Origin of the sequence: Caballeronia sp. LZ035, assembly GCF_031451175.1 — a bacterium.
In the GTDB taxonomy this organism is placed as follows: domain Bacteria; phylum Pseudomonadota; class Gammaproteobacteria; order Burkholderiales; family Burkholderiaceae; genus Caballeronia.
Genome location: NZ_JARUXS010000003.1, coordinates 163,020 through 624,392 on the forward strand (window position 1 = coordinate 163,020; position 461,373 = coordinate 624,392).

At 63.8% G+C, this 461,373-nt stretch carries 393 protein-coding genes and 5 pseudogenes (1 of these 398 cut by a window edge); 224 read left to right on the forward strand and 174 right to left on the reverse strand.

All coding sequences use genetic code 11. The annotated features are described in order from the left end of the window. The 5 genes and pseudogenes from QCE88_RS23780 to QCE88_RS23800 all read left to right on the forward strand — a co-directional run. A partial coding sequence (locus QCE88_RS23780) for an RHS repeat-associated core domain-containing protein (RefSeq protein WP_309906896.1) occupies positions 1–2,416 on the forward strand: 2,416 nt, incomplete at its 5' end. Next, positions 2,413–2,733 (forward strand): hypothetical protein, encoded by a 321-nt coding sequence (locus QCE88_RS23785; protein ID WP_309906898.1) that lies wholly within the window; start codon positions 2,413–2,415, stop codon positions 2,731–2,733. The genes QCE88_RS23780 and QCE88_RS23785, both read left to right, overlap by 4 nt. A 3-nt stretch (positions 2,734–2,736) precedes the next feature. Continuing rightward, positions 2,737–2,921, forward strand: a pseudogene (locus QCE88_RS42090) (RHS repeat-associated core domain-containing protein); the annotation flags it as partial. A 306-nt stretch (positions 2,922–3,227) separates the two neighbouring features. Next, positions 3,228–3,410, forward strand: coding sequence for a hypothetical protein (locus tag QCE88_RS23795; protein ID WP_309906901.1), 183 nt, complete (start codon positions 3,228–3,230; stop codon positions 3,408–3,410). Between the two features lie 450 nt (positions 3,411–3,860). Continuing rightward, positions 3,861–4,346: an RHS repeat-associated core domain-containing protein gene (locus QCE88_RS23800; protein WP_309906903.1), complete on the forward strand. Its 486-nt coding sequence runs from the start codon at positions 3,861–3,863 to the stop codon at positions 4,344–4,346. A 15-nt stretch (positions 4,347–4,361) separates the two neighbouring features. On the opposite strand, the pseudogene QCE88_RS42095 reads toward QCE88_RS23800, so the two are convergent. Continuing rightward, positions 4,362–4,433, reverse strand: a pseudogene (locus QCE88_RS42095) (hypothetical protein); the annotation flags it as partial. A gap of 153 nt (positions 4,434–4,586) precedes the next feature. After that, entirely contained in the window at positions 4,587–4,835 is a 249-nt protein-coding gene (locus QCE88_RS23805; RefSeq protein ID WP_409018248.1) for a transposase, read from the reverse strand. Positions 4,836–5,711: 876 nt separating this feature from the next. Here QCE88_RS23805 and QCE88_RS23810 point away from each other — a divergent pair. Next, entirely contained in the window at positions 5,712–6,035 is a 324-nt protein-coding gene (locus tag QCE88_RS23810; protein WP_309906905.1) for a hypothetical protein, read from the forward strand. Positions 6,036–7,250: 1,215 nt separating this feature from the next. Here QCE88_RS23810 and metE read toward each other — a convergent pair. Beyond that, a complete protein-coding gene (gene metE, locus QCE88_RS23815; protein WP_309906906.1) occupies positions 7,251–9,542 on the reverse strand; it encodes a 5-methyltetrahydropteroyltriglutamate--homocysteine S-methyltransferase in 2,292 nt (763 codons plus the stop codon). Between the two features lie 113 nt (positions 9,543–9,655). Here metE and QCE88_RS23820 point away from each other — a divergent pair, with 113 nt between their 5' ends. Then, positions 9,656–10,564 (forward strand): LysR family transcriptional regulator, encoded by a 909-nt coding sequence (locus tag QCE88_RS23820; RefSeq protein ID WP_309906908.1) that lies wholly within the window; start codon positions 9,656–9,658, stop codon positions 10,562–10,564. Between the two features lie 9 nt (positions 10,565–10,573). Here QCE88_RS23820 and QCE88_RS23825 read toward each other — a convergent pair whose 3' ends face one another. Beyond that, a complete protein-coding gene (locus tag QCE88_RS23825; RefSeq protein ID WP_309906911.1) occupies positions 10,574–11,914 on the reverse strand; it encodes a PLP-dependent aminotransferase family protein in 1,341 nt (446 codons plus the stop codon). A 101-nt stretch (positions 11,915–12,015) separates the two neighbouring features. Here QCE88_RS23825 and QCE88_RS23830 point away from each other — a divergent pair, with 101 nt between their 5' ends. From QCE88_RS23830 to QCE88_RS23875, 10 genes are all read left to right on the forward strand, one after another. Then, positions 12,016–12,630: a DJ-1/PfpI family protein gene (locus QCE88_RS23830; protein WP_309906913.1), complete on the forward strand. Its 615-nt coding sequence runs from the start codon at positions 12,016–12,018 to the stop codon at positions 12,628–12,630. A 198-nt stretch (positions 12,631–12,828) separates the two neighbouring features. Then, positions 12,829–13,524: a GntR family transcriptional regulator gene (locus QCE88_RS23835; RefSeq protein WP_309906915.1), complete on the forward strand. Its 696-nt coding sequence runs from the start codon at positions 12,829–12,831 to the stop codon at positions 13,522–13,524. A gap of 34 nt (positions 13,525–13,558) precedes the next feature. After that, a complete protein-coding gene (gene mtnK, locus QCE88_RS23840; protein ID WP_309906917.1) occupies positions 13,559–14,824 on the forward strand; it encodes an S-methyl-5-thioribose kinase in 1,266 nt (421 codons plus the stop codon). A gap of 29 nt (positions 14,825–14,853) precedes the next feature. After that, positions 14,854–15,933: an S-methyl-5-thioribose-1-phosphate isomerase gene (mtnA, locus tag QCE88_RS23845; RefSeq protein ID WP_309906919.1), complete on the forward strand. Its 1,080-nt coding sequence runs from the start codon at positions 14,854–14,856 to the stop codon at positions 15,931–15,933. After that, complete coding sequence (locus QCE88_RS23850; protein WP_309906921.1) at positions 15,930–16,601, forward strand: class II aldolase/adducin family protein; 672 nt, start codon at positions 15,930–15,932, stop codon at positions 16,599–16,601. The genes mtnA and QCE88_RS23850 overlap by 4 nt, the downstream gene beginning before the upstream one ends. Before the next feature lie 80 nt (positions 16,602–16,681). Then, positions 16,682–17,797 (forward strand): sugar ABC transporter substrate-binding protein, encoded by a 1,116-nt coding sequence (locus tag QCE88_RS23855; RefSeq protein WP_309906923.1) that lies wholly within the window; start codon positions 16,682–16,684, stop codon positions 17,795–17,797. 59 nt (positions 17,798–17,856) lie between these two features. Then, positions 17,857–19,392 (forward strand): sugar ABC transporter ATP-binding protein, encoded by a 1,536-nt coding sequence (locus QCE88_RS23860; RefSeq protein ID WP_409018208.1) that lies wholly within the window; start codon positions 17,857–17,859, stop codon positions 19,390–19,392. After that, complete coding sequence (locus QCE88_RS23865; RefSeq protein ID WP_309818355.1) at positions 19,389–20,390, forward strand: ABC transporter permease; 1,002 nt, start codon at positions 19,389–19,391, stop codon at positions 20,388–20,390. The genes QCE88_RS23860 and QCE88_RS23865 overlap by 4 nt, the downstream gene beginning before the upstream one ends. A 20-nt stretch (positions 20,391–20,410) precedes the next feature. Then, on the forward strand, positions 20,411–21,421 hold the full coding sequence (locus tag QCE88_RS23870) for a dihydroxyacetone kinase subunit DhaK (protein WP_309906926.1): 1,011 nt from the start codon (positions 20,411–20,413) through the stop codon (positions 21,419–21,421). 11 nt (positions 21,422–21,432) lie between these two features. After that, a complete protein-coding gene (locus QCE88_RS23875) occupies positions 21,433–22,059 on the forward strand; it encodes a DAK2 domain-containing protein (protein ID WP_309906928.1) in 627 nt (208 codons plus the stop codon). A 12-nt stretch (positions 22,060–22,071) separates the two neighbouring features. Here the strand turns inward: QCE88_RS23875 and proP are convergent, their stop codons facing one another. Further along, positions 22,072–23,538 (reverse strand): glycine betaine/L-proline transporter ProP, encoded by a 1,467-nt coding sequence (gene proP, locus QCE88_RS23880; RefSeq protein ID WP_309906931.1) that lies wholly within the window; start codon positions 23,536–23,538, stop codon positions 22,072–22,074. Between the two features lie 296 nt (positions 23,539–23,834). Here proP and QCE88_RS23885 point away from each other — a divergent pair, with 296 nt between their 5' ends. Continuing rightward, positions 23,835–24,068, forward strand: coding sequence for a hypothetical protein (locus QCE88_RS23885; RefSeq protein WP_309906933.1), 234 nt, complete (start codon positions 23,835–23,837; stop codon positions 24,066–24,068). 16 nt (positions 24,069–24,084) lie between these two features. Here the strand turns inward: QCE88_RS23885 and QCE88_RS23890 are convergent, their stop codons facing one another. The 12 genes from QCE88_RS23890 to QCE88_RS23945 all read right to left on the reverse strand — a co-directional run bounded on the left by QCE88_RS23890 (position 24,085) and on the right by QCE88_RS23945 (position 37,402). Then, the gene (locus QCE88_RS23890) at positions 24,085–25,692 is read right to left on the reverse strand and encodes an ABC transporter substrate-binding protein (protein ID WP_309906935.1); all 1,608 of its coding nucleotides are present in this window, start codon (positions 25,690–25,692) and stop codon (positions 24,085–24,087) included. A 92-nt stretch (positions 25,693–25,784) separates the two neighbouring features. After that, complete coding sequence (locus QCE88_RS23895) at positions 25,785–27,419, reverse strand: AMP-binding protein (protein ID WP_309906937.1); 1,635 nt, start codon at positions 27,417–27,419, stop codon at positions 25,785–25,787. Positions 27,420–27,431: 12 nt separating this feature from the next. Then, a complete protein-coding gene (locus QCE88_RS23900) occupies positions 27,432–27,827 on the reverse strand; it encodes a RidA family protein (RefSeq protein ID WP_309906939.1) in 396 nt (131 codons plus the stop codon). Further along, positions 27,824–28,273, reverse strand: coding sequence for a thioesterase family protein (locus QCE88_RS23905; RefSeq protein ID WP_309906942.1), 450 nt, complete (start codon positions 28,271–28,273; stop codon positions 27,824–27,826). The genes QCE88_RS23900 and QCE88_RS23905 overlap by 4 nt, the downstream gene beginning before the upstream one ends. Next, positions 28,270–29,451, reverse strand: a complete 1,182-nt coding sequence (locus QCE88_RS23910; RefSeq protein WP_309906944.1) for an acyl-CoA dehydrogenase family protein — start codon at positions 29,449–29,451, stop codon at positions 28,270–28,272. Before QCE88_RS23910 ends, QCE88_RS23905 begins: the two co-directional genes overlap by 4 nt. Before the next feature lies 1 nt (position 29,452). Then, the gene (locus QCE88_RS23915; RefSeq protein ID WP_309906947.1) at positions 29,453–30,304 is read right to left on the reverse strand and encodes an enoyl-CoA hydratase family protein; all 852 of its coding nucleotides are present in this window, start codon (positions 30,302–30,304) and stop codon (positions 29,453–29,455) included. A gap of 11 nt (positions 30,305–30,315) precedes the next feature. Continuing rightward, positions 30,316–30,876 carry a MarR family transcriptional regulator gene (locus tag QCE88_RS23920; RefSeq protein WP_309835783.1) on the reverse strand — a complete coding sequence of 187 codons (561 nt, stop codon included), beginning with the start codon at positions 30,874–30,876 and terminating at the stop codon, positions 30,316–30,318. After that, positions 30,873–31,646, reverse strand: coding sequence for a 3-oxoacyl-ACP reductase FabG (locus QCE88_RS23925; RefSeq protein ID WP_309906949.1), 774 nt, complete (start codon positions 31,644–31,646; stop codon positions 30,873–30,875). Before QCE88_RS23925 ends, QCE88_RS23920 begins: the two co-directional genes overlap by 4 nt. A gap of 2 nt (positions 31,647–31,648) precedes the next feature. After that, on the reverse strand, positions 31,649–34,033 hold the full coding sequence (locus QCE88_RS23930) for a bifunctional salicylyl-CoA 5-hydroxylase/oxidoreductase (RefSeq protein WP_309906951.1): 2,385 nt from the start codon (positions 34,031–34,033) through the stop codon (positions 31,649–31,651). Positions 34,034–34,143: 110 nt separating this feature from the next. Continuing rightward, positions 34,144–34,614 (reverse strand): VOC family protein, encoded by a 471-nt coding sequence (locus QCE88_RS23935; RefSeq protein ID WP_309906953.1) that lies wholly within the window; start codon positions 34,612–34,614, stop codon positions 34,144–34,146. Between the two features lie 81 nt (positions 34,615–34,695). Beyond that, positions 34,696–36,972 (reverse strand): multicopper oxidase domain-containing protein, encoded by a 2,277-nt coding sequence (locus QCE88_RS23940; RefSeq protein ID WP_309906954.1) that lies wholly within the window; start codon positions 36,970–36,972, stop codon positions 34,696–34,698. 199 nt (positions 36,973–37,171) lie between these two features. Beyond that, positions 37,172–37,402, reverse strand: a complete 231-nt coding sequence (locus QCE88_RS23945; RefSeq protein WP_309906956.1) for a hypothetical protein — start codon at positions 37,400–37,402, stop codon at positions 37,172–37,174. Between the two features lie 268 nt (positions 37,403–37,670). Here QCE88_RS23945 and QCE88_RS23950 point away from each other — a divergent pair, with 268 nt between their 5' ends. Next, on the forward strand, positions 37,671–39,533 hold the full coding sequence (locus QCE88_RS23950) for an ATP-binding protein (RefSeq protein WP_309906958.1): 1,863 nt from the start codon (positions 37,671–37,673) through the stop codon (positions 39,531–39,533). On the opposite strand, the gene QCE88_RS23955 is transcribed toward QCE88_RS23950, so the two are convergent. After that, a complete protein-coding gene (locus tag QCE88_RS23955; RefSeq protein WP_309906960.1) occupies positions 39,505–40,209 on the reverse strand; it encodes a response regulator transcription factor in 705 nt (234 codons plus the stop codon). The two genes, QCE88_RS23950 and QCE88_RS23955, sit on opposite strands and share 29 nt — an antisense overlap. A 224-nt stretch (positions 40,210–40,433) precedes the next feature. Here QCE88_RS23955 and QCE88_RS23960 point away from each other — a divergent pair, with 224 nt between their 5' ends. From QCE88_RS23960 to QCE88_RS24000, 9 genes are all read left to right on the forward strand, one after another. Next, positions 40,434–41,747, forward strand: coding sequence for an MFS transporter (locus QCE88_RS23960; protein WP_309906962.1), 1,314 nt, complete (start codon positions 40,434–40,436; stop codon positions 41,745–41,747). Positions 41,748–41,755: 8 nt separating this feature from the next. Continuing rightward, positions 41,756–42,994: an amidohydrolase family protein gene (locus QCE88_RS23965; RefSeq protein WP_309906964.1), complete on the forward strand. Its 1,239-nt coding sequence runs from the start codon at positions 41,756–41,758 to the stop codon at positions 42,992–42,994. A 176-nt stretch (positions 42,995–43,170) separates the two neighbouring features. After that, positions 43,171–44,130 (forward strand): 4-hydroxyproline epimerase, encoded by a 960-nt coding sequence (locus tag QCE88_RS23970; protein WP_309906966.1) that lies wholly within the window; start codon positions 43,171–43,173, stop codon positions 44,128–44,130. Then, on the forward strand, positions 44,112–45,335 hold the full coding sequence (locus tag QCE88_RS23975) for an FAD-dependent oxidoreductase (protein WP_309906968.1): 1,224 nt from the start codon (positions 44,112–44,114) through the stop codon (positions 45,333–45,335). Before QCE88_RS23970 ends, QCE88_RS23975 begins: the two co-directional genes overlap by 19 nt. Further along, positions 45,328–45,597, forward strand: a complete 270-nt coding sequence (locus QCE88_RS23980; RefSeq protein WP_309906970.1) for a 2Fe-2S iron-sulfur cluster-binding protein — start codon at positions 45,328–45,330, stop codon at positions 45,595–45,597. Before QCE88_RS23975 ends, QCE88_RS23980 begins: the two co-directional genes overlap by 8 nt. Beyond that, entirely contained in the window at positions 45,594–46,853 is a 1,260-nt protein-coding gene (locus QCE88_RS23985; protein WP_309906972.1) for an FAD-dependent oxidoreductase, read from the forward strand. Before QCE88_RS23980 ends, QCE88_RS23985 begins: the two co-directional genes overlap by 4 nt. A 45-nt stretch (positions 46,854–46,898) precedes the next feature. Continuing rightward, positions 46,899–47,666, forward strand: a complete 768-nt coding sequence (locus QCE88_RS23990) for an AraC family transcriptional regulator (protein WP_309906974.1) — start codon at positions 46,899–46,901, stop codon at positions 47,664–47,666. 179 nt (positions 47,667–47,845) lie between these two features. Next, complete coding sequence (locus QCE88_RS23995) at positions 47,846–48,790, forward strand: dihydrodipicolinate synthase family protein (protein WP_309906976.1); 945 nt, start codon at positions 47,846–47,848, stop codon at positions 48,788–48,790. Between the two features lie 65 nt (positions 48,791–48,855). Beyond that, positions 48,856–49,236 (forward strand): DUF1090 domain-containing protein, encoded by a 381-nt coding sequence (locus QCE88_RS24000; protein WP_309906978.1) that lies wholly within the window; start codon positions 48,856–48,858, stop codon positions 49,234–49,236. Positions 49,237–49,266: 30 nt separating this feature from the next. On the opposite strand, the gene QCE88_RS24005 is transcribed toward QCE88_RS24000, so the two are convergent. Then, positions 49,267–50,088 (reverse strand): GntR family transcriptional regulator, encoded by an 822-nt coding sequence (locus tag QCE88_RS24005; protein ID WP_309906980.1) that lies wholly within the window; start codon positions 50,086–50,088, stop codon positions 49,267–49,269. 235 nt (positions 50,089–50,323) lie between these two features. Between QCE88_RS24005 and QCE88_RS24010 the strand changes: the two genes are divergently transcribed. From QCE88_RS24010 to QCE88_RS24060, 11 genes are all read left to right on the forward strand, one after another. Next, positions 50,324–51,268, forward strand: coding sequence for a glutamate cyclase domain-containing protein (locus QCE88_RS24010; protein WP_309906982.1), 945 nt, complete (start codon positions 50,324–50,326; stop codon positions 51,266–51,268). 10 nt (positions 51,269–51,278) lie between these two features. Then, positions 51,279–51,941: an aspartate/glutamate racemase family protein gene (locus QCE88_RS24015; RefSeq protein ID WP_309906984.1), complete on the forward strand. Its 663-nt coding sequence runs from the start codon at positions 51,279–51,281 to the stop codon at positions 51,939–51,941. 13 nt (positions 51,942–51,954) lie between these two features. Then, positions 51,955–52,692 (forward strand): substrate-binding domain-containing protein, encoded by a 738-nt coding sequence (locus QCE88_RS24020; RefSeq protein ID WP_309906987.1) that lies wholly within the window; start codon positions 51,955–51,957, stop codon positions 52,690–52,692. Next, on the forward strand, positions 52,689–53,381 hold the full coding sequence (locus tag QCE88_RS24025) for an amino acid ABC transporter permease (protein WP_309906988.1): 693 nt from the start codon (positions 52,689–52,691) through the stop codon (positions 53,379–53,381). Before QCE88_RS24020 ends, QCE88_RS24025 begins: the two co-directional genes overlap by 4 nt. After that, positions 53,378–54,055 carry an amino acid ABC transporter permease gene (locus QCE88_RS24030; RefSeq protein ID WP_309906990.1) on the forward strand — a complete coding sequence of 226 codons (678 nt, stop codon included), beginning with the start codon at positions 53,378–53,380 and terminating at the stop codon, positions 54,053–54,055. Before QCE88_RS24025 ends, QCE88_RS24030 begins: the two co-directional genes overlap by 4 nt. Next, on the forward strand, positions 54,052–54,780 hold the full coding sequence (locus QCE88_RS24035) for an amino acid ABC transporter ATP-binding protein (protein ID WP_309835815.1): 729 nt from the start codon (positions 54,052–54,054) through the stop codon (positions 54,778–54,780). The genes QCE88_RS24030 and QCE88_RS24035 overlap by 4 nt, the downstream gene beginning before the upstream one ends. Positions 54,781–54,814: 34 nt before the next feature. Next, the gene (locus QCE88_RS24040; protein WP_309906993.1) at positions 54,815–55,618 is read left to right on the forward strand and encodes a transporter substrate-binding domain-containing protein; all 804 of its coding nucleotides are present in this window, start codon (positions 54,815–54,817) and stop codon (positions 55,616–55,618) included. An 11-nt stretch (positions 55,619–55,629) separates the two neighbouring features. Beyond that, positions 55,630–56,067, forward strand: coding sequence for a RidA family protein (locus QCE88_RS24045; protein ID WP_309906995.1), 438 nt, complete (start codon positions 55,630–55,632; stop codon positions 56,065–56,067). Continuing rightward, positions 56,067–56,888 (forward strand): TIM barrel protein, encoded by an 822-nt coding sequence (locus QCE88_RS24050; protein ID WP_309906997.1) that lies wholly within the window; start codon positions 56,067–56,069, stop codon positions 56,886–56,888. Before QCE88_RS24045 ends, QCE88_RS24050 begins: the two co-directional genes overlap by 1 nt. A 483-nt stretch (positions 56,889–57,371) precedes the next feature. After that, the gene (locus QCE88_RS24055) at positions 57,372–58,895 is read left to right on the forward strand and encodes a hypothetical protein (RefSeq protein ID WP_309906999.1); all 1,524 of its coding nucleotides are present in this window, start codon (positions 57,372–57,374) and stop codon (positions 58,893–58,895) included. A gap of 324 nt (positions 58,896–59,219) precedes the next feature. Further along, on the forward strand, positions 59,220–59,660 hold the full coding sequence (locus QCE88_RS24060; RefSeq protein ID WP_309907001.1) for a cupin domain-containing protein: 441 nt from the start codon (positions 59,220–59,222) through the stop codon (positions 59,658–59,660). Between the two features lie 65 nt (positions 59,661–59,725). Here the strand turns inward: QCE88_RS24060 and QCE88_RS24065 are convergent, their stop codons facing one another. Then, positions 59,726–61,915, reverse strand: coding sequence for a TonB-dependent siderophore receptor (locus tag QCE88_RS24065; RefSeq protein WP_309907003.1), 2,190 nt, complete (start codon positions 61,913–61,915; stop codon positions 59,726–59,728). Positions 61,916–62,191: 276 nt separating this feature from the next. Here QCE88_RS24065 and QCE88_RS24070 point away from each other — a divergent pair, with 276 nt between their 5' ends. Together QCE88_RS24070 and QCE88_RS24075 are read left to right on the forward strand one after the other, a co-directional pair. Beyond that, complete coding sequence (locus QCE88_RS24070; RefSeq protein ID WP_309907005.1) at positions 62,192–62,755, forward strand: carboxymuconolactone decarboxylase family protein; 564 nt, start codon at positions 62,192–62,194, stop codon at positions 62,753–62,755. Continuing rightward, on the forward strand, positions 62,752–63,609 hold the full coding sequence (locus QCE88_RS24075; RefSeq protein WP_309907007.1) for a helix-turn-helix transcriptional regulator: 858 nt from the start codon (positions 62,752–62,754) through the stop codon (positions 63,607–63,609). Before QCE88_RS24070 ends, QCE88_RS24075 begins: the two co-directional genes overlap by 4 nt. On the opposite strand, the gene QCE88_RS24080 is transcribed toward QCE88_RS24075, so the two are convergent. Both QCE88_RS24080 and otnK read right to left on the reverse strand, forming a co-directional pair. Beyond that, complete coding sequence (locus QCE88_RS24080; protein WP_309907009.1) at positions 63,593–64,252, reverse strand: aldolase; 660 nt, start codon at positions 64,250–64,252, stop codon at positions 63,593–63,595. The two genes, QCE88_RS24075 and QCE88_RS24080, sit on opposite strands and share 17 nt — an antisense overlap. Next, positions 64,249–65,553 (reverse strand): 3-oxo-tetronate kinase, encoded by a 1,305-nt coding sequence (otnK, locus tag QCE88_RS24085; RefSeq protein ID WP_309907011.1) that lies wholly within the window; start codon positions 65,551–65,553, stop codon positions 64,249–64,251. The genes QCE88_RS24080 and otnK overlap by 4 nt, the downstream gene beginning before the upstream one ends. Positions 65,554–65,751: 198 nt before the next feature. Between otnK and QCE88_RS24090 the strand changes: the two genes are divergently transcribed. From QCE88_RS24090 to QCE88_RS24110, 5 genes are all read left to right on the forward strand, one after another. Further along, a complete protein-coding gene (locus tag QCE88_RS24090; protein ID WP_309907013.1) occupies positions 65,752–67,131 on the forward strand; it encodes a homoserine dehydrogenase in 1,380 nt (459 codons plus the stop codon). 46 nt (positions 67,132–67,177) lie between these two features. After that, positions 67,178–68,527, forward strand: coding sequence for a gluconate:H+ symporter (locus QCE88_RS24095; RefSeq protein WP_309907015.1), 1,350 nt, complete (start codon positions 67,178–67,180; stop codon positions 68,525–68,527). A 74-nt stretch (positions 68,528–68,601) separates the two neighbouring features. Next, complete coding sequence (locus tag QCE88_RS24100; protein ID WP_309907017.1) at positions 68,602–69,411, forward strand: DeoR/GlpR family DNA-binding transcription regulator; 810 nt, start codon at positions 68,602–68,604, stop codon at positions 69,409–69,411. 176 nt (positions 69,412–69,587) lie between these two features. Further along, entirely contained in the window at positions 69,588–70,787 is a 1,200-nt protein-coding gene (locus QCE88_RS24105; protein WP_309907019.1) for a mechanosensitive ion channel domain-containing protein, read from the forward strand. A gap of 844 nt (positions 70,788–71,631) precedes the next feature. Continuing rightward, positions 71,632–84,246 (forward strand): autotransporter-associated beta strand repeat-containing protein, encoded by a 12,615-nt coding sequence (locus QCE88_RS24110; RefSeq protein WP_309907021.1) that lies wholly within the window; start codon positions 71,632–71,634, stop codon positions 84,244–84,246. Positions 84,247–84,297: 51 nt separating this feature from the next. Here QCE88_RS24110 and QCE88_RS24115 read toward each other — a convergent pair whose 3' ends face one another. Both QCE88_RS24115 and QCE88_RS24120 read right to left on the reverse strand, forming a co-directional pair. After that, positions 84,298–85,635, reverse strand: a complete 1,338-nt coding sequence (locus QCE88_RS24115) for an APC family permease (protein WP_409018209.1) — start codon at positions 85,633–85,635, stop codon at positions 84,298–84,300. Between the two features lie 60 nt (positions 85,636–85,695). Further along, on the reverse strand, positions 85,696–86,541 hold the full coding sequence (locus QCE88_RS24120; RefSeq protein WP_309907023.1) for a carbon-nitrogen hydrolase family protein: 846 nt from the start codon (positions 86,539–86,541) through the stop codon (positions 85,696–85,698). Positions 86,542–86,700: 159 nt separating this feature from the next. Between QCE88_RS24120 and QCE88_RS24125 the strand changes: the two genes are divergently transcribed. Both QCE88_RS24125 and QCE88_RS24130 read left to right on the forward strand, forming a co-directional pair. Continuing rightward, positions 86,701–87,513: a helix-turn-helix transcriptional regulator gene (locus tag QCE88_RS24125; RefSeq protein WP_309907025.1), complete on the forward strand. Its 813-nt coding sequence runs from the start codon at positions 86,701–86,703 to the stop codon at positions 87,511–87,513. Positions 87,514–87,519: 6 nt separating this feature from the next. After that, positions 87,520–88,167, forward strand: coding sequence for an NUDIX hydrolase (locus QCE88_RS24130; RefSeq protein ID WP_309907027.1), 648 nt, complete (start codon positions 87,520–87,522; stop codon positions 88,165–88,167). Here the strand turns inward: QCE88_RS24130 and QCE88_RS24135 are convergent. Beyond that, on the reverse strand, positions 88,149–88,589 hold the full coding sequence (locus QCE88_RS24135) for a hypothetical protein (protein WP_309907029.1): 441 nt from the start codon (positions 88,587–88,589) through the stop codon (positions 88,149–88,151). The genes QCE88_RS24130 and QCE88_RS24135 overlap by 19 nt on opposite strands. 278 nt (positions 88,590–88,867) lie before the next feature. Between QCE88_RS24135 and QCE88_RS24140 the strand changes: the two genes are divergently transcribed. Beyond that, complete coding sequence (locus QCE88_RS24140) at positions 88,868–90,493, forward strand: NAD-dependent malic enzyme (protein ID WP_309907031.1); 1,626 nt, start codon at positions 88,868–88,870, stop codon at positions 90,491–90,493. Positions 90,494–90,590: 97 nt separating this feature from the next. Here QCE88_RS24140 and QCE88_RS24145 read toward each other — a convergent pair whose 3' ends face one another. Then, positions 90,591–91,691: a lipopolysaccharide biosynthesis protein gene (locus QCE88_RS24145; RefSeq protein ID WP_309907034.1), complete on the reverse strand. Its 1,101-nt coding sequence runs from the start codon at positions 91,689–91,691 to the stop codon at positions 90,591–90,593. Between the two features lie 910 nt (positions 91,692–92,601). On the opposite strand from QCE88_RS24145, the gene QCE88_RS24150 reads away from it, so the two are divergent. Together QCE88_RS24150 and QCE88_RS24155 are read left to right on the forward strand one after the other, a co-directional pair. Then, a complete protein-coding gene (locus QCE88_RS24150; RefSeq protein ID WP_309907036.1) occupies positions 92,602–93,933 on the forward strand; it encodes an MFS transporter in 1,332 nt (443 codons plus the stop codon). Positions 93,934–93,961: 28 nt separating this feature from the next. After that, complete coding sequence (locus tag QCE88_RS24155) at positions 93,962–94,855, forward strand: MBL fold metallo-hydrolase (protein ID WP_309907038.1); 894 nt, start codon at positions 93,962–93,964, stop codon at positions 94,853–94,855. Positions 94,856–94,861: 6 nt separating this feature from the next. On the opposite strand, the gene QCE88_RS24160 is transcribed toward QCE88_RS24155, so the two are convergent. After that, the gene (locus QCE88_RS24160) at positions 94,862–95,695 is read right to left on the reverse strand and encodes an alpha/beta hydrolase (RefSeq protein ID WP_309907040.1); all 834 of its coding nucleotides are present in this window, start codon (positions 95,693–95,695) and stop codon (positions 94,862–94,864) included. Positions 95,696–95,934: 239 nt separating this feature from the next. Then, entirely contained in the window at positions 95,935–97,383 is a 1,449-nt protein-coding gene (locus tag QCE88_RS42100) for a beta-glucosidase (RefSeq protein WP_409018211.1), read from the reverse strand. 592 nt (positions 97,384–97,975) lie between these two features. Between QCE88_RS42100 and QCE88_RS24170 the strand changes: the two genes are divergently transcribed. Then, a complete protein-coding gene (locus QCE88_RS24170; protein WP_309907042.1) occupies positions 97,976–98,422 on the forward strand; it encodes an SRPBCC family protein in 447 nt (148 codons plus the stop codon). A gap of 20 nt (positions 98,423–98,442) precedes the next feature. Here the strand turns inward: QCE88_RS24170 and QCE88_RS24175 are convergent, their stop codons facing one another. Further along, entirely contained in the window at positions 98,443–99,306 is an 864-nt protein-coding gene (locus QCE88_RS24175; protein ID WP_309907043.1) for a CPBP family intramembrane glutamic endopeptidase, read from the reverse strand. 118 nt (positions 99,307–99,424) lie between these two features. On the opposite strand from QCE88_RS24175, the gene QCE88_RS24180 reads away from it, so the two are divergent. Next, positions 99,425–99,772: a hypothetical protein gene (locus QCE88_RS24180; protein ID WP_309907045.1), complete on the forward strand. Its 348-nt coding sequence runs from the start codon at positions 99,425–99,427 to the stop codon at positions 99,770–99,772. A gap of 12 nt (positions 99,773–99,784) precedes the next feature. On the opposite strand, the gene QCE88_RS24185 is transcribed toward QCE88_RS24180, so the two are convergent. Continuing rightward, positions 99,785–100,069 carry a hypothetical protein gene (locus tag QCE88_RS24185; protein WP_309907047.1) on the reverse strand — a complete coding sequence of 95 codons (285 nt, stop codon included), beginning with the start codon at positions 100,067–100,069 and terminating at the stop codon, positions 99,785–99,787. Here QCE88_RS24185 and QCE88_RS24190 point away from each other — a divergent pair. Then, positions 100,068–100,637: an HdeA family protein gene (locus tag QCE88_RS24190; RefSeq protein WP_309907049.1), complete on the forward strand. Its 570-nt coding sequence runs from the start codon at positions 100,068–100,070 to the stop codon at positions 100,635–100,637. The two genes, QCE88_RS24185 and QCE88_RS24190, sit on opposite strands and share 2 nt — an antisense overlap. 44 nt (positions 100,638–100,681) lie before the next feature. Here the strand turns inward: QCE88_RS24190 and QCE88_RS24195 are convergent, their stop codons facing one another. After that, positions 100,682–101,155, reverse strand: coding sequence for an Lrp/AsnC family transcriptional regulator (locus tag QCE88_RS24195; RefSeq protein WP_309907051.1), 474 nt, complete (start codon positions 101,153–101,155; stop codon positions 100,682–100,684). 80 nt (positions 101,156–101,235) lie between these two features. On the opposite strand from QCE88_RS24195, the gene QCE88_RS24200 reads away from it, so the two are divergent. The 3 genes from QCE88_RS24200 to QCE88_RS24210 all read left to right on the forward strand — a co-directional run bounded on the left by QCE88_RS24200 (position 101,236) and on the right by QCE88_RS24210 (position 104,732). Further along, complete coding sequence (locus QCE88_RS24200) at positions 101,236–102,633, forward strand: 3-deoxy-D-arabino-heptulosonate 7-phosphate synthase (protein ID WP_309907053.1); 1,398 nt, start codon at positions 101,236–101,238, stop codon at positions 102,631–102,633. 152 nt (positions 102,634–102,785) lie between these two features. Further along, entirely contained in the window at positions 102,786–103,055 is a 270-nt protein-coding gene (gene hfq, locus QCE88_RS24205; protein ID WP_309907055.1) for an RNA chaperone Hfq, read from the forward strand. 303 nt (positions 103,056–103,358) lie between these two features. Continuing rightward, positions 103,359–104,732, forward strand: a complete 1,374-nt coding sequence (locus QCE88_RS24210) for an amino acid permease (RefSeq protein WP_309907057.1) — start codon at positions 103,359–103,361, stop codon at positions 104,730–104,732. 4 nt (positions 104,733–104,736) lie between these two features. Here the strand turns inward: QCE88_RS24210 and QCE88_RS24215 are convergent, their stop codons facing one another. The 5 genes from QCE88_RS24215 to QCE88_RS24235 form a co-directional block, all read right to left on the reverse strand. Continuing rightward, complete coding sequence (locus QCE88_RS24215) at positions 104,737–105,609, reverse strand: nucleotidyl transferase AbiEii/AbiGii toxin family protein (protein WP_309907059.1); 873 nt, start codon at positions 105,607–105,609, stop codon at positions 104,737–104,739. After that, positions 105,597–106,685, reverse strand: a complete 1,089-nt coding sequence (locus tag QCE88_RS24220) for a hypothetical protein (RefSeq protein ID WP_309908751.1) — start codon at positions 106,683–106,685, stop codon at positions 105,597–105,599. Before QCE88_RS24220 ends, QCE88_RS24215 begins: the two co-directional genes overlap by 13 nt. Before the next feature lie 176 nt (positions 106,686–106,861). Further along, positions 106,862–107,140 (reverse strand): muconolactone Delta-isomerase, encoded by a 279-nt coding sequence (catC, locus tag QCE88_RS24225; protein WP_309835858.1) that lies wholly within the window; start codon positions 107,138–107,140, stop codon positions 106,862–106,864. A 74-nt stretch (positions 107,141–107,214) separates the two neighbouring features. Beyond that, on the reverse strand, positions 107,215–108,342 hold the full coding sequence (locus QCE88_RS24230) for a muconate/chloromuconate family cycloisomerase (RefSeq protein ID WP_309907061.1): 1,128 nt from the start codon (positions 108,340–108,342) through the stop codon (positions 107,215–107,217). Positions 108,343–108,446: 104 nt separating this feature from the next. Then, the gene (locus QCE88_RS24235) at positions 108,447–109,370 is read right to left on the reverse strand and encodes a LysR family transcriptional regulator (protein ID WP_309907063.1); all 924 of its coding nucleotides are present in this window, start codon (positions 109,368–109,370) and stop codon (positions 108,447–108,449) included. Positions 109,371–109,548: 178 nt separating this feature from the next. On the opposite strand from QCE88_RS24235, the gene catA reads away from it, so the two are divergent. From catA to benD, 5 genes are all read left to right on the forward strand, one after another. After that, positions 109,549–110,484, forward strand: coding sequence for a catechol 1,2-dioxygenase (gene catA, locus QCE88_RS24240; RefSeq protein WP_309907066.1), 936 nt, complete (start codon positions 109,549–109,551; stop codon positions 110,482–110,484). Positions 110,485–110,601: 117 nt separating this feature from the next. After that, positions 110,602–111,960, forward strand: coding sequence for a Rieske 2Fe-2S domain-containing protein (locus tag QCE88_RS24245; protein WP_309907068.1), 1,359 nt, complete (start codon positions 110,602–110,604; stop codon positions 111,958–111,960). Beyond that, on the forward strand, positions 111,957–112,445 hold the full coding sequence (gene benB, locus QCE88_RS24250) for a benzoate 1,2-dioxygenase small subunit (RefSeq protein WP_309907070.1): 489 nt from the start codon (positions 111,957–111,959) through the stop codon (positions 112,443–112,445). The genes QCE88_RS24245 and benB overlap by 4 nt, the downstream gene beginning before the upstream one ends. A gap of 34 nt (positions 112,446–112,479) precedes the next feature. Beyond that, the gene (benC, locus tag QCE88_RS24255; protein ID WP_309907072.1) at positions 112,480–113,502 is read left to right on the forward strand and encodes a benzoate 1,2-dioxygenase electron transfer component BenC; all 1,023 of its coding nucleotides are present in this window, start codon (positions 112,480–112,482) and stop codon (positions 113,500–113,502) included. Next, on the forward strand, positions 113,499–114,275 hold the full coding sequence (gene benD / locus QCE88_RS24260) for a benzoate diol dehydrogenase BenD (protein ID WP_309907074.1): 777 nt from the start codon (positions 113,499–113,501) through the stop codon (positions 114,273–114,275). Before benC ends, benD begins: the two co-directional genes overlap by 4 nt. Before the next feature lie 108 nt (positions 114,276–114,383). On the opposite strand, the gene QCE88_RS24265 is transcribed toward benD, so the two are convergent. Then, a complete protein-coding gene (locus QCE88_RS24265; protein ID WP_309908752.1) occupies positions 114,384–114,704 on the reverse strand; it encodes a DUF1330 domain-containing protein in 321 nt (106 codons plus the stop codon). A 238-nt stretch (positions 114,705–114,942) separates the two neighbouring features. On the opposite strand from QCE88_RS24265, the gene QCE88_RS24270 reads away from it, so the two are divergent. The 5 genes from QCE88_RS24270 to QCE88_RS24290 all read left to right on the forward strand — a co-directional run bounded on the left by QCE88_RS24270 (position 114,943) and on the right by QCE88_RS24290 (position 121,808). After that, positions 114,943–116,745: a PQQ-binding-like beta-propeller repeat protein gene (locus QCE88_RS24270; RefSeq protein ID WP_309907076.1), complete on the forward strand. Its 1,803-nt coding sequence runs from the start codon at positions 114,943–114,945 to the stop codon at positions 116,743–116,745. Positions 116,746–116,817: 72 nt separating this feature from the next. Next, positions 116,818–117,402: a DUF1993 domain-containing protein gene (locus QCE88_RS24275; protein WP_309907078.1), complete on the forward strand. Its 585-nt coding sequence runs from the start codon at positions 116,818–116,820 to the stop codon at positions 117,400–117,402. Between the two features lie 91 nt (positions 117,403–117,493). Further along, positions 117,494–118,183, forward strand: coding sequence for an ABC transporter ATP-binding protein (locus QCE88_RS24280; RefSeq protein ID WP_309907081.1), 690 nt, complete (start codon positions 117,494–117,496; stop codon positions 118,181–118,183). A gap of 11 nt (positions 118,184–118,194) precedes the next feature. After that, positions 118,195–120,720 (forward strand): FtsX-like permease family protein, encoded by a 2,526-nt coding sequence (locus tag QCE88_RS24285; RefSeq protein WP_309907083.1) that lies wholly within the window; start codon positions 118,195–118,197, stop codon positions 120,718–120,720. Next, positions 120,720–121,808: a lipocalin-like domain-containing protein gene (locus tag QCE88_RS24290; protein ID WP_309907084.1), complete on the forward strand. Its 1,089-nt coding sequence runs from the start codon at positions 120,720–120,722 to the stop codon at positions 121,806–121,808. The genes QCE88_RS24285 and QCE88_RS24290 overlap by 1 nt, the downstream gene beginning before the upstream one ends. Positions 121,809–121,823: 15 nt before the next feature. On the opposite strand, the gene QCE88_RS24295 is transcribed toward QCE88_RS24290, so the two are convergent. The 3 genes from QCE88_RS24295 to QCE88_RS24305 form a co-directional block, all read right to left on the reverse strand. Further along, the gene (locus tag QCE88_RS24295; RefSeq protein WP_309907086.1) at positions 121,824–122,603 is read right to left on the reverse strand and encodes a hypothetical protein; all 780 of its coding nucleotides are present in this window, start codon (positions 122,601–122,603) and stop codon (positions 121,824–121,826) included. Between the two features lie 351 nt (positions 122,604–122,954). Continuing rightward, on the reverse strand, positions 122,955–124,685 hold the full coding sequence (locus tag QCE88_RS24300) for a penicillin-binding protein 2 (protein WP_309907088.1): 1,731 nt from the start codon (positions 124,683–124,685) through the stop codon (positions 122,955–122,957). Positions 124,686–124,798: 113 nt separating this feature from the next. Continuing rightward, positions 124,799–125,359 (reverse strand): hypothetical protein, encoded by a 561-nt coding sequence (locus QCE88_RS24305; RefSeq protein WP_309908823.1) that lies wholly within the window; start codon positions 125,357–125,359, stop codon positions 124,799–124,801. On the opposite strand from QCE88_RS24305, the gene QCE88_RS24310 reads away from it, so the two are divergent. Then, positions 125,319–126,026, forward strand: coding sequence for a peptidoglycan DD-metalloendopeptidase family protein (locus QCE88_RS24310; protein WP_309908754.1), 708 nt, complete (start codon positions 125,319–125,321; stop codon positions 126,024–126,026). The two genes, QCE88_RS24305 and QCE88_RS24310, sit on opposite strands and share 41 nt — an antisense overlap. A 16-nt stretch (positions 126,027–126,042) precedes the next feature. Here QCE88_RS24310 and QCE88_RS24315 read toward each other — a convergent pair whose 3' ends face one another. Further along, positions 126,043–127,224: a GGDEF domain-containing protein gene (locus QCE88_RS24315; RefSeq protein WP_309907090.1), complete on the reverse strand. Its 1,182-nt coding sequence runs from the start codon at positions 127,222–127,224 to the stop codon at positions 126,043–126,045. 157 nt (positions 127,225–127,381) lie between these two features. Here QCE88_RS24315 and QCE88_RS24320 point away from each other — a divergent pair, with 157 nt between their 5' ends. The 5 genes from QCE88_RS24320 (at position 127,382) to QCE88_RS24340 (ending at position 130,840) form a co-directional block, all read left to right on the forward strand. Continuing rightward, positions 127,382–128,521, forward strand: coding sequence for an iron-containing alcohol dehydrogenase (locus QCE88_RS24320; RefSeq protein ID WP_309907092.1), 1,140 nt, complete (start codon positions 127,382–127,384; stop codon positions 128,519–128,521). Between the two features lie 108 nt (positions 128,522–128,629). Beyond that, positions 128,630–128,836, forward strand: coding sequence for a hypothetical protein (locus QCE88_RS24325; RefSeq protein ID WP_309818537.1), 207 nt, complete (start codon positions 128,630–128,632; stop codon positions 128,834–128,836). Positions 128,837–128,968: 132 nt separating this feature from the next. Further along, positions 128,969–129,880: an urea transporter gene (locus QCE88_RS24330; protein WP_309907094.1), complete on the forward strand. Its 912-nt coding sequence runs from the start codon at positions 128,969–128,971 to the stop codon at positions 129,878–129,880. Next, positions 129,858–130,634 carry a class II aldolase/adducin family protein gene (locus QCE88_RS24335; protein ID WP_309907096.1) on the forward strand — a complete coding sequence of 259 codons (777 nt, stop codon included), beginning with the start codon at positions 129,858–129,860 and terminating at the stop codon, positions 130,632–130,634. The genes QCE88_RS24330 and QCE88_RS24335 overlap by 23 nt, the downstream gene beginning before the upstream one ends. Next, complete coding sequence (locus QCE88_RS24340; RefSeq protein WP_309908755.1) at positions 130,622–130,840, forward strand: 4-oxalocrotonate tautomerase; 219 nt, start codon at positions 130,622–130,624, stop codon at positions 130,838–130,840. Before QCE88_RS24335 ends, QCE88_RS24340 begins: the two co-directional genes overlap by 13 nt. A gap of 45 nt (positions 130,841–130,885) precedes the next feature. Here QCE88_RS24340 and QCE88_RS24345 read toward each other — a convergent pair whose 3' ends face one another. The 7 genes and pseudogenes from QCE88_RS24345 to QCE88_RS24375 form a co-directional block, all read right to left on the reverse strand. After that, positions 130,886–133,063, reverse strand: a complete 2,178-nt coding sequence (locus tag QCE88_RS24345; protein WP_309907098.1) for a malate synthase G — start codon at positions 133,061–133,063, stop codon at positions 130,886–130,888. A gap of 166 nt (positions 133,064–133,229) precedes the next feature. Beyond that, positions 133,230–133,592: pseudogene (locus QCE88_RS24350) on the reverse strand (DUF86 domain-containing protein). Then, a complete protein-coding gene (locus QCE88_RS24355; RefSeq protein ID WP_309907100.1) occupies positions 133,589–133,879 on the reverse strand; it encodes a nucleotidyltransferase family protein in 291 nt (96 codons plus the stop codon). The pseudogene QCE88_RS24350 and the gene QCE88_RS24355 overlap by 4 nt, the downstream one beginning before the upstream one ends. A 152-nt stretch (positions 133,880–134,031) precedes the next feature. Further along, positions 134,032–136,260: a xanthine dehydrogenase family protein molybdopterin-binding subunit gene (locus tag QCE88_RS24360; RefSeq protein ID WP_309907102.1), complete on the reverse strand. Its 2,229-nt coding sequence runs from the start codon at positions 136,258–136,260 to the stop codon at positions 134,032–134,034. 22 nt (positions 136,261–136,282) lie between these two features. After that, complete coding sequence (locus QCE88_RS24365) at positions 136,283–137,287, reverse strand: xanthine dehydrogenase family protein subunit M (protein WP_309907104.1); 1,005 nt, start codon at positions 137,285–137,287, stop codon at positions 136,283–136,285. A gap of 10 nt (positions 137,288–137,297) precedes the next feature. After that, entirely contained in the window at positions 137,298–137,870 is a 573-nt protein-coding gene (locus tag QCE88_RS24370) for a 2Fe-2S iron-sulfur cluster-binding protein (RefSeq protein WP_309907106.1), read from the reverse strand. Positions 137,871–138,443: 573 nt separating this feature from the next. Next, a complete protein-coding gene (locus tag QCE88_RS24375; protein ID WP_309907108.1) occupies positions 138,444–139,760 on the reverse strand; it encodes an MFS transporter in 1,317 nt (438 codons plus the stop codon). Between the two features lie 204 nt (positions 139,761–139,964). Here QCE88_RS24375 and QCE88_RS24380 point away from each other — a divergent pair, with 204 nt between their 5' ends. The 3 genes from QCE88_RS24380 to QCE88_RS24390 all read left to right on the forward strand — a co-directional run bounded on the left by QCE88_RS24380 (position 139,965) and on the right by QCE88_RS24390 (position 143,247). Then, positions 139,965–140,864 (forward strand): LysR substrate-binding domain-containing protein, encoded by a 900-nt coding sequence (locus QCE88_RS24380; RefSeq protein ID WP_309908756.1) that lies wholly within the window; start codon positions 139,965–139,967, stop codon positions 140,862–140,864. 113 nt (positions 140,865–140,977) lie between these two features. Further along, complete coding sequence (locus QCE88_RS24385; RefSeq protein ID WP_309907110.1) at positions 140,978–142,171, forward strand: M20 aminoacylase family protein; 1,194 nt, start codon at positions 140,978–140,980, stop codon at positions 142,169–142,171. A gap of 14 nt (positions 142,172–142,185) precedes the next feature. Further along, positions 142,186–143,247, forward strand: coding sequence for a M14 family metallopeptidase (locus tag QCE88_RS24390; protein WP_309907113.1), 1,062 nt, complete (start codon positions 142,186–142,188; stop codon positions 143,245–143,247). Between the two features lie 37 nt (positions 143,248–143,284). On the opposite strand, the gene QCE88_RS24395 is transcribed toward QCE88_RS24390, so the two are convergent. Beyond that, entirely contained in the window at positions 143,285–144,349 is a 1,065-nt protein-coding gene (locus QCE88_RS24395; protein ID WP_309907115.1) for a ChuX/HutX family heme-like substrate-binding protein, read from the reverse strand. A 284-nt stretch (positions 144,350–144,633) separates the two neighbouring features. On the opposite strand from QCE88_RS24395, the gene QCE88_RS24400 reads away from it, so the two are divergent. After that, entirely contained in the window at positions 144,634–145,239 is a 606-nt protein-coding gene (locus QCE88_RS24400; RefSeq protein ID WP_309907117.1) for a hypothetical protein, read from the forward strand. A 27-nt stretch (positions 145,240–145,266) separates the two neighbouring features. On the opposite strand, the gene QCE88_RS24405 is transcribed toward QCE88_RS24400, so the two are convergent. The 3 genes from QCE88_RS24405 to QCE88_RS24415 all read right to left on the reverse strand — a co-directional run bounded on the left by QCE88_RS24405 (position 145,267) and on the right by QCE88_RS24415 (position 147,704). After that, complete coding sequence (locus QCE88_RS24405; RefSeq protein ID WP_309907119.1) at positions 145,267–145,575, reverse strand: high-potential iron-sulfur protein; 309 nt, start codon at positions 145,573–145,575, stop codon at positions 145,267–145,269. A 562-nt stretch (positions 145,576–146,137) separates the two neighbouring features. Then, a complete protein-coding gene (locus QCE88_RS24410; RefSeq protein WP_309907122.1) occupies positions 146,138–146,284 on the reverse strand; it encodes an oxalate:formate antiporter in 147 nt (48 codons plus the stop codon). Positions 146,285–146,306: 22 nt separating this feature from the next. After that, a complete protein-coding gene (locus QCE88_RS24415) occupies positions 146,307–147,704 on the reverse strand; it encodes an OFA family MFS transporter (RefSeq protein WP_309907123.1) in 1,398 nt (465 codons plus the stop codon). A 506-nt stretch (positions 147,705–148,210) separates the two neighbouring features. Here QCE88_RS24415 and adh point away from each other — a divergent pair. The 4 genes from adh (at position 148,211) to QCE88_RS24435 (ending at position 152,764) form a co-directional block, all read left to right on the forward strand. Beyond that, on the forward strand, positions 148,211–149,731 hold the full coding sequence (gene adh, locus QCE88_RS24420; protein WP_309907126.1) for an aldehyde dehydrogenase: 1,521 nt from the start codon (positions 148,211–148,213) through the stop codon (positions 149,729–149,731). A gap of 68 nt (positions 149,732–149,799) precedes the next feature. After that, positions 149,800–150,189, forward strand: coding sequence for a DUF779 domain-containing protein (locus tag QCE88_RS24425; protein ID WP_309907128.1), 390 nt, complete (start codon positions 149,800–149,802; stop codon positions 150,187–150,189). Between the two features lie 452 nt (positions 150,190–150,641). After that, positions 150,642–151,595 carry a phage tail sheath C-terminal domain-containing protein gene (locus QCE88_RS24430; protein WP_309907130.1) on the forward strand — a complete coding sequence of 318 codons (954 nt, stop codon included), beginning with the start codon at positions 150,642–150,644 and terminating at the stop codon, positions 151,593–151,595. 113 nt (positions 151,596–151,708) lie between these two features. Next, entirely contained in the window at positions 151,709–152,764 is a 1,056-nt protein-coding gene (locus QCE88_RS24435) for a phage tail sheath C-terminal domain-containing protein (protein WP_309907132.1), read from the forward strand. A gap of 3 nt (positions 152,765–152,767) precedes the next feature. Here QCE88_RS24435 and QCE88_RS24440 read toward each other — a convergent pair whose 3' ends face one another. The 4 genes from QCE88_RS24440 to QCE88_RS24455 all read right to left on the reverse strand — a co-directional run bounded on the left by QCE88_RS24440 (position 152,768) and on the right by QCE88_RS24455 (position 156,610). After that, the gene (locus QCE88_RS24440) at positions 152,768–153,547 is read right to left on the reverse strand and encodes an enoyl-CoA hydratase (protein WP_309907134.1); all 780 of its coding nucleotides are present in this window, start codon (positions 153,545–153,547) and stop codon (positions 152,768–152,770) included. A 12-nt stretch (positions 153,548–153,559) separates the two neighbouring features. Continuing rightward, positions 153,560–155,203, reverse strand: a complete 1,644-nt coding sequence (locus tag QCE88_RS24445) for an acyl-CoA synthetase (RefSeq protein ID WP_309907136.1) — start codon at positions 155,201–155,203, stop codon at positions 153,560–153,562. 122 nt (positions 155,204–155,325) lie between these two features. Next, on the reverse strand, positions 155,326–155,961 hold the full coding sequence (locus QCE88_RS24450; RefSeq protein WP_309907137.1) for a glutathione binding-like protein: 636 nt from the start codon (positions 155,959–155,961) through the stop codon (positions 155,326–155,328). A 22-nt stretch (positions 155,962–155,983) separates the two neighbouring features. After that, on the reverse strand, positions 155,984–156,610 hold the full coding sequence (locus QCE88_RS24455; RefSeq protein WP_309907140.1) for a glutathione S-transferase N-terminal domain-containing protein: 627 nt from the start codon (positions 156,608–156,610) through the stop codon (positions 155,984–155,986). Between the two features lie 696 nt (positions 156,611–157,306). Here QCE88_RS24455 and QCE88_RS24460 point away from each other — a divergent pair. The 6 genes from QCE88_RS24460 (at position 157,307) to QCE88_RS24485 (ending at position 175,427) form a co-directional block, all read left to right on the forward strand. Further along, positions 157,307–161,392, forward strand: a complete 4,086-nt coding sequence (locus QCE88_RS24460) for a hypothetical protein (RefSeq protein WP_309907142.1) — start codon at positions 157,307–157,309, stop codon at positions 161,390–161,392. Positions 161,393–161,636: 244 nt separating this feature from the next. After that, a complete protein-coding gene (locus QCE88_RS24465; protein ID WP_309907144.1) occupies positions 161,637–162,905 on the forward strand; it encodes an ABC transporter substrate-binding protein in 1,269 nt (422 codons plus the stop codon). A gap of 100 nt (positions 162,906–163,005) precedes the next feature. Continuing rightward, on the forward strand, positions 163,006–163,881 hold the full coding sequence (locus QCE88_RS24470; RefSeq protein WP_309907146.1) for a branched-chain amino acid ABC transporter permease: 876 nt from the start codon (positions 163,006–163,008) through the stop codon (positions 163,879–163,881). Between the two features lie 2 nt (positions 163,882–163,883). Beyond that, positions 163,884–164,810: a branched-chain amino acid ABC transporter permease gene (locus tag QCE88_RS24475; protein ID WP_309907149.1), complete on the forward strand. Its 927-nt coding sequence runs from the start codon at positions 163,884–163,886 to the stop codon at positions 164,808–164,810. Beyond that, positions 164,807–166,333: an ATP-binding cassette domain-containing protein gene (locus QCE88_RS24480; protein ID WP_309907151.1), complete on the forward strand. Its 1,527-nt coding sequence runs from the start codon at positions 164,807–164,809 to the stop codon at positions 166,331–166,333. The genes QCE88_RS24475 and QCE88_RS24480 overlap by 4 nt, the downstream gene beginning before the upstream one ends. 253 nt (positions 166,334–166,586) lie before the next feature. Further along, positions 166,587–175,427: a hypothetical protein gene (locus QCE88_RS24485; protein ID WP_309907153.1), complete on the forward strand. Its 8,841-nt coding sequence runs from the start codon at positions 166,587–166,589 to the stop codon at positions 175,425–175,427. 9 nt (positions 175,428–175,436) lie between these two features. Here QCE88_RS24485 and QCE88_RS24490 read toward each other — a convergent pair whose 3' ends face one another. Together QCE88_RS24490 and QCE88_RS24495 are read right to left on the reverse strand one after the other, a co-directional pair. Then, a complete protein-coding gene (locus tag QCE88_RS24490; RefSeq protein WP_309907156.1) occupies positions 175,437–176,486 on the reverse strand; it encodes an aldose epimerase family protein in 1,050 nt (349 codons plus the stop codon). 11 nt (positions 176,487–176,497) lie between these two features. Further along, positions 176,498–177,172, reverse strand: coding sequence for an HAD family hydrolase (locus tag QCE88_RS24495; RefSeq protein WP_309835944.1), 675 nt, complete (start codon positions 177,170–177,172; stop codon positions 176,498–176,500). A gap of 178 nt (positions 177,173–177,350) precedes the next feature. Here QCE88_RS24495 and QCE88_RS24500 point away from each other — a divergent pair, with 178 nt between their 5' ends. Together QCE88_RS24500 and QCE88_RS24505 are read left to right on the forward strand one after the other, a co-directional pair. After that, entirely contained in the window at positions 177,351–178,475 is a 1,125-nt protein-coding gene (locus tag QCE88_RS24500; RefSeq protein ID WP_309907158.1) for a 3-deoxy-7-phosphoheptulonate synthase, read from the forward strand. A 168-nt stretch (positions 178,476–178,643) separates the two neighbouring features. After that, positions 178,644–180,413 (forward strand): M85 family metallopeptidase, encoded by a 1,770-nt coding sequence (locus QCE88_RS24505; RefSeq protein WP_309907161.1) that lies wholly within the window; start codon positions 178,644–178,646, stop codon positions 180,411–180,413. A 5-nt stretch (positions 180,414–180,418) separates the two neighbouring features. On the opposite strand, the gene QCE88_RS24510 is transcribed toward QCE88_RS24505, so the two are convergent. Then, positions 180,419–185,287 carry a response regulator gene (locus QCE88_RS24510; RefSeq protein ID WP_309907163.1) on the reverse strand — a complete coding sequence of 1,623 codons (4,869 nt, stop codon included), beginning with the start codon at positions 185,285–185,287 and terminating at the stop codon, positions 180,419–180,421. 185 nt (positions 185,288–185,472) lie between these two features. Further along, positions 185,473–186,249 (reverse strand): substrate-binding domain-containing protein, encoded by a 777-nt coding sequence (locus tag QCE88_RS24515; RefSeq protein ID WP_309907165.1) that lies wholly within the window; start codon positions 186,247–186,249, stop codon positions 185,473–185,475. A gap of 180 nt (positions 186,250–186,429) precedes the next feature. Here QCE88_RS24515 and QCE88_RS24520 point away from each other — a divergent pair, with 180 nt between their 5' ends. After that, positions 186,430–186,684 (forward strand): DUF6723 family protein, encoded by a 255-nt coding sequence (locus QCE88_RS24520; RefSeq protein WP_309907168.1) that lies wholly within the window; start codon positions 186,430–186,432, stop codon positions 186,682–186,684. Between the two features lie 262 nt (positions 186,685–186,946). Here the strand turns inward: QCE88_RS24520 and QCE88_RS24525 are convergent, their stop codons facing one another. Further along, positions 186,947–189,760 carry a hypothetical protein gene (locus QCE88_RS24525; RefSeq protein WP_309907170.1) on the reverse strand — a complete coding sequence of 938 codons (2,814 nt, stop codon included), beginning with the start codon at positions 189,758–189,760 and terminating at the stop codon, positions 186,947–186,949. Between the two features lie 160 nt (positions 189,761–189,920). Between QCE88_RS24525 and QCE88_RS24530 the strand changes: the two genes are divergently transcribed. Further along, positions 189,921–190,454, forward strand: a complete 534-nt coding sequence (locus tag QCE88_RS24530) for a hypothetical protein (RefSeq protein ID WP_309907172.1) — start codon at positions 189,921–189,923, stop codon at positions 190,452–190,454. A gap of 379 nt (positions 190,455–190,833) precedes the next feature. Here QCE88_RS24530 and QCE88_RS24535 read toward each other — a convergent pair whose 3' ends face one another. The 16 genes from QCE88_RS24535 to sctC all read right to left on the reverse strand — a co-directional run bounded on the left by QCE88_RS24535 (position 190,834) and on the right by sctC (position 207,112). Further along, complete coding sequence (locus QCE88_RS24535) at positions 190,834–193,947, reverse strand: hypothetical protein (protein ID WP_309907174.1); 3,114 nt, start codon at positions 193,945–193,947, stop codon at positions 190,834–190,836. 144 nt (positions 193,948–194,091) lie between these two features. Further along, positions 194,092–194,517, reverse strand: coding sequence for a hypothetical protein (locus QCE88_RS24540; RefSeq protein ID WP_309907176.1), 426 nt, complete (start codon positions 194,515–194,517; stop codon positions 194,092–194,094). A gap of 5 nt (positions 194,518–194,522) precedes the next feature. Then, positions 194,523–195,845 (reverse strand): FliI/YscN family ATPase, encoded by a 1,323-nt coding sequence (locus QCE88_RS24545; protein ID WP_309907178.1) that lies wholly within the window; start codon positions 195,843–195,845, stop codon positions 194,523–194,525. Then, complete coding sequence (locus tag QCE88_RS24550) at positions 195,845–197,920, reverse strand: flagellar biosynthesis protein FlhA (protein WP_309907181.1); 2,076 nt, start codon at positions 197,918–197,920, stop codon at positions 195,845–195,847. The genes QCE88_RS24545 and QCE88_RS24550 overlap by 1 nt, the downstream gene beginning before the upstream one ends. Position 197,921: 1 nt before the next feature. After that, entirely contained in the window at positions 197,922–198,662 is a 741-nt protein-coding gene (locus tag QCE88_RS24555; protein ID WP_309907183.1) for an EscU/YscU/HrcU family type III secretion system export apparatus switch protein, read from the reverse strand. Between the two features lie 6 nt (positions 198,663–198,668). Further along, a complete protein-coding gene (locus tag QCE88_RS24560; protein ID WP_309907185.1) occupies positions 198,669–199,394 on the reverse strand; it encodes a flagellar biosynthetic protein FliR in 726 nt (241 codons plus the stop codon). A gap of 2 nt (positions 199,395–199,396) precedes the next feature. Next, the gene (gene sctS / locus QCE88_RS24565; RefSeq protein ID WP_309815595.1) at positions 199,397–199,672 is read right to left on the reverse strand and encodes a type III secretion system export apparatus subunit SctS; all 276 of its coding nucleotides are present in this window, start codon (positions 199,670–199,672) and stop codon (positions 199,397–199,399) included. Further along, the gene (locus QCE88_RS24570) at positions 199,669–200,328 is read right to left on the reverse strand and encodes an EscR/YscR/HrcR family type III secretion system export apparatus protein (RefSeq protein WP_309907187.1); all 660 of its coding nucleotides are present in this window, start codon (positions 200,326–200,328) and stop codon (positions 199,669–199,671) included. The genes sctS and QCE88_RS24570 overlap by 4 nt, the downstream gene beginning before the upstream one ends. Further along, a complete protein-coding gene (locus tag QCE88_RS24575) occupies positions 200,325–201,308 on the reverse strand; it encodes a FliM/FliN family flagellar motor switch protein (RefSeq protein WP_309907188.1) in 984 nt (327 codons plus the stop codon). The genes QCE88_RS24570 and QCE88_RS24575 overlap by 4 nt, the downstream gene beginning before the upstream one ends. Further along, positions 201,305–202,018, reverse strand: a complete 714-nt coding sequence (locus tag QCE88_RS24580) for a FliH/SctL family protein (protein WP_309907190.1) — start codon at positions 202,016–202,018, stop codon at positions 201,305–201,307. Before QCE88_RS24580 ends, QCE88_RS24575 begins: the two co-directional genes overlap by 4 nt. Continuing rightward, a complete protein-coding gene (locus QCE88_RS24585; protein ID WP_309907192.1) occupies positions 202,012–202,593 on the reverse strand; it encodes a hypothetical protein in 582 nt (193 codons plus the stop codon). The genes QCE88_RS24580 and QCE88_RS24585 overlap by 7 nt, the downstream gene beginning before the upstream one ends. Next, positions 202,590–203,441: a type III secretion system inner membrane ring lipoprotein SctJ gene (gene sctJ / locus QCE88_RS24590; RefSeq protein ID WP_309907194.1), complete on the reverse strand. Its 852-nt coding sequence runs from the start codon at positions 203,439–203,441 to the stop codon at positions 202,590–202,592. Before sctJ ends, QCE88_RS24585 begins: the two co-directional genes overlap by 4 nt. Beyond that, entirely contained in the window at positions 203,438–203,758 is a 321-nt protein-coding gene (locus QCE88_RS24595) for a hypothetical protein (RefSeq protein WP_309907196.1), read from the reverse strand. The genes sctJ and QCE88_RS24595 overlap by 4 nt, the downstream gene beginning before the upstream one ends. A gap of 117 nt (positions 203,759–203,875) precedes the next feature. Then, the gene (locus tag QCE88_RS24600) at positions 203,876–204,283 is read right to left on the reverse strand and encodes a hypothetical protein (protein ID WP_309907198.1); all 408 of its coding nucleotides are present in this window, start codon (positions 204,281–204,283) and stop codon (positions 203,876–203,878) included. Between the two features lie 130 nt (positions 204,284–204,413). Beyond that, on the reverse strand, positions 204,414–205,511 hold the full coding sequence (locus QCE88_RS24605) for an FHA domain-containing protein (RefSeq protein ID WP_309907200.1): 1,098 nt from the start codon (positions 205,509–205,511) through the stop codon (positions 204,414–204,416). Further along, on the reverse strand, positions 205,508–207,112 hold the full coding sequence (gene sctC / locus QCE88_RS24610) for a type III secretion system outer membrane ring subunit SctC (RefSeq protein ID WP_309907202.1): 1,605 nt from the start codon (positions 207,110–207,112) through the stop codon (positions 205,508–205,510). Before sctC ends, QCE88_RS24605 begins: the two co-directional genes overlap by 4 nt. Positions 207,113–207,697: 585 nt before the next feature. Here sctC and QCE88_RS24615 point away from each other — a divergent pair. Beyond that, complete coding sequence (locus tag QCE88_RS24615) at positions 207,698–208,024, forward strand: ribbon-helix-helix domain-containing protein (RefSeq protein WP_309907204.1); 327 nt, start codon at positions 207,698–207,700, stop codon at positions 208,022–208,024. Between the two features lie 914 nt (positions 208,025–208,938). Continuing rightward, positions 208,939–209,211: a hypothetical protein gene (locus tag QCE88_RS24620; RefSeq protein WP_309907206.1), complete on the forward strand. Its 273-nt coding sequence runs from the start codon at positions 208,939–208,941 to the stop codon at positions 209,209–209,211. Between the two features lie 274 nt (positions 209,212–209,485). Here QCE88_RS24620 and QCE88_RS24625 read toward each other — a convergent pair whose 3' ends face one another. Next, positions 209,486–210,283 carry a DUF1521 domain-containing protein gene (locus QCE88_RS24625; RefSeq protein ID WP_309907208.1) on the reverse strand — a complete coding sequence of 266 codons (798 nt, stop codon included), beginning with the start codon at positions 210,281–210,283 and terminating at the stop codon, positions 209,486–209,488. On the opposite strand from QCE88_RS24625, the gene QCE88_RS24630 reads away from it, so the two are divergent. Beyond that, the gene (locus QCE88_RS24630; RefSeq protein WP_309907210.1) at positions 210,282–210,758 is read left to right on the forward strand and encodes a hypothetical protein; all 477 of its coding nucleotides are present in this window, start codon (positions 210,282–210,284) and stop codon (positions 210,756–210,758) included. The two genes, QCE88_RS24625 and QCE88_RS24630, sit on opposite strands and share 2 nt — an antisense overlap. Continuing rightward, positions 210,755–212,011 (forward strand): YadA-like family protein, encoded by a 1,257-nt coding sequence (locus QCE88_RS42105; protein WP_409018214.1) that lies wholly within the window; start codon positions 210,755–210,757, stop codon positions 212,009–212,011. The genes QCE88_RS24630 and QCE88_RS42105 overlap by 4 nt, the downstream gene beginning before the upstream one ends. A 12-nt stretch (positions 212,012–212,023) precedes the next feature. Here the strand turns inward: QCE88_RS42105 and QCE88_RS24640 are convergent, their stop codons facing one another. From QCE88_RS24640 to QCE88_RS24660, 5 genes are all read right to left on the reverse strand, one after another. Next, entirely contained in the window at positions 212,024–212,983 is a 960-nt protein-coding gene (locus QCE88_RS24640) for an ABC transporter permease (protein ID WP_309907213.1), read from the reverse strand. A gap of 7 nt (positions 212,984–212,990) precedes the next feature. Next, positions 212,991–213,974, reverse strand: a complete 984-nt coding sequence (locus tag QCE88_RS24645) for an ABC transporter permease (RefSeq protein WP_309907215.1) — start codon at positions 213,972–213,974, stop codon at positions 212,991–212,993. Beyond that, the gene (locus QCE88_RS24650; protein WP_309907216.1) at positions 213,974–215,539 is read right to left on the reverse strand and encodes a sugar ABC transporter ATP-binding protein; all 1,566 of its coding nucleotides are present in this window, start codon (positions 215,537–215,539) and stop codon (positions 213,974–213,976) included. The genes QCE88_RS24645 and QCE88_RS24650 overlap by 1 nt, the downstream gene beginning before the upstream one ends. Before the next feature lie 70 nt (positions 215,540–215,609). Continuing rightward, positions 215,610–216,617, reverse strand: coding sequence for an ABC transporter substrate-binding protein (locus QCE88_RS24655; RefSeq protein WP_309907218.1), 1,008 nt, complete (start codon positions 216,615–216,617; stop codon positions 215,610–215,612). Between the two features lie 111 nt (positions 216,618–216,728). Then, entirely contained in the window at positions 216,729–217,817 is a 1,089-nt protein-coding gene (locus QCE88_RS24660) for a LacI family DNA-binding transcriptional regulator (RefSeq protein WP_309907220.1), read from the reverse strand. A 213-nt stretch (positions 217,818–218,030) separates the two neighbouring features. On the opposite strand from QCE88_RS24660, the gene QCE88_RS24665 reads away from it, so the two are divergent. Together QCE88_RS24665 and QCE88_RS24670 are read left to right on the forward strand one after the other, a co-directional pair. Then, positions 218,031–218,831: a phytanoyl-CoA dioxygenase family protein gene (locus tag QCE88_RS24665; RefSeq protein WP_309907223.1), complete on the forward strand. Its 801-nt coding sequence runs from the start codon at positions 218,031–218,033 to the stop codon at positions 218,829–218,831. Then, a complete protein-coding gene (locus QCE88_RS24670; RefSeq protein ID WP_309907225.1) occupies positions 218,828–219,763 on the forward strand; it encodes an aldose 1-epimerase in 936 nt (311 codons plus the stop codon). The genes QCE88_RS24665 and QCE88_RS24670 overlap by 4 nt, the downstream gene beginning before the upstream one ends. A gap of 190 nt (positions 219,764–219,953) precedes the next feature. Here the strand turns inward: QCE88_RS24670 and QCE88_RS24675 are convergent, their stop codons facing one another. Beyond that, positions 219,954–220,880 (reverse strand): LysR substrate-binding domain-containing protein, encoded by a 927-nt coding sequence (locus tag QCE88_RS24675; protein WP_309907227.1) that lies wholly within the window; start codon positions 220,878–220,880, stop codon positions 219,954–219,956. Between the two features lie 109 nt (positions 220,881–220,989). On the opposite strand from QCE88_RS24675, the gene QCE88_RS24680 reads away from it, so the two are divergent. The 5 genes from QCE88_RS24680 (at position 220,990) to QCE88_RS24700 (ending at position 227,801) form a co-directional block, all read left to right on the forward strand. Next, the gene (locus tag QCE88_RS24680; protein WP_309907229.1) at positions 220,990–222,084 is read left to right on the forward strand and encodes a tartrate dehydrogenase; all 1,095 of its coding nucleotides are present in this window, start codon (positions 220,990–220,992) and stop codon (positions 222,082–222,084) included. A 249-nt stretch (positions 222,085–222,333) separates the two neighbouring features. Next, complete coding sequence (locus QCE88_RS24685; RefSeq protein WP_409018215.1) at positions 222,334–223,674, forward strand: glycerate kinase; 1,341 nt, start codon at positions 222,334–222,336, stop codon at positions 223,672–223,674. A 1-nt stretch (position 223,675) separates the two neighbouring features. Further along, entirely contained in the window at positions 223,676–225,094 is a 1,419-nt protein-coding gene (gene pyk, locus QCE88_RS24690) for a pyruvate kinase (protein WP_309907231.1), read from the forward strand. An 8-nt stretch (positions 225,095–225,102) separates the two neighbouring features. Further along, positions 225,103–226,410, forward strand: a complete 1,308-nt coding sequence (gene eno / locus QCE88_RS24695) for a phosphopyruvate hydratase (RefSeq protein ID WP_309907233.1) — start codon at positions 225,103–225,105, stop codon at positions 226,408–226,410. A gap of 86 nt (positions 226,411–226,496) precedes the next feature. Next, positions 226,497–227,801, forward strand: a complete 1,305-nt coding sequence (locus tag QCE88_RS24700; protein WP_309907235.1) for an MFS transporter — start codon at positions 226,497–226,499, stop codon at positions 227,799–227,801. A gap of 145 nt (positions 227,802–227,946) precedes the next feature. Here QCE88_RS24700 and QCE88_RS24705 read toward each other — a convergent pair whose 3' ends face one another. From QCE88_RS24705 to QCE88_RS24715, 3 genes are all read right to left on the reverse strand, one after another. Further along, complete coding sequence (locus QCE88_RS24705; RefSeq protein WP_309907238.1) at positions 227,947–228,261, reverse strand: hypothetical protein; 315 nt, start codon at positions 228,259–228,261, stop codon at positions 227,947–227,949. Between the two features lie 114 nt (positions 228,262–228,375). Then, entirely contained in the window at positions 228,376–228,597 is a 222-nt protein-coding gene (locus tag QCE88_RS24710; RefSeq protein ID WP_309907239.1) for a hypothetical protein, read from the reverse strand. A gap of 126 nt (positions 228,598–228,723) precedes the next feature. Beyond that, a complete protein-coding gene (locus tag QCE88_RS24715; protein WP_309907241.1) occupies positions 228,724–229,161 on the reverse strand; it encodes a helix-turn-helix domain-containing protein in 438 nt (145 codons plus the stop codon). A gap of 72 nt (positions 229,162–229,233) precedes the next feature. Between QCE88_RS24715 and QCE88_RS24720 the strand changes: the two genes are divergently transcribed. Both QCE88_RS24720 and QCE88_RS24725 read left to right on the forward strand, forming a co-directional pair. Next, positions 229,234–230,445 (forward strand): putative DNA modification/repair radical SAM protein, encoded by a 1,212-nt coding sequence (locus QCE88_RS24720; protein WP_309907243.1) that lies wholly within the window; start codon positions 229,234–229,236, stop codon positions 230,443–230,445. 10 nt (positions 230,446–230,455) lie between these two features. Further along, complete coding sequence (locus QCE88_RS24725) at positions 230,456–231,871, forward strand: UdgX family uracil-DNA binding protein (protein ID WP_309907245.1); 1,416 nt, start codon at positions 230,456–230,458, stop codon at positions 231,869–231,871. A 3-nt stretch (positions 231,872–231,874) separates the two neighbouring features. Here the strand turns inward: QCE88_RS24725 and QCE88_RS24730 are convergent, their stop codons facing one another. Continuing rightward, positions 231,875–232,663, reverse strand: a complete 789-nt coding sequence (locus tag QCE88_RS24730) for an SDR family oxidoreductase (RefSeq protein WP_309907247.1) — start codon at positions 232,661–232,663, stop codon at positions 231,875–231,877. 367 nt (positions 232,664–233,030) lie between these two features. Between QCE88_RS24730 and QCE88_RS24735 the strand changes: the two genes are divergently transcribed. The 3 genes from QCE88_RS24735 (at position 233,031) to QCE88_RS24745 (ending at position 237,333) form a co-directional block, all read left to right on the forward strand. Then, positions 233,031–233,804, forward strand: a complete 774-nt coding sequence (locus tag QCE88_RS24735) for a DUF4410 domain-containing protein (protein ID WP_309907249.1) — start codon at positions 233,031–233,033, stop codon at positions 233,802–233,804. An 81-nt stretch (positions 233,805–233,885) separates the two neighbouring features. Continuing rightward, entirely contained in the window at positions 233,886–235,157 is a 1,272-nt protein-coding gene (gene cls, locus QCE88_RS24740) for a cardiolipin synthase (protein ID WP_309907251.1), read from the forward strand. A gap of 106 nt (positions 235,158–235,263) precedes the next feature. Further along, the gene (locus QCE88_RS24745; RefSeq protein ID WP_309907253.1) at positions 235,264–237,333 is read left to right on the forward strand and encodes an EAL domain-containing protein; all 2,070 of its coding nucleotides are present in this window, start codon (positions 235,264–235,266) and stop codon (positions 237,331–237,333) included. Positions 237,334–237,356: 23 nt separating this feature from the next. Here QCE88_RS24745 and QCE88_RS24750 read toward each other — a convergent pair whose 3' ends face one another. Further along, positions 237,357–238,886: a DHA2 family efflux MFS transporter permease subunit gene (locus tag QCE88_RS24750; protein ID WP_309907255.1), complete on the reverse strand. Its 1,530-nt coding sequence runs from the start codon at positions 238,884–238,886 to the stop codon at positions 237,357–237,359. A 138-nt stretch (positions 238,887–239,024) separates the two neighbouring features. Between QCE88_RS24750 and QCE88_RS24755 the strand changes: the two genes are divergently transcribed. Then, positions 239,025–239,468, forward strand: a complete 444-nt coding sequence (locus QCE88_RS24755) for a MarR family transcriptional regulator (RefSeq protein ID WP_309837294.1) — start codon at positions 239,025–239,027, stop codon at positions 239,466–239,468. 93 nt (positions 239,469–239,561) lie between these two features. Continuing rightward, positions 239,562–239,855 carry a DUF4148 domain-containing protein gene (locus QCE88_RS24760; RefSeq protein ID WP_309907257.1) on the forward strand — a complete coding sequence of 98 codons (294 nt, stop codon included), beginning with the start codon at positions 239,562–239,564 and terminating at the stop codon, positions 239,853–239,855. 34 nt (positions 239,856–239,889) lie between these two features. On the opposite strand, the gene QCE88_RS24765 is transcribed toward QCE88_RS24760, so the two are convergent. Together QCE88_RS24765 and QCE88_RS24770 are read right to left on the reverse strand one after the other, a co-directional pair. Beyond that, complete coding sequence (locus QCE88_RS24765; RefSeq protein ID WP_309907259.1) at positions 239,890–241,599, reverse strand: POTRA domain-containing protein; 1,710 nt, start codon at positions 241,597–241,599, stop codon at positions 239,890–239,892. Positions 241,600–241,753: 154 nt separating this feature from the next. Further along, positions 241,754–243,472, reverse strand: a complete 1,719-nt coding sequence (locus QCE88_RS24770) for a collagen-like triple helix repeat-containing protein (RefSeq protein WP_309907262.1) — start codon at positions 243,470–243,472, stop codon at positions 241,754–241,756. Positions 243,473–244,090: 618 nt separating this feature from the next. Here QCE88_RS24770 and QCE88_RS24775 point away from each other — a divergent pair. From QCE88_RS24775 to QCE88_RS24835, 13 genes are all read left to right on the forward strand, one after another. Beyond that, on the forward strand, positions 244,091–244,267 hold the full coding sequence (locus QCE88_RS24775) for a Flp family type IVb pilin (protein WP_309907264.1): 177 nt from the start codon (positions 244,091–244,093) through the stop codon (positions 244,265–244,267). Positions 244,268–244,439: 172 nt separating this feature from the next. Beyond that, positions 244,440–244,943: an A24 family peptidase gene (locus QCE88_RS24780; RefSeq protein ID WP_309907266.1), complete on the forward strand. Its 504-nt coding sequence runs from the start codon at positions 244,440–244,442 to the stop codon at positions 244,941–244,943. 77 nt (positions 244,944–245,020) lie between these two features. Next, positions 245,021–245,440: a TadE/TadG family type IV pilus assembly protein gene (locus QCE88_RS24785; protein ID WP_309907268.1), complete on the forward strand. Its 420-nt coding sequence runs from the start codon at positions 245,021–245,023 to the stop codon at positions 245,438–245,440. A 33-nt stretch (positions 245,441–245,473) separates the two neighbouring features. Beyond that, a complete protein-coding gene (gene cpaB, locus QCE88_RS24790) occupies positions 245,474–246,409 on the forward strand; it encodes a Flp pilus assembly protein CpaB (RefSeq protein ID WP_309907270.1) in 936 nt (311 codons plus the stop codon). A gap of 74 nt (positions 246,410–246,483) precedes the next feature. Next, on the forward strand, positions 246,484–247,854 hold the full coding sequence (locus QCE88_RS24795) for a type II and III secretion system protein family protein (protein ID WP_409018249.1): 1,371 nt from the start codon (positions 246,484–246,486) through the stop codon (positions 247,852–247,854). Then, a complete protein-coding gene (locus QCE88_RS24800; protein WP_309907274.1) occupies positions 247,851–249,134 on the forward strand; it encodes a fimbrial protein in 1,284 nt (427 codons plus the stop codon). The genes QCE88_RS24795 and QCE88_RS24800 overlap by 4 nt, the downstream gene beginning before the upstream one ends. Before the next feature lie 3 nt (positions 249,135–249,137). After that, the gene (locus QCE88_RS24805; RefSeq protein ID WP_309907276.1) at positions 249,138–250,520 is read left to right on the forward strand and encodes a CpaF family protein; all 1,383 of its coding nucleotides are present in this window, start codon (positions 249,138–249,140) and stop codon (positions 250,518–250,520) included. Positions 250,521–250,539: 19 nt separating this feature from the next. After that, the gene (locus QCE88_RS24810; RefSeq protein WP_309908758.1) at positions 250,540–251,496 is read left to right on the forward strand and encodes a type II secretion system F family protein; all 957 of its coding nucleotides are present in this window, start codon (positions 250,540–250,542) and stop codon (positions 251,494–251,496) included. Further along, positions 251,493–252,479, forward strand: a complete 987-nt coding sequence (locus tag QCE88_RS24815) for a type II secretion system F family protein (protein WP_309907279.1) — start codon at positions 251,493–251,495, stop codon at positions 252,477–252,479. The genes QCE88_RS24810 and QCE88_RS24815 overlap by 4 nt, the downstream gene beginning before the upstream one ends. 10 nt (positions 252,480–252,489) lie before the next feature. Continuing rightward, positions 252,490–253,227: a tetratricopeptide repeat protein gene (locus QCE88_RS24820; protein WP_309907281.1), complete on the forward strand. Its 738-nt coding sequence runs from the start codon at positions 252,490–252,492 to the stop codon at positions 253,225–253,227. Positions 253,228–253,260: 33 nt separating this feature from the next. Beyond that, a complete protein-coding gene (locus QCE88_RS24825) occupies positions 253,261–253,563 on the forward strand; it encodes a DUF3613 domain-containing protein (RefSeq protein WP_409018216.1) in 303 nt (100 codons plus the stop codon). A gap of 27 nt (positions 253,564–253,590) precedes the next feature. After that, positions 253,591–255,321 (forward strand): TadG family pilus assembly protein, encoded by a 1,731-nt coding sequence (locus QCE88_RS24830; RefSeq protein ID WP_309907283.1) that lies wholly within the window; start codon positions 253,591–253,593, stop codon positions 255,319–255,321. Positions 255,322–255,330: 9 nt separating this feature from the next. Further along, positions 255,331–256,722 carry a sigma-54 dependent transcriptional regulator gene (locus QCE88_RS24835; protein ID WP_309907284.1) on the forward strand — a complete coding sequence of 464 codons (1,392 nt, stop codon included), beginning with the start codon at positions 255,331–255,333 and terminating at the stop codon, positions 256,720–256,722. A gap of 270 nt (positions 256,723–256,992) precedes the next feature. On the opposite strand, the gene QCE88_RS24840 is transcribed toward QCE88_RS24835, so the two are convergent. The 7 genes from QCE88_RS24840 to QCE88_RS24870 all read right to left on the reverse strand — a co-directional run bounded on the left by QCE88_RS24840 (position 256,993) and on the right by QCE88_RS24870 (position 264,687). Next, a complete protein-coding gene (locus tag QCE88_RS24840) occupies positions 256,993–257,865 on the reverse strand; it encodes an EAL domain-containing protein (RefSeq protein ID WP_309907287.1) in 873 nt (290 codons plus the stop codon). A 307-nt stretch (positions 257,866–258,172) separates the two neighbouring features. Then, positions 258,173–259,132: a spore coat protein U domain-containing protein gene (locus QCE88_RS24845; RefSeq protein ID WP_309907289.1), complete on the reverse strand. Its 960-nt coding sequence runs from the start codon at positions 259,130–259,132 to the stop codon at positions 258,173–258,175. After that, positions 259,129–261,582, reverse strand: coding sequence for a fimbria/pilus outer membrane usher protein (locus QCE88_RS24850; protein ID WP_309907291.1), 2,454 nt, complete (start codon positions 261,580–261,582; stop codon positions 259,129–259,131). Before QCE88_RS24850 ends, QCE88_RS24845 begins: the two co-directional genes overlap by 4 nt. Before the next feature lie 97 nt (positions 261,583–261,679). Then, positions 261,680–262,444: a molecular chaperone gene (locus tag QCE88_RS24855; protein WP_309907293.1), complete on the reverse strand. Its 765-nt coding sequence runs from the start codon at positions 262,442–262,444 to the stop codon at positions 261,680–261,682. Positions 262,445–262,461: 17 nt separating this feature from the next. Then, positions 262,462–262,971, reverse strand: coding sequence for a spore coat U domain-containing protein (locus tag QCE88_RS24860; protein ID WP_309836019.1), 510 nt, complete (start codon positions 262,969–262,971; stop codon positions 262,462–262,464). Between the two features lie 175 nt (positions 262,972–263,146). Beyond that, positions 263,147–263,476, reverse strand: coding sequence for a hypothetical protein (locus QCE88_RS24865; protein ID WP_309907296.1), 330 nt, complete (start codon positions 263,474–263,476; stop codon positions 263,147–263,149). Between the two features lie 89 nt (positions 263,477–263,565). Next, the gene (locus tag QCE88_RS24870) at positions 263,566–264,687 is read right to left on the reverse strand and encodes a sn-glycerol-3-phosphate ABC transporter ATP-binding protein UgpC (protein ID WP_309907298.1); all 1,122 of its coding nucleotides are present in this window, start codon (positions 264,685–264,687) and stop codon (positions 263,566–263,568) included. A 249-nt stretch (positions 264,688–264,936) separates the two neighbouring features. On the opposite strand from QCE88_RS24870, the gene QCE88_RS24875 reads away from it, so the two are divergent. The 6 genes from QCE88_RS24875 to QCE88_RS24900 are packed head-to-tail and all read left to right on the forward strand — an operon-like array spanning position 264,937 to position 270,986. Continuing rightward, complete coding sequence (locus QCE88_RS24875) at positions 264,937–266,307, forward strand: sugar ABC transporter substrate-binding protein (protein ID WP_309907300.1); 1,371 nt, start codon at positions 264,937–264,939, stop codon at positions 266,305–266,307. A 28-nt stretch (positions 266,308–266,335) separates the two neighbouring features. Then, complete coding sequence (locus tag QCE88_RS24880) at positions 266,336–267,265, forward strand: sugar ABC transporter permease (protein ID WP_309907302.1); 930 nt, start codon at positions 266,336–266,338, stop codon at positions 267,263–267,265. After that, a complete protein-coding gene (locus QCE88_RS24885) occupies positions 267,262–268,143 on the forward strand; it encodes a carbohydrate ABC transporter permease (RefSeq protein WP_309907304.1) in 882 nt (293 codons plus the stop codon). The genes QCE88_RS24880 and QCE88_RS24885 overlap by 4 nt, the downstream gene beginning before the upstream one ends. Positions 268,144–268,177: 34 nt before the next feature. After that, positions 268,178–269,158, forward strand: a complete 981-nt coding sequence (locus QCE88_RS24890; protein ID WP_309907306.1) for a sugar-binding transcriptional regulator — start codon at positions 268,178–268,180, stop codon at positions 269,156–269,158. A 10-nt stretch (positions 269,159–269,168) separates the two neighbouring features. After that, a complete protein-coding gene (locus tag QCE88_RS24895; protein WP_309907308.1) occupies positions 269,169–269,918 on the forward strand; it encodes an SDR family oxidoreductase in 750 nt (249 codons plus the stop codon). A 30-nt stretch (positions 269,919–269,948) separates the two neighbouring features. Beyond that, a complete protein-coding gene (locus QCE88_RS24900) occupies positions 269,949–270,986 on the forward strand; it encodes an NAD(P)-dependent alcohol dehydrogenase (protein WP_309907311.1) in 1,038 nt (345 codons plus the stop codon). 17 nt (positions 270,987–271,003) lie between these two features. Here the strand turns inward: QCE88_RS24900 and QCE88_RS24905 are convergent, their stop codons facing one another. Further along, positions 271,004–271,369 (reverse strand): VOC family protein, encoded by a 366-nt coding sequence (locus tag QCE88_RS24905; protein ID WP_309907313.1) that lies wholly within the window; start codon positions 271,367–271,369, stop codon positions 271,004–271,006. 95 nt (positions 271,370–271,464) lie between these two features. On the opposite strand from QCE88_RS24905, the gene QCE88_RS24910 reads away from it, so the two are divergent. Next, on the forward strand, positions 271,465–272,253 hold the full coding sequence (locus tag QCE88_RS24910; RefSeq protein ID WP_309907315.1) for an aspartyl/asparaginyl beta-hydroxylase domain-containing protein: 789 nt from the start codon (positions 271,465–271,467) through the stop codon (positions 272,251–272,253). Between the two features lie 8 nt (positions 272,254–272,261). Here QCE88_RS24910 and QCE88_RS24915 read toward each other — a convergent pair whose 3' ends face one another. Beyond that, positions 272,262–273,383, reverse strand: a complete 1,122-nt coding sequence (locus QCE88_RS24915; RefSeq protein WP_309907317.1) for a VIT1/CCC1 family protein — start codon at positions 273,381–273,383, stop codon at positions 272,262–272,264. Positions 273,384–273,489: 106 nt separating this feature from the next. Next, positions 273,490–274,491, reverse strand: a complete 1,002-nt coding sequence (locus QCE88_RS24920; protein WP_309907319.1) for a zinc-dependent alcohol dehydrogenase family protein — start codon at positions 274,489–274,491, stop codon at positions 273,490–273,492. A 101-nt stretch (positions 274,492–274,592) separates the two neighbouring features. On the opposite strand from QCE88_RS24920, the gene QCE88_RS24925 reads away from it, so the two are divergent. The 4 genes from QCE88_RS24925 (at position 274,593) to QCE88_RS24940 (ending at position 279,773) form a co-directional block, all read left to right on the forward strand. Then, on the forward strand, positions 274,593–275,462 hold the full coding sequence (locus tag QCE88_RS24925) for a LysR family transcriptional regulator (protein ID WP_309907321.1): 870 nt from the start codon (positions 274,593–274,595) through the stop codon (positions 275,460–275,462). Positions 275,463–275,771: 309 nt separating this feature from the next. Next, a complete protein-coding gene (locus tag QCE88_RS24930; RefSeq protein WP_309907323.1) occupies positions 275,772–276,227 on the forward strand; it encodes a 2Fe-2S iron-sulfur cluster-binding protein in 456 nt (151 codons plus the stop codon). A 1-nt stretch (position 276,228) separates the two neighbouring features. Next, positions 276,229–278,463 (forward strand): xanthine dehydrogenase family protein molybdopterin-binding subunit, encoded by a 2,235-nt coding sequence (locus QCE88_RS24935; protein ID WP_309907325.1) that lies wholly within the window; start codon positions 276,229–276,231, stop codon positions 278,461–278,463. An 11-nt stretch (positions 278,464–278,474) separates the two neighbouring features. Continuing rightward, positions 278,475–279,773 carry a cytochrome c gene (locus QCE88_RS24940; RefSeq protein ID WP_309907327.1) on the forward strand — a complete coding sequence of 433 codons (1,299 nt, stop codon included), beginning with the start codon at positions 278,475–278,477 and terminating at the stop codon, positions 279,771–279,773. 33 nt (positions 279,774–279,806) lie between these two features. Here QCE88_RS24940 and QCE88_RS24945 read toward each other — a convergent pair whose 3' ends face one another. Then, positions 279,807–280,076 (reverse strand): DUF1488 family protein, encoded by a 270-nt coding sequence (locus QCE88_RS24945; RefSeq protein ID WP_309907330.1) that lies wholly within the window; start codon positions 280,074–280,076, stop codon positions 279,807–279,809. A gap of 460 nt (positions 280,077–280,536) precedes the next feature. Here QCE88_RS24945 and QCE88_RS24950 point away from each other — a divergent pair, with 460 nt between their 5' ends. Both QCE88_RS24950 and QCE88_RS24955 read left to right on the forward strand, forming a co-directional pair. Further along, positions 280,537–280,980 (forward strand): DUF3331 domain-containing protein, encoded by a 444-nt coding sequence (locus QCE88_RS24950; RefSeq protein WP_309907332.1) that lies wholly within the window; start codon positions 280,537–280,539, stop codon positions 280,978–280,980. 413 nt (positions 280,981–281,393) lie between these two features. Next, the gene (locus QCE88_RS24955; protein ID WP_309907333.1) at positions 281,394–281,888 is read left to right on the forward strand and encodes an H-NS histone family protein; all 495 of its coding nucleotides are present in this window, start codon (positions 281,394–281,396) and stop codon (positions 281,886–281,888) included. Between the two features lie 12 nt (positions 281,889–281,900). Here the strand turns inward: QCE88_RS24955 and QCE88_RS24960 are convergent, their stop codons facing one another. The 7 genes from QCE88_RS24960 to QCE88_RS24990 all read right to left on the reverse strand — a co-directional run bounded on the left by QCE88_RS24960 (position 281,901) and on the right by QCE88_RS24990 (position 288,162). Then, entirely contained in the window at positions 281,901–283,373 is a 1,473-nt protein-coding gene (locus QCE88_RS24960) for an amidase (protein ID WP_309907335.1), read from the reverse strand. Positions 283,374–283,399: 26 nt separating this feature from the next. Next, positions 283,400–284,332, reverse strand: a complete 933-nt coding sequence (locus QCE88_RS24965) for an LLM class oxidoreductase (RefSeq protein ID WP_309907337.1) — start codon at positions 284,330–284,332, stop codon at positions 283,400–283,402. 123 nt (positions 284,333–284,455) lie between these two features. Continuing rightward, positions 284,456–285,937: a monocarboxylate uptake permease MctP gene (gene mctP / locus QCE88_RS24970; RefSeq protein ID WP_309907339.1), complete on the reverse strand. Its 1,482-nt coding sequence runs from the start codon at positions 285,935–285,937 to the stop codon at positions 284,456–284,458. After that, entirely contained in the window at positions 285,934–286,134 is a 201-nt protein-coding gene (locus tag QCE88_RS24975) for a DUF3311 domain-containing protein (protein ID WP_309907341.1), read from the reverse strand. Before QCE88_RS24975 ends, mctP begins: the two co-directional genes overlap by 4 nt. A gap of 207 nt (positions 286,135–286,341) precedes the next feature. Then, positions 286,342–287,085 (reverse strand): tRNA (5-methylaminomethyl-2-thiouridine)(34)-methyltransferase MnmD, encoded by a 744-nt coding sequence (mnmD, locus tag QCE88_RS24980; RefSeq protein WP_309907343.1) that lies wholly within the window; start codon positions 287,083–287,085, stop codon positions 286,342–286,344. Between the two features lie 17 nt (positions 287,086–287,102). Further along, a complete protein-coding gene (locus QCE88_RS24985; protein WP_309907345.1) occupies positions 287,103–287,822 on the reverse strand; it encodes a YceH family protein in 720 nt (239 codons plus the stop codon). Between the two features lie 70 nt (positions 287,823–287,892). Next, the gene (locus QCE88_RS24990) at positions 287,893–288,162 is read right to left on the reverse strand and encodes a hypothetical protein (protein WP_309907347.1); all 270 of its coding nucleotides are present in this window, start codon (positions 288,160–288,162) and stop codon (positions 287,893–287,895) included. Positions 288,163–288,236: 74 nt separating this feature from the next. Between QCE88_RS24990 and QCE88_RS24995 the strand changes: the two genes are divergently transcribed. Next, a complete protein-coding gene (locus QCE88_RS24995) occupies positions 288,237–289,709 on the forward strand; it encodes a circularly permuted type 2 ATP-grasp protein (protein WP_309907349.1) in 1,473 nt (490 codons plus the stop codon). A gap of 76 nt (positions 289,710–289,785) precedes the next feature. Further along, entirely contained in the window at positions 289,786–290,808 is a 1,023-nt protein-coding gene (locus QCE88_RS25000; protein ID WP_309907351.1) for an alpha-E domain-containing protein, read from the forward strand. Positions 290,809–290,818: 10 nt separating this feature from the next. On the opposite strand, the gene QCE88_RS25005 is transcribed toward QCE88_RS25000, so the two are convergent. Beyond that, entirely contained in the window at positions 290,819–291,892 is a 1,074-nt protein-coding gene (locus tag QCE88_RS25005; protein ID WP_309907353.1) for a putative zinc-binding metallopeptidase, read from the reverse strand. A 149-nt stretch (positions 291,893–292,041) separates the two neighbouring features. On the opposite strand from QCE88_RS25005, the gene QCE88_RS25010 reads away from it, so the two are divergent. Genes QCE88_RS25010 through QCE88_RS25020 form a run of 3 tightly spaced genes read left to right on the forward strand, consistent with a single transcriptional unit; the run spans position 292,042 to position 299,048 of the window. Next, positions 292,042–295,497, forward strand: coding sequence for a transglutaminase family protein (locus QCE88_RS25010; RefSeq protein ID WP_309907355.1), 3,456 nt, complete (start codon positions 292,042–292,044; stop codon positions 295,495–295,497). A gap of 36 nt (positions 295,498–295,533) precedes the next feature. After that, complete coding sequence (locus tag QCE88_RS25015; protein WP_309907358.1) at positions 295,534–298,155, forward strand: circularly permuted type 2 ATP-grasp protein; 2,622 nt, start codon at positions 295,534–295,536, stop codon at positions 298,153–298,155. Continuing rightward, positions 298,152–299,048 carry a transglutaminase family protein gene (locus QCE88_RS25020; protein WP_309907360.1) on the forward strand — a complete coding sequence of 299 codons (897 nt, stop codon included), beginning with the start codon at positions 298,152–298,154 and terminating at the stop codon, positions 299,046–299,048. The genes QCE88_RS25015 and QCE88_RS25020 overlap by 4 nt, the downstream gene beginning before the upstream one ends. 12 nt (positions 299,049–299,060) lie before the next feature. On the opposite strand, the gene QCE88_RS25025 is transcribed toward QCE88_RS25020, so the two are convergent. Next, positions 299,061–299,915: an oxidoreductase gene (locus QCE88_RS25025; RefSeq protein WP_309907362.1), complete on the reverse strand. Its 855-nt coding sequence runs from the start codon at positions 299,913–299,915 to the stop codon at positions 299,061–299,063. A 233-nt stretch (positions 299,916–300,148) separates the two neighbouring features. Here QCE88_RS25025 and QCE88_RS25030 point away from each other — a divergent pair, with 233 nt between their 5' ends. Beyond that, positions 300,149–301,126, forward strand: a complete 978-nt coding sequence (locus QCE88_RS25030; protein ID WP_309907364.1) for an aldo/keto reductase — start codon at positions 300,149–300,151, stop codon at positions 301,124–301,126. 30 nt (positions 301,127–301,156) lie between these two features. On the opposite strand, the gene QCE88_RS25035 is transcribed toward QCE88_RS25030, so the two are convergent. The 3 genes from QCE88_RS25035 to QCE88_RS25045 all read right to left on the reverse strand — a co-directional run bounded on the left by QCE88_RS25035 (position 301,157) and on the right by QCE88_RS25045 (position 305,194). Further along, on the reverse strand, positions 301,157–302,713 hold the full coding sequence (locus QCE88_RS25035; protein WP_309907366.1) for a phospholipase D family protein: 1,557 nt from the start codon (positions 302,711–302,713) through the stop codon (positions 301,157–301,159). After that, positions 302,710–304,080, reverse strand: a complete 1,371-nt coding sequence (locus QCE88_RS25040) for a TAXI family TRAP transporter solute-binding subunit (RefSeq protein WP_309907368.1) — start codon at positions 304,078–304,080, stop codon at positions 302,710–302,712. Before QCE88_RS25040 ends, QCE88_RS25035 begins: the two co-directional genes overlap by 4 nt. A gap of 169 nt (positions 304,081–304,249) precedes the next feature. Then, positions 304,250–305,194, reverse strand: a complete 945-nt coding sequence (locus QCE88_RS25045; protein ID WP_309907370.1) for a hypothetical protein — start codon at positions 305,192–305,194, stop codon at positions 304,250–304,252. Positions 305,195–305,468: 274 nt separating this feature from the next. Between QCE88_RS25045 and QCE88_RS25050 the strand changes: the two genes are divergently transcribed. Next, on the forward strand, positions 305,469–306,422 hold the full coding sequence (locus tag QCE88_RS25050; RefSeq protein ID WP_309907372.1) for a D-2-hydroxyacid dehydrogenase family protein: 954 nt from the start codon (positions 305,469–305,471) through the stop codon (positions 306,420–306,422). Between the two features lie 8 nt (positions 306,423–306,430). On the opposite strand, the gene QCE88_RS25055 is transcribed toward QCE88_RS25050, so the two are convergent. Continuing rightward, positions 306,431–306,853 carry a hypothetical protein gene (locus tag QCE88_RS25055; protein ID WP_309907374.1) on the reverse strand — a complete coding sequence of 141 codons (423 nt, stop codon included), beginning with the start codon at positions 306,851–306,853 and terminating at the stop codon, positions 306,431–306,433. Between the two features lie 153 nt (positions 306,854–307,006). On the opposite strand from QCE88_RS25055, the gene QCE88_RS25060 reads away from it, so the two are divergent. After that, positions 307,007–308,155 (forward strand): peptidyl-alpha-hydroxyglycine alpha-amidating lyase family protein, encoded by a 1,149-nt coding sequence (locus QCE88_RS25060; protein WP_309907376.1) that lies wholly within the window; start codon positions 307,007–307,009, stop codon positions 308,153–308,155. Here QCE88_RS25060 and QCE88_RS25065 read toward each other — a convergent pair whose 3' ends face one another. Together QCE88_RS25065 and QCE88_RS25070 are read right to left on the reverse strand one after the other, a co-directional pair. After that, complete coding sequence (locus QCE88_RS25065; protein WP_309907378.1) at positions 308,156–310,156, reverse strand: MFS transporter; 2,001 nt, start codon at positions 310,154–310,156, stop codon at positions 308,156–308,158. Between the two features lie 233 nt (positions 310,157–310,389). Continuing rightward, the gene (locus tag QCE88_RS25070; protein ID WP_309907380.1) at positions 310,390–311,313 is read right to left on the reverse strand and encodes an AlkA N-terminal domain-containing protein; all 924 of its coding nucleotides are present in this window, start codon (positions 311,311–311,313) and stop codon (positions 310,390–310,392) included. 194 nt (positions 311,314–311,507) lie between these two features. Here QCE88_RS25070 and QCE88_RS25075 point away from each other — a divergent pair, with 194 nt between their 5' ends. Then, a complete protein-coding gene (locus tag QCE88_RS25075) occupies positions 311,508–311,675 on the forward strand; it encodes a hypothetical protein (protein WP_309907382.1) in 168 nt (55 codons plus the stop codon). 27 nt (positions 311,676–311,702) lie between these two features. On the opposite strand, the gene QCE88_RS25080 is transcribed toward QCE88_RS25075, so the two are convergent. Together QCE88_RS25080 and QCE88_RS25085 are read right to left on the reverse strand one after the other, a co-directional pair. Next, positions 311,703–312,065: a hypothetical protein gene (locus QCE88_RS25080; RefSeq protein ID WP_309907384.1), complete on the reverse strand. Its 363-nt coding sequence runs from the start codon at positions 312,063–312,065 to the stop codon at positions 311,703–311,705. A 104-nt stretch (positions 312,066–312,169) separates the two neighbouring features. After that, positions 312,170–312,910, reverse strand: coding sequence for a GntR family transcriptional regulator (locus tag QCE88_RS25085; protein ID WP_309907386.1), 741 nt, complete (start codon positions 312,908–312,910; stop codon positions 312,170–312,172). A gap of 162 nt (positions 312,911–313,072) precedes the next feature. Here QCE88_RS25085 and QCE88_RS25090 point away from each other — a divergent pair, with 162 nt between their 5' ends. From QCE88_RS25090 to QCE88_RS25110, 5 genes are all read left to right on the forward strand, one after another. After that, on the forward strand, positions 313,073–314,293 hold the full coding sequence (locus tag QCE88_RS25090) for an aminotransferase class V-fold PLP-dependent enzyme (protein ID WP_309907388.1): 1,221 nt from the start codon (positions 313,073–313,075) through the stop codon (positions 314,291–314,293). Next, positions 314,290–315,054, forward strand: coding sequence for a 2-keto-4-pentenoate hydratase (locus QCE88_RS25095; RefSeq protein ID WP_309907390.1), 765 nt, complete (start codon positions 314,290–314,292; stop codon positions 315,052–315,054). Before QCE88_RS25090 ends, QCE88_RS25095 begins: the two co-directional genes overlap by 4 nt. Positions 315,055–315,079: 25 nt before the next feature. Next, the gene (locus tag QCE88_RS25100; protein WP_309907393.1) at positions 315,080–318,133 is read left to right on the forward strand and encodes an FAD-linked oxidase C-terminal domain-containing protein; all 3,054 of its coding nucleotides are present in this window, start codon (positions 315,080–315,082) and stop codon (positions 318,131–318,133) included. Positions 318,134–318,383: 250 nt separating this feature from the next. Next, positions 318,384–319,673 (forward strand): MFS transporter, encoded by a 1,290-nt coding sequence (locus QCE88_RS25105; RefSeq protein ID WP_309907395.1) that lies wholly within the window; start codon positions 318,384–318,386, stop codon positions 319,671–319,673. Between the two features lie 198 nt (positions 319,674–319,871). After that, complete coding sequence (locus tag QCE88_RS25110; protein WP_309907397.1) at positions 319,872–321,020, forward strand: DSD1 family PLP-dependent enzyme; 1,149 nt, start codon at positions 319,872–319,874, stop codon at positions 321,018–321,020. Positions 321,021–321,027: 7 nt separating this feature from the next. Here the strand turns inward: QCE88_RS25110 and QCE88_RS25115 are convergent, their stop codons facing one another. From QCE88_RS25115 to QCE88_RS25150, 8 genes are all read right to left on the reverse strand, one after another. Then, positions 321,028–322,065 (reverse strand): FUSC family protein, encoded by a 1,038-nt coding sequence (locus QCE88_RS25115; protein ID WP_309907399.1) that lies wholly within the window; start codon positions 322,063–322,065, stop codon positions 321,028–321,030. Positions 322,066–322,198: 133 nt separating this feature from the next. Next, positions 322,199–323,380, reverse strand: a complete 1,182-nt coding sequence (locus QCE88_RS25120) for a c-type cytochrome (RefSeq protein ID WP_309907401.1) — start codon at positions 323,378–323,380, stop codon at positions 322,199–322,201. A 66-nt stretch (positions 323,381–323,446) separates the two neighbouring features. Further along, complete coding sequence (locus QCE88_RS25125) at positions 323,447–325,168, reverse strand: methanol/ethanol family PQQ-dependent dehydrogenase (RefSeq protein WP_309907404.1); 1,722 nt, start codon at positions 325,166–325,168, stop codon at positions 323,447–323,449. 250 nt (positions 325,169–325,418) lie between these two features. Then, the gene (gene pqqD / locus QCE88_RS25130; RefSeq protein ID WP_309907406.1) at positions 325,419–325,688 is read right to left on the reverse strand and encodes a pyrroloquinoline quinone biosynthesis peptide chaperone PqqD; all 270 of its coding nucleotides are present in this window, start codon (positions 325,686–325,688) and stop codon (positions 325,419–325,421) included. Positions 325,689–325,761: 73 nt separating this feature from the next. Continuing rightward, positions 325,762–325,836 (reverse strand): pyrroloquinoline quinone precursor peptide PqqA, encoded by a 75-nt coding sequence (pqqA, locus tag QCE88_RS25135; RefSeq protein WP_309908762.1) that lies wholly within the window; start codon positions 325,834–325,836, stop codon positions 325,762–325,764. A gap of 184 nt (positions 325,837–326,020) precedes the next feature. Further along, complete coding sequence (locus QCE88_RS25140) at positions 326,021–327,964, reverse strand: sigma-54-dependent Fis family transcriptional regulator (protein ID WP_309907407.1); 1,944 nt, start codon at positions 327,962–327,964, stop codon at positions 326,021–326,023. Positions 327,965–328,140: 176 nt separating this feature from the next. Continuing rightward, positions 328,141–328,785, reverse strand: coding sequence for a LysE family transporter (locus QCE88_RS25145; RefSeq protein ID WP_309907409.1), 645 nt, complete (start codon positions 328,783–328,785; stop codon positions 328,141–328,143). A gap of 126 nt (positions 328,786–328,911) precedes the next feature. Beyond that, positions 328,912–329,760: a hypothetical protein gene (locus tag QCE88_RS25150; protein ID WP_309907411.1), complete on the reverse strand. Its 849-nt coding sequence runs from the start codon at positions 329,758–329,760 to the stop codon at positions 328,912–328,914. A 257-nt stretch (positions 329,761–330,017) separates the two neighbouring features. Between QCE88_RS25150 and QCE88_RS25155 the strand changes: the two genes are divergently transcribed. The 11 genes and pseudogenes from QCE88_RS25155 (at position 330,018) to QCE88_RS25205 (ending at position 342,019) form a co-directional block, all read left to right on the forward strand. Next, a complete protein-coding gene (locus QCE88_RS25155; protein WP_309907413.1) occupies positions 330,018–331,229 on the forward strand; it encodes an efflux RND transporter periplasmic adaptor subunit in 1,212 nt (403 codons plus the stop codon). 1 nt (position 331,230) lies between these two features. Continuing rightward, complete coding sequence (locus tag QCE88_RS25160; protein WP_309815897.1) at positions 331,231–331,923, forward strand: ABC transporter ATP-binding protein; 693 nt, start codon at positions 331,231–331,233, stop codon at positions 331,921–331,923. Positions 331,924–331,929: 6 nt separating this feature from the next. After that, positions 331,930–333,083, forward strand: a pseudogene (locus tag QCE88_RS25165) (ABC transporter permease). A gap of 9 nt (positions 333,084–333,092) precedes the next feature. Then, a complete protein-coding gene (locus QCE88_RS25170) occupies positions 333,093–334,259 on the forward strand; it encodes an ABC transporter permease (protein ID WP_309907416.1) in 1,167 nt (388 codons plus the stop codon). A 141-nt stretch (positions 334,260–334,400) separates the two neighbouring features. Next, complete coding sequence (locus QCE88_RS25175) at positions 334,401–334,793, forward strand: tautomerase family protein (protein ID WP_309907418.1); 393 nt, start codon at positions 334,401–334,403, stop codon at positions 334,791–334,793. A gap of 153 nt (positions 334,794–334,946) precedes the next feature. Continuing rightward, entirely contained in the window at positions 334,947–336,416 is a 1,470-nt protein-coding gene (locus QCE88_RS25180) for an alkaline phosphatase family protein (protein WP_309907420.1), read from the forward strand. 149 nt (positions 336,417–336,565) lie between these two features. Beyond that, entirely contained in the window at positions 336,566–337,651 is a 1,086-nt protein-coding gene (locus tag QCE88_RS25185) for a linear amide C-N hydrolase (protein ID WP_309908763.1), read from the forward strand. Between the two features lie 89 nt (positions 337,652–337,740). After that, positions 337,741–338,460, forward strand: a complete 720-nt coding sequence (locus QCE88_RS25190; RefSeq protein WP_309907422.1) for a DUF3348 domain-containing protein — start codon at positions 337,741–337,743, stop codon at positions 338,458–338,460. A 10-nt stretch (positions 338,461–338,470) separates the two neighbouring features. Next, positions 338,471–340,807: a DUF802 domain-containing protein gene (locus tag QCE88_RS25195; RefSeq protein WP_309907424.1), complete on the forward strand. Its 2,337-nt coding sequence runs from the start codon at positions 338,471–338,473 to the stop codon at positions 340,805–340,807. Further along, positions 340,804–341,451 (forward strand): OmpA family protein, encoded by a 648-nt coding sequence (locus tag QCE88_RS25200; protein ID WP_309836112.1) that lies wholly within the window; start codon positions 340,804–340,806, stop codon positions 341,449–341,451. Before QCE88_RS25195 ends, QCE88_RS25200 begins: the two co-directional genes overlap by 4 nt. After that, on the forward strand, positions 341,444–342,019 hold the full coding sequence (locus QCE88_RS25205; protein ID WP_309907426.1) for a DUF2894 domain-containing protein: 576 nt from the start codon (positions 341,444–341,446) through the stop codon (positions 342,017–342,019). Before QCE88_RS25200 ends, QCE88_RS25205 begins: the two co-directional genes overlap by 8 nt. 14 nt (positions 342,020–342,033) lie before the next feature. Here QCE88_RS25205 and QCE88_RS25210 read toward each other — a convergent pair whose 3' ends face one another. The 9 genes from QCE88_RS25210 to QCE88_RS25250 all read right to left on the reverse strand — a co-directional run bounded on the left by QCE88_RS25210 (position 342,034) and on the right by QCE88_RS25250 (position 352,151). Continuing rightward, entirely contained in the window at positions 342,034–343,017 is a 984-nt protein-coding gene (locus QCE88_RS25210; protein ID WP_309907428.1) for a transketolase family protein, read from the reverse strand. After that, entirely contained in the window at positions 343,014–343,856 is an 843-nt protein-coding gene (locus QCE88_RS25215; RefSeq protein ID WP_309907431.1) for a transketolase, read from the reverse strand. Before QCE88_RS25215 ends, QCE88_RS25210 begins: the two co-directional genes overlap by 4 nt. A 26-nt stretch (positions 343,857–343,882) precedes the next feature. Beyond that, the gene (locus tag QCE88_RS25220; RefSeq protein WP_309907433.1) at positions 343,883–345,211 is read right to left on the reverse strand and encodes an MFS transporter; all 1,329 of its coding nucleotides are present in this window, start codon (positions 345,209–345,211) and stop codon (positions 343,883–343,885) included. A gap of 70 nt (positions 345,212–345,281) precedes the next feature. Next, positions 345,282–346,031, reverse strand: coding sequence for an SDR family NAD(P)-dependent oxidoreductase (locus tag QCE88_RS25225; protein WP_309907435.1), 750 nt, complete (start codon positions 346,029–346,031; stop codon positions 345,282–345,284). Positions 346,032–346,124: 93 nt separating this feature from the next. Next, positions 346,125–347,018, reverse strand: coding sequence for a LysR substrate-binding domain-containing protein (locus QCE88_RS25230; protein ID WP_309907437.1), 894 nt, complete (start codon positions 347,016–347,018; stop codon positions 346,125–346,127). Between the two features lie 4 nt (positions 347,019–347,022). Next, positions 347,023–347,613 (reverse strand): peroxidase-related enzyme, encoded by a 591-nt coding sequence (locus QCE88_RS25235; RefSeq protein WP_309907440.1) that lies wholly within the window; start codon positions 347,611–347,613, stop codon positions 347,023–347,025. Between the two features lie 39 nt (positions 347,614–347,652). After that, positions 347,653–350,277 carry a PAS domain-containing protein gene (locus QCE88_RS25240; RefSeq protein ID WP_309907441.1) on the reverse strand — a complete coding sequence of 875 codons (2,625 nt, stop codon included), beginning with the start codon at positions 350,275–350,277 and terminating at the stop codon, positions 347,653–347,655. Between the two features lie 240 nt (positions 350,278–350,517). Then, positions 350,518–350,694, reverse strand: coding sequence for a hypothetical protein (locus QCE88_RS25245; protein WP_309907443.1), 177 nt, complete (start codon positions 350,692–350,694; stop codon positions 350,518–350,520). An 80-nt stretch (positions 350,695–350,774) separates the two neighbouring features. After that, positions 350,775–352,151 (reverse strand): gluconate:H+ symporter, encoded by a 1,377-nt coding sequence (locus tag QCE88_RS25250; RefSeq protein WP_309907445.1) that lies wholly within the window; start codon positions 352,149–352,151, stop codon positions 350,775–350,777. 425 nt (positions 352,152–352,576) lie between these two features. On the opposite strand from QCE88_RS25250, the gene QCE88_RS25255 reads away from it, so the two are divergent. The 6 genes from QCE88_RS25255 to treA all read left to right on the forward strand — a co-directional run bounded on the left by QCE88_RS25255 (position 352,577) and on the right by treA (position 358,044). After that, positions 352,577–353,458, forward strand: coding sequence for an RNA polymerase sigma-70 factor (locus QCE88_RS25255; protein ID WP_309907447.1), 882 nt, complete (start codon positions 352,577–352,579; stop codon positions 353,456–353,458). Between the two features lie 142 nt (positions 353,459–353,600). After that, positions 353,601–354,080, forward strand: coding sequence for a carboxymuconolactone decarboxylase family protein (locus QCE88_RS25260; RefSeq protein WP_309907449.1), 480 nt, complete (start codon positions 353,601–353,603; stop codon positions 354,078–354,080). 38 nt (positions 354,081–354,118) lie between these two features. After that, on the forward strand, positions 354,119–354,526 hold the full coding sequence (locus QCE88_RS25265) for a cupin domain-containing protein (protein ID WP_309907451.1): 408 nt from the start codon (positions 354,119–354,121) through the stop codon (positions 354,524–354,526). A 109-nt stretch (positions 354,527–354,635) separates the two neighbouring features. Beyond that, the gene (locus QCE88_RS25270; protein WP_309907453.1) at positions 354,636–355,640 is read left to right on the forward strand and encodes a LysR family transcriptional regulator; all 1,005 of its coding nucleotides are present in this window, start codon (positions 354,636–354,638) and stop codon (positions 355,638–355,640) included. A 109-nt stretch (positions 355,641–355,749) separates the two neighbouring features. Continuing rightward, positions 355,750–356,259: an Ohr family peroxiredoxin gene (locus QCE88_RS25275; RefSeq protein WP_309907455.1), complete on the forward strand. Its 510-nt coding sequence runs from the start codon at positions 355,750–355,752 to the stop codon at positions 356,257–356,259. A gap of 120 nt (positions 356,260–356,379) precedes the next feature. Then, entirely contained in the window at positions 356,380–358,044 is a 1,665-nt protein-coding gene (gene treA / locus QCE88_RS25280; protein ID WP_309907457.1) for an alpha,alpha-trehalase TreA, read from the forward strand. Positions 358,045–358,062: 18 nt separating this feature from the next. Here treA and QCE88_RS25285 read toward each other — a convergent pair whose 3' ends face one another. Together QCE88_RS25285 and QCE88_RS25290 are read right to left on the reverse strand one after the other, a co-directional pair. Further along, a complete protein-coding gene (locus QCE88_RS25285) occupies positions 358,063–358,299 on the reverse strand; it encodes a 4-oxalocrotonate tautomerase family protein (protein ID WP_309907459.1) in 237 nt (78 codons plus the stop codon). A gap of 38 nt (positions 358,300–358,337) precedes the next feature. Continuing rightward, positions 358,338–359,048, reverse strand: a complete 711-nt coding sequence (locus QCE88_RS25290; protein WP_309907461.1) for an SDR family oxidoreductase — start codon at positions 359,046–359,048, stop codon at positions 358,338–358,340. A gap of 179 nt (positions 359,049–359,227) precedes the next feature. Between QCE88_RS25290 and QCE88_RS25295 the strand changes: the two genes are divergently transcribed. Beyond that, positions 359,228–359,950 (forward strand): haloacid dehalogenase type II, encoded by a 723-nt coding sequence (locus tag QCE88_RS25295; RefSeq protein WP_309907463.1) that lies wholly within the window; start codon positions 359,228–359,230, stop codon positions 359,948–359,950. Between the two features lie 41 nt (positions 359,951–359,991). Here the strand turns inward: QCE88_RS25295 and QCE88_RS25300 are convergent, their stop codons facing one another. The 4 genes from QCE88_RS25300 to QCE88_RS25315 form a co-directional block, all read right to left on the reverse strand. Continuing rightward, entirely contained in the window at positions 359,992–360,285 is a 294-nt protein-coding gene (locus QCE88_RS25300; protein ID WP_309815970.1) for a DUF1330 domain-containing protein, read from the reverse strand. Between the two features lie 109 nt (positions 360,286–360,394). Further along, positions 360,395–361,276, reverse strand: coding sequence for an oxaloacetate decarboxylase (locus QCE88_RS25305; RefSeq protein ID WP_309907465.1), 882 nt, complete (start codon positions 361,274–361,276; stop codon positions 360,395–360,397). Between the two features lie 97 nt (positions 361,277–361,373). Then, positions 361,374–362,237: an amidohydrolase family protein gene (locus QCE88_RS25310; protein WP_309907466.1), complete on the reverse strand. Its 864-nt coding sequence runs from the start codon at positions 362,235–362,237 to the stop codon at positions 361,374–361,376. A gap of 6 nt (positions 362,238–362,243) precedes the next feature. Then, a complete protein-coding gene (locus tag QCE88_RS25315; RefSeq protein WP_309907468.1) occupies positions 362,244–363,527 on the reverse strand; it encodes an MFS transporter in 1,284 nt (427 codons plus the stop codon). A gap of 136 nt (positions 363,528–363,663) precedes the next feature. Between QCE88_RS25315 and QCE88_RS25320 the strand changes: the two genes are divergently transcribed. Beyond that, complete coding sequence (locus QCE88_RS25320) at positions 363,664–364,545, forward strand: LysR family transcriptional regulator (RefSeq protein ID WP_309907470.1); 882 nt, start codon at positions 363,664–363,666, stop codon at positions 364,543–364,545. Between the two features lie 23 nt (positions 364,546–364,568). Next, positions 364,569–365,747 carry an alpha/beta fold hydrolase gene (locus QCE88_RS25325; protein WP_309907472.1) on the forward strand — a complete coding sequence of 393 codons (1,179 nt, stop codon included), beginning with the start codon at positions 364,569–364,571 and terminating at the stop codon, positions 365,745–365,747. A gap of 18 nt (positions 365,748–365,765) precedes the next feature. Here QCE88_RS25325 and QCE88_RS25330 read toward each other — a convergent pair whose 3' ends face one another. Further along, positions 365,766–366,671, reverse strand: coding sequence for a phytanoyl-CoA dioxygenase family protein (locus QCE88_RS25330; protein ID WP_309907474.1), 906 nt, complete (start codon positions 366,669–366,671; stop codon positions 365,766–365,768). 688 nt (positions 366,672–367,359) lie between these two features. On the opposite strand from QCE88_RS25330, the gene QCE88_RS25335 reads away from it, so the two are divergent. Then, a complete protein-coding gene (locus QCE88_RS25335; RefSeq protein ID WP_309907476.1) occupies positions 367,360–368,580 on the forward strand; it encodes an acyltransferase in 1,221 nt (406 codons plus the stop codon). Here the strand turns inward: QCE88_RS25335 and QCE88_RS25340 are convergent. Both QCE88_RS25340 and QCE88_RS25345 read right to left on the reverse strand, forming a co-directional pair. Then, positions 368,541–369,905, reverse strand: a complete 1,365-nt coding sequence (locus QCE88_RS25340; protein WP_309907478.1) for an MATE family efflux transporter — start codon at positions 369,903–369,905, stop codon at positions 368,541–368,543. The two genes, QCE88_RS25335 and QCE88_RS25340, sit on opposite strands and share 40 nt — an antisense overlap. A 346-nt stretch (positions 369,906–370,251) precedes the next feature. Further along, positions 370,252–371,625 carry a sigma 54-interacting transcriptional regulator gene (locus tag QCE88_RS25345; protein ID WP_309907480.1) on the reverse strand — a complete coding sequence of 458 codons (1,374 nt, stop codon included), beginning with the start codon at positions 371,623–371,625 and terminating at the stop codon, positions 370,252–370,254. A gap of 443 nt (positions 371,626–372,068) precedes the next feature. Here QCE88_RS25345 and QCE88_RS25350 point away from each other — a divergent pair, with 443 nt between their 5' ends. Continuing rightward, a complete protein-coding gene (locus QCE88_RS25350) occupies positions 372,069–372,932 on the forward strand; it encodes a response regulator (protein ID WP_409018217.1) in 864 nt (287 codons plus the stop codon). Here QCE88_RS25350 and QCE88_RS25355 read toward each other — a convergent pair. Together QCE88_RS25355 and QCE88_RS25360 are read right to left on the reverse strand one after the other, a co-directional pair. Further along, a complete protein-coding gene (locus QCE88_RS25355; protein ID WP_309907484.1) occupies positions 372,890–373,885 on the reverse strand; it encodes a diguanylate cyclase domain-containing protein in 996 nt (331 codons plus the stop codon). The genes QCE88_RS25350 and QCE88_RS25355 overlap by 43 nt on opposite strands. 1 nt (position 373,886) lies before the next feature. Next, positions 373,887–377,852, reverse strand: a complete 3,966-nt coding sequence (locus QCE88_RS25360) for a response regulator (RefSeq protein WP_309907486.1) — start codon at positions 377,850–377,852, stop codon at positions 373,887–373,889. A 479-nt stretch (positions 377,853–378,331) separates the two neighbouring features. Here QCE88_RS25360 and QCE88_RS25365 point away from each other — a divergent pair, with 479 nt between their 5' ends. Both QCE88_RS25365 and QCE88_RS25370 read left to right on the forward strand, forming a co-directional pair. Beyond that, on the forward strand, positions 378,332–378,508 hold the full coding sequence (locus tag QCE88_RS25365) for a DUF3563 family protein (RefSeq protein ID WP_309907488.1): 177 nt from the start codon (positions 378,332–378,334) through the stop codon (positions 378,506–378,508). Positions 378,509–378,533: 25 nt separating this feature from the next. Next, on the forward strand, positions 378,534–379,361 hold the full coding sequence (locus QCE88_RS25370) for an alpha/beta hydrolase (protein ID WP_309907490.1): 828 nt from the start codon (positions 378,534–378,536) through the stop codon (positions 379,359–379,361). Here QCE88_RS25370 and QCE88_RS25375 read toward each other — a convergent pair. From QCE88_RS25375 to QCE88_RS25385, 3 genes are all read right to left on the reverse strand, one after another. After that, a complete protein-coding gene (locus QCE88_RS25375) occupies positions 379,350–379,997 on the reverse strand; it encodes a VC0807 family protein (protein ID WP_309907492.1) in 648 nt (215 codons plus the stop codon). The two genes, QCE88_RS25370 and QCE88_RS25375, sit on opposite strands and share 12 nt — an antisense overlap. A gap of 136 nt (positions 379,998–380,133) precedes the next feature. Beyond that, positions 380,134–380,454 carry a hypothetical protein gene (locus QCE88_RS25380; RefSeq protein WP_309907495.1) on the reverse strand — a complete coding sequence of 107 codons (321 nt, stop codon included), beginning with the start codon at positions 380,452–380,454 and terminating at the stop codon, positions 380,134–380,136. 143 nt (positions 380,455–380,597) lie between these two features. Further along, positions 380,598–381,488, reverse strand: a complete 891-nt coding sequence (locus tag QCE88_RS25385) for a LysR substrate-binding domain-containing protein (RefSeq protein WP_309907497.1) — start codon at positions 381,486–381,488, stop codon at positions 380,598–380,600. Positions 381,489–381,570: 82 nt separating this feature from the next. On the opposite strand from QCE88_RS25385, the gene QCE88_RS25390 reads away from it, so the two are divergent. Further along, entirely contained in the window at positions 381,571–382,338 is a 768-nt protein-coding gene (locus tag QCE88_RS25390; protein WP_309907499.1) for a sulfite exporter TauE/SafE family protein, read from the forward strand. A gap of 177 nt (positions 382,339–382,515) precedes the next feature. Here the strand turns inward: QCE88_RS25390 and QCE88_RS25395 are convergent, their stop codons facing one another. From QCE88_RS25395 to QCE88_RS25425, 7 genes are all read right to left on the reverse strand, one after another. After that, positions 382,516–382,959: a hypothetical protein gene (locus QCE88_RS25395; protein WP_309907501.1), complete on the reverse strand. Its 444-nt coding sequence runs from the start codon at positions 382,957–382,959 to the stop codon at positions 382,516–382,518. Between the two features lie 294 nt (positions 382,960–383,253). Continuing rightward, complete coding sequence (locus QCE88_RS25400; RefSeq protein ID WP_008347993.1) at positions 383,254–383,457, reverse strand: cold-shock protein; 204 nt, start codon at positions 383,455–383,457, stop codon at positions 383,254–383,256. A 328-nt stretch (positions 383,458–383,785) separates the two neighbouring features. Next, complete coding sequence (locus QCE88_RS25405; protein WP_309907504.1) at positions 383,786–385,054, reverse strand: ABC transporter permease; 1,269 nt, start codon at positions 385,052–385,054, stop codon at positions 383,786–383,788. A gap of 34 nt (positions 385,055–385,088) precedes the next feature. Continuing rightward, entirely contained in the window at positions 385,089–386,606 is a 1,518-nt protein-coding gene (locus tag QCE88_RS25410) for a sugar ABC transporter ATP-binding protein (RefSeq protein ID WP_309907506.1), read from the reverse strand. A 17-nt stretch (positions 386,607–386,623) separates the two neighbouring features. Beyond that, on the reverse strand, positions 386,624–387,598 hold the full coding sequence (locus QCE88_RS25415; RefSeq protein ID WP_309907508.1) for a substrate-binding domain-containing protein: 975 nt from the start codon (positions 387,596–387,598) through the stop codon (positions 386,624–386,626). A gap of 76 nt (positions 387,599–387,674) precedes the next feature. After that, positions 387,675–388,784 carry a LacI family DNA-binding transcriptional regulator gene (locus tag QCE88_RS25420; RefSeq protein ID WP_309907510.1) on the reverse strand — a complete coding sequence of 370 codons (1,110 nt, stop codon included), beginning with the start codon at positions 388,782–388,784 and terminating at the stop codon, positions 387,675–387,677. A gap of 96 nt (positions 388,785–388,880) precedes the next feature. Further along, complete coding sequence (locus QCE88_RS25425) at positions 388,881–389,462, reverse strand: DUF1349 domain-containing protein (RefSeq protein WP_309907512.1); 582 nt, start codon at positions 389,460–389,462, stop codon at positions 388,881–388,883. A gap of 145 nt (positions 389,463–389,607) precedes the next feature. On the opposite strand from QCE88_RS25425, the gene QCE88_RS25430 reads away from it, so the two are divergent. Next, the gene (locus tag QCE88_RS25430) at positions 389,608–390,960 is read left to right on the forward strand and encodes a DUF308 domain-containing protein (protein WP_309907513.1); all 1,353 of its coding nucleotides are present in this window, start codon (positions 389,608–389,610) and stop codon (positions 390,958–390,960) included. Between the two features lie 15 nt (positions 390,961–390,975). Here QCE88_RS25430 and QCE88_RS25435 read toward each other — a convergent pair whose 3' ends face one another. The 4 genes from QCE88_RS25435 to QCE88_RS25450 form a co-directional block, all read right to left on the reverse strand. Next, complete coding sequence (locus QCE88_RS25435) at positions 390,976–391,233, reverse strand: hypothetical protein (RefSeq protein WP_309907515.1); 258 nt, start codon at positions 391,231–391,233, stop codon at positions 390,976–390,978. Between the two features lie 128 nt (positions 391,234–391,361). Next, positions 391,362–392,423 (reverse strand): glycosyltransferase family 2 protein, encoded by a 1,062-nt coding sequence (locus tag QCE88_RS25440; protein WP_309907517.1) that lies wholly within the window; start codon positions 392,421–392,423, stop codon positions 391,362–391,364. A 1,008-nt stretch (positions 392,424–393,431) separates the two neighbouring features. After that, complete coding sequence (locus tag QCE88_RS25445) at positions 393,432–393,677, reverse strand: hypothetical protein (protein ID WP_309907519.1); 246 nt, start codon at positions 393,675–393,677, stop codon at positions 393,432–393,434. A 74-nt stretch (positions 393,678–393,751) separates the two neighbouring features. Beyond that, positions 393,752–394,804 carry a LacI family DNA-binding transcriptional regulator gene (locus tag QCE88_RS25450; protein ID WP_309907521.1) on the reverse strand — a complete coding sequence of 351 codons (1,053 nt, stop codon included), beginning with the start codon at positions 394,802–394,804 and terminating at the stop codon, positions 393,752–393,754. A 147-nt stretch (positions 394,805–394,951) separates the two neighbouring features. On the opposite strand from QCE88_RS25450, the gene QCE88_RS25455 reads away from it, so the two are divergent. Genes QCE88_RS25455 through QCE88_RS25465 form a run of 3 tightly spaced genes read left to right on the forward strand, consistent with a single transcriptional unit; the run spans position 394,952 to position 397,613 of the window. Further along, positions 394,952–396,031: a fatty acid desaturase family protein gene (locus QCE88_RS25455; protein ID WP_309907524.1), complete on the forward strand. Its 1,080-nt coding sequence runs from the start codon at positions 394,952–394,954 to the stop codon at positions 396,029–396,031. A gap of 27 nt (positions 396,032–396,058) precedes the next feature. Next, positions 396,059–396,367, forward strand: a complete 309-nt coding sequence (locus tag QCE88_RS25460) for a non-heme iron oxygenase ferredoxin subunit (protein ID WP_309907525.1) — start codon at positions 396,059–396,061, stop codon at positions 396,365–396,367. A gap of 4 nt (positions 396,368–396,371) precedes the next feature. After that, positions 396,372–397,613 (forward strand): FAD-dependent oxidoreductase, encoded by a 1,242-nt coding sequence (locus tag QCE88_RS25465; RefSeq protein ID WP_309907528.1) that lies wholly within the window; start codon positions 396,372–396,374, stop codon positions 397,611–397,613. A gap of 9 nt (positions 397,614–397,622) precedes the next feature. On the opposite strand, the gene QCE88_RS25470 is transcribed toward QCE88_RS25465, so the two are convergent. Then, entirely contained in the window at positions 397,623–399,578 is a 1,956-nt protein-coding gene (locus QCE88_RS25470) for a Cache 3/Cache 2 fusion domain-containing protein (protein ID WP_309907530.1), read from the reverse strand. Positions 399,579–399,673: 95 nt separating this feature from the next. Next, the gene (locus QCE88_RS25475; protein ID WP_309907532.1) at positions 399,674–400,546 is read right to left on the reverse strand and encodes a DMT family transporter; all 873 of its coding nucleotides are present in this window, start codon (positions 400,544–400,546) and stop codon (positions 399,674–399,676) included. 362 nt (positions 400,547–400,908) lie between these two features. Here QCE88_RS25475 and QCE88_RS25480 point away from each other — a divergent pair, with 362 nt between their 5' ends. After that, on the forward strand, positions 400,909–402,198 hold the full coding sequence (locus QCE88_RS25480; protein WP_309907534.1) for an MFS transporter: 1,290 nt from the start codon (positions 400,909–400,911) through the stop codon (positions 402,196–402,198). Positions 402,199–402,233: 35 nt separating this feature from the next. Here the strand turns inward: QCE88_RS25480 and QCE88_RS25485 are convergent, their stop codons facing one another. Then, positions 402,234–403,223: a LacI family DNA-binding transcriptional regulator gene (locus QCE88_RS25485; RefSeq protein WP_309907536.1), complete on the reverse strand. Its 990-nt coding sequence runs from the start codon at positions 403,221–403,223 to the stop codon at positions 402,234–402,236. Between the two features lie 197 nt (positions 403,224–403,420). Here QCE88_RS25485 and QCE88_RS25490 point away from each other — a divergent pair, with 197 nt between their 5' ends. The 3 genes from QCE88_RS25490 (at position 403,421) to QCE88_RS25500 (ending at position 406,736) form a co-directional block, all read left to right on the forward strand. Further along, entirely contained in the window at positions 403,421–404,251 is an 831-nt protein-coding gene (locus QCE88_RS25490) for an NAD(P)-dependent oxidoreductase (protein WP_309907538.1), read from the forward strand. Further along, positions 404,248–405,156 (forward strand): SMP-30/gluconolactonase/LRE family protein, encoded by a 909-nt coding sequence (locus tag QCE88_RS25495; protein ID WP_309907541.1) that lies wholly within the window; start codon positions 404,248–404,250, stop codon positions 405,154–405,156. The genes QCE88_RS25490 and QCE88_RS25495 overlap by 4 nt, the downstream gene beginning before the upstream one ends. A gap of 233 nt (positions 405,157–405,389) precedes the next feature. Further along, positions 405,390–406,736: an MFS transporter gene (locus QCE88_RS25500; protein ID WP_309907543.1), complete on the forward strand. Its 1,347-nt coding sequence runs from the start codon at positions 405,390–405,392 to the stop codon at positions 406,734–406,736. 79 nt (positions 406,737–406,815) lie between these two features. On the opposite strand, the gene QCE88_RS25505 is transcribed toward QCE88_RS25500, so the two are convergent. After that, entirely contained in the window at positions 406,816–407,493 is a 678-nt protein-coding gene (locus tag QCE88_RS25505) for a FadR/GntR family transcriptional regulator (protein ID WP_309907545.1), read from the reverse strand. Positions 407,494–407,745: 252 nt separating this feature from the next. Between QCE88_RS25505 and QCE88_RS25510 the strand changes: the two genes are divergently transcribed. From QCE88_RS25510 to poxB, 6 genes are all read left to right on the forward strand, one after another. Next, entirely contained in the window at positions 407,746–408,591 is an 846-nt protein-coding gene (locus QCE88_RS25510; RefSeq protein WP_309907547.1) for an NAD(P)-dependent oxidoreductase, read from the forward strand. A gap of 122 nt (positions 408,592–408,713) precedes the next feature. Then, positions 408,714–409,460 (forward strand): amino acid ABC transporter permease, encoded by a 747-nt coding sequence (locus QCE88_RS25515; RefSeq protein WP_309907549.1) that lies wholly within the window; start codon positions 408,714–408,716, stop codon positions 409,458–409,460. Beyond that, the gene (locus QCE88_RS25520; protein ID WP_309907550.1) at positions 409,457–410,110 is read left to right on the forward strand and encodes an amino acid ABC transporter permease; all 654 of its coding nucleotides are present in this window, start codon (positions 409,457–409,459) and stop codon (positions 410,108–410,110) included. Before QCE88_RS25515 ends, QCE88_RS25520 begins: the two co-directional genes overlap by 4 nt. Further along, positions 410,094–410,822 carry an amino acid ABC transporter ATP-binding protein gene (locus QCE88_RS25525; protein WP_309907552.1) on the forward strand — a complete coding sequence of 243 codons (729 nt, stop codon included), beginning with the start codon at positions 410,094–410,096 and terminating at the stop codon, positions 410,820–410,822. The genes QCE88_RS25520 and QCE88_RS25525 overlap by 17 nt, the downstream gene beginning before the upstream one ends. Positions 410,823–410,899: 77 nt before the next feature. Next, positions 410,900–411,697 carry a transporter substrate-binding domain-containing protein gene (locus tag QCE88_RS25530; RefSeq protein ID WP_309907555.1) on the forward strand — a complete coding sequence of 266 codons (798 nt, stop codon included), beginning with the start codon at positions 410,900–410,902 and terminating at the stop codon, positions 411,695–411,697. Between the two features lie 377 nt (positions 411,698–412,074). Further along, complete coding sequence (poxB, locus tag QCE88_RS25535; protein ID WP_309907557.1) at positions 412,075–413,796, forward strand: ubiquinone-dependent pyruvate dehydrogenase; 1,722 nt, start codon at positions 412,075–412,077, stop codon at positions 413,794–413,796. A 62-nt stretch (positions 413,797–413,858) separates the two neighbouring features. On the opposite strand, the gene QCE88_RS25540 is transcribed toward poxB, so the two are convergent. From QCE88_RS25540 to QCE88_RS25550, 3 genes are all read right to left on the reverse strand, one after another. Next, positions 413,859–414,521, reverse strand: a complete 663-nt coding sequence (locus tag QCE88_RS25540; protein ID WP_309907559.1) for a hypothetical protein — start codon at positions 414,519–414,521, stop codon at positions 413,859–413,861. A 195-nt stretch (positions 414,522–414,716) separates the two neighbouring features. Continuing rightward, the gene (locus QCE88_RS25545; protein ID WP_309907561.1) at positions 414,717–415,511 is read right to left on the reverse strand and encodes a DUF899 domain-containing protein; all 795 of its coding nucleotides are present in this window, start codon (positions 415,509–415,511) and stop codon (positions 414,717–414,719) included. Positions 415,512–415,637: 126 nt separating this feature from the next. Further along, entirely contained in the window at positions 415,638–416,147 is a 510-nt protein-coding gene (locus QCE88_RS25550) for a DUF6622 family protein (protein ID WP_309907564.1), read from the reverse strand. 432 nt (positions 416,148–416,579) lie between these two features. Between QCE88_RS25550 and QCE88_RS25555 the strand changes: the two genes are divergently transcribed. Beyond that, the gene (locus QCE88_RS25555; RefSeq protein ID WP_309907566.1) at positions 416,580–417,539 is read left to right on the forward strand and encodes a bile acid:sodium symporter family protein; all 960 of its coding nucleotides are present in this window, start codon (positions 416,580–416,582) and stop codon (positions 417,537–417,539) included. Between the two features lie 74 nt (positions 417,540–417,613). Here the strand turns inward: QCE88_RS25555 and QCE88_RS25560 are convergent, their stop codons facing one another. Further along, positions 417,614–418,174: a thioredoxin family protein gene (locus QCE88_RS25560; protein ID WP_309907568.1), complete on the reverse strand. Its 561-nt coding sequence runs from the start codon at positions 418,172–418,174 to the stop codon at positions 417,614–417,616. A 647-nt stretch (positions 418,175–418,821) separates the two neighbouring features. Here QCE88_RS25560 and QCE88_RS25565 point away from each other — a divergent pair. From QCE88_RS25565 to QCE88_RS25605, 9 genes are all read left to right on the forward strand, one after another. Beyond that, entirely contained in the window at positions 418,822–420,108 is a 1,287-nt protein-coding gene (locus QCE88_RS25565; RefSeq protein WP_309907570.1) for a glycine betaine/L-proline ABC transporter ATP-binding protein, read from the forward strand. Beyond that, positions 420,105–420,995, forward strand: a complete 891-nt coding sequence (locus QCE88_RS25570) for a proline/glycine betaine ABC transporter permease (protein ID WP_309907572.1) — start codon at positions 420,105–420,107, stop codon at positions 420,993–420,995. Before QCE88_RS25565 ends, QCE88_RS25570 begins: the two co-directional genes overlap by 4 nt. Before the next feature lie 75 nt (positions 420,996–421,070). Then, on the forward strand, positions 421,071–421,952 hold the full coding sequence (locus QCE88_RS25575; protein WP_309907574.1) for a glycine betaine ABC transporter substrate-binding protein: 882 nt from the start codon (positions 421,071–421,073) through the stop codon (positions 421,950–421,952). Between the two features lie 40 nt (positions 421,953–421,992). Further along, on the forward strand, positions 421,993–423,270 hold the full coding sequence (glyA, locus tag QCE88_RS25580; protein WP_409018219.1) for a serine hydroxymethyltransferase: 1,278 nt from the start codon (positions 421,993–421,995) through the stop codon (positions 423,268–423,270). A gap of 45 nt (positions 423,271–423,315) precedes the next feature. Next, positions 423,316–424,203 carry a dihydrodipicolinate synthase family protein gene (locus tag QCE88_RS25585; RefSeq protein WP_309907576.1) on the forward strand — a complete coding sequence of 296 codons (888 nt, stop codon included), beginning with the start codon at positions 423,316–423,318 and terminating at the stop codon, positions 424,201–424,203. Between the two features lie 6 nt (positions 424,204–424,209). Then, positions 424,210–425,541 carry an FAD-binding oxidoreductase gene (locus QCE88_RS25590; protein WP_309907578.1) on the forward strand — a complete coding sequence of 444 codons (1,332 nt, stop codon included), beginning with the start codon at positions 424,210–424,212 and terminating at the stop codon, positions 425,539–425,541. Between the two features lie 17 nt (positions 425,542–425,558). Continuing rightward, positions 425,559–427,052: an aldehyde dehydrogenase gene (locus QCE88_RS25595; protein WP_309907580.1), complete on the forward strand. Its 1,494-nt coding sequence runs from the start codon at positions 425,559–425,561 to the stop codon at positions 427,050–427,052. A 16-nt stretch (positions 427,053–427,068) separates the two neighbouring features. Then, positions 427,069–427,836, forward strand: a complete 768-nt coding sequence (locus QCE88_RS25600) for a pyrroline-5-carboxylate reductase (RefSeq protein ID WP_309907582.1) — start codon at positions 427,069–427,071, stop codon at positions 427,834–427,836. Between the two features lie 121 nt (positions 427,837–427,957). Then, positions 427,958–428,959 (forward strand): LysR substrate-binding domain-containing protein, encoded by a 1,002-nt coding sequence (locus QCE88_RS25605; protein WP_309907584.1) that lies wholly within the window; start codon positions 427,958–427,960, stop codon positions 428,957–428,959. Positions 428,960–428,965: 6 nt separating this feature from the next. Here QCE88_RS25605 and QCE88_RS25610 read toward each other — a convergent pair whose 3' ends face one another. Continuing rightward, on the reverse strand, positions 428,966–429,418 hold the full coding sequence (locus QCE88_RS25610; RefSeq protein ID WP_309907586.1) for a YaiI/YqxD family protein: 453 nt from the start codon (positions 429,416–429,418) through the stop codon (positions 428,966–428,968). 3 nt (positions 429,419–429,421) lie between these two features. Further along, positions 429,422–430,126 (reverse strand): GntR family transcriptional regulator, encoded by a 705-nt coding sequence (locus QCE88_RS25615; protein WP_309907588.1) that lies wholly within the window; start codon positions 430,124–430,126, stop codon positions 429,422–429,424. Positions 430,127–430,294: 168 nt separating this feature from the next. Between QCE88_RS25615 and QCE88_RS25620 the strand changes: the two genes are divergently transcribed. The 14 genes from QCE88_RS25620 to QCE88_RS25685 all read left to right on the forward strand — a co-directional run bounded on the left by QCE88_RS25620 (position 430,295) and on the right by QCE88_RS25685 (position 445,571). Beyond that, a complete protein-coding gene (locus QCE88_RS25620) occupies positions 430,295–431,569 on the forward strand; it encodes a glucarate dehydratase family protein (RefSeq protein WP_309907591.1) in 1,275 nt (424 codons plus the stop codon). A 44-nt stretch (positions 431,570–431,613) separates the two neighbouring features. Next, on the forward strand, positions 431,614–432,930 hold the full coding sequence (locus tag QCE88_RS25625; RefSeq protein ID WP_309907593.1) for an MFS transporter: 1,317 nt from the start codon (positions 431,614–431,616) through the stop codon (positions 432,928–432,930). 107 nt (positions 432,931–433,037) lie between these two features. Beyond that, positions 433,038–433,247 carry a hypothetical protein gene (locus tag QCE88_RS25630; RefSeq protein WP_409018220.1) on the forward strand — a complete coding sequence of 70 codons (210 nt, stop codon included), beginning with the start codon at positions 433,038–433,040 and terminating at the stop codon, positions 433,245–433,247. Positions 433,248–433,419: 172 nt separating this feature from the next. Beyond that, positions 433,420–435,018 carry an ABC transporter substrate-binding protein gene (locus QCE88_RS25635; protein ID WP_309907595.1) on the forward strand — a complete coding sequence of 533 codons (1,599 nt, stop codon included), beginning with the start codon at positions 433,420–433,422 and terminating at the stop codon, positions 435,016–435,018. An 11-nt stretch (positions 435,019–435,029) separates the two neighbouring features. Continuing rightward, the gene (locus tag QCE88_RS25640; RefSeq protein ID WP_309907597.1) at positions 435,030–436,010 is read left to right on the forward strand and encodes an ABC transporter permease; all 981 of its coding nucleotides are present in this window, start codon (positions 435,030–435,032) and stop codon (positions 436,008–436,010) included. A 33-nt stretch (positions 436,011–436,043) separates the two neighbouring features. Then, positions 436,044–436,976 (forward strand): ABC transporter permease, encoded by a 933-nt coding sequence (locus tag QCE88_RS25645; RefSeq protein ID WP_309907599.1) that lies wholly within the window; start codon positions 436,044–436,046, stop codon positions 436,974–436,976. A 12-nt stretch (positions 436,977–436,988) separates the two neighbouring features. Continuing rightward, positions 436,989–438,677 carry an ABC transporter ATP-binding protein gene (locus QCE88_RS25650; protein WP_309907601.1) on the forward strand — a complete coding sequence of 563 codons (1,689 nt, stop codon included), beginning with the start codon at positions 436,989–436,991 and terminating at the stop codon, positions 438,675–438,677. Between the two features lie 41 nt (positions 438,678–438,718). Beyond that, positions 438,719–439,930: an acyl-CoA dehydrogenase family protein gene (locus QCE88_RS25655; protein WP_309907603.1), complete on the forward strand. Its 1,212-nt coding sequence runs from the start codon at positions 438,719–438,721 to the stop codon at positions 439,928–439,930. A gap of 34 nt (positions 439,931–439,964) precedes the next feature. After that, on the forward strand, positions 439,965–441,308 hold the full coding sequence (locus QCE88_RS25660) for an LLM class flavin-dependent oxidoreductase (RefSeq protein WP_309907605.1): 1,344 nt from the start codon (positions 439,965–439,967) through the stop codon (positions 441,306–441,308). Positions 441,309–441,421: 113 nt separating this feature from the next. Further along, positions 441,422–441,682, forward strand: coding sequence for a hypothetical protein (locus QCE88_RS25665; RefSeq protein ID WP_309907607.1), 261 nt, complete (start codon positions 441,422–441,424; stop codon positions 441,680–441,682). A 119-nt stretch (positions 441,683–441,801) separates the two neighbouring features. Next, the gene (locus QCE88_RS25670; RefSeq protein ID WP_309907609.1) at positions 441,802–442,776 is read left to right on the forward strand and encodes a sulfonate ABC transporter substrate-binding protein; all 975 of its coding nucleotides are present in this window, start codon (positions 441,802–441,804) and stop codon (positions 442,774–442,776) included. Between the two features lie 50 nt (positions 442,777–442,826). Then, a complete protein-coding gene (gene ssuD / locus QCE88_RS25675; protein WP_309907612.1) occupies positions 442,827–443,975 on the forward strand; it encodes an FMNH2-dependent alkanesulfonate monooxygenase in 1,149 nt (382 codons plus the stop codon). A 7-nt stretch (positions 443,976–443,982) separates the two neighbouring features. After that, a complete protein-coding gene (ssuC, locus tag QCE88_RS25680) occupies positions 443,983–444,768 on the forward strand; it encodes an aliphatic sulfonate ABC transporter permease SsuC (protein WP_309907614.1) in 786 nt (261 codons plus the stop codon). Positions 444,769–444,809: 41 nt separating this feature from the next. After that, complete coding sequence (locus tag QCE88_RS25685) at positions 444,810–445,571, forward strand: ATP-binding cassette domain-containing protein (RefSeq protein WP_409018221.1); 762 nt, start codon at positions 444,810–444,812, stop codon at positions 445,569–445,571. A 40-nt stretch (positions 445,572–445,611) separates the two neighbouring features. On the opposite strand, the gene QCE88_RS25690 is transcribed toward QCE88_RS25685, so the two are convergent. After that, a complete protein-coding gene (locus QCE88_RS25690; RefSeq protein WP_309907618.1) occupies positions 445,612–446,250 on the reverse strand; it encodes an NAD(P)H-dependent oxidoreductase in 639 nt (212 codons plus the stop codon). 231 nt (positions 446,251–446,481) lie between these two features. Here QCE88_RS25690 and QCE88_RS25695 point away from each other — a divergent pair, with 231 nt between their 5' ends. From QCE88_RS25695 to QCE88_RS25745, 11 genes and pseudogenes are all read left to right on the forward strand, one after another. After that, entirely contained in the window at positions 446,482–447,084 is a 603-nt protein-coding gene (locus QCE88_RS25695; protein WP_309907620.1) for a nitroreductase family protein, read from the forward strand. An 82-nt stretch (positions 447,085–447,166) separates the two neighbouring features. Next, a pseudogene (locus QCE88_RS25700) lies at positions 447,167–447,865 on the forward strand (GNAT family N-acetyltransferase); the annotation flags it as partial. A 172-nt stretch (positions 447,866–448,037) separates the two neighbouring features. Then, positions 448,038–449,390: an LLM class flavin-dependent oxidoreductase gene (locus QCE88_RS25705; protein WP_309907622.1), complete on the forward strand. Its 1,353-nt coding sequence runs from the start codon at positions 448,038–448,040 to the stop codon at positions 449,388–449,390. 149 nt (positions 449,391–449,539) lie between these two features. Continuing rightward, on the forward strand, positions 449,540–450,547 hold the full coding sequence (gene deoC, locus QCE88_RS25710; protein ID WP_309907624.1) for a deoxyribose-phosphate aldolase: 1,008 nt from the start codon (positions 449,540–449,542) through the stop codon (positions 450,545–450,547). Between the two features lie 27 nt (positions 450,548–450,574). After that, on the forward strand, positions 450,575–452,965 hold the full coding sequence (locus QCE88_RS25715) for an aldehyde dehydrogenase family protein (protein WP_309907626.1): 2,391 nt from the start codon (positions 450,575–450,577) through the stop codon (positions 452,963–452,965). Between the two features lie 61 nt (positions 452,966–453,026). Further along, a complete protein-coding gene (locus tag QCE88_RS25720) occupies positions 453,027–453,509 on the forward strand; it encodes an RbsD/FucU domain-containing protein (RefSeq protein ID WP_309908768.1) in 483 nt (160 codons plus the stop codon). Beyond that, positions 453,506–454,438 carry a ribokinase gene (gene rbsK / locus QCE88_RS25725; protein WP_309907628.1) on the forward strand — a complete coding sequence of 311 codons (933 nt, stop codon included), beginning with the start codon at positions 453,506–453,508 and terminating at the stop codon, positions 454,436–454,438. Before QCE88_RS25720 ends, rbsK begins: the two co-directional genes overlap by 4 nt. After that, positions 454,435–455,478, forward strand: coding sequence for an ABC transporter permease (locus tag QCE88_RS25730; protein WP_309907630.1), 1,044 nt, complete (start codon positions 454,435–454,437; stop codon positions 455,476–455,478). The genes rbsK and QCE88_RS25730 overlap by 4 nt, the downstream gene beginning before the upstream one ends. Before the next feature lie 58 nt (positions 455,479–455,536). Next, positions 455,537–456,541: a substrate-binding domain-containing protein gene (locus QCE88_RS25735; RefSeq protein WP_309907632.1), complete on the forward strand. Its 1,005-nt coding sequence runs from the start codon at positions 455,537–455,539 to the stop codon at positions 456,539–456,541. Positions 456,542–456,594: 53 nt separating this feature from the next. Further along, the gene (locus tag QCE88_RS25740) at positions 456,595–458,124 is read left to right on the forward strand and encodes a sugar ABC transporter ATP-binding protein (RefSeq protein WP_309907634.1); all 1,530 of its coding nucleotides are present in this window, start codon (positions 456,595–456,597) and stop codon (positions 458,122–458,124) included. Further along, positions 458,121–459,182 carry an ABC transporter permease gene (locus tag QCE88_RS25745; RefSeq protein ID WP_309907636.1) on the forward strand — a complete coding sequence of 354 codons (1,062 nt, stop codon included), beginning with the start codon at positions 458,121–458,123 and terminating at the stop codon, positions 459,180–459,182. The genes QCE88_RS25740 and QCE88_RS25745 overlap by 4 nt, the downstream gene beginning before the upstream one ends. A 178-nt stretch (positions 459,183–459,360) precedes the next feature. Here QCE88_RS25745 and QCE88_RS25750 read toward each other — a convergent pair whose 3' ends face one another. Both QCE88_RS25750 and QCE88_RS25755 read right to left on the reverse strand, forming a co-directional pair. Continuing rightward, positions 459,361–460,083, reverse strand: coding sequence for a DeoR/GlpR family DNA-binding transcription regulator (locus tag QCE88_RS25750; RefSeq protein ID WP_309907638.1), 723 nt, complete (start codon positions 460,081–460,083; stop codon positions 459,361–459,363). Positions 460,084–460,226: 143 nt separating this feature from the next. Continuing rightward, positions 460,227–460,907 carry a dihydrofolate reductase family protein gene (locus QCE88_RS25755; protein WP_309907640.1) on the reverse strand — a complete coding sequence of 227 codons (681 nt, stop codon included), beginning with the start codon at positions 460,905–460,907 and terminating at the stop codon, positions 460,227–460,229. A 165-nt stretch (positions 460,908–461,072) separates the two neighbouring features. On the opposite strand from QCE88_RS25755, the gene QCE88_RS25760 reads away from it, so the two are divergent. Then, positions 461,073–461,373, forward strand: the start of a protein-coding gene (locus QCE88_RS25760; protein WP_309907642.1) for a YeeE/YedE family protein. The gene runs 914 nt beyond the window's last position; the window shows 301 of its 1,215 coding nt (coding positions 1–301); the start codon lies at positions 461,073–461,075; its stop codon lies off the right edge, out of view.

Genomic DNA, 461,373 nt, shown 5'->3' on the forward strand with positions numbered 1-461,373 from the left:
GATCACCGACCCCGAGGGAGGCGTCTGGCGCCAGGCCTGGGATACGCGCGGCAATCTGCTCGAACAGGTGACACCGGCGGGGTGTTCGAGCGTCTTCGGCTATGACGCGCTTGGGCAACTGACGCAAGTGGCGGATGCGGCGCGGCGCTGCACGGCGCTGGACTACGACGCGAACGGCTATCTGGCTAACTTGACCGATGCGTTGGGGCGCGTCACGCACTTCACCCACGATGCGCGCGGCAATCTGCTACACCGCGAAGCGCCGGGAGAGGGACCCACGCGCTATGCATGGGACAAGAAGGATCGTCTGATCCTCTGCGATCTTCCCAGTGGGGCATGGGTACGTTGCGCGTACGACGGCGAGGACAACCTCATCCGCTACGAGGACGAAGCGCGGCAGGAAACGCGCTTCACGTATTACGGACAGGGGCAGCTTCAGACGCGCACGGATCCGGATGGCAGCGTCACCCGCTATCACTACGATACGGAAGAACAGCTGATCGGCGTGAGCAATCCGCTTGGGCAGACCTGGCATTTGAAGCGCGATGCAGCGGGCAGGTTGATCGAGGAGATCGACTACTTCGGGCAGGCGCGGGGCTATGGCTACGATCCGGCGGGGCACCTGACGCGCACCGTCGATCCGCTCGGGCGCATGCTGAGCATCCGTTGCGATCCGTTGGGACGTATCGTGAGCCGCATCGCGGAGGGCAGCGGTGAGGCCGAGCACTACGCTTATAACAAGCACGGTCAGTTGATTGGAGCGCGCAATGCACATGCGATGATCGAGCGCGCTTACGACCTCGACGGGCGGCTTGCGAGCGAGACCCAGAAGCACGCCGATACGCTCGGCAGCGTGAGTTACGAGTACGACGCTGCGGGTCAGTTGCAGATGCAGCGGCGCGAGATGCGCGAATTGAATGGCGAGGTGTGTTATCGGCAGACGCTGAGCCATGAGTACGATGCGCTGGGATTGGCTCGTACGTTGAGCATCGATGCGCATGAGCCGATCCGCTTCACGCATGATCTGGCGAGCCGTTTGAGCGGGATCGCGTTCGCACCGGGACTCGATCACACGTTCAGCTATGACGGCGCGGGGCGGCTTGCGCGACAGACCGCGCGGCGTGCGGGGCATCGCGAGACGCATATCGGGTATGAATATGACGTCAGTGGGAACCTGGTCACGCGTAGCGATAGCCGGCTGGGGGTGGATCGGTATCGATACGATCCGCTGGGAAGAATCGTCGCGCATACGGATCCGGGGCAGCGGGTGCGTCGGTATGTGTACAACGCGCAAGGCGATCGGTTCTCGCAGGTGCGCGCGACTGAGCAGGGCCGGGAGTGGCACCATCCGGACGGCGCGCGCTGGTGGCTGGATGCGGCCGGGCAACTGAGCGAGCGCACGCATCCTGCGCGGGGCGTGGAGCGGTTCACCTGGGACGTGTTCGGGCGGATGGTGGGGTTCGAGAACACCGCTAACGAGCGATGGGTGTATCGCTATGATGCGCTCGGTCGGCGGATTGGGAAGCAGGCGGCGGATGTCAGGCCGGAAACCGGGCAGAGGCATCGCGATGAAGGGGCGCGGACCTGGTTCCTGTGGGACGGCGATGCGATGGCCGGCGAGGTGCGGCGCACGGCGCTTCATGCGAGGGAAGCGCGGTTTTATGTGTATCGGCAAGGTGGCTTCGAGCCACTGGCGATGCAGGTCGATGATGGGGCGTGCAAGCGAGTTTATTTTTATCAGAATAATCCGAATGGTGCGCCCGTCAGGCTGAGCAGCGCGGACGGTGACATCGTTTGGGAAACGAACTACAGTGTGTCGGGTGGGGCTGATTGGATTGAGACGCGGAAGGTCGAGCAGGCGATTCGGTTGCAGGGGCAGTATTACGACCCTGAGTCTAACCTGCATTACAACCGGTATCGGTATTTTGATCCGGGTACGGGCTCGTTCATCTCGCAGGATCCGATTGGATTGGATGGTGGGCTCAATCCGTATGATTTCGCATTTAATACTATCGGATGGATTGACCCTCTTGGTTTAAAGTGTGAAAAGAAACCGAGGTGGAAAAAGCGACGTTCCCATAAAGGAATGGATCGACACAACGACCACGGCCTAAAAAACCATGCTGAGCGTCATTCCAGTTTGTCTCCGAGGGCTTATCTCGAGCGCGGTGAGAGGAATGTTACTGATGGGAAGATGTTGAAAGGTGGTGGCCGAGACTCCAAGGTCAGATACCATGTTAGAAAGATTGGAGAAGACGCGTATAGCGTTACTATTACAGATAGAAAAAATCAAATGCTCTCGGTTGATACTTGGTCCATGGGGGGTAAGTCGATGAGTAGAGAATATGTAGAGGGCAAGCTCGCTACAACGAGTGGAGTTACTGCTCCAAAAGGGTTCTGGGAGAGTTTGGAATGACGCAGGCCCGAATGGTCGAGCTCAAAAATTTATTAGAAGATGCTGGATGGACAGTATTTGGAAGCCCTGATAAAGATAAATTTTTTTCTGTTTCCAATGACCAAATAACCTGGAAGCTACTAAATAGATCAGGTAAAGAATTTGACCTGGTTTTTTTTCTGTTTGATTATAGAGGAGCTTCTACTACCAAGCTTTCCGACGTTTCGGTTGTCGAGGAAAAAAGTACAGCTATAAGTCTGGATTTCGCTAAAATCAATACTGAGACATGGAAGTCGGGGGTTCGAAAATTCGTAAAGAATTTATATTTCTTGCTTTAATTATTGCAGGGGCAGTACTTCGATGTTGAGTCGGGGTTGCATTACAACCGCAACAGATACTTCGATCCGCAGACGGGTATCTTTATATCGCAGGACCCGATTGGGCTTGACGGCGGTCTCAATTCGTACCGATCGCACCCAATATTTTTGGATGGATTGAACCCCTCGGGCTGTCGCACGGCCGTAAGGGCGAACAAATTCCAGGGCCAGGAAATTCAAAGAATGTTAAATCGCTCATCTCGGAAAGAAGCAAACCTAATTACAAGAAGCCGAATGACCCGCTTTCGCCAGGAGATTATCTTGATCTCGGTGTATTTACTGAAAAAATAAAGTTGGAAGGCAAGCCTGTGTTGAAAGACTCGAAATCGGGTTATCACATTCGAAAGATTGGGCGGGCGCTAACGCGCACGGCGGCAGTGCATCGAAGCTAATGGATAAAGGTGGTGGACGTGTAGCAACGTTAGCTCGCGATGGGAAGGTTCTTAGAGGCTAGGATGAGCAAAGAATTAGTGAATAAATACTTTCCGGAAATCGATTTTGACGAAAATAGTTATCGTGATGAAGGCTATATACCTTTGTCTGTATCGGCTTTCGATCATATTTTAAATGAGCTAGAGGCAGACAACTGTATTAATCTAAATTATTCGACAGCTATAAAGAAAAGGGCAGTCAATTAGTATTTCGAGGAAAAAAGAAAATTTGCTCTCTTGTATAAAAAACTTGCGAGCAATGGAGTACTTGCATCGACGGGAAGCGGTGAGGTAGTGTTTTTAGATATCGGGAGCCGATTCGATAAAGTGGTTGTAGAGAGCTTAAGGGAGAAAAGGCTTATGGATGTCTAGTTTATTGCTTACGATCGTCGTGTTATCGGAGGATTTGATCGGACCGATCTTTTTCTTCTAAAGGGTAAAGAAAAGATGGACCTTATCAGAGCTATAATTGGAGAATATGGCTTATTCGTTCTTGAAATTCTGTAAGACCAAAAAGCCGCAAAAGCGGCTCTTCGCTTTTCTATTCAACGGTGATCAAAAGCCTTCCGTGTTCAACATTGATCTTGACACGCTGCCCTGCCTGAAACCCCACGTGCTCAGTCCATCGTAGGGTAGGTTTCATTCACGGAAAATCCGGTGGTTCGGTGCGCGGATGGTTACTTTGATGAAGAGTCCAACCTGCATTACAACCAGCATCAGTATTTCGATCCTGGTATCGGCTACTTCATCAGTCAGGATCCAATAGGGCAACTTGGCGGTCTCAATTTGTGTGAGTTTGCACCCCATGTGTTTGGGTGGATCGACCCTAACGGACCGGTCAAGCTAAGTGCTCCTGGCTATCAGTGGTATGGACTCTACAATATTGATGGTGACGGTAATCCAGTTGGAAAACCCTTCTATATCGGCATCACGAACGACATTGATAGAAGGACGGTCGAGCATCAAGGTACCGGCCGATTAGACAAGGAAGGGGTAAAGACAGGTCTATTTCCATTTGCAGAAGATGGAAAGATGTCGTACAGGAGGGCCAGAGGTGTTGAGCAAGCTTATATTGATCATCATGGAACCTATAAGCCGGGCACCAGAGGAAAAATGATGCCGCAATTGCGGCCTTTTTTTTGATTCTGCGGTCATCACAAGTCGCCCCCGTTGGATATGGATTCTTACGCACTGCCCTGGACGAACGCCGGCCTGCTCAATCCAGCACCCGGCGAGCTTGAGTCATGGATAAATCGGCGGTTCTCTGCGCTGCCAATGCGGCTTTTTCGGAGGCTGTTGCGTTGGATATCCTGAACGGTCACGAAGCGTTCCGTGGCGGCGAGACGTGCCTTAGAAGGCGTCAGCTATAAATCGCGCGGATGGCTACGAGTCGGCGGCGCACTTGACGCGCACCGTCGATCCACTCGAGCGCGTGCCGAGCATGCGTTGCGAGCGGCCAGCGCATCCGTTTGCCAATCGGCATAGCGCAGCGTGCCAATCGCCCCGCACGAGCACGCCGCGCGAGTGCTCGTTGCCACGCTTGGAGATGCCCGGAAGCGTTCCCCGACCGCCAGTCGAATGTTGGCGAGGCATCAATCCCAAGGACGCGGCGAAGTCTCGGCCGCATTTGATCGCCTGCGCTTAGCCCGCCATCGCAGGCAAACTGCTAGCGGTGATGGGGCCGACTCCAGGAACGGTGAGCAGGCGCTTGCCGGCTTCGTCAATGATCGTCTGTTGCTTGATTTAAGTCTCAAACTCGCCGATTTCGCGGCTCAACTGTGCGTAGCGCTGATGGAGGCGTAGCAATCTCGCCATCAGCTTGCTCATCGGCGAGCGTTTGGCGAGACTGTCCATTAGAACTATCTGCGCCTGCTGATCTTCGTCTGTAAGCAAATCCATCTTTTCTTAAAGCTCGCAGCCTCGGATTTTGAATGCGCGGCTCGCTGGGCCGTTCAAGCCTGGCGAGGGCATTGACGCTGGTTTGCAGCTTCCGCGCGATCCGGACCACTGCATCGAGCTGTGGCAGCGAAGCGTCGCGCTGGCGAGCGGCGCGCGCTCCCACGTTGATTTCACAAACCAAAAATGAAGGGGCGACCATTGACGGGTTCTGACACCGTGGAACATCCGCGAAATCCTGCAGGTTCGGTGCTATTTGACAATTAAAAGTGCGGTTCGGGTCGGACAGAATGTTACGAAAGACCAAGGCCAAGTAAATAAGCGACTCAACATGAAATGCCATCGACCTGGACACAAGAAAATATCTACGGAATTCAGTAGGCAGAGGGGCGTACGCGTGGCACCGGGACTGCACCGGAGTTCTATCGCGTCTGCCGTCGCAGTATGCGTGCTGTCAGCCTTCGAGAATAACCGGCGGAAAATCAGACAAACCAACTGGTTTGCGGTGGACCTGCTCGGCTAAAATCAAATCCATATACAGACTGCAAAGAACGATCGAGATTTTGTACGCAAGAAGCAACTTCCTCCTACTGCCTATGAGGTATTGTAAGAATGGATATACTGAAACTCCGTTTCGACGCTCTCAATGCTCAAATGAATGAGTTTTATGAGATGAAGTTTGCTTCAGATGCGGACGAATTAGAGAAGAATAAAGAGATAAAGTCAAATATCGCTCAATTGCTTATAGATGCAAAGAGTAATGGAAATTATCAGGTTTTCGAGGACGGAGTTAATTTGCTCTTCGACAACACAGTGCGTGAGCAAGATTTTGATATTCTAGGAGATCTGCTTCGCAAGCTGTTGGACATGGGTGTCATTGATAGACAATTACTTGGAGATCAACTAAGGCAGGCTCAACTGTCTCGCTCGAACTAAGAGTCGAGGAGCCACTGGATCGGCCCTTGTTCTTATCAAGCGGTCGTTACAAATCGCTCATATCTGACGTGGTTCGCACGGTTTGCTGAAGAGTGGCGAAACGTTCTACGAGGGATGGACGTGTTTCAAGATTGGCGCCAGCAGTGTCAACGTCCGTCATGAATTGTTGGTGGTGCGCGGCCGCGACCGCTGGTAGCACTCACAACTCGCGCCGCGCTTACCCATGTGACCTCTTCCATTCGCGACTCCCTTTGCGCGCGCTTCGCGCAGGTCGTTCTCGCATTCGCGCACGCGACCCATTGTTCATGGTGCCGCACCCTAATGATTGAGGATCACGCCATCAACGACGTCGGCACGACCTGCTGCGACATCCGCGCGATGGTACCAACTGCAGCGCAATACGCTATCGCGGCCGCTCACCTCTCGCAAAGCGTTGGCCTGAGCGTGAGCAGCGGATCTGCAACTCGGACGAATCAATGATTCGGCCAAGCCGGTTGTGTGAGACCGTGCGCCTTGCGAAGTGCTTCTACGCCCCCAGAAATCTGCTCCAGAGACGCCAAGGAAGCGGGGCAGCCACTAGCACCAGCCTCTGTCCAGCTACACAACAAAACGAAAGTCCATGCGTCGCCGCATACCGACCGATGCGCTAGACCCGCTGTCGACACCCTCGGGCCCAACCTCCTTTACCTAAGGGTTAACAATTCCCGCAATTCAGATTAATCGTGTATTCGTCGTCCGAACCGACCCATAAAATTACGCTCATAAGAAAAGCTTTGAAGGCAGAGCGCGTGTTGGTTTGAGAGGCAAACCAACTAGGGATAGCGCCCCGCATAAGCGGGGCGCGCGTCCTGAACGTGGATGGAAGGGGCGTCTGGAATAATCACCAGAGCCATTCGGAGATTGAATGGATGCGTCGCAAGGGCTGCCTCGCAGAGGTAACCGTCATTACAAAGCACGTCAATCAAATCACCTTCCCAAAGCGTGCAACATCCTAGATGCCGGCCAACTGCAACTGCATCCTTTCCCCGAACACGCGTATCGCAGTCGAAAGCGAAGGCACCACCGCCCAGGCCTCCCGCTGATACGAAACGAGTTTTCAAACCTCATCCGCCTCGACGGCGCCACATTTCAAAGACCAACCCGCAATCCCTTCCTTAGCCGAGGCGATCCCCTCGCGTAAGAAAAACATCAACGCACCCCCACCAAACCCACGACTCAAGCGTTCTGCCGGAGCGTCTCCGCCGCCGCGACCATATTCCTGAGCGCCGGAATGACCTCATCCCACTGACGCGTCTTGAGCCCGCAATCCGGATTCACCCACAGGCGTTCCGCCGGAATCCGCTCCGCCGCCTTCCGCATCAGATTGACGATGTGTTCCTGGCTAGGAATGTTGGGCGAATGAATGTCATACACACCCGGTCCGATCTGATTTGGATATTTGAAGTCATCAAAGGCATCAAGCAGTTCCATATCCGACCGTGACGTCTCGATGGTGATCACATCGGCATCCATATCGGCGATCGAGGCGATGATGTCGTTGAACTCCGAGTAGCACATATGCGTGTGAATCTGCGTTTCATCCTGCACGCCATTGGCCGTGATGCGGAACGCCTCCACGGCCCAACGCAGATAGTCGTCCCACTGCGCACGCCGCAACGGCAACCCCTCACGAAGCGCCGCCTCGTCGATCTGAATTACGCGCACACCCGCCCTCTCAAGATCAAGCACTTCCTGACGAATAGCGAGCGCCAACTGCTGACACGACACCGAACGAGCTTGATCGTCGCGTACGAAAGACCAGTTGAGAATCGTAACGGGCCCGGTCAGCATGCCTTTCATCGGCTTGCTGGTCTGAGATGCGGCGTACCGGGTCCATTCCACCGTCATGGCCTTCGGACGGCTGATGTCGCCAAACAGAATAGGCGGCTTGACACAGCGCGACCCATACGACTGCACCCAGCCAAACTGACTGAAGGCATAGCCATCCAGCTGCTCGCCGAAATATTCGACCATGTCGTTGCGCTCGGCTTCGCCATGCACCAGCACGTCCAGCCCCAGCGCTTCTTGCTCGCGCACCGCGCGGGCGATTTCCTTCTCCATCGCCGCGCGATAGCCCGTAGCGTCGAGTTCGCCGCGCTTGAAAAGGCTGCGCGCCTGACGAATCTCTCCCGTTTGCGGGAACGATCCGATGGTCGTCGTCGGGAACGCGGGCAGGCCGAGAATTGCGGCCTGCTTCCTTGCCCGTTCTTCGTACCCGTGTCGACGCTTGCCGAGCGCCGGGTCGATGCCGGCCAAGGCCGCCTTCACCGCCGGGTTGTGCACGCGCGGAGAGCGTCGCCGACTCTCGATGGCGGCGGCGTTCGCGCCAAGTTCATCAGCGACGGATTCACGGCCATGATTCAGCGCGCCGGCGAGCACCTCCAGTTCACCGAGCTTTTGCAGCGCGAAAGCGAGCCACGACGCGATCTCCGCATCGAGTTGCACTTCAGTGTCGAGGTCGACCGGCACATGAAGCAGCGAGCAGGACGGCGCGATCCACAACCGATCGCCGAGTTGCTGGTGCAGCGGCGCGAGCCATTCGAGCGTCGCGTCGAGGTCGCTTTTCCAGATGTTGCGTCCGTTGATCACGCCGACAGACACCACCGCCGTGTCCGGCAACTGAGCAGCCGCGGGCGCGATTTCTTCACGTGCGTTGATCGCGTCGATATGCAACCCGTCGATCGGCAATCGGCACGCGAGCGAGAGGTTCTCCTGCAACTGACCGAAGTACGTGGCGAGGAGCAGTCGCACGCGGCGGGCGGACAGCGCATCGTAAGCGGTAACGAACGCGGCGCGCCACGCCTCGTCCAGTTCGGTGACGAGCGCGGGCTCGTCGATCTGCACCCAGTCCACGCCTTGCGCCGCGAAATGATCGAGCAGCGCGGCATAGACCGGCAGGATGCGCGGCAGCAATGCGAGCTTGTCGCTATCGTCCTTTGCTTTGCCGAGCCACAGATACGTCACCGGTCCGATGATGACCGGCTTCACGTTCACGCCGAGCTTGCGCGCTTCCGCAACCTGTTCGATCAGACGCGCGGGATCGAGCCTGAATTGCGTGTTCGCGTCGAACTCAGGGACGATGTAGTGATAGTTGGTATCGAACCACTTCGTCATCTCGCCGGCGGCGACGCTCGCGCAGCAGGCGGCGTGAGCCTCGTCGCCCGCCACCGACCGGCCGCGCGCCACACGGAAAGTGTTGTCCAGCGTGTCGCCGTGGAAGTCGCGCACGCGTTCCGGCAGATTGCCCAGCGTGAAGCTCATGTCGAGCACGTGATCATAGAAGGCGAAATCGCCCACCGGTACGTAGTTCAGACGCGCTTGCTCTTTCCAGTGACGCTCACGCAGTTGCGCGCCGGTCGCCTTGAGTGTCTCGCGCGACGATTCGTTCTTCCAGTACGTCTCGAGCGCGAACTTCAATTCGCGCCTGGCGCCGATGCGCGGAAAACCCAGGTTGTGTGTCGTGATCATCGTGCGTGTCGTCCATGAAAGTTTTGTCGATAGCGACGATGATAGAATTTCCGATGTATGAATAAAAATGGTAAGTTTTCATACATCGATTAAATTTGTTCATGGAGAGTGTCATGCTGGAGCGCAGTCATCTGCTCGTGGTGCGTGAAGTCGAGAGACAGGGTTCGCTCACCGCCGCCGCAGAGGTCCTGAATCTCACGCAGTCCGCGCTGAGTCACACGGTCAGGAAGCTCGAACAGCATTTGGGTACGGCGGTCTGGACGCGTGAAGGCCGGTCCATGCGGCTGACCCAAGCGGGTCAATACCTGCTGAGCCTCGCGAATCGCCAGCTGCCGCAGTTCGAACATGCCGAGGCGCGCATGAAACAGTACGCGCAGGGCGAGCGCGGCACCTTGCGCATCGGGATGGAGTGTCATCCCTGTTATCAATGGCTGCTGCGCATCGTCTCGCCGTATCTCGCGAGCTGGCCCGACGTCGATGTCGACGTGAAGCAGCGCTTCCAGTTTGGCGGCATCGGCGCGCTGTTCGGATTCGACATCGACATTCTGGTCACGCCGGACCCTTTGAAGAAAGAAGGCCTGCGCTTCGTGCCGGTGTTCGATTACGAACAGGTTCTCGTGGTCCCGGAGGACCATGCGCTGGCATCGGCGGCTTATGTCACGCCTGAACAGATTGCGTCCGAGGTGCTCATCACCTATCCGGTGGAAACCGACCGCCTCGACATCTACACGCAATTCCTGACGCCGGCCAACGTCGTGCCGCGCCGGCACAAGGTGATCGAGACGACGGACATCATGATGCAGATGGTGGCAAGCGGCCGGGGCGTCGCGGCGCTGCCGCGCTGGCTGGCGGAAGAGTACGCGGACCGGATGCCCCTTGCGCCGCTCAAGCTCGGCAGGAGAGGCATCGCGAAGAAGATTTATCTGGGCATGCGTGAGTCGGACCGCAGCATCGATTATCTGGCTGCATTCGTCGAACTGGCGCGCGGGGCCGAGGGTGCGCGCGCACGCATGCGGGCGTGAGCCTCGGCTTCACGCATCGATATGAAAGCTCACCACTTCCTGCACCCGCTCCAGCGCGAGCCGCAACGTCTCTACATCCACTGACCCCAGCGCCAGCCGCAACGCATGCGGCACGTGCGCCGTCGTGCAGAAGGGCTCGGCCGTCGATACCGAGATTCGCTCCTGCATCAGCGCCTTCGCGATCCGGTCCGCGCGAACCTCTTCCGGCATCGGCAGCCAGATGAAATAAGAAGCGGGATGCGTCAGCCGTTTCAAGCGGCTCAACGCGCGGGCCGCTACCGCCTGGCGCATCGCGGCATCGTCGCGCTTTTGCGCTTCGAGCTTTTCGACCGTACCGTCTTCGAGCCAGCCGCAGGCCAGTGCCGTCATCACGCCGGGCGTGTTCCAGGTCGTCACGCGGATCGCGCGTTCGATCTTCGCCACCCAGTCGCGTGGCGCCACGACATACCCGACACGCAATCCCGTCGCCACGCCCTTCGAGAAGCCCGAAACGTACACCGTGATGTCCGGCGCGAGCGCTGCAAGCGGGGGCGGCGCGTCATCGGCGAGAAAGGCGTAGGCGGCGTCCTCGATGATGACGAGCCCATGCTTGCGTGCGATCGACACGAGTTGCTTGCGTCTGCTCGCCTTCATCACCCAGCCGAGCGGATTGTGCAGCGTGGGCATCGTGTAGATGGCGCGCACGCGACGCCGTTTGCAGAGCGCTTCGAGCGCATCGAGATCGGGCCCGGCGCCGGATGCGGCGAGCGGGGCGAGTTCCAGCCGATGCGACTGCGCCAGCAACTTGAAGCCCGTATAGGTGAGCGCGTCCACCGCAACCACGTCGCCAGGCTTGAGCAGGCCCATGACCGTGGTTGCCAGGCCATGCTGCGCGCCATCGACGAGCAAAACCTGTTCGGCGTCCGCCGAAAGCCCGCGGCGTTCGAGATGACGCGCGACGCACGCCCGTTCATGCATGCGCCCCGCATGCGGCTGATAGCGCAGCAGCGCCTCCAGATTCCCCGCCGATGCCAGTTGCCGCAAAGCCGTGCGCAGCAATTCCGTCTGGCCGGCAAGCGCGGGATAGTTGAAGTTCAGATCGACCATATCCGAGGCGATGGCGACCTGATCGACGCCCAGCCCGTTCGGCAGACTGGCTTCCTTCACGAACGTGCCGCGCCCGGTCTCGCCGCTGACGAGTCCCATTGCGTCGAGTTCGGCATACACGCGCGTGGCCGTGACGATACCGAGCCCCTCGCGCGCGGCCAGTTCGCGATGCGTCGGCAGACGCGTGCCGGGCTTCAGCCGGCCTGAAGCAATGTCTTCAGCGAAACGGTCGACGATCTGTTTATAGCGTGCAGGCTGCGGCATGAGCGAGATCCAGAACGGGATGTATCCATGACAATCGTTTGATTGTATTCGTGGTTGACCGTAGCATGCCTGAACTCTCCCCGCCATGAAAGGTCGTCGCCATGCACATCGCCATTCTTACGTTCGACGGGTTCAACGAACTCGACTCGCTGATCGCACTCGGCATTCTGAATCGGATCAGGAAGCCGGACTGGAAGGTCTCGATTGCGTGTCCGTCGGCGGAAGTGACGTCGATGAACGGCGTCGTCATCCGGGCGCAGGCCACGCTGGAGGAGGCGAGCGCAGCGGATGCCGTGATCGTCGGCAGCGGTATGCGAACGCGCGACGTCGTGGCGGACGCGGATCTGATGGCGCGCATCCGCCTCGACCCGAGCCGCCAGTTGCTTGCGGCCCAGTGTTCGGGAACGCTGATCCTCGCGAAACTCGGCTTGCTCGACGGCACGCCCGCCTGCACCGACCTCACGACGAAGCCGTGGGTTCAGGAAGCCGGCGTGCGTACACTCGATCAGCCGTTCGTCGCGAAAGGCAATGTGGCAACGGCCGGCGGATGTCTTGCATCCCAGTATCTGGCTGCCTGGGTGATCGCGCGTCTTGAAGGACTGGATGCGGCGTGCGCCGCGTTGAATTATGTCGCGCCGGTCGGCGAGAAAGACGAGTACGTGGAGCGCGCGATGAAAAATATTCTGCCGTTCGTGAGTGCTGCCGCGCCTGTCTGAAGCATTGAAAATCGTGCAGTGCAAAGCCCGTCGCCATGGGCGCGACGGGCTTTTTCATGCTGCATCCGCGCATGAAGCGCGACTTCGCTAAAGCGCGAAACCGTCCGGGAAAGTCCCGAGAGAAACATCAGACGTCTGATGTACATTTCAGTGACTGCCAACCGAGAGACCTTCATGCGCCTGAGCGTCGAGCGTTCGATGAGCGACAAGATCCAGGCGTCGCTTCTCGACATGATCCATGAGCGCAAGCTCAAGCCCGGCGATCAGATTCCCACTGAAATAGAGCTTTGCGAGCTGCTCGGCGTTGGCCGGTCCAGTCTGCGCGAGGCTGTGGCGCAGATGATCTCGCATGGGCTGTTGTCGCGTCTGCAAGGCAAGGGCACCTTCATCAGACAAATTTCGCTCAAGCTGCACGGCGGACTGGATGATCTGATGTCGGTGACGGACATGATCCGCAGCGTGGGCGCGGTGCCGTCGACCAGTCGCAAACAGATGGAGCATGTGGCGGCGTCGGAGAGTCTGGCGGAGAAGCTGGGCATCCGGCCCGGCGATCCGTGCGTGCGCATCGAACGCGTGCGCCGCGCGGACGACGCCATCGCCGCGTATTGCATCGATACCATTCCGAAGCACGTTTTCGACAGCGCGGAGGGTGAATTAGGCGAATCGCTGTTCGGCATGCTGGAGCGCACCGGACGCCGGCTGTCGCATACGCATACGTCGATCCAGCCGACCATCCTGACGCCGCGCGACCTGCCGGAACTCGGCGATGGGTTCGGTCTGTTCCTGCTGCTGGACGAAGTGGATTTCGATCAGAGCGGCGAGCCGCTCTGCTACAGCAACGACTACTACAACACGAGCATCTTCAAGTTCGATCTGGTGCGCAAGCGTCGTTGAGCGCGCGAGCCGGAACACATCGGAGGAGGCACCGATGGAGTTTGAAGCTTTCACGGCGCAGGAACTGGCCGCGTATCTGGGCAGCGTGCCCGACGTGCGCGCGCTGCTGGGCGATCCCGCGGATCTGGACGTAGCGGAAGTCGGCGACGGCAATCTGAACTATGTGTACTTCGTGACCAACTCGAAGACGCCGCAGCGCAGTGTCGTCGTAAAACAGGCGCCGCCGTTCCTGCGTCTGGTCGGCAAGACCTGGCCGCTGTCGTGTCAGCGCATGGAGCATGAAGTGGCCGCGTTGCGGCGCTTCGGCGCGCTCTGTCCGCAGCATGTGCCGAAGGTCTATCACGCCGACAGCACGCGCTTCCTGATGGTGATGCAGCATCTCGCGTCGCATCGCATCCTGCGGCAGGGCCTGATGGATGGAACGGTCTATCCGTTGCTCGCGCAGCATCTGTCGGCGTATCTCGCGCATACGCTGTTTTACGGTTCCGATCTATTTCTTGCGCCCGACATCAAGAAGCAGGCAGCCGGGGCAGCCGTCAATGCTGAGCTGTGCAAGATCACCGAAGATCTCGTCTTCACGTTTCCGTTCGAGGCGCATCCGTCGAACGTCTACAGTCCGGCGCTGCCGCAGGCGGCGATCGAAAGGCTCAGGACGCACGAACCGCTGCGCGCGGCCGCCGCCGACATGAAGTGGGCGTTCATGAACCACGCCGAAACGCTGCTGCACGGCGACCTGCATACCGGCTCGATCATGGTGAACGCGGAAGACACGTTCGTGATCGATCCCGAGTTCGCGTTCTATGGCCCGATGGGTTTCGACATCGGCGCGCTGATTGCGAACCTGCTGCTCGCCTACTTCTCGCGCGACTGGCATGGACGTCTCGAAGGGCGTGATCCGCTCGACTATCAGGAATGGCTGCTCGACCAGATGACGCGCATCTGGAACGGCTTCAGCGCGCAATTCGTGGCGCTGTGGCGCGATCATGAAAGCCGCAGCAAGCGGCCGTTCATTGGCGGCGGGGCGGAGAGCCGGGCGGTTGCGGCCTACCGTGCGCATTTCATGCGCCGGCTGCTCGCCGAGTCGCTTGGCTTCGCGGGCTGCAAGATGATCCGGCGCATCGTCGGCATGGCGAAGGTCGCGGAGATCACGCGCATCGCCGATGCCGAAGCCCGGGCTCGCATCGAAATGCGCTGTCTGCGCTGCGCGGAGACCTTGCTCGTGCAGCGCGCGGCGCTGAGCGATATCGAACAGGTGGCGACGCTGGCGCGCGAGCTCCAGCGCGATGCAGTGTCGATGTAACGGCGGCTTGTTTCGCACAGGGAGAATTCATGGATTCGCAGCGCTTGTTCAGCACGCTTCCCCCGACGATCGAATGGCGCGACGGCGATCTGCTGCTGCTCGACCAGACGCGTCTGCCGCATGAGATCGTGGTGGAGAACGTGGCGGACGTGCAGGCCGTCTGGCGCGCGATTCGCGAGTTGCGCGTGCGCGGTGCGCCGGCCATCGGCGTGGCGGCGGCGTACGGGCTGTGCATCGCGATGCGGGACTCGACCGCGCTATCCATTGCGGAGTTTCGCGCGGCGCTCGAACGTCAGGCGGTCTGGCTCGAATCCGCGCGGCCCACGGCGGTCAATCTGAGCTGGGGTCTGCGGCGCATGCTGAACCACGCCCGCGCGACGGACGCGCACGATGCCGCGACGCTGTATCAGGCGCTGGTCGAAGAAGCGGGGCGCATCCACGAGGAAGATGTGGCGCTGTGCGAAGGCATCGGCATCCATGGCATGCCGCTCATTCGCGAAGGCAGCGGCGTGCTCACGCACTGCAATGCCGGCGCGCTTGCAACTACCGGTCTTGGTACGGCCACTGCGCCGATCTACGCGGCGCATCGCGCGGGCCGCGCCTTCAAGGTCTATGCCGACGAAACCCGCCCGTTGCTGCAAGGCGCACGGCTCACGGCGTTCGAACTGCAGCAGGCTGGCGTCGATGTGACGCTCATCATGGACAGCGCGGCGGCATCGATCATGTCGCAAGGACTCGTCGATCTGGTCATCGTCGGGACGGACCGCGTCGCGGCAAACGGCGATTTCGCCAACAAGATCGGCACGCTCGGGGTCGCCATCGCGGCGCATCACTACGGCATTCCGTTCTATGTCGCGTGTCCGTCGTCGACGCTGGACTTGCATACCGCAGGCGGCGCGCGTATCGAAATCGAGGAACGCGCGGCGGAGGAGGTCACGCATCTCGCCGGACGGCGCGTCGCGCCCGACGCCATCCAGACGCGCAATCCCGCTTTCGATGTCACGCCGCATGCGCTCGTGACCGGCTTCATCACGGAGCGCGGCATCGTGCCGCCGCCGTTCGAGCACGCGCTGCGCAGTCTGTTCGCGGCCGAGGGGAACGCCGCATGAGCGCGGCGCAGGAAGACGCGCTGCGGCAGGGGATCGTCGAGACGGCGCTCGAGATGGAACGGCTGGGCATCAATCAGGGCACCTCGGGCAATGTGAGCGCGCGGCATGGCGACGGCTTCCTGATTACGCCGAGCGGCGTCGCCGCGCGTGAGCTCGACGCGGGACAGATCGTCTGGCTTCCGCTCGATATCGCCGACGACGCCGACGTGCTGCGCACCGCGCGGCCGTCTTCGGAATGGCGCATTCACCGCGACATCCTGCGCGCGCGGGACGATATGCACGCCGTGGTCCACACGCATTCGATCGCGGCCACCGCGCTCGCCATTCACGGCCGCGAGATTCCCGCGCTGCATTACATGGTGGCAGCGGCGGGCGGCAACTCCGTGCGCTGCGCGCCCTATGCGGTGTTCGGCAGCCAGCAACTGTCCGATCACGCGCTCGCCGCGTTGCAGGACCGGCGCGCGTGTTTGCTCGCGCATCACGGCGTGATCGCGCTGGGAACGGACCTGTCGCGCGCGGTCTGGCTCGCGCATGAGATCGAAGTGCTCGCGCGGCAGTATCTGCTGGCGTTGCAGATTGGCGCACCGCCGGTGCTTTCGGATCAGCAGATGAATGAAGTGCTGGAGAAGTTCAAGACTTATGGCAGGCGCAGCAACGAAGCTCGCTGACGGCAGCATGAAGTAAAAAAACCAGCGCAGCGCTCACGGCAACGTCATCGCATTGAACCACTCGTACAACGGAGACAACCATGGCCTGGAGTTCAGCAAGATTCGACAGTTGGGGCACGTTCGGCAAATCCACGGGCGCCGTCGTGCTGTGCGCGGCCGCCGCGCTGACCGGATGCTCGAAGAGCGACACCTCATCGTCCACGAGCAGCACCAGTTCAGCGGCCAGCGCGAGCGCGCCCGCCAGTGCGCCGGCGAGCGCAGCGGCGACGACTTCGGCGGGCGGCAAACCGAAGATTGGCTTCTCGATCGCGACGCTCAACAACGCGTTCTTCGTCGGCCTGAAGGCGGGCGTCGAACGCGGTTCGAAGGAGCAGGGCTTCGAACTCGTGCAGACCAACGCGAACGGCGACGCCCAGCAGCAGGTCAACGACGCGCTCAACCTGCTGAGCCAGGGCGTGACGGCGCTCGTGCTGAACCCGATCGACTCGAAGGCGATCATCCCCGCCGTGCAGAAGGCGAATGAGATGAACGTCCCGGTGTTCACGCTGGACCGCGGTTCGGACGGCGGCAAGGTGACGTCGTTCGTCGCGTCGGACAACGTGGCGCTGGGTCAGACCGGCGCGAAGTGGATCGCCGAGCAACTGAAGAAGCGCTATGGCGAGGAGAAGGGCAACGTGGTGGACTTGATCGGTCTGGTCGGCACCACGGCGGCGACGGACCGTGAGAAGGGCTTCAGCGAGGAGATCGCCAAGTATCCGAACATCAAGGTCGTCGCGCGTCAGGAAGGCGCCTTCGACCAGGAGAAGTCGCTCAATGCAATGACCAACATCCTGCAGAAATTCCCGCAGATCGATGCGGTCTTCGGCGCCAACGACGACAACACCGTGGGCGCGGAAAAGGCCATCGACAATGCCGGGCGCTACAAGCCGCTCGGCGACAAGGAGCATATCCTCGTGATCGGCGCCGACGGCACCGCGCAGGCGCTCTCCGCCATCCGCGCGGGCAAGCAGGACGCCACCATTTCGCAGAATCCGATCATGATGGCGGCGAAGTCGCTGCAATTCATCGCGGATTACAACGCGAAAAAGGACGTGCCCGCAAACTACGCGTGGCCGACGATGTTGATCGACAAATCCAACATCGACTCGGATGAAGTGAAGAAGTACGGGCTGTGGTCCGAGGAAGTGAAGCAGTAAGGGCAACCGGCGGCCGCGTGTCCTTCCGGGACATGCGGCCCGCACACGGAATGCAGACCATGACAGTCGAAACCCAGGCTCACGCGCGTGCTCCCGCCGCTTTGGCGAAACCGCTGTTGCGCATGCAGGGCATCGTGAAGAGCTTTCCCGGCGTGAAGGCGCTGCGCGGCGTCAGCCTCGAACTGCACGCGGGCCATGTTATGGCGATCGTCGGCGAGAACGGCGCGGGCAAGTCGTCGCTCGTGAAGACGCTGTCGGGCGCGTATGAGCCCGACGAGGGCACGATCGAGATCGACGGCAGGCCGCTCGCGCGCGGCACCAACGCGGCCATCGACGCGGGCGTGGCCGTGATCTACCAGGAGCTTTCGCTCATCAACGACATGACGGTCGCGGAGAATCTCTTTCTCGGCCGCATGCCCGCGCGCAGCGGCTTCGTGAGGATGCGCGAAGCCAATCAGATGGCACGCGAAGCACTCGCGCGCGTCGGGCTGGACAACGTGCCGCCGTGGATGCGCTTAGGCGATCTGCCGCTGAACAAGCGCCAGCTGGTCGAAGTCGCAAAGGCAATTGCACGCGACGCGCGCATACTCGTGATGGACGAACCCACCGCCGCGCTGCAAAGCCACGACATCGCGAATCTGTACGCGGTGGTGCGGCGGCTGCGCGCGGAAGGCATGGGGATCATCTTCATTTCGCATCATCTGGAAGAGGTGTTCGAACTCGCGGATTCGGCAGTGGTGATGCGAGACGGCGCAACGGTCGGTGCGCGCCCGATGTCCGAATGGACCGAAGCGGATCTCGTGCAGGCCATGGTCGCGCGCAATCTCGAATCGTTCTATCCGTGGGAGCCGCGTGAATACGGTTCCGTCGTGCTCGACATTCGCAATCTCGCCAGCGCGCCGCTGCTGCGCAACGCGAGCTTCTCGGTGCGCGCGGGAGAAATCGTCGGCATTGCAGGGATCGCGGGCGCGGGGCGCACGGAGTTGCTGAAGACCATCTTCGGCGCGCTGCCCGTGACAGGCGGCGAAATCCACGTGCGCGGCAAGAAGGTGAGCAATCACTCGCCGACACAAGGTGTGCGCCATGGCCTCGTCTACACGTCGGAGGATCGCAAGCTCGAAGGGCTGGTGCTGGAGGCGAACATCGAGGAGAACATCGCGCTGTCGAGCCTGAAGGCGCTGGCGAGCGGCGGCTTCGTCAGCCGCGCAAAGAAACGCAAGCTGGCGCACGAGGCCAGCGCGCGTTTCGGCGTGCGCGCCTCGTCCGTGTTGCAGATCACCGGGACGCTTTCCGGCGGCAACCAGCAGAAAGTGATTCTCGGCCGCGCCACCGCGACGAGCCCGTCCGTCATCATGCTCGATGAACCGACGCGCGGTATCGACGTCGGCGCGAAGTCGGAGATCTACGCGCACATGGTGACGATGGCGCGCGCGGGCGCGGCGGTCGTCATGGTGAGTTCCGAACTGCCGGAACTGCTCGGCATGTCGGATCGCGTGCTGGTGATGTATCGCGGCACTATCGTGACCGAGATTCCGCGCGAGCAGGCAAACTCGGAAATCGTCATTCAGTGGGCAACGACAGGAGCAGGCGCATGACCTCCACAGCAGCCGATCGTGCGGATTCGGAAGCGCTCTCGCGCCGTGTGATCCGCCAGTTGCGCAGCGGCATCGGGCCGTTGTTCGCGGCGCTCGTCATCATATGCGTGGCGCTGTCGATTGCATCGCCCGAATTTCTCACCACCAGCACGCTGACCAACATCATGGTGCAGGTATCCGTGGTGGGCATCGCGGCGGTGGGCGGCACCTTCGTCATCATCACGTCGGGGATCGATCTCTCGGTCGGCTCGCTGGTGGCGCTGAGCGGCATGGTCGCCGCCACCGTGATGGCGGGATCGAGTCCCGGCGCGGTGGGGCTCGGCGTCGCTGGACTGTGCGTGGCGTTGGCGGTCGGCGCAGGTGCGGGCGCGCTCAACGGCCTCGCGGTCTCGTGGCTGCGGCTGGTGCCGTTCATCGTCACGCTCGCGGCGATGGCCATGGCGCGCGGCCTCACGCTCGCCATTTCCGATGGCCGCACCAAGTTCGATTTCCCGAGCGCGTTCACGCTGTTCGGCGCGAAGACCGTCGCCGGCCTGCCCATGCCGATGGTCGTGATGCTCGTGGTCTTCGTCATCGGTCACGTGTTGTTGCGCAAGACCACCTTCGGACATCAGGTGTTCGCCGTCGGCGGCAATCAGGAAGCGGCGCGGCTCGCGGGCATCCCGGTCCGGCGCGTGGTGTTCTTCACCTACATGCTGGCCGGCGTGACGGCGGCAATCGCGGGCATCGTGCTCGCCGGGCGCCTCAATTCCGCGTTGCCTTCCGCCGCGAATGGACTCGAGTTGCAGGTCATCGCGGCGATCGTGATTGGCGGGACGTCGCTGGCGGGCGGACGCGGGTCGATCGTCGGCACGTTCATCGGCGTGGTGCTGATTGGCGTGATCAATGTCGGCCTGTCGCTGCTCGGCGTGAATCCCTTCTGGACACAGTTCATTCAAGGCGGCGTCATCTTCGCCGCCGTGCTGCTCGATGCGCTGAGCCAAAGGCGCAAGCCCTGAATATATTGGAGACGCCCACCATGAAGAAGATCATCAACCAGCCTGACGTGTTCGTCGACGAGATCATCGAAGCGCTGCTGCTCGCCCATCCGAACTGGATCCGCGCCGCCACCGCCGATCAGCGCGCGCTGGTCCGCGCCGATGCGCCGGGCAACGGGCGCGTCGGCATCGTGACGGGCGGCGGATCGGGCCATCTGCCGGGCTTCCTGGGTTATGTGGGCGAGGGCCTGTGCAGCGGCGTCGCCGTGGGCAACGTGTTCTCGTCGCCGTCGTCGGAGCAGATTTTCGAAGCGACCAAGGCCGTGAGCGGCGGCGCAGGCGTGTTGTACGTCTATGGCAACTATGGCGGCGACGTGCTCAACTTCGACCTCGCCGCGGATCTGGCGGAAACCGAAGGCATCGAGGTGAAAACCGTCGTGCTCACCGACGATGTCGCCTCCGCACCGAAAGACCGCGCAGCCGACCGGCGCGGCGTCGCGGGCATGGTGTTCGCGTTCAAGTGCGCGGGCGCGGCGGCGGAGCGCGGCGATTCCCTCGACGACGTGACGCGCATCTGCGCGAAAGCCAATGCCAACTGCCGCACGATGGGCGTCGGCCTCTCGCCGACCATCCTTCCCGCCGCCGGCAAACCCACCTTCACGCTGCCCGAAGGGGAAATGGAGATCGGTATCGGCATTCATGGCGAGCCGGGCACGCATCGCGGCAAGCTCGAATCCGCGGATGCGATCGCCGAGCGCATCACCACGCAGATCACCGGCGATCTCGCCGCGCCGAAGGGCTCGCGCGTCGCGCTGCTCGTGAACGGTCTCGGCGCGACGCCGCTGGAAGAGCTGTATCTGCTGTACCGGTGCTCGGCGAAGCTGATGGCGGATCAAGGACTGAAGATCGCGCGCTCGTACGTCGGCGAATATGTGACGAGCCTGGAAATGGCGGGCGCGTCGATCACCGTCATGCTGCTCGACGACGAACTCGAAGCGTTGCTCGACGCCCCCGCGCGCTCGCCTTTCTTCCGCGACGGCACCGAATCCTGAAGGAGCGATCCATGAGTGTGACGAGCCAGCAGTTCCGCGACATCCTCACGCGCACGCTGAACGCGCTGCCCGCCCATGCCGACGAACTGCGCGATCTCGACGCAGCGCTCGGCGACGGCGATCTCGGCATTACGGTGCAATCGGGATCGGTGGCGGTGGTGAAGGCGCTGGCCGCGCTGCCCGCCGAAGCGACGCTGAACGAGACGCTGCTGGCGGCCGCGAAGGCGTTTTCGACGGCGAATCCGTCGACGTTCGCGGCGCTCGTCGGCGGCGGGCTGCTCGCGGCGGCAAAGACGGTGAACGGCAAGGACGCGTTGAACCGCGATGACGTACTGGCGATCGGGCAGGCGGTGGCGGGGCGCATCATCGAGCGCGGCAAGAGTCAGGTCGGCGACAAGACCGTGCTCGATGCGCTCGTGCCGAGTCTCGATGTGCTGGCCGCGTCGCAAGGCAGTGCCATTGATACGCTCGATGCGATGATCGCGAAGGCCGACGAACAGGTCAGCGCAACCGCCGCGATGCAGTCGAGGAAAGGCCGCGCGGCGTGGGTTCAGGAGCGCAGCATCGGTCATGCGGACCCGGGCGCGACCGCGTATCTGCGCTTTCTCCAGGCCTTGCGACAGACCCTCGCAGCCTGAGCGAGGGCAAATCTAAGCGCGCTTCTTCTTCATCACGACTTCGCCCTTGCCCGAATGCACGACCTTGAGTTTTGTGCGGGCGAGGGCGAGCGCCTCCGCCTGCGTGCCGACACACGGACCCGAGCCGGGCAACGGCTTGCGCGCGGTCTCGTGCAGCGCAAACACCGACATCATGCCGATCACCGAAGCCGCCATCAGATAGTAGGCGGGCATCATCAGGTTGCCGGTTGCATCGACGAGCCAGGCGGTGACCAGCGGCGTCGTGCCGCCGAACAGCGACACCGACACATTGAAACCCATGGCCAGCGCGCCGTAGCGAATGCGCGTCGGGAAGAGGGCGGGCAAGGACGAAGGCATGACGCCCGTGAAGGTGGACAGCAGCGCGCCGAACATCAGCAGGCCGAGAAACACCAGTGAAGGCGCACCGGTGCGCACGAGCAGCAGCGCCGGAATGGAGAGCGCGAACAGGCCGATGCAGCCCGCCATCATCACGGGCCTGCGGCCGAGACGGTCGGAGAGATGGCCTGCACAGAGCGTCATCGGGATCATCAGCAGCATGACGAGCAGCACGAGCAGCAGGCCGCGAGTTTCGGCGAAATGCAGCGTCGCTGACAGATAGCTCGGCAGGTACGAGAGCGCCATGTAGTCGGTGACGTTGAAGATCAGCACGAGGCCGACGCATTGGAGCATCGGCTTTGCCTGATGCGACAGCAACTGCACAAACGATTCCTTGGGACGCGCGAGCTCGTCTTTCTCGCGTGCTTGCGCTTCCTTCTTGAACGCGGGCGTTTCCTCCAGCTTCATGCGAATGTACAAGCCGACCAGACCGAGCGGCCCGGCGATCATGAACGGCACGCGCCAGCCCCACGAGAGCAGCGCTTCGTGCGGCAGCAAGGCCGTCAGCAACGCGACGGTGCCCGCGCCGAGGATGTAGCCCACCAGCGTGCCCACTTCGAGGAAGCTGCCGAAGAAGCCGCGCCGCGCATCGGTGGAGAACTCGGCGATGAAGGTGGCCGCGCCGCCATACTCGCCGCCAGTGGAGAAGCCCTGCACGAGCCGCGCGAGCAGCAGCAGGACGGGCGCGAAAATGCCGATCGACGTGTACGCGGGAATCAGGCCGATGCAGAAGGTGCCGACGGCCATCATGATCATCGTCATTGCAAGGACGCGCTGACGGCCTATGCGGTCGCCGAGCGGGCCGAACACCATGCCGCCGATCGGCCGCACGAGGAAGGCCGCCGCGAAGGTGCCGAAGGTCGCGATCAGTTGCGCGGACGGACTGCTCGACGGAAAGAACACCTGACCCAGCACGACGGCGATATAGCTGTAGACGCCGAAATCGAACCATTCCATGGCATTGCCCAGCGCCATCGCGCCGACCGCGCGTTTGAGCAGCGCGTGATCGACAACGGTGATGTCGTCCAGGGTGACGGGCGGTGAAGGCTGCAAGGCGGGATGGCGCTCGTGCGTGGTGCTCACTTGTCTCACTCCTTTAGTGCAGGCTAGGGAGTGTGCGGATCATCGGACTTGCGTGCCTTCGCTCACGCGTCTGGAAACCGGCGGAAAACGACACGGCGGTATGACGGTGTTGGAGGCCCGCGAACAGAGGCGGCTTCGGAGCGTCGTGTTGCAGCCGACACATGGAGCATGCGGCGAGCGCGTGCGCTGGCCCGCTCGTCCTTTCATGGCGGGCTTTGCGGGCATCTGCCGCGCACACTGGCATAGGCCATGCAATTCGGGGCGCGTGACGTTATCGACCTGCGAAGGAAGCCGCCATGAAACCCCAACTCATCATCATTCTTCTTGCCGCGAACGTGGCATGGTCCGCCGTGCCGGCGTTGGCGGGCGATTGCAACCCGTCGAAACGCGTCTGCCGGGTTTCGCATGCGGAGCGAACCGCCGGCCCCAAGGCGTCGCCGCACGCGGTGCGGGGCGTCGACGCCTATCGCACGCCGCCCATCAAGCGCGAGCAGCGCGACAGCATCGACGCCTCGTATCGCGGAGGCTGAATGCCGCGCGCGGCGCTCAGTCGAGCGTGATGCCGTCGAAGCGGTGTCCGCCAAGCGGACTGATCAGGTAGCCGTGAACGCGCTTCGAGATCGGCTGGAAGATGTTGGCATGAGCGAGCGGCGTATAAGGAACCTGATCCTTGAACACCACCTGCGCTTCCTCGTACAGCTTCGTGCGCGCGTTCTGATCCGTGATGAGCCGGGCCTTCGCGAGCAGGTCGTCGAACTGCTTGTTGCACCACTTCGCCATGTTGCTGCCGTGCACCGCGTCGCAGCCCAGCGTGGTGCCGAGCCAGTTGTCCGGGTCGCCGTTGTCGCCGAGCCAGCCGTACAGAATGGCGTCGTGTTCGCCGTCGGTCTTCGCGCGCTTGTTGTACTCGGCCCACTCGTACGTCACGATATTCGCCTTCACGCCGATCTTCGCCCAGTCAGACTGAATCAACTGCGCCATCAGACGCGCGTTCGGGTTATAGCCGCGCTGCACGGGCATGGCCCACAGCGTGATCGTGAAGCCGTCCGGAAAGCCCGCTTCCTTCAGCAGCGCCTTCGCCTTCGCGGGGTCGCGCGGCGCGTCCTTCAGCGCCTTGTTATAGGACCATTGCGAGGGCGGCATCGGGTTGGTCGCGACGGTGGCCGCGCCTTCGTAGACGGTCTTGATGATCGCCTGCTTGTCGATGGCCATGTCCAGCGCGCGGCGCACCTTCACGTTGTCGAGCGGCTTGTGAGTCGTGTTGTAGCCGACATAGGCCACGTTGAAGCCGACGCCCGACAGCACCGCGAGCTTCGAGTCCTGCTTGGATGCGGCGATATCCGCGGGACGCGGGAACGACGTCACCTGACATTCGCCGCTGACGAGCTTCTGCTGACGCACGGCGGCGTCGGGCGTGATCGAGAAGACGAGCTTGTCGATATGCACGTCCTTGCGGTTCCAGTAAGTCGGATTCGCTTCGTAGCGGATGGTCGAATCCTTCTGGTAGTCGCGGAACACGAACGCGCCGGTGCCCACCGGCTTCTGGTTGATATCCTCCGGCTTGCCCTGCTTGAGCAGTTGCGCCGCGTATTCGGCCGAGACGATCGACGCGAATTCCATCGCGACATTGCGCACGAACACCACGTCCGGCGTCTTCAGCGTGAAGCGCACCGTGTTGTCGTCGAGCTTCTCCACCGAGGCAATATTCTTGTCGTAGCCGAGATCGGTCAGATAGGGAAAGCTGACCGGATGTGCCTTCTGGAAAGGCTCGTTCGGATCAATCATGCGCTTGAACGTGAACACCACATCGTCCGCGTTGAAATCGCGTGTCGGTTTGAACCACGGGGTTGACTGGAACTTGACGCCGCGTCGCAGATGGAAAGTGAAGGTCTTCGCATCCGGCGACTCGTCCCATTTCTCGGCCAAACCAGGCGTGAGGTCCAGCGTGCCGCGCTTGAATTCGACCAGCGTGTCGTACACGGCGTGAGCGCCTGCGTCGAAATCGGTGCTGGTGGTGTATTGCGCGGAATCGAAGCCGGCGGGACTGCCTTCGGAACAGAACACGAGCGTCTTGCTCGCAGCCGATGCGGCCTGTGACGACAAGGCGAGCGCGGCAAGGAGGGATACGGCGAGAGTGCGTCGTCGGTTGATCATTGTTCTTGTTGCCCGGAAGAGTTGGCAGGCCGCCTGGCGGCGGACGCGAACCCTACTCTACCCGAGCAGACATTTTTTCTCGCGACGCGATCCTATAAGGCCCGCAATGCGAAACGCTTGAGCTTGCCGGTTTCCGTGCGCGGCAAGGCGGCGAGGAAGGTCACCAGGCGCGGATACTTGTAGGGCGCCACGTTGCGCTTCACGAAGGCCTGCAAGTCGGCGGTGAGCGCATCGTCGCCAGTGAAACCCGGATTGAGCACGACGAACGCCTTCACGATCTGGCCGCGCGTCTCGTCCGGCACGCCGATCACGCCGCATTCCGCCACGGCCTCATGCTTCATCAGCACGCTTTCCACTTCGGGCCCGGAGATGTTGTAGCCCGCCGAAACGATCATGTCGTCGGCGCGCGCCTGATAGAAGACGTAACCGTCTTCGTCGATCACGACGGCATCGCCGGGCAGGTTCCAGCCGTCGCGCACGAAGTTCTGCTGCCGCGGGTCCGACAGATAGCGGCAACCGGTCGGCCCGCGCACCGCCAGCTTGCCGAGAGTGCCGGGCGGTACGGGCTGCATGGCGTCGTCGACGGCCTGCACGACATAGCCGGGCACCGCGCGGCCGATGGCCTGCTCGCGCACGTCCGCACCCGACGACGAAATGAAGATATGGATCATTTCCGTACCGCCAATGCCGTCGATCATCTCGATGCCGCTCGCGTCACGCCACAGAGCGCGCGTGGAGGCGGGCAAGGCCTCGCCGGCGGAGACGGTCTTCTTCAGGCTCGATACATCGAAGCGGCCGATCAGCGGCGCCATCTGCCGATAGAAGGTCGGCGCGGTGAACACGATGCTGGCCTTGAAGCGCTCGACTGTGTGCAGCAGGGACTCGGGCGTGAGCTTTTCCAGAAGCACGGTAGATGCCCCGGCGCGCAACGGAAAGCACAACAGCCCGCCGAGGCCGAACGTGAACGCGAGCGGCGGCGTGCCGCAGAACACATCGTCAGGCGTGGGCTTGAGGATATGGCGCGGAAACAGATCACACATCGCCAGCACGTCGCGATGAAAATGCATGCAGCCCTTCGGCGCGCCCGTCGTGCCGCTCGTGAACGCAATGAGGCAGACATCGTCGGCGGCGGTGTCGCAGGCGTCGAAATGATCAGGCTTCGATGCCGCCAGCATGTCCAGTGCGTTCGGCGCGTCGTCGTGGAAGGTGAACACCTGCGCGAGCGTGGCGCAATGATGCTCGCCCGGTTCGCGACAGTGCGCGAGCTCTTCGGTCAGGCGCACGTCGCAGAGCGCGGCCGAGATGCATGCTTTATCGATGATCTGCTTCAGTTCCTTCGCACGCAGCAGCGGCATGGTCGGCACGACCACCAGACCCGCCTTCAACGCAGCGAGGAACGCCACCGCCATCTGCAAGGTATTCGGGCCACGCAGCAAGAGCCGGTTGCCGGGGCGCAGGCCCATTTCATCGACGAGCACATGGGCGCTGCGATTCACCAGCGCACGCAGTTCGCGATAGCTCGTCGCGCGCGGCTCGCCGTTCACCTCCGACCAGATGGCGGGACGCTCGCCATGACCGGCTTCGATGGCCCGGTCCAGTAGTTCGGTCGCGCAATTGACGCGCGCCGGATAGGCGACGTCGGCATTGTCCAGCAGAAGCACGGGCCATTGATCCTGTGGCGGCAACGAATCGCGCGTGAAGGTATCGACGTGTGCTGACGGTTCCATGGCGCGCTCCGTTCAGTCGGGAATGACAGCCGTTGCTTCGATTTCCACCAGCGCGTCGTCTTCGATCAGCGCGACGACCTGCACGGCGCTCATCGCGATGTCGTAGTCGCCGATATGCTCGCGAAAAGCCGCGCCAATCTCTTTCGCCGCCGCGAGATACGCGCGCTTGTCGGTCACGTACCAGGTCATGCGCACGATGTGCCCAGGCTCGCCGCCCGCCTCGCGCAGCACGGCCGCCACATTGCGCAGCGCTTGTGCGGCCTGCGCGCCGAACTCGCGGCTGACGAAGCGTGCCTGTTCGTCCCAGCCAATCTGGCCGGCGATATACACCTGTGTGCCGCGCACGGCGACGCCGTTCGCATAACCGCGCGGCTTGATCCAGCCCGGAGGCAAGAGCGTCTTCTTCATGTGTCGGATTCCTCCTGCAAGGCACGGCTCGTGCCCGGCGCGAACTGCTCGATGGCGCGGGCGATGTCGCCGGGAATGTCGATAGAACGGCCATCGTCGAGCGACGTGGTAACGAGAACCTGTCTGGAGCGGAAGCGCACTTCGCCGTTGCACTGGCAGACGATCTCGATACGTATCGAGCGCTGCCCCACCGAATCGACACTCAGCGCGAGCGTCACCGTTTCGCCCAGGCGGCTGGGCCGCGCGAACTCGCAGTTGAGCTTCACGATCGGCAACCCGACCCGGCGCACCGAGATCATGTGCGCGTATTCGATGCCGAGCGCGTCGTCGAACCAGTCTTCGACCAGCGCGTTCGTCATCACGAGGTATTGCGGGAAGTAGACGATGCCGGCCGGGTCGCAGTGTGCGAAGCGGATGCGTACCGGCATCTCGAAGGTTCGCGTCATCGCGTGGTGTCTCCTTGTTCCTTCAGCAGATCGCGCCCGATGATCAGTTGCTGGACTTCGGTGGCACCTTCATAAATGCGCAGTGCGCGGATCTCGCGATACAGCGACTCCACCGCCATGCCGCGCTTCACGCCGAGCCCGCCCCACAGTTGCACGGCCGCGTCGATAACCTGCTGCGCGCCTTCGGTCGCGTGCCATTTCGCCATGGCGGCTTCGCGCGTGACGCGCTCGCCCTGATCGCGCAGCCACGCCGCGCGATAGACGAGCAGCGCGCTCGTGTCGATGGTCAGCGCCATCTGTGCGAGCTTGGCCTGCGTCAGCTGGAAGTCGCCGAGGGTCTGGCCGAACATCTGGCGTGATGTCGCGCGTGCGAGACCTTCTTGCAGCGCACGGCGGGCAAACCCCAGCGAGGCCGCCGCGACCGAAGTACGGAAGATGTCGAGTGTGCGCATCGCCAGCTTGAAGCCTTCGCCGGGCGCGCCCAGCATCTGGCTGCGCGGCACGCGGGCCTCGTTGAAATGCAACCGGGCGAGCGGATGCGGCGCGATCACGTCGATGCGCTCGGCGATTTCAAGTCCGGCCGTGTCCGCATCGACGATGAACGCGCTGATGCCGCGCGCGCCCGGCGCTTCACCTGTGCGCGCGAACACGACATAGAAATCCGCGATGCCGCCGTTCGAGATCCAGGTCTTGTCGCCGTTCAGCACGTAGGCGTCGCCATCGGCGCGGGCTGCCAGCGACATTGCGGCCACGTCCGAGCCGGCTTCAGGCTCGGAAAGCGCGAAGGCCGCCAGCGCCGAACCGGCTGCGACAACCGGCAGATAGCGCTGTTTCTGTGCATCGGTACCGGCGAGCGTGATGGCGCCCGAGCCGAGCCCTTGCATTGCGAACGCGAAATCCGCCAGGCCGTCGTGCTTCGCGAGCGTTTCGCGCAGCAGACAGACGGCGCGCGTATCGATCGTGTCGCCCGAGGCGCCGTAGCGCGTGCCGCCGATGCAATGCTTGAGCCAGCCCGCTTCGCCAAGCATGCGCACGAGATGTTTGCAGGCGGTGTCAGGATCGTCGTGATCGATATGCTTCAGATGCGCCGATGCCCACGCATCGGCCTCGCACGCCAGCGTACGATGATGGTCCTCGAAAAACGGCCACGCGAGCGCGCTGTGCGGATCGACGTCCAATTCAGTCTCCTTCGAACACAGGGCGGGACTTGGCGGCGAAGGCGCGATAGGCGCGCTCGAAGTCGCGCGTGCTCATGCAGATGGCCTGCGCCTGTGCCTCGGCTTCGATCGCTTCGTCGATGCCCATGTTCCATTCCTGATGCAGCATCTTCTTCGTGATGCCGTGAGCGAAGGTCGGTCCCGCGACGAGATCGGCGGCGAGCCGTGCGGCTTCGTCGCGCATGGATTCCGGTTCGCACAGGCGGTTGTAGAAGCCCCAGGCATGCGCTTCCTCGCCCGACGCCGAGCGGCCTGTGAACAGCAGTTCCGACGCGCGTCCCTGCCCGATGATGCGCGGCAGGATCGAACACGCACCCATGTCGCAGCCCGCGAGGCCAACGCGCGTGAACAGGAACGCCAGCTTGCTGCGCGCGGTGCCGAGCCGCATGTCCGACGCCATCGCGAGAATGGCGCCTGCGCCTGCGCAGACCCCGTCCACCGCAGCAATCACCGGTTGCGGGCAATGGCGCATGGCCTTGACGAGATCGCCGGTCATGCGCGTGAAGAGCAGCAGTTCGGGCATCGGCAGATCGATCAGCGGTGCGATGATGTCATGCACATCGCCGCCCGAGCAGAAGTTCTCACCCGCGCCCTGGATCACGACGGCATGCACGTCCGTTGCATACGCGAGCTGGCGAAACAGGTCGCGCAGCTCGGCATACGATTCGAAGGTCAACGGGTTCTTGCGTTCGGGCCGATTCAGCGTGATCGTCCCGACGCCGCCCGCCACGGACCAGAGGACATGTTGCGCGCGATACCCCGCGAGTTCGATGCGATTGCCGGCGAGAAGCGCAGCGGCGGCGGATGAGGTCATCGAGGGCTCCTTCATTCCTTGAATGTCTTCAACAGATGCTGCTTGAGCTTGCCGAGGCGCTGATGCGTCTGCGACTTTTCGTTCAGTTCGAGTCCGCCAAACAGTTCGACGACCCATTGTTCGTGAGCGGCAGCCATCTTGTCGAACGATGTGCGGCCTTGCGGCGTCAGGCGAACGCTGATCGAGCGGCGGTCGTCGGGATCGGCGTAGCGCGACACGAGCCCTTCCTTTTCGAGCTGATCCGTGATCCCCGTCACATTGCCGCCCGTGACCATCATGCGGCGCGAGAGTTCGGTCATCCTGAGCCCTTCCGGATGCCGTTCGAGTTGCGCCATCAGGTCGAAGCGCGGCAGCGTGGTGTCGAATTCCGCGCGCAGGCGCTTGCGCAGTTCTGCCTGCACCAGATTGGTCGTGGTCAGCATGCGCAGCCATAGACGCAGGCCCATGTGGCTGTCGGCGCCGGTGCTCATCTCGAGATCGACGACATTGTCAGCCGGTTTTTCGACGCCCTTGCGCGGGGTCTTCGCGTCGCTCGAAGCGGGCGCCTTTCGGTTGCGTGCGGCTTGCGTCACGTGACTTCTCCACCGGAAACGGATAGGGACTGACCGTTCATCGAAGCCGACGCAGGCGCGCAGAGCCACAGCACGGCACTGGCGACTTCGTCCGGCTGGATGAAACGGCGTTGCGGGTTGGTGCGCATCAGTGCTTCGCGTGCGTCGTGCTCGCTGCGCGAGGTCTTCGTCATGATCTGGTCAAGCGATGAACGCAGCAAGTCCGTCTCCGTATAGCCGGGACAGACGGCGTTGACCGTGACGCCCTTGGTTGCGACTTCGGCGGCCAGCGCGCGCGTCAGGCCGATGACGCCGTGTTTCGCGGCGCAATAGGCGGCGACGTAGGCATAGCCGGTCTGCCCCGCCGTGCTCGCGACGTTGACGATGCGGCCGAAACCACGTTCGAGCATCGAAGGCAGCACAGCGCGGGTGCAGAGGAACACGCCTGTGAGGTTCACGTCGAGCATGCGTTGCCACAACGCGATATCAGTCTGCGCGAACGGCGCGGCCTGGGCGTGGCCCGCGTTGTTGACGAGCACCTCGACCGGGCCATGGCGTTCGACCGCACGTGCGAAGGCGTCGGCGACAGCGGCTTCATCGGTGACGTCGGCCGGCACGCAGACTATGTCTGCGTAGGCGCGCATCGCATCGCGTTGTGCTTCCAGGCGCGCAAGGTCGCGGCCCATCAAGGTGATGCGCGCACCGGCGTGTGCCAGCGCCTCCGCGCAGGCAGCGCCGATGCCGCTGCCGCCACCGGTTATCACCGCATGTCTGCCGTTCAGAGTGGACATGGTCAGACGCTTCCTTCGGCGCGTTGTGCGCGCTCTTGCGGGCTTAGGCCCGCGTTTTCGGTGGCGCTTGCGCGCTCACGTTCCAGATTGCGTTCGAGTTGCGATTTCGCGGCGACATATTGCCGGGGCCACGCGATATCGAAATAGCCGATCTTCGCGGCTTCATTCAAGGTCCACGATGGATTGGCGAGATGCGGTCGCGCCACCGCGCACAGGTCGGCGCGTCCGGCAGCGATGATGCTGTTGACGTGATCCGCCTCCGAGATCGCGCCCACTGCAATCGTGGCGATGCCCGCCTCGTTACGGATGCGGTCGGCGAAGGGCGTCTGGAACATGCGTCCATACACTGGCTTCTCCTCCTTGCTGACCTGGCCCGAGGAGACGTCGATCATGTCAGCGCCCGCAGCCTTGAAGGCGCGAGCGATCTGCACGGCATCGTCCGGGGTCGTGCCGCCGTCCACCCAGTCGTGCGCCGAGATGCGGACCGACATCGGCTTGTCCTGCGGCCAGGCGGCGCGCATCGCGCTGAATACCTGCAACGGATAGCGCAAGCGGTTCTCGAGCGAGCCGCCATATTCATCGGTGCGATGATTCGTGAGCGGGGAGAGAAAGCTCGACAGGAAATAACCGTGCGCGCAATGCAGTTCGAGCCAGTCGAAGCCTGCTTCATCGGCCATACGGGTGGCGCCCACGAATTGCGCTTCGATCTCGCGCAGGTCGTCATGTGAAGCTTCGCGTGACCACTGGCTCACGTCGCGCAGATATTGCTGCGGCGATGCGGAAACAAGCGGCCAGTTGCCGTCCGGAAGCGGTTGATCGATACCGTCCCAAGCCACTCGCGTCGATGCCTTCGCGCCCGCGTGGCCGAGCTGCATGCCGATCTTCGCATCCGACTGCGCATGCACGAACGCCACGATGCGCTGCCACGCCGCAAGCTGCTCGGGCGTGTACAGGCCGGGACACCCCGGCGTGATGCGAGCCTCGGGCGACACGCACGTCATCTCGGTCATCACGAGCGCGGCGCCGCCCATGGCGCGCGCACCGAGATGCATGAGGTGATAGTCGCCCGCGATGCCATCGACGGCGGAATACTGCGCCATCGGCGACACGACAATGCGGTTCTTCAGCGTGACGCCGCGCTGCGTGAAGGGCGTGAACATCGGCGGGACGGCGCGCTGCTTCGTGCCACGCACGACGCCCGAGCGTTCCGCGAGCCAGTCTTCGAACGAAGCGAGATAGCGCGCGTCGCGTTCGCGCAGGTTTTCGTGCGAGATGCGTTGCGAGCGGGTCAGCAGCGAGTAAGCGAATTGCTCCGGCTCGAAGGACGCGTAGCGATCCACGTTCTCGAACCATTCCGTTGAATTGCGCGCGGCGTTCTGAATGCGCAAGACGTCCACGCTGCGCACGCGCGTGTAGTGATCGAGCGCGCCTTCGAGATCGCCTTCATGCTTCGCGAACGCGGTGTCGATGCTGTTGGCCAGTTCAATGGCGTCTTCCAGCGCCAGCTTCGTGCCCGAGCCGATGGAAAAGTGCGCGGTGTGCGCGGCATCGCCCATCAGGACAATGGGCGTGCGCCGGCCGTTCGCCTCGTCTCGCCAGTGAACCCACTCGCGGTTCACGACGCGCGGAAAGCGTATCCATTGCGCGGAGCCGCGCAGATGCGACGCGTTGGAGATCAGCGGATGGCCGTCGAGATGGCGGGCGAAAAGCTTTTCGCAGAACGCGATGCCTTCTTCCTTGCTCATGTCGGCGAGGCCTGCCGCGCGCCAGACGCGTTCCGGCGCTTCGACGATGAAGGTCGAGGTGTTCTCGTCGAACCGATACGCATGCGCCTGGAACCAGCCCCATTCGGTCTTTTCGAACGCGAACGTGAAGGCGTCGAAGCATTTGTTCGTGCCGAGCCAGACGAAGCGGCACTCGCGCAGGTCGATATCCGGCTGATACGTGGAGGCGTATTTCTGACGGATCGCGCTGTTGGCCCCGTCGCAGGCGACGATGAGATCGGCTTCGTAGTCTTCGTCGTTGACCACGTGAGTTTCGAAGACGAGCTTGACGCCGAGTGCTTCACAGCGCGTCTGCAGGATATTCAACAGACGTTTTCTTCCGATGCCGCAAAAGCCGTGACCCGACGAGCGCACCATGCTGCCGTTGATATGGACTTCGATGTCGTCCCAGTGACTGAACGCATCGAGAATGGCTTCGGCGCTTGGAGCGTCGGCGGCGCGGAGGTTGCCCAGCGTTTGATCGGAGAAGACGACGCCCCAGCCAAAGGTGTCATAAGGGCGATTGCGCTCAACCACGATGACTTCGCTGGCGGGATGGCGGCGCTTCATCAACAAGCCGAAGTACAGACCCGCCGGGCCGCCACCGATGCAGACAATGCGCATGCCGGATTCTCCAGTTCGCGTGTGCTCGTGGAGATAATTTAGAGTCGAATAGTTTAGATGTCAAGTAAATGAGCGGGAGGGGTTTCCCGGTGACAGCGTGCGTTGGGTACTCAGTCCAGCCGTTCCCGCGTGATGAGGCCACTCGCCGCATCCCACTCCTTCGGCGTCATCCTCTTCACCAGCACACCGATGGTCCAGATATGCCCTTCCGGATCTTTGGCACGATAAGTCCGCTCGCCGTAAAACTGCGTTTCCGGCTCCGCCACAACCAGCGCGCCTGCCGCGCGGGCGCGTTCGCAATGCGCGTCCACGTCCTCGCCTTCCGCGAGTTGCAGGTGGACCGACTGCGTGTTCTTGCCGTCGATGGAACGCGGGCTGCGATGATCGTCGCTCCATTCGCGGCCGATCATGACGACCGAGTCACCGAAGGTCAGTTCGCCATGCACGAGGTCATCGTTGGCGTCGAGGATCACGAAGAGCGGCTTGAAACCGAATGCCGCTTCGAGAAAGCGAAAGCCGAGCTTCGGATCGCGATAGGACACCGCGCTCGACAAACCTTTGGGTCGATAGAGTTCATCCATGGCGCTGCTCCCGGGTGGGGGTTGAATGAATAGCGTGAACGCTTGCTCATTCTATGCCTCACTGCCGGGACGCTTCGTCGATCACCGCCGCGCGTAGTCCCTCGCGGAACACAGCGATGCGGCAAGGGCAAGTTTCGTTTCATCCTCGCCACGCAGACGCGCAAGCCAGCGGTTCGCATCCTTCGTCATCGCCGTGATGGGGCTGGTCAGATGTTGCATGAAGGCCTGTCCTTTGGAGACCACCTGCACGTTTTCCATCATGCCGCGGTCTTCGTGATCGAGGATATGGCAATGCATGACGAACTCGCCGGTGTAATCCTCGTAGACGGTACGCATGGTGAGCGTATAGCCCGCCTTGATGAACAGCGTATCGCGCACCACGCCCTTGAGATGGCAATACTCGGTATCGGTTCCCTCCGAGGCGGTGCAGTCGCCGTTCTGATCGAAGATGGACGTCGTGCCGTTCTTGATGTCCATGATCTTGAACTTGTTGATATGGATATGGAACATGTGCGGGGCAAAAGGCGACGCCGTGATATTCCATTCATCGATCGTGCCGAGCGTACCCGTCACGGGAATCACGGCGGGATCATAGCCCGCGCCATTGATGGTGAAGCCGGTGGGAAGCGTGATATCGAACGTGGCATTGTTCACCTGTGCGATCGGGCCATCCACTTCGGCGGTCGGCGCGAAAGCGGTCAGTTGCAGCGCGTTCAACTGGCTCTTGACCGTGGACGGCAGGCCCGGGTTGGCCGCTACAAGTTGATTGCGGATATAGACCCAGTACTTCGAGTGGCTGCCTTCCGTCGTGTTCGGGATGGTCACGCCAGGGCCGACCCGCGCGAGCGACAGCAACCGCCGATCCTTGACCTTGGTCGCGGAAGGCCGGAAGTTGATGGTCTGCGAACTGGGCGCGGCTTCATCGAGAATGCAATACAGTCCCGGCGATGGAAACGCCACGAGCACGTCGCTGCGATAGCCGGGGTTCATCGCGTTGACGTCTTTTTCCAGCATGTTCGTCATGGTGATGCCGTCTTCCGCGAATTCCAGTTGCTTGACGACTTCGCCGCTGCATACCTGATCGAGGGTGATGGTTTGCGATGCCTTGGTGCGCGAGTTCGACAGCGCGTTCGCCGCGGTGTTGGTAGCCGCGTTGACTTGCGCAGCGCTCAGCGAAGTCGAGTCCGCGACACCGAGCACCGCCAGGTTCGCACGCACGATCTTTACGTTGATCGTGTCGCGATTCCCGCCATGAACCATGCGGAAGCGGCGCACCTCGCCCGCCGGCACGAAGGTCAGCGCACTGGGGAAGACCGGCTGCACCACGCCGTTGATCTGCGTGTAATGCCCCGAGACGATCCACGATGAATTGGCGCCGGGCGGCTGGCCCACGCGTGTGTCGAAGATGAAGCCGAGTTGATTGTTATAGCCGCGAATCTGCCCGATCTTGCCCGCCGGGCACGTCCACTCGCCGGTGGTGGGATCGAGCAGCGGCACGGTGGAGCTTGCATCGGTGAAGCATGCGTACTCGATCTGCTGGAACAGCAAGACGTGTTCGCGCAGCGGCAGCGGGAGCAGACGGCGCTTGAGTATCGTGTCGATATCCGCGCTGCCCGCCTGAGTGCTGCGCGCCTGCCGCGAGCCGCGCACGATCAGCACGCCGGCCATGCCGCTCGATACGTCGATTGCCGTCGATCCATGCAGGTGCGCGTGATACCAAAATGTCCCTGACGGATGATCGGAAGGGATCTTGTACACGTACTTGTGCTGATACGTGCCCAGCGAAGGATTGGCCTGGACATCGGCTTTCGGATGGACCGTGAGCAACACGTTGTCGGCGGGGTCCATCGGCGAGACATGCAGACCGTGCGTGTGGATGTTCGTGTCGTTGAAGCAGTGCGGCGTGATGTGCTCGGTCTTCGGATCCGTGCTCGCCGGGCACGTGTCGGTCGGATTTTGAGGAAGGTTGTTCGTGAAGTTGAGCGTGAGTGTCGAGCCAGTCTTGATGCTGATGGTCGGTCCCACCGGACAACCGTTATACGAGCGCATGTTCACCGTATCGAATGCGTTCGTCGACGGGTTGTAGAGCTGGTAGGTCGCCATCTGCGCGGTCAGCGAAACGCTTGCAGTATTGCCCGAGGGATTCAGTCCCGCTGCGCATTGCAGGCGCTGAATGATCGACGCGAGTCCGTTCGAGGTCGATACAGCGGTGTTGTCAACCGTGCTGTCGGTGGAGTCGTCGACATCGGTGAATGAACGTGCGTTCAGGTTGGCTTGGGCGAAACATAAGCCGGGTATCACGAGGAGCGTGAAGATCAGAGCGTGACATGCCTTGACCATCGACAGAATGGTTTTCATAACCCTCTCTCCTCGTTGCGATTCATTGCGATCGCTCATCCGCGCAAGTGGAGATTAGGTAATTACAAAAACGGTCGCGGGGCTATCGAATCGCTAACGTGGGGTAACGCACATAGCTTTTTCGTGCACCGCGACGCGGCCATTTTTTCACTTTTTTAGTGCTCTCTTTTTTGCGCTTGCGTTGTCTTCATGAAGCTTCTCAATTGCCTCCCCGATAAAGCTCGCGCATCTCCGCAGCCTGGGCGCTGTTTTGAAAGTCGGCCAGTTCGTGCATGACCTGCTCACGGGTGAGGGGAGCGGGGGTGTCGGCTTGCACGGAAGTTGCCGTCGAGAGGGCGGGCTGATCCGTCGCGGACTGGGCCAGGCACGACCCTGCCGTGACCATTGCCATCAGCGCGATACCTGCGGCGATGATTCGATTGCATTGCATGATGTTCTCCCGGGACGTTTGCTTCTTCGGCCTGAATGGCCCGTGCCGATCAGGTTCTATGAAGTGTCGGCCGATGCCGCCATGCTTTAAAGGCACACAGGTAGGCGTATCGTGTTTCCGGGCGAGAAAGATGTAGATATCCGCAATTGAAAAGGCTCATTCGGATCGCTACATTTGTATATGTCCCTTCGAATGACAGGCTGCTATTCTGATTTGATCGGCATGCGGCGGCATTCGCTGACAGTGGAATTTATGACCGGGCATCGTCATGAAATCGTCAGGTTTCGGGGTGCGCAAGTTCAGATCGGCGGCTCAGGAACGCGCGTTCCGGAAAGACTATGCGCGTCGTTTCTCTGCACAGCGCCTGTTGGCCATCGCCATCTTTACCGCGTTGTGGATCGTGTTCTCACTCATGGATTCGCGGCGGCTCAACGTGCTCGATCCCGCGCATCTGCATCATGGCGAAATTCTGTTGCTAAGGGCCGGCGGGGCGATCGGGATGCTGGTTCCGGTCCTGGCATGGACGCCGCGCGCACTCGACGAACGCTGGGCCGTAGCGCTGCTCAGTCTCTGGACCTTCAGCGGGTGGTTCTCTGTCGTGAGACTGCTGCAAATCTATCCGGGTGACTTCCCCTGGCGAGAGGCGTATTCCATTCTGACACTCTCCCTGTTCATGGTGTTCACGGCATTCCGGCTGCGCGCCATCACGGCTGCATGGCTCATCGGAACGTGTGTGGCCACATTTTCGTTAATGCTTCTTTTCGCGCCTCCAGGCCAGCAGCCTGGCTGGCATCCCGAAGCCGTGTTGGACCACGGCGTCAACATCGTCATGACCTATGTGATTGGCGTGGTCGTGAGCATTCCGCTCGAACGCGCGGCACGGCGCGAATTCATCTATCGGCGTAACTTGCGCGCGGCGCGGGCGCGTGTCGAAGCGGCATCGCGCGAGGTGAACGAGCAGAACCAGCGCATGCAGGCGTTGCTCAAGGAAAAGGAGCGGTTCTTTTCAGCGGCCTATCACGACATTCAGCAGCCGCTCGCCGCAATCAATCTCTTCATACGCAGTGCGCGATCCCGGATCAGGGACCGAGAGGCGGCAGGGCAGGATCTCGCGGTGGTCGAGGAGACCGCTTCCGACATTCTCGGCATGTTCAAGGACATCCAGGACTACAGCGAGCTGGGGCTGTATGTGCCGCGACTGGCGCCCGTCAGCACGCATGACCTGTTGACGGAAGTGACCGGTCAATTCCGCGAGGCGGCGCGTGTGCAGGGCATTGGCCTTGCCATCGCCGCGCGCCGGGAGCATCCGCCCTTCATCGAGACCGATCGTCTGCTGTTCAAACGTGCGCTCTCCAATCTGGTGTCCAACGCGATCAAGAACACGAAGTCGGGCGGCGTCGTGCTTGGCTGGGTGCGGCTCGGCGACCGGTTGCGCATCGATGTGCGAGATACCGGAATCGGTATCGCAAACGTGCATCGCGAGGCGATCTTTGCCGAGTATTTCCAGATCAATAATCCGGGTCGCGACCGCTCGAAAGGACTGGGGCTGGGATTGTCGATCGTGCAGCGGGTGATCGGCATTCTGCCGGGACACGAGATGAGCTTCGCATCGAGGGAAGGTCGCGGATCGCGCTTCTCGCTGTACGCAAAAATGTCCGCAGCGACGCCCGCAGCTTGCGCGAGCGAGACAACCATCTCCGCCGATGCGCCCGATCTCGACGGCCTCTACGTGCTGCTGTGCGACGACGAACCCGCGGTGCTCGAAGGTCTGCGACGTCTTCTGTCGAGTGCAGGCGCACGCGTGCATGCTGCCGAATCGATGGCGGGCTTCGAAGCCATCCTCGCCGATGACACCCGCATTCCCGATCTCATCGTGACCGATATCCGTCTGCGCGACGGCGTCACCGGCACGGACGTGGCGCAGCGGATCCGTCGGCACTTCGCATGGACGGGCACGATCCCGGTTGTGTTCATCACCGGCGAACTGTTGTCCGATCACGTCCTTCAGGACTTCCCGCAACCGTTCGTGCTGTTGCGCAAGTCGTCCGCGCCTGCGGCGCTGCTGGCCTCCATCGGCGAATACGTCGCGGCCCGGCGGCGGGTCAATGTCGATCTTGCGAAGGATGCGTGACCGGCGGCACGCCGAGCGTGATGCCCTTGTCGGCCATCATCACGATGAGTTCGGTCCGCCGCCGCACGTCGAAGTGCGCCAGCAGGTGACTGATGTATTTGCGCACGGTGATGTCTTCGAGTCCCATCTTCGCGGCAATGGCTTTCGACGGCAGGCCGCGCACGAGCCACGCGAGCGTTTCGAATTCCCTGGGCGTGAGTCCGAGTCCTGGCGCGTTCCACGGCGCATGGACTTCCCGCGCCGGCGGCGCCGGCTCCTGACCGGCTTCGAACGCGCGTCTCATCCCGGCGATGCTCATGGCCGGCAGGAACACGCCCCCTGAGAGCACGGCGCCGATCGCGGCATGCAACGCCGAAGGCGAGGACGACTTCGGGACATAGCCCATCGCGCGTAGTTCGATGCAGCGGCTGACCGTCTCCACGCGTTCATCGGCGGAGATCACGACGACGGGCAGGGACGGCCGCGCGTCTTTCAACCGGACGAGGCCGTCGCAGCCGTGGCCATCGGGAAGTTCGAGATCGAGAAAGACGATGTCCGGATGATCCTGCGTCGCGAGCTGCATGCCTTGCGCCAGGGTGCTGGCGTGCAGCAGCTCGACATCCGGAAAGCGCTCCCTGACGAGCAGCGCGAGCCCGGCTCTGAAGAGCGCGTGATCGTCGATGAGCAATACGCGCATCGCATCGTCTCCCGTTCACACGTGCGAGTTATCCCGAAGCTCAAAGCATGGTACACGCGCTTCGCCTCGACAGCAGGACGATGCGCCGCATGCTCAAGACTATGCCGAATTCGTCAACCCTTGCGAGGCGATCGCGCAAGACGGGGTCAATTCGGCTCCTTACTATCCGTTTTCATCGAAGGACATCCGTCCTGAATCAACATCCCTATTCGAGACCATAGGTTATGGCAAACGGTATTTCGCAGAAGCCGCACGATGAGAAGGCGCTCGCCTCATATCGCCGTCGCGCCATCTTTGCAACGATCATCGGCAACGGCTTCGAATGGTTCGACTGGACCGTCTACAGCTTCTTCGCGGTGACCATCGCCAAGCAGTTCTTTCCCACCGGCGACGACCTGTCCTCGCTGCTGATGGCCGTCGCCACGTTCGGCGTGGGCTTCGTCATGCGCCCGGTTGGCGGCATCGTCCTCGGCGTGCTGTCGGACCGGGTGGGCCGCAAGTTCGCGCTCTCGCTGACCATCGTGCTGATGGCGCTGGGCACCGGCATTCTCGGGCTCACGCCTTCGTATGAATCGATCGGCGTGGCGGCGCCGCTGCTGATCGTCGTCGCGCGGCTGCTGCAAGGCTTTTCCGCAGGCGGGGAAATGGGCGGCGCCACCGCGTTCCTCACCGAATACTCGCCGCCCGAGAGTCGCACCTACTATGCGAGCTGGATTCAGGCGAGCATCGGCTTCGCAGTGCTGGTCGGGACGGGTATCGGCACGCTGGTGACCTCCTTGCTCGAACCCGCGGCGCTCAATGCATGGGGATGGCGTATTCCGTTCCTGCTGGGCATCCTGATCGGTCCGGTGGGCTACTTCATCCGCAGCCGTCTGGAGGAAACGCCCGTCTACAGCGCGATGAGCGAGAAGGAAAAGACCCATTCGCCGCTCACCGAGATCGTGCGCACCTATCCGCGCCAGACCTTCGCCAGCTTCTCGATGGTCATCCTCTGGACCGTCAGCAGCTACGTGTTCCTCTACTACATGCCGACCTACTCGGTGCGTGCGCTGCATCTGCCGCAATCGGCCGGGCTGATCTCCGGCATGCTGGGCGGACTCGTGTTGTTCGTCGCGTCGCCGATCGTCGGCAAGCTCGCGGACCGCTTCGGCCAGCGCCCGTTCCTCGCCGGCGCGGCCTTCGCGATCATGCTGCTCGCCTATCCGATGTTCGCCTGGGTGGTCAACGCGCCGAGCCTCGGTTCGCTGCTCGTGTTCCAGGCCGTGTTCGGCTTTCTCATCGCCGTCTATACGGCGCCGGTCCTCACCGCGATGGCCGACCTGTTCCCGGCGCGCGTGCTTTCCACCGGGCTTGCCGTCGCTTATAACTTCGCCGTGATGATGTTCGGCGGCTTCGCGCCGTTCTTCATCACCTGGCTCATCGCGAAGACGGGCAGCAGCATGGCGCCCGCGTTCTACGTGATGTGCGCCTGCGCCGTCAGTCTGGCGGGAACGTTTTATCTGGGCGACAAGCGCGACCGCTTGGCCGTCGCAAACTAGGAGAGTGCATGTCCATTACGGTGTTGAAGAACGGTAACGTCCTCGATCTGGAGAAAGGGACGTACCTGGAAGGGTATTCGGTGGTCATCGAGGGCAATCGCATCGTCGAGGTTACCGATGGCCGCGCCGAATTCGACGGCGCGCAGATCATCGACGTGAGGGGCAAGACTGTGATGCCCGGCTTCATCGACTGTCACGTGCACGTGCTGGCGTCGAACGCAAATCTCGGCACCAATGCCGCGCAGCCGAACATTCTCGCGACCATTCGCGCACTGCCGCTGCTCGACGCGATGCTCACGCGCGGCTTCACGACCGTGCGCGACGCGGGCGGCGCGGACTGGGCGCTCATGCACGCGGTCGAATCGGGTCTGATTCCGGGGCCGCGCATCTTCCCGTCGGGCAAGGCGCTGTCGCAGACAGGCGGTCACGGCGATTTCCGTCCGCGCAGCGACTCGTTCGAGCCGTGTTCGTGCTGCTTCCGCGCGGGCGCTATCGCGCGCGTGGTGGATGGTGTGGACAACGTGCGGCTCGCGGCGCGCGAGGAAATCCTGCGTGGCGCGACGCAGATCAAGATCATGGCGTCGGGCGGCGTGGCGTCGGAGTTCGATCCGATCGCCAACACGCAATACTCGGAAGACGAGATTCGCGCCATTGTCGCGGAAGCGGAGGCGGCCAATACCTACGTCATGGCGCACGCCTACACGGGTCGCGCGATTGCGCGCGCGGTGCGCTGCGGCGCGCGCACGATCGAGCACGGCAATCTCGTCGATGAAGCGGCGGCCAAGGTCATGAAGGAACACGGCGCGTACGCGGTGCCGACGCTCGCCACCTATGACGTGCTGGGCGTGTATGGCGAGAAGCTCGGGCTCTCGGCGGATTCGATCGCCAAGGTCGAAGGCGTGCGCGTGGCGGGCCGCGAGTCGCTGAAGATCTTCCGCGATGCCGGCGTGCCGATGGGCTTCGGCTCCGACCTGCTCGGCGAGATGCAGGAGTTCCAGAGCAACGAGTTCCGTATTCGCTCGGAAGTCATCGGCAATCTCGAAACGCTGCGTTCGGCGACGATCATCGGCGCGCAAGTGCTGAACCGCGTGGGTCAGCTGGGCGTGATCGCGGCAGGCGCGATTGCGGACGTGCTGGTGGTCAACGGCGATCCGCTGGTGGACATCGAAGCCGTCGCGAACGGTGCCGAGCGCATCGAGTACGTGTTCCAGAACGGCAAGCGGGTGAAGCACGCGCCGCCGATGTAACGCGGCCATCTACTTTTGCCTCGCGGCCTGCGCCGCCCGCATCGTCCGATCTCGTCGGGCATGCGGGCGGCGCCATTTGAAGGATGCAGTGCGGCATCGCCGCTGTGCCGAAATCGTTATCGGCGCGGGTGTGTTCGACCAAGACCGCGCGGTGGCCGTTGCTTATGATTTTCGCCATGAAAACACTCTCTCACATCGACATCGTCGATTCGCATACGGGCGGTGAACCCACGCGCCTCATCGTCTCGGGCGGTCCCGATCTCGGTCAAGGGCCGCTCTCCGAACGGCTCGCCGTCTTTCAGCGTGACTTCGACCGGGTGCGTGAGGCCGTGGTCAACGAGCCGCGCGGCTCGGACGTGATGGTCGGCGCGCTGCTGTGTGAACCGCACGATCCCTCATGTTCGGCGGGCGTGATCTTCTTCAACAACGTCGGCTATCTCGGCATGTGCGGGCACGGCACCATCGGCTTGATTGCCTCGCTCGCGCATCTCGGCAGGATCGCGCCGGGCGTGCACCGGATCGAGACGCCGGTCGGCGTGGTGGAGGCCGAATTGCATGACGATGCCAGCGTCACCGTGCGCAACGTGCCTGCGTACCGCTATCGGGCCGATGTGGCGCTCGACGTGCCGGGCGTCGGACGCGTACATGGCGATATCGCGTGGGGCGGCAACTGGTTCTTCCTCGTCGCCGATCATGGACAGGCGCTCGATTACGCGCGCGTGGACGCGCTCACCGAAGTCACATGGGCCATCCGCGCCGCGCTCGAAGCGAATGGCGTGACGGGCGAAGGCGGGGCGCTCATCGACCACATCGAATTGTTCGCGGACTCGCCCACGCCGGGTATCGACAGCCGCAATTTCGTGCTCTGTCCCGGCAAGGCCTACGACCGTTCGCCCTGCGGCACGGGCACGAGCGCGAAGATCGCCTGCCTCGCGGCGGACGGACTGCTCGCGCCGGGCGTTTCCTGGCGGCAGGAGAGCATTGTGGGCAGCGTGTTCGAGGCGCGCCATGAACGCAACGACACGCTCGCGCCCGGCTTCATCCGGCCCAGCATTCGCGGCACCGCGCACGTGAACGCCGAAGCCAGGCTGATCTTCTCGAACGACGATCCCTTCGCATGGGGCATCCGCACGTGACCATGAGTGCCGGGTTGGGGCATCAGCATCCGGATGTGATCGTGGTGGGCGCGGGCATTGTCGGCGCGGCGTGCGCGCATGAACTCGCGCTGCACGGCGCGGAGGTGCTGGTGCTGGATCGCGCGGGCATCGGCACAGGCGTGACGGCGGCGGGCATGGGTCACGTGGTGGTCATGGACGATACGCCGGCCGAGTTCGCGCTGTCGTCGTGGTCGCGGCGCTTGTGGCTGGATCTCGCGCCGCGCCTCGATGCGCGTCAGGCCTTCGTGCGTTGCGGCACCGTCTGGGTCGCCGCCGACGAGGAGGAATACGACCTCGCCGCCGAACGCCGGGATGCGCTGATGCGCCAGGGCATCGCGTGCGAGATGCTCGATGCGCAGCAATTGCGCGAGGCGGAGCCGTTCCTGCGGGACGGCTTGCGCGGCGGCATGATCGTCCCGGACGATGCCGTTGTCTACGCGCCCTCGGCGGCCGCGTGGCTGCTTGCCAATGTGCCGGACATGGGTGCGTCGTCGGGGCGTGGAAGCATTGCCTGCAGGCCAGGCGCGCAGGTCGCGCGGCTCACTGGCGACGGCGTGATGCTCGCCGATGGCGAACGCCTGCGCACGGGCGCGGTGCTGCTCGCCAACGGCCTGCAAGCCATGGAACTGCTGCCCGGTCTGCCGATGCAGGCCAAGAAAGGGCATCTGCTTATCACCGACCGCTATCCCGGCACCATCCATCATCAGATCCTCGAACTCGGCTACATCAAGAGCGCGCACAACACGACAGGCACCTCGGTGGCGTTCAACGTGCAGCCGCGTCCGACGGGGCAGTTGCTGATCGGTTCGTCGCGCCAGTTCGACAGCGTCGATCCGGCCATCGAGCCGGCCATTCTGGCGCGCATGCTGCGGCGTGCGAGCGAGTATCTGCCGCAACTGCCGTCGCTCAACGCGATCCGCGCGTGGACCGGTTTTCGGCCCGCCACGCGCGATGGCTTGCCGTTGATCGGCCCGGCGGATGGCGCGCAGACCGTGCCGCTATGGCTCGCGACAGGTCACGAAGGACTTGGCGTGACCACCGCGCTCGGCACCGCGAAGCTGATTGCCGCGCAGATGACGGGCGCGCAGGCAGACGTGACCATCGACGCGACGCCTTTCCTGCCGGCGCGCTTCGGCGATGTGCGTTCGGTGCACAGCACGAGCGAAGGAGTCGCCCATGTCTGAAACGCAGTTGACGGTGCTGATCGACGGACGCCGGATCAGCGTCGCGCGCGGCAGTTCGGTTGCGGCGGCGGTTGCGCTCGCGGCGGGCGGCGCGAACGGCGTCACGCGACGCTCGGTGAGCGGTGCGGCGCGGGCTCCGCTGTGCGGCATGGGCGTGTGCCAGGAATGCCGGGTCACGATCGACGGCGTGCGGCACAGACTCGCCTGTCAGATCGTGTGCATGCAGGACATGTCGATCGAGACGGGACACTTACTGCGATGAAGGTCGATATTCTGATCGTCGGCGCAGGGCCGGCGGGATTGCAGGCTGCACGCGTAGCGGGCGAGGCGGGCGCGAAGGTCGCGCTCGTCGATGACAATCCGCTGCCCGGCGGCCAGATCTGGCGGCAGGGGCCGAACCATCCGGCCAAGGGCGCGGCGCGAACGGCCATCGAAACGCTCACGCGCTTCGGCAACTTCACCCATCTCGGCGGGACGCGCGTGGTGCAGGCGTTGCCGGATAGACAGCTTCTTGTCGAGGATGCGTCGAGCGGGTACCGGATCGGCTATGAGAAGCTGATCGTGGCGACGGGCGCACGCGAGCGCTTCCTGCCGTATCCCGGCTGGACGCTGCCGGGCGTGACGGGCGCGGGCGGACTGCAGGCGCTCATCAAGGGCGGCATGCCGGTGCGGGGTGAACGGATCGTAATCGCCGGAACGGGACCGTTGCTCTGGGCGGCGGCAGTCACCGCGCGTGAGCAGGGCGCGCAGGTGGCGGCCATCATCGAACAAGCCGCGCCGGGCGACGTGAGACGTTTCGCCATGGGGCTGGCAAGCACGCCCGCGAAGCTCGTTCAGGCGTTGCGCATGCGTTTCGATCTGCGTGCGACGCCTTATTACTGCGGCGCTTATGTTGCGGAGGCGGAAGGCGAGTCGCGCGTCACGCACGTGCGCGTCCGGCATGGCAATGAAGACATGCGGATCGAATGCGACCGGCTGGCGTGCGCCTATGGCCTGGTGCCGAATACGCAGACAGGACTGGCGCTCGGCTGCGAACTGACTGCCACGATGGACGGCACGACCGCCTTGCAAGTCGACGAATGGCAGGCGAGCTCGGTGCCGCATGTTCTTGCGGCAGGCGAATGCACGGGCGTCGGCGGAATGGAGCTTTCCGCGCTCGAAGGCCGTATCGCTGCGTATGCGGCGCTCGCTCAACGCGATAACGCACGCGCACTGTTCGGACAGCGCGAACGCTACCGGCGTTTCGCACGGCGCCTGCACGCGGCCTTCGCGCTCGATCCCGCACTGCGCGCACTCGCCGCTCCCGATACGATCCTGTGCCGCTGCGAAGATGTCCGCTTCGGCGAGGCGGCGCAGCATCGGACGTGGCGGGACGCGAAGTTGCAGACCCGCTGTGGCATGGGGCCGTGCCAGGGCCGGATCTGCGGCGAGGCCGCCGCGTTCTGCTTCGGCTGGGGACCGGAAGGACAGCGTCCGCCGTTCTCGCCCGCACGCATCGCGACCTTGCTCGAAGCATGATGTGCGAAGGCATAATCGCCACTCATTGATTCGTCCATAAGCGCAATGCCCGACATGCTTTTGCCCGCCGCCGCGGAACACCACTCGATGCAGCAGATGGTGGCGCATTTCTCGCTCCTGGAGCCGCTCTTTGACGCAATGCCCGACGTCGTGTTCTTCGTCAAGGATAACGAGGCGCGCTATCTGATCGTCAACACCACGCTGGCGATGCGTTGCGGCCTGAAGAAAAAGGACGCCTTGCTCGGCAAGACCGCCGAGGACGTGTTTCCGGCGCGCTTCGGCGAGGTCTACACGGCACAGGACGCGAATGTCGTACGTTCGCAGAACCGTCTCGTCGATCAACTCGAACTGCATCCGTATCCTGGCCGGCGTCCCGGCTGGTGCCTGACCTCGAAGGTGCCGCTGCACGATGCGCATGGCCGCATACTCGGCGTGGCCGGCATCTCGCGCGACTTGCGGGCGGCCGAGGACACGCATCCCGCCTATCGCCGCCTCGCCGTGGCCGCGCAGCATATCCAGGAAAACTACGCACAGCCTCTGAGACTCGCCGATCTTGCGACGCTCATCGACATGTCGGTGGCGCAGATGGAACGCTACTTCGACAAGATCTTCCATCTCACGCCGCGCCAGATGCTGCTCAAGACGCGTCTCGATGCCGCGTCGAGACTGCTGGCAGGCGACGACAGCATCACCGGCGTCGCCACGCAATGCGGCTACAACGACCACAGCGCCTTCACGCGCCAGTTCAAGGCGACGGTAGGCATCACGCCGAGTCAGTATCGCGCGCTGCTGCGCACCGCCGAGCGTCGCTAGGGGCAACGAAGGGCGTGCGCCACTGTGCCGATTTCGTCTTTTCGTGGCGCGAATGCACGCAAGCCGCAGGCGTTCTGAATGGCGATACTTCAGATCATGGCGGAGCGCTTCAACACACCGCCGAAACATCACGCGGGCATGCCCGCCATGCAGAACCATTCAACGTCCAGAGGAAGCACATGAGCAAGAACATTTTCACGGGCGCCATTCCGGCGCTCATGACGCCGTGCACGGCCGAGCGCACGCCCGACTACGACGCACTCGTCGCGAAAGGGCGCGAGCTCGTCGGCCTGGGCATGAACGCCGTCGTCTACTGCGGCTCGATGGGCGACTGGCCCCTCCTGACCGAAGCGCAGCGCCAGGAAGGCGTCGCGCGCCTGGTGGCAGCCGGCGTGCCGACCATCGTCGGCACGGGCGCGGTGAACTCGAAGGAAGCGGTGTCTCATGCGGCTCACGCGGCCAAGGTCGGCGCACACGGCCTGATGGTGATTCCGCGCGTGCTGTCGCGCGGCGCGTCGCCGGCCGCGCAAAAGGCGCATTTCTCCGCGATTCTCGAAGCGGCTCCCGCGCTCCCCGCTGTGATCTACAACAGCCCGTATTACGGGTTCGCCACGCGCGCCGACCTGTTCTTCGAACTGCGCGCGAAGTACCCGAACCTGATCGGCTTCAAGGAATTCGGCGGCGCTGCGGACATGCGCTATGCCGCCGAGCACATCACCAGCCAGGACGACACCGTCACGCTGATGGCAGGCGTCGATACGCAGGTCTTCCATGGCTTCGTCAACTGCGGCGCCACGGGTGCGATCACCGGCATCGGCAACGCACTGCCGCGTGAAGTGCTGCTGCTGGTGGAACTGTGCGGCAAGGCGGCGAAGGGCGACGTCACGGCGCGTCGCCAGGCGCGCGAGCTCGAGGCGGCGCTCGCCGTGCTGTCGTCGTTCGACGAAGGCACCGACCTGGTGCTGTACTACAAGTATCTGATGGTGCTCAACGGCGACAAGGAATACACGCTGCACTTCTACGAAACCGATGCGCTCAGCGAAGCCCAGCGCCGCTACGCCGAAACGCAGTACGATCTGTTTCGCAAGTGGTTCGCGGGGTGGTCGAAGGAAGCGATCGCCTGACGCGTGTTATTCGTGCGGGCCGCGTGGTGTGTCCACGCGGCTGCCGCTTCGACAGGAGCCGTCTCTTGAACACGACCATCAAGGCAATTGCACTCGGCATCGCTCTGCTACCTGTGGTGTGCCACGCGCAGACAGGCGGCTGCGATGCCAAGCGCCGTTCACTGGAGCAGGAAATTGCCTACGCCCAGGCGCATGGCAACAAGCAGCGCGTCGATGGACTGGAGACCGCGCTCGCGCAAATGAACGCGAATTGCACCGATGCGCTGCTGCACGACGAGGCCCAACGCAAGGTGACACAGGCTCAACGGAAACTCGCCGAACGCGAGCGCGATTTGCGCGAGGCGAAAGCCGACGGCAAGAGCGCGAAGAAAATCGCCGAGCGCCAAAGAAAGGTCGATGACGCGCACGCGGATCTCGAACGCGCGCAGGCAGAGGCCGCGCAGTAACGCCCGCTGCCGACGCCTGGCAAGCGACCTTCACTCAGGCGTCTTCATATCCAGATCGAAATGCGGCGCGTTGCGGCTTTCGAGCAGATGCAGGAAGCGATCCTGCGTCGCCCGCGCATGCATCGGCAGGTATTGCACCAGCGCCGCGCGATCCTTGCGCTTCACGATATCGATGATCTGTTCATGCTCGCGCAGGTTCAGATCGAACTGTGCGTTCTGTTCGTCCGGCGTCGCTTCCGCTTCCATCTTGTAGAGATGCACCAGCAGCCGTCTGACATGACGGTGCGTCGATTGCGCGAACTCATAAAAGAAGCCGTTGCGCACCGCCTGATTCATGCGCATATGAAAGCGCTCGTTCAGCGCAGTGATGTTGAGAAACGCGCGCGCTTCCACTTGCTTCACATACTGCTCCTGAATGGCTGACAGGTCGTCGGCCAGTCCCGGTTCGAACCGCATCAGTTGCGCGAGGATGTTCTCCGCCAGTTGATGCGCGACCAGAATCTCGCCGATCTCCTCGAAGTCCAGCTTGCGCACAAACGTCCCGCCGCGATTCGGCAGGATGTTCACGAAGCCTTCCGCCACCAGCCGGCTGACCGCTTCGCGCGCGGGCGTGCGGCCGAGCATGAAGTCGTTGAGCAGCATCGGTTCGTCGATCCGGCTGCCCGGCGGAATCGACAAGTCGATGATGCGCGACCGGATGGCGTTCACCGCGGCATCGGTCTGGCTCATCGACGCTTCTCCGGCCGCGCCGTCGACGGCGTCTTCCGGCAAGGCTTGCGCCTTCTCCTCGCCCTTCTTTCGCGTGGTGGTTTTACGCGCGCTCTTGGCCGTCGCGGCACGTGTTCTCGGCATGACCTTGCTCTCCTGCACTCAATCGTCGGAATTTACATATACGGCAAGTATATAGAAATTCTGTATCGACCCGAAATCGTCGTCCTGAAAGCGTTTGAGCGGAGTTCGAGAACGTAATTTTGAAAAGTATACGCCACGTATATTAGCGTGCTATGTTTGTTCCAACGGTGCTGCGTAGCGGCGGTCCAGTTCGCTTCAAACACCGCAACCACGACTCGAAGAACAGGGACATCGCATGAGTGAAATCATTGAAGGCATCGAAACGCTCGTCGGACAAAAGGTTCGGCGCGACATCAGCCGTCTCGTGGCATTCGCGAAGGGCAACCTCGCCCGCGCTGCCGAATCCATCGCGACGCATGCTTCGCCGCATGTCGGCATCGTGTGCGGGTTCTTCGTGCGCCACGCCGAGCCGCCTTCGCCGGAAACCGACGGACTCAACGGCATGGCCCAACTGGCCGCGGGTCTCGTGGAGGCGGGCATTCGCGTGACGGTCATTACCGACGCGCCGTGCGCAAAAGCCGCATGGGCCGTGACGAAAGTGCTGCCGGGCAAGGTGAGTCTGGAAGTCGTCGCGGTCGACGACACGGCCGTGCGGGAACTCCGCGCGCGGCTCGAAGCGGCGGAGCATCCCCTCACGCACCTGATCGCGATTGAACGCTGCGCGCTCGGCTCGGACGGGCGCGCGCATCGCGAGCATGGCTGGGACATCTCCGACGACACTGCCGCACTCGACTATCTCTTCACCGATGAAGGCTGGACCGCGCCGTGGAAGACCATCGGCATCGGCGACGGCGGCAACGAGATCGGCATGGGCGTGTTGCCGAAGGAGATCGTCGAGCAGGACATTCCGAACGGGCCGCTGATCGCCGCGCGAACGCCCGCCGACTATCTGATCGTGTCGGGCGTCGCCAACTGGGGCGCGTATGGGCTGCTGGGCGCGATCGCGGGCTTGCGGCCCGAACTCGCCACGCGTCTGCTGACGCACTTCAACGGCGCGTTCGAACATCAGGTGCTGGAGGCGGCAGTGCAGATCGGGCAGGCCATCGACGACAGCCGTGTCGACCGGCTCGGGCAGTTGCAAATGACGATCGATCGCCTGCCGCTGGAGGATCACGTTGCGATCATCGACGGCATCAGCGCGCTGGTCGCGCGCGGTGCGGCGCCGCGAACGTCTGTCTGAGGCAACGTTCATGCGACCCGACCCGTCCATTGTCCTGCTGCACGCCACGCCGGTGGCGATCGAACCGATCGTGCGGGCGTTCGCGTCGGCGTGGCCGGAAGCGCGCCTGTCGAACCTGCTCGACGACGGCCTGACCACCGCTCGCGCGCAGTCCGAGGAACTGACGCCGGCGCTTGCGCAGCGCTTCGTCGATCTCGTGAGCTACGCCCACGCTACCGGCGCCGATGCGATCCTCGCGACGTGTTCGGCGTTCGGGCCGGCCATCGAGGCCGCGGACCGCGCATTGCCGGTGCCGGTCTGCAAGCCGAACGACGCGATGTTCCAGGATGCGCTCGCGTGCGGACGCCGCTTCGCGATGCTTGCCACGTTCGCGCCCGCGTTGCCGACGATGCAGGCCGAGTTCACGGAGGAGGCTGCGCGGCTCGGCGTGGAGGCGACGCTGGACACCTTCGTCGTCGCCGATGCAATGACCCGCCTGCGCGCCGGCGATGCGGACGCGCACAACGAACTCGTGGCGCACGCAGCCGCGCAGCTCGAAGGCTACGACGCCGTGTTGCTCGCGCATTTCTCGACGTCGCGCGCGCTGGAGCGGGCCAGCGCAGCGGTCCGCGTGCCGGTGTTCGCCGCGCCGGAGAGCGCGGTGCGGCGTCTTAGAAGCCGTCTCGGACTGTAGGGGAGGCATCGTCATGACGAACCCGACTCATACTCGAACGCCGCTCGTGCTGATGAGCACGCTGGCCGTGCAGGGCGCGCTGGCAGCGGAGGTGCTGCCGGCGTTCGAAGCGCAGTTTGGCTCGAACGTCGAGCCTGTCTTCGATCCGACCAACGTCCTGATTCAGCGCATCGCGCAAGGCGAACGCGCGGACGTGATGATCGCGGTGAGTGCGTGCATCGAGGACCTGATTGCGCAAGGGGTGTTGAGCCCGCATGGCGCGCGGAAGATCGTGCGCACGGGCATTGGCGTCGCGGTGGCGCACGGCGCGCCGCTGCCGCCGCTCGCCACGGCCAGCGATCTTCGTCACGCACTGCTGGACGCGCGTTCCGTGGCGTACTCGCGTACCGGTGCGAGCGGTGTGTACTTCGCGGGCTTGCTCGAACGTATGGGCATCGCGGAACGCATCAATGCGAAGGCGACGGTGATCCCGAAAGGCTTGACGGGCGAATGCATCGTGCGCGGCGAAGCGGACCTCGCCATCCAGCAACTGAGCGAACTGGCGATCGTGACGGGCATTCGCCTGGCCGGCCCGTTGCCCGACGAGGTCCAGTCCCATACCTGCTTCTCCATCGCCGCGTTCGCGAATCCGACGCGGCGACCGGAAGCCGAAGCCCTGCTGAACTGGCTGGATGCGCCGCTTGCGCGCAGCGCCTATGTCCGCTACGGCCTCGAATGTCTCGACCGATCTTCATCGGAGCGTCCATCATGAACTATCACTTCGACTTCAGTTTCCTGCACGAGTACTGGGGCGATCTGCTCTACGGTGTCTGGCTGACCATACGCATGACGCTGATCGCCACCTTGCCCGGTTTCGTGCTCGGCATCGTGCTGGCTGTGGGGCGCCTGCACGGAAGCGCGGCGGTCTCGCGCGCGATCCGCGCCTATGTCGAAGTCATCCGCAACACGCCGCTCGTGCTGCAAGTCTTCTGGATCTTCTTCGGACTGGCCGCGATCCGTCTGCATGTGCCGGCGTTCGGCGCGGCCATTGTGGCGCTCGTCGTCAACGTCAGCGCCTATACCGCCGAGATCATGCGCGCAGGGCTCGAAGCCGTGCCGCACGGTCAGATCGAAGCGGCCTCGTGTCTGGCGATGTCGCGCCGCCAGGTGCTGTGGCACGTCGAGATTCCGCAGGCCATCGAGAAGATGTACCCCGCGCTGGTAAGCCAGTTCATTCTGATGCTGCTGGCCACGTCGATCATGTCGCAGATTTCGGCGGAAGAACTGACGGGCGTCGCTGACCTCATCCAGTCCATCACCTTTCGCGGCTTCGAGGCGTATATCGTCATCGCCGTCGCTTATCTTGCACTGGCCAGCGCACTGCGCTGGCTGCTGCTCGCGGCGGGCGGCGCGCTGTTCCCGCGCCTGCGCATGACCGCCGCGCGGGGAGCACGCTCATGAGCTTCTTCAATCTCACCGACGCGCAACTGGCCTTCATGCTGAAGGGCGCGCTCTCCACGCTCGAACTGTCGGTCGCGGGTGCGCTGGGCGGCGCACTGATCGGGCTGCCGGTGGCGTTGATGCTGGTGTCGTCGCGCGGCGTGGCACTGGCGTTGAGCCGCGCTTACGTGCACGTGTTGCAGGGCATTCCCTTGCCCGTGGCGATGTTCGTTGCGTACTTCGGCATCGGGCTTTTCGGCTTCGACGTGCTGCCCGTGATCGCAGCTTCGGTCGCGCTCGCCATCAACGCGGGCGCCTATCTCGCGGAGATCTGGAAAGGCGCGATTCTCGCCGTGCCTGCAACGCAATGGGAAGCAGGCGAATCGCTCGCGCTCTCGTACATGCAACGCATGCGCTACGTGATCCTGCCGCAGGCATTGCGCATCTCGGTGCCGCCGACGGTCGGCTTCATCGTGTCGCTCATCAAGAACACGTCGTATGCGGTGGTGATCGGCATGGGCGAGCTGACCTATTCATCGCGCATGGTCAACAACACCACGTTCGAGCCGTTTCTCATCTTCACGCTCGCGGCCGGCGTGTATTTCCTGCTCTGTTATCCGGTCGCGCGCGTCAGCGTGCATCTGGAGCGTGCCGGCCGCTTCGGCGCGCGCTCCACGGGAGACTCCACACAATGAACACCATGGTCAGTTTCCGCGGCGTGCGCAAGGCGTACGGTTCGACGGAAGTGTTGAAGGGCATCGATCTCGACGTGCAACGCGGCGAGGTGATCGCGCTGATCGGCCGCTCCGGTTCCGGCAAGAGCACGGCGCTGCGCTGTGTCAACGGCCTGGAGCGCATCAGCGGCGGTTCGCTCGACGTCTGCGGACACCGGCTCGACGCTGCCGATGTGGATCTCCGCGCGCTGCGGCTCGATGTCGGCATCGTGTTCCAGAGCTACAACCTGTTTCCTCATCTGACGGTGCAGCAGAACATCACGCTCGCGCCGCTCAAGGTCAGAGGGACCGCACGCGCGGAAGCGAACGAGCTCGCGGCGCACGTGCTGGATCAGGTCGGACTCGGCGCGCGCGGGGCCGCTTATCCGCATGAACTGTCGGGCGGTCAGCAGCAGCGCGTGGCCATTGCACGGTCGCTTGCCATGCAGCCCGCCGTGATGCTCTTCGACGAAGTGACTTCGGCGCTCGATCCGGAATTGACCGGCGAAGTGCTGCGCGTGATGGAGCGGCTGGCCCACGACGGCATGACGATGCTGATCGTCACGCACGAGATGGCCTTCGCACGCTCGGTGGCGCGCAAGGTGGTCTTCATGAACGACGGCGTGATCTGGGAGCAGGGCGGCGCGGAGATGCTCGCTTCGCCTCGTTCGACCGAGCTTCGGTGTTTCGTCGGCAACGGCTTGTAGTTCCTGTTTATCCCTCTTTTAAAAGGCACATGAAATGACGTTCAAAAGCAATCTAAAAGGCCTGTTGACGATCGCGCTGGCTATGTGCGTGACGGCCGGCGCGGCTCGGGCAGACACGCTCTCGGACATCAAGTCGCGCGGCACGATCAACGTGGGCATCGACTTCACGCATCCGCCCTACGGCATGATCGACAAGAACGCCGTGCAGACCGGAACCGACCTCGATATCGCGCGCCTGATCGCGAAGGACCTGGGTGTGAAGCTCAATGTCGTGCCCGTCAACGGTCCCAACCGCATCCCGTTCCTTCTGACGGGCAAGGCGGATATCGTGGTCGCCTCGTTCTCCGTGACCGACGAGCGCAAGAAGGTCATCGGCTTCAGCCGCGCCTATGCCACCGAGCCGATCTTCGTGGTCGCGCCCGGCAAGAACACGCTCAAGGACGTGTCGAGCCTGTCCGGCAAGACCGTGGCGACCGCGCGCGGTACAACCGCCGACCTCGATCTCGTCGCGGCCATCAAGGACAAGAACGTCAAGGATGTCAACATCGTGCGCTATCTCGACGAAGCAACGGAGCGCACGGCGGTTTCTTCGGGTCAGCAGAGCATCTTCGTGGCCGCGCTGGCGGACGCGCTGGCCGTCAAGCAGGCCAGCCCGGCCGCCAACTTCGAGTATCAGTTCCAGGTGGCGGAAGATCCGCTGGCCATCGGCCTGAAGAAGGATGACGCGGCCATGCAGGGATGGCTGGATACATGGGTCGCGAGCAATCTCCAGAACGGCAAGCTCAACGCGATCTGGAAGCAATACTTCGGTATCGACCTCTCACGCTCCGTTTATTGAGGCCCGACGCCATGACAGCTTCGAATGCCCAGGCGCCGAGCACGCTGCTCACGCCGGTGAGGGTCGTCGGCACGCTCGCGTTCGTCAGCGGGCAATTGCCGCGCGAACAGGGCGAGTTGAAATATCGCGGCAGGGTGGGCGATGCCGTGAGCCTGGAGGACGCCGAGTCTGCCGCAGCGCTTTCAGCACGAGCGTGTCTCGCCGCGCTCGAACGCGCGTTGGGCTCGCGTGAACGCATCGCGGCCATCGTCAAGCTGACAGGCTTCGTCGCATGCACGAGCGAGTTCACGGCGCAGGGCAAGGTGATCGATGCCGCATCGCGCGTGTTCATCGACGAACTCGGCAGCACGATCGGCGCGCACGCGCGCAGTGCGATCGGCGTGCAGCAGTTGCCGCATGGCGCGCCGGTGGAGATCGAGCTGATCGTCGCGCTGCGTGAGGCGGCGTGATGGTGGCTGCGAGCGAAGTGGGCGAAGCGGGCGTCTTGCGATTCTGCGCGAACCTCAAGTGGCTGTTCACCGAGCTTCCTTTCATCGAGCGTTTCGAGGCCGCGGCGAAGGCAGGCTTCGTCGCGGTGGAGTACGCGTCGCCTTACGAATTCGATGCAGCCACGCTCAGCGCGAAGCTTGCCGCGAGCGGCCTCGAACAGGTGCTCATCAACACGCCGGCCGCGATGCCGGGCCAGCCAGGCGCCAATGGTTTCGCGTGCATGCCCGGTGAACGCGAGCGCTTTCGCGAGGGCGTGCGGCGGGCGCTGCGTTATGCATCGGCACTGCGCTGTCCGCTCGTTCATGTGATGGCGGGACTCGTCCCCGCAGACGTGCCACGCGGGCAGGCGAGCGATACATTTCGTGAGAACCTGCGCTGGGCCTCCGATACCGCGCAAGGCAGCGGTATCACGCTATTGCTCGAATGCCTCAACCAGACCGATGCGCGGGGCTACTTCCTGCGCGATCTCGATCATGCGAGCCGGATGATAGAAGAGAGCGGGGCATCGAACGTGCGTCTGCTCTTCGATGCCTACCACTGCCGCATGATGGGCCAGGATGTGGTGGAGCAGTTCGCGCTTCACGCGCGGCATATCGCTCATGTTCAGTTCGCCGATGTGCCGGGCCGCCACGAACCCGGATCCGGCGACATGCCGTGGAAGGAACTGACGGCGTGTATCCGCGGTCACGGTTATGGCGGCTGGATTGGTTGCGAGTATCGGCCTCGGGGTTCGACTGTCGGGGGTCTCGGATGGCGGGCCGGGTTTTCTCGCAATCCGTAACACGGTTTTCATGAACGTACGTGCTGGCGTCGACACGGCGCTTGCGTTAAGTTCGGTGTTCATTCCGAAGCGGCGAAGAGCGAATCGCGCCGCATGCCGTCCATCGTTTCAATCGACCTCGTAAATTTCACAATACGCGTACGCGTGCGTGCATGAGCGGAACGCGGCTGTTTCGCCCGCGCTGCACATTGCGCGCTTCACGCACCACCAGCGCGACAGCGGATCGCGATTCTTCGTATGAAATCCGTTGTGTTCCGGAGGGCAAACGTTTCAACCCGTGCCCGATTGTTGCTTCCGACCTCGCCGCGCCACGCAGAAGTGGGCATCCCTCAGAACTGATGAATTCATCATCCAGGAGTCTAGATGGAGAGACCATCCGCCAGCGCGCCGCGTTCGCCTGAACTTGCACCGAACGCTTCCCTGCCCGTTTCGTCCGGCCGTGCCGGTACCTTCATTCAAGCGTTCCTGTGTGGAAGCAGGCCGTTGTCCAGCCGTACCTTCTGGGGCATCTTCATCGCAATCGGCCTGCTTGCGCTTGCCTTGCGTCTGATTACGCTGGGCAGCCGCTCATTGCAGATGGACGAGGCCTACAGCGTGTGGTTTGCCGCGCGGCCCTGGTACGAGCTCTGGCATGTCGTCCCGCTGTATGAGATCCATCCGCCGATGTACTACTCGCTGCTCAAGATATGGATCGGCTGGTTCGGCGACTCCGAATTCTCGGTCCGCGTGCCATCGGTCATCATCAGCGTGGCTACGGTGCTGGTCGTCGCCGTGAGCGGCAGGCTGTTGCGGGCTGGGGCTGTGATCGAACGCGCGGGGCTCATCGCGGGTCTGCTCATCGCGACCAACAAAGGCAGCATCCTGTACGGCGAACTGGCGCGTCCCTATGCGTTCGAAGCCTTTGCGGCGACGGTCGCCATCCTGTGCTCCGTCATCGTTTTGAGGCAACTCACCGATAGCCGTGCCCCCGATGAAGGCAACGCTGCACCTCAACGAGGACGGCTGTTGCCCGCGCTGGTCGGGCTGTCGCTCGCCGCATGCGGGACCCTGTGGTCGCACAACACGGCGGTGCTCGTTGCATTCGCAGTCGGACTCGGACTGCTGGTCGCGACGCTCGGCTGGGCCCGCGGCAATCGCCTCATGGCGGCCCTGATCATCGCGGCGCCGTTCGTGGTGGCGTTGGCGCTCTGGTCGCCGTACGTCCACTTCCTGATTGCAGCAACGAAGTACGTGCAGTCGTCATTCTGGGTCAAGCTCGAATGGATCGACTTCCTCAAGGCATGGTCGCTGGCCGCCGGCGCCCGGCTCACGCTGCTGCCCGTATTGCTGCTTTGTGCCGGGGCATGGCTGATTCTGTGGCGTCAATGTCGCGCAGTGGCGGTGCACGTGGCGATCGTTCTCGTGCTGCCCTTCGTGTTCATCGTTGCCTACAGCGTGCTGGTACGGCCCATCTTCATGGACCGCCTGTTCGAGTGGATGGCCGCGCCCATCATGTTCCTGACTGCGCTTGGCATCGTATGGGCATTGCCGCGCAATCGCATCCGCCTTGGCGTGCTCGTGCTGTTGTTGCTGCTGTCCGGTGTGCAGGCAGTGCAGCTCTATCGCGGCGTACAGGAAGACTTCCGGGCCAGCGTGGCTGAAGTCGCGAATCATCGCCGCAGCGGCGACCTGCTGATCGTCAGTCCGAATGAAGTCGATGTGGCCGTGCAGTATTACGCGAAAAGCTATCATGACTTTCCGGACGTGCTCGTCATGCCTTCACCGTTTCCCGCGATCGGATTGAAGCGGCCGTATATGAGCAATGTCGCCGCGCCCGGGATCATCCCGGCGGATCGCGAGATCGTCAGGGCCGCGCTCGCGACGCACGGACGCGTGTGGCTGATCCAGCGCAATCCCGGCGGCTTCGATCCCGACTCGGTCGTGCGTAATGAAATCCTGTCGCTGCGCAAGCCGGTGCAGGTACACAACGAGCATTCGCCAGAACTGCAACCTGAACTGTTCCAGTGATTTTCAGAGAAGGACGCGAGTTATGTACGCTAGCGCACATAACTCGCGAGACACGTTCGCTATCTGCCGACAGAGGCTAGCAAACGATAGTGCGGGAATGAGGATTGCAAAGATTCGCAGCGCGTGAATCACCGCCATGCGGTGAACGTTTTCATTTCGTGGGTGTCTTGTAAGACAGCCCATCAGGACGAGCCAGTATCGCTGATGAAACTGCAACGCGAGGCAACCTGAGCCATCGCAGGTTCGCCAACTTACCGAAATAGCACGCGCGCGCTTCTTTCAGCGCTGCTCATGATCGGTCATCAGCCACGGTAAAGGAAAGTCATGACCACTCCTGTTTTCGAGGCCGTCCGGCTGGACGATGTCCTGTTGAAGCCCGATCCGATCGACCCGGCGTGGATCATCGAAGGACAGCCGGTAGCGCGCAGCGGCCAGTGGTCGCGCAGTCGTGACACGACCACGTCGTCGTGGGTCTGGGATTGCACGGCCGGCCGTTTCAGATGGTATTTCGATGCCGACGAAACCATCTATGTGATCGAAGGCGAAGTGATCGTCACGTCGGAGGGACAGGCGCCGCGTTCACTGCGCGCCGGAGATGCCGCGCTGTTTTATGCAGGCACATGTTCCGAATGGTACGTGCCGAAGTACGTGCGCAAGCATGCAATCCTGCGTCCGCATATCTCGAAGCCGGTCTTGCTTGCGCTCAAGATGAGCCGCAGGCTCAGGCGCAGGCCGAGCGGTTATCTGCCGCGCTCGTCGCTCTGAATAAAGGTGTGTTGCAAACGAGCAGGCCGGACCCTGTGCAGGTCCGGCCTGGTTCAATGCAAGCGTCAGAAGTTGAACTCGGCGGACAGCAGCACCGGGCGCGGCGCGGCATTCGAGAGGTAGGGACCGTGCTGGATCCAGGAGCGGCTGCCGAACAGGTTCTCGATGTTCGCGCGGAAGATCACGTCCTTGCTCGCAATGCGCGTGCTGTAGCGAAGGCCCGCGTCATAGCGCGTCCATGACGGCAGACGCAGCGTGTTGGTCGCGTTGTAGTACTGCGCGCCGGTGTGGATGATGCGGCCGTTCACGCTCAGGCCCGGCACCCACGGCAGGTCATAGTCGGCGCCGAGATTGAGCGCGAACTTCGGCACGCCGGCCGGATCGTTGCCGTCGTTGGCGCCGCCGGCCGTGCCTTCGAGCTTCGGATCATAGAAGGTCGCGCTCGCCATCAGACGCAGGTTGCGGAACACTTCGCCATACGCCGAGAGTTCGAGGCCGCGCACCTTGGTGCGGCCGTCGTAACCGTAGACCAGCGTCGTCGGGTTCAGGACGCCATTCGGCTGCGAGATCTGGAAGACCGACACCGAGGTCATCACGCGTCCCCAATCCGCCTTCACACCTGCTTCGTACTGGTTCGACTTGTACGGGGCGAAAACCTGTCCCACGTTCACCGCACCGGCAGGCGCACTGCCGCCGTTGGTCAGCCCCGAGGTGAAGTTGCCGTACACAGAAATGTTGTTGAGCGGCTTGAACACGATACCCGCGAGCGGCGTGATCGCTTGCTGGTCGATCGTGCCGGTGCGCGAGCCCGACGACACATCGTAATTGTCGAGACCAATGGTCTGACGGCGGAGGCCGCCCGTGATCAACAGACGGTCATTGAAGAACGACATCGTGTCGATGACCTGCTGGCTGTTCAGACGCAACTGCGCGCTGCGTTGCGCGTCGCCGCGCGGCGTGGTCATCGGCGGGAGCGGCGTCGGGTTGTACAGGCTCGACGGCACCGCCTGGGCCGCCGTCCCGAGTGCGTAGAAGTAGCCGTCTTCCTTGTTCAGGCTCGTGATGCCGGTGACGAGCGTGTGCTTCACGCCGAAGGTATCGAAGTGGAAGCGCAGGCCCGCGTCGATCGTCTTCGTGCGGTTGTAGGCGTCGTAGTAGCCGTTGCGAACCGAGAAGTTGCCCGCGTTGGTCATGCCGCTCGCCGACGGGAAGTTCTGCGCCGAGGTGCCGTAATGCTCGCCTGCCGCGCCGTAGACGGTCACGTGCGGGTTGATGTCGTATTCGAGGCGCGTCATGACGGCCGAGTCGCGCAGCTTGAGCTTCGAGCCGGGATAGAGATTGGCATAACCCGACGGCACGGCGGGCACCGCGGTAGCCGTGCCCAGGCCGATCTGCGAGCGGAGTTCGTCCGTGTTTTCGGAGACGTTGTACGCATCGAACGACCAGCGCAGGTTCTTGCTGCGATAGTCGAGGCCCACGGCGCTGTCGCCCTGCAACTGGTTGCCGTGCGCGATGCTCGTCTGGCCATCCTTGATCTGGCCGTTCACACGAATGCCGAACTGTCCTTCGTCGCCGAAGCGGCGTCCCACGTCAGCCGCGACACCGAACTGTCCTTTCGATTGATACAGCGCGGTGAGACGGGTGAGCGGGGTGTCGTCGGCGCGCTTGGTGACGATGTTGATCGCGCCGCCGACGCTGCCCGACGGTCCCATGCCGTACATCAGCGAGCCCGGGCCCTGCAGCACTTCGACGCGGTCCAGCAGGTTCACCGGCACACGCGCCGTCGAGACCATGCCGTAGAGGCCGTTCAATGCGACATCGGTGGCCTGCACCGCGAAGCCGCGAATCTCGAACACGTCGCCGAAGCCGCCGCTGCTCTGCTCGGTACGCACGGACGCGTTGTTCACGACGACATCGCCGATCGTGCGTGCCTGCGTGTCCTGGATGAATTGCTCGGTGTAATTGGTCGTGTTGAACGGCTGGTCCATCACGTTCGACGTGCCCAGCACGCCGATACCGCCGCCGCGCGCCACCTGGCCGCCGGCATAGGGCGCGGGCAGGTCGCTGGTGGACGTGCCCTTGACCACGACGGCGGGCAGGGTGGTCGGCTGAACTGACGAGGCTGCATCGGCGCTCTGCGCGTGAGCGATGCCCGCTGTTGCCGAGGTGGCGATGAAACCGAAAAAGAGATGCTGAACTGCGCGGGATACGGCGGTGCGTCGGCAATTCGACGCCTGAGTTTGGCGATGAGACATGACGTGCTGGATCTTCTGGCTGGAGGGGTGACGGCGACGCAACGTGTAACGTTCCGAATGAGAATCGTTCGCAAGTGTAAGTTAAGCGTTCACTGTGCGAAACGCTTTGTTACGAAATTTCTGAGGAGAATGGGTTTGCTTCGTAGGAAAACGTTTGCGCGGAGAAGATCTGTTGCGCCGTGATTACACCCGATGTAATTGGCATGGCGCGCTCGCGTCACTACTGTGTGGTCATCGCGCGGCCATTCCGGCCGCGCCGGCTACCAGGAGAGGTTCATGTCCAGCCATGTCATTCACACGACGGCAAGCGCACCGGCGCAATCGCGGCCCGTGCTCGAGCAACTGCAACAACGCTTCGGCCTGATTCCGAACATTGCGGGGGCGATGGCTGCATCGCCGGTCTTGATCAACGGTTTTATCAGGCTGTTCGAGCGCGTGCATGCGAGCAGCCTGACCGAACCGCAGATCCAGACGCTGCTGCTGACCAATGCGGTGGTGAACGCGAGCGAATGGCCGGTCGCGTTTCATACGGCGCTCGCGCTGAAGGAAGGCGTAGCGCCCGCCGATGTCGACGCCATCCGTCACGGCGCCTTGCCCGGCGATGCCTCGCTCGCGGCCTTGTCGGGGCTGGCGCGCGCGCTGATCGAAAGGCGTGGCCGGGTCTCCACGCGTGATCAGGAACGCTTCCTCGCAGCGGGTTTCAGCGAAGAGCAGATACTGGAGGTCATCGCGGTGGTGGCGGCATCGACGATCACGAACTATGCGGGCAGCATCACGCAGCCGCCGCTCGAAACGCAGTTCGAAGCCTTTGCATGGCATCCCACCCCGGAGATTCGATGAACGACACGCGTCCCGACCGCCCCGCGCCGCCGTCCGGCTTAGGCGACCTGCTGCGCTACTGGCGCGACGTGCATGGCGTCAGTCAGCTCGATCTCTCGCTGGAGGCGGGGATTTCGCAGCGGCAGATCAGTTTCATCGAAAGCGGACGCAGCGTGCCGGGCCGCGACACGCTGCTGACGCTTGCCCAGACACTCGACGTGCCGCTGCGCGAACGCAATGCGCTGCTGCTCGCGGCGGGGTACGCGCCGATGTATTCGGAAGCGCCCTGGAGCGCGCAGGAGATGCATGGCGTGATTCGCGCGCTCGAACGCGTGGTGCGCCAGCACGAGCCGTTTCCGGCCATCGTGATGGACCGGCACTGGAACGTGCTGATGACCAATGACGCGGCGCCGCGCTTCTTCGGCAGTTTCATCGACATGGCCGCGCGCCAGGGGCCGCGCAACATGCTGCATCTGATGTTCGATCCGCACGGCATGCGGCCGCATGTGAAGCACTGGGAGGAACTTGCGCGCAGTCTGCTGCAGCGTGTGCAGCGTGAATCGGTGGGCCGCGTGCTGGACGCGGGCACCACGCGGCTGCTGGATGACCTGCTGGCCTATCCCGGCGTGCCGCAGGACTGGCGTACGCATCACGAGCCTTCCGCCACGCCGGCGATGCCCGTCATTCCGATGGTGTTTTCACGCGGCGCACGCGTGCTGCGCTACTTCTCGCTCGTTACGACGGTCGGCACGCCGCAGAGCGTGGCGGCGCAGGAGTTGCGCCTCGAATGCATGTTCCCCGCCGACGATGAAACCGACGCGCATCACCAGCAACTCCTGGCCAATGATGCGCATAAGACTACCAGCGCACGTTGAACGTGCTGCATAGCTCGTCGATGGCGGATTGTTCGAGCGGTGCCGGGCGCGGCGTGGTCATGAGCCACAGGCGCGCGGTTTCCTCGAGTTCTTCCAGCGCCCAGGACGCGTGCGAAACACTGCGTTCCCATACCACCGGACCGAGACGCTCCAGCAACACGGCGCGCACCGAGGCCGCACGCGCGGCGATTTCAGCCGCGACCTGCGGATCGCCCGGACGCCGATAGCGCACCAGCGGCACATGTCCGACCTTCATCACGTAGTAGGGCGTGATGGGCGGCAACACGTCTTCGTCGCTCCAGACGCCCGCGAGCGTCAGCGCGACGAGCGACGTGGAATGGGTATGCACGACACCGCGCGTGTCCGCGTTGCCCGCATAGATGCGCCGATGCAGCTCCAGCGTCTTCGAAGGCCGGCCGCCTGAGACGTGCTGACCTTGCGCATCGACCTTCGCGATCTCCGCGGGATCCATGCGGCCGAGACAGGCGTCGGTCGGCGTGATGAGCCAGCCGTCGTCGCAGCGCGCGCTGATATTGCCCGCGCTGCCCACCGTATAGCCGCGCGCATAGAGACTCGCGCCGACCGTGCAGATTTCCTCGCGCAGCTTCGCGTCGCTGCCGGTGTTGATCATCGCTCCGCTCATGAACGTTCTCCGTCGGCGTAACGCAGCGCCTTCGCGAAGAAATCGCGTGCGCCGAAATTGCCCGACTTGAGCGCGAGCACCAGCGGCGTCTCGCCCAGCGCGACCGTCACGGGCACGCCCGGGTCGATGGGCGGTCCGATCTGCAGCATGTTCACGTCGAGCGCCTGCACCACCGCGCCCGAGGTCTCGCCGCCCGCCACCACGAACTTGCGCACGCCGCGCGCCTTCGCTTCACGCGCGATGGCCGCGAGCGCATCTTCCACGAGCTTCCCCGCCGCCGCGACGCCGAGTTCGCGTTGCACTTCGCCCACTTCCTCCGGCGCGGCCGTCGCGTAGATCAGGACAGGCTGTCCGTCGTTGCTGTCGATGAATGCGAGTGCCGCTTCAACCACCGCCTCGCCGCGTGCGAGCGAACGCGGATCGACACGGAAGGCGGGACGCGTGGCTTGCCATTCGGCCACCTGCGCATTGGTTGCCTTCGACGCGCTGCCGGCCAGCACGAGCGCCGGCCCGCTGACGGACGGCAGGTCGGCGGCCTGTTCGTTCGGTTCGATCAGCCCCGCGCGGCGGAAGTTCTCCGGCAGCCCGATGGCGACGCCCGAGCCGCCCGTCATGAGCGGCAAGTCGGCGCAGGCTTCGCCGAGGTTGCGCAGGTCGGCGTCGGTGAGCGCGTCGGCGATGGCGAGGCGCACCCCGTCCGCACGCAGCCGCGCGATGGCCTCACGCACCGCCGCAGCGCCGGCCGCGACCGTGGCGCTGCCGATCAGACCCACCTTCGAATTCGACTGCCGCTGCAACACGCGCACGAGGTTCGGATCGCGCATCGGCGTGAGCGGATGGTTTTCCATGCCCGACTCGTTCAGCAGCACATCGCCGACGAACAGATGTCCGCGATACACCGTGCGCCCGTTCTCCGGAAAGGCCGGGCAGGCGATGGCGAAGTCGCCTTCGCTGCCGCTGGCCGCGAGCGCATCGAGCAGCGCTTCGGCGACCGGCCCGATATTGCCCGCGTCGGTCGAATCGAAGGTCGAGCAGTACTTGAAGAAAAACTGGCGGCAGCCCTGCGCGCGCAGCCACTCGAGCGCAGCGAGCGATTGCGCGACGGCGTCTTGCGCGTCGATGGTGCGCGATTTCAGCGCGACCACCAGCGCGTCCACGTCTTCGGCCACGGCGGATGCGGGCACGCCGATGCTCTGGATCGTGCGCATGCCGCCGCGCACGAGGGTGCTGGCGAGGTCGGTGGCGCCGGTGAAGTCGTCTGCGATGCATCCCAGTACGGGACGGCGTGTGCGTGTGTGCATGGTGTTCCCTCCGTGCATCGATTGTACGGCGCGATGATCGATTCGTGTTAATCGGTGTTAAAAAAATTGACGTAAATGGTAAAGAGCGTTAACGTCTGCGGTATCCGATGTGGACGACGTCCGCGTTTTTTCATTCCTGATTTTCCCGTTAGCCGGCGGAAAATTCTGCCGGCCACGCCTTTTTGCGCGGATCCCAAGATGAATTTCGAGCTTCTCTTTGCCTCGCCGTCGCCGGCTCAGACAGTCCAGCCGGTGCGCTACGCGCTGACCGGCGCCAAGGGCGGCTTTGCCCGCACGCTGCTGGCGCAGACGCGGCTGATCGAACGGCTGGTGCCCGCCGCGCTGTGCGATCTCGACGTCCCGGGCCTGCGCGCGATGTGCATCGAACTGGGCTTCGCCGAGGCGTCGCTCATCGAGTGCACCGACGCGGCCAGCGTGGCCGCGCTCGCGCCTGATCAAATCGCGCTGGTTGCCGATGTCGCGCTGCTCGCGTCGTCGGAATGGGACATCCTCGTCGAGGCGACCGGCAATCCGTCGGTGGGGTATCGCGTGGCGGTGGCGGCGTTGGAAGCGAAGCGCCACGTCGCCATGGTCAGCAAGGAAGTCGATTCGGTGGCGGGCGTCGCGCTCGCACGGCTCGCGGAACGCCACGGCGTCGTGTACACCACGGCGGACGGCGACCAGCCGTCGAACCTGATCGGCTGGGTGACGTGGGCGCGCGTGCTGGGGCTCGACGTGGTCGCGGCGGGCAAGTCGAGCGAATACGACCTCGTGTTCGACGCCGACACCGGCAACGTCACGCAGCTCGACCAGACTTTCGCCGCGCCGGAACTCGCCGGCCTGATGACGCTCGGCGACGACATCGCTGCGACCCTCGCCGCACGCCGCGCAGCGCTGCGCGGCCGCAAGACCTCGGCGACGGCGGACTACTGCGAAATGAGCGTGGTCGCGACCAACACGAACCTCGTGTCGGACGTCGAGCTGCTGCATTACCCGGTGGCGCGTACCACCGAACTCGCGGACATCTATGCGCTGCGTGAAGACGGCGGCGTGCTGTCGCGCGGCGGCGTCATCGAAGTGTTCAACATGCTGCGCCGTCCCGATGAAGCGAGCTTCGCGGGCGGCGTGTTCGTCGTCGTGCGCACCTTCGATAAGCCGACCTGGGAATTGCTCGCGCAGAAGGGCCACGTGGTGAGCCGCAACGGCCGCTATGCGTGCATGTATCTGCCGTATCACTTCATGGGCGTCGAAACGCCCATCTCGCTGCTCGACGCAGTGCTGCACGGCCGGCCCTCGGGCTCCGCGAAGCCGGCGCAATGCATCGTGCTGGCGGGCCGCGCGAACGTCGATATCGCCGCGGGCACGGTGCTGCACATGGGCGGCCATCATCACGACGTGACCGGCGTGCAGGCCGTGCTGCTCGATCGCAGCCGCGCGCCGGGCGACGTGGCGCCGCTCTATCTCGCGGCCCACACGACACTGGCCCGCGATGTGAAGGCGGGCGAGCTCATCACCATCGCCGACCTGCGCAATCCCGACGAAGCGCTGCTGCGCGCGTGGGAAGAGGGCTGCGAATAAGCGCAGCGGGCAACAAGACACACTGAAACAGAAGGAAGGGGAGACCATGCGGGGAGAATTTGGAACGATCACGATGGCGGTGATCGCGATCATCGTGCTGATCGTATTGATTGCGCGGTTCAAGCTGAGTCCGTTCATCGCGCTGACGCTGACGGCGCTCGGACTCGGGCTCGCGGCAGGCGTGACGCCGGAGCATGCCATCGACAGTTTCACGAAGGGCTTCGGCGGCGCGCTGGCGCGCACCGGTCCCGTGGTCGGTCTGGGCGCGGTGCTCGGCGGCATCATGATCGGCACGGGCGGCGCGGACCGCATCGCCAATGCCTTCGTCGGCAAGCGCCCGCTGTGGCTCGCGCCGTGGACGGTCTGCGCGGCAGCGTTGCTGATCGGCATGCCGCATCTGTTCGACGTGAGCTTCATCATGCTCGCGCCGCTGGTCTATACCATCGCGCGCCGCACCGGCAGCCATCTGCTGTACATCGGCTTGCCGCTCGCCGCCGGCCTGTATGTGTCGCATGGTTTGCTGCCGCCGCATCCGGCGCCGACGCTCGCCGTCAACGCGTATCACGCGAACACCGGCCTCACGCTGCTGTACGGCCTGATGATCGCGATTCCGGCGGCCGTCATCACCGGTCCGCTCTTCACGAATCTTGCGCGCCGCACCTTCGGACCGGCGCCGGATCTCTCGAAGGGCCCGGGCGGCACGCGCACCGACACGGAAAGCACCGGCGAAGTCTCGCTCGCCTTGTCCGTGCTGTGTCTGCTGATCCCGCCGGCCTTGATGCTGATCGGCACGGTCGGCATGGACTACAGCGTGAAGGGCAGCGGACAGTATGTGTTTTTCCAGTCGCTCAACGACCCGATTCTGTCGCTGCTCGCCGCCGTGATCTTCGCGTTCTTCGCGCTGGGCATCAAGGGACGATTCCCGCTCGCGGACATGCAGAAGATGATCAGCAAGGGCATCGCGCCGCTGTCGGCGATCCTGCTGATTCTCGGCGCGGGCGGCGGCTTCAAGCAGATGCTGACGTCGATTCATCTCGACACCATCATCGTCTCGCACACATCGACGTGGGCTGTCAGCCCGCTCGTGCTGGCGTGGCTGATCGCGGCGCTGCTGCGGGTATGCGTCGGCTCGGCGACGGTGGCGACCGTTGCGGCGTCGGGCATCGTCGCACCGTTGTTGATGTCGCATCCGGGCGTCTCGCCGGAACTGATGGTGCTGGCCACGGCGTCCGGCGCGGTGATGCTGTCGCACGTGAACGACTCCGGCTTCTGGCTCTTCAAGGAGTATTTCCAGCTGACGGTGGCGCAGACGCTGCGCACCTGGACGCTGATGCTGTGCGTGCAGTCGCTGGTTGGACTGGGCGGCGTGCTGCTCATCAATATGTTCATCGGCTAAGATAGGCGACCCGCGATCCGCCGCGCACGCTGCGTCACGCTGCGTCACGCGGGACGCCTAACCCAGAACCCTTCATGTCGAGCCAAGCCAAACCCGATGCCGCCGAAGTCCCGCTGATTCCCGATCAGCGGCGCGAAGCCATGCTGCGTCAGTTGCGCCGGGACAAGGTGCTCTCGGTGCATCAGTTGATGGAATCGTTCAACTGTTCGCACATGACGGTGCGGCGCGACATCGCCGCGCTGGAAGAAGCCGGCTTCGTCTACACGGTGCCGGGCGGCGTGCGCATTGCGAGTCACCTGAACACCGAGCCGAGCCATCAGTCGAAGGCAGTGGTCGAGCAGCCGCAGAAGCAGGCTATCGCGCGCCGTGCCTGTGAAGGTCTGCGCCCCGGCATGTCCATCTATCTCGATGCCGGTACGACGATGCTGTCGTTCGTGCCGCATATCGTCGAGCTCTCGAACATGACGGTCGTGACCAACGACTTCGAGATCGTGCGCGAACTCGCGAGCGCGCAGCATGTGAACGTCATCCATATCGGCGGACAACTCGACCACAAGAACCTGTCGAGCGTCGGCACGCTGGCGGCGGCCACACTGCGTCAGGTCGTGCTCGACGTGGCCTTCATCTCGGCGAGTTCGTGGGATCTGCGCCGTGGCGTCACTACACCGTCGGCGCCGAAAGTGGAAGTGAAGCTCGCGGCGATGGACGCCGCATCGCGCACCGTGCTCACGGTTGCGAGTTCGAAGTACGGCATGGTCGGGCTGTACAAGGTCGCGAGTCTCGAGCACTTCGACCAGGTCATCACCGACGATGGCCTGGCGCCCGCCGCGGCGACTGGCATCCGGCAATCGGGCATCGATCTCGCGCTGGCTTCGGTGGCGTGACGCGCTGCGTCCGTCGCATTCTCTGCTTCAATGCGGCCTGGCGCGCTCCGCACGCCTGAATAACCCCACTACAATGAGCGCCGCACCCGGCGCGTCAATTCCCATTCGAATGGCCTGAGGAATCGGGCGGACGCGCTGCGCATGGCGACAGCGTTCGCCCCCTTCCTGGAGCGTCCATGTTCGGTAACCTGCGGATCGAAAGAGGCCCTGACTGGCAGGTCCACGTTTCCACGGACAGCTGGATGGTCGCGACGCTGCTGGTCGTCGCGTTGCTGCTGGGCATCCTGCTCGCCAGCGCCGTCTGCTATTACCTGACGCGCTGGATCATGCTGATGATCGTCAGCCGGCTCGCGCGCAAGGAAGGGCGCAAGTGGCTGGTCGCGGCGGAGCGTCATCGCGTGTTTCACCGGCTCGCGCCGCTCGTGCCCGCGGGCATCGTCCTGTGGGCGGCGCCGCTGCTCACCGGGCTGAGCTTTCCGGTCATCCCGGCGCTCGGCCAGCCCCTCGCCATCCTCGCTGCGTGCTTCATGGTCGTGACGCTGGTGCGCGCCGCGCTCGCGCTGCGCGACAGCATCGAGGAACGCTATAGCCACGTTCCGTCCGCGAGCGAGCGGCCCATCAAGAGCTTCCTGCAGATCGCCACCATCGTGGTGTATCTGGTCGCGCTGATCGCCATCGTCTCGATCGTGCTGGAACGCTCGCCGGTGTATCTGCTGACGGGCCTCAGCGCAATCACCGCGCTGCTCATCATCATCTTCCGCGATTCGCTGCTGGGCTTCGTCGCCAGCATCCAGCTCGCGGCGTACGACATGCTGCGCGTGGGCGACTGGATTGAAGTGCCCGGCTTCGTCGCCGATGGCACGGTGATCGATATCGCGCTGAACACCATCAAGGTCCGCAACTTCGACAACACCATCGTGATGTTGCCGAGCCAGGTGCTGCTGGCGAACAGCGTGAAGAACTGGCGCGGGATGACGGAAGCGGGCGCGCGGCGGTTGCGGCATGCCATCCATTTCGATGTGGACACGATTCGCTATCCCGACGATCGCCTGCTTGCGCAGCTGCATGAAGCGTTCGACCTGCCGCTCGCCGTACCCGACGACGAACGCCGCACCAATCTCGGACTGTACCGCCGCTACCTCGGCGCGTGGTTCAGGGCGCATCCCGCGGTGCGGCGCGACATGCCGGTGGTGATTCGCCAGATGCAATCGTCGGCGCCCGTGCTGGCGCTGGAAATCTGCGTGTATATCGCGGAAATCCGCTGGGAGCGCTACGAGGCGCTTCAGTCCGACATGCTCGATCACGCCTATGGCGTCGTGCCGATGTTCAACTTGCGCTGCTGGCAACCGGAACGCGGCATTGCCGCTCCGCAATGAGACAAGGCTCGCCCTGGTGTCGCGGCGAAGGTCGATGCGGCAGTGCGGCATTTTAATCGGCGCCTTATCGATTCAGCCAGCTCGATTAAAAGATTGAATCGAAGATTATTAATCTGGGACAGACGATTGCTCATGCTAAATAAATTGCCGATCGTTTGATAATCCCGGGTTATTTTTTCTGCATGTTGTCTTTTGCTCAAGTTTCTGGCTGTTAAAAAAACGGGGATGCAAAAAGAATAAAACCGGATATTTAAAAGAGAAATGGGTCGGACGGTTTCGTTTATTGAAACAATAATAAGGTTTGATTGATATGATCATTGGCTCGGAGAGAATAATTTTTCTCTACGGGGCGGAGGTTGAGAGACAACCAGGCTTGAAGGCGAAAGAGAGGGTGGCCTATGCTTGCGCTAAGCCGTTAAGAGAGAAGCTCGACGAAACAGGAGTCCTGGCTTGTTTTGAAGCGGGTGTGAAGCGAAAAGCGCCGTCAGCCTGAGGAACGACGCAAACGTTTCCACAACCCGTGCTAAAAGGACCCGTTTGTCGGCTCATAACCTGAGAGAACTGCGTGCGCCTGAAAACCGCTCCCGCCATGTCGGGAGCGGTCGACGATGCGCGCAAGCCGGAGCTGACGATGGCCGTCGAAAACAGCTTTGCAAGAAAAAATGATTTGGTCGCACCTACCCGCTTCGGTCGATTTACCCCTCTTTCCCTATTCATCTCTTTTTCCCTGGCGATAATCGCGGGCCTTGCGAGCACTGAGGCGCAAGCGCTTTGCCTCGGCACGACTTCGGTTTCGTGCACGGGCGCGAATGGCGCCTTCGTCGGCACGACGCCGCAACAGACAGTGACGGTCCAGTCCGGCGCGACGCTCACCCCGGGGCTCGGCACGGCGCTGAGCATGTCCGGCGCCAATCCGACGCTCGTCAACAACGGCACCATCGATCCTTCGCTGCTTGGCATCCTGAGCGTGCTGGCGACGGGCGCGGTGGTGGGCAACTCGTCGGCGAACACGGTCGGGATCACCAACACCGGCACGATCCGGGGCACGACGGGTCTGCTCGGCCTCAATCTCGCCGACCTGACCGGTCTGGCGCTGGTCGCGCAGAACGGCACCGGCGGCACCACGACGATCAACAACAGCGGCACGCTGGGTTCGGCGGCGCTGCTGGGCATCACGCTGATTCCCAACGATGCGGCCGTGGCTGCGTCCTATGGCGGCGCGCGCACCGACTTCACCAACACCGGCACCATCAACGGGCGGGTCGCGCTTCAGGCGCCGACCTCCGGACCGGGCAACACCTTCGTCAATGGCGGCACGATCAACGGCAGCGTGTCGATGGGCGCGGGCACGACCAACACCTTTACGGCGCAGACGGGCTCGTCGGTGAACACCGCGCCCGGCGCGAGCCTGAACGTGCTGGGCGTCGCCGGGTTGTCGCTGGGCTTTGCGGTGCCGGGCATCGTGGACGGCGGCGTGGGCGGCAACAACACGCTCTTGCTGACGCAGGCGGGGGGAGGTCCGACGGCGGGCACCATCAATACGTCGAACTACATCAACTTCCAGCATCTCGGCTTGAACAGCGGCACCTGGACGCTCAACGGCGCCTCGACGGTGCTGGACACGACGCTTCTCGGCGGCTCGACGGCCATTTTCAACGACGGCGGCGCGTTCGGCACCGGCACGATCACCTCGACCGGCGGCACGATCCAGGCGGGGACCGCGGGCCTGACGGTCGGCAACGCGGTGACACTCGGCACGGGCGGCCTCACGGTGCAGGGCACGAACGGCACGACGCTCTCGGGCGTCATGTCGGGCACGGGCGGCCTCACGAAAAACGGCACGGGCACGTTGACGCTTTCGGGCGCGGATACCTACACCGGCGGCACCAGCATCAACGCGGGCACGCTGGCGCTGGGCGCGGGCGGCAGCCTGGCGCCGGCCGGCGCCGTGACGCTCACCGGCGCGGGGGCGGGCTTCAATATCGCCGGGGCGAGCGGGCCGCAGACCATCGGCGGGCTGAACGGCGTGACGGGTTCGTTGATCGGACTCGGCGCGAACACGCTGACGTTCGGCGATGGCAACAACGGCGCGTTCGGCGGCACGATCAGCGGCACGGGCGGCATCGTCAAGAATGGTGCGGGAACCGAAACACTGACCGGCGCGAACACCTACACCGGCGGCACCACGATCAACTCCGGCAAGCTCGCGCTGGGCGCGGGCGGCAGTCTGGCGCCGACCGGCGCCGTGAACCTCGCGGGCGCGGGCACGTCGTTCGATTTGAGCGGCGCGACGGGCGCGCAGACAATTGGCGCGCTGAGCGGGATCGGCGGAACGTCGGTGCTGCTGGGGGCGAATTCGCTGAGTCTCGGCGGCGCGACCAGCGCGGCGTTCGGCGGCACGATCAGCGGCACAGGCGGCATCACCAAGACGGGCACCGGCACCGAAACGCTGACCGGTGCCAACACTTACACCGGCGGCACGACGATCAGCGGCGGCACGCTCGCGCTGGGCGCGGGCGGCAGCCTGGCATCGACCGGCGCGGTGAATCTCAGCGGCGCGGGCGCTGCGTTCAATATCGCGGGTGCGAGCGGTCCGCAGACCATCGGGGCGTTGAGCGGGATCGGCGGGACGTCGGTTGCGCTCGGCAACAACGGACTCACGTTCGGCGATGCCGGCAACGCCACTTTCGGCGGCGCGATCAGCGGCGCGGGCGGCATCACCAAGGCGGGCACGGGTACCGAAACCTTGACGGGCGCGAACACCTTCACGGGCGGCACCACGATCAACGCCGGCACGCTCGCATTGGGCGCGGGCGGCAGTCTGGCCTCGACCGGCGCCGTGACGCTCGCGGGCGCGGGTTCGGGCTTCAATATCGCCGGGGCGAGCGGGCCGCAGACCATTGGTGCGCTGAATGGCGTGACGGGCTCGGTGATCGGACTGGGCGCGAATACGCTGGGATTCGGCGATGCCGGCAACGGCACCTTCGCGGGCACGATCAACGGCACGGGCGGCATCGTCAAGAACGGTGCGGGGACCGAAACGCTCACGGCAGCCAACACCTACACCGGCGGCACGACGATCAACGCCGGCAAGCTGGCGCTGGGCGCGGGCGGGAGCCTGGCATCGACGGGCGCGGTCAATCTGGGGGGCGCGGGCGCATCCTTCGATCTCAGCGGCGCGACCGGCGCGCAAACGATTGGCGCGCTGAGCGGTGTCGGAGGAAGCTCGGTGGCGCTGGGGAGCAACGGACTCACGTTCGGCAACGGCACCAATGCGACCTTCGGCGGCTCGATCGGCGGAACGGGCGGGATCACCAAGGCGGGCACGGGCACGGAGACGTTGACGGGCGCGAATACCTTTACGGGCGGGACGACGATCAGCGCCGGCACGCTGGCGCTGGGCGCGGGCGGCAGCCTGGCGTCGAACGGGGCGGTCACGCTCAGCGGTCTGGGCTCGGGCTTCGATATCAGCGGCGCGAGCGGGCCGCAGTCGATTGGCGGGTTGAACGGCGTCGCTGGATCGGTGATCGGTCTCGGCGCCAATACGCTTGCATTCGGCGACGGCAATAACGGCACGTTCGCCGGCGCGATCAATGGAACGGGCGGCATCGTCAAGAATGGCGCGGGCGTGGAAACGCTGAGCGGCGCGAACACGTACACCGGCGGTACCACGATCAACGCAGGCGGCATTGCCTTGGGTGCGGGCGGAAGTCTCGCCACGACGGGCGCCGTGAATCTCGCGGGGACGGGCGCCTTGCTGGACCTTGGCAACGCGAGCGGTGCGCAAACCATTGGTGCGTTGAGCGGTGTCGGCGGGACGTCGGTGCTGCTGGGCGCGAATCCGTTGACCTTTGGTAACGCCACCAATGCCACGTTCGGCGGCGCGATCAGCGGTACAGCTGGAATCGTCAAGAACGGCACAGGCACGGAAACGCTGACGGGTGCGAACACTTACACCGGCGGCACCACGATCAGCGCCGGTACGCTCGCGCTCGGCGCGGGCGGAAGTCTGGCGTCCAATGGGGCGGTTACGCTTACTGGCCTCGGGTCGGGTTTCGATATCAGCGGCGCCAGCGGGCCTCAATCGATTGGCGGTCTGAACGGCGTAGCCGGGTCGACGATCGGTCTCGGCAACAACACGCTCGCGTTCGGCGACAGCAACAACGGCACGTACGCCGGCACGATCAACGGCGCGGGCGGTATCGTCAAGAATGGCGCGGGCGTTGAAACGCTCACGGGCGCGAACACCTACACCGGCGGCACGACGATCAATGCAGGCGGCATTGCAGTGGGCGCGGGCGGAAGTCTGGCCTCGACGGGCGCGGTCAACCTCGCGGGAACGGGAACGTCGCTCGATCTGAGCAGCGCAAGCGGTGGGCAGACGATCGGTGCGTTGAGCGGTGTCGGCGGGACGTCGGTGCTGCTGGGCGCGAACCCGCTGACCTTCGGCGATGCGACCAACGCAAACTTCGGCGGCGCGATCAGTGGCACGGCCGGCATCGTGAAGAACGGTTCGGGTACCGAAACGCTCACGGGCGCGAACACCTTCACGGGCGGCACGACGATCAACTCCGGCACGCTCGCATTGGGCGCGGGCGGCAGCCTGGTTTCGACGGGCGCGGTCACGCTCACTGGCGCAGGCGCGGGTTTCGACATCGGTGGAGCAAGTGGGCCTCAGACCATCGGCGCATTGAACGGCGTCGCGGGCTCGGTGGTTGGTCTCGGAGGGAACACGCTCGCATTCGGCAACGCCGCCAACGGCACGTTCGCCGGCGCGATCAACGGTACGGGCGGCATCGTCAAGAACGGCACGGGAACGGAGACGCTCACTGCCGCCAACACCTATACCGGTGGCACGACCATCAACGCCGGCACGCTCGCGCTCGGCGCGGGCGGCAGCCTGGCATCGACGGGCGCGGTCAACCTCGCCGGAGCGGGAACGTCGCTGAACCTGGCGAATGCAGCCGGCGCGCAGACGATCGGCGCATTGAGCGGCGTCGGCGGAACTTCAGTGCTGCTGGGCGCGAATCCCTTGACCTTCGGCGACGCCACCAACGCAAACTTCGGCGGCGCGATCAGCGGAACGGCCGGTATCGTGAAGAACGGTACGGGCACCGAAACGCTGACAGGTGCCAACACCTTCATCGGCGGCACGACCATCAACGCGGGCACGCTCGCGCTCGGCGCGGGCGGCAGCCTGGCATCGACGGGCGCGGTCACGCTCACTGGAGCTGGCGCGGGCTTTGATATTGGTGGCGCAAGTGGACCGCAGACGATCGGTGCATTGAACGGCGCCGCGGGTTCGGTGGTCGGCCTGGGCAACAACGCGCTCGCATTCGGTAATGCAGCCAACGGCGCGTTCGCAGGGTCGATCAACGGCACGGGCGGCATCGTCAAGAACGGCGCGGGAACGGAGACGTTGAGCGGCGCGAACACCTACACGGGAGGCACCACGATCAGCGCCGGCACGCTTGCGCTGGGTGCGGGCGGAAGTCTCGCGTCGAGCGGCGCGGTCACGCTTACGGGTCTCGGATCGGGTTTCGATATCAGCGGAGCGAGCGGGCCTCAATCGATTGGCGGTCTGAATGGCGTAGCCGGCTCGACGATCGGTCTCGGCAACAACACGCTTGCCTTCGGCGACAGCAACAACGGCACGTTTGCCGGCGCGATCAACGGGACGGGAGGCATCGTCAAGAACGGCGCGGGCATTGAAACCTTGACGGGCGCGAATACGTACACCGGCGGCACGACGATCAATGCGGGCGGCATCGCAGTGGGCGCAGGCGGCAGTCTGGCCTCGACGGGCGCGGTCAATCTCGCGGGAACGGGTACGTCGCTGGACCTGACGAATGCGGGCGGGGCGCAGACGATCGGCGCGTTGAGCGGTGTTGGTGGCACTTCGGTGCTGCTGGGCGCTAACCCGCTGACCTTCGGCGATGCGACCAACGCAAACTTCAGCGGCACGATCAGCGGCACGGCCGGCATCGTGAAAAGCGGTACGGGTACTGAAACGCTGACCGGCGCAAATACCTTCACCGGCGGCACGACGATCAACGCCGGAACGCTCGCGCTGGGTACGGGCGGTAGCCTGGCATCGACGGGTGCGGTTACGCTCGCCAATGCGGGAACGGGTTTCGACATCGGTGGAGCAAGCGGACCACAGACCATCGGCGCATTGAACGGCGTCGCGGGTTCGGTGATCGGGCTTGGAGCGAATGGCCTCGCATTCGGCGACGCCGCCAACGGCACATTCGCCGGCGCGATCAACGGTACGGGTGGCATCGTCAAGAACGGCACGGGCACCGAGACGCTCACTGCCGCCAACACCTTTACCGGCGGCACGACCATCAACGCGGGCACGCTCGCGCTCGGTGCGGGCGGCAGCCTGGCATCGACGGGCGCGGTCACGCTCACCGGCCTCGGTTCGGGCCTGGATATCAGCGGTGCAAGCGGGCCGCAGTCGATTGGCGGCCTGAACGGTGTCACTGGCTCGGTGATCGGTCTCGGCGCCAATACGCTCGCATTCGGCGACGGAAACAACGGCACCTTCGCCGGCGCGATCAACGGGACGGGAGGCATCGTCAAGAACGGCGCGGGCGTTGAAACCTTGACGGGCGCGAACACGTACACCGGCGGCACGACGATCAACGCAGGCGGCATCGCAGTGGGCACAGGTGGAAGTCTGGCCTCGACGGGCGCGGTCAATCTCGCGGGAGCAGGAACGTCGCTGGATTTGACGAATGCAGGCGGCGCACAAACCATCGGCGCGTTGAGCGGTGTCGGCGGGACGTCGGTGCTGCTGGGCGCGAATCCGCTGACTTTCGGTGATGCCACCAATGCCACGTTCGGCGGCGCGATCAGCGGCGCGGGCAGCCTTATCAAGAACGGCACGGGCACGGAGACGCTGACGGGTGCGAACACCTACACAGGCGGCACTGCAATCAACGCCGGTACGCTTGCGCTCGGCGCGGGCGGCAGCCTGACACCCAATGGCGCAGTCACGCTTACGGGCCTCGGATCGGGCTTCGATATCAGCGGGGCGAGCGGGCCTCAATCGATTGGTGGTCTGAACGGCGTAGCCGGGTCGACGATCGGCCTGGGCAACAACACGCTCGCCTTCGGCGACGGCAACAACGGCACGTTTGCCGGCACGATCGGCGGCACGGGCGGCATCGTCAAGAACGGCGCGGGCGTCGAAACGCTCACGGGCGCGAACACTTACACCGGCGGCACGACGATCAATGCGGGCGGCATCGCTTTGGGCGCTACCGGAAGTCTCGCTCCGACAGGCGCGATCGATCTCGCGGGAACGGGAACGTCGCTCGATCTGAGCAGCGCCAGCGGGGCACAAACGATCGGTGCGTTGAGCGGTGTTGGTGGCACTTCGGTGCTGCTGGGCGCGAACCCGCTAACCTTCGGCGATGCGACCAACGCAAACTTCGGCGGCACGATCAGCGGAACGGCCGGCGTGACCAAGAACGGCGCAGGTACTGAAACGCTGACCGGCGCAAATACCTTCACCGGCGGCACGACGATCAACGCCGGAACGCTCGCGCTGGGCACGGGCGGTAGCCTGGCATCGACGGGTGCGGTTACGCTCGCCAATGCGGGAACGGGTTTCGACATCGGTGGAGCAAGTGGACCTCAGACCATCGGCGCATTGAACGGCGTCGCGGGTTCAGTGATCGGGCTTGGAGCGAATGGCCTCGCATTCGGCGACGCCGCCAACGGCACATTCGCCGGCGCGATCAACGGTACGGGTGGCATCGTCAAGAACGGCACGGGCACCGAGACGCTCACTGCCGCCAACACCTATACCGGCGGAACCACGATCAACGCCGGCACGCTTGCACTCGGCGCAGGCGGCAGCCTCACGCCCAACGGCGCGGTCACGCTCACCGGCGTGGGTTCGGGTTTTGACATCAGCGGGGCGAGCGGCCCGCAGTCGATTGGCGGCCTGAACGGTGTCACTGGTTCGGTGATCGGTCTCGGCGCCAATACGCTCGCATTCGGCGACGGCAACAACGGCACCTTTGCCGGCACGATCGACGGCACGGGCGGCATCGTCAAGAACGGCGCAGGCGTCACTACGCTGACGGGCGCGAACACGTACACCGGCGGCACGACGATCAACGCAGGCGGCATCGCGGTAGGCGCGGGGGGAAGCCTCGCCTCGACCGGCGCGGTGAACCTCGCGGGAACAGGCGCATTGCTCGATCTCACCAATGCAGGCGGAGCGCAAACGATCGGCGCGTTGAGCGGCGTCGGCGGCACGTCGGTGTTGCTGGGCGCGAACCCGCTGACCTTCGGCGACGCCACCAACGCCACGTTTGGCGGTGCAATCAGCGGTACGGGCAGCCTTATCAAGAACGGCACGGGCACGGAGACGCTGACGGGTGCGAACACCTACACAGGCGGCACTGCAATCAACGCCGGTACGCTCGCGCTCGGCGCGGGCGGCAGCCTGACACCCAACGGCGCAGTCACGCTCACCGGCCTCGGTTCGGGACTCGATATCAGCGGCGCCAGCGGGCCGCAGAGCATCGGTGGCCTGAACGGCGTCACCGGTTCGGTGATCGGTCTCGGCAACAACACGCTCGCCTTCGGCGACGGCAACAACGGCACATTCGCCGGCACGATCGGCGGCACGGGCGGCATCGTCAAGAATGGCACGGGCGTCACGACGCTCACAGGCGCAAACACCTACACCGGCGGCACGACGATCAACGCAGGCGGCATCGCTTTGGGCGCCACCGGCAGTCTCGCTCCGACAGGCGCAATCGATCTCGCCGGAACCGGCGCATCGCTCGATCTGACGAACGCAAGCGGGGCACAAACGATCGGTGCGTTGAGCGGCGTCGGCGGCACGTCGGTGCTGCTGGGCGCGAACCCGCTGACCTTCGGCGACGCCACCAACGCCACCTTCGGCGGCGCGATCAGCGGCACGGCCGGCGTGACCAAGAACGGCGCAGGCACCGAAACACTGACGGGCGCGAACACCTTCACCGGCGGCACCAACGTCAACGCGGGCACGCTGGCCATCGGCGCGGGCGGCAGCCTCGCTCCGTCCGGCGCCCTCACGCTTGCATCGAACACCGGCTTCGACATCAGCGGCGCAAGCGGACCGCAGACCGTCGGTGCGTTGAACGGCGCAGCGGGTTCAGTGGTTGGCCTGGGCAACAACACACTCGCATTCGGCGACGCCGCCAACGGCACGTTCGCCGGCACGATCAACGGCGCGGGCGGCATCGTCAAGAACGGCGCGGGCACTGAAACGCTCACCGCCGCCAACACCTTCACCGGCGGCACGACCATCAACGCCGGAACGCTCGCATTGGGCGCGGGCGGCAGCCTGTCGCCGACCGGCATCGTCAACCTGGTGAACGCAGGCGCGGCGCTCGATGTGAGCGGCGCCACCACGGCACCGGCCATCGGCTCGCTCGCGGGCGCGGCCGGTACCAACGTGACGCTGGGCGCGAACACGCTGCAACTCGGCGACGCAAACAACGCCACCTTCGGCGGCACGATCTCCGGCACCGGCGGGCTGGTCAAGGCCGGCACAGGCACCGAAACCCTCACCGGTGCGAACACCTTCACCGGCGGCGCGACGATCAACGCAGGCACGCTTGCACTCGGCGCGGGCGGCAGCCTCACGCCGACGACTTCCGTCACCCTGAATGGCCCCGGCGCGGGCTTCGACATCGGCGGCGCGAGCGGGGCGCAGACGATCGGCGCATTGAACGGCGTCAGCGGCTCCGTCGTCGGCCTCGGCAACAACACGCTCGCCTTCGGCACCGCCGCCAACGGCACCTTCGCGGGCGCCATCGACGGCGCGGGCGGCATCGTCAAGAACGGCGCAGGCACCGAAACGCTGACCGGCGCGAACACCTTCACCGGCGGCACGACCGTCAATGCCGGCACGATCGCAATTGGCGCGGGCGGCAGTCTTGCCCCGACCGGCCCGGTGAACCTCACCAGCGCCGGCACCGCGTTCGATGTCAGTGGCGCGGGCGCGCCGCAGACCATCGGCGCGCTGAGCGGCGTCGGCGGAAGCTCGGTCGCGCTCGGCGGCAACACGCTCGGCTTCGGCGATGCGGGCAACGCTACCTTCAACGGCACCATCGGCGGGACGGGCGGCATCGTCAAGCTCGGCACGGGCACGGAAACGCTCACTGCCGCGCAGACCTTCACAGGCGGCACGAACATCAACGCGGGCAGGCTGGTGCTCGCCGGCGCGGGCGATCTCGCGCCGGGCAGCGGCGTCAATCTGTCGGGCACGGGCGCCGAGCTGGACCTGGGCGGCGCGAACGGCGCACGCACGATCGGCGCGCTGAGCGGCGTCGGCGGCACCGCGGTCACGCTGGGCAACAACGCGCTGACGCTCGGCGACGCCAACAGCACCACCTTCGGCGGCGCGATCAACGGCACCGGCGCCGTCACCAAGAACGGCAGCGGCACGCTCACGCTCACCGGCGGCAACACCTTCACCGGCGGCACCACCGTGAATGCGGGCACCCTCGCGGTCGGCGCGGGCGGCAGCCTGGCTTCGAGCGGCGCGGTGAACCTTGCGAACGCCGGCACCGCGCTCGATGTCAGCGGCGCGGACACGCCGCAGACCATCGGCGCGCTGAGCGGCGTGGGCGGGACTTCCATCGCGCTGGGCGACAACACGCTGGCTTTCGGCGATGCGAACAACACCACGTTTGGCGGCACGATCGGCGGTACGGGCGGCATCGTCAAGCAAGGCAGCGGCACGCAGACGCTGACGGCCGCGCAGACCTTCACCGGCAACACGACGATCAACGCCGGCACGCTCGCACTGGGCGCAGGCGGTGCGCTGGACAGCGCAAGCGTCGTCGATATCGGCCAGCCCGGCGCCGTGCTCGACGTGAGCGGCGCGAGCACGAATCCGACGCTCGGCGGCCTGTCCGGCGTCGCGGGCGGCAGCGTGCTGCTGGGCACGCACAGCCTGTTTCTGGCGGTCAACGGCAACTCGGTCTATGGCGGCACCATCAGCGGCACGGGCGGCATCGTGAAAACCGGCGCCGGCTCGCAGACGCTCGACGGCGCCAACACCTTCACCGGCGGCACCTCGCTCGCAGGCGGCACGCTCGTGCTCGGCAATGCCGGCGCGCTCGGCACCGGCGGCCTGACGGTCGATGCACCTTCGACGCTCGATACCTCCACGGCGCTCACCATCGGCAACGCGGTGACGCTGAACACCGGCGCGACCTTCGGCGGCAGCAACGATCTCACGCTGACTTCGCCGGTGACGGGCGGTGGCGGCATCACCAAGGACGGCGCCGCCAACCTGACGCTCGCCGGCAACAACAACTACAGCGGCGGGACCACGCTCAACAGCGGCTCGATCACCGCGAACACGGGCACCGCGCTCGGCAGCGGCACCGTCACCCTCAACGGCGGCGCGCTCAACACGGGCACCACGCAAGTGGCCATCTCGACGCTCAACGGCGTGTCCGGATCGGCGGTCAATGTGGGCACGGGCGGCATCGCAGTCGGCGGCGGCGACTACGGCGGCACCATCGGCGGCGCGGGCGGCGTGACCAAGACGAGTCCCGGCACGCTCACGCTCACCGGCGAAAACACCTACACGGGCGGCACGACCATCAACAGCGGCACGCTGCAGGTGGGCAACGGCGGCACCAGCGGCAGCATCACCGGGCCGATCAACAACAACGGTTCACTGGTGTTCAACAGCTCGGGCAACGTGACCTATGGCGGCAGCATCAGCGGCAGCGGCACCGTGACGAAGGTCGGCGACGGCACGCTGTCGCTGACCGGCAACAACACGAGCACCGGCCCGGTGGCGGTGGGCGGCGGCACGCTCGACGTCTCCGGCGCGATGCCCGCCGCGCCCGTCACGGTGGGTTCGGGCGGTACGGTGTCGGGCAGCGGCACGGTCGGCAGCGTCGTGGTCCACAACGGCGGCACGGCTGCCGCGACGACGCCCGGACAGGCGCTCAACGTTGCCGGCAACATCACCTTCGAACCCGGTTCGAACTACAACGTCGGCGCAAACCCGCAGCAGCAGAGCGGCCAGATCCTGGCGGGCGGCACGACGCAGATCGAGGGCGGTACCGTCAACGTGCAGGCAGGCGGCGGCAAGTGGGGGCTCAACAACAACTACACCATCCTCACGTCGCAAGGCGGGGTGAACGGGACCTTCACCAACGCCACGTCGAACCTGGTGTTCCTCACGCCGACGCTCGGCTACGACGCCAACAACGTCTATCTGTCGCTGGTGCCGAATGGCGTGCTGTTCCCGTCGATCGCGGCGACGCCGAACCAGCGCGCGGCGGCTACCTCCATCGCTCAGCTGGGCGTCGGCAACCCGGTGTTCGATGCCGTCTTCCTGTCCGACGCGCCCAGCGCTCGCTGGGGCTTCGCGACGCTCGCCGGCGAAATCTACGCGAGCACGCGCAGCATGCTGGTCGACGACAGCCGCCTCCTGCGCGACGCCGTCACCGACCGTCTGCGTCGCGGCTTCTCGGCGGAGGACGGACCGCTGGCGGCGCTGTCGTCATCGCAAGGCGCGATGTGCGACGACACCTCGACCAGCGCAGGCGGCACCACGCATCGCGGTTCCAGCGCGGCCTGCGCCGAGCGCGCGCCGTGGCGGCCGACGGTCTGGGCGCAAGGTTATGGCGCGCATGACCGGCTGAACGGCTCGAACGGCGTATCCGATGTCACGCAGACCACGAGCGGCTTCTTCGCCGGTGTCGATACAGCAGTCAACGATCACTGGCGCGTGGGCGCGGCGGCGGGCTTCGGTCACGGCTCGATCAGCGACGACCTCAACGCCAACGCATCGGTGGACAGCTATCACCTCGCGCTGTACGGCGGCGCGCAGTACGGCCCGCTGGGCGTGCGCATGGGCGGCGGCTACTCGTGGAATCACGCGGACACGGATCGCACGATCGGCTTCTCGGGCTTCAATGCGAAGGAAAGCTCGGGCGAAACGACCAAGATCGGACAGGTCTTTGGCGAAGTGGGTTATGGCTTCGCGGCGGGACCGGTGGCGGTGGAACCGTTCGCCGCATTGGCCTACGTGAACGTGTCGTCGGACGGCTTTGAAGAAAGCGGACCGGCTGCGCTGAAGGGCGATTCCGACAACCAGGGCATCACCTATTCGACGCTCGGCGCCCGGGCCGCGTGGCGCTTCTATCCGGGCGCACACGGCATGCTCACCGCGCGTGCGATGGCCGGCTGGCGGCACGCGATGGGCGACACCACGCCGGTCTCGCGCGTGGCGTTCGTGGCGGGCGGCAGCGGGTTCGACGTGACGGGCGTACCGATCGCACGGGATGCCGCTGTGGTCGAACTGGGCGTGGATGCCGCGATCACGAAGAACCTGAGCTTCGGCGTGCAGTACTCCGGCCAGTACGGCGGCGGTGCGCAGGATCACACGTTGACGGGCAATCTGCAGTGGAAGTTCTGAAGCATGAAGGCCGCGCGTTCGGCGCGCGGCCTGTCTTGTACGCATGACGCCCTACAACGCCACTTCCGGCGGCGCTTGCCGGAAGAACTTCGTGATCCAGCACAGGTAGGCGATCCCCACCACGAACCAGACGCCGCCGAGAACGAGCGCCCGCGTTTCCAGGCTCGCGAGCAGCCAGATATCGGCGATCGCGCCGATGGCCGGAAACACCAGCCCGCCGATCATGCCGATACGCCGCTCGCCATGATTGCCCGACAGCCAGATGCGGATCACGCAGAGATTGACCGCCGTGAACGCGAGGAACGCGCCGAAGTTGATGAACGACGTGGACGTTGCGACATCCATCTTCAACGCGATCAACCCGACCACGCCTGCAATCGCGATGTTGAACGCCGGCGTCTTGAAGCGCGGATGCACGAAGCCGAAAATGCGTCGCGGCAGGATTTCATCGCGTCCCATCGCATACAGCAGGCGGCCGACGCTCGCCTGAGCCGAGATGCCCGAGGCGAACTGCGCGAGAATCAGACCCGCGAGGAACACGCTGACGAAGAGATCGCCGCCGATCATCTTCGCGACTTCGAACGCGGCCGAATCCGTATCCTTGAACTCGGCGCCGGGATGCGCGAGCTGCATCGTCCAGGCCGCGATCACGAAGATGGCGCCGCCGATCAGCGCAATCAGCACGATGGCGCGCGGCATGTTCTTCTTCGGATCGATGGTTTCCTCCGTGAGCGTGGACACCGCATCGAAGCCGAGATACGAATAGGCGGCAATCGCGGCGCCCGCCATGGTCACGCCGAGCGGCACGTGCGGCTTGAAGAACGGCTCGGCCATCGCGATGCCGCCCGGCCCGGCAACCGCCGCCGCGTAATGCCAGCAGAGCGCGACGAACAGCGCGACGATCACGAGCTGCACGATCATCAGCACGATGTTGAAGCGCGCTGCCAGCTCAATACCGACGATGTTCAGTCCGCTCGTCAGCACGATGAACGCGACGATCCACACCCACGACGGCACATGGGGAAACGCGGCGTTGAGATAGGCCGCGCCGATCAGCCAGATCACCATCGGCAGGAAGAAATAGTCGAGCAGCGTCGCCCAGCCGATCATGAAGCCGAGATGCGCGTTGAAGGTCTTGCGCGTATAGGTGTAGGCCGAGCCTGCCACCGGAAAGAGCCGGGCGAGCTTGCCGTAGCTCAATGCCGTGAAGACGATGGCGATGAGTGCGAGCAGGTAGGCGAGGGCGGCCGTGTCGCCGCTGGCTTTCGCGAGCACGCCATAGGTGCCGTAGACGATCAGCGGCGCCATGTAGGCGAGGCCGAACAACAGCACCGACGGCAAGCCGAGCGTGCGTTTCAGGTGCGTCGGTTCGGAGGATGAAGTCGACATGATGTCTCCTGGCCGCAGCAGCGGCCGGTGTAGTTGTGATTCGAGCAGAGCGTGGTGCCGTTAGCCGGCCTTGCGGGCGCGCGGATCGATCAGCAGCGCACGCGTGCCATCGGTGTCCTGCACGGCCGTCAGGCCCAGCGGAACGCGCGCGTCATGGTGATAGTTGTAGTGCTCGCGGCTGGCCTCGAGTCGCTTCAGGTCGATGTCCGCCTTCGCCACGGTCTCTGCGCCGCCCAGTTCAATGACGATCTCGCCGAAAGGGTCGACAAGCGCGGACAAGCCCGGAAACGTCAGCGCTTCGTCGCCGGAACCGCAACGGTTCACCATGAGCGCGAACATCTGGTTTTCCATCGCGCGCGCGGCGATGGCGCGGCGATGCATCGGACCAAACGGATCCATGTTTCCGTTCGTCACGAGCAACAGGTCCGCATCCAGCGAGCCAACGGCACGCGCGGTCTCGGGAAACTCGATGTCGTAGCAGATCAGCAGCCCCACGGTCAGGCCGTTCCACATGCAGGTGGAGAAGCGGTCGCCCGGCGTGTAGATGCCGATATCCGACGCCCACAAATGCGTCTTGCGATAACGCAGCGCAATCTCGCCGCGTTCGTCGATGAGCACTGTCGTGTTGTGAAAGCGCTCGCCATCGCGCTCGGTGAAACCCACCGCCGCGGCCACGCGCCGTTGCCGTGCGGCGTCGCGCACCGCGGTCAGCGCGGGGCCGTCCAGCGCCTGCGCCAGTTGCGCCACGTTCTCGCGCACCGGAAAGCCCGACAGCGTGGTCTCGGGAAACACGATGAGCTTCGTGCCGCCAGACGTGTCGGCGTTTTCGATCGTCTGCACGACCTTGCGCGTGTTGTGCGCGAGATCGCCGTCGATCAGTTGCAGTTGCGCCAGTTCCACTTGCATTGCCCGTCTCCTTCCATATTCCTTTCAGGCGCATTGAACGCACCGGATGCGTCGCGCCATGTGATGATTCGCGCCTGGACTGCCGGCGTCACGGCCGATTATCAAGGTAATATTTTTGGCGAGAAATTACCCATCCGGGGTACCCCACAGGAGCACTGCATGGAGTTGGAATGGCGGGATCTCGCCTTTCACCGGGAGATCGGTTCGGCCATCGAGGCCCTCGACGGCCCGCAATTCTGGGCGCGTCTCACGCGCGTGCTGGAACGTCACGTCGCCTTCGACAGCTGGGTCGCGCTGCGCTTCCTGCGCGATGACACGCCGCAGGTGCTGGCCGAGCAGGCTTTGCCCGACGGCAAGATCGACGTGCTGTTCCAGCACTATCTGGCCGCGATGTATCAGCTCGATCCGTTCTATCTCGCCGCCTTCGAGATGCGCCAGTCGGGCTTCTATACCCTTGCCGACGTCGCGCCCGACAACTTCCGCATGACGGAGTACTACCAGCGGTACTTCAAGCGCAACATCGTCGGCGATGAAGTGCATTTCAACGTGTTCATCGGGCAGAACGAGACGATCGGGCTATCGCTGGGCAAGACGAGCCGTTATGACGATCGCGAGACCGCGCTGCTCACGCTCTATGCGCCGTGGGTGCTGGCGCTGATGCAGCAGCGCGTGCGCTTCGAGCGCGGCGCAGGGCACGACACACCGGCGGCCGTGGAAGGCGATGATCAACACATGGCCGCGCGCTTCGGCACGCTGGGCAGCCGGAGCGGACGAAGCGTGCTGACGGCGCGCGAGACCGAAGTGGCGATGCTGATCCTGCGCGGCTTTTCTTCACGCGCGATCTCCGAGAAACTGGCGATCTCGTTTGAAACCGTGCGGGCTCACAAGAAGCATATCTATGCGAAGCTCGGCGTGAGTTCACAGTCCGAGCTGTTCGCGATGTTCTATGAGCCTGAAGTGGATGCGAAGTGAGCCTCGATGAATAACCCATTGCACACGACACCCGTCGCGCAGGCGCAGCATCGCTTGCAACAGGCGCGACGCCTGCTCGCGATTGCCCAGACGGGACTTCACTACGCCACCGGCGATTTCGATCGCGAGCGTTACGAAGAAATTGCGCAGATCGCGCATGCGCAACTCGCGGAACTGGCGTCGATGGACACGCAGCACGTCGCACAACTGTTCGCCTTCGAGTCCGGTTACGCGAATCCTAAGCTCGACGTGCGATGCGCCGTATTCGATGACGCCGGGCGCATTTTGCTGGTGCGCGAACTCGCGGATGGCAGATGGTCGCTGCCGGGCGGATGGGCTGACATCGGTGTGTCTCCCGCTGCGAACGCCGCCAAGGAAGCGCGCGAGGAAAGCGGCTTCACGGTCGATATCGTGCGCCTGCTCGCAGTGTGGGACATGAATGCGCATGCGCATCCGCCATCCGTGTTCCATATCTGGAAGCTGGTGTTTCTCGGGCGCATCGAGGAGGCGGGCGAGATCATCGGCAGCGAGACGAACGAGACGGGGTTCTTCCCGCTCGATGCGCTCCCGCCGCTCTCGCTGGGCCGTATCCTGCCCGAGCAGATCAGGCGGCTCGATGCACTGCGCCGCAGCGATCAGGTGGACTTCGACTGAAGCGCGTGCGCGCCCGGACCCACTCTGTGGATGTTGGCGGCGTACACCCACTCGCGCGCATGGTGCGCGATGAAATCCATGAATGCCGGCGGGCCGCTGCAATAGATTTGCGTGTTGGCGCGCGCCGGGCTCAGCGCGTGCGTACACGCCTGTTCGAAGAGTGCATGAGGCAGATCCACATGACGATGCACCTTGCCGTGATGACGCAGGGCATCGATCTCGTCGTGCTGCGCGCCGCGCTCCATGGACCGCACGAAATGATGCAGCTCGAAGCGTTGTCCCGCCACGGCAAGCCGCCGTGCAATGCCCGCAATCGTCCGGGTGCTCGTGCCTCCCGCAAACAGGATGGAGCGCGTGTGCTGCTCCGCAATTGCCGATGTGTCTGCCGCGCCTGCGATGACGGGACTCAGGGTGTCGCGCATGTCTTCTCCATGGATCGTTCGTTGGTGTGCCACGAATCGAGGCGGCATCGACGGCAATGCGCCTTCTGACCGAGAGTATTGGCAGACCCGGACGACAACAAGGCGCGTGGCCGAATGTCTGTCATATAGGCATGCTGATAAGCGGTTCCCTCGTTTCATCTGATCGATGACTGGGACGCATCGTCCGGTGAAACGCGAAAAGCCGTGCGTTTTTGCTTCATCGTTCGGTGAACTCTGCCTACACTACGTGCTCCGGCTCACGTCAAGGGGAAGCGATCATGTCTCTTCAGACACATGGCTATGACGTCCTGCACAATCCGCGCTTGAATCACGGGACAGCATTCACGCTGGAAGAACGCAAGGCGTACCGGATCGAAGGGCTGCTGCCGCCCGGCGTGAGCTCGCTTGAATTGCAGATTGCGCGCACGCATGCCGAGCTGTCGCATCTCGACAGCGATCTGCAGCGATACCTGTTCCTTTCCGACATGCAGGCGCGCAACGAAACACTCTTCTACGCGCTGCTGATGTCCGATCCGGCCGCCTACATGCCGATCGTCTACACGCCGACGGTCGGCGAAGCGTGTCAGAAGTTCGATCAGATCTTCCGGGCCACGCGCGGCCTGTACATTCCGATCGATGCGCGCGGCCGCGTCAGGGAACTGCTCGGCAACTGGCCGGAAACGGACGTTCGGTTCATCGTCGTGACGGATGGCGAGCGCATTCTCGGCCTGGGCGATCTGGGCGTGGGCGGCATGGGCATTCCCATCGGCAAGCTGGCGCTGTACACCGCCTGCGCAGGCGTGCCGCCGATGCATTGCCTGCCGGTCATGCTGGACGTCGGCACGAACAATCAAACCTTGCTCGAAGACCCGCTCTATCTCGGCCTGCGGCGGGAGCGCGTGCGCGGCGCCGACTACGACGCGTTTCTCGACGAGTTCGTGAACGCGGTGCAGGACGCCTATCCGAAGTGCTGCATCCAGTGGGAAGACTTCGCGAACTTCAACGCAGTGCCGTTGCTGGCGCGCTACAAGGACCAGGTCTGCACCTATAACGACGACATCCAGGGCACCGCGGCCGTCGCGCTGGCCGGCATCTATGGCGCATTGCGCATCTCCGGACAGAAGCTGACCGAGCAACGCTTCCTCTTCCTCGGCGGCGGCTCGGCGGCGACGGGCATTGCCGAACTCATCAGCGAAGCCATGGCGCTCGAGGGCCTCGACATCGACGCGGCCCGCCGGCGCAATAGTCTCTTCGACATCAACGGTTTGATGGTCCGCTCACGCAGCGATCTCGCGGCGTTCCAGCAGCCCTTCGCGATCGATCACGAACCGCTCGACAGTTTCGTCGATGCGGTGCGCGCGCTCCGGCCCACCGGCATCATCGGCGTGAGCACGGTGCCCAAGCTGTTCAGCCAGCCCGTGATCGAAGCGATGAGCGAGATCAACGAACGCCCGATCATCTTCCCCTATTCGAATCCGACTTCGCGCTCGGAGTGCACCGCCGAGGAAGCGTATCGCTGGTCGAAAGGGCAGGCGATCTTCGCGAGCGGCAGCCCGTTCGGACCGGTCGAGATCGAAGGACGGCAGTTCGTGCCGGGACAGGGCAATAACGTGTACATTTTTCCCGCGATGGGCATGGCGGTCTTCGCCACCGAAGCGACGCGCGTGACCGAAGACATGTTCATCGTCGCGGCGAAGGCGGTCGCCGAGCAGGTCAGCGATGAAAGTCTCGGCAAGGGCCTGATCTACCCGCCGCAAAGCGCAATCTTCGAGGCGTCGATGCACGTGGCCGCCAAGGTGGCGGAATACATCTTCGAGCAGGGACTGGCGCGCGTGAAACGGCCGGACGATCTGCTTGCGCACATGAAGTCGGTTGCTTATGTGCCGGCGTATCGGCCGTTGTAGTACGGCGCACTGGACGGGCCGCAAACGCAACGAGCGACCGCAAGGGTCGCTCGTTAAACCTTGATGCACGCGGGATCAGCGGATCCCGCGTCATGCATTACATCGGGTGGGACGCAACGAAGTTCTTGTAGGCAGTGTAAGCCGGCTTTTGCGTCTTGCCGTCGCCGCGCAGCAGGCCGAAGTTGCCTTCGCTGTCGTCATACAGCTCAAATTGCTGGATCGACTGGATGTTGTACTTCGACGCCACGCTCTGGAACTGGGCCATCATCGTGTTGCCGGCCATGTAGTTCGCGATCTGCTGATCCGAGCCGTAGTTCGGACGGACGCCGAATTCGTTGATCCAGATGGGTCGGCCGAGCGACTTGAGGACGGCCAGCATGTCGTAGCAACCCGAGCCGCCGCATGCGTGCGTCATGTCGCCCTGATCCGAGTACCAGTGCCACGCGGTGATGTCCCAGCTGACCGTCGGGTGACCGTGCGTGCCGTCAGGTTGCGAACCGTCGAGCAGCATCTGGAAGAACGAGTAGTGCAGCCAGGTGCCGTTGATGATGATCTTCGCCGAGCTGTTCACCGACTTCACACCGGCGATCAGACCGCGATACACGCCGCGTGCGACGACGAACGGCTGGTTGTTGTAGTGCTTCCAGTTCGTGCCGTCGACATTGCCGTTGAGCGCCTGCGCTTCGAGCTCGTTGGCGACTTCGTAGTATTGCCAGTTGTAGGTCTGTGCGACCTGGCGGCCCAGCGTGTAGCCTGCGTTGTACGCGTCCTGCTCGTTGTTGTAGTTGGCGCCGAGCATCAGCACCGGATAGACCGTCACGCCGCCGGCGGCCATCGTCTGCGTCATCTTCGCAACCACCGCGGCCGATGCCACGTTGTACACGTCGTTGCGGTAAATCTTCGCGCCGAGGTCCTTCAGCTGTGCCAGCTGGGTGGCCACCGGCGTGCCGTCGTACGCGCCGCCGTTGGTGTTGCGGCCATTCACGCCGTAGAAGATGGAGGTGCTGGTCGCGGCTTTCGCGGTCGAGTCCGGCAGGTCGCTGGCCTTGGCGGTGGCGGCTGCATCGAGGGCGGAGTCACCGCCGCCGCCGCAAGCGGCGAGCAGGACGCTGGTGAGAACGGCGGTGGCGACGGCCGTGATCTTGCGTGCGGAGAAAGCGGTAAAGCGGCGAACGGAGGTTTGGTTACGATTCGTCATTGCGATCAGCATGGCTAATGGGTGAGCGCAACGATCGTGAATTCGACCACGCTTGATGGACCCTGAGGCGGTGCGCAAGTCAAATTGCTGTTTCGACTTGCTTCGATCCGTTCCCATCGTTGGGATGACATTGATTAGTCATCCGGAAGATGAGCGCACCAGTCCTGTCTGCGGCGCTGACTGCGCTGGCGGACGAATGGGACGACACGGATTTTTTACCGACAAGGTCCAGCGCGGAACACGACTAGCGCTCTGGATGGCAGAGTCGAGCAAATGAAAAGGGTCATTCGCCCGGTTAAGCCTCGTGAAATAACATCAGATCATTTTCAAGGCTACGTCGACGGTGCTGGTACAACGTTTGCGCATGTCCGGTAAAAAAATCCGATTTCTCGGAGGTTTTGTCCCGGTTCAGCAAGCATTGCCGAAAACCTGATCAACGGAACGAACTTTATCGTCTTATGAGATGAATGTAAACGTCTGTCTCAGTAAAAAAATCTTTTGTCGTACTTGTGATGCAGCAAGAATTGCAGATAAGCGTAAACGCTCGCATCGTGGAAACCCTGATCTCGAACGTGCGTGCGATATCGAAGGAGTATTGAATAAAATTTACCGGTCAAAATTGCGTTCGCTTGGGCTCGCTGCAAGCATCACCACCTTCCGCATAACAGGTATTCGAGCACCTCGAAAATACCGGTACTAAGCTCGGAACTCGTCGGTAAGCAAACCGATACGGCAGCGCCACAGAGACTGGCGTGCTCAGCCTGATATCCCTCCTGCCCGAAAGCGCCCGCATTGCCGAAGTTATCCCGGCCAATGTGGTGGGACGCGTTCGTCTGTTCAGGTGGCATCAAGGCGGAATTCACCCAGCCTCCAGGCGCAGACAACAACGAAGAAAAGGCAGGAGACAAGCATGGTCGATAACAACGATATCCGGCGCGTCGCATGGTCGAGTGCGATCGGCGCGACGCTCGAGTGGTACGACTTCTTCATCTTCGGATCGGCGGCGGCGCTGATCTTCAACAAGCTGTTCTTCCCGGCCTTCGACCCTGTTGCGGGCACCATCGCTTCACTCGCGACCTTTGCGGTGGGCTTCATTGCGCGGCCGTTGGGCGGTATCGTGTTCGGTCACTTCGGCGATCGCATCGGACGCAAGGCGATGCTTGTCATGAGCCTCACGATGATGGGCGGCGTGACCTTCCTCATCGGCTTGTTGCCGACGTATGCGCAAGTCGGCGTCGCCGCACCGATCCTGCTGACGGTGATGCGCTTCCTGCAAGGCTTCGCGGTGGGCGGGGAATGGGGCGGCGCCACGCTGATGGTGATCGAGCATGCGCCGGCAAAGAAGCGCGGCGCGTTCGGCAGCTGGCCTCAATGCGGGATTCCCGCCGCCTTGTTGCTATCGACCGGCGTCATGGCCCTGACCACGGCGATGTTCTCGAGCGAGCAATTTGCCGCGTGGGGATGGCGCATTCCATTCCTCGTGAGCGGCGTGCTGGTGGTGTTCGGCATCGTGCTTCGGCGCAGCGTGTCCGAATCACCCAGCTTCAGGAAGCTGCAGAAGGCCAATGCGAAGGATCGTCTGCCCATCGCAACCGTGCTCCGGACCGAGAAGCGCAAGACGCTGTCCCTGCTGGCCGCGCAGGCTGCGGAGAACACCAGTTTCTACGCTATCGCGGTCTACTCGCTGGTGTATCTGACGCAGGATCTGCACGTGCCACGGCCGCTCGCCTTGCGCGCCCTGATGATCGGCGCGTTCCTGCAAACCGTCACACAGCCGATCTTCGGCGCGCTCTCGGATCGCATCGGCCGCAAGCGGGTTTATATGGGCGGCATGATCTTCATCGGCCTGTTCATCTTTCCCTTCTATGCCATGCTTCATACCGCCAGCTATCCGATGATCGTCGCGGCCATTTCGATCGCGCTGATCGGGCAGGGCAGCACGCAAGCCACGCAGCCCAGCCTGATGGGCGAACAGTTCCATGCGGCCATCCGCTATAGCGGCGTGTCGGTGGCGTATCAGTTCGCCACCGTGGTCTGGAGCGGTCCCACGCCGATTCTCGCCGCGCTGATGGTGGGCTGGGCGGGCAGCTACTGGCCGCTGGCGGCGTACATCGCGCTGGCCTCCGTCATCTCGGTGATCGGCATCACGCAACTGCGCGAGGCTGCTGGTCAGGAGCTGGGCACCGCGGAACCCGCAGCCGTCGAGGATGACGCCGGGCAGCGCGGAACGGCCGCTGCGTAAGGACAACCTGCATCAGGAGACAACCTACATGATTCGATTCAGGATCGGCAAGATCACGGCAACGCTCGTCGAAGAGATGGTGGACCACTCGTTCAACTTCCTGAAGTTCTTTCCGCTGGCGACCGAAGAGGCGCTCGCCGAGAACCTCTCGTGGATGACGCCGGGCCACTATGACGCGGCCTCGGGGCGCCTGTTGCTCAGCATGCATTCCTGGCTGCTCGATACGGGCAAGCACAAGATTCTCATCGACGGTTGCGTCGGCAATGGCAAGGACCGGCCCGGCCGGCCCGACTGGTGCGGACTCGACACGCCCTTTCTCGATCGCCTTGCCGCCGCCGGCGCGACGCCCGAAGAGATCGACTATGTGCTCTGCACGCATCTGCATGCCGATCACATCGGCTGGAATACGCGGCTCGTCGGTGGACGCTGGGTGCCTACGTTCGCGAACGCGAAGTATGTGTTCTCGCGGCGTGAGCACGCGTTCTGGGAAGCGAAGTGCGCAGCCGATGCAGGCAAGGGCGGCCCGCATCTGATCGCGTATCAGGACAGCGTGCTGCCGGTGATCGAGGCGGGCCAGGCGATGATCGTCGACGACTACGCCGAGCTGGCCGGTTGCCTCACGCTCGAACCCGCGCCGGGACATACGCCGGGGCATGTGGCGATCTGGATCAAGTCCGACGATGCGCGCGCCGTGTTGACCGGCGACATCATTCATCATCCGGTGCAGGTCCGGTATCCGCAATGGAGCTGCTTTGGCTGTATCGATCCGGTGCAGTCGGCGGCGACGCGCGAACGGGTTCTGCAGGCCACCTGCGAGCATCGGGCGTTGCTATTGCCCGGGCATTTCATGGCGCCGCATGCGGGCTATATCGACGAGGCGCGCAACGGCCTCTCGCTGCGCTGGGCCGATCCGGAAGCCTAGTCAGTGCTAATGCGCGTCGATGAACGCGACGACATCGGCCAGCACCGGAGAGGGCTTGCCCGGCTTGGCCGAGAATGATTCGACGATCGTCACGTGCCCGAGCCCCGGGTACTTCTTCAAGTCCACCTTGTCGTGATGCGCGCGCAGGACATCGGCGAAGCGGTCGCTGTTGCGCGGATCGACGTCCTTGTCGTCAGTGCCGGCAGCCAGGAACATCGGCGGCTCGTTGCCGTCGACGAAAGAAAGCGGAAGCGCCTGTGAACGCAACGCGGCAGGGAAGATCTCGTCCATGTGCGGGTCCGTCGTCGGAATGACGGCGTACGGCCCCGCCAGCCCGATCATGCCGGCAAGCGAGTGATTCGACAGGCCGTGCGCCGCCAGATAGCGCGGATCGGTCGCGAGCATCGACGCCATGTGCGCGCCGGATGAATGTCCCATCACGAACAGGCGCTGCGGATCGCCGCCGAATTCATGCGCGTGATCGTGCGCCCAGCGCACGGCGGTGGCGGGATCATCGAGGAAGCTCGGGAACACCGTGTCAGGATACAGGCGATAGTCCGCCGCAATGGTCACGATGCCATGTGCCGCGAGCGCCTGCGCCACGCCATGCGAGTCCGAGCGATGGCCGCTCTGCCACGCGCCGCCATAGAAGTACACGACGATGGGCCGCTTTGAACCGGTATCGGGGGCCGGTGCGTATAAATCGAGCCGCTGGCGGCGCGCGGTGCCATAAGGGATGCCACCCGCTTCGTCGTGTTCGCGCGCACGCGGGGCGATGACGCCGACCGCGCAGGCGGCCAATGCCACGGAGATGAATCGTCGTCTGGTGATGACACGCATGGTGCTGTCGACCTGCAAGGGTTCCGAACCAGCCGTGATTAAACGATGTCCCGCGCAACGCTGTACGTGCGCAAGACATCGCTCACACCATTTGTCCGGATCGGAAAGAAGATCGAAGCGCCTGATACGTGTGCTGTGTTCGGTGCCACACCAAACGGCGGGCACCGTAGCAGAAACGACAAGTCCCGGTGGACGGCTGTACGCCGTGCACCGGGACTCTGCTCACATAAAGCCGAAGCTTAGTGCGAAGCTTGCACTGCTGCCTTCATGGTCGCGTAAATGGCCTTCTTCTGGCCGCTGTTGGTGAGGATGCCGTAGTCGCCGGTGGGATCGTCATACAGCTCGTACCACTGGAAGCCCACCACGCCATACGTGTTGCGCGCCGCGTACAGTTCCGGAATCGTCTTCATGATGTAGTCCTGCGCCTGCTGCGTCGTGAAGTCGAAGTTCACGCCGATTTCCGTGAACATGATCGGCAGGTTATAGGCATCGTGAAGGATCTTGAGCACGTTGTAGTTGGTGCCGTCCTTGCCCCAGGTGTTCTCGGGATCGAGACCGTCCGAATACCAGTGCAACTGGATGATGTCGGTCTTCACCTTCGGGTGTCCCGTCGAACCATCCGGCTGCACGCCCGTCAGCATGCCCTTGTACCAGCCGAGATAGAGGAAGCCCGCCGATGCCGTCGAGATGACCTTCGTCTGTCCCGCCGTATCCACCGAACGCCAGCCGTCGTAGTAACCCCGCAGCGCGCCCCGCCAGATCGGCCAGGTGCTGTTGTCGTAGTCGGAGACATTGACGCCGTCGTTGGCGATGCGCTTGTTGTGAACGTCGAGATCGTATTCGTTACCGAACTCCACCACCGGCACGCCCTTGAGCTTCGTCGCAGCGTAGGCCGCCATGTTATAGGCGTAGGTGTAGGCGCTCGATTCGGTCGGCGTCTTGCCGTTCAAGGTCGGATCGTCCCAGGGGTAGGCGTCGATCAGCGGCATCACCGTGACACTCGAACCGAGACCGGGGATCACTTTTTCGGCCAGCGTATCGATCTGATCGTAGCCGTGCACGTCCTGACGAATGCCGGTGAGACCGAGGTCGACCATCGTCGCGGCCTGGGTGCTCAGCGGAGTCTGTGAGTAGACGCCGCCATAGGCGTAATGCTCGTTGACGCCAAAGAAGGGCATGCCCGGCGCGCCCGACGTGGAGGTGCCCGTCGACGCCGCGCTCGTGGACGATGCGCCCGACGGCGCGGATGCACCCGTCGAAGTCGATGCAGGCGAAGAGGCTGCCGTCGAGCCCGAGGCCGCGCCTGTCGTGGTGCCCGAGGTCGAACCCGTGGAGGTCGAGGAGCCGCTGGACGTGGCGGGACGCGGGTCGGCCGAAACGACCCAGGTGTTGTTCTGCCAGACCCACCACAGCTTGTTCACGTTCTGCTGATAGATCTTGCCTGCGTACCAGAGCAGCGAGATCACATCCTGCGAGAAGCCGGCTTTCACATTCGCGCGATAGATGACGCCGCTTTTCACGGTCCACACGGCGCCGCTGGAGTCGTTGAGCGACGTGGCGGGCGGAATGACAGTGCCGCTCACGGAAGCGGGATGCCGACTGATATCGATGACCGTGGCGGGATCAGCGCTGTTGGCGACGCTCGACGGGCCACCGTTGTCACTCCCGCCACCGCAGGCTGATAACATGAGGGCACCTAAACAGTAGGCGTATGCGCTCGTACGGAGATTTTTCATTTCTTTTAGATCCGGAAATCGTTGATTGGAATCGCCGGAAAAAAACGTCCCCACCGCTTTCGAATGGCCATTCGAAGCAGTCGGAAAAGTGGCGATCGGGCTAAGGCGCTCGCGGGAGAAAAGCGATGCGAGGCGCGCTTTCGTCGGTTTGTTGGCGACTTGAAGAAATGTTACACAGCTGAATCAAGATGCGTATGACGTGAGAAGTAACTTCTTGTAACGAAGTTGAACGGTATGAAAAAATTGCATGTCATTCCATAATACGAATGTAATTGGATGCCGCAAGGGGGCTTGCAATATGGTTTTTGACTCGTCCCCGATATCTTTTATATTTGTTATACAAAACGGGGTGGACGAATACGGTAAATCTGGCAATACACGGTTTTGTATCGTCTGAGAAACACGTTTGTGAAACTTTGACGACAACCAGCACTTCTTTATTCGGGTTATCGAGCAAAGCCAATAAGCTGGCCATCTGTCGATTTCGGCTGCAATGAATCGTCGTCCTTGTATCTCCAACCTGTCCTGAGAAAAGGAACCTCCCATGGCGACCGGAACTGTCCACCTTCACCGCGTCTTGCGCACCCCGCCGGAACGTGTCTATCGCGCGTTCCTCGAAGCCGATGCGATTGCGAAATGGCTTCCGCCTTATGGCTTCACCTGCCGCGTTCATCAACTGGATGCGCGCGTCGGCGGGACGCACAAGATGTCGTTTCATCAATTCGGCACGAGCAACGGGCATTCATTCGGCGGCGAGTATCTGGAACTGGTGCCGAACGAAAAGCTCTGCTACACCGACCGTTTCGACGATCCCAACCTGCCCGGCGAAATGCGCGTCACCGTGACCTTGCGTCAGGTTTCCTGCGGGACCGAATTGAGTGTCGTGCAAGAGGGCATTCCGGAACTCATACCGGTAGAGATGTGTTATCTCGGCTGGCAGGAATCGCTGCTGCAATTGGCGAGACTGGTCGAGCCGCAGATTCCGGAGTGACGCGCGCGCATCCCGATGCTTCAGGCATGCACGCCCGGGTGAGCCTGAAGCATGGGATAAGTGAACAGGAAGAAGTGCGCGGCATTGAGCCCGAAATGCGTCAGCACGGCGGCGCGCAAGCCGCCGTATCGATACGCCACGCCATAACCCGCTCCCGCGATGGTCGCAAGCACAATCCATTGCCAGCCGCCCGCGGCGTGTGCCAGTCCGAACAACACGGCGCTCATGCACAGCGCGATCCATTCGCCTCGATGATCATGCGCGAGCAACCGCGTCAGTCCGCCCTGCAGATAAGCCCGAAACAAGGCTTCTTCCGCGAATGAGACCAGCAGCAGATTGTTCAGCGCCCAGAGGATGCTGTCGGGCGGAAGCTTTGGCGCCCAATGCACGACGCCGAGCAGTTGCGCAGCGCACAGGCATGCAACGGCGGTCGGCAGCACGCAGAGCAGCGTGGTGTTCAACGTGACCGCCGTTCGCCGCGCAGCCGCCAGTCCGGGCAAGGCGAGCAGCAGCCAGAAGCCGGTCAGCGGTTTGTCGAGATTGAGGAACATCGTGAACGGCAGGGCGTCCGGCGTCATGCGTTCGGACACGATGACGCGTTCGTTATGGAAGCCCGGCCAGGCGTGCAAGCCGAGTCCGATCGCGAGTGCGATGAAGAGCGCATGACCCGCTATGCGAATGAGGCGTGATCGGCGTGGCGATATCGCGTACGCTGCCACGGCGAGCAATGCAATGACAAGGAGCGCGGGCGCCGACAGTTGACCAACGATCAGCGCGGCGCCATAGGCCAGCACGAGCAAAGCGAAGCCCGTCCAGCGAAGATCGGCGAACAGGAGGGCCGGCACGGCCAGGAAGAGGGCGATCCAGTGAAGAGAGAGCGTCATGTTGCGCGTGGCGGTTTTTTATTCGGGCGTGTTGGCGGGTTACGATGCGTGAAGCGCACAAGAGCAATTCTGGCGGACGCAGGCTTGCCCGCCTGTCGCACAACGAGAAACAGCAGCCATGCAAACGAACCGGATCGCCTTGACGCTGTACGTGGATGAAGAAGCCGCGGCTGCATCGATCACGGCCGATCTCTTGCACCGGCTCCAGCGTTCGGTTGATCACGTCTTGGTCGAGGGAAGCGTTGAACCACTCGAGCCGTCGCGCACGGCAATCATGCTCGTTGCCGTGCTCGGCCCGCGGGACGTCGCTGAGTGTGCTCATCAACTGCACGACTGGCTTGCCCGAAACGGGTCGGCCGCCATCGCGATCGGCACGGATCCGATGACGCCATGCCGCGGCTTGTCCGCCGGGCAACTGCGCTTGCTGCTCGCGAGCGCCATCGAGGACGAGCACGCGCCGCGCTAGTGCATCCGGTGTTCATCTCCAATAGCCGACGCCATAGCGTGGCCCCCACCAGCCCGGATGTCCCCAGTACCCGACCGCGACAGGCGGCGCATACACGGGCGGCGGCGCGTAATAAGCGGGCGGCGGCGCGTAGTAGGCAGGAGCCGGAGGGTAATAAGCGGGCGCCACGGGCACCACAGTCGGAGCCATCAGGACGGGCATGCCGACACTCATTCCGACGAAGACATGCGCCTGAGCCGCGCTGATGCATCCCAGGCTCAACACGGTGGCGGCGACAACATAACCGATCTTTTTCATGATGGTTCTCCTCAGAACGCGGTGCGGCTTGAGTGCGCATCGGTTGAGGGTGATTCTCGGCGTCGTGAATGAGTGGCGAATGAGGGCGGCGCGGCATCGTGCAGCCGCGCCGAACGCATGTTTCGATTCCGCTCATCGCATTAAACGAGTCAAGGCGCATTCTGCTTTCTACTATGAGCATGCAGGCCTGAAGTGCTTGAAGAAGCGTGTTCAACACAACAACCTCTGTTCAAGGAAAGCCATGAAGCCATCCCATGTTCTGATGATCCTGACGTGTGCCCTCGCTGCTCAATCGGTGTTCGCGGACGACAAGCCGGTCGCGCCGATGAAGATGACCTGCGAGCAATTCACCCAGCTCGATGAAGCCTATCGCCCCGCGCTCGTCTACTGGGTCGGGGGCGTGGACAAGCTTGGCGTGAAAGAGACGGACAGAGTCGTGGTCGATACGGCGCATCCTGTCGGCGAGATCGTCACCGATGAATGCAAGAAGGATCCGAAAGCGCCGTTCGTGAAAAAGGTGCGGTCGATGATCAAGTCCAACCAGATCTCGCTCTTTGATCATCAATGAAGATTTGCGGCAGGCATCGCGGCATGGCCGCGATGCCTGTGCGCTCATGACTCGAGCGGCACCGCACTGACGCACTTGAGTTCGTCGAGACAGACGCTGGACTTGACGCCGCTCACGCCGGGAATGCGCATCAACGTGTCGAGCAGGAATTCCGACAGTCCCTTGAGGTCGCGCGCGATCACCTTCAGCATGTAGTCCACGTCGCCGGCGACGGCGAAGCACTCCTGGATCTCGGCCAGACGGCTGACCACGCCTTTGAATTTGGCCAGGTCGCGCACGTGGCCGCGTTCCATTGTCACCTGGATGAACGCCACCACGCCGAAGCCAAGCACTTGCGCATCCAGACGCGTTTCATAGCCCTTGATGACGCCCAGTTCCTCCAGGCGCCGATGCCGCCTGAGTGTCTGTGCGGGTGAGAGACTGATGGCTTCGGCCAGTTCGAGATTGGAAATGCGCCCGCGCGACTGGAGCATGGCGAGCAGGCGCAGGTCGATGCGATCGATCTCGATGGTCTGCAATTTTATTTCTCCCGTGGAGCGAACGATGAAACCCGCATGCACGAAGATCGGCTCCGACGCGGCGAATGCGAAATCATAGCGTGTCCCCGCCCGACACCGGGCGCACGCAGCTCGATGCCCTGCTGGATGGAATCGTGCGGCGCTATCGGCTGACGGAGATTGGCGCAACACCATGGCCGCTCGACGCGACCCACCCCGCGACGACGCTTGCTCTCGTCATCGAACGCGCGCGCGCGGCAAGTGCACGCGGCGAGGCTCCCGACGCCGCATGCCGTCTCCGTTTCCTGCACACGCTCGCGGGCCTGATCCACGATGCCATGCACCCCGATTCCGGCGATGCCGCATTCCAGGCCATGGTGCTGCGCCATCGGACGGCATGGGTGGGGGAATACGCTTCGCTCCTGACGCATGCCGCCGAGGATCGCCGGCGCATGAGCACGGACGTGGCGGCGATCGCGCATCCGGCGAAGCTGGACCGTGCGCCGGCGAGTGTCCGGCGCAGCGTGCTGGCACGCTTGCACGCGGCGGCTTCCGGCGCGCGGCCGGCCGACGTGCGCGATGCCGTGCAGGCGTTGCTGGCGCTTTCCGACGTCGCTACCGATGCTTCCTTGCGCGAGGCGCTGGAGCGTCTCCAGCACGGTGCGCCGCTCGAACGGCTCTGCCGTCTCGAAGCGCTTGAGCAGGATGAGCGTGTGCGCGGCTACCGCGCGTTGTTGGACCGCCAGGGACCGTCGCCGGGGAGCGCCGAAGCGGTCGAGCGCGGCGCGCAGTCGCGAGCGCGCGGGGCGAGCATGGAGGCCCTGGCGGCGGATGCCCTGGGCGCGCTGGCACGGCGGCTCAATTATCTGGAAGCGGGGCGGGCGGCGTATGGCGTCGTGACCTCCATGCGCGTGCCGGCCACGATTCCCGGCAGCGCGGCGCGCGCCAAGAGCGAGTGGGATGCCGTGCTGCTGCGGCGCGCGTGGCGGGGCGCGGCGGCTTCGGCCTGGGACGTGTGTCTGCTGGTGGAGGCGAAATCTTCCGTCGATGCCGCCGCCACCGACTTCCCGCGCCTGCTGCGCGGCGTGAGACTGCTCGCGTGCGCTGAAGCGGACGTCGAGTATGCCTTTGGTACGCGGGAGGGCGAAGTGCGCCTGCGCGGCGCGTCGCTGGCCGCGTTGCGTACGGACGAAGCCGCATTGAGGCGTTCAATCCTGTATTGTTGCGATGCGCCCGCGGAGCCGGCGCCGCGCCTGCTGAATGCGGCGTACCGCATGCAACTCCTGACCGCTCCGGCCAGTCTGAACTTTGCGGCGCGGCTGGATGAGGGCTTCCTGGCGGAACCCGCGGAACTGGAACCTGTATGGAAGGAGTTGCTGTCCTCGCCCCGCTGGGCTACCGTGCTGAATCAGTACCCGATGCTGCGTCAGGTCCGGGAGTTGATGGTTCATCCGCACGATCTGCTCGCCGTGGCGGGCAATGCGGCCGACGGCCGCTGAGCGCGGCGCGCCGGGCGGCGATAATGTCCGTGTTGCCGATGAGCCGGCCACCCCGACACGCACCAACCGAAGGCATGTGGACTGCTGGGCCCGTTTCGCGTCACGTGGGCGCCAGCAAGGCCATTCCTGTTTAATTACCGATCGAGCTTGCCATGTCAGAAGCTGTTACAAATCCGCAAAATGATTTCCTGAACGCATTGCGCAAAGAGCGCAAGCGCGTCGCTATTTTTCTTGTCAACGGGATCAAGCTGACGGGCCATATCCAGTCGTTCGATCCTTACATGGTCTATCTCAGCTCGACAGCCGGCGCGCAATCCATCTACAAGCACGCCATTTCCACTATCAGCGAAGATCACGACCGTCCGCATCGCACGGATCGCACGGATCGCCCCGAGCGCCGTCCGCACGGGCCGGCCCGCTGAGCGGCGAGGCTGCTTCCTTCCTTTTCTTCCCTTCCCGTTGCGCTGACAGCGCCGCGAGCCCCGATTGCCGGGGCTCGCCTGAACGCCCGTTCCAGTGCCCGATCTCGCGCAGATGCGGCGCGATACAATTTCCTTTCTCGAAGCAGGTCGCGGATGAAATTCTGATCGCTGAATCAGGGTTTGTCTGCGTCCGTTAGGAAATCATATTGTGCGGCAGGAAATCTACACTGATTCCTGTGAAACGGGCGGCGCGCCTTCAGTGGCGCCGCGTCAGGTTCCACCGCATAACGAGGGAGAGGGCACGTGGCATTGCAAGGAGACGGCACGCTCAAACGCGGCCTGAAGAATCGTCATATTCAGTTGATCGCGCTCGGCGGGGCGATCGGCACCGGATTGTTTCTCGGTATTGCGCAAACCATTCAAACGGCCGGGCCATCGGTGCTGCTCGGTTATGCAATCGCCGGCGTCGTGGCGTTTTTCATCATGCGCCAGCTGGGCGAAATGGTGGTCGAGGAACCCGTCGCGGGCTCGTTCAGCCACTTCGCTGACAAGTACTGCGGCCAGTACGCAGGCTTCCTGTCAGGCTGGAACTACTGGGTGCTCTACATTCTCGTGTCGATGGCCGAGCTTTCGGCCGTCGGCATCTATGTCCAGTACTGGTGGCCGGGCATGCCCACGTGGATCTCGGCGCTCGTCTGCTTCTGCGTGATCAACGCCATCAACCTCACGAGCGTGAAGTCGTACGGTGAACTCGAGTTCTGGTTCGCGATCGTGAAGGTGGCCGCGATCGTCGGCATGATCGGCTTTGGCGGCTATTTGCTGCTTTCGGGCAGCGCGGGTCCGGAGGCCAGCGTGTCGAACCTGTGGCGCCACGGCGGCTTTTTCCCGAACGGCGTCTCCGGGCTCGTGATGGCGATGGCCGTCATCATGTTCTCGTTCGGCGGGCTGGAACTGGTCGGCATCACGGCGGCGGAAGCGGACGACCCGTCCCACACCATTCCGCGCGCGACCAACCAGGTCATCTACCGCATTCTCATTTTCTACGTGGGCGCGCTCGGCGTGCTGCTGTCGCTGTATCCGTGGCAGAAAGTGGTGGCCGGCGGCAGTCCGTTCGTGCTGATCTTTCACGCGATGAACAGCAATCTCGTCGCGCACGTGCTCAACGCGGTCGTGCTGACGGCGGCGCTCTCGGTCTACAACAGCGGCGTGTACTGCAACAGCCGCATGCTCTACGGCCTCGCGCAGCAGGGCAATGCGCCGCGCGCGCTGCTGCGGGTCAACGCGCGCGGCATTCCGCTCGCCGCGCTCGGCGTCTCGGCACTCGCGACGGCCGTCTGCGTGCTGATCAACTACCTGATGCCGGGCAAGGCATTCCAGCTGCTGATGGGCCTCGTGGTGTCCGCGCTGATCATCAACTGGGCGATGATCAGCCTGATTCATCTGCGGTTCCGTCGCGCGAAGGCACGCGCCGGCGAAACGACCGCGTTCCGCAGCTTCGGCTATCCGCTGACCAATTACCTGTGTCTCGCGTTCCTCGCCGGCATTCTCGTGGTGATGTGCATGATTCCCGACCTGCGTATGTCCGTTTATCTGATTCCGGTGTGGCTCGCGGCGCTTGGCGTGGGGTATCTCGTGCGCAACCGGCGGGCGCGGACGGGGCTGGCGGTGTCGCGGTAAAGATTCATTCACGCAGTCTCATGGCGCGCAACAGCGCGTCGATCTGCCCGAACGCGTCTTGCTGCCACTGATCAGGCGTGCGCTCGCTCAGCGCTTGCGTGTCTTCGACAAAGCGCCTCACGCAGGTGGGGCCGTGCGCATCGAAGGAAGCGAATTTGTCGGCGATGTGACCGAAGCCCCGCGCGCCGCTCGCATGCTCCAGCAGCGGCCGGCACTCGGCCGCCAGCGTCTCGATGCCGCCCGGATAGTTGCGCACGCAATAATAGATGTCGTACGCATCCTTCTGCTTGTAGCGGCCCGCGAGCGCGTGGCCTTTCATGGCCAGCAACGCCGGGATCGAACATACGGCAATTTCCACGCGGTTCGTGCCGCCGTTCGGCATCGGTCCCGCCACGGCCACCAGTTGATAGAAGCGCATGGCCAGGTCGGCGCCGTCCGCGCGTTGCACGGCGAAGTCGCTGATCAGCGGCGGCACGTTCTTGACGATCTCCGCATCGCGCGGCATCAAAAAATCGACGATGACGTCGATCGCTTCGCCGCCGTCGCGCACCGCAACCTGCCGCACCAGCTGGAAGCGCCGCAGTCCGGCGCGCTGGGTGTAGCCGTGGCCTTGCAGCGTGCCGACAAGCGTGGCGTACTCGCCGTCGCCGAGCGCTTCCGCATCGAGTCCGACGTCTACGTCGAGCGTGCCGACGTGGGGCATGTCCTCGTTGGCCAGCAGCAGCCACGGCACCGCGCCGCCGATGATGGCGAACTTGCCCTTGAAGCTGCCGAGGATCTGACCCATTTCGACCAGCACGGATTTGACGGCGGCGGTCGTGCGGTCGTCGTAGTCGGCGGCCGATTGCGGTTCGTGCGGAGGGGTCATCGGGACCATGAAAGCTTTTCCTGGCGCAGGTGGTCGGCGGCCTCGGCGCCGCGTTCGCCGGCGATGCAGAGGTCGAGCCAGGTCTGGACCGGGCTGGTGCAGAGTGCGCCCGGCGCGGGCTCGATGGTGTCGGTCAGCAGCGCCGGATCCTTCGGCATGACGACGCTCACGTTCTCGCCCTTGGCAGCAGGCGCCAGCTTGAGCGCGGCCTGGAGCGCGCGCAGGCCGGTTTCATCGGCGTAGAAATAGTGGGTGCCGGTGCGGCCGTAGGGCGCCAGCCACTGTGCCGCAGAAAACGACGCGAAGGCCGCGTGCCCGGCAGCGTCCGGGGCGCGGAGCGCATCTCGGGCTGCGTCTTCGAGCGCGCTGCCGTGGAGCGGCGTGTAGAAACGCAGCTGTTCGCCCGCCGGCGCGGTATAGCTGTCGCGCCATGCGTCCAGTAGCGCGGCCGGCGCGCGGAGCACGAGGCCGTCATCCGAGGTCCGCGCCCATTCGCGATCGAGCAGGCCGTTGCGGACATTGCTGACATGCCCGAGGCTGACGCCCGACACGTCCGCCAGGTCGCTGACGCGCCACGCACGGTCGGGCTCGCGCAACATGGCGCGCAGCACTTGCGCGGATTTCGGCCTGAACAGCGACTTGAGTTCGCGGTGTTCCGCCTGCGGTTTGTCCGCCACGATGCGCTCGATGAACACGCCGTCAAACGCTATCCGGGTGTTGCCCTGCAGGTCGAGGTAGCTCACGCGTTCCGCGCTGCACAGCTGCCTGACTGCGGGCGAGATATACGGGGCGATGAAGACCGGTGTGGCGCCGGGAGGATGGCGCGCAACATGGCGGCGCAACTCCAGCAGCGCGCCGCGGGCGTAGCGCGGTTGCCCGCTCGGCTTGAGCGCGCAAATGAGCAAGTGCGGCTGGTCATTGACCCTGAGCCGAACGACCAGGTCCGGTTTCCAGTCGTCCAGCGCGGATGCGTCGTTGATGCCTTCAACCCTGAGAGCCGGGACATGCGCGAGCACGGCCCGCAAGGCCTCTTCGGCTTGCGGCAGACTGGGATCGAACGCTTCGGCTGGAAAGGGTGCTTTCATCAAATAGCCTGGTTTCAGCATGTGTTGAAAGTACCATATCCAGTGAAAATAGCCAGTTTTCACTGTTTCAGACGATTTCAACATTTGCTGAAACCACGCAATTTACTGAAATTCGTGGGCGGGCAGCCGTTCATGATCGCGGTGCGCTGGCCGGACCCGTGGCGACCCGCCCGCACTCAGTGAATCGACGAAGGATGTTTCGCGAGCGCGGTCACCTTGACCGTCATGTACGGAAACAGCGGCAGCGCCGATAGAAGGGTATGCAGTTCGTCGTGCGAGTCGACGTCGAAGACGCTGTAGTTCGCGTACTCGCCGACCACGCGGTGCAGTTGCTGCCACTTTCCCGAGCGCTGTAGTTCCTGCGAATATTCCTTCTCGCGCGCCTTGATTGAATCGGCCGTGGCCACGGGCATATCGTGCGGCAGATGGACGTCCATTCGTACCAGATAAAGCATGTCGTTCCTCCGTAGGGTTGGAGGCATCCCCGCCGTTCCAGCCGAGCGCGGATGCCGTATTGATGGAGCCGTACTCAGGCGCGCTTGTCGCGGCGATAGAACGCGAGCTTGTCCTCGTCGATCTGCAAGCCGAGACCGGGCCCTTCCGGCAGATGGAGATCGAAGTCGCGGTAGTGCGGGCGCGCGGTGACGATGTCGTCCTTCAACAGCAGCGGCCCAAAGAGCTCGGTGCCCCACGAAAGCTGCGGCAGCGCGCTGAAGCCGTGCGCCGAGGCAATCGAGCCGATGCTGCCTTCGAGCATCGTGCCGCCGTACAGCGACACGCCCGCCGCGTCCGCGATGGCGGCGGTGCGCAGCATGCCGTAGATGCCGCCCGACTTCGCGATCTTCAGCGCGAACACATCGGCGCAGGCGTTGCGCACGAGTTCGAGCGCGTCTTCCGGCCCGGTCACGGCTTCGTCGGCCATGATGGGCACGATGAAGCGCGCCGCGAGCCGCGCCAGCGTGTCGCGCTGTTCGCGCGGCGTCGGCTGCTCGATCAGGTCGATGCCCGCCGCCTGCAACGCCTCGATGCCGAGCGCCGCGTCGGTCTCGTTCCAGGCCTGGTTCACGTCCACCGTGACCCTTGCGCGATCGCCGAGCGCCGCCTTGATCTTCGACACGTGCGCGACGTCCTCACGCACGCCGCGCCGGCCGATCTTCAGCTTGAAGGTGTGATGACGGCGCTCGGCGAGCAGCATTTCGGCTTCCTCGATGTCGCGCCCGGTGTCGCCGCTCGCGAGCGTCCAGAGCACCGGCAGCGTCTTGCGCACCGCGCCGCCGAGCAGTTCGTTCACCGGCACGCCGAGGCGCTTGCCCTGCGCATCGAGCAAGGCGGTTTCCAGCGCGCACTTGGCGAAGCGGTTGCCGCGCGCGACCTTGTTCAGCCGGAGCATCGCGGCATTGATGTTGGTCGCGTCCTGACCGACGAGCGCCGGCGCCAGATAGGTATCGATGGTCAGCTTGATGCCTTCGGGACTTTCATCGCCGTAAGACAGGCCGCCGATCGTCGTGGCCTCGCCGATGCCTTCGATGCCGTCGCTCGAACGCAGGCGCACGATGACGAGGGTTTGCTGCTGCATCGTCGCCATGGCGAGCTGATGCGCGCGAATGGTCGGAAGATCGACCAGGATCGCTGAGACGGACGTGATGTGGGCGTTCATACCTGAAATGTCGGGAAGGGAGCGTTGCTGAAGTATTGCGCGCCCGATATTCGCCTGTCCAAGACCATCGACGTCTAGTCTCATACCCCCGAGGTATGAGTGTGTTACGTGCCCCGGTCGCTGCGCGGGGTATAGGCGACGTGTTCCTCCTCATACAGCCGGTAAATGAGTTCGAGCATCTCGCGGATGTCGCGCGACTCGTCGAGCGCGCGCATGCTCATGATGATCGGCGAGACGAGCGTCGGGTCGTCGAGTTCCTGGTAGCTGACGTCATCTCGCTTGAGACCGTAGACGCTGCTCGGCACGACGGAAATGCCTTCGCCCGCCGCGACCAGTCCCAGCGCGATCTGCAGCTCGCGCACTTCGTAGGTCTTGCGCGGCGCGAGCCCGCGATCCTGGAACGCGGCCAGCACCTGATCCGCGTAACTGGGGCGCGGCGCCTTCGGAAAGACGATGAGCGTTTCGTTGATGAGGTCGCGCAGCGCGAGCACTGGCTTGACGAGCGACAGCGGATGACCCACCGGCAGCGCGACGATCATCTTTTCCTCACGCAGGATCACGCGGCGAATGTTGGCGTCCTCATGCCGGATCCGGCCGAACCCGACGTCGATGCGCCCGTCCTTCAGCGCGCGGATCTGGTCCATCGTTGACATCTCGTGAAGACTCAGTTCGACGGTGGCGTTCTCGTCGCGGAAGCGGCGGATGATTTTCGGCAGCATGCCGTACAGCGTCGAACCCACGAATCCGACCGACAGACTGCGTTCGATATTGCCCACGCGCCGCGTCATCGATTCCAGCTCGGAGGTCTGCGCCAGCAACTGCACGGCGTGCGAATAAAAGAACTTGCCGGTCTCGGTCAGCTTGAGCGGGCGCGAGGCGCGTTCGAACAACTGCACGCCGAGCGTTTCTTCAAGTTGCTGGATCTGCCGGCTCAACGGCGGCTGGGCGATATGCAGCCGCTGCGCCGCGCGCGTGAAGTTGCGCTCCTCGGCCACCGCGACGAAATAACGAAGATGCCGCAATTCCATTTCGATACCTCCTGGATATAGCCCAATACTAAATCAGTGTTGGACCGGGCGTTCTGGCGTCGACTATTCTGCATTCACGCTCTGTTTCAGCACCCGATCATACCTTCCGAGCATATCTGTCTCGGCGCTGGAGCAGGGGTTAACCCCCACGAAAAAACAGCGAGACACAGGAGTAGACATGAACGTCAACGTGTTCGATACGAAGGAAGTGCAGGACCTGCTGAAGGCCGCTTCCAACCTCGGCGGTCAGGACGGCAATGCCCGCGCAAAGTTGATTACGCACCGCTTGCTGGGCGACCTGTTCAAGGCCATCGACGACCTCGACATGACGCCCGATGAAATCTGGGCCGGCGTCACGTACTTCAACAAGCTGGGTCAGGACGGCGAGGCGGCCTTGCTCGCCGCCGGCCTCGGCCTGGAGAAGTTCCTCGACATCCGCATGGATGCAGCGGACCGTGAAGCCGACATCCACGGCGGCACGCCGCGCACGATCGAAGGCCCGCTGTACGTGGCCGGCGCGCCGCTGCGCGACGGTGTGTCGAAGATCGATCTCGACGCCGATGCCGACGCCGGCCCGCTCGTGATTCGCGGCAAGGTGACGGGTCCCGACGGCAAGCCGGTGGCGAACGCGGTGGTGGAATGCTGGCACGCCAACTCGCACGGCTTCTATTCGCACTTCGACCCGACCGGCGCGCAAAGCGACTTCAACCTGCGCGGCGCGGTCAAAACCGGCGCCGACGGCGTGTACGAATTCCGCACGCTGATGCCGGTGGGCTACGGCTGCCCGCCGCACGGCGCGACGCAGCAACTGCTCAACGCGCTTGCGCGACATGGCAACCGTCCGGCGCACGTGCATTTCTTCGTGTCCAGCGACAAGCATCGCAAGCTGACGACGCAGATCAATATCGAAGGCGATCCGCTGATCTGGGATGACTTCGCCTATGCGACCCGCGAAGAACTGGTGCCGCATGTCGTCGAGAAGAACGGCGGCACGGCGCTCGGACTCAAGGACGATGCGTATCGCGAGATCGACTTCGACATCCAGCTGACCTCGCTCGTGCAGGGCAAGGACAACCAGTTGGTGGAGCGTCCGCGAGTGATCGTCGCAGCGTAAGCGTCTTACCTCGCCTTGCCACGGCGGCGCGCGGACTGCGCGGCCGCCTCCATCCCCGAATCAATCTTCACCGATGCACGGGCTTCGCTTGCCGAAGCCCGCGTAGGGAGAGCACTCATGTCCGCCATCAACGACCGCGCCCGGCAACTGGACGACCTGCTGCAAACCGCCGTTCAGGACGACAAGGAAAGCGGTGTGTACCGCTGCGGCCGCGACATCTTCACGAACGCCGACCTGTTCGATCTCGAGATGAAACACATCTTCGAGAGCAACTGGGTTTATCTGGCGCACGAAAGCCAGATTCCCGCCAACAACGACTACTACACGACGTGGATCGGCCGGCAGCCGATTGTCGTGACGCGCGACAAGACCGGCGAACTGCATGCGGTCATCAACGCCTGTGCCCACAAGGGCGCGATGCTCTGCCGCCGCAAACATGGCAACAAGGGCAGCTTCACGTGCCCGTTCCACGGCTGGACCTTCTCGAACACCGGCAAGCTGCTGAAGGTGAAGGACGAGAAGACCACCGAATATCCAGTGCAGTTCAACAAGCAGGGCTCGCATGACTTGCGTCGCGTGCCGCGCTTCGAGAACTATCGCGGGTTCCTGTTCGGCAGCCTGAACCCGGATTCGATGCCGCTCGAAGAGTATCTCGGCGAAACCCGCGTGATCATCGACCAGATCGTCGATCAGGCGCCGGAGGGGCTCGAAGTGCTGCGCGGCAACTCGTCCTACATCTACGACGGCAACTGGAAGATGCAGATGGAAAACGGCTGCGACGGTTATCACGTCAGCACCGTGCACTGGAACTATGCCGCGACGATGGGCCGCCGCAAGGTCGAGGGCACCAAGGCCGTGGATGCCAACAGCTGGAGCAAGTCGGTGGCGGGCGTGTACGGCTTCGAGCACGGCCACATCCTGCTGTGGACCCAGACGATGAACCCGGAAGTGCGCCCGGTGTATCAGCATCGCGAGGCACTCAAGGCGCGGGTTGGCGAAGTGAAGGCGGACTTCATCGTCAACCAGACGCGCAATCTGTGCCTGTATCCGAACGTGTTCCTGATGGACCAGTTCAGTACGCAGATCCGCGTGGTGCGTCCGCTCGGCGTCGACAAGACCGAGGTCAGCATCTTCTGTTTCGCGCCGAAGGGCGAGAGCGCGGAGCAGCGTGCACTGCGCATCCGCCAGTACGAGGACTTCTTCAACGTCACCGGCATGGGTACCAGCGACGATCTCGAGGAATTCCGTGCGTGCCAGGCCGGTTATGCGGGGACGACTGCGCTGTGGAACGACCTGTCGCGCGGCGCGCCGCTGTGGGTCGAGGGCGCGGACGAGAACGCCAGGCACATGGGCCTGAAGCCGCTCATCTCGGGCGAGCGCAGCGAAGACGAAGGGCTGTTCGTCTGCCAGCACGAGTACTGGGTCGAGGTCATGCGCGACGCGCTGAAGAAAGAGCAAGCGGAGGTGCCGGCATGAACATCGACTACCCGACCATCTGTGCCGCGCTGTATCGCGAGGCGCGCTTTCTCGATGACCGCCAGTGGGACGAATGGCTCGGCTGCTACGCGGAAGACGTGAACTACTGGATGCCCGCGTGGGATGACGACGACCAGCTCACCAACGATCACGAAAGCCAGATCTCGCTGATGTACTACCCCGACCGGGGCGGACTCGAAGACCGCGTGTTCCGCATCAAGACGGAACGCAGCGGCGCCTCGCTGCCCGAGCCGCGTACGAGCCATAACGTGACCAACGTTGAAGTGCTGGCGGAGCGCGGCAATGAAGTGGACGTCCGCTATAACTTCGACACGCTGAATCATCGCTACAAGATCACCGACCATTTCTTCGGCACGATCTTCGTCACGTTCCGCAAGGTCGACGACATTCTCTTGATCGCGAGAAAGAAGATCGTGCTCAAGAACGACACCATTCGCCAGGTGCTCGACGTGTATCACGTCTGAGCGCCGCGATGAGAGACAGCACGCAGGAGGCAACATGACCAGCTTCAACATTGCACTGAATTTCGAGGACGGCGTGACCCGCTTTGTCGAATGCAAGGCGGGCGAGAAAGTGCTCGACGCCGCATTCCGCGCCCGCATCAACCTGCCGATGGACTGCTCCGACGGCGTCTGCGGCACCTGCAAATGCCGCGCTGAAAGCGGCCGCTACGATCTCGGCGACGAGTACATCGACGACGCGCTCACCGAAGACGAAAAGGACCGCGGTCTCGTGCTCACCTGCCAGATGATTCCGGAGAGCGATTGCGTGATCGCGGTGCCGGCATCGTCGACAGCCTGCAAGACCGGGCAGAGCACGTTCGCGGCGACGGTCACGAAGGTCGAGCCGCACAACGATGCCGCCGTGGTGCTCGAACTGGACGTGGACGCCGCAGCGCCCGTGTTTCTCGCGGGCCAGTATGTGAACATCGACGTGCCCGGCAGCGGCCAGCATCGTTCGTATTCGTTCTCGTCGGCACCGGGGGAAACGAAGATCAGCTTCCTCATCAAGAAAATTCCGGGCGGCGTGATGAGCACCTGGCTCGAATCCGCGCAGCCCGGCCACAAGGTCGAACTCACCGGGCCGCTCGGCAGCTTCTACTTGCGCGCGGTGGAGCGGCCGTTGTTGTTCCTCGCAGGCGGCACCGGGCTGGCGCCGTTCCTGTCGATGCTCGAAGTCCTGGTGCGCACGGACTCGCAGCAGAAGGTGCATCTGATCTACGGCGTGACGCGCGATCTGGATCTGGTGCAGGTTGAAGCGATCGAAGCCTTCAGCGCGAAGCTGCCGAACTTCAGCTTCAGCACGGTAGTCGCCGACGCGGCTTCAACGCATCCGCGCAAGGGCTGGGTCACGCAGCATATGCCGGCCGAGTCGCTCAACGATGGTGACGTGGACGTGTACCTGTGCGGCCCGCCGCCGATGGTCGATGCCGTGCGCAAACATTTCGATGACAACGGCGTAAAGCCGAACAGCTTCCACTACGAGAAGTTCACGCCCAACGCTGCGCCGGTGACCGCATGAGCACGCCACGCTTCGAAGGCAAGGTGATGGTCGTGACCGGTGCGGCGCAGGGCATCGGACGGGGCGTGGCGTTGCGTGCGGCGGCGGAGGGCGCGAAGGTGCTGTTCGTCGATCGTGCCGACTTTGTCGCCGAAGTAGCGGCCGAGGCGCGGGGCGCGCAGACCGCGGGCTTCGTCGCGGATCTCGAAACCTACGAAGGCGCCGCCGCTGCGATGGCGTTCGCGGTGCGCGCGTTCGGCCGGGTCGATATTCTGATCAACGGTGTCGGCGGCGCGATACGCATGCGTCCGTTTGGTGATTTCGAACCCGCGCAGATCGACGCGGAGATCCGCCGTTCGCTGATGCCGACGCTCTATGCCTGCCACGCGGTTCTGCCGTATCTGCTCGACAACGGTGGCGGCACCATCGTCAACGTGTCGTCCAATGCCACGCGAGGAATTCGCCGCGTGCCGTATTCGGCGGCGAAGGGCGGCGTCAATGCGATGACCCAGGCGCTCGCGATGGAGTACGGCGAGCGCAACATCCGCGTGGTCGCCGCAGCGCCGGGCGGAACCGAGGCGCCGCCGCGTCGCGTGCCGCGCAATGCCGCCGGCGATAGCGAGCAGGAGAAAACCTGGATGAACGAGGCGGTGCGACAGGTCAAGGAGTCGACGTTCTTCAAGCGTTACGGCACGCTGGACGAACAGATCGCGCCGATCCTGTTCCTCGCGTCCGATGAAGCCAGCTATATCACCGGCGCCGTGCTGCCGGTGGCGGGCGGCGACAACGGCTGAATATGTGGGACGGCAAGCTTGCGGCCGCTTAAGCAAAAGCACTACAAGTACACTAAAGAATGCTTAAGCGAGCGCGACCGTTTCGCTTGAAAATCCGTCAAGCGCACTTTAGCGCAGGATATCGCCGGCTCGATGTCCTGCCTCGACACCCTCTATCAAAATCACCGCGCCTTGCGAGTTATTCGTCCTCAGCGGCAGGATGACCCGATAGGCGTCCGATCCGTACCACGCGCGAGCGTTGGCCAGCGACGGAAACTCGATGATGATCAGGTCGCCCCGCCAATGCCCCTCACGCACATCGGGCGGCGCGCCATGCACGATGAAGCGGCCTTCGAATGGTGCAAGCGTTGCATCGATCTCGTCGAGATACCGAACGATGTCTGCGTTGATGACGACATCGTGAAGAAGCCCAACAGCATAAGCGGACATAAAGGCGGCTCCATTAAGCGTGTACGTCCATCTTCGCGGTAAGACTGAAGCGATGTCGATTACCTGACAGGTAAAAAGCACGCGTTTGCGATTTGCATTCGTCATACCAAGCACAACTTTTTTAAATCACTTGGACAAACAGTAGCGGAGTCCCGATTATCTTTATTATTCTTTAGCCTTCGCAGGCAATAATCGCGAAAGCATCGAGCTTGACTTCTCAAGAACCGGAGGTTCGCAGATGAAAGGGCACTCGACGTTTGGCGTGATGGCACTCGCTTTCGCACTATTGCTTGCCGGTTGCAGCGGCGGCAGTTCAAGTTCCGATTCGGGATCGTCCACGGGCGGTGCAGCGCCGGCATCGAATCCTTCTTCCGCATCGAGCCCGACGGGTGCGTCCACGCCATCCGGCGCAAGTTCACCTTCAGGCGCGAGTTCGCCGTCCGGTGCAAGTTCGCCTTCGGGCGCCAGTTCGCCTTCGGGCGCCAGTTCGCCTTCGGGCGCCAGTAATCCCACGACAAGTCAGCCGTCAGCAGCGACACCCGCCGACGTCACCACGTATCACAACGACATCCGCCGCACTGCCCAGCAACTGAGCGAAACCCGGCTGGCGCCGGCCAACGTCAACGCCACGACCTTCGGCAAGATCGGCTTCTATACGGTGGATGGCGCCGTCGACGCGCAACCGCTTTTCCTCGGCAGCGTGCCGATTGCGGGCGGCACGCACAACGTGCTCTACGTCGCCACCGAGGCGGGCAGCGTCTACGCGTTCGATGCCGACACCGGCACCGTGCTGTGGCGCGTGACGACCCTGCCTACCGGCGAAGTGCCCAGCGACGACCACGGCTGTAACCAGACCACGCCGACCATCGGCATTACGGCGACGCCTGTCATCGACCGCACGCGCGGGCCGAACGGCACGATCTATGTCGTCGCAATGTCGAAGGACACGGGCGGCGCCTATCATCAGCGGTTGCATGCGCTCGACATCGCCACGGGCGCTGAACTCCTTAACGGTCCCACCGAAATCACCGGTTCCTATCCGGGCACGGGTTCGGGAAGCGTCAATGGCGTCGTGCCGTTCACGCCGGGACAGTACATCGAGCGCGCTTCGCTGTTGTTGCTCAATGGCGTGGTCTACACGGCGTGGAGTTCGCATTGCGATGCACTGCCGTACACCGGCTGGGTCATCAGCTATAACGCGGACACGCTCAAGCAGGCTGGCGTCCTGAACGTCACGCCGAACGGCGAAATGGGCGGCATCTGGATGAGCGGCGCTGGCCTTGCATCGGATGGCACGTCGGTCTATTTCCTCGACGGCAACGGCACCTTCGACCCCACCACCAACGCGCAGGACATGCCCAACAAGGGCGACTTCGGCAACGGCTTCCTCAAGGTCTCGCCGACGCCGACCCTGCACGTCGCGGATTACTTCGAGCCCTCGGATACGGTCGCGCAGTCGAACGCCGACCTCGATCTCGGCTCGGGCGGCGTGCTGGTCTTGCCGGATCTCACCGACATCAACGGCAACGTGCGGCATCTCGCGGTGGGTGGCGGCAAGACGCGCGCGCTGTTCATCGTCAACCGCGATTCGATGGGCAACTTCGACTCCAACGGCGACCACATTTACCAGGAGCTGTTCTCGACCATCTTCGGCCCGATGTTCAGTGCCCCCGCGTTCTACAACAACACGGTGTACGTGGGACCGGCCGGCGATCACCTGAAGGCGATCCCGGTGGTCAACGCGGTGTTCGCGACCACGGCGTCGAGCCAGAGCGCGCAGACCTGGAGTTTCCCGGGTCTCGCGCCGGTGATCTCGGCGAGCGGCAATACGAACGGCATCGTGTGGGGCGTGGAGAACGGCACGGCCATCGGCATCCTGCATGCCTATGACGCGGGCAACCTTGCCACGGAGCTGTACAACAGCAATCAGTCGGGTACGCGCGATCAGTTCGGCAGCAACAAGTTCATCTCGCCGATGATCGCGAACGGCAAGGTCTATGTCGGCACCAAGACGGGCGTGGCCGTGTTCGGTCCGCGTTGATGACGGGGCGATGAACACAGGTGGGCGCTGCATCGATATAAGATCGCAGTTTCCTCACCTGTGGAGCGCTTCATGCAATTGACCCGTCTTCTGGTCCCGACCTTCGTGCAGACGCTGAACAATTTGTCCGCATGGCTGGACAAGGCCGCCGGGCCCGACAAGGACAAGAGCGGCGAAGCGGCCGCCGGCCTCGACATGCTGATGACGCTGCGTCTCGCCCCCGACATGTTCCCGCTCGCGGCGCAGGTTCGTTTCGCGTGTTTTCAGGCGCAGGAGCCGGTGTATCGCTTGCGCGGCGAGGACGTGCCGCAAGCGTTGCGGCAGGTGCGGGAAGAAGGCGTGAAGTCGAACGAGGCGCCGGGCACCTTCGCCGACGCGCACGCGCGCATCAGCGAAGCGGTGTCGTTTCTGTCGCTGCTCACTCCGGATGCGCTCGATGCCGCCGCGAACAGCCCGATCGCGCTGGATCTGCCAAACGGCGTCATCTTCGACATGACCGGCGAGGAATACGCCCGCGACTGGTCGTTGCCACAGTTCTATTTCCATGCGGTGACCGCTTATTCGATCCTGCGCAGTCATGGCGTGGCGCTCGGCAAGCCGGACTACGTCGCGCACATGTTCCCGTATATCCGCCCGGGCACGCTGCCGCAGTCCTGACGCCTCGGGCGTTCCGATACACGCGGTCGTCGAAGATTGGGCACAATGCTTGCCTCCGAGCCTGTGCCTTGATCGAGCCTGATCCCTCCGCATGAAACCCGCCGACCCCGACGTCTCTCCCGCCCTTGAATGCCGCCGCCTGACCAAGACCTACGAAGGCGGGCGCGTAGTGCTCGACGCGCTCGACTTCGCGCTCGGCGCGGGCGAGTTCGTCGCGGTGATGGGCGATTCGGGCGTGGGCAAGTCGACCTTGCTGAATCTGATCGCGGGACTGGATCACGCGGACAGCGGCGAGGTGCTGATCGACGGCTCGGTGATCTCCAGTCTTCCCGACGACGCCGCCACGCGCCTGCGGCGGCAGAAGCTGGGCTTCGTGTTCCAGGCGTTCCACGTGCTGCCGCATCTGACGCTGTTCCAGAATGTCGCGGTGCCGCTGCTGCTGAACGGCGCATCGCCCGATGCCGCGCATGCGATGCTCGCGGCGGTCGGTCTGGCAGGCCGCGACGGCGACATGCCGCGCCAACTGTCCGGCGGCGAATTGCAGCGGGTGGCGATTGCGCGGGCGCTGGTGCATCGGCCGCGCCTGTTGCTCGCCGACGAACCCACCGGCAACCTCGACCCGCAAACCGCGCATGAAGTGCTCGGACTGCTGCGGGCGGAGACGCAATCGACCGGCGCGGCCATCGTGATGGTCACGCATTCGGAAGCGGCGGCCGCGTTCGCGGACCGCGTGGTGATCCTGAGCGACGGCGCCTTGCACGCCGCGACGCTGCAACGATGAACCACGCCGGGATGAATCACCGCTTTGACACGCTCGCGCGCTGGCTGCTCGCCGCGCAATGGCGCAGTCATCGCGGCCGCGCGCTGGTCGCGGTGCTGACGATCGCGCTGGGCGTCGGCCTGGGCTACGCGGTGCAGCTGATCAACGGCGCGGCGTTCAACGAGTTCTCGGCCGCCGCGCGCAGTCTGTCGGGCCAGGCGGACTTGCAGGTGCGCGGCGCACAGCCTTTTATCGACGAGCAGGTTTATCCGCGGCTGGCGACGCTCGCGGGCGTGGCGGTCGCGAGCCCGGTGCTCGAAGTCGATGCCGCCGTGCCGGGCAAGAGCGCGCCGCTCAAGCTGCTGGGCGTGGACGTGTTTCGCGCGCGGCGCATCGCGCCTGACCTGACCGGCGTGCCCTCGCCGCAAGCGCCGCTCGATATGCTCGCCGGCGACGCCATCTTCCTGTCTTCCGCCGCGCAGACCTGGCTCGGGGCACGCGAGGGCGCGTCCGTCGAATTGCAGAACGGCACGGCGCCCGTGAGCTTGCGCGTGGCGGGCGGCATCGCGCGGACGCGGCCCGGCCAGCGCCTCGCCGTGATGGACATCGCCGCCGTGCAGACGCATTTCGCGCTCGAAGGCAAGCTCTCGCGCGTGGACCTGCAACTGACGCGCGGCGTGGATCGCGAGGCGTTCCGACAGACCTTGCAACGCGAACTCGGCGCGCGCTTCGTCGTGACGGAGACAAGTGATGTCGAAAGCCGCACGGACCGGCTTTCGCGCGCGTATCGCATCAACATGAACGTGCTCGCTCTGGTCGCGCTGTTCACCGGTGCGTTTCTCGTCTTCTCGACCCAGGCGGCGGGCGTCGTGCGCCGCCGCGCGCAATTCGCGTTGCTGCGCGTGCTCGGCATGACGCGCGCCGCGCTCGTGCGGCAGATCATGGTCGAAGGCGCGTTGCTCGGCGTCGCGGGCGGCGTGCTCGGCATTGCGCTCGGCTTTAGCGTCGCGGCGCTCGCGCTGCGTTTCTTCGGCAGCGATCTCGGCGGCGGCTACTTCCCGGGCGTCGAGCCGCGCGTCGCGTTCGAACCGGTCGCGAGCGGGATCTTCCTGGCGCTCGGCATCGCTGTCGCGCTGGCGGGCACGCTCGCGCCCGCGCTCGAAGCGGCCCGCACGCGGCCCGCGCCCGCGCTCAAGGCCGGCAGCGAGGAAGCCGCGCTGACGCCGCTCGGCACGCCCTGGCCCGCGCTCGCCTGCCTCGTGTTCGGCGCGGCGCTCACGCAGGCGCCGCCGCTGTTTGAGACGCCGATCGCCGGGTATGTGGCGGTCGCGTTGCTGCTCGTCGGCGGGATTGCGCTGATGCCGCGTCTCACTGCGAGCGCCTTCCGTCGCGCGCCGCGTTCGCGCAGCGCTGTCGCGACGCTCGCGCTCGCGCGCCTGGCGAATGCGCCGGGGCAAGCGTCCATCGCGATGGGCGGCGTGCTGTCGAGCTTCACGCTGATTGTTGCGATGGCAATCATGGTGACGAGTTTCCGCGTGTCGGTGGAAGACTGGCTCGCGCATCTGCTCTCCGCCGATCTCTACGTGCGCATGGCGGCCAGCGGCGACACCGGCGGCCTCGGTCCCGCGCAGCAGGCGCAGCTCGCGGCGGCGGACGGCGTCGCGCACGCGGCGTTCACGCGCACGTCGAAACTGACGCTCGATGCGGCGAACCCGCCCGTCGTCCTGATCGCGCGCGAACTCGATGCCGCCGATCCCGGCGCGACGCTCCAAATGACCGGCGCCGTGTTGCCGCCGTCCGCGTGGCGTGCCGACGAAACGCCGGTCTGGGCATCGGAGGCGATGGCCGATCTCTATGGTTATCGCGTGGGCGAGCGCGTGACGCTGCCGGTCGGCGGGACGGACGCGCGAGTGGTCGTCGCGGGAATCTGGCGCGATTACGTGCGCCAGACGGGCGCGTTGCAGATGCGCATCGGCGACTATCGCAGGCTTACCGGCGACCTGACCGCGACGGATATCGCCATCACGCTGCGCGCCGGTTCGAGCGCCGCGCAGGTGATTGGCGCGCTCAAGCGGCTGCCGTTCGGTGGCACGCTCGAGTTCTCCCAGCCCGGCGAGATTCGCGCGCGCACGCTCACCATCTTCGATCGCAGCTTCGCCGTGACGTATTTGCTCGAAGCGGTGGCGATCGTGATCGGCTTGTTCGGCGTCGGCGCGACCTTTTCGATGCAGACGCTCGCGCGGGCACGCGAGTTCGGCATGCTGCGGCATGTGGGCGTGACGCGCACGCAGATCCTGGCGCTGCTTGCATCCGAGGCCGGCTGGCTGACGCTGCTCGGCATCGCGCTGGGTTGCCTGCTGGGCTTCGCGATCAGCCTGATTCTCGTGTTCGTCGTGAATCCGCAGTCGTTCCACTGGAGCATGTCGCTGCATGTGCCGTGGACGCCGATCGCGGTCATCGCGTGCGTGATGCTGCTGTCGTCCTGCGCGACGGCGGTGCTGTCGGGCCGCCGGGCCGTGTCGGTCGATGCGGTCCGCGCCGTGCGGGAGGACTGGTGATGCGCGCATGGATCGCCGGAGGCTTGCTCGTCTTGTCGAGCGCATGCGCCGGGCAACCGGTGTTCGCGCCCGTCGTGCCGGGGCAAGGAATCGACTGGCCGCGCGACAGCGGCGCGCATCCGCCGTATCGCACGGAATGGTGGTACGCGACCGGCTGGCTCGACACGCCTGAACATCAGCCGCTCGGTTTCCAGATCACGTTCTTCCGCTCGAATACGGGCAAGGGCGGGACGGACAGCAAGAGCGCGTTCGATCCGGCGCAGTTGATCATCGCCCATGCAGCGCTGTCCGATCCCGCGTATGGACGGCTCGTGCATGACCAGAACATCGCGCGGCAGGGCTTCGGTCTGGCGTATGCGCGGGAGGGCAACACCGACGTCAAGCTCGACGGCTGGCGCATGACGCGCGCGGCGGACGGCAGCTACGCGGTCGTCGCCGATGCCGCGAATTTCGCGCTCAATCTCACCTTCACGCCGACACAGCCGCCCATGCTTCAGGGCGAGCGCGGCTATTCGCAGAAGGGGCCGTTGCCGGAGCAGGCGAGCGACTACTACAGCGAGCCGCAATTGAAGGTGTCGGGCAGCGTGGTGCGGCCGTCCGCCGATGGCCGGGCGCGCGCGGCGACCGCCGTGACGGGGCGCGCATGGCTGGATCACGAGTGGTCCAGCACGCTGCTGTCGCCGGATGCCGCCGGCTGGGACTGGCTCGGCGCGAATCTCGACGATGGCGCCGCGTTGATGGCGTTCAAGGTCCGCGCGCGGGACGGCCACGCGGTCTGGGCGCATGCCGCGTTGCGCGACCGCGACGGCCGCACGACGCAGTACGGCCCCGGCGAGGTGGAGTTCACGCCGCAGCGGCAGTGGCGTTCTCCGCGCACCAACACCGTGTATCCGGTCGCGATGAACGTGCGGGTCGGCGCGCTGCACTGGCGGCTGAATCCGCTGATCGACGATCAGGAACTGGACTCGCGCGAATCGACCGGCGCGCTGTATTGGGAAGGCGCGGTGACGCTCGATGGCAACCCGCGCGGGCGCGGCTATCTGGAGCTGACGGGCTATGCGGGGGCGATCGGGATGGAGAAACGTTGAGGCCGGTGCGCTCGGCTACAGATAGGGCGCAAGCACGTCCGCGCTTTTGCTTCCGAGTCGCTCGCTGAAGGCGGAGACATCGACGGGCTCGCCCGTGCGCATGTCGAAGACGTTGCGGGGGAAGGCGATATCGGAGCCTAATAATTCTTTTGCAAGTTGTAGCCTGGGATTCAGCGCGGGCGGAAGTTCGTCGAGCGAGACGTAGGCGTACGGTTGAAACCCGTCGCCGCTTTGCGCGACTTCGCGTGAAAGGCTTCTGATCACGAACGCGAGTCCTGGCCGGGCCAGTGACTCCGCTTCGTAGAACGGGTCCTTGCTGCGCATCGAGAATGGCGCGAGCGCCTTGATGGACCGATGCCGGCCAACTTCGAACACCACCGAGGTTTCATCGATTTCCGGCCCGGCGAAATTCCGAACAATATGCGGATTCTCGGTGAAGGACGTGAAGTCGGTGTTGACCAGAATATCCCCTTCCCGAATGAGCCCAAGCCTGAGGGCTCGCCAGATCGGATAGCTCTCGCCCCTGCTGCCGCGATACAGTGCGATGTCCCCCGTGGACGGCAACGCGTCGATCAGGTCGATCATGGCTTCGACGCGCTGCGGACTATCTGTTGACACTTGCGCTTCGGCCGGGAAGTAATGCGCGGAATAGCGCTTGTTCTCGCCGTGCCGCAGATACAGGTTGACGAAGTTCCACGACTCGTACGAGTAGGCCAGGAGATGCGTTTGCGCGCGGGCATCGAGGTGGATGCCAATTGCATCGGCGATGGCCTGTTGCCGCTTCAGAGCGGCCATGCCGCCATGCTTCTTGTTCGCCAGATAGTCTTCGATCCGGACTTCCATACTCAGAATCTCCGCCGCCGGACTTCGATCCGCATGGCGCAACGCGAGGTCTTCGTCCGTGGGCGCTTCATCCGCTTCGGGCACGCTTTCAAGGTAACGAAGAAGCGGCAGAACGCGGCGCTTCGTCCGCGGGGCGGGAATGCTGCTTCGGGTTGCAAGTACCTTCAGCATGACGCTCCTTCTTGCTTCTTTTGCCAGGCAAGCATGCAGCACAGTTCGATGAAACTCGCACAGTGTAAGCCGCACGGGTCCGCTGCCGATGCCGTTCGCAAAATGTGACAAGCCGCGTCGTGCGGCCGTCGTTCAGACGCCCGGAGGTTTGTCCGGACGTACGTCGAGCAGATGCATGGTCTGCGTGGCGATATCGACGAACGGCGGCCCCGCCACCGCGCCGCCGAAGTGCGAGCCGCGCTGCGGCCGGTCGATCGACACCGCAATGACCACGCGCGGCGCCTTCGCCGGGACGATCCCGACGAACGACGCGCGATACTGATGCCGGTCATAGCCCTTCGACGTCCACCGGTACGCGGTGCCGGTCTTGCCGGCGACCGTGTAGCCCGGCACGGCCGCCTGCGGCGCGGTGCCGTCCTTGCTGACGACGCTTTCCATCATCGTGCGCACTTCGCGCGCAACGCGCGCCGTGAACACGCGCCGGCCTTGCGGCGGTTCCTGATGCGGGTCGCGGCGGTGAATCGACGCCCGCACCAGCCGGCCGTCGTTGGCGAAACTGGTATAGGCCTGTGCCAGTTGCAGCAGCGACGCCGACAGCCCGTAGCCATAGGACATCGTCGCCTGCTCGATGCGCCGCCAGTTGCGATACGGCCGCACGCGGCCCGTCGAAACGCCTGGTAAGCCCGCGCTCGGCGCGTGCCCGAGTCCGAGCGCGCGGAAGTTGCGGTACATGTCGCGCGCCGGAATCAGCAGCGCGATCTTGGTCGTGCCGACGTTGCTCGACTTCTGGATGACGCCCGCCGTCGTCAGCGTGCCGAAGTTCTTGTCGTCGTGGATCGTGCGGCCGTCCAGGCGCAGGTGGCCGCCGTCGGTCGGCACGATGGTATCGGGCGTGATGCGGTGCTGTTGCAGCGCGAGCGCGATGGTGAGCGGTTTCATCACCGAGCCCGGCTCGAAGATGTCGGCGACCGCGCGATTGCGGACCGCCATGCCGGTGCGGCGTGTGTGCTGGTTCGGGTCGTAACTTGGCCAGTTGGCCATCGCGAGGATTTCGCCGGTGTGGGCGTCCAGCACGATGGCCGAGCCCGAGCGCGCATGGCTGCGCTCGACCGCGCTTTGCAGCGCCTTGAACGCGGCGTACTGGATCGGCCGGTCGATGGACAGCGTCAGGTCCTGGCCGTTCCGTGGCGGCGTGGTGTCGAGCGTATCGATGACCTGGCCGCGCGCATTGCGCAGCACGCGGCGGTGGCCGTCGGCGCCGCGCAGCGTGGTTTCGGCGAAGCGTTCGAGGCCTTCCTGACCGTTGCCTTCAGCGCCGGTGAAGCCGGTGATCTGCGCGGCAATCTCGCCTTCCGGGTAGTAACGCCGGTAATCCTCCTGCATCGACAAACCGGGCACGTCAAGACGCATCGCGCGTTCAGCGACATCGACGGGAACCTCGTGCTTCAGATATGCGAAGCCGCGATGCGCTGCGTAGATATTCTCGATGTCAGCCGGCGCGATGTCGAGCAGACGGGAAAGCGCATCGATCTTCTGCTGCGACACGCGCTCATCCAGGTTCGATGCATCCACGAACACCGTGCGGGTCGGCAGGCTGACGGCGAGCGGGCGGCCGTCGCGATCCAGGATGCGTCCACGGGAGGCGTGCATCGGCCAGTCGCGCACTTGGCGGATGTCGCCCTGATGACGGTAGAAAGCGTCGTCCACGCCCTGCACCCAGAAGGCACGCACCGTCAGCGCGACGAACAGGGCGGCAAATGCACCGCTCAGCGCCCGCGAGCGCCAGCGCGGTGGCTGCGTCAATGTCGTGGTCTGGACGTTGTGACGTGCGATCCCAAGGTACTTCCGTTCTTGTGATTTCATCCCGCAATTATGCGGGAACGGGTTTTCGGGCGGCGAATTGAAAAGTCTGCATCCGGCGTCATTCACCAGCAATTCCGTGCAAACTTCGTGCAAAAGGTTTATTGAGGGGCAGCTTAAGTTTCGTTTAAGAAAGTTCTCTTAGTCTCGGCCGACCTGAACGTGCCGCGCATCGTGGCCGAACCCATCGCCCCTGACTTCATGTCCGCTTGCCGTTTCGCTTCGTTTTCCCCGACGATCCGCCTGTTTTCGCGGCAGATCGAGTAGCGCGCAAGCGTTTCACGCCGCCCGCGGTCAAGACCGCGCCTTTTCGTTCCGGGTGATGCCGCGTTGGGTCGCCCGTCCAGTTTTCCGCCGATGCCCTTCTCACCCGCAACCGCCTTGCCCGGCAAGGCAGGACGAGTCTTTCTTGCTTGCGCGGTCGGTTCGATCTGTTCCGTCGTGATCTGCAATTCGCTTGAACATGCGCGTTCGTCCTCTTCAACCGTTCGCGAGGATGTCCCGCCAGTTTCGCTGCGGCAAAGCGCCGCTCCGGCGCCTGTCGAGCCGCCGGCACCCGTCCGCATTACCGAAAGCGCCACAGTCGACCAGACCTTCTCGGAAGCCGCGCAAAGCCTCGGCATCGATTCGGCAACCATTGCGACACTTACGGATGCGTTCGCGGGCAAGGTCGACATGCGCCGCGATATCCGCAAGGGCGACACGCTGAGCGTCATCTATGACCGCAAGTCGGCCGACGAGCCGGCACCGGACGCGCCGCTGGCCGTTCGGCTGACCACCGGTTCGTCGTCGCACGATGTGTTTCTCTACCGCGACCCCGAAGGCGAAGCGCGCTATTACTCGAAGGACGGCAACAGCACGACGCCAGGCTTCTCGCGTTATCCGGTCGACTTCACGCGCGTATCGTCGGACTTCTCGATCCGGCGGCTCGATCCCGTCACGCATCGCTGGCAGAGTCACGATGGCGTCGATCTAGCCGCGCCCATCGGCACGCCGGTGCATGCGTCGGCGCAGGGCAGGGTGACCTTCGTCGGCAGGCAGACGGGTTATGGCAAGGTCATCATGCTCGACAACCCGGCGCCGTATTCGACCGTGTACGCGCACCTGTCGCGCTTCGCGAAGGGCATCCGCAATGGCGGAACGGTGAAGCGCGGGCAGGTGATCGGCTATGTCGGCGAGACCGGCTGGGCGACGGGTCCGCATCTGCACTATGAAGTCCGCATCGACGACGTCGCGATGAATCCGCTGACCGTGGACCTGCCGAGCGATGACCGTTTGCACGGCCAGGAGCGTCGGCGTTTTGCGAAGGACGCGGAAAACCTGAGCGCGGAACTGAGCGGCTGAATCGCGGGGGTCCCGTTCAGGCAACCAGTCCGACCGAGCGGGTCACCGGCTTCGGCTCGCGTCGGCCCGCCGCGACCCAGCGGTTCTTGCCCGCGCGCTTGGCTTCGTAGAGGGCGTTGTCGGCGTCGCGGAGGACGCCGTCGAGTTCATCGTGATGATGATCGAACATCGCAATGCCGATGCTCACGCCGATGCGCAAGGCCAGATCGCCGTCCGTGTGGAACGGCTTCGACAGTTCGCGTACGACGATGTCGGCAAGCGCGAGCAGATCGTCGTGCGGCGGCGTGACGATCACGAACTCGTCGCCGCCGAGTCGCGCCACCAGCGCGCCTTCCCCCGACAAATGCCGTAACCGGCGCGCGACCAGCGCGAGCAGCGTGTCGCCGACTTCATGACCGTGAGCATCGTTGACGGCCTTGAAGCCATCGAGATCGAGATAGAGCAGGGCAGTCGGCGCGCCATTGCGCGCCCGAACCGACTCGCGCGAACGCGCCGCCTGGAACAGGCCCGCGCGGTTCAGCAGGCCGGTCAACTCGTCGTGACGCGCGCGGCGGTCGTTCTCCTGCTCGGCTTTCATCGTCGAGACGAGCATGCCGTTCAGGCGCCACGCGGCCGCGCTCATCGCGAACAGGTAGAAGGGAATCTGCAACAGCGTGAGCCAGAGCGTCGGCTCGCCAGCCAGCACTGCGCCGAGACAGCACGGCCCCAGCGACAGGAAGATCATCACTGCCACTAGTCGCGGCGCGGCGAAATTGCGGAAGCAGATGCCGCCGACCATCGCGGCGGCCGAGAGGAACGAGAGCGTCGCGGCCACCCAGTCGCCGGACAGCACCGAGACCAGCGCGCCGTAGCCGACCGTCGCGCCCCACAGCGGCGCGAGCAGGACGTACGTGTCGGTCAGCGTGGACTTGCCTTCGCGTGCGCGTCGGCGCGCGATCACCAGCACGACCAGCCGGATCAGGCAGACGGCGATTTCGAGTGCGAGCCAGATGTGGAAGGCGGTGGTCGGATGGCGGCGGTCGAGCACCCAGGCCACCGCGACCGTGTTGAGCACGCCGCCCGCGAAAATCGGCAAGGTGCCGAACAGGCTGCCGACAAGCGCGACACGGATCGCGCGGGGAATGTCGGCTCCCGCGTGCAGCAACCACGTGGCCGCACGTCCGCGCGGCAATGTGAACACCTCGGTCTGATGGTCCATGTTGGATTCCGGCGTGGTCCGGCGAGGGCGGGACACTCGCGGAAAATCGGACCACATCGCAGATATCGGACGTCAGGCTCCCAAACTTTAGCGGGGAACGCCCGCACGCAAGGACTTTTATACTGACGGCTCCGAACGACAACCTCCCTCACTCCACATGGCCCTCATCAACTACATCACGCAGATCCAGTTCGATTTCGGCGCGGTCCGCCTGCTTGCTGGCGAGTGCGAGCGCATCGGCATGCGCCGCCCGCTGATCGTGACCGATCGGGGCATTCGTGCCGCCGGTCTCGTCGATACGGTGCTCGCCGCGCTCGGCTCGCCACAGCCCGCGCCGGTGTTCGACGCCACGCCGCCGAATCCGAACGAGGCCGCGGTGCGCGCCGCGGTCGCGATGTACAAGGAGCATGCTTGCGATGGCGTAGTCGCGGTGGGTGGCGGTTCGTCGATCGATCTGGCCAAGGGCGTGGCCGTCTGCGCGACACACGAAGGTCCGTTGCAGAGCTTTGCGGTGATCGAAGGCGGGTTGGCGCGCATCACGGCGAAGACGGCGCCCGTCATCGCGATTCCGACGACGGCGGGCACCGGCAGCGAAGTGGGCCGCGGCGCGATCCTGATTCTCGACGACGGCCGCAAGGTCGGCGTGATTTCTCCGTATGTGGTGCCGCGCGTCGCGATCTGCGATCCCGAACTGACGCTCGGTCTGCCGCCGATGATGACGGCCGCGACCGGCATGGACGCCATTGCGCACTGCCTCGAAACCTTCATGGCGCCGGCCTTTAATCCGCCCGCCGACGGCATTGCGCTCGACGGACTCTGGCGCGCGTGGCGGCACATCGAACGGGCAACGCGCGACGGCTCGGACCGTGTGGCGCGCTGGAACATGATGAGCGCGTCGATGCAGGGCGCGCTGGCGTTCCAGAAGGGTTTGGGCTGCGTACACAGCCTGAGTCACTCGCTGGGCGGCATCAATCCGACTCTGCACCATGGCACGCTCAACGCCATCTTCCTGCCGGCGGTGATCGCGTTCAATCGCAGCGCGCCGACGATGCAGGACGAAGGCAAGCTCGCGCGTCTTGCGCAGGCGATGGGTCAGTCTTCCGGCGATGCCGTCGGTGAAGCCGTGCGCGAGATGACCGCAAGGCTCGGCCTGCCGCGCGGCCTGGCCGAACTCGGCGTGACGCGCGACCTGTATCCGCGAATCATCGCAGGAGCGCTGAAGGATCACAGCCACAAGACGAATCCGCGTGAGGCGTCCAAAGCGGACTACGTAGCAATTCTGGACGCCTCGATGTAGGGACAGGGCGCAAGCCCTTGCACGACGGCGCTGATGCGGCATTGCAACAAACACTTAAGGGAAAACCCTTAACTCTGTTACAATGTCGCAAAGTTTGAGGAACAGATCATGCGCCGCCATCACCAAGTCATCGAAAAAGTCGCCTTTACCTTGCTCACGCTGTCTGCTGTCGTCGACGCAAGCTATATCACCTGGGAAAAGCATCCCAACTTCCGCGAAAACGTCACCGAAATCGTCAAGCTGAGCGCAGATCTCTCGCTGGCGAATCCGGGTGTCGGCGAGCCCACGCCGCTCGTGCCGCTGGCATTCAACTAAGCTGCTGCCCTTCGGCGCGACCTTTCTCGTCGCGCCCGCTACTTCAAATCCATACCGGTTATTCGGCCCGCCGTCGCACGGCGCGCGCCGGCTGCCTTATGCTGGCGGCTTCTTGTGCCGTCGCTGCCCAGCATGTCCTCCGCTCTCCATTCCGACATCGCTTTCGCCGACCCGCTGCGCCGCTTTGCACGCGCGATCGGGCAGATCGTCCTTCAGCGCAACGCCGCGACCGGCGCGCTCCTCTTCCTCGCGGTGCTCAGCGCGAGTCCGCGTCTTGCGTGCGGCCTCCTGATCGGCACGCTGACCGGCCATGTGATCAGCGCGATCATCGATAGCGACGACGCGCCCGTATTCCGCAACGACCTCCATGGCTTCAACGGCGCCCTCGCGGCGCTGGCGGCGTTCGCGTTCATCGGCGATGTCTCGCAGGCGGGCGCTGTCGCGATCGTCGCGGCGATGGGCGCCACGTTGCTCGCGCACAAGCTGTCGCGCGTCCTGGCGCGCTTCGACTGGCCATTTCTGTCGAGCCCGGCGATCCTGGTGACCTGGTGCTGGCTGCCGCTGTTCAGCGGGCGCGGCGACACGGGCGCGATCCCGCAAGTCGCGGCAGGCGTCGTGCCGATGCTCGAAGCGGCCTTCGCGGGACTCGCGCCGATCACCTTCGCGACCGGCGCCATTGCGGGCGGACTGATCGCGGCAGGCCTGTTCGCGGCGCGGCCGTCGCAGGCCGGCTGGGCGCTCGCCGGCAGCGCGCTCGGCGCCATGCTGCACGGACTGGGCGGCGCGGGCGATGCGGTCGTGCTGTCGGGCGCGTGCGGTTTCAACGCCGCGCTGGCCGCGCTGGCGGCGGCGCCGCTCGGCAGGCGCTATGCGCTGTTCGCGATCGTCGCGGCGGTGTTGATCGAACGTCTGATCGACTGCGTCGGCATCGCCGCGCTGACGGCGCCCTTCGTGCTGGCGTCGTGGCTGACGATCGCGCTGCAACGCCGCTGGGTCCGTACCACTCAAGCAGGAGACGCGCATGTCATTCACCCACACGCCTGATCGCAGGATCGCGCAAGACGGCCCGCGCAGTGCCGCCGAAACGGCCACGCGCGTCGATCTGGCGGCGGCCTACCGGCTCGTTGCGCTCAATGGCTGGGACGACGTCGTCTACACGCACATCTCGGCGAGCGTGCCGGGCGAGCCAGGACGCTTCCTGATCAATCCGTTCGGTTTGTCGTTCGATGAAGTCACGGCGTCGAATCTCGTGAAGATCGATATCGACGGCAATGTGATCGGCGAGAGCGTGCATCCGGTGAACGCGACGGGCTTCGCGTTGCACGGCGCCGTACACGCGGCGCGCGACGATGCCGTGTGCGTGATGCACCTGCACGTGCGCGAGGCGATCGCCGTTTCGGCCCAGCCGCATGGCTTGCTGCCGGGCTCGCAGCATGCGATGCGCTTCCACGGCCACCTCGCGTATCACGACTACGAAGGCCTGGCCTTCTCGCCGGCCGAAGGCGAGCGGCTGGTGGCGAGTCTCGGCGCACATCGCGCGATGCTGCTGCGCAATCACGGTCCGCTCACGCTTGGGCGGACGGTTGCCGAGGCTTATGTGCTGATGGATATGCTCGTCAAGGCATGCGATATTCAGCTGCGCGCGCTGGCGGGCGTGAACAAGATGATCGTGCCGACGCCGGATGTCGTCACGCGCACCGCCGCGCAACTGCATGATGACGATGCGATCGAAGGCGTGCTCGAGTGGCCTGCGTTGTTGCGCAGGCTGGAGCGCATCGACGCGTCATATCGCGAGTAAAATCCAAGGAGAGCAACGCAATGCCGACATTCAACATCCAGCTATTCGAAGGCCGCACGGCGGACGAAAAGCGCAAGTTCGTCGAGGCGATCACGCGCACTACGTGCGAGACGCTCGGCTGCGAGCCGGGCTCGGTGGATATCATCCTGACCGACGTGAAACGCGAGAACTGGGCGACCGCGGGCAAGCTCTGGTCGGAGCAATGAACGCGGCGCGCATACGGCGCGATGCCGCATGCGCGCGCGGGTTGATTACATCGATGCCTTCACGGCGAGACGGAACTTGTGCAGCAGCGGTTCCGTATAGCCGCTCGGCTGCGTGCGGCCTTCGAACACGAGCGCGCAGGCGGCCTTGAACGCGAAGGAACTGTCGAACGCGGGGGCCATCGGCCGGTACACCGGATCGGCCTCGTTCTGCTGATCGACGACCGCGGCCATGCGTTCCAGCGTCGCCTTCACCTGCTCTTCGCTGACGATGCCGTGACGCAGCCAGTTCGCAAGGTGCTGGCTCGAGATGCGCAGCGTCGCGCGGTCTTCCATCAGGCCGACATCGTGAATGTCCGGCACCTTCGAACAGCCGACGCCCTGATCCACCCAGCGCACCACATAACCGAGAATGCCCTGCGCGTTGTTCTCGATTTCGTTCGTGATGTCCTGTTCCGACCAGGTTGGCTTGTCGACGACGGGAATCGTCAGCAGGCCGTCGAGCAGTTCGTTCTTCTGCCCTTCGTAGTCGTGGCTTTCGAGGTCCTGCTGAACCTGCTGCACATCGACCATGTGATAGTGCAGCGCGTGCAGCGTGGCGGCCGTGGGCGAGGGCACCCACGCGGTGTTCGCGCCTGCCCGCGGATGCGCGATCTTCTGTTCGAGCATCGCGTGCATGAGATCGGGCATCGCCCACATGCCCTTGCCGATCTGCGCGCGCCCGCGCAAGCCGGTGTTCAGGCCGACGAGCACGTTGTTGCGCTCATACGCGTTGATCCACTTCGACGACTTCATGTCGCCCTTGCGCATCATCGGGCCCGCTTCCATCGACGAATGCATCTCGTCGCCAGTGCGGTCCAAAAAGCCCGTGTTGATGAACGCGACGCGTGCGCCGGCCGCCGCGATGCAGGCCTTCAGGTTGACGCTGGTGCGGCGCTCCTCGTCCATGATGCCCATCTTGATCGTGTGACGCGGCAGGCCGAGCAGATCTTCGATGCGCGAGAAGAGTTCGTCGGCGAAGGCCACTTCGGCGGGGCCGTGCATCTTCGGCTTCACGATATAGATGGAACCCGTGCGCGAGTTCATCTTGATCTTGAGGTCGTGCATGGCGCCGAGCGTGGTCATCACGCCGTCGAGGATGCCTTCCGGAATCTCCTTGCCGTCGCGGTCGAGCACGGCGGGATTCGTCATCAGATGGCCGACGTTGCGCACGAACAGCAACGAACGTCCGTGCAGGCTCAGCGTCGAGCCATTCGGCGCGGTGTATTCGCGATCCGGATTCATGCTGCGCGTGAAGCTCTTGCCGTTCTTCGTGACCTGCTCGGCAAGATGGCCCTGCATCAGGCCGAGCCAGTTGCGATAGAGCTGGGTCTTGTCGGCGGCATCGACGGCCGCAACCGAATCCTCGCAGTCGATGATCGTGCTCACCGCCGCTTCCATCAGCACGTCCTTGACGTGCGCGGCATCGGTCTTGCCGATCGGATGGTCCGCGTCGACCTGGATCTCGAAGTGCAGGTCATTGTGCTTGAGCAGGACGGCGTGCGGCGCCTTCGCATCGCCCTGATGGCCCGCGAACTGTTCGGCGTTGGCGAGGCCGCTCTTGCTGCCGTCCTTCAGCGTGACGACGAGCGCGCCCTGTTCGACGCTGTACTTCGTCGCATCGGCATGCGAGCCGTGCGCGAGGGGCGCGTTGTCGTCGAGGAAGCGGCGTGCGTAGGCGATGACCTTCGCGCCGCGCTTCGGGTTGAACTGAGCGGTGCGCCCGGCGCCGTCGGTGTCGTCGATGGCATCGGTGCCGTAGAGCGCGTCGTACAGGCTGCCCCAGCGCGCGTTGGCGGCGTTCAGTGCATAGCGCAGGTTCGAGAGCGGCACGACGAGTTGCGGACCGGCCTGCTCGCCGATCTCGCGATCCACGTTGGCGGTGCTGGCCTGCACGTGCGCGGGCGCGGGGACGATGTAGCCGACGTCTTCGAGAAACTTGCGATAGCCGCGCAGGTCCTGCACGGGGCCGGGATGGCTGCGATGCCAGTTGTCGAGTTCGGTCTGAAGGCGGTCGCGCTCGGCGAGCAGCGCGCGGTTCTTCGGGGCGAGGTCGTGAACGAGCGCATCGAAACCTTTCCAGAAGGCGGCGCTGTCGACACCCGTGCCGGGGATGGCTTCTTCATCGACGAACTTCGCCAGGCTTGCGTCGACCTGCAGACCGTGTTGTTGGATCATGTCGTTCATGGGCACTCCGGCTGAGTTGCTGTGACTCTGGGGTTTGGGGTGGGCTGGTTGTGTATGGTAGCGCGTCTTGGGGGAGGATCGAAGCGGGGTGGTGGGGGAGGGGGTGTGCCTGGCGGCATGCCCTTTTGATGATTCGACGCGAGGAGCGTGCCCGACGCGTATCGCGCTAGAGCTTGAGTTCGGTGGCGAGCAACTCGAATTGCTTGCCGAGCGCGGGAAGGTCCTCGCGGGCAGTCACCCAGACGATTCCAAGGTCGACCTTATGGTATCCGTGCGAAAGTGCATTGCGCATCTCTTACGCGGGTTGGAACGGAACTTCGGGATGCTGTGTGACGAAGGCCGGGAAGTATTTGCGAATATTCCTGCAGGCTTCACCAACGACCTCGATGTTGCGTATGACGCCATCCTGAACGAGTTCGTCCGCGAGAAAGTCCGCTTCGTCCAGACCGTCGATGTATCGACTGATCTTTCCAATGGCCGTGAGCACATGACCCACGTATTCCGCAAGCGTCGAGGCGTCCCGGCTCATACCGGAATGGCTCCCGCAATGATTGCGTCGCGCGTCCGGTCCGGCAGTGCGCCGGGTGTTAAAACGTCGACCTTCACGCCAAGAAGCTGGCGCAACTCATGGCGGATCGCGCCGATATCGAGCAACGATGTCTTCGGTGTGGGATCGATCAGCAGGTCCAGGTCGCTTCCTTCCGTGTCCTCGCCGCGCGCGACGGAGCCGAAGATGCGCGCGTTCTTCGCGCGATGCGCCTCGACGACGCGCCGAATGTCATCGTGATGTCCTTGAATGGCGAGCGAAGGTTTCATAAGCGGTCTTGTCCGGGGAGCGAGCCGGCGTGAATGAAACGAAGCGCCACGGGATCGGGCGCCTGTGTATTCGAGCGCAGTCTAGCATAGCGCCTTTGCCGCCAGCGGCCCTTGCCGGGCGCCTGACACGGCGCCCGGCAACGCCTCCCGACCTATCCCCCCAACAAATCCTCGATCATCACCGGCAGCTTCCTCACGCGCACCCCGGTCGCGTGATACACCGCGCCGGTGATCGCCGCCGCGATCCCCGCCAGCCCGATCTCCGCAATCCCTCTCGCGCCGAGTTCGTTGAACACGGTATCGGGGTAATCGAGAAAGGTGACGTCCATCTTCGGCGTGTCGGCATGAGTTGCGACCACGTAATCAGCGAGACTGCTGTTGACCGGCGCGCCGCTGCGCTCGTCGTACACCGTGTGCTCGAACAGCGCCATGCCGACGCCCATCACCACCGCGCCCTCGATCTGATTGCGGCCCGCGCGCGGATTGAGAATCTTGCCGCCATCGATCACGGTCACGACGCGGCTCACGCGCAGGCGTGCCGTCGAAGGATCCCACGTCACTTCGGCGAAGTGCGCGCCATAGGAATGGATCGACCACTTCTTCTTGAGCGGATCGTTGAAGCCGCCTTTCGCGCTGCCGCTGCCCGACGCCGCATGGAGCTTTGCCGTGTCGAGAATCTGCGCATAGGGCACGCCGCTGCCCGGCGGCTGATCCTTGCGATGCACGCGCCCGCCGCTCATCGCGAGTTCCTCGGGCTTCGCATCTTTGAACGGCGAACCTTCGGTCTTCGTGGCATGCGTGAGCAGCGTCTTGATGGCGCCGCGCACCGCATCCGATACCGCAGGAATCACCGAAGCCGTCGCCGCCGATCCACCCGATACCGGCCCGAGCGGCAGCGCCGTATCGCCGAGACCGACTTCGATCTTGCCGAGCGCAATGCCCGTATGCTCCGCGACCAGTTGCGCGAGGATCGTATACGTGCCGGTGCCGATGTCCTGCGTGCCGCACGCAATGCGCGCGGTGCCGTCGGCGCGCAGGTCGACGGTCGCGTCCGCCGAGAAGCGCAGGCCCGGCCAGCTGCATGCGCCCAGGCCCCAGCCGAGCGTGAGGCCGTCACGCTTCATCGAGCCGACTTCCGGCGTGCGCCGGCTCCAGCCGAATTTCTCCGCGCCGGTGGTCAGGCATTCGACGAAGTGCCGCGATGAAAACGGCAGGCCGCTGCTTTCATCGACCTTGGGCTCGTTGCGCAGACGCAGTTCGACCGGATCGATCTTCAAGGCGACAGCGAGTTCGTCCATTGCGCTTTCAAGCGCATACAAACCGGGCACCGCGCCGGGTCCGCGCATCGACGTGGGCGAGCCGACGTTGCGCTTCACCGTGCCGCCCGTGACGCGCAGGTTCGGCACGCTGTACATCGACGGCGTGGCTTCGCCGCAATCTTCCGCGTACTCGTCGCCGAGCGCCGCGTGATTCACGAAGTCGTGCTGCAAGGACACGAGCTTGCCGTCCTGCGTCGCGCCGAGCCGGACGCGCTGCTGCGTGGTCGGCCGGTGGCCGACGTTCTGGAACATCATCTTGCGCGACAGCACGAGCTTGACGGGCCGTTCGAGCTGCCGCGTCGCGGCCGCCGCGAGCAGCGAATGCGGCCACATCCACAGCTTGCCGCCGAAGCCCGAGCCGAGATAGCGCGAGATCACCCGCACCTTCTCCTCCGGCAGGCCGAGCATCTGCATCAGCGCGCCCTGATGATTCGAAACGGCCTGGCTCGTCTCGTAGAACGTATAGCTGTCGCCGTCCCAGTGCGCGACGGTGGCGTGCAGCTCGATGGGGTTGTGCGTCTCGACCGGCGTGACATAGGTCTCGTCGATCTTCACCGGCGCGCTATCGAACGCCATGTCCGGGTCGCCGCGTTCGCTGTGGGTGTCGAGCTTGCCGCCGTCATCGAGCGCGGCGCTGACGTCATGCGGCGTCTTGTCGTAGCCGACCTTGACCGCCGCTGCGGCAGCGCTCGCAGTCTCGAAGGTATCGGCCACGACGAGCGCCACATATTGCCCGTAATAGCGAACGATGTCGTCCTCGAACGGCGGACGGTTTTCATCGACCATGCCGGTCTCGATCGAACCGCCCGCGAGCCGATAGAAGCGGCCGATATTACCGCGATGAAGAATCAGCTTCACACCGGGCATGGCCTGCGCGGCGGCGAATTCGAGCGACGTGATCCTGCCGCTCGCAATGGTGGCGCCGACCGGCACGGCAACCAGCATGCCGGGCAGATCGACGTCCGAGGTATAAGTCGCGCGGCCGCAGACCTTCAGCGGTCCGTCGATGCGCGACTGGGGCCGTCCGATGACGGACGGCGTGGTGTCGGGCGCGGTGGACATAGTCAGGTTTCCTTGGTCGGGTTCAGGACGCTTGTGTGACGAGCTTGAGCGTATGCACGATGCAGCGCTTCGAGAGCTCGACCTTGAAGCCGTTTTCGCTTTGCGGCTTCGCATCGGCGAGCGCGGCATCGGCGGCGCGGCGGAAGGTCGCCTCGTCGGGGGCCGCGCCCTGCAACACCTGCTCCGCCTCGCGCGAGCGCCACGGCTTCGTACCGACGCCACCCAGACCTACACGCGCATGCTCGATACGCCCGTCCTTCACTGCGACCACAATCCCCGCCGACGCCAGCGCGAACTCGTACGACGCGCGATCGCGCAGCTTCAGATACGCCGAGCGCGCCCCTTTCGGCAGCGCCGGCACGGTGACGTGCGTGATGAGATCGCCGGCGTCGAGCACGTTCTCGCGATCGGGCGTCGTGCCCGGCGTCAGGAAAAATTCATCGACCGGAATCGCGCGCTTGCCGCCCGTGCCTTCTACGTGAATGGTCGCTTCGACCGCCTGCAACGCGACGCACATGTCCGACGGATTGCTCGCGATGCACGCTTCGCTCGTGCCGAGTATGGCCATCATGCGATTGAAGCCCTGAATGGCCGAGCAGCCGCTGCCCGGTTCGCGCTTGTTGCAGGGCGAGGCCGTATCGCGGAAATACACGCAGCGCGTGCGCTGCATGATGTTGCCGCCGGTCGTCGCCATGTTGCGCAACTGCACCGACGCGCCCGCGAGCACCGCCTGCGACAGCACCGCATAGCGTTCGCGAATCAGCGCGTGATGCGCGAGGTCCGAATTGCGCGCGGTAGCGCCGATGCGCACGCCGCCGTCTTCGGTTGCCTCGATGGCATCGAGCGGCAGGCGGCTGATGTCGATGACGCGCATCGGCCGCTCGACATTGAGCTTCATCAGGTCGAGCAGCGTGGTGCCGCCCGCGAGAAAGCGCACTTCGGCGCCTTGCTGGGCGGTATGCGCGAGCGCGCCGCCATTGATCGCGTCGCGCATGTCACGCGCGCGGGAGAGCTGGAACGTTTCCATGGTGCTCTCCTTATTTGGCCGGCGTCTTGTCGGCGCGCACCGACTGGATCGCCGTGACGATGTTCTGATAGGCGCCGCAGCGGCACAGGTTGCCGCTCATCGCTTCACGCACGTCGTCGTCGTTTGGGCCGATGGGTTCGTCGAGCAGCGCCACCGCCGACATCAACTGGCCCGCCGTACAGTAGCCGCACTGATAGCCGTCGCATTCGACGAACGCGGCCTGCAGCGGATGCATCGCCTCCACTTCGCCGATGCCTTCGATGGTCGTGACCGTGTCGCCATCGCAGGCGGCGGCGAAGCACAGGCATGAGTTCACGCGGCGTCCGTTGACATGAACGGTGCATGCGCCGCATTGGCCGTGATCGCAGCCTTTCTTCGTGCCGGTCAGATGCAGATGTTCACGCAGGGCGTCGAGCAAGGTCGTGCGCGGGTCGAGCGAGAGCGTGTGACTGCGGCCGTTCACGGTGAAGGTGACGCTCGCAGGCGCGGCCGGCGTCCGGACCGGGGCCAGCACTTCAGCGCGGGCAGAACTGGGGGTATCTGCGTGAATTGTTTTGGATTGGGGGACAGGGCGTTGTGGCATCGAGCATTCTCCAGGGGTAGCGCATGGAAGCTGCACTGCATGGCAAACACGGCCCGGGCAGGCAACACGGCGTGAGAAGGCGAAGATGGAGCGAGAGCGTGACGGCGCGCGTCAGGCCGAAGACGGGCAGCCAGGGAGGAGTCTGCGCAGGGCGCGCAGGACTTCATGTGCCGCGGGGACGCGTGTGAAGACGCTCAAGCCAGTATAGGCAGCGGACGCGAAACTTTCTTGACTGCAAGCTTGCGTGCGCCGCCGGTCTTGCGCAGGCGCACGAAGCATGCCCGGCGTTGAGCTTCAGTGAGGGAATACGACGCGGACGAACAGGTAGAACAAGTAGACGCCGACCGTCGTGAACGCGACGAGCGCCACGAGGACGAGGAACAGGCGCACAGTCATCTGCATGGCGTCAGTCCAAAAAAATGGCCGCTTGCGCGGCCAGAAGGAGGGGTGGATCGGTCAGACTTCAGGCTAAAGGCGCATTCTTAAATCAGACTTAAGTGCGCTGCTCTTTCGGGCTGGCCGGGCCATTCTCCTTCCTTTGCGAACTCGATGCAGCAAACTTGCCGAACGAACTCAGCGCAATGCTTCGCTATAACGGTCGCGCAGCGGAATGATCGTCACCAGTGCCACCGCGCTGCCGAAGATCACGTAGTAGCAAATTGAAAGCGGATCGCCCGTGCTCATCGTGAGCCATTGCACGATGGCCGGTGCAAAGCCGCCGAAGATCATCACCGCGACGTTGTAGCTCACCGAGATGCCGGTCGAGCGCACGCTGGAGGGCAGCAACTCCGAGATGAACGCCGGATAGCAGCCCTGGAAGATGCCGAGGTAGGTCATCAGCAGCGCCTGGCAGACGATCAGCATCGGCAGGCTCGGGTGCGCGGTCAGCACCGCGAAAATCGGATACGCGGTGAGCAGCGACAGCGCCAGCGCGGTCAGCATCAGCTTCTTGCGGCCGATACGGTCCGACAGGCGCCCGAAGAACGGGCAGCAGACGAGATACACGAGTGCGCCGATGGTCGAGCTGATGAGGCCGTCGGTGAGCGCCATGTGCAGCACGCGGGTGGCGTGGGTCGGCAGATACAGCAGGAAGATATACGTGCCGATGGTGCCGAACACCGTCAGGCCAAAGCCCGCGAGCACGGACGTCCAGTGCTTCGTGGCCGTGTCGCGAATCGGGCTTGCGCTCAGTTCGTTCTTTTGCGCCTTCTCGACGAACACCGGCGATTCATCGAGCTTCGAACGCAGATACAGTCCCACCGGCACGATCAGCAGGCCGACCACAAACGGTATGCGCCAGCCCCAGCTATTGAGATGCTCGGGACTCAGCGTGCGGGTCAGCACCGCGCCGAAGAAAGAGCCTGTGAGACTCGCCGCCGCCTGCGCGACCATCTGGAAGCTGCCGAAATAGCCGCGTTTATCAGCGGGCGCGTATTCGACGAGAAAGGCCGTCGCGCAGCCCACTTCGCCGCCCGCCGAGAAGCCTTGAATCAGCCGGCCCAGCAACATCAGCAAGGGCGCGGCAATGCCGATGGCCGCATAGGTCGGCGCGAATGCGATGATCGCAATGCCGACCGCCATCAACGAAATGGTGAGCGTGAGCGCCGACTTGCGTCCGACCCGGTCCGCCACGGCGCCGAGCACGATGCCGCCGAGCGGCCGCGTCAGGAAGCCCACGCCGAAGGTGGCCCAGGTGGCGAGCAGCGAGATGGTGGGATTGGTGGCTGGGAAGTAGAGCTTCGAGATGATGACGGCGAAGAAGCCGTAGACCATGAAGTCGAACCATTCGAGCGCGTTGCCGATGGTCGATACGACGATTGCTCGTCGGCCGGACAGGTTGACCGCGGCGTTCTGTTCGGCCGCGTGGGCTGCAGGAAGTACGGTGCTCATCGAATGCACTCCGTGGGCGTGGGGCGATTGATCAAATGCCAGACTGGTTGGCCGACGACAGCCGTGTATCCGGCCTGCACCGGGTAGGCGAGCAGGCCGCTGCAACCCTCAAACACTACGCCATGCTGAAATAAGAAAATATAGAATTTCTGAACTGACACTCAAGGAAACCTGATTGAACGATCGGGTTTGCCCCTAGCCACGATGAGCAACATCCGCTTTCTGCGTACCTTCATTGCCGTTGCGCGTTACGGTTCCTTCGCTGCTGCCGCCGAGAAGGTCGCTTTGACACAAGCCGCCGTGAGCATGCAGATGCAGTCGCTCGAAGACGATCTCAAACGTCCGCTGTTCGACCGTGTCGGACGGACCAATCGGCTGACGAGCATCGGCAAGCAGGTGTTGCCGCAGGCGGAGCGCATCGTCGCGCTGTACGACAGCATGCGGCACACGGGTCTCGATGACGAGATCGCCGGCTCGGTGTCCATCGGCGCGGTTGACTCGGCGATGGGCGCGCTGGCATCGGTTGTCACCGAATTGAAAGGTCAGTACCCGAAGCTCGACGTGCGTCTCTTCACGGGCAAGGCACTCGCGCTCGCGCCGCAGGTGGAAGCAGGCGAGATCGATGCGGCGGTGATCGTCGAGATGGCGGGCAAGACGCCGGCCAGTCTCAACTGGACGCCGCTTTATTCGGAGCCGCTGGTCGTGATCGGCTCGCCGGGCGGCGCGGCCCTGAGCGCCGCCGAGATGCTGGCCAGCCGCCCGTTCCTGCGCTTCGACCGCGCGCAGCGTACCGGCGCGTTGATCGAGCGCGCGCTCAGGCACAACCGGCTCGTGGTGAACGAATTTCTCGAACTGAATTCGCTGGAAGTGATCGTGGAACTCGTGCGGCAGGACGCGGGCGTGTCCGTGGTGCCGCTGCTCGAACACGGCTCGTGGGCAAGCGACCCGGCGTTGCGCGTGATGCCGCTTGCCCGGCACACGCCGCGCCGCGTCGTCGGCATGCTGGAGCGCAAGATCCACGACCGGCATGCGGTGATGAGCGTCGTGCAGGAACGCATTCGGCTGCGTTCGCATGGCGTCATGCCGCTTGAGAACGCCACCTGACACGCAAGCTTTGCTTAAGTGACGGACAAGAAATATCAGCTTTCCCTGTGAATTGCGGCCGCTGACAATGCTTCGGCAAGATCGCACGTCCAACCATCACTGAAGAGGAAAGCATGTCGATCATTCCCGAGATCGCCGCAAGCCGCGCCACGATTCAATCCATTCGCCGCGATATTCACGCGCATCCCGAACTCTGCTACGAAGAAGCTCGCACCGCCGAGCTCGTTGCGCGCACGCTTGAAAGCTGGGATATCGAAGTGACGCGCGGACTCGGCAAGACGGGCGTGGTCGGCGTGTTGAGGAAGGGCAGCGGCAAACGCGCCATCGGCTTGCGCGCCGACATGGACGCGTTGCCCATTCCCGAGCTCAACACCTTCGCGCATGCATCGCGGCACGAGAACAAGATGCATGCGTGCGGCCACGACGGTCATACCGCCATGCTGCTTGGCGCCGCGCAATATCTCGCGAAGCATCGGGATTTCGATGGCACCGTCGTTTTCATCTTCCAGCCTGCGGAAGAAGGCGGCGGCGGCGCGAAAGCGATGATCGAGGATGGTCTGTTCGAGCGCTTTCCAGTCGATGCCGTGTTCGCGTTGCACAACTGGCCCGGCATGCCCGCTGGTGAATTCGGCGCACGCGTGGGCGCGACCCAGGCGTCGAGCAACGAGTTCGAGATCCGCATCGAGGGTGTCGGCGCGCATGCCGCAATACCGCACGACGGCGTCGATCCGGTGTTCACGGCCTTGCAGATCGGCACGGGTTTGCAGAGCATCGTGACACGCAACAAGCGCCCGGTCGATGCCGCCGTGCTGTCGATCACGCGCATGCAGGCGGGCCATGCGATCAACGCGATACCGACCACCGCGACACTCGCCGGCACGGTGCGCACGTTCTCGACCGAGGTGCTCGATCTGATCGAGACGCGCATGAAAGAGATTGTCAGCGCGACGGCTGCGGCGTATCGCTGCAAGGCGGAAGTTAGTTTCCTGCGCAACTATCCGCCGACCGTCAACACCGAAGCGGAAACGCAGTTTGCGCTGGGCGTGATGCGCGACATCGTCGGTGCGGAGAAGGTGAATCCGAACGTCGATCCCACCATGGGCGCCGAGGATTTCTCGTACATGTTGCTGGAACGGCCCGGCTGCTATGCGTATATCGGCAATGGCGTCGGTGCGCATCGCGAACATGGGCACGGCATCGGTCCGTGCATGCTGCACAACAGCAGCTACGACTTCAACGACGAACTGCTGCCGCTCGGCGCCACCTATTGGGTGCGGCTCGTGCAGGCGTTTCTTTCGCGTGCCTGAACGGGAGAGCGCACATGTTTTCATCGACCTATCGCGAGGCGCGCCAGCGTTTCCTCGACACTGCCGCCGAACGTCGGCTGAGCGTGGATACGCGCGTGCTCGAGGGCGTTGCCGGACTCGAAGGCGAACTGCTGGCTACGGATGTCGTGCGCATCGGGCCGCGTGCGGCGCGGCGCATGCTGGTGCTGACCTCGGCGACGCATGGCGTGGAAGGCTTCTGCGGCTCGGGCGCGCAGATCGCATTGATGCGCGACGACGGACTGGCCGCGCTGATGAAGCAACTCGACGTTGCGCTGCTGCTCGTGCATGCGATCAATCCCTATGGCTTTTCCTGTCTGAGCCGCACGACGGAAGGCAATGTCGATCTGAACCGCAACAGCATCGACTTCGCTGCGCCCTTGCCGCAGAATCCGGGCTATGCGGAACTGCACGAACTTTTGATCCCGGCTACCTGGCCGCCCGACGAAGCCAACGTTCAGGCCATTCGCGGCTATATCGAAGAGCGCGGTGAATGGGCGTATCAGCAGGCCGTGACGACGGGCCAGTACACGCATCCGCAAGGCATGTTCTATGGCGGCGCAGAAACCGCATGGAGCACGCGGACGATGCGCGAATTGCTGACGGAGTATGGCGAGGCTTGCGCATCGATTGGCTGGATCGACTTTCATACGGGACTCGGGCCGAGCGGCTTTGGCGCGAAGATCTGCGTGGGCGACGTGCAGCGCGCGCGCCGCTGGTGGGGCGCGGATGTGACGAGTCCTGCGGACGGCACCTCGATTGCGGCGGACATTGCCGGGCCGCTGCTCGATACCTTGCGGCAGACGTGTCCACGTTCGGCCAATGCGGGAATCGCGGTGGAGTATGGCACGGTGCCGCTCACCGAGATGCTCGACATGCTGCGCGCGGATCAATGGGTGAGGCAGCACGCCGACGCACCCGATGCCGTGAAGAACGCGATCCGCCAGCAGATTCGCGCGGCCTTCGTGATCGATGACGATGTCTGGCGTGGCCAGATTCTCGGTCAGGCCCGCGCGGCCGTGTTGCAGGGGCTCTACGGCCTGTCGCGCGAGAGCTGATTGACCCGGGCCGCACACGCCGCTGCGGCCCGGCGCATCACACCGACATGCAACCCGCCAGGATGACGCGCCAGCCGGGCTGTTCCGGCTCATGCTCGGCACGCTGTCCGTAGATTTGCAGGATCAGCTGGCCGTCCTTGGCGAATACTTCGAGGCTCGTGACATACCCGCAATCGGACGGCTTGCTCACGACCCAGCAGCGATCGATCCGCTCGTGCTCCACGTGCAGACGATATTGCTTGTTCAGCACGTTGAGATACTGCGCGTCTCGGGCCAGCTTCTCGACCTTGCCGGTCGATATCTGCACGCAGCCCGCATTGCTGACGAAGATCGCGAGGCTCACGTCCCTGATCTTCGACTCGGTGAGCACGTCCATCAGCGAATCCGCTGCGACCTCGCGCGCCAGGTCAGGCTCCACGCAGCGATACAGCTCCTGCCGGCTCTTGCCGTGCTTGCGCATCAGCAGATAGAAGTCATGCGGATCGCTCATGGAGCGCCATTCTTCGCTGATGGATTGCTCGAGCGCGCTGTGGCGGTCCGCACCGGGATGGCTATGCGGCATGCCGCGAGGAGCGGCCGATTCGATGTGGGCCTTGGCGGTCTCGTCCGTGCATCGATAGCTTTCCACGAGTGCCTTGAAGGCCGGCATGTTCGTATGCTGCGTCGCATAGATCTTGTGGACCGCTCGGCCGGCGTCGTCGAAGATCTGGATGGATTCGAGCGTGCGATTCGGCTTTTCGTCGCGCAGAAAGAAAAAGTTTTTCCAATGACGGAAGAAGATCCGCAGATCAAGACCACCGGGATTGAGAATCAGGCCCGCTTCGGCTGACACGCTCATCTGGCGATAGCCGTTCAGGTATTGATTCGTGAACACGCCAGTCTGAACGCTGATGGCATATTCGTTTCTCGTGATGCCGCGCACTTCGCCGCAGCCTTCGAGCGCCGCGATAAACGCCTTCACGTCAGGCACGCTCAGCGCGACGGCATCCGTGCCGACGCGTGCACGCATCATCGTCAATTCGTCGATCTGAAGATCCCGGGCGATATCGTACGCATATTCATTGGGGATCCTGTCTTTCACCGCATCGATGATTTCGTTCACTGCCTCTCCTTGGTCATGAGGAATGGCAACGAGATTACGCTTGTGCACGTGCCTAAGGGTTCGCCTTTAGCGCTTTGCTTGACGGAAGCCAAGCGGTTCACGCTGGGTTGCTGAAGGACAAGAAAAGATATTTTTTCGAAATATCTCAAACCTGCTTAATTGCTAAGCAATTTGCACTTGATCGTGATTGCGATGGGCATAAGAATGCTTGGCTGAAAGGAAGTTGATAGAGCTAACTTTCTTGTGCGGCCGCCAAGGTCTTCTCATTCCGTTTGGAGCAACTCATGCAGCTTATTTCCCGTCTGGTTCGAATCCTTTACATGACCGCTACGGCCGGCTCGGCGCTGATGGTCCTGTCCACCGCGCATGCCAATACGCCGGCTGCTTCCGAAGTTGCCGCACAAGCGGCACCGCAGGTCCATACGCTCGACATGAAGGCAACCGTCGTGAAGGTCCATGCCGACAGCAGCAGTGTCGAAGTGAAGGGACCGAAAGGAAACGTCGTGGTCATCGACGTGGATCCCGCGGTCGCGGACGTGAAAAAGCTCAAGGCCGGCGACGAGGTCCACGTGTCCTATCGCGGCGCCCTGTTGATTTCGGCCGATCCGGTGGATCCGAAGGGCACCGAGTCGCGCGTGATCGCCGACGAAACCTCGCCGGCTTCAGGCGGTGTCGTCGTGAAGAAGCACGGCGTGCAGGTGGTGGCGGTGATCCAGAAGATCGATGCGGTCGCGCGTGAAGTCACACTGGCCGGTCCGAAGCATACGGTCACGGTGCAGGTGGCGCCTGACATGCCGCTCGACAAGATCAAGGTCGGCGACCGCGTCACGGCCACTTACGTGGCAGCCACCGCCATGAACGTCACGCGCAACGGGCACGTCGTCAAGTAAGCGTGTGAGGGCCAGTTGTTGCCGGCGTCACATGTTGGTCCAGGACGAGCACCAGCCGCGTCCGGCCACGAGCTTGTCGCCAAACAGCGTGCAGCCGCCCCATGCATCCGTGGATTTGCCCTGGAACAGCGAGCAGTTGGCGCAGGTCTGGTCCGTCGCGTAGTTCGGGTACTTCTTCTTGTCGACCTTCGCGGCGTTCTCCGTGTAGCCAACGGCCACGGCGGCCGGATCGGATTCGCTCAAATGGGCGGCGTCGGCCCGGACGCGCGTCAGCCACAACGCGGGCAACGCACCTGCGCCGGCAATCATGAAACTACGGCGGCTAATGAATGTCATGGCGAACCTTTAATTGTGCGGGGATGTGCTGCGCGCCCGTTTTTCCTGTCTTTTCCGGCACTTGGCGGCAAGCGTTTGCGAATCATACGGCCGGTCGCTTTTTTTCGCGGAGGCCGTGAGGCCATTCTCGTGCAACGCGCAGGCTACGTCGCTTAATCCGCGCTGCTAAACCTTTGCGCGCCGCTGCCGTAATCAGGCCAGAACGCGTTTGCAACTGCGTGAATCATGCCCGCGGCGCCCCGGCCGCGGATCAATTCGAAGGAGAAGAACCGTGAGTGGAATGGACTGGATGATGGCAAGCGTGTATCTGACGGGACTCGTCGGCAGCACGCTGTTCATGAGCGCGCTGGCGCGGCGCAGCCTGAATCGGGTGGAGGAGCACGGCCACTGATCGTTACAGTTCGCTTCAAACGACCTTTCTTTGTCTTGTGAATACCGCCTTTCCGCGGGCGGCGCAAGAAGGGTTGCAGGGATAGTCCAGCACGATCCGTAAAAACAAACGCGCCGGGCAATCGGCTTGAAAGCCCATTGCCTGGCGCGTCATTCAAATGCTTCCAGCGTCTTAGTGAAACAGCTTGACGGCCTGCGTCAGCGTATTCGTCACGCCCCATGCTAGCGGTATCAGCACATAGGCCCAGAACACCACCAGCAGTCCCTTGTTCGACGAACTGCCTTGCTGGCCATCATTACCCGAGTGACGCGAATTCATTGCGAATCTCCTTTCTTCAGTCTCAGTTCGCGGTCTGCGCCGACAGGTTCATGTGATGCTTCTCGTGTACGCGCGTCACGAGCAGGTTGCAGACGAAACCGATCACGAGCAGGACGGCCATGATGTGCAGCGTCATCGTGTAGGCATCCGCGCCGGTGACGCCGTGGGCGACCTGATAGGCGCGCACATAGTTGACGAGCACCGGACCCGCGATGCCCGCCGCCGCCCAGGCCGTGAGCAGGCGCCCATGAATGCCGCCGACGAACGCCGTGCCGAACATGTCCGCGAGATAGGCGGGGATGGTCGCGAAGCCGCCGCCGTACATCGACAGGATGATGCCGTAGGCCAGCACGAACAGCGCGATGTTGCCCGCGGTCGCGAACTGCGGTACGAGGAAGTACAGCACCGCGCCCAGCACGAAGAACACGAAGTAAGTGTTCTTGCGGCCGATCCAGTCCGACGCCGACGCCCACACGAAACGCCCGCCCATGTTGAACAGCGACAGCAGTCCGACGAAGCCGGCCGCCGCGCCCGCGGTGATCGAGGTCTTGAAGCTTTCCTGGATCATCACGGAAGCCTGGCCGAGCACGCCGATACCCGCCGTGACGTTCAGGAACAGCACGAGCCACAGCAGATAGAACTGCGGCGTCTTGAGCGCCTGATCGATATGCACGTGGTTCTTCGTGATCATCTTGCTCGCGGTGACGGGCGGCGTCCAGCCGGCCGGCTTCCAGTCCGCCGGCGGAATCCGGATGGCGAGCGCGCCGATCGTCATCGAGATGAAATAGAGCACGCCGAGCACGAGGAACGTCTCCGCCACGCCCGCGCTGGTCGCGCTCTTGAAGTAGTTCATCAGCGCGACGGAGCCGGGCGCGGCGATCATCGCGCCGCCGCCGAAGCCCATGATCGCCATGCCGGTGGCCATGCCGCGGCGGTCCGGGAACCAGCGGATCAAGGTGGAGACCGGCGAAACATAACCGAGCCCCAGCCCGATCCCGCCAATCACGCCATAGCCGAGATACAGCAGCACGATCTGATGCAGATAGACGCCGAGCGCCGCGACGAGGAAGCCGCCGCCGAAGCAGCAGGCCGCCGTGAACATGGTACGGCGCGGGCCGACCTTTTCGAGCCACTTGCCGGCAAAGGCCGCCGAGAGGCCGAGGAACACGATGGCAAGCGAGAAAATCCAGCCGAGCGTCGTCAGCGTCCAGTCATCCGGGGCCGACTTGGTAATGCCGATGATCTTCGTGAGCGGCGCGTTGAACACCGAGAATGCATACGCCTGGCCGATGCACAAGTGAACAGCGAGGGCGGCGGGCGGCACCATCCAGCGCGAGAATCCGGGCCGGGCGATGGTCGCCTCCTTGGAGAAGAAGGGTGTCGGGCCGTGGGCGGCCCCTTGATTGATTGTGCTGTTCATGGTGGTCTCCGTGGCGCGTCATGCAAGCACGTGCGCGCGCATCGTTACTGAGGTGCATGCGCCGGGGTCGCCGGTGCCGCAGCCTGCCGTGGTTCATGCGTGCGCGCGATGCGGTTCGCATCTCACGCCAGCAAGGCCATTTCGCGCCGCAAACATGCTGCAAAAGCACATATGCATGCGGCGCTTTGCCACGGCTGGGCATGAACATAGACAACTGTGAAAGGCTTTGCAATATGAACACTCGTGCCATAAGCGTTTGCCCTCAGCGCCGGGCGTCGGCCGGTGTGGCGCATCGCTACAGCGGGGCGCAGGTGTTCTGAATCTGAACAGCGCGGATTCTCCCCGTACAAACCCTGAGCACATCGCGCTGAGCCGCATGCCGACGCGGTCGGCGAACGCGTCATGCGCCCGGCCGCCTCATGGCATGGAACTCGCAAACAAGAGCGACCGGCGCCGGCCATCGGCTGTGCCGGCCCGTTCACGTCGACATGCGAGGAGCACACAGAATGAATCACGCGGAGATGCAGTTCCTGAGCACGGAGTACCCGTACAAGAAGCAATACGGCAACTTCATCGGCGGCAAGTGGGTTGCGCCCGCGGGTGGCGAGTACTTCGACAACATCTCGCCGATCACGGGCGAGCCTTTCACGTCGATTCCGCGCTCGCGCGAGGCCGACATCGAAGCCGCGCTGGACGCGGCGCACGCCGCCAAGGTGGCTTGGGGCAGGACCTCGGTCACGGACCGCTCGAACGTGCTGTTGAAGATCGCGGAGCGCATGGAGCAGAACCTGCAGCGGCTCGCGGTGGCGGAATCCATCGACAACGGCAAGCCGCTGCGCGAAACCATGGCCGCCGACATTCCCCTGGCCATCGATCATCTACGCTATTTCGCGGCCGCAGCGCGCGCGCAGGAAGGCGGCATTTCGGAGATCGATCATGATACCGTTGCGTATCACTTTCATGAGCCGCTGGGTGTCGTCGGGCAGATCATTCCGTGGAACTTCCCGATCCTGATGGCGATCTGGAAGCTCGCGCCCGCACTGGCCGCGGGCAACTGCGTGGTGCTCAAGCCCGCCGAGCAGACGCCGGCATCCATCCTCGTGCTGATGGAAACCATCCAGGACCTGCTGCCGCCGGGCGTTCTCAATGTGGTCAACGGCTTCGGTCTGGAGGCCGGCAAGCCGCTCGCATCGAACAAGCGCATTGCGAAGATCGCCTTCACCGGCGAAACCACGACGGGCCGTCTCATCATGCAGTACGCGAGCCAGAACCTGATTCCCGTCACACTGGAACTGGGCGGCAAGAGCCCGAATATCTTCTTCGAAGACGTGCTCAACGCCGACGACAGTTTCTTCGACAAGGCGCTCGAAGGCTTCACGATGTTCGCGCTGAATCAGGGCGAGGTGTGTACGTGTCCGTCGCGCGCGCTGATTCAGGAGTCGGTCTATGAGCGCTTCATGGAACGCGCGCTGAAGCGGGTCGCGGCGATCTCGCAAGGCCATCCGCTCGACACGAAGACGATGATCGGTGCGCAGGCTTCGCAGGAGCAACTGGAGAAGATTCTTTCGTATATCGATCTCGGCAAGCAGGAAGGCGCCGAGTGCCTCTCCGGCGGCGAGCGTCGGACCTTCGACGGCGAGCTGAAGAACGGCTATTACATCAAGCCGACCGTCTTCAAAGGCCACAACAAGATGCGTATCTTCCAGGAAGAGATCTTCGGACCGGTGCTGTCCGTGACGACCTTCAAGACCGAGGAAGAGGCGCTCGAAATCGCCAACGACACGCTCTATGGTCTGGGCGCCGGTGTATGGACGCGCGACGGTACGCGAGCCTATCGCTTCGGCCGCGCGATTCAGGCGGGACGCGTGTGGACCAATTGCTATCACGCCTATCCGGCGCATGCGGCGTTTGGCGGCTATAAGCAGTCGGGCATCGGACGGGAGAATCACAAGATGATGCTCGATCACTATCAACAGACGAAGAACATGCTCGTCAGTTATAGCGACAAGCCGCTCGGCTTCTTCTAAAGCCTTTCCGGAAGTCTGTCAGGCCGCCGTGGATGCCAGCGGCGGCCGCTTCGAACGACGGGGACATCATGAGCGAACAGGACGTGCTGCGCGTGACTGCAACACCAGCCGCGATCGAGCTGATCGGGAAGCTCAAGGCTGAACATGGCGATGTATTGTTTCATCAATCCGGCGGCTGCTGCGACGGCAGTGCGCCGATGTGCTTTCCGGTGAACGAGTTCATGGTCGGCGGGTCGGACGTGAAGCTCGGTACGATCGGCGGCGTGCCGTTCTACATGACGGAATCGCAATACGAGTACTGGCAGCATACGCAGCTCATCATCGATGCGGTGCCGGGAAATGGCGGGATGTTCTCGCTGGAGCGTCCTTCTGGATTGCGGTTTCTCACGCGCTCGCGCTTGTATGGCGATGACGAGAATGCATGGCTCGAAAAGCATCCGGTGGAACGGGTGAGGTAGCTATCTTGCAGCGGATGCTCTGCCATTGAATCCCGCGTATCCAGAGCGCGGGATCCTTCCGGTTGTCCGACACTTCATCTCTCCTCGCGACGTTGGATTTCTTGTGCAACGCAATGCGCAATGCATAAGCGTGTTTGCTCGAGAATGTCTTCGTGGAATTGTCAAATTGATATGAGGCGGGGTTTTAAACCCCGACTTCAGTCAATATTGGCGACGGTGGCGAACGCTCAACGAATGAATCTCGAAGCCAGTGGAAACGAAGCAATGGTGAGCATTGTGCTTCTGTTGTTCAACAGAGGAACGTCGCCCGGCATCGATGATGCGCGTAACGACTGACTTCTGGAGAATGCGAGATGAATGAATCGATAACTTATCCCGGCACTTATATCCATGAGAGTGCGTCATCGACAGTCAGCGTAACCCACCTCTCAACCACCATACCTTTGTTCTGCATGGGAGACGATTTCTCGAATGAACCGGTTCGATTCGACAACTGGTTCGATGTCGTCAACTACCATGGCGGAAATATCAGGACGGACGATCAGAAATCATGGGCGCTTCGTGGCTATTTCGAATGTGGCGGCGGCCCATGCTATGCGATCAACTTCAACCATGTGCTGGACGGTATAAAGACGCTGGAGACGAGAATCAGCCTGGTCGTTGCAATGGCCAATGACCTGACGGCGAAGATTCAAAGCATTCTCGATATCGATCCCACGCTGTTCATCATTCTGGATGGGCCCTACGAGGAGATTACCGCGGCCGGGTTCGACGCCGGCTATGCGGCAACGCCTCATGCCGCGCTCTACTACCCTTATCTGCGCGCAAGCTGGACGTCGAATGACATTCCAGCGAGCGCGCTTGTGGCTGGTCTGTATTGCCGCAACGACGCTACCCGCGGGGTCTGGAAGGCGCCGTCCAATCTTCCGCTGCCTCGGGGCTATACGCCGAAGTTCAAGGTGTCGGACGACATCCAGGGGATCTACAACCGGGGCAAGGCCATCAACATGATTCGTTCGTTCGGCAACGAGACGCCCGTCGTCTGGGGCGCACGTACGCTGGACGATACGGACGCATGGCGCTACGTGGCGGTTCGCAGGCTGTTCAGCAGCGTCGAGCGCGACATGCAGGCTGCAATGGAACAGATGATGTTCGAGCCGAACATCCCGGTGACGTGGGAGAAGGTCCGCTCGGCGGCCGTCACTTATCTGCACGAGTTATGGAAGCAAGGCGCGTTGGCCGGCGCGTCGGAGGAACAGGCTTATATCGCGCAGATAGGCAAGAACGTCACGATGTCGGACGCCGATATCGCGCAAGGCAAGATGATCTTGAAGATCGGCCTGGCCGCCGTGCGGCCCGCCGAGTTCATCATCCTCGAGTTCAGTCAAAGCATGCCGGGAGGCTGATACTCACTCCCAGCGCGGCGGCCGCTTTTCAATGAACGCCTGCGTGCCTTCGAGCGTGACGTCTTCCATCATCTTGCATGCCGTCGTTTCTGTTGCAATCGGAGCTTTGAACCATGACCGCGCCAACGGCCTATCCCGGTGTACATGTTGAAGAAAAAGACTCGGACAACATCGCGGTCAACGCGAGTTCCACGATGGTACCGATCCTTTGCATGGGCAGTACTTGGGGAAATAAAACTTGGTACTATAAAAATTGGATGGAGGTAGTGAAAAGTTATGGAAGTGGTTCGCCGGACCTGAATTTCATGCATGTCGCTTCGCTTCGCGCCTACTTTGAAGCTGGCGGTGGGCCTTGCTATGCAGTTCAGTTGAGCAACGTTCACACGGCAGTGAACGATCCCTCGATATCCGCTAACCACGTTGTCGCGTGCGGTCAAGGCATTGCGGGCGTCTCAGCGGAAGTGAATAAATTTGAGCGACGAATATTCACTATCTTTGATATGCCGGCGACCGAAATCACGAACGCCGACGCGGCGAAAGACCTTCCTGCGTCGCCTGACGCTGCGGCGTACTATCCGCGGCTGAAAGTGAAATGGACAAACACGGATATCCCGGCAAGCGCAGTCGTGGCGGCGCTCTACTGCGAAAATGACCGCACCCGAGGCGTCTGGAAGGCGCCTGCGAATATCGCCGTGCCCGCAGGCTTTACCCCAAAGTACAAGGTGACTGACGATATCGAGGGGACCTACACGACTGGCAAGGCAATCAACATGATACGGTCGTTGGGCGACGCAGTCCCCAGGATCTGGGGCGCGCGTACCCTGGACGATTCCGACGACTGGCGCTACGTTTCCGTCCGTCGCTTGTTCAACAGCGTCGAGGACGACATGCGGCACATGATGGAAGCGCTCATGTTCGAGCCGAACATGCCGCTGACTTGGGAGAAGGCTCGCTCGGCAGCCATCAGTCATCTGCACGGTTTATGGAAAAAAGGCGCGCTAGCCGGCGCGTCGGACGAAGAAGCCTATTTCGCGCAGATAGGCAAGAACGTCACGATGTCGGACGCCGATATCGCCCAAGGCAAGATGATCTTGAAGATCGGCTTGGCCGCCGTGCGGCCCGCCGAGTTCATCATCCTCGAGTTCAGTCAAAGCATGCCGGGAGGCTGACACTCACTCCCAGCGCGGCGGCCGCTTTTCAATGAACGCCTGCGTGCCTTCCAGCGTGACGTCTTCCATCATGTTGCACGCCATCGTTTCCGACGCAAGCGCATACGCGTCCTCGATGCCGCTTTCAAGCTGCCGATAGAACAAGCCCTTGCCGGCCGCGACGGCTTCACGCGGTTTTGCAGCAATGCTCGCGGCAAGCTTGCGGACGGCATCATCGAGATCGCCCGGCGGGGCAACCCGGTTCACCAGCCCGCGTTCCCGCGCCGTGGCGGCATCGATGAATTCGCCTGTTACCAGCATCTCGAACGCCGCCTTGCGCGACAGGTTGCGTGACAGCGGCACGCTCGGCGTCGCGCAGAATAGCCCAAGATTCACGCCCGATACGGCAAAGCGCGCGTCGCTCGACGCCACTGCCAGATCGCACATCGCGACCAGCTGGCAGCCCGCCGCCGTCGCAATGCCATGCACGCGCGCGATCACCGGCTGCGGCATCTGCTGGATCGTGAGCATCATCCGCGAGCAGCGCGCAAAGAGGGCGCGGTAATACTCGCGCGAAGGCTCGGCGCGCATCTCCTTCAGGTCGTGCCCCGCGCAGAACGCGCGGCCTTCGCCGGCCAGCACGAGCACGCGCGCCTGCGACGACGCCACGTCCTGCAACGCGTGTTCGAGCGCGTCGAGCATGGCTTCGGACAGCGCATTGAAGGCTTCCGGCCGGTTCATCGTCAGCTTGACGACGCCCTTGACGTCATACGCATCGTGTTCGACCCGCACCAGTTCGCTCATTGATCCGCTCCTTCAGACGTTGAGTGCCGCAACTGATCCCGCGCGCTTGCGCAATTCGAACTTCTGGATCTTGCCGGTCGACGTCTTCGGCAGCTCGCAGAATTCGATGGCGCGCGGCACCTTGAAGCCCGCGAGCTTCGACTTGCAAAACGCGAACAATTCCTCGGCGCTGACCTGCGCGCCCGCCTTGAGTTCCACGAACGCGCAGGGCGTTTCGCCCCAGCGTGCATCCGGCTTCGCGACGACCGCGACGGCCAGCACCGCCGGATGGTCGTACATCACGTCCTCGACTTCGATGCTCGATATGTTCTCGCCGCCCGAGATGATGATGTCCTTGCTGCGGTCCTTGATGCGCACATAGCCGTCGGGATAGGCGACGGCGAGATCGCCGGTATGGAACCAGCCGCCCCGGAACGCTTCTTCGGTGGCGGCCGGGTTCTTCAGATAACCCTTCATCGCGATGTTGCCGCGGAACATGATCTCGCCGATGGTCTCGCCGTCAGCGGGCACCTGTTCCATCGTGTGCGGATCGCGCACGGTCACGGCGTCCTGCAAGTGATAGCGCACGCCTTGCCGGGCATTGAGATGCGCGCGCTCGTGAACATCGAGCGCGCTCCATTCCGCCTGCTGCGCGCAGACCGTGGCGGGGCCATAGACTTCGGTCAGCCCGTACACATGGGTCAGTTCGAAGCCCATCCGCTCCATGCCTTCGATCATCGCGGCAGGCGGCGCGGCCCCCGCGACCATCGCGTGCACTGTCTGGCTGATGCCGGTTTTCCATTCGTCCGGCGCGTTGACGAGCAGGTTCTGCACGATCGGCGCGCCGCAGTAATGCGTGACGCCTTCGCTGCGGATCAGGTCGAGGACGCCTTTCGCATCGATGCGCCGCAGGCAGACGTTCACGCCCGCGCGCGCGGCGACCGTCCACGGAAAGCACCAGCCGTTGCAATGGAACATCGGCAGGGTCCACAGATACACGGCGTGCTTCGGCATGTCCCATTCGAGGATATTGCTGACCGCATTCGTGTACGCACCGCGATGGTGATACACGACGCCTTTCGGATGGCCCGTCGTGCCCGACGTGTAGTTCAGGCAGATCGCGTTCCACTCGTCCGAAGGCGGCGACCATTCATATTCGGGATCGCCGCTCGCGAGCAGGGCCTCGTATTCGATCTCGCCGATGCGCTCGCCCGGACCGGTGTATTGCGGATCGTCGATATCGATGACCAGCACGCTCTGCGGCACATCTTCCAGCGCGCGGCGCATCACGTCCGAGAACTCGCGATCCACCAGCACTGCCTTCGCTTCGCCATGCGTCAGCATGTAGCCGAGCGTGGCTGCGTCGAGGCGCGTGTTGAGCGTGTTGAGCACGGCGCCCGACATCGGCACGCCGAAATGCGCTTCGACCATCTCGGGCGTGTTCGGCAGCAGCGCCGCCACGGTATCCCCACGGCCGATGCCGCGCGCCACGAGCGCCGATGCGAGCCTGCGCGTGCGCGCGTAGGTCTCGGCCCAGGTGCGCCTGAGCGTGCCATGCACGACAGCGGGGCGCGCCGGATAGACCGACGCGGCGCGCTCGATGAACGAGAGCGGTGTCAGCACCGCGTAGTTGGCGGCGGTTTTGGGCAGGCCTTCTTCGTACATGCCGGTGGACATCGTGATCTCCGTGTGCGCAAGGGTGCGGATGACGGCAGTGTCACCCGGTTGTATTAGGTGATGGTTATGATGCCCGCGACCGGCGTCCGCCTGACGCCCGGCTCGCTCATGGTTTGCCCTGATCAGGCGAGATCGTCGAGCTTCACCTCGAAGCCGCGCTGCACGCCCGGGCGGGCAAACAGCGACTCGTACCAGCGCTTCACGTTGGGAAAATCGTCGAGGGAAACCTGATGGCGCTCATGACGCCAGGCCCAGCCGAGGATCGCGAAGTCGGCGACGGACAGGGCGCCGGCGACGAACTCCACCTGCCCCAGACGGGTATCGAGCACGCGGTACAGGCGGCGGGTTTCGTCGGAATAGCGCTTGAGCCCGTAACGACGGTCGCTCTCCGGCTCGACGGCGCGAAAATGGTGCACCTGTCCCGGCATGGGTCCGAAGCCGCCCATCTGCCACATCAGCCATTCGAGCACCGGCACGCGGTCGCGGAGGCTGGCCGGCAGAAACTTGCCGGTCTTCTCGCCGAGATAGAGCAGGATGGCGCCGGATTCGAAGACGCTGATCGGCTGATTGCCGGGGCCTTCGTGATCGATGATCGCCGGAATGCGGTTGTTCGGACTGATGCGCAGGAACTCGGGCGCATGTTGTTCGCCCTTGCCGATGTTCACCGTCCTGACCGCATAGGGCAGTTCCATTTCTTCCAGCGCGACGCTGATCTTGCGTCCATTCGGTGTATTCCAGGTATGCAGTTCGATACTCATGGGGGCAGTCCTTGCTTTATGTTCAGCTCAGAGCGGGGGCGAGATGACGTTGAAATCCGGCGCGCTGCGTAACGCCGATATACCAGCGTTCGAGGTCGGGCAGCGCGGGACGGACGAGTTCCGTGATGCCGAACCAACGCCGCGCATAGGCGCCGATGACGATATCCGCAAGCGTGAACGTGTTGCCTTCCAGATAGTCGCGATCGTTCAGATGCGTGTCGATCACGCGCCAGAGCTTCTCTACTTCGCTTGCGGCGGCAGCGAGCTGCGCTGCGTTGCGTTCGGCGGCAGGGGTGCGGATGTAGCCCCAGAAGACCGGGCGTTCCGTGGGCTGCAACGTCGACAGTGACCAGTCGAGCCAGCGGTCGGCACTTGCGCGGGTCTTCGGATCAGCGGGATAGAGGGCATGGTGCGGCGCATATTGCATCGCGAGATAGCGCAGGATCGAGTTGGATTCCCACAGCACGAAATCGCCATCGACCAGGGTGGGCACGCGGCCCGTCGGATTCATGGCGAGATAGCCTGACTCGTTGTTGCGGCCGTATTGCATGCCGGCGTCGATGCGGTCGAAGGGAAGATTCAGTTCCTCGCAACACCACAAGACTTTCTGCACATTGACGGAGTTGGCGCGGCCCCAGATTGTGATCATCGGGTGGATCTCGTTGAGTGGAGAAGTAGCGCTATCTTAGCCGCGTTCGGATCCTCCGGGTTTCGGCCGGTTTTTCGATCCGTTTCTGCCGGTACAAAAAGCGCGCCTTGACGTCCCGTCCATCGCTTCAGCCAAAGTCATCCTGTTGCACCGCACACGAGCGGCTTCAATCCGCGAAGTATCGCCCGTCTCCGCCATTCTTTCGATTCGAATTGCGTCTTCATTACTCTGCATTCAATGCTTGATTGGCCACACTGATGCGCTTCGTTTCCAATAACTTTCCATAAGAAAACGGCGCCTCTCTCTGTTGGTTTATATCTATCCGAATGTTCGATTTTTCCGATCGAAGAACGCTTGAAATTCAATCAGCTACCGCTCACAGGTGACATTGTAATGAGCGTTAAGCGCCTGCTTCGAGCGGACTCATGATTGCCTTGTTCCAACGATCACTCAGCAGAGTGTGAGGCGCGTCACGAAAACAGGAGCTCCAGCAAATGGCGACAACTTCGGCACAAATGGCTTCGTCTTATCCCATCCCGACTTATCGATTCATCGTGTCGGTCGGAAGCGAGGATACCCGCCGCGCCGCAAACGCCCGAGCTCTGGCAATTGGCGCCGGTATCGCCGGGTCTCTATGCCACGCTGGACTGGAGCCGGTATCTTCGTGTTGGAGGCAGACTCCATCCGTGCAAGAGAGTGAATCTGGATCCGACGGCATTCGCGGATCGGATTCCCGAGACGGTGATGCAGGTCGAGGGCTTTTATGCAGGCTATCTGTCGGGTCGGGGCTGGGCGCTTTTCAGCACGGGAGCCAGCGGCGAACTGGAACTCGTTGAGGACAAGGAAGACCTTGCTTCAGGCTTCGGCGCGCTTCCTTCGGTCAGCGGCGAACTGACGCGGATGATCGACACGTTCGATACGGCGCATGCGCTCCGTCACGATGGCGCCGGCATGGGGCGTGAAGGCGTCATCTACGCGGAGGCGGGACAGCTTTGTATCAGCCTGAATGGTCGCTACTGGCCATTCAAGTTGCTGTCGCCACACATGGGGATCGTCTTCGGCGACTCATCGGGCCGCACGTCCTGTGTCGCGATCATCTCGAACGGTCAATGGCAGCTCTACGGCGGCAGTGCAACATCCCTGGGCTTGCAGGATGTACTCGAAGTCGGCACGTTCCATGGATTCGGTGCATCGCTGGAAGCCGCCGTCGGCGGCAGTGAGCCGCATACCTGGTCCGAGGCAATCGAACTGCTCGATAACGCGGCGGATCATGCGTTCCACGGAAGCTACCTGAAGCCGGCGAGCAGCGAATTCCGTCAGGCACTCGGTTTGAAATTTCAGGTGGCCTATCTCAAGTCGATCTCGGACGGCTCCGGCAGCTTGAGAAAGACATCGCCTGCGCCCGACACGAGCAAACGCGACCAGACGTGGGATGCCGAGACCATCAAGCGCTACTGGCCGCTGTTACTGCCGGATCAGGATGCGCTTAACGATCTCGATTTCACCGAGTGCTGCGCTGTGCGCGGGCTGACGAGCAAAACAATCGGAGAGCAAGCAGAGAGGTTGAACATCATGAGGGCGGATGTGGCCGTGCAGAAGAAGACGGTGGATGCGCGAGTCAAGGCTGCCGACTGGGAGGAGACGTTGGCCGGCCTCGCGGGGCACGTGGCCTTAGGGGGCGTGTTGAGAGGGACGACGACCAACAACTGGAACAACGCGAAACTCACGCTGACCTACTGGCAGGGGGAAGAAGCACGTCTCAAGGCGCTTCAAGATGAGATCGACAACCTTCTGCGCAGCCAGCATGCACTGATCGATCTGTATGTCGAAAACCCGTTCGTCGAAGGCGTCGCGCTTGGTTTTGAAAGAGAGAGGGTCGCGCTCGAAGCGCTGAAACGTCAGCCGCCGACAGGCGGTCACTGGCGGCATGGGCTCATGTACAGCGATCTGCTGGCGGAACTCACGTACGAGATGATCCGTGAGTTCTCGCACAACAGCGCGAGCGAACAGTTGGAAGTCATCGACGCTGCGCGCCTCTATCTCCAACAGCAGTTCGCGAGTATGGACGAATATGCGGCCTTGATCGGCAAGCTGTCTGCGGTGGCGCCCGGGAAGCGCTCCTTTACGTGGCGCGGGGACTATCGCGACATCGTCGCCGCGCAAAAGCTGGCCGGCACACTGGTCGATTCCTGCATGAAGCCGGGCAATGACGAAGAGCGCGCGGAAGGCGCACACGTTCTTGCGGCGACGCTTTACCATCTTGTGAAGACGGGAGGCGAGCCTGCTTCCATCGATGTCATTCTGGTGGAAACGATTCTCCACGATTTCGAAGCGGCATCGAGGAAGTTCAATCCGCTGGTCGTTCCCGAGCGTCCGAAAGCGTTCTTTTCGCTGTCGCAGATCAAGCCGAGTACCTTGACAGACGGAGATGCCGCCTATTACCAGCAGTTCGTCGAATACGAGAAGAGTGGGTCAATCGACTACGAGGCCGCCTGGCTCGCGAATTTTACGCTGCTGAAAGTGCCATTGCAGATCGACGATTTTTATTCGATCAGGCAATCCTATTTCGTCGATAACGCCATCGATGGTACAAGCGACATTCTGATCAAGCTGAGCAGCGGCAAGTGGATTCTGGTGCGTTACTACCGCGGCGGGGTGGGCGATCCGCGTAACACCTGTGAGCTTCATCGCTACGCGGAGATGGCGAAGCTGCTTCCATACTGGTACAAACTTCCGTATATCGGCGACGGGTACACCTGTTCAGCAAGCTGGGCGGTATGGGACGTCGGTGTCGACATACCCGAGATTCACCTGGACGCCGAGAGCGCTGTGGCTTTGCGTGCAGGAAGGGGGCTGGCGCCGGAACTGGTACGGCTTACCCGCCAACATCTCGTTACCCTCAAACTGGATTTGAAAGCTTCGCTTTACGCACAGGAGTGGTGGGAACTGTATGCCAGTCTCGTGCCTTTCTGGGACATGGCTCATGGCTTGGCGGCCGATCCGGAATACAGCATCAGGCTTGAGCAAGTGCTGTCAGACGTCATGGCAGTCGCCACTGCGGTTATTCCCGGGGGAGCAGGAATGGCGCACGCGGGAGCGAAAATCGGCGTTCAAGAGATCGTCATGCAAGGCATGCGATACGGGTTGAGAGGCCGAGGGCTTTTCAACTATGTCGCCCTCAAGGTATCCAGCGCGCTCCCCGAATTCATCAGGACCTCGTTTCTCCTGATGACCCAAATGTTGGTTGACGCCATCTGCCCCATTCCGCTTCCCTCATTCTCTCCGGCCTTCCGGGTCAAGCCCGTGAAGCTTGGCAACGTCGCTGGATCAGGGAATCTCGCTTTTGTTCGCAATCCACATGCGCTGATGCCTACGGCGGCAAACAGGATCGCTTTCACGCCATTGAGTGACGCTTTCCAGCTGCAGCGAAAGCAGTATCCAGCAGGCGAGTATTTGCGAGCGGATCTGCGTGGCAACCGGTTGCGGACGGACCTTGACGCGGGTCCCTCCAGCGGTCAGCTTGCTCCAGGTGCGGATATGGGCCTTTCTATCGTCAGGGAGCAATTCGATCAGGCTGCGCCGTGGAAGTACGTTGTGGAATCCGATGGGAAGCGCTATGGACTTGTCTTCGATCAAAAGCTGAACCAGTTTCGATTGGTCTATCCAGACGACTGGACCCGGCCAGGGCCGCTCGTTCACTACACCCCTGACGGATGGCGGCAGTCACCGATGCTTGGCGCGGAGCGCGCCGCCGCCGACAGCAAGGCGATCCTGCAGAAGGATCCAGACTTGAGCGAGATGCGTGCGCGCGTGCTCAGAGGCAACGTGCGCGCCGGACGAAAGTCGGCACGGGAATCGCTGACTGTGGCCCTGAAGGTCCTCCAGAACCCGGAAGACGGCGCTTCGGTGGACAGACTCCTGGACATGTTCATGGGACAGCATTCGCCTGCATTGAAAATCGAACTGCAACAAAGAATGCAGAATTCCCTTGCTGCGTTCAGGCGCTTGAGAAGCTCGAAGGATGTTTATTACAGGGCCACTGATGTCACTGATGGAGGAGAAAGCAGCTCGGTGATGTCGGTCCCTACGGGCAAAAGGCACGAAGCGCCGAGAGTGGTCAAAACCTCGTGGTACGGCAAGAGAACGGTAAGTCCGGCGGACAATCCCGGAGGACGTGAGCCTTACTTGATGAATGTCTATTCCGACGGAGTTCAGACGTTACAAGACTATACTCACCAGGCTTATCAACATGCGTTTTCACGAAGCATGATTCATGAGAGCTTTCATATGGTGAACGATACCCACATTGACATGTATGTTCAGATCGGCAGTCAAGGTTATCGTCTGGAGCGACTCGTCAGCAACGCAGCGGGCTTTCTGAAAACCACCGATGCCGCCGGGAACGTGGTCAACCTGCCGCTCGATCAGTTGGCGCATCTTCCGAAGTACGACGGAAGGGTAAGGTTCATGCTTCCCTATGCAGCCGAAAGCTTTACTCCCGCTGAAGTCAAGTACAAGTTCAAGGATCCTGACGGGCGCCTGAAAATGCAGGACGTGCAAGAGACCTTTGCCAATAAGTCTGAACTGCAAGATATCCTGCGGCACGTGAGAGACAACATTTCGCCCGCGATGAAGGACAATCCCGATAGCTACAGCTTTGTCGTGCTCGCGCTTGAAAAGCTCCGCAAGCGGCCCATGGACATCAAGAAGTTGCTGGACGACCTGGCTTTCATTCTGGAACATGGGCCAAGCCGGGAAAACCCGCTTGTATGGCCCTGGTGACAGGGGGCGACTCCCGCCTTTGCTGCATCGCAAAACCGGACGACACGCCTCGCGCGGCTTCTGCGCGTGCCTCCGGCCTTCCTCGTTATCACTGATTCATTCGCTGCACTTCACGGTGTTACTGTTCCACGGCAAATCCTTAATTGCTGCATGTGTCCGGCTTGCGTCGCTCCACCCATCGAAAACAACGCGCTTCGCGCGGCAACCGGAATCGCTCGCGATGCCGGTCGACAGGAGGCTGATGATGTCCAGGATCAAGACGTGGCGAGGGTCCCGTACCGTGGTCGCCATGAGCGCACTGATTGGAGCGGGGCTGGGTGTGTCACCCGGCGCGCAGGCGGCCGGGGAGCCCATCAAGATCGGCGTCATCAGCGAGGAGTCCGCGGTTGCGGGCGCTTCCATCAGCAAGGCCGCGCAGCTCGCGGCCGAAGAAATCAACGCCCATGGCGGCGTGGACGGCAGGCAGATCCAGATCATTGCCTACGATGACCACTCGTCGGCCTCGGACGGTGTGCGGGCCTTTCAGCGCGCGGCCAGTCAGGACAAGGTGGTGGCGATCATCGGCAGCTATATCAGCGAAGTGGCGCTCGCCATGGAGCCGTGGTCCGCACGCCTGAAGATGCCCTTCATCACGCCGGGCGCCGCGAGCAACGAGATCTCCAAGCGCGTCCACGACGACTACACCAACTACAAGTACACCTTCCACGGCTGGATGACCTCGGCGTTCATCGCGCAGTCCATCTGCGATTTCTCGCATGACGTGCTGGTGGGCGAGTTCAAGATGAAGACGACGGTCGTGATGAGCGAAGACGCCGCCTGGACCAAGCCGCTCGACGAACGTTACCTCGAATGCCTGCCGAAAGCCGGCCTCAAGGTGCTGGACCATATCCGCTTCAATCCGGATACCTCGGACTTCACGCCGATCTTCAATCAGATCGAGGCGAAACATCCCGATACGATCACCACCGGCATCAGTCACGTGGGCGTTCAGCCTACGGTGCAATGGCATGACCAGCAGGTGCCGATTCCGATGACCGGACAAAGCTCGCAAGCCACCACGACGAGCTTCTGGAAGGACACCAATGGCGCCACGGAAGGCGTCATCACGGCGTCGGCGGCGGCGCCGGGTGTTGCGGTGACGCCGAAGACCGTTCCCTTCGTGGACGCGTATCAGAAGCACTTCGGCGGCGTGTCGCCGGCTTACGATGGTTTCACGAGCTATGACCTCGTGTACATCATTGCCGATGCGATCCATCGCAATCAAGGCTCCACTGATCCGGACAAGATGGTCGATGCACTCGAAAAGACCGACTACGTGGGCACCATCGGACGCTGGCAGTTCTACGGCAAGAACGATCAGTTCACGCACGCGCTCAAGTACGGCGAAGGGTACATCACGGGCATCAACCTGCAATGGCAGAACGGCAAGCAGGTGGCGATCTGGCCAAAGGCGGTGGCGAATGCCAAGGTCAAGTTCCCGGCCTTCGTCAAGGTGCAGGCAGCGGCGAACTGACGTCCTCTCTTCCAAAAGCGGGCGAGCATGCGCGTCCGCTTTTTTTGAGCTTCCCGCGGGGACCGGTTCCACCTGAACATCGATCCGACAAGGACCGCCTATGCTTGCGCTGCAGATCCTCATCGATGGTTTCGCGATCAGTTCGCTCTATGCCCTCGGCGCGCTCGGCTTCACGCTGATCTTCGGCGTCTCCGGCGTGCTGAATCTGGCGCACGGCGGCGTGATGCTCATCTCCGCGCTGCTCGGCTGGGCGCTGGCGGGCGAGGCCGGTCTGGGCACCTATCTCGGCACGCCGCTCGGCGTCGTCTGCGGCATGATTGCCGCCTATCTCACGTACTTCATGGTGGTGCGGCCCATCCAGCGTTCCAGCGCGATCCCGCGCGAGGAGAAGGAGATCTTCGTGCTCACCGGTACGCTGCTATGGGGCATCATGATCCAGCAGGGCATGGCCTGGCTGTTCTCCGACAACCCCGTCACGATGCGTCCGCTGATCCCCGGCGTCGCCAACCTCGCGGGCGTGCGCGTGCCCTATAACGAGATCATGATCGCCGTGGTGTGCTGGGTCGTAATCGGTTTGCTGTGGCTCTTCGTGAACCGCACGAAGGCGGGCAAGGCGCTGCTCGCGGCGTCGATGAACCCACGCGGGCTCACGCTGCTCGGCTTCGAACTGTCGCGCATCTATCTGCTCGCCTGGACGCTGTATGGCGTGCTCGCGGGCGTGGCCGGGGTACTGCTGGCGTCGTTCCTCGGCGTTAGTACAAACAACGCGGGCCAACTCACGGCGAGCGCGTTTTCCATTGTCGTGCTGGGCGGACTCGGCAGTGTCTCCGGCTCGTTGCTGGCGGCTTATGTCGTGGGCTATCTGGAGACCGTGACCGCGTATCTGATCGCGCCGACGCTGCGACCCTTGCCGGCTCTGCTGCTGCTCGTGCTGGTCGTGTATGTGCGGCCGCAAGGCTTTCTTGGACGGCGCTGATCATGAAGGATATTGGAAGCTCCCGTTTGATCGTCGCTTCCGTGGTGCTCGCGGTGATCGCCGCGACGCTGCCGTGGTGGCTCACCGGCTATATCCTGGGCGTGCTGACGGTGGCCTACTACTTCGGCGTCTTCGCGATGTCGTGGGACCTGTTGTTCGGTTTCGCGGGCGAAGTCAATTTCGGGCCGACCTTCCTCATCGGCCTCGGCGCCTATTCGGCGGCGATCCTCAACGCGCATGCCGCCGCGCCCATTGCCATATGCGTGATCGCCGGCGGGCTCGTCGCGCTGGTGGGCGGGCTTCTCCTCGCGGTGCCCGCGCTGCGTTTGCGCGGCCCGTACTTCGGTCTCGTCACGCTCGTGGCGGTGCTGCTGCTGCAGAATGCCATCGTAATCTTCGCGGGCGTCACGGGCGGCGAGATCGGCATGATGGTGCCGGACGTGATGTCCGTCGATGCCGGCATCAACTACTGGATCGCACTCGCGTTCCTGATCGTCTGCGCGATCATCCTGTTCGGGCTGTCGCGCTCGGCCATCGGGTTGATCCTGCAAGCTAGCGGTCAGGACACGGTCGGCGCGCAGGCGCTCGGCTTCAACGTGGTCAAGCACAAGCTCGCGGCCTTCTGCATCAGCGCGGTGTTCTCGGGAGTCGCGGGCGCGATGCTCGTGTTCTATCAAGGCACGGCTTCGGTCAGTACCGTGGTCGATATCGGCATTGGCGTGCAGATCATCATCGCGGCCGTGCTGGGCGGCAGGCGCACCATCCTCGGCGCGGTGCTCGGCTCGATCTTCCTGATCGTCGCGGGCGAGTTCCTGCGGCCGCTCGGCCAGATCAATACCTTCGTGGTCGCAGCCGTGGCGCTCGCGGTCATCCTGTTCTTTCCCGATGGCCTGCTCGGCAACCTCCTGCGCGTGAGGGAACGCGAATGAACGACCACGAGAACCCCGCGCCCCTGCTTGCCGTGCACGGGCTGACCAAGCGCTTCGGCGGCCTGGTCGCGGTGAAGGACATTGGCTTCGAGATCCGGCCGGGCGAAATCCTGGGCCTCATCGGACCGAACGGCTCCGGCAAGTCGACGGTCATGAAGCTCATCATGGGCATCGAGCGGCCCAATGCGGGGTCCATCAAGGTCGATGGCGTGGAGATGGCCGGCTGGCTGCCGCATCGCATTGCGCGCGCGGGCGTGGGCATCGTGTTCCAGCATTCGCGGCCGCTGCATCGGCAGACCGTGCTCGAACACATCAAGCTGGCGCTGTTGCCCGATTCGCTCGTGAAGCTTGCGGCCGACCCGCATGTCAATCGGCGGGCGCGCGAGATTGCGGAACGCGTGGGCCTCGGCGGCGTGATGCACCGGCATCCGGCTACCTTGCCGTTCGCGGATCTGCGGCGCATGGAAATGGCGAAGGCGATTGCGCGCGATCCGCGTGTCGTGCTTGTCGATGAACCTTTCGCGGGTCTCACGGCTGCCGAGTCCGAAACCTTCTCCGAACTGATTCGCGGCTTTCGCGCGGAGGGACGGGCGGTGCTGCTCGTCGATCACAACGTGAAGAGTCTCGCGGCGCTCGCGGACCGGGTGCTCGCGATGTATCTCGGCGAATACGTGGCCGAAGGCACCGCCGACGAGGTGATGCGCAACGAGACCGTCCGGCGCGTCTATCTCGGCGGCAAGATCGAGGCACGGGAACGCGGCGCTGAAGTGGTGAACAGCAGGCCCGCGATCCTTCAGGTGGAGAATATGGGCGTGCTGTACGGCAAGGCGCGCGCGCTCGACGGCGTGAATCTGCATGTGCGCGAAGGCGAGTTCGTCTCAGTAGTCGGGTTGAACGGTGCGGGCAAGACGACCTTGTTCAACGCCATCTCAGGACTGGTGCCGTATCAAGGGACGATTCGTTTCGGCACGCAGGACCTGAAGGGCATGAGCGGCGCGGCGATTGCGCGATCGGGCATCGTGCAGTGCCCTGAAACGCGCGAGTTGTTCGCCGACATGACGGTGCGCGAAAACCTCGATCTCGGTGGTTATCATCTCGCCGACAGGATTCGCGCTGAGCAACTCGAATGGCTCTTCGATCTGTTTCCCATCTTGCGAGCGCGCCAGGCGCAAACCGCGCGCACGTTGTCGGGCGGTGAACAGCAGATGCTCGCCATTGCGCGTGCGCTGATGATGCAGCCGAAACTCCTCATTCTCGATGAACCGACACTCGGCCTCGCGCCGGTGATTCTGGAGCAGTTGTCGAAGGCGATGGAGCTCTTGCAGAAGACCACGCCGATCACAGTGCTGCTCGGCGAGCAGAACGTCACTTTTGCCTTGCCGCATGCGGATCGCGTGTATGTGCTCGAACACGCGCGCATTGTGTGGGAAGGCAGCCCGGCACGTTTCGAGAAAGAGATGGGGCACGGCTTTCTCGAAGCCATGCCGTCCGGCACAGCGCCTGATGTGCAGGCGAACGTTTGATGCGTCGAGCATCGTCCCCGCATGACTGAACTATCTCCTTCCTCAGTTTAAATCTTTCTCGCGACGCTCCCCCGTTTCTTTCGGAATAGAAGGCTATCAGATGCTTAAGTCTGAATCGTCGCATTGTTATGCGCGTTAAGTCTGGGTGAAGATCCCCTGCATCATGCACGATGCGCGTCCTGTGCCGAGGTTATCCGAAACCGGATTCGAAGCACTCGACTGAGCGCGTTTCATTGCACGTGTAGGAGCATGGGTGGATCTGTATTTCGAAGACAGTGGATTGAGAAACCGCTCGGCGTCGTCATTCGCCCGGCAAGTGCAACGTACGGAGTGGCGTGTCGAGCACGCCGTGCCAGGTGGGACCGAAGCGCCCGATCATGTTTCGCGAGGCGGACAAGACGGCCTTCAGCAGATGTTCGAGCAGGTTCTGGTCCGGGCCGTATTGCAGGTTGCCGGGGGCGCATTCCATCATGCGTTTGCTGCCAAGCTTGCCTTCAACGATCTGGAAACGATCTGGTCAAGCGCCGCGCCATGGGATGAACAATTGCTCCAGTTGGCTGATATCCTGCCGCGCTATTCGCAGTGGCTTCCCGGGTCCATGCAGCCGCGCATCACCGCAATGGCCGATAACCTCAAAGATGCGATCGGCATCTGGCAGAGCGCGAAGGATATCGGCGAGATCTTGTGCCGCGTTGACGAGCGCGGCGGGTCGTGGATGGAGAAGCTCGAGAGCTCTCTACGCGCGCTGACGCGCTTCGAACGTCGGCTGCCGTCGCGGCTTCAGCCCGCACTGGCCAGGCTCAAGAGGATCATGCGCCATGCGGATGCGGTGCGCGAGTTGTACCAGCGACTGCGCTCCGAAGAAGCGGGTTCGGGACGTGGCTGGGTCAGGCGGCTCGCATACAGGCTTCCATCAACACTCTCACGCATGCTTCTGGAAGACGCGGATTCGCCGGCGCTGCTGCGCGAAGCCGCTCGGGCCTATACGGCATTTGAGGCAGCGCGTCGTGGCGCGTCGGTACAAGAGGTCATGGAAGCGCTGAACGATTGGGCCGGCGCTGAACGTGGCGAGACGAAGGACTTCCTCGATACCATCAGGCATCACATCGGTGCATACCTTCACGCGTATGAAACGATGAGCGCAATCATGAGCCGTCCCAGAAGTTTGGGCGCGCGTCTGGAAGAGTGCGCGGCCTATATCGGCAGTGAATGTTCGCCGGAGTTGAAGCATTTACTGCCCGAGCGCGCATCTCCCGCCATCGATCTATTGGTTGGTTTGACTCGGGGCTACGCCGCGGCGCGCGGCTTCTATGCATCGGCGATGACCATTGTCGAAGCAGACCGGCCCTCGCATGAAAAGCTCAATGGCTTGATTCAGGCAATCGATCGATTCAACTCCGCCGGTCCAAGGCTATTGCCTCAAAGCGCACAAGACCTGATTGTGCGGGTGTCGCAGGTGTTGCGCGTGACGGCGGCGGGTTTCGCGCTCGGCCAGGCGGCGAGCGCGCAGGAGACGCTTCCGCGTGTGCGCGCGGTCGTCGAGGAACTCAGGGCCACGCTGCCGCACTTGCTCGACGTGCTTCCCGACGGCGCCGGAGATTCGGCGGAGTCGGTCGTGCGTGCGCTGGACTTGTGGATACGACAGTTCGAAGCGCTCTCGTGCCTGCCCGCGCGCCCGGGGTTCGAAGATGTCATGCAGGCGTTTCTTCAGGATCAGGGCGCGTTGTCCTGGCTGCCCGGGTTCATGCAACCGCTGCTGCACGTGGCGCGACAGTTGAGCGGACTCATGCCGGCATGGAGAAGTTATCCCGAATCCAAATCTCTGGCTGACCAATTGAGCTGGACGCTGGAGACGCTCCAGAGCGAGCAGCTCACGGACGAGACCATTGGACTGCTTCCCGCCAGAGTCGCCGAAATTGTGCGTCCGGCTCGCATCGTGTTCCTTCGCTTGAAAGGCTTTCCGGCTTCGGCGCCTCCCGTTGAGCAAGCACAGTGGCTGATGAGGCAGTTATCGGAACCGGAGCTGGGTGAGCTTCTGGCGGCCGGCGGCCTGCCGGTGGCGGAGTGGCGAAGCGCGTTCATCAGCGACGAGAATGTGGGCGTCTGGTTCGACGCACTCATGGAACTGACGCAATGCAAGTCGTGGGCGGCCGCCGCGAACACCGTGTTCAATCTTGCGACGCTGAGTCATGTGCGCGCGACAGCGCTCTCGACCCTGGAGGCTGCGCTGGACCATGTTCCATTCGGCGCTCAGGCGAAACAAATCCTGCGCTGGGTGAGAGGCACTCAGATCGCGACGACGTGGCAGCAAACGGCGCGTAACTTCTTCAGCACCGTCAAGGAGGATGTCACGCAGGACCCGGCGGCGGCCTTCCGCTGTCTTCCCGGTGCGACGCCCGCTGACCTCGCGAGAACCATGACGCTGGTGCAGCGCCTGTCGATCTATACCGATCGCTGGGACTGGGCGGGTGTGCTGTGTGATCTTCGCGAGTCCTCGGAGTCGAAAGCGCTGTGCGATGCCTTGCTTGCCATGCGGATCGCGTGGTCATTCCGGGCGCTGGCCCGCGCGGACGCACACGAACGGACAGAGCGACTGGAGCAGCTCGAGGCCGACGTGCGCAAGTTGAACATGCTGGGTTGGAGCGGCATGAACACGCTCGTTCATCTGTTGCCGTTGTTGCCCGCTCTCTGGGAATTGCGCGGGCAGGTCAGGATGGAGGCTTCCGGCGCGCGCAACTGGCTCGATTGGGCCGCTGCGATGATGCGCGCGCTCGCGGAGAGCAACGCGCCCGCCGCTCAGCAACTGAGGACGAGAATCGAAGAGCAGACGCAGGCCTGGGTTGCCGGTGCGCTTCAGGACACCATCACGTCGGTATTGGGCAAGGCATGCGCCGCGACCCTGAGCGGTGGACCCGGCGAGGCCGTGCTGGAGCCTCTTGCGGCGCGCTTCGCGCGTGACGTCTCTCTCGCTGGCGTGAGAGACGACAGCGAAGGCATCTTCCGAGTGAACGGGCGCTGCTACGTTCAATCCGACGGACGCGCGTTCCTGGTGAAGTGGGATTCGGAAGAGCGCGCGTTCTGCCTGCTTGCGAACGAGCGCGCAGTGGAGGGTCATGGACGGCGGCCGCTCGTGCGGATGATGGATCGATGGTGGACCCGGCCTCGTGCCCGAGGGGGCCTGGGCGGCGGCCTCATTCCGACTCCGCAGCCAACAGGAACGGATGTTGTCACGCCGCAACCGGCTACGAACTCCGGAAACATCCTCGAGGCACGCGGGATCGAATACTGGAACGACCAGAACCAGGTCCGGCTGCATGACTTCGTCCTGGCGTCGGATGAACAGGACGTGTCCGCGCGCTGGATATCCATCGTGGTGGGCGTGGCGGGTGGCCTGGGCCTGTTGGGTGTGATCGGCTACTTCTGTTATATGGCGGCTGGCCGAAAGCGATCCACGGTGCCGGCCGATCATGACAAGGAGGGCAGGCAAGCATTGGCCAAAGCGAGTGTGCCGCTTCAGGATCCGACGGAAAAACGTTCAAGCGAGTTGTCGCGCGAAGCGGCCGAATTGCTCAACAAGCCGGCGCCAACGCAAGACGTCCCCGGCTGCGATGAAAGGGGTTCTACCGACGGACAACTTCTGCCATGGCGCCCCACGAGAACCGAGCTGATCGTGGGCGGGCTGATAGGAAAGCTGTCGCTGGCTGGTGTGATATGGGCCTCGCGTGAGGCGTGGCTCAGATATAACCGGTCCGTTGGCGTTTTGAACGATGGGGTTCTGAGTGTCGCCTATGACGCTGCTGCGCGCCAGTCCGACATCGTCATCGACGTGCCGTTCGATACCAGCGTCTTCCAGTCGGGTCATGACGTTTCCAGGCGGCAGATAGGCCCTCCCGCATCAACCGTTCAGAATGATTCGGTCGAATTCTGGCCTTTGCCCCGCTACGCGGAGGTCAGTGATCAACTGACGGTGTTGGCGCTGGAGCGGTTCGATCAGTCGGCCAGCTACAAGCCGAAGGAGGGTGACTTCGTGTACACGGTGGTCAAAGGCATCTACTGGAACGCAGAGCGGAGCCTTTCATACATCTGCATTGCGGGTCGCTTCTGGAGCATTGCCGTATTTTCGACCGAGTTAGCCCAATCACGTGGCTTACCTGTCGGTGAGCCCGTCTGTAAAGTTACCTCTTCAAATGCCGGCGACCGAGCAATATGGATCAGGAAAGAGGGTTTGAATTGGAGACCTTACAAGAATTTCAGCACGCCATTGCCCGCTAGCAACGCTGCAGCGAAGAATTATCTGGATCCTTCGGTTGCGAGAGCAGTCAAGCGATGGTCCGTCGAAGAGGTATTTCACTATTCAGATGAGGTTCCCGGCGTTGAAGGGCGGCTGTACACCCACTGGGGCGGCACCTACTACATCGTGATAGACGGCAAATACCGTTCCGCCACGCTGTTCCATCCCAATCTGCTGTGCATCATGGGCAGCCTCGGAAGCGCTTCGGGCGCTTCCATTGAACGGCTGTATCTCATACGGAATCCGCTCAGCAAGATCTGGACGATCGCAACGGTCGTCAGGCCCTTGCCAATGCCGAAAAAGTTCTCCGACGATCTCATAGCACGGGCAAACGCTTTTCTGATCGGCAAGCCTTCGGTGCCGAATCTGGAAAAGGATGAAGTACCGGACGTGTATCACAGCAAGGACAATCCGTATCGGAGGTATGTGTTGCTTGACGGTCTCTACTACGAGTGCAATAACATCGATAGGGACCCGACCAGAAGCCATGAGGCCGGTTATCGCGAGATGTGGGAGATTGGTAACGTCAACCCAGCGCCGTACCGAGAGCCGATCAAGGCGGATGTGGATGCTAAAAGGAACTGGAGATCCTTGATCCAGAACAGGAAGAATCAAATGTGGGTGGAAGACTTCGACTACGCGTCCATCGCGCTTGAAGATCGTGTGACGGCCAACGTCCAGCCTGCGTTTATCAACTATCCCGCAGCGGTGGAACCTCTTCTTCCAGCGAAATTCGAGACGTTCGATACCACCCCGTTCCTGCGGATCAGAGGCAAGCTCTATCGCTGCGAGACCGTGACGATTCCAGCGAGCGAATTCGCGGACGGGGTGTTTCATGAAACGGTCCGGTTTGGTGATATCCACGCGGCTTTCTTGCTTCCTTCATGGGTGCTGCTGCAGAAAAATGCACAAGGAAAATGGGCGGTGGAAGAAAGCAGCGCAGCGGCAGCCGGGGCGACCCATGGTGGTTCATTCTCGGTCAGCGCCGATGTGCTCCGCATCACGGAGCAGTTCGATCCCGCCTATGCATTTGCGGACGAGAACACAGGCGTGGGTGAGAACGGACATGTGTACCGCCGCGCCGATCAACTGTATTTGTGCATTGGCGGAAAGTATTGGCCGTTTTCCCTTCTGGCGCCTCACATGGGCATCGTGTTCGGGAATGCGGCACGAACCCGGATGGTCACCCTGGTCAATTCCGGCGGAGCGTGGACGGCCGATTCCGTCGCCCCGCTGTTCGCAGCATTGAGCGAACTGCTCGAGACGAGATCATTTCATGGCTTGCGGGATTCCTTGGGTACGCTGTTGGGAAAGAGCGGTTTTTCGATCTGGTCCCAGGTGCTCGATGCGCTTGATTACGCGGCGGACTATGAGATCTACTCAAGCTATCTGGAACCGGGAAACGAGAGCTTCAGAAAGGCGTTGAAACTGAAATTCCAGACGGCATACTTGAAGAGCATCACGGAACAGAACAACGTCGGATTAAAGCCATCGAAACCCGCGGCCAGGGTCGACCCGGATCGCGTTTGGGACGCGAAGAAAATAAGCCAATACTGGACCCTCATCGCGCAAGAGCGGGAGGCATTCGACGACATCGATTTTCGTGAGGCGTATTTCGTGCGCGGTTCGTCGACCGAAAAACAGGCAGAGCTCAAGAAAGCGCGAGAAGAATATAATGCGGCGGCGCTTGGAGAGGAGGCTGCCGAAAAGAAAAGAAATGATCTGCTGTTCGCAATGCCATCTGATGGTGTAGGCGAAATTTTTGAAAGGCAAAAAAAAGAACTCGCCTACTGGGAGGGTGAAATCACCCGGCTCCAGGCGCAGTGCGAAGCTTTCGACCTCACCATCGAGGATCTCGAGCAATGGCTGAGCGGATTCAAGGACAATGTCTTCGCAGCCGGTGTCGTGATGGGGGAGGCGCGCGAGAATGCCGAACTGAAAGCGCTGGCGGGTACGGGCGCGAGTTCCAGTCATTTCCTATACGGGTTGATGTACAGCGGCCTGGTGGCCGACCTGTCATGGGAAATCATCACTCAGAGCAGCGCTAATCCAAAGGCGCCGCAATTGGCGGTTCTGGAAGGTGCGCGTCTTTTCATCGAAACACAGTGGAGTATTCATCACAAGTTCTCGGAGCTGACCGCGGGGTTGGCCAGGCTGCCCAAGCAAAAATATTGGTTCACAGTGAAGGGGGATTATCGAGATATCCTGTCCGCTCAAGATTCAGTCAAGGTTTTGGCTGCCGAGCTCCTTCCCGTCAAGGATGGCGTGGAGCAGGTTGCCAGCGGCCAGGTTCTAGCGGCTTTGGTCTATCACCTCGTCATATCGGACAAGCGCGCATCTTCAGTCGGTGCGGGCGAGATGGACGAGATTCTTCAGCAGTTCGAGCAAGCGAAGCGGAATCTCAATCCGTGGCAAGCCATTGGCGCGCCGCCCAGGAACTTCTTCTCCATGTCGCAATTCAAGCCGAGTTCGCTGGCCGAGAGCGATAAGGCATATTACGACCAGTTCGTAGACTATGAACACCTGGGTTTCATGAACTACGAAGCCGCGTGGATCACCTTGGCGAAGCTCATTCAGGGCAAACTGACCGTCAATGAGCTATACGATGTGAAGCAGGTCTATCTGATAGATGACAGAGACAATAAATGTCGTGAATCCTACATCAAGCTGAGCAGTTCGGAATGGCTTTTGGTCAGGATATATGTACCGCTCGGTTCGAGCGGCGAAGTCGATGTCTGCGAAAAGATTCCGGAAGCGCAACTAGGGACAAGAAGCCTTAGCTGGTCCTACGTTCACAAGTTAGAAGATGGACATTTTTTTTATGCAAACAGGTTGCATGATAATTTTAATTGGCAGTTCGGAAATGTGCATTTCAATGGAATCTTAATCGGCCATATGAAAGAGAGAGCGACAGTTTTCTCAGAGTTGTTCCCGCTGGTTCACGACTCGCTCTCTGATACGGTCGCGGGATTGAAGACAACCCTGTACTCCGATTCCTTCGCGAAGTCGTTGCTATCCAACCTGCCGTTTTATGAAGAACTCTACATGTGGTTTGTGGATAGCAACTACAAGCCGTCGGCCTGGAAGATCGGCATGGACGTGGGGATCACTATTTTGATGCTCATACCTGGGTTCGGCGAGTTGTACGAAGCGGGAGCCGCTGTGGCCACGCGAATTCTGGCGCAGGGCGTTCGAAACGGTTTGACCGGAGCGGGGCTTCTCAGATATGCGGTGTTCGAAGCAGGCGCCGCAGCAACAGACGGCGTCGCATATACGGCAAAGGCACTCGCCATGATGGTCTTCGACGTTCACAGTCCGGTCTCCTGGCGTATGTTGCACCCTGGGCCCGGTTTCAAGGCGGCCAATTTCGGCCGGGCGATGGTTTCGAAAGATCGGGATCCGTTCTTCGGCGCGCGGGTCTACATGCCCGCGGATACGATCGATATCGCCTTCAAGAAGATATCCGACGAATTCAAGCTCCTGGAGGGTCAAATTCCCGAAGGTAGCCTCATACCGGTTCATGCCGTGTACAACGGCTCTCAAGAGATGTCCGCCGCGGAGGCCTCAACAAGCGCCGAGGCAAGCACGGCCGCGAAACTTTGGAAGATCGTCGGCAATGACCGCTTCAGGAATTACTATCTGCTTGAACAGAAAGGCAACCGGTATTTGCTGACATTCGACGGCGCGCGCAATCAGTACCGTCTGATGATGCCTGGCGCCCCGACGGAACCGGGCGACTACGTCTATCACACGAGTCGTGGATGGAGACAGTCTCCGCCCAAGGCGCTCAAGGGTTTTCCGTCCGACAACAAGCTGATTTTGAATAGCGGCGGCAAACTGAGCGAGGCGCGCGGCATCGAGATGCGCGCCGTGATCCGCGCAGGCCGCAATGATGGCGGCAAGGTGCTCAAGGACGGGCTGAATGCATTGCAGACGAACACGCCAGAGGTCGACAAGCTACTTGATATCTTCATTGGCGGGCACTCACCTGCGATGAAGGAGGTCCTCGCGACGAAAGCCAACGCGTCGGTCATCGCGCTTGAACAGTTGAGGCCGTCTATCGACGTCGCCTACGACCTCAAGCATGAGAAGGTCGAGAACGCGATCATGGGAACGGTCTCCGGACCCAGAGGGGCGCCTCCACGAGACATCAAGATGACGGCCGGGCCTTCGTCAGTGAGACTCACGCAGGCGCAGCACTTCGGTGGCGATTCCACGATCCTCATGACGGCATACTCCAGCGGCATGAATACCTTCGAGAACTACCTGGCGGGTAACTTCTCGGATGGCATGGCGCTGACCATGGTTCATGAGAGTTTCCACGTGCACAGCGGTTGCCCATTCGACTGGTATGCGAAACTGGAGCACGGCGGGATGAATGTCAATAACCTGATTGCTTATGCAGGCGCCCATCTGAAGGAGGTTGGAGCGGATGGGCAGTTGAGGGACATCAGCATCAATACCTTGTTGTCGGACAGCCGGTACGACAGCCGCGTCAAATTCACGCTTGCATACGCACGCAATCCGGCGAACGCCAAAGGCTCGATTTATCGCTTCAAGACGCCTCAGGAAGTGGAAGCGGCGTTTCAGAACAAGGGCTTGGTTCGGGAAGTTCTCGAGAACACGTTGACGGAACTGTCGCCGAAGATGACCAAGAATCCGGATAGCTTTGCATTTTTGATATCTGCGCTGCAAAAACTGCGTTCGGATCCGGTCAGGATGCGTGCATTCATTGCAAAGTACGAGAGCTTGTTCAACACGGTCGAGGCGGTATTCGAGCCTTTGAACTGGCCTTTCGTCTAGCGTCTCTGGTCAGCGCGCGCGCAGTGTATAGCGCGTGCGCTGGCGGTAGGATTCGCCGGGCCGGAGCACGGCGTTGCTTCCGGCCAGTCCGTCCATATTGATTCCATTGGGAAAACCGCCGGCTTCGAGGCACAATCCCGCGTGCTTGCGGTATCGCGCTCCGCCGCGTGCCGTTTCTCCTTCAAGGTGATTGCCCGTATAGAACTGCAATCCGGGCGCGTCCGTCGCGACCTGCAACTCGCGGCCGCTCGATGGGTCGTACACCATGGCTACAGTGCGGAGTTCCTGCGTGTTGCCGTCGTGCAGCACATAACAATGATCGAAACCTCCTGCAAGCTTCAGTTGCTCGTTTGACTCGTCGAGACGTGCGCGAATCGATTGCGGCTGGCGCAGATCGAATGCCGTCCCGCTGACGTCTTGGCGTGCCACGGGTATCGAGCCTGCGTCGATCGCGAAGATCGCATCCGAAGCAATCGTGATTTCGTGATCGCGAATGTCCGCCGCCGGCGCAATGCTGCCGCTCAAATTGAAGTAGGCGTGGTTCGTCAGGTTGACTGCGGTGGGCGCATCGGTGTGCGCTTCGTAGTCGATGGACAGCGTGCCGTGCGCATCGAGCGCATAGCGCACGCTCACCTCGAGATTGCCCGGAAAACCCGCTGCCCCGGCTTCCGAACGCAAGCTCAGAATCAGCGTGGCGCCGTCGATGCGCGCCTGCCACATCTGCCGATGAAATCCGGCCGAGCCGCCATGCAGATGATTCGCGCCCTCGTTGCACTCGACCTGATAGTCAATACCGTCGATAACAAACTGCCCGTCGCGAATACGATTCGCCCAGCGCCCGATGATCGCGCCCATGAAAGCCGTGCTGTTCAGATAGTCGTCGGGCGCATCGTGGCCGAGCAGCACGTCGGCGAACCGGCCGTCGCGGTCGGGCGCGCGCCACGAGAGCAGGGTCGCGCCGAGATCGCTGATGTCGATCTGCATGCCGCTTTCATTGTGCAGCGTAAAGAGCTGCACATTGCCCCAGCGGTGCACCGTGATGGAAGTCGAGTGTGTCATAGGTCGGATATTCAGGGACGCGCCGCGACTTCGTCGAGATGCAGCAGCAGATCAGCGGGATCTTCATAAACACGCAAAGCGCCCGAGCGCTCCAGTTCGTCGCTGCCATATCCGCCCGACAGCAAGCCCACGCCCAGCGAGCGGCAGCGGCGCGCGGCGAGCATGTCCCAGATGCTGTCGCCGACCACGACCGTATTCTCGATCGGCACATTCAGGCGCGCGGCGGCGGCGAGAAACAGATCGGGGTCCGGTTTCGCGTACTTCACCTGGTCGCGCGTGACGACCACCTGCTTCGAAGGATCCACGCCCAGCGCTTCGAGGTTGAGCTGGGCGGTTTCCATGCGCCCACTGGTAGCGATGGCCCAGCGCGTGCCGGCCTGCGTCAGCGCATCGAGCAGTTCGCGCGCGCCCGGCAGCGGGCAGACCTGCGCGCGCAGCCGCTGGTAAGCCGCTGCATGCAGCTGACGCAGCCGCTCGACGCGATCCGGACTGATCTGGCCATGCGTCTCGCGCAACAGCTGGTTCGTGAACAGCCCGCCGCTCATGCCGATCTTGCGATGAATGCGCCACACCGACAACTCGATGCCTTCCGCATCGAGCGCTTCCTTCCACGCCAGCACATGCTGATAGACGCTGTCGACCAGTGTGCCGTCCAGATCGAAGAGGAATGAGGTTTCGATACGCATGGTCTGCTCCTTTGGAATGATCCCGCTCTCGTCATCATACGCATTGTTGCAAGCGAGGCCCGGTAGCCGGCTCGTCGTGAATGCCATAATGGATGTTTGCGCCGCAAGGCCGCTCACGCGCGGATTCTTCGCGTGAAATACCGGAATTTTGCATCGATAACGCATGACGGAGCCCATCTTGACCCGCATCGACAACCCCTCCCGCGATCAGGAGGCAGGCGTGGCCGACTCCACGCAAGACACGACCCGCATCGACGACACGCGCATCGGCGCGGTGCGTCCGCTGATTTCCCCCGCGTTGCTGCTCGACGAACTGCCCGTGACGCCGGGCGTGCAGACGCTGGTGGAAGCGTCTCGCGCGGCCATCGCCCGCATTCTGCATGGCCAGGACGACCGGCTCGTGGTGGTCGTCGGACCGTGTTCCATTCACGATCACGATCAGGCCATGGAATACGCGCAGCGCCTGAAGACGGTCGCGGAAAAGCTGCGCGACGATCTGCTCATCGTGATGCGGGTGTACTTCGAGAAGCCGCGCACTACGGTGGGCTGGAAAGGCTATATCAACGATCCGCGCCTCGACGGCAGCTTCCGCATCAACGAAGGCCTGCGCCGCGCGCGTGAGCTTCTGCTCGACATCAGCGAGCTCGGCTTGCCGACCGCCACCGAGTTCCTCGACCTGCTGAGTCCGCAGTACATCGCGGATCTGATCGCGTGGGGCGCCATCGGCGCACGCACGACCGAGTCGCAGAGTCATCGTCAACTGGCGTCCGGCCTGAGCTGTCCCATCGGCTTCAAGAACGGCACCGACGGCGGCGTGCAGGTGGCGGCGGACGCCATCGTCGCGGCGCGCGCCAGTCACGCGTTCATGGGCATGACCAAGATGGGCATGGCCGCGATCTTCGAAACGCGCGGCAACGACGATTGCCACGTGATCCTGCGCGGCGGCAAGAACGGACCGAACTACGACGCACAAGGCGTCGGCGAGGCGTGCGCGTCGCTGGCGAAGCTGGGTCAGCGCGAGCAGGTCATGATCGATTGCTCGCACGCCAACTCGAACAAGTCGCATCTGCGCCAGGTGGACGTTGCGCAGGACATCGCGCGGCAACTCGAAGCCGGCGAGCGCCGCATCACCGGCGTGATGATCGAGAGCCATCTGGAAGAAGGCCGTCAGGACCTGAAGCCGGGCGTGCCGCTCAAGCATGGCGTGTCGATCACCGATGCCTGCCTCGGCTGGACGCAAAGCGAGCCGGTGCTCGACCTGCTCGCGGAGGCGGTGCGCAAGCGGCGCGTACGAAGCACTTGACGCTGCACGCGTGATATTCCGCTAGCACCCGAAGGAAGGCGGAAGGCGGCACGATGGCCTTGCATCGCAATGGCCGGACGACGCAGGGTGAAGGGAACCGCCTGCGGCTTGCGCCGCCAGGCTGGGCGACGCAAACGTGATCACCCGCCTTCATCCGGAGCACTCCCCATGCTCGTTTCCAGCGCCCCATCGAGCCGCGCCGCCGTCACGGCAGACGACGATGATTCGCTGAACCCCGTATCGGCGGATCGTGCGCAACCGTCTGAAGGCGCTTTGCCGGCAGCTTCCAGCGAGGCTGAACTTCCGCGTTCGGAAAGGTCGACCCAGTCGCAGCTCGTGCCCGCCGAATCTGCCCCGACGCGCGTCAAACGGGAAGACTCCGACGAGCCGTCCGCCGCCGCCGATGCCTATGCGGATCATGTCGTGCAGCTCGGTCAGGCACAACCGCTGAGCGCGGCGGAACTGAACGAAGCGCGCTGGAGCGCCGTGCGTTCCGTGCAGGCCAGTCACAGCATGCTGGCCGATTCGCAGACCGCCGATGCCGTCGGCAATACGATCCTGGATGCGCTGAACCGGTCGCCGACCTTCCGGCACATGGTGAGCTATGGCGAGCGTCATGGAGGCGAGCGGCTAGGCGACCTCAGCTACCACAACGAGTACGACTACCGGTCCGGATTCTACGGCGAAGAACGCGATATCGCGGCAATGACGGCTGACTACCTGCGAGCCCAATCCGCCAGCGACATGCCGCTGCAAGTCGACGTCAGCGCCCATTCGAGGGACACCTACCAGCCGCCGTGGGTCAATGTCGGCGTGGTGCCGGATGCGGGTACTGCCTACATGGATGCCTGGCGCGTAGGGCTGATTCATGAACTCGTGCATCAGCTGACCGACTCGGAAGATCCTTCCATTGATTCGTCGGAAGACCGCATGGGTCCGACCGAGACGCTCGCCTACCGCGTGGCGGACGAGATGGGCTGGCGGCTTCCGCGGTTCGAGAGCTATGGTTCGGAGGATCGGACGCGTTACTACATGGAGCTTGAACGCGCTGCGCTGATCGACGCGGCGGAGCGCAATGCGCGTCACGCCCGGGCGTTCTTCGGACGTCTTGCCATACTGAGCGGACACGACCATGCCAGTCCCGACTTCCATGAACTCGAAGAGCCAGCGGCAGGGGCAGCGGCGTCCGATCACACCTATTTCCAGCCGGCGCCCGCGGACGGTGCCGCCGCCAGCTCGAGCTCCGCAGGGAGGATTCCGGATGCAGCGGCGCCGCACAACGTGACGCAGCCGTTGCCGGAGCAGCCGCCGAATCAGGATATGTCCCGTGTGCAGTTCCAGCATGGCGAGCCGTTTCTTTTCCGCTTCGCCGAGAGCACGCCGCTGGGGCCGCCGGCGGGTTACACCAGCGCATGGACGGCATCGGGCGCCAGCTGGGACACGCAGGGCCGGTTCTTCCACTATGGCAAGCCGGTGGACGGCAATCCGCACGTGCGTCAATTCGACTTCGACGACGGCAGCAAGGTCGTCATCCATGCGCACGCGCCTGAACTGGCCAACAGCGACGCCACGAACTTCGAGAAGGGCGCGATAGGCGTCGGTGCGACCCTCGTGGGCGCCGTGGCCGGCAGCATGGCGGGCGGCCCGGCGGGGGCGTTGCTGGGCGGGTCGATCGGTGCGGTCGTGGGCGCCGCGGGGGCGGCCATGCTGCCGTATGACCGCATCTGGCAGCCTTACTCGCTCGATTACTACACCAAAGGCGCGGCCAGCCCTTTCTACAGCCAGTCCATGTACGCCTGGGACAAGGATCCGGAGCGCGTGAACTTGCTGGCGCAGCAGGCCAACGCGAACCTCTGGCCCGACTATTCAGACAGCGATCCCGACGATCACTGGAACTTCTGGCCATGGCGCTCGGGCGACACGCCGCTGCGCACCTGAAGCTTCTATCTCACCGCCGCCGCATTGAGCGCATTGAGCAAGGCCAGCGGATCGAACGGCTTGCGCAGCTGGAGGGCGCCGGGCAACGCGCGCCGTTCCGTGTCGCTGAGCGCGAGGTCGAAGCCCGTCACGAACACCACGCCAAGCGCCGGCGTCTCGCGCGCCGCGGCGATGGCAAGCGCCACGCCCGATTCGCCCGCGAGATCGACATCTGTCAGCAGCACGTCGAAGCGCTGCGCGCGCAGCAGCGTCATCGCTTCGTCGACGTTGCCGGCTTCCGTCAGATCGAGACCGAGCGTGCGCAGCAACTCCGCGCTGCTTGCGCGCACCAGTTCGTTGTCTTCGACGTACAGCACGCGCAGGTGCGCGAGCGCGTCGACCGTCGTCGGTGCCTCCGGCACGGCGTGGCCGGCTGCATCGGCGGGCGCCGCCTCTTCCGGCCGCTGCCCGAGCACATGGCGGACCTTGCGTGCCAGCGCCTCGTGCGTGTAGGGCTTGCTCAACAGATCGATGCCTTCGTCGAGCCGTCCGGCGTGCACGATTGCATTGTCCGTATAGCCCGACGTGAACAGCACCACGATGCCCGGCACGCGTTCACGCGCCTTGCGGGCGAGCTCGGTGCTGCGCAGCGGGCCGGGCATCACGACATCGGTGAACAGCAAGTCCACCGGCACGCCGCTCTCGACAATCGCCAGCGCACTCTGCGCATCCTTCGCGCGCAGCACGCGATAGCCGAGATCCGCCAGCAACTCGACGACCGTCGCGCGCACTTCCTCGTCATCCTCGACGACCAGAATCGTCTCGCTGCCGCCCTTCGCCGGGCCCGCGTCGATGGCGATTTCGAGATCCTCTTCCTCGCGCGCGCGCGGCAGATAGAGGCGCACCGTCGTGCCGTGTCCTTGCTCGCTGTACACCTTCACGTGGCCGCCCGACTGCTTGACGAAGCCATACACCATCGACAGGCCGAGGCCCGTGCCCTGGCCTTCGCGCTTGGTCGTGAAGAACGGCTCGAACGCGCGCTCCTGCACTTCGGGCGACATGCCCGAACCCGTATCCGTCACGGCGACCATCACATACTGGCCCGGCGTGACATCGGCGTTGCGCAGCGCATAGGCTTCGTCGATCGACGCGTTGCCCGCCTCGATCGTCAGCCTGCCGTGGGCGTTCATGGCGTCGCGCGCGTTGATCGCGAGATTGAGCAGCGCATTCTCGACCTGGAACGGATCCACGAGCGTGTTCCACAAGCCGCCCGACACGATGGTCTCGATCTCGATGCCGTCGCCCAGCGCGCGGCGGAACATGTCGTCGAGGCCGCGCACGAAGCGGCCGAGGTTCACGACCTTCGGCGCGAGCGGCTGGCGGCGGCCGAAGGCGAGCAGCTGCGAAGCCAGGTTCGCGCCGCGCGCGACGCCCGCCAGCGCATTGCGCACGCGCTGTTCGGCCTTGTCGCGTCCCGCCACGTCCTTGGTCAGCAATTGCAGATTGCCGCCGATCACCTGCAGCAGATTATTGAAATCATGCGCGATGCCGCCCGTCAGCTTGCCGATGGCCTCCATCTTCTGCGCCATGCGCAGCGCTTCTTCGGCGTGGCGCAGCGCGTCGGCGTTGTCGCGGTCCGCGGTGACGTCGCGCCCCACGCCATGAATGCGCCGCGTGCGCGGGTCCAGCGCGACGTTCCAGGCAATCCAGCGCCAGCCGCCATCGGCACGCATCAGGCGGCAGTCGTAGCGCGCCGACAGGCCGGTCGAGCGCAGCCGGTCGAGCTGCACGGCGGCGGCGGGCGCATCGTCGGGATGCACGAGATCCATCACCGTGTGCGAATGCAGGCGCTGCGAGTCGAAGCCGAGCAGATGCGTCCACGACGGACTCACGCGCAACAACGCACCTTCGAAACTCGCGACATAGAACAGGTCTTCGCTCAGTTCCCAGAGGCGGTCGCGGTCGGCCACCGCATCGGCGACGCGGCGTTCGAGCGTTTCGTTGAGATCGCGCAGCGCATCCTGTGCCTTCGTGCGTTCGCTGATCTCGTCCTGCGCGGCCTGGAAGAGGCGCGCATTGTCGATGGCGATCGCCGCCTGCGACGCGATGCCCGCGAGGATCCGCTCCGCGCGTTCGTCGAACACGCCCACTTCCGGATGGCCGAAGAACAGGCCGCCGAGCACTTCGCCCGTGCGCGAGAGCACCGGCGCGGCCAGATAGCTGCATACGGCGAGATGGCCCTTCGGCATGCCGTGATGCGGCGCGTTGCGGCCGTAGCGCGGGTCTTTCGTGATGTCGTCCGAGCGCACGATGCCTTCGCCCCCGAAGGTCGGCCCGAAGACAGCGGTGTTGCGCGGCATCGGAAAGCGGTCGAAGGTGTCCTTCGGCACGCCCGACAGCGTGTAGAGCGTATAGCGCCCGCCCTGTTCGTCGATCACGTTGTAGAAGAACGAGCCGAACGCGGCGCCGGTCAGTTCCGTCGCGGCGTCGACGACGACCTGCACCGCGCGGCTCAGTTCGAGTTCGCCTGCCACCGTGTTGCCCACGCGGTTCAGGATCTCCAGCATGTGCGATTCGTCGCGCAGCTTCTGCTCGGTTTCATGGCGCAGCCGCGCCAGCCGCAGATTGCTCGCCACGCGCGCCCGCAGCTCGCGCGCGGAGAAAGGCTTGGTCAGGTAATCGTCGGCGCCGGCTTCGAGGCCGCTCACGCGCGCTTCCTCGCCGGCGCGCGCCGAGAGCAGCACCACCGGCGTCTCGCGCAGGCGTGCGTCCGCGCGCACGGCGCGCAGCAGGCCGAAGCCGTCGAGGCCGGCCATCATCACATCCGAGACGATGACTTCCGGCGGCGCCGCGCGGGCCATCGCGAGCGCCGCAGCGCCGTCCTGCGCGACGCTCACCTCGTGACCCGCGGCGCTCAGCATGCGGCGCATGTAGTCGCGCAGGTCCGCGTTGTCGTCGACGACCAGCACGCGGCCCGGCACCGCATCCTGTGGCGCGGGCTCGGCGGCGCCTTCCGCTCCGAGCGACGCGTCTTCCTCGCGCGGCACGGTATCCGCGGCCGTGTGCGCTTCGGCGTCCGGCATCCAGCGCAGCGCGGCATCCACGTAGGAGCGCGCGCGGGCGCTGGCTTCGGCGGGCGGGGCGAGGTGCGGGCTGGAGTCCGCCGGGTCCGCGTGGGTTGCGCCCAGCCGCACCGTGAAGCGTGCGCCGTCGCCGAGCGTGCTCGCGGCCTCGATGGTTCCGCCATGCAGCTTGACGAGCTCATGCACCATCGCGAGCCCGATGCCGCTGCCTTCCACCGAACGTCCTGTCGCGCCCGTGACGCGATGGAAGCGCTCGAACACGCGTCCGAGTTCGTGCTCCGGAATGCCGATGCCGGTGTCGGCTACCGTCATCTCGATGCCATGCTGCGCGTGGTTGCGCAGCGCGATGCGGATGACGCCGTCGAACGTGAACTTGAGCGCGTTCGACAGCAGGTTCATCACGATCTTTTCCCACATGTCGCGGTCGATGTTCGCGAGCAGCGGCGCCGCCGGCATCTCGATCTCGAGGCGCAGGCCGGCGGTTTCGATCGCCGAGCGGAACAGCGACGCCAGTTCCGCCGTGAAGCGGGCGAGGTCGGTGGGCTGCCGGTGAATCTCGATGCGCCCGGCCTCGATGCGGGAGAAGTCGAGCAGCGCGTTGACGAGCTTCAGCAGCCGCAGGCCGTTGCGGTACATGATCTCGACGAGCCGCCGATCCTCCACGCCGATGCGCGCCGGGCTCGCCAGCAGCTCTTCGAGCGGACCGAGCATCAGCGTGAGCGGCGTCCTGAACTCGTGGCTGATGTTGGAGAAGAAGGTGGTCTTGGCGCGGTCGATCTCCGCGAGCGCTTCGGCGCGGCGGCGTTCTTCGTCGTAGGCGTGCGCATAGCCGATCGCCGCGCCGATCTGCCCGCCCACCAGGTTCAGGAACGCGCGATAGCCTTCGTCGAACAGACGATAGGGATTCAGCGCGACGATCAGCACGCCCGCCCGGCCCGTCTCGCCCGAAGGCGCGATCGGCACGAGCACGGCGCGGTCGGGCGCGACGTGCCAATCACCCATCGGCAGCGCCGCGCCGAAGCGCTGCGGCAGGTCCGTGACCACGCACGGCTGGTTGTCGCGCAGCACGCCGGCCAGCGGCCAGGCTTCCGCACGGGCTGCCTGGTGATCCGCGTCGATGCCGCACGCGCCGACCCGTTCAGCCGTCTCGCTGCCCGGTTCGGCCGCGAACAGCAGCGCGAAGGGCATGTCGCGCGACGCGCCTTGCAGCGCGGCCACCGACAGGCTGCACGCGTCGCGCCAGGTGCGGGCGTCGGCGGCGGACGCGGCGAGCTGGCGCAGCACGTGGAGCTGGCGCTCGCCGAGCACGCGCTGGGTGTCGTCGCTGTTCGCGCAGATGATGCCGCCGGTGCCGCCGCGGTCGTCGGGAATCGGGCTGTAGGAGAAGGTGTAATACGTCTCCTCCGGGAAGCCGTTGCGCTCCATGATGAGCAGCTTCTGTTCGACGAAGGTGCCTTCGACGCCCGAGCGCGCCGTATCCAGCAGCGGGCCGATGTCGCTCCAGATCTCGCGCCATACCACCGAGGTCGGTTGACCGAGCGCGTGCGGATGCTTGCCGCCGATGATCGACTTGTAGGCGTCGTTGTAGAAGAACAGCAGGTCTGGTCCCCAGCCGACCCAGATGGGCTGGCGCGACGTCAGCATGATGCGGATGGCGGTCTTGAGGCTTTGCGGCCAGTGTGCGGGCGCGCCGAGGACGGTCTGCGTCCAGTCCGCCTGGCGGATGAGGGCACCCATTTCGCCGCCGCCCAGCAGGAAGCTCGGGTCGAGCCCGTCGCGCCTCGAATCCGCGATCAGAGTGTCAGCTTTCATCGACGGTTGGTCTCCTCGCCCTGTTTCGATGTGGCGACGTGAAAGAGTCAGTGCCGGCAGCGCGCGCGGACGGCCCGCGCCGTCGCGCGCGAGCACGTTCGGATTCTCGCATGGAACGCCTTTTCAATTCCGCCGTGCGCGCGCGTCAGGCGCGTCCACAAAGGCGCTCAGGGCATTCGGGGCATTCAGGGCGCCGCGACCGGATCGAGACCGGTCGCGCGCACCGTGTCCTGCACCTGCGGCGAGGCCAGATAACGCAGCAGCGCGCGCGCCTCGTCGGGATGTTTTGCGCCCACCGGAATACCGGCGGCGAAGCGCGTGACGGACTGCACCTCCTCGGGAATCCGGCCGACGAACTGCGCGCCCGGCACCGGCAGCAACTCGCTCACCTGCTGCAGGCCGATCTCGTACTCGCCATTCGCGACGACCGAGGCCACCGGGATCTTCGGCACCATCTTCGCCTTCTGCTTGACCTGATCCTCGATGCCGAGTTTCCCGAACATCTGATTCTGGATATAGACACCGCTTGCGCTGTCCGAATAGGCGATGGACTTCGCATGCAGCAGCGTCTGCCTGAAGGCCTCCACGCTGCCGATGTCGGGCTTCGGCGCGCCGGCACGCACCGAGACGCCGATGCGGGAATCGGCCAGTTCGACGCGCGAATCCGGCATCACCTTGCCTTGCTTGATGAGGTCGTCGAGCGCATAGCCGACCATGATGACCACGTCCGCCTGCTCGCCCCGCGCCAGACGGTTCGGGATGGCTTCGGGCGCCTTGCCCATCGAGGGGCCGAGAGCGGTATCGAGGGTATTGCCCGTCGACGCCGCGAACTTCGGGCCGAGGATCTTGTAGGCGGCAGTGAAGCCGCCGGAACTCATCACGTGCAGTTCAGCCGCGTGAAGGGCGGTTGCGGCCGTGGCGACGAACGTACAGACAGCGAACTTCCTGAAGAGCGATTTCATGGGCATCGATGTGGGGAAGGGGAAGCACGCGCATTTGAACCCAAAGCGGCGCATGGGCGCAAGCGTCAGCGTGCATCGGCGTCGAAACGTATTGTGCTGGACCCGTTTTTGCTGAACGTGTGGTGCAGCAAAAACGATCAACAGACCCGCCGAACTTCTCGTCGAACCATGTCAAGACCGATGCCCAGGACTCAACCCTTATCAGAAGCAGGCGCGCACGAAGGCTTCGACATCTATGCGTCGTATGTCGTGAACGCGACGGGCATGCATATCGGCACGCTGAAGGTCGTGAGAAAGCGCGACAAGCGCGTGCTCTATCCGTTCGACGGTTGCGAGACCATCGGCCCGTTCGAGTCGAGCGAGGATGCGCGGCGCGCGGCGGAAGCGCTGGGCGTGCGTATCGTCGAGGCGGATATCGCCAATCCGGAGCCTTGAGGGCGGTGCGCGTCTCCCGAGACACGGCGACGCCGTGCACGCGGTAAAAAGCGCCGCGTTGCGCTCAATGTCTTGCCCGCCAGGCGGCAAGTTTGGGACGGCGCTGTCGGGCGCCGGGCGTGTTGAACCGTCGCGCCGACCGATGCGACGCACGGCAAGACGACCCGATGAAACGTGCGGCATGGGCACGCTCGATGTTCAACCCGCCGTGCTGCTACGGCGGCTCATGAGCCGCCGTGCGATTCTTGCCGTGATACGTTGACTACAGGCTCAGGAAAGCGCTGATTCTTTGCATTTGCTGGCTGGTCAGCTCCGGACCCTGGCCAGTGAGATAGGTGCGCACCATGTCCGGTGTGATGTCGGTGAATCCTCGCTGGTTGAGTTCGCCTTGCAGACTTGAAGGTGGCGCGCCATGTCCATCGAGCCACGCGTCGATTGAATCAGATACGGGTCCGCCCAGCTTCGTATGGTCCTGGTGGAACTGTTTGATCTGCGCGCTTCCCCACGAGGGGGGTGCGGCAGGCGCAGCGACAGGGGGTTGAGCGGTGCCGCTGGCGGCCTCGTCGGAACCCGCGTCCGTGCGTGATCGCTTGGGCGCCTGTTGCCCATCGGCCCCGCTGGTTCCTGGTTGAGCCACGGTCTGGTCAGGGTTCGTGGCCGGGCGCTTGACGCCGCTGGGCCCCGGCTGAGCCACGGTTTGGTCAGGCTTCGTGGCGGGGCGGCTGACGCCGCTGGGTCCCGCTTGCGGCGCGTCTGCCGGGCCGGGCGGCAGGTTCGCGCCTGAGCGCGGAAAGCCCGGTCCATACTCGGGCGGGCCGTCGAGCGCGACCCATCCCTGGCGCTGGGCTGACCAATACCCGGGGCGCTGCCGGATCTGGTCGATCTGTGCCGGCGGCATGCCGGTTTCCCGCGAAAGCTGCGCGGTCGGTATATTCGCTTGATCCCCCTCCAGGATCGAGGTGTAGTTTTGAAAGCTGATGGGATGGGTCTCCGTTGGCGGAACGCCCGCACGCTGCGGCTGGACTCTCCATGGCAAGTTTTGCGGTAAGTTTTCGGCTCGGAGATGTTCCCTGCGTGCGTACCGATATGCGGCGCGCAGGGCCTCAAACTGATTACCGCCAGTCAAATCGTTCGCTACGGTTTGCAGGGGTTCACCGGTGGTCAATCGACCGTAGATTTCACCGCTCTTTCTAGAGGTGGGGATATCGTCGACGGTTACCTGCGCGGGTACTACCTCTCCGCTCTGCCGCACGTACCGGTTCAAGGCATCGTCGACTGCAGGACGCCTCACCGAGAAAAACTTGTCGGCGATTTCCTGCCGGTAGTATCCCTGTTCATACAGGTCGAAAGCGGCTCGTCCGGCGGCAAGAGAATTCGTATTCACTCCCGCTCCTCCTGGCAGGCCCTTATCCAGATCGACCTTCCAGTTTCCCTGTTCGTCGATGGACATGTTGCGCGTATTGGGCCAGCCCTCGCGTGGTTGCAACTGCCAATGCCGGGCGTCCTCGTTATAGCTCACCGGATAAGTCTGGCCGCCTTGCTGGATGAACTGCTGGCCGGTTTCATCGCGATACACGCCGCGAGCGTTCGGGTCGGGCGCGAGCTTGCCGGAGGGGGCGCGCGCATATTCCTTGGGCACCAGCGGGATGCCCGAGGTCGAATCGGGCGCGGGGGTTGAGGTTGCCGGTGCTTCGGCAGGTGTGATCTCGGCGACGGGTTTGATCTCAGCGGCGGGTTTGAACTCCGTGGAGGGCTTGAACTCGCCGACAGGCTTCATCTCGCCGGCGCTGCCGAATTTCGGTAGCTTGGCTGCGGGCACGAAGCTGCCGACCACGCCCGATGCGAAGTCGATCCCCTGTCTGGCCCACTCGGGCAGCGACTTCGCCGGCACGATGTAGTCAGTCATCAGATTCACGCCGGGGACCATGCCCACGAAAAAGCGGCCCAGACCATCCTTGAGTTGCTGCTGCCAGAGCGGCAGCGGCGGGGTGTGGTCATCGACATACGTGTATTTGATGGGGCCGCCCTGGGAAGCGGCGTGATACATCTCCTCGGCATCGAGGATGCGGCGGTTTGCCGTTTGATAGCGATACAGCATGTCACCGCCGAAGTTGCCCATGCGCGCGTTTTCGGTGGTGGTCTTAGTGAGATCGGGCGGCAGCGGCGGGAGCTCGGGCGTGCGGCGCAAGGGATCGCTCTGTATGGCCGACGTCGCCCATGTGGCTTTCCGGGTGGCATCGGCGGACCAGTCGCGCAGCGCCTTGAAGTCGTCGGGCGTCTGGGTCAGGCGGTACTGGAACTCCTGCGCGTTGCGCTCGGAGTTCAGGCCGTGGGTGATGAACGAGCTCAGGCGCTGGAAGGAGCTGGCGTTGTCGAAGCCGCTGTTCGCGTCGGCGACGCGAAGCGCCGTGGCGTCGCGCAGGGCCTGATTGATTTCCTGATCGGCCTGTTGCCACTGGCCCTGCACGCGTGAGCGTTCCTGGTCGGTGAAGGTGCCGATCTGCGACTGCATGGCATGGCGCAGGTCAACGGCCTGCCCGAAGATGCGGGCGCGCTCTTCCGGCGTGGCGGCCTGGTTGAACTGCTGGCCCATCCGGGTGAGCCGGTCGGTTTGCTGCTGGCCGCCGGCGCCGAGATAGACGGAGCCGAAGGGTTTGTTGAAAGTCATCTGCACGCGGGCGTTCGGATCGCGCATGGCTTGCTGATAGGCCGTGTGGATCGGATCGATGACTTGGGTGTTCACTTGACTCGCGATCTGTGCACGCTGATCGCTGGTGGTGGCGGCATTGTAGTAAGTAGAGCCCGCGGCGAGCGCGCCGCGATAGTAGTCGCGCTGATCGGCGCGCAAGGCGTCGACCTCCTGACTCGCCTGCGTGGTGCGCTGCTCGAAGCCGATGGCCTCGGGATCCGCACCGCGCAGCGAGTCACGCTGAAGTGCGGCCATGCTGTTGGCGTTGGCGGCGTCGTTGGGGATGGAGGGGTCCTTGTCCAGGCGTGAGAGCAATTGCGTCGCTTCAGCGTTGGAGAGTGGCGGCGAGTTAGAGGTCGTCGTGTTCGCAGGCTGCGTGTGCGACAACGTTGGTTCCCCCTGCGTGGATGCGTTATCGGCTCCGTTGTCAGACGAAGGAGAAAGCGATTGCGTCGCTTCAGGGGCGGGACGCTTCGGCGAGTTGGAGGTTGCCGTATGGGTCGTCGCTGGGTTCGCACGCAGGGGTTGCGGCAGCGGTAACGCCCTTGTGGGCGCATTGGTCTGCGTGGAGGACGCGTTATTGGCCTGGTTGCCAGCTGATGGAGAAAGCGGATGCGTCGTTTCGTTGCTGGAGAGCTGCGGCGAGCCGGAGTCCGTCGTGTTCGTGGTCATTGCGTTCGGAGCAGGCGTCTGCGGTGACGTGGACTGCCCCGCAGCCGCATTGGTCTGCGTCGATGATGCGTTATCGGTCTCGTTGCCCGATGAAGCCGAAGGCGACTGTGTCGCTTCGTCGCTGGAAGTGGCCGTGTTCATGGCTGTCGTGTCCGCCGCAGGAATCTGCGACAACGTGGACTGCCCTGCGGGCGCATCGGTTTGCGGGGAGGACGTCTTGTCGGCGTCGTTGCCATCGGTCCGCGTGGAGGACGCGCTATCGGCGTCGTTGCCCGTTGAAGAGGCGGGCGGTTCGTTCTCCGGGTTAGCGTTGGCGGAAGTGGTGTCGTCGTCGTTGCCGCCGTATGGCTGGGTGGAAGCGGACGATGATGTGCTGACGCTCGATACAGCCATTTTCAGTTGCTCCTGACAAGAAGAAAGGCGTCGCCCGATCCTGGTCATCTTGCTGAAGCGCTGGGGGCGATGCGTGCTTTGAGTATTCCTGTCAGCTGGCCCGTGCGGGTGATGCAGCGATATCGTGGACGCGTTGCACGTTACGCGTCCGGGATGGACTTCGTGCCCGTTATCCTGCTGGTGCCAGCGCATGACGCACACGGACGCATGCGCGATCGGCGCCGTGGCGTCGCTGTTCGTAGGGCATCCTGGCCAGCGCGGAGCGTGATTCGACGGGATGAGAAAACCCGGCGAGCGAGAGCGCCGTGCGTTCGTGCGTTCGTGCCGCTCACGTTTGCGCGCCCAGGGCCGTCACATTCATGTCCAGTGCGCGCGCTTCGACTTCGAGCAGTTCGCTATGAGCCAAAAAATTGCATGATTCTTTGCATCTCAGCCTCCGTCAGACTCGGACCTCCGCCGACGAGATAGGTGCGTAGCATGTCCGGCGTGATCTCTGAATAACCTTGGGCAGCCAATTCTGTTTTCAGGCTGAGCGGTGCGGGAGCGTCACCATCAAGCCACGCATCGATTGAGTCGGAATCCGCCTGGCTGACTTTCGAATGCTCCTCGTAGTACTGTGTGAGCTCCCGGCGTCCCCAGGACAGCTCGGATTCCGGGTGAGCCGCGTGTTCCGGTTGCGTCGTCGCGCCGGTTTGCGGCGGGGATTGACCGGTGGCGCCGGACTCGACACCCGTGCGTTGCCGCTTCGCCGGCGGCTCGACCGGATCACGCACTTCGTCGTCTGGAATCCATGCTTGTGCCGAACGCGAATACTCCCCGCGCCCGCTTTGAATCCGGTCGACCCAGTCTGTCGGCACGCCGGCTTCCTGGCCAATCTGCCAGGCCGGTTTGCGTTGATCGAGCCCATCGACAATATCGGCGTGCTGCTGAACTGTCATTGAGTAACGAGGCCGACCAGCCGACGCCTGTACCTCGTGATACCGTATCGGATCGACATACTCCACCCACCTCTGTTGCGCGGGCGACCAGTAACCATCGAGCGACTGGATTCGCTCGACCCACGCTTCCGGTATGCCGGTTGCCTTGCTGATGTGCGCATTCGGTATGTTGTGCGTCCGCCAGGCAAGGATTTTCCTGTACTGGACCTCGGAAATGGGAAAGCTGTGCGAGGTGGAAACGTCAGGAAACGCCGACGACGGACCTGCCCGGCCTTGCTCCGAAACCAGTCCTGATGTGCCCGTCGCAGAGCGTGCCGCGGCCTGACGTGCAGCGGAAGCATCGGTTGAAGCCGCTTTGTCGGCGAGCATATGCCGCAGCGCGTCGTTCGCGCGTATCCGAAGCGGGCGGGGTATGGGGAATCCTCTTTCAGACGCATAGGTTCGAATCCAGTCCGAGAGCAATTCCGGACTGATGCCTGACACCCGGCTTATTTCGCTGATTTCCCTTCCCGCTGTGTAAGCCTGATAGACGGCTTTGCCCCACACCCGATATTTCTCGTCGCCTGGCGCGCCGCCCTTCAGGCCCGTGTCCAGATTGACTTCCCAGTTGCCCTTCTCGTTGAGACGCATGTTGGGGGAGTTGGGTGAGCCGTCACGCGGCTTCATCCGCCAGCTATCGGCGGCTTCGTTCCAGTCCACCGGGTAACGCTTGCCGCCTTGCTGGATGTATTGCTGGCCAGTTTCATCGCGATACAGGCCGCGAGCGTCTGCATCGGGCACCAGCTTGCCGGCAGGTGGACGCGCATATTCCTTGGGCACCAGCGGGATGCCCGAGGTCGATTTTGACGCAGGGGTTGAGGTTGCCGGTGCTTCGGCAGGCTTGAACTCGTTCGTGGGTTTGAACTCCGTGGAGGGCTTGAACTCGCCGACAGGCTTCATCTCGCCGGCGCTGCCGAATCTCGGGAGCTTCGCTGCGGGCACGAAGCTGCCGACCACGCCCGATGCGAAGTCGATGCCCTGTCTGGCCCACTCGGGCAGCGACTTCGCCGGCACGATGTAGTCAGTCATCAGATTCACGCCGGGGACCATGCCCACGAAAAAGCGGCCCAGGCCATCCTTGAGTTGCTGCTGCCAGAGCGGCAGCGGCGGGGTGTGGTCATCGACATATGTGTATTTGATGGGGCCTTTCTGCGAGGCTGCGTGATACATGTCCATCGCATCGAGGATGCGGTGGTTGGCCGTTTGATAGCGATACAGCATGTCACCGCCGAAGTTGCCCATGCGCGCGTTTTCGGTGGTGGTCTTAGTGAGATCGGGCGGCAGCGGCGGGAGCTCGGGCGTGCGGCGCAAGGGATCGCTCTGTATGGCCGACGTCGCCCATGTGGCTTTCCGGGTGGCATCGGCGGACCAGTCGCGCAGCGCCTTGAAGTCGTCGGGCGTCTGGGTCAGGCGGTACTGGAACTCCTGCGCGTTGCGCTCGGAGTTCAGGCCGTGGGTGATGAACGAGCTCAGGCGCTGGAAGGAGCTGGCGTTGTCGAAGCCGCTGTTCGCGTCGGCGACGCGAAGCGCCGTGGCGTCGCGCAGGGCCTGATTGATTTCCTGATCGGCCTGTTGCCACTGGCCCTGCACGCGTGAGCGTTCCTGGTCGGTGAAGGTGCCGATCTGCGACTGCATGGCATGGCGCAGGTCAACGGCCTGCCCGAAGATGCGGGCGCGCTCTTCCGGCGTGGCGGCCTGGTTGAACTGCTGGCCCATCCGGGTGAGCCGATCGGTTTGTTGCTGGCCGCCGGCGCCGAGATAGACGGAGCCGAAGGGTTTGTTGAAAGTCATCTGCACGCGGGCGTTTGGATCGCGCATGGCTTGCTGATAGGCCGTGTGGATCGGATCGATGATTCGGGTGTTCACTTGACTCGCGATCTGTCCACGCTGATCGCTGGTGGTGGCATTGTAGTAAGTGGAGCCCGCGGCGAGCGCGCCGCGATAGTAGTCGCGCTGATCGGCGCGCAAGGCATCGACCTCCTGACTCGCCTGCGTGGTGCGCTGCTCGAAGCCGATGGCCTCGGGATCCGCGCCGCGCAGCGAGTCACGCTGAAGTGCGGCCATGCTGTTGGCGTTGGCGGCGTCGTTGGTGATGGAGGGGTCCTTGTCCAGGCGTGAGAGCAATTGCGTCGCTTCAGCGTTGGCGAGTGGCGGCGTGGTGAAGGTTGTCGTGTTGGTGGTCGTTGTATTCGCAGACATCGGTTGCGGCAGCGTCAGCTCTCCTGCGGGCGCATTGGCCTGGTTTCCAGAAGAAAGCGATTGCGTCGCGTCGCCGCTCGAGCCCTCCGGCGCGCTGGAAGGAATCTGCGATGACGTCGACTGCCCCGCAGGCGCATTGCCCTGAGTAGACGATGCGTCATCAGCGTCGTCGCCATCGGTCCGGCCGGACGATGCATGTCCGGCCGGGTTGTCGCCCGAAGCGGAGGCTGAGCCGTTCGCCGGGTCATGGCTGGCGAAAGCGGTGTCGTCGTCGCTGCCGCCATACGGCTGAGTGGACGCCGACGATGTTGAACTGACGGTCGATACAGCCATTTCGCTTGCTCCTGACAAGAAGATGAACGTCGCCCGCTACGCGTCCTCTTCATGCGCATCAGGGCAATCCGTGCATTGAGTGTCCCTGTCAGTCGGCCTACGCGGGTGGTGCAGCGATATCGCGCGTGCGCCGGCGGCTGCGCTTCAGTCTTTCCCGCGTGCCTTTGCCCGGGCATCCCGAACGCGCGTGTGGGCATCGTCCTGGGCGTGCATCTCGCGCCGCAACGCCGCGCGAATCGTATGCGCTTCGCCAAGCGCCGCAGCCAGAACCTCTCGCGCCGCGGCTGCTTCGCGCGCCAGCACGGCCTCCCGCTGGCGATGCCGCTCACGCGCATGACGCCACATCTCTGGGCCATGTGGTCCGCTCGCGCGCCAGTCCTTGAGCCCCGCGAGCCGCCCGGCGTGCAGTTCGCATTGCCTGACGGCGTGATCGACCGCCGCCTGTGCGCTCTGGACACCGCGCTGCGCACGCGCAAGCTCGCCCAGCCGGCACTGCACGCGCACGTCGCGGACGCGGCTCAGTACCGTCCAGAGTCGTATGCCGCGCGACACAGCAGACGAAGCACCCATCCCGGTCAACCTTGACCCGCGCACAGCGCATGCAGTGCCGCGAGCGTTTCGTCGATCGGAACATGCGCTCTCGGGGGCTGTCGCAGGAAATCCATGATGGCCGGATGCCGGGCGATGGCAAGATCGCCTGCCGGATCGCTGCCGGCCTTGTATTCGCCGATTTGCAGCAGCAGTTCGAGATCCTGATAACGCGCGAGCCATTCGCGCACGCGTTGCGCGTCAGCCTGATGCCGTTCCCGCGTGACGCGCGGCATGAGACGGCTCTTGCTTTGCAAGATATCGATGGCCGGATAATGCCCGGCCGCAGCGAGCCGCGACGCCAGCTGAATATGACCATCCAGCAGCGAGCGCGCTTCCTCGACGATCGGATCCGTCGCGTCCTCGTCCTCGGCCAGCACCGTGAAAAACGCGGTCACGCTGCCGCTCGCGGTGAGCCCGCTCATCTCGATGATGCGCGGCAGTTCGGCGAACACGCGCGGCGGGTAGCCGCGGCGCACCGGCGGCTCGCCCACCGCGAGTCCCACTTCGCGCAGCGCGCGCGCATAGCGCGTCAGCGAATCGAACAGCAGCACGACACGCTGGCCCTGCGCACGCAAGCCGCTCGCGATCTCGCAGGCGAGCTGCGACGCGCGGATGCGCTCGGCGGCGGGGCGATCGGACGTCGATACCACCACAACCGACCGCTCGCGCGCGCTGCCCAGATGATCGTGCACGAACTCGGCCACCTCGCGGCCGCGTTCGCCGATCAGCGCGACCACGACGGCATCCGCGTGCGCACCGCTCGCGATCATGCCCATCAGCGTGCTCTTGCCGCCGCCCGCCGTCGCGAAGATGCCGACGCGCTGGCCGACGCCGCAGGTCAGCAAGCCGTCGATGGCGCGCACGCCGGTCACGAACGGTTCCGCGATCAGCGGACGTTCGAGCGGATTGATGGCCGCCAGCGCCTCGTTGCGTCCGGCGGGGCGCGCGGCGGCGGGCGGCATGCCGTCGAGCGGCTGACCGAGGCCGTCGATCACCCGGCCGAGCACGCTGCGCACATCGAGCCGATGCCAGTCAAGCCCGCAACCTTCGACGCGCGTGATGTCGGACAGCCCGGTGAGTCCCGCATAGGGCATCACCAGCGCGCCGTCCGGCGTGAAGCCGACGACTTCGCCACTGTGCTGTTCAAACGTATCCGGCCGCACGAGGCGGACTTTTTCGCCGATGCGCAACGACGCGCCCACCACCCGCACGACCACCCCGCGCGCTTCCACCACGCGGCCGGACAGGGTCGGCGAATCGAGCAGGGAGGGCAACGCCTGCGCGGGGTTAGCAATGTCCTCGGCCATCATGACCTCGAGAAAGTGAAGATGTTGCGGACCTGATAGACGTCGCGCGGAATCTCTTCGATCGCGACCACATCCATGCGAATGCCGAGCGTCTGGAGCACGCGGGCGATGTGCGGGCGCAAGGTCGCCGACGTGACCAGCACACGCACGCTGCGCGCATGCTGGCCGAGCACGCGCCGCACGGTGTCGAGTTGCGTGAAGTCGAGCGGGCAGTACGGCTCGCCGTCCCGCGCGCGCTGGATGCTGGCTTCGAGTTCGGCTTCCCATTCCGGCTCGAACACGCCGCCCTGGATCTCCCAGGTGTCGAGGTTGGCGTGGCCGCGCACGATCTGCGGCCCGAGCTCGATACGGACTTCGCGCACCATGCGGTCGAGCGTGTGCTCATGCGCGGGGGCACGCAGGACCGCTTCGAGGATGCCGCGCAGATTGCGGATCGACACGTGCTGCTGCAACAGTTGCCGGAGCACGGCGGCGAGCTGGACCGTCGTCACGCGTTGCTCGATCTGCGCCACCAGCTCGCGGAACTCCCCGCCGATGCGATCGAGCAGGAAGCGCGCTTCCTGCGTGCCCATCAGGCGCGGTGCGCAGCGCTCGAACACTTCGACCAGATGCGCGCTGAGCGCCGCCTCCGGCGTGCTGGTCGTGAACACGGCCGGGTCGAGCCGGCTCGCCGCGGCGGTGGCCACCCAGACCGCTTTTTCCGCGCCCAGCCGGTAGCCCGCGACGCCGTCCATCGTCACATCGGCGGCGCGGCCGCTCACCAGCAGATGATCAGGCAGGAGCGAGCCGCTCGCGAACGCCACGTCGTCCACGTCGACGATATAGCGTTCGGGTGCGAGGCGCGTATCGAGTGCGCAGGACAGGCCCGGAAACGGCAGGCCGAGCCGCGCGTTGAGGTCATGACGCAGCCCCGCGAGCACCCGGTTGAGCGCCTCCGGATGCAGCGCGTCGAAGGCGCGCGCGCCCACCCGCAGGCGCAGCGCGGCGCTCGTGCCGGTCTCGGCGTCATCGAGCAGACTGGGCACCCGCCGGCTGCCGTCACGCGCGAGCGCGGGCATCGGTGCGACAGCGTTGCCGTGCGCGCGTTGCGACTTGCTCATCAGCAGCCCGCCCAGGCCGCCGAACAGCGCGGCGAGCAGCGCGAACTGGAGATGCGGAAAGCCGGGGATCAACGCGAGCGCCAGGCAGCACGCGCCGGCCATCAGCAGCGCATGGGGCTGAAGCGTCAGCTGGCGGTAGAGATCCGTGCCGAGATTGGTCGCGCCGCCCGCAGGCGACACGCGCGTCACGAGCAGGCCCGCCGCTACCGACACGATCAGCGAAGGAATCTGCGACACCAGGCCGTCGCCGATGGTGAGAATCGTGTAGACCTGCAAGGCCTCGCCGAACGGCAGATTGCGCTGGAGCATGCCGACCGCGAGTCCGCCCACGATGTTCACCAGCGCCACCACGAAGCTCGCAATGGCGTCGCCCTTGACGAACTTCATGGCGCCGTCCAGCGAGCCGTAGAAGTAGGTTTCGCGTTCGAGTCCGGCGCGCAGTTGCGCGGCCTGCTCGGCGGTGATCTGGTTGCTGCGCAGGTCGGCGTCGATGCTCATCTGGCGGCCGGGAATGCCATCCAGCGTGAAGCGGGCGGCGACTTCCGCGATGCGGTCGCCGCCCTTCACCACGACGATGAACTGAATGGCGCACAGCACGACGAACACGACTACGCCAACGGCCACGTTGTTGCCCGCGACGAGTTCGCCGAACGCGGAGATGACGTTGCCCGCGTGCGCGTGGACCAGGATCATCTTGGTCGAGGCGATGGCGAGCGCCAGCCGCAGCAGCGTGGTCATCAGCAGCAGCGCCGGGAAGCCCGGCAGGTCCGCCGCGCGCGACACGTAGATACTGGAGAACAGCATCACGAAGCTGGCGCAGAAGCTCAAGCCGATGAACAGGTCGAGCAGGAACGGCGGCACCGGCAGGATCAGCAGGGCGATCACGCAGATGAAGCCGGCGGCCAGCGCCACGTGGGCATAGCGCGCGAGCAGGCCGGGAAGCGCGTGAAGACGGGAGGAAGTAGAAGCAGACATGTTATTGGTTCAGTTCTCGGTGGAAGGCGCGGCGGCGGTTCTTGAAGTGGTGGTCGCCGTTGTCGTCGCGGTTTTCGCGCTTGACCTCGTCCTTGTCCATGCGCAGACGGCGGACGTGCAGGATGCGCTGCAAGGCGTAGTCGGCGGCGGCGGGCGCGATCTGCAACAGCGCCGCGAGCAGCAGCAGGCGGCCATACTCGCCTGCCGCCAGACTGATCTGCGCGCGCGGGGCGAGCGCATGGGACGCGGTGAGCATCGCCATCCACCCGGACAGCGCCTGCCAGGCCAGAAAGCCGAGCAGCACGAGCTGCACCAGCATGATTCCGGTCTCGACCAGCAACCTCAGGCCAAACAGGTTCTTGAATCCCTCGATGGGATTGAGGCGCTTGAAATCGGGCGCGACGCGCTTGAAGGCAATCAGGCCGCGGGTCTGCGCCAGCTCGGGAACGATGACGGTCATCATTCCCATGCCGGCCAGCGCGAGCGCGGCGCGGCCCGGCTCGACGAGCGCGCCGAGCACTTCGTGGACGGTCGATTCGAACGGGCGGCTCAGGTCGATGGCGGTCACGGTCACGAGCATGTTGACGAACGCCACGAACACGTTGGGCGCCTGCACCGCCAGCAACAGCCACCACAGCAGACCGCTCGCGGTCGTGGTCAGCTGCACGCTCTTGGGAATGTCGCCGTCCTTGCGCGCGCGTTGCAGGCGCCGCGGGCTGGGCTTGATGGTCTTGTCGCTCATCGCGTGTTACCTCAGGACCAGGGAATGCACGAACAGGTCGGCAAGACGGCTCAGGAGAGCCGGGACGCATGACGCCGCGGCGAACGAGAGCACCATCGCCTTGATGGAACGCGCGGTGGAGAAGGGATTGAGGCGCTTTGCCTGACGCGCCGCCAGCCCCAGCGACAGGTCGGTCAGCACCATCAGGCCGAGCAGCGGCGCCGCCAGTTGCAGGCCCTGCACGAACAGCGCGGGCAGCCGGGTTAGCGCGAGGCTCTGGTAGAGGCGCGCGACGCCATCGCCATACGGGCCGCCGGGCGGCCAGAGCGACCAGGCGTCGGCGAAGAAGCCGCACAGCATGACGAGCCCCGTGCCCGTGAAGAACGTCAGCGCGGCGAACTGCGTGAAGAGCGTTTCGAACAGCGCGCTTTCCTGCTGGAAGTTGGGGTCGTACACGGCGGCCACGGTGTAGCCGCCTTGCTGGTCGAGGATGCCGCCCGCCGCGCCCGCCACGAAGAAGACCGAGCTCATGGCGAGTCCCTGCGCGAGGCCGATGAGCGCTTCCATCAGGCTCGCGCCCAGCAGGTCGACGGGCAGGCCCGCGTGCGCGGGCAGCATCGCGAACATCAGCACGAGCGGCACGCGCAGCGTGACGCCCAGCCCGCCGTCGTTGCCGAACGGAACGATGCTCAGCGCCACGGCCGGGCGGATCATGCAGAACGCGAAGCCCATGAACAGGTCGAGTGTGTTCATGGTCAGCGCGTGCGTCCGGCGGCGATCATGGAGAAGACATGCCCGAGCAGCCGCGCGATCTCGTGATGCGCCCACGGCGCCGCGACGATCAGCACGAGCCCGACACAGATGATCTTCGCGCCGTACGGCAAGCTCTGATCCTGGATCTGCGTGACCGACTGCACGAGCCCGAGCAGCAGGCCCACGGCCGTGGCGACGGCGAGCATCGGCAGGGAGAGCCAGAACACGAGCAGCAGTGCGTCGCCGGACAGCGAGGCAAGAGAAGGAAGAGGGTTCACTTGGCGTAGCTGAGAATGAGTGCATGCATGAGCTTCGGCACGCCGGACGCGGCCACCAGCACGAAGAGCTTGAGCGGGATCGAGACGGTGCTCGGCGAGAGCATCATCATCCCCATGGCGGTCAGCACGTTCGCCACGATCAGGTCGATCACCAGGAACGCGACGTACAGCAGAAAGCCCGCTTCGAAGCCGCTGGAGATCTCGCTGATCAGAAAGGCCGGGACCAGCAGCGAGAAGTCGGTTTCGCTGGCTTCGCGCGACGGATCGATGCGCTTCGCCGCATTGACGAGGAACGCCCGCTCGGCCGGCCGCGAGTGCGTCAGCATGAAGTCGCCGAGCGGGCCGCGCACCGCGTCGACGAGTTGCGGCAGCGGCGGCAGCCCCTGCGGCTGCGAACTCGAGCCGCGCTCGTCCATGCCGAGCGCCGCGCCGATCTGATGCATGGTCGGCGCCATGACGGTCAGCGTGGCGGCCAGCGCGAGCCCGGAGATGGCGAGGTTGCCCGGCGCCTGCTGCACGCCGAGCGCCGAGCGCAGCAGCGTCAGGACGATGCTGAACTTGGTGAACGACGTCGTCATCACCACGACGAGCGGCGCCACGCTCATCAGGAAGAAGATGCCGATCAGCTGCAACTGTCCGGTCTGGCCGTCGATCATGATGTCGCGTCACCGTTCGTCGGTTGGAGCATGCTCGTGATGCGCACGGCAAGCACGTCGTCGATATCCACCAGTTCGGCATGCGCGAACGGCAGGCCCTGGCACAGCAGCGTCACGGCGCGCTCGCGCACGGAGATCTGCAACGAGACGAGCGAGCCGCTGCGCAAGCGGCTCAGTTCCTCGAGCGAGATGCGCAATGAACCGATCATCGCGTCGAAGGTGAAGGTGAGGGCATCGATCGGAATGAACTCGCTCGTGAGTTCGGTAACGGGTTCGCGATCGTTTTCAAGCGGACGGTCCAGCACGATTTGATCTCCAATGGTTTTCAGGCAGATGCGTTGCGTGCCACTGCGCAGCGGCACGCGAAGGTAATAGAGGTTCTTGTCGATGACGAGGGCGTCGCCGGTGCGGATGCGGCGCATGCGCGCTACCGAGAGCGTCGGACCCGCAAGGCAGACCGGCAGCGGCACGACGATGCGCCGCGCCAGCGCGCGCAGGTCGGCCGGAGGGTGTGGCCGGCGCCGCAGCCAGCGGTCGACTGCCTCGCAATGGAACGAGACACTCGCCATGCGCCCGCTCTGTACGTGCGTGACGGCGATGCCATAAGCGCCGGGGTCGGGCACCGCGTCGTAGGAGACGCGGGTCACGTCGAGCGCGAAGCCGAACAGGCCTTCGAGCGCGCAGAACCAGTCCTCGCAGGCGTCCAGGATCAGCTTGCAGGCATGCGCGCCGCTCGCCTCCAGACTGCGGCGCGCGAGTTCGGGAAGCAGCGCCTGCGCGTCCAGATCCAGTTGCAGCGGCTGCCCGGATGCGTGACCGTGCAGGCGCACCGGATAGCGCGAGCGGCGCGGCTCGAAGGCGATGGTGAAGCGCCGCTGCCCGACGCTGACCGGCAGCGGCGCACCGAACAGCAGCGCGGCAATGTTGTGACGCTCCGCATGATCGCGGGTGAGCCTTTCGAGACCTTTGAACGGATTCATGCCGATGGTCCTCCGTGCGACAGGGCGTCGAGCGCTTCGCGCAGGTCGCAGCCGATGTCGTCGAGCTGGGCCACGATGCGTTCGTCGAGCCGGGTGTATTCGTCGAGCACCGCGCCGATCGCCTGACGCATGCCGCGTTCGAGCGCTTCGAGCTGCCGGTGCAATCCGCCGTCGATCACGCCGCCTTCGGTTTCCACCACGCACGAACGCGGCGGCAGGTCGGCATCGGCGAGCACGGTCACGAAGGCGAGCCCCAGTTCCTGCTCCAGCCGATCGACGGCATGCCGGGCCTCGGCGAAATCGCACACGGCGACGCGCACCGAGAGCAGGCGCTGTTCCGGCGCGGCCAGCAGGCTGCTGCGCAACTGGTTCGGCAGCGTGGCGCCCGAGGGCAGGTCGCCGACGAGATCGGTGACGGCCTGCATCACGAGTTGCAACAGCCGGTCTTGCAGGCGTCCGAGCGCATAGGCGGTCGCGGCGGCCGGCACGACCAGGCCGCGCAGCGCCGCGGCCTGACCGGCGCGCAGGCCGCGCACGAAGGCGCGGCGGCGGGTGCGGCGCGCGCGTTCGGCGAGACGGCTGGTTTCCTGCAGCACGTACTGGTGGATCTCGCGGCGCAGCGCGCCGAGTTCCTGCAAGTGCACGAGGTCATCGCCGGATACATAGCCGTCGGACTCGACGCGCCAGCCGGCGCTACGCCAGATCAGCATGGCCGCCTCCCCGCATTCAGCACCTGGAGCGCATCGCCCATCAGTTCGAGCGCGGTTTGCTGCGACACGCGCGCAAGACGCCATTGCGCTGCCGCCTCGGCGTGCGCAAGCGGCAGGCGCAGACGCGTCCAGGTTCGCTGCGCGTCGCCGTGCGTGGCGCGCAGTGCGAGCGCCAGACCGGCGACGCTCAGACTGCGCCGCGCAAACCAGTCGACCGGTGCATCGAGCGCTAAGTCGCGATGGTCGCCGCGCGGATGACATTGCAGCAGCGCGAGCGGCGGCAGGCCTGTCGCGACTTGAAAGCGTGCGTGCGCCTCCGCGCTCACCACCAGACGCAGCGAACGCGCGCACGCAAGCGCCGCGCACAGGCGCATGAGGCGCGCGCAGGCGCTGCGGTCGAGCGGCCCGACGAACCAGGGCAGCTGCGTGACGCCGGCGCGCGCCAGCATCGGGAAGCGGGTGAACAGATGCGCGGCGGCGCGGGCGCGCGCCCGTTCGCCGCGCGCGGGCCGTTGCTGCGGCAGCCAGCTGTGATGCGCCCAGCCGGAGATATCGAGGAGGGGGCGGGAGGTCATCGACGGTCTCGTGTCGTGGTCGTGGAGGAAGCAGCGTCAGTGGACGTGGTGGGCTCCGTCTTCGCGCGCTCGCTATCGCGTCCGCGACGCCGGAAGAAGGTGACGCCCGGCACGCGCAGCCTCGGGAACGCGCGGATGCCCTTGTCCCAGATCCACGCCGCGACGATCAGCAGCAAGGCCAGCACGCTCAGCGTGATGAGCACCCGCGTGGTGGATCCGTGGGTGGCGCGCGCAGGGGCGCAGGCGCCGGTTTGCGCGCAGACTTCCGCGGGCGTGGCGACCGGCATGACCGGCACCATCGTCACGTAGACGCGTTCGGGCGTGAGCCCCGTCACCGCGCCCGCGACGAGCGAGCGGATCTTGTTGCGCATCGCTTCGAGGTTGGCGTCGCTGCGATAGCGCAGCATCACGGAGGCGCTCGGCAGCGGCGCGGGTCCGAGCAGCGCATCGCGCGGCGGATCGACGACATGCACGCGGGCCACCAGGACGCCGTCCATCTTCTCCAGCGTCTCGGCGAGTTCCTGCGTGAGGCCGTACACATAGCGGACCTGGTCTTCCTCCGGGCTGGAGATCAACCCTTGACGGCTGAACAGCTCGCCGAGATTCGCGTGGGTTCCGCGCGGCAGCGCGTAGGCGCCGGCGAGTTCGGTCGCGTAGACGACTTCGTCTTCCTCGACCGAGATGCTCCAGGTCTTGTCGTTGTTGCGCAGTTTCGAACTGTCGATGCCGTGACGGCTCAGCACCGCGACGATCCGGTTCGCCTGATCTTCGTCGAGACCTTCGAGCAGCGAGGTCTTGCACGCAACGAGCAGCACGAGCGGCAGGAGAATGATGGCGCGGCGAATCATGTTCTTTGCGTGAGGGATTGGATGGCGCTGCCGGTGGCCTGTGCCAGATGAGAGACCGTTTGCAGCGTGATCGAGTAGTCGGAGACGGCGGCTTGCAGCATCAGCATTTCGCCGGTCGTGGGGCCCTGCCGGCGTGCGGGATCCAGCATCCCGGCGATGGCCGCTGACGGGCGATGCACGAGGTTCTGGACGTGTTCGGCGATGTGAGTCAGCTCGTGGTTGGCCAGGCCAACGGGCCCCGGTTCGTGGGTGGGCGGCGGCGGGAGGACCGTCGCGTCGGGCTGATACAGCGTCAGGTCGACAATGGGTGATGACATGGACGTATCGTGAGTGGATTGAGGGTGCGCTTGTCTGTGCCCTTCGAGCGTGCCCCGCGCGGCGGCGGCGGCGGCGAGCCGCGGCGCGGCGCGGGGGAGCTTCGTGGCCGTGTTGGGTTATTTCGTGTTCTGCGCCACCGCCTTGTGCGTGTCGCCCAGTCCGCTCATCATCGACGTGGCTTGCTGAAGCATCGTCGTGTACTCGCTGGTGAGCTTTTGCATCTGGATCATGATGGCGCTGCCTACGCCGCCGCCTTGGGCGCCGATCTTGTCAAGCGGCTGGTGACCGGCTGTACCGCCTGCGCCGCCCGTACCGCCCGCGCCGCCCGCACCACCCCCGTCCTCCTGCGCCTGTTGCTGGTAGACCTGGTTGATTTCCTGGGCCTTCTTTTGAAGTACCTTCGTGACGGCGGCCGCCAGGTCGCCCAGCGAAAGCGTGCCGTCGCCGGCAAGCACGTTGGGGATGTTGCGGGGGTAATAGCCTTGATACGAGGGGGTATATGCGAAATCTGAAAAATCGGACATTTAAGATACCTTTCGAAAGTACTGGCGTGCTCAACGGAAGCAACTTCACTCCCGACGCCTCGCGCGGCACGCCGACGCGCGAAGCGGTAATGCATGGATGGTCTGTGCCGCGAGATTGATCGCGAGCCCTTCAACAAGGCTTCCCGGAAGCGGTGCGCTGGGCAGTCAGGTCGTAGAGGCTGCCGTCTTCACGCACGACGCTCGCCCCGCATTCGCGAATCCGTTCGATCCTGCCCATCGCGATGCGACCGCCCGCGAAGTAGCGCGTGCCGCCGGCATCCGCGAGCCACGCCGAATGCGGCGATGTGACGAGATTGAGGCCGAAGCTTTCGAGCGGAATGCGCACGGGCCCGCTTGCGTTCTCATGACCGGCGAAGCTCAGCGTTTTCAGGCCTTCGATCTGCGCCTGCGCCGTCCGGGCGACCAGCGCGTAGTCCCAGGAATCGGCCTTGAGGTGCGCGCCCGCTCCTGGCAGGGTCACCACGAAAGCGCCCGGCTTCTCCACCCGCGCTTGCGCGCCGCGGTAGTACTGGTCGAGCAGATCGCTCAACTGCTCCTCGATGTTCTGCATCACGAAGACACGCACGCTTACGGACCGGTCGCGTGCCCGCGCGGCAAGCGACAGCGCCGCGAGATCCGCAGGCGTCTGAACGTAGCCTTCATAGATGCGCGTGCCCGAGGTCTTGTCGGTGTCCACATGCACGTGACTGAACGCGGGCCGCTCGAGCAGCGGTGCCTGCGGGGGCGCGGCGTCGGTCGCAAAAGGATTCAGGCTAAGCACGGCGGCGAGCGCGAGCGGCGTCACCGCCAGCGCGAACCACGCAAGGCTCGGGACGCGCGCGCAACGCATGCGCAGCCAAGCGAGCGGTGCATGCCGCAGCAGCCAGTCGGCCTCGGCCTGTTGTGTACTCTGTCCGTCCGGATACTCGCCGTGACTGAACAGCAAGGAGGTGTCGCCCAGGCAGAACGTGGCGCCGTGATCCAGCAGCGTGCGCGACCCGGCCTTCAGCGGGCGGCCGAATACCGTGACGCCGTCGGCCAGCGCGAACAGCGCGAGCTGCGGACCGTGCAATTGCGCACGCGCATGACGCGGGGCGATGCGGTCGTCGGCGAGAATCAGATCGGCCTCGCTGTCGTTGCCGATCTCGATGTCATGGTCCACCTTGAGCGGAAGGCTCGCGCCCGCGTGCAATCCGCTCGTAACGAAGATGCGTGGCAAGCCGTTCATCGTGCGTCCTTAACTTGAACTGCGCGATCCGCGCTTGCGGGAAGCAGGGGTAGCGCTTGAGACGGCGCGTCAGCCACGGCCGGCGTGGCGGAGGCCATCGGGGCCTCCGCTGGGGCCGGTCGGTCCGTCGCTCGCTTCAACTGCGGCGTAATGAGGATGAGGCGCTCGGTACGGCCGCTCGACGTGGTTTCATTGCTGAACAACTGACCGATGAACGGAATGTCGCCGAGCAAGGGCACTTTCGAGCCGCCGGACTGGCTGTGTTCGTATTCGTATCCGCCGATCAGCAGGCTCTCGCCATCCGGCACCACGGCCTGCGTGATGATGGAGTTGCTTCGGACGCGCGGAATGCCGTCGACGGCTTCGTCGTTGTCGAAGGTGCCGTCTTCAATCTGGACGCTCAGCAGGATGCGGCCGTTCTCGGCGCCGCTCTGTTCGACGGTCGGCGTCACCTTGAGGACCAGTCCGGTATCGACGTTGAAAAGATTGGCATCCTGATTACCCGCGACGCGCACATACATCGAATTGCGCGACGACAGCGTGGCCTCGATGTTGTTCAGCGTGAGCACGCGCGGACGCGAGAGGATGCGCGCCTGCCCGTGCTGTTCGAGCGCGTGGATCTGCTGATAGAGGTAATGGGCCGAATTGCCGATGAGCGTGGTGAGCGTCAAGCCGCCGTCCACGGTGGCGGTGACGCCGGGCTGCACGGTGCGCGGCCCGACCGAATCGGTGCCGAACCAGGGCGCTGCCCGCCCGCCTGTGCCGCCGCCCGCGCCCCAACGCACGCCGAGTTCGCGCGCGGCGTCGCTCGAGACATCCATCACCACGGCGGCAATTTCGACGAGATCCTGCGGCCGGTCGAGCAGGGCGATGGCACGCTGATAGGCCGGCATCATGTCGGGGATGTCGTACACCACGACCGCATTGGTGCGCGCGTCCGCGACGATGTTGCGCTGAGCCGGGCTGACCGCCGACTGCGGCAACTCATCCGGGCCGTCGTTCGCGGATGCGCTCTGCGGAGTTTCGTTGAGACCCGGCAGGCTCGGCAGCGGCGGGATGCCGCGCGAGCCGCCCTTGCTGCGCGCCGGGTTGCGCTGGGCCGCCACCGGCAGTGAACCCGCGTTCTCCATCAAGCGGCGCAGCAAGGTCGCGACGCCCGGGATCGTCTGCTTCTGAGTGCCGGATTGATAAGTGATGTCCTGCGCCTGTGCATAGCGCAGCGGAAACACGCGGATCTGGGTCTTTTCGTAGATCTGCTGCGGCGTCGTCTGCTCGCGCGCCTGGGCGATCGCGTCCGACACCGCTTCCACGAATCGCGAAGGTCCGACCACCCTCACGCTGTCCTTTGAATAGCGCAGCGGCAAATGCGGATCATCCAGTTCGAGACTGCGCAGACGGGCGGCGACTTCATCGCGGCTCAGCGGTCCGAATGGAACGGTGCGGCTGCGCACGTCGTCGGCGGTTGAAACATGGAGCGTCTGGCCGTCGAAATACCAGATCAGCCCCCACGCTTCAGTGAGTGCGCGGAACACGGCGGCCGGCGGCTGATTGAATTCGCCATTGACGCTGCCGTTGACGCCGCGCGCGATGTCGATACGCAAGGCACTCGCGGAAGCCACATCTTTAAGCACGTCCGAAAGACGTGAGTTTCGGGCGACGTAGTGCATGGAAGCACCCTGCCATGCGGGTTCTGCCGAATGGGCCGCGTGGCTTTGCCACGCCAGAAGCAGCCATGCCGCACCGTGCGCGGCACGGCGCGTTCTGTTTCTGCCAATCAAGGGATGTTTTTGCATTCTGCGCCAGTTCATGATCTTTAAGATTTTCATGCGTCGAATGCTTAGGTTTCTGTGACACGAACCTTCTCCACCTCATTTAGTGAAGATCTGATTCGCATAGCCGGGATCCCCGTGTACTGCATGCGCCGCGTCTTAGTGATCGAACTTTATCGCGCCTCTATTTTTCAGTGGTCGTAATGGCGTACTACATATTGGAGTCCGGAAGATTCAGAATCATCGTGCGGGTGCGTACAAAAAGTATGCGCCAGAGGCAAAGCTTATTAGACGGTGTATCCGCATGAAAAAACATTGGAATAAGAATCTGGATATTTCAGGTAGGTGTTTTCCCGGCGCTTCAATTCTTATGCCGGAGCCTGGTGAGTTGGGTGAACGTTATCGGGCTCCGGGATCGTGAAAAAGCAAGCTTGCGAGATCAGTTCGACCTGGATCGTGCCGAGACAGCGCTCAATGAGAATCAATGGCTTTGCGACCTGTGTCCGGCTTGAAGAAGTCTACTGGCGAATCATCGAGACACTCGCGGAACGCGAGGCGGTCACGGTGGGAAAGCTGGTGTCGAAGTGGGCGCTGGAGATGGATCTGAGCGCGCACGAAGTAAAGAACTTCACAGGCTATCTGAGGGTGGTGTGTGTGGTCGAGATGATCAAGAGAATCCAGCCCTCTTCATCGGGTGAGCCCGATGATTTCCGAAAGATTCTGGGAGCCGGGGCGGGCTTGTGAAGTTGTGCGCAGCCTATGCCGCGCAAAGGAGAGATAAGCGACAGAAATTGTTGAATTGAAAGACGGAAGTGTGACTTTGCAAGACATCGCATGTGTATTCAAGTGTTGTTATTTCAATAGGAGCTTTCTTTATGTCAGTGAGAAATGTAGGTTCGGCAGGAATGGGGATGGTGCCTTCGAGCGCGGACGACGGCGGTGGCTTGCTGAGTCTTCCCTCTGTGCGGTCCCAACTTGATCCGATGCTCAAGCATCAGATCCAACAGGCCGTGAAGGATTCGGTGGACGACTACACAGCCAGGAATAGCGGACCCACTGCAATTCCAACGCAGCTCGCGGCAGGGGCGGGGACAGGCAGCCTTCCGCCTGAAGCAGAGGACGCAATCAATAAATTCGTGAAGGACACGGTCCAGCAGGTGCTGCAGGGCGGTGGCGGAGCGCCGCAGCAGGCGCCCGCGACAACGGGGCAGGATGCTACGGGAATGGGCGGCTCGGACGTAGCACCTGCTGGTGCGATGCCCACGGCCGCACAGCAACCCGCGCCGACGGCCGCGCCGAAGGCTGCACCGATGTCGGCACAGCAACCCGCACCGATGGTCATGCCGAAGCCCGCACCGCAGCCTGCGCCGGCTACAGCAGGTCAAGCGGTCAAGCAGCCCGGGAACGGCCCAGCTGGACTTGCAGAGGCGATTGGCTCCCAAGTGAAAAAGGTCATCGACTCATTGATGCACGGAGGGGGCGCAGGCGCAGGCGCAGGTGCCGGAGCCGGAGCCGCCAAGGCCGGTGGCGGCGGTGCGGGAGGCACGGCGCCGAAGGCCACTGGAGGCGGCGGCACGGGTGGCGGCGGCGGTGGCTTGGGTGCCTTGGGCGGCGGAGGCGGTGCGTTGGGTGCAATTGGGAATGCTGTGGGAGGCGCGATGCCGAAGATCGGCGGCGGCGGCGGCGGCGGCGGCGGCGGTGGCGGAGGCGGTAACACGCATGCAAGCCAGTCTGGTCAGCAAACCATGAACGGCCCACAGGAACGCGATCCGACAGAAGACAACAATCTGCAAGTAGAGGCGCCCCCGAATACCTCGGACACGGCTCCGGGCGAGGGAGGGGCGCCCGGCGCAGTCGGCGCTGATGCAGGCGGCGCTGACGCAGGTGCGGTCGGCGATGGCGGTGGCGGCGATGGAGGCGGCGGCGACTGATCTCGCTTGTGGTTGATGCGCCGTGACACGATACGGCGTCGAAGCGCACTGCAAGTCTCTTGCAGTGCGCTTCTTGTTTTCAGATTCGCGACATGAGTCGACGATGGCGCGACGGACGCGTGCCAGAGGTGACTGCCGATGTGTAACGGGGATCTAGCTGCGCGCCGCGCGGCCGCATGAATCGGCCGGCGGGCCTTGAGAAATAAGAAAAGAGACGACGGCGTCGAGCGCCGTCGTCTCCGGGCGGGTCCGTTCAGGAGGATCGAATGGACACTCAGGCGTTGAAGTCGGACGCCTTCGCCATCTGATGCGTCTGTTCGTTGACCCAGCCCGTACCCGAGTTGGTTGCCATCAGGTGCGGTCCGTCCTGCGGCTGGTTCTGCCACGCAGCGAAGCCGTTGTTGCTCCGTTCCACGCTGAGCGGAGCGGGGTTCTGTTCGCTCAGGCCCGTGACGTTGTACGCCTGGTTGCCTCGCGTGATCGTCAGACTGTCCGCCAGCGAAACGCCGCCGTCGATCGGCTGCGTGTGCACGCCGATGGTGGTGTTGTCCGGCAGATCGAACGTCAGGGAGCCGTTGAACATGCCGCTCGTCTGGTTGCCCGAACCCGAATTGAAGTCAATGTGCGGGTCTCCCCATACCTTCGTGGCGATGTTGTTGGTCTTGTCGGTGAGCATCATCGACGAGTGCGCCTTGTCCAAATCGAGCTTGTACTGTCCGAGATCGATCGACGACTGGTTGTTGTTCACGCCCGTGTCGGACCAGGCGCTTTGCGTCGGCGGTGCGGGCGGCGTCGGCGGACATTGATAGCTGTTCATCGACGTGCTGCGCTGAAAGTCGGAATAGCTGAAGTTGCTGCCTCCGTTCGATCCTTGCGGGGCCTGATTCGCAAACATCGAATTGAACGACTGGAATGAGGACATGCTGCCCATCGGTGAATTCAGCGAATAGTAATTCGACGAAGACATCGATTGGTAGTAACTGGACGGATCGCTGTAGGTCTGTTGCGAGAAATTGTTATAGCTCGACGTCTGATAACCGCCGCCCGAGAAGGGCGACATCGGTGCTGGCATGGGCATCGGCATCGGCACCGGCGCGGGCCGGTACGCGGACGACATGGAAGGCCCGTTGCAGAAGCCACCGCCGCCGAATTGGCTTGGCAGCCGCGGTGGAAGCGGCGGCAGCGATGCCTGCATGTTGAAGCCCGAGTTGGCCATAAGTGAGAAAGTCATAAGAACGTCCTGTTTTAGCGAAGGTTATGGTGATCTTTCCATGCGGCTGAACAGATTCGATAGGGGTTCGCGTTCTGTTCAAAGCTGCAAGGAAAGTTTAGTTTTCGATAACCCTCTTCGGGTGCTACATGGTTATCGCAATAACCTCGGGCATAGGAAGCGGGTGGGGAATGCGCCGCGTCTTATTGGTCATTACCGGGTACCACCTTTGCAAAGCTTGCGTGACTATCCTCTGAACTTCCTGGTATCAGCCGAGCGGCGCACGGTGCGCTCCTCGAGAAAAAGCAATGTTATCCAAGTGAGGAAAGGACAGTGACAATCAGCGTCGAAGGAAGGGACCCGTGCCCGATGCAGGCGTATGACAGCGAATCGGCCGGTATGGAAGGGTCGGGCACGGCGATGATGCGTCATGCGCTGACGGGCACGGTCAGGGCATTGACGCTGATCGGCCTGGCGGGCGCGAGTTCGATTGCCGTCGCACAGAGCGATGTGATGAATGGGTTCCCGGCTTCAGGCGCACACAGCGTGCAGGCGTCCGGAGCCGCGGAGACGATACCCGTGCAGAAAGTCGAGCCCACTCGTGCGCCGCGCAAGGGACGCGTCAGCATGCGCTTTTCAGGCGATGCAACTCCGTCTGCTGTTTCGAAAGTGACGACCGGCAAAGCCGCGAAGCCTTCGAAGCGGTCCACGCCGGGCAAGAGCGCGGTGCGGCATCAGCGCAAGCTCAAGCCACTTCCAGGCGCCGTGCGCACCTATGCCGCCGCGCCGGGGCAGCGCAGCGGCAAGCGTCCGCCGGCGCGTCCGGCCAGCGTCAACCGCACGCAGCCTCGGGCCGATGCGGCGCGGCCGGTGGCCATCGAGAAAGTGTTTCGCGCGGTCTCGTTTGCGGAGATCCAAGGAAATGACGAGAACGTACTCGCAGCCGCGCCGGCGGACGCTTCAGGGTCGGACAATCCCGAAAGCAACAATGGAGCGCAGACCGCCGCGAACGCGTCGCTGCCCGCGACGCTGAACGGCATCACGGCGCACGTGAGCGCCTCACAGGCGGCTCAGGCCACGGCCCCGAACAGCCTTGCCATCGGTAGCGACGCACTGGCGAGCGGCGCCCGTTCGAGCGCCCTCGGCAACGGTGCGGTGGCTAGCGCAGTCAATTCAGTGGCGCTGGGCGCGGACTCGCTCGCGGATCGCGAGAACACGGTGTCGGTCGGCAGCGCGAATCACGAGCGGCAGATCACTCATGTTGCGCCAGGCACGGCGCCGACGGACGGCGTCAATCTCGGCCAGCTGAACAATGCGATAGGCGGCGTGAACAGCCGCATCGACGACGTGGACCGGGTGGCGCGGCGCGGCATCGCGTCGGCGGCGGCACTCAACATCGTGACGCCGTATCTGCCGGGGCGCACCACGGTCAACGCGGGGATGGCGAGCTATCGCGGCCAGTCGGCGCTTGGCATCGGCGTGTCGCGCTGGAACCAGAAGGGCACGGTCAATTACAACCTGGGCGTGTCCAGCGCGGGCGGCAACAGCACGATTGTGCGCGTCGGGATCGGTATCGTCCTGCGAGCCTGAGCGCCGACGGGTTCATCGTGCGACCGGCGCTTCCGTCGCGACGCCGCGCTTCAGAACCCGCGCCTGCAACACGATGACGAGCAACAGGAACATCCCGCGAATCACCGACTGCCAGTACGCGGACAATGAGATGTAGCCGAGTCCGTTCTCGAAGTTGAGCAGGTTGAACACGAGCCCGAGCAGCGCCACGCCGGCGATGGTCATCGCAATGGAACCTTCGCCGCCGGTCAGCCGCGTGCCGCCGAGCACCACGGCCGAGATGGCGAACAGTTCCCAGCCGACGCCTTCGTTCGGCTGGCCCGCACCGAACTGCGCGGCGAGGATCGCGCCCGCGATGCCTGCAAGCAGGCCGCTCACGGCATACACGCAGACCAGCGTGCGATCCACGTTCAAGCCCATCAGACGCGAAGCTTCCTCGCTGCCGCCGATGGCCAGCGCATGCCGTCCAAAGCGCGAACTGCGCAGCGCCACCCAGCCGATCACCGCGACCACCGCGCAGACGATGCCGGGAATCGGCAGCCCGAGAAAGTCGCCTTGACCGAACGCGGCGAAGGCGGTGTCGGACGAGATGGCGACGGCATCGTTATGACCGAGCAGTAGCGCGAGACCATGCGCGCCGAGGCTCGTCGCCAGCGTGACGATGAACGGCAGGATGCGCATGTGCGTGATGACGAGTCCGTTCAGCACGCCGACCGCGAGTCCCGCGAGCGAACCCGCGAGCACGCCCGCCACGACGCCGTGACCGCTGGCCAGCGCCGCGACGACGCTCGCCAGCGCGGCCACCGCGCCGACCGAGAGATCGATGCCGCCGGTGATGATGACGAAGGCCATGCCGATGGAGATCAGCAGGAACATCGAGTTGTAGCGCCAGAACGACGTGATGTTGTAGGCGTCGGCAAAATGCTCGTAGCGCGTGACGCCGAGCACGAGCAGCGCAGCGAGCGCGATCAGGATGGGCAGGTTCTTTTTCATGAGCGGCTCAGCCTCGCTTGCGTTGCACGTACACGGCGGCGATGATGATCGCGGCCTTCAGCACGAGCGCGGCGGCGTCCGGAATGCCGTGCGCGAGCAGCGTGTAGCGCAGCAGCTGGATGATCAGCGCGCCGATCAGCGTGCCGGTGATATAAGCCTTGCCGCCCGTGAGCGCCGTGCCGCCCACGGCGACGGCCGCGATCGCATCGAGTTCGACGCCCAGGCCCACGACGTTCGCGTCCGACGACGAATTCACCGAGATCGAGATCAAACCGGCGAGCCCGGCCAGCGCCGCGCACGCGGTGTAGGCGAGCATCTTCACGCGCGTGGTCGGAATGCCCGAGAGATAGGCGGCGGCTTCGTTGCCGCCCGTCACGAGCAGGTACTTGCCGAACAGGGTCTTGCGCACGATCCACGTGAACACCGCGACCAGCACCAGCATCAGCAGGATCTGGAACGGCACGCCCGCGACCTTGCCGAGCGCGATCCACTGGAACGCCGGGTTGTTGAAAGCTTGCAGGCTGCCGTCGGTGACCACTTGCGCGATGCCGCGTCCAGCAATGAACAGCACGAGCGTCGCGACGATGGGCTGCACGTTCAGGCGCGTGACGAGAAAGCCGTTGAAGACGCCGCACACGGCGGCGGCAAGCACCGGCAGCGTGAACGCGAGCACGATACCGAGCGGGCCCGCGATGTTCGTGAAGAGCATCGGCGCGAGCGCGCCGGCAATCGCCATCGAGGCACCCACCGAGAGGTCGATGCCGCCCGTCGCCACGACCAGCGTCATGCCGATGCCGACGATCACGATCGTCACCACCTGCGTGAGATTCACGTTGAAGGTTTGCAGCGACACGAAATGCTGCGTGAAGATCAGGTTGAACACGATCATCGCGAGCAGCACGACGATCTCGCGCTGGATCGCGACGCCGCGTCGTTTCTTCGCCGGCGCGGCGGACGCCAGGGCGCTCGCCGGTTGGGTCTTGTCGATCATCATTCGCTTCCTCGCGCAGTCGTTTCCGCCGCTTCCGCCAGCGTCGATTGCTCGCCCGCGCCATAGGCGATGGCGTCCATGATCGCGGCCTCGTTCATCTCTGCGCCGTCCAGTTGCGCGACGGTCTCGCCGTCGCGGATCACCACCGCGCGGTCGGCCACCGCGGTCAGCTCTTCGAGTTCGGAGGCCGACAGCAGCACCGCAAGCCCCGCATCGCGCAGCTCGCGCACGATCTTCGCGACATCTGCTTTCGCGCCGACATCGATACCGCGCGTCGGTTCGTCGAGCAGCAAGAGACGCGGCTGCGTGGCGAGCCAGCGCGCCAGCAACACTTTCTGCTGATTGCCGCCGGAGAGTTCGCGAATCGGCTGGTCGGGGGAACGCAGCTTGATGCCGAGCGATTCGATGAAACCATCGACGATCTCGCGCTGCTTCGCCACATCGACGACGCCGCGTTTCGTCAGCGCGGGCAGGCAGACCAGCGTGAGGTTGTCGCGCACCGAAAGCTCCGGCACGATGCCTTCGGCCTTGCGGTCTTCCGTCAGATAAGCGACGCCGCGCGCGATGGCATCCTTCGGCGACCTGAACGCGGCGTGTTCGCCGTTCACGGCCAGCGTGCCCTTCGCGGGACGGTCCGCGCCGAACAGCAGACGCATGGTCTCGGTGCGGCCCGAGCCGAGCAGGCCCGCGAGTCCCACTGCCTCGCCCGCGTGAACATCGAGCGATACGTCGGTCACTTTCGCGCCTGCCGCAAGACCTTGCGCCGCGAGCGCCACCGGCCCGCGCTTGGCGAGATTCGCTTCCTTCACCGCGCTGTCTTCATGCACGACGGCGGCGAGCGTGCGGCCGAGCATCGTCGTGACGAGCTTGAGCTTGTCCATCTCCTGCATCGTGCTTTCGGCGACGGTCTGGCCGTCGCGCATCACCGTGACGCGGTCGCACAGCGCATATAGTTCATCGAGGCGGTGCGAGACGAAGATCACCGCACGGCCGTCGTCGCGCAGACGGCGCACCACGCTGAACAGCAGCTCGACTTCGCGCTCGTCGAGCGAGGACGTGGATTCGTCCATGATGACCATCTTCGCGTCCGACGACACGGCGCGCGCCAGCGCGACCATCTGCTGGATCGCGGTGGAATAATCGATCACCGGCTTCTTCACGTCGATATGCAAGCCGAACGATTCGAGCAGCTCCGACGCGCGCCGCTGCACGCTCTTCCAGTCGATCAAGCCGAAGCGGCGCGGTTCGCGGCCGAGAAAGATGTTCTCGGCAACGGAGCGGAACGGCACCAGGTTGATCTCCTGATAGATCGTGCTGATGCCCGCTTCACGCGCTTCCTTGGGCGTGCGGAAATCGACCTCGCGGCCGTCGTAGCGCACCGTGCCCGCGCTCTTGCGATAGGCGCCGGTCAGGATCTTGATGAGCGTGGACTTGCCCGCGCCGTTCTGGCCGATCAGCGCATGCACTTCGCCGGCGGCGACCGTGAGGCGCGCGTGCTTCAGCGCGGCGACGCCGCCGAAGGCGATGTCGATGTCCTGCATGTCGAGAAGGGGAGTCTGAGCCATGCCGTGAGTCCGTCGAAATGAAAAAGCGAGCGCCCGCTTTCAGGCGCCCGCAAGACACACACACTTCGCTTCAGTACCCGTACTGCATGCTCTCGTCGACGTTGCTCTTGTCGTAGAAGCGGTCGGACACCTTGACCCACGGCGGGATGGTTTCACCCTTCGCATACTTCTGCGCGACGTCGCAGGCCAGCGGGCCGAAGAACGGGCTCGACTGCACGCTCGCGCCGAGTTCGCCGGCCTTGATGGCTTCGAGACCGCCCTTGGTGCCGTCGATGGTCACGATCTGGATGTCCTTGCCAGGCTGCTTGCCGGCGGCCTTGATCGCGGCGATCGCGCCGAGCGCCATTTCATCGTTGTGCGCGTAGACGGCGGTCACGTCCGGATGCGCCTGCAGCAGCGTCTCCATGACCTGACGGCCCTTGTCGCGCGCGAAGTCGCCGCTCTGCGACGCCACGATCTTCATGCCCGGGTTCTTCGCGATGACATCGTCGAAACCCTTCTTGCGGTCGTTCGCGGCGGACGCGCCCGTCGAGCCTTCCAGCTCGATGATGGTCGCCTTGCCGTTGGTGGCCTTCACGAGCCAGTCGGCGGCGCGGTGACCCTGATCGATGAAGTCGGAACCGATGAAGGTGATGTAGTCCTTGCCCGCCTTCGCCATCGACTGGTCGATGTTGCGGTCCACCAGAATCACCGGAATGCCCGCCTTCTTGGCCTGCATGACCACCGGCACGAGCGGCTTCTCTTCACGCGGCGGGAACACCAGCAGATCCACGTGCTGCGCGATCATGCTCTGGATGTCCGACACCTGTTTCGCCGCCGAACTGTTGGCGTCGGTCATGACCATCTGCCAGCCGCACTTCGCGGCGATGTCCTTGAAGCTCTTGGTTTCGGCCAGACGCCACGGGTTGTTGCTCTCCGTCTGCGCGAAGCCGACCTTCAATGGTTTCTTGTTCGCGATCTTCGGCAGGCCGTCGTCGGCCGCGTGAGCGGCGCTGAAGCCGGCGGCAAGCGTCAGGGTGGCGAATACGGCGGCGAGCGGGCGCAGGCCCAAGCGTGATTTCTTTTCTAGCGACAGCATGTCTTCCTCCATAGGATGGTTTGCCTTTTTCTAGTGATGCCGATGCTTGTGTTGCCCGGTCTGCTTGCTGCGAGAGTGTTCTGCGTGTCTTGTTCTACGGTTTATTGACCGTCAATCGCTAATATTATTAATTGCGAGTTGCCTTGCTTCGCTGATGACCTTGACCGAGCCGCGTTCGATCAGCGGTCCGTCGATCTTCACGGTACGGCGCCGCACCGGCGCGCCCGCGGCGCGGTTTTCTTCTTCCTGCAGCAGCGTGTCCACTGCCCAGCGGCCCAGTTCGTAATTCGGCAGCACCACCGTGGACAGCGGCGGATGCGTATGCCGCGCGATTTCCTGATCGTCGTAGCCGAGCACGGAGACATCGTCGGGCACGCGCAGGCCGAGTTGCTTGAGCGCCTCGATCGCGCCGAGCGCCATCAGGTCGTTCGCGCAGAAGATGGCGGTGGGCGGATTCGGCTCGCGCATCAGCGCAAGCGTCTGTTCGAAACCGGTGTCCGGGCTCCAGTCGCCCTCGCGCACGAGTTCGGGCGCGAACGGCAGGTCCGCTGTGGCAAGCGCCGTGCGATAGCCCTTCAGGCGGTCGCGCGCGGCGTCCTGCCAGGGCTCGCCGTTGATATAGCCGATGCGCCGGTGGCCCGCGCTCAACAGGTGATCGGTTGCACTGTGGCCGCCCGCGACTTCGGCGGGCACCACCGAGGACACGTTCGCCTCGTTCGCATAGCAGTTGAGCAGCACGGTGGGCACGCGGGCGAGCGCGGCCGGCAGCGTGACGCGGCGGGTATAGACGGTGGCGTAGATGACGCCGAGCACGTCCGGATTGCCGAGCGTTGCATCGAGCACGCGCGCCTCGATCTCCGCATTGCCGTGCGTTGAATAGACCGCAAGCATGCGGCCATGCGCGAAGGCCGCGTCGCGCGCGCCGTCAATGCTCACGACCGGATGCGGACTCGTCGAGATTTCATCCGCGAGATAGACGATCAGGTTGCGTTCGCTTGCGTTGCCCAGCGGCTCGGCCGGCTCGCGCTGCGTCATGCGGTAGCCGAGATCCTGGGCGGCGCGCAGTACCTTGTCGCGCGTTGCGTCCGAGAACTTCGCGCCGCTCGCATTGTTCAGCACGAGCGATACCGTGGACTGCGAGACTCCAGTGAGTTTCGCGATGTCGGTCATCGTCGGGCGGCGTTGCGTCGTCTTTTTCATCGTGCATGCCGCGTCGGGCGGCTGGATCCTTTTCTGTTGCTTGACACGCCACGGAGGGCAAAACTTGTCACTAATATTAGTGATGAATGCCGCGGAAAGCACGTACTTATTGGTCATATTGACTCGGGGTTTTCACCAGTTATTACTAATAATATTGACGAATCGATTACGCGCGTGCGATTCTGCTTCCATCCCGTTACGAGGAGAGCGCGCATGGGCAAGTACGACGAAGGCACGCGGGACACGCTCGCTGCATCGTTCGAGCAGGACGGTTTCGTCGTGCTGCGCAATCACTTTTCGCGCGCGACCATCGAAGCGTGGCGCGACGCCTTTGGACCGCTCTTGCAGCCGCATCTGGAGCAGGCGCGCGAGGCGTCGACCAGCGGCAATCGCGGGCCGGGCCGCTATTACGTGACGCTGCCGTTCGAAGGCGGCTTCGCGGATCCGGCCATCTTTTGCGATGAAGACATCGTGGGTATCGCGGAGCGCGTTGCCGGGCCGGATCCGGTGATGTGCCAGCTCGCCACGGACACGCCGGTGCTTGGCTCGGTGCATCAGGAGTGGCATCGCGACACGCCGCCGCTCTTCGACGATGCGCCCGAGACGCCTTCCTTCCAGCTTGCGGTGAATTTCCCGCTCGTCGATGTCGACGACAGCAACGGTCCGCTGGAAACCACGCGTGGCACGCATCGCCTGTCTCGCGACGAAGCGCTGGCAGGCCTCGAAGCAGGGCGGTTCCCGGCGGAGCGCGTGCCGATGCAAATCGGCGACGTGATGATTCGCGACGTGCGCGGCTTGCATCGCGGCACGCCGAACCTGACTGGCGAGCCGCGCCCGATGGTCGTGATCGGCTATAGCCGGGCGTGGTATTTCCGGCCCGAAGTGCATATCGACGTGCCGCGCGACGTGTTCGCTGCGTTGCCCGCGCGTGCGCGGCGCCTGCTGCGCTTCAATCCGCAAGTGGATGAGACCGCGCGGACCTTCGACGAAAACTACCGGCAGTTCGCATATTGAGCACACCTGCTTCCGCAAGCCTCGTCGAGTTGCGCCACGACGCGCGGCGCGTGCTGCTTGCGCCGGACATTGGCGGCGCAATTGCCGCTTTCGACGAATCCCGCGATGGCCGGACCATTCACTGGCTGCGCCCCGCCACGTCCGAGGCGCTGGCCGCGCGCGATCCGCTGGGCATGGCCAGCTTTCCGCTGCTGCCGTACTGCAACCGGATTCGCGATGCGCGTTTCGCCTTTCATGGCGCACTCGTGGATCTGTCCGGAGATGGCAACAAGTTTCCGCACGCGCTGCATGGCAACGCATGGCGCTTGCCGTGGCGGGTGGACGAGATGTCCGACGCGCGGGCGCGGCTGGTTTTGCGGCATGAGCCTTCGCGGGAGGCGGGTCATCACTGGCCGTTCGCCTATGAAGCGGCGCAGGACTTCTTGCTCGACACGGATAGCCTGAGCGTGACGCTATTCGTGCGCAATCTGTCCGATCGGGCTATGCCGTTTGGCATGGGGCATCATCCGTATTACCCGCGTACGCGCAACACGCGCGTTCATGCACGCGTTGCGGCGATGTGGCACAGCACGCCGGACTTGCTGCCGACGCATGCCGGTGCGCATGCGAGCGTGGATGCGATGGCATCGCAAGAGGGCATGTCCGCCGATGCCTTCGATCTCGACAACAACTATGCGTGCTGGTCGCGCAGTGCGACTATCTCGTGGCCCGGCGAGCGTCGGTCGATCACGCTTTCCGCTGACCCTGATTTCGCGCACATGGTCGTGTATGCGCCCGCCGTGCACCCGGATTTGCTGTGCGTCGAACCGGTGAGTAATGTGGCCGACTGGATCAATCTCGATTCTGTCGATCACGCGATGAAGGGCGGCGCAGTGCTGATGCCTGGCAAGTCGGCCAGCGCGACGTTTAAGTGGACCCCTCGTCTCGATTGAGCGCTGCGTAGCAGGAGTGTTGCGCTTCAGAACCTTAAAACAAGGCACGACTCCAATTCGCGGCGCGGCCGAGTCTTCGATGGACTTCCCGTTTTCGCGCCGGTTCATGAGCACTGCCCCTTCCCGGGGCGGGATTAACGCTCTTCGCGGCCGTATAAAAAACCGTTCCCGATGGCCTGCGGCCAGCACGCTACGCCAGTTCGCGCGCTTCGCTAAGAAGGTCGTCGGCGATAAAGTCGACAAACGCACGGATGCGATTTGACATCTGATGCCGTTGTGAATAAACGGCGAAAATGTCGGCGTTCGGCGTATCGTGATCGGGCAGTACGACAATCAGAGACCCGTCAGCCAAATACTGTTTGATGTCCCACTCGGCCCGCATCAGGATGCCGTGTCCTTCAAGCGCCCATTTCACGGCGATCTCTCCGTCGTTCGTCGTCAGCGTGCCTTCGATGCGCACGGCCTCCGTTTTGCGCGACGTGCCTCTCCCCGAAGTCAGACGCCACACGCCGTAGGCTTCGTCGCCCTGACGAATGCCGATGCAGTTGTGTCGCGTCAGGTCATGCGCGGTTGCCGGCATCCCGTGAGCCGTGATGTACGAAGGTGCGGCACAGAGCAGCCGTCTATTCTCCGCGAGACGGCGTGCAACGACCCGCGAATCAGGGGGTTCGCCAAACCGGATACAGACATCGAACGTGTCGTCCGTCAGCGGCGGCGGGGTGACCGACAATTGAAGCTGAACCGACACCTGCGGATATTTCGCAACGAAGCGTGAAATGATGGGTGCGACGTGGCTGCGCCCGAAGCCGAGCGTGGCATTCACCCGCAGCAATCCCTTCGGACTCTTTTTGGCCGTGCCCAGAAGTTCGGCCAGCTCGTCGATCTCGTCAAGGATTCGACGCGCGTGCTGAAGGTACAGCTCGCCCTCTGGCGTGAGCATCATCCGGCGCGTCGTGCGATTGACGAGGGCAACGCCCGCACGACTCTCCATCTGAGTCAGACGCTTGCTGATGGCCGCTGGCGTAAGGCCAAGCTCTCGAGCCGCCGCGCTCAGGCTGCCTGACGCGGCAAGGGTCGAAAAGAAGCTGAGATCGGATGGCTGGACAATGTCGGTCATGACCTCCACCTGTGAATCAAAGTTAAAGATGCTTTGAGTATAGCGCCGGTTTTTACGTCTCAAGATGGGTAAAGTTCATTCACACCCACAACACATGAAGGACGGAGACATGAAAACCTATCGCATCGCAACTATTCCTGGCGACGGTATCGGCAAGGAGGTCGTTCCCGCCGGCGCACAGGTGCTGGAGGCACTCGCCAGGACGACGAAGGCGTTCGCATTCGAATTCGAAAACTTTGATTGGGGCGGCGACTATTACCGCGAACATGGCGTCATGATGCCCGCGGACGGCCTCGACGCCATCCGCAACAAGGACGCAATCCTGTTCGGCTCAGCAGGCGATCCGGACATCCCGGACCACATCACGCTTTGGGGTCTGCGCCTGAAAATTTGTCAGGGGCTTGATCAATACGCCAATGTGCGACCGACCCGGATTTTGCCCGGTATCGACGCCCCGCTTAAGCGCTGCAAGCCCGAAGACCTGAACTGGGTGATCGTCCGTGAAAATTCGGAAGGCGAATATTCGGGTGTAGGCGGTCGGGTCCATCAGGGCCATCCGATCGAAGCGGCAACGGACGTATCGATCCTGACCCGTGCCGGTGTCGAGCGGATCATGCGTTTTGCGTTCCGCCTTGCGCAATCCCGTCCCCGCAAGTTGCTGACGGTCATCACCAAGAGCAACGCTCAACGGCATGCCATGGTGATGTGGGACGAGATCGCTCTGGAAATCTCAAAAGAATTCCCGGACGTCAAGTGGGACAAGGAATTGGTGGACGCTTCGACGGCCCGCATGATTAACCGTCCGGCAACACTGGACACGATTGTCGCGACAAACCTGCACGCCGACATCCTCAGTGATCTGGCCGCCGCGCTCGCCGGCAGCCTCGGCATCGCGCCGACGGGCAACATCGATCCGGAACGCCGCTTTCCGTCCATGTTCGAGCCGATCCACGGCTCGGCTTTCGACATCATGGGCAAGGGTTTGGCCAATCCGGTCGGCACTTTCTGGTCCGTCGTCATGCTGCTCGAGCACCTTGGCGAAGCCGAGGCCGCCACGCGCGTGATGCAAGCCGTCGAAACAGTCACTGCCGACACCTCCCTGCATACGCGTGATCTCGGCGGTACGGCGACGACGGCACAAGTAACGGCCGCCGTCTGCGCGCTGATCGAAAAATCAGCCATCCCGAGCAGTCACGCAGCGTAAGCACCAAGACATCCGCGCGCTGTTGCTTCGCGCATCGCGAGCCCACCTGAGAGTGGGCCCGGTCGAAACTCGCTGACATTCACCGGTTCCTGAGACGACGAGCGCGCCGCCGCGCTCGTGCGGCCGGTCGCGCTCGTCCGTACGCGCCCAATATAAAGCAGGAGACAAGATGTTCACCTCGCTCCATTTCGCCCCTTTCGCCCCTTTCGCTTCTGCCCCAGCCAACGCGACAGCGACGCGAGAGCAGAAATGAAAACCTCGTCTCGCCTTGCGCCGTCAGCGAGTGATGGCACGCCAGGACAACTGGACATCGACCGTCTGCTGCAAGACATGTTCAAGGCCGCCATCGCGACCGCACAACCGGCGTTGCGCGTACCCGACTTCCTCCCGTCTCCGCCCCGTGGGCGAACCATCGTCATCGGTGCCGGCAAAGCCTCGGCCGCGATGGCAAAAGCCGTTGAAGATCACTGGAACGGCGAGATCGAGGGTCTCGTCGTCACCCGGTACGGATACGCCGTTTCCTGCGAGCGTATCGACATCGTCGAGGCGGCTCATCCCGTGCCCGACGAGAACGGACTGAAAGCGGCCAAGCGCATGTTGGACCTTGTCTCGGGATTGACTGCCGACGACCTGGTTCTCTGTCTTGTCTCAGGCGGCGGATCTTCGCTGTTGCCGCTGCCTGCTGAAGGGCTGACGCTCAAAGACAAACAAGAAATCAATCAGGCATTGCTCGCCAGCGGCGCGACCATCTCTGAAATGAACTGCGTCCGCCGACACCTCTCGGCCATCAAGGGCGGCCGCCTTGCTGCTGCCTGTTATCCCGCTCGCGTCGTCAACCTGATCATCTCCGACGTGCCCGCGGACGCCGTGAGCGACATCGCATCGGGCCCGACCGTACCAGACGCGACCACGTGCGCGGATGCGCTGGCGATCCTTCGACGTTACGAAATAGACGCGGCCCCAACGATCATCGAGTTGCTGGAGAGCAGTCGCACGGAGACATTGAAACCCAACGATAGCCGCTTGCCGGCCATCGAGACCCATCTGATCGCAACCCCGCAGCTCGCTCTCGAAGCGGCCGCAATGCACTCACAGGCCGCAGGCATCAACGCCTACATCCTCGGTGACGCGATCGAGGGCGAGGCGCGCGATGTGGGCGCAGTGATGGCCGGTATTGCAAAGCAGGTAAGCCGACGCGGTCAGCCCTTCGTCACCCCCTGCATCCTGCTGTCCGGCGGAGAGACGACCGTCACCGTTCGTGGGAGCGGTCGCGGTGGTCGCAACGTCGAATTCCTGCTTTCTCTTGGCGTCGCGCTGAACGGCGAACCCGGCGTTTTCGCCATCGCAGGTGATACGGACGGCGTCGATGGTCAGGAAGAAATCGCCGGCGCGCTTCTCAGGCCAGACACGTTGGCGCGTGCCCGGGATCGCGGCATCCGTCCGACCGAGCGTCTCGAAGACAACGATGCGCACAGCTTCTTTCAGGCGCTTGGCGATTCGGTCATCACCGGACCGACGCTGACCAACGTCAATGATTTTCGAGCCATTTTCATTGCCGCTCAGCACGGCGATCTTTCAGGGAGCAGATAAGATGCGCCGCAATCGGAATGCCAAAATTGTCGCCACGCTGGGCCCCGCCAGCACCAGCCGCGAAACCATTGAAGCGCTGTTCACGGCGGGCGCGGATGTTTTTCGGCTGAACTTCAGCCACGGAACGCACGAGGATCATCAACGCCGCCTGGAAGTCATCCGGTCTGTTGAACAGGACGTCGGCCGCCCTATAGGCGTGCTTCTCGACTTGCAAGGTCCGAAACTGCGGATCGGTACGTTCGTCGATGGCCCGATCAAGCTTGAAAAAGGCTCACCGTTTCGCCTTGATCTCGACGCAAAGACCCCAGGCGACATCAATCGAGTTGCCTTGCCGCACCCGGAGATCTTCGCGGCACTCAAGCCCGAAACACATCTTCTGCTCGACGACGGCCGTGTGCAACTTCGCGTCGAACGCTGCGGGCCGGACTTTGCCGAGACATTGGTCGTGGTCGGCGGCGCGCTTTCAGAGAGAAAAGGCGTCAACGTCCCCGACGTCGTGCTGCCGCTTTCGGCGATGACCGACAAGGATCGGCGCGATCTCGAATTCGGCCTGACGCTCGGCATCGACTGGCTGGCGCTGTCGTTCGTGCAGCGCGTGGAGGACATCCGGGAGGTGCGGGAGATCGTCGGCGATCGCATCGGCATCGTCGCGAAACTGGAAAAGCCAGCGGCAATCGGCAGCCTCGATGCGATTGTCGACGAAGCCGACGCCGTGATGGTGGCGCGCGGAGACCTCGGTGTCGAAATGCCCGCCGAGCAGGTTCCCGCGATTCAGAAGCGCATCGTGCGTGCGTGCCGAAAAGCGGGCAAGCCGGTGATCGTTGCCACGCAGATGCTGGAATCGATGGTCACGGCGCCCGTCCCGACGCGCGCCGAAGCCTCCGACGTGGCAACCGCCATTTACGACGGCGCTGACGCCGTCATGCTCTCAGCGGAATCGGCGAGCGGCGCGTATCCGGTGGATGCCGTTCGGACGATGGACCTCATCATCGCGCAGACCGAGAGCGATCCCTATTACCGCGAAGTCATCGCTGCATCGCACGCGGCGCCGCGCGCGAACACGGCGGACGCGATCGGCTACGCGATGCGTCACGTCACCAACCTGCTCAATGCAGTCGCAACGGTTGCCTACACGAGCTCCGGCTATTCGGCATTGCGCATGGCGCGCGAGCGGCCGGCCGCGCCGATCATCGGCATGACACCCCGTGAAGCCACCGCCCGGCGACTCGCGCTTGCCTGGGGCGTCCACCCCGTCCTGTGCGACGAAGTAATCGATCTTCTCGAAGTCAGCGAACTGGCTTGCACGACGGTACGCGATGAAGGCTTCGGCGAGTCGGGACAGACCGTCGTCATTTCCGCAGGCATGCCGTTCGGCACGTCCGGCACCACCAACTTGCTGCGCATCGCGCACATCCAGTGAGGGACGACATGACACGCATTCAAGACGTCAAGGGGATCGAGCTGCTCGATTCCCGAGGCAATCCGGCCGTCGCGGCGCAGGTGACACTCGACGATGGATCGAAAGGGTTCGCGGTAGCGCCGTCCGGCGCATCGACCGGCGCGCGTGAAGCGCTTGAACTACGCGACGGTGACCCATCGCGATACGGCGGCAAGGGTGTACGGCGTGCAGTAAGCCATATCAATGGCGAGTTGCGCCACGCGTTGCTCGGCCGGGACGCCGCCGATCAGCAGGGCATCGACTGCCGCATGATCGAGCTCGACGGCACGCCCACGAAGGCACGCATCGGCGCCAACGCGATCCTCGCCGTCTCACTGGCATCGGCGAAGGCGGCCGCGATATCGGCGGGCGTGCCGCTGTACCGTCACGTCGCGACGACGCCGAACGCCCGCCTGCCTTTGCCGATGATGAACATCATCAACGGCGGCGCGCACGCGGACAACAACGTCGACCTGCAGGAATTCATGATCCTGCCGCTCGGCGCGCCGAGCTTCTCAGAAGCGTTGCGCTGGGGCGTCGAGGTGTTTCATGCATTGAAGAGTGTGCTGAAGGAGCGGGGGCTCTCGACATCGGTCGGCGATGAAGGCGGGTTCGCGCCCGATCTGTCGTCGAATGAGGCTGCGCTCGACACGATCATGCTCGCGATCGAAACCGTTGGATTCGCTCCGGGCAAGGATATCGGCCTCGGACTGGATACCGCGAGTTCCGAGTTCTTCCATGACGGCGAGTACGTGCTGGCGTCGGAGAACCGCAGTTTCGATTCCCGGGCGTTCGTGGACTATCTGGCGAAGCTCGCCGATGGCTATCCGATCGTGTCGATCGAGGACGGCATGTCGGAAGGCGACTGGGAGGGCTGGAAGCTGCTGACGGATCGTCTGGGCGGCCGCGTGCAACTCGTGGGCGACGATCTGTTCGTGACGAACACAGCGATCCTGAAAGAAGGCATCGAAAGGAAGGTCGCGAACGCGATCCTGATCAAGCCCAACCAGATCGGCACGCTGACCGAGACGCTCGCCGCGATCGAGCTGGCGGATCGCGCGGGCTACTCGTCGGTGATCTCGCACCGCTCGGGCGAAACCGAGGACACCACGATCGCGGACCTCAGCGTCTGCACCGCTGCTACCCAGATCAAGACCGGCTCGCTCTGTCGTTCCGACCGCGTCGCGAAGTACAACCGGTTGCTGTTGATCGAGGCGGAAGTCGGCGCTGAGGCGCTTTATTCAGGGTCGCAGGCGATTGCGTCCATTCGAAAGGCGCGCGACGCAACCGTGGTTTAGAAAAACCCGTTTGCAGAGCGAACCCAAACTTGAGGCCGCATAAGACGGCTGCTCATCAATCAGACATCTGAGGCAGGAGACATATCATGGATCAAGATCTCGAAACACGTACCTTGCGCAAAGTCACTTGGCGCATCGTGCCTTTCATCATGCTGCTGTACTTCATTGCCTATATCGACCGGGTCAACATAGGCTTTGCATCCCTGACGATGAGGACGGACCTCGGATTCACTGCCTCTATCCTCGGTCTCGGTGCCGGGATCTTTTTCTGGGGCTACTTCCTGTTCGAGGTGCCTTCGAACATTGCTCTGCACAAGGTGGGCGCCCGTTTGTGGATTGCCCGGGTCATGCTCACGTGGGGCGTCATTTCCGCGTGCATGGCCTTCGTGAAAGGGCCCACAAGCTTTTACATTGTTCGGTTCCTTTTGGGCGCAGCCGAGGCAGGCTTCTTTCCGGGCATCATTCTGTACCTCAGCTATTGGTTCCCGGCACGTCGTCGCGCAGGCGTGGTCGCTTTTTTCATGGCCGCAGCGCCGATCTCTACCGCCCTCGGGTCACCACTCTCCGCCGCGTTGCTCGAAATGCACGGTGTCATGGGTCTGCACGGCTGGCAGTGGATGTTCATTCTGGAAGCGATACCCGCGGTGATCTTAGGTGTCGTCGTCTTCTTCTACATGACGGACAGGCCCGAAAAGGCGAAATGGCTCAAGGACGACGAGCGCGCCTGGCTGGTCGGTGTAATGAACGACGAAACTGCAAGGAGAAGTTCAAGCGGCGCGAAGCACGGAATTATCAGTGGCTTGGCAAATCCGCGTGTGCTCGCCTTGTCCCTCATCTACTTCGGCACATCCGCAGGCTTGTACACGCTCGGAATCTGGGCGCCTCAGATCATCAAGCAACTCGGCGTTTCATCGATGACTGTGGGTTTGCTCAATGCGATTCCTCCCACTGTATCCGTGGTCGCCATGGTCTTGTGGTCGCGTCACTCCGACCGTACCAACGAACGCACGTGGCATGTGGTGATTGCATGTGTAGCAGCGGCAATCGGGCTTGCGGTTGCGGCGGTTTCCAGTAGTGTTGTCGGACTAATCGCTTCGCTGACGCTGGTGAATATCGGGATCAGTTGCGCCAAGCCTCCTTTGTGGACCATGCCGACCATGTTTCTGTCCGGTGCTGCGGCCGCCACGGGTATCGCCACGATCAATTCCATCGGCAATCTCGGCGGGTTTGCCGGGCCTGTGATGATTGGGTGGGTCAAGGACCAAACAGGCAGCTATGCCGGCGGTCTCTACTTCGTTGCCGGCCTCCTCGTGTTGTCTGCTGTGATGACGCTGCTGCTGGCGCGCTCGCAGAAGGCGTCCGTTACGCCGGGTAGTGCCGCTGTGCATTGATCTTCAGATGCCGGCCTTGAAGCGGAATCCGTTGTCGTCGCAGTCTCAAGCGAAACCAGCGAGAGGTCTATGCAGTGCCTAAGAAAAGATCAGGCGGACGCCCGGGCACATCCGGCCCGGGCAGAATCATGCTGTTTGAGATGGCTCAATAAGATTTGGCCGCGCCGCCGCTCGACGAGCCGGAATCCATGCCGCTCTTCTTGTTTTTTTGCATCTTGCTCGAGCCATGTTGCGAACCCATGGTGTTGGCGCCCGATGCACCCGACGTCGTGCCGGTCACGCCTTCGCCGTTCGGCGTGCTCATGCCTGTGCCGCCCTGGCCGGCACCGTTACCGCCCGCCGAGCCGCCTCCGGCACCACCACCACCACCCGCTCCGCCGCCCGCGCCCTGCGCGAACGCCGCGCCGGACAAGCCCAGAAGCATGACGGAAACCAGCAAGCCTTTCTTGGCGTTCTTCATGATGTGTCCTCCCATTTATGGATGATTTCGCATAGGTCGTCAGATCCGACGCCGCCGCTATGCGCCTTACATCGCGCAAGGCTCGTGCCTTGCAAACGGGAGCGTCTGAACGCGTCAGGCCAACGCCTCGTCACACCATTCGATCGCCCAGGCGCGCGCGCAGTGCAGCGCATCCGATTCGTTCGCGAAGGTGTCGAGATCACCGGAGTCGAAGATTTCCAGTTGCGCAGCTGGTTCTCCGTGCGCACGGGTGATCCGCGCGTGGGCGTAGAAGCTGCCGTCTTCGTCATGACGCGCGGTGCAGTCGATGTGGAAGGTCTTGTAGTCGAATCGCATCAATCTCTCCGGTTTTGCTGCTTCGGCCAGGCAGGGTCGCAAGAGTCAAACCCACGGTCAGTAAATCGACCGGAATGGCGCTGTCTCTTAGCATAGCGGGCGCGGTCTGCCGCACTACCGCGCCGTTCACAGCGCCCCCGATTCAGCAGTGACGCGCTTTCTCCGAACGCGTTGCGGCAATTGCTCGTTCATCAGCACGAGACCGATCTCGTCCGAGGCTGTGTCCAGCAGGCTGTGGATCTTGTCGAGTTCGCCTAGAACCATGAATGCCCGCGCAATCAGCCCGACAGGAATGCGTGCGTCGCCATGCTCCAGGCGCCGCAAGGTTGCCACTGAAGTCTGGATACGTGCGGCCATCGACTGTTGCGTGAGGCGCCGGCGCCGACGCGCCAGCGCAAGGTCAGCCCCCAGCTTCGTCAATGCGCGCGCGACGGGCAAAGGCAAAACCAGGTTCGCGGCCGTACCGCTCAGCGCTGAGCGATCAAAAGGCTTAAGTGCACACATCTGAGCGATTGAAGAAGAGTGCCCCTCCGGGTCCACAACATGCGCTCCTGTTTCCGACATCGGTTCTACGACCTCCTTCTCAACCCGCACCCAACATGAGATACTGTATATAAATACAGTATTGCCCTCAAGATGGAACTCTCCGAAAAGCTCGAAATCCTCGCCGACGCCGCCAAGTACGACGCGTCGTGCGCGAGCGGCGGGGCGCCCAAGCGCGAGTCGCGCGGCATCGACGGTTTGGGCGCCAGCACCGGCTCCGGTATCTGCCACAGCTTCACGCCGGACGGCCGCTGCGTCTCGCTGCTCAAGATTCTGTTGACCAACTTCTGTCTGTACGACTGCCAATACTGCATCAACCGCCGTTCCAGCAACGTGCCGCGCGCGCGCTTCACCCCGGACGAAGTCGTGAACCTCACGCTGGACTTCTACCGCCGCAATTACATCGACGGCTTGTTTCTCAGTTCCGGCGTGATCCGCTCGTCGAATTACACGATGGACCAGCTCGTCCAAGTCGCGAGATCGCTGCGCGAGAAACATCACTTCCGCGGCTATATCCATCTGAAAACCATCCCCGACGCCGATCCCGAAATCATCACCCTGGCCGGCCGCTATGCCGATCGCCTGAGCGTGAACATCGAATTGCCGACGGAGATCAGCCTCGAACGCCTCGCGCCCGAAAAAAGCGGTCGCACGATCAAGCTGGCAATGGGCAACATTCGCATGGCCCGCGAGGAGTCGGAAGCGGAGCCGCGCGCGCCGCGTTTCGCGCCGGCGGGGCAGAGCACGCAGATGATCGTCGGCGCCGACGAAACCGATGACCGCACCATCCTCGGCACCGCGGAAACGCTCTACGGTTCCTATCAGCTGAAACGCGTGTACTACTCGGCGTTCAGCCCGATTCCCGACAGTCCGTCGGGCGTACCGGCGAAGGCGCCGCCGCTGCTGCGCGAGCACCGGCTCTATCAGGCGGACTTCCTGATGCGCGGCTATGGCTTCGGCGCAGCGGAACTGCTCGGCGATGCCGGCAACCTGCCGCTCGACGTCGATCCGAAACTGGCCTGGGCGCTGGCCCATCGCGAACGCTTTCCAATCGATCTGAACGCGGCGCCCGCGCGGATGATCGCGCGCGTGCCGGGCATCGGCATGCGCAATGCGAAGCGCATCGTCGAATTGCGGCGTACGCGGCGGGTGCGCTATGACGACCTCGTCCGGCTGCGCTGCGCGATGGACAAGGTGAAGCCGTTCGTCGTGACGGCGGACTACAAGCCGCCGCTGGCGGACACGCCCTCGGAAAACTTGCGGCGGGCGCTCGCGACCGGACCGGTGCAGCTGTCGCTGATCTGACGTCAATCCGATGCGCATCATCTCCATCGACGACGATTTCGATGCCTGGCGCACCGCCGCACTCGAAGCCCTCGCACAGGGCCTCGCGCCGGAGTCGATCGACTGGCGCACGGCGCAGGCCGAACCAGCGTTGTTCAACGAACCCGTTCCTCAACATGAAGCGCCGGATGCGCCACGGATTCGCGTGTCGCGCGAGCTGTCGGCGCTGCTGAAGGACGCCGCGCATTTTCGCGACGAGCGTCGCTGGAGTTTCCTATACCGGGTGCTATGGCGCTGGGCACAGGGCGACCGTTCGGTGGCATCGGCTGCCGATGAAGACGGCGCGCGCCTCTACAAGATGGCCAAGGCGGTGCGGCGCGCCCAGCACGACATGATCGCGTACGTGCGGTTCCGCCAGCGCGATGCGGCGCTTGGCGCACCGGAATACGTCGCGTGGTACGAGCCGGATCACGATGTCCTCGCCTGGGGCGCCGAGCATTTCGCCGCGCGCATGGGCCGCTCGACCTGGCTGATCGCAACGCCCGACGGCGCCGCGATGTTCGACGGCACACGCCTGCAACTCGAACGCCGCCGCGCGCTGGCGTCGGAGCATACAGTCGACACGCCCGACGCTGCCGAAGGGCTCTGGATGACCTATTACCGCAGCATCTTCAACCCTGCGCGGCTGAACGAGTCGGCGCTCGAACAGCATATGCCGGTGCGTTTCTGGAAAGGGCTGCCCGAGGGCGCGCTGATTCCGCAGATGGTCAGCGCGGCGCGGGGCGGCGCGCGCCGCGTCGCGCAGGCATCAAGTGTCGGCGCACTCGGCGGCAAGGCCGTGCAGGTCGACGCGCACGAAGCCCAGCCCGAACGCGACGCGCCCACGTCGCTCGATACCTGCCGCCGCTGCGATCTCTGGCGGCACGCAACGCAGGCGGTGCCGGGCGCGGGATCATCGGCGGCGCGCATCATGCTGCTCGGCGAACAGCCCGGCGATCAGGAAGACCTGAAGGGCGAGCCGTTCGTTGGCCCGGCCGGACAGTTGCTCGACGAAGCCATGCGGCGCGCCGGCGTGCCACGCGAACAGGTGTACCTGACCAACGCGGTGAAACACTTCAAATGGGAGCCGCGCGGCAAGCGGCGTCTGCACAAGACGCCCGCGCAGCAGGAAGTCGACGCGTGTTCGTACTGGCTCGAACAGGAACTGCACGAGGTGGGCGCGCCGGTCATCGTCACGCTCGGGGCGACGGCACTGGCGGCGCTGTTCGGCCGCCGTGCCACGCTTTCCGCGCATATCGGCCGCATGGTGAAGTACCAGGACAGACACGTCGTCGCGACGTATCACCCTTCGTACGCGCTGCGCCAGAACGACGAGGCCGCGCGCGAGCGCACCGTCGCGGCCATCGTCGAAGCACTCGAACAGGCGCGCCGCCTCAGTGGCGGCTAGCCGTCAGAACGCCGAGCGGATCACGCCGCCATCGGCACGCAAGGCTGCGCCATTGGTCGCCGCCGACAATTCCGAACACACATAGGCCACCATATTGGCGATCTCCTCCGGCGTGATGAAACGCTTGAGGATCGACGTCGGCCGGGCTTCCTCGAAGAACTGCGTTTCGAACTCGTGGAAGCTCTTCCCGCCCGACAGCTTCTCGACGAATTCCGTCACGCCTTCCGAACTCGTCGGCCCCGGCAGCACCGAATTCACCGTGACGCCGGTTCCCGCGCAGGTTTCCGCCAGCCCGCGCGCGAGCGCGATCTGCGCGGTTTTGGTCACGCCGTAATGAATCATCTCGACGGGAATCTGCACGCCGCTCTCGCTGCTGATGAACACCACGCGGCCCCAGTTCTTCTGCTTCATCTTCGGCAGATAGGCGCGTGACAGGCGCACGCCGGACATCACGTTGGCATTGAGGAAGCGCAGCCATTCGTCGTCGCTGATGTCCTCGAAGGGCTTCGGATCGAAGATGCCCATGTTGTTCACGAGGATGTCGACGTGCGGAAAGCGCGCCACCAGTGCATCGACCTGGGCCGCGTCGGAGACATCGCCGGCGAAGCCTTCCGCCTGGGCATCCGGAACCTGCTCGCGCAGCTTCGCGAGCGCGGCATCGACGGAAGCTTGCGAGCGGCCGTTCACGATCACGCGGGCGCCCTCGCGTGCGAGCGCCACCGTGATGGCGTGGCCGATCCCTTTCGTCGATCCGGATACGAGCGCGAGCTTGTCGGCGATCTTGAGATCCATCTTTCTTCTCCTTGAACAGGTAGGACGGAATGCATCGCGCGGCGCGCGATGCGATGACTTGACCGGCAGTTAACCAGAAGCCCGCCGAATCTGCATGAGCCCTGTCCTGCGGGCATCTTTCGAATAGGCTGAAAGCCTTGCCCCGCGTGCCTTTGCACCCGATGACACAGCACGACATAAATGCTCGATGGCGGCACGGAAAGGCATCGTCCATAGTTGCGCCTGCGTGACCGGGACGTACAACAGCGCGGAACCCAACGCCGTATCACGCACAGATGAGATCACGGATCAGGAGGGCAGCAAGACCGCCGCATCCTCGTCGCGCGATACGAACCCGTCAACGATTCCACTCTTCCGGAGCACCATCATGTTCAACCCGATCAACGCCTTCTTCAGCAAAACTCTCGCCGCACTGGTCGTCGGCACGGCGCTGCTGGCGGGCTGCGCGGACAACCCGGCGCATGCCGCCGACGCGTCCGGCGCGTACGCCCAGACAACGAGCGCGGCCGTGCAGACGCTGCGTCCCGATACGATTTACGTCTATCCGTTCGCCAGCGATGCCAGCGATGTCAAGCTCGACAATCACGGCATGCTGTCGAAGCTCGGCTCGGCGATGTCCGGCGATTCCCAGGCCGACAAGCAAGCACAGGACGCCGTCGCCGCGCGCGAGGAAGTGGCGAACGAGATCGTCGCGAAGCTCCAGTCGATGGGCCTGCGCGCCATACGCGCCGACGTCCCGCCGCCCGACGGCCAGAACGTGCTGATGATCGAAGGCAGTATCAATACGATCGATGCAGGCAATCGCCGCCGCCGCATGGTGATCGGCCTGGGGGCGGGCGAGAGCCGCGTCGGCGCGACGGTGCAGCTGGTCTTCAAGCCGGCCTACGGTGTGCCGCAAGTGCTGGAACAGTTCGACGCCAAAGCCGACAGCGGCCACGCGCCGGGCATGGCGGAAATGGCGGGCGTCGGCGCGGCGGCGGGTCATGTGGCCAGTTCGCTTGCCGTGTCGGCGGGCTTGCACACGGTATCGGAGAAGAAGCACGCGGATGTCTCGTCGGACGAAAAGCGTCTCGCGGACACCATCGCGAAGCAGATTCAAAAGCTTGGGCAGACTCAAGGCTGGATCGCTGCGAAAAGCTGAACAGGTAAAAACACCCGCACGCGGCCCGAAAACTGCTTCCATCGACATTCCGGACGCATGTTCGTTTCACGAGGCCCGCGTATGCCGACGCTTGTCCTGATTGTTTTGACCGTCGTAGTGACGCTGATCGTCGTGCTGGTCGTCGCCAATTTGTCGAGCGGCGAGAAGAAGATCGAACACAAGATAGAACGCGAGTACGCCAGCGACGACCCCCAGTTCCTCCGCTCGATGGGCCTGCTGCTCGGGCCGCCCGTCATCGGCGGGAACCGTTTCGAGGTGCTGCTGAACGGCGACCAGATCTTCCCGAAGATGCTGGACGCCATCCGCGCCGCCCGCGAGACGATCACCTTCGAGACCTTCATCTACTGGTCGGGCGGAATCGGCGAGGAATTCGCGCAGACGCTCTCGGACAAGGCGCGCGCGGGCGTGTCGGTACACGTGCTGCTCGACTGGGTGGGTTCGTCGAAGATGGACAAGCGCTATCTGCACATGCTGCGCGACGCCGGCGCCGAGGTGATCCAGTATCACAAGCCGCACTGGACCGGCCTCGGCCGCATGAACGACCGTACGCATCGCAAGCTGCTGGTGATCGACGGGCGCATCGGTTTTACCGGCGGCGTGGGCATCGCCGACGAGTGGACGGGGCGCGCGCAGGACGAAAAGCACTGGCGCGACACGCACTTCTGGGTCGAGGGTCCGGCGGTCGGCCAGATGCAGGCGGTCTTCATGGACAACTGGATCAAGGCGACCGGCAACGTCCTGCACGGACCGCGCTATTTCCCGGAGATCGACGCAGCAGGCGACGGCCTCGCGCACATGTTCAGCAGTTCGCCCTCCGGCGGCAGCGACGACATGCAGCTCATGTATCTGATGGCGATCACCGCCGCGACGCATTCCATCCATTTGTCCAGCGCGTATTTCGTGCCGGACAAGCTGACGATCAACGCCATCGTCGAGGCGGCGAAGCGCGGCGTGCGGGTGCGCATCATCACGCCGGGCAAGCGCATCGACACGCATACAGTGCGGGAGGCGTCGCGCGCCTGCTGGGGCGACCTGCTGGCGGCGGGCGTGGAGATGTTCGAATATCAGCCGACCATGTTTCATTGCAAGCTGATCGTCGTCGATGAATTTCTGGTGTCGGTCGGCTCGACCAACTTCGACAATCGCTCCTTCAAGCTCAACGACGAAGCCAACCTCAATATCTACGACCGCGATTTCGCGCGCCATCAGACCGCGATTTTCGACGACGACGTGACGCGCGCCAAACGCATCACGCTCGACGACTGGCGCCGCCGCCCGCTGACCGAAAAGCTGCTGGAACGCGTCGTCGCCGTGCTCGATCCGCAACTCTGACCTTTGTTTAAAGTGCCTCGCTAAAAATTCCGTTGGCGACCCTAAAGGTCGGATTTCGGAAGCCGATAAGACGCTCACGCAAACGAGTCCCCGGCTATCGGCAATCATGCACGGCACCTACAACCTCTGGCTGGTCGCGGCATCGCTGGTGGTCGCGACGCTCGCCTCCTTCACCGCACTCGACATTTCGGCACGCATTGCCACGCTCGCGCAATCGCGCAGCCGGCAGGTCTGGCTGGCCGGCGGCGCCGCTTCCATGGGCATCGGCATCTGGTCGATGCATTTCATCGGCGTGCTGGCCTTTCAGCTGCCCATTCCTCTCGGCTATGACCTCCAGATCACCGCCGGATCGCTCGGCATCGCGGTGCTGGTATCGTTTTTCGCGCTGCATGTGATCACGGGCAAGCGGCTCACGGCCCGACGGCTCGTCGCGAGCAGCCTGCTGATGGGCGCCGGCATCGCCGCCATGCACTACACCGGCGACGCCGCCATGCGCATGCAGCCCGCCATCACCTACGATCCCGTGTTGTATACAGCGTCGGTCGTCATCGCGGTCGTGGCGTCGGGCGCGGCGCTGTGGATCGCGCACACGCTCTCGGCTGCGAACCTGCGCAACGTGATGGCGAAGCGCGTCGTGTCGGCGGTCGTGATGGGCATCGCCATCTGCGGCATGCATTACACCGGCAACGCGGCGGCGGAGTTCGTGCCGGGCTCCATCTGCGGCGCGGCGAACGATGTCGATGCGCACTGGCTCGCCACCACCGTCGCGCTGTTCACGTTTGCGATCCTCATCATCACGCTGGTGCTGTCGCGCTTCGACGCGCGCACCGCCTTGCTGGCCGGCTCGGTGTCGCGGCTGAACGGCCAGATCGTCCGCATGGCCACTTTCGACACGCTCACGGACCTGCCCAACCGTCGCACGATGAACGAGCGCATCGAACGGGCGATCCGCCACGCCGCGCAACAGCGCAGCGGCTTCGCGATCCTCTTCATGGACCTCGACGGCTTCAAGACCATCAACGATTCGCTCGGCCATACGATCGGCGACGAAGTGCTGAAAGCGTTCGCGCGCCGTCTGCAGGAATGCGTGCGCGGCGGCGATACGGTCGCGCGGCTGGGCGGCGACGAGTTCGTCGTGATGCTGGAAAACCTGAACGCGCCCACCGACGCCGAAAAAATGTCCGAGCGCATTCTCGACACGATGAAACAAGGGCTGGTGGTCGCGAGCCATCCGTTGCAGGTGATGCCGAGCATCGGCATTGCGCTGTATCCGCAGGACGGCGACAGCGTGGAAGCGCTGCTCAAGCACGCGGACGTCGCGATGTACGAGGCGAAGCGCGGCGGCCGCAGCACCTATCGCTTCTTCGAGGCGAGCATGAACGAGGCGGCCGTGCGCACCTTGCAAATCCAGCAGGCGTTGCACGAGGCGTTGAGCGGCGGACATTTCTACCTGCTGTTCCAGCCGAAATTTCATGGCAAGAGCGGCGAACTGGCGGGCGCGGAAGCGTTGATCCGGCTCGATCATCCGCAGATCGGCACGCTGACGCCGCTCGAATTCATCCCGATCGCCGAACGTTCGGGGCAGATCGTGCAGATCGGTTACTGGGTGGTGCGCGAAACCTGCCGGCACCTGGCGAACTGGCGCGCCGAAGGCCGTCCGCCGGTGAAGGTGGCGATCAACCTGTCGCCGCGCCAGATGCACGAGGCGGATCTGGTCGAAAACGTCATGCGGATCGTGCGCGAGGAAGGCGTGCCGAGCGACCAGATCATGTTCGAGATCACCGAAACGGTCGCGATGCAGGACGCGCCGCGCACCATCGAGATGATCCGCGCGTTTCAGGAGAACGGCATCGAGATCGCCATCGACGATTTCGGCACCGGTTATTCGAGTCTCGCCTATCTGCAACGCTTCCGCGCGAAGCAGTTGAAGATCGACCGCTTCTTCACCAACGGGCTCGATGAGAATGGCCAGGAAGGCCGCGCGATCGTCTCGGCGATCATCGCGCTCGCGCATTCGCTGGACATGGATGTGGTGGCGGAGGGCGTCGAGACGGGCTCGCAGCTGAACCGGCTGCAGGACATGGCGTGCGACGAGATGCAGGGCTTCCTGCTTGCCGTGCCTTTGTCCGCCGAGGCCTTCAGCGGGATGCTCGAAAAGCGCACGGTCAGCGCCTGAGGCGTGGCTGACCGTGGACACGGTCAATCCATCGCCGCGTGCGCGATGCTGTCGTCCGCCGTGCCCTTTTTCGCGGGCCGGATCAGCAATAAAAGCGGCACGACCAGCAGCGTCGCGACGAACATCAGCTTGAAATCGTTGATATAGGCGATCATCGTCGCCTGCTGGGTGATGCTCTGATTGAGCATCGCCATGTCCTGCATCGAGCCGGACAGGATGGATTGCATCGCCGGATTGAACGGCGTCACGTGCGCGGCCAGGTCCGCATGGGCGATCTGCGTGTTGCGCGTCATCAGCGTCTGTATGCCGATACTGCTGCCGATATTGCGCGCCAGGCTGTACGTGGCGGTGCCGTCGGCGCGCAGGTCGGGCGCGAGTGTCGAGAAGGTCAGCGCCGACAGCGGCACGAACACCAGCCCCAGCCCGAAACCCTGGATCACGCCGGGCCACACGATGTCCGACGCCGACAGCACGATCGTGTAGTGCATCATCTGCCACAGCGCGAGCGCCGACACCAGGAAGCCCGAAAGCAGCAGCAGTCGCGCATCGACATGTTTCAGCAGCCGTCCCGCCATCAGCATCGCCAGCATGGTGCCCGCGCCGCTCGGCGCCGTGACGAGGCCGGTCGTCGCGACCGGATAGTTCATCAGGTTTTGCAGCATCGGCGGCAGCAGCGCGCGAGTCGCGTACATCACCGCGCCGATCACGAAAATGAACAGCGTGCCGGTCGCGAAGTTGGCGTCCTTCAACAGCTTGTATTTGAAGAACGAGCGCTGGCCGGCTGTCGCCGTGTGCGCGACGAAGAACACGAAGCTCAACGCGGCGAGGATCGCCTCGATGCGGATCTCCATGGAGCCGAACCAGTCGAGCTGCTCGCCGCGATCCAGCATCGCCTGGAATGCGCCGATCGCCAGGCCCAGCGTCGCGAAGCCGAAGGCGTCGAACTTCACCGCGCGGCGCGCAACCTGCGCCGGCAGGAAGTTCGTCACGCCGAACAGCGCGAACGCGCCGATCGGCACGTTGATGAAGAACACCCAGCGCCAGTTGTAGCTGTCGGTGAGCCAGCCGCCGAGCGTCGGGCCGAGAATCGGGCCGACCATCACGCCCATGCCCCACACGGCCATCGCCTGGCCTTGCTTCTCGCGCGGATTGATGTCGAGCAGGATGGATTGCGACAGCGGTACCAGCGACGCCCCGAACACGCCCTGCAACAGCCGCGACGCGACGATCTGCGAGAGCGTCTCAGAGAGTCCGCACAAGGCCGACGCCACTGTGAAGCCGGCAATGGAGATGCACAGCAGCTTCTTCACGCTCAATTGATCGGAGAGCCAGCCCGTCAACGGCGTGGCGATGGCCGCCGCGACGATGTACGAGGTCAGCACCCACGTAATTTCATCCTGCGACGCCGAGAGCGCGCCCTGCATGTGCGGCAGCGCCACGTTGGCGATGGTGCTGTCGAGCGTCTGGATCAGCGTGGCAAGCATGATCGAGACGGTCAGCATGCCGCGGTTGAGGGGCGCCGCGGCGCTTGCTGTTGAAGCTTCGGAGGACATGGAGGCGGCCGCGCATGACGGCAGATTGTAATCAGGGTGATGATAAGCACGCTTATTATAAGACGACGGCTGCCGCGCGCCAATGCGAACATGAATCCGCTCATGCACGCGTGGCCGTCTGTTCCCTATAATCGCGCGATGGAAACCCAACTCGACAAACGCTTCGGCTTCCTGGTCGCGGACGTGGACCGCCTGTGCGGCAACCGTTTCGACGAACTCGCGAAGTCGTCGCTCAATCTCACGCGCGCGCAATGCCGCGTGCTCGCGTATCTCTCGCATTACGGCGAGGTCAATCAGGCGCGTCTGGCCGGCCTGCTCGAAGTCGCGCCGATCTCCGCCGGGCGGCTGCTCGATCGCATGGAAGAGGGCGGCTGGATCGAACGTCTGCTCAATCCCGAGGATCGCCGCGAACGTCAGGTGCGCATGACGGCAAAGGCGGAGAAGGCGCTCGACAGTGCGCGGCGCGTCGGCGACGAAATCACCGCCGAGGCGCTCGCGGGATTCACCCGCAAGGAAAGCGAGCAGCTGGTCATGCTGCTCCAGCGCGTGCGCGGGAATCTCAGCCGGATCGTCGATCGCTGAAGCGGAACGAAGCGCGGCGGGGATGTGGCCCGCTTATTGCTGTCGCGATGCCTGCAAGTCCAACCGTCGCCATCCTTCCGGAGAAGATCGATCATGAACAAACGCACCGCACCGTTGGCTGTCCTCGCTTTGTCCGTCGCCGCGCTCGTGACCTTGCCCGTCACGCCCGCGCTGGCGCAGGATTCGGCTGCGTCCACGCCGAAGCAGGTCAGGAAAGCCGAGCGCAAGCAGGCGCGCGCGAAGAAGAACGCCGAGTTGAAGCAACTGGAGCAGAACGGCTACAACCCGTCCGGCGAGCAGACGAACTATCCGCAGAACCTGCAGAACGCGCAGGCGAAGATCAACGCGAAGAAGGCCGGCCAGCCCGCACCGGCTTCGGCGCCGTAAGCGCAGTCCTGGACGCGCGGGCTCGCCCCGCGCGTCAATCCAGCTGATACGACAAGGTCGCGTTCACGCGCGGGCTGCGCGACGTGTTCTCGACAGGCGCATCGCCGACCGCCTTCGCCACCGACAAATCGATGCTGTAGTGCTTCGCATCGGACACACGAAAGCCGATCCCCACCGAAGACAATCTGCGCGGATTCGCCGTGCCGCCATGCAGGTAGACGCGCGCGGCATCGAATGCCACGTAGGGCGTGAAGCTTTTCAGATAGGTCATGCCGACCTCGAGCGGCCGGTTCACTTCGAACGACGCGCCCCAGCCCGAATCCCCCGATACTTCTCCCGGCTGATAGCCCAGCGCGAACCGCTGCGCGCCGAATGACACCTGTTCCGAGGTCGGCAGGAAGTCCGGCGAATATTGCCCGGTCGCGGACAACACCGTGCCGATCTTCCACGGCCATTCGTTGCTTTGCGAGACGCTCGCGCCGGTGCGCACGAAGGTCAGCGAAACCGGATTGACGGGCGCGTAGCCGGCGATGTTCGTGTCCGCGCTCTTCGACGCCCCCAGCACGTCGAAGGCCTTCGCGACATTGAAGCTCGCGCGGCGCACGACGCCCGTGCCGATGCCGGTGTAATCGAGCTGCAACTGCGCGACGCGGACCTGCGAGCGATTGTCGAGATACGGGTTGCCGGGCGCGATCGTGTTCTTGAGGCGGTCCTCGTCGTGCGACGCGTACACGGTCGCCGTGCCGATCAGACTGCGCGCGTTGCTCAGCATGAACGGATAGACGCCGGAGAACGCGAGCTTGTCGTTGACCACCGTGCGTTCGATATACGACGGCAAGCCCGGGTTGTCGACCGGATGGCCGTGATAGTGCGAGGCATCGACCTTGGCGGTGAAGCCGTCGGTGCCCACCGGCAGCGTGCCGTTCAGCGCGTAGTAGGTCTGGTCGTCGCGGCCCTTCGGCAACAGCGCCGATGCACTCAGCGATTCGCCGAGCCCGAGCATGCCGTTCTCGGTCGCGCTCAGGATGCCCTGCACGCCCGGATGATTGAAGTCGATGCCCGTGCTGACGTTGAACGGCTTGCGTTCGACGTCGAGTTCGAGCGCCGTCGCGCCGTCGGTGTTCTGCGGCGGCGCGACGTTCACCTTCGCCTTCACGCCCGGAATCATCCCGAGCACGTTGACGTAACGTTCGAACTTCGCCTGGGTGAGCGGCCGGTCCGCCTGCAGGCGTTCGGCCACGGCGCGGATGCGTTTCTCGGCGGCGCCCGGATTGCCCTTCACGATGACCTTCGCGATATAGCCCTCGACCACGGTCACGCGCACGACGCCGTCCTGGAACGTCTGCGCCGGGATGAACGCGAAGGAGAGCGCGTAGCCGTGTTCCTTGTACATCGCGGTGATGCCGTTGGCGGCCTCGATCAACTGGCCGACGGTCACGTCCTTGCCGACGAAGGTCGTGAAGCGCGCGGCGATCGGCTCGAACGGCAGCGACTTGACGCCTTCGATCTCGACTTTGGAAGGCGTCAGGTGATGAGCGAGAAGCGCTTCGAGCGCGGGCGCGGGCGGCGCGACCGTCACCGCGACGGGCGCCTTGGGCGGCGTGTTGACTTGCGGCAGGGCATCGAGCGGATTGCCGCCGATGCTGGCTCGGGGTGCGGGCGCGGTTTGCGCGTGCGCGGGGTGTGCCATGGGCGCCGTCAATGCGGCGAGCATGAGCGCCCGTGTCCAGTCACGGATCTTCATTGTGCTGCCCTCGGTTGGTTGCGAGAACGTCGTGCGTTCGGATGACGCCGCGTTCTTCGTCGTGTGTCGTTATGGGTGTTGCGTGTCCTGCGATTTCAGGCGGAGAGCAGGGAAGCGACGGTTTCGTGGACCTCGCTTCCCTGCCGCGCGCCGACTAGCGCCGCGTGCCTCCCAGCACGCCGCCTACCACCGCGCCCACGGTGCCGAGCAGGCCGCCGTTGTTGGCCGCGCCGCCGCTGGTGTTGCCAGTGGTCGTCGCGATTCCTGCACCCGCGCCTGCGCCCGCCGCGGTCGAGGTTTGCGTGCTCGCGACGGTCACGCCGACTGCGCCGGTGATCGTCGTCACCGAGCCGAGGACGCCTGCGTTGCCGGGCGATCCGGTGGTGCTGGCCGGTGCGCCGGTCAAGGCGCCGACCAGTCCGGTGACGGGCGCGAGCAGACCTGCGCTGCCCGTGCCGCCGCTGCCGGTCGATCCCGCGCCGCTGCCGGCTGCGCCGGTCAAACCGCCGACCAGGCCGGTCACGGGTGCAAGCACGCCGCCCGCGCCCGAACCGGTGCCGCCGGCTGCGCCGGTCAAACCGCCGACCAGTCCGGTGACGGGTGCAAGCACGCCGCCCGCGCCCGAACCGGTGCCGCCGGTTGCGCCCGTTAAACCGCCGACCAGTCCGGTGACCGGTGCAAGCACGCCGCCTGCGCCCGAACCGGTGCCGCCGGTTGCGCCCGTCAGGCCGCCGAGCAGGCCGGTGACGGGTGCAAGCACGCCGCCCGTGCCCGAACCCGTGCCGCCCGCCGCGCCCGACAGGCCGCCGAGCAGACCGGTGACCGGCGCGAGCGGATTGGCCGCCGAGCCGCCGTTCACGAGGCCGCCTACCGACGACACCGTCTGTCCCGTCGCCGACACCAGGGTGCCGACGCCGGCCGTCACCGGATTCGCGCCGGTGCCCGTGATGTTCTTGCCGGCGTTGTCGAGCGTCCCGCCGAGGGTGGTCAGGAGATTGTTGACGGGCGCGCCGAGGCCGGTCGCCGAGCCGACCGTCTGCGTCGTCGTGCCGACGACCGACGTGATCGGCGTAATGGCCTGGCTGACCGTCTGCGTGAGCTGCGTGACTGGCGCGCTGGTGAGCGTGGTATCGAGGACGCCGCCGGTCTGAGTAACTGCATTGCCGACGATGCCGACGATGCTGCCCACCGGCGTCGTCACTGGCGCGAGCGGGGCGAGCGTGCCGGTGCCGAGGCTCGACACCAGCGTGCCCGCGCTCGACACCGCATCGCCCGTCTTTTCGACGACGCCGCCCAGGCTCGCGACGGTGGTGCCGACAGGATTCGTGCTGGTGCCGAGGGTGCCGAGGCCAGCCGACACGCCGTCGCCCAGCGTGGAGACAGCGCCGCCCACGTTCGACACGACATCGCCCGCGGCTTTCGTGGTGCCCGGGCTGACGCCCGGTGCGGTGGTCGAGCCGATTGCCGTCCCGATGCCCGTGACCGTGTCGCCTGCCGCGGACACCACGTTGCCTGTTTTATCGACGACAGCCGCGACCGGCTGGACCGGCGTACTGCCCGTGCCACCGCCTGTTCCACCGCCGCCTGTGCCGCCGCCGCTCCCCCCGCCGCTTCCACCGCCGCCATTGCTGCCGGTGGTGGTCCCCGACCCTCCGCCCGAGCCCGTTCCGGTTCCGCCGCCCGAACCGCTGCCGGTGCCACCCGTGCCGCCGCCGGTGCCGCCGGCGTTGCCCGTGGAGATGCTCCCCGCGCCGCCGGGCGCCTTGCTCACGGATCCCGATCCGCCGCAAGCCGCGAGCGACAGCACGCCGGCAACCGCCGCCGCGATGATGGTGGTCCGCAGCGTTTCGCGTGCGATATGTCTCGTATTCATGTTGGCCCTCGATATGTTGTTTGAACGAACCGCGGGCGAATAACTGCATTAGGTGTGCCATCGCACGGACAGCGAGGGTTGCCGGTGCCGGGTCGAATCGCGCAGTGCCAGTCGTTTCAAGCACTTGCGGGTGTGTCGCGAAGAAACCTCGCGTGATGACGCGCTGCACCAATGCGCGAATTGCAAGCAAACGTAACGTTACGAGAAACGGCTTGCGTAACGGAGCGGAGGGTTACGCGGGACAAGCTTGTCAACCCGGACGGGACATTTATCAGCCCCGTGATTCATGCAGCAGGAATTTAATTCCTCATTTCCAATACACATCGTGGTCGCGCTTACTTAATTGAGGTTCATATAGCATGCTATTCAGCAACGGTTACATCGAAAAATAGACAAAGTTGGGTCAGACGATTATTGATTTTGGGATGGCCATGCGTTATAAATCCTCCCAGCGACACGTCACACGAAATACACGCCGCGAGGCGCCGGACGGGTAGACGCGATCGCCATATAAAACAGAGTTGGATTGCCTTTCGGCGTGCTGCCCCTTGCGGGTGCTGCGCGACCGGATCGACTGTCCGACCAGAGAGAAGCAAACCCATCCGAGGGCCATTAACAATGAAAGTAACCTTCCTGCAGTTTCTTCGCGACAGTCGGGGAATAACCGCCATCGAATACGGATTGATTGCCGGCGTGCTTGCGCTGGGCATCATGACGGCGGTCGGTGATGTCGCCACCCAGTTGTCGAGTACCTTCGAGTCCATCAAGGCAGAACTGTCGAAAACCGGAACCTGAGAGAAACCGGCATTTTCGCCGTTATACGGCAAGACTGCATGTGCGTTTAATGTTCTTCTCGCGCTGGCTCACGCCAGCGCGAGGATATTTATCGCCTTGCAGTTTTGGAATATAAAAACATCCGGATTAATCCGGGTGACGGTATTCGTTTGCCGGCGGATTTGTTTTCGACATGTTCTCGATCGAATCAGCATTATTCACGGGGTGGGCGTGCGCCGTTGCCATGTGCGACTGGCGACGCCGTTCGATTCCCAACGCGCTCGTCCTGGCGGGCGCCGCGTGCGCGCTGGCGCTCGCGGCGGCCCGCCTGTCGCCGTTCGAAACGCTGCCTGGCGCGGGGCTGATCGGACTCGCCGCAGGCTTCGCCGCGCTGCTGCCGTTCTATTTGCTCGGCATGATGGGCGCCGCCGACGTCAAGACCTTCGCGGTGCTCGGCGCCTGGTGCGGGCCGCGCGCGCTGCTCGGCATCTGGGTTGCGGCGAGCCTGTGTGCCGCGCTCCATGCGCTTCTGCTGCTCGCGCGCCGTCGCACGGTGGTCGCACTGGACGAGTTGTCCACCGGCATGACGCTCGCTGAACGCCGGCGCAACAGCACGCCGTACGGCGCGCTGCTTGCCGTTGCCGCGTTCTGTCATCTCGCGCTGCACATGCTGCACACCGCCGGAGCGCGCCCATGACGCCCGCACGTCAAACCGGCCGACCCAGCCGACCCAGCCGACCAAGCCGACCCAGCCGCCGCGCCGAACGCGGCAACATGGCGATCGAATTCGCGATCGTGTTTCCGCTCTTCTTCGTGGTGTTCTACGCGATCGTTACCTACAGCCTGATTTTCGTCGCGCAACAGTCGCTGACGCTCGCGGCCGAGGAGGGCGCGCGCGCCGCGCTGCGTTTCCAGGACGGCGCGACAACCGTCGACGACGCGCTCACGCTGCGCAGCACCGCCGCCTGCACCGCCGCGAAGGGCCTGACGAACTGGCTCGCCGGACTGGCCGACTGCACCGCGACACCGGCCCCGTGCACCTATGACGCCACGATGCGCTGCATCCAGGTGACGCTTGACTATCACTACACGCAGCGTCCGCTGGTGCCGACGCTGCCGCTCTTCGGCCTTGCGCTGCCCGACTCGCTCGTGGCGCGCGCGATGGTTCAACTCGATCCGGACAACGTGCTATGAGCGCACGCCCGTCGCTCACCTTGCCCTGACACCATGGCCAATCTCACTCGCACGCTCGCCATCCTGCTGTTTTCCGTCGCGGTCATTCTCGGCATTTTCGCCGTGATGCTCGCGCGCAATCCGGCGCCGTCGCCCGAACGCGACCGGACGCCGGCACAGCCCGCCGCGCTGGCCACGCCGCAGCGGCTCGCGCCAGTGGTGATCGCCACGCGCGACCTGGCCGCGGGCAAGCCGCTCGATGCCGACGCCCTGACGGTGCGCATGCAGGCCGAACCCGCGCCGGGCACCTTCGGCGATGCCGCCGCGCTCGTCGGCCGCGTGCCGCTCGTCGCCGTGCCGAAGGGCGCGCCGCTTACCGCCGAGACGCTGTCGAGCGGCCTCGCCGATGTCGTTGCACCGGGCGAGCGCGCGGTGGCCGTGCGTATCGACGAGACCAATGCAGTGGGCAATTTCGTGCGGCCGGGCGATTACGTCGACGTGTTCTTCACGCTTAAGCGCGAAGGCGCATCCGGCGATGTGGAAATCGGCTCGACGCAGGCGCGCCTGCTTCTGTCGAAGGTGCGCGTGCTGAGCATGGGCGACGCGTCGATCGGCCGGGCAGGCGGCAAGGAAGCGAAGGATTCCACCTTGCATTCGGGCAGTCCGCGCACTGCGGTGCTCTCGGTCCGCACTGCCGACGTCGATGCGCTGACGCTCGCGGAGAACGCGGGCCGCCTGGTGCTCGCGCTGCGCAATTCCGCCGATCCCGAAGCGCCGCCGCCGCACGCGTTCGCCCCGCTGTTCGCCGCCGCGAAGCCCGACGACGGCGCCGCGCGCGCCGCCGCCGGCCTTTCGCTCGGCACGCTGGCGGGCGCGCGCACGGCGAGCCGCGCGGCGGAACCGGCGCGCGTCGCCCGCACGCCGCGCGCCGCCACGGGCGAAGGCATCGAAGTGATACGCGGTGGCCGGGCGGAGCAGGTCGCGTACTGATGATGATCAGGAAAAAGAACGGACCGCCGACAGCGCGGCGAATCACGATGACAAGCAATCGGCAAGACAAGGGCATGACGAAATCGACGGGATGGAAACAGGCAGCGCTCCTCGCCTGGGTGGTCGTTGCATGCGGCGCCACTGTGCAGGAGGCGGCGGGGGAAGCGGCGACTACGACGGCAGCGCCGTCGCGCGGACAGGTCATCGCGCTGTCGGCGGGCGCGCAGATGTCGCTTGCGCCCGGCAAGGCGGTCACGCGGGTGGCGATCGGCGATCCGGCCGTCGCCGATGTGAACGTGCTGAAGGGCGGCGGCGTGCTGCTGGTCGGCAAGGCGGCGGGCTCGACCAGTCTCATGCTGTGGCAGCGCGGCAGCGAGACGCCGCTCTCCTACACCGTGGACGTGGCCTCGGGCGCCGGCGCCGCGCTCGCCGAAAGCGACGCGCCGCAAGTCCGCGTGCTCGGCAAGACGGCGGTGCTGACCGGCAGCACGCCGAGCGTCGGCAAGCATCAGCGCGCGGTGGCGGCGGCGCGCGCGTCGGTGGGCAAGGACGGTGCAATCGTCGATGCCTCGACCATCGCCGCGCGCAGCGTCGTGCAAGTCGATGTCAAGGTGGTCGAGTTCAGCAAGTCGGTGCTCAAGGAAGCCGGCTTCAACCTGTTCTCGCAGAATCACGCGGGCTTCGCGTTCGGCACCTTCGCGCCGACCGCGCTCAGCAGCGTGTCGGGCGGCGCGACCAGTCCGCTCGCTGTCACGGCCACTTCGCCGATCGGTTCCGCATTCAACCTGCTGCTCAATTCGACGTCGCGCGGACTGTTCGCGAACCTGAGCTTGCTGGAAGGCAACAATCTGGCGCGCGTGCTGGCGCAGCCGACGCTGGTGGCGCTGTCGGGGCAGAGCGCGAGCTTCCTCGCGGGCGGCGAGATTCCGGTGCCGGTGCCGCAGTCGCTCGGCACGACGACGATCGTCTACAAGCCGTACGGCATTGGCCTTTCGCTGACGCCGACCGTGCTCGGTCCGGAGCGCATCGCGCTCAAGGTGGCGCCCGAGGCGAGCCAGCTCGACTTCGCGCATGCGATCACCATCGACGGCGTCTCGGTGCCCGCGCTCACCACGCGTCGCGCAGAAACGGCGGTCGAACTCGGCGACGGCGAGAGCTTCGTGATCGGCGGCCTCGTGGATCGTGAGACGGCCTCGAACGTCAACAAGGTGCCGCTGCTTGGCGACCTGCCGATCATCGGCGCGTTCTTCAAGACCTTGCAGTATTCGCAGCAGGACCGCGAACTGGTGATCATCGTGACGCCGCATCTGGTCGCGCCGATCGCCCGCAATGCGCCGCTGCCCGCGACGCCCGGCGAACAGTCGGAGCAGCGCAACGGTCCGGTGTGGCGCTCGTTCATCGGCGGCGCCATTTCCGCCGATGCCGCACCAGGATTTTCGCGATGACGCCCGCCGACGCTTCCGCGCTGCCGGCGCGCTTCCTGTGCGCGAGCCCCGATGGCGCGCGGCTCGACTGGCTGCAACGCGCGCTCGCGGGCGCGGGCCCGGTGGAAGCCGCGCCGTGGGACGTGGCCGGCCTGACTGCGCGCATCGGCGAACGGACGCCGGGCGTGGTGTTCATCGACTTCGGCGCGAGCGGCGACGCCACGCACGCGAGTCTCCTGGCGCAGGCGGCGCGCGACGCCTATCCGGCGGTGCCGATCGTCGCGCTGGGCACGCTGGCGACGCCGGCTCCGGCGCTCGCGGCGCTGCGCGCGGGCGTGCGCGATTTCGCCGATGTGAGCGGCGCGCCCGCCGACGTCCTCGCGATCGCCCGGCGTCTGCTGGCCGAACGGCCGGCGCCGCGCAGCGAGCCGGTGAGCCGCCACGGCAAGCTCACGGTGCTGCTGGGCGCGCGTATCGGCGTGGGTGTGAGCACGCTCGCGGCGAACCTGGCGGTGTGTCTGCAAAAGCGCGCGGCGGCGGCGCAGCGCACCACGGCGCTGCTCGACCTCGGTCTGCCCGCGGCAGACAGCGCGTTGCTGCTCGACACCCGCAGTGAACTGCATTTCGTCGATGCCGTGCGCAATCTGCGCCGCTTCGACGAGACCTTCGTGAACACCGCCTTCGCGCGTCATCCGAGCGGGCTGGCGCTGACCGCGCTGCCCGCCGATCTCGGCGAGATGCGCGCGATTTCCTTCGCGTCCGCGACCAGCACGCTGACCCGCCTGCGCGCGTATTTCGATCAGCAGATCGTCGATCTGGGCGGTTTCTCGAACCTCGAATTCGTCGCGCAGGCCGTGCGCGCCGCCGACGAAGTCTGGCTCGTGTGCGATCCGAACGTCGCCTCGGCGGTGTCGGCGGTCGCCTTGCTCGACGCTCTGCGCGCCGGCGATGAAAGCGAGCCGGACGAAGCAAAGCCGCTCGGCCTCGTCGTCAACAAGTTCGACGGCGCGCTCAACTTCGGCGCCGACCAGCTGGCCGAGCGTCTGGACCTGCCGCTCGTCGCGGTGCTGCCGGAGCGGGCGCAGGCGCTCGGACGCGCGGTGAACCAGGGCCGGCTGCTGGCCGAGTGCGCCGAACGCGATCCGTATGTCCGCGCGCTCGCGCCACTCGTGGCGCGCCTGCACGGTGAAGCACCGGGCGAGGCCGCCGCGCGCGACGCGCAGTCGGCAGGCGGCCGTGCGTCCCTCCGCTCGGCGCTGAGCGCCGGGCAATTCCTTCCCAACTTTCTCAGACGGTCATAGACGATGGTTCAGGACTTCAGCAAGGACATCGCGTTCGCGAACGATCTGGCCGAAGACGCCGTCGCGTTCGCCCAGTCGCAGCAGTTTCAGGACGTGGCGACGGCCGCGCACGAACATCTGCTGTCGCGCATCGAGGAACTCGGCGCGGAATTCGGCCGCTGGTCGCGCCAGGCGATCCAGCAGTTCGTCGATCTGGAAATGGACAGCTTCGTGCGTCTGCGCCGCATTCCGCTCAACGAGAGCGAAGTGCGGCTCGTGGCGGCGGCGCTGACCAAGGAACTCGCGGGCTTCGGCCCGATCGAGGACCTGCTCGCGGACGCCGCCGTGGAGGACATCCTCATCAACGGCTATAGCGACGTGTATGTGTCGCGGCACGGCATTCTCGAAAAGATTCCGGTGCGCTTCGCCGACAACGCGCACCTGCTGCGCATCGTGCGGCGCATTCTCGCGCCGATCGGCCGGCGTCTCGACGAATCCAACCCGATGGTCGATGCGCGCCTGCCCGACGGCGGCCGCGTCAACGTGGTGATCGAGCCGCTGTCGATCGACGGGCCGGTGGTGTCGATCCGCAAGTTCCGCCGCGATCCGCTGCGTCCTGACGATCTGCTCGCCAACGGCACCTTCAACCAGGACATCGCGACGCTGTTGCAGGCGGCGGTAGACGCCCGCTGCAACGTGCTGGTCTCGGGTGGTACGAGTTCGGGCAAGACCTCGCTGCTCAACGCGCTGGCCTTCTTCATTCCGAAGCACGAACGCGTGGTGACGATCGAGGACACGGCGGAGCTGTCGCTCAACCATCCGCATGTGGTGCGGCTCGAAAGCCGGCCCGGCGGCTTCGACGGCGCGGGCGTCGTGTCGATCCGCGACCTGTTGCGCAATACGCTGCGGATGCGTCCGGACCGGATCATCGTGGGCGAAGTGCGCGGCGGCGAAGTGCTCGAAATGCTCCAGGCAATGAACACCGGTCACGACGGCTCGATGGGCACCGTGCACGCCAGTTCGCCGCGCGAGTGCCTGTACCGGCTGGAGATGCTGGCGGGCTTCGCGGGTTTCCAGGGCACGGAGGCGAGTCTCAGAAGGCAGATTGCCAACGCGATCGACTTCATCGTGCAGATCGGGCGGCTCTCGAACGGGCGGCGCCGGATTCTCTCGGTCACCGAAGTCACGGGCCTGTCCGACAACATCATCGCGATGCAGGAGTTGTATCGCTATGAGCCGTCCGTCGACATGAACGGCGACGAGCAGGACCGCTGGAACTGGCTCGGCATTCATCCGAGTTCGCCGAAGCTCGCGAAATTCCGCCAGGCGCAGGGCGTCGCGATGTCGGAAGGCTTCGGGCAGACGGGCCGCTTTGGCGGCGGCTTCGGCGGGGGCTTCAGTGGCTAGGGGCGTCGCGCTCGTCGCGATGGTCGCGCTGCTGTGCGCGGCGGCGGCGCTCATGCTGTGGCGGCGTAGCGCCGTGCGGCGCGAACGGGCGCTGGCCGAACGCTTCGTCGAGCGGCAGGTGCAGAGCGCGAGCGCGGCGCATGGACTGCATACGCCGCACGCTCCGCAACCGCCCCGGCCCGCAACGGGCGCGTCGGCCACCGAGACGAGAGCGGGCGTCCGGGCGCGCATCGCGCAGGTTCGCGCGTTCGTCGGCAATCTGCTGAATCGCGCGGGCATCGAACGGCCGGGCGCGCTCGTCACGACGACGCTCGCCGTCGCCGCTTTCGGCGCGCTGTGGGCCAGCTTGCGAGCGGGACCGGCGATCGGCGCGGGCGTCGCGGCGTTCGTGCTGGTCGCTGTGTATGCGTGGCTCTCGTGGCGCGCGCAGAAACGCTATCAGCGGATCGTGCGGCAACTGCCGCCGTTCCTCGACGGCATCGTCCGGATGATCGTCATCGGCCACAGCGTGCCGGCCGCGTTCCAGAGCGCGCTCGGCAGCGCCGAAGCGCCGCTCTCCGAATGCCTGAACCGCGCGCTGCCGATGCTGCGCACCGGCATGGAAATCGATCACGCGCTCGGCGCGGTGGCGCGCATCTATCGCGTGCGCGAACTGGAACTGGTGGGCTCGGTGCTGCGCGTGTCGGTGAAATACGGCGGCCGCTCCGACGTGATGCTCGACCGCATGGCCGCGCTGATGCGCGACCTGGAACAGGCCGACCGCGAACTCATCGCGCTGTCCACTGAAACGCGGCTCTCGTCGTGGGTGCTCGGACTGCTGCCCATTCTGCTCGGCACGATGGTGATCCTGACCAATCCCGCCTATTTCGACGCCATGTGGACCGACACGCTCGGCAAGCGCCTCGTCTACATGGCGGTGGCGTTGCAGGCGCTCGGCGCGTGGATGCTGTACCGGCTGGCGAGGATGCGCACATGACGATCACGCCTGCCTTGCTCGGCGCGCTCGCGCTCGTTGCCGCCGCACTGGCCGTGAGCCTGTGCGGCATGCTGGTGTTGGGCCGCCATCTGCGCATGCAGCGTTCGGCGCGCACGCTCGACCACGCGTTGCAGGACCGTGCCGCCGCGTCGCTGTCGGCCGCTTCTGCCGCATCTGCTGCGCCCGCCACACGCCTCACGCCGGCGCCGACGCGCGGTCTGTTCGCAGCGCTGGGGCGCGCGAGCGTCGCGTGGCTCGACACGCCGTTCGGGCGCATCGCGGTGGCGCCGGAAGACCGGCGTCTGCTCGAGCGCTGCGGCTATCTCGATGTCCAGGCGCGCGCCCGTTTTCTCGCGGCGCGCATCGCGGGTGCGCTCGGCGCGCCGCTCGTCGTGTTTGCTGTCGCGCATGGCGGCATGAGCAGTGCGCGCTTCATGCTGCTGATGTTCATGGCGCTCTCGGCGGGTTTCATGGCGCCGAAGTGGCTCGTGCGGCGGCGCGCGCAGGCGCGTCAACGCGCGGTGGAAAACGAACTGCCGATGTTCGTCGATCTGTTGCGGCTGCTGCAGGGCGTCGGGCTGTCGCTCGATCAGAGCCTGCAGGTGATGATTCACGACTTCGGCACCGTGCTGCCCGTGCTCGGCCGCGAACTGGCGCTGGCGCAGGCGCAGTTCGTCACCGGCCGCACCCGCGAGCAGTCAATGAAACGTCTCGCCACGAGCTACGAAAACGACGACCTCGCCGCCATCGTGCGGCTGATCATCCAGGTCGAGCAGCACGGCGGCGCGGTGCAGGATCCGCTCAAGCAGTTCGGCGACCGGCTGCGCGAGGCGCGCCGCGCGTCGCTGCGGGCGCGCATCGGCAAAGTCACCGTGAAGATGACCGGCGTGATGGTGCTCACGCTGTTGCCCGCGCTGCTGATCATCACGGCCGGGCCGGGTTTCATCGCGGTGGTGCACGCGCTGGCAGGACTTCATCGATAACGGAACGCTCATGACGCTCTCCACGAAACTCTTGCGCCCGCTGCTCGCGGCGCTGATCTGCGCGACGCTCGGTGCGTGCGCGACCAGGCAGGAGAACGGCTACGGCCTGGGCATCCAGGCCGAACGCCAGGCCGCGCTCGATCAGGCGCAGCAAAAAGACGCACCGCCCGATACGCCCGGCATGTATCTCGCGCTGATCGACCGGATGCAGACGCAAGGCTTGTGGTACGCGTCGCTGGCGCACATCGATGCCTACGAGCAGCAATACGGCGAAGCGCCCGACACCCTTCTGTTGCGCGCCGATGCGCTGCGTCAGACCGGGCAGCCCGAGGCCAGCGCGGCGGCCTACGCGCGTCTCGCCGATACCCCGCTCGCTGCGCGCGGCCTGCGCGGTCTGGGCTTGCTGGCGGGCGCGAAGGGCGATTTCACGCACGCCGCCGAACGTTTCGAGGCAGCCTCGAAGCGTGCCCCGACCGATGCCACGATGCTCTCCGACCTCGGTTATGCGCGCTTGCGCATGGGCGATGTGGAAGGTGCGCGCGTGCCGCTGATGAAGGCCGCCGAGCTTGCACCGGGCAACCCGAAGATCCTGAGCAACGTCGCGCTGTATCTGCTCGCCAACGGACAGGCGGCGAATGCGCAAGGACTGATGGACCAGCAGAAATTCACGGCGGACGTGCAGCAGGCGATCCGCGGCGATGCGAAACGCGTGGCCGATGCGGCGCGGCCGCGCGTCGCGGCGCGTTGATGTCGCACGCAGTTTTTGAACTAAGAGGCAACGATGAAACGATTCCCCCTGACGATGCTGGCCGCCATGCTGGGCGTGGCGCCCGTGCTCACTTTCGCGCAGGACGCGAACCCGCCGGCGGCGAGCGAGATCGGCCACGCAACGCAGGCCTGGCTCACGCTCCAGTCCAGCAACGCCGCCGCCGCGCCCGCTCAGCCGATGCTGGGCGCAGAGGCCAGCGCGGCCTACGACCGCTATCTGAAGTCGTTCGAGACGGGCATTCCGGCGCGTTTCGGATCGTCGCTCGAAGATGCCGGGCGGCCGGCGCTCGACGTCAACTATCACAACGCGAACTGATGTCCATCCGCTGCTCACGCTCACGCCATGAAAGCGCACCGCACCTTCCGACCGCCCCTTGAGCGCCAGCGCGGCGCGGCGGCGACGCTCGCGGCGATCTGGCTGGTCGTGGCGGTCGCGGCGCTGGGCGCGCTCGACATCGGCAATCTGTTCTTCGCGCGGCGCGCGTTGCAGAGCGTCGTCGATCTCGCCGCCAGCGCGGGCACGCAGTCGCTGTCCAGCTCGTGCGCGCGCGCCACGTCGGCGGCGACCGGCAGCGCGCTCGTCAACGGCTTCGACGGCAGCGCCGCCGGCAACAGCCTGAGCGTCACGTGCGGGCGCTGGGATACGCAGGCGAACGCCGCGCCCGACTACTTCTCGACCAGCGGCTCGCCGGCCAACGCCGTGAAGGTGAGCGCGGCGCGCAGGGTGCCGTACTTCTTCGTCGGGCCGTCGCGACAGGTGACGGCGACGGCCATCGCCCGGGCAACGGACATCGGCTCGTTCTCGATCGGCACGACGCTCGTCAGCCTCGGCGCGGGCCAGTTGAACAGCCTGCTGAACGCGCTGCTCGGCACGAATCTCAATCTGAACCTCGTGTCGTACCAGGGACTCGCGAATGCCCAGGTGCGCGTGGGCGATCTCGTCACGGCGGCGGGCGTCGGCACGGTGGATCAATTGCTGGGCCTGCAACTCAGCGCGGGCGATATCGCCAGGCTCATGCTGAAGGCGCTGCAAACCACGTCCGTTGCGAACGCGAATCTCTCGACCGCGATCGGCGCGATGGGCGCCATCGTCAATGCGAATATTCCCGGCAACCAGACCATCGCGCTCGGCAGCAAGAACGGCTCGCCTGGCCTGCTGTCGATTGCGCTGGCGAACACGCAAAGCGCGCTCGACGCCACCATCAACCCGCTGGAAGCGCTGCTCGTCACGGCCGAGATTGCGCAGGCGGGCAAGGCGGCTGTCATTCTGAAGCCGAGCGTCGATCTGGGCCTGCTCGGTTCGGTGACGCTTTCCGTGCAGATCATCGAGCCGCCGGCGCTGGCCATCGGCGAGGCGGGGCAGGACGGCCAGGGCAACTGGCGCACGCAGGCCAGCACGGCGCAAGTGCGCGCGGCCGTCGACGTGAGCCTCGTGAAGCTGCCCACCATCCCGCTCATCCCGTTGCTGAGCGGCCAGCTCATTCATCTGCCGCTGTATGTGGATGTGGCGTCCGGCACGGCATGGCTCGCGTCGACGCAATGCGCCGGTCCGCCATTGGCCCGGCGCTCGGTGATCGGCGTGCAGAGCCGCATTGCCAATGTCTGCGTCGGCGACTTGGCGGCCAATGCGGCATTCGGCAGTTGCACCGTCCCCGCGACCATCCTCAACGTGCCCGGCGTGGCCAGCGTAAGCCTTGCCGCCGCGCTTCCCGCGGCGATGCCCGCATCATCCGCGCCGAACATCACGTTCGACGGCGTCAGCGGCAACGCCGACGACTACCAGACCGTGCCGTCCGCGCCGGGCGCATCGCTTGCGAATGCACTGAGCGGGCTGAACACGAGCCTCTCGCGCACGCTGAAGATTTCATCGCCCATCCTGCCGACCGTGCTGACCGATCTGTTGAGCGGCATCGTCACGGGCTTGCTGGGCGGCGTCGTGGCCACGCTGCCGCAACTGCTCACCAGCCTCGACACCGTGCTGCTGCCGGTGCTCCAGGCGCTCGGCGCGCAAGTGGGCGCGAGCACGATCCACGACCTGTCGCTGACCTGCGGCGAGTCGCAACTGGCCTACTGATTGAACGACATGAGACAGAACACCAGAATCGATGGCCTCGACATTCACGTATGGGAGGGCAAGGCCGACATCGTCGAGCGCGTGGTGCGCGCGATGTCCGGCCAGGACGTCGACGTGCTGCGCGCCGACGGCACCGCCATCAGCGCGCCCCGCGACGCCGAGCGTCCGGCCCTCGCGATCATCAGCGTGAGCGTGATCGACCATGGCGCGTTCGTTTTGCGCGACTGGGAGGCGCGGCATACGATGCCGGTCGTGTGGGTCGGCGCGGCGCCGCGCGAGCGCGATCCGTCGATGTTCCCCGCCGACTACTCGCACATCCTGCCGCTCGACTTCACGGGCGCGGAACTGCGCGCGATGGTCTGCAAGCTCGCGCGGCAACTGCGCGCGCATGGCGAGGATACGCAGGCGTCGGATGATCTGATCGCGCACGCGGAGTGCATGAAAGCGCTGCTGCATGAAGTCGATACTTTCGCCGATTGCGACACCAGCGTGCTGGTGCATGGCGAGACCGGCGTCGGCAAGGAACGCATCGCGCAACTGCTGCACGAGAAGCACTCGCGCTATGGCGAAGGGCCGTTCGTGGCCGTGAATTGCGGCGCCATTCCGGATGGGCTGTTCGAGTCGCTGTTCTTCGGTCATGCGAAGGGTTCCTTCACGGGCGCCGTGATGGCGCACAAGGGCTATTTCGAACAGGCCAACGGCGGCACGCTGTTCCTCGACGAGATCGGCGATTTGCCGCTTTATCAGCAGGTCAAACTGTTGCGCGTGCTGGAGGACCAGGCGGTGACGCGTCTCGGTTCGGCGACGCCGGTGCGCCTCGAATTCAGGCTGATCGCGGCGAGCAACAAGTGCCTGCCGCAACTCGTGAAGGACGGCGTCTTTCGCGCCGACCTGTATTACCGGCTGGCGGTGATCGAACTCAAGATTCCGTCGCTGGAGGAACGCGGCGCGCCCGACAAGATCGCGCTGTTCAAGGCGTTCATCAGCGAGGTGATCGGCAAGGACAAGCTCGACGCGCTGCCGGACCTGCCGTACTGGCTCGCGGACGCCGTCGCCGATATTTATTTCCCCGGCAATGTGCGCGAACTGCGCAACCTGGCGGAACGGGTCGGCGTGACGGTGCGGCAGCTCGGCGGCTGGGACGAGTCGCGCGTGAAACGCCTGCTGGTGCTGGCGCGCAACCAGCAGCAACCGGCAGCGGCAGAAGGTGCAACCGATCTGCTCGTCGATCGCAGCAAGTGGGACATGAACGAGCGCAACCGCGTGATCGCCGCGCTCGATGCGAACGGCTGGCGCCGGCAGGATACCGCGCAGCATCTCGGCATCAGCCGCAAGGTGCTGTGGGAGAAGATGCGCAAGTTCCAGATCTTCGACGAGGAGCCCGAAACCCGGCCGATGTAGCGCCGCGGAAGGGTGCCGGGGCAGAGGAGGCGGCGGGCAAATGGCGGACGCAGGCAGGTGCAGCGGGAAGGCAGCCAGCCAGAACGAGGCACGCTACGCCGGAGGCAGGCAGCCCAGGCAGTCCCGCGCTAGCAGACGCCGCCAGGAAATCCCGTCCAGCCATCGCGCAGCCAAAAAAACGCCGGCGCACGCATGCGCCGGCGAAGTTCTGGCTTTACGAGGGCTGCCAGAAGCTCTTGGGAAACCGGGTCTAACTGCTCGACTTCACCTTTAAGCCGCGTTTGCGATGCGCATGGCGTGATGCGCGTCGCGCCTTTTCGCGGCGGCTTTCGCCATGCGCACGCCGGGCACCTGGTCGATGCCGAACGCCGGCCGCGCCAGGAAGAAGCCTTGCGCGAGCACATGCGGCCATTGCGCCAGCCACTGCGCCTGCGCGGCGGTTTCCACCCCTTCGACCACGATCGACACTTTGAGCCGTGTCAGCAACGCGACCACCGCCGAGAACACCGTGCAGGCGTTCGGGCAGCTCGGCGCTTCCGACAGCAGTTCCTTCGCGATCTTCACCGTGCCGAATTCGATCGGGCCGAGCGCGGCGAGGCAGGCATAGCCGGTGCCGAAATCGTCCATCGAAATGTTGACGCCTTTGTTCCGGAAGCGGCGCACGAGCTTTTGCATGCCAGGAAAGCGCGCCAGATCCTCGCTCTCCGACAGCTCCAGTTCGAGGCATTCCGGCGCAATGCCATGCGCACGGCAGATGCTGTCCATGCGCTCGGCGAAACCGGGCAGGGCCGCAATGGACGGCGGCACGTTCACCGCCACCGGGTAGTGCGCGCCGCCTGTGGCGCGCCATGCGGCCATATCGGCGGCCACCCGGTCCATCACGAACCAGGTGAGTTCGAGCATCACATCGGCGTCCTTGAACACCGCGCTGAATGCGCCTGGCAGCTGCAGGCCGAACTCCGGATGACGCCAGCGAATCAGCGCTTCCATCTGCGCGAGTTCGCCGCTGTCCACCCGATAGATTCCCTGATAGGCGATGCAGAACTCACCGGCCCGCAGGCCCTGGAGTACGCGATGCCTCAATGCATGATCTGAGTTCGGCGCGGCGATCGCTGCGGGCGAGCCGTCTGTCGTTCTTTTCATGCTGCTTCCTATCTCCTCCGGTTGGTTCGACAGAAGATTGCAGGAGTCATGCCAGATGCGCTCCACGGCGGCTATTCAACGCTCAAGCCCCGCGTGTCACGGCTGGATAACGTTTGCGGGGGTGTTTCGTCGTACCGAAGGCCGTGTCCAGTATGAAACAGGTGCTTCAGTTACGTTACGTCCGGCGCGTGTTACGCCGAATGAGGCGGAATGCGGGGCGGATCGGGAGCGCGGGCTTTTGTAGGCTGTTTTGCAGTTTGTACGAACAGGTGGCCGAACTTTTGTAATCCGGACGAGTGTGCGCCGGTCAGTACGTGATCGTCGCGACGATCGTATCGGTGTAGGTGCCGGCGCTCGGCGTCGTCTGCGGCGGTACGCGGCCGTATACCGTGATGCCCTGATTCGAGCCGGTGCCGAAGGCGCTGATGACCGACGTGCCATTGGTGCCGTCGCCCCAAGGGGTGGAGAACGAGGCGTTGGTGTACAGCTGATACTTGACCTGCTCGGTGCCCCCGTTTTTCGTCATGCGCCGGTCGGCCACGCTCGCGCCGGTGCCGCTGCCCGCCGACAGCGCGATCGAATAAGAGTCGTTGTTGGTGCATGCAACGCTCAGCGTGCCGGTCGCGGTGAGCGCGCCGTTCAGCACGCCCGAGGCGCCGAAGTTGATGTTGGTGGCGGACAGCGAGCAGTCGTTGATGACCGGCGCCACGACGAGGAACGACAGCGCGGTGGCATTCGAAGTGACCGTGGAGCAGTCGGGGGCGAGCAGGACATACGCCGTGTAATCCATCTCCGCCGAGCCCGTGCCGAAGAACACGGAGGAGTAGTTGCCGGCGACGAGCGCTGTCTGGCCGGGCGCCGTGCGGGCGTAGATCGTCACGGAGCGGCTTACCGAGGACACGCCGAGCGGAAACGTCAGGTCCACCGCGACGGGCGCAAAGGTACCGGACGCGCGTGATCCCCAGATCGTGGAGTAGCCGGCATCGGAGTAGAGGTTGTACTGGATCGTGCCGGTGCCCGTCGTGGCCAGGCGCGGTGAGTACGAGGTGCCGCCGCCGCCGGTGCCGAAGTTGAGGCATACGCGCACCGGCGGGTTCAGCGCAGCAGGGGTGCAGGTGATGTTGACCGTCCCCGTGATGCTCGCGACGGAAGTGGTCGCGGGCGCGATCGGGCCAAAGGTGATGCCCGACACCGTCGCGCTGCAACTCTGCGCCTGCGCCGCGGCGCCGAACAGCAGGAACACGAGGAACAGCACGATGCGCTTCATGGCGACGCAGCCCCGCACGTGAAGGGGCCGAGCGTCGGCAGGCCGTGACCCTGAGCCTTGTAAGGCACCTGCACTTCGCAGGGCTTGCCCGCCGGCGCGGCATCGAGCGTATTCGACTGGGAAAGATCGTCCACGAAAGCGAGACCGTCGTAGCCCACCACGTACTGCTTCCCGGTTTCGCGATGCGTGATCTGGGTTCCGACCGGCAAGGGCTGGCCGTTCGCAGACAGCAGTTGCAGCTGCGCGCCGTGGAAGTCCTGCAGCGGGAAGCGTGCGAGCACGCCGGCGTGCGCCTGCGGAGCGAGATTCAGCTGGGTCGTGGCGATGGACGTATCGGCGGGAAGGCCGAGCGGATCGATGGAGAGATGGTTCGGCTGATACGAGACCAGGTCCGGCACCAGCAGATGCCCCGCCGAATTGGTCTTGCCGATCTCGCGGTTCTCGTGCAGCACCGGAATGCCCGCTACGCCGTCCGTCGAGACGAGGGCGAAGGCGTCGTCGATACGCCGGCCGGCGAGCACGTCGCCCGCCATCACGACGATCGAACCGGAGGCGTCCAGTTCGCCGTAGGTGCGCGAATCGACGTTCGCGACCGACGCCAGCAAGTCGCCGTAGCGGCCGCGATAGGTGCCCTGCGCGAGCGACTGCTGGATGCCGTTCTGGCGCGAGCTCTGGACCTGCCAGCCGAAGCCGCCGCCGTAGTCGGCCGTCTTCGACAGCGCCGCGCCGAAGATCGGCTTGCCGTGATCCGAGCCGGCGTTGACGCTCGCGTTCAGCGCGCCGCCGATCACGAAGCTCAGCGCGACGAAGACACCGGTCGTGCGGCTGTCGCCGAAGTCGTGATAAACGCTCGCGGACAGCGACGCGCCGCGCGGCAGGCTGGTCGTGTACGCGAGCGAGCCGATGCGCGAATCGCCGTAGTAGGGATCGTCCACGCCGACGAAGCTCGCGCTTGCCGTGCTCGACGAACCGAGCGCGCGCAGCGGCGCGGCGAGGGTCGCGCGATAGGTCGCGCGCGGCACCGGCGTGCCTTCGGCGGCGGCGAGGTCGCTGTAGTGCGGCGTGGCCTTCGTCGCCTGCAAGTCGACGGAAATGGCCGGCGTGCGCCATTGCCAGCCCGCCGCGATCTGCACGCCGCCACCGCCCGTCGACGGTTGCCGGGGAATGGCCGTGGCCTGCGGTGCAATCGACCCGAAGCCATCGTAGTAGCCCGCCGGATAGACATAGAGCGGCGCCGGGTGGGCGCCGCCGTTGCCCGCGCTGCCCGCCACCGCCATGTTGAACACGCCCCACTGGCCAATGCCGAACAGCATGCCGACGCCCGCGTTATAGACACCGCGGGTGATTTCGCTGTGCGCTTCGAGCGTGAACTCGTCGGTGATCCCGCGCCTCAGCGACGCCGACAGCGACGGGTCGCCGGCGTAGTCGAACGAATCCAGCGAATAGGCGCGCCGCACGAAGCCCGCTTCCACCGAAAAATCCGTGAGACCGCGCGCGAGCAGACGGGCATCGATATACAGCGGCACCGTGGTCATCACGCTGCGCCCGAGCGTATCGCGGCTCACGATGACCGCTTCGCCCGCGCCGTTGATCGCGGGCACCGCGTTGATGACGAACGGTCCCGAAGGCGCGTTGCCGCTGAACTGGCGCACGTTGTTCACATACAGGTCGACCGCGCTCGGCACGGCCGCCGAGCCGGCCAGCGCGGGCACCGGATAGGTGATCAGGTCCGGCCGCAGGCTGAAGTCGCGCGACAACTGCGCGCCGCCCATGCGCACCGGCCGCGTCCAGGTGAGCGAGGACGAAATCGTGTCGCCGAGACGCGTGGTCATGAGCGTGTCGGTGTCGGAATGGCTCCATGACGTATCGAGCCGCACGTAGCGATGACGGTCCGAATACCAGTACGCGGTGCCCGTGTTGTCGAACACGCCGCCCGGATAGAAGAAGCGCTCCTCGCTGAAAAGACCGTATTGCGTCGGCGAGTTGGTCTGCACCGTCGCGTCGTAGTTGATGACGAGGCCCGTGCCGGTGACGGCCACCGGCGGACGCGCGGGCGTGTTGGCGAGCGCGGACGGCAGACGGCGGGAATCGGTGGTTTCGAGGTTGATGCGCTGCCGCTCCGGCTGGTATGTGTAGCGCAAGCCCGGCACGAAGCCAAGCCCGACGCGGCCCTGGGCGTCGGGCTTGAGGTCGTCGGTGCGCAGGCCGAGGTCGCGGAGCTCGCTGGGCGTCGTGTAGATCATCGTGTCGGTGATGAAGAACTTCGCGATCTTCTGCGTCGACACGCCGTTGATGGCCACTTCGAGATACAGGTCGCCCGTCCCGCCGGCGATGCCGTCCGCGACGGGGAAGCCGCCGCGCAAGGCGGCCAGCGTGGCGGCGGGAAGGTCACCGGCGGCCAGCGTCGCCGGAACGTCATCGGCGCGCGCCGGCACGCATGTCGAAGTCAATATGCAAACCGCGCAAACCGGCAGCACCCAGCGCACGCGCCTCAAGGCATGGCCGCGGGTGTGGCACGAATGCCGGTGGGGCGAGTGCATCCACGGGTCACCGATCGGGTTGCGGTTCGACGACGCTCACGCGCATCGTCACCGGTTCGCCGTTCACGAGCGCCTTGAGCGTCGCCGAGGTCACGCCCGAGGGTGCGCCCTGCACCGGCCAGCGGCGGGCCATGTGCGGCAGGGCGTATCCAAGGAGGCCGGCGGACACCTGGGTCGAATGGCCATTGGGCCAGTCGAGGTGCACGCGGCTCAGTTGCGCGTGGAGATCCGTGTTGTTCGCCGCGCGCAGCATCAGGGTGTCGTGGCCGTCCGGCGCTTCAGTGCGTTCGAGCGACAGCGCAAGTGCAGGCACCTGGTCCTCCCTGGCGCCGACGAACACCGGCACCGAATAACGCAACTGCATGCGGATGCCGGTCGAGGAGGCGGCCTGGCCGTTCGGCAATTCGTCGATCAGCAGCCGGTAGGCTTCCTCGCGGACCAGCGGGGTCGTGCTGACGCGCAGGATGCGAACGGTCTGATCGCCACCCGGCGCGACGTTGACGATAGGCGGACTCGCAACGATGGCCGAGGTGCGGTCCAGATGATCTTCATCGACCGTTTGCGTCCATGCGAACACACGCACCTGCGCATAGAGCGGCACGGTGCCGTCGTTATGCAGCGTGAGGGCGGCGGCGGGTTTCTCGGCGGACAGGTCGAGCCGGATCGGCGAAACCTGAAGCGCAGCGCCCCACGCGCTGCCCAGCGGCGAGAGCGTGAGCAGCACGAACGTGTACAGCCACCCCCGCCTCACCCGGCGGAGGGCTTGACCCACCTTCGGATCGCGCATACCTAGAACGTGATGGTCGCGGTGACCGTCGACGTATAGGTGCCCGCTGCCGGGGTGGTCTGCGGCGCGACGCGGCCATATACCGTCAGCGTCTGTGCCGCACCGTTGCCGGTGCCCGCCACAGTGTCGGTGGCGACCGTCTGCCCCCAGATCAGGGTGCGGGCGGCGTCGCGGTAGAGCTGATAGGCGACGGTGGGAACAGGCGTGCCGGTTCCGCCCAGCAAACGGGCGGGGATGGTCGAGCCGGCGACCGAGCCTGCGTCGAGCCCGACGTTATAGGCCGCGCCATTCGAACACGTGACCGCCAGCGTGGTCGTCTGGTCGATGTTCGCGGCAATGACGCCTGACGTACCGAAGTTCAGCGGGTTGGCTGTGATGTTGCAGTCGTTCTGCAACGTCAGGGACACCACGAAAGTCGTGGTCTTGGTAGCGGCTCGCGCTCCGAAGGGAATGAGGGGCCCCGTGGCTAACGCGAGTGAAATGAATGAAACCGCAATCGAATGACGACGCATTCTTCACCTCAGATATTTTTTTATTGATGTGTCCGTGTTCGACAACGTTTGCGCAATGAACGCAAATGGCGTCTACACCTCGGTGGACGTTTCCATTCTTGTTCAATCCTCACACCGAAGACGTAACCGTTTGTAACGAAAGCAACGGATTAACGGAATGCTGCAACGCACTCTTTTAAAAGGCGATTTCGACGACGGGTTTGTTGCGCGTTGGGGTTTTGTCAGACTCGGCAACCTTGAAATCGGCGAAATACTGTCCGGTAAGGATGCGATATTGACCCGATGCCGTGCAGGCGACGGCGGGCCGACGGGCGTCGGTATCGAGGGTGCAGACCTCGTAGATGGTCAGCGAGACGGCGAGCTCGGCGCTGGTCGCGGCGAGCGTGGAGGGCGCTGCTCCGATCGCGAGCAACAGGGTGAGCACCGCGGCCGACGCCGCGAGCGAGCGAATTCGAGATGCCATGGAGGTCACGAGACACGAGGTGAAGGCGGCCGCGAAGCGCATCGGCCGACTGCGCCAGTTGGCGCGTGTTCTCGTTTACGGCACGTCCTCCATTAACTTGACGAAACCTCGTCAGACCCGCCCGGCGTCGATCACGCCGTGGCCGTCTGGGCCACCGGCCGCATGCGTTCGAGCGCGCTGCCGTCTTCAAGAAACAGATGAACGTGACGAATGCTGAAGCCCGCGTTGAGACGCTGGCCTTCCACCGCGCTCGATTCGCCCGAGCCTTTCACCTGGATCACGAGATCGTTGGCCAGACGCAGATGCAGCAGCGTCTCGCCGCCGAGATGCTCGATCACCATGACCTCGCCGCTCAGGCCGCTGTCGATGTCGCCGCCGCATGACTCGATGAAGTGTTCCGGCCGGATGCCGAGTGTCAGCGTCTCGCCCGCCTTGAGCGCGCCGGCGGCGAAGGGCAGCGTGAGCGCTTCGCCGCCCGGCAGCTCGATGGTCACGCCCAGGTGATCCGTGCGCATGACGCGCACGTCCATAAAGTTCATCTTCGGAGAACCGATGAAGCCCGCGACGAAGCGGTTGTGCGGCGCGCGATACAGCTCGAGCGGCGAACCGATCTGCTCCACGCGCCCGTGATTCAGCACGACGATGCGATCCGCCATCGTCATGGCTTCGGTCTGATCGTGCGTGACGTAGATCATCGTGGCGTTCAGTTGCTTGTGCAACTTGATGAGTTCGAGGCGCATCTGCACGCGCAGCGCGGCATCGAGATTCGAGAGTGGTTCGTCGAACAGGAAGACCTTCGGCTCGCGCACGATGGAACGCCCGATGGCCACGCGCTGCCGCTGTCCGCCGGACAGCGCGCGCGGCCGCCGTTCGAGCAGCTGGCCGATCTGCAGGATCTCCGCCGCGCGCTGCACGCGTTCCCTAATCTGCGCTTCGGGCAGCTTCAGCATGCGCAGCCCGAAGGCGATGTTCTCGTACACCGACATGTGCGGATAGAGCGCGTACGACTGGAACACCATGGCGACGCCGCGCTGCGACGGTTCGAGTTCGGTGACGTCCTCGCCGCCTATCAGGACTTGCCCGGAGTCGCAGCGTTCGAGTCCGGCGATGGTGCGCAGCAAGGTGGACTTGCCGCAGCCCGAAGGCCCGACGAAGACCATGAACTCCCGGTCCGTCACTTCGATCTCCACGCCCTTCAGCACGTCCACGCCGCCGAAGGTCTTGCGGATCTGCTGCAAATGAACTGCGCTCATGCGTTTGTCTCCTGTGTGCTGCTGCGGCAGCGCAGCATCGGATGCATCGGCGATTTTTGTTCTTGACAACCTGTTCGGGCCAAAATATACAATTGTAAAACCGAAATTACAAGTGAAACGACGCGTATGATCCGGAGCGTGGAAGAGGCTTCGCGACAGGCTCGTTGCACGTACTGGAGCGCAGGAAAAGAAGCACGAACGAACTGAACCCGACCGCAATTCCGCTCGATAAAAACCAAGGAGACAGGCATGAAGAAGCGCTTCATCCCGGCCACGCAACTCGGCCCGATCAAACACCTCGCGGCAGTGGCGCTACTGGCGGCAAGCGCGGCGTTCGCGGCATCGAATGCGCAGGCCTGGACGCTCAAGGAAGCCGCGCAGCCTTACTCGGGCACGACGATCAAGGCCATCTTTCTCGACCGCCCCGGCTACAAGGCCGCGCAACAGCTCATTCCGCAGTTCGAGAAGGAGACGGGCATCAAGGTGCGCTGGGAAGTCATTCCCTACGAGAACACGCGTGAGAAGGAAGTGCTGAACTTCGTCGGCGGCGGGGACCAGGACATCGTGCTGGTGGACGTCGTGTGGATCGGTGAATTCGCGAGCAACAAATGGCTCGTGCCCATCAAGAAGTTCACCGACGACCCCAAGCTCGCGGACCCGAGCCTGAACCTGAAGGGCTTCTTCCCCATCCTGCTCGATTCGTTCGGGTCATGGGACAAGGTCACCTACGGCCTGCCGTTCGATAACTACTCCGGCCTGATGTTCTACAACAAATGCATGTTGAAGGACGCGGGTTTCGACGAACCGCCCAAGACCTGGGAGGAGCTCCTCAACGTCTATGCGCCGAAGCTCACGAAGGGCGACAAGTTCGCCTTCGCGCTGCAATCGCGGCGCGGCGAAACGCAATCGGCGGACAGTTTCATGCGCGTGCTGTGGCCCAATGGCGGCTCGCTGCTCGATGCGAAATTCAAGTCGAACCTGATGTCGCCGCAATCGCAGGCGGGCCTCGAATACCGGCAGAAGCTGATGAAGTACATGCCGCCGGGCATCGTCGACTTCGATCACGCGGAAGCGGTGAACGCGCTTGCGCAAGGGCAGGTCGCGATGATCACCGAATGGTCCGCCTTCTATCCCACGCTGACCGATCCGAGCAAGTCGAAGCTCGGCAACTGTCTCGCCATCACGACCGAGCCGAAGGGCCCGGCAGGCCTGAAGCCTGCGCTCGGCGGCTTCTCGCTCGCAGTGAATGCGAAGTCGAACGCGAAGAAGCAGGCGGCGTCCTGGCTCTTCATTCAATGGATCACGTCGGAAGCCATGGCGAAGCCGTATCTCGAAGCGGGCGGCGTGCCGGCGCGCATGGCGGTGTACGAGGACAAGGCCGTGCAGGACAAGTACCCGTTCGTGAAACCGATGGTCGAGTCGTGGCAGGGCGGCGTGCCCGATTACCGGCCGCGTTTCCCGGAATGGCCGGCGGTGTCGGAAGTGATCGGCGAATGGGGCAGCAAGATGATGCTGGGCCAGGTGACGGTGAAGGAGGGCGCCCAGACCATCGGTCAGAAGACCGAGGACATCCTCAAGAAAGCGGGCTATTACGACGGCAAGAAGCCCTTGCTGAAGTAACTCGTTCACAGGAACCGGAGGCGATCGAATGGCATCACCCGCACTGCACGCGAGAGGACCGCGCAAACCCGCGCGCTATTTCGGCATCCTGCCGCGTTCGCCCGCCTTCTGGTTCCTGATACCCGCCATTGCCGCGCTGGCGATCATCGGCATCTATCCGTTGCTGCTTGCGCTGTACAACTCGTTTCATCAGTACAAGCTCGCGGATCTGGGCTCGGGCACGCCGTTCATCGGGCTCGACAACTACATCGCCACGCTGACCGATCCGTCCTTCTGGGGCGCGCTCGGTCGCACCGCGCTGTTCCTGTGCGTGACCTTGCCGATCGAGGTCGCGCTCGGCTTGTTCGCGGCGCTCATGCTGCATCGCACGGAACTGCCGTGGATGCGTGCGGCGGCCCGCGTGAGTCTCGTGATTCCCATGGCAACCACGTATGCCGTGGTCGGGTTGATCGGGCGGCTGATCTTCAATCGGCAGTTCGGCGTGGCGAACTACCTGACCGGTTTGATCGGCATTCCGCCGCAGGACTGGCTCGCCGACCCGACGCTCGCCTTCGTCTCCGTGATGATCATGGATATCTGGCAATGGACGCCGTTCTGCGCGCTGATCCTGCTCGCCGGGCTCTCCATGGTGCCGAAGGAAGCGGAAGAGGCGGCGCGTCTGGAGACGCCGAAGTGGAGCATGATCCTGTGGCATCTGCAGCGGCCGTATCTGCTGCCGGGACTCACGGCCATTCTCATCCTGCGTTCCGCCGACATGCTGAAGATGTTCGACGCCGTCTTCACGATGACGCGCGGCGGACCGGGCGCCGCGACCGAGTTCATCAGCGTCTATATCCAGCGGGTGGGCTTCCGTCTGTTCGATCAAGGCATGGCGTCCGCGCAGGCCATCATCCTGCTGATCCTGACCATCGTGCTGTCGCGTCTTTACATTCGTTTCGTGTATCGGGAGGCTGCGTGAGTTCATCTGTCCCGCAGGCGTCGAACGGCGCCCTGTCGTCACGCGCGAAACGCGCGCGCGCTGCGCGCAAGCGCGTCACCGCATGGCATTTTCTGGGCCTTCTGGTGGTGTTTCTGTCGTCGGTCTTTCCGTTCTACTGGATGGTCACGACGAGCCTGAAGAGCCAGGCCGATGCACTCGCCTATCCTCCGAAGTGGCTGTTCTCGCCTACGTTGCATCACTACTCGGCGGCGCTGTTCGAGCATGATGTCGCGGGCAGCCTGCTGAACTCGCTGATCATCGCGAGCAGCACCACCGTGCTCGCCATCCTGCTCGGCGCGCCCGCGGCCTACGCGCTCGCGCGCTATGAATTTCGCGGCAAGGAAGACCTGTGGTTCTGGTTCATCTCGAACCGCATGGTGAGTCCCGTGGTGCTCGCCGTGCCGTTCTTCCTGATCGCGACAAAGCTTGAACTCGTCGATACGCATATCGTGCTGATCCTGCTTTACCTGACGTTCTCGTTGCCTATCGTCGTCTGGATCTGCACCGACCAGTTCCGCAATATTCCAATCGAACTCGACGAAGCCGCGCGCCTCGACGGCGCTTCACCCTGGCGCGTGTTCTGGCGCATCAACCTGCCGCTCGCGATGCCGGGCATCGTCGTGTCGGCGATCTTCGCGTTCATCTTCTCGTGGAACGACCTGCTGTATGCGCTCGTGCTGACGCGCAGCGACGCCATCACCTCGCCGGTGGCGGCCACGAGCTACATGAGCGGCTACGAATTGCCGTGGGGCGAGATCATGGCGACCGGCACGCTGATCGTCCTGCCGATGGTGGTGTTCGCGCTGGCCGTGTCCGGCCGGCTGGTGCAAGGGCTCACGATGGGCGCGGTCAAATAGAATCACGGCGACCATCACTGAAGACTGGAGCAACATGAGCAAGAGCGCACCGAGCATCGCCTTGGCGGAAACGGACGAGGCCATCGACTCCGAAGAGGAATTGCAGGCGCGCGTCGCGTGGCATTACTACGTCGGCAATCTGACGCAGCAGGAGATCGCGCAGCGCATCGGCAGCAACCGCGTGCGCGTGAACCGGTTGCTCGCCGCGAGCCGCGAGTCCGGTCTCGTGCAGATCACGATCAACAGCAAGATCGCGCCGTGTGTCGCGCTGGAAGAGGCGCTCGCCAAGCGCTTCGGCCTGGAGTGCGCGGTCGTCGTGCCGACCGGCGCGGACACCGAGGCCAACAACGCGGCGCTCGGCATCGGCGCGGCGAACTATTTTTCGCGGCAGATCAGCGCGGGACAGACCATCGGGCTCGGCTGGGGCCGCACCATTCGCGCGGTGCTGCGCGCCATGCCGCAGCGCTCCTATGGCGCCATTTCGGCGGTGTCGCTGCAAGGCGGGTTGTCGCATTGCCCGAGCATCAATACCTTCGACATCGTCTCCGATTTCGCCAACATCTGCCGCGCGGACAGTTATCTGTTCGCCGCGCCGATCTACGTGAGCAGCCAGAAGGCGCGCGACGTGATCCTGCAGGAAGAGACCGTGCGCGAAACCTATGAGCTTGCGCGCAACGCCAGCCTTGCTTTGCTCACCGCTGGCGACCTCACCGAGTCGCTGGTCGTGACCTATGGCATCGATAACCCCGAGCAACTGCGCACGCTGCAGAAGGCCGGTGCGGTCGGCGACATGCTCGGGCATTTCATGGATGAAGACGGCGAACTGATCGATCATCCGCTGAACCGTCGCACCGTCGCCATCACGCTGGAAGATTTGCGCAAGATCCGGCGCGTGGTGCTCGTGAGCGGCGGCAAGAAGAAATTCCATGTGACGCGCGCGGCGTTGCGCGGACGCTATCCGTCCGTGCTCGTGACCGATGAAGAAACCGCGCAGCGTCTTTGCGAGACACCTTGATACCCAACTGATGAACCCGACCATCGACAGGAATCGCGACTTTGCCGGCAAGACTGTGCTCGTTACGGGCGCGGGCAAAGGCATTGGCCATGCCACCGTGCATCTGCTGACGGAGCGCGGCGCGCGCGTGATCGCGCTGAGCCGCAGCCCCGCCGATCTCGATGCGCTGCGCGACAAGACCGGCTGCGAAACCATCGCCGTGGACCTCGCCGATGCAAACGCCACGCGTGAAGCCGCACGCAATGCGCAGCCCGTGGACCTGCTCGTCAACAACGCGGGTCTCGCGGTGCTGCAACCGTTCCTCGAAACCAGCGTCGAGGCCTTCGATCTGACGATGAACGTGAACCTGCGAGCCGCGATGATCGTCGCGCAGGAATGCGCGAAGAACATGATCGAGCGCGGCGTGGGCGGGTCCATCGTCAACGTGTCGAGTCTCTCGGCGAACGTGGGCTTTGCGTTGCATGCCGCGTATTGCGCGTCGAAGGGCGGCATGGACGCGCTGACCCGCGTGATGGCGACCGAACTCGGGCCGCACAACATCCGCGTGAACGCGGTGCTGCCCACGGTCACGATGACGCCCATGGGCGAACGCGCATGGAGCGATCCCGCCAAGTCCGGCCCGATGCTGGCGCGCATCCCGATGAATCGCTTCGTGCAGCCGCTCGAAGTGGCTCGCACGATCGCTTACCTGCTCGGCGAGGATTCGAGCATGGTGAGCGGCGTGAGTCTGCTTGTCGATGGCGGATTCCAGGCCTGCTGATCCCGCTTGTTCAACATCAAAGGAAAGATGATGGAAGCACTGGTTCTCGAGGAAGCAAGGCGCATCAGTCTGCGTCCGTTCAGCCTGCCGCAAGTGGTGGGACCGCGCGATGTGCGCATCAAGATTCATACCGTGGGCATTTGCGGCAGCGACATTCATTACTATCAGCATGGGCGCATTGGACCGTTCGTCGTCAACGAGCCGATGGTGCTCGGGCACGAGGCGTCGGGCACGATCGTCGAAGTGGGCGAAGAGGTCACGCACCTTAAACCGGGCGATCGTGTGTGCATGGAACCGGGCGTGCCCGACATGGAATCGCGTGCTTCGCGCGAGGGGCTTTATAACCTCGATCCGAAAGTGCGCTTCTGGGCCACGCCGCCGGTGCATGGCTGTCTCGCGCCCTATGTCGTGCATTCGGCCGCGTTCACCTACAAGCTGCCGGATAACGTGAGCTTTGCGGAAGGCGCGATCGTCGAGCCGCTGTCCATCGGGCTACAGGCTGCGAAGAAGGCCGCGATCAAGCCGGGCGATGTGGCCGTGGTGCTAGGCGCGGGCACGATCGGCATGATGTGCGCGCTGGCCGCGCTCGCGGGCGGGTGCAGCCGTGCGATCGTCTGCGATCTGGTGCAGGAGAAGCTGGATCTGATCGGCGGCGTGCAGGGCGTCACGCCGGTGAACATTCGCGAACGCCGGGCGCTCGACGTGGTGAAGGAACTCACCGATGGCTGGGGCGCCGACATCGTGTTCGAGGCGAGCGGTAACGAAAAGGCCTTCGACGGCATCGTGGACCTGCTGTGTCCGGGCGGCTGTCTCGTGCTGGTGGGCATGCCGCAGCATGCCATTCCGCTCGATGTGGTCGCGGTGCAGATCAAGGAAGCGCGGATCGAATCCGTGTTCCGCTACGCCAATATTTTTCCGCGCGCCATTCAGTTGATTGCATCGGGCAAGCTCGATGTCAAACCGTTCATCTCACGCACCTTCCCGTTTGCAGAAGGCATCAAGGCATTCGAGGAAGCGGCGAGCGGCGTGCCGACCGACGTGAAGGTGCAGATCGTTCTGGAAGAGTGAATCTCGAATCGCCTGGTTCAGAACAGCGCCTCCGCGACGTGCCACAGCACGCCGGAGGGATCGAACACGAAGCCGACCTTCATGCCCCAGCTCTGCACCGCAGGCGCACGCGCGGGATTGACCGGAAAGCTTCCGCTCAGCGCGGCCGCGTTATTGTCGCGCCACCAGGCATCGAGGTCGCGCACGAGCATCTGCATCATGAAGTTCTCGGCCAGTTCCTTCACATAAAAGTTCTGCAGGATGAAGCTGAAGCCTTCGGACTTCAGCATCGCGATGTTCTCGTCCTGATGCGTGATGCGAAAGCCGAGTGCTTCGTAGAAGCGCTTGGACAACTCGAAGTCTTTGGCGGGGACGAAAGGGCGCAGCGAAAGGAGTTGGCTCATTCGGAAGGTCGGCGAGGGTAAAAACGGCAGTGTACCGTGCGCGTAGCCCGGTACTATCATGTAACGGTCACCGTGGATCTTCGCCGAGGCCGAACGTGAAACGAAAGGATCTGCTCTACCTACTTGGTCTGTCGATTCTTCTGTTTTTTGCGCCGGCTTTCTGCATAGCCTTCATCGCATGCGGATTCGCGGACTTCCAGCGTAGCCGTCAATTCAATCTCGCCAGCTGGCGCCGCTACTTCTTCGGCAATGGCCTGCTCACGTGGGTGCTGTCGCCATTCAATCTGCTGGTGGATTTGTTATGCAAGCGCAATCGCGGCATCTATGCGCTTGCGGACCTGCCCGACGGTCATCAGGAAGAAATTCGTCACGTGATCGACGCGTTCCGGAAAAACCTGCCTTATGTTCAGGCGCATCTCGCCGCGCAGATGCCCGACAAGCGGCGGGGCATGTGCTTCGCGCGCTGGTATGGCGTGCCGGTGGAAAGCTCGATCGACTTGCCCGAGTTCGGCCGCGACTTCAAGTATGTGCAGACCATCGGCATATCGGTGTTCAATGAGCGGCAAAGCACCTCGGTCCACTACGGACCTTTGCGGCTCACGTTACGTTGTCTGTATAACCTGCAGCCGGTGCAGGACGAGAACGTGTATATCAATGTGGCAGGGCATCGGCATTACTGGCATGACGAGCCGCTCTTTATCTTCGACGACACACTCGTGCATCAATCCATCAACGATTCGGACCGCTTGCGCTATTGCATCTTTCTGGACATCTTGCGGCCCACGCACTTCGGCCGCGTATTGCATGCGCTCGTGACGGGTGTGCGCCTGAGCGTGGTGTCGGTGCGCCGCGTGTTCTATGCGAACTGGGAGATGATTCGCTGAGTCGGTCATTACAGCGATACGCCGAGCAGCTTGCCGAGTCCATAAGTGCAGCCCGCTGCCGCCAGTCCGATCAGCACTTGCCTTGCCGCTGAAAAGAGCGCACTGCGTCCGTTGAACAGTGAAGTGAAGACACCGATGCCGGCCAGCCCGAACGCGCTCAAGGCCATGCACTGCGCAATGCCGTTCGCGTTGCTCGACCAGAGAAAGGGCGCCGCCGGAAACATCGCGCCAATCGCGAACAAGGCGAACGACGCAAGCGCGGCCGTCCACGGATTGCCGCCGAGTTCGCGTGGATCGAGTCCCAACTCTTCGCGCGTGAGGGTATCGAGTGCCTTGTCCTTGTCGAGCATGATCTGTGCGGCCACACGGCGCGCTTCCGCCGGCTCGACGCCCTTCGCCTGATAGATGAGCGCGAGTTCGTGGCGTTCGGCGTCGGGCATGTGATCGAGCTCGTCTTTCTCTTTCGCGATCTGTGTGCGCGCCAGTTCGCGCGCGTTGGTGACGGAGAGCCATTCGCCGAGCGCCATCGACGCCGCGCCCGCGATCAGTCCAGCGAACGCGGTGAGCAGGACGGCCCTGCTTCCGGCACCGGCGCCCGCGACGCCCATGATGAGACAGAAGTTCGATACGAGCCCGTCGTTCGCGCCGAGCACGGCAGCGCGCAAGTTGTTGCCGGAGGCCACGCCGCGATGCCAGGCTTCGGCTGCCGCGATCGCGTGACCCTTGTCGAGTCCCTGGTTGCGGCTCACCACGTCCTGCACGATGTCCGCGTGATGGCGTTCTTCCATCGACATCTGCGCGGCATCGGGTTGCCCGGCGTACTTGTCGCGATCGGCCCGCTCGTTCGCCGCGACCGAGCGGAGCACGAAGTCCGGCCCGAAGGCGCGAGCCAGCGTGCGCATGATGCGCGTCTTCACACTCAGGTGATGCTCGCGAATGGGCACGCCATTCGCCTTGAGTTTCGCGGCCCAGATGCCGGCATGGCGGCGCTCGGCATCGGCTAGTTCGGCATAGACGCGTCGTTTGTCTTCCTGCGGTTCGGCTCGCGCCAGCGTGTCGTAGAGCGCGGCGCTGTCGAGTTCATCGGCGAGATTGGCGGTGAAGCGCCTGAGTTCAGCATGCGAGGCCATGACATCACCCTGAGTGGTTCGTCCGGTTCTTCTCAGGGTAATGACAAAGCCGGGCAAGGTTGCCAATAGCCCCACACGCCACGATAAGTGCGAATGTCTTCGCGTCTCAACTCAGTTGGGCGTCGATATCCACCACGATCTTTCCCTGTGCCATACCGCTCGTCAACGCTTCATAAGCGGCTTCAGCGTCATGAAGGTCGAAGCGACGCGGATCCACGCGCGGCATGAGCCTGCCCGCTTCAACGAGTCGCGCGGCCACACGCAGCATCTCGCCGTGATGAGCGCGATGTTCTCCCGTCAATAGCGGATACAGCGTGAACACGCCCGAATAGCTTGCTTCACGGAACGACAGTGGAGCCAGCGCATGGTTGCCCCATCCCAGTGCGCTGACGACATGGCCGAAGTGCCGGACCGCTGCAAACGAAGCATCGAGCGAAGCGCCGCCGGCCGTGTCCACCACGACGTCGAAGCCGGACCCTTGCGTATGTTCAGCGACGTAGTGCTCGACGCTCGTTGTCTTGTAGTCGATCGGTGTGGCGCCGAGGCTCTCGATATAGGCATGATCTTTCCGGCTGGCCGTGGCGAATACCTGCGCACCGAGCGAGCGTGCCAGTTGCACGGCGATGTGTCCGACGCCACCGGCGCCGCCCTGGACCAGCACGGTCTGGCCGGCCTGCACGCGCGCACGGTCCACGATGCCCGCATGAGCCGTGATGAAAGCGAGCGGCAGGGCGGCCGCATCGTGCAAGGAGAGATTCGCCGGCTTGTGGGCGAGCAGCGTGGCATCGACCGAAGCGTATTGCGCGAGCGAACCCTGTATGCCGCCCACGCCGCCGGTCATGCCATACACGGCATCGCCGGGTTTGAAGGCATCGACGCCGTGTCCGACTGCTTCGACGATGCCCGCCATGTCGATACCCAGCACGAGCGGCAGCGGATGCCGTGCGTGCGCCGCAGCGCCGGCGCGAATCTTCGTATCCAGCGGATTGAGGCCGCTGGCGGCGATGCGCACGAGAACCTGCCCCGCGCCGGGTTCGGGACGAAGCCTGTCGACGAGTTCGAGCGGACCGTCGTGACGATTCAGAACGAGTGCATGCATGGTGGACATCTCGGGCTCCTTGATGACTTGAATGCTGGTTTCGATGCGCTCATACTCGGCCATGCACGCAAGCATGTAAATCCACAGATTCGCACGGCGATCATACAAAAATGAATGGACCCGATCTCGACTGGAGCGACGTGCGGGTGTTCCTCGCCATCGCACGAACCGGCACGCTGGGCGCTGCGGCGCGGGCAACAGGCCAGACGCAGCCCACGATGGGACGCCGCCTGCGCGCGCTGGAGGAAACGCTCGGTCATGTGCTGTTCCAGCGCACGAGCGATGGCTTCGTGCTGACCGACGAAGGCGCGGCCGTGCTGTCCCACGCCGAGCGCATGGAAGAAGAGGCGCTCGGCTTCACGCGCGCGCTGGCCGGACAGGAAGCGTCGCTGACCGGCTTGCTGCGCGTTTCGTCGTCGGACTGGTTCGGCGTTCATGTGCTGACGCCGGTATTCGCGCGCTTTCTCGCCAGGCATCCCGATGTACAGCTCGAACTCGTGACGGATGCGCGCCGCTATAACCTGGCGCGTCGCGAGGCGGATCTCGTGTTCCGCATCACGCCCTTCGACGAGCCGGACGTTGTGCAGCGCAAGCTCATGCATATCGACTACGCACTCTATGGCCGCCGCGATTGCGCACCTCCTTCGCCAGGCGATGGAACAGGACAGACGCTCATCAGCATGGACAGCGCATTCGATCAGTTGCCGGACGTGCTGTGGGTCAAGCGCGCGTTGCCCAACGCGAGGATCGTGTTCGGCAGCAACAATCGCGATGTTCAGGCGCGGATGTGCGCGTTGGGAGCGGGCTTCGCGGTGTTGCCCTGTCCGCTCGGCGACGCCGATGCGCGCCTGAAACGCTTCGATCTCGGCGAGACACCGCCGGGTCGCGACGTATGGATGGGTTATCACCGCGACCTCAAGCGAGTTGCGCGATTGCGCGCCCTGCTTGAGGAAACGCTGTCGGCTTTAGGCAAAGCTTAGTCATTTGCAAGTCATCGACGCGGACTAATTTGCACTGCAACTAACCCTCTTTTTTGCTTGAAACCTTTGAATTTGTTCAAAGCCAACGCTTACACAAGCCTTAAAGGAATATCGAAGAAAATAGGGCTGCGGAGATTAAGGCAAGTCGATAACTTCTAGAGCACGTGCACGCGTGCCGCCTGTCGCGCTTGTTTTTAAAAGCGAGGCTACAATCCGCTTGCTATTTCTGCTCGATCTCACGCCGGCTGTCTCCCCGCAGCCGGCCATTTGCGCTATCCGCCTACTCCTACTCTTAAGCCGGAGCCGCTCATGACCACGCTTGATATCAACGGCCAGACTCATACGGTCGATGCCCCGCCCGACATGCCCGTGCTATGGGTCTTGCGCGATCTCGTCGGACTCACCGGCACCAAGTTCGGCTGCGGCATTGCGCAATGCGGCGCCTGCACGGTTCATCTCGACGGCGTGGCCGTCCGTTCCTGCGTGTTGCCGGTTGCGGCCGTGGGCGATCGCAAGATTACGACGATCGAAGCAGTCGGCGACACGCCCGCAGGCAAGAAGGTGCAGGCAGCCTGGCGCAAGCTCGACGTCGTGCAATGCGGCTACTGTCAGTCGGGCCAGGTGATGTCCGCCACGGCCTTGCTCGCGACCGTGCCCGATCCGGGCGACGCCGACATCGATGCCGCCATGGCCGGCAACATCTGCCGCTGCGGCACCTATCACCGCATCCGCGCCGCCATCAAGCAGGCCGCGAAGGAGGCGTGACATGTCGCAAGGACTGATCGAAGCGGGACGACATGCGGCTCGCGCGGGCTTTTCGCGCCGGGCATTCCTCAAGTGGGGCGTGACCGCGAGCGTGGCCGCGGGCGGTGGACTGCTGGTCGGCTTCAGCCTGCCCGCCGCGAGCCAGGACCAAGGCAAGGGCAAGTCGGTGATCGGCGGCGATGGCATTGAGACGCCGCAGGACGGCGTGTTCGCGCCGAATGCCTTCGTGCAGATCGACAAGAGCGGCAAGGTCGTGCTCATCATGCCGAAGGTCGAGATGGGACAGGGCGTCTATACGTCGCTGCCCATGCTGATCGCCGAGGAACTCGAGGTGCCGCTCGATCAGGTCACGATCGATCACGCACCGCCGAACGAAAAGCTCTTCACCGATCCGCTGCTGGGCGGTCAGCTGACGGGCGGCTCCACGTCCATACGTTATGCCTGGGAGCCCATGCGCCGAGCCGGTGCGGCTGCGCGCATGATGCTCGTCGCAGCGGCGGCGCAGCAGTGGCAGTGCGATGCGTCGTCGTGTCAGGCGCAAGGCGGCAAGGTGATTCATGCATCGGGCGACCGCAGCGCAAGCTATGGCGATCTCGCCGAAGCCGCCGCAAAAATGCCCGTGCCCACGGACATCAAGCTCAAGGATCCGAAGGACTTCAAGATCATCGGCACGCCGGTGAAGCGGCTCGACTCGCCCGAGAAGGTGGATGGCACCGCGATGTTCGGTCTCGACGTGCGGCTTCCCGACATGGTGTATGCCGCCATCGTCAACTGCCCGGTATTCGGCGGGACGGTCGTGTCCTTCGACGACAGCGCCGCGAAGAAAGTGCCGGGCGTGCGCCAGGTCGTCAAGTTCGACAACGGTGTCGCGGTCATCGGCGATCACACATGGGCCGCGAAGCGCGGTGCGGCTGCACTGAAGGTCGAATGGAACGAAGGCGCGGGTGCGAAGCTGTCGACGCGGCAACTCGTCGATGACATGGCGCAGGCCTCGCAGCGCACCGGCGCCGTCGCGCGCAAGGAAGGCGATGCGGGCAATGCGTTGTCGAGCGCGAAGACGCGCGTGGATGCCGTGTACGTTCAGCCCTTGCTTGCGCATGCAACCATGGAGCCGATCAATTGCACCGTGCACGTGCGTCCGGACGGCTGTGACATCTGGCTCGGCACGCAGGTGCCCACGCGCGTTCGCGATGCCGGCATGCAGGCCACGGGTCTGCCCGCGGACAAGATCGTCGTGCACAACCATTTGCTTGGCGGCGGCTTTGGCAGACGGCTCGAATTCGACATGGCGACGCAGGCGCTCAAGATTGGCAAGGCGCTGGGCGTGCCCGTCAAGGTGACGTGGTCGCGCGAAGAAGACATTCAGCACGACATGTACCGTCCGTGCTATTACGACCAGCTTTCCGCAGGACTCGATGCAAACGGCAAGCCGGTTGCGTGGACGCATCGCATTGTCGGGTCGTCGGTGCTGGCGCGTTTCGCGCCGCCCGCCGTGAAGAACGGCGTCGATCCGGACGCCGTGGAAGTCGCAGCCGATCTTCCCTACGACCTGCCGAATCAATTGATCGATTACGTACGGCTCGAACCGCATGATGTCCCCACCGCGTTCTGGCGCGGCGTGGGGCCGACGCGCGGCACCTTCGTGGTGGAGAGTTTCATCGACGAACTCGCGGCGCAGGCCAAGGCCGATCCGGTCCAGTACCGGCGCGACCTGCTGGGCAAGACGCCGCGCGCGCGCAACGTGCTCGATGTCGCCACGCAGGCGGCCGGCTGGGGACAACATGCGCTGCCGCAAGGCCAAGGACGCGGCGTCTCGGTGATGCACGCGTTCGGCAGCTTCTTCTCGATCGTCGCCGATGTGAGCGTCGACAAGGAAGGCGAGGTCAAGGTGGAGCGCATTGTGTGCGCGGTGGATTGCGGCATGGCCGTGAACCCGAACACCATCGAAGCGCAGGTGCAGGGCGGCATCATCTTCGGCATCACGGCGGCACTCTATAGCGAGATCACGATCAAGGACGGCAGGGTCGAGCAAAGCAATTTCACGGACTATCGCATCTTGCGGATTCATGAAACGCCGCCGGTGGAAGTGCATATCGTCAAGAGCACGGAAGCGCCCGGCGGAATCGGCGAACCCGGGACGGCCGCGCTCGCGCCGGCCATCACCAACGCGATCTACGCGGCAACCGGCAAGCGACTGAGGCAGTTACCGGTCGGCAGCCAGTTGCGCAGCGCCTGAGGGAGCCCGTCATGAAGAACGCATTCAAGCCTCTTTGCGCGGCGCTGTCTGCGGCAGGCATGGTCTTCTGCCTGTCGACTGCCGCTGCACGCGCCGCCGATACCGCGAACGACGCGCTCGTCGCCCGTGGCGCCTATCTCGCGAAAGCCGGCGATTGTGTCGCGTGCCACTCGATACCCAAGGGCAAGCCGCTCACGGGCGGCCTGAAGATGATGACGCCCGTCGGCGCCATCTATTCGACCAACATCACGCCGGACCCTGAAACCGGGATCGGCCGTTACACAGAAGAGGACTTTGCGCGCGCCCTGCGCAAGGGCGTGGCGAAGGACGGCCATAACCTTTATCCGGCCATGCCGTATCCGTCGTACGCGAAGATCAACGACGACGACATGCACGCGCTCTATGCCTACTTCATGCATGGCGTCACGCCGGTGAACCAGGCGAATCGCGAAGCGGACATCAAGTGGCCCATGAACATGCGCTGGCCGCTCAAGTTATGGAACATGGTGTTCCTCGAGAACGGCGCCTATCAGAACAAGCAGGGCAAGGATGTCGCGTGGAATCGCGGCGCTTACCTGATTCAGGGGCTGGGACATTGCGGCTCGTGTCATACGCCGCGCGGCATCGCGTTCCAGGAAAAAGGCCTCGATGAAAGCAGCAGCGCGTTCCTGACGGGCAGTCCGCTCGATAACTGGTTCGCCTCGAACCTGAGCGGCGAACACAACACGGGCCTCGGACGCTGGTCGGAGCAGGATGTCGCGACCTTTCTGAAGACGGGCGCGAATGCGCATGCTTCGGCATTCGGCTCGATGACGAGCGTCATCAACAACAGCACGCAACATCTCGACGATGCCGACATCGCGGCTATGGCGCAGTATCTGAAAACCTTGCCGGCAGCGGGCGGCACGGGAGCGCCGGCGTATTCGTATGATCCCAGGGCGACGCGCGTTTCGCTTGCGCGGCCCGCGGCTTCGGACGCGGGGGCACGCGTTTATACGGCGTACTGCATGCACTGCCACGGCGTGGACGGACGTGGCTTCGCGCCGATGCTGGCGCCGCTCGCGGGCAATCCGAATGTGCTGGAAAAGGATGCGTCGTCGCTCATCAACGTCACGCTCAACGGGACGGAAGATATCGTCCTGCAAGGCGTGCCCGCGCCTTACCCGATGCCGCGCTATGCACCGGTTCTGAATGACCGGCAGATCGCCGACGTCCTCACTTTCGTTCGCGGCGCGTGGAACAACAATACGCCGGCGGTCGCGCCGGAAGACGTGGCGAAGATGCGCAAGGCAACCCAGGCGGCACGCTAGGCGAACGCATGGCGCGCGCGTAGGTGATTCGCTTCACGAAGCAAAGTCGATGACGTCGAGGTGAATGGAACTGGCCGGGTGAGCCAAAAACTTCCGGTGGGCGCGCGCGCTGATGCGTTCATAACCGTCGCTCAAGGCCTTCAGCAGACGCTCGTCGCTTGCGCCGACGGGCGCCCAGAAACATTGCTCGAGCGCCTTGCGGGTGATATTGCATTGAATGGCCTGCTCGCGCGAGAACGCGACGAAACTGACGGACGCACGGTCCGCAGCGATGCTTGCATGGATCGGGGGCTTGCTTGTCATGATCCGACAGGGATGTCGAGGGCGCCGGTTTTATTGTGTCAGAAATCGACGCATGCGCGCACGCCGGAACGAAAGCGAAAGCTGTCTGCATTGCCTCAGGGTCCTTACTTCATTCAAGTGAAGAATTCCGCCTTGAGGAGCCCATGCCGGCGAACGTCCGTTCGTTCAAACGAATGTGCTTGAGATGCCTTGGCTTGCGATCGCTTGAATGCGTCGCCACTGGGCAAGCGATGGCGTTGGCGAACATGGATTTCAGGAAAAATGGAAACAAAACACGGTCCATGTGTACTACTCTAGGAACGATAATCCGAAGCGGCAGTGTCGCCCGGTTCTTTGGGCGGATTCACTAGCGCGACAATCCGGCTCGGCAAGCGGAACGTGTCTCGCATTCCCGTCATCACATCGGCAACGTTCACCCGGTCGCTGTTGCGGTGCGCGTCGTCGCGAACAGGAGCGGAACATGAAGAGTCCATCGATGATGGATCCCTGGAGCCGTACCCTGGCCATGCTCGACAAGTCGGGCCGCCTGTCCGAAGCTGTCGACCATCCCGCGTCCCTGACTCGAGCGCTGGTGCGCAAAGTGCCGGTCAGAGGCAGTTTCGCGCCGGACAACGAGACGGGCCGCGTGAACATTCGCGTGCTCGAACGCCTGAGCGCTTCAACCCTTGCGCTGTCCTGGCACGATCCCACCTCCTTCAACTATTCCGAGCAGGTCTGGTCGCTCTGCACGGCGCGCAAGCGCGGCACGTGCGCATTGAGCGGACAGGCAATCCGGCGCGGCCAGCCGGTGTACCGGCCAAGACGTGTCGGCAGGTCGATACCCCTCAACAGCGGCGCGATGATCCTCGCCCGGGCAGTCGTGGTCACGCCGCTGGAGCCCGAAGCGGCACTCGCCGTCGAATGACAAAAGGATGCCAGCGAGAGGCGTGCGTCCCAACTATCGAGAATATTTTCACGCCGGGATTGCCCGTCCCGTTCTTTTGTCTGATGGGCCATTCGAAATCGAGCGCGCCATAAGAGGGAGTGGAGCAAGAACCATAGCGTGAGCCCTGCTTCGTCCTGTGCAAGATCAGAGGGCGATAAAGGTAATCTTTTGAGCATGAGCGCTTCGCCACGGCGCGCGCCGGATAAGATTTCCTGCGACACAACTTCGCAGGTTTGCAAGGTTATGCCGAAGTTATGGCGAAGCCCTAAACGCGCCACGGACTGTTGGCTGCTTGACCCGGTCACGTTGTCGATCCAGGCATCGCTGCACGTCTCGCCTTAAGTGTCGCTCTAGGTGTCGTTCCACGGCCGCTTCATGTTTCAGGAGGAACAATGGCTACTCTGGCGCAGCTGGAAAACCAGATTCAGGAATTGCAGCGTCGCGCGGATGCCTTGCGCGAGGAAAAGTCACTGGAGGCTATCGCCAGTATCCGCGTGCTCATGCAAGAGTACGGTCTGACCATGGCGGATCTCGTCAAGGCGGGACTGGGGAAGATGCGCGGCCGTCCCGCCGGTTCGCGGAATACGTCAGCCGGGGCCGGAAGAGGGCAGGGAACGAAGCTGCCGCCGAAGTATCGCGATCCGGAGTCGGGCGCCACGTGGAGTGGTCATGCGCGAGCGCCCGCGTGGATCAAGGAGGCGTCGGATCGAAGTGTCTATCTGATCGAACCTGCGGCGGAGAAGCCTGCTTCGAACAGAGCGGCATCGGCTTCGCGCGCCGCCGGTGCGAAGCGCGCGCGCAAGACCGGAGCCAAGAAGGCGGCGAAGCTGTCCGACCGCGCGGAGCCCGGTAATAGTCAGCGATCCGTGCAACGCGCCGCCGCTTGATCTACGCTTGATCTAGTCAAGCAATGGGCTGCGTCGTGTGGAACAGTCGCTTGCCCGTTCATACGCAAGCCCGAGCCGAAGGACTTCGAGATCGTTCTGCACCGGCCCCATGATCTGCAAGCCCGCTGGCAAACCGGCCGCATTGAAGCCGGCGGGTGCGCTGAGTGCAGGCAGTGAAGCCATCGTGGCGGGCACCACCGTCTCCATCCAGCGGTGGTACGTATCCATGTCATGCCCGGCAATCGCATGAGGCCAGTCGAGTGACGCATCGAACGGAAAGACCTGGGCTGAAGGCATCACCAGGAAGTCGAAGCGTTCGAATAGCGCATGGATCGCCTGATACCATGCAGTTCGCTCGCGCACTGCGCGCGAGATCTCTTCGCTTGAGAGCTTCAAGCCGCGCTCTATCTCCCATACCGCCTCGGGCTTGAGCAACGCGCGTTTCGCAGGATCGCGCCAGAGCGCGCCGTTGGTCCCTGAAAACGTCAGGCTGCGCAGATCGATCCAGGCACGCCAGAGACGTTCCGGATCGAAGTCCACACGTGCGGCTTCCACCACGCAGCCGATGGTGTCGAAATGGCGCAAGGCCGCTTCGCAGGTCGCCATCAAGCCGGGTTCGATCGGCAAGTGTCCGTTCAGGTCGCCAAGCCAGCCAATGCGCTTGCCTCGCATGTCGCCTTCGAGCGCGTGTGCGAAGTCCGCAGGTTGCTCACTTCTGCGCGAAAGCGGCGCGCGGGTGTCGAAACCGGCTTGCACGGATAACAGCAGGCCAAGGTCCGGGACTGAACGCGCTATCGGGCCCGCCACGCTGAATTGCTGGAAGAACACGTCGTCGCTTGGCGCATAGGGTACGCATCCCGGCGTCGTGCGAAAGCCGAAGACGTTATTGAACGCGGCCGGCGTGCGCAGCGATCCCATCATGTCCGATCCGTCCGCGCAGGGCAGCATGCCCAACGCAACGGCGACGGCCGCGCCGCCGCTGCTGCCGCCAGCGGAGCGCGTCGGGTCGAAGGCATTGCGCGTGGTGCCATACACCGGGTTATAGGTATGGCCGCCCAGACCGAATTCCGGCGAATTCGTGCGGCCCACGAAGAGCGCGCCGCCCTGGCGCATGCGCTCGAATATCACCGCATCGGTCTGGCTGACTTGACCGGCGTAGATAGGCGAACCCTTGGTCGTGACCATGCCTGCAACGGGCAGGATATCTTTCGGCGCTTGAGGAAAGCCATGCAGCGGCCCCAGGCTTTTCCCCGCGGCCAGTTGCGCGTCACGCTCGCCGGCGTGCTTGAGCAAGGCGTCCCTGTCCTCCAATGCAACGATGGCATTGACCACAGGATTCAGCCTGTCGATCTGCGCGAGATGAGCCTGCATGACCTCGACGCATGAAACCGCGCGTGAATGAATCGCGCGGGACAGCGCGACGGCGCCGAGGGACACGATATCGTCGCTCGGTGGAAGATCGGGAGTGGCGTCGGGTGCGGTCATGGTCTCGTTGAAGATAAGCCGTGAATTCAGTGATGAAACTGTGGAAGCACGCTGGCGGCGAGTTCTTCGATGATGTCGCGCGCAGGGCGCCGCTCGGACGTCACGTTGAGCGTGACATGATGCGTGCCGTTCTCGCGCATCCGTTGCAGTATGTCGATCAGCGCGCGATGCCCGGTGCGATAACCCAGCGCAAGCTCGCTCGCGGGTTCAGCGGGATCGTCGGCGAGATCGAGCCGCATCGCGACGCCGAAGCCGCGAAACGCGCCGTCCGCCACGCGCTCCACTGCCGCGCGCCACATGCTATAGCGTCCGCGCTGTGCTTGCGGTTCGCGGTGATAGGTCATCCACCCAAGCGAATGGCGCGCAATCCAGTCGACGCTCTGGCCGCCCGATCCGACGGCAAGCAATGGAATGGGCGCGGCTTGCCGTGGCAACAAATAAAACTCGGGCGCGGCGTCGCTCGCGTGATCGGGGATGACGGTCGACGGTATCGCGACCGCTGCGGCGAGCGTGTCCCAATGCCGTCGATACAACTCGCGCCGTTCCTCCGGATCACGGCCGAATGCGGCATATTCCGGCGGCCGGTCTCCCGAACCCAGTCCGAGCACGAAGCGTCCGCGCGACAGATCATTGACCGAGAACGCAGCCTTGGCGACATGCAACGGATGCCGCAGCGTCAGCACGATCGCGCCGCTGATCAGCGCCGCACGCCGCGTGTTCGATGCGAGCGCGCCCAACAGCACCCACGGGTCGAGATGTCCGACGGGGTCCGGGTAATCGGCGCTATTCAGCGGCACGTCGCGCACCCAGAGCGCGCGAAAGCCCAGCTGGTCCGCCAGCCGCGCAAGTTCGATCTGCTCGTTGAAGTCGACGACACTTTGCTGGTCGCCGGTGATCGGCAAGGTCAGGCCGATGGACAGTGCGTTGGGGGCGAACACCTGGTTCGCGATGGAGGACATGACACGCGGGGCATCGGAATGGATTCGACGTCGATGTTATCACCGCGAACCGTTTCGGCGCGTGAATGAAAAAGAGCCCGGCGCCTGCATGGGGCCGGGCTCCTTCATGCCGCTGATGTCGTATCAGGCGGCGGCGACGGGACTGCGTCGCGTGACCAGCGACACCGCGAACGTCACGATCACATTCACCACGAGCGCGATGATGCCGATGTACAGCGGCCAGCTGGCATCGCCGGCGTGCAGCACATAGACCGGCTTGAGTCCTTGCGAGATCGCGAGTCCGGTGCCGAGCACGATGCCGCACAGCCAGCCGAGGAACAGCCCCGGCGTGGTCAGGCGGCGCGTGAAGAGCGTGAACACGATGGCCGGGAAGATCTGCAGGATCCACACGCCGCCCAGCAATTGCAGGTCGATGGCATATTGCGTCGGCAGGAACACAATGAACAGCAGCGCGCCGAACTTCACGACCAGCGACACGACCTTGGCCGTCGATGCTTCCGAAGCCGACGTCATGTCGGGCGATACCAGCGGACGCCACAGATTGCGGGTGAAGAGGTTCGCCGCGCCGATGGACATGATGGCGGCGGGCACGAGCGCGCTGATCGCAATGGCGGCTGCCGCGAAACCGACGAACCACGACGGAAACAGCGTGCCGAACAGCGTCGGCACGACATCGGAGGCCGACTTCACGTGGATGCCGGCCGCAATCGCCATATAGCCGAGCAGGGCGATCAGGCCGAGCAGCAGCGTGTAGGCGGGCAGGAAGATCGCGTTCTTGCGCACCGTCGCGGCGGACGACGACGACAGCACCGCGGTCATCGTATGCGGATACATGAACGCGGCCAGCGCCGAACCCAGCGCGAGCGATGCATAGGCGGTGAACTGGCCGGGCTTGAGCAGGATGCCGGTCGCGCCGCCCTTCGCCTTGAAGTATTGATCGGCGGCGTCGAAGACGTGGCCATAACCGCCCAGCTTGGCCGGAATCAGCCACACGGCGGCGATCACCACGATATAGATCATGATGTCCTTCACGAACGCGATCATCGCCGGCGCGCGCAGGCCGCTCGTGTAGGTATAGAGCGCGAGAATCACGAACGCGACGATGAGCGGCAGTTCACCGGTCACGCCGAGCCCCTTGATGACGACCTGCATGCCGACGAGTTGCAGCGCGATGTAAGGCATCGTGGCAACGATGCCGGTCACTGCCACGGCTGCCGGAAACCATTTGCCGCCGTATTCGCCCTGCACGTAATCGGCACCGGTGATGTGGTTCTTCGCATGCGCGATTTTCCACAGCTTGGGCATCACGGCGAACACGAACGGATACACGATGATCGTATAGGGCAGCGCGAAGAAACCGTACGCGCCCACGGAATAAACGAGCGCGGGCACGGCAATGACGGTGTATGCGGTGTAGAAATCGCCGCCGACCAGGAACCACGAGATCACCACGCCGAACTGACGGCCGCCGAGACCCCATTCGTGCAACTGGGTGAGATCGCCGCGTTTCCAGCGCGCGGCAAAGAAGCCGACGATGGTCACGAGCGCAAAGAACGCGATGAAGATGCTCATCGCAAGCGGATCGACTGGAGTGAGATCGTTCATTTGAGGCCCCTGTGTACGACATAAAGCAGGAGCGACGTGAGCGGCACCCACAGGAATTGATACCAGTAGAAGAATGGGAATCCGCCGATTGAAGGACGGGTGTCGTTATAGAACGGCAGCCATAGCAAGGCTACGTACGGGATAAGTAGCGCAATCCACAGCCAGGGGCTGCGTGGCGCATCGTGATTGGGTTCCAAGACCTTTCTCCTCGTGAATCGGCGCTGACATGAGCGTGCCGGCACGCCCGCGCCATTCGATTCGCCGATCGAAACGAGGGTCGCACCGCCAACGGGTGCGCATTATCCGGGATATTCCGGATTATTGCCGGGCGCTTTGGAGAAGGCGTGCAAGAAGCAAAGCGCTGTATTACTGATAGCTTTCTGCGTTAAGTGATAACCGAAAGATTACAAATTAATTTCATTGCTGACGGACGCACGCTTGCCGACAAGCATTGCGCGCTTGCCGCCAAAGCCGCACACCTTGCGATATTCGAAGCCGCTCTGAAGCAGCGCGCGCTTGACCTGGCCCGCGCTCGTATAAGTGGCGAAGCTGGCGTCGTCGCTTGCGATTCCGGCTAGCGAAGCGAACAGCGCCGGCGTCCACATGTCCGGATTCCGGGCAGGTGCGAAGCCGTCGAGATAGATGGCGTCCGCGGTCATGCCGTCCTGCTTCAGACGCGGCACGACATCCATGACATCACCGAAAGCGAGCGTGAGCGTCAACGCGCGGTGTTCCAGTTCAATCCGGTGCATGCCCGTCACGAGCACAGGCCACGCGGCCGCAAGCGACGCGGCAAGCGGCATGACGGAGGCATCGTCGATGATCGCCGCGTGCGCGCGGCGCAGGTCGGAGGCAGTGAACGGATACTTCTCCACGGAGATGAAGTGGAGGGAAGCGGGGCGTTGCAGATCGTCGCGCCACGCCGCCCAGGTGGCGAGAAAGTTGATGCCCATGCCGAAGCCCGTCTCCAGCACGTTGAAGCGCGGCTTGCCACGCCATCGTTCGGGCAGGCCATTGCCCTTCAGGAACACATGGCGCGCTTGCGACAGCGCCCCGGCGGCGCTGTGATAGATGTCGTCATGACGGGGCGACCACGGCGTGCCGTCGTCGCGAAACACGAGCGGTGCCGGGACAAGCGGTTCGTGCATGGGCGCCTCCCGATGGATCAGGCATCCGGCGACGGTTGATCGAGCGACATGCCCAGTTCGCCGGCCATGCGCACGACCATCGCACGCAGTTGCGCGACTTCGTGAGCCAGCCGCTTCTGCTCCGACTTGAGCGCTTCGAATTCCGACGCCGAAAAATCTTCGCCGCCTTGCGCGTCGCGCGCGAGCGGTTCGCCTGCGCTCACGCTCACGCTGACTTCGCCGCACAGCAAGTGCATCCAGCGGCTTTCGCGCTCGCCGGGCACGCGCGGCAACCTGACGACACGCGGCGGCTCGTTGCCGGCCAGTTCATCGAGAAAGCTCTCCACCGACGATATGTCCGCGAACGCGTGCAGCCTCGCGCTATTCGCGCGCAGTTCGGCCGCCGTCTGCGGTCCGCGCAGAAACAGCGTGGCGAGCAGCGCGACCGACTGGCTCGGTACGCCAAGCACGCGATTGACGTTGTGTTCGAAGCGCGGCACACGGCTGCTGCTACCCTCGATCACGATGCTCAGGCGCTTGAGACCGTCGATGGTCGTCAGCACTTCGTCTTCGCTGACGTTCATCACGGGAGAACGAGCGGTCTTCTGATTGCAACCGGAGGTCAGGGAATTCAGCGACAGCGGATACGTGTCCGGCACCGTATGCTGTTTCTCGACGAGCACGCCAAGCACGCGCGCTTCGAGCGGGGTGAGTTCGCGCAAGGCGGGACGGGGAGCGGCTTCGGAAGGAATGTTCATGGCGTCGTTCGGCTTGCTGGAAGACGCCTATCATACCGGTGGCCGCGCACCGTCTTGCAGCATGAATCCGTTATGAGGCTTTGAGCAGGAAGATGGCGCGTCGTTTTGGTGCATGAAGCGGCATCGAGCTTATCCAGTCGCATGTTTTCACGAGGATTAGAATAGTTTCATCGATTGGCATTGAAGTTGCTTTTTTGTATTCGGCACTGGGCTGCCCGCGCAAACGATGCGAGGTACGATCGAACAACGGATTCGACGTATCCGCGCATCGCGCTTCGAGGTTGCCTAACGGTGTGACCGGCATGACCGGCGCGCCGCGTCTTTCAGGCTCTTCAGGCATTGCGGGAGTGCAACCAGAAATATGAACGCAGGGGCACCGCCACCCCGGCATGCACTTCATATGGAAGACCGGTTATGACGCAAGCATTCTTCAACGAGATGTTCGACCGCAACGATCTCGAAGCGCGAGGCATGCCGCCCGAAGCGTTTCGCGCGGCGGGCGATCCTCGCACGCATTACCGCGATTTCATGAACTGGCTGACCGTGCAAAGCGAGCAGCAGATCGATATCAAGCGCGCGGAAGCGGATCTCAACTTCAGGCGCGTGGGCATTACCTTCGCGGTCTACGGCACCAGCGACGTGCCGGGCATCATTCCCGAGCGCACCATTCCCTTCGACGTGATTCCGCGCATCTTTCCCGCCGATGAATGGCGCGCACTCGAACGCGGCCTGCGGCAGCGCGTGAATACGCTCAACCGCTTCATTCACGACATCTATCACGAGCAGAACATCATCCGCGCGGGCATCATTCCCGAGGCGCAGATTCTCGGCAACGCGCAGTATCGGCCGCAGATGCGCGGCGTGAACGTGGCGCGGGACATCTATGCGCATATCGCCGGCATCGATATCGTGCGTGCGGGACAGGGCGAGTTCTACGTGCTGGAGGATAACCTGCGCGTGCCGTCGGGCGTGTCGTACATGCTTGAAAACCGCAAGATGATGATGCGGCTCTTTCCGGATCTGTTCGCGCGCAATCGCGTGGCGCCGGTGGCGCATTATCCGGATCTCTTGCTCGATACCTTGCGCGCCGCCGCGCCCGCCGGTGCAGAGAATCCGACCATCGTCGTGATGACGCCCGGCATGTACAACTCGGCCTATTTCGAGCATGCGTTCCTGGCTCAGCAGATGGGCGTGGAACTGGTCGAGGGCCAGGATCTGTTCGTCGATGATCATCAGGTCTTCATGCGCACGACGCAGGGGCCGCAGCGGGTCGATGTCATCTATCGTCGCGTGGACGACGACTTCCTCGACCCGCTCGTGTTCCGTGCGGATTCGGCGCTCGGCGTGCCGGGTCTGATCGACGCGTACCGGATGGGCAATGTCTCGCTGTGCAATGCGGTGGGCACCGGCATCGCCGATGACAAGTCCATCTATCCGTATGTGCCGGACATGGTGCGTTTTTATCTGGGCGAAGAACCCATCCTGAACAACGTGCCGACGTGGATGTGCCGCAAGCCCGACGATCTCAAGTATGTGCTCGATCATCTGCCCGAACTCGTCGTAAAGGAAACGCACGGCGCGGGCGGCTACGGGATGCTGGTGGGACCGGCGTCCACAACGGCGCAGATCGCGGAGTTTCGTACGGTGCTGGAGGCGCATCCGGAGAAGTACATCGCGCAGCCGACGCTCGCGTTGTCCACCTGTCCGACTTACGTGGAGGCGGGCATTGCGCCGCGTCATATCGACCTGCGTCCGTTCGTGCTCTCGGGCACTGAAGTGCGCATGGTGCCGGGCGGGCTGACGCGAGTGGCCTTGCGTGAGGGATCGCTGGTGGTCAATTCATCGCAGGGCGGCGGGACCAAGGATACGTGGGTGCTGGAGCGCTAGAGACATTCACTGGCGTACCTTTGAGCGTGGCACGCCATGCGGTATTGAAGACAACGATAAATCACCGGGAACACCCATGCTGAGCCGTACCGCGGATCATCTCTTCTGGATGGCGCGCTATACCGAACGCGCCGAAAACACCGCCCGGATGCTCGACGCGAACTATCAGCTCTCGCTCCTGCCACAGTCCGACGAATACGCGGAGCTTGGCTGGCGCGCGATGTTGTCGATTTCGGAGTTGAGCGGGATCTATTCAGCGGCGCACCATGGCATGAAAAGCCGTGACGTGATCGATTTCATGGCGGCCGACCTGTCCAATCCATCGTCGATCATCAGTTGCCTGCGGGCCGCGCGCGAGAATGCGCGCGCCGTGCGCAGTTCCACCAACAGCGAACTGTGGGAGTCGCTCAATACGACCTGGCTCGACGGTCAGCGCATGCTCGCCGACGGCATTCTCGAACGCGAACCTTATACCTTCTTCGAATGGGTGAAGTTTCGCTCGCATCTGTCGCGCGGCGTGCAGCTCGGCACGCTGGTGAAGGACGATGCGTTTTATTTCATGCGTCTCGGGACGTTCATCGAACGCGCGGACAATACGGCGCGGATTCTCGATGTGAAGTTCGAGATGATGGAGCAACGCGACGATACCGCCGCGCAACCGTTCGACTATCACCACTGGGTGGCGGTGCTGGGCTCGGTGTCGGGCTTCGAGGTGTATCGGCGGGTGTATCGCGATGTCATCACGCCGGAGCGGGTTGCCGGGCTGTTGATCCTGTATGGCGACTGGCCGCGTTCGCTTGCCGCGAGCATTGCCGAAGTCGAGCAACTGATTGCACATGTAACGAAAGGACGCGATACGGATGCCGGGCGGCTGGCGGCGGAATTGAGCGCGGAACTGAAGAACGGCCGCATCGGCACCATCCTGCAAGGCGGACTGCATGCCTATCTCGTCAGTTTTCTTGCGCGCGTCAATGATCTGGCGGGCCGGGTGAGCCGCGAATTCCTGCTGCCGATTGCGCCGGAGCCGGAGCCGGAGCCGGAGCCTGAGCCGACCCCGACGCAGTCCCAGACTCAAACGCAATCGCAGAGCAAGGGCTGAACACGTGCTGTCAGCGTTTGGCCGCCGCCGCGACGACGCGATGCACGAAGCGCAGCTTGTCGACGACCTGCGGCGCAAGCGTGAACGGATAGCCGTCCGGCATGCCGAGGCTGCGGTTCAGGCTGTTGAGCACGTAGGTCAGCGGATACCAGCGTTTCATCAGGTCATCGAAGGTAGCGTCCTCGACCGGCGTCTGGTCGGTGAGCGTCGGCTCGTTCGGCGTGTCCGGCACGAGTGCGAGGCCGCACGATACCGCCGTGTCGAGCGTATCGACGATATGCAGGTAATGCGCCCAGGTTTCCGCCCAGTCTTCCCATGGATGCATCGTTGCGTAAGCGCTGATGAAGTTGTCCTCCCACTGCGCGGGCGGGCCTTCGTGATAGTGACGATCGAGCGCGGCGGCGTAGTCGGCCTGTTCATCGCCGAAGGCCGTGCGGAACGGACCGATGCGCCCGGTGTCGGCGATCAGCCGGTCGAAGAAGTAGTGCCCGGATTCGTGGCGGAAATGCCCGAGCAGCGTGCGATACGGCTCGTGCAGCGACGTGCGGGTTTTCTCGCGATGGGCGTCGTCGGCTTCGGCGACGTTGAGCGTGATGATGCCGTTGTTATGCCCCGTCATCACGCCGTGGCCTTGGGCATCGGCTTCGAGAAACTGGAATTCGAGGCCGCGCTCGGGGTCGGCCTGACGCGAGCTGACGTCGAGGCCGAGCTCGGCGAAGGTATAGAGCAGCCGGCGTTTCGCAGCTTCGATGCGGTACCAGAAGACGCGGTTATCCGGATTCGAGAGGTTGGGAATCACGCTCGTGAGCTGGCAGGAACAGCACAGGGCATCCGCCGTGGTGTTTTCATCAGTGGCGGGGACAACCCAGTTGCAGACGTTCTCGACGGCGTAGTTGTGGCACGGCCGATACAGCTGATCATTGGCGAGCGGATGCAGACTGCGCCAGCGTCCGTCCTCGGTCTCGTCGAATGCGCTTATCTGTTTGATCTCGGGAATGTAACCGAGTCGCGCGCCACACTTTTCGCAATGCGTGTTTTCGAAAAACACGAGCTGATTGCAACGGTTGCAGTGGAAGGTTTTCATCGTGTGGCCGGTTTGGGTGAAGCCGCGCGGAGTGGAGGGGTGCGGGCTTTGACGGCGGAGCATGCGCAAGCTTCGTGCCGCGCGCGCGGGAACGCCTTCCGTGCACGTCCGGCGCGCGGCGTCATTCGTTTTGAACAAAGGAGTGCGGTGTGTCCATTCGTGTCGCGTTGAACCATGTCACGCATTATCGTTATGACCGGCTCGTCGGTCTCTCGCCGCAAGTGGTGCGCTTGCGGCCGGCGCCGCATTGCCGTACGCCGGTCGTCTCGTATTCGATGCGCGTGGAACCCGAAGAACATTTCATCAACTGGCAGCAGGACGCGTTCGCCAATTATCAGGCGCGGCTCGTATTTCCCGAGAAGACGCGCGAGTTCAAGGTGACGGTCGATCTCGTCGCCGAGATGGCGGTCTACAATCCGTTCGACTTTTTTCTGGAACCGGCAGCCGAAAAATTTCCGTTCGCCTATGCGCCCGAGTTGCGGCACGACCTCGCGCCCTACATGGTCAAGCGCGAGCCGACGCCGCGCTTTGCGGCCTTCGTTGAAAGCATCGATCGCACGCCTCAGGCGACGATGGATTTCCTCGTCGCGCTGAACCAGCGTCTGGCAAATGAGATCCGCTATCTGATCCGCATGGAACCCGGCGTGCAGACGCCGGAAGAAACGCTCGAAACGGCGGCCGGTTCGTGTCGTGATTCCGGCTGGCTGCTGGTCGAGGCGCTCCGGCATCTCGGCTTGGCCGCGCGCTTCGTATCGGGTTATCTGCTGCAACTGGCGCCGGATACGAAATCGCTGGATGGTCTGAGCGGCACCGAAGTCGATTTCACCGATCTCCATGCCTGGTGCGAGGTGTACTTGCCGGGTGCGGGCTGGATCGGCTTCGATCCGACCTCGGGCCTGCTGGCGGGCGAAGGTCACATTCCCGTCGCCTGCACGCCCGAGCCCGACAGCGCCGCTCCCGTGTCCGGTGCGGTGGAAAAGTGCGAAGTGGCGTTCGATCACACGATGTCCATCGCACGCGTGCTGGAAACGCCGCGCGTGACCAAGCCGTACACCGAAGAGGACTGGCAAGCGGTGTTGCGCATGGGCGAACAGGTGGATGCGAAGCTGCACGAAGGCGATGTGCGCCTGACGATGGGCGGTGAACCGACCTATGTTTCGGTGCGCGACCGGGACGCACCGGAGTGGAACACAGATGCGCTGGGTCCGACGAAGCGCGCCTACGCCGTCTCGCTGATGGACAAGCTGCGCGCGCAGTATGGCGCGCGGGGATTTCTGCATATCGGGCAGGGCAAGTGGTACCCCGGCGAACAGTTGCCGCGCTGGGCGCTTTCCCTGTTCTGGCGCGCGGACGGCGAGCCGTGCTGGCACGATCCCGCGCTGTTCGCGGACGAGCGTCATCCGGCTTCATTCACCTCGGACGATGCCGGGCGTTTCATCCGGCATCTTGCATGCAAGCTGTCGCTGGATGCGAAATACGTTCAGCCGGCCTACGAGGACACGTGGTACTACCTGTGGCGCGAGCGTCGGCTGCCGGTGAACGTCGATCCATTCGACTCGCGTCTCGACGACGAACTGGAACGCGCGCGCCTGCGCCGGGTCTTCGACGCCGGTCTGCCTTCCGTGACGGGCTACGTCCTGCCGATTTCCCGCGACGAAGGCCCCGCGTTGCAGCCCGGCATATGGACGAGCGGTCCGTGGTTTTTCCGCGATGACCGCATGTACCTGATCCCCGGCGATTCGCCGATGGGGTATCGCCTGCCGCTGGAGTCACTGCCCTGGGTTTCGAAGGCCGACTATCCGTGGCAGCACCAGCACGATCCGTTCGCTCCGCCGACGCCGCTGCGTACGGCAACGGCATTACGCATGCAATATGCCGATCTGGATGTTGCATCAGGCATGCAAAATACCGGCTCGGCGGAAGCGGTTGCTGGCGGCGAAGGTGGCTCAACCGGCGGCTCAACCGGCGGCGCAAGTGAAGGTGTGCCCCGGCGCGGCCAATCCTCCGGCGACACCCTCCGCACGGCGCTCTGCGTGGAGGCTCGCGATCCGGCGCGCGCCGCCGGCCCCAAAGCGGAAGCCGAGGCCTTCGAGAAACTCGGCAACGCCAACAAGCTGATCCACGTGTTCATGCCGCCGCTCACCGCGCTCGACGACTATCTGGACCTGCTGGCCGCCGTCGAATCGACCGCCGCCGATCTCGCCATGCCGGTGATCGTCGAGGGCTATCCGCCGCCGCGCGATCCGCGTCTGAAGATGCTGCAGGTCACGCCGGACCCGGGCGTGATCGAAGTGAATATTCATCCGGCGGCGAACTGGCAAGAACTCGTCGAGCACACCGAGTTCCTGTATGGCGCGGCTCACGAGACCTACCTGAGCCCCGAGAAGTTCATGCTCGATGGCCGCCACACCGGCACCGGCGGCGGCAATCACTTCGTGCTCGGCGGGGCCACGCCCGCGGACAGCCCGTTCCTCCGGCGTCCCGACGTGCTCGCCAGTCTCATCGCGTACTGGCTCAATCATCCTTCGCTGTCGATGCTGTTCTCGGGCCTCTTCATCGGGCCGACCAGCCAGGCGCCGCGCGTGGACCAGGCGCGCAACGACCAGGTATTCGAACTCGAGCTCGCATTCGCCGAGTTGCAGCATCAGCTCGACCGGCTCGGCGGACGCGACAGTGCGACGGTGCCGCCGTGGCTCATCGACCGCATCCTGCGCAATATCCTGATCGACGTGACGGGCAACACGCATCGCGCGGAATTCTGCATCGACAAGCTGTATTCGCCGGAGGGCGCCACGGGCAGGCTCGGGCTGCTCGAACTGCGCGGCTTCGAAATGCCGCCGCATGCGCGCATGAGTCTCGCGCAGCAACTGTTGCTGCGCGCGCTGGTGGCGCACTTCTGGGAGAAGCCCTACACCACGCGCCTCACGAGGTGGGGCACCGAACTGCATGACCGCTTCATGCTCGGCACCTTCGTGCAAATGGATTTCGACGACGTGCTCGCCGAGTTGCGTGAGGCCGGCTTCGCCTTCGAGCGCAGCTGGTTCGAACCGCATTTTGAATTCCGTTTCCCGCTGGTGGGCTCATACGACACCAACGGCATCTCGCTGACAATCCGCAATGCGCTGGAACCGTGGCATGTGATGGGTGAAGAGGGTTCCGCCGGCGGCACGGTGCGTTACGTGGATTCGTCCGTCGAACGGCTGGAGGTGCGCGCGCTGGGGCTGAACGGCAATCGACACGTCGTGACCGTGAACGGCGTGCAGCTGCCATTGCAACCAACCGGCCGCGTCGGCGAACACGTCGCGGGCGTGCGTTTTCGGGCGTGGGCGCAGGCGGCGTCGCTGCATCCGACCATCGACGTCCACGCGCCACTCACCTTCGATATCGTCGATACCTGGACGGGACGCGCCATCGGCGGTTGCCAGTACCACGTCGCGCATCCAGGCGGACGCAACTACGAGACTTTCCCGGTCAACGCCTATGAAGCAGAAAGCCGCCGCCGCGCACGCTTCTTCACCACCGGACACACGCCCGGCGCGATGTCCGTCGAAGCGCGCGAGCGCAGTCTCGAATTTCCGTTCACGCTCGACCTGCGTTATCGTTGAAATGCATTCATCATTCAAAAGATAAACAGGAAGACTTTGGCCTATCAATCGACCTTGCCCTTCGACATCGCCGCCGCCCGCGCCGATGCGCTCGCACTGCTGCGCACGCTGCCGGGGCGGCCAGGGCACTGGGACGAGTTGCGCGATGCCTCGGGCGCATTGCGCGAGCCATGGCGGCAGTTCTTCGATCTGCTGGGCGAGCAGGGCATCGCACGCCTCGACGACGGCGTCGCTGCGGTCGCCCAGCAGGTGCGCGACAACGACATCACCTACAACGTCTACGCCGACAACGGCAAGCCGCGCGCGTGGTCGCTCGACCTGCTGCCGCTCATCATCGACGAAGCGGAATGGGCGGGCATCGAGCGCGGCGTCGCGCAGCGCGCGCGGCTGATGGAAGCCATCGTCGCCGATGTCTACGGTCCGCAGACCTTGCTCCAGCGCGGTTTGCTGCCCGCTGCGCTCGTGTTCGGCAATCCGGGTTATCTGCGTGCGGTGAAGGGCTTCGTGCCGCCGCTCGGGCGCTTCCTGCAGATCGTCGCGGTCGATCTCGCACGCGCGCCTTCGGGCGAGTGGACCGTGATCGCGCATCGCACCGAAGTGCCGTCGGGTCTGGGCTATGTGCTGGAGAACCGGCTGATCGTTGCAAGCCTGTTCGCCGATCCGTTCCGCGCGATGCGCGTGAGCCGGCTCGCGGCGGCGTATGCGCAGCTGATCGCGACCATTGCGCAGGCCGCGCGCGCCACGATGCGCGACGACGAAGGCGGCCGCAGCAGCGCGGACGACGTGCCGCACATCGCGCTGCTGAGTCCCGGCCCGTTCAGCGAAACCTATTTCGAGCATGTGTTCCTGGCGCGCTATTTCGGCGTGACGCTCGTGGAAGGCAAGGACCTCACGGTGCGGCATGACAAGCTCTATCTGAAGACGCTGGCCGGCCTGTCGCGCGTGCATGCCGTACTGCGCCGTCTCGACGATGCCTTCTGCGATCCCGTCGAACTGCGCGCCGATTCGAGCATCGGCGTGCCCGGTCTGCTGCAGGTCATGCGTGCGGGCAACGTGATGGTGTCGAACGTGCCCGGCGCGGGCTTCACGGAATCGCCCGCGTTGAATGCGTTCCTGCCGGGCATCGCGGAGGCTTTGCTCGGTGAGACGCTCGACCTGCCCACCGTGCCCACATGGTGGTGCGGCGAAGAGGCGGCCCGTCGCGAGGCCTTCGAACAGCTCGACAGTGCGCTCATCGCGCCGACCTGGCCGGGTGCTCAGGCGGACCGGGCGCCGGGCATCGACGCGGGCGTGCAGGTGCTCGCGGACTGGCGCGAGCGCATAGAACGCGCGCCGGATGTCTTCACCATTCAGGCGCATCTGCCGTTCTCGAGCGCACCGCGCTTTCACGATGGCGCGCTCGGTTCGCGCCCCTGCGTGCTGCGCGCCTATGCGGTCGCGAACCCCGAGGGCGGCTGGAGCGTCGTGCCGGGCGGCTTCACGCGGCTGGCGGCTGATCATCGCGCGACGGTGTCGATGCAGTCCGGCGGCAGCAGCGTCGATACCTGGGTGATGTCGAGCCAGGCGGGCGGTTCGGTATCGCTGCGTCCCACGCCGATCCGGCCCGGTGATCTTCGCAAGCATCGGACCGTGTCGAGCCGGGCCGCCGAGAATCTTTTCTGGGCCGGCCGCTACGGCGAACGCGCCGAGAACAACGTGCGCCTGTGCCGTCTGCTGCTCGGCATGCTCGAAGGAAGCGATGCCGAGGAACTGTTTCCGACCCTGGCCGAGCTGGCTGCGCAGAGCGGCCTGATCCCGTCAACCGATACGCTCGCGCGCGCCACGCCGCAAGCATTCGAACGCGTGTTGATCGCGGGCTTGCCGGAGACGCGCATCGGCACCAGCATCGGCGCCAATCTCGCGGATCAGGCGCGCGTGGGCGGCGAGATTCGCGACCGGCTTTCAACCGATCACTGGCGCGTCATCCTCGCGTCGCGCAACGACTTTCGCGACGCGCTCGTCCGGCTCGATCTCGACGAGTCCAGCACGGAAGGCATCCCGCGTCTCGGCCGCGGCTACGATCGCGTGTTGTTGATGAACGCCCTCGAACATCTCGCGACCCAGCTTTGCGCGATCAGCGGCGCACAGGGCGACCGCATGACGCGCGACGAAGCGTGGCGCCTGTTGTTCATCGGCCGGCATATTGAACGCGTCTCGACGATGGCGACCATCCTGCGCGTGGTCGCAGAGTGCGGCACGCTGGCTTCGCCGGCAGGCTTCGACCTGCTGCTGCAATTGTTCGACAGCACGCTGACCTATCGTTCGCTGTATCCGGGAAGGCTCGAAGTGCCGGCGTTGATCGATCTTATCGTCGTCGATCAGACGAACCCGCGCGGCCTGTATGGCGTCCATGCGCGATTGCGCGTGAAGCTCGAGGAAATCGCGGCGGCAGCGGGCGGCGCACGGCGCCTGCAGGCCACGCGTTTCGCCGATCTGCTCGCGCATGCCGACGCCTTGCCGCCGCTCGCCACGCTGTGCGAGACGCGCGGCAACGGCCGTCATGATGCGCTGGTGGCGTTGTGCGACAGGCTCGTTGCATCGGTGAGCGCCGCGTCCAACGAAGTGAGCGCGCGCTATTTCAGCCACGCGAACACGCCGGCCGCGCAGGTGTCGTCATGAACATCGGCATTCACGATACCGTGCTCGCGGTGACGCACCGCACGACCTATCGCTATTCGACGCCGGTGGAGATCGCGCAGCATCTGGCGACCATCCGGCCGTTGCATTGTCCGTGGCAACAAGTCATTTCGCATACAGAACGCATTGAACCCGTGCCGTCGTATGTGCATAGCCGCGTCGATGCATTCGGGAACGACGTGCTGTACTTTTCGCTGGACGCGCCGCATGAGCGTCTTTCGATGACGAGCGAAACCACCGTGCGCCTGACGCCGCGCTGGACCGCACTGGATCCGGATGCAACCCCGCCTTGGGAAAGCGTCGCGGAACGGCTGCGCTATCACGCGGGCGAGGCGTTCCTCGCGCAGGGCGAGTTCTGTTATGCGTCACCCAATATTCCGCTTGCGCACGCGTTTCGCGAGTACGCGCAGACGAGCTTTCCGGCGGGCAGGCCGCTCGTCGCGGGGGCAATCGACCTGATGCACCGCATTCACGCGGATTTTGAATACAAACCTTCTTCCACATCGGTCGATACGCCGGCTTCGCGCGCATTCGAATTGCGGCATGGCGTGTGTCAGGACTTCTCGCAGGTGATGATTGGCTGTTTGCGCGCGCTGGGGCTGCCCGCGCGCTATGTGAGCGGGTACTTGCGCAACGATCCGCCGCCGGGACAGCCGCGTCTCATCGGCGCGGATGCCTCGCATGCCTGGGTGTCGGTGCATTGTCCGCAGAGCGGCTGGATCGATCTCGATCCGACCAATGACGTGCTGGCCGATCTCGATCACGTGACGCTCGCCACCGGCCGCGACTACAGCGATGTGTCGCTGTTGCGCGGCATGATACTGGGCGGCGGCGCGCATCACATGGATGTCGCGGTGAACGTGCTGGCCTTGTAACGGCTCTTTGCGTCACTCGCCTTCAGGAAAGTCCGCGCCGACGGAAACCGCTTCCCAGCCGTCGAAGTCCTTGCGCAAGGCGTCGATCTTCACGCGCGCATTCGTCACCGCGGCCTTGCCGAGCAGCAGGCGCAACGGCGGGTCCTTGCTTTCCACGGCCTGGATGATGGCTTCGGCGGCGCGCACCGGGTCGCCCGGCTGCTTGCCGCTGTAGCCGCGCATCGTATCCGTGCGCGCCTGTGCGGTGCCGGCGTAATCGGCAATTGTGCGCGGCGCTTCGTTCGCCGAGCGTCCCGCCCAGTCAGTGCGGAACGGACCCGGCTCGACGATCAGCACCTTGATGCCGAGCGGCGCCAGTTCATGCGACATCGATTCCGACATGCCTTCCACCGCGAACTTCGTCGCGTGATAGAAGCTCACGCCGGGGAACGCGATGATGCCGCCGATCGACGAGACGTTCACGATGGTGCCGTGCTTCTGCTTGCGCATCTGCGGCAGGACCGCGCGCGTCATGTCCACCAGGCCCCACACGTTGATGTCCACCATCTTGCGCACTTCATTCAGGTCGCTCTCTTCGAACGAACCGAAATAACCGATGCCCGCATTGTTCACGAGCACGTCGATGCGCCCGAACTTGTCTGTCGCCGCCTTCACGGCGGCCTGCACCTGTTCGGGCTGCGTGACGTCGAGCGGCAGCACGAGCGCGAGGTCGCCGTATTGTTCGGTGAAGGCTTCGAGCGTCTTCGGATTGCGCGCAGTCACGACCGTCGGATAGCCGAGCGCGAGGGTCTTCCCGGCCAGATCGCGACCGAAGCCGGTCGAGCAGCCGGTAATGAACCAGATGGGGTGCGTGGTGGATGTCGTCATGGAGGGCCTCTTCAGTTCAGTCAAGGGAATGAAAGCGTTCGGCGGGGTGATGCGACGCTGGGCATGTTAGCAGGGGCTATGCATTCCAGTGCAAATGGCCCGGATGGTTCACCCGCATCTCAACCATGCCGGACAGCGGGATTCGCTGCATTGATATAAGGTGCGAAGTTTCGCGGCATGCGCAAGAGCATGCGCGCTCGCCGTTCCTTTCGCTTCGCAAGGAGATTCGCACGATGGATTACGTGAAACTGGGTACGACCGGCCTCGACGTATCGCGGCTCTGTCTCGGCTGCATGACCTATGGCGTATCGGAACGCGGTACGCATCCGTGGTCGCTCGACGAGGAGAAGAGCCGTCCGCTCATCAAGGAAGCGCTGGACGCCGGCATCAACTTCTTCGATACGGCCAATGTCTATTCCGATGGTACGTCTGAGGAAATCGTCGGACGCGCGCTGCGCGACTTCACGAAGCGGGACGACATTGTGATTGCGTCGAAGGTGTTCAATCGCATGCGGCCCGGCCCGAACGGCGCGGGCCTGTCGCGCAAGGCGATCTTCAACGAAATCGACAACAGCCTGCGGCGCCTGGGCACGGATTATCTCGATCTGTACCAGATCCATCGCTGGGACTACGCGACGCCGATCGAGGAAACGCTCGAAGCACTGCATGATGTCGTGAAGGCGGGCAAGGTGCGCTATATCGGCGCGTCGTCCATGTATGCGTGGCAGTTCAGCAAGGCGCTCTATACCTCGCGCGCCAATGGCTGGACCGAATTCAGGACCATGCAGAATCACCTGAACCTGCTTTACCGCGAGGAAGAGCGCGAGATGCTTCCGCTGTGCAAGGACCAGGGCATCGGTGTCCTGCCTTGGAGTCCGCTCGCGCGCGGCCGTCTCACGCGTGACTGGGACACGACGAGCGCACGTCAGGAAACGGACAAGTTCGGCAGCACGCTATACAAGACCGATGGAGCCGATCGCGCAGTCGTGGAAGCGGTCGCCGCTCTGGCTCAAAAGCGCAACGTGCCGCGCGCGCAGGTTGCGCTCGCCTGGGTCGCGCAGAAGGCGCCGGTGAGTGCGCCGATCATCGGCGCCTCGAAGCCCGGTCATATCGGCGATGCAGTGGCGGCCTTGTCGCTGAACCTGACAGCGGACGAGATCGCAGCGCTTGAAGCGCCGTATGTGCCGCACGCCGTGTCGGGATTCAAATGACCCATGCGGGTTGAGACGAGGCCGCGGGGCTCATAACTGCGATTCGATCGGCAGCAGCCCGAGCATCCAGATACCCGCGCGCTTCAGCGTGGACACCTCGGGTTCGGTGTCGAGCACGGTGGTCGTGCCATCGGCGGTGGTGTCGATCCAGACCATGCGCCGATGGCCGGCGCCGTCGTCGCGCAGTTCGACGCGCCAGGCAATACGGTCGATCTGCTTGTCGATGCCATCCGCCACTTCCGTCGCGGCCTGCGCGCTTTCGCAATACACGCCGATTTCCGTGTTCAGCTGCACCGAGCGTGGATCGAGATTCATCGAGCCGATGAAGATGCGCGTCCGGTCGAACACATAGGTCTTCGCATGGAGCGAAGCCTTGGACGATCCGAATGTGCTGGTCTTTTGCATTTTGTCTTCATTATTCGATGTGACGGGTTTCAGTTCATAAAGCGTCACACCGGCTTCGAGCATGTCGCGGCGATAGCGCTGATAACCCGCATGCACCGCCGCAACGTCCGTGGCCGCCAGCGAATTGGTGAGCACGGTGACGCGCACGCCGCGCGCGGTCATCGAACGCAGCCATTGCACGCCTTGGCTGCCCGGCACGAAATACGGCGACACGATCAGCATGTCCTTGCGAGACTCGAAGTTCAGCGCCTTCAATTGCGACATCAAATGCCCTTCGCTGTCGCCGGGCGCGCGGGTGATCTTCGCGGGATCGTCGTAGAGGAGCGTGGCCTTGCCCCACGAGAAAGCGCCGTCGTGCGACTGAAGCACGTCGGCCATGCGTTCGCGAACCTGCGCGACATAAGGCGAATGACGTTCCGCCAGCAGATAGGCATCCAGCTTGTCGCGATAGCTTCGCAGCGCGTCGGGATCGGCGGGACGGCCCACGAGCGATTCGATCGGATAGGCCGCAGCCGAATTCCAGTAGAGGTCGAACGCGTCGGACACGTCACGCACCACCGGTCCATGCACGAGCACATCGAGATCGCCGAAGGCCACCGTGCTGGACGCGCCGAAGTATTCATCGCCGATATTGCGGCCGCCGAGAATGGCCGCCTGGTTGTCGGCAATGAGCGCCTTGTTGTGCATGCGGCGATTCACGCGAAAGAATTCCATCGCCGAGCCGAGCTTCTTGAAGCTGCGGTTCGCCACCGGATTGAAGAGCCGCACCTGGATGTTCGGATGTGACGCGAGCGCGAGCAGGAAGCGGTCGTCGGCGTTGGTGCCGAGGTCGTCGAGCAGGAGACGCACGCGCACGCCGCGATCCGCCGCCCGCATGATCGATGCCGCCATTTCGCGGCCCGTCAGGTCGTCGTGCCAGATGTAGTACTGCAGGTCGAGCGAGCGTTCGGCGCGCTCGCTCAGGATCACGCGCGCAATGAGCGCGTCCATGCCGTTCGGAAGCAGATGAAAGCCGTTGTCGCCCGGATGTGCTTGTTCGCTCGTCGGGAACGCCCGGCCCAGCGACGTGTTGGTGGTGTCCGTGACGGCCTGGGTCTGCACGCGTCCCGTCTGCGGCGGCAGGCTGGCGCAGGCGCCCAGCAGGAGCAGCGCCAGCGCGGCCAGCCATGTGCGCAGAGTCATCGCGGACTCTCCGCTGCGCGATCATGCAGCGGCGTCGTCCCGGCACGCCGCCTGCCTTCGCTCAGACGCGCGCGCACGAAACCGATGTGTTCGCGCAGCACATAAAGTGCATCGACATGGGCGAGCGGCATCTTGAGCGTGTTGAGCGACTCTTCGATGTAATCGAGTTCCACGAGCAGCGCACGGCGTTCGGTTTCATCGACGATCTTCATCGCGCCGCGTTCCACCGCAATCAGCGCGCCGTAGTAGCGATAGATGCGCGAACGCACGCGCCAGCGGTACAGCCAGGGCACGATGCGCAGCGCGGGAAGGATCAGCACCGCGACCGGCAGCAACAACACGAGCGCGCGGTCCGCGATGTTGGCGAGCCAGAACGGCAGCGTGCGATACAGGAAGCTCTTGCCCGAGCGATAGTAGCGGCTGGCATCCTCGCTGATCGGAAACTCGTGCGCGACCGCACGCGGAAACTGCCCGGCGGGTTGCAGCAGGCTGGCCGTGCCGTGTACTTCCTGCGCAGCTTCGATGAGCAGATCGGACAGCGCGGGATGCAGGCTCGGCCGCGCGACCAGTTCGAGCATCGGGCTCACCAGATGCACGGTCTCGGGCGGAATCAGGCGGCCCAGGTCGAGTATGCCGGGCGGCAGTTCGATGTCGTCCAGATAAGGAAAGAGGCGGGTATAGGCGCGCGCTTCCTTGAAGTTCATCACGGAGATGCCGGGCACGCGCAACAGACGCAGCATGAGGTCGCGCGTCGCGGAGTCGCCGGAGAGCAGCACCGCGTCCGCTTCGTTGCTGACGAGTTGCGTGGCGGCCTGCAGGCCGTCCGTCGGCAGAAGCTGCGTGTCGGCGCCCGGATAAACGCCGTTTGCTGCGAGCAGCTTGAGCGACAACGTGCGCGTGCCGCTGCCTTCGCGGCCGATGGCAATCCGCTTGCCCTCGAGCTGCGACAAAAGTTCAAGCCCCTTGCCGCGATAGAACACCACCAGCGGCACATAAGACACGCTGCCGAGCGAGACCAGCTTCGACGCCTGTTCCTTGGTCGCGATGCCGCCTTGCACGAGCGCGAGATCGACATGCTGTTGTGGATCGAGCAGGCGGTCGAGGTTTTGCACGGAGCCGTCCGAAGGCAGCACTTTCAGCGTGATGCCGTTGCGCGCGAGGATGGCCGCGTATTGCTTCGAGATGACGTAGAAGGAGCTGTCGGGCTGGCCCGCGCTCATGGTGATGGTGCGGGGCGGCGCGGGATCGACGAGCCAGTAGACCAGCGCCGAGATGATCGCGATGATGAGCACGACGGGGCCCGCGGTCCAGATGACGTCGTGCAGGACCCCTTTCGCGTGATCGTCGGGCAGATGAGGACGCTTCATGCGATGTCTCGTCATGAGCGCATGCTCGTGGTTGCCTGTGCGTCGGGGAAGACATCGGGCATGGCGTGCCTCTGTCGGAAGCGGCGTTGATCCGCAGTGTAACGCCTCGTGCCGGCAAAGCGACAGGGCCGGCACGCAGGCGGCCGACCTTCGGGTTCGCCACTACCGGTCATGCCCAGTGCGCGGGCACCCACACCGCGCCGGCATAGTGGCCCGGAATCCAGATCGCGCGGCGCGGCGCGACATAGATGACCTTGATCGGCGGCGGGGGCGGGGCCACATACACCGCCTTGACAGGCGGCGGAGGCGGAGCCACGTACACGGTCTTGACGGGCGGCGGCGGAGGCATCACGACGACTGCCGGGGGCGGCGGAGGCGTTGTCACGACCACGGTCGCCGGCGGCGGAGGAGGCGGCGTCACGATCAAGGGCGCGGCGACCACAGTAGCCGAGCCCGTGACGACTGCCGTGCTCGTGGTGGTGACCGCGCCGCCGCCGGAGACCGTCGTGACATGCGTACCGTTCGTGGCCGTCGCGCTGCCCGACGTGACGACCACGCCCGGCGCCACGCTCGTCGCGCTGCCCGAATGCGTGACCGTGCCGCCGCTTGCCGTATTGACCGTTCCGGAACGGTTGCACGTATAGCCCGCGCATTGGGTCGATGCCGTATGCGTCGAGGTGTTGCCGTTCGGACCCGTCACCGAGCCGGACGAGTTGTATTGACCCGGCGAAGTGCGCGTGACGGTGTCGGTACCGGTCGCGGTCTTGCCGTTCGGGCCGGTCGCGCTGCCGTTGTGCGTGCAGCTGCCGCCTGCGCAGCTCGTGTCGCCGGCGTGCTGCACCGAGCGGCCGTTCGGGCCGTATGCGGTGCCGCTGTTGCTGAACTGCCCCGGCGAGGTCCGTGTCACGGTGCCCGAGTTGGTGGCCGTGCGGCCCCAGGGGTTCTCGACAGCGCCCGCATGCGAGCAACTGCCGCCGCCGCAGGAGCCGACATGCGCGCCCTGATACTCACCACGCCCGGTATAGGCCGTGCCGCCGCGCGCCCAGCCCGCGAAGGCGGAACCGCTGCACAGCGTGAGCGCCGCGGCCGTGGCGGCGATGAGCAGGGTATGCATGCCGCGCTTCTGAAGACTTCTGTCTGATGCGAAAGTCGAACGGGTATTCACGGGATGTTCCTCTCGGTTGCCTTGGGCCACATCGTGTTTCGGGTGGCGACGGAACGGACTATAGAGGCAGCCTCATCCAAAGTCCCGCGAGGACTTGTTTCACGCGATGTCACATGTCCCGGCGCCCCGTCCCAAGCCGTTCCGACATGATTTCGCGGCTTGCGTCACACTAGCGGCTGCTGCGGATCCGCGCATTCGTCACAACAAAATCGAAGGCTTCATCATGCCCACTGCTTCACGCATCAAGGTCGCGGTACTCGACGATTACCAGAACCTCGCCCGTTCCATGGCCGACTGGTCCGCGCTCGATGCACGCGCCGACATCACCGTCTTCAACGATCACATTGCCGAGCGCGAGGCGCTGCTCGAACGACTGCAACCGTTCGATGTGATCTGTGCCATGCGCGAACGCACGCCGTTGCCGCGCGACATCATCGAGCATCTGCCCAACCTCAAGCTGATCGCATCCACCGGCTCGGCCAATGCATCGATCGATCTCGACGCGGCAGCGGAGCGCGGCGTTGACGTGCGGCATACGGGCTATTCGTCCACGCCGACGATCGAGTTCACCTGGGCGCTGATCCTCGCGATGGTGCGCGACATTTCCGGCGAGAACCGTTCGCTGAAAGAGGGCGGCTGGCAGACTGGTCTCGGTAGCGAGCTTGCCGGCAAGACGCTCGGGCTGCTCGGACTGGGGCGCGTGGGATCTGCAGTCGGTGTGATCGGCCGCGCATTCCGCATGAACGTGATCGCGTGGAGCCAGAATCTCACCGCCGAGCGCGCAGCGGAGAAGGGTATCGAACGCGTCGACAAGGACACGCTGTTCAAGACCTCCGACGTGCTCTCGGTCCATGTGCGCCTGAGCGAACGGACGCATCATCTTGTCGGCGCGACGGAGCTCGGCCAGATGAAGCCGACCAGCCGGATCGTCAATACATCGCGCGGACCGATCATCGACAATGCGGCGCTGATCGACGCACTGAAGTCGAAGCGTCTGGCAGGCGCGGCCATCGACGTGTACGACCAGGAGCCGCTCGCCGCGAACGACCCGCTGCGCTCGCTGCCCAACCTGCTCGCGACGCCGCATATCGGTTATGTGTCGGAGGAGCTGTATCGCACGTTCTATGGCGATACGGTGCGCAATATCGTCGAATGGCTCGATGCCCGCGAGGGCTGAATGCAACGCTATTGGCCCTGTGAAGGCGGTTGCGGATTGTTCGCGGGGTTTGTATCGTACTTGCGGATCTCCGTAATCGCGTCGCTTGCCAACGCGTGGAGATCCGCTTCCAATGCATCGGCCAAGGGCTTTTCATAGACTTCGTCGCCGTTCACATGGAACGTGAACGCTTCGAGGTACTTCGCCTTCTTCGCGGGATTCTCGATGGTGTCGCGCGTCCATCGATACAACGGATAGCCTTCGATACCCTCCCGCTCCGCTTGTGCCACATAGCCCGCGAAGGCGTCGTACTGGCAGATCAGGACAGCGTCATGTTTCGCGAGCAAGGCGCCGAGCGGCGCAAGCTTGTCGTCGAACTCATCCTGACGCGCCCGCGCCGCGCACTCAGGCGCGAGCCTGATACGAACCTGATACAGCAAGACTGGGTTCATGACGTCCTTTCAGTATTGAAAGCGATGGAAGCGCTCGCGTGCGCGCGCCGCAACTCTTGCACTACACTCCCGAATCATCGCGAAGCACGCCAGCCATCACCGTCTCTTCATTGCAGTTCTTCATTGCAGGCGACGACCAGGAGGAGGGTAACAATGAGTCTTCGGCATTCGATGTCCTGTCCATGTTGCGATACTCAATCGGCTGGCGCAAGCCGCCGCCGCTTTCTTGCGCTGGCGGGTCAGGGTGCCGCGGCGCTCGCGCTGTTCCCGCATCTCGCGTACGCCGATAACGACGTGCCGTCGATTCCCTACGACTCCGTGCCCGATCCCGTGCGTTTGCCGCGCGACATGTACTTCGGCGAATGCTCGGGCGTCGCGGTCAATTCGGCGGGCCATGTGTTCGTGCTGTCGCGCGGCAACAGCACCGGGCCGGCCTATGGCGCGGCGGCGGCGCAGTTGCTGGAGTTCGACCGCAATGGACGCTTCGTGCGCGAGATCGGTCATCGGCTCTATGCGTGGTCGTTCGCGCACACCGTGAAGGTGGACCGGCAGGACAACGTCTGGGTCACGGACAAAGGCTCGGACATGATCATCAAGTTCACGCCGGAAGGGCGTGTCGCAATGGTCTTCGGCCGCAAGCAGGAAGCCGCGGATGAAGACACCGCGCCGCTCAAGCATCCGAATCCGCCCTTGCCATCGGAGCCGGGACGCTTCCGGCAAGTCACGGACGTCGCGTGGGATACCTCGGGCAATACCTACATCAGCGATGGCTATATCAACTCGCGCGTAGCGAAGGTGGATCGCGACGGCAACTGGCTCAAGTCATGGGGCGATCGCGGCACGGGACCGGGGCAGTTTCATACGCCGCACAGCATTGCCGTCGATGCGAACAACATGGTCTATGTCGCGGATCGCAGCAACCGCCGCATCCAGGTCTTCGACGGCGAGGGCAACTTCCAGCGGCAGTTCACCATCGACGTGCCGGTGCCGCCGGATGCGCGGCCGGCCATCGGCAACATGCCCGATGAGGCAGCGCTCGCGGCAGGCACCTTCGCGCCGGGATCGCCGTGGGCCATCTGCATCTCGCCGGGTCCGAACCAGGTGCTCTATTCCGCCGATGCTTTCCCGGGCCGCATCTACAAGCTGTCGCTCGATGGCAAGCTACTCGGCGTGCTCGGCCGCTCCGGCAAGCAGCTGAAACAGTTCGGCTGGATTCACGAGATGGCGTGTCCCTCGGAGAACACCTTGTTCGTCGCCGAGTTGCTCAACTGGCGTGTGCAGAAGCTGGTGCTGCATGCGTGATCATTGATCGGCGCGCCGCCTTGAACCCATCGACATGATGGGCCTGGGCTGCGCGTCGCGCCGTTCTTCGCGCCACGCTCGCAACGTGTCGAGGGCCACCGAGTTGCGCACGTAGCGATGCCAGACGAAGGCGAGATCGAAGATCAGGATGGCAAGCCACCACGCGTAGAGAAAGAACAGTCCGCCGAGCACGACGGGCCACAGTGGCTTGCCCGCCAGATCGCCCCATAGCCTCACGCCGACGATGAGCACCATCATCAGTGTGCCCAGCGCGACGAGTACGCGCCGTCCCCAATGCGGTTTGCGCGGCGCTATCCATCCGCTGATCGCGCAGACGAGTCCGGCCAGCACGAAGACCGCTTTGCCGACGAGCGGGTCCGCGACATCGCGATGCAGGATGCCGGCGAACGGGCTGGCGAGGAACGCGGCGACGCCGCTCACGAGGACGAACCAGAAGAGAAGCGCGCCGGCTGCGAATGCGGCGAGCGCGACGATGCGCCATCGCAGCCATGCGCCCGTGCGATGCGTGCCGCGTGCCTTTACCAGTCGTGGAATGCGCGCGGCGATCGTGGTGCCCATCAGCAGGCAGGCGAGGGCGAACACCGAGCGCGTGAGATAGATGAACTCCGGCGCCGTGCTGTCGGAACCCGCGCCCGAATCCGATGAGGCCGTGACGGCCTTGTAGATGAAGAACACCGCCAGAAGATGCAGGGCGAAGCTGAGCAGATAGGGCACTGCCGTGCTGACGAAGCCGCGCGCGCGCCGGTTTCCTGGAGGGCGTGTCGTCGTCTCGCCGAGCACGACGTTGTCGATGAAGTGGCCGAAGACTTCTGAGTCGGTCCAGTAATCGGTGTGCGCCTTGCCGGGCAGCCAGTAACGCGAGAAGCCGATGTCGTCGGCGTGTTCGTCGAACTCGAATGCGCGGCAGCCGTGGTGATCCAGGAATGCGCGCGCGGTGTCCAGAGCGAAGCCGACGGGATCGCCGTAATCGTAGTAGTTGCGCCATTTGATCGGCGCGCGCAGCGTGAGCGGTCCGCCCGGACGGTCGACTTGCGTGACCGTATCGCCGTGCGTTTCGCTCCTCAGTTGCATGCCTTCCCATAGCTTGGGCCAGAGCAGGATGTGCTTGTCGATGGGCGAGCCGATCGTCATGAAGCCGCGCAGGCTCTGCACCCAGTCGGTGCTGATGATCTGCTTGCTGTCCTTGGGATCCGCCACGGTGGGCATGGACAGCGCCTGCAGGATGCCAAGGAAGCTGATCACGGTGCCTTCGCTATGGGCGACGACGTAGACCTCGGGCGCGCACTGGCAACGCTCTGTGGCGAGTGCCACGAGTCGTTCCATCACGCGATGAAAGCGGAAGACGATGGTGTCGCGATGCTGCTTGAAATCCGCGACGAGCTGCACGTCGCCGACGTAGTCGCGCAGCATCGGCGCGAGATCGAACTTGAAGATGCCCGCTTTCTCCGCGACGGCAAGCAGGCTCTGCATGACGGCCACGGTCTCGACGATTTCTTCCACCACGCCTGCGGCCAGCGAGAAATCGGCGGGCTCGAGCTTGCGTTCGTCGACGTTCAGCATGTAGGCCGCTTGCGCGCGGCTGACGATGGACAGGCCCCAGGCCTTGCTCTCCTCGAGCGTGTCGTCCTGCTTGACGACCTCGCGCGGGATGTCGGCCCAGTAGACCTCGGCGAAGCCCAGCGCCGAGTAGAAGTCGCGTTGCGCCGGCGTATAGGGGCCGACTGGGGGAAGGTCGAGCTGGCGTACGTCCACTTCGCCGACGCCGGCGATATCGAAGTAGCCGAGCGGCATGACCGGCAGCGGCGGGTCGTAGCGCGCGCCGAACTGGCTGGCGACCGAACGCACCGTGTCGCTGTGCAACTGGTTGCCGATGCCGTGAATCGCGACGACGATTTTCTGCACGCGTGGCGAATCAGTGGTGGGTGAGGCGGACCATGCGTTGCCCGAGCCGGCTTGTGCGTCGAGGGATGAGGCGTTCATGTGCGTCTCCCGATGGCGTTGCGTCAGCGCTTCTTGGTGTCCCTGCGTGTGCCTGCATGGCATGGCGTGTTCGGGCCAGTAAAGCGGACCGCCTGCATGCCCCGGCCGCGTTCGCGATGCTCGAAGCAGGTTAGTTCATTTTTAAGACAAAGGGGCGACTTTGGGCGTGTACTGCATTTGCATGCCGATGCCGCGCAATCGGCATTTTGCGTGCGTGATGCTGCATGCAAAATTCAACCGCCGCGCGACTGTCCCGTCGCGATGGCCACGCCGTTCCACAGATGCATCGCCGCGTAGGCCCGCCACGGCCGCCAGCGTTCCGTGCGAGCGCGTTGCTGCGCGGGTTTGACGAGCGACGGATCCCGCTTCGCGATGGCCTGCATGAGCACGAGGTCGGCATCGGGCCAGGCGTCGGGATCACGCAGCGCACGCATGGCGACATAGCCGACCGTCCAGGGTCCGATACCGGGCATCGCGAGGAGATCGCGCTGCAGTTGGGCGGTATCGGCGCCGGGCGTGTCGAGCGGCAGTGCGCCGGAAGCGACGGCCTGAGCGAAGTTCTGCACGGCCTGGACGCGCTTCGTCGGCATGCCGATCTTGTCGAGATCCGCGTCGGCGAGTTCGGCCGGCGTCGGAAAGCGCCACGCGGTGCCCTCGTGCGGATGCCCTTCGATACGCCTGCCCGCGCGCTGGACGATGCGGTTCATGATGGTCGAAGCGCCTTTCACGCTCACCTGCTGTCCAACGATGGTGCGCACCACCAGTTCGAAGCCCGACCATGCGCCTGGCACGCGCAGACCCGGCGCGGCTTCGACGAGGGGAGCCAGGATCGGATCGGCGGACAGGCAGCGAGCGATTTCGCGCGGGTCGGCGTGCAGGTCGAACATGCGGGACAGCGGCGCGGCGAGTTCCTGCGCGTGGCGGGCCGCGGCGCCTTCGACTGTCACGACGAGACGATGTTTGCGTGCATGGGGCAGGACTTCGATCGTACCGTCGTCGCCGCGCCATTCGATCGCCCGCCTGTAGACGCCGTCATTGACCGATTCCACGCCCGCCGACGCGCGCCCTCCGATGAAGCCCAGCATGCGGGTCCAGTCGAACGGGCGCCTGAAGGGCAGTTCGAGCGAGGCGGATGGTGGGTCGATGGTCGAATGCATTCTGAATGCAGGATGCCGGATGGTCGAATGAACGCCGATCTTAACCCGGCCGGCCAGGGTAGCCGGGCGCCCCATGGCAAGCGGATGAAGCAGTGGCGCACTCATTTCCTGCTAAGTCTCGACGACGACAATGCGTCTCACAGGCAGCGCAAGCCGCAGCCTGATTCCGACAACGCAAGACAAAGGAGCCTGTCATGAACGCCTTCTCGATCAGCATCGCCGCCATCCTCCTGACCGCTGCCCTGGCCGGTGTGGCGCCCGTCTCGCACTACGCCCAACATGAAATCGCCACGCTGCGCGCGCACGAAGCCAATACCCGCGCACTGGTGCAACCGGGTGCGGGAAGCGGTCTTCAAGCCTGAGAGGGCCGGTGATTCAGCGGCGGTGTGTTACGGGCGGCGCGCGAGTTCCAGGGTGTGCGCGCTCACGAACTGCCTGAACTCCGCATCCTGGGACAGCAATTGGCGCGCGCTCGTGACCAGTTGCGGGCGGCGGTCCCACTGATCTGAACGCACGATGCAGCGCGACAGCACCTCGGTATAGATGGGACGCATGCCTTCCCGATCATGGCCGGCGGTGAGATGGGCGAGGCGGATTTTTTCGTCGCGCGTGAGACCCCGGACGAGGCAGTCGACGGTCTGCCGGTCCATCGCGGCCTGCGCCGCTTCGAAATCCGGCGAACGGTAGGTAGCGAAAGCTGTGATGGCAAGCACCGCGCCGAGCGCAATGCACGCACCTCGAAATTTGGTCAAGTTGTTCCCCGATGGATGGCTCTGACGGCCAATCGGGGCGTATCGTACCTTACCTCTGACGTTATGGTGCAGGCGCTACATTACCTGGTGTGGTCTGCCGCGCGTTAGTCTTTATCCGCCTTCCTTTTCCTCGCTGCCGGGGCTTTCACCGTCGTCAGCGTCCTCTCGGCCAGCACCGCATCTCGCTTTGAGAGCAAGTGTCTGCGCAGGATCTCGCCCATGCGCTTGCCGTCGCGCGCCTCGAGCGCCTCGATCATGTCTTCGTGATCGTGAATGGCGCTGTCCCACTTCGGCGTCTGGAAATTCGAACGGAACCGCAGCGCCATCAGGCGACGGTTGATCGACACGTAGGTCTGGCGCAAAGCCGTATTGCGCGCGGCTTCGTTGATCTTGTCATGGATGGCCTGATTGCGGCTGTAATAGCCGGAGAGGTCGTTCTGCGCGCGGCAGGCGAGCATCGCATAGTGCAGCGCCTTGATTTCCGCGATTTCGAGCGGCGTGATGCGCTCGCACGCCAGCTCGCCTGAGAAGGCTTCGAGCCCGCTCATCAGTTCGAACATCTCGCGGACTTCCAGCTCGCTCATTTGCGAGACCGACGCACCGCGATTCGGCGAGATATCGATCAGGCCTTCGGCGGCCAGTACCTTGAGCGCTTCGCGCAGGGGTGTGCGTGAAATCCCGAGCGTCTCGCAAAGCTTGCGTTCATTGAGCTTCACGCCAGGCGCGAGCAAACCTTCGACGATAAAGCCGCGCAGGTGATCGACCACGGTGTCGTGCAGGCGCAGACGCTCGACCCTGGGCAGAGACTGGGCGAGATGGGCTGATGGTAAATCGGGATTTTGCATTCAATACCTCGAATTTCATTTGCGGCAATTTTAACCCAGCCCTACTGGAAAAAACCGCCAACGGGTTATCCCTAGGCCGTTCGGCCGATGTTTTCCTTTACCCCGGCAAGTCACCGCGTTATTGTATTTTGCATGCAAAATCACATTTGAGGACGCGATTTCATGCTCAAGCTCGACTTCCATCCCGCCGGCCGCCACTTCCTGCAGATTCCCGGACCCAGCCCGGTGCCCGACCGGATCCTGCGGGCGATGAGTTATCCGACCATCGATCATCGCGGTCCGGAGTTCGGCGCGCTCGGGCTGAAGGTGCTGGAGGGCATCCGGAAGATCTTCAAGACGGACCAGCCCGTGGTGATCTATCCGGCCTCGGGGACGGGAGCGTGGGAAGCAGCGCTCTGCAACACGCTGAGCCCGGGCGACACGGTCCTCATGGTTGAGACCGGTCATTTCGCGACGCTCTGGAAGAAGATGGCCGAGAAGCTCGGCCTCAAGCCGGAGTTTCTTGGTTTGCCAGGTATCGAAGGCTGGCGGCGTGGCGTGCAGGCAGACCAGATCGAGAAGCGTCTGCGCGAGGACACGCAGCATGCGATCAAGGCGGTCTGTGTCGTCCATAACGAAACCTCGACCGGGGTGACCTCCGACATTGCCGCCGTACGGCGTGCCATCGATGCCGCTTCGCATCCTGCATTATTCATGGTGGATACCATCTCCGGGCTGGCCTCGGCGGATTACCGGCATGACGAATGGGGCGTCGACGTGACCGTCTCCGGATCGCAGAAAGGGCTCATGCTGCCGCCGGGAATCAGCTTCAATGCGGTGTCGCAGAAGGCGCGCGAGGCGTCGAAGCGAGCGACGCTGCCGCGCGCGTTCTGGGACTGGACCGAGATCATCGAGATGAACCAGCAGGGCTATTGGCCCTACACGCCGAATACAAACCTGCTCTATGGGTTGTCCGAGGCGCTCGACATGATCCTCGACGAAGGGCTGGACGCTGTCTTTGCCCGGCATCAGCGGCTGGCGGCCGCCTGTCGCGCGGCGGTCACGGCATGGGGGCTCGAGATTCAGTGCGCGGATCCCGCTGTTTATTCGCCGGTGCTGACCGGCGTGATGACGCCAGAGGGCGTCGATGCCGATGCCGTGCGCAAGCTCATCTACGAGCACTTCGATCTTTCGCTGGGGACGGGCCTCGGCAAGGTGAAGGGCCGCATGTTCCGCATCGGGCATCTGGGCGACTGCAACGATCTCACGCTGATGGCCGCGCTCACCGGGTGCGAAATGGGCCTCAGGCTGGCGGGCGTCGGGCTGAAGAGCAGCGGCGTGACGGCGGCGATGGACTATCTGACAAGCCACGTCGCGAAGCCGGCGTTCAAGGCGGCTGCATGAGCGCCGCATTCGACGCCGACGCGCTCGCGCAGCTTTTCGTGGAGGCGCGCGCGCATCACGCGCGGCTGGATTCGCTTCCGCCGGCCCTGCGTCCGGGTCATTCCGATGACGCCTGCGCCGCGCAGGATGCCACGTTGCGCGCACTGGATGCGGCCATCGGCGGATGGAAGGTGGGCGCGAAATCGGTGGATGGACCGATTCAGGGCGCGCCGCTTCCTGCCGGCGGCGTGCAACATTCCGGCGCGCGCCTCGCAATGTCCGCGTTCGGCCAGGCGGGTCTCGAACTCGAAGTCGCGTTCAAGTTCAATCGGCGCTTCGAACCCGGCAGCGGGCCGTATGGAGAGGAGGACATCCTCGCGTCGATCGAGTCGGTGCATGCCGCGATCGAGGTCGTCGCGAGCCGCTTCGCTCTGTACCCCAACGTGGACAAGCTTTGGCAACTCGCCGATCTGCAGAACCACGGCGCGCTGATCGTGGGCGACGGCGTGCCGTACGACGCCTCGTACCCATTCGTCGCGCCCGCCATGACTTTTGAATACAACGGCGCGCCGCTGTTCGACGGCACGCCCGCCAACCCCGCTGGCGATCCACGCAGATTGCTGGCGTGGACGGTGAATCACTGCGTGTCGCGCGGACATGCACTGGAACGCGGCACGGTGCTGACGGCGGGCTCGTACACCGGCATGGCCTTCCCGAAGGCGCCCGGCACGGCGCTGGGCAGGATTGAAGGTCTGCCGCCCGTCGAATTGCATTTCGCATAACGCATTCAGCATTCAAACAGCGACAATGCTCAACTCTCCCACCGACCGGCTCGTCAAGCCCATTCATCTGATGCCCGCCTCGGCGCGCGCTCGTCCGGGGTCGTCGCCGACACCGTTGCAGGCGCGCCTTCAGCGCGAATTGAAGGGCGACGTGCTGTTCGATTCGGCGTCGCGCGGGCGCTATGCGACCGATGCCTCGATCTACCAGATCATGCCGCTCGGCGTCGCCGTGCCGAGAGATCAGGCGGACTTGCGCCTGGCGCTGCAGATTGCCGCGGAGCAGGGCGCGAGCGTTCTTGCGCGTGGCGCAGGCACCAGCCAGTGCGGGCAGACGGTGGGCGAGGCGCTCGTCATCGATACGACTAAGTGGCTCAACAACATCATTCACTTCGACAAGGACGCGCGCACCGTCACGGTCGAGCCGGGCGTCGTGCTGGATCATCTGAATGCGTGGTTGAAGCCGCACGGATTGTGGTTTCCGGTGGATGTCTCGACGAGTGCGCAATGCACGATCGGCGGGATGGCGGGCAACAACTCGTGCGGGTCCCGGTCGATGGAATACGGGATCATGGTGCACAACGTCGACGCCATCGACGCGATCCTCGCCGACGGCCATGAAACGCGCTTCGGCAAGCTGGCGGACATGCCGCAGGATGCGCGTAGCCGGGATCTCGTCGAGGCCGTGCGCGGCATTGCGCTGCGCGAGCGTGCGGAACTGCGTGAACGCATCCCGAAGGTCCTGCGGCGCGTGGCCGGCTACAACCTCGATCTGTTCGATTGTCAGAGCCCGCTGCCCTTCAACGATGACGGTCAGCCCAATCTCGCCAATCTGCTCGTCGGTTCGGAAGGCACGCTCGCGTTCAGCCGGCAGCTGACGTTGAAGCTTGCGCCGTTGCCTGAGCACAAGACGCTGGGCGTGGTGAACTTCCCGACCTTCTGGGCGGCGATGGACATGACGCAGCACATCGTCAAGCTCGGCCCGGTTGCAGTGGAACTGGTGGACCGCACGATGATCGACCTTGCGATGTCCAATCCCGCGTTCCGGCCGGTGATCGGCAAGGCACTGACAGGCAATCCCGAGGCGATATTGCTCGTTGAATTCGCGGGCGCCGACCGTGATGAACAAGTGACGAAGCTGGCCCGGCTCGTCGAACTGATGAACGATCTCGGCCTGCCGGGTTCCGTCGTCGAAATGCCCGATGCAGGCCCGCAAAAGGCGCTGTGGGAAGTGCGCAAGGCCGGGCTCAACATCATGATGAGCATGAAGGGCGACGGCAAGCCGGTGTCCTTCATCGAAGACTGCGCAGTTCCGCTCGACCATCTCGCGGACTATACGGCGCGTCTGACGGAAGTGTTCCGCAAGCACGGCACGGAGGGTACGTGGTATGCGCATGCGAGCGTCGGCACGCTGCATGTACGGCCGATCCTCGACATGCGCCGCGACGGGGCAGGCAAGATGCGCGCGATCGCAGAGGAAGCCGCGGCGATGGTGCGCGAATACAAAGGTGCGTATTCGGGCGAGCACGGCGACGGGCTGTGTCGCGGCGAATGGGTGGCCTGGCAATACGGTCCGCGCATCAACGAGGCGTTTCGCGACATCAAGCAGTTGTTTGATCCAGAGAACCGGCTGAGTCCGGACCGGATCGTAGCGCCGCCGAAGATGGATGATGTCGCGAACTTCCGCTTTCCGCCTTCGTATCGCGAGCACGCGGTCGAACCGTTGCTCGACTGGTCGGCGTGGAATGTCACGCGCGATCCGTTGACGGGCGACGAAGGGGCACCGGGCTCCGGCGGCGATCGTTCCGGCGGTCTCGCGAAAGCGCTCGAAATGTGCAACAACAACGGCCATTGCCGCAAGTTCGATGCAGGCACGATGTGTCCGAGCTATCGCATCACGAAGGACGAGCAGCATGTCACGCGCGGTCGCGCCAATACGCTGCGTCTGGCGCTATCGGGACAACTCGGCGAGGACGGCCTGGCCAGCCAGGATGTCAAGGATGTACTCGACCTGTGCGTCTCGTGCAAGGGCTGCAAGCGTGACTGCCCGACGGGCGTCGACATGGCGCGCATCAAGATCGAGGCGCGCGCGGCCTGGACGAAGCGTCATGGCTTGCGATTGCGTGAAAGACTGATCGCGTTCCTGCCGCGTTATGCGCCGCTTGCGAGCCGCATGCCGGCGCTCGCAAACGGGCTCGAAGCCAACATGCCGGGCGCGGCGCGCTGGCTCAAGGCGAAGCTCGGTCTTGCGCCGCAGCGTGGCCTGCCACGCTTCAAGAAGCCGTTTCTCGGTGGCTCCGCGAGACAACAAGTTGCATCCGCAACCAAAGAAGTCCTGCTGTTCGTCGATACGTTCAACAACTATATCGAGCCTGAAAACGCCCGCGCTGCGCAGCAGGTGCTCGAAGCGGCGGGCTACGCCGTGCATCTGAACGTGAAGGCCGGTGAGCGGCCGCTGTGTTGCGGGCGCACGTTCCTGTCGGCGGGACTCGTCGACGAGGCGAAGGCCGAGGCGCGCCGTACGCTCGACATCCTGCTGCCGTTCGTCGAGCGCGGCGTGGCCATCGTCGGACTCGAGCCGTCGTGCCTACTTTCGTTACGCGACGAATTCCTCGGCTATGGCTATGGCGAAGCGGCGCGCAAGCTCTCGGAGGCCTCGTTCCTGTTCGAGGAGTTCCTGGTGCGCGAAAAGGCCCAGGGGCGATTGCATCTTGAATTCAATACGCTAAATGCAAAGAAGGCGCTGCTGCACGGACATTGCCATCAGAAGGCCTTCGACGCCGTGCGTCCGGTCGAGCAAGTGCTGGGCTGGATTCCGGGCCTCAGCGTGAAGACGATCGAATCGTCGTGCTGCGGCATGGCCGGAAGCTTTGGCTACGAGGCGGAACATCATGCGGCGTCGCAAGCCATGGCCGAGCTGTCGCTGTTGCCGGCGGTGCGCGAGGCAGGCGACGCACTCATCGTGGCGGACGGGACCAGTTGCCGGCATCAGATCGCGGAGGGCGCACAACGAGACGCCCTGCACGTGGCGCGCGTCCTTGCCATGGCACTGGATATACGAGCACTCGATTCAAAAGACTGACGACATCATCCATCGACGCACACAAGCGGGCCGTAACGAGCCGCGAAGGAGACGAGACATGACATCACCGCGCAAGCCCCGCATTCGCAAGCTGCGTCGCCGCATGCAGTAGGTGCATGCAAGAGCCGCTTTTCAGACGACTGCCAGAAAGCTCATCCGACGTACCCAAAGAAAGTCCCGCATGACGTGATGACCGGAGCCCGGCCTGCGCAGGGCATCGTGTTCACGCACGCGGCTACACAAGGAGACGATGATGTTCCGTCGAGCCACGACGCGCGTTCTGCTGCTGCTATGCGCGATGTATTTCATCACCTATATCGACCGCGTGAATGTCAGCACGGCGGCGAGCCAGTTCGGAGCTGAACTGGGTCTTTCGCATACGCAAGTGGGCTTTGTGTTCTCGGCCTTCGCGTACCCGTATCTGGTGTTCCAGATCATTGGCGGCTGGGTAGGCGATCGCTTCGGACCGCGGCGTACCCTGACGCTGTGCGCGATTATCTGGGCCGGCGCGACCATCCTGACCGGCCTTGCAGGCGGCTTCGTGTCGCTCATCGTGGCGCGGGTGCTGCTGGGCCTTGGCGAAGGCGCGACCTTCCCGACGGCGACGCGCGCCATGTCCAACTGGATGCCGGCCGATCAGCGCGGCTTCGCGCAAGGCATCACGCATGCCGCATCGCGCATCGGCAATGCGGTTGCGCCGCCGCTCATCGTATGGCTGATGGTCGCGACGAGCTGGCGTGGCGCTTTTCTGATCACCGGTGTCATCAGTTTCGCGTGGGCCATCGCCTGGGTGTTCTATTTTCGCGACAACCCGCGCGACCATCCGCGCATCACGGAAACCGAATGCGCCACCCTCGCCACCTATTCCGGCGTGAAGGAGCGCGCGCCTGTGCCATGGCGTACGCTGCTGGGCCGCATGGCCCCGGTGACGGCCGTGTACTTCTGCTACGGCTGGGTGCTCTGGCTCTTCCTTGGCTGGATTCCGCAATACTTCCTGCACAGCTATCACATGCAGCTCGGCAAGTCAGCGCTCTTCGCGTCGGGTGTGTTCTTCGCGGGCGTCCTCGGCGACTGGCTCGGCGGTTCGTTCACCGACCGCATCCTGCGCAAGAGCGGCAACGTGCGCCTCGCCCGCAACGTGATGGTCGGCGTGTGCATGTTCCTCACGCTGCTGTCGCTTGCTCCGATCATGTTCGTTTCCAACATATCGATCACGCTTGCCGCCGTCTGTCTGTCCGCCGGCTTCTTCTTCAACGAGATGACGATTGGTCCGATGTGGTCCGTGCCGATGGATATCGCCCCCAGGCATTCCGGGACCGCGGCCGGCATCATGAATTCGGGTTCGGCGCTGGCGGCGATCATCAGTCCGGTGGTGGGTGGCTGGCTGATCGATCGTACCGGCAACTGGAACCTGCCGTTCACGGTCTCGATGATCCTGATGGCGGCGGGCATCATCCTGTCGTTCATGATGCGGCCCGACCGGGTGCTGGAGGAGGAAGCGGAAGCGCAGGACGCGGCGCACGCGCGCAAGTTCGTCTAGCTCGGTGAATGCCGCGGTTCAATGCATTTTGCATGCATAGGACCGCGGCGAATGAAGCCTTCTTGCCACGGTCAGACCAGGGCGTCGAAACCCATCAACACCCGCAACGGCAGAGCCGGAATTTCGCATAATGCATTCATCATGCCGCATGCAACGATATGATCGGAACCTGACCTGACAAAGACGCCCGCCATCGCCATGACGCTTTTGCCCCCACCCGCCGCCCGCACCGGCGATCCGCTCACCGCGGTTGCCACGCCGTCGCTCTTGCTCGACCTCGAAGCCTTCGAGGCCAACCTCGCCGCGATGGCAACATTCGCCGCTCATCATGGCGTCGCGCTACGCCCGCATGCGAAGGCGCACAAGGCGAGCGAGATCGCGAAACGGCAGATCGAGGCCGGCGCCGTGGGGGTGTGCTGTCAGAAGCTCTCGGAAGCGTATCCGTTCGCGGCAGCGGGTATTCGCAGCATCCACGTCAGCAACGAGTTCGTCGGTGCCGACAAGCTGGCGATGGCCGTCGAACTTGCGTCGCACGTCCAACTCTCCGTGTGCGTGGATGCGTTGCCGCAGGTGCGCGCCCTCGGGCGTGCGGCATCCGAGGCCGGCGTCACGATCGACGTGCTGCCCGAAGTCGATGCTGGACAGCAGCGCTGCGGCGTCACCGGCGAGGACGCCTTGCTCGAACTCGTCGACGCCATCGCGGCGCAGCGTGCCTTGCGCTTTGCCGGCATCCAGGCGTATCACGGCGGCATACAGCATGTCGCCGACTGGAATGCCCGCAAGACTGCCGCCAATCGCGCGGCCGATATCGCCGCACGCTACGTTCGTGCGCTGGACGCGCGCGGCGTTCGCTGCGACGTCGTGACGGGCGGGGGCACTGGCACGGTCGAATTCGATGCCGCGAGCGGCGTGTTCACCGAATTGCAGCCTGGCTCATACCTTTTCATGGACGGCGATTACGGCAGCATCGGCTGGGAAGGGGCGCTGCACTGGCGACATAGTCTGTACGTGCTTTCCACCGTGATGAGCGCGACACGTCCAGGCATGGCCGTTTGCGATGTCGGATTGAAAGGGCTCGCGGTGGATTCGGGCCTGCCGCGCAGTGCGCACTGGCTCGACGGCCGTAGTGCGCCCGTGTTGAACTACATCGCCGCGAACGATGAACACGGCATGCTGCATGCAAAAAACCATCTCAACGAAGACTTCGAACCGCTCGTCGGCGCACGTCTGCTGTTGCCGCCAGGTCATTGCGACCCGAGCGTCAATCTCTACGACGAGTACGTCTGCTATCGCGGCGGGCGCGTCGTCGACATCTGGCCCATCGACGCCCGCGGCCTCTCACGCTAGGCGCGCGTCACTTCGCCGGATAGAGCGTGCTGATCAGCGCATCGAGATCGGCGACGATCAGGCCGATGACGAATTGCGCCGCTTCCTGCGCGCCATGCGTCGGCGTCTGCGCGGCGAGCGCCGTCTTCAGCGCGCTGACTGACGCCCGTGCCTGCTCCAGCTTGCCGCCATCCTGCTGCGGCGATGCGAGCACGCTCGCCAGCAACTCGAACAGCGTCTGCAACGTTCGGCCCATATCGCCGAGACGCGCCGCGCAGGATTGCCGGTCCAGACCCGACACCGCTTTCGCGAGAAACGTTGCGTCGCTGTGGAGACGTTGCAGAAAGGGCGCCGCCTTGTCGATGCCATCCGAGCGGCTGTTGTGTACGAGCACGATGATGTGCTCGCGTTCGGCTTCCTTCAGGGCGTCGTCGAGCGCCTTCTGCGCAGCCACGCTTTGCGCTTCGAGTTGCGTCTCGCGGGCCGCGTCCTGATTGCCGGTCAGATAGAGACCGATGAGCTGGCCGAGACTTCTCAGCGTGTCAGCGACGCTATGATGCGCGGCCCGCAACGCGCGATTCGGCCAGAGCGCGGTCACTACAAACGCTGATATGGCGCCAATCAGGATTTCCAGCACGCGATGCAGCGGCCGCTCGAACGGTGAACCCGGCCCTGCCGGAATCAGCACGACGATCACCAGCGTCACGCAGGCCAGCCGGAAGGCGGGACGTTTCGCGCTGACGGCAGCCAGCGGAATCAGGGCCACGCTGAAGACCGCGAGCGGCGGTGCGCCATACTGCATCGCGACGATGCCGAGCACGCCGACCAGCGCACCGATACACGCGCCGATGATCTGATCCCGCGCGGTGTCCACGGCTTGCGTGAGGCTGGGTTGCGTGACGACGACGAGGGTCGTGATGAGCGCCCAGTAACCTTCGGGAAGCGCGGCGAGACGCGCGGCGCTATAGCTGATGGCGCAGCTCATCAGCGTGCGCAGCAGACGGCGCGCTTCGGGTGCGCCGAAGAACGCATGCAGGCGGCGTCGGGTGCGGGTGATCGCAATCATGCGTGGCAGGGTGTCGACGAACAGGTCGGTGCTGCATTATGCCAAGGTGCCACGCATGATGTGCGCATGCTTCTGTTTTATGTCACGGCATGCCCTATTACGAAACGGCCGACGTCGCTGTTGCGCCGGCCGCTCAACGCACCGGCCCCGCATTCAGCGGCAGCTTCGAGGAACGCGCGCTGTCGGCCGTCATCTTTGCTCCGCTGGCCTTGTAGCCGTTCGATTGCAGCAGGAAGGCCATGATGTCCGCATAATCCTGATCCTTCAGCTTGCCGGGACGATCGGCGGGCATGTTGGTCGCCATGTAAGTGAAGATGCCGCCCACCGTCAAATGCGAGTTCGCTGCCGGGGCGAATGCCGGCCCCTGCAATGCCGGCGCCGTGATGCCCTGCAATTGCGCTCCATGGCACTTGGCGCAGGAACTCGCATAGAGCGTCTTGCCGTGCGCGGTCTGCGCCGGCTCGAACGAAGGCAGGTCGATGCCACCTTCGTTCGCCACCTTGATGAAGCGACCGGCCCGCGACGCGTTGGTGTCGGCGAGCATGATTCCCGGGCGCAGGGCCGTCGCGACTTCGGCAGGCATCGTCCAGTGCCGCGTGAGCGCCTGCAATGCGCCGTCGTTGCTCATCGCGGTGAGCGCCGTATCGATCCGCGTGCGTAGTGCTTCGCTTCTCGGACTGAATGCAAAAGTCAATTTCCAGTTTGCATACGGCGACTGCGTGAGCGCCACCTTGAAGCTGCGGTCCGGATGCGCGAGTCGATAGGCCACGACTGCGGGATACCAGACGATCGCCCGTCGTGCGCGGCCCGACGCGACGGCTTCGACAGTCGATGCCGAGGTGTTCTCCAGATCGAGCGTCACGTCGGCCTGCTGGACCGCGATCAGTTGCGCGGGGCTTGCATAGGTCGCGGCGGTCGTGCGCATGGCCGTGGCGTCGAGGTCGGCTCCGGGCGTCTCGATGCTGACATAGCCGGCACGCAGATAGCCACGCGAGAAGTGCATCTTGCCGCCGGAGTCATCGGCAACGGCTGAGCGTGGAAAGCCCGCGATCACATCGCAGCCGCGCGCGAGTGTCCTGTCGAGTTCCTTGAGCGATACGCCGTCGTCGTCGCCGTCTCCGATGCCTTTCTCGATGACGGTCGCCGCGATGCCCGCGCGCGCGAACACGGCCTGTGCGATGGAGCGGTCGAGTGCCGCCGAAGGGCTGCCGGGAAAGGTGCAGACCTTGACGGCCGCATCCGAGGGCGACGGCGCGAGTGCGACGCATGCCGTCAGCATGCTCACGGCGCGAAGGCGGTTGAGTGAGGGATTCATGTGTATGCGTCCGGTGGTTCGGTGGGAGCCGCGAGCGCGGGATAGGATGCGCTCGCGTGCAGTCGATCAGGTGCGATTGAGCGCGAACACGTAGAGCGTGCCGCCGCGCGGCACCTTGTCCGCGGCCTTGGCCATCGGGCCGCCCCAGATCGGATTGGCGCCGCCATAGCCGGCCAGCACCGCGACGTATTCCTTGCCGTCGATCTCGTACACCGAAGGCTGCGCGATGATGCCGCTCGCAAGCTTCGGGCTTTGCCACAAGACCTTGCCGGTCTTCTCGTCGAAGGCATAGAGGTGGCCATCGAGCGAGCCGCTGAAGGCGAGGCCGCCCGCGGTCGTCGCGACGCCGCCGTTCCATGGCAGCTTGGTCCAGTGACTCCAGACCTTCTTGCCGGTATCCACGTCGATGGCCTGCAGTTCGCCATAGCCCCGGCTATTGGGTTCCGGCTTGATCTCGAAGCTTTCGCCGAGATAGGGAAGACCTTCCATGTAGTTCACGGACTTGCCCGACAAGGACATGCACGCATGCAGTGCGGGGACGATTGCAAGATGCGTCTGCGGATCGTAGGACACCGACCACCAGTTCTTGCCGCCCAGGAAGCTCGGACAGGTTTCGATGGTCGTACCGGCCTTTGGATACTTCGATGCATCCTGCACCGGCTTCCCTTCGCTCGAATAGCCCGTCACGGAAGTGGCGGTGACGAAGGGACGCGCATAGATCAGCTTGCCGCTGGAGCGGTCGATGGCATGGAAAAAGCCGTTGCGATCCGCGTGAATGATCGCGTCGTAATCTCGGCCTTCGTACTTGATGCTGGCGAGCACGGGCGTGTTCACGCCGTCATAGTCCCAAGTGTCGTGCGTCGTGTATTGATAATGCCATTTGAGGTCGCCGGACTTCGGATCGAGTGCGAGCAGCGAGTCGGAGTAAAGGTTATCGCCAGGACGAAGATCCGCGAGCCACGGACCGGGATTGCCCACACCCCAGTAGAGCGTCTTGCTTGCGGGATCGTAGGTGCCCGTGAGCCATGCGGGCGCGCCGCCGTGTTCCTGCGTGCCGTCCGGCCATGTATTGCCGCCCGGTTCCTTCGCGCCGGGAACGGTGAAGCGCTTCCACAGGACCTTGCCATCGCCGGGATCAAGGGCGGCGATGAAGCCTCGCGCCCCGTACTCACCGCCCGAGCTGCCGACGATGAGCGCACCGTCGAGCGCCAGCGGCGCAAGCGAGAATGCATAGCCGGTGCCCGGATCGAACATCGCTTTCTTCCACACGAGTGCGCCGCTCTGCGCGTCGAGCGCGGCGACCTCGCCGTTCAGCATCGCGACATAGACATTCTTGCCGTAGAGCGCAACGCCTCGGTTCACCACATCGCAACAGGCGGTCTTGAACGATTCAGCGCCGAGTCCCGGTTCGTACTTCCACAGCTGCTTGCCGGTCGCGGCATCGAAGGCATAGACGTTATCCTTCGGCGTGGTCACGAAGAGATAGTGGCCATTCACGATGGGTGTCGCTTCGAAGCCTTGCTGAAGATCCGCGGGAAACTTGTAGCTCCATGCCTGCTTCAGTCCCTTTACATTGCCGGTGTCGATCTGCTTGAGCGGCGAATGGCCGTGACCGTTATAGGTGCGGTAATAAGTGAGCCAGCCGGGATCGTCCTGCGCATTCGTCAGGCGGTCGTACGTGACGTCCGGATACTGTGCGGGGGACGTGGCAGCTACGGCCATCGCGGCGCTCGCGGCCAAGGTTGCGAGCGCCGCCATGCGCATGGCGAGGACTGGGCGTGTCTTCATCGTTGTCTCCTGGGGATTCGGGTGCGACGTGTCGTTGGAATCTGTATAGGCATGCCAATCGGTTGCCGGATCATCAAGGCAAGTCATATGCCATTCGTGACCGATGTGTTCGTCCGCCTTGCTGCATGGGCATGTCGCGTGACGCTTCACGCCTTGGCGATGAACGCGCTGCAAGTTCGTGTGTGTTGCAAGCTGAAGCAGTGGAGCGGTGGCTTGTTGACCGATGTGACACTGCGGCTTCGAAGACAGATCAATCGAGCCAGCCGAGCCTGCGCGCCTCATCGATGAAGCGATAGATGTCGGGCGCGAGGCCGTACGCGCCGAAGTGCGCTTCGAGTTCAGTGATGATGTCGTCGAGTTCGCGCGTGCCGTTGCAACGCGCGAGGATTTCGCCTGCGCTGCGATTCAGTTCCATGCCGCCAGGAAGATGCAACAGTTCGCAGGTGCGCCGGTCAGCGCGCCAACGCAACTCGAGCGGCGCGCGCAGGCGTGGACGCTTGCTTACGTTCGTCTCGTTCATGGGAGCGTGCGGGAAGAAGAAGGGATGGCCCGGGTCTGACTGGAATCAGATCCGGGCCGTCATCAGCGATGCATCAGCGCGTTGCGATGTACATCGTGATTTCGAAGCCGAAGCGCAGGTCAGTGAAGGCAGGCGTGGTCCATTCCATGATCATCTCCTTGAATGTTTCGATTGGCGATCGCGAGCCAGTTCGCAATCGGGCGTCGAAAATGCAAGCTCCATGCCTTCGTTGAAGCGAGCGCGTAATAAAGCGCTCTTTCTTTCAATTTAATTTCAGTGAAGAGAGCCGGTGCTTCGCGGATGTGTCGAAGTGAAACACCGGGCGCAACAGTTCACTGCTCCATCGTTGAACACTGCGGCATCTTTCGGTAGATCGTGTTGCGCGACACGCCGAGCGTGCGGGCCGTCGCGGACACATTGCCGCGGTGCCGCCTGAGCGTCGCCGCGATCACGGATGCCGTGACCTCCTGCAATCCGCCCGCACCGAGCGGAAGCGAAGTGCATGCTTCGGACATGTCGGCCGGACCGCCGTGCGGCTCGTCGAAGAAGTCCTCCGGCAGGTGTTCGAGCCGGATGCAGCCGTCTTCGTCGACCATGGCGGCCGCGGTGCGCAACAGATTGCCGAGCTGCCGGCAGTTGCCCGGCCAGGCGTAACGCTCGAAGAGCGTCATGACTTCGCGATCGATGGACAAATGCGGGCCATGCGGATCTTCCGCGCTCAGCGCATCGAGCAGCGTGGCAATCACGGCGGCGAGGTCAGTGCGTTCGCGCAAGGGCGGCAGCTTCACGACGAGGCCGTTCAGTCGATAGTAAAGGTCCTCGCGGAAGCGGTTCTGCGCGATCATGTCGCGCAAGTTGCGATGGGTCGCGCAGATGATCGCGACATCGACAGGGATCGGCTTGCTCGATCCCAACGGGTCCACGACGCGTTCCTGCAGCACGCGCAGCAGCCGCACTTGCAGCGGGTAGGGCATGTCGCCGATCTCGTCGAGGAACAGCGTGCCGCCGTTCGCCTGCATCAGCTTGCCGGCCGCGCCTTTGCGCCGGGCGCCGGTGAAGGCGCCTTCCTCATAGCCGAAGAGTTCGGATTCGATCAGGTTCTCGGGAATCGATGCGCAGTTGACTGCGATGAACGGCCCGTGATGGCGAGGCGAATCGCCGTGAATGGCCTGTGCCAGCAATTCCTTGCCCGTGCCGGTTTCGCCGGTGATGAGAATCGGTATGCCTTTGCCGATGACCTTGCGCACCTTGGCAATCACCGCGGACATCTTCGCGTCGCCGGTATCGAGCGCGTTGAGGCTTGCCGGAGATTCACGCCGCGAAGGCAGGCGCGGGGCCGGTTTCGCCGATGCGAAGGCCGGTGGCGCCTCGGCGAGCGGCGCGCGATTCAGCCGCACGCGCGCACACACGACCGTGCCGTTGTTGAGGTCGAGCGTGAGATGCGGCGCACGGCTCGCGTGCGAACGGTCGATCAGCTGTGCGCTGGTCAAGCCGAATAGCGATGAGAGCGTGTGTGCCCGCAAGGCCGCGAGCGACAAGCCGAACTGGAATTGCGCGCTGCGGTTCGCGGAGAGGAAGCGGCCGTCGCCGGTGAAAGCCATGATGCCTTCCATCAGCGTGCCGAGGAACTCGTGGCGGCCGTGGAAGGAGATCTGCAGCATGCCCTGGAATGTGCTGGAAAACAGATGGTTCTCGATCATCTGCACCGACATGCGGGCAAGCGCCATCGTGTGGCGATGATAGCTGCGATGGTCGCCGGTAACGTCGAGTACGCCGATCAGGTCGCCATAGGGATCGAGAATCGGCACACTGGAACACGTCAGGAAACGGTTGGCGACGAGATAGTGCTGATCGCCGTGAACGACCGTTGGCGTTCGATCGGCGATGGCCGTGCCGATGGCGTTCGTGCCCTGCCGCTCTTCGGCCCAGTTCGCGCCCGCCCGAAGCGCGACCTTCTCGGCGCGGGCCAGGAAGTCGTCGTCGCCGGTGGAGTGGAGGATGAGCCCTTGGGCGTCGGTCAGCACGATCATGCTCTGCGTGTTGACGATCTGCTCTCGCAGGGTTTCCATGACCGGCGTCGCATGCGCGCACAGCACGCGGTTCTGTTCCAGCTTGAGCAGCAACTCGCCTTCCGTGAGGACGTCGTAGTCGGGACGCGTCGAAGCGTTGAGGCCGAAAATCTCCGACCGTTCGTGCGCCTTGCGGATCGACGGGATCAGCCAGCCGCTCTCCCGCTCACCCTGGGAAGCCGCACTCTCGCAGATGGGGTTCTGCATTGTCTCCTCCTTGTACACATGCCGGTCGAAGCGCCGGATGAAGCGCGGATACGAGCAAGGTCCGCGCCATACTCAAAGGAGCGAAGAGAGTCAGCAAAACGAAAGGAAGACTGGCGCCTGCCTTTGGTCTTTTGCATTCAAGATGCCGGATGGCGTTTTGTGTTCTGCATGCGATATCACAGACCGGCTTTGCCCGCGGTCAATATGAGGCGCAGCCCGAGCGCCGCGATGACGCCTGCCGCCACGCGGTCGATCCACTTCTTCGCCCGCAGATAGAGCTCGCGCGGCCGCTTGCTGGAGAAGCCCAGGGCGACGATGGTGTACCAGCCGGTCTCGATGGCGAAGACCATCGGCGGGAGGACGAAGTAGCACCACAGCGGCGGGTGCTGCGGCAGCAGCGCCGCGAAAATGCTGCCGTACCAGATGGCGGTCTTCGGGTTGCTCAGTTGCGTCGAGAGCCCGAGCCAGAACGATCTTCTGGCGCTCTGTTTGCGCGGCGTGGCTTCGGACGGAATCGGCACTTGCATTGGGCGGGCGGCGCCGCGCCAGATGTTCCAGGCGATGTAGACGAGATACAGGCCGCCGGCCGCCTTCAGCGCCACATACAGCCATTCGACGGCGACCAGCAGCGTGTACAGCCCGGCGAGCGCGATGCCGCCGAAGAAGATGCCGCCGACACCCATGCCGAGCGCCGTCGCCAGTCCGTCGGCGCGCGAAACGCCGATCGAGTTGCGCGCCACGACCACGAAGCTAGGACCGGGAATCATCGCGCCCAGCAGCAGCGAGAACAGAATCGCGAGTACGGCGTTCGAAGCTGACATCGTATCGACTCCTTGTATGAGGCATGCAAAACGCATGATGCAAAGCGCACGAATGCATGCGGCATGCATGCTACGCGCGGGCCGCATGCGCACCTCGGGCATGAAGCGTCGCGTACGGCGTCCCGGCTATTTGACGAGCCGCAGCCGCCGCGTCACGATCGACCCGTCCTTGCGGTCGACGAGCCATGCCGCCGCGACGCTGCCGTTCAGGGTCGAGGTTCTGCGCGTGACATCGGTGGGTTCTTCCTCGGAGGGGGCGCTGTGCTCGACGTCGTCCGTCAGGTAAGGCGGCTCCAGCGCGCATACCAGGACGATCGCGAAATCGCCCTCGCTGTGTTCATGCGCGAAGCTCGGCAGCAGCGCCCGGCCCGTCACCGTGGTGCGGGCGCCGCCGTCCGGTTGCAACTGAATGACGTCGAAGGTCTGCACGAAGCCCTTCGCTTTGGCTTCGGCCGCGACGACGAGCTTGCGGCCGCTTTGCCCCTTCACCGTCTGCTTCAACAAAATGGCATTCGGATTCCCGGGCGCCGCGAGCGAGACATTGACCGTCAGCACTTTCTTCTTCGATTGATAGCGCACGCCGTATGACACCGGAATGACGAACACGAACGTGCGGTCTGCCTGCGTGGCACTCGCGCCCTGCGGCTGACTGGCGCCGTGCGCGCCCGACGCGCCGCGCTCCCATTTGCGGAACGGTTGGGCCAGGAACGTCCGCACCCGGCTCGTGATCGACGGCGCCTGTCCGGGCGCGGAGCGGCCGGCGAGCGCGTCACGTACGTGCTCGGGATCGTCGCCGGCGAAACCGGGCGGCAACGATTCCACCGCAAGAATGTTTTCGCCCGTGACGCCGCTCGCGGCGCCGATCGTCCGTTCCGCATGGGTGCCGTGCGTTTCCGCGGCACGCGCGGAGGCACCGCAGCACAACAAGGCCCAGGCGGCGCAGAGGGCAACGCTTCGTTGTTTCGACAAAAGCACGTACTTCTCCTGGCGCAGGACGCCGAATCCACGATATAGGCCGTATCTTAAATGGAAGCCTCTGCTTCGGCAGCCTGGCTCGCCACGTACGCAGGCACTGGTTACGCGACCGACGTGCCGGCATTTTGCACGCGGAATGATGCATTCAAAATGCCATTCCCCGGGCCGTCCCGGAGGCACTGGACCACGGCGCTATACTGAGGATCCATTCACCGCACACTGGTCCGCGATCCCAAGCAGCGGCGCACGTTCGAAAATTGGCTGAACACGACCTCGAAAAATTAAAGATCGACCGGGGACCCTCCGCCGCCGCTGTGCCGCGGCGCCGGCGCCACTGGCTCCGCTGGGCAATCGCCGCGCTCATTGTGCTCGCGTTGATCGCCGTCGCATTCAGGCTCACCGGGCCGCAGGCGGTGGAGACGGCGACTGTCACGTCCGCCTATCCATCGCAAAGCTATACGATGCTGAATGCAACCGGCTATGTCGTGCCGCAGCGCAAGGCCGCGGTGGCGTCGAAGGGGCAGGGCCGCGTCGAATGGCTCGGTGTCCTCGAAGGCTCCGTGGTCAAGCAAGGCGAGGTGATCGCCCGTCTCGAAAGTGACGACGTCGCGGCGTCGCTCGCACAGGCTCAGGCGCAAGTGAAGGTCGCACAGGCCAACTTGCAACTCCAGCGCGCCGAACTCAAGAACGCCGAAGTCGATCTCAAGCGCTATCGCATTCTCGTGCCGCAAGGCGCCATTCCCGCGACGCAGTACGATGCCGCGCTCGCCCGTTTCGACAAGGCGCAGGCGTCCATCAACAGCGACGAAGCCGCCATCGTTTCCGCGCGCGCGAATGCGCAGGCGGCGCAAGTGGCCGTCGATCAGACCGTGATCCGCGCGCCGTTCGACGGCGTCGTGCTCGAAAAGCACGCCAACGTGGGCGACAACATCACGCCGTTCTCATCGGCGTCCGACAGCAAGGGCGCGGTCGTCACCATCGCCGACATGAAGACGCTCGAAGTCGAGGCCGATGTCGCCGAGTCGAACATCGCCCGCATTGCCGTCGACCAGCCGTGCGAGATCCAGCTCGATGCACTGCCGGACGTGCGCTTCGCGGGCCGCGTGTCGCGCATGGTGCCCACCGTCGACCGCTCCAAGGCCACCGTGCTCGTCAAGGTGCGCTTCGTCGATCGCGACCCGCGCGTGCTGCCGGACATGTCCGCGAAGGTCGCGTTCCTGTCGAAGCCGGTGCCGCCCGATGAGAAGCAGGCGGTTATCGCGGTGCAGCCTTCGGCGGTCGTGACGCGCGGCGGCAAGCAAGTGGTGTACGTCATCAGCCAGGACACCGCGCACGAAGTGCCGGTAACACCCGGCGCACGCATCGGCGACCTGCTCGCCGTACAGGGCGTCAAGCTTGGCGACGTGGTCGTGCTGTCGCCGGGCGAGACGCTCAAGGACGGCGCCCGGGTCACCGTGGCGAAGAAATAGCGTGAGCACGCCGCCGCTCGTCCAGATCAGCCATGTCGCGAAGTCGTATCGGCGCGGCGTGCAGACCGTGCCGGTGCTGACCGACATCACGCTGTCGATCGCGGAAGGCAACTTCGTCGCGCTGATGGGGCCGTCCGGGTCCGGCAAGAGCACGCTGCTGAACCTGATCGCGGGCATCGACCGGCCCGACAGCGGCGAGCTGCTCGTCGGCGGACTCGACATCACGCGCCTGCCCGAAGCCGCGCTCGCGGACTGGCGCGCGGCGAACGTCGGCTTCATCTTCCAGTTCTACAACCTGATGCCGGTGCTGTCCGCCTTCGAGAACGTCGAGCTGCCGCTGATGCTGACGCGCCTCACGCGTCACGAACGGCGCGAGCGCGTCGCGATGGTGCTCGACATGGTCAACATGGCCGACCGCATGAGCCACTATCCGTCCGAGCTGTCGGGCGGGCAGCAGCAACGCGTGGCGATTGCGCGGGCGCTGATCACGGACCCGAAGCTGATCGTCGCCGACGAACCCACCGGCGACCTCGACCGCAACTCGGCCAGCGATGTCCTCGCGATGCTGCAACGCCTGAACAGCCGGCTCGGCAAGACCATCATCATGGTCACGCACGACGCGCACGCCGCCGGCGCGGCGAAGGCGCTCGTGCATCTGGAAAAGGGAGAGCTGACCGATGGCGCCCGGCCCTGAATCGTCATGTATCTCGCCAAGCTGATCCTGCGCAACGCGCTGCGCCACCGCTTGCGCACCGCGCTGACCGTGCTCGGGCTGACCATCGCGGTGCTCGCGTACGGCCTGCTGCATACGGTCGTGGACGCGTGGTATGCGGGCGCATCGGCGGCCTCGAATGCGCGGCTCGTCACGCGCAATGCCATCTCCCTCGTGTTCCCGTTGCCGCTCGCCTACGAGAACCGCATACGCGGCGTGGAAGGCGTCACGCTGGTCGCGCGCTCGAACTGGTTCGGCGGCGTCTATCGCGATCCGAAGAACTTCTTCGCGCAGTTCGCCGTGTCGGACAACTATCTCGATCTCTATCCGGAGTTCATCGTCAGCGATGAGGCACGCGCCGCGTTCCAGCGCGATCGCAAGGGCGTGCTGATCGGCAGCAGCTCGCCGATCAGTTCGGCTTCAAGGTCGGCGACGTGATTCCGCTCAAGGGCACGATCTATCCGGGCACGTGGGACTTTGTCGTGCGCGGCATCATGGAAGGACGCGACGAATCCACCATCACGCGTCAACTGCTGATGCACTGGGACTATCTCAACGAGACCATCCGCAAGACGACGAAACGCAATGTCGATCAGGTCGGCGTGTATGTGGTCGGCGTGAAGGATCCGGATCAGGCCGCGGCCGTCTCGCGCAATATCGACAGCGTCTTCAAGAACTCGCTCGCCGAGACGCTCACCGAAACCGAACAGGCTTTCCAGCTGGGCTTCGTCGCGATGTCGAACCAGATCATCGCGGCCATCCGCGTGGTGTCATACGTGGTGATCCTCATCATCATGGCCGTGATGGCCAATGCCATGGCAATGAGCGCGCGCGAGCGCATCACCGAGTACGCGACGCTGAAGGCGCTCGGCTTCGGTGCGGGCTTTCTTTCGGTGCTGGTGTTCGGCGAATCGATTGCGATCTGCGCGATCGGCGGCGGCATCGGCATTCTCGCGACGCCACCGCTCGCGGAAGTCTTCAAGCACGCGACCGGCGGCGTGTTCCCGGTCTTCCGCGTCTCGCACGAGACCATGTTGTTGCAGGCCGCGTGCGCGTTCGTGGTCGCGCTGGCTGCGGCGATCGTGCCGGCGGTGCAAGCCAGCCGGGTGCGCATCGTCGAAGGCCTGCGGGCCATCGGCTGAGGGCGCGCGATGGCCATTCCCATCTCCTATGTCGCGCGCAATCTGTGGGCGCGCCGCCTTACGACGGCGCTTACCGCAGGCGGTCTCGCGCTCGTCGTATTCGTGTTTTCAACGGTGCTGATGCTCGATGCCGGCCTCAAGAAAACCCTCGTCTCGACAGGCGAGGCGGACAACGTCGTCGTGATCCGCAAGGGCGCGGAGACCGAGATACAGAGTGCGATCGACCGCGGGCAGGCGAACGTGATGGAGATGCACCCGTCGGTTGCGATGAACGGTGATGGCCAGCCGCTTGCATCGAAGGAAACGGTGGTGCTGATCTCGCTCACCAAGCTCGGCAGCAGCACGCCCGCCAATGTCGTGATTCGCGGCGTCTCGCCGATGGGCCTGCAACTGCGGCCGCAAGTAAAACTCACGGCGGGCCGCATGTTCCGCAACGGTTCGTCGGAGATCATCGTGGGCAGCAGCATCGCGAAGGGCTTCGGCGGCACGCGCATCGGCGATCATCTGCGTTTCGCGCAACGCGACTGGACCGTGGTCGGCCATTTCGATGCAGGCGGCAGCGGCTTCGATTCGGAAATCTGGGGCGACGTCGATCAACTGATGCAGTCCTTCCGCCGCACGAGCTTTTCGTCGATGGTCATGCGGCTCGCGCGCAGCGACGCGTTCGAGCGCTTCAAGGCGGATATCGATGTCGATCCGCGCCTCGCCCACGAAGCCAAGCGCGAAAGGGTGTTCTACGGCGACCAGTCTAAAGCGCTCTCGACCTTCATCAATATCCTGGGCTTCACGCTGTCCATCATCTTCTCGATCGCGGCGATGATCGGCGCCATGATCACGATGTACGCGTCGGTGGCGAATCGCGTCGCTGAGATTGGCACGTTGCGCGCGCTTGGCTTCAGGCGTCTCGACGTGCTCGGTGCGTTCATGCTGGAGGCCTTGCTGCTGGGTCTGACGGGCGGCATCGCAGGACTGTGCTGCGCGGCGCTGATGCAGTTCGCCTCGTTCTCCACGACCAACTTCCAGACCTTCGCGGACCTGTCGTTCCGCTTCATCCTGACGCCTTCGGTCATCGTGCGGACGCTTCTGTTTTCGCTCGCGATGGGCTTCGTCGGCGGCTTTCTTCCCGCGCTGCGCGCCTCGCGCATGAATATCGTCGATGCCTTGCGCACGCGTTGACCGCGCCTTCTCGATCATTCGATTTTTCTGCATCGTCGCTTCCAAATTTTGCCATGTTCGGGGCCGAAAGGGCGGCGTAGAGTGGCCTCATCGGGCGATGCCCGCATCGCTCTACGTATTCACCGCGAAGGAGATTTCATCATGCCGCTCGTTCAGATTTCGCTTCTGAAAGGTAAGCCGCGCAAGCACATTCGCGCCATCGCCGACGGTGTTCACGAGGCGCTCGTTGAAACGTTCAAAGTGCCTGCCGATGACCGCTTCCAGTTGATCCAGCAATTCGAGCGCGACGATTTCATTTACGACGACGGTTATCTCGGCGTGGACCGAAGCGACGATGTCGTGTTCATCCACATCACCGCGAGCGACTGGCGCGACACGGCGACCAAGCAGGCGTTCTACCGGGCACTGGTCGCGAAGCTCGTTGCGTCTCCTGGCCTCAGGCCCGAGGATGTGATGATCGTGCTCGGGCCGAATCGCCGCGACGACTGGTCGTTTGGACGCGGCATTGCGCAGTACGTCGAAAACGCCGCATGAACCTCAGGCACTTCATGTGAGTGTGGGCGCCGGGAATACGCCTTGCTACTTTCCGGCACCCACAAGCTGTTCGCCTTCGATGTGACGAAGCGCAACCGCGCCCCGGCACGAACATGAAGGCGTGCGAGAAAAGCACTCACACGGAGCGCCATCATGACCGACAAGCCGTCCAAGCCCGTCCCCAGCGAACCCGATGCAGTACGCCGCCGCCTGCTCGCGGCGCTCGCGAGTTCGGCCATGCTGTCCGCCTGCGGTGGCGGCGGCAGCGACGACAACTCCGGCACGGTCACGCCGACGAGTCCCATCGGCACGATTCCGGCAGATCGCGCGAATCTTCCGCGTCCCGCCTTGCCGTCGCCTGCAACCTCGGGCATCGATCACATCGTGCTGGTCACGATGGAAAACCGTTCTTTCGATCACATGATGGGCTGGGTTCCCGGCGTCGAAGGCACGCAGGCGGGCAGGCAGTTCACCGACGCCTTTGGCACGGTGCAAACGAGCTTCTCGCTTGCGGCCAATGCGGCGTTCGGCTTCCAGGGCTGTCAGTACGCGGACCCCGATCATCAATACGACGCGGGCCGCACGCATCTCGCGAATGGCGCGATGAACGGCTTCCTGCTGACGCCCGACACGAACAAGACGCGCGGCGACCTGTTGCCCATTGGGTATTTCACCGGCGCCGATCTCGACTTCTATCGCCAGGCCGTTGCGCAATACACGGTCTGCGACTACTACATGAGCGGGATTCTCGCGGATACGTTCCCGAACCGCGTCTACCTGCACAGCGGCGAGACAGACCGGCTCAGCGATACGCTCGATACGTCATCGCTCTCGACCATCTGGGACCGCCTCGACGCGAAGAACGTCTCGTCGAAGTACTACTTCCACGACGTGCCCTTCACCGCGCTCTACGGCACGCGCTATGTGGGACGTTCGAAGCTGTTCTCCGACTTCCTCTCGGATGCGGCGGGCGGCAACCTGCCGTCGTTCTGCATGGTCGATCCAAGCTTCGCCGGCGAGGCGAACGGTACCTCGAACGACGATCATCCTCACGCCGACGTCCGCAACGGCCAGGCCTTGCTCGGCCAGATCTACGAAGCATTGCGTGCAAGCCCCAACTGGAGCTCGACGCTGATGATCGTCGTGTATGACGAGTGGGGCGGCTTCCTCGAGCACGTGGCGCCGCCGGTCAAGTCGCTCTCGGCAGCAGAGCAGAAGCTCGGCAACGATGGCCGGCTCGGCTTTCGCGTGCCTTGCATGCTGCTGGGTCCGCGTGTGCGCGCGGGCAGCGTGTCGCGCTATCCGTTCGATCCGAGTTCGATCCATCAGCTGCTCGCATGGCGCTTCGGGCTCGATCCACTGGGCGTGCGCGCAAGCGATCCGACCACCTTCAACATGGCCTACGCGCTTGACCTGAGTGATGCGCCGCGCACCGACGCCCCAGCGTTCGTCGTTCCTGCGGGCCCGTTCGGCCTCGAATGCTCGAATACGCCGTCGAGCGGAACGGGACTCGACACGGTGGACAAGCGCGCGGGCGAGGGCGCGTCGCAAACGCCCACGCCCGGCGGCCGCTTCGCCGATCTGCGTACGAAGGCTACGACATTGGGCTTCCCTTCGAGGTGATGCAACAGCCAGTCTGAACCACGGGTTCGACGCGAGGCGCATATGCGTGCATCATGTGCGTTCGCGTCGCGAGCGCCGTCTTGCAGGGTCCGCGGCCTGATGAAGCATGAGGCAGCTGTTCCGATCATCGACACAAGGACTCCATGACCATGACTCGTCTGTTGCAGAAGCTCACCTGGTTCATCGCGCTCGCCTGCCTCTCCACCTCGCTCGCACTGTCCTGCACACGCGTGCTCTTTACGGGCGACAAGGGGCTCGTGGTCACGGGACGCTCGATGGACTGGTCCGAGGACATGCGCTCGAACCTGTGGGTCATGCCAGCGGGCATCGAACGCGACGGCAACGCGGGGCCGCGCTCCATCAAGTGGAAGTCCAAGTACGGCAGCGTGGTGGTATCGGGCTACGAGATCGGCAGCGTGGACGGCATGAACGAGCGCGGGCTCGTCGCCAATGCGCTGTACCTGGCCGAGACCGATTTCGGCAAGCCCGACCCGAAGCGCGACCCGATGTCGATCAGCCTGTGGGCGCAATACGCGCTCGACAACTTCGCGACCGTGGCGCAGGCGGTCTATGTGCTGAGCCGCGAGCCGTTCCAGATCATCGCGCCGCCCTTGCCCAACGGCAAGCCGCTGACCATCCATCTGTCGCTTTCGGATGCGCGCGGCGACTCGGCCATCCTCGAATACATCAACGGCAAGCTCGTGATCCATCAGGGCAAGAAGTACAAGGTAATGACCAATTCGCCCATCTACGACGAGCAGCTTGCCATCGATACCTACTGGAAGAGCGTCGGCGGTCTCGGCTTCCTGCCGGGCACGAATCGCGCGGCGGACCGCTATGTGCGCGCCTCCTTCCTGCTCGACGCCATTCCGAAGCAGGCCGACCCGAACTACCTCGCGGGCGTGCCGCAGCAGTCGTATGCGTATCAGGCGGTGGCGAGCGTGATGAGCGTGGTGCGCTCGGTCAGCGTGCCGCTCGGCATCAGCACGCCGGAGCAGCCGAACCTGTCATCGACCATCTGGCGCACGGTGGCGGATCAGCAGAACCTCGTCTATTACTTCGATTCGGCCACGCGCCCCGACACTTTCTGGGTGTCGCTCAAGAAGCTCAACCTGAGCCCCGGCGCGCCGGTGATGAAGCTGACCATCGACGGCGGGCAGGTGTTCTCCGGCGAAACGGCGGGCAGTTTCGTGGCGACGCCGGCCTTTGCCTTCATGCCGGCGAAGGCGCCCTGACAGGCGCGCGAGGGCTGCGTGACGGGCAAAACGGGACGAGCCGGCCGCGCGGGCAGGTAAAATACCGTCCTTTTGCCTCTGGTGATCTCGTGCAAGGCCTTAAGCGCACGGCATTCAGCGGCCCGGCGCTCGTGCGCCTGCTGGCGCAATGTGCCGATCTCGATGTCCACGAACCCGCGCAATCGCTGTCGGACCGCCTGAGCCAATGGCTCGGCTGGACCGACGCGATCGCGCTGTCCACCGCGCTCGGAGCCGATCCGCAGCCTGTCGCCAGTCCGCGATCCGCTTCCGGCGACGATGCCTCAGCGGCCGCACAGACCCGCGCGCGGCTCGTGAGCGCCATCACGCGCGATGAACGCGACGAGCCGGGCCTGCATGGCCGGCGGCGTACGGCGGTGCAGACGCCGCCCGACGCGATGCAGATCGACTTCGCGATCTTCCGCCAGCACACCCTGTCGTTGCAGCAGACGATGGAGTCCGACATCGGCGAGTTGCGCAGCCGTCTGCGTGCGTCCGTGGCGGCGCGTGCGGGCGGCATGACGCGTCTCGCGGTCGTCGATGCCGTCATGGAGCAGACCTTCGCGGCGCGCGAACGCACGCTGCTGGCGCAGGTGCCCGTGATCCTCGGCCGCCACTTCGAGCGGCTCAAGCGTGGCCAGGTGCAGGCCGAAGCCGATACGGGCACTGCCTCCGGCGCGTGGCTCGCGACGTTCCGCACGGACATGCGCCACGTTCTGCTCGCCGAACTCGAAGTTCGTTTTCAACCGGTCGAAGGCCTGCTTGCGGCGCTTCGCACTCAGTCTCAGTAACTGGCACGCTATGCCCCGAAATTTCGTCAAAGTCGCAGTCTTTCTGGTGGGCCTTGCCGCGGTGTGCGGCATCGGCATCGGCTATATCGTGTCGAATCCGCTCGCGTTCGCCGTGACCGTGCTGATCGGCGCCTGCTATGTCGTCGGCGCGCTGGAGTTGCGCCGCTTCCAGCAGGCCACCGAGGCCTTCGTGCAGGCGCTGGACGCGCTGCTCAACGCGCCGAAGAGTCTGGCCGTCTGGATCGATACCGTGCCGCCAGGCCTGCGCAATGCCGTGCGCGCGCGCGTGGAGGGCGAACGCGCCGGGCTGCCCGGGCCCGCGCTCACGCCGTATCTCGTCGGCCTGCTGGTGCTGCTGGGCATGCTCGGCACGCTGCTCGGCATGGTGGTCACGCTGCATGGCACCGGCGCCGCACTGGAGAGCGCAACGGACCTGTCCGCGATCCGCGCCTCGCTCGCCGCGCCGGTCACGGGTCTGGGCTTTGCGTTCGGTACGTCCATTGCCGGCGTTGCGACATCGGCAATGCTGGGTCTGTTGTCGGCGCTGTGTAGGCGCGAACGATTGCACGCGGCGCACGCGCTCGACACGAAGATCGCCACGACGCTGCGCGCGTTCACGCAGACGCATCAGCGCGAGGCAGCATTCAAGCTGATGCAGAAGCAGGCCGACCTGATGCCCGCGCTCGCCGACCATCTGCACGCGATGATGCAGTCCATCGAGCAGCACAGCCTCGCCGCGCACGAGCGGCAGATCGCAAGTCAGGGCGAGTTTCACGCGAAGACGGAAACGGCGTACCGCAGGCTGGCGACATCGGTGGAACTGTCGTTGAAGCAAAGCGTTGCCGACAGCGCCCGCGCTGCCAGCGCCGCGCTCCAGCCGGTCATGCAGGCGACGATGGACGGCATCGCGCGTGAAACGACCGCACTGCATGGCACGGTCGAACAGGCGGTGACGCGTCAGCTCGACAGCCTGAACACCGGCTTCGAGGCATCGGCGACGAAGGTCGCGGATATCTGGAATCAATCGCTCGATGCGCAGCGTCATGCCAACGAAGCGCTCACGGAGAAGTTCGAAGCGCGCTCGACCGTACTGATGGACGGCATCGCCGTGCAGATGAGCGGCGTCAGGGAAGGGCTGGACAGTCTCGTTATCAAGCAGCGTGAAGCCAGCGATGCACAGACCGACCGCATGGCCGCTTCGCTCCACCGTTTCGCCGACACCTTCGAGCAGCGCTCGACGCTTCTGGTCGCGGATGTATCGACGGAAATGGCCGGCGTGAAGCAGGGCCTCGATACGCATGTCGGGCACATGTCCGCTTCGATGGAGCGCTTTGCCACGGCGTTCGAACAACGCTCGTCGAGTCTCGTCGACGGCATCGCGGCACGCATGGAACACGCCACGTCCGGCATGTCCGACGCGTGGCAGGCGGCGCTCGCGCAGCAGACGAGCAGCGGCGTACAACTCGCCGCGCAGCACGAACAGGCGCTTGCCAATGCCGCCATGACCTTCGAAGGGCACGCGGCCTCGTTGCTGGAATCGATGAATCAGGCGCATGCGGCATTGCGTACCGAGATCGGCACGCATCACGATGCGCGTCTCGGTGCATGGACCGACGCGCTCGGTGCGCTCGCCACGACCTTGCGCGAGGAATGGCAGAGCACCAGCGCGTTCGCCGCCGGCCGTCAGCAGGACATCTGCGACACGCTCGCGCGCACCGCGAACGAGATCTCGGAGCAGAGCAAGCTGCACGCGAACGAAACCATCGCGCAGATCGGGCAACTCGTGCAAGCCGCTTCCGAGGCGCCGAAGGCCGCAGCCGAAGTCATTGCCGAATTGCGCCAGAAGCTCTCCGATTCGATGGTCCGCGACACCGCGATGCTCGACGAACGCGCACGTCTGCTGGCCACGCTCGAAACGCTGCTCGATGCGGTGAATCATGCATCGACCGAACAGCGCGCGGCAGTCGATGCGCTCGTGACCGGCTCGGCCGATCTGCTCGAACGCGTGGGCGCACAGTTCACCGGCAAGGTGGATGCGGAGGCGGCGAAGCTGAGCGATGCGGCCGCGCATGTGACGAGCGGCGTCGTCGAAGTGGCGAGTCTTGCCGATGCGTTCGGCGCGGCAGTGCAGGCCTTCGGTGAATCGAACGAGACGCTGGTCGCGCAGCTGCAACGCATCGAGGGGGCGCTGGACAAATCGCTCACGCGCAGCGACGAGCAACTCGCGTATTACGTTGCGCAGGCACGCGAGGTCATCGATCTCTCGATGATGTCGCAGAAGCAGATCGTCGAGAACCTGCAACATCTGGCGGGCGAGCGCGGCGCACACGGAGCGAAGGCCGCATGAACGAGGAGATCGACGGCGGCGTCGAGACCGCAGCGCCCGTATGGGCAGCATTCGCCGATCTGATGTCGGTGCTGCTGGGCGCGTTCGTGCTGATACTCGTCGCCGTGCTCGGCGTGCAGTTGCAACTGTCGACGCGGCTCGAACAGGCCATCAAGCAGCAGCAGAAAGAGACCGAGCGTCGCAAGACGCTCGAACAGGCGCTCGCGGGGCCGCTCGCTTCGGGACGCGTGACGCTGGTGAACGGCAAGATCGGCATCAGCGGCAACGTGCTGTTCGCTTTGAACTCGGATCAGCTGCAGCCGCAGGGACGCGACGTGCTGAAGAGCCTGGCGGGTCCGTTGACCGCCTATCTCGGTTCGCACGAACAGATCCTGATGGTGAGCGGTTTCGCCGACGACCAGCAGGTCCACGAAGGCAACCGGCGTTTCGCGGACAACTGGGAGTTGTCGGCGAAGCGCGCGCTGACCGTGATGCGCGCGCTGATCGATGCGGGCGTGCCGTCTTCGTCGGTGTTCGCGGCGGCCTTCGGCTCGCAGCAGCCGGTGAGTTCGAATGCCGACGACGCGGGCCGCGCGAAGAACCGGCGCGTGGAAATCTCGGCGGTGCCGCGTCCGGTCAATGCAGCGGTGCCCGCGCATGACTGACAGCGTGACGCGTGCGCGCGAGATGCTCGACGCATGGCGCGAGCGCGGCGATGTACGCGTGGACGGCATGTCGGGTCGCATCATCGAGGCGTTGACGCAGCGCGCTGCGTGTCATGAAGGCGATGCAAGGCGTGTGCTCGATGAACGTCTCGCCGCGCTGCTCGATGCGCAAGAGGCTGCGGACGAACCCGCCGCCGTCACGCACGACACGGCAAACACGCCGTTCGCCGCATTGCTCGACGAGTTGAATCAGCGCTCGCAAGGCCGTCCTGCGCCCGCCGAGTATCTCGACGCATTGCGCGCCGTGTGGACGTCGGTGAGCGCGGAGAAACGCCTGCGTGAATCGCTTGCACAGGTGCCGAAGAATGCGGGGCCGCTCAATTCGAGCAGCCTCGTGCATCGCTCATTGGCGCTGATGGGTGACGTGTCGCCGGATTATTTGCAGCACTTTCTCGGCTATGTCGATGCGCTCTCGTGGATGGACGCACTGACGCTTGTGGGCGCTCCGGTGAAGGATGCGCCGCGCGCCGCCTCACAAAAGAAGACCGCACGCGGCAAGGCGCGCTGAAGCTGCCGGCGGCTTTATGCGAGCCAGCCCTTGATCGAACGTGCCATGGCGTTAGTCGAGATGCCATAGCGTTCGTGCAGCGTCGGCAATGCGCCTGCGTCGAGGAAAGCATCGGGCAAGCCGATCTGCCGATACGCGCACGACACGCCCTCGGTCAGCAGCGTAGTGGCCACCGCTTCGCCCAGGCCGCCGATCACCGTATGATTCTCCGCCACCACCACGAGCCGGCCGGAACGACGCGCCTCGCGGATGATCGTTGCCGTGTCTAGCGGCTTGATGGTCGGCACGTGCAGCACCGCGACATCCACGCTGTCTTTCTGCAGCGCCTGCGCCGTTTCGAGCGCGCGCATCGTCATGATGCCCGACGAGATGATGAGCACGTCACGGCCATCGCGCAGCAGCTTCGCGCGGCCCAGTTCGAAGCTGTAGTCGTATTCGTCGAGCACGGCCGGCACGTTGCCGCGCAACAGGCGCGCATACACCGGCCCCTTGTGCGCGGCAATGGCCGGGACCATCTGTTCGATGTCGAGCGCATCGCACGGATCGATCACGGTCATGTTGGGCATCGCGCGCATCAACGCCAGATCCTCGGCAGCCTGATGGCTCGGGCCATAACCCGTCGTGAGACCAGGCAGCGCGCAGACGATCTTTACATCGAGATTGTCTTCCGCAATGGTTTGATGGATGAAGTCATAGGCGCGCCGCGTGCCGAACACGGCATAGGTCGTCACGAACGGCTGCGCGCCCTCGTGCGCGAAGCCCGCGGCCGCGCCCATCAGCAGCTGCTCGGCCATGCCCATCTGGTAATAGCGCTCCGGAAACGCCTTGGCGAAGATATGCAGGTCCGTGTACTTGCCGAGATCGGCCGTCATGCCGATGACGTTGGCCTTCGCGCGTGCGAGCTCGCACAGCGCATGACCGAAGGGCGCGGAACGCGTGACCTGTCCTTCACTTGCAATCGAGGCGATCATCGCGGATGTCTTCAAACGGGTGCTCATGCTTGTCTCCCTGCATCGAGTGCTTCCAGTGCCAGCTTCCATTCGTGCGCATCGACGCGGATGAAATGGTTCTTCTCGCGCTGTTCGAGGAAGGGCACGCCGCAGCCCATCTTCGTATCGCACACGATGATGCGCGGCTTCGCTTCCTTCAGGTTGCGCGCGTTGTCGAAGGCCTGCTTGACGGCGTCGATGTCGTTGCCGTTCACGCGCTGCACATACCAGCCGAAGGCGTCGAGTTTCTCGGCCAGCGGCTCGAAGGACATGATCTGCGTCGAGGGACCATCCGCTTGCTGGTTGTTGACGTCCACCATCGCGATCAGGTTGTCGAGCTTCCAGTGCGCCGCGGACATCAAGCCTTCCCAGATCGCGCCTTCATCGAGTTCGCCGTCCGAGAACAGCGTGTAGACGAAGGACGTCGAGCCCTTGCGCTTCAGGCCAAGACAACGGCCCACCGCAATCGTCAGCCCCTGGCCGAGCGATCCGCCCGACATCTCCATGCCGGGCGTGTAACTCGCCATGCCGGACATCGGCAGGCGGCTGTCGTCGCTGCCATAGGTTTCGAGTTCCTCGGGCGGCAGGATGCCCGCTTCGAACAGCGCGGCATACAGCGCGATGGCATAGTGACCGTTCGAGAGCAGGAAGCGGTCGCGGCCTTCCCACTCGGGATCGTCGGCACGGTATTGCATCGCGCCGAAATACGCGACCGCCAGCACGTCGGCGATATCCAGCGCCTGGCCGATGTAGCCCTGGCCCTGCACCTCGCCCATCAGAAGCGCGTTGCGGCGAATGCGCCAGGCACGTTCGGCGAGGGTCGTCTCCTCGATGACGGGACTGCTCATGGTTGTGTCTCCTTTGAAGAATGCGTTCAGCGATTGACGGTCCGGGCCGGCACGAAGAACACCAGCACCGCGCCCACCACGACGGCCGCCGAGATAAAGATCAGGCCGGCCGTCGACTTGCCTGTGAAGTCATTGAGCCAGCCGACGATGGCAGGCGAGAAGAAGCCGGCGAGATTGGCGAAGCAGTTCACCGCCGCGATGCCCGCCGCCGCCGACATGCCGCCCAGCACGGCAGTAGGCAACGACCAGAACTGCGACGACGACGCGAGAATGCCGGCCGCCGCGACGCTCACGCAGACGATCGAGGCGCCCACGCTGCCGAGCATCGGCAAGGTGGCGAAGCCGGCGGCGGAGATGAGCATCGGGATCGCCAGATGCAGGCGGCGTTCGCGGTGGCGGTCCGCACTCGCACCGATCAACGGCAGCGCGATGATGGCGCAGAGATACGGAATGGCGGTGAGGATGCCGACCCACAGCGGGTCCGCGACGCCGGTCCTGCGCACGATGGTGGGCAGCCAGAAGGTGAGCCCGTACTGACCGAGCACGACGCAGAAGTAGATGGACGCCATGAGCCACAGCCGGCGGTCCGCGATGAATGCTCGGATCGACACGTGCTTCACGGTCTGCGCGTTGTCCTTGTCGACATTGCGCTTGAGCAAGGCCTTCTCGTCGTCCGTGAGCCACTTCGCGCCGGCGATGCCGTCATCGAGATAGAACAGGATCGCGACGCCGAGGCACAGAGAGGGCAGCGCTTCGAGCATGAAGAGCCACTTCCATCCGGCCAGCCCGTGCGCGCCCTGGAATGCATGCATGATGTAACCGGAGAGTGGACCGCCGACCATGCCCGCAAGCGGAATCGCCATGAAGAACAACGAGAGCGCCTTGGCGCGGCGCGCGGCCGGGAACCAGTACGTGAGATAGAGAATCACGCCGGGTGCGAAGCCCGCTTCGGCCACGCCGAGCAGGAAGCGCAGCGCGTAGAACTGAGTGGGCGTCTGAACGAACACGAAGCTTGCCGAGATCACGGCCCAGGTGAGCATGATGCGCGCGAGCCACTTGCGCGCGCCCACCCTGTGCAGAATCAGGTTACTGGGCACTTCGAAGAGGAAGTAGCCGAGGAAGAAGATGCCCGCGCCGATGCCGTAGATGGTCTCCGAGAAGCGCAGGTCGTTCAGCATCTGCAGCTTCGCAAAGCCGACGTTGACGCGGTCGAGATACGCGCCGAGATAGCACAGCATCAGGAACGGGATGAGGCGGCGTCCCACCTTCGCATAGGTCTTCGTTTCGAAGCTGGCGGCATCGTCGGCGGAGGTGAAGTCAGCCGCGGCCGCCTGTGTGGCGAGTCTGGATTTCATGAATGTCTCCTGCCATGAAGCGCCCCGGTTGTTCCGGGTGCGCCGGTGGTGCGTCTGTAGTCGCGATCGATCAGTGAATCAGCATGCCGCCGTTCACGTCGAGCGTGACGCCGGTGAGATACGACGAGAGATCGCTCGCGAGAAAGAGGCAGGCGTTTGCGATGTCGGCGGCGTCGCCGAGACGGCCGAGCGGAATGCCCTTGATGATGTCGGTGCGCATCTCGGGCGTGAGCTTGTCGCCAGTGATGTCGGTCTGGATGAGGCCGGGCGTGATCGAGTTCACACGGATGCGGTCGGACCCGAACTCGCGCGCCATGGCTTTCGCGAGGCCCAGCACGCCGGCTTTGGCTGCGCTGTAATGCGGTCCGCCGAAGATGCCGCCGCCGCGTTGCGCCGATACCGACGACATGCACACGATGCTGCCGCGCTGCTGCTTCTTCATCTGTGGAATGACGGCCTGCGACATGTACAGCGTGCCGCGCAGGTTCACGCCGATGACGGCGTCGAAGTTGTCCGCGCCGATTTCGAGCGTCTTGATCGGCTGCGTGATGCCCGCATTGTTGATGAGCGCGTCGATGCGGCCGTAGCGTTCCGTTGCCGCTGTTGCAGCGGCGACGCAGGCGGCCTTGTCAGTGACGTCGCAGGCGAGGCCGAGATGGCCTTCGCCGAGGTCGGCGGCGGCGGACTGCGCATCGGCTTCCTTCAGATCGAGCACGACGATGCGTGCGCCCTGCGCGGCCAGTGCTCGCGCCGTGGCCTTGCCGATACCGCGCGGGGATGCCGCGCCCGTGACGATCACTACCTGGTTCTCGAGCAACATCGCTGTCTCCGTTGATGGTCTGGTGTAGGCGCAGTGTCTTCGCCTTCCGCCTGACGATCAACGCAGTTTGGTTCAACTATCGCTGAGAAATTTTCAGGTATCGGCGTGCAGCGCCATCTGTTGATCCATCCACGCGAGGAACTTGGCGACGCGCGGCAGGCCCGCGTTCTGGCTCGGGTAAACCAGATGATGCGCGCCGACTTCGATCGCATATTCACGGCCGAACACCGGCGCCAGCGTGCCGCGTGCGAGATGGCGCGAGGCCAGCATCGTGCTCTCCAGGGCGATGCCGTGACCCAGCGCCGCCGCTTCGAGCGACATGTACGAGCGGTCGAACGAGAAGTCGAACGCCTTGCGCCTGACCGCCACGCCGAACTTGCCGAACCACTGCTGCCATTGCACCAGCGGCGACTCGGAGAGGATCAGGCGGCGTTCCAGCAGATCATCGGGCGAGGCGACGGGGAAGCGTTCGAGGTACTCGGGCGAGGCCAGCGGCGCGACGGTCTCGTGCCGCAGGGTCCGGATCTCGACATCGGTCCAATGCGCATAGCCGTGCCGCACGGCGACGTCGTAGTAACCCGAGGTGAACGACACGTCCTCGTACGAGCACGCGAGGTTCATCTGGATGTCGCCGTTCGCCTCCTGGAAGGCGGCGAGACGCGGCAGCAGCCACATCAGACCGAAGCTCGGGCTCGAATGTATGCGCAGGATCTCGACGGAGGTTTCGCTCGATGCGCGTTCGGTGGCGCGGTTCAGCTCGGCGAGCGCGCCCGTCACGTCCGACAGATACTGCGTGCCGGTCGGCGTCAGCACGAGTCCGCGTCCGAGGCGCGTGAACAACGGCCGCCCGACGATGCTCTCCAGGTTCGCCAGTTGATGACTCACGGCGGAGGGCGTGAGGCCGAGTTCGTCGGCGGCGCGGTTGACGCTCTTCGTCCGCGCAACGCTTTCGAAGGCGATGATGGCTTTCAGCGGAGGCAGGCGCATGAGCTTACTGCTTCGGCTCGCGCGGCACGCGTCCCATCAGGAAGAACTCGTCGTTGGGCCGCATCGAGATCACGTTCGCCATGCGGTTCGACAGGCCGAAGAACGCGGTGATCGCCGCGATGTCCCAGATGTCTTCATCGTTGAACCCGTGTGCGCGCAGCGTGACGAAGTCGCTGTCGTCCACGCTGCCCGACGCGCGGCAGACCTTCAGCGCGAAATCGAGCATGGCGTGCTGGCGCGGCGTGATATCCGCCTTGCGATGATTCACCGCGACCTGATCCGCCACGAGCACGTTCTTCTCGTAGATGCGCAGGATCGCGCCATGCGCGACGACGCAGTACAGGCACTCGTTCACGGCGCTGGTCGCGACGACGATCATCTCGCGCTCGCCCTTGCTCAGGCCGCCTTCCTTGAGCATCAGCGCGTCGTGATAGGCGAAGAATGCACGGAACTCGGCGGGACGGTGTGCCAGCGTGAGAAAGACGTTCGGCACGAAGCCGGCCTTTTCCTGAACGTCGAGAATGCGGGTGCGGATATCGTCGGGCCAGTCTTGCGGTTGGGGAACGGGATAGCGGCTGATGGGCGGGGTCGTCATGGCGTCGTCGTGAATGAAGGCGTTGATCGAACGCTCATTCTAGATCGGCGGCGCGCCTCGTGTGGCAGTCAGCGAACCCAGCAGCTTGAGCAGGCTCTCCACGTTCACGGGCTTGACGAAGTGATAGTCGAAGCCCGCCGACTGCGCGCGCAGCCGGTCTTCGGCCTGACCGTAGCCGGTGATCGCGATCAGCAGCGGCATGGTCTCGCCCTTTCGGCGCAGCCGGCGCGCGAGTTCATAACCATCGATATCGGGCAAGCCGATGTCGAGCAGCGCGACGTCCGGTTCCAGCAGCGGCGCCGCTTCGAGCGCTTCCGACGACGAATACGCAACCTGCGCGACATGGCCTTCGGACTCGCACAGCATGGCGAGCGAATCGGCGGCGTCGCGGTTGTCATCCACCACGAGGATGCGCAAGGTCGTGCGCGCGGCGCGTGCGCCCTGATCAGCGAGGGCCAGTGCCGAGTGCCGTTCATGATGATGCAGGCGCGGCAGACGGATCGTCACCGTCGTGCCGAGTCCCGGCCCCGGACTCTGCACGCTGATGGTGCCCTTGTGCATCTCGACCAGCTTCTTCACCAGCGAGAGCCCGATGCCGAGCCCGCCGTTCGAACGGTCGAGCGTGCGCTCGCCCTGCGAAAACAGCTCGAAGACCTTCGGCAAGAGATCCGCCGAAATGCCGGTGCCCGTGTCGGCGATGACGATCGCCACTGACTCGTCGTCGGCCCGCACGCTCACCGTGATGCGGCCGTTTTCGGGCGTGTACTTGCTGGCATTGTTCAGCACATTGACGAGAATCTGCGAGAGACGCGTGACATCGCCACACACCCAGGTGGTCGCATCGGAGACATCGACGTGAATGGATTGCGCGCGGGCCTCGACCATGCCCGCGATCGCCTCGACCGAGTGATACACCGCCGTGCCGACGAGAATCGGTTCGAGCTGCAGCGCAATGCGTCCCTGCGTGATGCGGGACACTTCGAGCAGATCGTCGACGATGCGCGTCATGTGCTCGACCTGTCTGCGCATCAGGTCGATCAGGTCGCGCAGATGCGGCTCGCTGTCCTTGTCCTTCTGCAGCAGCGCGATGGCAGTGCGCAATGGCGCGAGCGGATTGCGCAGCTCGTGGGCGAGCATGGCGAGGAACTCGTCCTTGCGCCGGCCCGACTCGCGCAGCATCAATTCCATGTGCTTGCGCTCGGTGATGTCGATCACGCTGCCGATGATGCGCAACGGCTTGCCGTCCTTGCTGCGCTGGAGCAGCGCGCTGCCTTGCATCCATTGTTCGCCATGCAGGTTTCGCACGCGGAATTCAAAATGCCCGCCGGGGTTCTCGCCGGCGGCGAGGCTGCGCATATACCGGTCGAGCGACGCGCTGTCCTCGGGATGCACGCGCGCCAGCGCCGCGTCGTAGGTGAGCGTCTCGTGGATCTGACGCTCGCCGCCGGTTTCGAGGAAGAGCGTCCACGTGGCGAGTTCGAGCGAGGCGATGTGGATGTTTGCGGCCTGCATCGCCACTGTGAGGCGCAGGCTGCGCGCTTCGATGGCGGCCTGTGCCTCGTAGCGCGGCGTGACGTCGGTGGTCGTGCCGAACCATTCCTGCAGCTTGCCTTGATCGTCGTGAAGCGGCGCGGCGTGTGCCTGCACCATGCGATACACGCCGTCGCGCCGGTACATGCGGAAGGTGAACGTGCGCGCGGCGCCTTGCTCCAGCGCGTCGAGCCAGTCGCGCTGGGTGTGTTCGCGGTCCTCGGGATGAATGAATTCGAGCCAGCCCCAGCCGGACAACGTTTCAGGCGACACGCCGGTGAAGCGCTCCCATTCGCCCCCTGACGGACGGATCTCGCCGTTCGCGTCGGCGGACCAGACGAGCGCCCCGGTCGACTCCACCAGCGCCCGATAGCGCCGCTCAGAGAGACTCAGGCGGTCTTCGTCGGCGCGCTGCGTGCTGATGTCGAAGCTCACGCCATACACGCGCGTCAGCACGCCTTCGCGGTCGAACTCGGGATGGCCGCGCATGCGCAGCCAGCGGCGTGTGCCGGGATCGGGTTCCAGCACGAAGTCGAATTCGAACGGACCGCCGTCACGCAAAGCCTCGGTGAGATTGCGCTGGAAGGGCTCGCGATATTCCGGGGCAACCCGGTCCCATACTTCCGAGAGCAACACGGCCTCGGTGCCGGGCGGGAACGAATAGAGCGCCGCGAGCTGCGCGGTCATGCGCACCACGCGCGTCTTCATGTCCCATTCCCACGCGCCCATGCGCGCGCCGGCAAAGGCCGCCTGCAGGCGGCGCTCGCTGGCTTCGTACATGGCCCACGCATGGCGGCACTCGTGAATGTCGATGGCCACGCCCACGGTCTCGCCAATCAGCCCTGCCTCGTCGCGCCGCGCTTGCAGATGCAGCGTATGCCAGCGGAATGCGCCGTCCGCGCGGAGCAGGCGCACATCGACGTTGCGCAGCAGCGTGCCGTCGCGCATGAGCCGCAGCGCATCGAGCACCGGAGGGATGTCGTCGGGATGGATGAAGGCGTTCCAGTGACGGCCCGTCAGCTCCGCCAGCGCTACACCGAGATAACGGCACGCCCAGGGGTTGGCGTATTGGATCGTGCCGTCGCGGGCTGCGCGCCAGACGAACGACGGCAAGAAATGAGCAGGATCGTGCATGGGCGTCCTTGCTTCTGCTGACTCATTGTCGGCGATACGCGTCGCCGTACGCGGCATCGAACGCTGCGATAGCTTGAGGCTTACCATACAACAAAAGCGTCGCCCGGACGCTCATGGCAGGCGCTCTTGCCGCCTGTCGGGCGAGGCGGAAAAAATCAGGAGTAATTTCTACGTGGCATACGGCATGTGCGTTTGCCGAAACCCGCTCTCGCCCATTGCGAAAGAGCGGCGTTTGGCGTATCAGCCCGCCTCGCCCACTTCCTTCGGATCCGGTAGCTTGCCGCCCTTGTCGCCGCTTGGCTGCTCGGGTTCGTTCTTCAAGTCACGCTTTTGTTCTTCGGAAAGCCGCCGGTCCGCGACGTTCGGGTCGTCGGGTGTCTGCTTCGGCGGGGTCGGACGATCGTTCTCGCTGGTCATGATGTGCGCTCCCTGTCCTTTACGAGGTCGAATGCATGTTCACAGGGGCGCATGTCGCGTGCCAGCGCTGGCCTTAGGCCTTACGTCAGGACATTCCACAGCACGAGCGTGAGCACGAGCCCGACCACCGAGACGATGGTCTGCAACACCGACCACACGGCTACCGTGCGCTTGAGCGTGAGGCCGAAGTATTCGCGCACCATCCAGAAGCCCGCGTCATTGACGTGGCAGAAGAACACCGAGCCCGCGCCAATGGCGAGCGCCATCAGCGAGTTATGGGTCGCCGTGAGTCCGCTGACGACGGGCGCGACGATCCCCGCGGTGGTCGTCGTGGCGACGGTCGCCGAGCCGGTCGCCTGGCGCAGCGCGACGGCGATCAGCCACGCGAGCAAGATGAGCGGCAGGTGCGTGCCGACGGCAATCTTGCCGATGGTCACGCTGATGCCCGCGTTGACCAGCATCTGCTTGAGTCCGCCGCCGGCACCGATGGTCAGCAGCAGCGCAGCAATGGGCGGCAGGCTCTTGCGCAGAATGCCGCCGACGCGTTCGCGCGCCATGCCGCGCGACCAGCCCAGCATCACGATGGCGAACAGCACGGTCAGCGCAAGCGCGACGAGCGGCTCGCCGACGAAGTCGAGCATGTCGTACAGCAGCGTGTCCTTCGTGAGCGCAAGCTTGGCGATGGTGCGGCCGAGCATCATCACGACGGGCAGCAGAATGGTCACCAGCGAGATCGCGAAGCCTGGCGTCGCTGCGCCTTCCTCGCGGGCCGTGAAGAGCTGGCCGATTTCCTCGGGCGCCTCGATGTGGAGCCGCTTCGACAGCCAGATGCCGTAGACCGGGCCAGCAAGGACGACGGCAGGCAGCGCGACGATCAGGCCCAGGCCGAGCGTCAGTCCGAGGTCGGCATGCAGCGCGCTCACGGCGATCAGCGGGCCGGGGTGCGGCGGCAACAGCGCGTGCAGGGTGGTCATGCCGGCGAGCGCGGGAATCGCGATGCGCAGGATGGGTTGCCCGGAGCGGCGCGCCATGACGAAGATGATCGGCACCATCATCACGAGGCCGACTTCGAAGAACAGCGGCAGCCCGACGATGATCGCGACGAGCGCCATCATCCACGGCAGGCGGCGCGGCGTGGAATGGTCGAGCAGGGTGGTGACGAGCCTGTCGGCGGCGCCGGATTCCGCCATCAGCGCGCCGAGCATGGCGCCGAGCGCGATGATGATGCCGACGTCGCCAAGCAGCGCGCCCGCGCCCTTGCTGAACGCCTGCGCAATGGCCTCGAGCGGCTGATGCGCGGCGAAGCCTGCCGCGAACGTCCCGACCAGGATGGAGAGGAACGGCGCGAGCTTCAGGACGCTGATGGAAACGATGATGATCGCGAGGCCGAGCGCGCAGGCGATCAGGAGTTGGGTGTCGTGGGCGGACCAGGGGGCGAGGGTTGTCGTTGGGTTCACTGTGGTCTTGAGGTGGTTCTGGAGATGGCGCTTGAGATGACGCAGGCAGAGAGTACGTCGACGCCATTACGGTTTGCTTTCGCGGCGCAGGCCATGCCGCACTTCACGCCGGTCCCGGCCATGCCGGCGGACGGCGAAGTCGTGTCGTAATGGCGTTCTGTGCGGCATCGGTCAAAAAATCGGACCAATGACGCTGGCTTGCCGGTCAGTCAATACAGAGGTACACGCGTTGCCGTCCGGCATTTTGCACTTTGCGTTTTGCATGCGAGATGGCATTTTGCACTTTGTATTCGAGATGCCATTCGTTGGAGGAGGTCGGGCCAACGGGTCGTTCCGTTGCGCGTCCCGGCAGACAGCGCTTGCGCTACGATCCTGTATGGACATTTTTCAGAGGCTTGAACCCGCACGAACCCGGAGCCGACACCATGGATGACGCCACGCGCGAGTTCGATCGCCTGCGCCCGCGTTTGCAGGCCATCGCCTATCGCATGATGGGTTCGGTGGCGGAAGCCGAGGACATCGTCCAGGATGTCTGGCTGCGCTGGCACGCGGCTGCGCGCGAGGCCATCGAGAATGCGGAGGCGTGGCTGGTATCGGTCACGACGCGTCACTCGATCGACCGCCTGCGTGCCGCGAAGATCCAGCGCGAGCACTACACCGGTATCTGGCTTCCCGAGCCGCACATCACCGAGGCGCCTGCCACACCTGAAGAGATGACGGAACGGGCCGATGATGTCTCGGTCGCTTTCCTGATGCTGCTCGAACGCTTGACGCCGGAGGGGCGCGCCGCCTTTCTGCTGCGCGAGGTATTCGACGCCGACTATCCGGAGGTGGCGCGCGTCATCGGCAAGACGGAGGCCGCCTGCCGTCAGCTCGTGAGCCGCGCCAAGGTGCAATTGCGCGAGGAACGTCCGCCTCGTCCGGTGTCGCGCGAGCTGCATCGGCAAGTGCTGCTGGCCTTCGTGAGCGCGCTCGAACACGGCGACTTCGCGTCGATTCATGCAATGCTTGCCGACGAAGCCATGCTCATCGGCGACGGCGGCGGTCACGTACCGAGCTTCCCGGAGCCCATGCGAGGCGGTCGCCGCATCGCGCAGCTCTTCTATGCCACGGTTCTGCGCTACGGAAGCGATGTGCGCGTGGAACCCGTGATGCTCAACGGGCAATGGGCGTTGCTGCGGTTCATCGAAGGCAAACTCGAATCCGCGCAGTCGTTTGAAGTCGAGCAGGACCGCATCGTCGGCATTCTGGTGCAGCGCAACCCCGACAAGCTCGAACGGATCGTGGCCTGGCTGGACAGCCGTTGAGCCGCATCAGAGACGATTGATGCGCACCGGGCAACAGCGTGAGGCCTGGCGCAGGGCTACCGTCGCAAGCCGCGCAAACCTACGATGACCTCCATGCCGGTCCGCGCCCGCGACCGGCCGAACCCACCTGCATGGAGCCGTCATGTCGCAGCGCATCAACTATGTTCACCAGTCTCCCCAGCTCTTCAAGAAGTTTTATGAATTCAGCAATGCCGTCGCGGAATGCGCGATCGAGCAGACCGTCCGCGATCTCGTCTCGCTGCGCGCATCGCAGATGAACGGTTGCGGCTTTTGCGTCGACATGCATGTGAAGGAAGCCAAGATTCATGGCGAGCGCGAGCTGCGCACCCATCATGTGGCAATCTGGCGCGAGTCCCCCTTGTTCTCGCCGCGTGAACGCGCCGCACTGGCCTGGACCGAAGTCCTGACACGTGTCCCGGAGCACGGCGTGCCCGACGAGCTGTATCAGCGCGTGCGTGAGCAATTCAACGAAAAGGAATTGTCCGACCTGACCTACGCCATCATGGCGATCAACGGCTGGAACCGCGCCAACATCGCGTTTCAGACCGTGCCGGGCTCGTCGGACAAGGTGTTCGGCCTCGAGAAGGCAAACCTGTCCTGAACCCTCGGGCGCCGTCCTCTTACCCACGGAGAATCATCATGCAGAACATCAGACGCATGGGACTGGCGCTCGCACTCGGCAGCGCGGCGCTCGTTGCACAAGCAGCGCGGGCCGCGCCCGAAGCCGTCGTCACCGAGCTCATGACGAAGCCGCTGCCGGACTATCCCGGCAAGGAAGCGTTGATGATCAACGTGGAATATCCGCCGGGCGCGGTGGACCCGGTGCATCGTCACGATGCGCACGCGTTCGTCTATGTCGTCGAAGGGTCGATCGTGATGCAGGTCAAAGGCGGCAAGCAAGTGACGCTCAAGCCGGGCGATACCTTCTATGAAGGTCCGGACGATATTCACACGGTCGGCCGCAACGCCAGCAAGACGAAGCCCGCGAAGTTCATCGTGCTGTTGCTCAAGGACAAGGGCAAGCCGGTACTGACACCAGTGAAGTAATGCCGGAAACAGGCGCAAAAGCAGGCGCGAAAATATTTTCAACCGGCGATGTCACAAACCGGGCGGCGCAAACGTCTTGTGAGTCAGAGCCACTCCGTTTAGCGCCGCCATGCCACTGGACCTCGTTTCCCATTCCGACGATTCGCTCGCCTATAGCTTCAGCACGAGTTATGCGGGCGTCGTTTCGTTTCTGGCCGTCGCCAATGAAGGCAGCTTCGCGAAAGCGAGCGATCGCCTGGGCATCGGCCGTTCCGCCGTCAGCCGCAACGTGCAGAAACTCGAAGCGCAACTCGACGCGCGCCTGTTCCTGCGCACCACGCGCAGCACGTCGCTGACGCGCGAAGGCGAACTCTTCTACAAGAACTGCCAGCCGGGCGTCGAGCGTATCGTGCAGGCGCTCGAAGACATGCGCGAATTGCGCCACGGACCGCCGCGCGGACACCTGCGCATCGCCTCGACATCGGGCTTCGGCCGCAAGGTCGTCGCGCCGTTGCTGCCGGGCTTCAATGCGCGCTATCCGGACATCGCGCTGGAACTGCTGCTGAACGACGCGCCATGCGACTTCACCGCGGACCGTGTGGATGTCGCGTTCCGCGACGGCCATATCGACGATTGCGAGGTCGTCGCGAAGCAGCTCATACCGATGCAGATGATTGTCTGCACGTCACCCGGCTATGCACGCGAGCATGGGCTGCCGCGCGGCGTCGAGCAACTGGAGCGGCATCGCTGCATCAGCTTGCGTACGTCGTCCGGACGCATCGCCGAATGGGAATTCAAGGTCAATGGCGTGCCGCACAAGATGTTGCCCCATGCGCGGCAGATTTTCAACGATATCGATCTGATGCTCCAGGCCGTGATGGACGGACAAGGCATCGCGCAACTGCCGGCCTATCTTGTGTGCGATGCGTTGAAGACCGGCCGGTTGCTCATGTGTCTCGCCCAGTACGCGCCGGAAGATGGCGGCCACTACCTGTGCTATCTCAGCCGCAAGCAACTTCCCACGCGTGTGCGCGTGTTCGTCGACTATATGACGGAGCACACGCGCGCACTCGACCTGCATTGCCTGACGACCACGATCAGCAACGCATTGCAACCGTTGAGCCGCGCGGATTGATGCATCGAGGGCAACACCGTGCTTCTACGGACGCGACTACCGGACGCACGACGGCATGCATACGATGCATGCTGGACCGACGTCGCGCATGCGCATCGAAGAGACCATCATGGCATCACTCACTCCGCCTTCCGCGACTCTGCTCGACAAGTATCAGGGCCAGGATACGCACACCCTCTACTCGACGACCGTGACCATTACCGGCGGCGACGCGGGCCATGGCCGTGCTTCAGGCAAGGCCCGCTCCGAGGACGGCAATCTCGATCTCGATCTGCGGCTCCCCGAGTCGCTGGGCGGGGCCGGCGGCGGCACGAACCCGGAGCAGTTGTTCGCAGCCGCGTATGCCGCGTGCTTCCATGGTGCGCTCACGCTGCTCGCGAACCGTGCGGGCATCGATGCCGCGCATGCAGCCGTGTCCGTCACGGTGAACTTCGCGCGCGATCCGGTGGATGGCCTCTTCGTGCTCACCGCGCACACCCAGGTACAGCTTCCCGGCGTGGAGCGGCCGGTCGCCGAGGAACTCGTGCGCAATACGGAGCGCTTCTGCCCGTACACGAAGATGGCCCGCAAGGGCATCGTCAATGTCGTTGCGCTTGCGGGAAGTGCGGACCAAGCGTAACGAGGGTTGCCACCCGCGATCAGGCGTTCTATGCTTCGCCGTGCTGCCGAACGAACCCATAATCAGAACGCGCTGCCCGAGCGAGACCAGTCCGGTTCAATATCCTTCGAGGGAGGGAGCATGATCGCACTGTCATCGCATCGCGCGGTTCCTGACGTGTCATTGCGTGAACCCGTGAAGACACGGCGAGCCGGCACAGGGCGAATGCTCGGCGTCTGGCTGTTCCTGAGCATCGCCGCGAGTGCGGCCCATGCCGACGCCACCAGCGGCTATGTGTTGCCCCCGCCGCCGAGCGAGCTTTATGGCGACCTCTTCGTCGCGGTGCAGACGCAAGGCGTCTATCCAGACCAGAAGACCTTCGTCGACGCGATCCCGAAGATGGACCCCGCGCAGATCCTGCAGGCCTATCACACGCAGATGTCCGCACCAGGATTCGACCTGAAGGCGTTCGTCGCGCAATACTTCACGCCGCCCACGGACCAGAGCATTACGCCGCCAGCGGGGCAGTCGCTGCGCGATCATATCGACTGGCTCTGGCCGCAACTCACGCGCCTGACAACGACAGCGAACGTCCCGCCGAACAGTTCGCTGATCCCGCTGCCCAAGTCGTATGTCGTGCCGGGCGGGCGTTTCCGCGAGGGTTACTACTGGGACACCTATTTCACGATGCTGGGCTTGCAGGAAGCGGGCCGCGAAGATCTGGTCGACGACATGCTGGATAACTTCGCGTATCTGATCGACACGATCGGTCATATTCCCAACGGCAATCGCACTTATTACGTGAGCCGTTCGCAGCCGCCGTTCTTCTCGTACATGGTGGAGCTCGCCGCGCAGAAGGAGGGCGGGCGCGTGTATCAGAAGTATTTGCCGCAGTTGCGCCGCGAGCATGAGTACTGGATGAAAGGCGCGCGTTCGCTGCAACCCGGCGAAGCGAAACGCAATGTCGTGATGCTGCCCGACCGCACGGTGCTTAACCGCTACTGGGACGAACGCGACACGCCGCGCGACGAGTCCTACCTGGAGGACGTGACCACCGCCAAGCAGGCGAGCAGTCGTCCGCCCAATGAAGTCTATCGGGACCTGCGGGCGGCGGCCGAGAGCGGCTGGGACTTCAGCTCGCGCTGGTTCGGCGACAACATGACGCTTGCAACCATCCGCACGACCTCCATCCTTCCCGTCGATCTCAACAGCCTGATGTTCCACCTCGAAACGACGATTGCCACTGGCTGCGGCGAGGTGCGCGATTTTGGATGCGTCGGCGAATACATCGGCCGCGCGGCGAAGCGGGCGATCGCCATCAACAAATATTTGTGGAACGACAACGGCTATTACGGCGATTATGACTGGAGGCTCGGACAGCCACGCAACAATCCGTCGGCGGCCATGCTCTATCCATTGTTCGCGGGCGCCGCATGGCCGGATCGCGCGCAGAAGACAGCGCATACCGTCGCCACGACCCTGCTCAAGCCGGGCGGCCTCACGACCACGACCTTCAATACGTCACAGCAATGGGATGCGCCGAACGGCTGGGCGCCCTTGCACTGGATAGCCGTGCAAGGGCTCAAGCGCTATGGGCGCGGTGATCTGGCGCGGCCTATCGGCACGCGCTTCCTCGCGGACGTGAACAACGTCTACTCGATGCAGCAGAAGCTCGTCGAGAAGTATGTCGTCGAAGGTGAGGGCACGGGCGGCGGTGGAGGCGGCGAATATCCGTTGCAGGACGGCTTCGGCTGGACCAACGGCGTGACCCTCAAGTTCCTCGACCTCTACGCGCCAGGGCAATGACGCGATCGACGGGACCCGTCAGCCCGGCCCGGCCTGCTTTTGCCGGCGATACGCCTGCACCGGCAGGCCGCCCACGCCCCAGTTGTCCATGTCCACTTCCTCGATCACGACAAAGGTGGCGTCCAGCGGCTTGTTCAACACGTCGAGCAGCAACTGGCTCACGCCTTGAATGAGCCGCGCTTTTTCATCGGCGGTGACGGCGGTCGTCCCCGGCGTATTGCCTTCGCGCGTCACTTGAATGGTTACGATCGGCATGGGTGGCTCCTTTTGAACAACGGTGGCATGCGTGGTTGTTAATGTCCCGCGCTCTGGCCGCCATCGACGTGGAGAATCTCTCCGGTCACGAACGGCGCGTTGTCGAGATAAAGCACCGCCCCAGCGATGTCGCTCATTTCGCCCATGTGTCCCATCGGATGCAGCTTGCCGAGCGCTTCGTGCGTCTCGGGTGCGTGCATGGGCGACTTGATGATGCCGGGCGACACCGCGTTCGCACGAATGCCGGCCTTCGCATATTCAATGGCAAGCGACTTGGTCGCGGCATTCAGGCCGCCCTTGGTCAGCGAGGCGAGCACCGAGGGCACGCCGTTCACCGCGTGATCGACGAGGCTGGTCGTGATGTTGAGTACATGCCCGCTATGGTTCTTCTCCATCTGTTCGATGGCAAGCTGCGTGATATGGAAGAAGCCATTGAGATTCACGTTCAGCATCGCCGCGTAATCTTCCAGCGTGTATTGCGTGAAGGGCTTGGCGATGAAGATGCCGGCGTTGTTGATCAGCGTATCGACGCGGCCGAAGTTCTCGATCGCCGCATCCACTACGCGCCGAGCGGTGGCGCGTTCGCCGATGTCGCCCGCCACGGCAATGATGTTGGGATCGTCGGCTTGCTGGATGGAACGTGCTGTGGCGACCACGGCATGACCTTGCGCTCGGAATGCCTTGACGATTTCTGCGCCGATGCCTTGCGACGCACCCGTGACGATAACGACTTTTTGCGTATTGCTCATAATGAACCTCGATAAGAGAACTGGGGCCTGTTGCGGATCGGACCGTTGGCTCCGATGGCTTGTAATTTAGGCGCTTCGAGGTTCGTTGCGTACACACGCGATGGACTTTCAGTCTTGCGTGGCAGGAACAAATGGTCCGGCATGACCGTTCTTTCAAACTCTCAAAAGGGAGCATTCCGGTGAGCTTGTCCCAGGTGAAGGCTTTCGTTTTCGATGTATTCGGTACCGTGGTGGACTGGCGCGGCGGCGTGACGCGCGAGGCCGATGCATTCCTTCAGCGCTACGGGCCGCCAGGCACGCGGCCTGAAGTCTTCGCCGATGCCTGGCGCAGCCGCTACGTGCCCGCCATGCGCCGGGTGATCGGCGGGGAGCGGCCGTTCGTCCGGCTGGACGTGCTGCATCGCGAGAATCTGGTGGACTTGCTGCCTGAGTTTGGCATCGATGCGAACGCGGTCCCGGCCGACGCGCTGGATGATCTCAATCTCGCGTGGCATCGTCTCGATCCATGGCCGGATTCGGTGCCGGGTTTGCAGCGCCTGAAGGCGCGCCATATCATCGCGCCGCTTTCAAACGGCAATATCAGGTTGATGGTGGACATGGCGAAGCGCGCCGGCCTGCCGTGGGATGCGATCCTCGGTGCTGAAATCGCGCGGATCTACAAACCGGCGCCCGAGGCTTATTTGCGTACGGCTGAAGTGTTGATGCTGCCGCCCGACGAGGTCTGTCTTGTCGCGGCGCACAACAACGATCTTGCGGCAGCGAGACAATGTGGGCTGAAGACGGCGTTCATCGCCCGGCCGCTGGAGCATGGTCCCGGTCAGACAAGCGACCTGAAAGCCGAAAGCGACTGGGATGCTGTCGTAAAGGACATGAACGAACTGGCCGATGCCGTCGGCGCATGAGCGCGGCAGACATCGGCCAGATAGCGAGGCTCAACGATGAATCAGGCTGCGCCTTCGACGATGCGGAAATCACGCACCACGGCGTCGCCGAGCACGCGCAGCGCTTCCTTGTAGGTATCGCTGTTGTAGGCGGCCATGGCGGCTTCAAGCGAATCGTACTCGACGACGACCGTGCGTTCGAGCGCGCCTTCGCCTTGCGCCAGGGCCGCAACGCCGCGAACCAGCGGACGGCCGCCGCCTTCCTTGATGGCCTGCGTGGCGAGCTTCGCGTATTCCGCAGCCTGCTCGGGCTTCATGATCGTCTTGTACACGCTGACCCAATAACCTTTTGCCATCTGTATCTCCGTGGTTTGAACGGCGCGCGGGCGCCGCGAGGCGGACGCCATGCGTCAAGCGCGCGGGCGTCCGGTTGCGGCGGCCAGCATAGCAAATAATCGCGGGTGGTCAATCAGCGGCGTACTTGCGGTCGAGTTCGTCGAAGAGCGGTTTGTTCACGAGCCTTTGACGCTCCGCAAACGGGGCGACGACGGCGGGATCTTCGTCGAGACGGCCTTGCGACTTCAATGCGCCCAGCGCGCTCTGCATGCCGCGCACCGCACCTTGCAATGCCGCATTCGCATACAGCACGAGGCTGAAGCCGAGTTGCTGCAGATCTGCGCGGTCCGTCACCGGCGTCTTGCCGCCGATCACGATGTTGATCAACTGCGGTGCGTCGAGCAGCTTGGGCAGCGACGCGATCTGCTCCGGCGTTTCGATCGCCTCGACGAAGAGAATGTCGGCGCCCGCTTCAACGAAGGCGCGCGCACGCTCGATTGCCGCATCGAAACCTTCGACGGCGCAGGCATCGGTGCGGGCAATGATCTGGAAGTTTTCGTCCTCGCGCGCATCCACCGCAGCGTGGATCTTGCCGACCATTTCGCTCGTCGACACGACGGCCTTGCCCGCGAAATGCCCGCATTTCTTCGGCATCACCTGATCTTCGAGCTGGATGGCATCGGCGCCCGCGCGTTCGAGCGTGCGCACCGTATGGCGCACGTTGAGGGCGTTGCCGAAACCGGTGTCGGCATCGACGAGGAGCGGCAGATCGACGGCATCGCGAATGCGCGCCGTGTGTTCAGCAATTTCCGCGAGACCGACAAAGCCGAGATCCGGCATGCCGAGCGACATGTTCGTGACGCCCGCGCCCGTGATGTAGATCGCTTCGAATCCCAGGTCCGCCACGACGCGCGCGCTCATTGCGTTGAAGGCGCCGGGCAGCAGCAGCCCGCGCCGTGCCGCGACCAGTTCGCGGAAGGCGGCGCGGCGGCGGGAAGAAGATAGTGTCATGGCCAGGTTCCGAAAAAAAGTGGAATGGGGCGTCTCGATGCGCCCGGCGTTTGCCATGCTAACGCGGGCGTCGCCTCCGTGCTCGACGTCGCTCGTATTAATCGAAACGAAACAGCGTGCGCGCCGAGTCGCGCATGACCGCCGTGCGCTGCGCAGTGTCCGGAATCCAGTGTTCCAGCGCGGCGCGCGCGTCATCGTAATCGATCAGGCTGCGATGCTGCGTATGCGGCCAGTCGCTGCCCCACACGAGCCGCTCGGGCCCGAAGGCATCGAGCAAGGCGGCGGCAAGCGTCTGGCCGAGCGCCATGCCGTTCTCACCCATGACATTGCGATAGGCGGCCGATAACTTCACCCATACCTTGCCGCTCGATGCTGTCGTCAGGAGATAGCGGAAGCCCGGATCGGCGGCGCCATGCGCGGGGTCGGGACGGCCGAAATGATCGATCACCACGGTGCAGTGCTGGTCGAGCAGCGGCGTGATGAGTCGCTGTAGATCGATCGCATTGCGATGGATCTCGACATGCCAGCCCAGTGCGTTGACGCGTTCGAACAGGCCGCGCCAGTGCGCCGCCCGCACATCCGGCAATGGCAGTCCGATCAGATTCAAGCGCATGCCCACGACGCCCTGTTCGGCAAGGCGATGCAACGCAGCGTCGCTGATCGCGGGATCGATGACGGCCACGCCGCGAAAACGCTGCGGATAGCGTTGCAGCACATCGAGAAAAAAGGAATTGTCCGTGCCGAGAAAACTGGGCTGAACGAGCACGCCATGTGAGACGCCGTGGGCGCGCAAGTGCGTCGCGTAGGCATCGAGGGTCGCGTCATAGTCGGGTGCATGACGGCGATGCGGGGCGAGCGGCAGGCCGCGCACGAAGACGTGCGCATGACTATCGATGGCTTCGATGGGAGCGCGCATTGCTTCGAGCCATTGCTCGTTTCTGATGTCGAGTAATTGCGTCATGGCGTGTCAGACATGGTTGGGCGAACGTTCGCGCGACGCGCCTTGTGCAGCCTCCGTGGCGATGCGGCGGCCTCGGGTCTCTGGCAGCAGCAACGCGGCAATGACCACGAGTCCATAGGCGATGCCCGCATCGATGCCGAGTGCCTGCCCGATCGGCATCGAGTTGCCCATGTGTCCGACGAGCACCGGAAACACGGCGGAGACCACGCGTCCGAAGTTGTAGCAGAAGCCCACGCCCGTGCCGCGCACGCCTTGCGGATACAGCTCGTTGAACAGAGCACCCAGCGTGGCTGGAATGCCGGCGGAGAACAGCCCGAGCGGAAAGCTCAGGATCAGCATCGCGAGATCGCCGATGGGCAGGAACACATAGACGTTGACCGTGATGGCGCAGCAGATCGCGAAAAAGATCACATTCCTGCGGCGGCCGATCTTGTCCTGCAGCCACGCGCTGACGAAGCAGCCGACGATGAACGCCGAGATCACCACGGCGAGATAGCCTCCCGTGCCGAGCACGGACAGATGGCGTTCCGTTTTCAGATAGGTGGGCAGCCATGTGGTGATCGCGTGATAGCCGCCATGCGCGCCCAGGCCGATCAACCCTCCGACGATCGTCGTGCGCAGCACCGATGGATGAAAGATGCCGGCGAGGATCTCGAGGATGCCTTGCGGGCGAACCTCGCCCGTGTCGACAGACGGCGCGGCGCGGGGCGGCTCGACGATGTTGCGCCGCATGTAGATCACGAGCAGCGCGGGGATCAGGCCGATCGCGAACAAGACGCGCCAGGCCCATTCCGGCGAGACCCACGAGAACACGATCATGTAGAGCAGGACCGCGCCCGCCCAGCCGAAGCCCCAGGCGCTCTGCACGATGCCCATTGCCTTGCCGCGATGTTCCGCGCGAATCGTTTCGCCGAGCAATACCGCGCCGGCCGTCCATTCGCCGCCGAAGCCGAGTCCTTGAAGGGACTTGAGGACGAGCAACTGCTCGAAGTTTTGCGCGAAGGCGCTCAGGAAAGTGAATACAGAAAACCACAGCACCGTGACTTGCAGCGCCTTGACGCGGCCGATGCGGTCCGACAGCACGCCCGCCATCAGGCCGCCGAGCGCGCCCGCGACGAGCGTCGCCCCGCCGATCAGGCCCGCATGGCCCTTGCCGATCCCCCAGGTCGCGATGAGTGTCGGAATGACGAGGCTGAAGACCTGCGTGTCGACGCCGTCCAGCGCCCAGCCGGCGAAGCATCCCCACAGCGTGCGCTTTTCGGCTGTGGACACCTCTTGGTACCAGTTCATGTCTCGTCTCCTGCGCGGATTCGCGTCCGCCTTTTGTATCAATGAATGCAGTGTGCCCGTGCATTCTAAAAACCAATGTCCGCCTCGCATACTATGGATCTGTTCGTTTTTCATATCATTTTGATATGCTTGCACCATGGAGACTCGCAACCTCAAATACTTTCTTGCCATCGCCGATGCGGGCAGCGTGACGCGTGCGGCCGAAGTGCTCGACATTGCGCAGCCCGCGTTGAGTCAGGCCCTGTCGCGTATGGAGCGGGATCTGGGCGTCAAGCTGTTTTCACGCACGCGGCGCGGCGCGCAGTTGACGCCGGCAGGGGAAGCCATCGTCGAAGATGTGCGTCTGAGCGTGGCGCGCATCGCGGCCGCGTCGCATCGCGCCAGGGAGATCGGCGCGCAGCGCGGCGGCCGCCTGGCCATCGGCTTTGCCTCCGCCGCGCTGTTCAGTCTTCTGCCGCGCGCCATTGCCGCGCTGCGCGCCGAAGTGCCCCATGTCGAGTTGATGCTCAAGGAGATGAGCAACGCGGAACAGGCCAGCGCACTGGAGAAAGGGTCGATTGATATTGGTCTTTTGCATACACCGGTTGCGGTCGGCGGGCGGATGCGCGAAAAGTTGATCGTCCGCGAGCGGCTGCTCGCCGTGCTGCCGCAATCTTTCCGTACCGGCGAGGACGGCAAGGTCGGCCTCAAGGACCTTTCTGACGCCGGTCTCGTGTGGTTTCCAGGCGATCAATTGCCCGTCGTGCGCGCTGGTATTTTGAGTGCATTTCGCCAGGCTGGCTGCGAGGCGAATGTCGTGCAGGACGCGAACCGCTCGTTGACCGTGCTCGCTTGCGTCGCGGCGGGATGCGGTGCATCGTTGCTGCCGCAGTCGGTGACGGCGCTGCAATTCGCGGGCGTGCGCTTTTGCGACGTGCGCGACGGAGACAATCTGCCGCCTTTCGAGCTGAGTGCAATCTGGCCGATGCGTTCGCGCCCCACGCTGGCCGACCGCTTCGCCGCGCTGCTCGAAGGATGAATTCAATTCAAAGCGACAATGAAATGAGCCACCCGTTGAACGATCTACCTCTACCCGAAGGCATTCGCGCACGCCATGTCGACAACGGCAATGGCCTGTCGATGCATGTTCTCGAAGCCGGTTTCGATGCGCCCGACCGGCCATGTATCGTCCTCTTGCATGGCTTTCCCGAGCTGGCGTATAGCTGGCGCAAAGTGATGCTGCCGCTGGCCGCGGCGGGTTATCACGTCATTGCGCCCGACCAGCGAGGTTATGGCAGGACCACGGGCGCGGACACTTCCTTCGATGCCGATCTCACTCGCTTCGGCTTTCCCAACCTCGTGAGCGATGTGCTCGGGCTGATCTCGGCGCTGGGCTATCGCCGGGTCGCGGCGGTGGTCGGCCATGATTTCGGCTCGCCCGTGGCAGCATGGTGCGGCGTGATACGGCCGGACGTGTTCGCCTCGGTCGTCATGATGAGCGCGCCATTTGCCGGACCGTCCGCGTTCGCTTTCGATACCGCGCAGGACGATCCGACGCGCGCGCGCATCGACGTGACGGCCGCATTGTTGAAGGACGCGGTCGACGGGCTCGCGTTGCTCGACCCGCCACGCAAGCACTATCAATGGTATTACTCGGGTCCGCAGGCGGACCACGACATGCGGCATGCGCCGCACGGACTCGCCGCGTTCCTGCGCGCCTACTTCCATGTCAAGAGCGCGGACTGGGCGGGCAACCGGCCGCATGCGCTCGATGGCGTCACGGCAGACCAGCTTGCCTTGCTGCCGACCTACTACGTGATGAACGCCGACGCCACCATGCCCGCGACGGTCGCCGAACATGAGCCGGGCGAAGTGCAGGCCGCGTCATGCGCGTGGCTCACGAACAGCGATCTGGACATCTATGCGAGCGAATACGCGCGCACCGGCTTTCAAGGCGGATTGAACTGGTATCGCTGCGGTACGGATGCGCATCAGGCAGCCGCGTTGCGGACATGGTCGGGCGCGACCATCGACGTCCCTGCGTGTTTCATCGCGGGGAGCAGCGACTGGGGCGTGTATCAGCGTCCCGGCGACTTCGATGCGATGCGCCTGCTGGCCTGCCGGAATTTTCGCGCCGCGCATCTGATTGAAGGGGCGGGACATTGGGTGCAGCAGGAACAGCCGGCCACCGTGGCCAGCCGTATCCTGCGTTTCCTGAGACAGGACGCGCCGGCGTTCTAGCCGGCTTGTCCTGCTGCATCACTTCGCCGGCGTGCGTCCCTTCTTGATGAGACGCGCGACGCGATGTGCACCGAGCCGCCACTCGTACGGATTGGTGTAGTCGAACTCTTTGACCTTGCGATACAGGTAAGGCCAGAAGGAGCCTTGGGCGCGCCGTGATTCATGTACGCGCTGGTCGCGCGACAGTTTCCGGTTGTCGTTCCAAGGGAACGTACGCACTTCGCTCGATGCCCGCCTCGGCAAGCCGAATACCATTGAATAGGCATAGCGCGGCGCATCGGACGGATTGGGGCCGGCAAAGTGCAGCGTGCGCCCGCCATGAATCGTGCAATCGCCGAGCTGCAACGGACAGATCACCGCGTCCTTGCTTTCGAAACCCGATGTGCATTCGAGGCCGTGCGTGGTGGGGTCCCCGCCAATCGGCCCATGCGGCAGGACCGGGCCCAGGTGCGATCCGGGAATGAACTGCATGCAGCCATTCTGGAGCGACACCGGTTGCAGCGGGAACCAGAAGTTCACTTCACGATGTTCGATGCGCGGATCCGTGAAGGCCTCGTCCTGATGCCAGGGCGTGACAGCCTCGGTATGCGACGGCTTGTGGAAAAAGCTGTCGCTGACGAAGCGTGCCTTGGGTCCGAGCAACTGCATCGCCACGCGCTGCGCGCGCCGTGCCAGATCCATTTCAAGCAGGCTGCGCTCGAAATGCGAAGGGTGATGCAACTGGGCGAGCTTCGGCTTTTCCGGCCCTTCGCCTTCAGGGTAGAAGTCGAAGAGCAAGCCTTCGTTGAATCCCGCCTTTTCGCGCAGCAGGCGGTCACCCACACTGCGCAAGGTCTTGAGTTCCGCGTGCGTCGCGACGTTTTCCAGACGGAGAAAGCCGTCTTTCCAGAAGTTCCCGCACTGCGATTGGGATAGTGTTGTCATCTCCCTTGTCGCCCCGCTCAAAAGATTCCTCTGCCGGTTTATAAAATCCGGTCAGTGGAACAGCACACAAATTAACGCACTGTTCGGTATCGCACAGTACGCCGCCCTGGCCCCCTAAAACTCGGCATAAAAACTGCCGCTTTATTCTTCAACTTTTTCGACGCGACGAAGGACGAAAAGCTGCAAACGACAGCTTTCAGCGGTGTCGGTAGGTATTGCCTGTAGCGTAAGAAAGATGAACAACAATTTCCGGTTTGCATCCGTTTCGTCAGGAAATCGGAATGCTTTGAGCGCGATTGCACTAACTTCAGCAACAGTCTAACGAGACAAGCATACGATAAGCTTTCAAAACAACGTTCGCTGAAATGTCGTTTGGTTGGCTAATGCACGAAACAAACCTACTTTGTCGGATATTGACGAACCACACGGCGGCATATAACTAAGGCCGTCATTACTTCGAGTCATTGCTGACTGCATCACTACGGAAATCCATAGCTTTCAGTTTATTAACCCATGGCGCGCCATTCGGCAAAGCCAGAAGTTGTATCCATACGTGTATCAAGTTTCATCGTGTAAAAATCTCGGGAATTGCGCTGATTTGTAGGAACTACGGCGTGCGCGCCCGTGTCCACGGGCCTCGCGGCCTGTCAGGTTTTGGAGGTCGGAACGAACCGCGAGGAGAGAATGGATGGAGAAGGGACGTGTTGCCGCGCTCGACGCTGGACGGGCGCTCGCGATCGTCGGGGTGGTCGGCGTACACCTGTCGTTTCAGTTTCCCAACTTGCCCGGCACCGTGACGTCGATCGCGCGCATGGGGCAGTACGGCGTGCAACTGTTTTTCGTGATCAGCGCGATCACGATCTTCATGACGCTCGAAGTGGATCACGCGCGCTGCGCCGATGCGCGTCACGTCACGCTGCGCTTCTACATCAAGCGCTTCTTTCGCATCGCGCCGCTGTATTACGCGGCCATCGCCGTCTATGGGCTCATCAGTTACGGTGCGACACAATCAGGCATCGAGCGCGCGTGGATACTCGGCGCGCACGGCCCGATGGACATCCTCCTCAACCTGGTGTTCCTGCATGCGCTCTCGCCGACGGCCATCAATAACGTCGTGCCGGGAGGCTGGTCGATCGGCGTCGAAATGCTGTTCTACCTGATTGCGCCGCTGCTGTTCTTCGTCGCAGTGGATCGCACGCGCCTGATGCTGGCCACGGTCGTCTTGCTGGCGACATCGCTCGGTGTGATGTCGATGAGCGAATGCCACGGCACGCTCGAATGCAATGTCGCCAACAATAGCTTCGGCTATTTCTGGCCGCCGGTGCAAGGGCCGTGCTTCATCGTCGGCATGTGGGCATGGTATGCGTTCCGCTCGCATCTATTAGGGGCATCCGCTGTCACCCGGCGCGTGTGCGTGATTTACTTTGCGCTTGCCATTGCCTTTGCGCTCGTGACGGGCGCGCTCGGCGTCTGGTTCGACAAGGCGCATGCGCTCGCGCCCCTCGCTGCGGCTTGCAGTGCGGTGGCGTTCCTGCTGTTCGTGTGTTCTCAGCAGGCGCGCAAGCAGCGCGGCATGCCGCGCAGCGCCTCTAGCGAGCGTTTTAAAGGAGTGCGGCGTTGCGCCTCCGCACTCGGACGCGAAAGCTATGGCATTTATCTGTGGCACTTCATCTGCGTCTACCTGACGTTTCATTTTTTCGATCGCGTCTTCGGGCAGAAGAACGGCGAGACATCCATTGCGCTGTTCGGCGCGACGCTGGTCGGCGTGCTGGCTGTCTCGTATGCGCTGTCGCGCGTGTCGGACCGGCTGATCCAGGGGCGCGCCACGCGACTGTCCCGACGCCTGCTGGCCAGCGTCGACCGGCGCTTTCACCTGACGCGTGAAGCCCGGGCATCGGCGTCGAAATAGCCCATGACAGAAACCCGGCGCCCCCTCAGCCGATACAACGCAATACTCGCCACGAGCGTGATGGCTTCAGTAAGCGCGACAGTCATCCAGATGCCGCGCGGACCGAGCCATGCGGTCAACAGCCATAACATCGCGAGCAACAGCAGCCAGCTGCGCATGAGGGCAACGAGCATCGATGCGAGCGGCGCCTCGATGGCCGTCAGGTAGCCGCTGATCGCGACGTTGATCGCGGCGGGCACGAATGCCAGCGCGCACCATGGCAAGGCCTGATGCAACAGCGCTTGCGCAGCGGAGTCATTGGGCACGAAGAGGGCGCCGAGCGGTTGTGCAAGCGCCAGGCAGGCAAGCGCGGCAAGCAGCGCGAAGCCGGCAGTGGTGACGAGCCCGGTGCTGAACGCGCGTGTCACCGCATGTGGATTGCCCGCGCCGCGCTGGAAGCTCACGATCGGCTGCATGCTCTGCACCAGCGCAACCATCGTGACCGAGGCGATCATCGTGACGTACTCGACGACCGCGAACGCGACCAGCCCGGTGTCGCCAAGCGCACGCAACACCGCGTGATTGAAGGCGAAGATCGTGACGCTCGGCGCGATCTCGCCCAGGAATTCCGACACGCCGTTATACGCCATGCGCCACGCATGTCCCGGCGTTGCGAAAGCGCGCGCGACAGGGCGCACGCGGCGCGCGCGGACAAAGTGATAGGCGAACATCGGCACGCACGCCAGCGCCTGACTGAGCCCTGACGCCCATGCCGCGCCGCGCATGCCCCAGTGCAGATGACCGACCATCCACCAGGTCAGCGCGACATCGGCGATACCGCCCGCGATCAGACAGGCAAGACCGAACTTCGCCGCGCCCTCGATGCGCAGGAAGAGTTCGAGCGCATAGCATGCGGTGGGAAACAGCACGAAGGGTGCATAGGCTTGGAGGAACTGCGTCGCGAGCACGGCCAGATCGCCGCGTGCGCCGGTCAAGCGCACGAAGGTATCGGCGTGAAGGAGAATCGCCAGCGCGAATCCTGCGCTGCATGCGCCGAGCAGCCACAGCGCCTGGGTGAAGGCTTCGGCTGCCTCGCGTTCGCGCTGTTCGCCGAGCAGTCGTGCGACGAGCGTGGAGCCGCCCACGCCGATCATCACACTGAATGCATAAGGCAAATAGAGCAGGGGAACCAGCAGGTTCAGCGCGGCAAGGGCATCGGCGCCGATGTATCGTCCGATGAAAATTCCGCTGATGACCGAATGCATGCAATAAACCCATGCAGCGAGCACCGTGGGAACGGCAAGCTTCGTGAACTGCCGGAACAGCGAATCATTTGACGAATGCATGACGACACAACCAGACGTGACTCGCGGGGTGCGTCAGCCGCAGCACGCGACGCTTCGATCATGCGCGGCGAGGCAATGACATGGTACGGCGGGCGCAAGCCGAAGCCCTTCGGGCGACGGAACTGCGCCACGCGTTCTGGCGGCGCGAGATCACGCCAGCGGGCTCGACAACGAAGGACATGCGCGATTGCATCTTGCATGCCGAATAAAGAATTCACCTTGCATCGACGACGATGCAGGCATTCGAGCGCAGCGCGAAAGAAGAGGTTCCTGAAGACGTACCTGAAGACATGCGTAACCGAATCATGATTCGCATGCAGTATTCAAACGGCCAAAAATGTGAAAGTCAGCTTCCCGATGCTTCCATCGGCCGGTCGGGTTTGTCACGCAAGCCATACGCCGTCAGCATCCGATACAGCGTGACGCGCGAGATGCCGAGTTCGTCGGCGGCTTCACCGAGACGTCCCCGATGGCGCAGCAAGGCCACTTCGATCGCCTGCCGCTCGGCGGCTTCGCGCGCCTGTGCGAGCGTCATCGGCGCGGCCTCGGCATACTCGCCGAGTTCGAGGTCGCTGGCGAGAATCTGCCGTCCTTCCGACATCACGATGGCACGGCGCACACGATTGATCAGCTCGCGCACATTGCCGGGCCAGCCGTAGTTATGGAGCGCTGCGATCGCGCAGGGCGAAAAGCCGCGCAGGCGACGGCTCGCATCCTTGCGAAAGCGTTCGAGCATGTGGTTCGCCAGCAGTTCGATGTCCTTGCCGCGCACGCGCAACGGCGGCTCGTCGATCTGCAGCACGCACAGACGGTGATACAGGTCCGCGCGAAAACGTCCTTCGATCATCGCGGCCTGCATGTCGACGTGCGTGGCCGAGATGATGCGCACGTCAACGTCCGTCGAGTCTTGTCCGCCAAGACGTTCGATCTTGCGTTCCTGCAGAAAGCGCAGCAGGCTTGCCTGGCTTTCGAGCGGCAAGTCGCCGATTTCATCGAGGAAGAGCGTGCCGCCGTCAGCCGCTTCCACCCGGCCGATCTTGCGTTGATTTGCACCGGTGAACGCACCGCGTTCATAGCCGAAGAGTTCGGATTGCAGCAGGTGAGGCGGAATGGCGCCGCAGTTGATTGCCACGAAAGGCTGTTCGCGCCGCACGGAACGCTCGTGGATGGCCACGGCCGTGAGTTCCTTGCCGGTGCCGGATTCGCCGGAGATGAACACGGGCGCGTCGGTCATCGCGACTTTGCGGACCGAGCGGTACAACGCCATCATGGCGTCGCACGAGCCCACCATGCCGCCTTCCACGCAGTCGTCCTTGCCGGTGTCGCGCGACGCATTGTCGTGCAGCGACACCATGCCGTACGCATGCCCCACTGCATCGACCAGACGATCCGCGGCCGACGGCACGGTCACATAGTCGAAGCAGAAGTCGCGGATGAGGCGGCAGATCTCGGGGCTTTCGACGTAATCGGCATCGACCGTCGCCACCCAGCCCACCTGATAGGTGGCGAGCATTTCGCTCAGGAGCGCGGGTTCGTTGGCGAAGCCGCGACGGGTCAGATCGACGATGCCCGCCGCCGCGCGCTTGCCTTGCTTCGAGGATTTGGCCGGCTTGGCCGGATCGATGCGTTCGATGGTCCAGCCGCGTGCATGCAGCCGTTCGGAGAGATCTTCCGATACCGTGCGGCCTGCGTAATAGAGCGTTCTAGTTTCCCCGTGCATGGCTGTTGTTCCCGTTCTTATATATGCAGAAGCAAGTATGCATTGGAATGCATCGTGACGACACGTCTCGCAAACGATATGCAGAATTTGAATGTTTGCATTGGTCGGCGGATTTCGATTAATAAATGCAAGGCATTTATTGCTATACGTACTTTCGCAATGGGCAAGCCTTGCGGCCCATGCCTGCGGACACGACGAGCCTGCCGGAATGCCGGCGCCGGTTGCCGATTGCGGCGCCGCTCACTCATGAATAAAACTTGGCAGATCATGAAATATCAGATAATTATCCGGTTGCTGCAATTTGCGTTTGCGAACTGCACGATGCAAGCGTAAAGTTCATCAATGTTTATCGTCTGACGAATTTCCCGCGAAATATGGACACAGCCGAAAACTCCTCTTCCGTTTTTCAGCCGCGCTTGCTTCTCGTGGACGATGACCCGGCGATGATTCGCATCATCGGCGAGATGCTCGCGGAATGTCCCGACCAACGCTTCGCCACCACCGGCGAGGCCGCGCTGGCCCTGGCGCGCGAATCCACGCCCGACCTGATCCTGCTGGACGCCAACCTGCCGACCATGACCGGCTTCGACGTGTGCGAAATCCTGAAGCGTGACGCGAAGCTGTCGCGCGTGCCCGTGATCTTTGTCACGAGTCACGACGCGCCGGCGCTCGAAGTCGATGCCTTCAACATGGGCGCATCCGATTACGTCATCAAGCCGCTGGTCGCCTCGCGCTTGCAGGCACGCGTGCGCGCGCAACTGCGCTTGACGGACCGCGCGCTGCACATGCATGCCCGCGCGCACGAAGCAGACGCGCAGGCATCGGCTTCGGCAGGGCCGGGTGTACGCTTGCTCGGCATCCTTGGCAACGATACGGCGCTGGCGCAACGTGACGCGCTCGAAGCGCTCGGTGCGCTCGATGTCGTCACGGATCGCGAGGCCGCGCTGAATCTCATCGCGCGCGGCGAACCGGACGCCATCGTGCTCGATTCCCGCTGCAGCAACGCACCCGGCGAAATGGAAGCGCTCGAACAGACCGTCCGCGCCTTGCTTGCACCGAATCCGCTCGTGCCGCTCATCGTGCTCGCCGATGCCTGCGACGCCGACACCGAACGCCGCACGCTCGATGCGGGCGCGGCCGATGTCATCGCGAAACCCGCGAAGCCTGCGGTGCTGCAGGCGCGCGTGCGCGCGGCGCTCGCGTCCGCCCGTCGCGCGCGTGAAGCGCTGCGTGCGGCGCTGGAGGCATCGGCGGGTGCGAACGTTCATCCGTTCCCCGTGTACGTGCGCGAGCCACGCGGCAGTTGAGCCTCGTTTGTCGCTTGTATTGCTGCTATCGCGAAGCGCGCGCGTCCCGCGCGTTTCGCGTCATAGAGCGCATCGTCGGCGGCCTTGAGCAGCATGTCGGGCGTGCTGCCGCGCGCCGGCCGCATGCACGCCACGCCGACGGAAATCGTCACGCGCGTCTCCACGTCCGATGACACATGACCGATGTCGAGCGCGCGCACGCCATCGACGATGCGTTGCGCAATGCATTGCGCGCCCGCGAGATCGGTCTTCGGCAACAGGCAGGCGAACTCCTCGCCGCCATAACGCGCCAGCTTGTCGTAGGGGCGGCGCAGCGCATCCGCCAGCGCCTTCGCGATGGCCTTGAGACAGGCATCGCCGGCCAGATGACCGTAGTGGTCGTTGAAGCGCTTGAAGCAATCCACGTCCACCATCAGCAGGGCAAGCGAGGTCTCTTCGCGCACGCACTGGCGCCAGTCCGCGTGCAGGTCTTCATCGAACTTGCGACGGTTGGACACGCCCGTGAGTCCGTCGAGCAGGGCACTGGCGCGCAGCAGGTCGCCCTGGAACTTGATCGTCAGATGCGTGCGCACGCGCGCTCTCGTGACCACCGGGTTGATCGGCTTGCTGATGAAGTCGACGGCGCCCAGTTCGAGCGCCTTGACTTCATCGTCCGCGCGATCCTGCGACGTGATGAAGATCACGGGTACGTCGCGCGTGAGCGGATCGGCCTTGAGGCGGCGGCAGACTTCGTGTCCGTCGAGATCGTCCATCACGACATCGAGCAGGACCAGGTCCGGTACTTCGGCCTGGCATATCCGGAGTGCCTGCGCGCCGCTCGTCGCCATGAAGATGTCGCAGTGGTCGTGCAGCAGCTCGTAGAGCACGCGGATGTTGAGCGGCTGGTCGTCAGCGATCAGGAGCTTCGGACGGCGGTTCGCATGCAGCAACCAGGTTTGCAGAAGCGCTTCCATGTCAGACCTGCTCCAGCATGTCGCGCGCGATCTTCGACGCACGCGCGAAGTCGAGCGCCCTGACACGTGCGAGGAAGTGCTCGAAGTCCTCGCGCTGCACGCTGGGCGCATGCGCCGACAGGTCCTCCGAGAGCGCGATGGCCTGCAGGTTCGATGCATCGAGCAAGGTCACGATGGCCGTGAGGCGCGCGCGCCAGTCTTGCTCGTCGAGCGGCTGGGGCTGTGCGGGTTCCTGTGACGGCAGCGAAGCGTGCGCGAATGCCTGCGTCAGTTGATCGACACTCGATGCAAGCAGTTGCTGCATGCGTGGAAGTCCGGAGCGGATAGAGGCGAGCGCGCGGTCGTTGTCATCGCGATGCAGGAGATCGCTTTCGAACTGACTCGCAAGCTGGGCGAGCGCCATGGCGCCCACCGTGCCCGCGCTGCCCTTGATGGCGTGCAGCACCGAGGCGGCGCCGTTCGCGTCGTGATCGGCGAGCCGTCCCGCAAGGTGGGCCAGTTGCGCTCCGGCTTGCGCGCCGAAGTCGCCGACGACCTGTTGGATCAAATTCAGGTTGCCGCCGAAGCGCGCGATGATCGAACTGCGTGCTTCAATCGTTGTCCCTGCGCTCGTTTTACCCGGGGCCTCAGCGTGCGCCTGCTTGCGCAACACGGCCACCAGCCGCTCGACGTCGATCGGCTTGCCGACGTGATCGTTCATGCCCGCTTCCAGGCAACGCTCGCGATCCGCGCCGGATGCATTGGCGGTCATTGCGATGATCGGCAGCGCGGCGAAGCGGCTGTCGGTGCGAATCAGCCGCGTGGCTTCCAGGCCGTCGAGATCGGGCATCTGCACGTCCATCAACACGGCGTCGAAGTTCATCTCGCCCGCGCACACGCACTCCACGCCTTTGCGCCCGCCTTCTGCCAGCGTCACGTGCGCACCTTCGGCGAGCAAAAGGCCTTCCGCGACCTGGCGGTTGAGCGCGTTGTCTTCGACCACCAGCAGCTTCATGCCCGAGAGACGCTGCGCGCTTGCGGCATCACTACGCGCCGGCGCATGGGCCGGCCGCGTGCCGCCCGGTCCGGGCAATGCTGCACGAATCGCGTTGACGAGCTGCTTCGGCGTGACCGGTTTCGTGAGGAAGCCCGCAAAAGGCGCCGTGCCTTCTTCCTGCGATTCACGCAAGGTCTCGCGGCCGAACGCCGTGACTAGCAGCACCGGAGGCGGCGGAGCGCTGCCTGTCATCGTGCCGATGAGCCGGGCGGCGTTCAGGCCGTCGAGGCCTGGCATGCGCCAGTCGAGCAGGGCGATGTCATACGGCGTGGGGCCGCGCGCGGCCTCGCCGATGCGCTCGACTGCCTCGATGCCGCTCGTGACCACGTCGGCCTGCCAGCCCAGTGCGCGCACCGTGCGCGAGAGGATTTCGCGGGCGATTGCGTTGTCGTCGGCGATCAGGATGCGTGCGCCATGTTCGAGCACCGGGCTTTCATCCGGCAGCACGGCGGCCGCGCGTTCGACACCCAGCGTGACATCGAACCAGAAGCGGCTGCCCTCGCCAACACGGCTTTCGACTTCGAGCCGGCCACCCATCATGCTGATGAGGCGCTTGCAGATGACGAGCCCGAGTCCCGAGCCGCCGTAGCGTCGCGAGGTCGAAGCTTCGGCCTGCGTGAAGCCTTCGAAGATGCGTTCCAGTTGCTCCGCGCTGATGCCGATGCCGCTGTCGCTCACCGAGATGCGCACGCGCGCCATCTCGCCAGCCGCGTCGCGCGACCGGTCGAGGAGATGCATGCTGACGACGATCTCCCCACTCGACGTGAACTTGAGCGCATTGCCCGCCAGATTGATGAGCACCTGTTGCAGCCGGAAGCCGTCGCCGACCAGCATGTCGGGCACGGCGGGGTCGAGATCGAACAATACTTCGACATCTTTCGCGCCCTGATTCCCGGACAGTACGACGCCCAGTTCCTCCAGCAGTTTCTCCGGCTCGAACGGATGATTGTCCAGCTGCAGCTTGCCTGCTTCGATCTTCGAATAATCGAGGATGTCGTTGAGCAGATTCAGCAGCGACCGCGCCGCCATTTCGGCCTTGCCGATGTAGTCCTGCTGCCGAAGATTGAGCGCGGTGGACTGCACCAGATGCAGCATGCCAAGCACCGCATTCATCGGCGTGCGGATTTCGTGACTCATGTTCGCGAGGAACGAGGACTTCGCCGCGCTGGCGGCATCCGCCTGTTCCTTCGCGTTGCGCAGATGGAATTCGAGTTCGTACTGGTCTGTGATGTCGTAGTTCACGCCCGTCATGCTCAGGGGCGTGCCGTTTGCATCGCGTTGCGCGCGCAGCCCGCTCTGGATGCGGCGCGTGGTGCCGTCGGGCAGGACGATGCGGAACGGCGGCAGTGAATCGGCAGCGCCCGCGGCCACGGCGCGCAGGCCCGCGTCGATGCGCTCGACATCCTCGGCGTGGATGCGCCGGCGCCAGTGTTCGAAATGCAGGCCGTTGTCCTGCAGTTGCGGCGGGTATTGATAGATATCGAACATGCGGGCGTTCCAGTGCAGCTTGTCGGTGGCGAGATCCCACGACCAGATGCCCAGTTCGGCGATGTCGGCAGCAAGCAGCAACTGGTCGCGCGCATCGGCGAGTTCGCCACGCTCCTTCTTTTGCCGCGAGATATCGGTAATGACAGATACAAAATGCAAAGCACCATCGAGGCGCATCGCGCCAGTCGACACGTGCGCCGGGAACGAGGTGCCGTCCTTGCGCAATCCGGAGAGCTCGCATTCGGCCGTCGCGACGCCCGATGTGCCCTTGAATTGCATTATGTATTCGTTATACCCGTCGAGATGAGGCGGCGGCACGAGCATGCGGATGTTCTGCCCGATGATCTCGCTCGCCGCGTAGCCGAACACCCGCTCGCCGGCGGAATTGAAGGAGCGGATCGCGCCGCGCTCGTCCACGGTGATGATCGGGTTGATCGCCGTGTCGAGTACGGTGCGCGTGGTGGCGAGACTGCGCGCCAGTTCCTGTTCGACGCGCGTGCGTGCGTTGATCTGGCGCACGAGGGTCGAGCCGAAGAGGGCCAGCACCAGTGCCAGCATCCCGGTGACGGCGGCATGCCAGAGCGTGTCGCGCCACCATGGCGCGATGATCTCGTCGCGCGACAGCGCCGCCGCGACGAACAGCGGATAGTCCGGCAACTCGCGGAAGCTGTTGAGGCGCGTGATGTGGTCCTGCGACGAGCTGATCGTGAAGACACCCGAGCGGCCTTGTTCGAGGTGCGAGCGGAACAGCGTCGTATCGAGCACGTTCTTGCCGACGAAGCGGTCCTCGAACGGACGACGCACGACCATCGCGCCGGAGTTCAGCACGAGCACGGCCGCGCCGTCCTCGCCAAGATCCAGGCTTTCGTAGAAGGTCGAGAAGAAGGTCACGTTGATCGTCGCCAGCGCCACGCCCGCAAAGCTGCCATCGGGCGCATCGATGCGGCGGGACACCGGCACGATCCATTTGCCCGTCGAGCGGCTCTGCACCGGCACGCCGATATGGGTTCCCTGATCCGTGTGCGTGCGGTGGTATTCGAAGTACTCGCGGTCGGAGTTGTTGAAGCGTTGATCGAGCACCGGCTGGGAGTTGACGATCCAGGCGCCGGTCTTGTCGTAGATGAAGAGGCCGTTCAGCTGCGGCAGCTGCCCGACCCGCGCGACGAGCGAGCGGTGCAGGCGCGCCAGCGACTCGGGGCCGGTGCCGTCTTCCTCGACACGTTCCACCATGCCGAGCAGCGTGACATCGGCTTGCCTGAAGGTGTCGTTGGCGTGTTGCGCCATCGCGCGCGCGAGGTTGGACGTGGCGGTCGTCATCTCGTCGAGCTGGGCGCGACGTGCGGCGAGACTGCGCCAAACGTCGGTGCCGATCAGCAGCACGCAGACCGCGACGATGAACACCGTCATCCTGGATGTGAGCGAATGACGACCGGGACTGAGCAAGCCGTTTATCTCCGAGTGAGCGTGGCAAGGGGCACGGCGGGGCGCAAGGACCGAAGGCTGCCGTATCTTATCGCGCCCTTCGCAGATGGCCGGCTGGCGCGCCGGCCGGGGCGTTGCGCGGCTGTTCAGGCTGTTTACGGCACCCGCGCGGGCGAGCTTGATCCCTTATTTCGGGAATTTTCCGCGCGCATTCGCGGTTTGGATGGTTGGAAAGCAGATCACGGCCGGCCGTCGACGTGTTGTTCACGCACAGACTTTCAGGTTTGAAAGCGTTGGCCGACGTCCGACACGGCGCCGCGCTGTCGCGCTCTGAAGCCTTGCAGGACGGGCGTTTAACGAAACTGGCACGGCTGGTGCATTGCAATGCCGACACCCGCCGCCCAGCGACTTCCTGATCGAACGAAACATCAGTGAATCATTGAATCCATCGCTCTGCCGGCACTGAAACGCATGACCTGTTGCCGAAAGTGGAGTGAACCATGTTGGGAATCCTGATCGACGTGTCCAGAGAAATCCTGTTGCCCCATCTGATCTGCTGGATCCATGTGCTGCTCAACCGCGCCGAACACGGTCGGCGCGATGCCTGGCTGGATTCGTGCGCCGACATCGGCGAACTCGAACGGCGCATGCGCGCATGCGATCAGACGGACGCCTGACTTCATCATCCATCGACCCTTCACCATGTTGACGACTTCGAACAACGATAAAGCTGCCGTTTCCGTCATCGCCCTGCATTGCTCCGGCTCGGGCGCCAACCAGTGGCGACCCTTGCGCGAGACGCTTGCCTCGCTGAATCCGCCGCACGCGTTCTTCGCGCCCGAGCACTACGGCTGCGACGACGTCGGCCCGTGGAGCGGCGAGCGTGCCTTTACGCTGGCGGACGAAGCGGCTCGCACGGTCGAGATCATCGACCGTCATCCGGGCCAGGTCCATCTGGTCGGTCATTCGTATGGCGGCGGCGTGGCGTTGCGCGCGGCGCTCGAACGCCCGCGCGACGTGGCGAGCATCACGCTGTACGAGCCTTCGGCGTTCAATCTGCTGAAGGGCATGGGCGCGGACGGCGCGCGCGAGTTCGCCGAGATTGTCGCGATTGCGTCGCGCACGGCGGAGGGCGTCGTTGCAGGCGACCTGCGCGGCGCCGCGACGGCGTTCGTCGATTACTGGGGCGGAGAGGGCGCGTTCTCGGCGTTGCGGCCCTCGGTGCAGGCGATGCTCACGCGCTGGGTGCCGAAGGCCCCGCTCGACTTTCGCGCGCTGATCCACGAACCGACGCTGCCCAGCGCCTACGCGAAGCTGCGCATTCCCACACTCGTGATGCGTGGCGAACATGCGCCCCCGCCGACGCGGCTCATCGCGGAGATCCTCAGCACGCTGATGCCCGTCGCGCAACTCATGACCGTGCCGGAAGCCGGGCACATGGGTCCGCTCACGCATGCGGACGCGGTCAACGAGGCGATTGCCCGTCACATCGCGCAGTGTGGCGAAGCGCTTGAAAGCCTAGCCGAGTAAGCCGTCGCGCGACGGGCCGGTGTTGCCCTGGCGCTGGATGAGTCTCGCGCGAAACCAGAAGGTCCACGCGAGCAGGCCGCCGTACATCGCGTAGCTCACGACAGGCGACACGACCAGATAGCGTTCCACCGGCCAGGTCCACGCGAACCAGAAGCGCAATGCGGTTTCAGCGGTCAGCCCGATGCCCCAGACGAGCGTCATGAGCCGCAGCGAGCGGCGCAGCCCGGCGCTTTCATTCCAATAGGCTTCGAAGCGTTCGGCGCCGTTTTCCTGCTCGCGCGTGACGGTGGCGCGCGCCAGATAGAAGATCAACGGGCGCTCGAACAGGAGCGAGAAGAGGAAGACGATGCCCGTGGCTCCCGCGGCGAGCGATTCGCGCACGAGCAGGATGCGGGGACTGCCGCCCAGCGCGAGCAGCACGATGGACAGCGCGATGCCGAATAGCACCAATGCGGAGAGCGCGTCGACGCGCCTCGAGCGCGCGAACTCGGCGAGACTCCAGACGAGCGGCGGTGCAGCCGATGCATAGAGCGCCCCGACATCGCCCCAGTAGGGCAGTGCGAGCCGATAGGCGAGCCACGGCAGCAGAAGATTGGCGACGAGTTCGAGCAGGAGGCCGGGCTTGATTTTTTTCATGAGCTCGCGGAAGGAAATCGCGCAGTGCGCGAGAACATCTTGACCTTGAACTCAGTATAAAAGATCAGCTGTGCTGGAATGAGGGAGATTGGCCGCCCGGCGTGCGGGCGGCCTTATTCGAGCCTGAAACGAAGGCTTATTTCCTGCCCGCTGCAGCGGCGCCATTCGTGCCATTCACACCGTTGGCCGTGCCCGCATTGGCAGCGTTGGGGTTATAGGTCGAGTTGTTGTTATAGCCGGGATTCGTCGTATTGCTGTTGGCATTGTTCGAATACGCGTTGTTGTTCGAGCGCAGAGGCTTCGGCTGCAGCGTCTGATTGATGATGCCCATCTGCCCCATCTTCTTCGCGGCCTGGCTGTCGGCACTGGCCGTCGATGCAAAGCACAGCCCGGCCGCGCCGGCGATCAGCGCGATGTGCATGGCGCGTCGCGGTGCGCGTGTGGGATCTTTCTTCATGACCGCCTCCTGTTTGGCGCTTGTCGTGTGAGCAAGCATGTGAACGCGCAATGAGCGCGTGGCAAGCATATAGGGTCGTGCAAGCGGAATGCCCAGCATAGAAAGGGTTTTGCCTAGGTGATTCATCGGATGTGAGGCATGCGTCAAGCGTGTTGAGCGGCTTCTTTCAGCGCCTCGGCAAGCAGGCGTGCGTGTGGGGTCAGCGCGTCGAAGTCGCGTGCGCACAGATGCAGGCGGCGCGTGGCCCAGGGCTCCGACAGCGGCACGATGACGAGTTCCGGCCGTTCGAGCATTCGCGCCGAAGCCTCCGAGAGAATCACGAGCCCGATGCCCGCCGCCGCGAGCATGCCGATATTGTCGATGCTGCGCATGCGGATGCGATAGTTGATCTGCCGCCCGATACGCGAGGCGCGCTCGGCCAGATGCATTTCGAGCGCGGCATCGGAGAGGCCGACGAACGATTCCCCGACGATCTCCGCGAACGCCACCGCGCCTTCACCCGCGATCCGATGCGACCGATGCGCCACGACCACCAATTGATCCTGCGCGATCAGATGCGTCTGGAGCATGCCGAGATCCGTGGTATCGGAGACCACGCCGAGATCGGCGCGGCCCTCGGCGATGATCTGCACGATATCGACGCTCGGACGTTCATCGAGGTCGATGGAGAGATCCGGGTAATCGGCGAGGAAGCGCGCCAGCCGTGGCGGCAGCAAGGCCGCGAGTGCGGCGGTGTTCGAGAGCAGCTTGATGCGGCCTTTGAGGCCGGTGGCGAAGGAGCGCAACTCGCCGCGCATCTGTTCGACCTGACCGAGAATCGCTCGTGCGTGACGGGCGAATGCTTCGCCGGCAGCGGTCGCCTGCACCCCGCGCCGATTGCGCTCAAGGAGCGGCGCACCAAGCGCCGCTTCCATGCCCGCAATGCGTTCGCTCGCGGAAGCCAGCGCGAGATGCATGGCCTGCGCGCCCGCTGTGATGCTGCCGCGCTCGATGACGGTCAGGAACAGGCGCATGTCGGTGAGGTCGAAACGCATGACGCATGCTTCGGCGGAACCGAAGTCTCACATTGGAAATGCCAGATTGTAAGCGTGCGGTCCTGCCGATAGCATCTAGCGCATGCAATCCATTCTTCTCGTCAGCGGCGCGGGTTTTCTCGCGGGCGCCATGAACGCACTGGCCGGCGGGGGCTCCTTCGTCAGCCTGCCCGCGATGATCGCCGCCGGCTTGCCCCCGGTTCAGGCGAACGCTTCGAGCACCGTTGCGCTGTTTCCCGGCGGCGTCGTGAGTGCGTGGGCGTATCGCGACGGGCTAGGGCCCGTCGGCTCGGTATCCATCCGCAGGATGCTGGTGGTGACGCTGATCGGCGGCTTCGTCGGGGCGGCGCTGCTGCTCTCCACGTCGTCGAAGACCTTCTCCTTCGTGTTGCCCTGGTTGCTGCTGTGCGCGAGCATCACGCTCGCCTTCGGGCGCACGCTCGGCGAAACCTTGCGGCGCCGCTGGCATATCAGCGCGCCTGCCGTGCTGTCGATTCAATTCGTGCTTGGCGTTTATGGCGGCTACTTTGGCGGCGCGGTCGGCATCATGATGATGGCCGTCTGGGGACTGCTCGATGCACGCGATCTGAAGAGCCTCAATGCGCCGCGCACGCTGCTGGTGAGCGCGGCCAATTCGGTCGCGGTGCTGACCTTCGCGGCCGCGCAAGCCGTGCGCTGGCCCGAAACCCTGGCCATGCTGCTCGCGGCGATGCTCGGCGGCTATGGCGGCGCGCAGCTCGGCCGGCGTGCGCCGGCGCAACTGATCCGGGCGGGCACCTTGCTCGTCAGCGCAGGCATCACGATCGCGTTCTTCGTGAAGACCTATGCGCCGATGCTGTTCCACCGCTAAAGCCTGTTCCGATGCATGGAGGCGATCATGATTCCTGCGCTGCTTGAAACCATTGGTGCGCTGTCCTTGCTGGCAAGCGTGCTGGCAAAGATCGCCTGGCTTTACGCTGACCCTCGGCGTGAAGCGGAAGTCCCACATGGTGTGAGTTTGCGGCGCAGAGCACGCGAGGTTCGACGCTCAATGCGAGCCGGGAGCCAGGCCAGGAAGGCCGAGCGCGCTGCGCGCCGCCTCATAGTCGCGGATGAAGCGCGGATCGTCGTCCATTTCGCGCGTCATCCAGCGCGTGAGGTCATCGCGGCAGGCAGGGTCGGCGATATCCGTGAAGCATGGCGAATTCGCCGACATCATGCTCGCGGCCCAGTAGAAACCGAATAGCGCCTGTTTCTCGGCCGGATCCATCGTGATGGCGTGCGGATCCTTGCCGGAGAACCAGTGATCGAGCTTCGCGGCAAGCGATGCTTCGGTTTCATGGCTGTCGTAGGAGAACACATAGCCGCCGCCGGCTTGAGCCGTATGGAAGTCGTTGAGGACGACGGCGGAAGCAAAGCGTACGGCGCGGGGGTTCAGGGCGAATGACTGCGCTTGGGCATCGCAAGCGGCAAACCACAACGCGACGAGCAATGCATTTGTTTTTTGCCGAACGCGTGCGCGGCATTTTTTCCGATCGCTTGCCTGAATCACGGGAAATAGAAGAAAGAATTTCGCCTTGGCGCCGGGATGGCCAGGCTAAAAATCATATTAATTCTACGGATTTCCGCCGCTTGCCGTGCGAAACGGAAACCTGGCACGTTGCGGCACGTTGCATAAGGCAGGTTTGGCCAAGCTGCTAACGCCGCTCCGGCGTTTCATTTTCTGCTTGTCAATGCAAAACGGCCCTTGCGGGCCGTTTCGTGCCTGAAGGCTAAACCGCCTGACTTACAGCGGCTGAATCGTCGAAGCTTGCTTGCCCTTCGGGCCTTGCTTGACTTCGAAGCTCACCTTCTGGTTCTCCTGAAGCGACTTGAAACCCTTGGATTGGATTTCGGAGAAATGTGCAAACAGGTCTTCGCCACCGTCATCCGGCGTGATGAAGCCAAAACCCTTTGCATCGTTGAACCACTTAACAGTACCCGTTGCCATTTGTCCAAACCCTTTTGAGACGTATTCGGTTGAAGATGCGCCCTTAAATTTCGAGCGGCAGAGAGTTTTACCACGCCAGTACGCGAACTTCAAATAAGCGTTTCTGCTAAGAGACGTGACATTACATCGTCATACTCGCTGCAGCCAGTCTTGTCCGCCCGAATGTTTAGTTCGGATACGCTATGTTCGGACTTTAATCAGGGGCGCGCATTCGATTATCCATGACTTTCAACCGGCCAAAAACAAATAAGCGTCTTGTATGGCAGAAGCTATCCCGCATGGCGCGGCCGGCGGTCCCGTTCTGGAACCGGTTGCCAAGGCAAGCGCGTCATCCGCGCCCTGTGAAGCGTTTTAGCAGGCCGCGCTTGCCGATGTCGGTTTGCTGGAGGAAGACTGCAATCACGATGATCAGGCCTTTAAGCACCAGTTGCGTATTGCTGTCGATATCGTTGAGCAAAAGAATATTGCTCAAGAAGCCGAAAATCAGCACGCCCGCGACCGTGCCCGACACGCGCCCGACCCCACCCGCGAGACTCGTGCCGCCGATCACCACGGCCGCGATCGCATCCAGTTCCCAGCCCATGCCCGCATCCGCCTTGCCTTGTCGGTATTGCGCGGCGTAGAGCACGCCGACCAGCGCGGACAGCAGTCCCGACAGCGCATAAGCGGCGGTCTTGTGGCGCGCGACGGAAAGCCCCGAGATCAGCGCGCATTTCTCGTTTCCGCCGATGGCGTACAGGTACTTGCCGAACACCGTACGGTTCATCACGAAGCCGACCACGACCGCGATTGCCAGAAAGAACAGCGCGGGAACCGGCACCACGTTGAAGAGTAGTGCGCGCAAGGCCTCGATGTCCGTGGTGGCGTTGGTGCCGCTGTAAATCGAATAGACCGCCGTATCCTGGCCGGCAATCAGGCGCGCTGCGCCGAGCACGCCGACCATCGCGGCCAGCGTGACGATGAAGGGCTGCATGCGTCCCCGTGTGATGATCCAGCCATTGAGCGCGCCGACTGTAAAACCCGCGAGTGGCACGATGCCCATGACGGCGAGAAGCGGCATGCGATGCGCGCCATGCAGCGCGATGGCGGCGCAGGCCAGCAACGCCGCGACGAGTGCGATGCCTGCCTGCGGCAGCGCGCTCGCGGGCCGTCGTGCGGGCTCCGGGTTTCTTGTATTCAAAATGCCGCGCGCGACGCCGGACACGGTGAAGACGATGACGAACACCGCGATCGCCACCAGCACGATGGACGCATGGGTCGCGCGATTCCAGCCGTCGGTGGTGAGCAGCATCGCGGTGAGTACGCTGCCGAGACCCATGATCGCGCCCACGGAGAGATCGATGCCCGCCGTGATGATGACGAGCGTCATGCCGATGGAGATCACGCCGACGTTCGCCACCTGACGGAATACATCCGAGATGTTGGCGCTCGACAGAAAGATGTTGGCGCCGTCGGCGGCATGCGGCGACGTGAGCGCGCCGACCACCAGCAACACGATAAGCCCCAGGTAATACTTGAGCGTCGTGAGGAAGGTGCTCAGGTGTCGCTGGCGAGCGTTGGCCGCGGGCTCGGCGAGTTGGTCCTGCGCATGCAGCATGATGAATGTCTCCGTGTCTTCGCCCGGCCTGCCTTCAGGGCGATGCCATCCTGATGAGCACGTCGCCTGAAAACTGCTCGCGTGTCAGCACACCGCGCGCACGTCCTTCACACATCACGAGGATGCGGTCGCACAGCAACATCAGTTCGTCGATCTCCGAGCTCGCGACGATCACCGTCACGCCGCCGCGCGCGGCCGCCAGCACTTGCCGGTAGATCTCGGCCTTGGCGGCCACGTCTACGCCACGCGTGGGTTCATCGAGCAGGAGGATGCGCGGCTTCGTCATCAGCCACTTGCCGATGATGAGCTTCTGCTGGTTGCCGCCCGATAACGTGCTCGCGTCCTGCGCGAGACTGCGATGCTTGACGTTCGACGCGCGTGCCTGCGCCGCCGCCCATGCCTGCATGCGTGCGCGCCGGTACAGCGGAAAGCCGGGCGCGCGCGACAGCGAGGGCAACAGCAGATTCGCTTCGAGCGAGTGATCGAGCACGAGGCCGTCTTTTTTGCGGTCTTCAGTGACGAACGCGAGCCCGGCCGCCGCCGCGCGATCCGGCGAGTCGATCGTACGCGGCTGACCCGCGATGCGAATCTCGCCCGCGCGCCGATAGGGCGACACACCGAAGATCGCTTCGAGTATCTCGGTCTTGCCTGCACCGAGCAGTCCCGAGATGCCGAACACCTCGCCCTGCTGCACGGCAAACGAGACCTCGGTCACCGGCGCGCGTGCGGCACTGCCCAGCGTGAGATCGCGCACCTCGACCGCGAGCGGGCGCGCCTGGGGCGCTTCTGCTTCAGTGCGTTCGGGCGGCGCGAAGTCCTTCCCGATCATCATCGAAACGAGCGTTTCCGAGGACTCCACGTGCCGCATCGGCAGCGTCGCGATACGCCGGCCATCGCGCAACACGGTCACACGGTCTGCCACCGCGAAGACTTCGCTCAGGCGATGACTGATCAGCACGATGCCCATGCCGCGCTCGCGCAACGCGCGGGTCAGGCCGAGCAGCGCCCGCGTTTCGGTGTCCGAGAGGGCGGAGGTCGGCTCGTCCATGATGAGGACCCGCGCGTCGGCGAGCAGCGCCTTGGCGATCTCCACGAGTTGCTTCTCGCCGACGCGCAGTGTGCCGACCAGCGTCTCCGGCGCGAGCCGGAAGCCCAGTTGCGCGAGCACGTTCATGGCGGCGGCGCGCATCGCTCGGCGGTCGGGGAAACCCATGCGCGTGCGTATCTCCTTGCCGAGGAAGATGTTGTCGACGGCGGACAGCGTATCGACGAGATTCAATTCCTGGTGAATGGTCGCGATGCCGGCGCGCGCGGCGTCGTTCACGTTCGACATGCGCGTGGCCTCGCCGCGCACGCGGATGCTGCCCGCATCGGGCGCATACAGGCCGCCCAGTATCTTCATCAGGCTCGACTTGCCCGCGCCGTTCTCGCCGACGAGCGCATGAATTTCGCCCGCGACGATGTCGAAGTCGACGCCCGCGAGCGCGGGACTGCCGTTGAACGATATCGACAGGCCCGCAGCCTCGACGAGCGGCGCAGTGACGGTGGCCATGACGCGTGTGCGCTCGTTCAGTGGCTCGCGATGTATTGCTTTGCGTTGTCGGCGAAGATGCCCTGGGTCGGCAGCGTCACCTTCTTCGGCACCTTGTCGCCGTGCAGCACCTTGAGCGACTCGCGAATGCCTTCGGCGCCCGGCGTCGGATACATGAAGGTGCCGGCGAGCAGACCCTGTTCGACCCACGTCGCGCCTTCCTGCGGCAGGCCGTCGATGCCGACAAACTTGATGCTCTTCTCGCGGCCCGCATCCTTCGCCGCGAGATAGGCGCCGTAGGCCATCGGGTCGTTGTGCGCGTAGACCACGTCGATCTTCGGCTGCACGCGCAGGACGGTCTTCATGTAGTCGTAGGCCTTGTCCTGCTTCCAGTCGCAATCCACGCGTTCGCCCACGCGCTTGACGCCTTTCTCCCTGGCGAGCGCCTTGTCGGCGCCGTCGTGGCGGTCGTGCGCCGGCTGTGCGCCGAAGCCGCCCCAGATCTCCACGAGACTGCCTTGTGCCTTGCCCGGCCCGCCCATCAGCTTGACGATGAAGTTGCCCGCTTCCTCGCCGATCTGTACATTGTCGCCGCCGATGAACTGCGTGAACTGCTCGCCGTTCACTTCGCGATCGAGCACGAACACGGGAATGCCTGCCTTGAAGGCCTTTTCCACAACGCCGGTGAGCCCCGCCGATTCCTTCGGCGAGATGAAGATGGCATCCATCTTTTGCGTGATGAAGTTCTCCATGTCGGCGTTCTGCTTGTCGGTGCGATCGCCTGCGTCGGCGATGATCAACTCGATCTCCGGATGCTTCGCGGCCTCCGCCTTCATGTCCTTGTTGAACTGCACGCGCCATGGCTCGACGGTCGTGACCTGCGAGAACCCGAAGCGATATTTCTTCTGCTGTGCGAACGCGGGCTGCGAGATGAGCGCCGCGAGCGATCCCACCGTCCCGGCCAGCGGCACGGCGATGAGACTCGCGGTGATGATGCGTCGTTTGCTGTCCATTGCGTCTCTCCTGATGGGTTGGCCAGCTTGTGCGTGGTTTTATTAACGCTGAAAAATAAAACGTTATAGTGCGCCGCTAATGGTCGACGAACGTCGCCCGCTTGCGGCCGCGCCCGGCGTTCTGCTGCGCCGGCAGGGTCTCCGCGCTGTCTTCCTTCTCCGTCGATCTGCCAGGCGGCGCGGTGCTCTCGCGCACGCGCAAATCCGCCCTCATGCGCAAATGCACCGGTTCCGCGGCCTCGCCCCGCAACTGCTTGTGCAGCAATTGCCAGATCGCGCCGCCCACGGCTTCAACCGGCTGATGAATCGAACTGATGCGCGGATGCAGCACGGACATCCACGGTGCGTCGTCGAAGGAGAGCAGCGAGATATCTTCGGGCAGGCGCAGCTCGGCATCGCGGATCGCGCGCAGCGCGCCGAGCGTCGCCACGTTCGCGCCCGTGAACAGCGCGGTGGGGCGTTCGCGTTCCGCCAGCAGGCCGAGCGTGACCGTATGGCTCTCGGTGTCGGTCATGCCGCACACGACGATGCGCGCATGACGCGTGAGGCCCGCGCGCTTCATCGCCGCGAGATAGCCGTCCGCGCGCTCGCGGCTGTTGACCAGGTCCAGCGCGTTGACGATGAAGGCGATGCGCTGGTGACCGAGCGCGATCAGATGTTCGGTGCCGTCGCGGGCCGCGCGCCGGCTGTCGGTGGTGACGGTATTGGCGGGGAAGCTGTCGTCTACGCGGTCGGCCATCACGAGCGGGACATCGCATTCACGCAGTTCGTCGATCGCGTGGGCATAGCCGTGGCAGGGAATGATGATCATGCCGGCCACTTGCCGCGACAGCACGAAGCGGATGCGCTCGGCTTCGCGTTCGGGATCTTCCTGCGCATGCGCGAGCAGCAGGCGATAACCGCTTGCGAGCGCGTGGTCCTCGACGACGCACAGCAGTTCGATGAAGAACGAGTTCGTGAGATCCGGCACGACGAAGCCGATGGACGTCGAGCGGCTGCTGCGCAGTTCCGCCGCCAGGCTGTTGCGCCGGTAGCCAAGCTGGCGCGCCGCCTCCCAGACCTGCTGGCGGCGGGCGTCGCTGACGCCGTCGGCGCCCGCCATGACCTTCGACGCGGTGCCGAGCGAAACGCCGGCCGCGTTGGCGACATCCTTGAGCGTGCTGGCGATCTTTTTTCTTGAGTCCAAGGCGCGTTGACCGTTCGTATTCTGAAACGTTTCAGAATAGTAGAAAGGGTCGTGCAAAGGAGCCAATGAGTGTTTTTACCGAGCCAGCCGAACGGCCTACAGCGCGACGTCGTGCAGATCCCTGACGTCCGGCGGTCCTATCCTGAAGTCCGAGAAGCGGACCTCCAGACCGCCGCGCTCGGGCGTACAGCACATGGGCCCGACGTGCCAGCCGGAGCTCGAGCGTGCTGGAAACGGCGCGAGGCGCATCAGGATCCAGTCCTTCTGGTCAGCGCTGGATTGCACTTTCAGCACGCTCTCGAGCACCGTGATGCGCAGGCGGAAGCGGTGCGCATCGGCGCGTGCGCCGAGCGACCAATCGGATTGCCCGTCGGTCAGGACGGTGCTGAAGGTGAGGGCGCCGTCGTTGTACTCTGCGCCCGCCTTGACCCAGCGCTCGGCGCTTTCGCGCACCATGAGGCCCGCCTGGTCATAGAGCGCGGAGAACGCGCCTTCGACCGTCACTTCAGCGGTGAAGTCGCCTTCGACGGCCGCCGCGAACACATGGCCGTTGTCGCGCACGAACCCGTAGTGCGTCTTGCGCCAGAAGTCGGTGCTGGCGTCAGTGGTGACATGGAGCGTGTTGCCGTCGAGATTCCATTGCGCGGGCTCGTTGATCCATTGGCACTGGTCGAACATGGCGTCTCCGTCGCGTGGGTCGCGGCGCCAGTATGGCATGGCTCGTTGCGCGGCAGGCGCCGGATCATGACGCGGTGCAGCGCGCGATCTGCACTAACATGAACGATGAATGCGCATGTGGCGTCCTCGGTCAAAAGGAAGAACGATGGTCAAGCTGATGATGATCCTGCTGGGCGTGGACTATCTGCGCAAGCGCTGGCGCAGCCTGATGGCGATCGGCTGGCTGTTGCTGATCGTCGGCATTGGGGTGTTCATCGATGCGCTCGACGGCGCGCTGGGCTTTCCCATCGAGCTTGTGGGCTGGCTGTTGCTGATCGAAAGCGTGCTTGCGCTGGCGGTTGCCTGGGCCGGTGTGGGCGGACAGCGCAGGCTGCGTCATGCGAAGGGAATCGTCTTCCTGCTCACGGCCGCGCTGATTTTCGAAGGCAATCATCATGGCCATTTCATTCTGTCGGTCCTGATCGGACTGGCCTTTGTCTTCGATGGTCTGCTGCAGGCCAGCTCCGCGCTCGTCGTGCGCTACCGGCGCTTTCGCGTGGCCCTCGGGTTTGCGATCTTCGAGATCCTGCTCGGCGTGTTCATGCTTCAACCCTATCCGACGCACTACAAGGGGACCGTGCCGTATTGCGTCGGGGCATTCTTCATGTTCGCGGGTATCAATCTGATCCTGATCGCGACCCGCGTGCGCCGGTTGACCCGCAATCCCGCGATGCATGAGGTGGGGGACGCGCGTCCCGCGCAAGCTGCGCGTGAATGGGACGGCCCACCCGCCGATGACGAGCCCGCCCTCACCGTGCACGTGTGGACACCAGTGGGATCGTCGAAGGCGGAGACGCAGTGGCATCCGGTCGTGGACCGCTACATCGCGGCGGTGGACCGCAACGGCGTCATCTCGACGGGACATGCGGCGCTCGAGGCGCCTGGCGGGCTTTACGTGAGCCTGTATCCGGCGGTGGAGATCGATCGCTCGCCGGACGACTTCGCGCGCCTGTTACGCGCCACGCGCGAGAACGACGTGCCCGGCACGTTCCAGCCGAGCTATGACGTCGAATCGAAGGCGTGGTGTCCTTCGACCGTGCGCGTGCGCATCCGCAATTACGACCCCGCGCGGCTCGATAGTTTCTGGTGCAACTATCGACAGGACACGACGTATAACCTCACGCACCGAAATTGTTCGAGCAGCGTCGCGCGTGCATTGGAGGCCGCGCTCGAAGGCGCGACAGGGCGCCTGTACGGCGCGCATGCCGGCTGGGGTGCGCTGGTCCGGATGATCCTGACTCCAGAGTTGTGGGTTGCAGCGCAGATTCGCAAGCGCGCCGTGACGATGGCCTGGACGCCCGGTCTTGCGCTCGACTATGCGCGTGCGCTCAGCATGGTCGCCGATCCGCGGCCGTATGGCTGGCTCAAGGTGACGCGCATGGCACTGACGAAGATGCGCGACTCGCGGCGCGCGTGGCGTGGAGAAGGGACGCTCGCACGGCAGAACGAGCGGGACTAGCCGAGTGTTGGACGGTCAGAGGTCGAGTTCATCCTCTGCCTTGCGTGCCCGGCGCTCTTCGTTGGCGCGGCGTGCGCGCAGGCGTTGACGTGACAGCTGAGCGATGACTTCACCGGTGCTGGCGCCCGGCGGGATTTCGTTGCGAATGACCTTCGGCACCATGGGCAGACCCAGGCGTTGTCTGCGCAAAGCGCGTGCGATGTGAGTGCGGCACTCCTGCCCGTGACAATCCCATTCGTCACGGATTCGTTCACAGTAGGGACATTTTTCCATCCCGGCAGTTTATCGCGAATCGGCGACAGATCCGTAAGCCGGGCGGGTCAGGAGAAACTGCCGACAAGCGAGTCAGCGTGCGAGCGAGGGAAGCGCCGTGCTTGCCTCTCGTCCGCACGCTGGCGCGCTTATCCGCTGAACTGATTGGAGGCGCTGGAACGCCGCTCGCGTTGATGATGATCGAGACTGCGCCGCAATACCTTCTTCACGAGCCCCTTCAGGAAGTGAATCGATCGATCCGCGCGCACGTTCAGGTCGAAGGGCTTGAGCTCGACGACTTCGCGGCCGCTGCGTTCGGCAAGTGTCGTGCGCGTCTTGCGATGATCGACTGCCATCGCCGAAAGCGTCTCGGAGGCCTGCTTGAACGATGCACGGTCCACGCGCGCGCACACATGGCAGGCGCGATGGAACAGCTTGTCGAACACGGTGAGCCAGTAGTCGTCCATCTCGCCGCCGTTGCAGCGCGCGAGCGCTTCGCGACCATTGATATGCAGATCCTCGACATCGTTCAGCGACGCGCATTGCGTGATGCTGCCGAAGCGCCGGCGATAGCCGATGAGCGGCACCGGGACGCGGTACAGGCTTTTCGCACGCAGATACGTGGAAGGCACCACGGCCGCGTCCTCGTAATGACGGCCGACAGGAAACGGCGCTTCATCGAACAGGGACGTGCGATAGACCCGCGCCCACACGAAGGTGTGGAAGTCGTCGGCGAAGTGCTGCAGCGCGGACCGGTCCATGGGCGCTCCGCCGCGCGTGTCGCCGTCCACGATATCGATCCCGTCGAGTTCGCGACCTTCGTCGTCGATGATCTTGACGTTGTATTCGACGATATCCCACTTGTTCTCGGCCAGCACCGGAATGACCGACTCGCCGAAGCCCTTGAGAAAGACGTCGTCGCCGTCGAGAAAGCCGACATAGGGCGTGCGCACCGACTTGAGGCCGGTGTTGCGTGCGGCGCTCAGACCACCGTTCTCCTGATGCACGAGTTCGATATGCACGCCGCGGTCACGCTCGACAATCGCGCGCGCCGCCGCATAGGTCTGGTCGCGAGAACCGTCATCCACGACGATGATCTTCATCGCATCGATGTACGGCTGGCTGAGGAGGGACTCGAGCGCTTCCTCGATGTAACCCTCGATGTTGTAAGCCGCGACGACGATGCTGAGCAGCGGGGTCGTGTCTCGCAAGGAGTCACTCTCAAACGGCATATATGACGCTCTCCGTCGATGATTGGGCACTTCTCCTTGCATCCTGTGCAAGGAGCCTCGTCTATACGCAACGTGTGACGAAACAGAGCCTTTCGCGTCAATGCGAAAGCGCTCCGCCCAACGCGCCACACGGCGAGTCATGCGATGGTCTGTCAGTAACGGCAGGCTCGTTCACCGTATAACGGCGGGGAGAGCCATTCGAAACGCCGATGCGGCGCAGCCAGTCATGCCGGACTTGCCAAAGCCAAGTCTCATGATCGGTCTGACGACGCTTATAGTTGGAGCATGTCGTGTCATTCAGCCGGCCCCGGACGCCCCGGCATGACGCGCATGTCAATCGAGCCAACGCCGCACAGCGCGTTGTATGGGGCGGGCTCCCCGGCGCCCTTGCACTTCATTGACGCCCATCCCGTGTTGTCACCGAATTACTGATGCCTGTTCTGTGCGGAACTCCCTGACAGATGAGGCTGATTGCGTGGCCTGCATGTTAGCGGTTCAAAAAAGACCCGGCTGCGCGACCGGTCAAGCCTTGACGGCACGCAACCCTGCCTCTTTGAAGACGACAAAAAGAAATCGTTCACGCAATACGCGTACTTATTGCATTGCGCGTGTAGCCGTTACCCTTCCTGATTCTTGCACCGCCACTTCAGTGATAACCCTTACTATGCTCCGGGCTCGAGTTTGCCTGCTCCGTGCGGTCCGCCACATGGGAGCGACATCGATCCCTCTGATTAGTGACAAACCGTTTCATTTTGCAAGCAGGTATAGCAGGAGCAGGCATATTTTTCGTGACAATGCCTATCACGATGAAAGGTACTGAAAAATATGCTGATCCGTTCGAAATGCGGTGTCGCCTGAATCGTCATGCTGCTCGTTACAGCGGAAGCAGTCGAGAGGCTTTAGCAAGCGTGATGCCACTGCGCGCTTGATTCGTGTCTCTCGCTCGCAGACCGTTGCAATGAAAGGAAATTGAATGCAAGCAAAGGCTCAACGGTGCTTATAGAGCGACTGTCCGAGCGCTTGCTCTGAAGGCTGAGTCAGCCATGCGTCCTGACGAGGGCTGCCACCGGCCCTTGGTTCTTGCATGTGCTGCGTATCAGCATAGATGACTTTTGATTGATGCCAAGCACCATCGTGCAGCAGGCGCGATGAGGCGGGCGTTTCGGCCTGCGCATGACTGAGCGCGGGCATGGCCATGGCGACGGCCAGCAGGGTGGCCAGAGGCATCTTCATGAGCGTCTCCTTGATCGTGTGAAAACTCACGAAGCAGAGTAGGCGCACAGAATGAGCGCAGGCTTAGCCGCCTTTCAGACGTTCTCCGGCGTGTAGAGTTGCGCGGGCAACGGATACTGACTTGCCAGTGCGGACTCGCCGGGAAGTGCCTGCAACGCGCGCAACATGGCCTGTACCGCAGTTTCGGCGATGCGTTGCAGCGGTGTGTCGATCACGAGATCGATGACGCCTTCGACGAGCGCTTCGTAGCGGTCCGGCATCAGGTCGCTGCACACGGTGACGATCCGTCTCTCCGAGGCCTCTTCACGCAGCGCGCGAATCACGCCGCCCACGCCGCCGCCGGGAATGTAGAGGCCGGCGAGATCGGCATGGCGTGCAAGCATCGCGAGCGTTGCTTCGTAGGCCAGTTGTTTGTCTTCGAGGTTGATCTGCGTGTCCAGCACGCGCAATCCTGGTGCATGTTCGCGAAGATAGGAACGAAAGCTGATCTCGCAGCTTTCCTGTCCCAGATAGCGCGGCGTGCCCACGAATACGCCCACCGTCCCTTGCTTGCGAAGTGCCAGACGGCTCACGGCCCATGCGGCGGTGCGGCCGCTCTTGCGCGGATCGACGCCGATGTAGCCGGCACGCAAGGGCGCGCTCAGGTCGGATAACAGCGTGACCGTAGGCTTGCCTTGCGCGTGCAGGGTTTCGATGGCCGCCGTCACGTGCGGATGATCGACAGCCACGACACCGAGCGCGTCGGCGCTATCGCCCAGTGCGAGCAGCGTACGGGCGATCGAGGCCGGGTCGAGTTCGTCCATGTATTCGATAACTGCCTTGCAGTCTTCGGGCTCGTGCCGCGCGGCGGCGTCGGTGAGGATGCGTGCGAAGCTTTGATAGAACGGGTCGGCGCGCTTTTGAAGGCAGAAGCCCAGCGTGTGGCGTTCGCGGCGCTCGCCGCGCTGCGCGCGTAGCCGCTCCCGCATCAATCCCGCACCGTGATAGCCGATGCGTTCGGCGGCTTCGATCACGCGCAGCGCGGTGCCGTCGCGGACGCTCAGACGCCCGTTGAACACGCGGTCGACGGTTGCCGGGCTCACGCCGGCCGCTTCGGCCACTGACTGAAGTGTGGGACGCTTGCTCATTGCTTGATGTAAATGATGGGTTTTCCACGCGCGTGATGATGCTTAAAGATAGCAAATGCGCGCGCATGTTGCGTGCAGGAAACGTCGCTTCTATCATCGATTCCAACAAGAGCGAATGATGTGAATTCAATCATAGATTGAGGTGACATGATGGAATCGCGGCAGCCCGAGGAGACGGGCGAGCATCAGCGGCATGACGCGTATCGGCTGATAGGCGGGGCTGGAGAGCAGGCGAAGCGGGCCGGTCTCGTGAATGCGGAGTGGTACAAATGCGCCGTTCCAAGGCCGGTGATGAAAGGCCTGATGCAGCGAAGCGATGCGCGCGCGATACGCGACACGTTGCTGTGGTATGCGGCCATCGTGGCGAGCGGTGTGCTTGCATGGTTCGCCTGGCGCGCGCATTCGCTGTGGGCGATTCCCGCGTTCTTCCTGTACGGCGCGCTGTATTGCGGTCCGGCGGACTCACGCTGGCACGAGAGCGGTCACGGGACGGCATTCAAGACGCCATGGATGAACCGGGCGCTGTATCAGATGGCGTCTTTCCAGGTGTTCCGGCGGCCCACCATCTGGCGCTGGAGTCATGCGCGCCACCACACGGACACGCTGGTGGTGGGCCGCGACCGCGAGATTGCCGTGCCTTTGCCCACTGACTGGCTGAGTCTCGCGCTCAACGTCTTCGCGCTGAAGCACGCGGCGGCCGAGGTGCCCAGGATGATCTCGGGTGCGTTCGGTGACATCGGCGCGGAGGAAAAGACCTTCGTACCTGAATCGGAATGGCCGAAGGTGATCCGCGAAGCGCGTATCCATCTGAGCATCCATGTCGCGGTGATTGCGTCGTGCTTCGTGTTCCGTTCGATCCTGCCGCTGCTTTACGTCGGTTTGCCGAGCCTGTATGGCGCGTGGCTCTATCTCTTCTTCGGTCTCACGCAGCATGCGGGCATGCCCGAGAACGTGCTCGATCATCGCAAGAACTGCCGCACCGTGATGATGAATCCTGTGTTCAGATTTCTTTACCTGAACATGAATTATCACGTCGAGCACCACATGTTTCCGATGGTCCCTTATCACGCACTGCCGCGTCTTCACGACACCGTCAAGCACGACATGCCGCCGCCATACCCAAGTTCGCTCGCGGCCTATGCCGAGATCATTCCCGCGCTGCTGCGGCAGACGCGCGACCCGTCATATCACGTCGAGCGGCCGGTGCCGGCCGCCACGCAGCCCTGAGCCCTGAGCCTTGAAGGAGACAAGAGCATGACGCAATGGATCGATGCAGCCGCGCTGGACGATATAGAAGACGAGGATGTCATGCGCTTCGACCATGGCACGCGCACGTTCGCGATCTATCGCCTGAACGACGCCGTCTATGCAAGCGACGGTCTGTGTACGCATGAGCAGGTTCATCTGAGCGATGGCTTCGTCATGGACCATGTGATCGAATGCCCGAAACACAACGGCCGCTTCGATATCCGCGACGGCCGGCCCTTGTGCGCGCCGGTCTGTGAAAAGCTCAGGACCTATCCGGCGAAGGTCGAGGGCGGCCGCATCTTCATCGAGATCTGATGCCATGACAGACCAGCACGATGCCCGCGCGATGGTGATCGTCGGTGCGGGGCATGCCGGGGGGCGCGCGGCCGCGGCGCTGCGCGAGTTCGGATGGCGCGGGCGCATCGTGATGATCGGCGCGGAGCCGCATCTGCCTTATGAGCGTCCGCCGCTGTCCAAGCAAGTGCTGACCGGTGAGCGCGAGGCGTTGCAATGCGCGCTGCGTACCCGCGATGCTTGGCAGGCGGACCAGATCGAGCACAAGGTGGCACGCGTCCGGAAGATCGTGCCTGGATCGCGCGAAGTGATACTCGCCGATGGCAGCCGCATCGCGTATGAAGCCTTGCTGCTGGCCACCGGAGGACATGTGCGCAGGCTGGACATTAACGGCGCGCAGCTCGAAGGCGTCATGACGCTGCGCACGCTCGACGATGCCCTGTGCATCGCGCCGCGTCTCGTCAGCGGCGCGCGCGTGCTGGTCGTGGGCGGCGGCTTCATCGGGCTGGAGGTGGCGGCGTCGGCGTGCACGCGAGGGTGTGAGGTCAGCGTGATCGAAGGCGCTGCGCGCCTGCTTGGACGTGCGGTGCCCGAGAGCATCGCGCATGCGGTGCAGGGTCTGCACGAGCGCAAGGGTGTCGCGATCCATGTGGGCGTTGCACCGCTCGAGATCGCTCGCACGTCACAGGGCGCGCTTCGCGTTCTGCTGTCCGATGCGCGTTCGCTTGACGCGGACATCGTGATCGTCGGCATCGGTATCGAACCGGCGGACGAACTGGCGCGCGACGCAGGTCTCGCCGTGAATCGCGGGGTCATCGTGAATGCGCAACTCGAGACGTCGGCGCCGGTCATCTTCGCGGCGGGAGATATCGCGATCCATCCGGGCCGCTTCACGGGCGCGCCCATTCGTCAGGAGACGTGGCACAACGCTGAAACCCAGGCGCGCACGGCTGCCAGGAACATGCTCGGCGCGCAGGCCGTTCATGACGACGTGCCCTGGTTCTGGTCCGATCAGTACGACCATCAGTTGCAGGTGGCGGGCGAGCCCTTGCTCGGCATGCGCACGGTGCGGCGCGTGCCTGGAGAGTCGGCTTCGATGGACTTTCATTTCGATGCGGCAAACCGGCTCGTCGGTGCGAGCGGATTCGGCCCGGTTCACGTCATTGCAAAAGACATGAAGCTTGCGCGCATGCTCGTGGAGCGCGGTCTGTCACCATCCGCAGATGTGCTCAGCGACGCACGCGTCCGGCTGAAGGCACTGCTTTGAAGCGGCGCGTCACACGCGGAACCGGCTGACGGCCTCTTCAAGTTGCCCCGCCTGATCCCGCAGTTCGGCGGCTGCGTGCTCGGCATTGCCGACGAGCGTCGCATTCTGCTGCGTCGCTTCGCCGATCAACACGACCGCGCTGTTGACCTGCTCGATGCCGCTCGCCTGCTCACGCGAGGCCACGTCGATCTCTCCGACGATGGCGTTGACGCGCGCCACGCGTTCCAGGATGCCGTTCATCGTGCTGCTCGCTTCCTCGGCAATGCGGTAGCCGTGCGAGACGCGCGCGGCCGACTCGGCGATGAGTGCTTCGATTTCCTTCACGGCGCCCGCGCTGCGTTGCGCGAGCACGCGCACTTCGGCGGCGACCACCGCGAAGCCCTTGCCGTGCTCGCCGGCGCGCGCGGCTTCGACCGCGGCGTTGAGCGCCAGGATGTTGGTCTGGAACGCGATGCCTTCGATGGTCGCGGTGATGTCGGCGATGCGGCGCGCGGATGCATCGATGTCGCCCATGGTCTGCACCACGCGCGTGACGGCGTCGCCCCCGGCGCGCGCCGCCTCCGATGCCGACACCACCAGCGCGCCGGCCTGCGCGGTATGGGCCGCGTTCTGCCGCACGGTGGACGTGAACTGCTCCATGCTCGCCGCCGTTTCTTCGACGCTTGCGGCCTGTGTGGCGATGCGCGTGGCAATGTCGCTGCTGTCCGATGCAATCCGCCCGGTCCCTTCGTTCATGCCGGCCGACGCATGGCGCACCTGCACGACGATGCCGGCGAGGCCGCGCGCGATGCCGTCGATGGCGCGCATCAGGCGGCCGATATCGTCTTCGCGCGCACTGTCGATGCGGACCGTGAGATCGCCTGCGGCGATGCGTTCGGAAGCGCGCGTGATCTGATCGATGGGACGCCCGACCAGCTTCGCGACGGCATAGAGCAGCACGCCGACCAGCAGCACGACGATGATGAGCCCGATGGCAAGAAACACGTTGCGGCTGTGGTCCACGTCCGCGAGCAGTTCGTCGCGATAGGCAATGCCGCCAATCATCCATTGCCATTGCGGCACGCTCATGTAGACGATCTCCTTGGTGCCGCCATGCACGCGCGGATCGGCGCCGGGAATGTCGACGCCGTCGAACACGAGCTTGCCTTCACGTGTATCGAGCATGTGCGCAAAGGGCGCGACGCGCTCGTCGACGCCCTGGCCTTGCGAGCCGGGATGCACCAGCAGCTTGCCGCGATTCGCGCCGTTCGATGCATCGACGACGAAGTGATAACCGCTCGCCCCTATTGCCAGCTTCGCGATGGTGTCCTGCAACGCGGCGAATTCCGCGGTGACATCGACGCCCACGAACAGCGCGCCGATCACGCGGCCGGACGTGTCCATGACCGGCTTGTACTCGGTGATGTATTGCTTGCCGAACAGCGCCGCAATGCCGATATAAGGCTTGCCGGAGAGGATCGGCGCATAGGCCGGGCCCTTGCGGTCGAGCAGCGTGCCGATGGCGCGCGTGCCGTCCTGCTTCTTCAGCGACGTGGTGACGCGAATGAAGTCGTCGCCGGTGCGGGCGAAGATCGTCGCGATGGCGCCGCTGTCCGCGAGGAACGCGTCGGGAATCGTGAAGTCGTTGTTGAGGGGCTTGTCGCCGGCCAGCATGGTCGGTGTCGGCGAGCCGGCGATCTCGACCGTATGCGCCGGATCGAGCGTGAATGAAGACGGCAGGCGATGCGCGAACAAGGTCATGAAGCGCGAGACCTCGGCACTCACGGCCTTGTCATAGAGGCCGATCATCGTGGCAATGGAGCGGTTCTCGCTCTCGACACGCGCCAGCGCATGCGTGTCCACCTGTTCTCCGGCGCGCTTCGTGACAGCGAGGGTAAAGAAAGCAATGGCGATGGCCGTGAGGGCGCAGGCGAGCACGGCAAACTGGGTCCCGACGTTCATGCGGGCCAGACGGGTTCGAAACATGGGCAGGGATTGAACGTAATGAGTAGGTGTGGTCCTTATCGGCAGCCGGTGCGTGCCTCTTTAATTTTTTGCCTGGAACAGGACACCGTAATGTGTTAGCGGCGCTGACGCATGGCGAGCGCGACGCCCGACAGCGTCAGCGCCATCGCAATTGCTTCGCGTGCGCCGAGCGGTTCGCCCAGCGTGAGCGCTGCGGCGACGATGCCCATGACCGGCACGAGCAGCATGCCGATGGAAGCGACCTCGGCGGGCAGTCGGCGCAGGGTTGCAAACCAGGCCAGATAGCATGCGCCCATCGGTACGAGGCTCATGTAGATCATGACGGCCCAGCCATCGAGCTTCAGTGCCGCGAACGAGGGATGCTCGAGCAGTGCGCCGAGCAGGACCATCGGCACGCAGCCGATGCCGACTTGCCAGGCCACCAGCGTGATCGGGGCGACGGGCATCGGTCCATGCGTGATGACAGTGCCGAGCGCGAACAACACGGCGGCCGCCAGCGCAAAAGCGATGCCGGCAAGTTTGCCGCCATCGAAGGAGAGGCCGTGCGCTGAAAGCAGGACGATCACGCCGGCCAGGCCTAGAGCGAGGGCGCAAAACCCGGCGAAGGAGGGCTTGCGCTTCGAGATGGGCCACGCGAGCAGCATGGCCCAGATTGGCATGGTGTAGACGAGCAAGGCGCCTTCGCTCACGGAAAGCCATTTCATCGACAGCGTGGCGAAACCCATCCAGGCAAAGACATTGATTGCGGATGCGAGGAGCAGGCGTGGAACGTGTGCACGCGGCACGCGAAGGTTCTCTCCGGCAAAGACGGCGATCAACCCCAACAGGACGGCCGCCGTCACGCCGGCGACGCCGCGCGAGAAGAGCGGCGGCCACTCGCGCAGCAGGATCTTCATGGCGGGCCAGTTCAGCGCCCAGCCGATGGCGGTGACGAAGAGATAGATGAACCCCGTGAGACGAGCAGGCATGGAACGCGGGTTGTGTTGCCAGAGATGAGTGGGGATCGATCATACAGGCATGGTTTGCATGCAAAACACCTAATGCAAAGAACCATTCGGCTCAGGGGAAAATTTTAGAAAACGATTAACTCTTTTGCCGAATTCGATGCGGATCCCGTTTTATGTCGTGTCAGGCCGTTCTATCGTGCGACCTAGGGCAAACACCAGGATGGTCAGCCAAGCTCGAAACGACTATTCTTGATAAAACGTTTTCCAAACGGCTGTATGGGTCATTGACCGGAGCTTCCGGATAAGCCGCCCACGGCGCTCGTCGCCGCATCCACGCAACAAAGAACGCGGCACGACGAGCGCCGCCGCGTCCGGAGACTTTCATGAACACTGTCGTTGCCGGCGTCGTACGAACCGCCAGCCGTTATCGCTGGACCGTGTGCGCGCTGCTTTTCTTCGCCACGGTTATCAACTACATGGACCGGCAGATCCTCGGCCTGCTGGCGCCGATGCTTCAGCACGACATCGGCTGGACACAGGTGCAGTACGGCCGCATCGTCATTGCGTTCTCGGCGTTTTATGCCATCGGTCTGCTGTGTTTCGGGCGGATCGTCGACTGGCTCGGCACACGCATCTCCTACGCGGCCGCGATGTTCATCTGGAGTATCGCGGCGATGCTGCATGCGGCCGTCGGTTCGGTCATGGGCTTCGCGATGGTTCGCGCGTTGCTCGGCATCGGCGAAGGCGGTAATTTCCCGGCTGCGATCAAGACCACGGCCGAGTGGTTCCCGCGTCGCGAGCGTGCACTTGCCACCGGCATTTTTAATTCTGGCGCAAACATCGGCGCGGTCTTTGCGCCTGCGCTCATTCCTGCGCTTGCGGTGGCCTTCGGCTGGCGCTCGGCGTTCGTGCTGGTGGGGGCCGTCGGCCTCGTGTGGCTGGTGGTGTGGTTCGTGATGTATCGCGAGCCGGACGGCAGTGCGCACGACGACGAACTCGCCGACGAAGGCGACGAGGCCAAGATCGCCGACGCCGCGAATGTGAAGGCCGGCGCACCGGGCTTCAAGGAACTCATCCGGAAGCGCGAAACGTGGGCGTTCATCGTCGGCAAGTTCCTGACGGACCCGGTGTGGTGGTTCTATCTGTTCTGGCTGCCGAAGTGGCTCAATGAATCGCGTGGCATGGACATGCAGCACATTGGCCTGCCGCTCGTCGTGATCTACGCGATCACCACAGTGGGCAGTATCGGCGGCGGCTGGATCTCGTCGGCGCTGCTGCGCTCGGGCTGGACCGTGAATGCGGCGCGCAAGACCGCGATGCTGATCTGCGCCTGCGCGGTACTGCCCATCGCGTTTGTCTCGCAAGCGGAGAACCTGTGGGTCGCGGTGGCGATCGTCGGTCTCGCGGCGGCGGCGCACCAGGGCTGGTCGGCGAATCTGTTCACGACGGCATCGGACCTGTTCCCGCGGCGCGCGGTGGGTGCGGTGGTCGGTATCGGCGGCATGGCGGGTTCGATCGGCGGCGTGCTGTTCTCGGAAGTGATCGGTCAGGTGTTGCAGCGCACGGGCCACTACTGGGTCCTGTTCGCGATCGGCGCGTCGGCTTATCTGATTGCGTTCGCAATCATGCACGTGCTGACGCCGAAGATGACGCCGGCGAGGCTTGCGGGTTGAGTCTGCGGGACGGCGCGCACGTCGCGCGTCGTGGATCAGGTCGCGGCAGCCGTGGATTCACGCACGATGAGCCGCGGCTCGAACATGGAATTGCCTGGATCGGGATGTCCCGCGAGGGCGTCGATGAGTTTTTGCATGGCCAGTTCGCCCATCTTCTCGCTCTGGATGTCTACGGTGGTGAGGCCGGGCGCGGCATAGGCGCCGTACGGAACGTTGTCGATGCCGGTAACGGAAACATCATGCGGCACCCGTATGCCGAGTGTCGCGGCTTCCTTCATGAAGCCGAGCGCGATCAGGTCGTTGTAGCAGATCACCGCCTGCGGCCGCTTCGGTCCGAGCATCACGCGCGAGCACGCCTGTTCGCCCGCGACGGAAGTCGGCGCATGCGCTTCGTAGACATCGAGTTCGAGGCCCGCTTCGGCGAGGCAATCGCGAGCTCCGCGGATGCGCTCATCGTTGATGCGCGCATGCTCGAAGCCCAGGTAGGCGATGCGCCGATGTCCCAGGTCGAGCAAATGGCGCGTGAGCATGTAGGTAGCAAGGCGGCTGTTGATGCCGACGCTCGGAATCGGCAACTCGGCGTTGCGCAGAAGTACGACGGGCTTGTCGAGTTCGAGCATCCAGTGCGCGTCTTCATCGGGCAGGCGCGAACTGACGAGCAGGCCGTCCACGCGTTGCGCGAGCGCTTCGATGAGGGGTCGTTCGCGCGCCTGGTTCTCGTCGATGTCGACGAGCAGCAGCGTGTAGTCGTGACGCAGCGCGATACGGTTGGCGCCCTTGACGACGTGGGTGAAGTGCGGATTGCTGATGTCGAGAATGGTCAGTCCGATGGTGCGGGTCTTGCCGGTGATCATCGAGCGTGCAAGCGGGTTGGAGCGATAGCCGAGCGTTTCGATCGCCTCCTTGAGCCGCGCTTCCACCGGCGCCGAGAATCGTTGCGCGCCATTGATGTATTTGGAAACCGTTGCGACGGACACGCCCGCTGCGGCAGCAACGTCGCGAATGGTCGAGGAATTTTTTTTCATTCGGAGGGTAACGTTTTCGCGGAATTCACGAATTGTCGCAGAAAATCGGGAAACAATGAGAACGCATTTTGCTTTTTGCATGCAGCGTTTTGCATGCAACCCGAACCTGACTGCGCTTCCTGGCGTATCCGTCGAACCGAAAACGTTTTCTTCCTTTTTGCTTTCAACGCAGTGCAACGTATTCCACAGGAGTTTCGATGAATCAGCCAACGGCAGCGGGCAAACCGTTCAAGCGTCTGCTTCTCACCGGCGCGGCCGGCAACCTGGGCCGGCAACTGCGCGGTGCACTCTCGCAGTGGGCCGACGTGGTGAGACTCTCGGACATTGCGCCTCTCGATGACGCCGCACGGCATGAAGAAACGAGCGCCGTCGATCTCGCTGATATCGGCAAGGTGATGCAACTTGTCGAAGGCGTGGACGCGATCGTGCACCTGGGCGGTATCTCCATCGACGCCCCGTTCGATGACCTGATCGAAGCCAACATTCGCGGTACCTACAACATCTATGAAGCAGCGCGTCGCCATGGTGTGAAGCGCGTGGTGTTCGCGAGTTCGAATCATGCGATCGGCTTTCATCCCGTCACGGAAGTGCTCGACGCCGATTCACAGCAGCGCCCGGACAGTCTCTATGGCGTGACGAAATGCTTCGGCGAATCGCTGTCGCGCTACTACTTCGATCGCTTCGGCATCGAAACCGTATGCCTGCGCATCGGCTCGTCGTTCGATGAACCGAAGAACCCGCGCATGCTGGTCACTTATCTGAGCTTTCGCGACTTCATCGAACTCGTACGGTGCTCGCTGTTCACGAATCGCGTGGGGCATACGGTCGTATATGGGGCATCGGACAATCCGGTTAAGTGGTGGGACAACTCGAAAGCGGGGTTCCTGGGATTCAATCCGCAAGATAGCTCGGCGCAGTTCAACGGCTTGTTCCCACCGAAGGCGCCGACCGCCGATCACGACGATCCCGCACAACGCTTCCAGGGTGGGCAGTTTGTCATCGGCGAGCCGATGGAGCGCAAGCGATGAGTGGCGCCGTGCGCGTGGAACGTCTCGATGCGGCGGGCGTCGCGACGGTCGGCGAATGTCCGGTCTGGCGCGCGAAAGAGGGCGCGCTGTACTGGGTCGACATTCCGGCACGACGCATTGTCCGACTCGCGCTCGAGAGCGGACAGCGCTCGGAATGGACGTTCAAGGAACAGGTCGCGTGTTTTGCATTCGATGCGGCCGGACAGGTCGTCGCCGGCATGGAGAGCGGCGTCTTTGCCGTAACGCTGCGCGACGGCGGCGATGTCTGCGCTGCGAAGCTTGCCGCGCCCTCGTTCGCCGCTACGGGCATGCGCTACAACGATGGCCGCTGTGACAGGCAGGGTCGTTTCTGGGCGGGAACGATGGTGCAGGACATGGCGCTCGCGAGCGCGGCGGGCGCGCTATACCGGTTCGATCAGCATGGCGTCCTGTCCGACCCGCTTGTCGAGGGTTTGATCACGCAGAACGGACTGGCCTGGTCGCCCGACGGCAGGACCATGTATCTGTCGGACTCTCATCCGCAACGCCGCCTCATCTGGGCGTTCGACTTCGACGTGGACAGCGGCACGCCCGCCGCACGGCGCGTGTTCGCCGACCTGCATCATCACGCGGGTCGTCCAGACGGCGCAGCGGTCGATGCGGACGGTTGTTACTGGACATGCGCGAACGATGCCGCGCGCCTGTTGCGTTTTACGCCGCAAGGCAAGCTGGACCGCGACATCGCGTTGCCGGCCAGCAAGCCTTCCATGTGCGCGTTCGGCGGCAGCGACTTCTCGACGCTGTTCGTCACGACCATTCGCCCGTCTGCAAACGCAACTGACGACGACGGTCATGTGTTCGCTCTGCATCCCGGCGTGCAAGGATTACCGGAACCGGAATATGCCGGAATGTTACCGGTCGCATGACAGCACGAATTGGAACGCTCCGTTCACATTTTCTTCGATACGAATCGTTGCAAATGCTGGGATGCGAGGCGGTTCGGCACCGGATTGGCGCATGACGTGTCGGTTGTCGGACGGGCTTCGGAACCGATACCAAGGCTAAACACCAATGCTGTAGTTCCTCCTTAAAGAGTAGGCTCCGCAGGTATCCAAAAGTACCCGCGATCTAGCGATTCTTCTATCCGGAGGAGACATAGATGGACCTTGAAGCCCGCACCATGAAGCGCGTGATGGTTCGCCTCGTGCCGTTCCTGATCTTGTGTTACTTCATAGCCTATCTGGACCGTGTCAACGTCGGCTTTGCCGCCTTGCAGATGAACAAGGCGCTCGGCTTCACGGCGAGCATGTTCGGCTTCGGCGCCGGTATTTTCTTCATCGCGTATTTCTTTTTCGAGGTTCCGTCGAACCTCTTGCTCGAACGATTCGGCGCGCGCCGCTGGATTGCGCGAATCATGTTCACCTGGGGCATTCTCGCCGCCGCGATGGCATACATACCCCACATCGCGCAGGCAACGGGTCTGTCCAACGCCTACGTGTTCTATGGCCTTCGGATCCTGCTCGGCATCGCCGAAGCGGGCTTCTTTCCCGGCATCATCTTCTTGCTGACGCTATGGTTTCCGGCCAAGTACCGGGGACGCGTCGTCGGCTATTTCATGGCGGCGATTCCACTCTCGACTGTGATCGGCGGTCCGATTTCCGGTGCGCTGCTGCAGATGGACGGGCTAGGCGGGATGCAAGGATGGCAGTGGCTTTATTTGATCGAAGCCATTCCGGCGCTGCTGCTTGCATTCGTCGTGTACTTCTACCTGACCGACAAGCCCAAGGATGCGCACTGGCTCGCGGATGACGAGCGCAACTGGCTGGTCGAGCGTCAGGCCCACGAGCGTGCGCATCGCGAATCGGTGCATGCGTTCAGCGTCAAGGAAGCGATCTTCAATCCCCGCGTGCTGGCGATCGCGCTGATCTACTTCGGCGCCAATGCCACCAACTACGGCCTGAGCTTCTTCCTGCCGCAGATCGTCAAGGCGTTTGGGCTCACCAATCTGCAAACGGGCTTTGTGACGTCGCTGCCGTATGCGGTGGGTGTCGTCAGCATGGTCTTGTGGGGACGTCATTCCGACCGCAAGCTCGAGCGCCGCTGGCATGTGGCGATCGCGTTGATGGTTGCAGCCGGCGGCATCGCTGTCTCGGCCGGACTCGACGATCCGGTCATGAAGATGATCGCGCTGTCGATCGCAGGCTTCGGCATCTTCGGCTGCTTGCCGGTGATCTGGACCTTGCCTGCATCGTTTCTGTCAGGCGCCGCCGCCGCCGGGGGTATCGCCGCAATCAATTCGCTCGGCAATCTTGCCGGCTTCTTCGGTCCCTACGCAATGGGCTGGATCAAGGACAGCACGGGCGGCTTCGGCGCGGGCTTGCTGTGCCTCTCAGGGGCCGGCATGGTTGGCGTAGCGGCGGTTCTGTTGCTGCACCATGATTCGGCACTGGAGAGTATCTCGGGCGCGCATGACGTCAACGATGCGGAGCCCAAGCTCGCGCGCTAAGCGAGTGTGAGTGCTGCTACGGACAAGGGACCGCGCAGAAAATGCGGTCCCTTTGCATTTTTAATTTTGCATCAGGAATTCAATCGCTCGATGTTTGCGCGCGGCGCAGGCGCTCCCGGCTGTTGATGAGATGAAGACGCATCGCCGTGCGGGCGGAATCGGCGTCGCCGCGCTCGATTGCATCGGCGATCTGCTCGTGCTCCCGATTCACCCGCGTCAGATATTCGGCGTGGCGCTCAGGCGGGATAGGCGTCGCGGTGAGGCGCGTGCGAGGAATCATTCGCGCGCCGAGATGCGCCATGATCTCCACAAAATAACGGTTGCCGGTGGCCTGCGCGATTTCCATGTGAAAGCGCAGATCCGGTGCGACGGTGTCGGCCTTCCGATCGACGTTCCGTGCAAAGTCGGCGAGAGCGGAGCGCATGGCTGTCAGGCGCGCCGCATTGCATCGCAGGGCCGCCAGTCCCGCGCTCTCGGTTTCCAGGCTGATACGCAACTCGAGTATGGCAAGGGCATCGAGGGAGCCGGGGACATCGGCGGGATCGATCTGCAGGAGCGGCGGTGCAGCGGTTTCGCAGATGAACGTGCCGATGCCATGGCGCGTTTCCACCCGTCCTTCCGCCTGCAGGCGCGACAGCGCCTCCCGTACCACGGTGCGGCTCACGCCGAAGTGCTGCACCATTTCTGCCTCGGTAGGGAGGCGGGCGCCCGGCTTCAGTTCGCTCGCATCGATCTGTGCGCGCACCGCATCCACCATGCGCAGCGTGAGGCTTCGGCGCGTGCCGGATGCGCTGTTCGACACACTCGATGATGCATGAGCCGAAGAGAAGGACTCCGCGTGATTGTGAGGATCGGGCGATTGCGTCACGGCGTTCTCGTTGGAATGGGTTTTACACACATTGACAAATCGGTTGACAAATGATGATATGCGTCATGAGGTGATATGACAACGTACAAGAAGATGCGTGCAGGGTAATCCCTAGCCGAATCTCGCAGGAGACATGATTCGATGGAACAACGAAACAACGCGTCGTCACGCGAGCATTCCGCTCGTTTGGAAAGACTGCTGCTCACCGGCGCCGCCGGCGGTATCGGTCAGGCCATCAGGCATCGGGTGGCCGACTTTGCGCGCCACGTACGCATTTCGGACCTCCCTGGCGTACTCGGCAGCGAGTCCGCGCCGCACGAAGAGATCGTGCCTTGCGACCTTGCGGATCGTGAGGCCGTCGACGCACTGGCAGCAGAGTGCGACGCGGTCATCCATCTCGGCGGCGTATCGGTTGAGCGCCCGTTCGAGGAAGTGCTCGAAGCCAACATCAAGGGCGTGTTCAATCTCTACGAGGCCGCGCGTCGCCAGGGCGTGAAGCGAATCGTGTTCGCCAGCTCGAATCACGTCACGGGTTTCTACCGCCAGGACGAAATCATCGATGCCACGGCACGCAAGCGTCCTGATGGCTACTACGGCCTGTCCAAGTCCTTCGGCGAGGACATGGCGCAGTTGTACTTCGACCGCTACGACATCGAGACCGTGAGCATCCGCATCGGCTCGGTTTTTCCGGAGCCCAAGGATCGTCGCATGATGGCGAGCTGGATGAGCCACGACGATTTCCACGACCTGTTGCGCCGCAGTCTGTTCACGCCCGACGTCGGCCACACGATTGTCTTCGGGATGTCCGCCAATGCGCACACATGGTGGGACAACCGGTGCGCTGCGCATCTCGGCTTCGTGCCGCATGACTCATCGGAACCGTTCCGCGAGAAAGTCGAAGGCACACCGCCGCCCCTGCCGACCGATCCGGTCGCTGTCCTGCAGGGCGGCGCCTTCACGACGATCGGGCCGTTCGACCCGGTTTAATGCATGCAACATTCATTATCACGAATCGTAGTATGTCGTCATACATCCAGCGCAGGATCGAATCAGCGGCGCATGAGCCGTCCTGGCGAATAGAGCGCCAAACCTGACAGGGACACCGCCCCATGTTTTCACTCGATTTTTCCCCCCTGTGGCCTTACTGGCCGACGTTCCTGCTAGGGGCGTGGCTCACGCTCAAGATGACGTGCGTCGCGGTCTTCTTCGGCCTGATCGTAGGGATGCTCGTTGCATTCGCGAAGCGCGCCCGCGTGCCGGTGCTGACGCGCCTCTGCATCATCTATATCGAGGTGGTGCGTAACACGCCGTTCCTCGTGCAGATCTTTCTTCTTTATTTCGGGCTGGCGAGTATCGGCTTGCGCATGCCGACCTTCGCGGCCGCCGCGCTTGCGATGACGATCAACATCGGCGCCTATGCGGCCGAGATCATTCGCGCGGGTCTGGAATCCGTGCCGCGTGGACAGATCGAGGCGGCGGAATGCCTGGGCTTGCCGAAATGGCGCATCGGCTGGCATGTGATGTTGCAGCCATCGATCGAGAAGGTCTATCCAGCGCTGACGAGCCAGTTCCTGCTGATGATGCAGGCGTCCGCCATTGCATCGCAGATCTCCGCGGAAGAACTCACGGCCGTCGCCAACACCGTGCAGTCCGATACCTTCCGTTCGCTTGAAACCTATATCGTGGTCGCGGGCCTGTATCTCGTGCTGTCGCTGATCATCAAGCTGATCGCGTGGCAGGTCGGCGAGCATCTCTTCAAGCGTCGCCGCGCGATCCGTCTGGCAGCGAAGCGGGCCGGCAAGGCGCCGCCCGATCCGCAACGGATCGATACGGTGATTCCCGGGGGTGCGGCATGAGCGGCGGATTCACGGCCGCGCACCTGGCCTATCTGGTGCAATCGATCGGCTGGACCGTGGTGTTGTCGCTGCTCGCGTTCGTGCTGGGCGGCATCGGCGGCTTCGTCGTGATGCTCGCGCGCATCTCGCCGCGTACATGGCTGTCGCGCGTGGCGCTTATTTATATCGAAGCCATTCAGGGCATCCCGCTGCTGATCCTGTTGTTCATCGTGTATTTCGGCCTGTCCGTGTATGGCTATCAGGTGCCCGCGCTGATCGCGGCGGGCCTGGCCCTGATGGTGTATTCGAGCGCCTATCTCGGCGACATCTGGCGCGGCTGTATCGAGGCGATGCCCAAGCCGCAATGGGAAGCCTCGGAGTGCCTGTCGCTGTCGCGCTGGCAGACCTTGCGGCTCGTGATCATTCCGCAAGCCATGCGCCTTGCGTTGCCGCCCACCGTCGGCTTCCTCGTGCAGTTGATCAAGATGACTTCGCTCGCTTCAGTGATCGGCTTCATCGAACTGACGCGCGCCGGCCAGATCATCAACAACTCGATCTTCCAGCCGTTCCTCATCTTCGGCCTGGTAGGCGTTTTTTATTTCGTTCTGTGCTATCCGCTTTCGCGCTGGAGCCAATCGATGGAGAACAAGCTCAATGTCAGCAATCGTTAAGGTCGACGATATTCACAAGAGCTTCGGCTCCAATCATGTGCTCAAGGGGGTGTCCTTCGAAGTCAACAAGGGCGAGATGATTGCTGTGATCGGCGCGAGTGGCTCGGGCAAGAGCACAGCGTTGCGATGCATTGACCGGCTGGAAACTGTCGATCAAGGTCAGATCGAGGTATGCGGCATACGTGTGGACGATCCGAAGGTGGATCTTCATCATCTGCGCCGCGAAGTGGGCATCGTATTCCAGAGCTATAACCTCTTCCCGCATCTGACGGTGGAAGAAAACATCATGCTCGCCTTGCGTCACGTGAAGAAGATGTCCCGCGACGAGGCACGGCGCATCGCGTTGAATGTACTGGAGCAGGTTGGGCTCGGGCAGAAGGCGGACGCCTATCCCGAACAGCTGTCCGGCGGGCAGCAGCAACGCGTTGCGATTGCGCGCTCTCTGGCGATGTCGCCGAAGGTGATGCTGTTCGACGAAGTGACATCGGCGCTCGATCCGCAACTTACAGGCGAAGTCCTTCGCGTCATGGAAGATCTGGCCGCGGACGGCATGACCATGTTGCTGGTCACGCATGAAATGGCCTTTGCCAAGCGCGTGGCGGACCGCATCATTTATATGCATCAGGGGAAAGTCTGGGAAGTCGGCGACGGCAGCATGCTTGATTCGCCGCAGACGCCGGAGCTGCGCGCCTTTCTCGATAACGGCTTGTGATGCCTGCTGCATGCACGCACACACGCATTCGATTCACGCATCAATCCACGCAACAACCATAACGACGGAGACGTAACTTGAAAGCCAAGACAATCTTTGCACGCGCGGCCCTTGCCACGCTGATGCTGGCAGGCGCGATGCACAGCGCCATGGCCGACCAGCTCGACGACATCAAGAAGGCCGGCGTCGTGCGCGTCGCCATTGCCATGGGCACGCCGCTCTTCAGCTATGCCGACGAGAACCTGAAGCCCGCGGGTTCGGACGTGGATACGGCAGCCGCGCTCGCGAAGGACCTCGGCGTGAAACTCGAACTGGTGCAGATCACCAATGCAGCGCGCATCCCGACGCTGCAAGCCAAGCGGGCGGACCTCGTGATCGCCGACTTGTCGATTACTCCGGAACGCGCGAAGGTGGTCGACTTCTCGACGCCTTATGCGGTGATCACGATCATCGTCGGCGGCTTGAAATCGATCAAGGTGAAGGACTACGCCGATCTCGACGGCAAGACCATCGGTCTCACGCGCGCAACCGTGAACGACACGCTCACGACACAACAGGCGAAGGGCGCGCAGATCCAGCGGTATGAAGACGACGCAACGCTCATCACCTCGATGGTGACGGGGCAGATCGACGTGTTCTCGAGCACGCCGTCGAACCTGCAGGAAATGCAGCATCGCGCGCCCCAGCGCAACATCGAGATGAAGTTCGAGCAGAAGAATTTCGATCTCGGCATCGCGATGAGCAAGGATCAGCCGCGTCTGAAGGAGTGGGTGAACAACTGGGTTGGCACGAACATGAAGAACGGCAACCTGAACACGATCTACAAGAAGTATCACGGCCGCGATCTGCCGGACAACGTTCGAAAGGGCGCCTGACGCACAGCGTCGCGGTAGTCTGAAGGTCCGCTTGGGCCATGAAGAAGGGCGGATAGCGCGGGGCGATAAGTCTCGACGTTATTCGCCTTTTTTACATTTTGCATGCAGAAGGCAATCGGGCATTACGTATTCAAAATGCCGGATTCACGGTTCTTTTCGATCGTCGAGCAAGGTCCGCTCTCGCTTTGAAGTACGTTGGGCAAGGTACAAGACAGTATTCACAGACCGGGCATACACTTGCGTCTGCATTTTGCATCGTGCATTCAAAGAACCGTCGCTTGTGCCTGGTGCGCCATGCGCAACGCCTCGTGTCTTTCGCTCTCGGGCTGCACGACTGCGCCATCTCCCGGAATACTTTTGCACGCTAGGAGCTCAACATGGCCACCAAAACGATTGCCGATTACCTTGCAAGGACGCTTGCCGCAGCCGGCGTCGAGCGAATCTGGGGCGTCACGGGCGACAGCCTCAACGGACTGGCCTTCAGCCTGGATCGCGTCGGTTCGATCCGCTGGATGCATACGCGGCACGAGGAAGCCGCCGCGTTCGCAGCCGGGGCCGACGCCGCGACGACCGGCAAGCTGGCCGTCTGCGCGGGCAGTTGCGGGCCGGGTAATCTTCATTTGATCAACGGGCTCTACGACTGTCACCGCAACCATCAGCCGGTGCTCGCCATTGCCGCACACATCCCATCGACGGAAATCGGCCTCAACTACTTTCAGGAAACGCACCCGCAGGAGCTATTCAGAGAGTGCAGCCATTTCGTCGAACTCGTGTCAAACGCATCGCAGTTTCCGCGCGTGCTCGAACGAGCGATGCGCGCGGCACTGGACCAACGCGGCGTCGCGGTGATCGTGCTGCCCGGCGATGTCGCGTTGAGCGAGGGCCCGGATATCGAGCCTCGCTGGACGGCGAGCGCACCGGGCGCGATCGTTCCTTCCGACGTCGAACTCGACAAGCTGGCGGGCCTCCTGAACGGGTGCGAGGCGGTGACGATCATGTGCGGCAGCGGCGTCGCAGGATCGCACGATGAAGTGGTGACCCTGGCTGACACGCTCGGTGCGCCTGTCGTGCATGCGCTGCGCGGCAAGCAGTTCATCGAGTATGACAATCCATTCGATGTCGGCATGACGGGTCTCATCGGCTTCAGCTCCGGCTATCACGCGATGATGAACTGCGACACGCTGCTCCTGCTCGGCTGCGACTTTCCTTATCGTCCGTTCTATCCGCCGAACGCGAAGATCGTCCAGATCGACTGGCGCGGCTCGCAACTGGGGCGTCGGGCGCAGCTGGAGATGGGCATGGTCGGCACCGTCAAGGAAACGCTCACGGCGCTGCTGCCGAAACTCAGGCGCAAGGACGAACGACGCTTTCTCGACAACGCGCTCAAGCACTATGCAAGCGCCCGCAAGGGACTCGACGATCTCGCGACGCCTTCCGCGCCAGGGCGGCCGATTCATCCGCAGTATCTGACCAAGCTGATCGACGACCTCGCAGCCGATGACGCCATCTTCACCGCCGATGTCGGCACGCCGACGCTGTGGGCTGCGCGCTATCTGACGATGAATGGCAAGCGCCAGTTGCACGGCTCGTTCAACCACGGCTCCATGGCCAATGCAATGCCGCAGGCGCTCGGTGCGCAGGCGGCGCATCCGCAGCGTCAGGTCGTGTCCCTGTCGGGCGATGGCGGTCTGGCCATGCTGCTCGGCGATCTGCTGAGCGCCGTGCAACTCGAGTTGCCGATCAAGGTCGTCGTGTTCAACAACAGCCTGCTCGGATTCGTATCGCTGGAACTGAAAGCGGCGGGCTACGTCGATACGAACGTGGATCTCAGCAAGACCGATTTTTCGCAGATCGCCAAGGGCGCGGGGATCTGGTCAGTGCGCGTCGAGGAGTCGGAGCAACTCGAGGGTGCGTTGCGCGACGCGTTTGCGCATCAGGGGCCCGCGGTCGTGGATGTGGTGACGTCCAAGCACGAGCTTTCGCTTCCGCCCGCCATCGAGCTCTCGCAGGCGAAGGGTTTCAGCCTCTATATGCTGCGAGCCATCCTGAGCGGCCGCGGCGACGAGATCATCGAGCTGGCGCGCACCAATCTTCGTTGAACCCGGGCGACGAGCGTGCGCCCGGCTTGAGATATCCGCGTGAAAGCGAGCGTGACCCGTGGTCAGAAGCGATACGTGACGCCCACCTTCACGATCGGGAAGAAGCGCAGCTTGTCGGCCTTGTTCTGCAGATCCTGTTTCTCCGCATCGACGTTTGCCTGTCCTGCTTCAGCGACGATATCCGCGGGCACGTCGAAGTCGATGCGCGGGCGGCCGTACGCGACGCCTGCATCGAAGAATGCCGAGAAGCCCTTTTGCGCAACCGGCGTATGGCCGAAACCAATGCCGATATAAGGACGGACCGTCGGGAAGCGCGCCTTCGCATGAATGCTCTGCCCGAGTGTCGAGTACTGCACGCCATTGATCGTGTAGGTGCCGCTCATGCTGGTCGCAGTGGCATCGACGTTATCGCCGCCGACGAGCGCGCCGGCCGTAATACGAAAACCAACCGTGTCAGGCGCCGGAAAAAAATCGAAATACAAGCCGCCGTGATAGATGCTCGCCGTTCCGTCGTAGTGCAGGCCGCCGGCGTTGAAGCTATGCGAAAAACGGAATCCGTTGAACTCGGCGCGTACGTTGTCGCGGGTGCCGAGCGGCTCGGAGTAGCCAAGGCCAACACCTTCGGTGCCGATCTGGCCATAGATTTCACGAGCGTGCGCGAGCGGCGCGGCGAGGGCGGCGAGCGCGCCGGCGAGGGCCGCAAGCGCGGCCAACGATGTTTTCATTGCAAAAAAATTCCAGGGATGGATTGGACGGAAGGGCGTCCTGGCGAAAGCGGCGGGGGGTGCCGGCTGGTGCGAGAGGGCCATGCGCGATGAGCTTGCATCGCGGATAGTTCCGATAACGGAAACGTTTGGCGAATTCTTTAGACGAAAAAAAGCGGCTCTGAGGCCGCCTTTCTCGCAACCGGTATTTTCGACTTATTGCTTTTTCTTGGCGCTCTCGGCACGGAACGCGGCTTCGCCTGCGTCCGACACTTCGACCCATTTCCTGTCCGGCTGGGCATCCGCTACGTAGCTGTCATGCCAGTTCCACCATTTATAGGTGGGCGTCTGCGGATAACCTTCGGGCGAGTCTTCCCAGAGTTCCTGCCGGCCCAACGGCGTGATGTCGAGATAGTTCCACGTATTGCCCATCTGCTCATCGCCGCGATTGTTGATGAAGTAGGTTCGATACAGGCTATCGCCGTCACGGAAGAAGACATTCGTGCCGTGCCATTCATCCACGGCGAAGTCCTTGTCGAACTGATCCGTGATGGTGACCCATGGTATGTCCCAGCCCATGCGTTGCTTCAGTCCTGCAATGTCTTCCTGCGGCGCACGCGATGCGAACACCAGCGTCGTGTCGCGCGCATTCAGGTGTGCAGGGTGCGCGACCTGGTCCGCGACCATCGAACAGCCGCGACAGGCATGCTCGGGCCAGCCGAACACACCCGGCTCGAAGAACGCGCGATAGACGATCAATTGACGCCGTCCATCGAAGAGATCGAGCAGGCTCAGCGTGCCGCCTGGGCCTTCGAACCGGTAATCCCCTTCTACCGCCATCCAGGGCATGCGGCGACGCTCGGCGGCAAGCGCATCGCGTGCTCGAGTGTGTTCCTTTTCCTTCACGAGCAGTTGCGCGCGCGCAGCCTCCCATTCAGCCGGTGAGACAACCGCCGGCGTTTGCATGGCCGGTTGCGGGCCGTTCCCTGCTGTTTCGTCCGATGCAGTCATGACTTGCGTCTCCTCCTGAACAAGAACGTGAGCGTTGCGCCAGTGTGAGGCTGCCAAGCGCGCTTCGGGAGTAACAAGTGTGACGCCATTTGCATCGGACCGTCTGGAGCAACGCCGTGCGTACGTTCACGCAGCGGCTGGCCGGCATGCGCCGAGCCCGCGCCAGTAAGTGATGAAGCGCCCTCCGAACATACCCGCGACGAGTCCCGATATGGCCGCATCAAGCGACGCATAGTGGATGAGCGAGGTGGCAAGCATCGTCGTGGCCATTTCGAAGCCGATCCAGAACTTGGCGATGAAGATGGCGGAGATCAGCAGAAGCGGAACGAAGGACCCCGGCAACATCACGGTGCGCGCAATGGGATCGACGATGAAACGTGTGCGGCTCGCGGTGAACATGCCGCCCGCGATGCCGGCTCCGACACCGATGATCCACGCCAGGACGGCGCTCCAGCCGGCGAACGGGTCCGACATCAGATGCGCGATACCCAGGCCGGCGAAGATCAGCGGCACCACGGCCAGTTTCGAGAGCGGCGCGGTGTTGGTCTGCAAGGCCTTGATTCCGCGATACAGAAGAAATGCGAGCAGCACCCAGACCCAGGTCGGTGTGCCCTGAAGGATTGCGATTGGCGACATGACGATCTCCTTTTGTTGTGATCACCGGACGACTCATGGGGCTGGCATTCCCGCTATGAGTCTTCGTTCTTGCGCAGCATGAAGAAAATGAATTAGCGCGAAATTAAAAAGTGGAACGGCACGCATCCGACGCAAGCGGCGCCAGAGTTAAGCGAATTCAGAATAGAGCCGTGCTGACAGGTAAAATGCGACGCCTGATTGATTTTTTTCTTGCCGCACCGCGCGCGATCCGCGCCTGACGGCACGGCGATCGGGCGCTCAGGCGCTCAAGCAGCCGCCCCACGAGGGCCATCATGCTGCGCATGGCCCCTTTTTTTCGCGAGATCGCACGATCGTTCCTGCGCAGCCGGTACACCCGGCGCCGCGGCAGCCACCGCGCTATTGCCAGGAAGGCACGACACGCGACCCATACGACTTTCGAGGATTGTTTTCATGCTTGCCCGCATCACCCGCCTTTTTCCGCTTTGGGCCGTGCTGGTTTCCATCGCCGCCTATGCCGCGCCTTCGTCCGTGACGGGTATCGCACCGCACGTCACGACGCTTCTGACCATCATCATGTTGTCGATGGGCGTCACGCTGTCCATCGACGATTTCCGGCGCGTGTTCACGCGTCCCGCGCCCGTCATTGCCGGCATCGTTCTGCATTACCTCGTCATGCCGCTCGCCGCCTGGGTGATCGCCAAGGCGCTGCGCATGCCGCCCGACCTGACGGCCGGCATGGTGCTGGTGGGCAGTGTCGCGAGCGGTACCGCGTCGAACGTGATGATCTATCTGGCGCGCGGCGATGTGGCGCTGTCCGTCACGATCAGCGCACTGTCGACGCTGGTCGGCGTGTTCGCCACGCCGCTGCTCACGCGCCTTTACGTCGATGCGTCCATCGTGGTCGACGTTCACGGCATGCTGATGAGCATCGTCCAGATCGTGGCGCTGCCCATCGTCGTCGGTCTCGTCGTCAATCATCTGTTCGGCAAGTTCGTGCGCAAGATCGAATGGGTCTTGCCGCTCGTGTCGATGGTGTCGATCCTGCTGATCATCGCGGCGGTCGTCGGCGGTACGCAGAAGAGCATCGCCTCGGTCGGCATGGTGGTTGCGCTGGGCGTGGTGCTGCACAACGGCATCGGGCTGCTCGGCGGTTACTGGGGCGGACGTCTGCTGGGTTTCGACGAGGCTGTCTGCCGTACGCTTGCAATCGAAGTCGGCATGCAGAATTCGGGTCTTGCCGCGACGCTCGGCAAGCTGTACTTCACGCCGATCGCCGCGCTCCCGGGCGCCTTGTTCTCGGTGTGGCACAACCTGTCAGGTTCGGTGTTGGCCGGCTACTGGGCCGGCCGTCCCGCCAAGGGTGCAACGCGGGATGAGGATGCCGATGCCGCCGTCGCGCGACATGGCTAAGTAAAAGCGGAACCTCTTGTTCCAGATAGAAGGCGTGCCGCGGGCACGCCTTTTTTTTCGACCGCACCTGGCGATCACCCTCCCAGCAGTTCCTTGATCTTCGCATCAGTCTCCGCATAACGACCTTCCCCATAGTGCCGGTACACGATCCTGCCGTTCTGGTCGATCAGATACAGCGCGGGCCAGTACTGATTGCCGTAGGCGTTCCACGTCGCATAGGCGTTGTCCTGCGCAACGGGAAAGTCAATGCCGTAGCGTTGAACCGCCTTCTTCAGGTTCCCGGTGTCGCGCTCGAAGCCGAATTCGGGCGTATGCACGCCCACGACCACGAGTCCCTTGTCGCGATAACGCGCATACCAGTCCTTCACATGCGGCAGCGTATGCGCGCAGTTGATGCAGTCGAAGGTCCAGAAATCGACCAGCACCACTTTCCCGCGCATGTTTTTCAGATCGAGCGGCGGACTGTTGAGCCAGTTATCGATGCCGGTGAAGTCCGGCGCCTGAACCGCCAGCTGCCGCGCCGGGTCCGGTTCGGACGAGGCACCCGTCGATGCGAAGGCTGTCAGCGCGGCCACCGCTCCGAAGGCGGCGATCATGGCGGCAGCGAAGGCGGCGATCTTGAGGCGATCGAACATGAGGTTTCTCCTTTCCGGTTGGCGTGGAGCGTATTGAAGCGCGTGGATGTATCGCGCGCTTGTCCCGGCGGAGGGCCTTCGGCATCGTTGTGTATCGCAGGCCATTACAGATACATGGCGATACACGAAGCGGGTTCGTTCCGCTAATCCGAGAGCGTCGTTGCAATAAAAGACCGAACGTTTTAGACCGGTCTTTTCCTGAACGCGACGCGCGGATCTCTGGCGCGAAACCCGCTTCGTGCGCGATTTCCACGCCCTTTCACCGCACGAAAAGTCATGCAGAAGGGCCCGTCTAGGTGCATTCCCTAGCGCTGCCGCATCAGACCTTCATCAATTTCACCCCATCAGGCACCGTTCCGCCGCGCTCCAACGCCCGCAAAGCCGCATCCACACACGCTCCCAGCGATTCAACCGCGCCCGCACCGTTTTCCTGCATCGTCTGCACCACGGGAATCCATTACCAGAAGTATCGGAAAGGGCGCAGAAAATGTCGGTGGATGATCGAAATTGACACGTTACGCTTCATTCCAACGCAACGAACGCCGGGATGTGATCGGCGCTGTCGACCCGGATCGTACTCGAAGGACGCACATGGCAGACGTCCTCAACGTTTCGGTTTTTTCGAACTTGCCAGCTGGAATGAATCGATGATTCCGAACCTAACGCTCGCACCGGGCGACCTGTCAAAAGCGGTTTCCGCAGAGCCGGACAGCTTGTCGCCGGCCCGATCCGTCGCCGCTTCGCAGACCGAGATCCTCACGGTCAAGAATCTCTCGAAGATTTTCGGCGCCAAACCCGAGCGTGCGCAGGACCTCCTGAACCAGGGGCTCGGCCGCAACGAAATCTTCGCGCAGACCGGCAACATGGTCGCGGTCGACGACGTCAGCCTCGCTGTCAACGCAGGCGAAATCTTCGTCATCATGGGACTGTCCGGCTCGGGCAAATCCACCCTTGTCCGCTTGCTCAATCGCCTGATCGAGCCGACCTCGGGGCAGGTGATTCTCGAGGGCCGCGACATTGCGCCGATGAATGTGAACGAATTGCGCGCGGTGCGTCGCGAGAAAATGGCGATGGTGTTCCAGTCTTTTGCGCTGCTGCCGAACCGCTCGGTCATCGACAACATCGCGTACGGACTCGAAGTCGCCGGCAAGAAAAAATCGGAACGATACGACATTGCCCGCGCCGCGCTGACGCGCGTCGGTCTCGCTTCCTACGAAAAACTGCTGCCGAGCGAACTGTCGGGCGGCATGCAGCAGCGCGTCGGACTGGCGCGGGCGCTCGCGGTGAATCCCGCGGTGTTGCTGATGGACGAAGCGTTTTCCGCGCTCGACCCGCTGATCCGCTTCGAGATGCAGAACGAACTGCTGCGCTTGCAGAAGGAAGAACAGCGCACGATCGTCTTCATCTCGCATGACATCGAGGAAGCCGTGAAGATCGGCGGACGCATCGGCATCATGAAAGATGGCCGCCTGATACAGGTCGGCACGCCGGCGGAACTGATTCAGTCGCCCGCCGACGATTACGTGCGCGACTTCTTCCGCAACGTCGACGTGTCGCGCTTCCTGGCCGCATCGAGCCTGCTCACGAAGGTCGAGCGCGGCCTGATTGCCTGCGACGGCGGCGCGCCTTCCGAACGCTATCTGAACAGCCTGATCGACAGCGGCGCCGACTGCGGCTATGTCTGCGATGAAGCCGGACGCTATCAAGGATGTGTGACGCCTGCATCGCTGCACAAGAGCGGCGCGCGTCCGATTCGCGAAGCCTTGCTGCGCGACGTCGCCGCCGTGCCGCTCGACGCCGACCTGCACCGGCTCGCGGCCATCGCACTCAGTCAGGAACACGACGTGCCCGTCACCGACGCACAGGGCCGGCTGGCCGGTGTCGTCTCGTGCCGCACGATTCTCAAGCAGGTCATGGAGCGGAGGGCAGCATGAACGGTTCGAGCAGTTCGATTTTCGGCAAGTTCGCCGAGGACGCGGTCAATTTCTTGTTCTCGCATTTTCGCGGCGGTTTCGATGCATTTTCTGCCGCGCTCGGCGCGGTCATCAAGGTGCTCGAAGATGGCCTGGGTGCGGTGCCCTTCATCGCGATGCTGGTGATCCTGATGGCGCTCGCGCTGTGGCGCAAGGGTGTGGTGTTCTCGGCGTTCGTCGGCGTCGCGCTCTATGCGATCAGCTACATGGGACTCTGGGCGCAGACGGTTTCCACGCTTGCGCTGGTGATCGCGGCGACGTTCTTCAGTCTCGTGATCGGCGTGCCGCTCGGCATCTGGGGCGCGCGCAGCAATCGCGCTGAAGTTGTGCTGCGCTCGCTGCTCGACTTCATGCAGACGATGCCTGCATTCGTCTATCTGATTCCCGCCGTGATCCTGTTCGGCCTCGGACGCGTGCCCGCCGTGATCGCGACCATCGTGTTCGCCATGCCGCCCGTCGTGCGCCTGACCACGCTCGGCATCCGCCAGGTGCGTGAAGAACTGCTCGAAGCGGGCCGCGCGTTTGGCAGCACCGACACACAACTGCTGTGGAAGATCCAGTTGCCCAACGCATTGCCGTCGATCATGGCGGGTGTGAACCAGACCATCATGATGGCGCTGTCGATGGTGGTGGTCGCATCGATGATCGGTGCGGGCGGCCTCGGCGAATACGTGTTGAGCGGCATTCAGCGGCTCGACATCGGCATCGGTTTCGAAGGCGGTCTCGGCGTCGTGCTGCTCGCGATCATCCTCGACCGTCTGACGGAAAGCTTCGGCGTCAAGGCAAAGAAAGCGAAGAAGAAAGTTATCTCCACGCCGGTCACGCCGTCCAAGGCGGCGCGAACCTGAGCGAAGAAAGGCGTCGGCAACGACCGACGCAGAACCCACCAGACCACACACTGACACACCCCATCCGGAGTCGAAATGAAGAACCTGTCCATCAAGGCAATGCTCGCGAAGGTGCTGATGCCCGCTGTCGTCGCCTTCGGCGTGGCGTCCGCTCCGGCCCTGTCCGCCGAGCCGCTCAAGATCGCCGTCACCAACTGGGCCGACGTGCTCGCCGTCGCCAATGTCGCGAAGTACGTGCTCGAGACGCAACTGAAGCAGCCGGTGCAGTTCGTGCAGGCGGACATCGGCATCCAGTATCAGGGCGTGGCGCGCGGCGACCTGGACATCATGGTGGGCGGCTGGCTGCCGGTCACGCACGGTCAGTATGTGGCGCGCTACAAGAACGATCTCGATGACGTTGGCATCATCTATACAGGCGGCAAGAACGGCTGGGCCGTGCCGGCGTATGTGCCCGAGTCGCAGTTGTCGTCCATCGAGGACCTGAAGAAGCCCGACGTGCAGAAGCAGCTCAACGGCGTGGTCCAGGGCATCGAGCCGGGCGGTGGACTGATGCAGGCATCGGAGAAGACCATCAAGGCCTACGACCTCTCCGGCTATCACCTGCAATCCGCAAGCGAGGCCGGCATGCTCGCCTCCATTCAGCGCGCCTATCAGTCGAAGCAATGGATCGTCGCGACGGTGTGGAGCCCGCACTGGCTGTTCCAGAAATGGCAGATGCGCTATCTGAAGGATCCGAAGGGCACGCTCGGCGGTGAGGAACAGGTGCATGCATTCGCGTCCAAGCAGTTTGCAGGCAAGTTCCCGCGCGCCGATGTCTTCTTCAAGCATCTGAAGCTCGATCTCGCGGATGTGGAAGCAATCGAGTTCGAGGGCAACAGCACCAACGACTATGCGACGGCCGCGAAGAAGTTCGTCGATGCGCACCCCGACAAGCTGAAGGCATGGCTGGCGCAATAAACCCCTGCCATTCGCTGCACGATCCACGCGGAGTCTTCTTGTGAACGCACATGCGCGCTTCTTTGGCGAGAGCTTGCAGAGTCACGATCCCGTCATTGCTGCGGAGATCGCGCTCGAACTGCGTCGCCAGCAGAGCCAGATCGAACTGATCGCATCGGAGAACATCGTGTCGTCCGCCGTGCTCGAAGCGCAAGGCACGGTGTTGACGAACAAGATTGCGGAAGGCTATCCAGGCGAGCGCCATGACGGCGGCTGCGAGCATGTGGACCGGATCGAGGCGTTGGCCATTGATCGCGCGAAGGCGCTGTTCGACGCAGGCTTCGCCAACGTGCAGCCGCATTCCGGCGCGCAGGCGAACAGTGCGGTGATGCTTGCGCTGCTTGCACCGGGCGACACCGTGATGAGCATGTCGCACGATGCAGGCGCGCGTCCGACGCTTGCAGGGAAGTGGTTCAACGTCGTGCAGTACGGCGTGAGCCCGGAGACATTGCGCATCGATTACGACGCGGTCCGGCGTCTTGCAGAGACACATCGGCCGAGGCTGATCATTGCAGGCGCCTCCGCCTATCCGCGCGCGCTGGACTTCGCCGCGTTCCGCGACATAGCGGATCGCGTCGGCGCGATGCTGATGGTGGACATGACGCATGTCGCGGGCATCGTCGCGGCCGGCCGGCATGAGAACCCGGTGCCGTTCGCCGACGTGGTCACGTCGACGACCCACAAGACACTGCGCGGCCCGCGCGGCGGCTTCATCCTGACCAACCATGCCGACCTCGCGAAGAGGATCGACGCAGCGGTGTTTCCGGGCGTACAGGGCGGTCCGTTGATGCATGTGATCGCGGGCAAGGCCGTGGCCTTCGGCGAGGCACTGCGGCCTGAATTCGGCGCTTATATCGAGCGGATGCTGCGCAATGCACAGGCGCTCGGAAAGGTGCTGCAAGCAGGCGGCCTGAGTCTTGTCACGGGCGGCACCGACAACCATCTGCTGCTCGTGGACCTGCGCAGCAAAGGCCTCACCGGCATGCAGGCCGAGAAGGCGCTGGAGTGCGCCGGCATCACCTGCGACGAGAACGGCATCCCGTTCGATATCGCGAACCCGACCGCGACCTCCGGCATTCGCCTGGGGACACCGGCCGGCACCACGCGAGGCTTCGGGCCCGCGGAGTTCGAAGAGGTTGGAGACATGATCCTGCAAGTCATCGCGGCGCTCGCGCGCGATCCCGGCGGCGACGAGCAGGTGGAGCGTTCAGTGCGCGCGCGGGTGCGCGAACTGTGCGCGCGGTTCCCTATTTACACGCGTGCGGAAGCACTGGTCTGACGCATCGCAAACGACGACACACGATCCTACTTCAGAGAGACGATCATGAGCTTCGAAGGCGTACATACTCCGCTGGTTACCCCGTTCAAGGCTGACGGCGAAATCGATCACGACATGCTCGGCAAGCATGCCGCAAGTCTTGTCGGTCGCGTGACGGGACTTGGCGTGGGCGGCACCACGGGCGAATACTATGCGCTGAGTTTCGACGAGCGCGTGAAGACACTCGATACCGTGGCGCAAGCGGTGGGCGGCAAGACCTGGCTCACAGCGGGCATCAATGCAACCACCACGAGCGAGGTGCTGCGTCTTGGTCGCGAGGCGAAGCGCGCGGGCTATGACGCGCTGCTGGTGGCCGCGCCTTACTACGTGCAGCCGACGCAGGACGAATTGCTGACGCATCTGCTGAAGATCGACGATGCGCTCGATCTGCCGGTCATGCTCTATAACTTCCCTGCGCGCACCGGTACCGCAATTGGCGATGAAGTACTCACGAAGCTGCTGGAGCGTCCCAACTTCGCTGCGATGAAGGAAAGCACCGGCGATATCGCGCATCTCCATCATCTCGCGACGCAGCTTCCCGAGCGCTTTGTCCTGAGTTGCGGCATGGACGACCAGGCGCTGGAATTCTTCGCATGGGGCGTGCGAAGCTGGGTCGCGGGCGCATCCAACTTCTTGCCCGAAGCGCATACGGAATTGCTCGAAACCTGCGTGAAACACGGCGATTTCAACAAAGGGCGCAAACTCATGACGCAGCTCTTACCCGTGCTCGAACTGCTCGAACGCAGCGGCAAATTCATCCAATACGTGCGCTATGGCTGCGAGCTTGCGGGCACGCGTGTGGGTCATGCACGCGCGCCGCTCGGCACGCTCAACGACGAAGAGCGCAACGCTTTTGCGAAGCTCGTTCAACCTCTGCTGCGCAACGCTCAGTGAACCTGCATGGCCTCGAAACTGGATTTCGCGCATCTGCCTGCTCCGGATGGCGTCAACGGCTGGTGGGAAAGCCTGTCGACCGCCGCGCCCGCGAGGACCGTGACGGGTGAGCTCACCTTCGACTACGTCGTGGTGGGCGGCGGTATTACCGGGCTGTGTGCGGCGCGGCGCCTGGCCGAACTCGCGCCAGATGCGTCGGTTGCGTTGGTCGAGGCCGACCGCATCGGCCGCTCCACGGCGGGCCGCAACTCGGGCTTCTTCGTGGATCTGCCGCACGACATCAGCAGCGAGAGCTATTCGCGCAGTGTCGAGGCTGACAAGGCCGATGTCCGTCTGCAACGGCATGGCATCGACTATGTGCGTTCGATCGTGAAGCAGCACGGCATCGATTGCGACTGGCGGGACGACGGCAAGTATCACGCGTCGGTCAACAAGAAGGGGCATGCGGCGCTCACGCATTTCGCGGAGGGTCTTGCACGCATCGGCGAAGCGTGCGAATGGCTCGATCGAAGCGCCATCGAGAAGGTGACAGGCACGCCGTTCTATGAAAGCGCGCTCTTCACGCCGGGATGCAGCACGGTTCAACCGGCCGCGCTGATGCGTGGTCTCGCGGCGACGCAACCGGCGAACGTGACCGTGTTCGAATTGAGCGCGGTGAAGGGCATGGACTCGCGCGGCGCAACCAAGCTGCTCAAGTTCGCGGGCGGCAGCATCACGACACCGCGCGTCGTGCTCTGCACCAACGCCTATGCAGCCACCTTCGGCGGCCATCCAAATGGCCTCTTGCCGGTCTATACGTTCGCGTCGATGTCACGGCCGATGAACGCCGACGAAATCGCGCAGCTTGGCGGCATGCAGTCGTGGGCCCTGATTCCGGCCGACCCGATGGGCACGACCGTGCGCCGGCTCGCGAATCACCGCATCTGCATTCGCAATCACTTCGCGTTCCGGCCGAACCTGTCCGTCTCGGACAGCGATCTCGCGAAGTCGCGCCAACTGCATCAACGTTCGTTCGAACGCCGCTTTCCGATGTTGAAGGACGTCGAGCTGCAATACACCTGGGGCGGGGCGCTGTGCCTGTCGGCGAACAACGGCGCGCTGTTCGGGCAGCGCGAGCAGGGCGTGTTCGAAGCGATCGGCTGCAATGGTCTGGGACTGAGCCGCGGCTCGGCGTCGGGCAAGCTGATTGCCGAACATGCGCTCGGCGAATCCCATGCGTTGATCGATCAACTGCTGCGACAACCGCATCCGCGTTCGTTGCCGATGCGGCCCATCGCCGATGTCGCGGTAAGCGCCGCGATCTGGATGAAGGAATTCTCGGCGGGCGCCGAGCTTTGAATTGAGAGGATAGACACATGACGACGCATCAGGAATGGCAAGGAAAGGCACAAGGTCTCGCGCTCGATGGCCGGGCGCTGATTGCCGGGGTCCGCTGCAACGCAGCGTCGAACGAAACCTTCGACACGCTCAATCCATCGACCGGCAAGGCGCTCGCCGCGATTGCGAAGTGCGATGCGAAGGATGTGGATCGCGCGGTCACGGCGGCGCGCGAGGCCTTCGAGTCGGGCATATGGTCGAAGGCCGCGCCGTCGCATCGCAAGGCCGTGTTGCAGCGTCTGGCGCAACTCATCGACGATAACGCCGAAGAACTCGCGCTGCTTGAAGCGCTCGAAGCCGGCAAGCCGATCAGCGAATGCATGGGACTCGACATCCCCGAATCGGCCGCGTGCATCCGCTGGCATGCGGAAGCCACGGACAAGCGTTATGACGCGCTGTCGCCGTCGGGTGCAAGCGTCGTGAGCATGATCACGCGCGAGCCGATCGGTGTCGTCGGCGCGGTGTTGCCGTGGAATTTTCCCGCGCTGATGCTGGCCTGGAAGATCGGACCCGCGCTCTCGGTGGGCAACAGCGTGATCGTCAAGCCGGCCGAGCAGACGTCCCTGTCTACCTTGCGCATCGCCGACCTCGCGCTCGAGGCGGGCCTGCCGTCCGGCGTGCTGAGCGTGGTCACGGGGCCGGGCGAGGGCGCCGGGCAAGCCATCGGCTGTCATGCCGACATCGACCTTGTTGCCTTCACCGGTTCGACCGAAACGGGCAAGCGCTTCCTGCGCTATTCCGCCGACACCAACCTGAAGCGCGTCGTGCTCGAATGCGGCGGCAAGAATCCGCAGGTGGTCTTGCCGGACGTCGCCAATCTCGATGCAGTCGCGGAACAGGCCGTCGCCGCCGCGTTCTGGAACATGGGCGAGAACTGCAGCGCCGGGTCGCGCATCATCGTGCATGCAAGCCACAAGGAGGCTCTGCTGCACAAGATGCAGGCCGTGCTGGACGGCTGGAAGACCGGTGACCCGCTCGATCCCGACGTGAAGCTCGGCTCGCTCATCGAGGAAGCGCACTACCGCAAGGTGCTGGGGCACATCGAGAAGGCGCGGGCCGAGGGCGCGCGCATTGTGTGCGGCGGGCAGGCGACGCTGTCTGAGTCCGGCGGCTGGTTCGTCGAGCCGACCATCATCGACCAGGTCACGCCCGAGATGAGTATCGCGCGCGACGAGGTCTTTGGCCCGGTGGTGTGCTTTATCGAATATGCTGACGTCGACGAGGCCGTGCGCATCGCCAACGATACGTGTTATGGCCTCGCGGCATCGCTGTGGACCGACAATGTCAATCACGCTCACAAGGTGGCAGCGCGCATTCGTGCGGGCACCGTGACCGTGAACTGCTTCGGAGAAGGCGACCTGACGACGCCGTTCGGCGGCTTCGGACAGTCGGGCTTCGGGGGGCGCGACAAGTCGATCTACGCACACGATCAATACTGCGAGCTGAAGACCACGTGGCTTAAGCTCGACTGACTACAGACGAGGAAGTATGCGGATTGGATTCATCGGCACCGGCGCGATCACGCGGGCGGTCGTGACCGGGATGATCAGGTTCGAGGTTCCTTTCGAGCGTATCGCGTTGTCGCCGCGGAACGCGGACACGGCGGCAGAGCTTGCGCAACTGGACACGCGCGTCGAGGTATGCATCAGCAATCAGGCCGTGCTCGATTCCTCGGACGTGATCTGTCTCGCGGTGAGGCCGCAGATCGCCGCCGATGTGCTCCCTACGTTGAAGTTCGAGCCGCGCCATCATGTCATCAGCTTCATTGCCGGCAAGGCTCTTGTGCAAGTGCGCGAATGGGTGGGCGATGTGGCCGCGGTGATTCGGGCCATCCCGCTGCCGGCCGTGTCGGAAGGCAAGGGCAGCACCGCGCTGTGTCCGCCGAATGCGGTCTCGCGCACGCTGTTTGCGCCGCTCGGCGCGGCCGTGGAAGTCGAGGACGAGCATCAGTTCGATGCGCTGTCCGCCGCCACCGCGACCATGGCAAGCTACTTTGCGTTGCTGGAGGAGCAAGCCTCGTGGCTCGTCGCGCAAGGCCTGCCTTATGCGTCGGCGCGCTCGTTCCTGTCGGGGTTCCAGGTGGGCCTCGCGCATGAAACCACCAAGGACGCCCGGCCGTACTCGGAATTGATCGGCGAAATGTGTACGCCGGGCGGACTCAATGAACAGGTGACCAAGGAGCTTGCGCAGCGCGGCACGTACCAGCATTACATCGAAGCGCTCGAACGGATCTTGAAACGCGTGCAGGGACGTTGACGGGCGGGCAGCGGGTCGCCATCACCATCAAGACAGGCAATAAAATTAATAAAATGACTCATCAGCAGCGTCCGGTGCCGGGCGCTTGCAGATGCCCGCAGGCCCATCGAAGGTGATCCCGATGCAGAAGAAACAACAGTTCGCCGACCGGCTGCTCGCACAGATGCCCTCGCTGCGCGCGCTCCGGTGCTTCGTCACCGCCGCGCGCTACGAAAGCTTTACGCAAGCTGCGGAGGTGCTGTGCGTGACGCAGGCGGCCGTCAGCCGGCAGATCAAGGAACTCGAGGACACGCTCGAAGTGGCGCTGTTCGAGCGCGCCGGCCGTCATATCGCGCTGACCGATGCCGGGCGCATCCTGTACAACGCCTCGTATCTATCGATCATGAATATCGCGGAGGCGGCGCAGGCGGTACGGCGCGTGGATCGTCACGCGCTCACGCTGTGCATCTCGCATACATTTTCGGCGCTGTGGCTGTCGGGCCGGTTGCCTGACTTTCGCCGCCGCTTTCCGGAAATCCGCTTGCACGTGATGGTGACCGAACAGTTCATGGAACTCGACGATCTCATGGAGCCGGACGTCATCATCACGAAGAATCCGCCGCGCGAAGCGGAATACGAAGTCGAACCGCTTTTTCACGACATCGTTTATCCGGTATGCAGCGTTCCGTTTCATGAACGCCATTTCCATGGCCGCACGCTCAAGCCGCTCGATCTGCTCCAGCATCCCACCCTGAGTCTTTCGCTGCTGGGGCGGGCGCAAGTGTGCGAGCACGTGGACTGGCGCGTATGGAAGAACTGGTTTCAGCAGGGCGACGGCTCCGAGCGCCTGGATCAGAACGACAACTTCGAGAGCAATGACTACCGTCTGCTGGTGGCGCAGGCCGAGGCGGGCGAGGGCACGCTGCTCGGCTGGCATCATCTCGTGCACCGCCAGGTGGAACAGAAAAAACTGGTACGGCCCGTCGATGATGCGCTCGTGTTTCACGACCGACATCATTATTTGATCACGCATCGCAATGCGCGAGCGCGGCCGGAGTACATGCAGTTCCGTCAATGGCTCGACGATGAAATCGGCGCGATGATGCAGGGCTGGCCGTCCGAGCAGGCGAAGATCGCGCAGTGATCTGATTCAGCCGTGCGCGTGCCGGGCAAGAAACCGGTCGAGCTGCGCGGCGAACTGCTTGCCGTCGCGCGGGCTATAGGGCGGCGGTCCGCCTGTCGCGACGCCGCTGCTGCGCAACTGGTCCATCATCGAGCGGATCGAAAGACGCTCCTCGATATTTTCTTCACTGAACCATTCGCCACGCGGGTCCAGCGCGTGAGCTGCCTTGGCGAGCACGGCTGCGGCGAGCGGAATGTCGGCCGTGATGATGAGGTCGCCTGCTTGCGCCATCTCGACGATGCGCGCGTCCGCCACATCGAAACCCGCAGGCACCTGGATCGCCCGGATGAACGGCGAGGGCGGTGTGCGCAGGAACTGGTTGGCCACCAGCGTGACGGCGACCTTCACGCGCGGCCCCGCGCGGAACAGGATGTCCTTGACCACGCTCGGGCAGGCGTCTGCATCGACGAGGATTTGCATGCGTCAATGGTCCGTCAGGTAGTCGGGATGGCTCGCGCGGATTTCATCGAGCTGGCTGAGCGTGCCCGACAGATGCGCGCGCAGGGCGGCATCGGCGGCATCGGCATTGCCTTGCTCGATGGCGTCGACGATGGCGGTGTGGTCGCGCACCACGGCCAGCGTCTTGCCTTCCACAGGCAGATGCAAGCGCCGCAAGCGGTCGATGTGTCCGCTCAGCCGGCGCACCAGATCCCAGAGTTGCGGCACGCCCGCGGCTTCATACATCTGCCGGTGAAACGCATGATCCAGCAGCGCGAACTGCTCGACGTCCTGCGGCTCCAGATAATCCATTTGTTCCGCGATTGTCGCGCGCAGCCGCGCGACCAGTGACGCCTTGTGCGCTTGCGCGAGCGTCCGCACGATTTCGAGTTCAATCGAACGGCGCAGGAAATGCGCCTGCAACGCTGACGCGACGCTGATCTGGCTCACGACAGTGGCGTGCTGCGGAAAGATGTCGACTAGACCCTCCTCACCCAGCTTGATGAGCGCGTCGCGCACCGGGGTCTGGCTCAGGCCGTAGCGCGTCGCGAGTTCGCTGCGCGACAGTACCGTGCCCGGCGCCAGTTCGAGCGACAGGATCAGTTCCCGCAGGCGTTCGAAAACCTGCGGCGCTGCATGGCGCGAACGGTCCAGGCGATGAGCCGCGCGGGGGGCATCGATATTACTCATATGAATGAACAAGCAGTCTGAAACATTAGTACTATAGCCTGCCGTTGCGGCCATGCCAGCAGCGCGAGACCCTTGGGGCGCTTGGTGATTTCCCTACTGACACACTAATGTATTAGTGCTTTACCATGGGTTCACTCTCGCTTCCGTCCATTCGCAGGAAATATCGCCATGACCCGACAGATCGCCATTACTCACGTGCGCATCACCCCGATCGCCTTTCGCGACGGCCCGCTCCTCAATGCCGCGGGCATCCACGAGCCATGGGCACTGCGCGCGATCGTCGAGCTGGAGACGAACGATGGACGGGTCGGCATCTCTGAAACGTATGGCGACGAGCCCATGCTGCGGGTGCTGCAACAGGCGAAAGATCTCGTCATCGGCCTCTCGCCGTTCGAACTGAATCAGATGGAAGAGCGCGTGCGCGCGACCATCAGGGCCACGCCAGGCGCCGTGGAGTTCGAACTCGCGCCGGGCTCCCATGCCGCGAAGAATGCACCGAAGGTCATCAGCACGCTGGAAGTGGCGATGCTCGACCTGCAAGGGCAGATCGTCGGCGCGCCGGTGGTGGATCTTCTTGGCGGCAAGGTGCGCGACGCCGTGCCGTACAGCGCGTACTTGTTCTTCAAGTACGCGGAGCACATCGACAAGCCGTATGCGCCGGATGCGTGGGGCGAGGGCATCAGCCCGGAGCAGATCGTTGCACAGGCCCGCCGCATGATCGACCTGTACGGCTTCCAGAGCATCAAGCTGAAAGGCGGCGTGTTCGAGCCGGCGCATGAGATCGCCTGCATGCAGGCGCTTGCCGAGGCGTTTCCCGGCATGCCGCTGCGTCTCGACCCGAACGCGAACTGGACCCTCGAAACGAGTATCAAGGCTGCGCCTCAGCTCGACGAGATCCTCGAGTATTACGAAGACCCGTGCCCTGGTCTCGAAGGCATGGCCGAACTGCAAAAGCATACGAAGCTGCCGCTCGCGACCAACATGGTCATTACGACCATGGACGATTTCCGGAAAGGCTGCGAGATGGGTTCGATCAAGGTGCTGCTGTCGGATCATCACTACTGGGGTGGACTGCGTGCCACGCAGACGCTTGCGCGTATGTGCAGGCTGTGGGGTTTCGGCATGTCGATGCATTCGAACTCGCACCTCGGCATCAGCCTGATGGCGATGACCCACGTGGCAGCGAGCGTGCCGAACCTGACTTATGCGTGCGATACGCATTACCCGTGGCAGGAAGAAGAAGTGATCAAGGGCGGCCGCGTGAAGTTCGACAACGGAGCGGTGCGCGTGCCCGTCACGCCGGGGCTCGGCGTCGAGCTGGATCGGGAAAAACTGGCCGAACTGCATCAGCAATATTTGTCATGCGGCGTGCGCAATCGCGACGACCTTTCCCAGATGCGCAAATATCAGCCGGAATTCACCGGTAAAAATCCGCGCTTCTGATTCCAAAAAAAGGCGTTCGCAGCGCTACTCCAGGAGACATCTTCATGAGCACTTCCAGCGCGCTGTCGAGCGCCGTCCGCAAGATCAAGTGGCACGTGTTGCCGCTGTTCGTCGTGATGTTCATCGTCAATTACATCGACCGGGTGAACATCGGTTTCGTGCGTCAGCATCTGAGCGCGGACCTGGGCATCGGCGCTGCGGCCTATGGGCTCGGCGCGGGTTTGTTCTTCGTCAGCTATGCGGTGTTCGAAGTGCCCTCGAACATGCTGCTGCAACGCTTCGGCGCGAAGGCATGGCTCACGCGCATCATGGTCACGTGGGGACTGGCTGCGGTCGGCATGGCCTTCGTGAAGGGCGAGACGTCTTTCTATGCCATGCGCCTGCTGCTGGGCGCGGCCGAAGCGGGCTTCTTTCCGGGCGTCGTCTTCTACTTCACGCAATGGCTGCCGCGCGATCAACGCGGCCGCGCCATGGCGGTCTTCCTGAGCGGCTCGGCTCTTGCATCAGTCTTCTCCGGGCCGATCTCCGGCGGCCTGATGCTGATCGAAGGCGCAGGCATGCATGGCTGGCAGTGGATGTTCATCATCGAAGGCATGGCTTCCGTCGTGCTCGCGGGCTTCGTCTGGTTCTGGCTGGACTCGAGACCGCGTGACGCGAAGTGGCTCACGCGCGAGGAACAGGATGCGCTCATCGCGGAAGTGGAAGCGGAACAGCGTCAGCGCGATGCCGCGCATACCGTGCAGCCCTCGTCGTGGAGCCTGTTGCGCGATCCGCAGATCCTGATCTTCTGCCTGATCTACTTCTCCGTGTCGCTGACCATCTACGGCGCAACCTTCTGGCTGCCGAGCATCATCCGCAAGATGGGGCATCTGAACGACTTCCAGGTCGGGCTCTTCAATTCGATTCCCTGGCTGATCTCGATTGTCGCGATGTATCTCTTCGCCGCGCTGGCCGGACGCTTCAAGTTCCAGCAAGCATGGGTGGCATGCGTGCTGTTGATCGCAGCGGCGGGCATGTATGCCGCTGGTCTGGGCAGCCCGGCGTTCTCGTTCGTCGCCATCTGTTTCGCGGCGATCGGGTTCAAGGCGGCATCGTCGTTGTTCTGGCCCATTCCGCAAGGCTATCTCGATGCGCGCATCGCGGCGCCGGTACTCGCGCTGATCAACTCGATCGGCAATCTCGGCGGCTTCGTGGCGCCTGCTGCCTTTGGCTTCCTCGAGCAGAAGACCGGCTCGATTCAAGGTGGTCTGACAGGACTGGCGATCATGTCGGTCGTGGCCGCGGTGATCGTCTTCCTGGCGCGCATGGCGCCGCGCGAAGGCCGTGCCGCGCTTGGACTGCAATCTCGCCCCATGAAATAAGTCCTGAGGGCAGTGCGCATTAGCTAAGACCAAAGCCTTGGTTTGAAGGGCGCGGCACGCGTATTAGCATGAATCGCATCGGGCGCCTTTGCCCTCTGGACAGTCTTATGCGATACAAGGGATACGATGTCGCGCCCTCGGCGCATGCATTGCCGAGCGGCCTCTTCGCCGCCAACCTCACCATCGAAAGCGGCGGCTCGCCGCACGCCGCTTCGTTCACCTTCGACGCGCTCGACTACTTCTTCGAAGCTGATCATGCCGTGGCCTATGCTGCACGCTGGGCGCGGCTGTGGATCGATCAAAGAAGGCGCGGATAAGCAGAACAAACCCCTTCGCTCGTTTCCTCATAAGCTTTTCGCGCCGCTGTGCTTTTGCATATGCGGAACGCTTGGTTCTCTTGCATACGATGCCGTTCTATCGTGAGCGGCGCGGCAGCATCATGCCGCGTCATATCCGAACGACCACGGCACACAAGAGGAACGGCAGCACATGGCAGGTTTCAATCGGCGGGAATTTCTGGTTTCATCGGGCGCGGCGCTCGCGTCCGCAAGCCTGTCTTCACTGACTTTCGCACAGGGCGCGGCGCCGAAGCGGGGCGGCACGCTCAACATGCTGATCAATCCCGAACCGCCCGTGCTCGTCTCGATCTTCCAGACCACGGGACCGGCGCTCGTCGCAAGCTCGAAGGTGCTGGAAGGGCTGCTCGCCTATGACTTCGATCTCAAGCCGCAGCCGCAACTCGCCACCGCATGGAAGGTGAGCCCGGACGGCCTCAAATACACGTTCACGCTGCGCCAGAACGTCAAATGGCACGATGGACAGCCGTTCACATCAGCGGACGTCGCGTTCTCGATCGACCTGCTGAAGTCGATACATCCGCGCGGCCGCAGCACGTTCGCGAATGTCGTGCAGGTCTCGACACCGGACGCGCGCACCGCGGTCATCGAATTGTCGAAGCCCGCGCCTTATCTGCTGAAGGCACTTTCGGCAGGCGAGTCGCCGATGGTTCCCAAGCATCTCTATGCCACCGGCGACCCGTTGTCGAACCCGCATAACAACGCGCCTGTCGGCACCGGCCCGTTTCGCTTCAAGTCATGGACGCGCGGCGCGAACATCGTGTACGAACGCAATCCGGACTACTGGGACGCTGGCAAGCCGTATATCGATGCACTCGTCTTCAAGGTCGTGCCCGATGCGGCTGCGCGTTCAGCCGCCTTCGAAACCGGCGCGCTCGATCTCGGCGGAGAGAATCCGGTGCCGTTGTCGGACTTGCCGCGTCTCACGCAACTGCCGCAACTCGCGGTGGAGACGCGTGGCTATCGCTTCCTCGAGCCGCTCTCGGAGATCGACTTCAATCTCGATCATCCGATCCTGAAAGACCTGCGGGTGCGTCAGGCTATCGCGCACGCAGTGAATCCTCAGATCGTGCAGAAGACGATTGCGTACGGTTATGCCGATGTCTCGCCTACGCCCATCACGCCTGCTTCACCGTATCACGATACGAAGCTTGCACCTTATGCATTCGATATCGCGAATGCAGAGAAGCTACTGGACGCGGCCGGTTATCCGCGCAAGAACGGCGGTCCGCGCTTCCAGCTGACGCACGACTATCTTCCTTATGGCGACATGTACCGGCGTCAGGCCGACTATGTGAAGTCTGCGCTGGCGCGCGTGGGCATCGAGGTTACGGTGCGCGCGCAGGATCTGCCGTCGTTTCTCAAGCGCGTGTATGCGGACCGCCAGTTCGATTTCACGAGCATCGGTGTGAATACGCTATTCGATCCGAGTGTGGGCGTGCAGCGTCTGTACTGGTCGAAGAACATCCGTCCGGGCGTGCCGTTTTCCAATGCGCCGCATTACAACAACGCGCAGGTGGATAGCCTGCTCGAAGCCGCATCGATCGAGACGGACGAGAGCAAGCGCGTGGCGTTGTATCAGCAGTTCCAGCAGATCGTATATCGCGACCTGCCCATTCTCAATCTCGTTGCGCCGCGGATGGTCACGCTCGCGAATCGTCGGGTACGCAATCACACGGTGTCGGCGCAAGGTCTTGAAGGCAATCTCGCCGATGTGTGGCTGGCTGCATGAGGCGCGACGAAATGAACCGACGCAGCCGCTTCGCTGCCATAGCCAGACGCACGGCATGGCAGGCGCTGCCGACGCTGCTCGCCATCGTGATCGCCAACTTCTTCCTGCTGAAGCTGATGCCCGGCGACGCCGCCGACGTGCTGGCAGGCGAGTCCGGCTCGGCCACGCTGGAAACGGTGCAGGCCCTGCGGGCGAAGTTCGGCCTGGACCAGCCGGTGCTGCATCAACTCGGCGCGTACCTCGGACATCTCGCGCACGGCAGCCTTGGCTATTCGCCGCGCTATGACGCACCCGTCATGCAGCTGATTCTGTCGCGCCTTCCCAGCACGCTGATCCTGATGGGCACGGCGCTCGCGCTGGCGATCATTGCGGGGATCGTACTGGGCGCGGTCATGGCGCATTGGGCGGGCAAGTGGCCCGACCGCGTGCTCTCGGTGCTCGCGCTGCTGCTGTATTCGACACCGGGCTTCTGGATCGGGTTGCTGGCCATCGTGCTGTTCTCGGTGCATCTGGGCTGGCTGCCGAGCGGCGGCGACGTGACGGTCGGCGCGAACCTGCATGGCTTCGCCCACCTCGCGGATCTCGCCCGGCACGTGCTGCTGCCGGCCGCGACGCTCGGCTCCTTCTTCGTCGCGATCTATGCACGGCTGACCCGCAGCGCGATGCTCGAAGTCACGCGTCAGGACTTCGTTCGCACCGCGCATGCGAAGGGCCTGCATCCTCTGCGCGTGACCGTGCGCCATGTGCTGCGCAACGCCCTCATGCCGCTCACGACGATGGTCGGCATTCACTTCGGCACGCTGCTGGGCGGCGCGGCCGTGACGGAGACGGTCTTCAGCTGGCCGGGCCTCGGCCGGCTCGCGCTCGATGCCGTCATGGCGCGCGATTTCAGTGTGCTGCTGGGCGTGCTGCTGCTGTCCTCGTTGCTGGTGATCGTCGCGAACGTCGTCGTCGATCTGCTTCAGGCGTGGCTCGATCCGCGCATCGCTTGACTCACTGACTCACTGAATCACTGACTATCACGCATGGCTACTCATTCCACTCATTCCGCCTGGCGACGCCAGCTCGCGGGCGCGTTGTTCGGCTCGCGCCGTGCGCCGCATGCTTCGTCTTCGCCGGGTTCGCGCGGCGCATGGCATGCGTTGCTGCGCAATCCCTCCGCGCTCGCGGGCCTTACGCTGCTGGCGGCCTTCATCGCACTCGCGCTCAGTGCGCCGCATTTTTTCCCGGGCGATCCACTCGACATGGTGGCAGCGCCGTTCGAATGGCCGGGTGCTGATCCGCTCTACCGCCTCGGGACCGATTCGCTCGGCCGCGACGTTGCTGCGGGCGTCGCGCATGGAGCGCGCGTGTCCTTGCTGATCGGCGCATCGGCGGCGGCGATCGGACTCGTGATCGGCACGCTGGTGGGCGCGATAGGCGGCTTCTTCGGCGGGCTGACCGACGATGTGCTCGTGCGCGTCACCGAATTGTTCCAGACGGTGCCTTCATTCCTGCTGGTGATCGTGATTGTCGCGATCGGCAATCCGGGTGTCACCGTCATTGCGCTGGCGATCGGTATTGCCTCGTGGCCCACAGTCGCTCGAATCGTGCGTGCCGAGTTCCGAACCTTGCGACAGAGCGATTTCGTACTGGCCGCGCGCAGTCAGGGCTTTAGTCATACGCGAATCATATTCGGAGAAATATTGCCTAACGCATTGCCTCCGGTGATCGTCACGGCATCGGTGATGGTGGCGAGCGCGATCCTGATCGAATCGTCGCTGTCGTTTCTCGGCATGGGCGATCCGAACGTGGTGACGTGGGGCGGCATGATCGGCGCGGGCCGCGATTCGCTGCGCACCGCGTGGTATCTCACCGCGATTCCCGGTGCGGCGATCGTGCTGGCCGTGCTCGCGCTGAACCTGCTCGGCGACGGTCTCAACGATGCACTCAACCCGCGCATGCGGCCGCTTTCCTGACGAGGTGCAGGCTTGACTCAACTTCTTGAAGTGCGCGGTTTGCAGGTGAATTTTGGCGCGCATCGCGCAGTGCGCGGCATCGATCTGGATATCGCCGCCGGGGAGACGCTGGCGCTCGTCGGTGAATCGGGCTGCGGCAAGTCAGCCACCGCGCTTTCGCTGATGCGGCTGTTGCCCGCTCCCGGGCGCGTGACGGGAAGCGTGCGCTTCGACGGACGCGACGTGCTCGCATTGAATCCGCGCGACATGCGCGCCTTGCGTGGGCGTGACATCTCGATGATCTTCCAGGAGCCGATGACATCGCTGAATCCGGTGCTGCCGGTCGGTGCGCAGATCGTCGAGACCTTGCGGCAGCATGAATCGCTGTCGAAGCAGGCGGCGCAGCGGCGCGCGGTGGAACTGCTCGATCTCGTGCACGTGCCCGAGCCGCAGCGGCGCGTGGCGGATTATCCGCACGAACTGTCGGGCGGTCAGCGGCAACGCGTGATGATCGCGATGGCGGTGGCATGCCGTCCGCGTCTCCTGATCGCCGATGAACCGACCACCGCGCTCGACGTCACGATCCAGGCACGCATCCTCGAATTGCTGGACGAATTGCGCCGCGAACTGTCGATGTCGCTTCTGCTCATCACTCATGATCTCGGCGTCGTCGCGCAGCATGCGGACCGCGTCGCCGTGATGCTCGCCGGCGAGAAAGTGGAAGAAGGGCCGGTGGAACAGCTGTTCACGCGGCCGCAGCATGCTTATACGCGCGGGTTGCTGGGCGCTTCGCTGAATCTGTCGAACGAAGTTCACTATCGCGAATGGAAGCTGCCGGAGATCCGGCATGCGGCATCCGCTGAGGGCAAGGCGGCCTTCAACGTGACGCCTTTGGTGCGCGTGAACACGCCGCCGGAAAAGCAGGGTGAAGGCGAACCCCTGCTGTCGATAAGCGGCCTGACCGTGGACTATGCGCATCGTCACGGCAAGGGCATGGCGCGTGCGGTGGACGACGTGTCGTTCGACATCGGACGCGGCGAGACCGTGGGGCTGGTGGGCGAATCGGGATGCGGGAAATCGACGCTCTCGAAGGCGATCATGCGCCTCGTGCCGGCTTCGGGCGGCGCGATCCGGCTTGGCGGCACCGACCTCGTGCCGCTTGGCGAACGCGCGCTGCGGCCGCATCGGCGCCATGTGCAGATGGTGTTCCAGGACCCGTATGCGTCGCTGAATCCGCGCCGCACGGTAGGCGCGATCCTGGAGACAGTGCTGGCGGTGAACGGCGTCGGCGATGCCCGTGCGCGCCGTGTGCGTGTCGCAGCGATGCTCGATCGCGTGGGGCTGCCGAGTACGGCGCTGACGCGTTATCCGCACGAGTTTTCGGGCGGTCAGCGGCAGCGCATCGGCATTGCGCGCGCGCTCATTCTCGAACCCGCGCTGCTGATCTGCGACGAACCGGTTTCCGCGCTCGATGTCTCGATCCAGGCGCAGATTCTCAATTTGCTGGTAGAGCTGAAGCGCGATCTGGGACTGGCGTATCTCTTCATTTCGCACGATCTTTCGGTGGTCCGCTATATCGCCGACCGCGTGCATGTGATGCATGGTGGACGCATCGTCGAAAGCGGCCATCACCGTGAAATCTGGCGCGCGCCCCGGCATGCCTATACGCGCACGCTGCTCGATGCCGTGCCGGCCCGACAATTCGACGCGCAGGCCGCCTGACGGCCGGCTGCGCGTCATTCGAAAAAAAACAGGAACGAACGATGTCACAAAATTCTCAAACCCGCGACGCACTCAATGACGCACTGGCCGCGTTGCCCGCGCTCGCGGAAGCCATCGGCGCAGACGCTGCCGCGCGGGAAGTGCGCCGCGATCTGCCGTTCGAGGCCTTCGCGCTGTTTCGCCGCTCCGGCCTCGGCAAGTTGCGCCTGCCGGTGGAGTGGGGCGGACTCGGCGGCTCGCTCGAAGATGTGTTCCATGTGATCTCGACGCTCGCCGCGCACGAGAGCAATGTGGCGCATGCGCTGCGCATCCATTTCGACCAGACCGAGGCGTTGTTGTTGTCGCCGCGCACACCGTTCAACGAAGTGCAGATCCGGCGCGTGGCCGAGGGCGCGATTTTCGGCGGCGCGTCAACTGAAGCTGGCACGTCGCGTCCCGGTGAGATCACGACGCAACTGCGTCGCGAGGGTAATCAATATCGCCTGAGCGGCCGGAAATATTACTCGACGGGCACGGCGTTCTCAGACTATGCGCGGCTCAACGTGCAGGACGAGCACGGCGAGTCGGTCAGCGCGATCGTGCCGGTGCAGCGCGAAGGCCTGCGCGTGATCGACGACTGGGACGGCATGGGGCAGCGCATGACCGCGAGCGGCAGCCTGGAGTTCGACAACCTCGTCGTGCATGAGGACGAAGTCGCACCGCGCGTGCAATCGACACTCGCCGGACGTCACGGCAGCGCGCTGCGGCAATTGCATCTGGTGTCGGTCGCGGCGGGCATCGTGCGCAATGTCGTTGCCGACGGAAAGCGCTACGTGCTGAAGCATGGGCGTCCCGTGCTGCATAGCGCGGCGCCGACTGCGCGCGAGGATGGGTTCATTCAACAGGTCATCGGCGAGCTATCGGCACACAGCCACGCGATCGATGCGCTGATCGCCGAGAACGCGCGTGTGCTGGACCGGACGGCACGCGCCATCCGCAATGGCGCCGCCGATGCCGAAGCGCACGTGCTGGAAGGCTCGCTCGCGACGGCGCGTACGCAGATCGTCGTCAGCAAGCTTGCGCTGCATGCCGCGGAACGCCTGTTCGAGGCGGGCGGTGCGTCGGCGACTTCGCGCGCGCACAACTTCGACCGGCACTGGCGCAATCTGCGCACGATCTTCAGTCATAACCCGCTGTTGCATAAATCGCGCGTGCTGGGCGACTACGAACTGAACGGCGTGATCACGCATCTGACTGAAGGCCGCGTTTTCTGAACCGGATGTTCCGAATTTTTCTGGAGTTTCATTCATGAGCGCCGTTGCTCCGCGCCAGTTACACCTGAACATCAACGCGCTGCATTCCGGTTTTGTGCCGTCGGCATGGCGGCTCGCCGATGCCGATCCCGCCGCGTTCATCGACGTGAACCACTATGTGCGGCTCGCGCAGATTGCGGAACGCGCATGCCTCGATGCGATCTTTCTCGCCGATAGCGCCGCCATCGCCGACCAGCTCGACATGCGGCCAATCACTGCGCTCGAACCTACGCTGTTGCTGACCAGCGTGGCTGCGGCGACCGAGCATCTGGGGCTCATCGCGACCGCATCGACGAGTTATAACGAGCCGTACAATCTCGCGCGCCGGTTCGCGACGCTCGATCTCATCAGCGGCGGACGCGCGGGCTGGAACATCGTGACGACGGCGGACTTGCCGTCCGCGCGCAACTTTGGCTTCGACGCCGTGCCGGATCATGCGCAACGTTACGCACGCGCCGACGAATTCGCGACGCTCGTCAAAACGCTATGGAACAGCTGGGAGGATGACGCGCTGATCGCGGACAAGGCCAGTGGCCGCTTCGTTGATCTCGCGCGCGTACATCCGGCGGCGCATCGTGGACGCTTCTTCGGTGTGCAGGGCGCGCTCAATCTGCCGCGCTCCGCGCAGGGCCATCCGGTGCTGGTGCAGGCGGGCGCATCGGGCGATGGACGCGAACTCGCGGCCCGTCATGCGGAAGCGGTCTTCTCGGCTTCGCAATCGTTCGATGAATCGCGGACGTATCGCGCGGATCTGAACCTGCGCGCGGCGCGTCATGGCCGTGGACCGGACGCCGTGAAGGTGCTCGCGGGCCTGACCACGATCATCGGCGGGACTGAAGCCGAGGCGCTGCGCCGGCGCGACGAACTCGTCGACCTGATTCCCTGGCGCTACAGCCTGAACCGTCTGGCGGGCACGCTGGGTGTTCCGGCCGATAGCCTGTCGCTCGACGAGCGTTTGCCCGACGATCTGCCGCCACCGAATAATGGCAACGGCAATCACACTTTCTTTAACGCGACGCTCGCCCAGGCGCGCACGCACGGCTATACGGTGCGCGAACTGGTGCGCGCGCTTGCGGGCGGCGGCGGACATCGCGTGATCGTCGGCACGCCGGAGCAGATCGCGGACGACATCGCCCACTGGTTCGAAAATGGTGCCGCCGATGGCTTCAACCTGATGCCCGATGCGTTGCCGGGCGGGTTGGAAGCATTCACGGAAGGCGTGGTGCCGATCCTGCAGAGGCGTGGGATCTTCCGCCGTGCGTACGAGGGCAAGACATTGCGCAGTCATCTGGGGCTGCGTGTGCCCGAGGGGCGCCATGCGGCGGAGAAGGCGGCCTGAATCGATCCGTGCGCCGAAATCGAGACGCTGGAATGCATTGCAGAAAAGTTTGTTTGCCGGAATTTTTGCAACGGTCTAGATTCGAGATATCGACGCCACGCGGGAGCGCAGCCATGCAGCACATCCTGACTCGTTATTGGCAAACTCTCTCGACTTCAGTGCGGGAGAGGCGCGATCGCAGCCAGATGCGCGCATTCCAGCGTGTGCGCCAGGACTGCGCATGCGGAACGCCGTCCGGCAAGACGCAGCACGATGATCCACCGAGCCGCACCGAGCGGCTGGAAACCATTGCGCTGTATGCGCGCGCGGGATACTTCAACATGGGCTACACAGTGGACGTGTTCCAGTCGCCCGCCGATCTTCCGCCGGAGTGATGCCGTTTTCCTGAATTGATTATGACGATTGCTCGCTTAGCGATGGCTCGACCCGTTGCTAAGATCGATGAACCCAGACGGCATCACCGATGTCATCGTTCATCGCCAGAGGAATCCTCATGTTCGTTCCGGAAAATGCGTCTCGCCGCCGCGCACTCGTCAGGCTCGCCGCACTCGGCGCGGGTATGACGGGGGCCTTTACCGTCGGCGGCGCGCTTGCCGCTGACGCGCCGAAGACCTTGCGTATCGGCTATCAGAAATACGGCAACTTCGTTGTCTTGAAGGCCCGCGGCACGCTCGACAAGCGTCTCGCGGCGCAGGGCGTGACCGTGCAATGGCTCGAGTTTCCAGCCGGTCCGCAATTGCTGGAAGGACTCAATGCCGGCGCGGTCGATATCGGCACGGTAGGCGAGACGCCGCCCATCTTCGCGCAGGCGGCGGGCGTGGACTTTGTCTACATCGCCAATGAACCGCCCGCGCCCCGAGCGGAGGCCATCGTCGTGCCACAGCAGTCACCGCTGCACTCGGTCGCGGACCTGCGCGGCAAGAAAGTGGCCTTGAACAAAGGGTCGAACGTTCATTATCTGCTGGTCGAGGCGCTGAAGAAGGCGGGCCTCGCCTATGCAGATATCCAGCCGGTCTATCTCGCCCCCGCGGATGCACGCGCGGCCTTCGTTCAGGGCAGCATCGACGCGTGGGTCATCTGGGATCCGTATCTGGCCGCGGTCGAAAAGCAGGCGCATGCGCGGCAACTCGTCGATGGCACGAACCTCGTCAGCAACGTGCAGTACTACCTCGCGACGCGCAAGATCGCGAGCACGCAAGCGCCACTCGTGCATGCGGTGCTCGATGAACTCGATCAGGTCGATCGCTGGGCCCGCGACAACGTGCCCACGGTCGCGGCGCAATTGTCGCCGCTCGTAGGTCTCGACACGGACATTCTGGAAACCGCGCTCAGGCGCACGTCATACGGCGTGCAGCCGGTCACGGCCGCCACGCTCGCGTATCAGCAGCGGATCGCGGATGTGTTCACGAATCTCAAGTTGATTCCGAAACAGCTCGATGTGAGCGCGGCGCGCTGGAACGTCGCCTGACGCGGTTGCATTGCATTTAAAAACGAGACGCTTACGCAAGGTTTATCGCAATGAATGTTTTCTGGTTCATTCCTACGCACGGCGACAGCCGCTATCTCGGCACCACGCAAGGCGCACGTGCAGCGGACTACGACTATTTCAGGCAGATCGCGACCGCCGCCGATACGCTCGGCTACGAAGGCGTGCTGCTGCCCACCGGACGTTCCTGTGAGGATGCGTGGGTGGTGGCGTCGAGCCTGATTCCGGCGACGAAGCGTCTCAAGTTTCTCGTCGCGATCCGTCCGGGCCTGAGTTCGCCGGGTCTGTCGGCGCGCATGGCTGCGACGTTCGACCGGCTCTCCAACGGCCGCCTGCTGATCAACGTGGTCACGGGCGGCGATCCGTCCGAGCTCGCGGGAGACGGCGTCTTCTACGACCACGATACGCGCTACGAACTCACCGACGAATTCCTGAGCATCTGGCGCGGCCTGCTGGAAAGCGCGCACGAGAACGGCAGCTTCGACTTCGAAGGCAAGCATCTGCGCTCGCAGGGCGGCAAGGTGCTGTATCCGCCGGTGCAGAAGGCGCATCCGCCGTTGTGGTTCGGCGGGTCGTCGCCGGCGGCGCACGAGATCGCCGCAAAGCATGTCAATACCTATCTGACCTGGGGCGAGCCGCCTGCCGAAGTCGAGAAAAAAATCAACGACATTCGCCGCCGCGCCGCCGCAGCCGGCCGCGACATCAAGTTCGGCATCCGACTGCATGTGATCGTCCGCGAGACGGAGCAGGAAGCGCGGGCAGACGCGGATCGCCTGATCAGCAAGCTCGACGATGAAACCATCCGCCGTGCACAGGCTTCGTTCGAGAAGATGGATTCGGAAGGCCAGCGGCGCATGGCCGCGCTGCACGGCGGCAACCGCGAAGCCCTCGAGGTGTATCCGCATCTCTGGGCCGGCGTGGGCCTGGTGCGAGGCGGCGCGGGCACGGCGCTCGTCGGAAATCCGGAACAAGTGGCCGGATTGATGAAGCAATATTCGGAACTCGGCATCGACACTTTTATTCTGTCCGGTTATCCGCATCTCGAAGAATCGTATCGCTTCGCCGAACTCGTGTTCCCGCTGCTGCCGCGCGGCCAGAAGGCCAAGTCCACGGGTCCGTTGTCGGGGCCCTTCGGCGAAGTGATCGGCACCTCGGAACTGCCGCGTGCGGCACAGGGCTGAACGGGCGATGAAAATCGAAAAGAACATCACCCGGCATCTGTTGCCATGGGCCGTGCCCGTGCTGATCCTGATTGCGTGGGAAGGCGCGGCACGCAGCGGCGGGCTGTCGGTCCGGGTGTTGCCCGAACCGCTTGCGGTCGTGAAGGCGGCATGGACCCTGATCCTGTCCGGCGATCTGTGGGCCAATGTCAAGGTCAGCGCATGGCGGGCACTCGCTGGTTTTGCGATGGGCGGCTCGGCGGGCTTCGTGCTCGGGCTGGCGACCGGTCTCAGCCGACCCGCGGAAATCGCGCTCGACTCGACCGTGCAGATGATCCGCAACATTCCCGCGCTCGCCTTGATACCGCTGCTGATCCTGTGGTTCGGCATCGGCGAGGAAGCCAAACTCGTGCTCGTTGCGCTGGGCGTGTTCTTTCCGGTCTACGTCAATACGTATCACGGCATCCGCTCGGTGGATCGTGATCTGATCGAAATGGCGAAGAGTTACGGACTCTCCGGCGGAGCGCTCTACTGGCATGTGATCCTGCCTGGCGCATTGCCTTCCATTCTCGTCGGCGTGCGCTTCGCGCTGGGGCTGATGTGGGTCATGTTGATCGTCGCGGAGACCATCTCGGCGCAATCGGGCATCGGCTACATGACAATGAACGCGCGCGAGTTCCTGCAAACCGATGTCGTGCTGGTCGGCATCCTGCTGTATGCGCTGCTCGGCAAGCTGGCGGACATGGCTGCTCGCGTCATCGAGCGCGCGACGCTGCGCTGGCATCCGTCCTGGCAAAGCGAGGTGCGATCATGAGTTCAGTGAAATCGGCCGCTGGTCGGCAAGCAGACCCGCTCGTGCAACCAGCGACGCGCACGTCGCCGGTTGCGCGGCTGCCTGTCGGGCGCGACATTGCGGTCGCCTTGCGCGGCGTAGGCAAGCACTTCGGCGAACGGCGCGTGCTGCATGATCTGGACTTGTCGATCGAACGAGGCAGTTTCGTGTCGATCGTCGGGCGCAGCGGTTGCGGCAAGTCCACTTTGCTGCGTCTGATCGCGGGACTGGAGGACAGCTCGACGGGCAACGTGCAACGTCATGCCGCGACGCCCGGCGACACGCTCGGCATCCGCATCATGTTTCAGGACGCGCGGCTCTTGCCGTGGAAAAGCGTGCTCGACAACGTGATGCTCGGGCTGCCGCGCAGCGCTCGCGAGGACGCACGCGCGACGCTCGCCGAAGTGGGTTTGAGCGGGCGCGAACGCGACTGGCCCTCGCGTCTCTCAGGCGGACAGAAGCAACGAGTGGCGCTTGCGCGGGCGCTGATGCATCGGCCGGACCTGCTGTTGCTCGACGAGCCGCTCGGCGCGCTCGACGCGTTGACGCGCATCGAGATGCAAGACCTGATCGAGCGGCTGTGGCGTGAACATCGCTTCACTGCTCTGCTGGTGACGCATGACGTGCAGGAGGCTGTGTCGCTGGGAGACCGGGTCGTGCTGATCGAGCACGGGCACATCACGCTGGATGCGGAGGTAGCTTTGCCGCGGCCGCGCAGTCGCAAGGCCGAACGGTTTGCGGAACTGGAGGAAGCGGTGCTGTCGCGGGTATTGCGCCGGACTTGATGTTGGGTCGAGACAGGAGGCTGTCTCGACTGGCCTGAAGTCAGCCTTGCACGATGCTCGCTTCGCGTTCCACCGCGTGATACGCATCGCTGTCATGCGCGCCGAAGGCCAGCGCGAAGTTCGCCGCTTGGCGGCCCACGGTCCGCAACTGCTCGACCACCTTCGGGTCCGAGCACGTGTCCACCGTATCGAAGCGCGTCTCCAGCGTATTGACGGTTGCACCGAAAGGCGTGGGCCAGCCACGCAGCGCATGGACGATGGAACGCAGGGAGGTCAGCACCGTGCCTGCGGCCTGCCACCCGTATGCCGTGACAATGCAGCCGACGGCACGACCGTCGAGATACGGACGTTCATCGCTGCGCAATTCCTCGAGCGTGTCGAGTGCGTTCTTCACCAGTCCCGAGACGCCGCCGTGATAGCCGGGCGTGGCGATGACGAGCGCGTCGGCGCTGCGGACAGCCTCGATCAGTTCATGCTGCTCGTCCGTGAGCTGGCGTGTTTCCGGCGCGTAATGCGGCAGGCCATGCAGGAATGCGCCGCCGAACAGTTGCACGCGCGCGCCGGCTTCCTGTGCGCCCTTCAATGACAAGGCGAGCGCGCGCTCCGTGGACGAAGCTGGCCGTGTCGTGCCGCCGATTCCGACCACGAACGGGCGGCGCGATGAAAGTTGTCGAGTCAAGATCGATGCTCCAGATGAACGGGCGGTCCGTCACAAAGCGCGTAACGGTCCCGCGAATCATTCATGATAACCAGTGGCTACTCGCACAGGAACGCATGATTTTCGCTAAGGTTATGCACCGAACGTTTCATTCCGGTTTTTTTCTCAACTTGAGACGCTTTGTTTGGGACAAGGAGATTTTCAAAGCAAGGCCCTCAAGCTTCTTCATCTCAACTCGCTTACGCCTACACCATGACGGATCGACTCGCACAAACCGACCTTCCCATCCACGCGCTGCTCGCCGAACGCTGGAGTCCGCGCGCGTATTCCGACAAGGCTGTCGCACACGAGCAGGTCCTCGCGCTCCTCGAAGCGGCTCGCTGGGCGCCCTCGGCGTTCAATGCACAGCCCTGGCGCTTCGTCGTGTTCGAGAAGGCGGTGGATCCGAATGCCTTTGCGCGCGCCTTCACCACGCTCATTCCGTTCAACCAGACGTGGAATGCGCCGGCTCAGGTGTTGATCGCCGTGCTGGCGGATACGCTGACTTCGAAGGGCACCGTCAATGCGACTGCGAGTTACGACGCCGGCGCCGCCGCCATGGCGCTGTTGCTGCAGGCGCATGCGCTGCGGCTCGCGGCGCATCCGATGAGCGGCTTCGATGCCCCGGCCTTTCAACAAGCCTTCGACATCCCCGAGCGCTTTGTGCCGCTCAGCATGATTTCAGTCGCGCATCACGGCGACGCTCAGACACTTCCCGCCCAACTGGCGGAGCGCGAAGTCGCACCGCGTGCACGTCTGCCGCTCGAAGGGATCGCGCATTTCGGCGGCTGGTCGGGCGGTGCGGACGCGTCCTGAGCCCGGCGGGCGCTAGGTCCATGGCAAGGTTTGCGGTACCTTAGCGTATCGAGACCCTTTCACGGCCAGGAGCGCCCGACGTATGACGAGAACCAACGAACATCATCAGGAAATCGGCGATGCGGTGAATGACTGGACACCGCGTGAGCGGCCCGCCCGCATCGCCATCGAAGGGAAGCATTGTCGCCTTGAGCCGCTCGACGTGGACCGCCACGGCGCGGACCTGTTCGACGCTTATGGCCGCGCGGCGGATGGACGTGACTGGACCTATCTGTTTGCCGGCCCCTTCACGGATGGCGACGCCTTTCGCGACTATCTGACGAAGGCCGCGGCCTCCACCGATCCGCTGCACTACAGCGTCATCGATCTTTCCAGCGGCAGGGCGGTCGGCACGCTCGCGCTGATGCGCATCGAGCCTGTGCATGGCGTCATCGAAGTGGGCAGCGTGACGTTTTCGCCGCTGCTGAAGCAGACGCGCATCTCGACCGAAGCGCAATATCTGCTGATGGGTTATGCGTTCGATGACCTCGGCTACCGGCGCTATGAATGGAAATGCGACAGCCTGAACGCGCCGTCGCGCAAGACCGCGTTGCGGCTCGGCTTCGAGTTCGAAGGCATCTTCAGGCAAGCGATTGTTTATCGCGGACGCAATCGTGATACCGCGTGGTACGCGATCATCGACCGGGACTGGCCGCGCGTGCGCCGTGGTTTCGAGCGCTGGCTGGCGGACGATAACTTCGACGCGGACGGCAAGCAACGCGCGTCGCTTGCGCAGTTGCGCGAGGAGTGATTCCTGCGCTGCGTGCAATGCATTTCATGCGCCGCGCGCTGAGCTATGCAGTTTTGCTTCGTTTGAAGGCCCTTCGCCGGGCTTGAGAATCGGGAGCGTGACGCGGCCTGTCGGCAGGGCCGCCGTTTCGCTCCCTCAGGCTCTCAAGAAGGACGACTCCGGCATGACTCGACGAAGCGGGCACCTGCATCTCGGCGCATTTCTCTATCCCACCGGTCATCACATTGCGGCGTGGCGCCACCCTCAGGCGGTAGCCGACGCAGGCAGCAACTTCGCGCATTACGCGCAACTTGCGCAGGCCGCCGAGGCGGCGAAATTTGATCTCGTGTTTCTCGCCGATGGCTCCGGCACACGCGGCGACGACGCGCCGTTCCTCAGTCGCACCGCGCACAGCTACGTGGCCCAGTTCGAGCCGCTCACCTTGCTTTCGGCACTGGCAGCGGTGACGCAGCGCATCGGTCTGGTCGGCACCGCGTCCACGTCGTTCAACGAGCCGTATCACATCGCACGCAAGTTTGCGTCGCTCGATCACATCAGCGGCGGGCGCGCAGGATGGAATCTCGTGACGTCGTCGAGCGAACATGAAGCGCGCAATTTTGGCCACGACGAACACTTGCAACACGCGCACCGTTACGAGCGCGCGGCGGAATTCGCGGACGTGGTCGCGGGGCTGTGGGACACCTGGGACGAGGATGCCTTCCCGCGCGACAAGGCCTCCGGAATCTTCTTCGATCCCGACAAGCGCCGCGTGCTCAATCATCGCGGCGCGTTCTTCAAGGTGCGTGGACCCCTGAACGTCGCACGTGCGCCGCAGGGACATCCGGTGCTCGTGCAGGCGGGATCGTCGGAGGCGGGCAGGACGCTGGCGGCGCGCACGGCCGAGGTCGTCTTCACGGCACAGCAGACACTCGAAGACGCGGTGGCGTTTTATGCGGACGTGAAGGGCCGCATGGCGCACTATGGCCGGCATCCGGATACGCTCAAGATCATGCCGGGCGTCATGCCGATCGTCGGCCGTACGCAAGCGGAAGCTCAAGAGAAGTTCGAGGAACTGCAGGCGCTCATCGATCCTGTCGTTGGCCTCGCAATGGTCTCCACGCTGACGGGCGGTGTCGATCTCTCATCGTTTCCCCTCGACGGACCGATCCCCGAACTGCCTGAAACCAACGCAAGCAAGAGCCGTCAGTCCTTGATGATCGAACTCGCGCGCCGCGAGAATCTGACGATTCGCGAACTCTATCGCCGCATTGCGGGAGCGCGCGGACATTGGCAACTCGTGGGCACCGCCGCGCAGATTGCCGACGAACTGGAACAGCGCTTTCAGCATTTCGGCGCCGATGGGTTCAACATCATGCCGGCATTGCTGCCCGGTTCCCTGCATGACTTCATCGAAGGGGTGCTCCCGGAAATGCGGCGGCGCGGATTGTTCCGCAGCGAGTACGAAGGTCGCACCCTGCGCGATCATCTGGGCCTGGCGAAACCGCGCGTTCCACAAAAAAGCGGAATCGCAGCCTGATTTTTTCTGCAACGGCTCCGTGACACGCCCGGCCGTAGGAAGCACCCCCGAACTTTCCCTATGTTACGATCGTAACAAAGTTGATATAAACTGAGATCAATCTATCAAAACTTGTTGTGCGTCGCACAAGACGCCGGCACATCGATCTCATGCTGGAAACTGCATCGAAGTCCATCGTCGCGTGGCCTGGGAAGGTTCAGGACCACGCTGGCACGCGCAACCCCGGCGTGCCGTTCGACCTTGCGTGGCTGGACGGGCTGCGCGTCAATCAGTCGGCCGTGGCGCGACGCGCGTCCACACTCGGCACGCGGCGCGCGGTCAAGAAAGACGCGCAGGCGGCCTGGCTGCTGAAGGCCATCACCTGCATCGACCTCACCACGCTCAACGGCGACGACACCCACGGTCGCGTAGAGCGCCTGTGCGCGAAGGCGCGCCGGCCGGTGCGCGACGACCTGCTCGACGCGCTCGGCATGCCGCCCGCCTCGATCACGACGGGCGCGGTCTGTGTCTATCACCGCTATGTGAAGACAGCCGTGGACGCGCTGCGAGGCAGCGGCATTCCGGTCGCCGCCGTGTCTACCGGCTTTCCCGCCGGCCTCAATCCGCATGAATTGAAGTTGCGCGAGATCGAGGCGTCGGTGGCCGACGGCGCGGCGGAGATCGACATCGTCGTCACGCGCGAGCACGTTCTGACAGGAAACTGGCAGGCGCTCTACGACGAGATGCGCGACTTTCGCGCGGCCTGCGGCCCGGCCCACGTCAAGGCGATTCTCGCGACGGGCGACATCCGCACGCTGTCGAACGTCGCCAAGGCCTCGATGATCTGCATGATGGCCGGCGCCGATTTCATCAAGACCTCGACGGGCAAGGAGGGCGTGAACGCGACGCTCGACGTCTCGCTCGTCATGGTGCGAATGATCCGCGAATATCTGGCCCGCACCGGCGTCCTGATCGGCTTCAAGCCGGCAGGCGGCGTCTCCACGGCCAAGTCGGTGCTCGAATACCAGATCCTGATGAAAGAAGAGCTCGGCCGTGAGTGGCTCGAACCCGAACTGTTCCGCGTCGGCGCATCGAGTCTGCTGGCGGATATCGAACGCCAGCTCGAACATCACGTGAGCGGACGCTATTCGGCGTTCAATCGTCATCCCGTCGCCTGATCCGCACGACTTCACATTCCAAGCCTCATGAGCGTTGCCGACTATTTCTCCTCGATGGACTACGGACCCGCACCGGAAGACGATCGCGCCGCGCGCGCCTGGCTCGATCAACATGAAGGGCGCTTCGGTCACTTCATCAACGGCGCCTGGCGCGACAGCGATGCCGCCGAGCGTTTCGATTCCAGCGAACCCGCCACGGGCCGCGTGCTCGCCTCGGTAGCACAGGGCGAACAAGCCGATATCGATGCCGCCGTGCAGGCCGCGCATGCGGCGCTCGAAGGCTGGCAGACCATCGGCGGCGCCGGGCGCGCGCGTCATCTGTATGCGCTTTCGCGCATGGTGCAGCGGCATGCGCGTCTGTTTGCCGTGCTCGAATCGCTCGATAACGGCAAGCCGATCCGCGAGTCCCGCGACATCGATATACCCCTTGTAGCAAGGCATTTTCTGCATCACGCGGGATGGGCCCAGTTGCAGGACAAGGAGTTCGCGGACTGGGCGCCGCTCGGCGTGGTCGGCCAGATCGTACCGTGGAATTTTCCGCTGCTGATGCTTGCATGGAAAATCGCGCCCGCGCTCGCGCTCGGTAACACGGTCGTCTTGAAGCCGGCCGAGTTCACCTCGCTCACGGCGTTGTTGTTCGCCGAACTCGCGCACCGCGCGGGCTTGCCGAAGGGCGTGCTCAATGTCGTGACCGGCGACGGCCGCACCGGCGCCGCGCTCGTCGAACATCAACGGGTCGCGAAGATCGCGTTCACCGGATCGACCGAAGTGGGCCGCCTGATTCGCGCAAGCACGGCGGGCTCGGGCAAGTCGCTGACGCTCGAACTCGGCGGCAAGTCGCCGTTCATCGTGTTCGACGACGCCGACCTCGACAGCGCCGTGGAAGGCGTCGTCGATGCCATCTGGTTCAACCAGGGACAAGTGTGCTGCGCCGGTTCGCGCCTGCTTGTGCAGGAAGGCATCGAGGCGCGCTTCGTCGAGAAGCTCAAGCGCCGCATGGACACGCTGCGCGTCGGGCCGTCGCTCGACAAGGGCATCGACATGGGCGCGGTCGTCGACGACATACAACTCGAACGTATCCGCGCGCTGGTCGCGAAGGGTGCGAGCGAAGGCTGCGAGATCCATCAGTCGCCGCGAGTCGGCGTGCCTGAAGGCGGCGCGTTTTTTCCGCCGACGCTGGTCACGAAGGTCTCGCCCGCCTCGACGCTCGCCCAGGAAGAAATCTTCGGCCCCGTGCTCGTGACGATGAGCTTCCGCACACCGGAAGAAGCCGTGGCGCTCGCGAACAACACGCGCTACGGGCTTGCCGCAAGCCTGTGGAGCGAGAACATCAGCCGCGCACTGGATGTCGCGCCGCGCCTGCAATGCGGCGTCGTGTGGATCAATGCGACGAACCTGTTCGACGCGGCCGTGGGCTTCGGCGGATATCGCGAGTCGGGCTTCGGGCGCGAAGGCGGACGCGAGGGCATTTACGAATACCTGAAGCCGCGCGCGTGGGCGAAGCTCCCGGTGCGCAGCGAAGGCAAGGCAGCGCCGGCCGAGCCGGATTCACTGACCGATGCGGGCAACGTCAGCGCGCTCGATCGCACGGCGAAACTGTTCATCGGCGGCAAGCAGGCGCGTCCGGACAGCGGCTATTCGCGACTCGTGCGCGCGCCTTCGGGCGAGATCGTCGGTGAAGTGGGCGAGGGCAATCGCAAGGACATTCGCAATGCGGTGGCCGCCGCGCGCGGCATGACGAAGTGGACGTCGGCGAGCGCGCATAACCGCGCGCAGGTGCTGTACTACCTCGCGGAGAACCTGAGCGCGCGTGCCGATGAATTTGCCCGGCAACTCGTGCAGCGCGCCGGCGCCAGCGAACGGGATGCGAAGCGCGAAGTGGAAGCATCGATCACGCGCTTCTTCACGTACGCCGCATGGACCGACAAGTTCGACGGCGCAGTGCACGCTCCTCCGCTGCACGGCGTGGCGCTGGCGATGCATGAAGCGCTGGGCGTGATCGGCGTGGTGTGCCCGGACGAGGCGCCGCTGCTGGGCTTCGTGTCGCTCGTTGCGCCTGCGTTGGCGCTCGGCAATCGCGTGGTGGTGGTGCCCAGCGAAACCTGTCCGCTGATGGCCACGGACTTCTATCAGGTCGTCGAGACCTCGGATGTGCCGGGCGGCGCGCTCAACATCGTCACTGGCGATGCGCGTTCGCTGACGCAGACGCTCGCTCAGCACGACGACGTCGATGCGCTCTGGTGCTTCCACGGCGCCGCGCTCTCGGCGCTTGCCGAGCGTGAATCGGTCGGCAATCTGAAGCGGACCTTCGTCGATCAGGGCCGCGTGTTCGACTGGCACGATGCCGCGAGCGAAGGACTGCCGTTCCTTCGTCAGGCCGTGCAAGTGAAGAACATCTGGGTGCCGTACGGAGACTGATCAAGGAATTGACCGGGCGTAGATCTCGATACGAGACGCGCCCATGCATGGAGGAGACGCTGTGCTGAAGAACATCGATCCGCTCTTGAACGCCGATATCCTGCACGCGCTCGCCGCGATGGGTCACGGCGACGAAGTGGTGATCTGCGACGCTCATTTTCCCGCCGATTCCGTGGCGCGCAAGACCGCGCTCGGACGCGTGCTGCGCATGGACGGCGCGAGCGCGCCGCGCGCGGTGCGTGCGGTGCTGTCGGTATTGCCGCTCGATACCTTCGTCGACGACCCTGCGGGCCGCATGGAAGTGGTCGGCGACGCCGCCAAGCTGCCGGCCGTACAGCGCGAGGCTCAACGCGAAGTGGATGACGCCGAGGGTCGCGCGTTGCATTTTTCTCCAGTCGAGCGTTTCGCTTTTTATGAGCGCGCCAGACAGGCTTTTTGCGTGATCGCGACGGGCGAAGCGCGCGGCTATGGCTGCTTCATCTTCAAGAAGGGCGTGCTGCTTGCGCCCGATCTACCTGAAGCTTCAGACGGAGGCGCGCGATGAAGAGCGTCGTCATTCTCGGCATCTATGTGACGGACCTCGCGTTTCGCGCGCAACGCATGCCCTTGCTCGGCGAGACCGTGGCGGGCTCCGCGTTCAAGATGGGGCCCGGCGGCAAGGGCTCGAATCAGGCGGTGGCGGCCGCGCGCGCGGGCGCGGATGTGATCTTCTGCACGCGCATTGGCGCGGATGCATTCGGTGATATCGCGCAGGCCACCTGGGCTGCGGAAGGCATTACGTCGCGGGCCACGGTCATGCCGGATGCCGCCACGGGCGCCGCGCATATCTACGTCGATGAAAACACCGGCGGCAACGCGATCATCGTTGCAGCGGGCGCGGCCGGCACGCTCGTGCCCGAGGACGTGGAAGCCATCGAAGAAGATATTGCACGTGCGGGCGTGTTTGTCACGCAACTGGAACAACCCATTCCGGCCGCGCGACGCGGGCTGGAACTCGCGCGCAAGCATGGCGCGATCACCGTGTTCAACCCGGCGCCTGCGCTGCCGCTCACCGACGACATCTATCCGCTGTGCGACTACATCACGCCGAACGAAACCGAAGCGGCGGCATTGACGGGCGTCGAGATCGCATCGGTCGATGACGCGCGGCGTGCCGCTGACGTGCTGCTCGACAAGGGCGCGCGTGCCGTCATCGTGACGCTCGGTGAGGCCGGTGCGCTGCTGCATACGGCGCAGGAATCGACGCTGGTGCCGGCGTTCGACTGTGGCCGCGTGGTGGAAACGGCGGGCGCGGGCGATGGCTTCACCGGCGGCTTCGCGGCGGCGCTCGCGCGCGGCGACAGTCCGCTCGATGCGGTGCGTTTCGGTTGCGCGCTCGCGAGCCTGTCGGTCACGCGGCCGGGCACGGCGCCTTCGATGCCGCGTCTCGACGAAATCACCGCGGTGCTCGAGCAGAGGAGCGTCACGCAATGAACGGAGCGAAGTGGCTCGCTGATCGCCAGTTCAATTTCCTGATCGGCGTGAATATTCTGGTGGTGCTGGTGGCCACAGCGTTGTCGCACGGCCAGTTCCTCGACATCGACAATCTCCAGTCGATGGGCGGACAACTGCCCGAGCTCGGCCTGCTTGCGCTCGGCATCATGCTCTCGATGGTCTCGGGCAACGGCGGTATCGACCTGTCGGGCGTGGGCCTGGCAAATCTCTCGGGCATGGTTGCGGCGCTGCTGCTGCCGCACATGGTCTCCGCCGATGATTCCCCCGCGCTCTATACCGGCGTGTTCGCATGCGTCGTCGTGATCGTGGGGCTGCTCGGCGGCCTGCTGAACGGTGTCGTGATTGCCAGGCTCAGGCTCACGCCGATTCTCTGCACGCTCGGCACGCAACTGCTGTTCACAGGCATTGCGGTGGTGCTGAGCAACGGGGCATCGGTGCGGGTCGAATACGTCGATCCGTTGTCGAACATCGGCAACGGCACCTTCCTGCAAGTGCCCATCTCGCTGTGGGTCTTCCTCGCCGCCGTGCTGGTGCTCGGCTGGGTCCTGAAGCGCACGCCGTTCGGCCTGCGTCTGTACCTGATGGGCACGAACCCGAAGGCCGCGTTCTATGCGGGCATTCCGCGCGCGCGCATGCTGATCGTCACGTATGGGCTGTGCGGCGTGCTTGCTTCGCTCGCGGGCCTGATCAGTGCGACGCATACGTCCAGCGCCAAATGGGATTACGGCAACTCGTATCTGCTGATTGCAATCCTGATCGCCGTGATGGGCGGCGTGAATCCGGCAGGCGGTTATGGGCGCATCGTCTGCGTGTTTCTTGCTGCGACCGTGCTGCAATTCCTGTCGAGTCTGTTCAACTTGCTCGGCGTATCGCAGTTCTTCGGCGATTGCGCATGGGGCTTTCTGCTGCTCGCCTCGCTCGCCTTCGCAGGCGGCGAACGGGTGCGTGCGATCTTCGGCATCGGCGGGGCTGCGCCCAAGCGCAATGTGCCGCCGCCGCCCGCTTCGACCGGACGCTAGTGTTGCGTGTGACATATCAAAGAAGCCAATTCAATCGATACCTGAAGGAGACAACGCAATGAAGCTCAACAAGCTCGCCACCGCGCTGACCGCGGTTGCACTCGCCGCCGGCGCCATCGCCGCGGCGCAGGCCGCGACCAACGAGACCATCGTGACGGTCGTCAAGGTGACCGGCATCAACTGGTTCAACCGCATGGACGAGGGCGTCAAGGAGTTCGGCAAGGAGAACCCGAACATCAACGCCTATCAGACGGGACCGGGCCGCGCCGATGCCGCGCAGCAGCTCAAGATCATCGAGGATCTGATCGCCAAGAAGGTCACGGCCATCGCCGTGGTGCCCTACGATCCGCCGACGCTCGAACCCGCACTCAAGAAAGCGATGGACCGCGGCATCAAGGTCGTCACGCATGAAGCGGACAACGCGAAGAACACGATGGTCGACATCGAAGCCTTCGACAACACCGCATACGGCGCGGGCCTGAACGAACGGCTCTCGAAGTGCATGGGGCAGCAGGGCAAGTGGGCGGTGCTGGTCGGCTCGCTCGGTAGCCGTTCGCAAGTGCAATGGGCCGATGGCGGCATCGGCAATGCGAAGGCCAAGTATCCGAAGATGGATCTCGTCGAGCCGAAGCTCGAAACCAACAACGACGGCGAGCGTGCCTATCAGGTCGCCAAGGAAGTGTTGCGCAAGCATCCGGACCTGACTGGCTTTCAAGGGTCGTCCTCGCTGGATGTGATCGGCATCGGCCGCGCGGTTGAAGAGGCGGGCAAGGTCGGCAAGATCTGCGTGTACGGCACGGGCCTGCCTACGGAAGCCGCCAAGTTCCTCGAAAGCGGCGCGGTCAACGGCATCGCGTTCTGGGATCCGAAGCTCGCGGGCCTGGCGATGAACAAGGTCGCGCAGATGCTCGTCGAGGGCAAGGAAGTCCAGAACGGCACTGACCTCGGCATCACCGGCTACAACAAGGTGACGGTCACGAAGGGCCCGGGCAAGGGCGTGATCGTGCGCGGCACCGGCTGGGTCGATGTCGACAAGACGAACTACAAGCAATACAACTTCTGATGTGACGTGCGCGGCGTGCTTTTGCGGAAGCGCGCCGCGTGCCCTGGACAGACATGACCACCACGACACCGCTTCTCGAAGTCGTCAACATCCACAAGCGCTTTACCGGCGTGTATGCGCTGCGCGGCGTGAGCCTCGCGTTCGAGCGCGGGCAGATCTATCACTTGCTGGGCGAGAACGGCTGCGGCAAGAGCACGCTCATCAAGATCATCTCGGGCGCGCAGCCGCCGGACGAAGGCGAACTCGTGATCGAGGGCGCGCGTCACAGCAGGCTGTCGCCGCTCGAATCGCTTTCGGCGGGTATCGAGACCGTCTATCAGGATCTGTCGCTGCTGCCGAACATGAGCGTGGCCGAGAACGTCGCGCTGACTGCGGAGCTGGCCACGCATCAGGGCAAGCTGGCGCGCACCTTCGACCGACGCGCGCTCGCGCAGACCGCGGCACGCGCGCTCGAAGCAGTGGGTCTGCCGGGCGACGCCGCGTTCCAGAAAACACTCATCGAACAACTGCCGCTTGCGACGCGTCAGCTCGTTGCCATCGCGCGAGCCATTGCCAGCGAGGCGAAGTTCGTCATCATGGACGAACCGACAACCTCGCTCACGCAGAAGGAAGTGGACAACCTGATTGCCGTGCTCGCGCGTCTGCGTGCCGACGGCGTGGCTGTGCTGTTCGTGAGCCACAAGCTGGACGAATGCTATGCGATCGGCGGTGAGGTGATCGTATTGCGCGATGGCCAGAAGATGGCGCAAGGGCCGATCGAGCAATACACGAAAGCGCAGATCAGCGAGCTCATGACGGGCAAGCATCTTTCGACCGAACGCTATCGCGCGGACGGCGAGGACAGTGCGCAGCAAGTAGTGCTCGACGTGCAGGCGCTTGGCCGTAAAGGCCAGTTCACGGATGTCTCGTTCAGGCTGCACAAAGGCGAAATTCTCGGTGTGACCGGCTTGCTCGATTCGGGCCGCAACGAACTCGCGCGGGCACTGGCCGGCGTCGCGCCCGCCGATCACGGCAGCGTCACGCTCGACGGCATGGGCGTGCGCCTGCATTCTCCCGCTGACGCGAAGTTGCAGCGCATCGGCTATGTGCCGGAAGATCGTCTTAACGAAGGGCTGTTTCTCGACAAGTCGATTCGCGACAACGTCGTCACCGCCATGATCGCGAGCCTGCGGGACCGTTTCGGGCAGATCGACCGCAAGCGCGCGCAGGAACTCGCGGAACGCACGGTCAAGGACCTGCAGATCGCGACACCGGATGTGGACAAGCCCGTGCAGTCGCTTTCAGGCGGCAATCAGCAACGCGTGCTGATTGGCCGGTGGCTGGCCATCGATCCACGCGTGCTGATCCTGCACGGCCCGACCGTGGGCGTGGACGTGGGCTCGAAGGACATCATCTACCGCATCATGCAGCGGCTCTCGAAGGAGGGCATTGGCATCATCCTGATCAGCGACGACCTGCCTGAATTGCTGCAGAACTGCGACCGCATCCTGATGATGAAGAAAGGCCGCATTGCGAGCGAATACCGCGCGGACCGGCTCGATGAAGCTGGTCTCTATCACGCGCTACTATCAGAGGCAGCATGAGCATGAGCGAATCCATCCGCCGCACGGGGAGCGAGACGACGCCGCAGCACGTGGCCGAAGTCGCACCGCGTGTGCGCAAGGGCAATCTTTACGCGCAGCTGATGCGCAATCCGGAGTGGTTCACGGTCGGGCTGATCGTGGTGACGTGTCTGGTCGTGGGCGGCCTCAACCCGCGCTTCTTCCAGTTCGCGACGCTGTTCGACATGCTGCATTCCGCGACTACCGTTTCGCTCTTTGCGCTCGGTACGCTGGTGGTGCTGGCCTCGGGCGGTATCGACGTGTCGTTCACGGCGATTGCAGCGCTCACGATGTATTCGATCACCAAGGCCGTGTTCGCCTGGTGGCCCGATTGCCCGTTCGCGCTGATCCTGCTGGCGGGCGCGATAGGCGGCGTGATCCTCGGGATTGTCAATGGCATGCTCGTGCACCGGCTGAAGGCGCCGTCCCTGATCGTCACCATCGGCACGCAATATCTGTTTCGCGGGTTGTTGCTGACTTTTGTCGGCACGCAGTTCTTCATGAACATTCCGCACAGCATGGATACCTTCGGGCGCCTGCCGCTGTTCTTCTATCACACGTCCGACGGCCTGCGCGCCGTGCTGCCCGTTTCGGTGCTGGCGCTGGTGATTGCCGCAGTGGTCACGTGGTGGCTGCTGAACCGGACGATGATGGGCCGCGGTGTCTATGCCATGGGCGGTTCGCTCGCGATCGCGGAGCGGCTCGGCTACAACCTGCGCACGATCCATCTGTTCGTGTTCGGCTATACGGGTCTGCTGGCGGGCGTGGCGGGCATTCTCCACGTTTCGACCAACCGACTCGCGAATCCGTTCGATCTCGTCGGCACGGAACTGGATGTGATCGCCGCAGTGATCCTCGGCGGTGCGCGCATCACCGGGGGCACTGGAACGGTGGCGGGAACGCTGCTCGGCGTGGTCCTGGTGACGCTGATCAACAGCGTGCTGATTCTGATCGGCGTGCCGAGCACCTGGCAGAAGGTGATCATCGGCGCGTTCATTCTGGTGGCGGGGACGCTGTTCGCATTGGGGCGGAGGCAGTAGGCCTGGGCCTTTGATGAACGCCTGCGATGGCCTCACGGCTGGCGTTCATCGAACAACTCTGGAAACCGGAATGAAAAAGGCTCGTTCGAGAACTGAACGAGCCTTTTCGTTTTTTAACGGAATGTGGCTTTTCGTTTATAAGCGGAACGCCGCTTTCTGCTTTTAATCGAAACGCAGGTCAGGCACGCGCGCGCTGCGCCTGTCCCTCTTCGGTGATGACCGAATCGAACTCCGAAAGCTGCGAGAAGCGCACGGCCTTCACCTTGCCGAACTTGCTCGCATCGACAACGAGATGCCGTTCGACCGCGCTCGCCATGGCAGCCTGCTTGATGGCCACCTCGTGGAAATTCCAGCAAGTGACGCCGCGCGCTTCATCGACCCCGCCCGCCGACATGAACGCCTTGTTGATCCCCATGCGCCGCAAGGTTTCGACGCTTTCGTCGCTTGCGAACGATTCCGACGATGGCACATAGACGCCGCCGAGCAGGATCATGCGCACGTTGGGCTTGCGCCGCAGGATTTCCGCGACGTTCAGGGAATAACACACCACCGTGAGATGCATCTCGATCGGGATCTGCCGCGCGAGCGTGGTCAGTGTCGTGCCGCAGTCGATGAAGATGGTTTCACTGTCCACCAGCAGCCGCGCCGCATGGTTCGAAGCGATCGCCTTGGCTTGCGCGAAGTGATCCTTTTCTTCCTCGATGGTGTAGCCCGCGTTCGGTACGTCGGCCGCGCTGACGATGTATCCGCCGAGATAAGTGAACTGACGCGGATGCGCGGCGATATCGCGACGGACCGTCATTTCCGAGACGCCGAGCAATGCGGCCGCATCGCGCAGACGCATCACATTCTGTTTTACAAGCGCGCCGGAGAGGGTGCGCAAGCGGTCGTTTTTGGCCATCGGGGCGGCGCGACAACGCGCATTGAGGCTGGCGGCTGTCGCGCGGAGAGTGTTAGATTTTGGTCGTTCGTTGAAAGGATTATAACAACGCGAGCCCTGTTTTTTGTGGCTCGCCTGCGTTGGAGCGGGTAAATCCCGAGGCGTCAGCCAGCGCGTGAATAACGCAGCCAGACCACGTCGTGATCCAGTTTTTCGACCGATTGCAGTTTCAGGTAGGCCGGCTTCTTCCATTGTTCCATCGATACTTCGAACGAGGACGTATGCGCCTCGCGGCCGTCGACGAGCGGAATCAGCAGGACACTGACTTCGTCGGCCAGGCCTGCATTGACGAACGCGCCGGATACATGGCCGCCGCCTTCCACGATCAACTTGCCGATCTTCAACTCTCGCGCGAGCGTATCGACGACCCGTTTCAGTTCAATGTCTTCCTTGCCGCCGAAGACATACGACACGCCGATCGATTGCAGATAGGCGAGATAGTCGTCCTCGACGCTCTCCGCCACCACTTCGACAACGTGTGAGTCCAGTGCTGTGCTGCTCTTCCAGGCGACGCGTCCCTTGGGATCGATCGAAATGGCGTACTGGCTCGCATTGCGGTCGGCGAAATGGTCGGTGCGGGTAATCGGGCCTTTTGCCATGCCGCGCGGATAGTCGCGGTCCTTGCCGTGCGAGATTTCCTGCATCGTGACGCGGCCGCAGACCCAGGCGTCCGCCTTGAAACTCGCGGCGGTTTCCTCGTAGGTGGGCGACGCGTAATCGAGATTCCAGTTGTCGGTGAGACTGCGGCCGTCAATCGACGACATCATGTGACAGACAATGTGCATGTGATTCTCCAGTGCGTGAGAGCAGTTGAACTTCTGCTGCAAGCACCGTGCCGCGTACGTTTTGTTCCGATAGAAAACGCAATGGCCGCCTGCGAATTTTTGTCAAACACGCGACAATCGTGGGTTGTATCGTTTTTTTTCAATTTCCGGATTCACTTTTTTGTCATGTCAGATATCGCCACCTCTCTTCCACGCCGTACCGACATCGATCCGAAGCCGCTCGGCATCGCCGCGCTGCTGATCGTGCTCGGTGTGGTGTATATCGGACAAACCGTCGGGGCGCGTCAGGCCGCGTTGTACGCGGTCGGCGCACTGCTCGGCGTCACGCTCTATCACGCCGCGTTCGGCTTTACTTCAGCCTGGCGCGTCTTTATTGCCGATGGCCGCGGCGCCGGACTGCGCGCACAAATGCTGATGCTCGCGGTCGGCGTCGCGTTGTTCTTTCCCGCGCTGGCGGCCGGCTCGC

What these genes read in the sequence shown, in the direction of transcription:
- deoC (WP_309907624.1), top strand. Translation starts at nt 449,540, where the DNA reads ATGCTGGAAACTGCATCGAAGTCCATCGTCGCGTGGCCTGGGAAGGTT.
- QCE88_RS24715 (WP_309907241.1), bottom strand. Translation starts at nt 229,161, where the DNA reads ATGTCGGAAACAGGAGCGCATGTTGTGGACCCGGAGGGGCACTCTTCT.
- QCE88_RS24080 (WP_309907009.1), bottom strand. Translation starts at nt 64,252, where the DNA reads ATGAGCGGAGCGATGATCAACACCGGCAGCGACGCGAAGCTGCGCGAG.
- QCE88_RS24770 (WP_309907262.1), bottom strand. Translation starts at nt 243,472, where the DNA reads ATGAATACGAGACATATCGCACGCGAAACGCTGCGGACCACCATCATC.
- QCE88_RS25625 (WP_309907593.1), top strand. Translation starts at nt 431,614, where the DNA reads ATGAGCACTTCCAGCGCGCTGTCGAGCGCCGTCCGCAAGATCAAGTGG.
- QCE88_RS24760 (WP_309907257.1), top strand. Translation starts at nt 239,562, where the DNA reads ATGAACAAACGCACCGCACCGTTGGCTGTCCTCGCTTTGTCCGTCGCC.
- QCE88_RS25270 (WP_309907453.1), top strand. Translation starts at nt 354,636, where the DNA reads ATGCCACTGGACCTCGTTTCCCATTCCGACGATTCGCTCGCCTATAGC.
- QCE88_RS24730 (WP_309907247.1), bottom strand. Translation starts at nt 232,663, where the DNA reads ATGGATCTCAAGATCGCCGACAAGCTCGCGCTCGTATCCGGATCGACG.
- QCE88_RS25525 (WP_309907552.1), top strand. Translation starts at nt 410,094, where the DNA reads ATGTCAGCAATCGTTAAGGTCGACGATATTCACAAGAGCTTCGGCTCC.
- QCE88_RS24960 (WP_309907335.1), bottom strand. Translation starts at nt 283,373, where the DNA reads ATGACCGCACCCGACGCCACTCCCGATCTTCCACCGAGCGACGATATC.
- QCE88_RS24360 (WP_309907102.1), bottom strand. Translation starts at nt 136,260, where the DNA reads ATGTCCACCGCGCCCGACACCACGCCGTCCGTCATCGGACGGCCCCAG.
- QCE88_RS25205 (WP_309907426.1), top strand. Translation starts at nt 341,444, where the DNA reads ATGACTGACAGCGTGACGCGTGCGCGCGAGATGCTCGACGCATGGCGC.
- QCE88_RS24685 (WP_409018215.1), top strand. Translation starts at nt 222,334, where the DNA reads ATGAAAACCTCGTCTCGCCTTGCGCCGTCAGCGAGTGATGGCACGCCA.
- QCE88_RS24750 (WP_309907255.1), bottom strand. Translation starts at nt 238,886, where the DNA reads ATGTCCTCCGAAGCTTCAACAGCAAGCGCCGCGGCGCCCCTCAACCGC.
- QCE88_RS25405 (WP_309907504.1), bottom strand. Translation starts at nt 385,054, where the DNA reads ATGCTGCATGCGCAGGACCAACTCGCCGAGCCCGCGGCCAACGCTCGC.
- QCE88_RS25265 (WP_309907451.1), top strand. Translation starts at nt 354,119, where the DNA reads ATGCAGAACATCAGACGCATGGGACTGGCGCTCGCACTCGGCAGCGCG.
- QCE88_RS24510 (WP_309907163.1), bottom strand. Translation starts at nt 185,287, where the DNA reads ATGAAAGCTGACACTCTGATCGCGGATTCGAGGCGCGACGGGCTCGAC.
- QCE88_RS25570 (WP_309907572.1), top strand. Translation starts at nt 420,105, where the DNA reads ATGAACGGTTCGAGCAGTTCGATTTTCGGCAAGTTCGCCGAGGACGCG.
- QCE88_RS25195 (WP_309907424.1), top strand. Translation starts at nt 338,471, where the DNA reads ATGCCCCGAAATTTCGTCAAAGTCGCAGTCTTTCTGGTGGGCCTTGCC.
- QCE88_RS24925 (WP_309907321.1), top strand. Translation starts at nt 274,593, where the DNA reads ATGAATGGACCCGATCTCGACTGGAGCGACGTGCGGGTGTTCCTCGCC.
- QCE88_RS25355 (WP_309907484.1), bottom strand. Translation starts at nt 373,885, where the DNA reads ATGGAAGCGCTTCTGCAAACCTGGTTGCTGCATGCGAACCGCCGTCCG.
- pqqD (WP_309907406.1), bottom strand. Translation starts at nt 325,688, where the DNA reads ATGAACGAGACGAACGTAAGCAAGCGTCCACGCCTGCGCGCGCCGCTC.
- QCE88_RS25000 (WP_309907351.1), top strand. Translation starts at nt 289,786, where the DNA reads ATGCTGAGCCGTACCGCGGATCATCTCTTCTGGATGGCGCGCTATACC.
- QCE88_RS24775 (WP_309907264.1), top strand. Translation starts at nt 244,091, where the DNA reads ATGAAAGTAACCTTCCTGCAGTTTCTTCGCGACAGTCGGGGAATAACC.
- QCE88_RS25550 (WP_309907564.1), bottom strand. Translation starts at nt 416,147, where the DNA reads ATGTCGCCAATCGCAATCCTTCAGGGCACACCGACCTGGGTCTGGGTG.
- QCE88_RS24630 (WP_309907210.1), top strand. Translation starts at nt 210,282, where the DNA reads ATGGGCATCGGCATCGGCACCGGCGCGGGCCGGTACGCGGACGACATG.
- QCE88_RS24505 (WP_309907161.1), top strand. Translation starts at nt 178,644, where the DNA reads ATGCTCGTTTCCAGCGCCCCATCGAGCCGCGCCGCCGTCACGGCAGAC.
- QCE88_RS24150 (WP_309907036.1), top strand. Translation starts at nt 92,602, where the DNA reads ATGGTCGATAACAACGATATCCGGCGCGTCGCATGGTCGAGTGCGATC.
- QCE88_RS25070 (WP_309907380.1), bottom strand. Translation starts at nt 311,313, where the DNA reads ATGCATTCGACCATCGACCCACCATCCGCCTCGCTCGAACTGCCCTTC.
- QCE88_RS24175 (WP_309907043.1), bottom strand. Translation starts at nt 99,306, where the DNA reads ATGACGCTCTCTCTTCACTGGATCGCCCTCTTCCTGGCCGTGCCGGCC.
- QCE88_RS24190 (WP_309907049.1), top strand. Translation starts at nt 100,068, where the DNA reads ATGATGGTTCTCCTCAGAACGCGGTGCGGCTTGAGTGCGCATCGGTTG.
- QCE88_RS24425 (WP_309907128.1), top strand. Translation starts at nt 149,800, where the DNA reads ATGAGCGAACAGGACGTGCTGCGCGTGACTGCAACACCAGCCGCGATC.
- QCE88_RS25110 (WP_309907397.1), top strand. Translation starts at nt 319,872, where the DNA reads ATGACGCTTTTGCCCCCACCCGCCGCCCGCACCGGCGATCCGCTCACC.
- QCE88_RS24305 (WP_309908823.1), bottom strand. Translation starts at nt 125,359, where the DNA reads ATGTCGACCTTGCCCGCGAACGCATCCGTAAGTGTCGCAATGGTTGCC.
- QCE88_RS23785 (WP_309906898.1), top strand. Translation starts at nt 2,413, where the DNA reads ATGACGCAGGCCCGAATGGTCGAGCTCAAAAATTTATTAGAAGATGCT.
- QCE88_RS24020 (WP_309906987.1), top strand. Translation starts at nt 51,955, where the DNA reads ATGACGAACCCGACTCATACTCGAACGCCGCTCGTGCTGATGAGCACG.
- QCE88_RS24830 (WP_309907283.1), top strand. Translation starts at nt 253,591, where the DNA reads ATGAAAGCGCACCGCACCTTCCGACCGCCCCTTGAGCGCCAGCGCGGC.
- QCE88_RS24095 (WP_309907015.1), top strand. Translation starts at nt 67,178, where the DNA reads ATGCGGGGAGAATTTGGAACGATCACGATGGCGGTGATCGCGATCATC.
- ssuD (WP_309907612.1), top strand. Translation starts at nt 442,827, where the DNA reads ATGAATGTTTTCTGGTTCATTCCTACGCACGGCGACAGCCGCTATCTC.
- QCE88_RS24950 (WP_309907332.1), top strand. Translation starts at nt 280,537, where the DNA reads ATGAAGAGTCCATCGATGATGGATCCCTGGAGCCGTACCCTGGCCATG.
- QCE88_RS25180 (WP_309907420.1), top strand. Translation starts at nt 334,947, where the DNA reads ATGACCGACAAGCCGTCCAAGCCCGTCCCCAGCGAACCCGATGCAGTA.
- QCE88_RS24665 (WP_309907223.1), top strand. Translation starts at nt 218,031, where the DNA reads ATGGGCAAGTACGACGAAGGCACGCGGGACACGCTCGCTGCATCGTTC.
- QCE88_RS24370 (WP_309907106.1), bottom strand. Translation starts at nt 137,870, where the DNA reads ATGCCACAACGCCCTGTCCCCCAATCCAAAACAATTCACGCAGATACC.
- mtnA (WP_309906919.1), top strand. Translation starts at nt 14,854, where the DNA reads ATGGATTCGCAGCGCTTGTTCAGCACGCTTCCCCCGACGATCGAATGG.
- QCE88_RS24600 (WP_309907198.1), bottom strand. Translation starts at nt 204,283, where the DNA reads ATGTCCGATTTTTCAGATTTCGCATATACCCCCTCGTATCAAGGCTAT.
- QCE88_RS25415 (WP_309907508.1), bottom strand. Translation starts at nt 387,598, where the DNA reads ATGGACAGCAAACGACGCATCATCACCGCGAGTCTCATCGCCGTGCCG.
- QCE88_RS24025 (WP_309906988.1), top strand. Translation starts at nt 52,689, where the DNA reads ATGAACTATCACTTCGACTTCAGTTTCCTGCACGAGTACTGGGGCGAT.
- benC (WP_309907072.1), top strand. Translation starts at nt 112,480, where the DNA reads ATGACCAGCTTCAACATTGCACTGAATTTCGAGGACGGCGTGACCCGC.
- QCE88_RS24445 (WP_309907136.1), bottom strand. Translation starts at nt 155,203, where the DNA reads ATGTCCACCGGCATGTACGAAGAAGGCCTGCCCAAAACCGCCGCCAAC.
- QCE88_RS24865 (WP_309907296.1), bottom strand. Translation starts at nt 263,476, where the DNA reads ATGCGCTTCGCGGCCGCCTTCACCTCGTGTCTCGTGACCTCCATGGCA.
- QCE88_RS23930 (WP_309906951.1), bottom strand. Translation starts at nt 34,033, where the DNA reads ATGCGCATTGTCTGCATCGGTGGCGGCCCGGCGGGTCTGTACTTCGGC.
- QCE88_RS24620 (WP_309907206.1), top strand. Translation starts at nt 208,939, where the DNA reads ATGCCGAAGATCGGCGGCGGCGGCGGCGGCGGCGGCGGCGGTGGCGGA.
- QCE88_RS25715 (WP_309907626.1), top strand. Translation starts at nt 450,575, where the DNA reads ATGAGCGTTGCCGACTATTTCTCCTCGATGGACTACGGACCCGCACCG.
- QCE88_RS25275 (WP_309907455.1), top strand. Translation starts at nt 355,750, where the DNA reads ATGGCATCACTCACTCCGCCTTCCGCGACTCTGCTCGACAAGTATCAG.
- QCE88_RS23795 (WP_309906901.1), top strand. Translation starts at nt 3,228, where the DNA reads ATGAGCAAAGAATTAGTGAATAAATACTTTCCGGAAATCGATTTTGAC.
- QCE88_RS25595 (WP_309907580.1), top strand. Translation starts at nt 425,559, where the DNA reads ATGACGACGCATCAGGAATGGCAAGGAAAGGCACAAGGTCTCGCGCTC.
- QCE88_RS24780 (WP_309907266.1), top strand. Translation starts at nt 244,440, where the DNA reads ATGTTCTCGATCGAATCAGCATTATTCACGGGGTGGGCGTGCGCCGTT.
- QCE88_RS24045 (WP_309906995.1), top strand. Translation starts at nt 55,630, where the DNA reads ATGACAGCTTCGAATGCCCAGGCGCCGAGCACGCTGCTCACGCCGGTG.
- QCE88_RS24435 (WP_309907132.1), top strand. Translation starts at nt 151,709, where the DNA reads ATGACCGCGCCAACGGCCTATCCCGGTGTACATGTTGAAGAAAAAGAC.
- QCE88_RS24835 (WP_309907284.1), top strand. Translation starts at nt 255,331, where the DNA reads ATGAGACAGAACACCAGAATCGATGGCCTCGACATTCACGTATGGGAG.
- QCE88_RS25400 (WP_008347993.1), bottom strand. Translation starts at nt 383,457, where the DNA reads ATGGCAACGGGTACTGTTAAGTGGTTCAACGATGCAAAGGGTTTTGGC.
- QCE88_RS25105 (WP_309907395.1), top strand. Translation starts at nt 318,384, where the DNA reads ATGATGTTCCGTCGAGCCACGACGCGCGTTCTGCTGCTGCTATGCGCG.
- QCE88_RS24355 (WP_309907100.1), bottom strand. Translation starts at nt 133,879, where the DNA reads ATGAAACCTTCGCTCGCCATTCAAGGACATCACGATGACATTCGGCGC.
- QCE88_RS24035 (WP_309835815.1), top strand. Translation starts at nt 54,052, where the DNA reads ATGAACACCATGGTCAGTTTCCGCGGCGTGCGCAAGGCGTACGGTTCG.
- QCE88_RS24575 (WP_309907188.1), bottom strand. Translation starts at nt 201,308, where the DNA reads ATGAATCCGTTCAAAGGTCTCGAAAGGCTCACCCGCGATCATGCGGAG.
- QCE88_RS25230 (WP_309907437.1), bottom strand. Translation starts at nt 347,018, where the DNA reads ATGCGCCTGCCTCCGCTGAAAGCCATCATCGCCTTCGAAAGCGTTGCG.
- ssuC (WP_309907614.1), top strand. Translation starts at nt 443,983, where the DNA reads ATGAAAATCGAAAAGAACATCACCCGGCATCTGTTGCCATGGGCCGTG.
- QCE88_RS25640 (WP_309907597.1), top strand. Translation starts at nt 435,030, where the DNA reads ATGAACCGACGCAGCCGCTTCGCTGCCATAGCCAGACGCACGGCATGG.
- QCE88_RS23835 (WP_309906915.1), top strand. Translation starts at nt 12,829, where the DNA reads ATGAGCGACAAGATCCAGGCGTCGCTTCTCGACATGATCCATGAGCGC.
- QCE88_RS25255 (WP_309907447.1), top strand. Translation starts at nt 352,577, where the DNA reads ATGGATGACGCCACGCGCGAGTTCGATCGCCTGCGCCCGCGTTTGCAG.
- QCE88_RS24650 (WP_309907216.1), bottom strand. Translation starts at nt 215,539, where the DNA reads ATGGCTCAGACTCCCCTTCTCGACATGCAGGACATCGACATCGCCTTC.
- QCE88_RS25380 (WP_309907495.1), bottom strand. Translation starts at nt 380,454, where the DNA reads ATGAAGAAAGATCCCACACGCGCACCGCGACGCGCCATGCACATCGCG.
- QCE88_RS23905 (WP_309906942.1), bottom strand. Translation starts at nt 28,273, where the DNA reads ATGACGCGAACCTTCGAGATGCCGGTACGCATCCGCTTCGCACACTGC.
- QCE88_RS25410 (WP_309907506.1), bottom strand. Translation starts at nt 386,606, where the DNA reads ATGGCCACCGTCACTGCGCCGCTCGTCGAGGCTGCGGGCCTGTCGATA.
- QCE88_RS24990 (WP_309907347.1), bottom strand. Translation starts at nt 288,162, where the DNA reads ATGCCTGAAGAGCCTGAAAGACGCGGCGCGCCGGTCATGCCGGTCACA.
- mnmD (WP_309907343.1), bottom strand. Translation starts at nt 287,085, where the DNA reads ATGCACGAACCGCTTGTCCCGGCACCGCTCGTGTTTCGCGACGACGGC.
- rbsK (WP_309907628.1), top strand. Translation starts at nt 453,506, where the DNA reads ATGAAGAGCGTCGTCATTCTCGGCATCTATGTGACGGACCTCGCGTTT.
- QCE88_RS24375 (WP_309907108.1), bottom strand. Translation starts at nt 139,760, where the DNA reads ATGAGCACCGTACTTCCTGCAGCCCACGCGGCCGAACAGAACGCCGCG.
- QCE88_RS24995 (WP_309907349.1), top strand. Translation starts at nt 288,237, where the DNA reads ATGACGCAAGCATTCTTCAACGAGATGTTCGACCGCAACGATCTCGAA.
- QCE88_RS24875 (WP_309907300.1), top strand. Translation starts at nt 264,937, where the DNA reads ATGAAGAAGCGCTTCATCCCGGCCACGCAACTCGGCCCGATCAAACAC.
- QCE88_RS25575 (WP_309907574.1), top strand. Translation starts at nt 421,071, where the DNA reads ATGAAGAACCTGTCCATCAAGGCAATGCTCGCGAAGGTGCTGATGCCC.
- QCE88_RS24540 (WP_309907176.1), bottom strand. Translation starts at nt 194,517, where the DNA reads ATGGGTGCTTCGTCTGCTGTGTCGCGCGGCATACGACTCTGGACGGTA.
- sctJ (WP_309907194.1), bottom strand. Translation starts at nt 203,441, where the DNA reads ATGATTCGCCGCGCCATCATTCTCCTGCCGCTCGTGCTGCTCGTTGCG.
- cpaB (WP_309907270.1), top strand. Translation starts at nt 245,474, where the DNA reads ATGGCCAATCTCACTCGCACGCTCGCCATCCTGCTGTTTTCCGTCGCG.
- QCE88_RS25235 (WP_309907440.1), bottom strand. Translation starts at nt 347,613, where the DNA reads ATGACGACCCCGCCCATCAGCCGCTATCCCGTTCCCCAACCGCAAGAC.
- QCE88_RS25220 (WP_309907433.1), bottom strand. Translation starts at nt 345,211, where the DNA reads ATGAAATCCAGACTCGCCACACAGGCGGCCGCGGCTGACTTCACCTCC.
- QCE88_RS25480 (WP_309907534.1), top strand. Translation starts at nt 400,909, where the DNA reads ATGAACACTGTCGTTGCCGGCGTCGTACGAACCGCCAGCCGTTATCGC.
- QCE88_RS25260 (WP_309907449.1), top strand. Translation starts at nt 353,601, where the DNA reads ATGTCGCAGCGCATCAACTATGTTCACCAGTCTCCCCAGCTCTTCAAG.
- QCE88_RS25635 (WP_309907595.1), top strand. Translation starts at nt 433,420, where the DNA reads ATGGCAGGTTTCAATCGGCGGGAATTTCTGGTTTCATCGGGCGCGGCG.
- QCE88_RS25505 (WP_309907545.1), bottom strand. Translation starts at nt 407,493, where the DNA reads ATGGTGGATGCGGTGCGCGCACAGATCGATGCGAGCGAACTGAAGCCG.
- QCE88_RS25005 (WP_309907353.1), bottom strand. Translation starts at nt 291,892, where the DNA reads ATGAAAACCTTCCACTGCAACCGTTGCAATCAGCTCGTGTTTTTCGAA.
- QCE88_RS25100 (WP_309907393.1), top strand. Translation starts at nt 315,080, where the DNA reads ATGCTCAACTCTCCCACCGACCGGCTCGTCAAGCCCATTCATCTGATG.
- QCE88_RS25750 (WP_309907638.1), bottom strand. Translation starts at nt 460,083, where the DNA reads ATGGCCAAAAACGACCGCTTGCGCACCCTCTCCGGCGCGCTTGTAAAA.
- QCE88_RS25600 (WP_309907582.1), top strand. Translation starts at nt 427,069, where the DNA reads ATGCGGATTGGATTCATCGGCACCGGCGCGATCACGCGGGCGGTCGTG.
- QCE88_RS24480 (WP_309907151.1), top strand. Translation starts at nt 164,807, where the DNA reads ATGAACGACCACGAGAACCCCGCGCCCCTGCTTGCCGTGCACGGGCTG.
- QCE88_RS25330 (WP_309907474.1), bottom strand. Translation starts at nt 366,671, where the DNA reads ATGACAACACTATCCCAATCGCAGTGCGGGAACTTCTGGAAAGACGGC.
- QCE88_RS24265 (WP_309908752.1), bottom strand. Translation starts at nt 114,704, where the DNA reads ATGTCCGCTTATGCTGTTGGGCTTCTTCACGATGTCGTCATCAACGCA.
- QCE88_RS23865 (WP_309818355.1), top strand. Translation starts at nt 19,389, where the DNA reads ATGACCTCCACAGCAGCCGATCGTGCGGATTCGGAAGCGCTCTCGCGC.
- QCE88_RS24605 (WP_309907200.1), bottom strand. Translation starts at nt 205,511, where the DNA reads ATGAACGGCTTGCCACGCATCTTCGTTACGAGCGGATTGCACGCGGGC.
- QCE88_RS24040 (WP_309906993.1), top strand. Translation starts at nt 54,815, where the DNA reads ATGACGTTCAAAAGCAATCTAAAAGGCCTGTTGACGATCGCGCTGGCT.
- QCE88_RS23950 (WP_309906958.1), top strand. Translation starts at nt 37,671, where the DNA reads ATGAAATCGTCAGGTTTCGGGGTGCGCAAGTTCAGATCGGCGGCTCAG.
- QCE88_RS24140 (WP_309907031.1), top strand. Translation starts at nt 88,868, where the DNA reads ATGTCTCTTCAGACACATGGCTATGACGTCCTGCACAATCCGCGCTTG.
- QCE88_RS25520 (WP_309907550.1), top strand. Translation starts at nt 409,457, where the DNA reads ATGAGCGGCGGATTCACGGCCGCGCACCTGGCCTATCTGGTGCAATCG.
- QCE88_RS24915 (WP_309907317.1), bottom strand. Translation starts at nt 273,383, where the DNA reads ATGGCCTCGCATGCTGAACTCAGGCGCTTCACCGCCAATCTCGCCGAT.
- catA (WP_309907066.1), top strand. Translation starts at nt 109,549, where the DNA reads ATGAACGTCAACGTGTTCGATACGAAGGAAGTGCAGGACCTGCTGAAG.
- QCE88_RS24745 (WP_309907253.1), top strand. Translation starts at nt 235,264, where the DNA reads ATGCACGGCACCTACAACCTCTGGCTGGTCGCGGCATCGCTGGTGGTC.
- QCE88_RS24230 (WP_309907061.1), bottom strand. Translation starts at nt 108,342, where the DNA reads ATGAACGCCCACATCACGTCCGTCTCAGCGATCCTGGTCGATCTTCCG.
- QCE88_RS24030 (WP_309906990.1), top strand. Translation starts at nt 53,378, where the DNA reads ATGAGCTTCTTCAATCTCACCGACGCGCAACTGGCCTTCATGCTGAAG.
- QCE88_RS24475 (WP_309907149.1), top strand. Translation starts at nt 163,884, where the DNA reads ATGAAGGATATTGGAAGCTCCCGTTTGATCGTCGCTTCCGTGGTGCTC.
- QCE88_RS25610 (WP_309907586.1), bottom strand. Translation starts at nt 429,418, where the DNA reads ATGCAAATCCTCGTCGATGCAGACGCCTGCCCGAGCGTGGTCAAGGAC.
- QCE88_RS25225 (WP_309907435.1), bottom strand. Translation starts at nt 346,031, where the DNA reads ATGTTGCTCGAGAACCAGGTAGTGATCGTCACGGGCGCGGCATCCCCG.
- QCE88_RS24890 (WP_309907306.1), top strand. Translation starts at nt 268,178, where the DNA reads ATGAGCAAGAGCGCACCGAGCATCGCCTTGGCGGAAACGGACGAGGCC.
- QCE88_RS24220 (WP_309908751.1), bottom strand. Translation starts at nt 106,685, where the DNA reads ATGAAAGCACCCTTTCCAGCCGAAGCGTTCGATCCCAGTCTGCCGCAA.
- QCE88_RS24965 (WP_309907337.1), bottom strand. Translation starts at nt 284,332, where the DNA reads ATGTCCTCCATCGCGAACCAGGTGTTCGCCCCCAACGCACTGTCCATC.
- eno (WP_309907233.1), top strand. Translation starts at nt 225,103, where the DNA reads ATGACACGCATTCAAGACGTCAAGGGGATCGAGCTGCTCGATTCCCGA.
- QCE88_RS24120 (WP_309907023.1), bottom strand. Translation starts at nt 86,541, where the DNA reads ATGCAAGTGGAACTGGCGCAACTGCAACTGATCGACGGCGATCTCGCG.
- QCE88_RS25200 (WP_309836112.1), top strand. Translation starts at nt 340,804, where the DNA reads ATGAACGAGGAGATCGACGGCGGCGTCGAGACCGCAGCGCCCGTATGG.
- QCE88_RS24555 (WP_309907183.1), bottom strand. Translation starts at nt 198,662, where the DNA reads ATGAGCGACAAGACCATCAAGCCCAGCCCGCGGCGCCTGCAACGCGCG.
- QCE88_RS24680 (WP_309907229.1), top strand. Translation starts at nt 220,990, where the DNA reads ATGAAAACCTATCGCATCGCAACTATTCCTGGCGACGGTATCGGCAAG.
- QCE88_RS23955 (WP_309906960.1), bottom strand. Translation starts at nt 40,209, where the DNA reads ATGCGCGTATTGCTCATCGACGATCACGCGCTCTTCAGAGCCGGGCTC.
- QCE88_RS24060 (WP_309907001.1), top strand. Translation starts at nt 59,220, where the DNA reads ATGACCACTCCTGTTTTCGAGGCCGTCCGGCTGGACGATGTCCTGTTG.
- cls (WP_309907251.1), top strand. Translation starts at nt 233,886, where the DNA reads ATGCCGACGCTTGTCCTGATTGTTTTGACCGTCGTAGTGACGCTGATC.
- QCE88_RS25055 (WP_309907374.1), bottom strand. Translation starts at nt 306,853, where the DNA reads ATGAACCCAGTCTTGCTGTATCAGGTTCGTATCAGGCTCGCGCCTGAG.
- QCE88_RS25045 (WP_309907370.1), bottom strand. Translation starts at nt 305,194, where the DNA reads ATGCATACCCTGCTCATCGCCGCCACGGCCGCGGCGCTCACGCTGTGC.
- QCE88_RS25605 (WP_309907584.1), top strand. Translation starts at nt 427,958, where the DNA reads ATGCAGAAGAAACAACAGTTCGCCGACCGGCTGCTCGCACAGATGCCC.
- QCE88_RS24930 (WP_309907323.1), top strand. Translation starts at nt 275,772, where the DNA reads ATGACCACGCTTGATATCAACGGCCAGACTCATACGGTCGATGCCCCG.
- QCE88_RS25310 (WP_309907466.1), bottom strand. Translation starts at nt 362,237, where the DNA reads ATGACGCAATTACTCGACATCAGAAACGAGCAATGGCTCGAAGCAATG.
- adh (WP_309907126.1), top strand. Translation starts at nt 148,211, where the DNA reads ATGAATCACGCGGAGATGCAGTTCCTGAGCACGGAGTACCCGTACAAG.
- QCE88_RS24765 (WP_309907259.1), bottom strand. Translation starts at nt 241,599, where the DNA reads ATGAAGATCCGTGACTGGACACGGGCGCTCATGCTCGCCGCATTGACG.
- QCE88_RS24810 (WP_309908758.1), top strand. Translation starts at nt 250,540, where the DNA reads ATGGTCGCGCTGCTGTGCGCGGCGGCGGCGCTCATGCTGTGGCGGCGT.
- QCE88_RS23985 (WP_309906972.1), top strand. Translation starts at nt 45,594, where the DNA reads ATGAAGGTCGATATTCTGATCGTCGGCGCAGGGCCGGCGGGATTGCAG.
- QCE88_RS25455 (WP_309907524.1), top strand. Translation starts at nt 394,952, where the DNA reads ATGATGGAATCGCGGCAGCCCGAGGAGACGGGCGAGCATCAGCGGCAT.
- QCE88_RS25085 (WP_309907386.1), bottom strand. Translation starts at nt 312,910, where the DNA reads ATGCAAAATCCCGATTTACCATCAGCCCATCTCGCCCAGTCTCTGCCC.
- QCE88_RS23830 (WP_309906913.1), top strand. Translation starts at nt 12,016, where the DNA reads ATGCACATCGCCATTCTTACGTTCGACGGGTTCAACGAACTCGACTCG.
- QCE88_RS25740 (WP_309907634.1), top strand. Translation starts at nt 456,595, where the DNA reads ATGACCACCACGACACCGCTTCTCGAAGTCGTCAACATCCACAAGCGC.
- QCE88_RS25630 (WP_409018220.1), top strand. Translation starts at nt 433,038, where the DNA reads ATGCGATACAAGGGATACGATGTCGCGCCCTCGGCGCATGCATTGCCG.
- QCE88_RS25470 (WP_309907530.1), bottom strand. Translation starts at nt 399,578, where the DNA reads ATGTTTCGAACCCGTCTGGCCCGCATGAACGTCGGGACCCAGTTTGCC.
- QCE88_RS24180 (WP_309907045.1), top strand. Translation starts at nt 99,425, where the DNA reads ATGCAAACGAACCGGATCGCCTTGACGCTGTACGTGGATGAAGAAGCC.
- QCE88_RS25560 (WP_309907568.1), bottom strand. Translation starts at nt 418,174, where the DNA reads ATGTTCGATCGCCTCAAGATCGCCGCCTTCGCTGCCGCCATGATCGCC.
- QCE88_RS24705 (WP_309907238.1), bottom strand. Translation starts at nt 228,261, where the DNA reads ATGAAGAACGCCAAGAAAGGCTTGCTGGTTTCCGTCATGCTTCTGGGC.
- QCE88_RS24880 (WP_309907302.1), top strand. Translation starts at nt 266,336, where the DNA reads ATGGCATCACCCGCACTGCACGCGAGAGGACCGCGCAAACCCGCGCGC.
- QCE88_RS25475 (WP_309907532.1), bottom strand. Translation starts at nt 400,546, where the DNA reads ATGCCTGCTCGTCTCACGGGGTTCATCTATCTCTTCGTCACCGCCATC.
- QCE88_RS24270 (WP_309907076.1), top strand. Translation starts at nt 114,943, where the DNA reads ATGAAAGGGCACTCGACGTTTGGCGTGATGGCACTCGCTTTCGCACTA.
- QCE88_RS25510 (WP_309907547.1), top strand. Translation starts at nt 407,746, where the DNA reads ATGGAACAACGAAACAACGCGTCGTCACGCGAGCATTCCGCTCGTTTG.
- QCE88_RS24105 (WP_309907019.1), top strand. Translation starts at nt 69,588, where the DNA reads ATGTTCGGTAACCTGCGGATCGAAAGAGGCCCTGACTGGCAGGTCCAC.
- QCE88_RS24275 (WP_309907078.1), top strand. Translation starts at nt 116,818, where the DNA reads ATGCAATTGACCCGTCTTCTGGTCCCGACCTTCGTGCAGACGCTGAAC.
- QCE88_RS25540 (WP_309907559.1), bottom strand. Translation starts at nt 414,521, where the DNA reads ATGAAAACATCGTTGGCCGCGCTTGCGGCCCTCGCCGGCGCGCTCGCC.
- QCE88_RS25695 (WP_309907620.1), top strand. Translation starts at nt 446,482, where the DNA reads ATGACGGATCGACTCGCACAAACCGACCTTCCCATCCACGCGCTGCTC.
- QCE88_RS24560 (WP_309907185.1), bottom strand. Translation starts at nt 199,394, where the DNA reads ATGAACACACTCGACCTGTTCATGGGCTTCGCGTTCTGCATGATCCGC.
- QCE88_RS24655 (WP_309907218.1), bottom strand. Translation starts at nt 216,617, where the DNA reads ATGCTGTCGCTAGAAAAGAAATCACGCTTGGGCCTGCGCCCGCTCGCC.
- QCE88_RS24015 (WP_309906984.1), top strand. Translation starts at nt 51,279, where the DNA reads ATGCGACCCGACCCGTCCATTGTCCTGCTGCACGCCACGCCGGTGGCG.
- QCE88_RS24805 (WP_309907276.1), top strand. Translation starts at nt 249,138, where the DNA reads ATGGTTCAGGACTTCAGCAAGGACATCGCGTTCGCGAACGATCTGGCC.
- QCE88_RS25670 (WP_309907609.1), top strand. Translation starts at nt 441,802, where the DNA reads ATGTTCGTTCCGGAAAATGCGTCTCGCCGCCGCGCACTCGTCAGGCTC.
- QCE88_RS25430 (WP_309907513.1), top strand. Translation starts at nt 389,608, where the DNA reads ATGGTCAAGCTGATGATGATCCTGCTGGGCGTGGACTATCTGCGCAAG.
- QCE88_RS24400 (WP_309907117.1), top strand. Translation starts at nt 144,634, where the DNA reads ATGCAGCTTATTTCCCGTCTGGTTCGAATCCTTTACATGACCGCTACG.
- QCE88_RS25335 (WP_309907476.1), top strand. Translation starts at nt 367,360, where the DNA reads ATGGAGAAGGGACGTGTTGCCGCGCTCGACGCTGGACGGGCGCTCGCG.
- QCE88_RS25300 (WP_309815970.1), bottom strand. Translation starts at nt 360,285, where the DNA reads ATGGCAAAAGGTTATTGGGTCAGCGTGTACAAGACGATCATGAAGCCC.
- QCE88_RS24115 (WP_409018209.1), bottom strand. Translation starts at nt 85,635, where the DNA reads ATGTCGACTTCATCCTCCGAACCGACGCACCTGAAACGCACGCTCGGC.
- QCE88_RS23975 (WP_309906968.1), top strand. Translation starts at nt 44,112, where the DNA reads ATGGGGCATCCGCACGTGACCATGAGTGCCGGGTTGGGGCATCAGCAT.
- QCE88_RS24935 (WP_309907325.1), top strand. Translation starts at nt 276,229, where the DNA reads ATGTCGCAAGGACTGATCGAAGCGGGACGACATGCGGCTCGCGCGGGC.
- QCE88_RS25025 (WP_309907362.1), bottom strand. Translation starts at nt 299,915, where the DNA reads ATGACGACATCCACCACGCACCCCATCTGGTTCATTACCGGCTGCTCG.
- QCE88_RS23850 (WP_309906921.1), top strand. Translation starts at nt 15,930, where the DNA reads ATGAGCGCGGCGCAGGAAGACGCGCTGCGGCAGGGGATCGTCGAGACG.
- QCE88_RS24410 (WP_309907122.1), bottom strand. Translation starts at nt 146,284, where the DNA reads ATGAATTCGCGTCACTCGGGTAATGATGGCCAGCAAGGCAGTTCGTCG.
- QCE88_RS25175 (WP_309907418.1), top strand. Translation starts at nt 334,401, where the DNA reads ATGCCGCTCGTTCAGATTTCGCTTCTGAAAGGTAAGCCGCGCAAGCAC.
- QCE88_RS24365 (WP_309907104.1), bottom strand. Translation starts at nt 137,287, where the DNA reads ATGGAAACGTTCCAGCTCTCCCGCGCGCGTGACATGCGCGACGCGATC.
- QCE88_RS25075 (WP_309907382.1), top strand. Translation starts at nt 311,508, where the DNA reads ATGAACGCCTTCTCGATCAGCATCGCCGCCATCCTCCTGACCGCTGCC.
- QCE88_RS25495 (WP_309907541.1), top strand. Translation starts at nt 404,248, where the DNA reads ATGAGTGGCGCCGTGCGCGTGGAACGTCTCGATGCGGCGGGCGTCGCG.
- QCE88_RS25465 (WP_309907528.1), top strand. Translation starts at nt 396,372, where the DNA reads ATGACAGACCAGCACGATGCCCGCGCGATGGTGATCGTCGGTGCGGGG.
- QCE88_RS24325 (WP_309818537.1), top strand. Translation starts at nt 128,630, where the DNA reads ATGCGCCGCCATCACCAAGTCATCGAAAAAGTCGCCTTTACCTTGCTC.
- QCE88_RS23965 (WP_309906964.1), top strand. Translation starts at nt 41,756, where the DNA reads ATGTCCATTACGGTGTTGAAGAACGGTAACGTCCTCGATCTGGAGAAA.
- QCE88_RS24795 (WP_409018249.1), top strand. Translation starts at nt 246,484, where the DNA reads ATGACGAAATCGACGGGATGGAAACAGGCAGCGCTCCTCGCCTGGGTG.
- QCE88_RS25425 (WP_309907512.1), bottom strand. Translation starts at nt 389,462, where the DNA reads ATGTTCGACCAGTGCCAATGGATCAACGAGCCCGCGCAATGGAATCTC.
- QCE88_RS24290 (WP_309907084.1), top strand. Translation starts at nt 120,720, where the DNA reads ATGCGCGCATGGATCGCCGGAGGCTTGCTCGTCTTGTCGAGCGCATGC.
- QCE88_RS24520 (WP_309907168.1), top strand. Translation starts at nt 186,430, where the DNA reads ATGCCCAGGACTCAACCCTTATCAGAAGCAGGCGCGCACGAAGGCTTC.
- QCE88_RS24155 (WP_309907038.1), top strand. Translation starts at nt 93,962, where the DNA reads ATGATTCGATTCAGGATCGGCAAGATCACGGCAACGCTCGTCGAAGAG.
- QCE88_RS24145 (WP_309907034.1), bottom strand. Translation starts at nt 91,691, where the DNA reads ATGACGAATCGTAACCAAACCTCCGTTCGCCGCTTTACCGCTTTCTCC.
- QCE88_RS25020 (WP_309907360.1), top strand. Translation starts at nt 298,152, where the DNA reads ATGAACATCGGCATTCACGATACCGTGCTCGCGGTGACGCACCGCACG.
- QCE88_RS23915 (WP_309906947.1), bottom strand. Translation starts at nt 30,304, where the DNA reads ATGACCTCATCCGCCGCCGCTGCGCTTCTCGCCGGCAATCGCATCGAA.
- hfq (WP_309907055.1), top strand. Translation starts at nt 102,786, where the DNA reads ATGTCAGAAGCTGTTACAAATCCGCAAAATGATTTCCTGAACGCATTG.
- QCE88_RS24735 (WP_309907249.1), top strand. Translation starts at nt 233,031, where the DNA reads ATGTTCAACCCGATCAACGCCTTCTTCAGCAAAACTCTCGCCGCACTG.
- QCE88_RS25035 (WP_309907366.1), bottom strand. Translation starts at nt 302,713, where the DNA reads ATGACTCTGCGCACATGGCTGGCCGCGCTGGCGCTGCTCCTGCTGGGC.
- QCE88_RS25545 (WP_309907561.1), bottom strand. Translation starts at nt 415,511, where the DNA reads ATGACTGCATCGGACGAAACAGCAGGGAACGGCCCGCAACCGGCCATG.
- QCE88_RS24515 (WP_309907165.1), bottom strand. Translation starts at nt 186,249, where the DNA reads ATGAAATCGCTCTTCAGGAAGTTCGCTGTCTGTACGTTCGTCGCCACG.
- QCE88_RS25555 (WP_309907566.1), top strand. Translation starts at nt 416,580, where the DNA reads ATGCTTGCCCGCATCACCCGCCTTTTTCCGCTTTGGGCCGTGCTGGTT.
- QCE88_RS24125 (WP_309907025.1), top strand. Translation starts at nt 86,701, where the DNA reads ATGGAGTTGGAATGGCGGGATCTCGCCTTTCACCGGGAGATCGGTTCG.
- QCE88_RS24465 (WP_309907144.1), top strand. Translation starts at nt 161,637, where the DNA reads ATGTCCAGGATCAAGACGTGGCGAGGGTCCCGTACCGTGGTCGCCATG.
- QCE88_RS24710 (WP_309907239.1), bottom strand. Translation starts at nt 228,597, where the DNA reads ATGCGATTCGACTACAAGACCTTCCACATCGACTGCACCGCGCGTCAT.
- QCE88_RS25350 (WP_409018217.1), top strand. Translation starts at nt 372,069, where the DNA reads ATGATTCGCATCATCGGCGAGATGCTCGCGGAATGTCCCGACCAACGC.
- QCE88_RS42100 (WP_409018211.1), bottom strand. Translation starts at nt 97,383, where the DNA reads ATGTTATCAGCCTGCGGTGGCGGGAGTGACAACGGTGGCCCGTCGAGC.
- QCE88_RS23900 (WP_309906939.1), bottom strand. Translation starts at nt 27,827, where the DNA reads ATGAAGAAGACGCTCTTGCCTCCGGGCTGGATCAAGCCGCGCGGTTAT.
- QCE88_RS25615 (WP_309907588.1), bottom strand. Translation starts at nt 430,126, where the DNA reads ATGAGTAATATCGATGCCCCCCGCGCGGCTCATCGCCTGGACCGTTCG.
- QCE88_RS25345 (WP_309907480.1), bottom strand. Translation starts at nt 371,625, where the DNA reads ATGCACGGGGAAACTAGAACGCTCTATTACGCAGGCCGCACGGTATCG.
- QCE88_RS23855 (WP_309906923.1), top strand. Translation starts at nt 16,682, where the DNA reads ATGGCCTGGAGTTCAGCAAGATTCGACAGTTGGGGCACGTTCGGCAAA.
- QCE88_RS24725 (WP_309907245.1), top strand. Translation starts at nt 230,456, where the DNA reads ATGCGCATCATCTCCATCGACGACGATTTCGATGCCTGGCGCACCGCC.
- QCE88_RS24625 (WP_309907208.1), bottom strand. Translation starts at nt 210,283, where the DNA reads ATGCCAGCACCGATGTCGCCCTTCTCGGGCGGCGGTTATCAGACGTCG.
- QCE88_RS25115 (WP_309907399.1), bottom strand. Translation starts at nt 322,065, where the DNA reads ATGATTGCGATCACCCGCACCCGACGCCGCCTGCATGCGTTCTTCGGC.
- QCE88_RS24170 (WP_309907042.1), top strand. Translation starts at nt 97,976, where the DNA reads ATGGCGACCGGAACTGTCCACCTTCACCGCGTCTTGCGCACCCCGCCG.
- QCE88_RS24430 (WP_309907130.1), top strand. Translation starts at nt 150,642, where the DNA reads ATGGGAGACGATTTCTCGAATGAACCGGTTCGATTCGACAACTGGTTC.
- QCE88_RS24820 (WP_309907281.1), top strand. Translation starts at nt 252,490, where the DNA reads ATGACGCTCTCCACGAAACTCTTGCGCCCGCTGCTCGCGGCGCTGATC.
- QCE88_RS25210 (WP_309907428.1), bottom strand. Translation starts at nt 343,017, where the DNA reads ATGAGCACCCGTTTGAAGACATCCGCGATGATCGCCTCGATTGCAAGT.
- treA (WP_309907457.1), top strand. Translation starts at nt 356,380, where the DNA reads ATGATCGCACTGTCATCGCATCGCGCGGTTCCTGACGTGTCATTGCGT.
- QCE88_RS23810 (WP_309906905.1), top strand. Translation starts at nt 5,712, where the DNA reads ATGGATATACTGAAACTCCGTTTCGACGCTCTCAATGCTCAAATGAAT.
- QCE88_RS25660 (WP_309907605.1), top strand. Translation starts at nt 439,965, where the DNA reads ATGAGCGCCGTTGCTCCGCGCCAGTTACACCTGAACATCAACGCGCTG.
- QCE88_RS24215 (WP_309907059.1), bottom strand. Translation starts at nt 105,609, where the DNA reads ATGGTCCCGATGACCCCTCCGCACGAACCGCAATCGGCCGCCGACTAC.
- QCE88_RS24495 (WP_309835944.1), bottom strand. Translation starts at nt 177,172, where the DNA reads ATGCGTATCGAAACCTCATTCCTCTTCGATCTGGACGGCACACTGGTC.
- QCE88_RS25590 (WP_309907578.1), top strand. Translation starts at nt 424,210, where the DNA reads ATGGCCTCGAAACTGGATTTCGCGCATCTGCCTGCTCCGGATGGCGTC.
- QCE88_RS25665 (WP_309907607.1), top strand. Translation starts at nt 441,422, where the DNA reads ATGCAGCACATCCTGACTCGTTATTGGCAAACTCTCTCGACTTCAGTG.
- QCE88_RS25325 (WP_309907472.1), top strand. Translation starts at nt 364,569, where the DNA reads ATGAGCCACCCGTTGAACGATCTACCTCTACCCGAAGGCATTCGCGCA.
- QCE88_RS24550 (WP_309907181.1), bottom strand. Translation starts at nt 197,920, where the DNA reads ATGTCTGCTTCTACTTCCTCCCGTCTTCACGCGCTTCCCGGCCTGCTC.
- catC (WP_309835858.1), bottom strand. Translation starts at nt 107,140, where the DNA reads ATGCTTTATCTGGTACGAATGGACGTCCATCTGCCGCACGATATGCCC.
- QCE88_RS23980 (WP_309906970.1), top strand. Translation starts at nt 45,328, where the DNA reads ATGTCTGAAACGCAGTTGACGGTGCTGATCGACGGACGCCGGATCAGC.
- QCE88_RS25140 (WP_309907407.1), bottom strand. Translation starts at nt 327,964, where the DNA reads ATGCAGAACCCCATCTGCGAGAGTGCGGCTTCCCAGGGTGAGCGGGAG.
- QCE88_RS25375 (WP_309907492.1), bottom strand. Translation starts at nt 379,997, where the DNA reads ATGAAAAAAATCAAGCCCGGCCTCCTGCTCGAACTCGTCGCCAATCTT.
- QCE88_RS24840 (WP_309907287.1), bottom strand. Translation starts at nt 257,865, where the DNA reads ATGAAAAGAACGACAGACGGCTCGCCCGCAGCGATCGCCGCGCCGAAC.
- QCE88_RS23960 (WP_309906962.1), top strand. Translation starts at nt 40,434, where the DNA reads ATGGCAAACGGTATTTCGCAGAAGCCGCACGATGAGAAGGCGCTCGCC.
- QCE88_RS24660 (WP_309907220.1), bottom strand. Translation starts at nt 217,817, where the DNA reads ATGAAAAAGACGACGCAACGCCGCCCGACGATGACCGACATCGCGAAA.
- QCE88_RS24065 (WP_309907003.1), bottom strand. Translation starts at nt 61,915, where the DNA reads ATGTCTCATCGCCAAACTCAGGCGTCGAATTGCCGACGCACCGCCGTA.
- QCE88_RS24390 (WP_309907113.1), top strand. Translation starts at nt 142,186, where the DNA reads ATGTTTTCATCGACCTATCGCGAGGCGCGCCAGCGTTTCCTCGACACT.
- QCE88_RS24570 (WP_309907187.1), bottom strand. Translation starts at nt 200,328, where the DNA reads ATGATCGACGGCCAGACCGGACAGTTGCAGCTGATCGGCATCTTCTTC.
- QCE88_RS25170 (WP_309907416.1), top strand. Translation starts at nt 333,093, where the DNA reads ATGGCCATTCCCATCTCCTATGTCGCGCGCAATCTGTGGGCGCGCCGC.
- QCE88_RS25450 (WP_309907521.1), bottom strand. Translation starts at nt 394,804, where the DNA reads ATGAGCAAGCGTCCCACACTTCAGTCAGTGGCCGAAGCGGCCGGCGTG.
- QCE88_RS25705 (WP_309907622.1), top strand. Translation starts at nt 448,038, where the DNA reads ATGACTCGACGAAGCGGGCACCTGCATCTCGGCGCATTTCTCTATCCC.
- QCE88_RS25445 (WP_309907519.1), bottom strand. Translation starts at nt 393,677, where the DNA reads ATGAAGATGCCTCTGGCCACCCTGCTGGCCGTCGCCATGGCCATGCCC.
- QCE88_RS25090 (WP_309907388.1), top strand. Translation starts at nt 313,073, where the DNA reads ATGCTCAAGCTCGACTTCCATCCCGCCGGCCGCCACTTCCTGCAGATT.
- QCE88_RS25290 (WP_309907461.1), bottom strand. Translation starts at nt 359,048, where the DNA reads ATGAGCAATACGCAAAAAGTCGTTATCGTCACGGGTGCGTCGCAAGGC.
- QCE88_RS24700 (WP_309907235.1), top strand. Translation starts at nt 226,497, where the DNA reads ATGGATCAAGATCTCGAAACACGTACCTTGCGCAAAGTCACTTGGCGC.
- QCE88_RS25370 (WP_309907490.1), top strand. Translation starts at nt 378,534, where the DNA reads ATGTTGACGACTTCGAACAACGATAAAGCTGCCGTTTCCGTCATCGCC.
- QCE88_RS25185 (WP_309908763.1), top strand. Translation starts at nt 336,566, where the DNA reads ATGACTCGTCTGTTGCAGAAGCTCACCTGGTTCATCGCGCTCGCCTGC.
- QCE88_RS24075 (WP_309907007.1), top strand. Translation starts at nt 62,752, where the DNA reads ATGAACGACACGCGTCCCGACCGCCCCGCGCCGCCGTCCGGCTTAGGC.
- QCE88_RS25620 (WP_309907591.1), top strand. Translation starts at nt 430,295, where the DNA reads ATGACCCGACAGATCGCCATTACTCACGTGCGCATCACCCCGATCGCC.
- QCE88_RS24595 (WP_309907196.1), bottom strand. Translation starts at nt 203,758, where the DNA reads ATGTCATCACCCATTGTCGACCTGACGCTGTATCAGCCCGACGCGACG.
- QCE88_RS25305 (WP_309907465.1), bottom strand. Translation starts at nt 361,276, where the DNA reads ATGACACTATCTTCTTCCCGCCGCCGCGCCGCCTTCCGCGAACTGGTC.
- QCE88_RS24955 (WP_309907333.1), top strand. Translation starts at nt 281,394, where the DNA reads ATGGCTACTCTGGCGCAGCTGGAAAACCAGATTCAGGAATTGCAGCGT.
- QCE88_RS24130 (WP_309907027.1), top strand. Translation starts at nt 87,520, where the DNA reads ATGAATAACCCATTGCACACGACACCCGTCGCGCAGGCGCAGCATCGC.
- QCE88_RS24295 (WP_309907086.1), bottom strand. Translation starts at nt 122,603, where the DNA reads ATGGCCGCTCTGAAGCGGCAACAGGCCATCGCCGATGCAATTGGCATC.
- QCE88_RS23945 (WP_309906956.1), bottom strand. Translation starts at nt 37,402, where the DNA reads ATGCAATGCAATCGAATCATCGCCGCAGGTATCGCGCTGATGGCAATG.
- QCE88_RS25285 (WP_309907459.1), bottom strand. Translation starts at nt 358,299, where the DNA reads ATGCCGATCGTAACCATTCAAGTGACGCGCGAAGGCAATACGCCGGGG.
- QCE88_RS24905 (WP_309907313.1), bottom strand. Translation starts at nt 271,369, where the DNA reads ATGAGCCAACTCCTTTCGCTGCGCCCTTTCGTCCCCGCCAAAGACTTC.
- QCE88_RS25755 (WP_309907640.1), bottom strand. Translation starts at nt 460,907, where the DNA reads ATGCACATTGTCTGTCACATGATGTCGTCGATTGACGGCCGCAGTCTC.
- QCE88_RS24470 (WP_309907146.1), top strand. Translation starts at nt 163,006, where the DNA reads ATGCTTGCGCTGCAGATCCTCATCGATGGTTTCGCGATCAGTTCGCTC.
- QCE88_RS23860 (WP_409018208.1), top strand. Translation starts at nt 17,857, where the DNA reads ATGACAGTCGAAACCCAGGCTCACGCGCGTGCTCCCGCCGCTTTGGCG.
- QCE88_RS25245 (WP_309907443.1), bottom strand. Translation starts at nt 350,694, where the DNA reads ATGACCAGCGAGAACGATCGTCCGACCCCGCCGAAGCAGACACCCGAC.
- QCE88_RS24185 (WP_309907047.1), bottom strand. Translation starts at nt 100,069, where the DNA reads ATGAAAAAGATCGGTTATGTTGTCGCCGCCACCGTGTTGAGCCTGGGA.
- QCE88_RS24280 (WP_309907081.1), top strand. Translation starts at nt 117,494, where the DNA reads ATGAAACCCGCCGACCCCGACGTCTCTCCCGCCCTTGAATGCCGCCGC.
- QCE88_RS23995 (WP_309906976.1), top strand. Translation starts at nt 47,846, where the DNA reads ATGAGCAAGAACATTTTCACGGGCGCCATTCCGGCGCTCATGACGCCG.
- QCE88_RS24785 (WP_309907268.1), top strand. Translation starts at nt 245,021, where the DNA reads ATGGCGATCGAATTCGCGATCGTGTTTCCGCTCTTCTTCGTGGTGTTC.
- QCE88_RS25215 (WP_309907431.1), bottom strand. Translation starts at nt 343,856, where the DNA reads ATGAGCAGTCCCGTCATCGAGGAGACGACCCTCGCCGAACGTGCCTGG.
- QCE88_RS24450 (WP_309907137.1), bottom strand. Translation starts at nt 155,961, where the DNA reads ATGAGTATCGAACTGCATACCTGGAATACACCGAATGGACGCAAGATC.
- QCE88_RS24300 (WP_309907088.1), bottom strand. Translation starts at nt 124,685, where the DNA reads ATGAAATCACAAGAACGGAAGTACCTTGGGATCGCACGTCACAACGTC.
- metE (WP_309906906.1), bottom strand. Translation starts at nt 9,542, where the DNA reads ATGATCACGACACACAACCTGGGTTTTCCGCGCATCGGCGCCAGGCGC.
- QCE88_RS24330 (WP_309907094.1), top strand. Translation starts at nt 128,969, where the DNA reads ATGTCCTCCGCTCTCCATTCCGACATCGCTTTCGCCGACCCGCTGCGC.
- QCE88_RS25060 (WP_309907376.1), top strand. Translation starts at nt 307,007, where the DNA reads ATGAGTCTTCGGCATTCGATGTCCTGTCCATGTTGCGATACTCAATCG.
- QCE88_RS24755 (WP_309837294.1), top strand. Translation starts at nt 239,025, where the DNA reads ATGGAAACCCAACTCGACAAACGCTTCGGCTTCCTGGTCGCGGACGTG.
- QCE88_RS25095 (WP_309907390.1), top strand. Translation starts at nt 314,290, where the DNA reads ATGAGCGCCGCATTCGACGCCGACGCGCTCGCGCAGCTTTTCGTGGAG.
- mtnK (WP_309906917.1), top strand. Translation starts at nt 13,559, where the DNA reads ATGGAGTTTGAAGCTTTCACGGCGCAGGAACTGGCCGCGTATCTGGGC.
- QCE88_RS24135 (WP_309907029.1), bottom strand. Translation starts at nt 88,589, where the DNA reads ATGCGCGACACCCTGAGTCCCGTCATCGCAGGCGCGGCAGACACATCG.
- QCE88_RS24345 (WP_309907098.1), bottom strand. Translation starts at nt 133,063, where the DNA reads ATGAACGACATGATCCAACAACACGGTCTGCAGGTCGACGCAAGCCTG.
- QCE88_RS25460 (WP_309907525.1), top strand. Translation starts at nt 396,059, where the DNA reads ATGACGCAATGGATCGATGCAGCCGCGCTGGACGATATAGAAGACGAG.
- QCE88_RS24285 (WP_309907083.1), top strand. Translation starts at nt 118,195, where the DNA reads ATGAATCACCGCTTTGACACGCTCGCGCGCTGGCTGCTCGCCGCGCAA.
- QCE88_RS23825 (WP_309906911.1), bottom strand. Translation starts at nt 11,914, where the DNA reads ATGCCGCAGCCTGCACGCTATAAACAGATCGTCGACCGTTTCGCTGAA.
- QCE88_RS24440 (WP_309907134.1), bottom strand. Translation starts at nt 153,547, where the DNA reads ATGAGCGAACTGGTGCGGGTCGAACACGATGCGTATGACGTCAAGGGC.
- pyk (WP_309907231.1), top strand. Translation starts at nt 223,676, where the DNA reads ATGCGCCGCAATCGGAATGCCAAAATTGTCGCCACGCTGGGCCCCGCC.
- QCE88_RS23925 (WP_309906949.1), bottom strand. Translation starts at nt 31,646, where the DNA reads ATGTCCACTCTGAACGGCAGACATGCGGTGATAACCGGTGGCGGCAGC.
- QCE88_RS25125 (WP_309907404.1), bottom strand. Translation starts at nt 325,168, where the DNA reads ATGAAGACACGCCCAGTCCTCGCCATGCGCATGGCGGCGCTCGCAACC.
- QCE88_RS25745 (WP_309907636.1), top strand. Translation starts at nt 458,121, where the DNA reads ATGAGCATGAGCGAATCCATCCGCCGCACGGGGAGCGAGACGACGCCG.
- QCE88_RS24860 (WP_309836019.1), bottom strand. Translation starts at nt 262,971, where the DNA reads ATGCGTCGTCATTCGATTGCGGTTTCATTCATTTCACTCGCGTTAGCC.
- QCE88_RS23890 (WP_309906935.1), bottom strand. Translation starts at nt 25,692, where the DNA reads ATGATCAACCGACGACGCACTCTCGCCGTATCCCTCCTTGCCGCGCTC.
- QCE88_RS24010 (WP_309906982.1), top strand. Translation starts at nt 50,324, where the DNA reads ATGAGTGAAATCATTGAAGGCATCGAAACGCTCGTCGGACAAAAGGTT.
- QCE88_RS25320 (WP_309907470.1), top strand. Translation starts at nt 363,664, where the DNA reads ATGGAGACTCGCAACCTCAAATACTTTCTTGCCATCGCCGATGCGGGC.
- QCE88_RS23990 (WP_309906974.1), top strand. Translation starts at nt 46,899, where the DNA reads ATGCCCGACATGCTTTTGCCCGCCGCCGCGGAACACCACTCGATGCAG.
- QCE88_RS24585 (WP_309907192.1), bottom strand. Translation starts at nt 202,593, where the DNA reads ATGACCTCCCGCCCCCTCCTCGATATCTCCGGCTGGGCGCATCACAGC.
- QCE88_RS24900 (WP_309907311.1), top strand. Translation starts at nt 269,949, where the DNA reads ATGGAAGCACTGGTTCTCGAGGAAGCAAGGCGCATCAGTCTGCGTCCG.
- QCE88_RS24100 (WP_309907017.1), top strand. Translation starts at nt 68,602, where the DNA reads ATGTCGAGCCAAGCCAAACCCGATGCCGCCGAAGTCCCGCTGATTCCC.
- QCE88_RS25735 (WP_309907632.1), top strand. Translation starts at nt 455,537, where the DNA reads ATGAAGCTCAACAAGCTCGCCACCGCGCTGACCGCGGTTGCACTCGCC.
- QCE88_RS24675 (WP_309907227.1), bottom strand. Translation starts at nt 220,880, where the DNA reads ATGACCGACATTGTCCAGCCATCCGATCTCAGCTTCTTTTCGACCCTT.
- mctP (WP_309907339.1), bottom strand. Translation starts at nt 285,937, where the DNA reads ATGAACGATCTCACTCCAGTCGATCCGCTTGCGATGAGCATCTTCATC.
- QCE88_RS25500 (WP_309907543.1), top strand. Translation starts at nt 405,390, where the DNA reads ATGGACCTTGAAGCCCGCACCATGAAGCGCGTGATGGTTCGCCTCGTG.
- QCE88_RS24895 (WP_309907308.1), top strand. Translation starts at nt 269,169, where the DNA reads ATGAACCCGACCATCGACAGGAATCGCGACTTTGCCGGCAAGACTGTG.
- benB (WP_309907070.1), top strand. Translation starts at nt 111,957, where the DNA reads ATGAACATCGACTACCCGACCATCTGTGCCGCGCTGTATCGCGAGGCG.
- QCE88_RS24845 (WP_309907289.1), bottom strand. Translation starts at nt 259,132, where the DNA reads ATGAAGCGCATCGTGCTGTTCCTCGTGTTCCTGCTGTTCGGCGCCGCG.
- QCE88_RS24545 (WP_309907178.1), bottom strand. Translation starts at nt 195,845, where the DNA reads ATGGCCGAGGACATTGCTAACCCCGCGCAGGCGTTGCCCTCCCTGCTC.
- QCE88_RS25145 (WP_309907409.1), bottom strand. Translation starts at nt 328,785, where the DNA reads ATGTCAGCTTCGAACGCCGTACTCGCGATTCTGTTCTCGCTGCTGCTG.
- QCE88_RS24005 (WP_309906980.1), bottom strand. Translation starts at nt 50,088, where the DNA reads ATGCCGAGAACACGTGCCGCGACGGCCAAGAGCGCGCGTAAAACCACC.
- QCE88_RS24385 (WP_309907110.1), top strand. Translation starts at nt 140,978, where the DNA reads ATGTCGATCATTCCCGAGATCGCCGCAAGCCGCGCCACGATTCAATCC.
- QCE88_RS23895 (WP_309906937.1), bottom strand. Translation starts at nt 27,419, where the DNA reads ATGGAACCGTCAGCACACGTCGATACCTTCACGCGCGATTCGTTGCCG.
- QCE88_RS24405 (WP_309907119.1), bottom strand. Translation starts at nt 145,575, where the DNA reads ATGACATTCATTAGCCGCCGTAGTTTCATGATTGCCGGCGCAGGTGCG.
- QCE88_RS25065 (WP_309907378.1), bottom strand. Translation starts at nt 310,156, where the DNA reads ATGAACGCCTCATCCCTCGACGCACAAGCCGGCTCGGGCAACGCATGG.
- QCE88_RS25315 (WP_309907468.1), bottom strand. Translation starts at nt 363,527, where the DNA reads ATGAACTGGTACCAAGAGGTGTCCACAGCCGAAAAGCGCACGCTGTGG.
- QCE88_RS23970 (WP_309906966.1), top strand. Translation starts at nt 43,171, where the DNA reads ATGAAAACACTCTCTCACATCGACATCGTCGATTCGCATACGGGCGGT.
- QCE88_RS24455 (WP_309907140.1), bottom strand. Translation starts at nt 156,610, where the DNA reads ATGATCACAATCTGGGGCCGCGCCAACTCCGTCAATGTGCAGAAAGTC.
- QCE88_RS24335 (WP_309907096.1), top strand. Translation starts at nt 129,858, where the DNA reads ATGTCATTCACCCACACGCCTGATCGCAGGATCGCGCAAGACGGCCCG.
- QCE88_RS24245 (WP_309907068.1), top strand. Translation starts at nt 110,602, where the DNA reads ATGTCCGCCATCAACGACCGCGCCCGGCAACTGGACGACCTGCTGCAA.
- QCE88_RS23875 (WP_309906928.1), top strand. Translation starts at nt 21,433, where the DNA reads ATGAGTGTGACGAGCCAGCAGTTCCGCGACATCCTCACGCGCACGCTG.
- QCE88_RS25050 (WP_309907372.1), top strand. Translation starts at nt 305,469, where the DNA reads ATGCCCACTGCTTCACGCATCAAGGTCGCGGTACTCGACGATTACCAG.
- QCE88_RS24315 (WP_309907090.1), bottom strand. Translation starts at nt 127,224, where the DNA reads ATGGACCATCAGACCGAGGTGTTCACATTGCCGCGCGGACGTGCGGCC.
- QCE88_RS24985 (WP_309907345.1), bottom strand. Translation starts at nt 287,822, where the DNA reads ATGAACATTCCTTCCGAAGCCGCTCCCCGTCCCGCCTTGCGCGAACTC.
- QCE88_RS25120 (WP_309907401.1), bottom strand. Translation starts at nt 323,380, where the DNA reads ATGAATCCCTCACTCAACCGCCTTCGCGCCGTGAGCATGCTGACGGCA.
- QCE88_RS24825 (WP_409018216.1), top strand. Translation starts at nt 253,261, where the DNA reads ATGAAACGATTCCCCCTGACGATGCTGGCCGCCATGCTGGGCGTGGCG.
- QCE88_RS24940 (WP_309907327.1), top strand. Translation starts at nt 278,475, where the DNA reads ATGAAGAACGCATTCAAGCCTCTTTGCGCGGCGCTGTCTGCGGCAGGC.
- QCE88_RS24415 (WP_309907123.1), bottom strand. Translation starts at nt 147,704, where the DNA reads ATGAACAGCACAATCAATCAAGGGGCCGCCCACGGCCCGACACCCTTC.
- QCE88_RS24920 (WP_309907319.1), bottom strand. Translation starts at nt 274,491, where the DNA reads ATGTCCACCATGCATGCACTCGTTCTGAATCGTCACGACGGTCCGCTC.
- QCE88_RS25240 (WP_309907441.1), bottom strand. Translation starts at nt 350,277, where the DNA reads ATGCACGATCCTGCTCATTTCTTGCCGTCGTTCGTCTGGCGCGCAGCC.
- QCE88_RS25585 (WP_309907576.1), top strand. Translation starts at nt 423,316, where the DNA reads ATGAGCTTCGAAGGCGTACATACTCCGCTGGTTACCCCGTTCAAGGCT.
- QCE88_RS23885 (WP_309906933.1), top strand. Translation starts at nt 23,835, where the DNA reads ATGAAACCCCAACTCATCATCATTCTTCTTGCCGCGAACGTGGCATGG.
- poxB (WP_309907557.1), top strand. Translation starts at nt 412,075, where the DNA reads ATGGCCACCAAAACGATTGCCGATTACCTTGCAAGGACGCTTGCCGCA.
- QCE88_RS24645 (WP_309907215.1), bottom strand. Translation starts at nt 213,974, where the DNA reads ATGATCGACAAGACCCAACCGGCGAGCGCCCTGGCGTCCGCCGCGCCG.
- QCE88_RS23940 (WP_309906954.1), bottom strand. Translation starts at nt 36,972, where the DNA reads ATGAAAACCATTCTGTCGATGGTCAAGGCATGTCACGCTCTGATCTTC.
- QCE88_RS25655 (WP_309907603.1), top strand. Translation starts at nt 438,719, where the DNA reads ATGTCACAAAATTCTCAAACCCGCGACGCACTCAATGACGCACTGGCC.
- QCE88_RS24800 (WP_309907274.1), top strand. Translation starts at nt 247,851, where the DNA reads ATGACGCCCGCCGACGCTTCCGCGCTGCCGGCGCGCTTCCTGTGCGCG.
- QCE88_RS24050 (WP_309906997.1), top strand. Translation starts at nt 56,067, where the DNA reads ATGGTGGCTGCGAGCGAAGTGGGCGAAGCGGGCGTCTTGCGATTCTGC.
- QCE88_RS25365 (WP_309907488.1), top strand. Translation starts at nt 378,332, where the DNA reads ATGTTGGGAATCCTGATCGACGTGTCCAGAGAAATCCTGTTGCCCCAT.
- QCE88_RS24070 (WP_309907005.1), top strand. Translation starts at nt 62,192, where the DNA reads ATGTCCAGCCATGTCATTCACACGACGGCAAGCGCACCGGCGCAATCG.
- QCE88_RS24720 (WP_309907243.1), top strand. Translation starts at nt 229,234, where the DNA reads ATGGAACTCTCCGAAAAGCTCGAAATCCTCGCCGACGCCGCCAAGTAC.
- QCE88_RS25435 (WP_309907515.1), bottom strand. Translation starts at nt 391,233, where the DNA reads ATGGAAAAATGTCCCTACTGTGAACGAATCCGTGACGAATGGGATTGT.
- QCE88_RS24490 (WP_309907156.1), bottom strand. Translation starts at nt 176,486, where the DNA reads ATGACACACTCGACTTCCATCACGGTGCACCGCTGGGGCAATGTGCAG.
- QCE88_RS24815 (WP_309907279.1), top strand. Translation starts at nt 251,493, where the DNA reads ATGACGATCACGCCTGCCTTGCTCGGCGCGCTCGCGCTCGTTGCCGCC.
- QCE88_RS25565 (WP_309907570.1), top strand. Translation starts at nt 418,822, where the DNA reads ATGATTCCGAACCTAACGCTCGCACCGGGCGACCTGTCAAAAGCGGTT.
- QCE88_RS23870 (WP_309906926.1), top strand. Translation starts at nt 20,411, where the DNA reads ATGAAGAAGATCATCAACCAGCCTGACGTGTTCGTCGACGAGATCATC.
- QCE88_RS24320 (WP_309907092.1), top strand. Translation starts at nt 127,382, where the DNA reads ATGGCCCTCATCAACTACATCACGCAGATCCAGTTCGATTTCGGCGCG.
- QCE88_RS24380 (WP_309908756.1), top strand. Translation starts at nt 139,965, where the DNA reads ATGAGCAACATCCGCTTTCTGCGTACCTTCATTGCCGTTGCGCGTTAC.
- QCE88_RS24160 (WP_309907040.1), bottom strand. Translation starts at nt 95,695, where the DNA reads ATGCGTGTCATCACCAGACGACGATTCATCTCCGTGGCATTGGCCGCC.
- QCE88_RS24090 (WP_309907013.1), top strand. Translation starts at nt 65,752, where the DNA reads ATGAATTTCGAGCTTCTCTTTGCCTCGCCGTCGCCGGCTCAGACAGTC.
- QCE88_RS25390 (WP_309907499.1), top strand. Translation starts at nt 381,571, where the DNA reads ATGCAATCCATTCTTCTCGTCAGCGGCGCGGGTTTTCTCGCGGGCGCC.
- QCE88_RS24535 (WP_309907174.1), bottom strand. Translation starts at nt 193,947, where the DNA reads ATGGCTGTATCGACCGTCAGTTCAACATCGTCGGCGTCCACTCAGCCG.
- QCE88_RS24870 (WP_309907298.1), bottom strand. Translation starts at nt 264,687, where the DNA reads ATGAGCGCAGTTCATTTGCAGCAGATCCGCAAGACCTTCGGCGGCGTG.
- QCE88_RS25385 (WP_309907497.1), bottom strand. Translation starts at nt 381,488, where the DNA reads ATGCGTTTCGACCTCACCGACATGCGCCTGTTCCTGACCGTCATCGAG.
- otnK (WP_309907011.1), bottom strand. Translation starts at nt 65,553, where the DNA reads ATGCACACACGCACACGCCGTCCCGTACTGGGATGCATCGCAGACGAC.
- QCE88_RS25490 (WP_309907538.1), top strand. Translation starts at nt 403,421, where the DNA reads ATGAATCAGCCAACGGCAGCGGGCAAACCGTTCAAGCGTCTGCTTCTC.
- QCE88_RS25645 (WP_309907599.1), top strand. Translation starts at nt 436,044, where the DNA reads ATGGCTACTCATTCCACTCATTCCGCCTGGCGACGCCAGCTCGCGGGC.
- QCE88_RS25030 (WP_309907364.1), top strand. Translation starts at nt 300,149, where the DNA reads ATGGATTACGTGAAACTGGGTACGACCGGCCTCGACGTATCGCGGCTC.
- QCE88_RS23935 (WP_309906953.1), bottom strand. Translation starts at nt 34,614, where the DNA reads ATGGATGAACTCTATCGACCCAAAGGTTTGTCGAGCGCGGTGTCCTAT.
- QCE88_RS25340 (WP_309907478.1), bottom strand. Translation starts at nt 369,905, where the DNA reads ATGCATTCGTCAAATGATTCGCTGTTCCGGCAGTTCACGAAGCTTGCC.
- QCE88_RS24235 (WP_309907063.1), bottom strand. Translation starts at nt 109,370, where the DNA reads ATGGAATTGCGGCATCTTCGTTATTTCGTCGCGGTGGCCGAGGAGCGC.
- QCE88_RS25730 (WP_309907630.1), top strand. Translation starts at nt 454,435, where the DNA reads ATGAACGGAGCGAAGTGGCTCGCTGATCGCCAGTTCAATTTCCTGATC.
- QCE88_RS23820 (WP_309906908.1), top strand. Translation starts at nt 9,656, where the DNA reads ATGCTGGAGCGCAGTCATCTGCTCGTGGTGCGTGAAGTCGAGAGACAG.
- QCE88_RS24640 (WP_309907213.1), bottom strand. Translation starts at nt 212,983, where the DNA reads ATGAAAAAGAACCTGCCCATCCTGATCGCGCTCGCTGCGCTGCTCGTG.
- QCE88_RS25485 (WP_309907536.1), bottom strand. Translation starts at nt 403,223, where the DNA reads ATGAAAAAAAATTCCTCGACCATTCGCGACGTTGCTGCCGCAGCGGGC.
- QCE88_RS24580 (WP_309907190.1), bottom strand. Translation starts at nt 202,018, where the DNA reads ATGCTGATCTGGCGTAGCGCCGGCTGGCGCGTCGAGTCCGACGGCTAT.
- QCE88_RS24945 (WP_309907330.1), bottom strand. Translation starts at nt 280,076, where the DNA reads ATGACAAGCAAGCCCCCGATCCATGCAAGCATCGCTGCGGACCGTGCG.
- benD (WP_309907074.1), top strand. Translation starts at nt 113,499, where the DNA reads ATGAGCACGCCACGCTTCGAAGGCAAGGTGATGGTCGTGACCGGTGCG.
- QCE88_RS25515 (WP_309907549.1), top strand. Translation starts at nt 408,714, where the DNA reads ATGTTTTCACTCGATTTTTCCCCCCTGTGGCCTTACTGGCCGACGTTC.
- QCE88_RS25040 (WP_309907368.1), bottom strand. Translation starts at nt 304,080, where the DNA reads ATGAAGCGTCCTCATCTGCCCGACGATCACGCGAAAGGGGTCCTGCAC.